This is a genomic window from Kribbella sp. CA-247076 (assembly GCF_050942445.1).
Taxonomy (GTDB): Bacteria; Actinomycetota; Actinomycetes; order Propionibacteriales; family Kribbellaceae; genus Kribbella.
Window position 1 is genome coordinate 1069612 of sequence record NZ_CP192051.1, and the last position, 445389, is coordinate 1515000.

The 445389-nt window shown below is 69.6% G+C and carries 421 protein-coding genes, 1 tRNA gene, 1 pseudogene and 1 riboswitch (2 of these 424 cut by a window edge); of the genes and pseudogenes, 234 read left to right on the top strand and 189 right to left on the bottom strand.

Annotation, left to right across the window (positions count from 1 at the left end; translation table 11 throughout):
• Nucleotides 1-678 carry the 3' portion of a DUF2207 domain-containing protein gene (locus ACQPYZ_RS05115; protein ID WP_433165739.1) on the top strand. It extends 1023 nt beyond the left edge of the window, so the window shows 678 of its 1701 coding nt (coding positions 1024-1701); its start codon lies off the left edge, out of view; its stop codon occupies nucleotides 676-678.
• A gap of 55 nt (nucleotides 679-733) precedes the next feature.
• Here the strand turns inward: ACQPYZ_RS05115 and ACQPYZ_RS05120 are convergent, their stop codons facing one another.
• Both ACQPYZ_RS05120 and ACQPYZ_RS05125 read right to left on the bottom strand, forming a co-directional pair.
• Nucleotides 734-2608, bottom strand: coding sequence for a neutral zinc metallopeptidase (locus tag ACQPYZ_RS05120; protein ID WP_433165741.1), 1875 nt, complete (start codon nucleotides 2606-2608; stop codon nucleotides 734-736).
• A 155-nt stretch (nucleotides 2609-2763) separates the two neighbouring features.
• On the bottom strand, nucleotides 2764-4041 hold the full coding sequence (locus ACQPYZ_RS05125; RefSeq protein WP_433165744.1) for a neutral zinc metallopeptidase: 1278 nt from the start codon (nucleotides 4039-4041) through the stop codon (nucleotides 2764-2766).
• A gap of 133 nt (nucleotides 4042-4174) precedes the next feature.
• On the opposite strand from ACQPYZ_RS05125, the gene ACQPYZ_RS05130 reads away from it, so the two are divergent.
• On the top strand, nucleotides 4175-5854 hold the full coding sequence (locus ACQPYZ_RS05130; RefSeq protein ID WP_433165745.1) for a DUF2207 family protein: 1680 nt from the start codon (nucleotides 4175-4177) through the stop codon (nucleotides 5852-5854).
• Nucleotides 5855-6211: 357 nt separating this feature from the next.
• The gene (locus ACQPYZ_RS05135) at nucleotides 6212-7768 is read left to right on the top strand and encodes a GmrSD restriction endonuclease domain-containing protein (RefSeq protein ID WP_433165747.1); all 1557 of its coding nucleotides are present in this window, start codon (nucleotides 6212-6214) and stop codon (nucleotides 7766-7768) included.
• 171 nt (nucleotides 7769-7939) lie between these two features.
• On the opposite strand, the gene ACQPYZ_RS05140 is transcribed toward ACQPYZ_RS05135, so the two are convergent.
• The 3 genes from ACQPYZ_RS05140 to ACQPYZ_RS05150 form a co-directional block, all read right to left on the bottom strand.
• Nucleotides 7940-9229, bottom strand: coding sequence for a peptidase C39 family protein (locus ACQPYZ_RS05140; RefSeq protein WP_433165749.1), 1290 nt, complete (start codon nucleotides 9227-9229; stop codon nucleotides 7940-7942).
• Between the two features lie 77 nt (nucleotides 9230-9306).
• Nucleotides 9307-9870 carry a GNAT family N-acetyltransferase gene (locus ACQPYZ_RS05145; protein ID WP_433165751.1) on the bottom strand — a complete coding sequence of 188 codons (564 nt, stop codon included), beginning with the start codon at nucleotides 9868-9870 and terminating at the stop codon, nucleotides 9307-9309.
• Nucleotides 9871-9910: 40 nt separating this feature from the next.
• A complete protein-coding gene (locus ACQPYZ_RS05150; protein ID WP_433165753.1) occupies nucleotides 9911-11107 on the bottom strand; it encodes a neutral zinc metallopeptidase in 1197 nt (398 codons plus the stop codon).
• Between the two features lie 71 nt (nucleotides 11108-11178).
• On the opposite strand from ACQPYZ_RS05150, the gene cysS reads away from it, so the two are divergent.
• From cysS to ACQPYZ_RS05165, 3 genes are read left to right on the top strand one after another with little or no spacing between them, the layout of a single operon-like run.
• Nucleotides 11179-12627: a cysteine--tRNA ligase gene (gene cysS, locus ACQPYZ_RS05155; RefSeq protein ID WP_433165755.1), complete on the top strand. Its 1449-nt coding sequence runs from the start codon at nucleotides 11179-11181 to the stop codon at nucleotides 12625-12627.
• A gap of 1 nt (nucleotide 12628) precedes the next feature.
• Complete coding sequence (rlmB, locus tag ACQPYZ_RS05160) at nucleotides 12629-13588, top strand: 23S rRNA (guanosine(2251)-2'-O)-methyltransferase RlmB (protein WP_433165757.1); 960 nt, start codon at nucleotides 12629-12631, stop codon at nucleotides 13586-13588.
• Nucleotides 13589-13626: 38 nt separating this feature from the next.
• On the top strand, nucleotides 13627-13758 hold the full coding sequence (locus tag ACQPYZ_RS05165) for a hypothetical protein (RefSeq protein WP_433165759.1): 132 nt from the start codon (nucleotides 13627-13629) through the stop codon (nucleotides 13756-13758).
• A 139-nt stretch (nucleotides 13759-13897) separates the two neighbouring features.
• Here ACQPYZ_RS05165 and ACQPYZ_RS05170 read toward each other — a convergent pair whose 3' ends face one another.
• The 4 genes from ACQPYZ_RS05170 to ACQPYZ_RS05185 form a co-directional block, all read right to left on the bottom strand.
• Entirely contained in the window at nucleotides 13898-14782 is an 885-nt protein-coding gene (locus tag ACQPYZ_RS05170) for a S1 family peptidase (protein ID WP_433165761.1), read from the bottom strand.
• A gap of 128 nt (nucleotides 14783-14910) precedes the next feature.
• A complete protein-coding gene (locus ACQPYZ_RS05175) occupies nucleotides 14911-15786 on the bottom strand; it encodes a S1 family peptidase (protein WP_433165763.1) in 876 nt (291 codons plus the stop codon).
• A 48-nt stretch (nucleotides 15787-15834) separates the two neighbouring features.
• Nucleotides 15835-17505 (bottom strand): alkaline phosphatase D family protein, encoded by a 1671-nt coding sequence (locus tag ACQPYZ_RS05180; RefSeq protein ID WP_433165765.1) that lies wholly within the window; start codon nucleotides 17503-17505, stop codon nucleotides 15835-15837.
• A gap of 131 nt (nucleotides 17506-17636) precedes the next feature.
• A complete protein-coding gene (locus ACQPYZ_RS05185; protein ID WP_433165767.1) occupies nucleotides 17637-18221 on the bottom strand; it encodes a TetR/AcrR family transcriptional regulator in 585 nt (194 codons plus the stop codon).
• A gap of 86 nt (nucleotides 18222-18307) precedes the next feature.
• On the opposite strand from ACQPYZ_RS05185, the gene ACQPYZ_RS05190 reads away from it, so the two are divergent.
• Nucleotides 18308-19459 (top strand): acyl-CoA dehydrogenase family protein, encoded by a 1152-nt coding sequence (locus ACQPYZ_RS05190; RefSeq protein ID WP_433165769.1) that lies wholly within the window; start codon nucleotides 18308-18310, stop codon nucleotides 19457-19459.
• On the top strand, nucleotides 19456-20223 hold the full coding sequence (locus ACQPYZ_RS05195; RefSeq protein ID WP_433165771.1) for an SDR family NAD(P)-dependent oxidoreductase: 768 nt from the start codon (nucleotides 19456-19458) through the stop codon (nucleotides 20221-20223). Before ACQPYZ_RS05190 ends, ACQPYZ_RS05195 begins: the two co-directional genes overlap by 4 nt.
• Before the next feature lie 4 nt (nucleotides 20224-20227).
• Here ACQPYZ_RS05195 and dgoD read toward each other — a convergent pair whose 3' ends face one another.
• Complete coding sequence (gene dgoD / locus ACQPYZ_RS05200; RefSeq protein WP_433165773.1) at nucleotides 20228-21373, bottom strand: galactonate dehydratase; 1146 nt, start codon at nucleotides 21371-21373, stop codon at nucleotides 20228-20230.
• Between the two features lie 162 nt (nucleotides 21374-21535).
• On the opposite strand from dgoD, the gene ACQPYZ_RS05205 reads away from it, so the two are divergent.
• Nucleotides 21536-21808, top strand: coding sequence for a type II toxin-antitoxin system Phd/YefM family antitoxin (locus ACQPYZ_RS05205; protein WP_433165775.1), 273 nt, complete (start codon nucleotides 21536-21538; stop codon nucleotides 21806-21808).
• Nucleotides 21808-22209: a type II toxin-antitoxin system VapC family toxin gene (locus ACQPYZ_RS05210; RefSeq protein ID WP_433165777.1), complete on the top strand. Its 402-nt coding sequence runs from the start codon at nucleotides 21808-21810 to the stop codon at nucleotides 22207-22209. The genes ACQPYZ_RS05205 and ACQPYZ_RS05210 overlap by 1 nt, the downstream gene beginning before the upstream one ends.
• A gap of 161 nt (nucleotides 22210-22370) precedes the next feature.
• Here ACQPYZ_RS05210 and ACQPYZ_RS05215 read toward each other — a convergent pair whose 3' ends face one another.
• Nucleotides 22371-23618, bottom strand: a complete 1248-nt coding sequence (locus ACQPYZ_RS05215; RefSeq protein ID WP_433169628.1) for a DUF4032 domain-containing protein — start codon at nucleotides 23616-23618, stop codon at nucleotides 22371-22373.
• A gap of 67 nt (nucleotides 23619-23685) precedes the next feature.
• On the opposite strand from ACQPYZ_RS05215, the gene ACQPYZ_RS05220 reads away from it, so the two are divergent.
• From ACQPYZ_RS05220 to ACQPYZ_RS05240, 5 genes are all read left to right on the top strand, one after another.
• Complete coding sequence (locus ACQPYZ_RS05220; RefSeq protein ID WP_433165779.1) at nucleotides 23686-24678, top strand: LacI family DNA-binding transcriptional regulator; 993 nt, start codon at nucleotides 23686-23688, stop codon at nucleotides 24676-24678.
• 488 nt (nucleotides 24679-25166) lie between these two features.
• Nucleotides 25167-26540: an ABC transporter substrate-binding protein gene (locus tag ACQPYZ_RS05225; protein ID WP_433165782.1), complete on the top strand. Its 1374-nt coding sequence runs from the start codon at nucleotides 25167-25169 to the stop codon at nucleotides 26538-26540.
• Nucleotides 26541-26614: 74 nt separating this feature from the next.
• The gene (locus ACQPYZ_RS05230) at nucleotides 26615-27715 is read left to right on the top strand and encodes a carbohydrate ABC transporter permease (protein ID WP_433165784.1); all 1101 of its coding nucleotides are present in this window, start codon (nucleotides 26615-26617) and stop codon (nucleotides 27713-27715) included.
• Entirely contained in the window at nucleotides 27712-28581 is an 870-nt protein-coding gene (locus tag ACQPYZ_RS05235; protein ID WP_433165786.1) for a carbohydrate ABC transporter permease, read from the top strand. The genes ACQPYZ_RS05230 and ACQPYZ_RS05235 overlap by 4 nt, the downstream gene beginning before the upstream one ends.
• Before the next feature lie 86 nt (nucleotides 28582-28667).
• Entirely contained in the window at nucleotides 28668-30209 is a 1542-nt protein-coding gene (locus ACQPYZ_RS05240; protein WP_433165788.1) for a glycoside hydrolase family 13 protein, read from the top strand.
• Here the strand turns inward: ACQPYZ_RS05240 and ACQPYZ_RS05245 are convergent.
• The 5 genes from ACQPYZ_RS05245 to ACQPYZ_RS05265 all read right to left on the bottom strand — a co-directional run bounded on the left by ACQPYZ_RS05245 (nucleotide 30202) and on the right by ACQPYZ_RS05265 (nucleotide 36625).
• Nucleotides 30202-32451 (bottom strand): heavy metal translocating P-type ATPase, encoded by a 2250-nt coding sequence (locus ACQPYZ_RS05245; RefSeq protein ID WP_433165790.1) that lies wholly within the window; start codon nucleotides 32449-32451, stop codon nucleotides 30202-30204. The genes ACQPYZ_RS05240 and ACQPYZ_RS05245 overlap by 8 nt on opposite strands.
• A 16-nt stretch (nucleotides 32452-32467) precedes the next feature.
• Complete coding sequence (locus ACQPYZ_RS05250) at nucleotides 32468-33466, bottom strand: hypothetical protein (RefSeq protein ID WP_433165792.1); 999 nt, start codon at nucleotides 33464-33466, stop codon at nucleotides 32468-32470.
• Nucleotides 33463-33681, bottom strand: coding sequence for a heavy-metal-associated domain-containing protein (locus ACQPYZ_RS05255; RefSeq protein ID WP_433165794.1), 219 nt, complete (start codon nucleotides 33679-33681; stop codon nucleotides 33463-33465). Before ACQPYZ_RS05255 ends, ACQPYZ_RS05250 begins: the two co-directional genes overlap by 4 nt.
• A 27-nt stretch (nucleotides 33682-33708) precedes the next feature.
• Complete coding sequence (locus tag ACQPYZ_RS05260) at nucleotides 33709-34011, bottom strand: metal-sensitive transcriptional regulator (protein WP_433165796.1); 303 nt, start codon at nucleotides 34009-34011, stop codon at nucleotides 33709-33711.
• Nucleotides 34012-34141: 130 nt separating this feature from the next.
• The gene (locus ACQPYZ_RS05265; protein WP_433165798.1) at nucleotides 34142-36625 is read right to left on the bottom strand and encodes a YfhO family protein; all 2484 of its coding nucleotides are present in this window, start codon (nucleotides 36623-36625) and stop codon (nucleotides 34142-34144) included.
• 102 nt (nucleotides 36626-36727) lie between these two features.
• Between ACQPYZ_RS05265 and ACQPYZ_RS05270 the strand changes: the two genes are divergently transcribed.
• Nucleotides 36728-37687 (top strand): glycosyltransferase family 2 protein, encoded by a 960-nt coding sequence (locus tag ACQPYZ_RS05270; protein WP_433165800.1) that lies wholly within the window; start codon nucleotides 36728-36730, stop codon nucleotides 37685-37687.
• Between the two features lie 145 nt (nucleotides 37688-37832).
• Here ACQPYZ_RS05270 and ACQPYZ_RS05275 read toward each other — a convergent pair whose 3' ends face one another.
• Complete coding sequence (locus tag ACQPYZ_RS05275; RefSeq protein WP_433165802.1) at nucleotides 37833-38912, bottom strand: ABC transporter ATP-binding protein; 1080 nt, start codon at nucleotides 38910-38912, stop codon at nucleotides 37833-37835.
• A gap of 224 nt (nucleotides 38913-39136) precedes the next feature.
• Between ACQPYZ_RS05275 and ACQPYZ_RS05280 the strand changes: the two genes are divergently transcribed.
• On the top strand, nucleotides 39137-40168 hold the full coding sequence (locus ACQPYZ_RS05280; RefSeq protein WP_433165804.1) for a LacI family DNA-binding transcriptional regulator: 1032 nt from the start codon (nucleotides 39137-39139) through the stop codon (nucleotides 40166-40168).
• Here ACQPYZ_RS05280 and ACQPYZ_RS05285 read toward each other — a convergent pair.
• The 3 genes from ACQPYZ_RS05285 to soxR form a co-directional block, all read right to left on the bottom strand.
• Nucleotides 40156-41937: a LamG-like jellyroll fold domain-containing protein gene (locus ACQPYZ_RS05285; RefSeq protein ID WP_433165806.1), complete on the bottom strand. Its 1782-nt coding sequence runs from the start codon at nucleotides 41935-41937 to the stop codon at nucleotides 40156-40158. The genes ACQPYZ_RS05280 and ACQPYZ_RS05285 overlap by 13 nt on opposite strands.
• 144 nt (nucleotides 41938-42081) lie before the next feature.
• Nucleotides 42082-42753 (bottom strand): snapalysin, encoded by a 672-nt coding sequence (gene snpA / locus ACQPYZ_RS05290; RefSeq protein WP_433165808.1) that lies wholly within the window; start codon nucleotides 42751-42753, stop codon nucleotides 42082-42084.
• Between the two features lie 200 nt (nucleotides 42754-42953).
• Nucleotides 42954-43427 carry a redox-sensitive transcriptional activator SoxR gene (gene soxR, locus ACQPYZ_RS05295; RefSeq protein WP_433165810.1) on the bottom strand — a complete coding sequence of 158 codons (474 nt, stop codon included), beginning with the start codon at nucleotides 43425-43427 and terminating at the stop codon, nucleotides 42954-42956.
• 424 nt (nucleotides 43428-43851) lie between these two features.
• On the opposite strand from soxR, the gene ACQPYZ_RS05300 reads away from it, so the two are divergent.
• Complete coding sequence (locus tag ACQPYZ_RS05300; protein WP_433165812.1) at nucleotides 43852-46398, top strand: DEAD/DEAH box helicase; 2547 nt, start codon at nucleotides 43852-43854, stop codon at nucleotides 46396-46398.
• A 51-nt stretch (nucleotides 46399-46449) separates the two neighbouring features.
• On the opposite strand, the gene ACQPYZ_RS05305 is transcribed toward ACQPYZ_RS05300, so the two are convergent.
• Nucleotides 46450-47538: an aminotransferase class V-fold PLP-dependent enzyme gene (locus ACQPYZ_RS05305; RefSeq protein WP_433165814.1), complete on the bottom strand. Its 1089-nt coding sequence runs from the start codon at nucleotides 47536-47538 to the stop codon at nucleotides 46450-46452.
• A 138-nt stretch (nucleotides 47539-47676) separates the two neighbouring features.
• On the opposite strand from ACQPYZ_RS05305, the gene ACQPYZ_RS05310 reads away from it, so the two are divergent.
• From ACQPYZ_RS05310 to ACQPYZ_RS05330, 5 genes are read left to right on the top strand one after another with little or no spacing between them, the layout of a single operon-like run.
• Nucleotides 47677-50961, top strand: a complete 3285-nt coding sequence (locus ACQPYZ_RS05310; RefSeq protein WP_433165816.1) for a penicillin acylase family protein — start codon at nucleotides 47677-47679, stop codon at nucleotides 50959-50961.
• 27 nt (nucleotides 50962-50988) lie between these two features.
• The gene (locus ACQPYZ_RS05315) at nucleotides 50989-51579 is read left to right on the top strand and encodes a YbjQ family protein (protein ID WP_433165818.1); all 591 of its coding nucleotides are present in this window, start codon (nucleotides 50989-50991) and stop codon (nucleotides 51577-51579) included.
• Nucleotides 51569-52918: a GH1 family beta-glucosidase gene (locus tag ACQPYZ_RS05320; RefSeq protein ID WP_433165820.1), complete on the top strand. Its 1350-nt coding sequence runs from the start codon at nucleotides 51569-51571 to the stop codon at nucleotides 52916-52918. Before ACQPYZ_RS05315 ends, ACQPYZ_RS05320 begins: the two co-directional genes overlap by 11 nt.
• On the top strand, nucleotides 52915-54159 hold the full coding sequence (locus tag ACQPYZ_RS05325; protein WP_433165822.1) for an MFS transporter: 1245 nt from the start codon (nucleotides 52915-52917) through the stop codon (nucleotides 54157-54159). The genes ACQPYZ_RS05320 and ACQPYZ_RS05325 overlap by 4 nt, the downstream gene beginning before the upstream one ends.
• A 46-nt stretch (nucleotides 54160-54205) precedes the next feature.
• The gene (locus ACQPYZ_RS05330; RefSeq protein WP_433165824.1) at nucleotides 54206-54682 is read left to right on the top strand and encodes a DUF6228 family protein; all 477 of its coding nucleotides are present in this window, start codon (nucleotides 54206-54208) and stop codon (nucleotides 54680-54682) included.
• Here the strand turns inward: ACQPYZ_RS05330 and ACQPYZ_RS05335 are convergent.
• The 4 genes from ACQPYZ_RS05335 to ACQPYZ_RS05350 all read right to left on the bottom strand — a co-directional run bounded on the left by ACQPYZ_RS05335 (nucleotide 54679) and on the right by ACQPYZ_RS05350 (nucleotide 57340).
• Nucleotides 54679-55989, bottom strand: coding sequence for an MFS transporter (locus ACQPYZ_RS05335; protein WP_433165826.1), 1311 nt, complete (start codon nucleotides 55987-55989; stop codon nucleotides 54679-54681). The two genes, ACQPYZ_RS05330 and ACQPYZ_RS05335, sit on opposite strands and share 4 nt — an antisense overlap.
• A 159-nt stretch (nucleotides 55990-56148) precedes the next feature.
• Nucleotides 56149-56472: a DMT family transporter gene (locus ACQPYZ_RS05340; protein WP_433165828.1), complete on the bottom strand. Its 324-nt coding sequence runs from the start codon at nucleotides 56470-56472 to the stop codon at nucleotides 56149-56151.
• Nucleotides 56469-56807 (bottom strand): DMT family transporter, encoded by a 339-nt coding sequence (locus ACQPYZ_RS05345; RefSeq protein ID WP_433165830.1) that lies wholly within the window; start codon nucleotides 56805-56807, stop codon nucleotides 56469-56471. The genes ACQPYZ_RS05340 and ACQPYZ_RS05345 overlap by 4 nt, the downstream gene beginning before the upstream one ends.
• Complete coding sequence (locus ACQPYZ_RS05350) at nucleotides 56804-57340, bottom strand: TetR/AcrR family transcriptional regulator (protein WP_433165832.1); 537 nt, start codon at nucleotides 57338-57340, stop codon at nucleotides 56804-56806. The genes ACQPYZ_RS05345 and ACQPYZ_RS05350 overlap by 4 nt, the downstream gene beginning before the upstream one ends.
• 56 nt (nucleotides 57341-57396) lie before the next feature.
• Here ACQPYZ_RS05350 and ACQPYZ_RS05355 point away from each other — a divergent pair, with 56 nt between their 5' ends.
• The 3 genes from ACQPYZ_RS05355 to ACQPYZ_RS05365 all read left to right on the top strand — a co-directional run bounded on the left by ACQPYZ_RS05355 (nucleotide 57397) and on the right by ACQPYZ_RS05365 (nucleotide 59671).
• Nucleotides 57397-57918 carry a gamma carbonic anhydrase family protein gene (locus ACQPYZ_RS05355; protein ID WP_433165834.1) on the top strand — a complete coding sequence of 174 codons (522 nt, stop codon included), beginning with the start codon at nucleotides 57397-57399 and terminating at the stop codon, nucleotides 57916-57918.
• A 178-nt stretch (nucleotides 57919-58096) separates the two neighbouring features.
• Nucleotides 58097-59230, top strand: coding sequence for an MFS transporter (locus ACQPYZ_RS05360; protein WP_433165837.1), 1134 nt, complete (start codon nucleotides 58097-58099; stop codon nucleotides 59228-59230).
• Nucleotides 59231-59308: 78 nt separating this feature from the next.
• Nucleotides 59309-59671, top strand: a complete 363-nt coding sequence (locus tag ACQPYZ_RS05365) for a cupin domain-containing protein (RefSeq protein ID WP_433165839.1) — start codon at nucleotides 59309-59311, stop codon at nucleotides 59669-59671.
• On the opposite strand, the gene ACQPYZ_RS05370 is transcribed toward ACQPYZ_RS05365, so the two are convergent.
• Together ACQPYZ_RS05370 and ACQPYZ_RS05375 are read right to left on the bottom strand one after the other, a co-directional pair.
• Nucleotides 59672-60520 carry a MalY/PatB family protein gene (locus tag ACQPYZ_RS05370; protein WP_433165841.1) on the bottom strand — a complete coding sequence of 283 codons (849 nt, stop codon included), beginning with the start codon at nucleotides 60518-60520 and terminating at the stop codon, nucleotides 59672-59674.
• A gap of 275 nt (nucleotides 60521-60795) precedes the next feature.
• Nucleotides 60796-61407, bottom strand: a complete 612-nt coding sequence (locus ACQPYZ_RS05375; protein WP_433165843.1) for a TetR/AcrR family transcriptional regulator — start codon at nucleotides 61405-61407, stop codon at nucleotides 60796-60798.
• 100 nt (nucleotides 61408-61507) lie between these two features.
• Between ACQPYZ_RS05375 and ACQPYZ_RS05380 the strand changes: the two genes are divergently transcribed.
• From ACQPYZ_RS05380 to ACQPYZ_RS05390, 3 genes are all read left to right on the top strand, one after another.
• The gene (locus ACQPYZ_RS05380) at nucleotides 61508-62923 is read left to right on the top strand and encodes an MFS transporter (protein WP_433165845.1); all 1416 of its coding nucleotides are present in this window, start codon (nucleotides 61508-61510) and stop codon (nucleotides 62921-62923) included.
• The gene (locus ACQPYZ_RS05385) at nucleotides 62910-63377 is read left to right on the top strand and encodes an N-acetyltransferase family protein (RefSeq protein WP_433165847.1); all 468 of its coding nucleotides are present in this window, start codon (nucleotides 62910-62912) and stop codon (nucleotides 63375-63377) included. The genes ACQPYZ_RS05380 and ACQPYZ_RS05385 overlap by 14 nt, the downstream gene beginning before the upstream one ends.
• An 88-nt stretch (nucleotides 63378-63465) precedes the next feature.
• Nucleotides 63466-64125 carry a DUF998 domain-containing protein gene (locus tag ACQPYZ_RS05390; protein WP_433165849.1) on the top strand — a complete coding sequence of 220 codons (660 nt, stop codon included), beginning with the start codon at nucleotides 63466-63468 and terminating at the stop codon, nucleotides 64123-64125.
• 113 nt (nucleotides 64126-64238) lie between these two features.
• Here the strand turns inward: ACQPYZ_RS05390 and ACQPYZ_RS05395 are convergent, their stop codons facing one another.
• Nucleotides 64239-67262: a ricin-type beta-trefoil lectin domain protein gene (locus tag ACQPYZ_RS05395; protein ID WP_433165851.1), complete on the bottom strand. Its 3024-nt coding sequence runs from the start codon at nucleotides 67260-67262 to the stop codon at nucleotides 64239-64241.
• A gap of 315 nt (nucleotides 67263-67577) precedes the next feature.
• Between ACQPYZ_RS05395 and ACQPYZ_RS05400 the strand changes: the two genes are divergently transcribed.
• From ACQPYZ_RS05400 to ACQPYZ_RS05415, 4 genes are read left to right on the top strand one after another with little or no spacing between them, the layout of a single operon-like run.
• Nucleotides 67578-69143 carry an alpha-amylase family glycosyl hydrolase gene (locus ACQPYZ_RS05400; protein WP_433165853.1) on the top strand — a complete coding sequence of 522 codons (1566 nt, stop codon included), beginning with the start codon at nucleotides 67578-67580 and terminating at the stop codon, nucleotides 69141-69143.
• A 22-nt stretch (nucleotides 69144-69165) separates the two neighbouring features.
• Nucleotides 69166-69963, top strand: a complete 798-nt coding sequence (locus ACQPYZ_RS05405; RefSeq protein WP_433165855.1) for an META domain-containing protein — start codon at nucleotides 69166-69168, stop codon at nucleotides 69961-69963.
• Between the two features lie 10 nt (nucleotides 69964-69973).
• Nucleotides 69974-70876 (top strand): GIY-YIG nuclease family protein, encoded by a 903-nt coding sequence (locus tag ACQPYZ_RS05410; RefSeq protein ID WP_433165857.1) that lies wholly within the window; start codon nucleotides 69974-69976, stop codon nucleotides 70874-70876.
• Nucleotides 70877-70903: 27 nt separating this feature from the next.
• The gene (locus ACQPYZ_RS05415; RefSeq protein WP_433165859.1) at nucleotides 70904-71497 is read left to right on the top strand and encodes a SecDF P1 head subdomain-containing protein; all 594 of its coding nucleotides are present in this window, start codon (nucleotides 70904-70906) and stop codon (nucleotides 71495-71497) included.
• Here the strand turns inward: ACQPYZ_RS05415 and ACQPYZ_RS05420 are convergent.
• The gene (locus ACQPYZ_RS05420; protein WP_433165861.1) at nucleotides 71494-71895 is read right to left on the bottom strand and encodes a VOC family protein; all 402 of its coding nucleotides are present in this window, start codon (nucleotides 71893-71895) and stop codon (nucleotides 71494-71496) included. The genes ACQPYZ_RS05415 and ACQPYZ_RS05420 overlap by 4 nt on opposite strands.
• A gap of 4 nt (nucleotides 71896-71899) precedes the next feature.
• Nucleotides 71900-74275, bottom strand: a complete 2376-nt coding sequence (locus ACQPYZ_RS05425; protein ID WP_433165863.1) for an ATP-binding protein — start codon at nucleotides 74273-74275, stop codon at nucleotides 71900-71902.
• A gap of 93 nt (nucleotides 74276-74368) precedes the next feature.
• Between ACQPYZ_RS05425 and ACQPYZ_RS05430 the strand changes: the two genes are divergently transcribed.
• The 4 genes from ACQPYZ_RS05430 (at nucleotide 74369) to ACQPYZ_RS05445 (ending at nucleotide 77294) form a co-directional block, all read left to right on the top strand.
• A complete protein-coding gene (locus ACQPYZ_RS05430) occupies nucleotides 74369-74842 on the top strand; it encodes a GNAT family N-acetyltransferase (protein WP_433165865.1) in 474 nt (157 codons plus the stop codon).
• On the top strand, nucleotides 74839-75510 hold the full coding sequence (locus ACQPYZ_RS05435) for a hypothetical protein (RefSeq protein ID WP_433165867.1): 672 nt from the start codon (nucleotides 74839-74841) through the stop codon (nucleotides 75508-75510). The genes ACQPYZ_RS05430 and ACQPYZ_RS05435 overlap by 4 nt, the downstream gene beginning before the upstream one ends.
• A 161-nt stretch (nucleotides 75511-75671) precedes the next feature.
• Entirely contained in the window at nucleotides 75672-76646 is a 975-nt protein-coding gene (locus tag ACQPYZ_RS05440; RefSeq protein WP_433165870.1) for a DUF4268 domain-containing protein, read from the top strand.
• A gap of 300 nt (nucleotides 76647-76946) precedes the next feature.
• Nucleotides 76947-77294, top strand: a complete 348-nt coding sequence (locus ACQPYZ_RS05445; RefSeq protein WP_433165872.1) for a nucleotide pyrophosphohydrolase — start codon at nucleotides 76947-76949, stop codon at nucleotides 77292-77294.
• A gap of 19 nt (nucleotides 77295-77313) precedes the next feature.
• Here the strand turns inward: ACQPYZ_RS05445 and ACQPYZ_RS05450 are convergent, their stop codons facing one another.
• Nucleotides 77314-77757, bottom strand: coding sequence for an NUDIX hydrolase (locus ACQPYZ_RS05450; RefSeq protein ID WP_433165875.1), 444 nt, complete (start codon nucleotides 77755-77757; stop codon nucleotides 77314-77316).
• 716 nt (nucleotides 77758-78473) lie between these two features.
• Between ACQPYZ_RS05450 and ACQPYZ_RS05455 the strand changes: the two genes are divergently transcribed.
• A complete protein-coding gene (locus ACQPYZ_RS05455) occupies nucleotides 78474-80243 on the top strand; it encodes an ATP-dependent nuclease (protein ID WP_433165877.1) in 1770 nt (589 codons plus the stop codon).
• A 570-nt stretch (nucleotides 80244-80813) separates the two neighbouring features.
• Here ACQPYZ_RS05455 and ACQPYZ_RS05460 read toward each other — a convergent pair.
• Nucleotides 80814-81893, bottom strand: coding sequence for a hypothetical protein (locus ACQPYZ_RS05460; protein WP_433165879.1), 1080 nt, complete (start codon nucleotides 81891-81893; stop codon nucleotides 80814-80816).
• Nucleotides 81894-82192: 299 nt separating this feature from the next.
• Here ACQPYZ_RS05460 and ACQPYZ_RS05465 point away from each other — a divergent pair, with 299 nt between their 5' ends.
• Nucleotides 82193-83170 (top strand): hypothetical protein, encoded by a 978-nt coding sequence (locus ACQPYZ_RS05465; protein WP_433165881.1) that lies wholly within the window; start codon nucleotides 82193-82195, stop codon nucleotides 83168-83170.
• A 1147-nt stretch (nucleotides 83171-84317) separates the two neighbouring features.
• Here ACQPYZ_RS05465 and ACQPYZ_RS05470 read toward each other — a convergent pair.
• Nucleotides 84318-84390 (bottom strand) — tRNA-Thr (locus tag ACQPYZ_RS05470).
• Nucleotides 84391-84491: 101 nt separating this feature from the next.
• Between ACQPYZ_RS05470 and ACQPYZ_RS05475 the strand changes: the two genes are divergently transcribed.
• On the top strand, nucleotides 84492-85646 hold the full coding sequence (locus ACQPYZ_RS05475; RefSeq protein ID WP_433165884.1) for an MFS transporter: 1155 nt from the start codon (nucleotides 84492-84494) through the stop codon (nucleotides 85644-85646).
• Nucleotides 85647-85689: 43 nt separating this feature from the next.
• On the top strand, nucleotides 85690-87063 hold the full coding sequence (locus tag ACQPYZ_RS05480; RefSeq protein WP_433165885.1) for a pyridoxal phosphate-dependent decarboxylase family protein: 1374 nt from the start codon (nucleotides 85690-85692) through the stop codon (nucleotides 87061-87063).
• On the opposite strand, the gene ACQPYZ_RS05485 is transcribed toward ACQPYZ_RS05480, so the two are convergent.
• Both ACQPYZ_RS05485 and ACQPYZ_RS05490 read right to left on the bottom strand, forming a co-directional pair.
• Complete coding sequence (locus tag ACQPYZ_RS05485; RefSeq protein ID WP_433165888.1) at nucleotides 87037-87306, bottom strand: hypothetical protein; 270 nt, start codon at nucleotides 87304-87306, stop codon at nucleotides 87037-87039. The two genes, ACQPYZ_RS05480 and ACQPYZ_RS05485, sit on opposite strands and share 27 nt — an antisense overlap.
• Before the next feature lie 16 nt (nucleotides 87307-87322).
• A complete protein-coding gene (locus tag ACQPYZ_RS05490; RefSeq protein WP_433165890.1) occupies nucleotides 87323-87916 on the bottom strand; it encodes a TetR/AcrR family transcriptional regulator in 594 nt (197 codons plus the stop codon).
• A gap of 66 nt (nucleotides 87917-87982) precedes the next feature.
• Between ACQPYZ_RS05490 and ACQPYZ_RS05495 the strand changes: the two genes are divergently transcribed.
• From ACQPYZ_RS05495 to ACQPYZ_RS05505, 3 genes are all read left to right on the top strand, one after another.
• Nucleotides 87983-88747 (top strand): GAF and ANTAR domain-containing protein, encoded by a 765-nt coding sequence (locus ACQPYZ_RS05495; protein ID WP_433165892.1) that lies wholly within the window; start codon nucleotides 87983-87985, stop codon nucleotides 88745-88747.
• Between the two features lie 51 nt (nucleotides 88748-88798).
• The gene (locus tag ACQPYZ_RS05500) at nucleotides 88799-89107 is read left to right on the top strand and encodes a DUF4287 domain-containing protein (protein ID WP_433165894.1); all 309 of its coding nucleotides are present in this window, start codon (nucleotides 88799-88801) and stop codon (nucleotides 89105-89107) included.
• Between the two features lie 106 nt (nucleotides 89108-89213).
• Nucleotides 89214-89954, top strand: coding sequence for a TrmH family RNA methyltransferase (locus tag ACQPYZ_RS05505; RefSeq protein ID WP_433165896.1), 741 nt, complete (start codon nucleotides 89214-89216; stop codon nucleotides 89952-89954).
• A 119-nt stretch (nucleotides 89955-90073) separates the two neighbouring features.
• Here ACQPYZ_RS05505 and ACQPYZ_RS05510 read toward each other — a convergent pair whose 3' ends face one another.
• Nucleotides 90074-90724 (bottom strand): hypothetical protein, encoded by a 651-nt coding sequence (locus ACQPYZ_RS05510; protein ID WP_433165898.1) that lies wholly within the window; start codon nucleotides 90722-90724, stop codon nucleotides 90074-90076.
• Nucleotides 90725-90745: 21 nt separating this feature from the next.
• Nucleotides 90746-91246, bottom strand: a complete 501-nt coding sequence (locus tag ACQPYZ_RS05515; protein ID WP_433165900.1) for a hypothetical protein — start codon at nucleotides 91244-91246, stop codon at nucleotides 90746-90748.
• A gap of 210 nt (nucleotides 91247-91456) precedes the next feature.
• On the opposite strand from ACQPYZ_RS05515, the gene ACQPYZ_RS05520 reads away from it, so the two are divergent.
• Nucleotides 91457-94324 (top strand): S8 family serine peptidase, encoded by a 2868-nt coding sequence (locus ACQPYZ_RS05520; RefSeq protein ID WP_433165902.1) that lies wholly within the window; start codon nucleotides 91457-91459, stop codon nucleotides 94322-94324.
• Between the two features lie 41 nt (nucleotides 94325-94365).
• On the opposite strand, the gene ACQPYZ_RS05525 is transcribed toward ACQPYZ_RS05520, so the two are convergent.
• Nucleotides 94366-95364: a TerC family protein gene (locus tag ACQPYZ_RS05525; RefSeq protein WP_433165904.1), complete on the bottom strand. Its 999-nt coding sequence runs from the start codon at nucleotides 95362-95364 to the stop codon at nucleotides 94366-94368.
• Between the two features lie 217 nt (nucleotides 95365-95581).
• Between ACQPYZ_RS05525 and ACQPYZ_RS05530 the strand changes: the two genes are divergently transcribed.
• From ACQPYZ_RS05530 to ACQPYZ_RS05560, 7 genes are all read left to right on the top strand, one after another.
• Nucleotides 95582-97216, top strand: a complete 1635-nt coding sequence (locus ACQPYZ_RS05530) for a sugar ABC transporter substrate-binding protein (RefSeq protein ID WP_433165906.1) — start codon at nucleotides 95582-95584, stop codon at nucleotides 97214-97216.
• A 3-nt stretch (nucleotides 97217-97219) separates the two neighbouring features.
• Nucleotides 97220-98173: an ABC transporter permease gene (locus ACQPYZ_RS05535; protein ID WP_433165908.1), complete on the top strand. Its 954-nt coding sequence runs from the start codon at nucleotides 97220-97222 to the stop codon at nucleotides 98171-98173.
• The gene (locus tag ACQPYZ_RS05540) at nucleotides 98170-99045 is read left to right on the top strand and encodes a carbohydrate ABC transporter permease (RefSeq protein ID WP_433165910.1); all 876 of its coding nucleotides are present in this window, start codon (nucleotides 98170-98172) and stop codon (nucleotides 99043-99045) included. Before ACQPYZ_RS05535 ends, ACQPYZ_RS05540 begins: the two co-directional genes overlap by 4 nt.
• Before the next feature lie 47 nt (nucleotides 99046-99092).
• Nucleotides 99093-100112, top strand: coding sequence for a LacI family DNA-binding transcriptional regulator (locus ACQPYZ_RS05545; protein WP_433165912.1), 1020 nt, complete (start codon nucleotides 99093-99095; stop codon nucleotides 100110-100112).
• Nucleotides 100093-100842: a phosphotransferase gene (locus ACQPYZ_RS05550; RefSeq protein WP_433165914.1), complete on the top strand. Its 750-nt coding sequence runs from the start codon at nucleotides 100093-100095 to the stop codon at nucleotides 100840-100842. Before ACQPYZ_RS05545 ends, ACQPYZ_RS05550 begins: the two co-directional genes overlap by 20 nt.
• Before the next feature lie 19 nt (nucleotides 100843-100861).
• A complete protein-coding gene (locus tag ACQPYZ_RS05555; RefSeq protein ID WP_433165916.1) occupies nucleotides 100862-101404 on the top strand; it encodes a molybdenum cofactor biosysynthesis protein in 543 nt (180 codons plus the stop codon).
• Nucleotides 101405-101678: 274 nt separating this feature from the next.
• On the top strand, nucleotides 101679-102173 hold the full coding sequence (locus tag ACQPYZ_RS05560; protein WP_433165918.1) for a class E sortase: 495 nt from the start codon (nucleotides 101679-101681) through the stop codon (nucleotides 102171-102173).
• Nucleotides 102174-102254: 81 nt separating this feature from the next.
• Here ACQPYZ_RS05560 and ACQPYZ_RS05565 read toward each other — a convergent pair whose 3' ends face one another.
• The 4 genes from ACQPYZ_RS05565 to ACQPYZ_RS05580 form a co-directional block, all read right to left on the bottom strand.
• Nucleotides 102255-103451, bottom strand: a complete 1197-nt coding sequence (locus ACQPYZ_RS05565; protein WP_433165920.1) for an FAD-dependent oxidoreductase — start codon at nucleotides 103449-103451, stop codon at nucleotides 102255-102257.
• Nucleotides 103451-104002 carry a TetR/AcrR family transcriptional regulator gene (locus ACQPYZ_RS05570; protein ID WP_433165922.1) on the bottom strand — a complete coding sequence of 184 codons (552 nt, stop codon included), beginning with the start codon at nucleotides 104000-104002 and terminating at the stop codon, nucleotides 103451-103453. Before ACQPYZ_RS05570 ends, ACQPYZ_RS05565 begins: the two co-directional genes overlap by 1 nt.
• Before the next feature lie 95 nt (nucleotides 104003-104097).
• Nucleotides 104098-104520, bottom strand: a complete 423-nt coding sequence (locus tag ACQPYZ_RS05575; RefSeq protein ID WP_433165924.1) for a hypothetical protein — start codon at nucleotides 104518-104520, stop codon at nucleotides 104098-104100.
• A 38-nt stretch (nucleotides 104521-104558) separates the two neighbouring features.
• Nucleotides 104559-105296 (bottom strand): SAM-dependent methyltransferase, encoded by a 738-nt coding sequence (locus ACQPYZ_RS05580; RefSeq protein ID WP_433165926.1) that lies wholly within the window; start codon nucleotides 105294-105296, stop codon nucleotides 104559-104561.
• 192 nt (nucleotides 105297-105488) lie between these two features.
• Between ACQPYZ_RS05580 and ACQPYZ_RS05585 the strand changes: the two genes are divergently transcribed.
• Genes ACQPYZ_RS05585 through ACQPYZ_RS05610 form a run of 6 tightly spaced genes read left to right on the top strand, consistent with a single transcriptional unit; the run spans nucleotide 105489 to nucleotide 110875 of the window.
• Nucleotides 105489-106688 carry a neutral zinc metallopeptidase gene (locus ACQPYZ_RS05585; protein WP_433165928.1) on the top strand — a complete coding sequence of 400 codons (1200 nt, stop codon included), beginning with the start codon at nucleotides 105489-105491 and terminating at the stop codon, nucleotides 106686-106688.
• A gap of 30 nt (nucleotides 106689-106718) precedes the next feature.
• The gene (locus ACQPYZ_RS05590; RefSeq protein ID WP_433165930.1) at nucleotides 106719-107468 is read left to right on the top strand and encodes a hypothetical protein; all 750 of its coding nucleotides are present in this window, start codon (nucleotides 106719-106721) and stop codon (nucleotides 107466-107468) included.
• On the top strand, nucleotides 107465-108079 hold the full coding sequence (locus ACQPYZ_RS05595; RefSeq protein WP_433169630.1) for a neutral zinc metallopeptidase: 615 nt from the start codon (nucleotides 107465-107467) through the stop codon (nucleotides 108077-108079). Before ACQPYZ_RS05590 ends, ACQPYZ_RS05595 begins: the two co-directional genes overlap by 4 nt.
• A complete protein-coding gene (locus ACQPYZ_RS05600) occupies nucleotides 108079-108999 on the top strand; it encodes a neutral zinc metallopeptidase (RefSeq protein ID WP_433165932.1) in 921 nt (306 codons plus the stop codon). The genes ACQPYZ_RS05595 and ACQPYZ_RS05600 overlap by 1 nt, the downstream gene beginning before the upstream one ends.
• 41 nt (nucleotides 109000-109040) lie before the next feature.
• A complete protein-coding gene (locus ACQPYZ_RS05605; protein ID WP_433165934.1) occupies nucleotides 109041-109901 on the top strand; it encodes a neutral zinc metallopeptidase in 861 nt (286 codons plus the stop codon).
• Complete coding sequence (locus ACQPYZ_RS05610) at nucleotides 109901-110875, top strand: neutral zinc metallopeptidase (protein ID WP_433165937.1); 975 nt, start codon at nucleotides 109901-109903, stop codon at nucleotides 110873-110875. The genes ACQPYZ_RS05605 and ACQPYZ_RS05610 overlap by 1 nt, the downstream gene beginning before the upstream one ends.
• A gap of 8 nt (nucleotides 110876-110883) precedes the next feature.
• On the opposite strand, the gene ACQPYZ_RS05615 is transcribed toward ACQPYZ_RS05610, so the two are convergent.
• Nucleotides 110884-111351, bottom strand: a complete 468-nt coding sequence (locus ACQPYZ_RS05615) for a GNAT family N-acetyltransferase (RefSeq protein ID WP_433165939.1) — start codon at nucleotides 111349-111351, stop codon at nucleotides 110884-110886.
• A 233-nt stretch (nucleotides 111352-111584) separates the two neighbouring features.
• Here ACQPYZ_RS05615 and ACQPYZ_RS05620 point away from each other — a divergent pair, with 233 nt between their 5' ends.
• Nucleotides 111585-112547 carry a mechanosensitive ion channel family protein gene (locus tag ACQPYZ_RS05620; RefSeq protein ID WP_433165941.1) on the top strand — a complete coding sequence of 321 codons (963 nt, stop codon included), beginning with the start codon at nucleotides 111585-111587 and terminating at the stop codon, nucleotides 112545-112547.
• A gap of 89 nt (nucleotides 112548-112636) precedes the next feature.
• Here ACQPYZ_RS05620 and ACQPYZ_RS05625 read toward each other — a convergent pair whose 3' ends face one another.
• Entirely contained in the window at nucleotides 112637-113167 is a 531-nt protein-coding gene (locus ACQPYZ_RS05625; RefSeq protein WP_433165943.1) for a hypothetical protein, read from the bottom strand.
• 88 nt (nucleotides 113168-113255) lie between these two features.
• Here ACQPYZ_RS05625 and ACQPYZ_RS05630 point away from each other — a divergent pair, with 88 nt between their 5' ends.
• The gene (locus tag ACQPYZ_RS05630) at nucleotides 113256-114116 is read left to right on the top strand and encodes a hypothetical protein (RefSeq protein WP_433165945.1); all 861 of its coding nucleotides are present in this window, start codon (nucleotides 113256-113258) and stop codon (nucleotides 114114-114116) included.
• Here ACQPYZ_RS05630 and ACQPYZ_RS05635 read toward each other — a convergent pair.
• From ACQPYZ_RS05635 to ACQPYZ_RS05645, 3 genes are read right to left on the bottom strand one after another with little or no spacing between them, the layout of a single operon-like run.
• On the bottom strand, nucleotides 114092-115120 hold the full coding sequence (locus ACQPYZ_RS05635; RefSeq protein ID WP_433165947.1) for an N-acetylglucosamine kinase: 1029 nt from the start codon (nucleotides 115118-115120) through the stop codon (nucleotides 114092-114094). The genes ACQPYZ_RS05630 and ACQPYZ_RS05635 overlap by 25 nt on opposite strands.
• Entirely contained in the window at nucleotides 115108-116364 is a 1257-nt protein-coding gene (locus ACQPYZ_RS05640; RefSeq protein ID WP_433165949.1) for a 6-phospho-beta-glucosidase, read from the bottom strand. The genes ACQPYZ_RS05635 and ACQPYZ_RS05640 overlap by 13 nt, the downstream gene beginning before the upstream one ends.
• On the bottom strand, nucleotides 116361-117557 hold the full coding sequence (locus tag ACQPYZ_RS05645) for an ROK family transcriptional regulator (protein ID WP_433165951.1): 1197 nt from the start codon (nucleotides 117555-117557) through the stop codon (nucleotides 116361-116363). The genes ACQPYZ_RS05640 and ACQPYZ_RS05645 overlap by 4 nt, the downstream gene beginning before the upstream one ends.
• A 145-nt stretch (nucleotides 117558-117702) precedes the next feature.
• Between ACQPYZ_RS05645 and ACQPYZ_RS05650 the strand changes: the two genes are divergently transcribed.
• Together ACQPYZ_RS05650 and ACQPYZ_RS05655 are read left to right on the top strand one after the other, a co-directional pair.
• On the top strand, nucleotides 117703-119358 hold the full coding sequence (locus ACQPYZ_RS05650; protein WP_433165953.1) for an ABC transporter ATP-binding protein: 1656 nt from the start codon (nucleotides 117703-117705) through the stop codon (nucleotides 119356-119358).
• The gene (locus tag ACQPYZ_RS05655; RefSeq protein ID WP_433165955.1) at nucleotides 119355-121109 is read left to right on the top strand and encodes an ABC transporter ATP-binding protein; all 1755 of its coding nucleotides are present in this window, start codon (nucleotides 119355-119357) and stop codon (nucleotides 121107-121109) included. The genes ACQPYZ_RS05650 and ACQPYZ_RS05655 overlap by 4 nt, the downstream gene beginning before the upstream one ends.
• Nucleotides 121110-121119: 10 nt before the next feature.
• Here ACQPYZ_RS05655 and ACQPYZ_RS05660 read toward each other — a convergent pair whose 3' ends face one another.
• The 5 genes from ACQPYZ_RS05660 to ACQPYZ_RS05680 form a co-directional block, all read right to left on the bottom strand.
• On the bottom strand, nucleotides 121120-121809 hold the full coding sequence (locus ACQPYZ_RS05660) for a uracil-DNA glycosylase (protein ID WP_433165957.1): 690 nt from the start codon (nucleotides 121807-121809) through the stop codon (nucleotides 121120-121122).
• Nucleotides 121810-121949: 140 nt separating this feature from the next.
• Nucleotides 121950-122513, bottom strand: a complete 564-nt coding sequence (locus ACQPYZ_RS05665) for a DUF1990 family protein (protein WP_433165959.1) — start codon at nucleotides 122511-122513, stop codon at nucleotides 121950-121952.
• Nucleotides 122510-123286, bottom strand: coding sequence for a YndJ family protein (locus ACQPYZ_RS05670; RefSeq protein WP_433165961.1), 777 nt, complete (start codon nucleotides 123284-123286; stop codon nucleotides 122510-122512). The genes ACQPYZ_RS05665 and ACQPYZ_RS05670 overlap by 4 nt, the downstream gene beginning before the upstream one ends.
• 32 nt (nucleotides 123287-123318) lie before the next feature.
• The gene (locus tag ACQPYZ_RS05675) at nucleotides 123319-124341 is read right to left on the bottom strand and encodes an LCP family protein (RefSeq protein ID WP_433165963.1); all 1023 of its coding nucleotides are present in this window, start codon (nucleotides 124339-124341) and stop codon (nucleotides 123319-123321) included.
• A gap of 83 nt (nucleotides 124342-124424) precedes the next feature.
• Nucleotides 124425-125228, bottom strand: coding sequence for a helix-turn-helix domain-containing protein (locus tag ACQPYZ_RS05680; protein WP_433165965.1), 804 nt, complete (start codon nucleotides 125226-125228; stop codon nucleotides 124425-124427).
• Between the two features lie 71 nt (nucleotides 125229-125299).
• Here ACQPYZ_RS05680 and ACQPYZ_RS05685 point away from each other — a divergent pair, with 71 nt between their 5' ends.
• Nucleotides 125300-126091 (top strand): phytanoyl-CoA dioxygenase family protein, encoded by a 792-nt coding sequence (locus ACQPYZ_RS05685; protein WP_433165967.1) that lies wholly within the window; start codon nucleotides 125300-125302, stop codon nucleotides 126089-126091.
• 120 nt (nucleotides 126092-126211) lie between these two features.
• Nucleotides 126212-126505, top strand: a complete 294-nt coding sequence (locus tag ACQPYZ_RS05690) for an HU family DNA-binding protein (RefSeq protein ID WP_433165969.1) — start codon at nucleotides 126212-126214, stop codon at nucleotides 126503-126505.
• A 49-nt stretch (nucleotides 126506-126554) separates the two neighbouring features.
• Here ACQPYZ_RS05690 and ACQPYZ_RS05695 read toward each other — a convergent pair whose 3' ends face one another.
• Nucleotides 126555-127502 (bottom strand): SMP-30/gluconolactonase/LRE family protein, encoded by a 948-nt coding sequence (locus ACQPYZ_RS05695; protein ID WP_433165971.1) that lies wholly within the window; start codon nucleotides 127500-127502, stop codon nucleotides 126555-126557.
• Between the two features lie 59 nt (nucleotides 127503-127561).
• Nucleotides 127562-127999 carry a hypothetical protein gene (locus ACQPYZ_RS05700; RefSeq protein WP_433165973.1) on the bottom strand — a complete coding sequence of 146 codons (438 nt, stop codon included), beginning with the start codon at nucleotides 127997-127999 and terminating at the stop codon, nucleotides 127562-127564.
• Nucleotides 128000-128232: 233 nt separating this feature from the next.
• Between ACQPYZ_RS05700 and ACQPYZ_RS05705 the strand changes: the two genes are divergently transcribed.
• The gene (locus ACQPYZ_RS05705) at nucleotides 128233-130188 is read left to right on the top strand and encodes a M13 family metallopeptidase (protein ID WP_433165975.1); all 1956 of its coding nucleotides are present in this window, start codon (nucleotides 128233-128235) and stop codon (nucleotides 130186-130188) included.
• 65 nt (nucleotides 130189-130253) lie between these two features.
• Here ACQPYZ_RS05705 and ACQPYZ_RS05710 read toward each other — a convergent pair whose 3' ends face one another.
• The 6 genes from ACQPYZ_RS05710 to ACQPYZ_RS05735 form a co-directional block, all read right to left on the bottom strand.
• Complete coding sequence (locus tag ACQPYZ_RS05710) at nucleotides 130254-131846, bottom strand: aminopeptidase P family protein (RefSeq protein ID WP_433165977.1); 1593 nt, start codon at nucleotides 131844-131846, stop codon at nucleotides 130254-130256.
• A gap of 53 nt (nucleotides 131847-131899) precedes the next feature.
• On the bottom strand, nucleotides 131900-132316 hold the full coding sequence (gene panD / locus ACQPYZ_RS05715) for an aspartate 1-decarboxylase (protein WP_433165979.1): 417 nt from the start codon (nucleotides 132314-132316) through the stop codon (nucleotides 131900-131902).
• 75 nt (nucleotides 132317-132391) lie between these two features.
• A complete protein-coding gene (locus ACQPYZ_RS05720) occupies nucleotides 132392-133813 on the bottom strand; it encodes an FGGY family carbohydrate kinase (RefSeq protein WP_433165981.1) in 1422 nt (473 codons plus the stop codon).
• Nucleotides 133800-135197 carry an alpha,alpha-trehalose-phosphate synthase (UDP-forming) gene (locus ACQPYZ_RS05725; RefSeq protein WP_433165983.1) on the bottom strand — a complete coding sequence of 466 codons (1398 nt, stop codon included), beginning with the start codon at nucleotides 135195-135197 and terminating at the stop codon, nucleotides 133800-133802. Before ACQPYZ_RS05725 ends, ACQPYZ_RS05720 begins: the two co-directional genes overlap by 14 nt.
• A 6-nt stretch (nucleotides 135198-135203) precedes the next feature.
• Nucleotides 135204-136205, bottom strand: a complete 1002-nt coding sequence (locus ACQPYZ_RS05730) for a Gfo/Idh/MocA family protein (protein WP_433165986.1) — start codon at nucleotides 136203-136205, stop codon at nucleotides 135204-135206.
• The gene (locus tag ACQPYZ_RS05735) at nucleotides 136196-137632 is read right to left on the bottom strand and encodes an amidase (RefSeq protein WP_433165988.1); all 1437 of its coding nucleotides are present in this window, start codon (nucleotides 137630-137632) and stop codon (nucleotides 136196-136198) included. The genes ACQPYZ_RS05730 and ACQPYZ_RS05735 overlap by 10 nt, the downstream gene beginning before the upstream one ends.
• A gap of 147 nt (nucleotides 137633-137779) precedes the next feature.
• Between ACQPYZ_RS05735 and ACQPYZ_RS05740 the strand changes: the two genes are divergently transcribed.
• From ACQPYZ_RS05740 to otsB, 3 genes are read left to right on the top strand one after another with little or no spacing between them, the layout of a single operon-like run.
• Entirely contained in the window at nucleotides 137780-138088 is a 309-nt protein-coding gene (locus ACQPYZ_RS05740) for a DUF3263 domain-containing protein (protein WP_433165990.1), read from the top strand.
• Between the two features lie 2 nt (nucleotides 138089-138090).
• Complete coding sequence (locus tag ACQPYZ_RS05745; RefSeq protein ID WP_433165992.1) at nucleotides 138091-138705, top strand: LytR C-terminal domain-containing protein; 615 nt, start codon at nucleotides 138091-138093, stop codon at nucleotides 138703-138705.
• Nucleotides 138702-139535: a trehalose-phosphatase gene (gene otsB / locus ACQPYZ_RS05750; protein WP_433165994.1), complete on the top strand. Its 834-nt coding sequence runs from the start codon at nucleotides 138702-138704 to the stop codon at nucleotides 139533-139535. The genes ACQPYZ_RS05745 and otsB overlap by 4 nt, the downstream gene beginning before the upstream one ends.
• Here otsB and ACQPYZ_RS05755 read toward each other — a convergent pair.
• Nucleotides 139501-139968 (bottom strand): hypothetical protein, encoded by a 468-nt coding sequence (locus ACQPYZ_RS05755; RefSeq protein ID WP_433165996.1) that lies wholly within the window; start codon nucleotides 139966-139968, stop codon nucleotides 139501-139503. The genes otsB and ACQPYZ_RS05755 overlap by 35 nt on opposite strands.
• Nucleotides 139969-140066: 98 nt before the next feature.
• Between ACQPYZ_RS05755 and ACQPYZ_RS05760 the strand changes: the two genes are divergently transcribed.
• The 8 genes from ACQPYZ_RS05760 (at nucleotide 140067) to ACQPYZ_RS05795 (ending at nucleotide 149920) form a co-directional block, all read left to right on the top strand.
• Nucleotides 140067-141230: a Fic family protein gene (locus tag ACQPYZ_RS05760; protein WP_433165998.1), complete on the top strand. Its 1164-nt coding sequence runs from the start codon at nucleotides 140067-140069 to the stop codon at nucleotides 141228-141230.
• Between the two features lie 65 nt (nucleotides 141231-141295).
• Nucleotides 141296-142213: a DNA-3-methyladenine glycosylase family protein gene (locus ACQPYZ_RS05765; protein ID WP_433166000.1), complete on the top strand. Its 918-nt coding sequence runs from the start codon at nucleotides 141296-141298 to the stop codon at nucleotides 142211-142213.
• A gap of 31 nt (nucleotides 142214-142244) precedes the next feature.
• Nucleotides 142245-143483, top strand: coding sequence for a cation:proton antiporter (locus ACQPYZ_RS05770; protein ID WP_433166002.1), 1239 nt, complete (start codon nucleotides 142245-142247; stop codon nucleotides 143481-143483).
• A gap of 157 nt (nucleotides 143484-143640) precedes the next feature.
• The gene (locus tag ACQPYZ_RS05775; RefSeq protein WP_433166004.1) at nucleotides 143641-144603 is read left to right on the top strand and encodes a GlxA family transcriptional regulator; all 963 of its coding nucleotides are present in this window, start codon (nucleotides 143641-143643) and stop codon (nucleotides 144601-144603) included.
• Nucleotides 144604-144668: 65 nt separating this feature from the next.
• Nucleotides 144669-144810: riboswitch (SAM riboswitch) on the top strand.
• A 13-nt stretch (nucleotides 144811-144823) separates the two neighbouring features.
• Nucleotides 144824-146086: a threonine synthase gene (gene thrC / locus ACQPYZ_RS05780; RefSeq protein ID WP_433166006.1), complete on the top strand. Its 1263-nt coding sequence runs from the start codon at nucleotides 144824-144826 to the stop codon at nucleotides 146084-146086.
• Entirely contained in the window at nucleotides 146083-146358 is a 276-nt protein-coding gene (locus tag ACQPYZ_RS05785; protein ID WP_132327193.1) for a ubiquitin-like small modifier protein 1, read from the top strand. The genes thrC and ACQPYZ_RS05785 overlap by 4 nt, the downstream gene beginning before the upstream one ends.
• A 12-nt stretch (nucleotides 146359-146370) precedes the next feature.
• Nucleotides 146371-147393, top strand: coding sequence for a zinc-dependent alcohol dehydrogenase family protein (locus ACQPYZ_RS05790; protein ID WP_433166009.1), 1023 nt, complete (start codon nucleotides 146371-146373; stop codon nucleotides 147391-147393).
• Nucleotides 147394-147556: 163 nt separating this feature from the next.
• Nucleotides 147557-149920, top strand: a complete 2364-nt coding sequence (locus ACQPYZ_RS05795) for a DUF222 domain-containing protein (protein ID WP_433166011.1) — start codon at nucleotides 147557-147559, stop codon at nucleotides 149918-149920.
• Between the two features lie 17 nt (nucleotides 149921-149937).
• Here ACQPYZ_RS05795 and ACQPYZ_RS05800 read toward each other — a convergent pair whose 3' ends face one another.
• From ACQPYZ_RS05800 to ACQPYZ_RS05815, 4 genes are all read right to left on the bottom strand, one after another.
• Nucleotides 149938-150672, bottom strand: coding sequence for a Type 1 glutamine amidotransferase-like domain-containing protein (locus tag ACQPYZ_RS05800; RefSeq protein ID WP_433166013.1), 735 nt, complete (start codon nucleotides 150670-150672; stop codon nucleotides 149938-149940).
• A 472-nt stretch (nucleotides 150673-151144) separates the two neighbouring features.
• Nucleotides 151145-152368: a hypothetical protein gene (locus ACQPYZ_RS05805; protein ID WP_433166015.1), complete on the bottom strand. Its 1224-nt coding sequence runs from the start codon at nucleotides 152366-152368 to the stop codon at nucleotides 151145-151147.
• Between the two features lie 57 nt (nucleotides 152369-152425).
• Nucleotides 152426-153388, bottom strand: coding sequence for a dihydrodipicolinate synthase family protein (locus ACQPYZ_RS05810; protein WP_433166017.1), 963 nt, complete (start codon nucleotides 153386-153388; stop codon nucleotides 152426-152428).
• Nucleotides 153389-153396: 8 nt separating this feature from the next.
• Entirely contained in the window at nucleotides 153397-154527 is a 1131-nt protein-coding gene (locus tag ACQPYZ_RS05815; protein WP_433166019.1) for a mandelate racemase/muconate lactonizing enzyme family protein, read from the bottom strand.
• 96 nt (nucleotides 154528-154623) lie between these two features.
• On the opposite strand from ACQPYZ_RS05815, the gene ACQPYZ_RS05820 reads away from it, so the two are divergent.
• Nucleotides 154624-155589 (top strand): LLM class flavin-dependent oxidoreductase, encoded by a 966-nt coding sequence (locus ACQPYZ_RS05820; RefSeq protein ID WP_433166021.1) that lies wholly within the window; start codon nucleotides 154624-154626, stop codon nucleotides 155587-155589.
• A 10-nt stretch (nucleotides 155590-155599) separates the two neighbouring features.
• Here ACQPYZ_RS05820 and ACQPYZ_RS05825 read toward each other — a convergent pair whose 3' ends face one another.
• From ACQPYZ_RS05825 to ACQPYZ_RS05860, 8 genes are all read right to left on the bottom strand, one after another.
• Nucleotides 155600-156472 carry a carbohydrate ABC transporter permease gene (locus ACQPYZ_RS05825; protein ID WP_433166023.1) on the bottom strand — a complete coding sequence of 291 codons (873 nt, stop codon included), beginning with the start codon at nucleotides 156470-156472 and terminating at the stop codon, nucleotides 155600-155602.
• Entirely contained in the window at nucleotides 156472-157287 is an 816-nt protein-coding gene (locus tag ACQPYZ_RS05830; RefSeq protein WP_433166025.1) for a carbohydrate ABC transporter permease, read from the bottom strand. Before ACQPYZ_RS05830 ends, ACQPYZ_RS05825 begins: the two co-directional genes overlap by 1 nt.
• Nucleotides 157288-157439: 152 nt before the next feature.
• The gene (locus ACQPYZ_RS05835; RefSeq protein ID WP_433166027.1) at nucleotides 157440-158708 is read right to left on the bottom strand and encodes an ABC transporter substrate-binding protein; all 1269 of its coding nucleotides are present in this window, start codon (nucleotides 158706-158708) and stop codon (nucleotides 157440-157442) included.
• Nucleotides 158709-158798: 90 nt separating this feature from the next.
• A complete protein-coding gene (locus ACQPYZ_RS05840) occupies nucleotides 158799-160901 on the bottom strand; it encodes a hypothetical protein (protein WP_433166029.1) in 2103 nt (700 codons plus the stop codon).
• Nucleotides 160902-161027: 126 nt separating this feature from the next.
• Entirely contained in the window at nucleotides 161028-161621 is a 594-nt protein-coding gene (locus ACQPYZ_RS05845) for a hypothetical protein (RefSeq protein WP_433166031.1), read from the bottom strand.
• Between the two features lie 233 nt (nucleotides 161622-161854).
• The gene (locus ACQPYZ_RS05850) at nucleotides 161855-163009 is read right to left on the bottom strand and encodes an L-histidine N(alpha)-methyltransferase (RefSeq protein ID WP_433166033.1); all 1155 of its coding nucleotides are present in this window, start codon (nucleotides 163007-163009) and stop codon (nucleotides 161855-161857) included.
• Nucleotides 163010-163229: 220 nt separating this feature from the next.
• Nucleotides 163230-163430: a cold-shock protein gene (locus ACQPYZ_RS05855; protein WP_396386221.1), complete on the bottom strand. Its 201-nt coding sequence runs from the start codon at nucleotides 163428-163430 to the stop codon at nucleotides 163230-163232.
• Between the two features lie 87 nt (nucleotides 163431-163517).
• A complete protein-coding gene (locus ACQPYZ_RS05860; protein ID WP_433166035.1) occupies nucleotides 163518-164894 on the bottom strand; it encodes an MFS transporter in 1377 nt (458 codons plus the stop codon).
• 53 nt (nucleotides 164895-164947) lie between these two features.
• Here ACQPYZ_RS05860 and ACQPYZ_RS05865 point away from each other — a divergent pair, with 53 nt between their 5' ends.
• Nucleotides 164948-165880: a CGNR zinc finger domain-containing protein gene (locus ACQPYZ_RS05865; RefSeq protein WP_433166037.1), complete on the top strand. Its 933-nt coding sequence runs from the start codon at nucleotides 164948-164950 to the stop codon at nucleotides 165878-165880.
• Here ACQPYZ_RS05865 and ACQPYZ_RS05870 read toward each other — a convergent pair.
• From ACQPYZ_RS05870 to ACQPYZ_RS05880, 3 genes are all read right to left on the bottom strand, one after another.
• Nucleotides 165846-167060: a Cmx/CmrA family chloramphenicol efflux MFS transporter gene (locus tag ACQPYZ_RS05870; protein WP_433166039.1), complete on the bottom strand. Its 1215-nt coding sequence runs from the start codon at nucleotides 167058-167060 to the stop codon at nucleotides 165846-165848. The genes ACQPYZ_RS05865 and ACQPYZ_RS05870 overlap by 35 nt on opposite strands.
• Nucleotides 167061-167360: 300 nt before the next feature.
• Nucleotides 167361-167543, bottom strand: a complete 183-nt coding sequence (locus tag ACQPYZ_RS05875; protein WP_433166042.1) for a hypothetical protein — start codon at nucleotides 167541-167543, stop codon at nucleotides 167361-167363.
• A 109-nt stretch (nucleotides 167544-167652) separates the two neighbouring features.
• Entirely contained in the window at nucleotides 167653-169149 is a 1497-nt protein-coding gene (locus ACQPYZ_RS05880; RefSeq protein ID WP_433166044.1) for a PspC domain-containing protein, read from the bottom strand.
• 195 nt (nucleotides 169150-169344) lie between these two features.
• Here ACQPYZ_RS05880 and ACQPYZ_RS05885 point away from each other — a divergent pair, with 195 nt between their 5' ends.
• The 3 genes from ACQPYZ_RS05885 to ACQPYZ_RS05895 are packed head-to-tail and all read left to right on the top strand — an operon-like array spanning nucleotide 169345 to nucleotide 171664.
• Complete coding sequence (locus tag ACQPYZ_RS05885; RefSeq protein ID WP_433166046.1) at nucleotides 169345-170865, top strand: ATP-binding protein; 1521 nt, start codon at nucleotides 169345-169347, stop codon at nucleotides 170863-170865.
• On the top strand, nucleotides 170862-171503 hold the full coding sequence (locus ACQPYZ_RS05890) for a response regulator (RefSeq protein ID WP_433166048.1): 642 nt from the start codon (nucleotides 170862-170864) through the stop codon (nucleotides 171501-171503). Before ACQPYZ_RS05885 ends, ACQPYZ_RS05890 begins: the two co-directional genes overlap by 4 nt.
• A 5-nt stretch (nucleotides 171504-171508) precedes the next feature.
• Nucleotides 171509-171664, top strand: a complete 156-nt coding sequence (locus ACQPYZ_RS05895; protein WP_433166050.1) for a hypothetical protein — start codon at nucleotides 171509-171511, stop codon at nucleotides 171662-171664.
• Here the strand turns inward: ACQPYZ_RS05895 and rpsR are convergent.
• Entirely contained in the window at nucleotides 171643-171885 is a 243-nt protein-coding gene (gene rpsR / locus ACQPYZ_RS05900; protein WP_433166052.1) for a 30S ribosomal protein S18, read from the bottom strand. The two genes, ACQPYZ_RS05895 and rpsR, sit on opposite strands and share 22 nt — an antisense overlap.
• Before the next feature lie 197 nt (nucleotides 171886-172082).
• On the opposite strand from rpsR, the gene ACQPYZ_RS05905 reads away from it, so the two are divergent.
• Nucleotides 172083-173405 (top strand): aminopeptidase C, encoded by a 1323-nt coding sequence (locus ACQPYZ_RS05905; protein ID WP_433166054.1) that lies wholly within the window; start codon nucleotides 172083-172085, stop codon nucleotides 173403-173405.
• Here ACQPYZ_RS05905 and ACQPYZ_RS05910 read toward each other — a convergent pair.
• Entirely contained in the window at nucleotides 173394-174125 is a 732-nt protein-coding gene (locus tag ACQPYZ_RS05910) for an alpha/beta fold hydrolase (protein WP_433166055.1), read from the bottom strand. The two genes, ACQPYZ_RS05905 and ACQPYZ_RS05910, sit on opposite strands and share 12 nt — an antisense overlap.
• A gap of 40 nt (nucleotides 174126-174165) precedes the next feature.
• A complete protein-coding gene (locus ACQPYZ_RS05915; RefSeq protein ID WP_433166057.1) occupies nucleotides 174166-174894 on the bottom strand; it encodes a PIG-L deacetylase family protein in 729 nt (242 codons plus the stop codon).
• Nucleotides 174895-174955: 61 nt separating this feature from the next.
• On the opposite strand from ACQPYZ_RS05915, the gene ACQPYZ_RS05920 reads away from it, so the two are divergent.
• The gene (locus ACQPYZ_RS05920) at nucleotides 174956-176035 is read left to right on the top strand and encodes a serine hydrolase domain-containing protein (RefSeq protein WP_433166059.1); all 1080 of its coding nucleotides are present in this window, start codon (nucleotides 174956-174958) and stop codon (nucleotides 176033-176035) included.
• A 92-nt stretch (nucleotides 176036-176127) separates the two neighbouring features.
• Here the strand turns inward: ACQPYZ_RS05920 and ACQPYZ_RS05925 are convergent, their stop codons facing one another.
• Together ACQPYZ_RS05925 and ACQPYZ_RS05930 are read right to left on the bottom strand one after the other, a co-directional pair.
• Complete coding sequence (locus tag ACQPYZ_RS05925; protein WP_433166060.1) at nucleotides 176128-176736, bottom strand: ClpP family protease; 609 nt, start codon at nucleotides 176734-176736, stop codon at nucleotides 176128-176130.
• Nucleotides 176736-177332, bottom strand: a complete 597-nt coding sequence (locus ACQPYZ_RS05930; RefSeq protein ID WP_433166062.1) for a ClpP family protease — start codon at nucleotides 177330-177332, stop codon at nucleotides 176736-176738. Before ACQPYZ_RS05930 ends, ACQPYZ_RS05925 begins: the two co-directional genes overlap by 1 nt.
• Nucleotides 177333-177472: 140 nt before the next feature.
• On the opposite strand from ACQPYZ_RS05930, the gene ACQPYZ_RS05935 reads away from it, so the two are divergent.
• Nucleotides 177473-177967, top strand: coding sequence for a hypothetical protein (locus ACQPYZ_RS05935; protein WP_433166064.1), 495 nt, complete (start codon nucleotides 177473-177475; stop codon nucleotides 177965-177967).
• Here the strand turns inward: ACQPYZ_RS05935 and ACQPYZ_RS05940 are convergent.
• Nucleotides 177947-178588, bottom strand: coding sequence for a class I SAM-dependent methyltransferase (locus ACQPYZ_RS05940; RefSeq protein ID WP_433166066.1), 642 nt, complete (start codon nucleotides 178586-178588; stop codon nucleotides 177947-177949). The genes ACQPYZ_RS05935 and ACQPYZ_RS05940 overlap by 21 nt on opposite strands.
• 61 nt (nucleotides 178589-178649) lie before the next feature.
• Here ACQPYZ_RS05940 and pcrA point away from each other — a divergent pair, with 61 nt between their 5' ends.
• From pcrA to ACQPYZ_RS05965, 5 genes are all read left to right on the top strand, one after another.
• The gene (pcrA, locus tag ACQPYZ_RS05945; RefSeq protein ID WP_433166068.1) at nucleotides 178650-180968 is read left to right on the top strand and encodes a DNA helicase PcrA; all 2319 of its coding nucleotides are present in this window, start codon (nucleotides 178650-178652) and stop codon (nucleotides 180966-180968) included.
• Between the two features lie 109 nt (nucleotides 180969-181077).
• Entirely contained in the window at nucleotides 181078-182598 is a 1521-nt protein-coding gene (locus tag ACQPYZ_RS05950; protein WP_433166070.1) for an alpha/beta hydrolase, read from the top strand.
• A gap of 65 nt (nucleotides 182599-182663) precedes the next feature.
• Nucleotides 182664-183860: a sensor histidine kinase gene (locus ACQPYZ_RS05955; RefSeq protein WP_433166072.1), complete on the top strand. Its 1197-nt coding sequence runs from the start codon at nucleotides 182664-182666 to the stop codon at nucleotides 183858-183860.
• A gap of 41 nt (nucleotides 183861-183901) precedes the next feature.
• A complete protein-coding gene (locus ACQPYZ_RS05960) occupies nucleotides 183902-184513 on the top strand; it encodes a response regulator (protein WP_433169632.1) in 612 nt (203 codons plus the stop codon).
• Nucleotides 184514-184656: 143 nt separating this feature from the next.
• Nucleotides 184657-185220, top strand: a complete 564-nt coding sequence (locus tag ACQPYZ_RS05965) for a hypothetical protein (RefSeq protein ID WP_433166074.1) — start codon at nucleotides 184657-184659, stop codon at nucleotides 185218-185220.
• Here ACQPYZ_RS05965 and ACQPYZ_RS05970 read toward each other — a convergent pair.
• The 4 genes from ACQPYZ_RS05970 to ACQPYZ_RS05985 form a co-directional block, all read right to left on the bottom strand.
• Nucleotides 185192-186493 carry a lanthionine synthetase LanC family protein gene (locus ACQPYZ_RS05970; RefSeq protein ID WP_433166076.1) on the bottom strand — a complete coding sequence of 434 codons (1302 nt, stop codon included), beginning with the start codon at nucleotides 186491-186493 and terminating at the stop codon, nucleotides 185192-185194. The two genes, ACQPYZ_RS05965 and ACQPYZ_RS05970, sit on opposite strands and share 29 nt — an antisense overlap.
• Complete coding sequence (locus ACQPYZ_RS05975; RefSeq protein ID WP_433166078.1) at nucleotides 186490-187008, bottom strand: DUF6886 family protein; 519 nt, start codon at nucleotides 187006-187008, stop codon at nucleotides 186490-186492. The genes ACQPYZ_RS05970 and ACQPYZ_RS05975 overlap by 4 nt, the downstream gene beginning before the upstream one ends.
• A 42-nt stretch (nucleotides 187009-187050) precedes the next feature.
• Complete coding sequence (locus ACQPYZ_RS05980) at nucleotides 187051-187812, bottom strand: M23 family metallopeptidase (RefSeq protein WP_433166080.1); 762 nt, start codon at nucleotides 187810-187812, stop codon at nucleotides 187051-187053.
• Between the two features lie 330 nt (nucleotides 187813-188142).
• Nucleotides 188143-188997: an esterase/lipase family protein gene (locus ACQPYZ_RS05985; RefSeq protein WP_433166082.1), complete on the bottom strand. Its 855-nt coding sequence runs from the start codon at nucleotides 188995-188997 to the stop codon at nucleotides 188143-188145.
• A 134-nt stretch (nucleotides 188998-189131) separates the two neighbouring features.
• On the opposite strand from ACQPYZ_RS05985, the gene ACQPYZ_RS05990 reads away from it, so the two are divergent.
• The 5 genes from ACQPYZ_RS05990 (at nucleotide 189132) to ACQPYZ_RS06010 (ending at nucleotide 193440) form a co-directional block, all read left to right on the top strand.
• Nucleotides 189132-189551, top strand: a complete 420-nt coding sequence (locus ACQPYZ_RS05990; RefSeq protein WP_433166084.1) for a cobalamin B12-binding domain-containing protein — start codon at nucleotides 189132-189134, stop codon at nucleotides 189549-189551.
• A gap of 353 nt (nucleotides 189552-189904) precedes the next feature.
• Nucleotides 189905-191227: an ABC transporter substrate-binding protein gene (locus ACQPYZ_RS05995; protein ID WP_433166086.1), complete on the top strand. Its 1323-nt coding sequence runs from the start codon at nucleotides 189905-189907 to the stop codon at nucleotides 191225-191227.
• Nucleotides 191228-191321: 94 nt separating this feature from the next.
• Entirely contained in the window at nucleotides 191322-192398 is a 1077-nt protein-coding gene (locus ACQPYZ_RS06000) for a carbohydrate ABC transporter permease (RefSeq protein ID WP_433166088.1), read from the top strand.
• A 128-nt stretch (nucleotides 192399-192526) separates the two neighbouring features.
• The gene (locus ACQPYZ_RS06005; protein ID WP_433169634.1) at nucleotides 192527-193273 is read left to right on the top strand and encodes a carbohydrate ABC transporter permease; all 747 of its coding nucleotides are present in this window, start codon (nucleotides 192527-192529) and stop codon (nucleotides 193271-193273) included.
• Entirely contained in the window at nucleotides 193270-193440 is a 171-nt protein-coding gene (locus ACQPYZ_RS06010) for a hypothetical protein (RefSeq protein ID WP_433166090.1), read from the top strand. The genes ACQPYZ_RS06005 and ACQPYZ_RS06010 overlap by 4 nt, the downstream gene beginning before the upstream one ends.
• A 60-nt stretch (nucleotides 193441-193500) precedes the next feature.
• Here ACQPYZ_RS06010 and ACQPYZ_RS06015 read toward each other — a convergent pair whose 3' ends face one another.
• On the bottom strand, nucleotides 193501-195141 hold the full coding sequence (locus tag ACQPYZ_RS06015) for a glycoside hydrolase family 13 protein (RefSeq protein ID WP_433166092.1): 1641 nt from the start codon (nucleotides 195139-195141) through the stop codon (nucleotides 193501-193503).
• Nucleotides 195142-195329: 188 nt separating this feature from the next.
• On the opposite strand from ACQPYZ_RS06015, the gene sucC reads away from it, so the two are divergent.
• Both sucC and sucD read left to right on the top strand, forming a co-directional pair.
• Nucleotides 195330-196502 (top strand): ADP-forming succinate--CoA ligase subunit beta, encoded by a 1173-nt coding sequence (sucC, locus tag ACQPYZ_RS06020; protein ID WP_433166095.1) that lies wholly within the window; start codon nucleotides 195330-195332, stop codon nucleotides 196500-196502.
• A 14-nt stretch (nucleotides 196503-196516) separates the two neighbouring features.
• Nucleotides 196517-197422, top strand: a complete 906-nt coding sequence (sucD, locus tag ACQPYZ_RS06025; RefSeq protein ID WP_433166097.1) for a succinate--CoA ligase subunit alpha — start codon at nucleotides 196517-196519, stop codon at nucleotides 197420-197422.
• A gap of 69 nt (nucleotides 197423-197491) precedes the next feature.
• On the opposite strand, the gene ACQPYZ_RS06030 is transcribed toward sucD, so the two are convergent.
• Nucleotides 197492-198817, bottom strand: coding sequence for a hypothetical protein (locus ACQPYZ_RS06030; RefSeq protein ID WP_433166099.1), 1326 nt, complete (start codon nucleotides 198815-198817; stop codon nucleotides 197492-197494).
• Nucleotides 198818-199013: 196 nt separating this feature from the next.
• Here ACQPYZ_RS06030 and ACQPYZ_RS06035 point away from each other — a divergent pair, with 196 nt between their 5' ends.
• From ACQPYZ_RS06035 to purH, 3 genes are read left to right on the top strand one after another with little or no spacing between them, the layout of a single operon-like run.
• Nucleotides 199014-200264 carry a cell division protein PerM gene (locus ACQPYZ_RS06035; RefSeq protein ID WP_433166101.1) on the top strand — a complete coding sequence of 417 codons (1251 nt, stop codon included), beginning with the start codon at nucleotides 199014-199016 and terminating at the stop codon, nucleotides 200262-200264.
• 10 nt (nucleotides 200265-200274) lie between these two features.
• Nucleotides 200275-200907 carry a phosphoribosylglycinamide formyltransferase gene (gene purN, locus ACQPYZ_RS06040; protein WP_433166103.1) on the top strand — a complete coding sequence of 211 codons (633 nt, stop codon included), beginning with the start codon at nucleotides 200275-200277 and terminating at the stop codon, nucleotides 200905-200907.
• The gene (gene purH / locus ACQPYZ_RS06045) at nucleotides 200904-202463 is read left to right on the top strand and encodes a bifunctional phosphoribosylaminoimidazolecarboxamide formyltransferase/IMP cyclohydrolase (RefSeq protein ID WP_433166105.1); all 1560 of its coding nucleotides are present in this window, start codon (nucleotides 200904-200906) and stop codon (nucleotides 202461-202463) included. Before purN ends, purH begins: the two co-directional genes overlap by 4 nt.
• 143 nt (nucleotides 202464-202606) lie before the next feature.
• Here the strand turns inward: purH and ACQPYZ_RS06050 are convergent, their stop codons facing one another.
• Both ACQPYZ_RS06050 and ACQPYZ_RS06055 read right to left on the bottom strand, forming a co-directional pair.
• Nucleotides 202607-202876, bottom strand: a complete 270-nt coding sequence (locus tag ACQPYZ_RS06050; RefSeq protein ID WP_433166107.1) for a DUF3017 domain-containing protein — start codon at nucleotides 202874-202876, stop codon at nucleotides 202607-202609.
• Nucleotides 202877-203039: 163 nt separating this feature from the next.
• Nucleotides 203040-203897 (bottom strand): bifunctional methylenetetrahydrofolate dehydrogenase/methenyltetrahydrofolate cyclohydrolase, encoded by an 858-nt coding sequence (locus ACQPYZ_RS06055; protein WP_433166110.1) that lies wholly within the window; start codon nucleotides 203895-203897, stop codon nucleotides 203040-203042.
• A gap of 102 nt (nucleotides 203898-203999) precedes the next feature.
• On the opposite strand from ACQPYZ_RS06055, the gene ACQPYZ_RS06060 reads away from it, so the two are divergent.
• Complete coding sequence (locus ACQPYZ_RS06060) at nucleotides 204000-204986, top strand: pirin family protein (RefSeq protein WP_433166112.1); 987 nt, start codon at nucleotides 204000-204002, stop codon at nucleotides 204984-204986.
• Between the two features lie 16 nt (nucleotides 204987-205002).
• On the opposite strand, the gene ACQPYZ_RS06065 is transcribed toward ACQPYZ_RS06060, so the two are convergent.
• Entirely contained in the window at nucleotides 205003-205317 is a 315-nt protein-coding gene (locus ACQPYZ_RS06065; RefSeq protein ID WP_433166114.1) for a cupin domain-containing protein, read from the bottom strand.
• 70 nt (nucleotides 205318-205387) lie between these two features.
• Between ACQPYZ_RS06065 and ACQPYZ_RS06070 the strand changes: the two genes are divergently transcribed.
• Nucleotides 205388-206335 carry a helix-turn-helix domain-containing protein gene (locus ACQPYZ_RS06070; protein WP_433166116.1) on the top strand — a complete coding sequence of 316 codons (948 nt, stop codon included), beginning with the start codon at nucleotides 205388-205390 and terminating at the stop codon, nucleotides 206333-206335.
• On the opposite strand, the gene ACQPYZ_RS06075 is transcribed toward ACQPYZ_RS06070, so the two are convergent.
• The gene (locus ACQPYZ_RS06075; RefSeq protein ID WP_433166118.1) at nucleotides 206302-206937 is read right to left on the bottom strand and encodes a phosphotransferase; all 636 of its coding nucleotides are present in this window, start codon (nucleotides 206935-206937) and stop codon (nucleotides 206302-206304) included. The two genes, ACQPYZ_RS06070 and ACQPYZ_RS06075, sit on opposite strands and share 34 nt — an antisense overlap.
• Complete coding sequence (locus tag ACQPYZ_RS06080) at nucleotides 206938-208209, bottom strand: glycoside hydrolase family 18 protein (RefSeq protein ID WP_433166119.1); 1272 nt, start codon at nucleotides 208207-208209, stop codon at nucleotides 206938-206940.
• 131 nt (nucleotides 208210-208340) lie between these two features.
• On the opposite strand from ACQPYZ_RS06080, the gene ACQPYZ_RS06085 reads away from it, so the two are divergent.
• Both ACQPYZ_RS06085 and ACQPYZ_RS06090 read left to right on the top strand, forming a co-directional pair.
• The gene (locus ACQPYZ_RS06085; protein WP_433166121.1) at nucleotides 208341-209051 is read left to right on the top strand and encodes a transporter substrate-binding domain-containing protein; all 711 of its coding nucleotides are present in this window, start codon (nucleotides 208341-208343) and stop codon (nucleotides 209049-209051) included.
• A gap of 168 nt (nucleotides 209052-209219) precedes the next feature.
• Nucleotides 209220-212540 carry a S8 family serine peptidase gene (locus ACQPYZ_RS06090; RefSeq protein WP_433166123.1) on the top strand — a complete coding sequence of 1107 codons (3321 nt, stop codon included), beginning with the start codon at nucleotides 209220-209222 and terminating at the stop codon, nucleotides 212538-212540.
• A gap of 68 nt (nucleotides 212541-212608) precedes the next feature.
• On the opposite strand, the gene ACQPYZ_RS06095 is transcribed toward ACQPYZ_RS06090, so the two are convergent.
• Nucleotides 212609-213601 carry a malate dehydrogenase gene (locus ACQPYZ_RS06095; protein WP_433166125.1) on the bottom strand — a complete coding sequence of 331 codons (993 nt, stop codon included), beginning with the start codon at nucleotides 213599-213601 and terminating at the stop codon, nucleotides 212609-212611.
• Between the two features lie 181 nt (nucleotides 213602-213782).
• Here ACQPYZ_RS06095 and ACQPYZ_RS06100 point away from each other — a divergent pair, with 181 nt between their 5' ends.
• Both ACQPYZ_RS06100 and ACQPYZ_RS06105 read left to right on the top strand, forming a co-directional pair.
• Entirely contained in the window at nucleotides 213783-214928 is a 1146-nt protein-coding gene (locus ACQPYZ_RS06100; protein WP_433166127.1) for a glycerophosphodiester phosphodiesterase, read from the top strand.
• Between the two features lie 19 nt (nucleotides 214929-214947).
• Nucleotides 214948-215754 carry a spermidine synthase gene (locus ACQPYZ_RS06105; protein ID WP_433166129.1) on the top strand — a complete coding sequence of 269 codons (807 nt, stop codon included), beginning with the start codon at nucleotides 214948-214950 and terminating at the stop codon, nucleotides 215752-215754.
• 53 nt (nucleotides 215755-215807) lie between these two features.
• On the opposite strand, the gene ACQPYZ_RS06110 is transcribed toward ACQPYZ_RS06105, so the two are convergent.
• On the bottom strand, nucleotides 215808-216314 hold the full coding sequence (locus ACQPYZ_RS06110; RefSeq protein WP_433166131.1) for a helix-turn-helix domain-containing protein: 507 nt from the start codon (nucleotides 216312-216314) through the stop codon (nucleotides 215808-215810).
• A gap of 77 nt (nucleotides 216315-216391) precedes the next feature.
• On the opposite strand from ACQPYZ_RS06110, the gene ACQPYZ_RS06115 reads away from it, so the two are divergent.
• Both ACQPYZ_RS06115 and ACQPYZ_RS06120 read left to right on the top strand, forming a co-directional pair.
• Nucleotides 216392-217249, top strand: coding sequence for an MOSC domain-containing protein (locus ACQPYZ_RS06115; RefSeq protein ID WP_433166134.1), 858 nt, complete (start codon nucleotides 216392-216394; stop codon nucleotides 217247-217249).
• 133 nt (nucleotides 217250-217382) lie between these two features.
• Nucleotides 217383-218540, top strand: a complete 1158-nt coding sequence (locus ACQPYZ_RS06120; protein ID WP_433166135.1) for a M1 family metallopeptidase — start codon at nucleotides 217383-217385, stop codon at nucleotides 218538-218540.
• Here the strand turns inward: ACQPYZ_RS06120 and ACQPYZ_RS06125 are convergent.
• Complete coding sequence (locus ACQPYZ_RS06125) at nucleotides 218537-219007, bottom strand: lamin tail domain-containing protein (RefSeq protein WP_433166137.1); 471 nt, start codon at nucleotides 219005-219007, stop codon at nucleotides 218537-218539. The genes ACQPYZ_RS06120 and ACQPYZ_RS06125 overlap by 4 nt on opposite strands.
• Before the next feature lie 112 nt (nucleotides 219008-219119).
• Entirely contained in the window at nucleotides 219120-219884 is a 765-nt protein-coding gene (locus ACQPYZ_RS06130) for an MBL fold metallo-hydrolase (protein WP_433166140.1), read from the bottom strand.
• Nucleotides 219885-219966: 82 nt separating this feature from the next.
• Here ACQPYZ_RS06130 and ACQPYZ_RS06135 point away from each other — a divergent pair, with 82 nt between their 5' ends.
• The gene (locus tag ACQPYZ_RS06135; RefSeq protein ID WP_433166142.1) at nucleotides 219967-220950 is read left to right on the top strand and encodes a GlxA family transcriptional regulator; all 984 of its coding nucleotides are present in this window, start codon (nucleotides 219967-219969) and stop codon (nucleotides 220948-220950) included.
• On the opposite strand, the gene ACQPYZ_RS06140 is transcribed toward ACQPYZ_RS06135, so the two are convergent.
• Entirely contained in the window at nucleotides 220904-221164 is a 261-nt protein-coding gene (locus ACQPYZ_RS06140; protein ID WP_433166144.1) for a hypothetical protein, read from the bottom strand. The two genes, ACQPYZ_RS06135 and ACQPYZ_RS06140, sit on opposite strands and share 47 nt — an antisense overlap.
• Nucleotides 221165-221215: 51 nt before the next feature.
• A complete protein-coding gene (locus ACQPYZ_RS06145; RefSeq protein WP_433166145.1) occupies nucleotides 221216-221971 on the bottom strand; it encodes a CAP domain-containing protein in 756 nt (251 codons plus the stop codon).
• On the opposite strand from ACQPYZ_RS06145, the gene ACQPYZ_RS06150 reads away from it, so the two are divergent.
• Nucleotides 221964-222323 (top strand): hypothetical protein, encoded by a 360-nt coding sequence (locus ACQPYZ_RS06150; RefSeq protein ID WP_433166147.1) that lies wholly within the window; start codon nucleotides 221964-221966, stop codon nucleotides 222321-222323. The genes ACQPYZ_RS06145 and ACQPYZ_RS06150 overlap by 8 nt on opposite strands.
• Before the next feature lie 15 nt (nucleotides 222324-222338).
• Entirely contained in the window at nucleotides 222339-222578 is a 240-nt protein-coding gene (locus ACQPYZ_RS06155; protein ID WP_433166149.1) for a hypothetical protein, read from the top strand.
• Nucleotides 222579-223290: 712 nt separating this feature from the next.
• Here ACQPYZ_RS06155 and ACQPYZ_RS06160 read toward each other — a convergent pair.
• The 4 genes from ACQPYZ_RS06160 to ACQPYZ_RS06175 all read right to left on the bottom strand — a co-directional run bounded on the left by ACQPYZ_RS06160 (nucleotide 223291) and on the right by ACQPYZ_RS06175 (nucleotide 227299).
• Entirely contained in the window at nucleotides 223291-224256 is a 966-nt protein-coding gene (locus ACQPYZ_RS06160; protein WP_433166152.1) for a CAP domain-containing protein, read from the bottom strand.
• A gap of 205 nt (nucleotides 224257-224461) precedes the next feature.
• The gene (locus ACQPYZ_RS06165) at nucleotides 224462-225274 is read right to left on the bottom strand and encodes a CAP domain-containing protein (protein WP_433166155.1); all 813 of its coding nucleotides are present in this window, start codon (nucleotides 225272-225274) and stop codon (nucleotides 224462-224464) included.
• 98 nt (nucleotides 225275-225372) lie between these two features.
• Nucleotides 225373-226035 carry a GNAT family N-acetyltransferase gene (locus ACQPYZ_RS06170; protein WP_433166157.1) on the bottom strand — a complete coding sequence of 221 codons (663 nt, stop codon included), beginning with the start codon at nucleotides 226033-226035 and terminating at the stop codon, nucleotides 225373-225375.
• A gap of 139 nt (nucleotides 226036-226174) precedes the next feature.
• Nucleotides 226175-227299, bottom strand: a complete 1125-nt coding sequence (locus ACQPYZ_RS06175; protein WP_433166160.1) for a GNAT family N-acetyltransferase — start codon at nucleotides 227297-227299, stop codon at nucleotides 226175-226177.
• 81 nt (nucleotides 227300-227380) lie between these two features.
• On the opposite strand from ACQPYZ_RS06175, the gene ACQPYZ_RS06180 reads away from it, so the two are divergent.
• Nucleotides 227381-228193, top strand: a complete 813-nt coding sequence (locus ACQPYZ_RS06180; protein WP_433166162.1) for a DeoR/GlpR family DNA-binding transcription regulator — start codon at nucleotides 227381-227383, stop codon at nucleotides 228191-228193.
• Nucleotides 228190-229410 (top strand): MFS transporter, encoded by a 1221-nt coding sequence (locus tag ACQPYZ_RS06185; protein WP_433166165.1) that lies wholly within the window; start codon nucleotides 228190-228192, stop codon nucleotides 229408-229410. Before ACQPYZ_RS06180 ends, ACQPYZ_RS06185 begins: the two co-directional genes overlap by 4 nt.
• Here ACQPYZ_RS06185 and galK read toward each other — a convergent pair.
• On the bottom strand, nucleotides 229384-230511 hold the full coding sequence (gene galK, locus ACQPYZ_RS06190; protein WP_433166167.1) for a galactokinase: 1128 nt from the start codon (nucleotides 230509-230511) through the stop codon (nucleotides 229384-229386). The two genes, ACQPYZ_RS06185 and galK, sit on opposite strands and share 27 nt — an antisense overlap.
• Nucleotides 230508-231554, bottom strand: a complete 1047-nt coding sequence (gene galT / locus ACQPYZ_RS06195; protein ID WP_433166169.1) for a galactose-1-phosphate uridylyltransferase — start codon at nucleotides 231552-231554, stop codon at nucleotides 230508-230510. The genes galK and galT overlap by 4 nt, the downstream gene beginning before the upstream one ends.
• A 168-nt stretch (nucleotides 231555-231722) precedes the next feature.
• Here galT and ACQPYZ_RS06200 point away from each other — a divergent pair, with 168 nt between their 5' ends.
• Complete coding sequence (locus ACQPYZ_RS06200; protein WP_433166171.1) at nucleotides 231723-233036, top strand: hemolysin family protein; 1314 nt, start codon at nucleotides 231723-231725, stop codon at nucleotides 233034-233036.
• Here ACQPYZ_RS06200 and ACQPYZ_RS06205 read toward each other — a convergent pair.
• The 4 genes from ACQPYZ_RS06205 to ACQPYZ_RS06220 form a co-directional block, all read right to left on the bottom strand.
• Nucleotides 232993-234258 (bottom strand): MFS transporter, encoded by a 1266-nt coding sequence (locus ACQPYZ_RS06205; protein ID WP_433166173.1) that lies wholly within the window; start codon nucleotides 234256-234258, stop codon nucleotides 232993-232995. The genes ACQPYZ_RS06200 and ACQPYZ_RS06205 overlap by 44 nt on opposite strands.
• A complete protein-coding gene (locus tag ACQPYZ_RS06210; protein WP_433166175.1) occupies nucleotides 234255-234851 on the bottom strand; it encodes a helix-turn-helix domain-containing protein in 597 nt (198 codons plus the stop codon). Before ACQPYZ_RS06210 ends, ACQPYZ_RS06205 begins: the two co-directional genes overlap by 4 nt.
• Nucleotides 234852-234918: 67 nt before the next feature.
• Nucleotides 234919-235791 (bottom strand): serine/threonine-protein kinase, encoded by an 873-nt coding sequence (locus ACQPYZ_RS06215; RefSeq protein WP_433169636.1) that lies wholly within the window; start codon nucleotides 235789-235791, stop codon nucleotides 234919-234921.
• Nucleotides 235792-235846: 55 nt separating this feature from the next.
• Entirely contained in the window at nucleotides 235847-236689 is an 843-nt protein-coding gene (locus tag ACQPYZ_RS06220; RefSeq protein ID WP_433166176.1) for an alpha/beta fold hydrolase, read from the bottom strand.
• 178 nt (nucleotides 236690-236867) lie between these two features.
• Here ACQPYZ_RS06220 and ACQPYZ_RS06225 point away from each other — a divergent pair, with 178 nt between their 5' ends.
• Entirely contained in the window at nucleotides 236868-237251 is a 384-nt protein-coding gene (locus tag ACQPYZ_RS06225) for a YciI family protein (protein WP_433166177.1), read from the top strand.
• 187 nt (nucleotides 237252-237438) lie between these two features.
• On the opposite strand, the gene ACQPYZ_RS06230 is transcribed toward ACQPYZ_RS06225, so the two are convergent.
• The gene (locus tag ACQPYZ_RS06230; RefSeq protein WP_433166179.1) at nucleotides 237439-238428 is read right to left on the bottom strand and encodes an N-acetylglucosamine kinase; all 990 of its coding nucleotides are present in this window, start codon (nucleotides 238426-238428) and stop codon (nucleotides 237439-237441) included.
• 257 nt (nucleotides 238429-238685) lie between these two features.
• On the opposite strand from ACQPYZ_RS06230, the gene ACQPYZ_RS06235 reads away from it, so the two are divergent.
• The 7 genes from ACQPYZ_RS06235 (at nucleotide 238686) to ACQPYZ_RS06265 (ending at nucleotide 245771) form a co-directional block, all read left to right on the top strand.
• On the top strand, nucleotides 238686-239474 hold the full coding sequence (locus ACQPYZ_RS06235; protein WP_433166180.1) for a sugar isomerase domain-containing protein: 789 nt from the start codon (nucleotides 238686-238688) through the stop codon (nucleotides 239472-239474).
• A 23-nt stretch (nucleotides 239475-239497) separates the two neighbouring features.
• Nucleotides 239498-240919: an N-acetylglucosamine/diacetylchitobiose ABC transporter substrate-binding protein gene (ngcE, locus tag ACQPYZ_RS06240; protein WP_433166183.1), complete on the top strand. Its 1422-nt coding sequence runs from the start codon at nucleotides 239498-239500 to the stop codon at nucleotides 240917-240919.
• Between the two features lie 82 nt (nucleotides 240920-241001).
• Entirely contained in the window at nucleotides 241002-241913 is a 912-nt protein-coding gene (locus ACQPYZ_RS06245) for a carbohydrate ABC transporter permease (protein ID WP_433166185.1), read from the top strand.
• 10 nt (nucleotides 241914-241923) lie between these two features.
• Nucleotides 241924-242826 carry a carbohydrate ABC transporter permease gene (locus ACQPYZ_RS06250; protein ID WP_433166187.1) on the top strand — a complete coding sequence of 301 codons (903 nt, stop codon included), beginning with the start codon at nucleotides 241924-241926 and terminating at the stop codon, nucleotides 242824-242826.
• A gap of 26 nt (nucleotides 242827-242852) precedes the next feature.
• Nucleotides 242853-244199: an N-acetylglucosamine/diacetylchitobiose ABC transporter substrate-binding protein gene (gene ngcE, locus ACQPYZ_RS06255; protein ID WP_433166189.1), complete on the top strand. Its 1347-nt coding sequence runs from the start codon at nucleotides 242853-242855 to the stop codon at nucleotides 244197-244199.
• Between the two features lie 53 nt (nucleotides 244200-244252).
• Nucleotides 244253-245278, top strand: coding sequence for an iron-siderophore ABC transporter substrate-binding protein (locus tag ACQPYZ_RS06260; protein ID WP_433166190.1), 1026 nt, complete (start codon nucleotides 244253-244255; stop codon nucleotides 245276-245278).
• 88 nt (nucleotides 245279-245366) lie between these two features.
• Nucleotides 245367-245771 (top strand): hypothetical protein, encoded by a 405-nt coding sequence (locus ACQPYZ_RS06265; protein ID WP_433166191.1) that lies wholly within the window; start codon nucleotides 245367-245369, stop codon nucleotides 245769-245771.
• Here ACQPYZ_RS06265 and ACQPYZ_RS06270 read toward each other — a convergent pair.
• The gene (locus ACQPYZ_RS06270) at nucleotides 245745-246341 is read right to left on the bottom strand and encodes an alpha/beta hydrolase (protein ID WP_433166192.1); all 597 of its coding nucleotides are present in this window, start codon (nucleotides 246339-246341) and stop codon (nucleotides 245745-245747) included. The genes ACQPYZ_RS06265 and ACQPYZ_RS06270 overlap by 27 nt on opposite strands.
• A gap of 72 nt (nucleotides 246342-246413) precedes the next feature.
• Here ACQPYZ_RS06270 and trpS point away from each other — a divergent pair, with 72 nt between their 5' ends.
• The 3 genes from trpS to ACQPYZ_RS06285 are packed head-to-tail and all read left to right on the top strand — an operon-like array spanning nucleotide 246414 to nucleotide 249095.
• Nucleotides 246414-247475: a tryptophan--tRNA ligase gene (gene trpS, locus ACQPYZ_RS06275; RefSeq protein ID WP_433166194.1), complete on the top strand. Its 1062-nt coding sequence runs from the start codon at nucleotides 246414-246416 to the stop codon at nucleotides 247473-247475.
• Between the two features lie 8 nt (nucleotides 247476-247483).
• On the top strand, nucleotides 247484-247996 hold the full coding sequence (locus tag ACQPYZ_RS06280) for a 2'-5' RNA ligase family protein (RefSeq protein WP_433166196.1): 513 nt from the start codon (nucleotides 247484-247486) through the stop codon (nucleotides 247994-247996).
• 28 nt (nucleotides 247997-248024) lie between these two features.
• Complete coding sequence (locus ACQPYZ_RS06285) at nucleotides 248025-249095, top strand: YihY/virulence factor BrkB family protein (RefSeq protein ID WP_433166198.1); 1071 nt, start codon at nucleotides 248025-248027, stop codon at nucleotides 249093-249095.
• Between the two features lie 207 nt (nucleotides 249096-249302).
• Here the strand turns inward: ACQPYZ_RS06285 and ACQPYZ_RS06290 are convergent, their stop codons facing one another.
• From ACQPYZ_RS06290 to eat, 3 genes are all read right to left on the bottom strand, one after another.
• A complete protein-coding gene (locus ACQPYZ_RS06290) occupies nucleotides 249303-250424 on the bottom strand; it encodes a D-alanyl-D-alanine carboxypeptidase family protein (protein ID WP_433166199.1) in 1122 nt (373 codons plus the stop codon).
• Nucleotides 250425-250457: 33 nt separating this feature from the next.
• Nucleotides 250458-251399 carry a zinc metalloprotease gene (locus ACQPYZ_RS06295; protein ID WP_433166200.1) on the bottom strand — a complete coding sequence of 314 codons (942 nt, stop codon included), beginning with the start codon at nucleotides 251397-251399 and terminating at the stop codon, nucleotides 250458-250460.
• 117 nt (nucleotides 251400-251516) lie between these two features.
• On the bottom strand, nucleotides 251517-252956 hold the full coding sequence (gene eat, locus ACQPYZ_RS06300) for an ethanolamine permease (protein WP_433166202.1): 1440 nt from the start codon (nucleotides 252954-252956) through the stop codon (nucleotides 251517-251519).
• Between the two features lie 155 nt (nucleotides 252957-253111).
• Here eat and ACQPYZ_RS06305 point away from each other — a divergent pair, with 155 nt between their 5' ends.
• The 5 genes from ACQPYZ_RS06305 to ACQPYZ_RS06325 are packed head-to-tail and all read left to right on the top strand — an operon-like array spanning nucleotide 253112 to nucleotide 258038.
• A complete protein-coding gene (locus ACQPYZ_RS06305) occupies nucleotides 253112-254476 on the top strand; it encodes a glutamine synthetase family protein (protein ID WP_433166203.1) in 1365 nt (454 codons plus the stop codon).
• Nucleotides 254457-255191 carry a gamma-glutamyl-gamma-aminobutyrate hydrolase family protein gene (locus tag ACQPYZ_RS06310; RefSeq protein ID WP_433166205.1) on the top strand — a complete coding sequence of 245 codons (735 nt, stop codon included), beginning with the start codon at nucleotides 254457-254459 and terminating at the stop codon, nucleotides 255189-255191. Before ACQPYZ_RS06305 ends, ACQPYZ_RS06310 begins: the two co-directional genes overlap by 20 nt.
• Nucleotides 255188-256534, top strand: coding sequence for an aldehyde dehydrogenase family protein (locus ACQPYZ_RS06315; RefSeq protein ID WP_433166206.1), 1347 nt, complete (start codon nucleotides 255188-255190; stop codon nucleotides 256532-256534). The genes ACQPYZ_RS06310 and ACQPYZ_RS06315 overlap by 4 nt, the downstream gene beginning before the upstream one ends.
• On the top strand, nucleotides 256535-257311 hold the full coding sequence (locus tag ACQPYZ_RS06320) for a 3-oxoacyl-ACP reductase (protein ID WP_433166208.1): 777 nt from the start codon (nucleotides 256535-256537) through the stop codon (nucleotides 257309-257311).
• 10 nt (nucleotides 257312-257321) lie between these two features.
• Entirely contained in the window at nucleotides 257322-258038 is a 717-nt protein-coding gene (locus ACQPYZ_RS06325) for a FadR/GntR family transcriptional regulator (protein ID WP_433166209.1), read from the top strand.
• A 66-nt stretch (nucleotides 258039-258104) separates the two neighbouring features.
• On the opposite strand, the gene ACQPYZ_RS06330 is transcribed toward ACQPYZ_RS06325, so the two are convergent.
• Entirely contained in the window at nucleotides 258105-260678 is a 2574-nt protein-coding gene (locus tag ACQPYZ_RS06330) for an NACHT domain-containing protein (protein ID WP_433166211.1), read from the bottom strand.
• 575 nt (nucleotides 260679-261253) lie between these two features.
• Between ACQPYZ_RS06330 and ACQPYZ_RS06335 the strand changes: the two genes are divergently transcribed.
• The 3 genes from ACQPYZ_RS06335 to ACQPYZ_RS06345 all read left to right on the top strand — a co-directional run bounded on the left by ACQPYZ_RS06335 (nucleotide 261254) and on the right by ACQPYZ_RS06345 (nucleotide 264819).
• On the top strand, nucleotides 261254-261433 hold the full coding sequence (locus ACQPYZ_RS06335; RefSeq protein WP_433166212.1) for an FCD domain-containing protein: 180 nt from the start codon (nucleotides 261254-261256) through the stop codon (nucleotides 261431-261433).
• 207 nt (nucleotides 261434-261640) lie between these two features.
• Nucleotides 261641-264397: an AAA family ATPase gene (locus ACQPYZ_RS06340; protein ID WP_433166214.1), complete on the top strand. Its 2757-nt coding sequence runs from the start codon at nucleotides 261641-261643 to the stop codon at nucleotides 264395-264397.
• Between the two features lie 188 nt (nucleotides 264398-264585).
• A complete protein-coding gene (locus ACQPYZ_RS06345) occupies nucleotides 264586-264819 on the top strand; it encodes an SCO4848 family membrane protein (protein WP_433166215.1) in 234 nt (77 codons plus the stop codon).
• Here ACQPYZ_RS06345 and ACQPYZ_RS06350 read toward each other — a convergent pair.
• Entirely contained in the window at nucleotides 264809-265600 is a 792-nt protein-coding gene (locus ACQPYZ_RS06350) for an AraC family transcriptional regulator (RefSeq protein ID WP_433166217.1), read from the bottom strand. The two genes, ACQPYZ_RS06345 and ACQPYZ_RS06350, sit on opposite strands and share 11 nt — an antisense overlap.
• Nucleotides 265601-265625: 25 nt before the next feature.
• Here ACQPYZ_RS06350 and ACQPYZ_RS06355 point away from each other — a divergent pair, with 25 nt between their 5' ends.
• Together ACQPYZ_RS06355 and ACQPYZ_RS06360 are read left to right on the top strand one after the other, a co-directional pair.
• Nucleotides 265626-266456, top strand: a complete 831-nt coding sequence (locus ACQPYZ_RS06355) for a M55 family metallopeptidase (protein WP_433166218.1) — start codon at nucleotides 265626-265628, stop codon at nucleotides 266454-266456.
• A gap of 79 nt (nucleotides 266457-266535) precedes the next feature.
• Complete coding sequence (locus ACQPYZ_RS06360) at nucleotides 266536-266949, top strand: DUF2000 family protein (RefSeq protein ID WP_433166219.1); 414 nt, start codon at nucleotides 266536-266538, stop codon at nucleotides 266947-266949.
• Nucleotides 266950-266980: 31 nt separating this feature from the next.
• Here the strand turns inward: ACQPYZ_RS06360 and ACQPYZ_RS06365 are convergent, their stop codons facing one another.
• From ACQPYZ_RS06365 to sdhC, 7 genes are all read right to left on the bottom strand, one after another.
• The gene (locus ACQPYZ_RS06365; RefSeq protein WP_433166221.1) at nucleotides 266981-268168 is read right to left on the bottom strand and encodes a hypothetical protein; all 1188 of its coding nucleotides are present in this window, start codon (nucleotides 268166-268168) and stop codon (nucleotides 266981-266983) included.
• On the bottom strand, nucleotides 268161-268652 hold the full coding sequence (locus ACQPYZ_RS06370; protein WP_433166223.1) for an RNA polymerase sigma factor: 492 nt from the start codon (nucleotides 268650-268652) through the stop codon (nucleotides 268161-268163). The genes ACQPYZ_RS06365 and ACQPYZ_RS06370 overlap by 8 nt, the downstream gene beginning before the upstream one ends.
• 105 nt (nucleotides 268653-268757) lie before the next feature.
• Entirely contained in the window at nucleotides 268758-269087 is a 330-nt protein-coding gene (locus ACQPYZ_RS06375; protein WP_433166225.1) for a peptidase inhibitor family I36 protein, read from the bottom strand.
• Nucleotides 269088-269277: 190 nt separating this feature from the next.
• Nucleotides 269278-269982 (bottom strand): succinate dehydrogenase iron-sulfur subunit, encoded by a 705-nt coding sequence (locus tag ACQPYZ_RS06380; RefSeq protein ID WP_433166227.1) that lies wholly within the window; start codon nucleotides 269980-269982, stop codon nucleotides 269278-269280.
• The gene (sdhA, locus tag ACQPYZ_RS06385) at nucleotides 269982-271724 is read right to left on the bottom strand and encodes a succinate dehydrogenase flavoprotein subunit (RefSeq protein ID WP_433166229.1); all 1743 of its coding nucleotides are present in this window, start codon (nucleotides 271722-271724) and stop codon (nucleotides 269982-269984) included. The genes ACQPYZ_RS06380 and sdhA overlap by 1 nt, the downstream gene beginning before the upstream one ends.
• Before the next feature lie 7 nt (nucleotides 271725-271731).
• Nucleotides 271732-272187, bottom strand: a complete 456-nt coding sequence (sdhD, locus tag ACQPYZ_RS06390; protein ID WP_433166231.1) for a succinate dehydrogenase, hydrophobic membrane anchor protein — start codon at nucleotides 272185-272187, stop codon at nucleotides 271732-271734.
• A 1-nt stretch (nucleotide 272188) separates the two neighbouring features.
• Nucleotides 272189-272566 (bottom strand): succinate dehydrogenase, cytochrome b556 subunit, encoded by a 378-nt coding sequence (gene sdhC, locus ACQPYZ_RS06395; RefSeq protein ID WP_433166233.1) that lies wholly within the window; start codon nucleotides 272564-272566, stop codon nucleotides 272189-272191.
• Nucleotides 272567-272787: 221 nt separating this feature from the next.
• Here sdhC and ACQPYZ_RS06400 point away from each other — a divergent pair, with 221 nt between their 5' ends.
• Entirely contained in the window at nucleotides 272788-273603 is an 816-nt protein-coding gene (locus ACQPYZ_RS06400; RefSeq protein ID WP_433166234.1) for an MBL fold metallo-hydrolase, read from the top strand.
• Between the two features lie 107 nt (nucleotides 273604-273710).
• Here the strand turns inward: ACQPYZ_RS06400 and ACQPYZ_RS06405 are convergent, their stop codons facing one another.
• Complete coding sequence (locus ACQPYZ_RS06405) at nucleotides 273711-274817, bottom strand: glycosyltransferase (protein ID WP_433166236.1); 1107 nt, start codon at nucleotides 274815-274817, stop codon at nucleotides 273711-273713.
• Nucleotides 274814-275938, bottom strand: a complete 1125-nt coding sequence (locus tag ACQPYZ_RS06410; RefSeq protein ID WP_433166237.1) for a glycosyltransferase family 4 protein — start codon at nucleotides 275936-275938, stop codon at nucleotides 274814-274816. Before ACQPYZ_RS06410 ends, ACQPYZ_RS06405 begins: the two co-directional genes overlap by 4 nt.
• 210 nt (nucleotides 275939-276148) lie before the next feature.
• Here ACQPYZ_RS06410 and ACQPYZ_RS06415 point away from each other — a divergent pair, with 210 nt between their 5' ends.
• The 3 genes from ACQPYZ_RS06415 (at nucleotide 276149) to ACQPYZ_RS06425 (ending at nucleotide 278537) form a co-directional block, all read left to right on the top strand.
• Nucleotides 276149-276442 (top strand): toxin-antitoxin system HicB family antitoxin, encoded by a 294-nt coding sequence (locus ACQPYZ_RS06415; protein WP_433166239.1) that lies wholly within the window; start codon nucleotides 276149-276151, stop codon nucleotides 276440-276442.
• A gap of 23 nt (nucleotides 276443-276465) precedes the next feature.
• Entirely contained in the window at nucleotides 276466-276876 is a 411-nt protein-coding gene (locus tag ACQPYZ_RS06420; RefSeq protein ID WP_433166241.1) for a type II toxin-antitoxin system VapC family toxin, read from the top strand.
• Between the two features lie 80 nt (nucleotides 276877-276956).
• Entirely contained in the window at nucleotides 276957-278537 is a 1581-nt protein-coding gene (locus tag ACQPYZ_RS06425) for an acyl-CoA mutase large subunit family protein (RefSeq protein WP_433166243.1), read from the top strand.
• A 9-nt stretch (nucleotides 278538-278546) separates the two neighbouring features.
• Here ACQPYZ_RS06425 and ACQPYZ_RS06430 read toward each other — a convergent pair whose 3' ends face one another.
• Nucleotides 278547-279734: an amidohydrolase gene (locus ACQPYZ_RS06430; RefSeq protein ID WP_433166245.1), complete on the bottom strand. Its 1188-nt coding sequence runs from the start codon at nucleotides 279732-279734 to the stop codon at nucleotides 278547-278549.
• Between the two features lie 233 nt (nucleotides 279735-279967).
• Between ACQPYZ_RS06430 and ACQPYZ_RS06435 the strand changes: the two genes are divergently transcribed.
• The 6 genes from ACQPYZ_RS06435 to ACQPYZ_RS06460 all read left to right on the top strand — a co-directional run bounded on the left by ACQPYZ_RS06435 (nucleotide 279968) and on the right by ACQPYZ_RS06460 (nucleotide 286704).
• Nucleotides 279968-281026, top strand: a complete 1059-nt coding sequence (locus ACQPYZ_RS06435) for a BMP family lipoprotein (RefSeq protein WP_433166246.1) — start codon at nucleotides 279968-279970, stop codon at nucleotides 281024-281026.
• A 169-nt stretch (nucleotides 281027-281195) separates the two neighbouring features.
• Nucleotides 281196-282653: an ABC transporter ATP-binding protein gene (locus ACQPYZ_RS06440; protein ID WP_433166248.1), complete on the top strand. Its 1458-nt coding sequence runs from the start codon at nucleotides 281196-281198 to the stop codon at nucleotides 282651-282653.
• Nucleotides 282653-283762: an ABC transporter permease gene (locus ACQPYZ_RS06445; protein ID WP_433166250.1), complete on the top strand. Its 1110-nt coding sequence runs from the start codon at nucleotides 282653-282655 to the stop codon at nucleotides 283760-283762. The genes ACQPYZ_RS06440 and ACQPYZ_RS06445 overlap by 1 nt, the downstream gene beginning before the upstream one ends.
• Nucleotides 283759-285021: an ABC transporter permease gene (locus ACQPYZ_RS06450; protein WP_433166252.1), complete on the top strand. Its 1263-nt coding sequence runs from the start codon at nucleotides 283759-283761 to the stop codon at nucleotides 285019-285021. Before ACQPYZ_RS06445 ends, ACQPYZ_RS06450 begins: the two co-directional genes overlap by 4 nt.
• A gap of 64 nt (nucleotides 285022-285085) precedes the next feature.
• Nucleotides 285086-285433 carry a cytidine deaminase gene (locus tag ACQPYZ_RS06455; RefSeq protein ID WP_433169638.1) on the top strand — a complete coding sequence of 116 codons (348 nt, stop codon included), beginning with the start codon at nucleotides 285086-285088 and terminating at the stop codon, nucleotides 285431-285433.
• Complete coding sequence (locus ACQPYZ_RS06460; RefSeq protein ID WP_433166253.1) at nucleotides 285430-286704, top strand: thymidine phosphorylase; 1275 nt, start codon at nucleotides 285430-285432, stop codon at nucleotides 286702-286704. The genes ACQPYZ_RS06455 and ACQPYZ_RS06460 overlap by 4 nt, the downstream gene beginning before the upstream one ends.
• A gap of 37 nt (nucleotides 286705-286741) precedes the next feature.
• Here ACQPYZ_RS06460 and ACQPYZ_RS06465 read toward each other — a convergent pair whose 3' ends face one another.
• Nucleotides 286742-287401, bottom strand: a complete 660-nt coding sequence (locus tag ACQPYZ_RS06465; RefSeq protein WP_433166255.1) for a hypothetical protein — start codon at nucleotides 287399-287401, stop codon at nucleotides 286742-286744.
• A 98-nt stretch (nucleotides 287402-287499) separates the two neighbouring features.
• Nucleotides 287500-288099: a uridine kinase family protein gene (locus tag ACQPYZ_RS06470; protein WP_433166256.1), complete on the bottom strand. Its 600-nt coding sequence runs from the start codon at nucleotides 288097-288099 to the stop codon at nucleotides 287500-287502.
• A gap of 82 nt (nucleotides 288100-288181) precedes the next feature.
• Between ACQPYZ_RS06470 and ACQPYZ_RS06475 the strand changes: the two genes are divergently transcribed.
• Nucleotides 288182-288613: a hypothetical protein gene (locus ACQPYZ_RS06475; RefSeq protein ID WP_433166258.1), complete on the top strand. Its 432-nt coding sequence runs from the start codon at nucleotides 288182-288184 to the stop codon at nucleotides 288611-288613.
• On the opposite strand, the gene ACQPYZ_RS06480 is transcribed toward ACQPYZ_RS06475, so the two are convergent.
• Together ACQPYZ_RS06480 and ACQPYZ_RS06485 are read right to left on the bottom strand one after the other, a co-directional pair.
• The gene (locus tag ACQPYZ_RS06480) at nucleotides 288573-289361 is read right to left on the bottom strand and encodes a phosphotransferase (RefSeq protein ID WP_433166260.1); all 789 of its coding nucleotides are present in this window, start codon (nucleotides 289359-289361) and stop codon (nucleotides 288573-288575) included. The genes ACQPYZ_RS06475 and ACQPYZ_RS06480 overlap by 41 nt on opposite strands.
• A gap of 4 nt (nucleotides 289362-289365) precedes the next feature.
• Nucleotides 289366-290319 (bottom strand): sugar-binding transcriptional regulator, encoded by a 954-nt coding sequence (locus ACQPYZ_RS06485; RefSeq protein WP_433166262.1) that lies wholly within the window; start codon nucleotides 290317-290319, stop codon nucleotides 289366-289368.
• Between the two features lie 155 nt (nucleotides 290320-290474).
• Between ACQPYZ_RS06485 and ACQPYZ_RS06490 the strand changes: the two genes are divergently transcribed.
• From ACQPYZ_RS06490 to ACQPYZ_RS06510, 5 genes are read left to right on the top strand one after another with little or no spacing between them, the layout of a single operon-like run.
• Nucleotides 290475-291839 (top strand): ABC transporter substrate-binding protein, encoded by a 1365-nt coding sequence (locus tag ACQPYZ_RS06490; protein ID WP_433166264.1) that lies wholly within the window; start codon nucleotides 290475-290477, stop codon nucleotides 291837-291839.
• An 11-nt stretch (nucleotides 291840-291850) separates the two neighbouring features.
• Nucleotides 291851-292810 (top strand): carbohydrate ABC transporter permease, encoded by a 960-nt coding sequence (locus ACQPYZ_RS06495; protein WP_433166266.1) that lies wholly within the window; start codon nucleotides 291851-291853, stop codon nucleotides 292808-292810.
• Nucleotides 292807-293652 (top strand): carbohydrate ABC transporter permease, encoded by an 846-nt coding sequence (locus ACQPYZ_RS06500; RefSeq protein WP_433166268.1) that lies wholly within the window; start codon nucleotides 292807-292809, stop codon nucleotides 293650-293652. Before ACQPYZ_RS06495 ends, ACQPYZ_RS06500 begins: the two co-directional genes overlap by 4 nt.
• The gene (locus ACQPYZ_RS06505; RefSeq protein WP_433166270.1) at nucleotides 293649-295115 is read left to right on the top strand and encodes a mannitol dehydrogenase family protein; all 1467 of its coding nucleotides are present in this window, start codon (nucleotides 293649-293651) and stop codon (nucleotides 295113-295115) included. The genes ACQPYZ_RS06500 and ACQPYZ_RS06505 overlap by 4 nt, the downstream gene beginning before the upstream one ends.
• 10 nt (nucleotides 295116-295125) lie before the next feature.
• Nucleotides 295126-296583 (top strand): FGGY family carbohydrate kinase, encoded by a 1458-nt coding sequence (locus ACQPYZ_RS06510; RefSeq protein ID WP_433166271.1) that lies wholly within the window; start codon nucleotides 295126-295128, stop codon nucleotides 296581-296583.
• Here the strand turns inward: ACQPYZ_RS06510 and ACQPYZ_RS06515 are convergent, their stop codons facing one another.
• Both ACQPYZ_RS06515 and ACQPYZ_RS06520 read right to left on the bottom strand, forming a co-directional pair.
• Nucleotides 296584-297843: a sensor histidine kinase gene (locus ACQPYZ_RS06515; protein ID WP_433166273.1), complete on the bottom strand. Its 1260-nt coding sequence runs from the start codon at nucleotides 297841-297843 to the stop codon at nucleotides 296584-296586.
• Nucleotides 297840-298532 carry a response regulator transcription factor gene (locus tag ACQPYZ_RS06520; protein WP_433166275.1) on the bottom strand — a complete coding sequence of 231 codons (693 nt, stop codon included), beginning with the start codon at nucleotides 298530-298532 and terminating at the stop codon, nucleotides 297840-297842. Before ACQPYZ_RS06520 ends, ACQPYZ_RS06515 begins: the two co-directional genes overlap by 4 nt.
• 125 nt (nucleotides 298533-298657) lie before the next feature.
• Between ACQPYZ_RS06520 and ACQPYZ_RS06525 the strand changes: the two genes are divergently transcribed.
• The 5 genes from ACQPYZ_RS06525 to ACQPYZ_RS06545 all read left to right on the top strand — a co-directional run bounded on the left by ACQPYZ_RS06525 (nucleotide 298658) and on the right by ACQPYZ_RS06545 (nucleotide 302953).
• Nucleotides 298658-298963 carry a hypothetical protein gene (locus ACQPYZ_RS06525; RefSeq protein WP_433166277.1) on the top strand — a complete coding sequence of 102 codons (306 nt, stop codon included), beginning with the start codon at nucleotides 298658-298660 and terminating at the stop codon, nucleotides 298961-298963.
• Nucleotides 298964-299079: 116 nt separating this feature from the next.
• On the top strand, nucleotides 299080-300090 hold the full coding sequence (locus ACQPYZ_RS06530; protein ID WP_433166278.1) for an AAA family ATPase: 1011 nt from the start codon (nucleotides 299080-299082) through the stop codon (nucleotides 300088-300090).
• Entirely contained in the window at nucleotides 300087-301067 is a 981-nt protein-coding gene (locus tag ACQPYZ_RS06535) for a DUF58 domain-containing protein (protein WP_433166280.1), read from the top strand. The genes ACQPYZ_RS06530 and ACQPYZ_RS06535 overlap by 4 nt, the downstream gene beginning before the upstream one ends.
• Nucleotides 301064-302002, top strand: coding sequence for a VWA domain-containing protein (locus tag ACQPYZ_RS06540; protein WP_433166282.1), 939 nt, complete (start codon nucleotides 301064-301066; stop codon nucleotides 302000-302002). The genes ACQPYZ_RS06535 and ACQPYZ_RS06540 overlap by 4 nt, the downstream gene beginning before the upstream one ends.
• Before the next feature lie 18 nt (nucleotides 302003-302020).
• On the top strand, nucleotides 302021-302953 hold the full coding sequence (locus tag ACQPYZ_RS06545) for a S1C family serine protease (protein WP_433166283.1): 933 nt from the start codon (nucleotides 302021-302023) through the stop codon (nucleotides 302951-302953).
• A gap of 24 nt (nucleotides 302954-302977) precedes the next feature.
• Here the strand turns inward: ACQPYZ_RS06545 and ACQPYZ_RS06550 are convergent, their stop codons facing one another.
• A complete protein-coding gene (locus ACQPYZ_RS06550) occupies nucleotides 302978-304003 on the bottom strand; it encodes a DUF5937 family protein (protein WP_433166284.1) in 1026 nt (341 codons plus the stop codon).
• A 54-nt stretch (nucleotides 304004-304057) separates the two neighbouring features.
• Here ACQPYZ_RS06550 and ACQPYZ_RS06555 point away from each other — a divergent pair, with 54 nt between their 5' ends.
• Together ACQPYZ_RS06555 and ACQPYZ_RS06560 are read left to right on the top strand one after the other, a co-directional pair.
• Nucleotides 304058-304900 carry an aldo/keto reductase gene (locus ACQPYZ_RS06555; RefSeq protein ID WP_433166286.1) on the top strand — a complete coding sequence of 281 codons (843 nt, stop codon included), beginning with the start codon at nucleotides 304058-304060 and terminating at the stop codon, nucleotides 304898-304900.
• Between the two features lie 3 nt (nucleotides 304901-304903).
• On the top strand, nucleotides 304904-305410 hold the full coding sequence (locus ACQPYZ_RS06560; RefSeq protein WP_433166288.1) for a YkvA family protein: 507 nt from the start codon (nucleotides 304904-304906) through the stop codon (nucleotides 305408-305410).
• On the opposite strand, the gene ACQPYZ_RS06565 is transcribed toward ACQPYZ_RS06560, so the two are convergent.
• Nucleotides 305298-306533: an MFS transporter gene (locus tag ACQPYZ_RS06565; protein WP_433166289.1), complete on the bottom strand. Its 1236-nt coding sequence runs from the start codon at nucleotides 306531-306533 to the stop codon at nucleotides 305298-305300. The genes ACQPYZ_RS06560 and ACQPYZ_RS06565 overlap by 113 nt on opposite strands.
• A gap of 37 nt (nucleotides 306534-306570) precedes the next feature.
• The gene (locus tag ACQPYZ_RS06570) at nucleotides 306571-306840 is read right to left on the bottom strand and encodes a hypothetical protein (RefSeq protein WP_433166291.1); all 270 of its coding nucleotides are present in this window, start codon (nucleotides 306838-306840) and stop codon (nucleotides 306571-306573) included.
• 83 nt (nucleotides 306841-306923) lie between these two features.
• On the opposite strand from ACQPYZ_RS06570, the gene ACQPYZ_RS06575 reads away from it, so the two are divergent.
• The 3 genes from ACQPYZ_RS06575 to pepN are packed head-to-tail and all read left to right on the top strand — an operon-like array spanning nucleotide 306924 to nucleotide 310740.
• Nucleotides 306924-307805 (top strand): LysR family transcriptional regulator, encoded by an 882-nt coding sequence (locus tag ACQPYZ_RS06575; protein WP_433166292.1) that lies wholly within the window; start codon nucleotides 306924-306926, stop codon nucleotides 307803-307805.
• Entirely contained in the window at nucleotides 307802-308281 is a 480-nt protein-coding gene (locus ACQPYZ_RS06580) for a hypothetical protein (RefSeq protein ID WP_433166293.1), read from the top strand. The genes ACQPYZ_RS06575 and ACQPYZ_RS06580 overlap by 4 nt, the downstream gene beginning before the upstream one ends.
• 23 nt (nucleotides 308282-308304) lie before the next feature.
• Complete coding sequence (pepN, locus tag ACQPYZ_RS06585) at nucleotides 308305-310740, top strand: aminopeptidase N (protein WP_433166295.1); 2436 nt, start codon at nucleotides 308305-308307, stop codon at nucleotides 310738-310740.
• A gap of 20 nt (nucleotides 310741-310760) precedes the next feature.
• Here the strand turns inward: pepN and ACQPYZ_RS06590 are convergent, their stop codons facing one another.
• Nucleotides 310761-311300 (bottom strand): RNA polymerase sigma factor, encoded by a 540-nt coding sequence (locus tag ACQPYZ_RS06590; protein ID WP_433166297.1) that lies wholly within the window; start codon nucleotides 311298-311300, stop codon nucleotides 310761-310763.
• Nucleotides 311301-311355: 55 nt separating this feature from the next.
• Between ACQPYZ_RS06590 and ACQPYZ_RS06595 the strand changes: the two genes are divergently transcribed.
• Both ACQPYZ_RS06595 and ACQPYZ_RS06600 read left to right on the top strand, forming a co-directional pair.
• Complete coding sequence (locus ACQPYZ_RS06595) at nucleotides 311356-312378, top strand: serine/threonine-protein kinase (RefSeq protein WP_433166299.1); 1023 nt, start codon at nucleotides 311356-311358, stop codon at nucleotides 312376-312378.
• A gap of 45 nt (nucleotides 312379-312423) precedes the next feature.
• Nucleotides 312424-313044: a hypothetical protein gene (locus tag ACQPYZ_RS06600; protein WP_433166301.1), complete on the top strand. Its 621-nt coding sequence runs from the start codon at nucleotides 312424-312426 to the stop codon at nucleotides 313042-313044.
• 82 nt (nucleotides 313045-313126) lie between these two features.
• Here ACQPYZ_RS06600 and ACQPYZ_RS06605 read toward each other — a convergent pair whose 3' ends face one another.
• Genes ACQPYZ_RS06605 through deoC form a run of 4 tightly spaced genes read right to left on the bottom strand, consistent with a single transcriptional unit; the run spans nucleotide 313127 to nucleotide 317449 of the window.
• Nucleotides 313127-314137: a S66 family peptidase gene (locus ACQPYZ_RS06605; RefSeq protein WP_433166302.1), complete on the bottom strand. Its 1011-nt coding sequence runs from the start codon at nucleotides 314135-314137 to the stop codon at nucleotides 313127-313129.
• A gap of 41 nt (nucleotides 314138-314178) precedes the next feature.
• Nucleotides 314179-315024, bottom strand: coding sequence for an aldehyde dehydrogenase family protein (locus ACQPYZ_RS06610; protein WP_433166304.1), 846 nt, complete (start codon nucleotides 315022-315024; stop codon nucleotides 314179-314181).
• 19 nt (nucleotides 315025-315043) lie between these two features.
• Nucleotides 315044-316480: an aldehyde dehydrogenase family protein gene (locus ACQPYZ_RS06615; protein ID WP_433166305.1), complete on the bottom strand. Its 1437-nt coding sequence runs from the start codon at nucleotides 316478-316480 to the stop codon at nucleotides 315044-315046.
• A gap of 12 nt (nucleotides 316481-316492) precedes the next feature.
• Complete coding sequence (deoC, locus tag ACQPYZ_RS06620) at nucleotides 316493-317449, bottom strand: deoxyribose-phosphate aldolase (RefSeq protein ID WP_433166307.1); 957 nt, start codon at nucleotides 317447-317449, stop codon at nucleotides 316493-316495.
• A gap of 112 nt (nucleotides 317450-317561) precedes the next feature.
• Here deoC and ACQPYZ_RS06625 point away from each other — a divergent pair, with 112 nt between their 5' ends.
• The 4 genes from ACQPYZ_RS06625 (at nucleotide 317562) to ACQPYZ_RS06640 (ending at nucleotide 320710) form a co-directional block, all read left to right on the top strand.
• Complete coding sequence (locus tag ACQPYZ_RS06625) at nucleotides 317562-318122, top strand: PH domain-containing protein (RefSeq protein ID WP_433166309.1); 561 nt, start codon at nucleotides 317562-317564, stop codon at nucleotides 318120-318122.
• 16 nt (nucleotides 318123-318138) lie between these two features.
• Nucleotides 318139-319041, top strand: a complete 903-nt coding sequence (locus ACQPYZ_RS06630) for an alpha/beta hydrolase (RefSeq protein WP_433166311.1) — start codon at nucleotides 318139-318141, stop codon at nucleotides 319039-319041.
• A gap of 112 nt (nucleotides 319042-319153) precedes the next feature.
• Nucleotides 319154-320089, top strand: coding sequence for a neutral zinc metallopeptidase (locus tag ACQPYZ_RS06635; protein WP_433166312.1), 936 nt, complete (start codon nucleotides 319154-319156; stop codon nucleotides 320087-320089).
• A gap of 168 nt (nucleotides 320090-320257) precedes the next feature.
• Nucleotides 320258-320710 (top strand): hypothetical protein, encoded by a 453-nt coding sequence (locus ACQPYZ_RS06640; RefSeq protein ID WP_433166314.1) that lies wholly within the window; start codon nucleotides 320258-320260, stop codon nucleotides 320708-320710.
• A 108-nt stretch (nucleotides 320711-320818) separates the two neighbouring features.
• Here ACQPYZ_RS06640 and ACQPYZ_RS06645 read toward each other — a convergent pair whose 3' ends face one another.
• Together ACQPYZ_RS06645 and ACQPYZ_RS06650 are read right to left on the bottom strand one after the other, a co-directional pair.
• Nucleotides 320819-322519 carry a phospho-sugar mutase gene (locus tag ACQPYZ_RS06645; protein ID WP_433166316.1) on the bottom strand — a complete coding sequence of 567 codons (1701 nt, stop codon included), beginning with the start codon at nucleotides 322517-322519 and terminating at the stop codon, nucleotides 320819-320821.
• Nucleotides 322473-322934 carry a gamma-glutamylcyclotransferase gene (locus tag ACQPYZ_RS06650; RefSeq protein WP_433166317.1) on the bottom strand — a complete coding sequence of 154 codons (462 nt, stop codon included), beginning with the start codon at nucleotides 322932-322934 and terminating at the stop codon, nucleotides 322473-322475. The genes ACQPYZ_RS06645 and ACQPYZ_RS06650 overlap by 47 nt, the downstream gene beginning before the upstream one ends.
• Nucleotides 322935-322965: 31 nt before the next feature.
• Between ACQPYZ_RS06650 and ACQPYZ_RS06655 the strand changes: the two genes are divergently transcribed.
• From ACQPYZ_RS06655 to ACQPYZ_RS06665, 3 genes are all read left to right on the top strand, one after another.
• Nucleotides 322966-324345 (top strand): NAD(P)H-quinone dehydrogenase, encoded by a 1380-nt coding sequence (locus ACQPYZ_RS06655; RefSeq protein WP_433166319.1) that lies wholly within the window; start codon nucleotides 322966-322968, stop codon nucleotides 324343-324345.
• 81 nt (nucleotides 324346-324426) lie between these two features.
• Nucleotides 324427-325353, top strand: coding sequence for a hypothetical protein (locus ACQPYZ_RS06660; RefSeq protein WP_433166320.1), 927 nt, complete (start codon nucleotides 324427-324429; stop codon nucleotides 325351-325353).
• A gap of 84 nt (nucleotides 325354-325437) precedes the next feature.
• Nucleotides 325438-326328, top strand: a complete 891-nt coding sequence (locus tag ACQPYZ_RS06665) for a hypothetical protein (protein ID WP_433166322.1) — start codon at nucleotides 325438-325440, stop codon at nucleotides 326326-326328.
• Nucleotides 326329-326405: 77 nt separating this feature from the next.
• Here ACQPYZ_RS06665 and ACQPYZ_RS06670 read toward each other — a convergent pair whose 3' ends face one another.
• Nucleotides 326406-327242 (bottom strand): hypothetical protein, encoded by an 837-nt coding sequence (locus tag ACQPYZ_RS06670; protein ID WP_433166323.1) that lies wholly within the window; start codon nucleotides 327240-327242, stop codon nucleotides 326406-326408.
• 178 nt (nucleotides 327243-327420) lie between these two features.
• Here ACQPYZ_RS06670 and ACQPYZ_RS06675 point away from each other — a divergent pair, with 178 nt between their 5' ends.
• The 3 genes from ACQPYZ_RS06675 (at nucleotide 327421) to ACQPYZ_RS06685 (ending at nucleotide 331447) form a co-directional block, all read left to right on the top strand.
• Nucleotides 327421-329004 (top strand): N-acetylmuramoyl-L-alanine amidase, encoded by a 1584-nt coding sequence (locus ACQPYZ_RS06675; protein ID WP_433166324.1) that lies wholly within the window; start codon nucleotides 327421-327423, stop codon nucleotides 329002-329004.
• Nucleotides 329001-330218, top strand: a complete 1218-nt coding sequence (locus ACQPYZ_RS06680) for a SpoIID/LytB domain-containing protein (RefSeq protein WP_433166325.1) — start codon at nucleotides 329001-329003, stop codon at nucleotides 330216-330218. The genes ACQPYZ_RS06675 and ACQPYZ_RS06680 overlap by 4 nt, the downstream gene beginning before the upstream one ends.
• Nucleotides 330219-330295: 77 nt before the next feature.
• The gene (locus tag ACQPYZ_RS06685) at nucleotides 330296-331447 is read left to right on the top strand and encodes a glycoside hydrolase family 76 protein (protein ID WP_433166327.1); all 1152 of its coding nucleotides are present in this window, start codon (nucleotides 330296-330298) and stop codon (nucleotides 331445-331447) included.
• A 57-nt stretch (nucleotides 331448-331504) separates the two neighbouring features.
• Here the strand turns inward: ACQPYZ_RS06685 and ACQPYZ_RS06690 are convergent, their stop codons facing one another.
• The gene (locus ACQPYZ_RS06690; RefSeq protein ID WP_433166328.1) at nucleotides 331505-332356 is read right to left on the bottom strand and encodes a peptidylprolyl isomerase; all 852 of its coding nucleotides are present in this window, start codon (nucleotides 332354-332356) and stop codon (nucleotides 331505-331507) included.
• Nucleotides 332357-332630: 274 nt separating this feature from the next.
• On the opposite strand from ACQPYZ_RS06690, the gene ACQPYZ_RS06695 reads away from it, so the two are divergent.
• On the top strand, nucleotides 332631-333440 hold the full coding sequence (locus ACQPYZ_RS06695; protein ID WP_433166330.1) for a hypothetical protein: 810 nt from the start codon (nucleotides 332631-332633) through the stop codon (nucleotides 333438-333440).
• Nucleotide 333441: 1 nt separating this feature from the next.
• Here ACQPYZ_RS06695 and ACQPYZ_RS06700 read toward each other — a convergent pair whose 3' ends face one another.
• The 5 genes from ACQPYZ_RS06700 to ACQPYZ_RS06720 all read right to left on the bottom strand — a co-directional run bounded on the left by ACQPYZ_RS06700 (nucleotide 333442) and on the right by ACQPYZ_RS06720 (nucleotide 337179).
• On the bottom strand, nucleotides 333442-334086 hold the full coding sequence (locus tag ACQPYZ_RS06700; protein WP_433166332.1) for an SMI1/KNR4 family protein: 645 nt from the start codon (nucleotides 334084-334086) through the stop codon (nucleotides 333442-333444).
• Nucleotides 334087-334100: 14 nt separating this feature from the next.
• Nucleotides 334101-335453 (bottom strand): serine hydrolase domain-containing protein, encoded by a 1353-nt coding sequence (locus ACQPYZ_RS06705; protein ID WP_433166334.1) that lies wholly within the window; start codon nucleotides 335451-335453, stop codon nucleotides 334101-334103.
• A gap of 87 nt (nucleotides 335454-335540) precedes the next feature.
• Complete coding sequence (locus tag ACQPYZ_RS06710) at nucleotides 335541-335771, bottom strand: hypothetical protein (RefSeq protein WP_433166335.1); 231 nt, start codon at nucleotides 335769-335771, stop codon at nucleotides 335541-335543.
• Nucleotides 335772-335773: 2 nt separating this feature from the next.
• Nucleotides 335774-336391, bottom strand: a complete 618-nt coding sequence (locus tag ACQPYZ_RS06715; protein WP_433166337.1) for a DUF2306 domain-containing protein — start codon at nucleotides 336389-336391, stop codon at nucleotides 335774-335776.
• A gap of 107 nt (nucleotides 336392-336498) precedes the next feature.
• The gene (locus ACQPYZ_RS06720; RefSeq protein ID WP_433166338.1) at nucleotides 336499-337179 is read right to left on the bottom strand and encodes a hypothetical protein; all 681 of its coding nucleotides are present in this window, start codon (nucleotides 337177-337179) and stop codon (nucleotides 336499-336501) included.
• Nucleotides 337180-337323: 144 nt separating this feature from the next.
• Here ACQPYZ_RS06720 and ACQPYZ_RS06725 point away from each other — a divergent pair, with 144 nt between their 5' ends.
• Nucleotides 337324-337995, top strand: coding sequence for a TetR/AcrR family transcriptional regulator (locus ACQPYZ_RS06725; RefSeq protein ID WP_433166340.1), 672 nt, complete (start codon nucleotides 337324-337326; stop codon nucleotides 337993-337995).
• Nucleotides 337996-338662: 667 nt separating this feature from the next.
• On the opposite strand, the gene ACQPYZ_RS06730 is transcribed toward ACQPYZ_RS06725, so the two are convergent.
• Entirely contained in the window at nucleotides 338663-340444 is a 1782-nt protein-coding gene (locus ACQPYZ_RS06730) for a biotin carboxylase N-terminal domain-containing protein (protein ID WP_433166341.1), read from the bottom strand.
• A 316-nt stretch (nucleotides 340445-340760) separates the two neighbouring features.
• Nucleotides 340761-342311 carry a three-helix bundle dimerization domain-containing protein gene (locus ACQPYZ_RS06735; protein WP_433166343.1) on the bottom strand — a complete coding sequence of 517 codons (1551 nt, stop codon included), beginning with the start codon at nucleotides 342309-342311 and terminating at the stop codon, nucleotides 340761-340763.
• Between the two features lie 202 nt (nucleotides 342312-342513).
• Between ACQPYZ_RS06735 and ACQPYZ_RS06740 the strand changes: the two genes are divergently transcribed.
• Both ACQPYZ_RS06740 and ACQPYZ_RS06745 read left to right on the top strand, forming a co-directional pair.
• Nucleotides 342514-343431: an SMP-30/gluconolactonase/LRE family protein gene (locus ACQPYZ_RS06740; RefSeq protein WP_433166345.1), complete on the top strand. Its 918-nt coding sequence runs from the start codon at nucleotides 342514-342516 to the stop codon at nucleotides 343429-343431.
• Between the two features lie 141 nt (nucleotides 343432-343572).
• On the top strand, nucleotides 343573-344538 hold the full coding sequence (locus tag ACQPYZ_RS06745) for a hypothetical protein (RefSeq protein WP_433166347.1): 966 nt from the start codon (nucleotides 343573-343575) through the stop codon (nucleotides 344536-344538).
• 46 nt (nucleotides 344539-344584) lie between these two features.
• On the opposite strand, the gene ACQPYZ_RS06750 is transcribed toward ACQPYZ_RS06745, so the two are convergent.
• The 3 genes from ACQPYZ_RS06750 to ACQPYZ_RS06760 all read right to left on the bottom strand — a co-directional run bounded on the left by ACQPYZ_RS06750 (nucleotide 344585) and on the right by ACQPYZ_RS06760 (nucleotide 348753).
• Entirely contained in the window at nucleotides 344585-346024 is a 1440-nt protein-coding gene (locus ACQPYZ_RS06750) for an Nramp family divalent metal transporter (RefSeq protein ID WP_433166349.1), read from the bottom strand.
• 79 nt (nucleotides 346025-346103) lie between these two features.
• Complete coding sequence (locus ACQPYZ_RS06755) at nucleotides 346104-346544, bottom strand: YdeI/OmpD-associated family protein (RefSeq protein WP_433166350.1); 441 nt, start codon at nucleotides 346542-346544, stop codon at nucleotides 346104-346106.
• 10 nt (nucleotides 346545-346554) lie between these two features.
• On the bottom strand, nucleotides 346555-348753 hold the full coding sequence (locus ACQPYZ_RS06760) for an MMPL family transporter (protein WP_433166352.1): 2199 nt from the start codon (nucleotides 348751-348753) through the stop codon (nucleotides 346555-346557).
• Nucleotides 348754-348936: 183 nt separating this feature from the next.
• On the opposite strand from ACQPYZ_RS06760, the gene ACQPYZ_RS06765 reads away from it, so the two are divergent.
• The 11 genes from ACQPYZ_RS06765 to ACQPYZ_RS06815 all read left to right on the top strand — a co-directional run bounded on the left by ACQPYZ_RS06765 (nucleotide 348937) and on the right by ACQPYZ_RS06815 (nucleotide 370298).
• Nucleotides 348937-350304, top strand: a complete 1368-nt coding sequence (locus ACQPYZ_RS06765; RefSeq protein ID WP_433166354.1) for an MFS transporter — start codon at nucleotides 348937-348939, stop codon at nucleotides 350302-350304.
• A complete protein-coding gene (locus ACQPYZ_RS06770; RefSeq protein ID WP_433166355.1) occupies nucleotides 350301-352442 on the top strand; it encodes a molybdopterin oxidoreductase family protein in 2142 nt (713 codons plus the stop codon). Before ACQPYZ_RS06765 ends, ACQPYZ_RS06770 begins: the two co-directional genes overlap by 4 nt.
• Nucleotides 352439-356368, top strand: coding sequence for a nitrite reductase large subunit NirB (gene nirB, locus ACQPYZ_RS06775; RefSeq protein ID WP_433166356.1), 3930 nt, complete (start codon nucleotides 352439-352441; stop codon nucleotides 356366-356368). Before ACQPYZ_RS06770 ends, nirB begins: the two co-directional genes overlap by 4 nt.
• On the top strand, nucleotides 356365-356724 hold the full coding sequence (gene nirD / locus ACQPYZ_RS06780) for a nitrite reductase small subunit NirD (protein ID WP_433166358.1): 360 nt from the start codon (nucleotides 356365-356367) through the stop codon (nucleotides 356722-356724). Before nirB ends, nirD begins: the two co-directional genes overlap by 4 nt.
• The gene (locus tag ACQPYZ_RS06785; protein WP_433166359.1) at nucleotides 356714-357841 is read left to right on the top strand and encodes a uroporphyrinogen-III synthase; all 1128 of its coding nucleotides are present in this window, start codon (nucleotides 356714-356716) and stop codon (nucleotides 357839-357841) included. Before nirD ends, ACQPYZ_RS06785 begins: the two co-directional genes overlap by 11 nt.
• A gap of 32 nt (nucleotides 357842-357873) precedes the next feature.
• Nucleotides 357874-358662 carry a sirohydrochlorin chelatase gene (locus tag ACQPYZ_RS06790; protein ID WP_433166361.1) on the top strand — a complete coding sequence of 263 codons (789 nt, stop codon included), beginning with the start codon at nucleotides 357874-357876 and terminating at the stop codon, nucleotides 358660-358662.
• A gap of 681 nt (nucleotides 358663-359343) precedes the next feature.
• Nucleotides 359344-360363: a NaeI family type II restriction endonuclease gene (locus tag ACQPYZ_RS06795; protein WP_433166362.1), complete on the top strand. Its 1020-nt coding sequence runs from the start codon at nucleotides 359344-359346 to the stop codon at nucleotides 360361-360363.
• Between the two features lie 457 nt (nucleotides 360364-360820).
• A complete protein-coding gene (locus ACQPYZ_RS06800) occupies nucleotides 360821-362899 on the top strand; it encodes a hypothetical protein (RefSeq protein ID WP_433166363.1) in 2079 nt (692 codons plus the stop codon).
• Nucleotides 362889-363809, top strand: a complete 921-nt coding sequence (locus tag ACQPYZ_RS06805) for a hypothetical protein (RefSeq protein ID WP_433166364.1) — start codon at nucleotides 362889-362891, stop codon at nucleotides 363807-363809. The genes ACQPYZ_RS06800 and ACQPYZ_RS06805 overlap by 11 nt, the downstream gene beginning before the upstream one ends.
• Nucleotides 363810-363828: 19 nt before the next feature.
• Nucleotides 363829-369312: a DEAD/DEAH box helicase gene (locus ACQPYZ_RS06810; RefSeq protein WP_433166366.1), complete on the top strand. Its 5484-nt coding sequence runs from the start codon at nucleotides 363829-363831 to the stop codon at nucleotides 369310-369312.
• Nucleotides 369309-370298, top strand: coding sequence for a PD-(D/E)XK nuclease family protein (locus tag ACQPYZ_RS06815; protein WP_433166368.1), 990 nt, complete (start codon nucleotides 369309-369311; stop codon nucleotides 370296-370298). Before ACQPYZ_RS06810 ends, ACQPYZ_RS06815 begins: the two co-directional genes overlap by 4 nt.
• Nucleotides 370299-370936: 638 nt before the next feature.
• On the opposite strand, the gene ACQPYZ_RS06820 is transcribed toward ACQPYZ_RS06815, so the two are convergent.
• The gene (locus ACQPYZ_RS06820) at nucleotides 370937-371341 is read right to left on the bottom strand and encodes a MerR family transcriptional regulator (RefSeq protein WP_433166369.1); all 405 of its coding nucleotides are present in this window, start codon (nucleotides 371339-371341) and stop codon (nucleotides 370937-370939) included.
• Between the two features lie 54 nt (nucleotides 371342-371395).
• On the opposite strand from ACQPYZ_RS06820, the gene ACQPYZ_RS06825 reads away from it, so the two are divergent.
• From ACQPYZ_RS06825 to ACQPYZ_RS06840, 4 genes are all read left to right on the top strand, one after another.
• Nucleotides 371396-372559: an acyl-CoA dehydrogenase family protein gene (locus ACQPYZ_RS06825; RefSeq protein WP_433166371.1), complete on the top strand. Its 1164-nt coding sequence runs from the start codon at nucleotides 371396-371398 to the stop codon at nucleotides 372557-372559.
• A 7-nt stretch (nucleotides 372560-372566) separates the two neighbouring features.
• The gene (locus tag ACQPYZ_RS06830) at nucleotides 372567-374096 is read left to right on the top strand and encodes an acyl-CoA carboxylase subunit beta (protein WP_433166372.1); all 1530 of its coding nucleotides are present in this window, start codon (nucleotides 372567-372569) and stop codon (nucleotides 374094-374096) included.
• A gap of 13 nt (nucleotides 374097-374109) precedes the next feature.
• A complete protein-coding gene (locus ACQPYZ_RS06835) occupies nucleotides 374110-374886 on the top strand; it encodes an HpcH/HpaI aldolase family protein (RefSeq protein WP_433166374.1) in 777 nt (258 codons plus the stop codon).
• A 72-nt stretch (nucleotides 374887-374958) separates the two neighbouring features.
• The gene (locus ACQPYZ_RS06840) at nucleotides 374959-375654 is read left to right on the top strand and encodes a maleylpyruvate isomerase N-terminal domain-containing protein (protein ID WP_433166376.1); all 696 of its coding nucleotides are present in this window, start codon (nucleotides 374959-374961) and stop codon (nucleotides 375652-375654) included.
• On the opposite strand, the gene ACQPYZ_RS06845 is transcribed toward ACQPYZ_RS06840, so the two are convergent.
• Complete coding sequence (locus ACQPYZ_RS06845) at nucleotides 375651-376724, bottom strand: CobW family GTP-binding protein (RefSeq protein WP_433166378.1); 1074 nt, start codon at nucleotides 376722-376724, stop codon at nucleotides 375651-375653. The genes ACQPYZ_RS06840 and ACQPYZ_RS06845 overlap by 4 nt on opposite strands.
• A gap of 182 nt (nucleotides 376725-376906) precedes the next feature.
• Here ACQPYZ_RS06845 and ACQPYZ_RS06850 point away from each other — a divergent pair, with 182 nt between their 5' ends.
• From ACQPYZ_RS06850 to ACQPYZ_RS06885, 8 genes are all read left to right on the top strand, one after another.
• Nucleotides 376907-377794, top strand: coding sequence for a helix-turn-helix domain-containing protein (locus ACQPYZ_RS06850; protein ID WP_433166379.1), 888 nt, complete (start codon nucleotides 376907-376909; stop codon nucleotides 377792-377794).
• A gap of 112 nt (nucleotides 377795-377906) precedes the next feature.
• Nucleotides 377907-379583, top strand: a complete 1677-nt coding sequence (locus ACQPYZ_RS06855; protein ID WP_433166381.1) for a proprotein convertase P-domain-containing protein — start codon at nucleotides 377907-377909, stop codon at nucleotides 379581-379583.
• 66 nt (nucleotides 379584-379649) lie between these two features.
• Complete coding sequence (locus ACQPYZ_RS06860; RefSeq protein WP_433166382.1) at nucleotides 379650-380861, top strand: GNAT family N-acetyltransferase; 1212 nt, start codon at nucleotides 379650-379652, stop codon at nucleotides 380859-380861.
• Nucleotides 380862-380878: 17 nt separating this feature from the next.
• Complete coding sequence (locus ACQPYZ_RS06865) at nucleotides 380879-381604, top strand: DUF4129 domain-containing protein (protein ID WP_433166383.1); 726 nt, start codon at nucleotides 380879-380881, stop codon at nucleotides 381602-381604.
• On the top strand, nucleotides 381601-382197 hold the full coding sequence (locus ACQPYZ_RS06870; protein WP_433166385.1) for a hypothetical protein: 597 nt from the start codon (nucleotides 381601-381603) through the stop codon (nucleotides 382195-382197). The genes ACQPYZ_RS06865 and ACQPYZ_RS06870 overlap by 4 nt, the downstream gene beginning before the upstream one ends.
• Before the next feature lie 6 nt (nucleotides 382198-382203).
• Nucleotides 382204-383307 (top strand): AAA family ATPase, encoded by a 1104-nt coding sequence (locus ACQPYZ_RS06875; RefSeq protein ID WP_433166387.1) that lies wholly within the window; start codon nucleotides 382204-382206, stop codon nucleotides 383305-383307.
• 19 nt (nucleotides 383308-383326) lie between these two features.
• Nucleotides 383327-384628, top strand: a complete 1302-nt coding sequence (locus ACQPYZ_RS06880; RefSeq protein WP_433166389.1) for a DUF58 domain-containing protein — start codon at nucleotides 383327-383329, stop codon at nucleotides 384626-384628.
• Nucleotides 384625-385173: a hypothetical protein gene (locus tag ACQPYZ_RS06885; protein WP_433166391.1), complete on the top strand. Its 549-nt coding sequence runs from the start codon at nucleotides 384625-384627 to the stop codon at nucleotides 385171-385173. Before ACQPYZ_RS06880 ends, ACQPYZ_RS06885 begins: the two co-directional genes overlap by 4 nt.
• Here the strand turns inward: ACQPYZ_RS06885 and ACQPYZ_RS06890 are convergent.
• Nucleotides 385170-385721, bottom strand: coding sequence for a TetR/AcrR family transcriptional regulator (locus tag ACQPYZ_RS06890; RefSeq protein WP_433166393.1), 552 nt, complete (start codon nucleotides 385719-385721; stop codon nucleotides 385170-385172). The two genes, ACQPYZ_RS06885 and ACQPYZ_RS06890, sit on opposite strands and share 4 nt — an antisense overlap.
• Nucleotides 385722-385822: 101 nt before the next feature.
• Here ACQPYZ_RS06890 and ACQPYZ_RS06895 point away from each other — a divergent pair, with 101 nt between their 5' ends.
• Entirely contained in the window at nucleotides 385823-387238 is a 1416-nt protein-coding gene (locus ACQPYZ_RS06895; RefSeq protein ID WP_433166394.1) for a DHA2 family efflux MFS transporter permease subunit, read from the top strand.
• Between the two features lie 9 nt (nucleotides 387239-387247).
• Nucleotides 387248-387577 (top strand): MmcQ/YjbR family DNA-binding protein, encoded by a 330-nt coding sequence (locus tag ACQPYZ_RS06900; RefSeq protein WP_433166395.1) that lies wholly within the window; start codon nucleotides 387248-387250, stop codon nucleotides 387575-387577.
• Nucleotides 387578-387601: 24 nt separating this feature from the next.
• Here ACQPYZ_RS06900 and ACQPYZ_RS06905 read toward each other — a convergent pair whose 3' ends face one another.
• Nucleotides 387602-387985 (bottom strand): VOC family protein, encoded by a 384-nt coding sequence (locus tag ACQPYZ_RS06905; protein ID WP_433166397.1) that lies wholly within the window; start codon nucleotides 387983-387985, stop codon nucleotides 387602-387604.
• Between the two features lie 88 nt (nucleotides 387986-388073).
• Nucleotides 388074-389180, bottom strand: coding sequence for a neutral zinc metallopeptidase (locus ACQPYZ_RS06910; RefSeq protein ID WP_433166399.1), 1107 nt, complete (start codon nucleotides 389178-389180; stop codon nucleotides 388074-388076).
• A gap of 234 nt (nucleotides 389181-389414) precedes the next feature.
• Here ACQPYZ_RS06910 and ACQPYZ_RS06915 point away from each other — a divergent pair, with 234 nt between their 5' ends.
• The 3 genes from ACQPYZ_RS06915 to ACQPYZ_RS06925 are packed head-to-tail and all read left to right on the top strand — an operon-like array spanning nucleotide 389415 to nucleotide 392445.
• On the top strand, nucleotides 389415-391106 hold the full coding sequence (locus ACQPYZ_RS06915) for a DUF885 domain-containing protein (protein WP_433166400.1): 1692 nt from the start codon (nucleotides 389415-389417) through the stop codon (nucleotides 391104-391106).
• Nucleotides 391103-392293, top strand: coding sequence for a Maf family nucleotide pyrophosphatase (locus tag ACQPYZ_RS06920; RefSeq protein WP_433166402.1), 1191 nt, complete (start codon nucleotides 391103-391105; stop codon nucleotides 392291-392293). The genes ACQPYZ_RS06915 and ACQPYZ_RS06920 overlap by 4 nt, the downstream gene beginning before the upstream one ends.
• Before the next feature lie 17 nt (nucleotides 392294-392310).
• Nucleotides 392311-392445 carry a hypothetical protein gene (locus tag ACQPYZ_RS06925; RefSeq protein WP_433166403.1) on the top strand — a complete coding sequence of 45 codons (135 nt, stop codon included), beginning with the start codon at nucleotides 392311-392313 and terminating at the stop codon, nucleotides 392443-392445.
• On the opposite strand, the gene ACQPYZ_RS06930 is transcribed toward ACQPYZ_RS06925, so the two are convergent.
• The 3 genes from ACQPYZ_RS06930 to ACQPYZ_RS06940 are packed head-to-tail and all read right to left on the bottom strand — an operon-like array spanning nucleotide 392442 to nucleotide 394595.
• Nucleotides 392442-392801 carry a hypothetical protein gene (locus ACQPYZ_RS06930; protein WP_433166405.1) on the bottom strand — a complete coding sequence of 120 codons (360 nt, stop codon included), beginning with the start codon at nucleotides 392799-392801 and terminating at the stop codon, nucleotides 392442-392444. The genes ACQPYZ_RS06925 and ACQPYZ_RS06930 overlap by 4 nt on opposite strands.
• A 10-nt stretch (nucleotides 392802-392811) precedes the next feature.
• Entirely contained in the window at nucleotides 392812-393021 is a 210-nt protein-coding gene (locus tag ACQPYZ_RS06935; protein ID WP_433166406.1) for an acyl-CoA carboxylase subunit epsilon, read from the bottom strand.
• Nucleotides 393018-394595 carry an acyl-CoA carboxylase subunit beta gene (locus ACQPYZ_RS06940; protein WP_433166407.1) on the bottom strand — a complete coding sequence of 526 codons (1578 nt, stop codon included), beginning with the start codon at nucleotides 394593-394595 and terminating at the stop codon, nucleotides 393018-393020. Before ACQPYZ_RS06940 ends, ACQPYZ_RS06935 begins: the two co-directional genes overlap by 4 nt.
• Before the next feature lie 89 nt (nucleotides 394596-394684).
• Here ACQPYZ_RS06940 and ACQPYZ_RS06945 point away from each other — a divergent pair, with 89 nt between their 5' ends.
• Nucleotides 394685-395713: a hypothetical protein gene (locus ACQPYZ_RS06945; protein ID WP_433166409.1), complete on the top strand. Its 1029-nt coding sequence runs from the start codon at nucleotides 394685-394687 to the stop codon at nucleotides 395711-395713.
• Nucleotides 395714-395762: 49 nt separating this feature from the next.
• On the opposite strand, the gene ACQPYZ_RS06950 is transcribed toward ACQPYZ_RS06945, so the two are convergent.
• Nucleotides 395763-396245, bottom strand: a complete 483-nt coding sequence (locus tag ACQPYZ_RS06950) for an SCP2 sterol-binding domain-containing protein (protein WP_433166410.1) — start codon at nucleotides 396243-396245, stop codon at nucleotides 395763-395765.
• A gap of 203 nt (nucleotides 396246-396448) precedes the next feature.
• Between ACQPYZ_RS06950 and ACQPYZ_RS06955 the strand changes: the two genes are divergently transcribed.
• The 3 genes from ACQPYZ_RS06955 (at nucleotide 396449) to ACQPYZ_RS06965 (ending at nucleotide 400607) form a co-directional block, all read left to right on the top strand.
• Nucleotides 396449-397075, top strand: a complete 627-nt coding sequence (locus ACQPYZ_RS06955; protein ID WP_433166412.1) for a TetR/AcrR family transcriptional regulator — start codon at nucleotides 396449-396451, stop codon at nucleotides 397073-397075.
• A 98-nt stretch (nucleotides 397076-397173) separates the two neighbouring features.
• Nucleotides 397174-399801, top strand: coding sequence for a phosphoenolpyruvate carboxylase (locus tag ACQPYZ_RS06960; RefSeq protein WP_433166414.1), 2628 nt, complete (start codon nucleotides 397174-397176; stop codon nucleotides 399799-399801).
• Nucleotides 399801-400607: a biotin--[acetyl-CoA-carboxylase] ligase gene (locus ACQPYZ_RS06965; protein ID WP_433166415.1), complete on the top strand. Its 807-nt coding sequence runs from the start codon at nucleotides 399801-399803 to the stop codon at nucleotides 400605-400607. The genes ACQPYZ_RS06960 and ACQPYZ_RS06965 overlap by 1 nt, the downstream gene beginning before the upstream one ends.
• Here ACQPYZ_RS06965 and ACQPYZ_RS06970 read toward each other — a convergent pair.
• From ACQPYZ_RS06970 to ACQPYZ_RS06985, 4 genes are read right to left on the bottom strand one after another with little or no spacing between them, the layout of a single operon-like run.
• Entirely contained in the window at nucleotides 400593-401138 is a 546-nt protein-coding gene (locus ACQPYZ_RS06970; RefSeq protein ID WP_433166417.1) for an MOSC domain-containing protein, read from the bottom strand. The two genes, ACQPYZ_RS06965 and ACQPYZ_RS06970, sit on opposite strands and share 15 nt — an antisense overlap.
• Nucleotides 401138-402034, bottom strand: a complete 897-nt coding sequence (locus tag ACQPYZ_RS06975) for a helix-turn-helix domain-containing protein (RefSeq protein ID WP_433166419.1) — start codon at nucleotides 402032-402034, stop codon at nucleotides 401138-401140. Before ACQPYZ_RS06975 ends, ACQPYZ_RS06970 begins: the two co-directional genes overlap by 1 nt.
• A gap of 49 nt (nucleotides 402035-402083) precedes the next feature.
• Entirely contained in the window at nucleotides 402084-402191 is a 108-nt protein-coding gene (locus tag ACQPYZ_RS06980; protein WP_433166421.1) for an MFS transporter small subunit, read from the bottom strand.
• Nucleotides 402188-403582, bottom strand: coding sequence for an OFA family MFS transporter (locus ACQPYZ_RS06985; RefSeq protein WP_433166422.1), 1395 nt, complete (start codon nucleotides 403580-403582; stop codon nucleotides 402188-402190). The genes ACQPYZ_RS06980 and ACQPYZ_RS06985 overlap by 4 nt, the downstream gene beginning before the upstream one ends.
• A 163-nt stretch (nucleotides 403583-403745) precedes the next feature.
• Here ACQPYZ_RS06985 and ACQPYZ_RS06990 point away from each other — a divergent pair, with 163 nt between their 5' ends.
• The 3 genes from ACQPYZ_RS06990 to ACQPYZ_RS07000 are packed head-to-tail and all read left to right on the top strand — an operon-like array spanning nucleotide 403746 to nucleotide 406143.
• Nucleotides 403746-404345: a PH domain-containing protein gene (locus ACQPYZ_RS06990; protein ID WP_433166424.1), complete on the top strand. Its 600-nt coding sequence runs from the start codon at nucleotides 403746-403748 to the stop codon at nucleotides 404343-404345.
• Between the two features lie 53 nt (nucleotides 404346-404398).
• Entirely contained in the window at nucleotides 404399-405295 is an 897-nt protein-coding gene (locus ACQPYZ_RS06995; protein WP_433166426.1) for a hypothetical protein, read from the top strand.
• A 32-nt stretch (nucleotides 405296-405327) separates the two neighbouring features.
• Entirely contained in the window at nucleotides 405328-406143 is an 816-nt protein-coding gene (locus ACQPYZ_RS07000) for a phytanoyl-CoA dioxygenase family protein (protein WP_433166427.1), read from the top strand.
• Nucleotides 406144-406196: 53 nt separating this feature from the next.
• Here the strand turns inward: ACQPYZ_RS07000 and ACQPYZ_RS07005 are convergent, their stop codons facing one another.
• Complete coding sequence (locus tag ACQPYZ_RS07005; RefSeq protein ID WP_433166428.1) at nucleotides 406197-406757, bottom strand: GtrA family protein; 561 nt, start codon at nucleotides 406755-406757, stop codon at nucleotides 406197-406199.
• Between the two features lie 143 nt (nucleotides 406758-406900).
• Between ACQPYZ_RS07005 and ACQPYZ_RS07010 the strand changes: the two genes are divergently transcribed.
• From ACQPYZ_RS07010 to ACQPYZ_RS07020, 3 genes are all read left to right on the top strand, one after another.
• Nucleotides 406901-408073 carry a 5-(carboxyamino)imidazole ribonucleotide synthase gene (locus ACQPYZ_RS07010; RefSeq protein WP_433166430.1) on the top strand — a complete coding sequence of 391 codons (1173 nt, stop codon included), beginning with the start codon at nucleotides 406901-406903 and terminating at the stop codon, nucleotides 408071-408073.
• Between the two features lie 12 nt (nucleotides 408074-408085).
• Nucleotides 408086-408589, top strand: a complete 504-nt coding sequence (purE, locus tag ACQPYZ_RS07015; protein WP_433166432.1) for a 5-(carboxyamino)imidazole ribonucleotide mutase — start codon at nucleotides 408086-408088, stop codon at nucleotides 408587-408589.
• A gap of 74 nt (nucleotides 408590-408663) precedes the next feature.
• The gene (locus ACQPYZ_RS07020; protein WP_433166434.1) at nucleotides 408664-409884 is read left to right on the top strand and encodes an MFS transporter; all 1221 of its coding nucleotides are present in this window, start codon (nucleotides 408664-408666) and stop codon (nucleotides 409882-409884) included.
• On the opposite strand, the gene ACQPYZ_RS07025 is transcribed toward ACQPYZ_RS07020, so the two are convergent.
• Entirely contained in the window at nucleotides 409881-411218 is a 1338-nt protein-coding gene (locus ACQPYZ_RS07025) for a UDP-glucose dehydrogenase family protein (protein ID WP_433166436.1), read from the bottom strand. The two genes, ACQPYZ_RS07020 and ACQPYZ_RS07025, sit on opposite strands and share 4 nt — an antisense overlap.
• A 124-nt stretch (nucleotides 411219-411342) precedes the next feature.
• On the opposite strand from ACQPYZ_RS07025, the gene ACQPYZ_RS07030 reads away from it, so the two are divergent.
• Nucleotides 411343-412506 carry an acyl-CoA dehydrogenase family protein gene (locus ACQPYZ_RS07030; RefSeq protein WP_433166438.1) on the top strand — a complete coding sequence of 388 codons (1164 nt, stop codon included), beginning with the start codon at nucleotides 411343-411345 and terminating at the stop codon, nucleotides 412504-412506.
• Between the two features lie 10 nt (nucleotides 412507-412516).
• Here ACQPYZ_RS07030 and ACQPYZ_RS07035 read toward each other — a convergent pair whose 3' ends face one another.
• Nucleotides 412517-412954: a TIGR03618 family F420-dependent PPOX class oxidoreductase gene (locus ACQPYZ_RS07035; RefSeq protein ID WP_433166439.1), complete on the bottom strand. Its 438-nt coding sequence runs from the start codon at nucleotides 412952-412954 to the stop codon at nucleotides 412517-412519.
• A gap of 72 nt (nucleotides 412955-413026) precedes the next feature.
• On the opposite strand from ACQPYZ_RS07035, the gene ACQPYZ_RS07040 reads away from it, so the two are divergent.
• Entirely contained in the window at nucleotides 413027-414244 is a 1218-nt protein-coding gene (locus ACQPYZ_RS07040; RefSeq protein WP_433166441.1) for a GNAT family N-acetyltransferase, read from the top strand.
• A 24-nt stretch (nucleotides 414245-414268) separates the two neighbouring features.
• Here the strand turns inward: ACQPYZ_RS07040 and ACQPYZ_RS07045 are convergent, their stop codons facing one another.
• The 3 genes from ACQPYZ_RS07045 to ACQPYZ_RS07055 are packed head-to-tail and all read right to left on the bottom strand — an operon-like array spanning nucleotide 414269 to nucleotide 416570.
• Nucleotides 414269-414661, bottom strand: coding sequence for an MAPEG family protein (locus ACQPYZ_RS07045; RefSeq protein WP_433166443.1), 393 nt, complete (start codon nucleotides 414659-414661; stop codon nucleotides 414269-414271).
• The gene (locus tag ACQPYZ_RS07050) at nucleotides 414658-415617 is read right to left on the bottom strand and encodes a hypothetical protein (protein ID WP_433166444.1); all 960 of its coding nucleotides are present in this window, start codon (nucleotides 415615-415617) and stop codon (nucleotides 414658-414660) included. The genes ACQPYZ_RS07045 and ACQPYZ_RS07050 overlap by 4 nt, the downstream gene beginning before the upstream one ends.
• The gene (locus ACQPYZ_RS07055; protein ID WP_433166446.1) at nucleotides 415614-416570 is read right to left on the bottom strand and encodes a glutamate-cysteine ligase family protein; all 957 of its coding nucleotides are present in this window, start codon (nucleotides 416568-416570) and stop codon (nucleotides 415614-415616) included. Before ACQPYZ_RS07055 ends, ACQPYZ_RS07050 begins: the two co-directional genes overlap by 4 nt.
• Before the next feature lie 56 nt (nucleotides 416571-416626).
• On the opposite strand from ACQPYZ_RS07055, the gene ACQPYZ_RS07060 reads away from it, so the two are divergent.
• Nucleotides 416627-417100, top strand: coding sequence for a MarR family winged helix-turn-helix transcriptional regulator (locus ACQPYZ_RS07060; RefSeq protein WP_433166447.1), 474 nt, complete (start codon nucleotides 416627-416629; stop codon nucleotides 417098-417100).
• A gap of 190 nt (nucleotides 417101-417290) precedes the next feature.
• Complete coding sequence (locus ACQPYZ_RS07065; RefSeq protein WP_433166449.1) at nucleotides 417291-417917, top strand: hypothetical protein; 627 nt, start codon at nucleotides 417291-417293, stop codon at nucleotides 417915-417917.
• On the opposite strand, the gene ACQPYZ_RS07070 is transcribed toward ACQPYZ_RS07065, so the two are convergent.
• On the bottom strand, nucleotides 417853-418437 hold the full coding sequence (locus ACQPYZ_RS07070) for an ArsR/SmtB family transcription factor (protein WP_433166451.1): 585 nt from the start codon (nucleotides 418435-418437) through the stop codon (nucleotides 417853-417855). The two genes, ACQPYZ_RS07065 and ACQPYZ_RS07070, sit on opposite strands and share 65 nt — an antisense overlap.
• A 58-nt stretch (nucleotides 418438-418495) precedes the next feature.
• Here ACQPYZ_RS07070 and ACQPYZ_RS07075 point away from each other — a divergent pair, with 58 nt between their 5' ends.
• Nucleotides 418496-419077, top strand: a complete 582-nt coding sequence (locus ACQPYZ_RS07075; RefSeq protein ID WP_433166453.1) for a dienelactone hydrolase family protein — start codon at nucleotides 418496-418498, stop codon at nucleotides 419075-419077.
• A 109-nt stretch (nucleotides 419078-419186) separates the two neighbouring features.
• Here the strand turns inward: ACQPYZ_RS07075 and ACQPYZ_RS07080 are convergent, their stop codons facing one another.
• Complete coding sequence (locus ACQPYZ_RS07080) at nucleotides 419187-419414, bottom strand: hypothetical protein (RefSeq protein ID WP_433166454.1); 228 nt, start codon at nucleotides 419412-419414, stop codon at nucleotides 419187-419189.
• Between the two features lie 104 nt (nucleotides 419415-419518).
• On the opposite strand from ACQPYZ_RS07080, the gene ACQPYZ_RS07085 reads away from it, so the two are divergent.
• Nucleotides 419519-420676, top strand: a complete 1158-nt coding sequence (locus tag ACQPYZ_RS07085; protein WP_433166456.1) for an epoxide hydrolase family protein — start codon at nucleotides 419519-419521, stop codon at nucleotides 420674-420676.
• A gap of 120 nt (nucleotides 420677-420796) precedes the next feature.
• Here the strand turns inward: ACQPYZ_RS07085 and ACQPYZ_RS07090 are convergent.
• Nucleotides 420797-421078 (bottom strand): annotated as a pseudogene (locus tag ACQPYZ_RS07090) (GNAT family N-acetyltransferase); the annotation flags it as partial.
• Between the two features lie 120 nt (nucleotides 421079-421198).
• Here ACQPYZ_RS07090 and ACQPYZ_RS07095 point away from each other — a divergent pair.
• Nucleotides 421199-421687 (top strand): winged helix-turn-helix transcriptional regulator, encoded by a 489-nt coding sequence (locus tag ACQPYZ_RS07095; RefSeq protein WP_433166458.1) that lies wholly within the window; start codon nucleotides 421199-421201, stop codon nucleotides 421685-421687.
• Between the two features lie 46 nt (nucleotides 421688-421733).
• Here the strand turns inward: ACQPYZ_RS07095 and ACQPYZ_RS07100 are convergent, their stop codons facing one another.
• A complete protein-coding gene (locus ACQPYZ_RS07100; protein WP_433166460.1) occupies nucleotides 421734-422603 on the bottom strand; it encodes a helix-turn-helix domain-containing protein in 870 nt (289 codons plus the stop codon).
• Between the two features lie 139 nt (nucleotides 422604-422742).
• Here ACQPYZ_RS07100 and ACQPYZ_RS07105 point away from each other — a divergent pair, with 139 nt between their 5' ends.
• Nucleotides 422743-423573, top strand: coding sequence for an SAM-dependent methyltransferase (locus ACQPYZ_RS07105; protein WP_433166461.1), 831 nt, complete (start codon nucleotides 422743-422745; stop codon nucleotides 423571-423573).
• A gap of 6 nt (nucleotides 423574-423579) precedes the next feature.
• Here ACQPYZ_RS07105 and ACQPYZ_RS07110 read toward each other — a convergent pair whose 3' ends face one another.
• A complete protein-coding gene (locus ACQPYZ_RS07110; protein ID WP_433166462.1) occupies nucleotides 423580-424149 on the bottom strand; it encodes a helix-turn-helix domain-containing protein in 570 nt (189 codons plus the stop codon).
• A gap of 54 nt (nucleotides 424150-424203) precedes the next feature.
• On the opposite strand from ACQPYZ_RS07110, the gene ACQPYZ_RS07115 reads away from it, so the two are divergent.
• Genes ACQPYZ_RS07115 through ACQPYZ_RS07125 form a run of 3 tightly spaced genes read left to right on the top strand, consistent with a single transcriptional unit; the run spans nucleotide 424204 to nucleotide 425805 of the window.
• A complete protein-coding gene (locus tag ACQPYZ_RS07115) occupies nucleotides 424204-424890 on the top strand; it encodes an AzlC family ABC transporter permease (protein WP_433166464.1) in 687 nt (228 codons plus the stop codon).
• Nucleotides 424887-425210: an AzlD domain-containing protein gene (locus ACQPYZ_RS07120; RefSeq protein ID WP_433166466.1), complete on the top strand. Its 324-nt coding sequence runs from the start codon at nucleotides 424887-424889 to the stop codon at nucleotides 425208-425210. Before ACQPYZ_RS07115 ends, ACQPYZ_RS07120 begins: the two co-directional genes overlap by 4 nt.
• A 25-nt stretch (nucleotides 425211-425235) precedes the next feature.
• Nucleotides 425236-425805 carry a hypothetical protein gene (locus ACQPYZ_RS07125; protein WP_433166468.1) on the top strand — a complete coding sequence of 190 codons (570 nt, stop codon included), beginning with the start codon at nucleotides 425236-425238 and terminating at the stop codon, nucleotides 425803-425805.
• Here the strand turns inward: ACQPYZ_RS07125 and ACQPYZ_RS07130 are convergent.
• Nucleotides 425802-427901 (bottom strand): spermidine synthase, encoded by a 2100-nt coding sequence (locus ACQPYZ_RS07130; RefSeq protein WP_433166470.1) that lies wholly within the window; start codon nucleotides 427899-427901, stop codon nucleotides 425802-425804. The genes ACQPYZ_RS07125 and ACQPYZ_RS07130 overlap by 4 nt on opposite strands.
• Nucleotides 427902-428053: 152 nt before the next feature.
• Entirely contained in the window at nucleotides 428054-428935 is an 882-nt protein-coding gene (locus ACQPYZ_RS07135) for a S1 family peptidase (protein ID WP_433166471.1), read from the bottom strand.
• A 264-nt stretch (nucleotides 428936-429199) separates the two neighbouring features.
• On the opposite strand from ACQPYZ_RS07135, the gene ACQPYZ_RS07140 reads away from it, so the two are divergent.
• Together ACQPYZ_RS07140 and ACQPYZ_RS07145 are read left to right on the top strand one after the other, a co-directional pair.
• Nucleotides 429200-430675 (top strand): LCP family protein, encoded by a 1476-nt coding sequence (locus ACQPYZ_RS07140; protein WP_433166473.1) that lies wholly within the window; start codon nucleotides 429200-429202, stop codon nucleotides 430673-430675.
• Nucleotides 430676-430681: 6 nt separating this feature from the next.
• Entirely contained in the window at nucleotides 430682-431689 is a 1008-nt protein-coding gene (locus tag ACQPYZ_RS07145; RefSeq protein WP_433166474.1) for a glycosyltransferase family 2 protein, read from the top strand.
• Here the strand turns inward: ACQPYZ_RS07145 and ACQPYZ_RS07150 are convergent.
• Genes ACQPYZ_RS07150 through ACQPYZ_RS07170 form a run of 5 tightly spaced genes read right to left on the bottom strand, consistent with a single transcriptional unit; the run spans nucleotide 431675 to nucleotide 435901 of the window.
• Nucleotides 431675-432442: an ABC transporter ATP-binding protein gene (locus tag ACQPYZ_RS07150; RefSeq protein WP_433166476.1), complete on the bottom strand. Its 768-nt coding sequence runs from the start codon at nucleotides 432440-432442 to the stop codon at nucleotides 431675-431677. The genes ACQPYZ_RS07145 and ACQPYZ_RS07150 overlap by 15 nt on opposite strands.
• Complete coding sequence (locus tag ACQPYZ_RS07155; RefSeq protein WP_433166478.1) at nucleotides 432429-433310, bottom strand: ABC transporter permease; 882 nt, start codon at nucleotides 433308-433310, stop codon at nucleotides 432429-432431. Before ACQPYZ_RS07155 ends, ACQPYZ_RS07150 begins: the two co-directional genes overlap by 14 nt.
• A gap of 38 nt (nucleotides 433311-433348) precedes the next feature.
• Complete coding sequence (locus ACQPYZ_RS07160) at nucleotides 433349-434044, bottom strand: tyrosine-protein phosphatase (RefSeq protein WP_433166479.1); 696 nt, start codon at nucleotides 434042-434044, stop codon at nucleotides 433349-433351.
• A 13-nt stretch (nucleotides 434045-434057) separates the two neighbouring features.
• Nucleotides 434058-435146, bottom strand: a complete 1089-nt coding sequence (locus ACQPYZ_RS07165) for an iron-containing alcohol dehydrogenase family protein (RefSeq protein WP_433166481.1) — start codon at nucleotides 435144-435146, stop codon at nucleotides 434058-434060.
• 5 nt (nucleotides 435147-435151) lie between these two features.
• The gene (locus ACQPYZ_RS07170; RefSeq protein ID WP_433166482.1) at nucleotides 435152-435901 is read right to left on the bottom strand and encodes a sugar phosphate nucleotidyltransferase; all 750 of its coding nucleotides are present in this window, start codon (nucleotides 435899-435901) and stop codon (nucleotides 435152-435154) included.
• A 66-nt stretch (nucleotides 435902-435967) separates the two neighbouring features.
• Here ACQPYZ_RS07170 and galE point away from each other — a divergent pair, with 66 nt between their 5' ends.
• Both galE and ACQPYZ_RS07180 read left to right on the top strand, forming a co-directional pair.
• Complete coding sequence (gene galE, locus ACQPYZ_RS07175; protein ID WP_433166484.1) at nucleotides 435968-436921, top strand: UDP-glucose 4-epimerase GalE; 954 nt, start codon at nucleotides 435968-435970, stop codon at nucleotides 436919-436921.
• A 31-nt stretch (nucleotides 436922-436952) separates the two neighbouring features.
• Nucleotides 436953-437336: a hypothetical protein gene (locus tag ACQPYZ_RS07180; protein WP_433166486.1), complete on the top strand. Its 384-nt coding sequence runs from the start codon at nucleotides 436953-436955 to the stop codon at nucleotides 437334-437336.
• Between the two features lie 10 nt (nucleotides 437337-437346).
• Here ACQPYZ_RS07180 and ACQPYZ_RS07185 read toward each other — a convergent pair whose 3' ends face one another.
• Together ACQPYZ_RS07185 and ACQPYZ_RS07190 are read right to left on the bottom strand one after the other, a co-directional pair.
• Complete coding sequence (locus ACQPYZ_RS07185; protein WP_433166488.1) at nucleotides 437347-438126, bottom strand: SDR family NAD(P)-dependent oxidoreductase; 780 nt, start codon at nucleotides 438124-438126, stop codon at nucleotides 437347-437349.
• Nucleotide 438127: 1 nt separating this feature from the next.
• Nucleotides 438128-438808 (bottom strand): TIGR03089 family protein, encoded by a 681-nt coding sequence (locus ACQPYZ_RS07190; protein WP_433166490.1) that lies wholly within the window; start codon nucleotides 438806-438808, stop codon nucleotides 438128-438130.
• Between the two features lie 78 nt (nucleotides 438809-438886).
• On the opposite strand from ACQPYZ_RS07190, the gene ACQPYZ_RS07195 reads away from it, so the two are divergent.
• From ACQPYZ_RS07195 to ACQPYZ_RS07210, 4 genes are all read left to right on the top strand, one after another.
• Nucleotides 438887-440224 carry a hemolysin family protein gene (locus tag ACQPYZ_RS07195; RefSeq protein WP_433166492.1) on the top strand — a complete coding sequence of 446 codons (1338 nt, stop codon included), beginning with the start codon at nucleotides 438887-438889 and terminating at the stop codon, nucleotides 440222-440224.
• Complete coding sequence (locus tag ACQPYZ_RS07200; RefSeq protein WP_433166494.1) at nucleotides 440221-441285, top strand: hemolysin family protein; 1065 nt, start codon at nucleotides 440221-440223, stop codon at nucleotides 441283-441285. The genes ACQPYZ_RS07195 and ACQPYZ_RS07200 overlap by 4 nt, the downstream gene beginning before the upstream one ends.
• A 61-nt stretch (nucleotides 441286-441346) precedes the next feature.
• Nucleotides 441347-442537, top strand: coding sequence for an NAD(+)/NADH kinase (locus ACQPYZ_RS07205; protein ID WP_433166496.1), 1191 nt, complete (start codon nucleotides 441347-441349; stop codon nucleotides 442535-442537).
• Nucleotides 442538-442548: 11 nt separating this feature from the next.
• Complete coding sequence (locus tag ACQPYZ_RS07210; protein ID WP_433166498.1) at nucleotides 442549-443646, top strand: mannose-1-phosphate guanylyltransferase; 1098 nt, start codon at nucleotides 442549-442551, stop codon at nucleotides 443644-443646.
• 208 nt (nucleotides 443647-443854) lie between these two features.
• On the opposite strand, the gene ACQPYZ_RS07215 is transcribed toward ACQPYZ_RS07210, so the two are convergent.
• Together ACQPYZ_RS07215 and ACQPYZ_RS07220 are read right to left on the bottom strand one after the other, a co-directional pair.
• The gene (locus ACQPYZ_RS07215) at nucleotides 443855-444406 is read right to left on the bottom strand and encodes a PIN domain-containing protein (RefSeq protein WP_433166499.1); all 552 of its coding nucleotides are present in this window, start codon (nucleotides 444404-444406) and stop codon (nucleotides 443855-443857) included.
• Nucleotide 444407: 1 nt separating this feature from the next.
• A complete protein-coding gene (locus ACQPYZ_RS07220; protein ID WP_433166501.1) occupies nucleotides 444408-444866 on the bottom strand; it encodes a helix-turn-helix domain-containing protein in 459 nt (152 codons plus the stop codon).
• Nucleotides 444867-445045: 179 nt separating this feature from the next.
• On the opposite strand from ACQPYZ_RS07220, the gene ACQPYZ_RS07225 reads away from it, so the two are divergent.
• Nucleotides 445046-445389, top strand: the start of a protein-coding gene (locus ACQPYZ_RS07225; protein ID WP_433166503.1) for an ABC transporter substrate-binding protein. 739 nt of this gene lie beyond the right edge of the window; the window shows 344 of its 1083 coding nt (coding positions 1-344); its start codon is at nucleotides 445046-445048; its stop codon lies beyond the right edge, outside the window.

Sequence of the window (445389 nt, forward strand, 5' to 3'; positions counted from 1 at the left end):
GACTGGGAGCTCCGCCGGCTGAATCAGGGTGGCCCCGAGCTCCTGCCGTACGAGAAGGCGTTGCTGGACGCGGTCTTCGCCGACGGCGACGCGGTGGTCGTCTCCGCGCTCGGCCCGTCGCTTCGGCCGCGGCTCAACCTGGTGCGCGAGCAGTTGTACGCCGACGTCGTCACGCAGGGATGGTTCACCAGCCGCCCGGACGCGGTGCGGAACCGCTGGACCACCGCGGGCGTGGTGCTGCTGGGTGCGGGCGTCGTACTGACGCTGGTGCTCGCGATCGTGAGCAAGTACGCGCTGGTGGGCCTCGCGGTGATGCTGGCCGGACTGGTGCTCGCGCTCGTCGGACAGGTCGCGCCGGCTCGGACTGCGCGTGGTGCCGCCGTGCTGGGCCGAGTGGCCGGCCTGCAGCGGTACCTGCTGGACGAGACGTCCGCGGACCTGCCGCAGAGCCACCGGCTCGAGTTCGCGTCCCGGTGCCTGCCGTACGCCGCCGTTCTCGGGCTGACCGAGAAGTGGGCGCTGGAGATCGCGGCGACCGATGACGACGACGACCCGGACGCCGGCATCGGCTGGTACTCCGGTCCGGACAACTGGCACCTGTCCGACATCGGCGAGTCGCTCAGCAACTTCGTGACGTCCTTCGGCGGCACGCTGACCACGGCCCGCCGGCTCTTCTGACGCAGACATACAGAAGCCCGGGTCCAGTGCGGACCCGGGCTTCTCCGGTTGACGGCTAGGCCACGCGGGCCTCGTCGGCGGTGTAGGTGTTGCAGGAGTTCGGCTGCTTGCTGTTGTACCCGGCGATGGACCACTGGTAGTTGCTGACCCGGTTGCCGTGGTCGTGCACCCGCGGCCGGGCGTAGTCGTCACCGGTGTGCGCGATCAGGAACTTCCAGTTGGCCAGCAGCGGGTTGCGCATCGGGATGAACGCCGCGTTCGCGCCCAGGTACGCCGCCCCGAGGCAGGTGGCCTGCAGTTCGCGGCGACGGCTCTCGAGCAGCTTCTGGTTCGGCGTCATCGACTGCTGCCGGGAGACCGAGGCCGCGAGGATGCCGCTCAGGTTCTGCACGTGGTGGCCGTACTCGTGCGCGAACGTATTCAGCATGATCGCGCGGGCGTAGACCGGGTTGTTCCGGTAGTACCGGTTGTCCACCGCGAACGGGAGGTAGATGGTCGCGTTCGCCCCGCAGTACGCCGCCCGGACGCTGCGCTGCATGCCACACGGGGACGCGAGCTTGCCGACGTACACGACGGCCTTGGGGGAGCGGAAGCCCAGCCCGGCCTTCTTCATCGCCAGCGACCAGGTGCGGTCGAGGCACGGCAGCAGGCGGGCGTAGTAGTTCCGCGCGGCGGTGAAGTTGATCGGTGCGAACGGCGGCTCGGCGCACTTCGAGGCCGCGATCGGGCCGACGGCGTACAGCTTGTTCGCGGTCAGCACCTCGTTCTCGGCCGGGGGTGCCGGCTCGGACGGCGTGGGCGACGGGCTCGCGGACGGCGGGTCGGACGGGGTCTCCGACGGCGCGACCGACGGGCTGTTGGTCGTCTGCGGGGCGTCGTCGCCGGTCATCCGGACGAGGAGCGTGATCCCGGAGCCGACCACCAGGACGGCGAGCACGACCAGTCCGATCAGCAGACCGCGGGTGCGCGTCTTCTGCTTGCGGCGGCGGCCGGGGCCCGGTGGCTGCGGAATCGGGATCGGCGGGTACTGCCAGGTCGGCGCCTGCTGCACGGGCTGGCCCATCGGGCCGATCTGGCCGGGGCCCTGGTTGTAGCCGGGGTTCTGCTGACCGCGCTGGGCGGCGTGGCGCGGGCCCTGCTGCTGGTTCGGCGGGAGGGCGTTGCTCCACGGCGACGGCGGTTGCTGGGGGCCGGGCTGGCTGGGGGCCCACAGGTACGAGCTCTCGGAGCGGGGTCCGGTGTCGCCTTGTGGGCCGCGCGCCTGCCCGCCGGGCTGCGGCATCCCACCCTGCGGCCACCCACCCTGTGGCCCGGCCGACTGCGATCCGCGAGTCTGTGGGCTGGGAGGCTGCGCACCGCCAGACTGCGGGCCGCCCGACTGGGGGCCGCCGGACTGTGGGGCGCCGGACTGCGGGCCGCCGGATTGCGGGGCGCCGGACTGTGGGCCGCCGGACTGTGGGGCGCCGGACTGGGCGCCGGACTGGGCGCCGGACTGTGGGGCGCCGGAGTGTGGAGCGCCGGACTGGGGGCCGGGCTGCTGGGGCGGGCGGTTGGGGCCGGGCCCTGGGGTCGGTCGGGGTTGCTGCGGCTGAGGTGGGCTTCCGTAGGCGGGCGCGGCTTGCCAACCGACTTGGCTGTCACCAGGACCGCTCTGGGGCGGGCCGGGGCGGGACTGCTCCGGGCGGGTCTGCCAGCCGGCGGACTGGTCGGGCTCGTCCGGGCGGCGGTTGGTCCAGCCTTCGCCGAACCAGTTGTTCGCCGGCCGTTCGGCCGGCGCGGCGCTCGGGTCCTGGAACTCGCGCTTGGCGTCCGTGCCGCCGCTCCACCACCTGGGCGACTGGCCCTCCCCGGCAGGCTGCTCCGGCGGACCGGCGGGCTGGTCGCCGTCAGCCGGTTCCCGCTCCGGGGGTGGACTCCAGTTGTCCGACATCGATACTCCTCACGACCTTCTGGGTGTAGCCGTCAACGTGGTGCATCCGGCGCTGTTCGGGGTGCCGACGCCGCGCCCGGTCGGTTCGTCCCCCCGGACTGCTCGCCCCCGGACACATACTTTGCGTGATCCGGACGCACCAGGCTAGCCCGGGTCTACTGCACCTTGGCGGAGGAGGCCACGAAGGTGTTGCAGACGTTCGGGTTGCGGCTGTTGAACCCGCGGGTCGCCCAGTACTGGTGGTTCACGCCGTCGCCGTGGTCGTTCTTGTGGTCGGTCCAGTGCAGGATCAGCCACTTCCACTGGAACAGCGACTGGCCGGTGATCGGGTAGCTGCGCCGGTTCGCGCCGATGAAGATGTCGCCGAAGCAGGACGCCTGCAGCTCGAGCCGCCGGCTGCCCTCGAGCTCCTTCGCCTGGGTCGGCGCCTCGTACCGGATCCGGTGGTTGGCGGCCAGGATGCCGGTCAGGTGCTGCACGTGGTGGCCGTACTCGTGCGCGAACTGGTGCAGCATCCACATCCGCGCCCACACCTTCTGGTACGCCTGCGGGTAGCGGTTGTAGTTGCCGATGTCCTCGCTGAGATTCATGTAGATGGTCTCGTTGCTGCCGCAGTAGAACGGCGGACCGGAGTCGTTGCCGATCCCGCACGGCGTACTGACGGTCCCGCTGAACGGCTGCACCGTCGGCGGCCGGAACCGGGCGCCGGACCGGGCCAGCAGGGCGGGCCAGGACCTGTTCAGGCAGTTCAGCAGGTTGGCGTAATTGGCCCGCGCGCCCGCCACGGTCGACGGCCGGGACCGGGACTCCCGGCAGTTGACCGCCCGCATCGCCCCGGCCTTGTACAGCCTGTTCCGCAGCACCAGGTCGGCGTCGGTCGGACCGGGCTTCGGCTTCGGGGTGGACGTCGTCCGCGGCGCGGTCGGCCGGGTCGTCGTCGGCCGGGTGGTGGTCCTCGTCTCCGTCGGACTGGACGCGACCGTGGGTGAGATCGACGGCGTCTGCGACGGCCCGTGGGTCGGGGTGTAGCTGGACGGCGAGTACGACGGGCTCGTGTACGGATCGCTGTCCTTCAAGGCGTTCGAGATCCCGAAGATGCCGACGCCGCCGACCACGACCACGCCGAGCACGATGAGGACCGCCTTCGCCCTGCCGCCCTTCTTCTGCGGCGGCCGCGGCGGTCCACCGGGCGGCGCGCCCCACCCGAACTGCGGCTGCCCACCCGGCCGGCCGATGTACGGCGGACCCTGCGGCGGCATCCCCTGGTACGGCGGACCCGACGGTGGGCCCTGGTACGGCGGGCCCTGCGGCGGACCCTGCGGCGGCGGACCTTGCGGCGGACCGCCGTACTGCGGACCCGGCTGCCACTGTGGCGCGCCGTACGAAGGCTGCGGCTGTTGCCCGGGCGGCGGGCCCCACTGGTTGCCTGACACGGGCCAGACGCTATCCGAGCCCGGGCTCATCGAACGGTTGCCCAGCTCAACAGCCGGGACCGCGCCGGATGGCACACCGGTCACGGTATGGTGCCCGGGTCAACTGACCCTCTCTTTACGGTGTGATTGGGCGATGCGTCTACGTCTGCTCGGGCTCCCCCTGTGTGCCCTCGGTCTTTCGGCCCTGACCGGCGTCCCGGCCGGCGCGACCGGATCCCACGGTGCGGCCGACCCGGTCGTGACCAACTACGACAGCCAGGTCCGGGTCGAACGTGACGGTCAGCTGACGGTCTCCGAGACCTGGAAGCTCAGCAACGTGACCGGGACCTTCACCCGGTTCGTGGTCACCCGGGACCACCTGCCCGACGACGTCGACCACGTGCAGCGGATCGAGAACCTGAAGGTCACCGCCGGCGGCCAGGAGAAGCAGACCGAGCTGACCACCAACGGCGACGTCACCTCGATCGCGGTCGCCGAGGTCAGCGGCTCCACCCAGCTCGACTTCACCTACACGGTGCGGGGCGCGGTGGCCGAGACGCTGAACGGCACGGAGGTGCGGTTCGCCCCGCTGACCGGGATCAACCTGACCGTCCAGCAGGCGAACATCGTCTTCAGTACGCCGGAGGTCACGCACGTCTCCTGCTTCGCCGGCGCGATCGACAGCAATACCCCGTGCACGCTGGCGCAGCTCGGCGAGACCGCCGGGCCGACGTTCCAGCAGCAGGGCCTGCCGCCGGGCAACACGGTCCGGATGACGGTCGGCTTCCCCGAGGGTGAGATCGCCGCGAACTCGATCGTCGAGTACCGCAAGACCCTCAAGCGCGCGTTCTCCACCGACACCGCGCAGCTGCTGACCGCGCTGGCCGTGCTGCTGCTCGGCGCGATCGCGCTGCTCGTGCTGTACCGGCTCCGCGGCCGCGACCGGGTCGACCCGCGCCGCGTCGTCCCGGCGTCGCTGTTCAGCCTCGGCGCGGACACCCGGATCGACTTCACCCCGCCGTCGGACCTGCGCCCCGGCGAGGTCGGCACGCTGATCGACGAGCGGATCGACCCGGTCGACGTCACCGCGACCATCATCGACCTGGCCGTCCGCGGCCACATCATGATCATCGAGCAGGACCACGACTCCGAGTACGCCCGGCCGGACTGGGAGCTGCGCCGGGTCGCGAACGCGCCGTCGGAGGAGCTGCAGCGGTACGAGAACGTCCTGATCCGGGCGATCTTCGGCGACTCCGACTCGGTGCTCGTCTCCGAGCTCGGCCGCCAGGTCCGGGCGAACCTGGCCCAGGTGCAGGACGCCCTGTACGACGGCGTGGTCAAGCGCGGCTGGTTCACCGAGCGGCCGGACCGGACCCGCTCGCTGTGGGCGACGATGGGCATCGCGGTCACCGTGATCGGCGTCGTCCTGACCGTGGTGCTCGCGCTGCTGACGACCTGGGGCCTGCTGGGCCTGGCGATCACCGCGGTGGGCGTCGGCCTGATCGTGGTCGGTCGCTACATGCCGGCCAAGGCGCCGGCCGCCGGCCGGGTGCTCGGCCAGGTCGCCGCGATCCGCGGTGAGCTGCTCGAGATGGACGTCAGCGAACTGCCGTCGGACCAGCACGCCGAGCTGTGCTCGCGCGCCCTTCCGTACGCCGTCGTCCTCGGCGGCTCGGAGCGCTGGATCGACGCACTGGTCGCGACCGACGAGGACGTCGACGAGGACGAGGGTTTCCCCTGGTACCGCGGCCCGCGCGGCTGGCACCTGCAGTACCTGCCGGACTCGCTCCGCAACCTCACCACCAACCTCACCGGCGCCCTCTTCGCCCGCTGAGGCCGTGGTACGACCTCGCCGGTCACTCTTCACCGGAGTGGCTGCGTCGTCGGGCTGAGCCAGCCCGTGGAAGGCGGTATAACTCACGGGCTTCGCATGATCAAGCCAGGTCAACTGGATGGCATGACTTCGGGCTGACGAGATCTGCTGACGACGTCTCGTCCCCATGTACACGACGCCTTGTCGCTGCGGCAAGCGCAGATGGCAGCGATAACGACCGAGGAAACCGGTCCTAACTCGCATTTCGGCCTATTCGAGCGTTTGACCGATGCACCACTCGACGACCGAAGATTGCGCTCTGCCCATGCGTTACTGCTTCCTGCTAGTCTTGCGGTCCGCACCGAAGGAGGAATCTCTGTGGCCGACCTGTCAATTCGCAAGATCATCGAGCAGGTGACGTCTGGTGCGATTCGAATCCCGGCCTTCCAGAGAGGCTTTGTGTGGGATGCCGAACGGGTAGCGTATCTGATGGACTCCATCTACAAAGGGTATCCTTTTGGCGCGGTAATACTCTGGCGCACGAAGGAGAAACTGAATTCCGAACGTGATCTTGGCCCATTCAAGCTCCCAGAGGGTCAAGCAGACTATCCGGTTGACTACGTGCTCGATGGACAGCAGCGGATAACGTCTATTTTTGGTGTGTTTCAGAGCGATCTGACCGCTGACGGGGACGATACATGGACTAACATCTATTTCGATATGGAGGCAGCGGCCGACCTACAGGAAAGTCAGTTCCTGGCGCTACCTCTCGAAGAAGTCGATCCGAGTCGTCATTTCCCGATCAAAACATTCTTTGATGTAACTGCCTATCGACACGCAACCGATGGTTTGACTAACGGTCAAGCGCTCCTGATTGATTCGGTTCAGTCCATTTTCAAGGAAGCTACAGTTCCGACCCAGGAAATTGTCACGGACGATCGCGCTAAGGTTGCTATCGTCTTCGAACGAGTGAATCGACTTGGCGTCGAGCTTGACGTCTTCCAGCTGCTGACTGCTTGGACATGGAGTGAGGACTTCGATCTCCAGAGACGATTCTCGGAGTTGGCGGAAGAGCTTCGTCCACATGGATTCGGCGACCTCGGTGAAGAGACTAACCTGCTCCTGCGGTGCTGTGCGGCGATAGTAGCCGGCGACGCATCGCCAGCCGCGTTCATTAATCTCAAAGGTGCTGATGTGCGTGACCGTTTTGATGACATCGAGAATGGCATCAGAGGCGCTATCGACTTCTTGCAGAAGAACCTGCGCGTTGAGACACTCGCCAACCTTCCATATCCCGCAGCGCTCGTTCCGCTCTCGGTTTTCTTCGCACGTAAAAGCCTTACGCTCAAGCATGATCAGCGCGAGATTCTCGTGCGATGGTTTTGGCGGTCCTGTTTTTCGCGCCGGTACAGCGCCGGTGTGGTCCGGAATTTGAACCGTGACATCGAAGAGGCTGCGAATCTTCGGGAGGGTCAGCCCAGTACCCTAGCCGAATTCTCGGCTGCTGTAGATGAGGACTACTTCGAGCAGCCATTCACGATCGGGACGGTCAACACTCGCACCTTTATTCTATTGCTAGCTCAACAAGATCCGTTGAGCTTCGTCTCCGGTCAACCTGTGACGCTCTCGAAGGTGCTTCAGGCCTATAATCGCAACGAGTTCCACCACCTCATGCCTCGCGCTTTCCTCCGGGATTCCGGATTCGACATCCGCGATATCAATGCTTTGGTCAATTTTGCAATTATCTCGGCGAGTGACAACAAGGTCCTCGGAGGCGTAGCGCCGAGCAAGTACAAGACGCACATGCCCGCCGCGAAGAACCACCTGATCCTCGACCGCGCGCTATGCCCAGAAGAGCTTTTTGAGGATGATTTCGCGGCCTTCCGAACCTTGCGGGCGGAAAGGCTGCTACAAGCAGCTCGAGCGCTAATCTGAGCGCCGACGTCGCTCTCGCCGTTGGCGAATCATGCTCGCCCACAGGCTGGCACGAGCTCGGCGGGGACTGGAGTTCCTGGCGCCGTCCAGCCAGGCTCCGCGGACTGCCTGGTACCTAACCGATCCGAATCCTCACGAATCTCGCAGGTCTCATTGCCTAACAGGCGCGTTTTACCAGTTGGCCTGCGGGCCTACCGGTGGCAGTGGGGTTCCCTCCGGGTGGATGACGTAGACGAGTCCGCCGGAGTGCGGGATCCAGGCGTTCTCGAAGGCGGCCCGGTCGTACGTCGTCCGGACCTCGTCGTTGCTCGGGATCAGGTGCGACGCCGGGTCGTTCACCACCACGTTGCCGTCCGGATCGAAGCCGACGATCACCATCAGGTGCCCGTTCGTCCCGTACCCAGCGCCCGGCAGGTCGCCCTTCTTGAACGACAGCGACGCGATCAGCGGGACGCCGGCCTTGATGAACTGCTCGGCCTCGGTCAGCGATCGCAGCCGGGTGACGAATCCGTCGATCCCGCGGGTGCCGGCGTACGCCGTGTTGAACGGCCAGTTCCCCGCGCCGTCGTAGGCGTAGTCGAAGACCGAGCGGGCGGCGTGGTCGACCTGCGGATCGGCGTCGTCGGGATCGACCCAGGCCGTCTCGTCGGCGGTCGGGCCGGCGCCGTAGTAGTCGAGCACCATCGCGGTCGAGGTCGCCGAGCACCAAGCCTCGCCGCCGCCGTCCCACTGCGGGTAGTGCCCGATGTGCGTCTCCTGTGAGTACGTCGGCACGTCGAGCACGATCCCCTGCGCACCGCCAAGGGGGCTCACGGCAACCTTCTGGTCGTCCGGCAGCCAGGACGCCATCGCGCCGACCGACCGGACCACCGGGGACTGCGTCGTCCCCGTCAGTCGGTAGAGCGTCACCTTCAGCTGCCACCGGTCGAGCGACCGGCCCTTCGCCGCCACGAAGGTGTCCACGGCCACCGAGCCGTTCGCGTCGCCCTGCGACGGCACCGACGTACGGTGAATGTCGCCGGCGGCGGTGTCGTCGCCGCTGGACCACCGGCCGAGCACGTACCACTTGGTGGTGCTGCCGAGGTCGGTCCGGCCGGACATCGCCACTTCGACCCAGGTCCCGGGCGGGGTGGTCGCGTTCCAGGACGCGATCAGCTCGGTCAACCGGAAGCCGGGGGTCACGACCGGCGACGTCCAGCTGGTCCGGTCGTAGCTCTTCGCGGTGCCGTCACCGAACGGGTCGACGTACGACGTTGTGCCGGTCGACGTACCGAAGGTCAGGGCCCCGTCGGCGACGGTGGTGCCGGAGTGGGCACCGGCGAGGAAGTCGGTGGTCGACGTCCACGTGGTGTACGCGATGTCGCGCAACTGCGGCACCTTGCTCGCCTCACTGGGCAAGGCACCACAGGTCAGCACGACCGCACCGGCGATCAGCGCTGTCAGACTGTGGGCGGTAGTCATATACCGACCGTAAGTGTGGTGCTCGGTCGTGTCGCGGTGAACGCGTGGCGTGGTTGTGGTCTTGTCCGGTCAAATAGTTACGAGCGGGCGGCCCACTCGTCGGCGAGCATCGCGAACACGGCCTCGTCGGTCCATTCGTTCTTGATGAGCTCGTTCTTCACGAAGGTCGCCTCGTGGCGCATCCCCAGCCGCTGCAGCAGCTTCGCGGATCCGGTGTTCCGGGCGTCCAGGCGCCCGATGATCCGGTGCATGCCGAACTCCTCGAACCCGAGCCGCAGCATCTCCACCGACGCCTCGGCGGCGTACCCGTGCCCGTGGAACTCCGGGTGGAACACGAACCCGATCTCCCCGCCCCGGTGTGCGGCGTTCTGCACGAACAACGACACTTCGCCGACGTGCTGCCCGGTCTCGCGCAGGATCACCGCCAGGGTGACCGCCTGCCCGTCGGCGTCCATCGGCGGCAGCTCCACCAGCCGGCGGGGCAACGTCGTGTCGCGGACCTGCTCCGGCGTCTGGGCGTCGTACAGCAGGAACCGGGCGACGTCGTCGTTGGACTGCAGCTTCAGCAGGTCGTCGTAGTCGGTCTCGAGGTAGCGGCGAAGGGTCAGGCGGTCGGTCTCGATCGGCAGCGAAAGGCTCACCGACCGAGACTAGACCGTGCCGTCGCGGAGGTCGCGGGAATTACCGGACGTACGTCGCGGCGGCGACGTAGGTGTTGCAGGCGGCCGGGCTGCGGGTGGTGAAGCCGGCGTTCGCCCACCGCGGCACGACCTCGCGGCTGCCGTGGTCGCGGCGGGTGCCGTACTCGTCGCCCTGATGGGCGTGCAGCCAGTCGAGCTGGGACTTGAACAGCCCGCCGTTCAGGCCGTAGCTGCCCTTGTTCGCGCCGAGGAAGACACCGCCCAGGCAGGTCGCCTGCAACTCGAGCCGTCGGCTCATCTGCAGCGCGGCGTCACCGGACCGCTCGTACTGGATGCTCGACGACGCCCGTAGGATCCCGGTCAGGTGCTGCAGATGGTGGCCGTACTCGTGCGCCATGGTGTCCGACATGTCCGCCCGCAGGAAGGCCATCGCGGTCGACCGGTTGTTGTAGCCGAGGAACTGCCGGTACCGCTTGAGGTCCGAGGCCGCGTCCATGTAGATCGTCCGGTTCGCCGAGCAGTAGAACGAGCTCGGGGCGTTGCCGCTGCACGGCGTACTCACCGGACCGGTGAACGCGATCATCCGCGGCGGCGCGAACGTCCGGCCGGTCAGCGCGACCTGCCGCGGCCAGGCGCGGTTCAGGCAGTTGAGGATCTGGGTGTAGTACTTGCGGGCGTTCGCCGGACTGGTGGCGCGGGCGCTGGACTCCCGGCAGTTCACCGTCCGCTGCGCACCGGTCTTGTAGAGCCGGTTCTTCGTCACCAGGTCGGAGTTCGACGGCGGCGGGGGCACGGAGGTCGTGGTCCGGGTCGCGGTCGGCTGCGTGCGCGTCGGCCGGGTGGTCGGGATCGTCGGCGCGCTGGTCTGCGTGGGCTCCTCCGTCGGCTCGTACGTCGACGTGTACGTCGGCTGCGGTGAGGTGTAGTCGTCGCCCGGACCGCCGGACACCTGGCTCCACATCCACAGGCCGACCACCCCGGCGACCAGGACGACGATCGGCAGCACCACGAACGGCGTCTTGCTCTTCTTCCGCGGCGGTGGCGGGAAGCCGTTGGAGCCCCAGCCGAAGCCCGGTCCCTGCGGCGGCGGCGGTCCTTGCGGCGGGCCCCAGTACTGCGGCGGCGGCCCGGCGTACTGCTGAGGCGGAGGACCGTACTGCGGTGGGCCGTACTGCGGGCCGTACTGCGGAGGCGGCGGTCCCTGCGGCGGCGGGCCGTACGGGGGCTGGTTCGACAAGACGGTCCTCCTGAGGGCTGGTCCGGACAATCTTGTCAAGAGGCGGTGTCATTTCCCGTTACCCTTGATCGGTGACACTTCGCTTGTACGACACCGCGACAGCAGCAGTGAGGGATTTCGAGCCGGTCCACCCGGGCAAGGTCGGGATCTACCACTGTGGGCTGACGGTGCAGGGTGCCCCGCACGTCGGGCACATCTACAAGGAGGTCGTGTTCGACGTCCTGCGGCGCTGGCTCGAGCGCTCCGGGTACGACGTCACCGTGATCGCGAACGTGACCGACATCGAGGACAAGATCCTGGCGAAGTCGGCCGAGCGCGGCGTCCCGTGGTGGGCGCACGCGTACGAGTTCGAGCGCGAGCTGCACTGGGCGTACGACGTCCTCGGCTGCCGCCCGCCGACGTACGAGCCGCGGGCCACCGGCCACATCCCGGAGATGCTGGAGATCATCGACCAGCTGATCGAGCGCGGGCACGCGTACATCGCCCCGGACGGCTCCGGCGACGTCTACTTCGACGTCAGGTCCTGGCCGGCGTACGGCGAGCTGTCGAATCAGAGGATCGAGGACATGGAGGCGGCCGAGGACGCGGACCCGCGCGGCAAGCGCGACCCGCGGGACTTCGCGCTCTGGAAGGGCCACACCGAGGGCACGCCGCGGACGGCGTCCTGGCCGACGCCGTGGGGCCGCGGCCGCCCGGGCTGGCACCTGGAGTGCTCGGCGATGGCCGGCAAGTACCTGGGCGAGGAGTTCGACATCCACGGCGGCGGACTCGACCTGCGGTTCCCGCACCACGAGAATGAGCTGGCCCAGTCGACCGCGATCGGGCAGAGGTTCGCCCGGTTCTGGATGCACAACGCGCTCGTCACCACGGCCGGCGAGAAGATGTCCAAGTCGATGGGCAACAGCGCGGTCGTGCGGAACGTGGTCGAGCGGGTCCGGCCGATCGAGCTGCGGTACTACCTGGTCCAGTCGCACTACCGGTCCGTGGTCGAGTTCTCGTTCGGCGCGCTGGACGAGGCCGCGACCAGCTTCCAGCGGGTCGAGGGGTTCATCACCCGGGCCACCGAGGTGACCGGTGGGGTCGAGCCGGCCGCGGAGCTGCCGGCCGACTTCGTCGCCGCGATGGACGACGACCTGGGCACGCCGGGCGCGATCGCCGTACTGCACAACACCGTGCGGGACGGGAACAAGCTGGTCGCGGACGGGGATTCGACCGCCCTGCGGGAGAGCCTGGCCGCGGTCCGCGGGATGCTCGGCGTCCTCGGGCTGGATCCGCTGGCCGAGCCGTGGGTGTCCCGGACCGGCGCGACCGACGAGCTCGGCGACGTGGTGGACGGGCTGGTCAAGGCGCTGCTGGAGCAGCGGCAGGCCGCGCGCGAGCGCAAGGACTACGCCGCCTCGGACGAGATCCGGGACCGGCTGAAGGCGCTCGGCGTCGTCGTCGAGGACACCCCGCAGGGGCCGCGCTGGTCGATCGCCAGGTCTGCCTCCGCCGCCGCAACCGACAACGAAGGAAGCTGACGTGCCAGGCAGTAGCCAGCGCAAGGGAGCGATCCGGAAGAAGCCGCGGGGCAACCCGACGGCCGGATCCGGCGGCCGGGTCCGCCGCGGGCTCGAGGGCAAGGGCCCGACGCCGAAGGCGGTGGACCGGGTCAAGCACCCCGCGCACAAGCGGGCGAAGGCGAAGGAGCGCGCCAAGGAGCGCGAGCGCACCCGCCGCCCGGCCCGGAAGGACGCCGACGCGTCGGTCGAGTGGGTGTACGGCCGCAACCCGGTGGTGGAGGCGCTGCGGGCCGGCGTGCCGGTCGCCGCGCTGCACGTTGCCGAAGGCACCGAACGGGACGCCCGGCTGCGGGAGGCGATGCTGATCGCGGTCGAGCACGGGATCTCGATCCTCGAGGTGCCGCGCACCGAGCTCGACCGGGTCACCGCCGGCGGCGCCCACCAGGGTGTCGCGGTGCAGATCCCGCCGTACGAGTACGCGCATCCCGACGACCTGCTCGACCGGGCGTACGACGCGCAGGAGGTGCCGCTCGTGGTCGCCCTCGACGGCGTCACCGACCCGCGGAACCTGGGCGCCATCACCCGGTCCGCGGCCGCCTTCGGCGCGCACGGCGTCGTCGTACCGGAGCGTCGTACGGCGTCCATGTCGGCGTCGGCGTGGAAGACGTCGGCCGGCGCCGCGGCCCGGATCCCGGTCGCGCGGGCGACCAACCTGAACCGGGTGCTGAAGTCGTACAAGGAGGCCGGGCTGCTGGTCGTCGGCCTGGACATGGGCGGCGAGGTCGAGCTCCCCGAGCTCGAGGCCGCCACCGAGCCGCTCGTCCTCGTCGTCGGCTCCGAAGGCAAGGGCCTGGCCCGCCTCGTCCGCGAGAACTGCGACCTGATCGTCTCCATCCCGATGACCAGCGCCACCGAGTCCCTCAACGCCGGCATAGCCACCGGCGTAGCCCTCTACGAAATCTCCCGCCGCAGGGGTTGACGGTGCCCGGGGACGAACGGCCAAGGGTGCTCCGGCGCATGATCGACTCGGGTGAAGTCACCCCACCGGCGGAGCTCGGTATGCCGGACCTCGTGCTGGACCTCGCGCCAGGCGTGGACAGCCTCTCGGACCTGCTGATCGAGGGTCGGGACGAGGAGCGGAGCAGCTGACCGAGTTCGTCAGCTACGACAAGGAGCTGGCGGGCGCCGCGGAGGAGTTGGGGTTTCCGGTGCTGGCGCCGGCATGACAGACGCGGGCCGGGATGATCCCGGCCCGCGTCCAGTGCTCAACTGCTGGCAGTCCTGCGGGTCAGTAGACGCTGACGCCGTAGCGGGAGAGGACTTCGGTGACGGGCTGGAAGTAGGTCGTGCCACCGGTGCGGCAGTTGCCGGAGCCGCCGGAGGTCAGGCCCAGGGCGACGGAGCCGGAGAAGAGTGCACCTCCGGAGTCACCACCCTCGGCGCAGACGTTGGTGCGGATCAGGCCGGTGACGGTGCCCTCGGCGTAGTTCACCGTCGCGTTGGTCCCGGTGACCGAGCCGCTGCGCAGACCGGTCGTGCTACCGCTGCGCTGGACCGACTGACCGACGTACGCGTTGCCGGCCGAGGTGATGTCCCGGGTCGAGCCGTTGTAGAGGTTCACCACACCGGGCCGGTTGGTGTACGACGTGCTGTAGCGGACGATCCCGTAGTCGTTGCCCGGGAAGCTGGAGCCGTACCGGGTGCCGAGCAGGGTCGTCTTGCTCGAGTTGGCGTACCAGCTCGAGGCGATGTTGGTGCAGTGACCGGCGGTCAGGAAGTAGTACGTGCTGCCGCTGCGGACGTTGAAGCCCAGCGAGCAACGGGACTGGCCGCCGTAGATGGCGTCACCGCCGGCGATGAACTTCGAGAGCTTGCCGGACATCTTCTCCAGCGTCACCCGGTCACCGAACTTCTTGGTGACGCTGGTCAGCGCCGTCAGCTTCGACGCGGTGACCGTCTCGTCGTAGGAGACGATGATCCGGCCGTCCGGGGCGGTGTGCCAGGCGGTTCCGGGGATGGACGCGTCCTTGGACAAGGTCGCGCTGATGGCCGTCGCGGACAGCGTCGACGGGTGGACCGGCGCCGCCGAGGCCTGCGTGGAGAGCAGGCCCGCGGCGGTCAGTCCGGCTGCTGCCAGGATCGCGGCGGTACGGCGAATGGGCGGAAATTTCACGGTTTCAGCCTCCTCACGATGAGGACGCGCTCGGGGCGGGTGCGTCCTTGACTTAAACCGTGGCCATTATTACCCCATCTTGTCCCTGAGTACTCAGGTGAATTCGCAGAGTGAGGGTTATCCTCCGTTCAGTACACCGAGACCCCGTACGCGTTGAGCGCCTCGACCACCGGCTGGAAGTAGGTGACACCGCCGGAGTCGCAGTCGCCGGAGCCGCCCGAGGTCAGCCCGAACGCCCAGTGGCGGTAGAACAGCGGGCCGCCCGAGTCGCCGGCCTCGGCGCAGACGCTGGTGCGGATCAGGCCGGCCACCCGGCCGTCGCCGTAGTTCACGGTCGCGTTCAGGCCGGTGACCCGGCCGCTGTGCAGACCGGTGGTGATCCCGGCGCGGTACACGTACTGCCCGATGCCCGGGTTCATCGCGGTGGTGATGTCCTGCGACCGGCCGTTGTACAGGTACACGCTGCCGCCCGGCGGCTTGATCACGGTCGGGTAGATCACCAGGGCGTAGTCGTTCCACGGGTAGCTGGCGTGGTGCAGCTTGCCGAGGTAGCGGCTGTGGTCGTCGTCCTGGTACCAGGTGGAGGCCTCCCGCCCGCAGTGCCCGGCGGTCAGCAGGTAGTACTTGCCCTTCCGCTGGACGTTGAAGCCGGCCGAGCACTTGATCTCGCCGCCCCACATCCCGGTGCCGCCGCTGACGTACCGGGTCAGCTTGCCGGGCAGCTTCTCGAGGACGACGTTCTCGCCGAGCTTCCGGGTGACCTTGGTCAGCGAGGTCAGCTTGCTGCCGGTGACGGTGGAGTCGTAGGACACCAGCACCTTGCCGTCCGGACGCGTCATCCACGCGGTCCCGGGAGTCGTCACCTCCTCGTTGAGCGCGGAGGTGACGGCCGCCGCGGACAGCCGGGGCGGCTTGACCGGGTCGGCCTTGGCAGGCAGGGCGGACAGTGTCAGAGCAGTGACGACGACGGCGGCCGCCGTACGTCGGAGAGTGGAGGATCGCATGTCATAAGCCTTCCGGGACGAGCCGAGGGCGGGCGGGCGGTGGCAGCTTCAGGACATCAAGCGTTTGGACGGCGAGTCTAGGCGTCCGTAGGTCAACGTCCGGTCGAGCAGCTGCCGCTCGTCCCGCAGTTCGGCATGGTCGACCTCGACCGACCAGTCCTCACCGGACAACGTCACCGTCATCGCCCCGTTGCCGAACCACGGGCCGTGCGTGATCCGCCAGTCCGCGGCCACGTCCCGGACGCCGGCCGCCCGGGCGAGCTTGTGCAGCAGGGTCGTCATCCACCGCTTGTCCAGCAGGTGGTTCGCCCACTGGATGTGCCGGGGGACCGGGTTCCGGAACGGCGACATGGTGAGCTGGCGGATCGCCGTACCGGGGTGGTCGACGCCGAGCAGGCGGGCCTCGGCCAGGTAGCTGCAGTGCACGTCGCCGGACAGCATCAGGATCGAGGCCGGCGGGTCCTCGGCGGCGACGACCGCGGCCAGCAGGTCGGTCACGTCGTCGAAGGACCTCCGGAACGACGCCCAGTGCTCCAGGTCCATGCCCTGCCGGATCCGCTCGCCGATCCGCGCGCCCCGGGCGCCCCAGGCACCGGACGAGACCGCCTCGTCCCAGCCCTCGAGGTGGTGCAGCCCGGGCGCGAGCAGGAACGGCAGCGTGGACGCGAGCAGCAGGTGGTGGATCGGCCGGGACGCCTCGACGATGTGGCGCCGGACCCACTCCCACTCGTGCGCGTCGACCATCGCCCGGTCGCCGGGCTCGAGGTGCCGCGAGCAGCGCGAGTCGACCGCGACCAGGCGGACGCCGCGCGAGGCGTCGCCGAAGTCGCGGTAGAAGCTCCACCGGGTCGAGGCCGGGTCCTCGTCCGCGGTCCACGCGAAGCTGTCCAGGTACGCCGTCCGCTCGTCGTCGTCCTCGATCGAGAGCATCGCCCGGTACGTCGCGTCCCGGTCGAGCTGCTCCGGTGAGAGGTTGCCGAGGTGCTGGTAGACCCAGTACGACGCATAGGCGCCGACGACCCGGTCGTGCCACCACGGCTGCGAGGTGACCCAGCGTCGCCACGTCAGCGAGGTGTTCCAGTCGTCGCGCAGGTCGTGGTCGTCGAGCAGCATGCACAGCGGGACGGTCGAGAACAGCCAGCGTACGGCGGGCGTCAGCCAGGCGTCGTCGTACAGCCAGGTGTACTCCTCGTAGTTGCCGATCTCGTCGGCCACCTCGGACCCCTGCCGACCACCGTGTGCGGCCCGCAGTTTCTCGAGGACGGCGTCCGACGGGTCGTCGGCGTACACCTGGTCGCCGAGCAGCAGGATCGCGTCCGGCGGCTCCTCGGTACCGGCCGCCATCCGCTCAGCGAGCGCCACCAGGGCGTCCGGGCCGAACTCCTTGAACCCCTGCTCGTCGAACGGCGCCGACCGCCGGCACGACCCGAAGGTCAGCCGGAAGGTGCCGTCCGCCCGCGGGGTCCGGATCACGCTCGGGCCGAACTCGCTGTCCGGCAGCGGCCAGTGCAGCTCGCCGTCCAGCCGGACCTCGTACGGCGTCTCGCTGTCCGGGGTGAGGCCCTCGATCAGGATCAGTGCGTAGTGGTGGCCGTGCACCGACCAGGTCCGCCCGCGGTGGCCGAGCACTTCGACCTCACAGGGCGCGCTGGTCTCGACCCAGACGGTCGCCCGGGTGTCGTCGACGTACCGCAGCAGCGGCCCCAGCCTCAGTTCCATCCGCCAAAGCTATCGGTCGACGCCAACCCCCCACCTCGTTCATTCGTCGCCTTTTCACCCGCTGGGCCGCCGGTCGGGTGCAGGCGTCGTCCGGGACGGGTGAAAAGGCGACGAATGAACGGCAGGGTGGGTCAGTCCAGCCGCAGGGAGTGCAGCACGAACGAGGCGAGCTCGCGGTAGGCCTCGGCGTCGTTCAGGCCGGTCCGGCGGGCGATGTCACCGCGCTGGATCGCCTGCATGGTGTGCGCGATCATCTCCGCCGCGAACGCGATGTCCACCTGCCGGAACGCCTTGTTGTTGATGCCGTCCTCGATCAGCGTGCGCACCCGGTCGGCGGCGATCCGGGTGTTCCGCTCGTACACCGAGCGGGCCGGGGCGAACCGGGCCACGTCGTCCAGGAACGTCCGGCTGGCCGGCCGGAGCGCGTCCGCGACCGCGTTCAGGTACGCCGCGATCCGCCGGTCGTGCCGGGTCTGCCGGGCGACCGCGGACTCGACCTGGGCGGTGGCATTCTTGAAGTAGTGCTTCACCACCTCGACGGCGAGCTGCTCCTTGCTCGGCGCGAGCGCGTACAGGGTCGTCTTGCTGCAGCGCAGCTCGGCGGCCAGGTCGTCCAGGGTGAACCGGCTGAAGCCTTGGGTGAGGAACAGGGACAAGAGCCGGTCGAGCAGCTCGGACTGCCTGCGGGTACGGCGCCCCGGAACGACTGTTGTCATATCGAGACAGCATAGAACGATACGGAACTTTGGGCTTCAGTATCACTCCTAGTATCATTTCGAGCAGCCGTTGAGAGGGGTGCCTGATGGCTGTCGATCGTCTGCTGCCGACCGAGGAATCCACCGACCTGCTGGCTCTCGTCCGCGACCTGTGCGCGCACGAGCTGGCGCCGTACGCCGCCAAGGCGGAGGAGAGCGAGACCTTCCCGCGGGAGGCGTTCCGCACGCTCGGCAAGGCCGGCCTGCTCGGCCTGCCCTACCCGGAGCAGTACGGCGGCGCCGGGCAGCCGTACGAGGTGTACCTGCAGATGCTGGAGGAGATCGCCGCCGCCTGGATGTCCGTCGGAGTGGGGGTGTCGGTGCACACCATGACCAGCTACGCGGTCGCCGCCTTCGGCACGGAGGAGCAGCGCGCGCGGCTGCTGCCGGACATGGTCGGGGGCGACCTGCTCGGCGCCTACGCGCTGTCCGAGCCGCAGGCCGGCTCCGACATCAGCGCGATGACCACGAAGGCCGTCCGGGACGGTGACGACTACGTCCTGAGCGGGACGAAGGCGTGGATCAGCCACGGCTCGCACGCCGACTTCTACACCACCTTCGCGCGGACCTCCGCGGACCCGAAGCGCGGCATCTCCGCGTTCCACGTGCCGGCCGGGTCCGAGGGGCTGAGCTTCGGTGCGCCCGAGCGCAAGATGGGGCTGACCGGCTCGACCACCACGCTGGTGCACTACGACGACGTCCGGGTCCCGGCCGGGAACCTGATCGGTGCCGAGGGCCAGGGCATGCGGATCGCCCTGGCCGCGCTGGACTCGGGCCGGCTCGGGATCGCCGCGACCGCGACCGGTCTCGCCCAGGCGGCGCTCGAGGTCGCCGCGTCGTACGCGAAGGAGCGCAAGCAGTTCGGGCAGGCGATCGCGGACTTCCAGGGCCTGCAGTTCCTGCTCGCGGACATGGCGGCCGCGGTCGAGTCGGCGCGGTCGACGTACCTGCAGGCCGCGCGGCGGCGTGACCTCGGCCGGCCGTTCACCCAGCAGGCGGCGATCGCCAAGCTGGTCTGCACCGACGCCGCGATGAAGGTGACCACGGACGCCGTCCAGGTGCTCGGTGGGTACGGTTACACCCGCGAGTTCCCGGCCGAGCGGTACATGCGCGAGGCCAAGGTCACCCAGATCTTCGAGGGAACCAACCAGATCCAGCGGCTGGTCATCAGCCGTGACCTGCTCAGGAGCGTCTCATGAAGCTTGCCCCGTCCGATGTCGCCCTGGTCACCGGTGGCGGTTCCGGCCTCGGGGAGGCGACGGTACGGCGGCTCGCCGCCGACGGGCTCGGCGTCGTGATCGTCGACCTGCCGTCGTCGAACGGCAAGGCGGTCGCGGACGAGCTCGGCGACCGGGTCGTGTTCGCGCCGGCCGACGTCACCGACGAGGCCGCGGTGACCGCCGCGCTGGACGCCGCCGACGCGCTCGGGACGCTGCGCGTCGTGGTCACCTGCGCGGGCATCGCGACACCCGGCCGAGTGGTCGGCCGCAAGGGCCCGTTGCCGCTGGCAACCTTTCGGCAGGTGGTCGAGGTCAACCTGATCGGGACCTTCAACGTGCTCCGGCTGGCCGCCGAGCGGATGATCGCTGCCGAGCCGTCCCCGGACGGTGACCGCGGGGTCGTGGTGATGACCGCGTCCATCGCGGCGTACGACGGTCAGGTCGGGCAGGCGGCGTACGCGGCCAGCAAGGGCGGCATCGTCGGGCTCACGCTGACGGCCGCGCGCGACCTTGCGGACAAGGGGATCCGGGTCGTCACCATCGCGCCCGGCACCATGGAGACGCCGATGCTCGCGGGCCTCCCGGAGGAGACCCGCACGGTGCTCGAGCAGCAGGTCCCGCACCCGTCCCGCCTCGGCCGCCCCTCGGAGTACGCCGCCCTGGTCGGTCACATCATCGACAACCAGCTACTGAACGGGGAGGTCATCCGCCTCGACGGAGCCCTCCGCATGCCTCCGCGCTGAGGGCTCACCACTCGGCGAACGAGCCGTCGTGGTGGCGGAAGACCGGTGAGCGCCAGCGGTGGGGGTCGGCCGCGGCGGCCCGGACGGCGTTCTCGTCGACCGCGATGCCGAGGCCGGGACCGGTCGGCCGCTCGATGTGGCCGTCGACGAACGCGAACACCTGCGGGTCGACCAGGTAGTCGAGGAGCTGGCCGGCGCCGCCGTACCCGATGCCGAGGCTCTGCTCCTGGATGAGGAAGTTCGGGGTGGCGAAGTCGAGCTGCAGGCTGGCGGCCAGCGTGATCGGGCCGAGCGGGCAGTGCGGTGCGACCGCGACGTCGTACGCCTCGGCCATCGCGGCGATCCGGCGGACCTCGGAGATGCCGCCGGCGTGCGAGATGTCCGGCTGGGCGATCGCGATGCCGGTCGGCATCACGTCGCGGAAGTCCCAGCGGGAGAACAGCCGCTCACCGGTCGCGATCGGGATGCCGGTCGACTCGACCACGCGGCGCAGGTCGCGGGAGAACTCGGGCAGCACCGGCTCCTCGACGAAGTACGGGAGCAGTGGTTCGAGCAGCGGCAGGAGCTGGCGGGTGGCCGCCGTACTCAGCCGACCGTGGAAGTCGAGGGCGATGTCGACCCCGTCGCCGAGCGCCGTCCGCAGCGCCTCGACCTTGGAGACCATCGACCGGAGGTCAGCAGCGCCGGGGACGGGCGGCAGGGCCTCGGACACGTTGATCTTGAGCGCGGTGAACCCCGCGGCCACCTTGGCCTGAGCGTCGTCCACCAGGGCGGCGTTGTCGTTGCCGTGGGCCCATGTGTAGATGCGGGCGCGCTCCCGGACCGGGCCGCCGAGCAACTCGTGCACAGGCACCTCGTGGTAGCGGCCCTTGATGTCCCACAGCGCCTGGTCGATCCCGGCCAGCGCACTCGACAGCACCGGGCCACCGCGGTAGAAACCGCCCTTGGCCAGCGTCTGCCAGTGTTCCTCGACCCGCAGCGGATCAGTGCCGACGAGGTACTCCATCATCGCCGCGACCGCACCCTGCACGGCCTCGGCCCGCCCTTCGACGATCGGCTCACCCCAACCGCTCACACCCTCATCCGTGTCGATCCGCAGAAACTGCCAACGCGGCGCCACCAGAAAAGTCTCATACCCAACGATCTTCACGCGATCGAGTATCGCGGGACCGTCGACGCATCGGACAAGGTCCATTCACGTTCTGGACGCCTGAGCTCTGTGGACAACGGCTGGTCCGCACCAAGACACCCATATCTTCTCTGGCGAGACGACGAGAGGCGGAGTCTGGCAAATATGTACTACAATCAGGTTATGGCTGAGGTGCCGATCCGAACGTTGAACCAGGACACGGCCCGGGTTCTGGCCCGAGTCAAGAAGGGCGAGGAGATCGAGATCACGGAGCGAGGCGTGGTCATCGCTCGACTGGTTCCGGTCGAGCCGTCACCACTGGGCAGGCTGCTCTCGACCGGGAACCTTCGGCCGTCCCGGGTGGAGGGGGCGATCCCGCGTCCGAGGGGCGAGGTGCGAAGCGACCATGAAGCAGGTGCGCTCCTGGAGCAGATGCGCGGCGAGGAGCGCTACTGATGATCTATCTGGACACAGCGGCGCTGGTGAAACTCGTCCGACGTGAGGCTGCGTCGGACGAGCTCGTCGACTGGCTCAACGAGCAGGTAAACCGGATCCTGGTCTCGTCGTCCCTGGTGGAGGTAGAGCTGCCCCGTGCCCTACGCCGCAGCGAGCCGTCGCTTCTGGCGGCAGTTCCCAGCATCCTGGCGCGTGTGTCCGTGTACGACGTCGACGAGACGGTGCGCACGACCGCGGCTGCTTACCAGGATCCGTTGATCCGGTCGCTCGACGCGATTCACCTGGCGACCGCGGATGCTGTGCTGGGCGACGATCTCACTGCCTTCGTCACCTACGACCGGCGACTGCTCGCCACCGCCGAAGCGATCGGCCTTCCGACCGCCAGCCCAGGCTCGAAGTGAGCACTTCCTCCTCCCGGATGGCGCTCAAAGTAGGCGAATCGCAGTAACGCCGCCCGTTGCCCTACCTACTCCTCAAACTCCGGCCGCTCCATCGCCACCTCCACCCCTGACCACGCCGCAACGCCCCCGAACCTTGCACGGCTCGGTCGGGAGCGGGAGCGCTACTCGGCCTCGGGGGCGGCTGGGGTGGGGAGGGCCAGTTTCTCGTCGGGTTTGGCTCGGAGGACGTCGTCGACGTACGAGCGGGCGGCCTGCATGGTGTCGACCTCGTGGCCGGCCTCTTCGGAGAGGAACCAGCGGTGTTCGAGGACCTCGTGGAAGACCTCGGCCGGCTCGAGTTTGCGGTTCAGGTCGCGCGGGACCGAGCGGACCACCGGCTCGAACACCTCGGTCAGCCACTGGTGGGCGACGATCTCTTCGTCCTCGTTCTGCTGGTCGGTCGCGGCCGCGTACGAGTCGAGGTCGTTCAGGAGCCGGCGGGCCTGGTTCTCCTCGACGTCCAGGCCGGTCAGCCGCAGCAGCCGGCGGGAGTGGTGCCCGGCGTCCACGACCTTCGGCTGGATCCGCACCTGGCTGCCGTCCCAGTCGGTGATGATGTCGATCTCGGCCACGTCGAAGCCGAGCTCGTTGAGCCGCCGGATCCGCGAGTCCAGCCGGTGCATCTCGTCGGTGGCGAACTCCTCCGGCGCGGTCAGCTCGGCCCAGAGCGCCTCGTACCGGTCGTTGATCGACTGCACCGTCTGCTGCGGGTCGATGTCCGGGTCGAGCAGGCCGCCCTCCTGCAGGTCGAGCAGCTCGCCGAACAGGTTGATCTCCGCGGTGTAGAGGTCGTGCGCGCGCTGGCCGTCGGAGATGTCCTGGTGCAGCTCGCCGGTCTCGGCATCCACCAGGTACGCCGCGAACGCGCCGGCGTCCCGGCGGAACAACGTGTTCGACAGCGAGCAGTCGCCCCAGAAGAAGCCGAGGAGGTGCAGCCGGACGATCAGTGCGACCAGCGCGTCGATCAGCCGGTTGACCGTGTCCGGGCGGAGCGTGCTGGAGAACAGGGCGCGGTAAGGGAGCGAGAACTGCAGGTGTCTGGTGATCAGGATCGAGTCGATCGGCTCGCCGTTGCGGTCGAGCCGGTCGGTGATCACGCCGACGGGCTCGACCGAGGGGGACTCCAGGCGTTCGAGGTCGCGCAGCAGCCGGTACTCGTGCAGCGCGAGGTGCTCGAGCACCTCCTTGATCGCGTACACGCTGCCGTTGACCCGGACGAACCGGACCACGTGCCGCGAGATACCGCGCGGCAGCGCGACCAACTGATCCTCGGGCCAGTCCTCCAGCGGAATGTCCCACGGAAGCGACAGCAGACCGGTGTCGGGGCGGGTGGCGACGAATCGAGGCACGGCCCCCAGTCTGTCAGGAATCCTGCGGCTTCAGCGAAGAACGCAAGTCGTTGCAAGAACTTGCGTGATCTGGCGTAGAGTTTGCGTCATGACACGACGACTTGCAGAGGTGGCCAAGAAGGTCGGCGTCAGCGAGGCCACCGTCAGCCGGGTCCTCAACGGCAAGCCCGGGGTGTCCGAGGCGACCCGGGAAGCGGTGCTCACCGCGCTCGACGTCCTCGGGTACGAGCGTCCCACGCAACTGCGCGGTGATCGCGCCCGGCTGGTCGGGCTGGTCCTGCCGGAGTTGCAGAACCCGATCTTCCCCGCCTTCGCCGAGGTCGTCGGGGGAGCGCTGGCGCAGCAAGGTTTCACGTCCTTGCTCTGCACCCGGACGGTCGGCGGCGTGTCCGAGGCCGACTACGTCGACCTGCTCCTGCAGCAGCAGGTGTCCGGGGTGGTGTTCGCCGGTGGGTTCTACGCGCAGGCCGACGCGCCGCACCAGCACTACGAGCTGATCCAGGAGCGCAAGCTGCCGACCGTGCTGGTGAACGCGGCCGTCGACCACCTCGGCTTCCCGCAGGTGTCGTCCGACGACTACGTCGCCGCCGAGATGGCGATCGGGCACCTGCGCGCGCTCGGTCACCGGCGGATCGGGATGGTGCTCGGGCCGCGGGACCACATCCCCTCGCGGCGCAAACTGGACGCGTTCATCGCCTCGGACGAGGCGGATCTCGACCTGGTCGAGCACACCATGTTCTCGCTCGAAGGTGGGCACGCGGCCGCGACCCGGCTGGTCAACAACGGTGTCACCGGGATCGTCTGCGCGAGCGACATCCTTGCCCTCGGCGCCATTCGCGCCGTCCGCCGGGCCGGCCTGAGCGTCCCCGAGGAGGTCTCGGTGATCGGGTACGACGACTCCGCGATGATGAACTGCACCGACCCGCCCCTCACCACCGTCCGCCAGCCCATCGACGCCATGGGCCGCGCCGCCGTCGACATGCTCGTAGCCCTCATTGAACGAGCCGCCGTCCCCGCCGACGAACTCCTCTTCGAACCCGAACTCGTAGTAAGAGCCTCCACCACCCGAGCCCGCATCTAACCCCCGCACACCCGCCCGCAACCACCCGCGCTCCACTCAGCCCCCGGTCTCCTTCCCGCACCCCGCTCAGCGCGCATCCCCGCACTTCCCCAGCTCGGCCGCCCTGGCGCCGCGCGTCTCCGCGCGCCTCCGCTCAGCTCCTTCGCCCCTGCTCAGGCGCAGCTGCTCGACCCGCCTCGCCTGTCCGTCGCGACGTCCGTCGAGCCGCCTCGCCCCGCGCGCCTCGCCTCGCGGCGCCACCGCAGCGCCACCGCGGCGCCACCGCGGCGCCACCGCGGCGCCGCCGCAGCGCCGCCGCGGTGGCGCTCGCCTGTCATCGTCCGCTGTGCCCTCTCCCGCCGGCCGCCTTGCGGTCGGCGGTTGTTGTTGTGGGCAGCGCGAGAGAGCTTCCCGGATGAAGTCACGTTTTTGCAATCTTCTATTGGAGTATTGCGAAGTCGTGTCGAGTTGCCTACGGTGTGCGCAAGATCGAGGGAGAGGGTGGATCGATGAGGACAACGCGCCGTGGGCTCAGCCTGCTGCTGGCCGCGGGACTCGGGCTGGTGGCCGCGTCCTGTGGGTCGGACGACAACACGCCGGACGCGCAGGGATCAGCCGGAGCGGACGGCCCGGTGACGATCACGGTCGGCTGCCAGCCGCCGAAGAGCAACCCGAAGGAACGGTCGGCCTGGGACGCGGACGTCGCGGAGTTCCAGAAGCTGCACCCGAACATCACCATTCAGAGCAAGGACGCGTTCCCCTGCATCAACCCGGACACCTTCCAGGCGAAGCTGGCCGGCGGCACCCAGGAGGACGTCTTCTACGTCTACTACACCGACGTGCAGAAGATCATCAAAGCGAGGCAAGCCGCCGACATCAGTGAGTACGTCGGCAGCGTGAAACCGGCCGGCGACATCCGCGACGACGTGATGGGCGTGTTCAAGGACGGCGACAAGACGTACGGCCTGCCGCGCAACAACTACAACATGGGCCTGGTCTACAACCGCAAGCTGTTCACCCAGGCCGGGCTCGACCCGGACGCCCCGCCGAAGACCTGGGACGAGGTGCGGGCGGCCGCCAAGAAGATCGCCGGCCTCGGCGCCGGCTACGTCGGCTTCGGTGAGTACTCCGCCGGCAACACCGGCGGCTGGCACTTCGCCGCCAGCCTGTACGCCCGCGGCGGCTCGATGGTCGGCGACGACGGCAAGACCGCGGCGTTCAACAGCGCCGAGGGCAAGGCCGTGCTGGAGAACCTCAAGCAGATGCGCTGGGACGACAACTCCATGGGCAGCAAGCAGCTCCTCCAGTGGGAGGACCTGATGCGGATGATGGGTTCCGGCAAGCTCGGCATGATGATCGGCGCGCCGGACGTGGTGCAGTCGGTGAACAACGACTTCCAGGGCAAGTTCGAGGATTACGGCGTGACCGCCGTACCGGAGTCCGAGGGCAAGGCGTCGCTGAGTGGTGGCGACGGCTACATGTTCAACCCGAAGGCGACCCCGGAGAAGATCAAGGCCGGGCTGCTGTGGCTGGAGTTCCACGAGCTCACGCCGGGCAAGGGCCAGTTCAACTACGCCCGCGCCAAGGAGCAGGGCCGCCCGGTCGGCCTGCCGATCCCGGACCTGTACGGCGACTCCGCGCCCGGCAAGGAGATCGTTGCCCTCCGCAAGCAGTACGCCACCGTCCCGGTCGACCACTTCGCGCCGTACGTCGCCGCGCAGGCCGGCATCACCAACAAGCTCGAGCCGCCGAAGGCACAGGAGCTGTACGCCGTCCTGGACGTGGCGATGTCCGCCGTACTCACCCGGCAGGACGCCGACATCGACAAGCTGCTGTCCGACGCCGAGTCCAAGGCCAACAAGATCCTGGCCAAGAACACCTGATGGGAAACAGCTGGGAGCATCCGCGCCGTCCCCGCGAGGGGACGGCGCGCGGTGCGGGCAGGGAAGGCGGACCGATGCGGCACAGCGGAGGTGACGATCACCGGCACGACGCCTGGGTCGGTGTCGCCCCGGGCGTGCTGGTGCACGAGACTGCCGCACCCGAGGCGCCCGCGTACGACGGGCGTGGACGCGGCGCCGGCCAGGCCCGAGGACGGACTCTCGGCTGGCCGATCGCCCGAGGTGGCCGGCCGCCGCGTCGGCCGGCGGCCCACCGGCCGGACGGAGCAGCTGATCTGGCCGGTGCCCGGCGGCGGGCGGTGGGCCGGAACCTTACGGCGTACGGCTTCCTCTGTGGGGCCTTGATCTGCTTCGCGCTGTTCTCTTGGTATCCGATGGTGCGCGAGGTGATCCTCAGCTTCCAGGAGAACAACTTCGTCGACCCGCCGCGATGGGTCGGGTTCGACAACTTCCGCACGGTGATCGAGGACCCGGCGTTCCGGTCGGCCTGGATCAACACGGCCGCGTTCAGCGGGCTGGCGCTCGTCATCGGGTACGCCGTGCCGTTCGTGCTGGCCGTCGTACTCAACGAGTTGCGGCACGCGAAGGCGTACCTGCGCTTCGTCGTCTACCTGCCGGTGATGCTGCCGCCCGCGGTCGCGGTCCTCCTGTTCAAGTGGTTCTACGATCCCGGCTCGGGCCTGTTCAACCAGGTCCTCGACGTCGTCGGCATCCCGCCGCTGAGCTGGCTCGACTCGACCAGTACGGCGCTCGTCAGCCTGGTGCTCGTGTCGACCTGGATGAATCTCGGCACCGGCACGCTGATCTACCTGGCCGCGCTGCAGAGCATCCCGGGCGACCTCTACGAGTCGGCCGAGCTCGACGGTGCCGGCCTGTTCCGGCGGGTGTGGCACGTGACGATCCCGCAGACCAAGCTGATCCTGCTGGTGATGTTGCTGCTGCAGGTCGTCGCGACCATGCAGGTGTTCATCGAGCCGTACCTGCTGACCGGCGGCGGCCCGGAGAACGCGACCGTCACGGTCGCCTACCTGATGTACCAGTACGCCTTCAACTTCGGTGACTTCGGCGGCGGTGGCGCCCTCGGCCTGATGCTGATGGTCGTGCTGCTGGTGTTCTCCGCGATCTACCTGCGCGTCTCCCGGGAGGCCGAGCGATGAGGACCCTGGTCTCACCTCTGGCATTGCGTACTCCGCACGGCCGGATCATCTACTGGGTGACGCTGACCGTCGTCGTGGTCGGGTTCACCGGCGCGTTCGTGTTCCCGCTGTACTGGATGGTGACCGGCGCGCTGAAGTCGCCGGACGAGCTGGCGCAGATCCCGCCGAGCTTCTTCCCGGAGAGTTTCGACCTCGGCGTCTACGCCGACGCGTGGAACCAGTTGCAGCTCGGGGTCTTCCTGCGCAACACCGTCCTGTACGCCGGTGGCGCGTGGCTGTTCACGCTGGCGGTCGACGTCACGGCGGCGTACGCGTTGTCGAAGCTCCGGCCGTTCTTCGGAAAGGTGATCCTCGGGGCGATGCTGGCGACGCTGATGATCCCGCCGATGGTGCTGCTGCTGCCGACGTACCTGACGGTCAAGGATCTTCCGATCCTGCATCTCGACCTGCTGAACACGCCGTGGGCGATCTGGTTGCCGGCGGCAGCGAACGGGTTCTTCGTGTTCCTGCTGAAGCGGTTCTTCGACTCGATTCCACGGGAACTGCTGGAGGCGGCCGAGATCGACGGCGCGTCGCCGATGCGGATCCTGTGGTCGATCGTGCTGCCGGTGTCGCGGCCGATCCTCGGGGTGGTGTCGATCCTGTCGGTGGTGACGGTGTGGAAGGACTTCGTCTGGCCGCTGCTGGTGCTGCCGGAGACGGACAAGATGTCGATCAGTGTCGGCATCGCGTCGCTGTCCGCGCAGATGCCGCAGAACGTGCTGATCGCATCGCTGGTGATCGCCAGCCTGCCGACCATCCTCGTGTTCTTCGTGTTCCAGCGCAGCATCATGGCCGGCCTGACCGCCGGAAGCCTCAAAGGATGACAAGCACCCCACCCCCCGCTCCGCTCGGGGTGGGGGAGGAGAACGGCGGCCTCATGGCCGGAAGCCTCAAGGGTTAAGGAGATTTCATGGCCGACGAGTGGTGGCGCGGGGCTGCTATCTATCAGGTCTATCTGCGGAGTTTCGCCGACGGCAACGGGGACGGGATCGGTGATCTGGCCGGCCTCCGGCAGCGGCTGCCGTACCTGGCGGAGCTCGGGATCGACGCGATCTGGCTGAACCCGTGGTACCCGTCGCCGATGGCCGACGGCGGGTACGACGTGGCCGACTACCGGGCGATCGACCCGGCCTTCGGCACGCTGGCGGAGGCCGAGGCGTACATCGCGGAGGCACACGCGCTGAACATCCGCACCATCATCGACATCGTCCCGAACCACGGCTCCGACCAGCAGGAGTGGTTCGTCCAGGCGCTCCAGGCCGGCCCCGGCTCACCCGAGCGCGACCGCTTCATCTTCCGCCCGGGCACGAACGACGGGCCGCCCAACACCTGGCAGTCGATCTTCAACGGCCCCGCGTGGACCCAGGTCGAGGACGGCGAGTGGTACCTGCACCTGTTCGCCCCCGAGCAGCCGGACTTCAACTGGCGCAACCCCGAGGTGGTCGAGGAGTTCCACGACATCCTCAGGTTCTGGCTTGACCGCGGTGTCGACGGCATCCGGATCGACAGTGCCGCCGTCCTGTTCAAGGACCTGGACAGCGTGGAGGAGTCGTACACCGACCACGACGAGGTGCACGAGATCTACCGTGGTTGGCGGCGGATCACCGACGCGTACGACGACCGGTTCCTGGTCGGCGAGATGTGGATGCCGGACCAGGAGCGGTTCGCGCTGTACCTGCGGCCGGACGAGATGCAGACCGCGTTCAACTTCGACTTCCTCTCCCGTCCGTGGCAGGCGGACGAGTTGAAGGCGTCGATCGACCTCACGCTGACCACCCACGTGCCGATCGGCGCCTCGCCGACCTGGGTGCTGTCCAACCACGACGTGACCCGTCCGGTGACGAAGTACGGGCGTCCGGACACGTCGTTCTCGCATCAGGACCGCAAGCACGGCATGCCGACCGACCTCGTCCTCGGCGAGCGCCGGGCCCGCGCGGCCGCCCTGCTCGCGATGGCGCTGCCCGGTGGACTGTACGTCTACCAGGGCGAGGAGCTCGGCCTGCCCGAGGTGGAGGACCTCCCCGACCACCTGCTCCAGGACCCGATCTTCGCCCGTTCGAAGGGCGCCGACCGCGGCCGCGATGGTTGCCGAGTGCCCCTTCCCTGGTCGGGCAAGGAGCCGCCCTTCGGCTTCGGCACCGGTACGCCGTGGCTCCCGCAACCACCGGACTGGAAGAACCTGACGGTCGAGTCCCAGCAACTCGACCAGAACTCGATGCTCACCCTCTACCGCACCGGCCTGCACCTCCGCCGCACCCACCTCGGCGACGGCACCCTCCGCTGGCTCGACACCCCACCCGGCGTCCTCGCCTTCACCCGCGAAACCCTCACCTCCATCACCAACCTCACCCCAACCCCCATCCCCCTCCCACCCCACGAAGAACTACTCCTGGCCAGCAGCCCGTTGGAACACGGACTGCTGGCCACCGACAGCACTGCTTGGGTCAGGTGAGTGTTTGGAAGCGGCGGAGGCGGAGGCTGTTGGTTACTACGAAGACCGAGCTGAAGGCCATGGCGGCGCCGGCGAGCATGGGGTTGAGGAGGCCGGCGGCGGCGAGGGGGATGGCGGCCACGTTGTAGGCGAAGGCCCAGAACAGGTTGCCCTTGATGGTGCGCAGCGTCCGGCGGGACAGGCGGATGGCGTCCGCCGCCGCGCGCAGGTCGCCGCGGACCAGCGTCAGGTCGCTGGCCTCGATGGCCACGTCGGTCCCGGTGCCCATGCTCAGGCCGAGATCGGCCTGGGCCAGGGCGGCCGCGTCGTTGACGCCGTCGCCGACCATCGCGACCACCCGGCCGTCGGCCTGCAACTGCTTGACCGCGTCGACCTTGCCGGCGGGCAGCACCTCGGCGATCACCTCGTCGATGCCGACCTCGGCCGCGACCTTCGCCGCCACCGCCTCGTTGTCACCGGTCAGCAGCACCGGCCGCAGCCCGAGCTCACGGAGTTGCCGGATCGCCTGGGCCGACGTGGCCTTGACGGTGTCCGCGACGACCAGCACGGCCCGCGCCTGTCCGTCCCAGCCGACCGCGACCGCCGTACTGCCCTCGGTCTCGGCGTGGTCCTTCGCGTGCGCCAGGTCGTCCGGCAGGTACTGACTCCACTCCTCGAGCAGCCGCGTCCGGCCGACCAGTACGGCGTGACCGTCGACGATGCCCTGGACGCCGAGCCCCTCGACGTTCCCGAAGTCTTCGACCTCGGGCAGCTGACCGAGCTCGGACTGAGCGGCCCGGGCGATGGCTGCCGCGATCGGGTGCTCGCTGGAGTGCTCCAGCGCCCCGGCCAGCCGCAGTACGTCGGCCCGGTCCTCGCCCGGAGCCAGCAGTACGTCGACCAGCTCCATCCGGCCCGTGGTCACGGTGCCCGTCTTGTCCAGCACGACGGTGTCGATCCGCCGGGTGTTCTCGAGCACCTCCGGACCCTTGATCAGGATGCCCAGCTGCGCCCCGCGGCCGGTCCCGACCATCAACGCGGTCGGCGTGGCCAGCCCGAGCGCACACGGGCAGGCGATGATCAGTACGGCGACCGCGGCGGTGAACGCGACCTCGACCGGCGAACCGTTGCCGAGCCAGAACCCCAGCGTCCCGAGCGCCAGCCCGATCACGATCGGCACGAACACCCCGGACACCCGGTCGGCCAGCCGCTGGACCGCGGCCTTCCCGTTCTGCGCGTCCTCGACCAGGCGGGCCATCTGCGCGAGCTGGGTGTCCGACCCGATCCGGGTGGCCCGGACGACGAGCCGGCCACCGGCGTTCACGGTCGCCCCGACGACCGCGTCGCCCTCGCCGACCTCGACCGGCACCGACTCGCCGGTCAGCATCGACGCGTCGACCGCGCTGCTGCCGCTGACGATCTCCCCGTCGGTGGCGACCTTCTCACCGGGCCGTACGACGAACTGGTCGCCGACGACCAGCTGGTCGGCCGGGATCCGGACCTCGGACCCGTCCCGCAGTACGGCGACGTCCTTCGCGCCGAGCTCGAGCAGCGCCCGCAGCGCGGCCCCGGAACGGCGCTTGGCGCGCGCCTCGAAGTACCGGCCGGCCAGGATGAACGTGGTGACACCGGCCGCGACCTCGAGGTAGATCTCCTCCGCTCCGCCGCCCCGGGACGGGATCAGCGTGAACGGCATCTTCATCCCGGGCTCGCCCGCACCGCCGACGAACAACGCGTACAGCGACCACAGGAACGCGCTCACCACGCCCAGCGAGATCAGCGTGTCCATCGTCGCGGCGCCGTGCCGCAGGTTCGTCCAAGCGGCCTTGTGGAACGGCCAGGCCGCCCACGTCACCACCGGGAAGGCCAGCGTCAGCGAGGCCCACTGCCAGAAGTCGAACTGCAGCGCGGGGATCATCCCGAGGGCGATCACCGGCACCGCCAGCGCGATGCTGGCGAACAACCGGTCCCGCAACGGCTTCAGCTCGTCCGGCGTCCCGGCGTCCGGCGAGTCCGGGTCCGACGCGTCGACGGCCGGGGCCGGCAGCGCGGCGCTGTAGCCGGTCTTCTCGACGGTGGCGACCAGGTCGTCGGTGCTGATGCCGTCCGCGAACGTCACCTTCGCCTTCTCGGTGGCGTAGTTGACGGTGGCGGTGACACCGTCCATCCGGTTCAGCTTCTTCTCCACCCGGGCGGCGCACGAGGCGCACGTCATGCCACCGATGATGAGCTCGACGGACTGACCGGGATCTGTGGTGGTCATTGCAGTGTGCCTCCTCTCAGTGGCCGTGCGGGGTCTCTGCGTGCCCCGGCGTACTCGGCGCCGCGCTGGGCAACTCGGTGGGTGGGACGATCGCGGTGGCGCCGTCCGCGCCCACCCGGACGGTGAACTCGGCGGTGTGCACCGCGCCTGCGTGCTGGAAGTCCAGGAACAGGGCGTACGTGCCCGCGGTCGGGAAGGTGGTCGCGAAGGTGATGCCCGGCCCGCCCTTCGTCCCCGGCTCCGCGTGCTGCGCGGGGTGGTTGTGCAGGTAGGCGAGGTCGCCGCTGCGCAGGGAGACCAGGTGCCCGAAGGCGCCCAGGTACGGCTGCAGGTCGGTGACCGGCTTGCCGCCGCGGCTGATCGTGAAGGTCAGCTCGGACTCCTTGCCCGCGACCGGCTTGCCGGCCAGGGTCACGTCGTACCCGTGGAAGCTGTAGAGGCTCGTCGGCTCGCTCAGCGGGACCGGGATGTAGAGGCCGGAGACGTTCACATCCGTGCCGAGGGTCAGGGTCCGGTCGAGCCCGGCCGGCTGGAAGTCGGCGTACAGCCGCCAGGTGCCGCCGGCGGTGAACGTGAACGGAATGCTCCAGGTCCCACTCGCGTCCCGGGTCGGGTGCACGTGGTGGAAGCCGGACAGGTCCCGCCGGACGACGATCAGGTGCAGGTCCTTCTCGTGGGTCTCGGTGTACTTCGTGACCGGCTTGCCGTCCGGGCCCTGGATGGTGAATCGCAGCTCGGTCTTCGTGCCGGACTGGTAGAACGTGGTCGCGGGAGTCAGGGTGTACCCGGCGTCCGAGACCGCGAGCCCGGGCAACTGCCCACCCGCCTCGCTGTGACCGGAACCGTGGCCTGCTGACTGCTCCATACCGCCCATCTCCTCGTTGTGTGCCGGGGCGGTGGTGGTGTCGGCCGCCGCGATCGGGTCGACCGCGGTGCCGATCGCGTACGCCGCCCCGAAGGCGAGCGCGAGCGCCCCGGCGAACGCGCCGAGCCGGAGCGCGGCGGCCCGGCTCACGACGCCGCCAGTTCGTAGCCCGCCTCGTCGACGGCCTCGCGGACCGCGGACTCGTCGAGAGCGGACTCACTCGTCACGTGCACCGCGGAGGTGCCGCCCGCGACGAGGTCGATGCTGACCTGCTGGACGCCGACCAGCTTGCTGAGCTCCTCGGTGACCGCGGAGGTGCAGTGCCCGCAGGTCATCCCGCTGACGGAGTAGGTCGTGGTGGTCATATCGGTGCTCCTTGAATTGGGTGAGTGTCAGCTACGGACCAGGCGGGCGATCGCGTCGGAGGCCTCGCGAACCTTCTCCTCGGCCTCCGGACCGCCCTTCTGCGCGGCCTCGACCACGCAGTGGGCCAGGTGCTCGTCCAGCAGCTCCAGCGAGAACGACTGCAGTGCCTTCGTCGCCGCCGAGACCTGGGTGAGGATGTCGATGCAGTACTTGTCCTCCTCGACCATCCGCTGCAGGCCACGGACCTGGCCCTCGATCCGCCGCAGCCGCTTGAGGTGGCTGCTCTTCTCGGCGGTGTACCCGTGCACGTGCCCGGCGTCGGTGGTCATCTGAGGCTCCTCTGCTCCCGCATCTACCCCTCGGGGGTATGTCGACAGACAGGAAGTTACCCCCTTGGGGTATCAAAAGCAACCCCTACGGCAATACCTGCCGGGGGTATCTTCTAAAGAGCGGTAGCGGCTAGCGCGACCTGCCCCGCCGGAGTCGCCCGAACAGCGCGATGCCGAGGGCGAGGGCGACTGCGGCCGCAGCCAGCGCGAGACCGCGGCGCAGGCCGGGCGGGGTGTAGGAGCAGTGGATCCGTTCGGCCGACTCGGGCAGTTGGACGGCGATCAGACCGCCGAAGTCCCGGGGAACCTGGGCCTCGCCGCCGTTGACCGAGCACGTCCACCCCGGGAGCTTCGGTACGGCGACCACGGCGTACCCCCTGCTTCCCGGACGCAGGGTCGCGCTGATCGAGTGTCCGCCGGCACCGACGTCCGTCGCCCCGCCCAGCCGCAACTGCCGGACTGCCCGTGCGAGCTTCTGCTCGTCCAGGCAGCCGAGCGCGCCGGTGGCCGTGATCCCCGAGGTGCTGTCGCCGAACCTGATCTCGGCCGACACCACGCCGGACGCCGGGACGGTGCCGAGCGGGACCATTCCGCTGCTCGTGTTGATCCCGGGACGGCGGGTCGCACCCAGTTCACGCCACTGGATGCCGTCGGTCAGCTTGGCCTCGCCGGAGACCCGCGGCTGGTGCAGGTACGCCGTCGTCCCGGGCGTGCACCGCCCGACCAGCTTGACGTCCCCGCCGGTGATCGACTTGCTGCCGCGGTACTCCGGGACCTCGTACACCTGGGTCCCGAGCAGCCGCTCCTGGGCGGCGAACGCGTTCGGCGTGTCCGTGTCGCCGAGCCGCCGGCGGACGGTCACCAGCGGCGGCGCCGCGGACCGGGTGATCTCCTCGACCCCACCGGACCGGAGCCGCAGGCGGGCGCCGACCGAGAAGATCGCGTCGGTCACCGGGTGCGTGAGGTCGTCGGCCGCCCGGCCGTACCCGCTCCAGCCGAAGCCGAGCTCGGTCATCGTCCGGTTCACCGACGCCGGCAGCAGGCTGCTGTACAGCCCGGCGCCCTGGCCGCCGAGCAGCATCGGGTCGTTCGGCGTCACCGACGTCCCCGGATCGGCCCGGTACGCCGGCCAGGCGACGGCCCCCCGAATCGCCTCGGACTGTTCGGTCCGCTGCTGGTCCCATGGCTGCACCACCGCGCTGAGGATCTTCGCGCGCTGCTCGTCCGTCACGACCGCCGTCCACGTGGTCTCGACCGCGACGACGGCCATCACGACCGCGAAGGCAGCCGCGACCGGCCACTTCGTCCGTCGCAGCGCGGCCGACCGTCGCAGCAACCAAATGGTGCCGAAAGCAACGAACGTGACCGCACCGGAGACGATCAGCACAGTCATCGCGCGCTCGGTCAGCAGCGGACTGCCGTCGGATAGTACGGCGACGACGGCGAGCAGCGCCGCACCGCCCAGCAGCGCCAACGGGCCGGGCAGCCGGGGCGCGACCGCGAGCCATGCGAGCACGACGATCACGCCGCAGAGCACGAAGGCCTCGCGGTACTGACTCCCGTTCGGCGTGTCGAAGCCGTGCCACATCTCCTGCGTCGGTGTCCACCGGAAGGACAGCGCCAGCGCGACCAGCGTGACGATCCAGACCGCCTTGGTGCGGATTGCGACGTACCGGTGGAACGGGAGGCTGAGTGCGAGCAGCAGCGCGACCGTGCCGACGTACAGGCTGGCCGTCCGGCCGACGCCCTCGGACAGCGGGAGCAGCCGGGACAGGAACACGTCGACCGGCGACGGCGTGAAGATGCCGGACGGCGACGGGGTCGCGATGTCGTTGGCCGCGAACACCGGGAGCAGGATCGGTGCCGCCAGCCCCAGTCCGAGCACGAACGAGACGCCGTACCGCACGACACCCCGCAGTCGCTGCATCCAGGGCAGGTCACTGGTCAGCACCCGGGCGATCAGGTAGAGCGCGGCCGCGATCGTTGCCATGTAGGCGGTATAGAAGTTGGACACCCAGAAGACCCCGACCACCAGCACACTTAGCAGGCGGTTGGTGCGGCGCAGTGACCACTCGGCCACCAGGAAGAACATCGGCAGCGCGATCAGGCCGTCCAGCCACATCGGTACGTACGCGCCGTCGTCGATCGCCCAGCCGCAGACGCCGTACGACGCGCCGAGAATCGCTGCAACCCAACGGGGTCCTGGCGCCATCTTGAGAAGTAGGACCGCCATCGCGGCGGCGGCCAGGGCCAACTTGAGGACGGTGATCACGTACACGGCCAGATCGATCTGGTCGCGCGGGAAGAGACCCACGAGCAGCGACAATGGGCTGCCGAGGACGACGCCGTAGTCGCCGAGGAAGCCGACACCCAGCGCGCTCTGCCAGTTGAACAGCAGATCACCCTGGGCGCGGCCGTGCAGGACGTCCCACAGATGGGCGAAGAAAGGGATGTACTGGGTACCGAGATCGTTGGTACTGCGGGACAGTGGACCGAAGGGAAAGGTGCCGCGGATGACTCCGGAGGCGGCGAACACCGCCGCCGCCAGCACACCGGCGACGAGGGCGGGCAGTGCTGCCGATCGCCGGGGTACGGCACTGTCCTCGGAAACCACTGGCCGCCTCTCTGCTAACCCTGCCCGGCGAAAACTAGCGCGGAGCTCCGGTCTGGATACTAGTGGGGCCGAGGTGCTCGGGTTGGACGGATGAGGATGACGATGCGGTTGAGTCTGGTGGTGCCGTGTTTCAACGAGGTCGAGGTGATCGACCGCTTCCATGACGCCGTCAGCCGCGACCTGGCCGCGATCGGCCGCCCGTACGAGATCGTGTACGTCGACGACGGCAGCGACGACGGGACGCTCGAGGCGCTGGTGCAGCTGGCGGACACCGATCCCGCGGTCCGTTACCTGTCCTTCAGCCGGAACTTCGGCAAGGAGTCGGCGATGCTGGCCGGCCTGCGGTACGCCGACGGCGACGCGGTCGTGATCATGGACGCCGACCTGCAGCACCCGCCGGAGCTGATCGCCCGGATGCTGGAGCTGTACGAACGTGGCTTCGACCAGGTGATCGCCCGGCGCAACCGGGTCGGCGACCCGGCCACCCGGACGCTGCTCGCCCGGGCGTACTACTGGCTGATCAACAAGTGGGCCGACGTCGAGCTGATGGACGGCGTCGGTGACTTCCGGCTGCTGTCCCGCCGGGCGGTCGACGGGCTGCTGGAGTTGGGGGAGTACAACCGGTTCTCGAAGGGCCTGTTCGCCTGGATCGGGTTCGAGTCGATCCTGTTCGAGTACGACAACGTGAAGCAGCGCGGGCGGAAGAGCCGGTGGACGTTCCGGCGGCTGCTCGAGTACGGGCTGGACGGGTTGCTGTCGTTCAACAACCGGCCGCTGCGGCTGGCGATCTACGTCGGCCTGCTGATGACCGCGGTCGCCGCCGGGTACGCCGTCTGGGTGATCGCGGTCGCCGCCCTGCGCGGGGTCGAGATGCCCGGTTACGTCACGCTGATCGCGGCGGTCACCGGGCTCGGCGGGCTGCAGATGGTGATGCTCGGGGTGATCGGCGAGTACATCGGCCGGATCTACTACGAGACCAAGCGCCGCCCGCACTACCTGCTCAAGCAGACCAACCTGAACCCGGCCGACCACCCGGCCACCCGCGACCGCCGGGTGCCCTGAGCCGCCGAGCGCTCCCTGAGCCGGCGGGTGCTCCGAGCCGGCGGGTGCTCCGAGCCGGCGGATGCTGCCGAGCGCTCCCTGACGACGTACAGCGGCCCCGGGTGGACGAACCACCTGGGGCCGCTGCGTCGCGTCGTACCGCTGATCAGGCGGTCAGCCGCTCCTCGGTGGAGGTGCTGAACAGGTGCAGCTTGTCCGGCACCGCCGCCAGGTGAACGGTGGAACCCTTCTCGACCGGCATCCGGGCGTCGATCCGGGCGACGATCTGCTGGTGCTCGTTGTTGTGCTCCGCGGTGCCGTACAGGTACGCGTCGGCGCCGAGCTCCTCGACCACGGCCACGTGCACCGGCAGGCCCTGGTCCGCGACCTTGAAAGCCTCCGGGCGAACGCCCACCGTCAGGGTCTTGTCGCTACCGGCCTTGGCCAGCAGGCTGCGCTCGAGCGGGATGACGTAGTCGCCCAGCTTGGCGCCGTTGTCGGTGATGTCGGCGTTCAGCAGGTTCATCGCCGGCGACCCGATGAAGCCGGCCACGAACTTGTTCTTCGGGTGGTCGTACAGGTTCAGCGGGGTGTCGACCTGCTGCAGCAGGCCGTCCTTCAGCACCGCGACCCGGTCGCCCATCGTCATGGCCTCGACCTGGTCGTGGGTGACGTAGACGGTGGTGACGCCGAGACGCTGCTGCAGCTCGGCGATCTGGGTCCGGGTCTGGACGCGCAGCTTGGCGTCGAGGTTCGACAGCGGCTCGTCCATCAGGAAGACCTGCGGATTACGCACGATCGCGCGGCCCATGGCGACGCGCTGGCGCTGACCACCGGACAGGGCCTTCGGCTTGCGGTCCAGGTACTCCTCCAGGCCGAGCAGCTTCGCGGCTTCCTGCACCCGCTTGGCCCGGTCCTCCTTGGAGACACCCTGCATCTTCAGCGCGAAGCCCATGTTGTCGGCGACCGACATGTGCGGGTAGAGCGCGTAGTTCTGGAACACCATCGCGATGTCCCGCTCCTTCGGCGGACGGTGCGTGACGTCGCGGTCGCCGATGTAGATGGAGCCCTCGTTGACCTCTTCGAGGCCGGCGAGCATCCGGAGCGAGGTGGACTTGCCGCAACCCGACGGGCCGACGAGAACCATGAACTCGCCGTCCTCGATCTCGAGGTTGAGCTTGTCGACCGCGGGCTTGTCGGAGCCGGGGTAGACCCGGGTTGCCGACTTGAACGACACAGTGGCCATGACGATTACATCCCTTCACCGGCAGGAACGTGCCGGACGATCCGAGTAAAGGCCCCCGGGCGGGGGTGCGCTTATCCTCACCCGGCAGGCTCGTCCTGACAAGGTGTACGGCGTGTGACGTGTGCGTTCTGTTCACGTAGTGGACAACTGTGCGCAGTCTCAGTCTGCAATTTCTTGCAGAAGCTTGCTGCAAGTTTCAGGCAGCACTGGGTACAGTGCCCCGCGTGAGCAGCAGAGCGCGGCTGGCGGACATCGCGGCCAAGGCGGGGGTGAGCGAGGCCACGGTCTCGCGGGTGCTGAACGGCAAGCCGGGGGTGGCCGAGGAGACGAAGCAGTCGGTGCTGACCGCGCTCGACGTCCTCGGGTTCGAGCGGCCGACCCGGTTGCGGCGCCGGTCGGCGGGGCTGATCGGGCTGGTGATGCCGGAGCTGATCAACCCGATCTTCCCGGCGTTCGCCCAGGTGATCGAGTCGGCGCTGTCGCAGCGCGGGTTCACTCCGGTGCTGTGCACCCAGTCCCCGTCCGGGGCGACCGAGGAGGAGTACGTCGAGATGCTGCTCGAGCGCGGCGTCTCCGGGATCATCTTCGTGTCCGGTCTGCACGCCGACACCGGCGCCGACCACGAGCGCTACCGGGCGCTGGTCGACCGGCGGCTGCCGGTGGTGTTCGTGAACGGCTGGCTTCCGCAGGTGCAGGCGCCGTTCGTGTCCTCGGACGAGTACGCCGCGATGGAGCTGGCCGTCTCGCATGTCGTTGCCCTCGGCCACCGTCGGATCGGCTTCGCCTCCGGGCCGGAGCGGTTCATCGTGGTGCAGCGCAAGCTGGCCGGCTACCGGACGTCGATGAAGGCCCAGCTCGGCCTGGCCGACCACGAGCTCGACGAGCTGGTCGCGCTGAGCATGTTCGGCGTCGAGGGCGGAGCCGCGGCGGCGCAGCGACTGCTGGACGCCGGCGTCACCGCGGTCATCTGCGGCTCGGACATGATGGCGCTCGGCGTCATCCGGGCCGCCCGGCAACGAGGTCTGTCCGTGCCGGGCGACCTGTCGGTGGTCGGGTACGACGACGCCCCGATGATGGAGTTCACCGACCCGCCGCTGACCACGATCCGCCAGCCGGTGCAGGCGATGGGCCTGGCCGCGGTCCAGTCCCTGCTGGAAGAGGTCCGCGGCCACGCCACCCCGCACACCGAGTTCCTGTTCCGCCCGGAGCTGGTCGTCCGTGGCTCGACCGGCCCGGCGACGGGTCAGAACGGGTAACGCAGCTGCAGGTTCGGCGGGGTCGTCGCGTTGCTGGAGCGGATCGCCGCGATCTCGGCCGGCGAGAGGGCGCGGTTGTAGAGCCGTACGTCGTCCAGGGATCCGCGAAGGTGCTGCTTGCCGTCGAGACGCCGGCCCAGGTGAATCTGGAACGGTCGCTTGGGGCTGACCGACCCGATCGTCCCGGTCGTCGTCGCGGCCGCGGCACCGTCGATGTAGATGGTGAAGGTCGAGCCCTGCCGGCGAAGGGCGAAGTGGTGCCAGGCGCGATCGTTGTACGCCGACGTGGTGGCCACCGTGATCGCCGTCTCGCCGCTCTGGGCGAGCGCGCGGATCCGGTTGCTCGCGGGCTCGGCCCGGAGCCAGAGCTGTGAGTACACGTCGCCCTGGTTGTAGGCCCAGATCAACGGCTGGTCGGCCGTGCTCGCGCCGTAGTTGAACCAGCCGGTCCAGGTGAAGTCGCCGCTGCTGACCGCGAGCTTCTCCGCGAACGGCAGTTGCACGTAGTCGTCCGTACCGTCCAGCGACAACGCTTGACCGAACCGGCCCGCCACCGCCGCCGGACCACCGCGCAGGTACCCGTGCAATCCGTTGCCTGAGGCATCGGATGTCACCGGAACGCCACTGGTGTTGCCGTCCGGCAGACCGAGGTCGGCCTCGGTGAACGTCGTGAACCAGATGTAGCCGTGCGACCAGTTGACCGCCCGCTCGTACGCCAACGCGACCGTGGTGTCGTTGATCAGCGTCATGTCCGTGTACGCCGCCATGCCGCCGTAGATCACCGTTCCGCCGCCGGGATCCACCCACTCCGTGCCGCCCTTGTAGGTCGAGCGGATCGTCAGGTTCTCCCGGGTCTGGCCCTGGCGCGTCGGCGCCGCGAGCAGCACACGGTTGTAGCGATCGCCCTGGTCGGTCGCCCGCAGAGCCAGCGTGGACGCCTGGACGGTCGGCACCGCGAGGCTCTGCTCGGCCGCTCCGGCGTGGAAACCGGTCGAGAAGGTCGCGCCGGCGTCGGTCGAGACGGCGGACGCGACGGTCGACGTACTGGTGCCGTTCTCGTCCCGGGCGAACGCGAACAGCGAGCCGTCCGGGCGTTCGAAGACCGACAGTTCCTGGACGCGCAATTCCGGGTCGGCCGAGTGGTCGTGGGCGCCGAGCGCCCAGGTCAGCCCGCCGTCGTCGCTGTAGACGAGGGCGCCGCCCTTCTGGTCGCCGGCCGTGGTCGAGTAGTGCGTGCCGACGACGAGTCGGCCGGCGTGCGCGCCGCGGAGCAACTGGATGCCGTGCGACGGTCCGGTCGCGTAGCCACTCCACTCCGGCCGCTTGACGCTGCTGGTGATCTCCCGCGGCGTGGTCCACGTCTGTCCGTTGTCGTCGCTGTACTGCGCCCAGACGGTGTTGTACTGCCTCGACGTCAGCAACGAGATCCGTCCGGTCCGTGCGTCCACCACGGGCGCCGGGTTGTGGGCGGTCGCGTCCACGCCGGCGTGCACGACCTTCGGCGTACTCCAGGTCACGCCGTTGTCGGTGGACCGGACCATCACCACGTCATGGGTGCCGGTGTCGCCGCAGGTCGGCTTGCGGCCTTCGGCGAACAGCACCAGCGACCCGTCGGCCGCCGTCACGAGTGCGGGGATGCGGAAACAGGTGTACCCACCGGTGCCGGGCGACAGGATCGCCTTCCCCTCCAGACCTGCCGCGTACGCCGGAGACGTCAGGCAGGCCGTAAACCCCAGAAGTACCGCAACCACCGCACGTAGGAGCCTCACCCTGATCAGTGTTCCGGGATCGCGGCGGCCAGGGTCTGTTCTCCGGCGTGTCGTAGTACGTCCTATGTCCTCCGTTGACGGCGGACAGGACTTCGGCCCGGAGACCGTCCCCTGCCGGGCGGTTCCGGGCCGAAGGGCCCGGGGTTACTTGCTGCTGTGGAAGGCGGCCTTCGCGGCGGAGGCGATGCCGTTGGCCCAGAGCTGGTCCACGCGGGCGCGCTCGTTGGCGTCCGGGTAGGCGTTGGTGCACGACGGGCCGGGGCCGCCGCCGGACATCAGCTCGGAGCACGGGCCGGAGTAGTGGTCCGGCAGGCCGAGCACGTGGCCGGTCTCGTGGGCGGTGATCCGGAGCGGGTCGTACTGCTGCGACTGGGCGTAGTCCAGGAAGATGTAGCCGCGGCCGTGACCGTCGGTGGACGCGTACGAACCGCGCGGGTCGTTGCCCTCGGTGTAGTAGAAGTCGTAGCTGCTGCCCTCGACCAGGGTCACGTTGTTGACCGAGGAGTTCCAGATCGACGTGCTGGAGTTGATCTGGTTGCGGAAGGTCGGCGCGTCCACGGCGTACGTGACGGTGACCGCGGCGGCGGCGTTGCCGGCCTTGGCCCGCTTGGCCTGCGCCGACTTCATCACGGCGTCGTAGAAGGCCTTGGTGGCGGCCTGGTCCTGCGGCGAGCCGGTGTAGGCGGCGCGGGTCTGGGTCGTGGAGACGGACGGGGCGGCCGGTGCCGGGGCGGGGGACGCGGCGGCGAAGGCGGGGACTGCCAGCGCGGCGGCGGCCAGCCCCGCGAGCGAAGACAGGATGCGGCGATGCGACATGGGAGGGCCTCACTCCGGATCTGTGGCGGAAAGCGACCAGCGGATTACTGTTCGCTACAGACCGGATGCTGCCAAGACTGCCGGAGTTCCGCACCAGATCGGGAAAAACTCGGGGGTTAACCCTCGATTGACGGTCGCGGTTCTATGACTGTCATAACTCGTTGCCTATGTCAGGCCAAACATGCGCTCGACTGAGTTCGTCACTCGCCGGGGATGCCGACGTTGAGGATGCGGGCGCCGGGGCCGCGCTCGGCCAGCCGGTCGGCCTTGTTGTAGAGGTTGCAGCGCTGCAGGCTCAGGCAGCCGCAGCCGATGCAGCCGTCGAGGTCGTCGCGCAGCCGCTCGAGCTCGGCGATCCGCTCGTCCAGCCGGCTGCGCCAGGACTTCGACAACCGGCTCCAGTCGGCGCGGGTCGGCGTACGGTCGTCCGGCAGGGAGTCCAGCGCACCCTTGATCTCGGACAACGCGAGCCCCACCCGCTGGGCCGCCTGGACGAACGCGATCCGGCGCAGCGTGCTCCGCTGGTACTGACGTTGGTTGCCGGCCGTCCGGCGGGACCGGATCAGACCCTGGTCCTCGTAGAACCGCAACGCCGACGCGGCGACCCCGGACCGGTGCGCGATCTCCCCGATGGACAGCCAGTGATCCTTGCTCGGAACGTTCTCCTCCGCCATACCGCCAACCCTAGGATGGTTGCCCAAGAACTCAAGCTCACTTGAACTGCTGGACTCGGGAGCCGGCAGGGTGAGGGAGCCGCAGGTGGCAGGGGTCGGGGTGGCGGACGGAAGGGACCGGGCGGTAGGCCACTGGGGTTGGTGGTCTGGTCCTTTTTGCTGTGGTCAGCGGGCGGGGCGGGGTCGGGTATACTTTTCGGTGTCGGTGCGCGCGTCGCGTCACCAGAGTTCTTCCCAGGCGCTCCGACCCGTCGGTTTCAGCATCCGGCTGAAGTTTCCCGGCGACATGGGTGCAACGCGATAGCACCCGCAGGTCGATGCCCGTCTCCTGCTCAGCACGTCCGGACCGGTCACGTCGGTGACCGGCCCTTTTGTGCGGTTGCGATCCGGCCATTCGTCCGTGACGTTGAGAGAGAGTTTTTGCGTGACCCAGCACCACCAGGACGACTTCCCCGTGGACTCGGCCGACGGCAACCAGGCCGACGCCCGGACCAAGAAGCCGCGGCACAAGAAGTTCCAGACCCAGTCCTACGGCGAACGCCTGGCCGCCCAGTCCAGCTCGTCCGTGCCCTCTGAGCAGGCCGGGCGGTCCGAATCTGCCGCGCAGTCGGTCCCGACGGCCGCCGGCGACAGCCGTGACGACCGCCGCGACAACCGCCCGGTGAAGGGCTACCGCGCCGACCGCACCACCCAGCCGCGCCGCCAGTACGACGACGACCGCACCACGACCCGCGCCGACCGCCCGCAGTACAACCGCGACGACCGCGCGACCTACAACCGCGACGACCGCCCGCGCTTCAACCGCGACGAGCGGCCGAGCTTCAACCGCGACGAGCGGCCGCGCTTCAACCGCGACGAGCGGCCGCGCTTCGACCGGGATGGCCGGTCCAGCTCCGGCCGCGACGACCGGTCGCAGTACGGCGAGCGGGGCCGGAGCGACCGTGCGCAGTTCAGCCGGGACGAGCGTCCGCGGTTCAACCGGGCCGACCGGTCGCAGTACCGGCGGGACGACCGCGGAAGCAACAGCCGGGACGACCGTCCGCGCTTCAACCGCGACGACCGCTCGACCTACAACCGCGACGACCGTCCGCGGTTCAACCGCGACGACCGCTCGAGCTACAACCGCGACGACCGGTCGCAGTACGGCGAGCGGGGCCGGAGCGACCGTGCGCAGTACAACCGGGACGAGCGTCCGCGGTTCAACCGGGACGACCGGGGCAGCGACAGCCGCGACGAGCGTCCGAGCTACCGGGATGACCGCGCCCGGACCGACCGGCCGCAGTTCGACCGCGACAACCGGTCCAACTACAGCCGCGACGAGCGTTCGCAGTCCAACCGCGAGAACCGGTCGAGCTACAACCGCGACGACCGTCCGCAGTACAACCGCGAGGACAGGTCGCAGTACAACCGGGACGACCGGTCGCAGTACAACCGGGACGACCGTCCGCAGTACAACCGGGACGACCGTCCGCAGTACAACCGCGACGAGCGGTCGCAGTACAACCGCGAGGACCGGGCGCAGTACGGCCGGGGTGAGCGGGCGCAGTACCGGCGGGATGAGCGGGTGAGTAGCGCGCGTGGTGAGCGTGCGGGGTATCAGGAGAGCAAGCGGGTGGAGGAGCCGGTGGACCTGGGGAACGTTGCACCGGACAACCAGTTTGCCGCGCTCGGGCTGGCGCCGCGGCTGGTGCAGCGGCTGGCGCGGGACGGGATCACCACGCCGTTCCCGATCCAGGCCGCGACCATCCCGGACGCGCTGGCCGGCAAGGACGTGCTCGGCCGCGGGCAGACCGGCTCCGGCAAGACGCTCGGCTTCGGTCTGCCGACGCTGATGCGGCTGGCCGGCGGGCACAACGAGTCCCGGCGCCCGCGCGGCGTCGTCCTCGTGCCGACGCGTGAGCTGGCGATGCAGGTGCACGACGCGCTCGAGCCGCTGGCGCACGTGATGAACGTGTCGCTGAAGCTGATCGCCGGCGGCCTGCCGTACCCGAAGCAGATCGAGTCGCTCCGCCGTGGCGTCGACCTCCTGATCGCGACCCCCGGCCGGCTGATCGACCTGTGCGAGCAGGGTGCGGCCGACCTCGGCGCGGTGGAGATCGCCGTCCTGGACGAGGCCGACCACATGTGCGACATGGGCTTCATGCCGGCGGTGACCACGCTGCTCGACATGACTCCGCCCGAGGGCCAGCGGCTGCTGTTCTCGGCGACGCTGGACAACGACGTCGACACCATCGTGAAGACGTACCTGAAGGACCCGGTCACGCACTCGACCGAGTCCGGCCAGGCCACCGTGACCACGATGGAGCACCACCTGCTGGTGATCGAGCCGGCGCACAAGCAGTCGCTGACGGCCGAGCTGGCCAGCCGCGACGGCCGGACGATCGTGTTCGTCCGGACCAAGCTGGGTGCCGACCGCGTCGCCACCCAGCTGCGGGACCGGGGCGTGATGGCAGCGGCGCTGCACGGCGGCCTGACCCAGGGCGCGCGGAACCGGACGCTCGACCAGTTCAAGGACGGTTCGGTACCGGTGCTGGTGGCAACGGATGTCGCGGCTCGCGGTATCCACGTCGACGACGTCGGCCTGGTCGTCCAGGCGGACCCGGCGGCCGATCACAAGGACTACCTGCACCGCGCCGGGCGGACCGCCCGGGCCGGTGGGAAGGGCGCGGTCGTCACTCTGGTCCTGCCGCACCAGCGGCGCGGCATGGTCCGGCTGGCCGAGTCGGCCGGGGTCGAGGCCGCTCCGGTGAAGGCGCGTCCGGGCGACGACCTGGTGTCCGGACTGACCGGCGGTAACAAGCCGTCCGGGTACCCGGTGAAGCTGCCGGCGCCGAAGCCGCAGCGGCACGGCAAGGGCGGCAAGCGGTTCGGCAGCAGCCGTCCGGGCCGCGGTCACGACGGCCGTGGCGGTAGCGGACCGCGCCGGGGCAACGGCCCCCGCCGTACCGAGAACCGGTCCTACCAGCGCTGACATAGTGAAAAGGGCTGGTTCTCCTTGGAAACAAGGGGACCCAGGGCTTTGTCAGGTAAGGATCGCCCACAGACGGGCGAGAACCGTGTCGATCTCCTCGGCATCCAACGGGATGAGCTCGAACACCAACTCGTCGGCGTCCACGCGATCCGTCATCACGTAGATCGACGGTGACCCGGCCTCCAGTTCGGTGGCCACGCGCTTGGCGTCCGGAACCCGGAGTACGGCGCGCGAGACCTGCAAGCCGGTGGGATCACGCTCGATCGCGGCCTCGACGCCGGGAATGTTGCCGACGGCATTGACGAAGGTGACGACCTTCGCGAGCTCGTCCGCCTCCCACTTGACCCGGTCGAAGGCCTGCCACTCCTCGAGCGCCGCGATCACCCCGATCACGGCCTCCTTGGTCGGCTTCATCACCCGGCCGATGCCCTTGTCCTGCGCCCGGATCGACTGCACCAGCGGCCACGTGCCCGCGATCAGTCCGGCCGTGGGGGAGCCCAAGTACTTCTGCCCGCTGACGAGCACGAGGTCCGCACCGGTCGCGAGCAGATCCGCGATCCGCGGGAACTGCGCGGCGCCGTCGATGATCGCCGGTACGCCGCGGCGGTGAGCGGCCCGGACAGCGGCGACCAAGTCGATCGGCTCGCCGGACGTCAGCCGCGACGACACCAGGAACAGGCACGCGACGTCCGGTCCGTCGAGCTCGTCCTCCAGATCGTCAATGTCACAACGGGTTTCGTCGCCCGCGAGGTCGACCTGGGCGCCGGCTAGCCGGATGCCCTGCAGGTTGGAGTGGCCGTAGTTGACGACGTGGTTGGCCGGCATCACGACGCGGTTGTGCATGTCCGTTGCGTCCGGCAACGCTGCCACCCGGCGCGGATCGCCGCCGGTCATCGTGGCCGCGACCGAGAGGGTGATGCCCGCGGCGGTGCAGTGCACGACCGCCCCGGCCTGCGCGCCGGTCACCTGGGCGATGGCCTCGCTCGCGCGGTCCCCGAGCTCGTCCATGACGAAGAACTCGGGCAACGCCTGGGCGACCGCGTCCGCCACCCCCTGGGAACTCCTCGACACCCCGAGCGGGGTGTACGTGCCCCTGGCATTGATCACCACACTCAACCGATAACGATCGTGGATGCTCATGGTGCTGCACACAGTAGTGGTCACGGACTGTGGTTGGCGAGAGTCTGAACGCGAGATCTTGACCCGAACCTACTGGTGAGTCATTCTCAGTTTCCGTAACTCCCCTGCCGCCCGTCCTGCGCCCCGAGGGAGGAATCCGTGTCGCCTCGCCCCGCCCCGCGAACACCCCGCCGGACCGTTCGCCGCCGGTTCCGTACGACGCTCGCCGCCGCCTCCGCGGTCGCCGTCCTGGCCGCCCTGCCGGCACCGACCGAAGCCGCCGAGGCAACACCCGCAGCTGGGGCAACGCCGCAAGCCGGGGCAACGCCGCAAGCCGGGGCAGCACCGCAAGCCGGGGCGACGGCGCGAGCAGCCGCGGCGGCGCCGGCGGACTACTGCGTCGGGCAGTGCGACGACATCGTGACGCCAGGGCAGAACGGGCACGCGACCTTCACGGATCTCCTGCTGTTCAAGGGTTTCGGCGTCCGGCCGCGCCATTTCAGTGATTCGCTCGGGCCTTACCAGAATCTGGTCTGGAACTCCCAAGGCCTCACCGACGACGACCTCGGCGCGTACTTCGACGACGCGTCGTTCGGGGTGAAGCCCGGCGACGTCGCGAGCACGGTGAAGCCGCGCGCGGACGTCACGATCGTGCGGGACAAGTCCCGCGGCATCCCGCACATCACCGGCACCACTCGGCAGGGCGTGATGTTCGGGGCCGGGTTCGCCGGGGCGCAGGACCGGTTGTTCGTGATGGACGTGTTCCGGCACCTCGGCCGCGGTCAACTGACCCCGTTCGCGGGTGGTGCGCCGGCCAACCGTGCGTTCGAGCAGGAGTTCTGGCGGACCGCGCCGTACACCGAAGCCGATCTGCAGAAGCAGTTCGACGACGCCGACGAGCGGTACGGCGCCGACGGCGTGAAGATGCAGCAGGACATCCAGGCCTGGGTCGACGGCGTCAACCACTACATCAACACGGTCGGCATCGCGTACCCCGGTGAGTACGTCGCGCTCGGTCTGGACTGGCCGACTCCGCAGTGGAAGGTGACCGACGTGGTCGCCACCGCGGCCGTGGTCGCCGGCATCTTCGGCACCGGTGGTGGGCACGAGGTCACGTCCGCGCTCGCGCTGCTCGAGGCGCAGGCGAAGTACGGCGTTGCCCAGGGCACCAAGGTGTGGGAGTCGTTCCGGTCGCAGAACGACCCGGAGGCGAACACCACCGTCCACAACGGCGCGACCTTCCCGTACGGCGTGACCGAACCCAACCCGGCCGGCCGGGCGATGCCGGACCGCGGCTCGGTCACCCCGGAACCTCAGGTCATCAACGAAAGCGTTGCGACCGCCAAGCGCAAGCCCACGCAAAAGAGCAGCATCACGCCGCCGATGCGAACGCAAACGGCCGAATCCTTGCGCGGGATCTTCGACAGCGGCCTGTTCCCCGAGGGCTTCGGTGAGAAGGGCATGTCGAACGCGCTGCTCGTCTCGGGTCAGCACACGGTCAGCGGCAACCCGATCGCCGTCTACGGCCCGCAAACCGGGTACTTCGCGCCACAACTCCTGCTCCGTCAGGAGCTCCAGGGCCCAGGGGTCAGCTCCCGCGGCGTCGCCTTCGCCGGCTTGAACTTCTATACGCTGATCGGCCGCGGTCCGGACTACTCCTGGAGCGCCACCTCCGCCGGGCAGGACATCACCGACACGTTCGCCGTACCGCTGTGTGAGCCCGGCGGCGGCACCCCGACGAGGAACTCGCAGCACTACGAGTACCGCGGCAACTGCGTACCGATCGAGCGGCTCGAGCGGCACAACGAGTGGTACGCCAGCCTCGGCTCGTCCGAACCGGCCGGCTCGTACACGCTGGTCGCACTCCGGACGAAGTACGGCATCGTCACGCATCGCGGCACGGTCGGCGGGCGGCCGGTGGTGTTCACCAAGAACCGGTCGACCTACGGCAACGAGGCCGGGTCCGCGCTCGGCTTCATGCAGTTCAACGACCCGGACCGGATCCGCTCCGCGGCCGACTTCCAGACCGCGGCGCACGACATCGGCTACACCTTCAACTGGTTCTACACGGACAAGACGTCGATCGCGTACTACAACTCCGGCGACAACCCGGTCCGTGCGGCCGGCGGCGATCCCAACCTGCCGACCTGGAGCTCGTACGAGTGGCAAGGCTGGGACCCGGTCACCAACCGCGCGACCTACACCCCGGCCGCCGAGCACCCGCAGGTCGTCAACCAGGACTTCCTGACCAGCTGGAACAACAAGCAGGCGCCTGGGTTCTCGGCGTCGGACGGGCAGTTCGGCTACAACGCGGTCTACCGCAGCCAGCCGCTCGACGACCGGATCAAGGCGGTCATCGACAACGGACAGAAGTTCACCCGCGGCAAGCTCGTCGAGGCGATGGAGGACGCGGCCACGGTCGACCTGCGCGGCGACCAGGTGCTCCCTTACTTACTTCGAGTACTGAAGTCAGCGCCGATCACCGATCCGGCGGTCGCCGACGCGGTCGCCAAGCTGACGGCCTGGCAGGCGGCCGGCAGCCACCGCAAGACGCCGAACGCGTCGTCGAAGGTCTACGACCACAGTGAGGCGATCCGGATCCTGGACGCCTGGTGGCCGCTGCTCGTCCCGGCCCAGTTCAAGGACCTCGGACCCGAGCTGTACGGCGCCCTGGTGGCGAACCTCAAGATCGACGAGCGGCCGGGCGCACAGGGATCCGCGTTCCAGAGCGGCTGGTGGGGTTTCGTCCAGCGCGACCTCCGGAAGGTGCTCGGCGACCCGGTGCAGACGCCGCAACCGGTCACGTACTGCGGCGGCGGTTCGCTGACCGCCTGCCGCACGGTGCTCGGCGACTCCTTGCTGGCGGCAACCAAGGTTCCCGCGACCACGACGTACCCGGCGAGCGGTGACTGTGCGGCGGGCGACCAGTTCTGCGCCGGTCAGATTGTCCACAATCCGATGGGCGGCATCACCCAGGACCGGATCGCGTGGGTCAACCGGCCGACGTACCAGCAGGTGATCGAGTTCCCGGCCCGCCGGGGCGACGACGTCGGCAACCTGGCGGCGGGCCGGACGGCGACCGCGAGCAGTTACGAGCGGGGCTGGTTCAACTCGCCGCCCGCGAACGCGGTCGACGGCAAGCTGACCACGCGGTGGGCGAGCGACTGGTCCGATCCGCAGTGGCTCAAGGTTGACCTCGGCAACGAGCAGACGATCCGGCGGGTGGTGCTGCACTGGGAGGCGGCGTACGGGCGTTCGTACCGGGTCGAGGTGTCCCGGGACGGGTCGTCGTGGCGGGAGGTGTTCGCGACCTCGGGCGGTGACGGCGGGGAGGACGTGGTCCGGTTCGACGCGACGCCGGCGCGGTTCGTCCGGGTCACCGGCACGCAGCGGGCGACGTCGTACGGATACTCCCTCTACGAGCTTCAGGTCTACCGGCAGTGATGCACCGGAGCCTGTCAGGATGAGGGCATGAACCAGACCTTCCCCCCGAACCCGAACCAGCCGTACCCGCCGCAACAGGGTTACCAGCAGGGCCCGCCGCCCGGGTACCGGCCGCCGCAGCAGCAGGGCTACCAGCAGGGTCCGCCGCCGCAGGGGTACGGGCAGCCCGGGTACGGGCAGGCTCCCGGCAACTACCGGCCCGCGCAGCAGAACGCGCCGCACATCGCGCCGGCGGGTTCGCCGTACCCGGTGCTGGTGTCGACCATGAACGACCTGCCCGGGTACACCGCCGAGATGGTGTTCGGCGAGGTGTTCGGGCTGACCGTGCGCAGCCGCGACTTCGGGTCGAACTTCACCGCCGGCTTCCGGTCGCTGGCCGGCGGCGAGGTCCCGGAGTACACCCAGATGCTGGCCGAGTCCCGGCACGTCGCGGTGATGCGGATGTGCCAGATGGCGCAGCAGATGGGCGCGAACGCGATCCTCGCGATGCGCTTCGACTGCACCGAGATCGCGAACACGATGAGCGAGGTGGCCGCCTACGGTACGGCGGTCATCGTCCGCAAGACCGAGCCCCGGAGCAAGCCCGAGTCCGACGAGGATGATGCGCATGACAGCTGACCTGACGTTCGGCCCCGGCTTCCGGTGGGGTGTCTCGACGTCGGCGTACCAGATCGAAGGGGCCGTGGCCGAAGGTGGCCGCGGCCCGTCGGCCTGGGACACGTTCTGCGCCGAGCCGGGGCGGATCCTGAACGGCGACACCGGCGAGGTCGCCTGCGACCACTACCACCGGTACGCCGAGGACGTCGCGCTGATGCGGGACCTCGGAGTCGACCTCTACCGGTTCTCGTTCTCGTGGCCGCGGATCCAGCCGACGGGCAGCGGACCGGGGAACGCGGCCGGCCTGGACTTCTACGACCGGCTGATCGACACCCTGCTCGGCGCCGGGATCCAGCCGGCGCCGACGCTGTTCCACTGGGACACGCCGCTGGCGCTGGAGGACGCGGGCGGCTGGCTCGAGCGGTCGATCACCGACCGGTTCGCCGACTACGCCGAGCTCCTGGCCGCGCGGTTCGGGGACCGGGTGCCGATGTGGATCACCATCAACGAGCCGATGGTGATCACCCTGATGGGGTACTCGCTCGGCGCGCACGCACCCGGCCGCGAGCTGATGTTCGACGCGCTGCCGGTCGCTCACCACCAGCTGCTCGCCCACGGCCGTGCGGTGCAGGCTCTCCGCGCCGCGGGAGCGACGAACATCGGGATTGCCAGCAACCACGCGCCGACCTGGCCGGCCAGCGACAGCGTCGAGGACAAGGAAGCGGCGGCGCTGTACGACAACCTGATCAACTGGCTGTTCGCCGACCCGGTGCTGCTCGGCACCTACCCGTCCGGCTTCGAGGCCGCGATGCCCGGGCCGGTCGCCGACGATCTGGCCGTCATCAGCGAGCGCCTGGACTTCTTTGGCATCAACCACTACGCCCCGGTGTCGGTCGGCGCCTCGACCGGTCAGGCCGACACCGCCGCGACCGACGGCATCCTGCTGCCGCCCGGCCTGCCGTTCGAGCCGCGCACGCTCGAGGGCTACCCGAAGACCGACTTCGGCTGGCCGGTCGTGCCGTCGGCGTTCGGCGAGATCCTGCGCACCTTCAAGGACCGGTACGGCGACCGGCTGCCACCGATCTACATCACCGAGAACGGCTGCTCGTACGGCGACCCCGTGGACGACCCGCGGCGGATCGAGTACCTCGACGGCTACCTGCGGTCGCTACGGCAGGCGATGGACGACGGGGTCGATGTCCGCGGGTACTTCCAGTGGTCGCTGCTGGACAACTTCGAGTGGGCGGCCGGGTACTCACAGCGCTTCGGGCTTGTCCACGTCGACTTCGAGACCCAGGTGCGGACGCCGAAAGCGTCGTACCACTGGCTCCGTGACGTGATCGCGCAGAGCCGGGGATGATTCCCGAGCCGGGGGTGGTGCCGACCGCGTTCGCGGAGCCGGTCGCGCGCGTCCGGTCGCGGTGGACGGCGGCCGTCGTACTCGCGAACGTCGGGGTGTTCGCGGCCTGGTTGGGGCCGATCCAGGTGATCCTGGCGAAGCAGTCCGAGGCGGTTGCGCCGGGCAACAAGGAGTTCGTGTTCGGCCTGGTGACCGGGGTCGGCGCGGCGGTGTCGGTGGTCGCGAACCCGGTGGCTGGCGCGATCTCCGACCGGACGATGTCGCGCTTCGGCCGCCGGGTGCCGTGGGTACTGGCCGGCGCGGTCGGCGGGGCCGTCGGGTTGCTCGTGCTGTCTGGGGTCGCGTCGGTCGCGTGGATGCTGGTCGGCTGGTGTCTGGTCCAGCTGTTCGGGAACACGTTGCTTGCGGCAATCACCGCGGCCGTGCCGGACCGGGTGCCGACGCTGCAACGCGGGACCGTCGGGGGATGGGTCGCGCTGTCGCAGGTCCTCGGGGCGTTGGTCGGCACCGGGCTGGCGACGTACTTCGGTGGGATCGGGGCCGGGTACGTCGCCTGCGCGGTCTTCCTGCTGTTGTCGGTGCTGCCGTACCTGCTGAGGAGCGGGGACGAGCGGTTGAGTTCGCGGCCGCCGCTGGTGGTGCGCGACTTCGTCCGCGGCTTCTGGATCAGTCCGCGGCGCCACGCGGACTTCGGGTGGGGCTGGTTGACGCGGTTCCTGTTCAACGTGGGGAACGCGCTCGGGACGCTGTACCTCTTCTACTACCTGCAGGACGAGGTCCGCGTCGACGAGCCGGACACCGCCGTACTGATCCTGACCGCAATCTACAGCGTCTGCGTCCTGATCACGTCGATCACCTTCGGCACCTGGTCCGACCGGATCGCCCGGCGGAAGGTCTTCGTCACCGGCTCCGGCGTGGTGATGGCGAGCGCGGGCGTGGTCCTCGCCTTCTGGCCCACCTGGCCGGGCGCCGTCCTCGGCGCGATCATCCTCGGCGCCGGCTTCGGCGTCTACCTGTCCGTGGACTTCGCCCTGCTCACCCAGATCCTCCCCAACCCCCGCGACCGCGCGAAGGACCTGGGCGTCATCAACATCGCCAACTCCCTCCCCCAGGTCTTCGCCCCCGCCCTCGCCGCCCCCATCGTCAAACACCTCGGCGGCTACCCCGTCCTCTACCTCCTGGCCGCCACCGTAACCCTCCTAGCCGGCCTCCTCGTCCGCCAGATCAAGACGGTCAATTGATCCACGGCACCTGGTGGTTCCGCCGTCGGCCGGTGATCGTGTGGGCATGACGGTGGTGGTGATCGGAAGCGGGGACGAGTACTTGCGGTTGACGGCGGTGGAATGGCCGGGGGAGCCGGAGACACCGCGGTTGTTCCTGCAAGCTGAGCTTCGGGTGCCAGGGGAGAGCCCGGTGGAAGGTGTCTCCGCGGCACGAGTGGTGATTCCGCATGCGGGGGATGTGGAGACGCTGGTCGGCTTCTTCGACGAGGTCGCCGAGCGATGGCGGGACCTCGAGCCGGATGAACGGCCTGTCTGGCGGTCGTTCCTGCGGGAGGTGGAGGTCGAGGCGCGGCGGGTTCGGCCCGCTGGATCGCCTCAGCACCGCGGACCGGACTATGTGGCGCTCCTGGTGACCCTGCGGGATGTACGAGCGTGGGAGTCGGCTCGGTGGATCGTGACCGCGACGCTGTCCGTCCAGCCTGCCGGCCAGCTGCATGACATCGCGACGGATGTCCATGCGCTGGCCGGGGCGTTGGGTTAGGCGGGGACCAGTTCCGGGGTTGCTGTCACGGCGGCGTATTCGTGGGTGAGGCGGCGGTAGGTGGTGGTGAGGAAGGCGAGGAGTACGACGATCAGCATGATCGTGCTGCCGATGACGAAGGTGAGGGCCAGACCGCGGGAGTGGCCTTCGCCGAGGAGCCAGGTGAGGGTGGGGTTGGCGCCGCCGGAGTTCATGTAGGGGACGGCGAGGAACTGGGCGATCGGGCCGATGGCGAAGGCGGCGATCGGGGTCGAGGCGGACTCGATGCTGTGCGCGAAGCCGAAGATGCGGCCCTGGGTCTCGAACGGGACGACCCGCTGCAGGATCGTCTGCTCGGCGGCCTCCGCGAACGGCACCACCAGCATGAAGCCGAGCATCCCGAGCACCAGCAGGGACTGCCATTCGCGGATCGCGATGGTCAGGCCGATCACGGCGATCGCGACGTTCGCCAGCAGCAGGATCCGCAGCGGCGAGCGGCCCAAGCCGAAGCGGGCGACGATCGCGCCGCCGGCGATGAAGCCGATGCTGGTGACGCCGAGGACGATGCCCCACGACTGGACCGAGAACAGGTTCAGCCCGTACGGGTCCAGCAGCGTCATGAACACCCCCATGATCAGGTTGTTGAAGGTGCTGAACAGCACGAGCGGCACCAGGCCAGGTACGCCGCGCATCGTCTGCCACGAACCCCGCAGGTCCAGGTGGTGCTGCCGGCCCACCCGGTGCGGCCGCTCCTCGTCGATCCGGATCGCGACCAGCAGGTGCCCGAGGACGACGACCGTGAGTACGACGGCGATCGCGACCGTACCGCCCATGCCGAGGAAGCCGACCGACAGCCCGCTCAGCACACTCGTCACCAGGTGCGCCAAACCGTTGACAGTGCCGACCATGCCGTTGGCCTTGTCGCGCCGGTCCGCCGGGATCAGCAGCGTGACCGTCGTGGACAACGCGATGCTCCGCAGGGTGCCCGCCAGGCTGCCGACGAGCACGAGTCCGGCGAACACCCAGAACCACGGCCGGTTCCAGTCGGTCACCGGCACCGCGAGGTACACCAGGCCGGCCGCGCTGAACGCGACGCCGGTCACCGAGCTCGAGATCACCATCGCGGTCTTCTTGCGGTTGGCGTCGACGATCGCGCCGAAGACGGCACCGCAGAGCGCCCCGGCCAGCATCGAGCTACCGGACACGATCGAGGCGATCAGCACCGACTCGGTCACCAGGTAGACCCAGAACGCGAGCCCCCAGGACAGGAACGTGGTGGTGATGTTCGCGACGAGCGTGTTGACCAGCAACCGCTTGAAGGTGCTCATTGGTGACTCCAGGTGTCGTTTCCGGGCTCTCACCAGTACGTCGGACCGACCCCGCGAGATTTGACACCCTCAGCGACACGAATTTCTGACCCCTGGCCCAGGACCCTGGGTCCGTGGCTCGGGACCTGGGGCCCGGGACCCGGGAGCTCGGCCTGGAGGTCAGTGAGCCGCGCCGAGCTCGACCAGGAGGACACCGGCGGCGATCAGGGCGATGCCGGCGGCCATCGAGCGGGTCAGTGGCTCCTTGAAGATGGCTCGGGCGAGCGTCGCCGTGAGCGCGATCCCGGTAGCCGCCCAGATCCCGTACGCCACGCCGAGTGGCATGCCGTGATCGAGGGACAGGCTGAGCAGACCGAACGAGACGACGTACCCAGCCACGATCGCGGCGATCCAGGGTCGCTTGCGCATCCCGTCGGACGCACGCAGGGACATCGTCGCGCCGGCTTCGGCCAGGATCGCGGCGACCAGGAACACCCAGCTCATCGCTCGACCTCCTGGGCTTTCTGCGCGCCGAACTCGACGGTGAGGACCCCGGCGATGATCATCATCATCCCCAACCCCATCACCGCCGTGAGTGGCTCGTCGTACAGCACGGTCGACAGAAGCGCCGTCAGGGTGACGCCACTGGCGCCCCAGATGCCGTAGGCGACCCCGATCGTCATCCCCAGCCGCAGACACATCGCGACGAGCACGAAGGCCGACAGGTAGCCGGTCGCGACGACGGCGTACCAACCGGGTTGCCCGAGGGCGGCCTTCAGCGCCAAGGTGGCCGCGACCTCGGCGACGATCGCGGCGGCCAGCACGAACCACTTCCTCATCGGGTCAGCTCCAGTAGTTGATCGACGATCCGCGCGCGGTCGGCTCTGGCCGGCGCGAGAACTCCGGTGGCTTCGGCCACCCAGAGTCCGTCGGCGGCGAAGTGCGCAGCCCGCAGCCGTGCGCGCTGGGCCGCGTCCGGTACGTCGTCGAGGGTCAGCCAGCGACTCATCGTCGTCTCCCACGGACCCGAGAGGGCCGGATTGGCCAGGCACTCCGCGTAGATCGCCAGATCCGCCCGGGTGAGGCGGCCGGCGGCGACCACCTCGATGTAGGCCCGGATCCGCTCGGCGGCCGTGGCTTGATCGAGCGGCTTGCCGAGCTTCGCGATCATCGCCTCCTCGACGCGGTGGACGACGTACTCCCCGACGGCGATGACGAGGTCGTCCCGGGTGGGGAAGTGGTACAGCACGCCACCCTTGGTGACGCCGGCCTCCCGCGCGGTCGCGTCGAAGGTGATCTCCACCGATCCCTCGTCGCGCCCGGCCAGCCGGAAGGCCGCATCCAGGATGGCGATCTTTGAACTGGGTCGCATGCCGTAACTGTACCAGACGGTCGGTATAGAAATGACATGCCTGGATAAGGTGCGCTATGCCCTTGTTCTCGTTCGAAGGTAAGAGTCCGGTCGTGCACCCGGACGCCTGGATCGCGCCGACCGCGACGCTGGTGGGAGACGTCGTCGTCGAGGAGGGCGTGTCGATCTGGTACGGCGTCGTCGTCCGCGCCGACCTGGGCCGGATCACGATCCGGGCCGGGGCGAACATCCAGGACAACAGCGTCATCCACGTCGGCAGCAACGGGTGCGAGATCGGGCCGAACGCGACCGTCGGCCATCAGTGCCTGGTGCACGACTGCATGATCGGCGAACAGGCCCTGGTCGGGAACGGCGCGATCGTGCTCGACGGCGCGGTCGTGGGCGCGCGCAGCCTGGTCGCGGCCGGCTCGACGGTGACGCCGGGTGCGGAGATCCCGACCGAGTCGGTCGCCATGGGCAGCCCGGCGAAGAAGATCGTCCCGCTCGAGGGCGTCGCCAAACTCTTCGTCGACCACAACGCCGCCGTCTACCACGATCTGGCCCGCCGGCACGCGGAGTCGGTCGAACAGGTCGGCTGACGCAGCGGGTCCCCGTGGTGGGCTTTGCGAGTGCCCGCCACGAGGACTCCGCTGGTGTGGGGCTGTCTGCTTAACCCGACAGTCTTCAGGTACCCACCACGGCTCCAGGAATTCGTGCCACCAGTGCCACCTGTCGTTACAGGATGTGAGCAGTCAGACGCCGTCTAGGGTGGGTCGGGTGCTCAGGACACTCGTCGGATTCGGTGCGTTCGGCCTGTTCTGGGGTGCGTGGGGCGCGACCCTGCCGGCGGTCCGGACGAGCTCCGGCGTCGGCGACGGTGAGTTGGGGATCGCCCTCCTCATGGTTGGTCTCGGCGCGTTGGCGTCGATGCGGTTCACCGGCTACCTGATCGACCGGTACGGCGGCGTCGTACTGCCGGTCGTAGTCGTGCTGTTCGGCGCCAGCGGCGTACTGCCCGCTCTGGCCGACTCGGTCGTCACGCTCAGCGCGGCGCTCCTCCTACTCGGCGCAACGTCAGGCGCGACCGATGTCGCGATCAACGCGACCGGATCACACGCGGAGGCGGTCACCGGGCGGCCGCTGATGAACCTTGCCCACGGCATCTTCTCCGTCGCGGTCGTGGTCGCCAGCCTCGGTACGGCGGCCCTGCGCACGGCCGGCGCGGACGCGTTGCCGGTGCTCGGTGGGGTCGGTGTCGTCATCGTCATCGCAGGTGTCGTCGTCCTCGCGCCTGGTGCCCGGGAGAACCTCCGGGGATCCACGGAGCCGAAACCCAAACGACGGCTGGAGCCCGTGCTTCTGATCTTCGGCGGGCTCTGTGCGCTCGCGTACGTCGTCGAGAACGCCTGGCAGAGCTGGAGCGCCGTACACCTCGACACCTCGCTCGGTGCAGCACCCGGCCTGGCCTCCAGCGTGCCCGCGGTCTTCGCCGCCGCAGCCGCGACCGGACGGATCGCCGGTAACGCACTGCTCCGGCGACTGCGCCCGGTAAACCTCCTGGTCGCCGGCGGGGCCGTGGCCGCCGCCGGCTCGATCACGGCCGCCGTCGCCGGATCCGCGTGGTTGGCTCTGATCGGGATCGGCGTCGCCGGCCTGGGTACGTCGGTGTGCGCGCCGACCATCATCGGCATGGCCGGCGCCTGGGCCGGTCCGGAGCGGCGGGCCGGTGCCATCTCGACCGTGACCACGCTCGCGTACCTCGGCTTCCTGCTCGGTCCAGCCGCGGTCGGCGCCGCGTCGTCGGTCTGGTCGTTGCCGGTCGCGCTCGCCGGCGTCGCCGTACTCGCGTTGGTCGTCGCGGCCCTCGGGCCGGTCGCCGCCCGGCAGGTCGAGCGCGAACCCGCCCGGTGACCCTTCGGTCCTGGTCAATGCGTTAGCGACCGACCCGATCGCGCATTACGGTGGGCGGGAACTGAGGGGAGAGCTGTGATGACCGAGATCGCGAACACCGGTGCGGTGGTGGTGAACCGGGCCGACGGGCGGGACGACGGCGAGGACTGGACCGAGAACTACGAGCTGCTGCCGGGTGGAGCGGGGGTCTCGCTGATCCTGGAGTCCACCACCAAGGAGGGCGTCGGCCCGCGGCTGCACCTGCACCCGTACGCCGAGACGTTCATCATCCGGCGTGGTTCGGCCACGTTCACCGTCGGCACCGAGCAGGTCGTCGGCCGGGCCGGGCAGATCCTGGTCGTCCCGGCGGAGACGCCGCACAAGTTCTCGACCGGCCCGGGTGGTTACGAGGCCGTCCACATCCACGCGAACCCGACGTTCGAGACGACCTGGCTGGAGTAGTCAGTCCAGGCTCGACCGCAGGCGGGAGACGAGTTCCTCGAGCAACTTGGGTCCGGTGCCGAAGTTGAGCCGGACGAACCCCGCGGCCGCCGGGTCGTAGTCGGTGCCCGGAGCGAGTGCGACCTTCGCGCGGCGGAGGAAGTACTCACTCGGCTCCTCGGCCAGCCCGAGTCCGCGACAGTCGAGCCAGGCCAGGTACGTCGCCTGCGGCGGGGTCCAGGTGATCCCGTCGGGCAGGTTGTCCCGCAGGTAAGCACGGTTGTCGTCGAGCTGCCGCAGTACGTCGTCCAGCCAGTCGTCGCACTGCGAGAACGCGACCTCGGCCGCGAGTACGCCGAGGAGTCCGGCCTGCTCGGCGGTGTACGGCAGCCGCCGTACGACGTCCTGCGCGCGGTCGGACGCGGTCACGACCTGCGCCGCCTTCAACCCGGCGAGGTTGAACGCCTTCGACGCCGAGATCAGCGAGATCCCGCGCTCACGTGCGGCGTCGGACACCTCCAGCCACGGCACGTGCGTCGCACCCGGTAGCACGAGCGACGCGTGGATCTCGTCCGCCAGCACCCAGGCGTCGTACGACGCACACAGCTCGGCGATCCGCTCGAGCTCGTCGCGCGGCAGCACCCGGCCGCTCGGATTGTGCGGGTTGGTGAGCACGAGCACGCGCAGGCCGTCGCGCAGCTCGGCCTCGAGCCGCTCGAGGTCGAACGAGCCGTCCGGTCGCAGCGGGATCAGCACGGTCCGCAGCCCCGCCCGCGGGAACTGCTGGATGAAGGGCGGGTACGCCGCGGTCGCGAAGGCCACCGAGCCGCCGGGCGCGAGGGCCAGGCACAGCTCGATCAGCCCGGCCATGACATTGGGGGACCAGAGTGATCCGCTCCGGATCGACGGTCCAGCCGAGCCGCCGCGCCGCGAACCCGGTGAACGCCTCCTTCAACGCCTCCGGCACCTCGAACGCGTAGCCGAGATCGCTGCGGTCGATCGCGTCGTGCAGCACTCGGGCGATCGGCTCGGCCAGGTCGAAGTCCAGCTCTGCCACGGTCGAAGCGATCACGCCCGGCGGGTGGCCCGACCACTTCTCGCTGCGTCGTGTCTGGAGCTCGGACAGCTCGGCGACGTTCACCATGTCATCGCTGTACCCCAGGCACTCGGTCTCCAGGCGGCGTGAAAGCGGCAAGAACCGTCGCGGTGATGTAGGCGGCCGCCTTGTCGGTGGTGAGCCGGCCGGCGTTGATCTTCTCGGCCGCGCCGTGCATGACGCTGTGCATCGCGCCGACCAGCCAGGACGTCGGCAGGTCGGTCCGGAACACACCTTCCGTCCGGCCGCGCTCGATCAGCCGCTCGACCCGCTCCATCGGATCGGCGTGCAGCTCGCGGATGCGGCCGGGGGGCAGGGCGTCCTGCGCGGCGATCAGCAGGGCCCGGAACCGGTCGACCAGATGCCAGCTCGACTCGATCAGCCGGGTCAACGCCGCCCGCGGGTCGCCGGTCAGGTCGACCTGACCGAGCGCCTGCTCACCGCCCTCGATCGCCTGCACGAACACCGCGTCGACCAGCTCGGTCCGGGACGGGAAGTGACCGTAGAGCGTGACCCGGCCGACGCCGGCCGCCTTCGCGATCTCGCTGGTGCTCGCGGCCGGATCCCGGCTCAGGCACTCGGTGGCCGCGTCCACGATCGCGGCGATGTTGCGCTGCGCGTCGGCCCGCTTGGTCGTCGTTCCCGCTGTCTTCGCCGGCATCCACACCTCCCTTGTCGAACACCACTGTACGAGTTATGGTAGCCGAAATAACTCGAACAATGGTGTTCGAGATAACTGGCAGAGTGAGGAGGGCCCGGAGATGTCCGGACCACACCTGGAAGAACCTGAGGCCACCGCGGCCGACCCGCGCCGGTGGCGGATGCTTGGACTGCTCGCCGTCGCGCAGTTCATGCTGATCCTCGATGTCACCGTGGTCGCGATCGCGCTGCCGCACATCGGCACCGACCTGGGGCTCGAGCGGGAGACGCTGACCTGGGTGGTCAGCGCGTACACACTGATGTTCGGCGGGCTGATGCTGCTCGGCGGGCGGGCGTCCGACCTGCTCGGGTCGCGCAAGGTCGTGCTGGCCGGCCTGGCGGTGTTCACGGTGGCCTCGCTGGTCACCGGCCTGGCAACCAGCGCCGAGTTGCTGATCGGCGGCCGGATCGCCCAGGGGGTCGGCGCCGCGATGCTGTCACCGGCCGCGCTCTCGACGGTGACCAAGACCTTCGACGGTGACGAGCGGAACAAGGCGCTCGGCATCTGGTCCGCGATCGGGGGCGGCGGCTCGGCGATCGGCGTACTGCTCGGTGGGCTACTGACCGCCGGGCCGGGCTGGCAGTGGGTGTTCTACGTGAACGTGCCGATCGGCGTGCTCGTGTTCGCGCTCCTGCTGAAGTTGCTGCCGGCCGATCGTCCGGCGGAGAGCCAGGGCCGGCTCGACGTACCGGGCGCGATCCTGGTGACCGCCGGCACCGGTACGGCGATCTACGCGCTCATCAACGCCGGCGACCGCGGCTGGTTGTCCGCGGCAACGCTCGGCATGCTGGCCGGCGCGGTCGTGCTGTACGCCGCCTTCGCCTGGCTGCAGAAGGTGGTCCGCTCGCCGTTGATGGACCTGCGGATTCTGACCCGCCGCCCGGTCGCGGCCGGCACGTTCCTGATCCTGGTCGCGACCGCGCTGATGATCGCGGTCTTCTTCCTCGGCTCGTTCTACCTCCAGCACTACCAGGGGTACGGCGCGCTGCGGACCGGACTGCTGTTCCTGCCGATCGCCGTACTGACGATCATCGGCGCGCAGGTGTCCGGTCAGGTGATCGGCAAGGTCGGCGCCCGTCCGGTGGCGATGATCGGGCTGACGATCGCGGCGCTGGGGATCGCTGTGCCTGCCATCTGGGAAGGTGCTGCCATGGTTGTGATCGGGACGAGCTTCGGCGCCGGCGGGATCGGTGCCGCCTTCGTCGCGGCGTCGACCACGACGTTCGCGCAGATCGACTACCGCGAGGCCGGGCTGGCGTCCGGGATCCTGAGCACGTTCCACGAGTTCGGCGCGTCGATCGGGGTCGCGGTCGTGTCGAGTATCGCGGCGGCCAGCCTGGCCGGGACGGTCAGCTCGGGCTTCAGTCGCGGATTCGCCTTCGCCGCCATCACCGCGGCCGTGGCGGCCGTGCTCGCGCTGTTCGTCGTACCGGTCGCCAAGCCTTCGACAGGAGCAGAAGCCCATGCCGCACACTGAGATCCGCCGGGCGGTTCCCGCGGACGCCGAGCTCGTCCGGACCATGCTGGTCGAGCTCGCCGACTACCAGGGCCAGGCGCGGGACGTCACCGCCACGGTCGAGGACTGGCAGGGTTTCCTCGGCCGCGAGGACGTGATCGTCCTGATCGCCGAGGTCGACGGCCGACCGGCCGGTTACGTCTCGTCGCTCCGCCGGCCCTACCTGTGGGTCGGCGGCGACCAACTCGCCCTCGACGACCTCTACCTCCGCGAGGAGTTCCGCTCCGCCGGCATCGGCCGCCTGCTCATGCTCGCCCTGGCCCGCCACGCCCTCCAGGACCGCCTGACCATCGCCTGGGGCCTCCGCCTGGAGAACGAAGCCGGCTACCGCTTCTACGACCGCCTCGGCGCTACCCTCCGCACCAAAACAGCCGCCAGCTGGTCCCCGGAAACCTACGAAAAGCTGCTCTCGTAGAGACTTCTGGGGAGGGGTGTCGAAAACGGGTGGGGTCGGTCGACGCAGGGGTGACGAACAGTTCAGACCACCTGGAAGGACCCCGGCCATGACCGCGAACGACCTGACGATTTCGGCCCCCACCCGTGTTTCGACCCGTGCGCTGCTGACCGGTGGGGTCGTGGCCGGGCCGCTGTACGTGGCGGTCTGGCTGGGGCAGGCCTTCACCCGGGAGGCGTTCGACATCACCCGGCACCCGGCGAGCCTGCTGGCCAACGGCGGTCCGGGCTGGATCCAGACCGCGAACTTCGTGATCGCCGGCCTGCTGTCGATCGGGGCCGCCATCGGCCTCCGCCGTACCCTGACCGGCCGGGGGAGCACCTGGGCGCCGCGGCTGCTCGGCGCGTACGGCGTCGGCCTGCTGCTCGCCGCGCTCTTCCCGGCCGACCCGGCCGCCGGCTTCCCCGCCGGTACGCCGGCCGACTACGCCGAAATCAGCGCCCGCGGCATGGGTCACTTCGTGGCCGGCACCGTCGGCTTCACCGGCCTGATCGCCGCCTGCCTCGTGGTCGCCGCGCACTACCGCAGCATCGGCCGGACCGCCTTCGCCCGCTACTCCGCCGCCACCGGCATCCTGTTCTTCGGCGCCTTCGCCGGCCTCTCCGCCGGCGCCGGCTCCCGCCCCACCATCATCGCCTTCGGCGCAGCCGTCCTCCTCGGCTGGACCTGGATCGCCGCAGTCTGCGCCGACCAGCGCCGCAACGCCTGAGATCGGAACAAATCGACAGGAGGTGTGCGGTGCTGAGTAGTGCACCTGAGCGTGGACCGTCCAGGGTGTACGGCGTCTCAACCGCGCACTACCTGTCGATTTGCAGACGCAACCTAGGGCAGCACCCATTTCTGGTTGAGCGCGGTGTGGCAGGTGTAGAGGATCAGGCGCGTCCCGTTAGCGCTCGAGCCTCCAGTCGCGTCGAGGCACTGGCCGGAATGCGCGTTCAGCAGCGTGCCGTTGGTCCGGGGAACCCATTGCTGGCCTGGGCTGCCGTCGCAGGTCCACAGCACGACCGGCGTGCGGATCGCCGTACTGCGGGCGTCCAGGCACTTCCCGAGTGACCGCAGCGTGCCGTCGTCGGACGGGGTCCACTGCTGGTTCGGATTCGTGTGGCAGGTGTATAGCGTAGTCGGCGTACCGTCGGCCGAGCTTGCCTTGTAGATGTCGATGCACTTGCCGGCGATCCCGGTGACGTTGCCGGTGTCCTGGAACACGCCGAGCTCCCACAGCGAGTAGTAGCTGCCGGCCACACCGCGCGCGGTCGCGTTGACCCGCACGTACCTCGCGTACTCGGAAGTGAACTGCAGACTGTCGGTCCCACCGTCCCCGGTCGTCGTCGCGTACACGGTCTTCCACGTCCGTCCACTGCCGGACACCTGCACCTGGTACGCCTTGCCGTAGTGGGATCCGAGCCAGTTGAGCAGCACCCGGTTCACCAGCCGGACCGAGCCGAGGTCTACCCGGATCCACTGCGGGTCGGTCCGGGCACTCGACCAGGCCGTCGCCATCGAGCCGTCCACCGCCTTCGGCCCCTCGCGGCCCGCGGTGTAGACGCTGGAGATCGCGACCGGCCGGTTCCGCGCCAGGTTCCGCTTCGGGACGTACGTCGCCGTGTACGTCGTCGGCGTGGCCGGTGCGGTGAAGTTGTGGTTTCGCGCACCGCCGTCGGACCAGGACGCGAACCGGTACAGGTTGTTGGCGGACTGCTGCAGCACGTCGGCCGACAGCGAGCCGTTCGACCCGACGATCGCCGTACTCGTGCTGGGCGTGGTCACGTTCTTCGAGAAGTAGGTGACCTTCATCCCGGCCGGCTGGGTCGCGAACGTCAGCCCGACCGTCTTCGGGTCGAGCCGCACACTCTTGACGTCGGTCAGCCCGGCGTTGTCCTTCGCGGTCAGCCGGAGCTCGAGGTACGACGGATACTCGTGATCCGGCGCGGTGAACGTCCCGCTGGTGCCGGTCATCGTGGTGATCTGGTGCGCGTGGCAGTCGCTCGGACAGTGGTGCATGATCAGCGCCCACGTCAGCGAGGCTCCGGGCAGCGTGCCCTGGTCGGGATCGGTTCCCGTGCCGGCAAAGGTGATGCTGTCGCCGACCTTCCACGTCGTCGCCGGGGTGGGCGCGGTGATGGTCGCGGTCGGTGGACCGTTGGCGACGTCGATCTCGGTCGACGCCGTACCGGTCCCGCCGTGGCCGTCCGTCACTCGGAGCCTGGCGGTGACGAGGCGGCTGCCGGCGTACGTGTACTGGACGGTGGCCGCGTTCGAGTCGTCGTACTGGCCGTCGCCGTCCAGGTCCCACGCGTAGCTCAGCGGATCGTCGTCGGCGTCGTTGGACGCCGTTCCGTCGAAGGTCACGGTCAACGGGCTCGGCCCGGTCCGCGGGTCGGCGTCGATGATCGCGGTCGGCGGGTTGTTCGTGCCGTTGTAGACGTAGCGCAGTACCCGGCCGTTGTCGTAGTCGACCGCGAAGATGTCGCCGCCCGGGCCGGTCTGCAGCCTGGTCGTGCCGTAGCCGGACGCGAAGGTGACGAGCTCGGACGCGCTCGGCAGGCCGTTGCCACCGGGCAGCATCGCCCAGATGCACTTGCGGCTGTAGTCGGCGAAGAAGAGCGCGCCGTCGTACTCCGATGGGTAGTTGCCCTCCTCGTAGAAGGACATCCCGGTGAGCGACGAGCTGCCGGTGCCACAGCGCTCACCGGCGACGACCTTCTCCGAGTGCTTGTAGGCGTAGTACGGCGACGTGACCGCGGTCGGACCGGCGGCGTACAGGTTCTCGCAGATGCTGAGGTCGTTCGTGTCGTACCCGCTCTGCTTGGCGTTGCCCTCGTAGCAGGGCCAGCCGAAGTTCGTCACGCCCGCGGTCGGGCTGACGATCCGGTTGATCTCCTCTGCCGCGCTCCAGCCGACGTCGCCCACCCAGAGCTCGTTGGTGCCGGGCCGGAAGTCGAAGCGCATCGGGTTGCGCAGGCCGTGCGCCACGATCCTCCGGGCGTTGAGGTCCGGGCTGCTCAGCAGCGGGTTGCCGGCCGCGGCCAAACCGGTGTCCGGGTTCAGCCGGATGATCGAACCGTCGAGGGTGGTGGGGTCGTCCGGTGTCCGCAGATCCTGGGCGCGCAACGCGCCGCCCTCAGCCGTCGGCGGAGCGAGTGCGGTGCCGGTCGGCGCCGGCGGGTCGCCGCAGGGGTTGTCCGGGGTGAGGTCCGACGACGGGAAGCCGTCCTGGCCGTAGTCGGCGTAGTTGAAGCTGGCGCCGTCGCCACCGCCCGCGTACAGCATGCCGTCCGGTCCGAACTCGATCGAGCCGATCGAGTGACTCGGGAACACCTGGCACCAGTCCTCGACCAGGACCTGTTCCGCGACCGCCGTACCACTGGGAGTGAGGGAGGACAGGCGCGCACTGACCTGACAGCCGTCGCCGGTCGGTCCGGGCGGTGACGGGCAGGGATCGCTGGTGCTGTTCGGGGCGCCCCACTTGGGCGCGGTGCCCCCGATCAGGGCGTCGTACGTGTAGAGCACGTAGACGCGCGGGTCGCTGGGGAAGTCCGGGTGGAGGGCGAGGCCGAGCAGGCCGCGGTCCCAGTAGTTGTGGACCTTCGTACGGAGGTCGGCGAACACGCTCGGTGTGGTGTCGTCGAGCGAGTCGAACACCTTGACCAGGCCGCTCTTCTCGGCGACGAACACCCTTCCGTCCGCGGCGAACGCGACGTTCGTCGGATTCGTCAGCCCGGTGAACACGACCTGTTCACTGAAACCGTTCGGCACGACCGCAGCCTGTGCCGGCCCGGTCGCGAGCAACGGCGCGAGCAGCAGTACGCACAGCACGGCCAGCAGTTTCTTGGCGGAATACGGCATGGTGCCCCCCACAGGCAAGCCTCGATCCCGGGCCCCACCCCCGGCAAGATGTCGAGACGCCCGTCAGCATGCGGTACGAATCGACGTCCAGGCAAGAGGCCGTTTGAAACGGTTACCTGGAAGAGTTCTGAGCTCGGCAGACCGTGGTCGCGTGTGTACCGGCCGTTGATGTCGGCGGGTCCGCATGGTGGGTTCCCCGGGACGCTCCCCGAGCGGGCGACTGCGCCTGGACGGTAACCCGGCGACCCGGGGAACCCAACCACAGATCCCATCACACCGACGGGTCACTCGCCAAGTGGATGAGAGGGTGGATCCATGGCTCCTTGGTGGCAGTCCGGCGTCGTCTACCAGATCTACCCGCGTTCATTTGCCGACAGCAACAATGATGGCGTCGGCGACCTGCCCGGGATCACCGGCCGGCTCGCCTACCTGGCCGAGCTCGGCGTCGCCGGGATCTGGCTGTCGCCGTTCTACCCGTCACCGATGGACGACTTCGGGTACGACGTCACCGACCACACCGGCGTGGACCCGGTCTTCGGCACGGTGGCCGACGCCGAGGAGCTGATCGAGACCGCGCACCGGCTCGGGATCCGGGTGATCGTCGACTTCATCCCGAACCACACGTCGTACCTGCACCCGTGGTTCGTCAGGTCGCGCGCCGGCGACGACGACTGGTACTACTGGCGCGATCCGGCGCCGGACGGCGGCCCGCCGAACAACTGGGTGTCCGTCTTCGGCGGACCGGCCTGGACGTTCGACGAGGGCCGCGGGCAGTACTACTACCACGCCTACCTGCCCGAGCAGCCGGATCTGAACTGGCGCAACCCCGAGGTGCGGGCCGCGCAGTACGACGTACTGCGGACGTGGCTCGCGCGCGGGGTGGACGGGTTCCGGATCGACGCGTTCCGCCAGTTGCTCAAGGATCCGCAGTGGCGCGACAACCCGCCGAACCCGTCTTGGCAGCCCGGTGAGGATCCCTACCTGTCGCTGCTGCCGGTCAACTCGACCGACCAGCCGGAGATCGTCGACGTGATCGCCGAGCTCCGCGCCGTACTGGCCGAGGACCCGCGGCCCGAACCGCCGGTGCTGATGGCCGAGCTGTACCTGCCGCTGACCAAACTCATGCGCTACTACGGGGCGAACGGCGCGGGCATCCACCTGCCGACGAACATGCACCTGATCTCGACGCCGTGGACGCCGGAGCGGATCGCCGCGCTCGCCGACGAGTACGAAGGCCTGCTGCCGACCGGAGCGTGGCCGAACTGGGTGGCGGGCAACCACGACCGCAGCCGCCTCGCCAGCCGGATCGGGCCTGACCAGGCGCGCGTGGCCGCGGTCCTGCTGCTCACTCTTCGCGGTACTCCGACGCTCTACTACGGCGACGAGCTCGGCATGCTCGACATCCCCGTCGACGCGCCGCAGGTGCGCGACCCGCTCACGCTCAGGTTGCCAGGGCTCGCGGTCGGCAGGGACCCCGAACGTACGCCGATGCGCTGGACGCCGGCCGCGCACGGCGGATTCTGCCTCGACACGGTGACGCCGTGGCTGCCGATGCAGCCACACCCTGCTGGTGTCGACGTCGAGACTCAGCTTGGGTCGCCGACCTCGATGCTCGGTCTCTACCGAGCGTTGCTGCGGTTGAGGCGGACCTCAGACGCGCTTCTGTCCGGTTCGTATCGAGCGGTGTCGGTGACCGCGGATGTCTTCGTCTACGAGCGCCGGTCGGGTGACTCGGCCTTGCTGATCGCGCTGAACTTCTCCGACCGGTCGCAACCGATCACGCTGCCGCGCGGCGCGTCCGCCGTACTGTCGACGCACGAGCTCCCGGTCGACCTGACGACGTTGCGTCCGAACGAGGGGCTGGTGGCTGCAACGCCCTGAGCTTCGGTCGCGTCCTTGGGGTATGAGGATTCTGGGGCTCTTGGTCGTGGGCGTCGCGTTGACCGCCTGCGGGAACGAGGTGCCGGTCGGTGGGCCGTCGGCAGGTGAGTCGCCGGGTGGTTCGCCGGTCGGGGGGTCTTACCTGTCGGTGCGGGTGACGGAGGACGGCAAGGACAAGCCGTTGGCGCCCGGGAGCCGGCTCCGGCTGGACTTCGGTGACAAGGGTGGGCTGGGGTTCAACGCCGGCTGCAACCAGATGGGCGGCGAGTACACGCTGGACGGCGACACCGTGGTGATGGACGGGTACGGCGGCACCGAGATGAGCTGCGGACCCGCCAAGGACGCGCAGGAGAAGTGGCTCGGCGAATTCCTGACCCAGCGGCCGGTCATGACTTTGCGGGGCGACGTGCTGACGTTGACCCACGGCAGTACGACGATCGAGCTGAAACCCCGCAAGGTGGTCGAACCCGACCTGCCCCTGGACGGAACCACGTGGACCGTCGAGGGCCTGGTATCGAAGGGTGATCTCGTCGAGCACTTCGGTGCCGTGCCTCCGGCGTACCTCACGGTCGATGGCGGCCGGGTGATCGGGTCGACCGGCTGCAACCAGTTCCACGGAACCGTCGCGCACACCGCATCGACGCTGACGTTCGGAGCGCTCGCGATCACCGACAAGGGGTGCACCGGTGACGCTCGCCGACTGCAGGACGGCGTGCTGGCTCGGCTGAAGGGGCAGCTCAACTACTCCATCGACCACGATCGCCTGGAACTGCGACGGCCCGACGGAGTCGTCGGCCTCGATCTGACCGCGCAGAAGTAACAATGGGCGGGTGACTCCCGCCCGTGCCATGGCTCGCAACCTGCCGGCGGAGTCAGGCGTCTACCGATTCCGCGACGCTGCCGGGAAGGTCCTGTACATCGGCCGCGCGGTGAACCTGCGCCGCCGGGTCCAGTCGTACTGGACCAACCTCGGCGACCGCCCGCGCTTGCGCCGGATGGTCGACCGCATCGACCGGGTCGAGGCCGTCTGGTGCGACTCCGAGCACGAGGCCGCCTGGCTCGAACGCAACCTCCTCGAACACTCCAAGCCGCGCTGGAACCGCACCGAAGGCGGCCAGGAAGTCGTCGGCTACATCCGGTACGACGACCGCTCGCCCCGGCCCGAGCTCCGTTTCACTCACCTGGTGACCGGCCCTGGGCAGCACTTCGGCCCATACCTCGGCGGCCTCCGAATCCGTCAGGCGATCTCGGCCGTCCACCGGGTGCTCCCGCTGACCTACGCAGGCACGGCCGGGGGCACGGCTCGCGAGTTCGCCGCACTCTTCGGCGTCGGCCCGGCCGACCGCTCGGCGCTCGCGCGTACGGCGATCGCCGTTCTGTCCCGTGATCCTTTGGCGGTGTCGGGACTGCTGCGTGAGCTGGAACGCCGCCGTGACCAGGCGGCCGCCGACCTGCGTTTCGAGTTCGCCGCCAAGTTGCAGGACGAGATTGCCGCGCTCAACTGGATCGTCGCGGAACAGAAGGTGTCCTCGCTGGAGCCTGCCGACGTCGAGGTGTGTGGTTGGGCCGATGGCGTCCTCGTCCGCTTCCAGATCCGCGCCGGCCGCCTCTGCACCTGGACCCTACGCCCCGCCGACGGTCCCACCGCGGCGGTCAGCGCAACCCCACCAGCCTGGCACCGCTTCGCTCACCGCAACGCCGAACTAGCCGCCCGCCTGCTACACGCGCGGTGACTTCCTCGCCACATAGCATCAGCTGTCATGGCCCAGCAGAGCCCTCCGCCGTACTACGGCATGCAGCCCGCCCCGCCCAAGCGCAACCGCGGTCCGCTGATCCTGGCCGGCGTACTCGTGCTCGTGCTGATCGCCGTACTCACCGTCGGCGGCGTGCTCCTCTACCAGCGCCAGGACCAGCCCGCGTCGACGCCACCCGCCACGAAGCCGTCAACGCCGGACGCAGTCGAGTTCCGCCGAGTCCTCAAGACCGAGCCCGGCCAGTGCCCCTCACCCGCCTCCGACACTGTCGTCTGTGACGCAGCCGGCATCCGCTACACGGTCGGCAAGGTCGAACTCGACGGCACCCACGTCACCGAGGTCAAAGCCGCCCAGAACGAAGGCGACCCCACCTGGCACGTCATGCTGAACCTCGACTCGGAAGGCGCGGAGACGTTCGGCCGCCTCACCCGCGAGCTGTCCACTCAGAACCCACCGCTCAACCAACTCGCGATCGTCGTCCGCGGCCAGGTCGCCGCCGCGCCCACCGTCCAGTCCGCCATCCCCGGCGGCCAGGTCCAGATCAGCAGCAACTACACCAAGAAGACCGCCGAAGACCTGGCCCACCAAATCACCGGCTAACCGCCGGGGAAGAGGCAGAACGGGTGGCCGGCCGGGTCGAGCATGACCCGGTTGTACTCGCGCGGCTGCACCTCCGCCAACCGCGCCCCGGCCTCAACCGCCCGCGCCGCAGCCTCGTCGACGTCCTCCACCGGAATGTCGAGATGCGTCTGGATCTGCTGCTCACCCGCCACCGACGGACACACCGGCGGCACGTAGTCCCGCTCGAGCTCCACGTTGATCGTCCGCAACCCCGGCGTACCCTCCGGCGCCTGCACCTGCGCCCACCCGATCTCCGGCGGCGCCCCACCCGGCGGCGGCCCGTCCTTCGCCGTCACCTCCCACCCCAGAAACCGCGCATAAAACTCTGCCAGCACCCCAGGATCAGGCGCCCCAACAGTCACACTCGACACCCACACCGCCCTACTCCTTCCCAAGCTCCGCCACCGCGGTCGGGTCCAGCGACCGGCCGGCCGCGTCGGCCTCGGCGTACGCCGCCTCGCCGAGAGCGGTCCGGGCGGCTCGCAGAGCCGAATCGCGGAGGCTTTCGTCAGGTAGGTAGTAAGCGTAGACGTCCGCACCGACAGTCTCGCGCAGGCCGGCAGCCGCCCCCAGCAGCATCGCGACCCGAACGTGGTTGCCCTCCTTCGACTCGATGACCGCCAAGGTCTCCACGAAGTACGCAAGATTCGCCAGATCACGAGTCTCCCGCGACAACGCGATCCCCTCGTCCACGCGCCGCCTGGCCAACGGATAGTCCCCGAGCGCGAGCGCAGCCTGCGAAAGGTTGTACAAGGCAACGTACGTCGCCAGCCGATCACCCCGCCCCCTCGCGAGCTCCAGCCCCCGTTCGATCTCGGGTACGGCGACCGCCGGCGCGCCCCGCAGCAGCTGCACCGTCCCGAGCCACACGTGCACCAGCGAAGCCATCCAGGTCGAGCTGTGCACGAACGTGAGCGACACGCGGAATCGGTCCTCGGCGGTCTCGAGATCCCCGTTCGCGAGCGCGGCCAGCCCGGTGCCCGCGATCGCCTTGCTGCGGACCTCGCGATCGTTCTGTTCCATGGCGGCAAGATCCGCCTCGGCCCAGTACGTCGCCGCCGCCGTGTGGTCGCCGGCGGCGTACGCCATCGTCGCAGCCGCCAGGTTGACCCGGCTGCGCTCCCAGGCCGGCAGCTCGTTCTCGAGGCACGACTCGGCGAGCCGGCGGCCGATGGTGAACTGGCCGCGCATCCACCAGAACAGCCACATATACCAGGTGATCCGGGCTGCGATGGGCCCGTCGCCGACGTCGAGCGAGCGTTCGACGGCGACCAGGATGTTCGCCTCCTCTTCCTCGATCCGCTCCAACCAGACGACTTGGTCGTCGCGCTCATAGCCGGCCGCCGCCTGCTTGGCGAGGTCCTCGTAGATCCGCGCGTGCGCCCGGCCGATCCGCGCCGCCCGATCGCCGACGAGCAGGCTGCGCGCGTACTGCGCGACCGGCTCGAGCATCTCGAGCCGGTCGCCGCGGACCCGGATCAGCGAATGCTCCGCCAGCTCCTGCAGGATCCCGAGAACGTTGCCTGAGGCAATCTCACCTCCGTCCTCCGCCACCGCTTCGACCGTCTCCAGCGTCGCGCCGCCCCGGAACGCTCCCATCAGCGTGAAGAGCCGCTGCTGGTCAGGCCCGAGCAGGCGGTAGCTCCAGTCGAGCGTCGCCCGCATGGTCCGCTGCCGCTCCGGCAAGTCACGCGCGCCGACTGCCCGGCTCGCGGTGTCCAGCCTCTCGAGGAGTGCCTTGGGGGAGAGCAGCCGCAGCTGGGCGACCGCCAGCTCGATTGCCAGCGGCAGTCCCGCGAGCCGATGACACAGCTCGGCGTACGCCGGTACGTCGTCGCTTGCCGGCCGCTGACCAACCGCCAGCGCGCGGTCCAGTGCGAGCGCACCGGCGGGGTAGGCGCGGAGCTGGTCGACGGTCGTGGAGCCGCGTGGCGGGAGGTCGAGCGGCTCGACGACGTACTCGTGCTCGCCTCTGACCCTCAGCGGTGAACGACTCGACACGAGCACAGTGAGCTGCTTGCACAGCGCGACGAGCTCCCCGGTCTGCGCCGCGGCACTCAACAGATGCTCGAAGTTGTCGAGCACAAGCAGCAACCGGGCGTCGCTCAGCTGCTCGACCAGCAGATCAAAGGCCCTCGGCGAGTCGACCCCCGCAAGTCCCAGCGCCCGCCCCACCGTAACCATCAACGCCGACGCATCAGCCAACGGCGCCAGCGACACCTGCACAACCCCGTCCGGGAAGTCCGGCGCCAACTCGTCCGCCACCGCCGCAGCCAACCGAGTCTTCCCTACCCCACCCGGCCCCGTCAGCGTCACCAACCGAGCCCCCGCCCGAACCACCCCACGAACGGCCGCAACATCCCCGTCCCGCCCAACCAACCCAGTAGCCGGCACGATCACTCGACCACGCGGTCCGCCGACGGCCTGCCTGTGCGATCCGCGTGTGGGCTGCTCGTCCGACGCTCGTACTGCCTCACCGCCTGGTCCTGGCGCCGGCTCGGCGTGCTGGCGTCGCCTGTCGCCGGACGGGTTGCGGCGCGGGACCGCAGCGATCAGCGCCGCCCGGTCACCCGCGGAGATCGCGAGTGCATCCGCCAACGCCCTGACCGTGTGCGGATACGGCCGCGTCCGCGCTCCCCGCTCCAGCGAACTGATCGCGTGCGGCGTCACCCCGGCCCGCTCCGCGAGCTCCTGCTGAGTCAGCCCTGCCTGCTCCCGGTACGACCGCAGCAGCTCCCCGAAATCGGCCCCAGTCATGTAGTCCCCCCGCGGCTGTGCGCGTACAACTGTGCGAGCAGTGTACGAGTCCTGCCCGTGGTCTGTGTCGAACCAGATCGCGAAGCTGATGGCATGACAACAACCGCCTGGCTCCCGGCCGACTGGAACCACCCGCTCCGGGTACAGCTGACCACCGGCCACCACCTCCGCCCGATCCGCGCGACCGACGTCGACCTGGACATGAAGGCGGTGATGGGCTCACAGGAGCGGCTCTGGGCCCTGTACGGCGAGTCGTGGGGGTGGCCGCCGGCAACGATGACCGCCGAACAGGACCGCGAGGACCTGGCCCGCCACGAGGCCGAGATCGACCGCCACGAGTCGTTCAACTACGCCCTCTTCGACCCCGGCGAGACCGAGCTCCTCGGGTGCGTCTACATCGACCCGCCGATCCACGCGGGCACCGACGCCGAGATCTCGTGGTGGGTCGTCGACTGGCTCGCCGGCGGCCCGATCGAGGCCGCTCTCGACGACCTCGTACCTCGCTGGATCGCCACCGACTGGCCACTCACCAACCCGCACTACACACACCAGGGGGACCCGCAATGACCGCGACACTCACCACCACCGGCACCACGACGACCCGTCCTTCACAGGGGAAGGGATGGGTCCTCGCCGGCATCGGCGCCGGCCTGGCCGGCATCGCCACCGTCGTCACCTCGAGCCTCGCCAACGCCGTGTACGACGAGACGCTCGCGGGCAACGCGGCCGGCATCACGGACCGCCTGGCCGAGCAGACCGCCCAGATCCTCGCGATGCACACCGCCGCGATGCTCTCCGCCGTACTCCTCGTCGTCTTCGCCGCCGGCCTCCACCGCTACCTTCGTACGACGACCGGTGACGCCAGCCTCCTCCCACAGGTAGCGTCCTCCGGCCTGCTCCTGGTCTCGGTCGCGCTGCTGATGGGCTCCGCCCTGACCACCGAGTTCGTCTTCGGAGTCCAGGACCCAGACCTGCTGGTCCCCGAGACCGCCGCCTTCTTCGGCCACTGGATCGGCACCGTCCCCTGGCTCTGGGCCGGCACCGGCCTCACCGCCCTCGCCCTCGGCCTCGCCGGCCGCAAACACCACCCCATCCCCACCTGGCTCACCTGGACCAGCCTCACCCTCGGCGCCCTGACCCTCTTCCTGGCCATCAGCCCAGCCCAATACATGTCCGGCATGACCGGCCCCCTCTGGCTGACCATCACCGCCCTCGGCCTCCTGAAGAAGACCTGACCCCACGCCGCGCCCCGACGGACCCCCGCCGGGGCGCGCAGGTGCGCCCAACGCCCGTCCACCAGCACGGCACATGCCAGACATCGATGCCTCCACCTGCATTAGCCGACACCATGCCCGGAGCGTCTACCTGACGGGCTTCGAGATGGCAGGGTGGGGGCATGTCCGATGGCTCCCTGCCCGTCCTCGGCCGGCTGACTCGCGTACCCCCTCGCGACGTCTGGCCGCACGAGGCCCACAGCTTCACACCGTGGCTGCTCAGCAACGTCGACGTACTCAGCGATCTGCTCGGGATGGATCTCGTACTCGAGGTGGCAGAGCACCCGGTCGGCGGATTCAGCCTGGACCTCATGGGCCGCGACGAAACCACCGGCGAGGTCGTGATCGTCGAGAATCAACTCGAAACGTCCGATCACGGTCACCTCGGCCAGATCCTCACGTACGCCGCGGGGACCGACCCCACCACGATCGTCTGGGTCGCCGCCTCGTTCCGACCCGAACACCGAGCAGCCATCGACTGGCTGAACACCCGTACCGATGAGAACACGCGATTCTTCGGCGTCGTACGGATCGGCGAGTCCGAACCTGCGCCGTCGTTCCGGCTCGTCGCGCAACCCAACGATTGGGAGAAGTCTGTTCGGGCCGCCACCAATCAAGGCGAGGCAACCGGCAGGCAGCTCCTGTACCGCGCCTTCTGGACCCGTTGGATCGAGCTCCTCCAGGCCGAGCGTCCAGGCTGGTCCCGGGCAAGGAGCGCACCACGAGACTCGTGGTTCACCATGACGGCCGGCACCCCCGGCGCCACCCACTTCACAACCTTCACCAGGCGCGGCCTCTCCAGCGAACTGGTCTTCGACTCACCCGACGCCGACCTCAACCTCGCCCGCTTCCGAGCCCTCAAAGCCCACCAGCCGAAGCTCGAACAGGCCTACGGCCAACCCCTCGACTGGCAAGACCTGCCCGACCGCAAATCCACCCGAGTCGCCGACTACCTCCCCGACGCCGACATCACCACCGAAGACCACTGGCCCCAGTACCTCACCTGGCTCCTGGACCGCCAAACCCGCCTCCGAACCGCCCTCACAGCCATCGGCGGCATCCCCTCGATCGACCACGGCTCCCTGCGCGACCACTGACACCTGAGCCGCACGCACGTCGGCACGGCTTCCCGAGATCAACGGTCTCTCTGGATGACCAGTCGTGCAGGTAAGCCGCACCCGCGACGGCATCCGGTTGGCCGTAGTTCGATGACGACGTACGACGGTCCGCCCGTCCGCGGATGCCGACCGGCGAGCACGACGTCGGCACGCTTCGACGTCAACGGAAGGTGGTGCTCGATGAGCACTTCGACCTTGCCGAGACCGGCCTGCTGTTCCACACTGGGCGCCGGGCAGCTCCGGAACGCTCGTGGCCAGGATCCGTGTCATGCTCGCGGCGTGTCTGATCTGATCGAGCTGCGAGACCGCATCCGCGTCTTCACCGAGGAACGCGACTGGGGACAGTTCCACGACCCGAAGTCCCTGATCCTCGCTCTGGTCGGCGAGGTCGGCGAACTGGCCGAGCTCTTCCAGTGGCTCCCCGCCGACGCCGCCGCAGACCGGGCCCGCGAAGGCCACCTCCACGACCGCGCCGCCGAGGAGCTGGCCGACGTACTCATCTACCTGGTACGCCTTGCCGACGTACTCGACATCGACCTCGGACAGGCGTCCCTACGCAAGCTGCGCGGCTCCTCGACCCGCTTCCCCGCCGACCAGTTCCAGGGCCAGGCCCCAGACAAGACCTGAACCCCCCTCGGGATTGACGTCAGGCGCGGAACGCGAGCACATGGAGAAGGCCGACGAGAGACGCCGCACCGATGATCTCGCCGGTCTCGATCCGCGTACGAATCGAGTCGAGTGGCAGCCACTCGATGCGTTCCGCTTCGTTGATGTCCTCCGGCTCACCGAGGTAATCGGCGCCGTACGACACGAACAGCAGGTTCTCGGCGTCCGTCGTACCCACCGAAGGCTGCAGGGACACCAACGGCTCTATGTTCCGCGGCCGCCAGCCGGTCTCCTCCTCGACCTCACGAGCCGCCGTCACGGCCGGCTCCTCGCCGGGGTCGACGTACCCGCCTGGCAGCTCCCAGACCCACCGATCGACGATGAACCGGTGCCGCCACATCATCAACACGTTCTCTTGTGCGTCGTCGAGCACCACCATCATCGCGGCCTTCGGCATCCGCAGCACGTACTGCTCGAACCGCACACCATCAGGCAACTCAACCGAAGCGATGCTCAACCGCAATCGACGAGTGTCATCGACCAACCGCTCCCCATGAACCTTCCACAGCGTCGCCCCCTGACCGTCATCCGCCGTCACAACACGACCCTACTCAGCCCCTCGGCCGACCCCTCAGGCCCACAACCCAAACACAGACAACCGGACCCGAAACAGGGTCCGGTCTGTCCGGGATCACTTCAGAGATCACAGAGAGCCGGTGAGGGGACTCGAACCCTAACCACCGCTTTCTACGCAGTCACTTCCTGTAGTTGCGCGTTGATGCTCAGATCCCTTGAGGCACAGGGATGCTGGCCATCGGCCCACCTCCTTGCCTGGTGGCTCCGAGCATCGATTCGCATTGAATCCCGTGGGATAAACCATGGCGTCGTCGCCGGTGGTCGCCGTACCGCCAACAAGGAAGTCCGGCCTGGCCGTTGGCTGGCAGATCCAGCAGAGAGGATTAAGTTCGACCTGTCACGGTCCGGAGCGACCCGCGGGGGTATGCGTCGCCTTGGCCACCTTTAAGAGCAATCTGTCCGAACCAGACCGAATCAGAGCGAACTGCAAGCGGAGTCGCAACCATGTGGTGTCCGTGCCTGGGCTAGCCGAACCGGCGTCCGCCAGGCTCGCTGGCGTGCGAAACGGAGACTCAAAGCGGTAGGGAGCACTTGCGAGCGAGGCACACGTCTAGAATGTTCATCGTGACAACTCCCTTTCGAGTGACAAGTTTGACTTTCAACAGTGGTGTCTCCGTGGACACGTCGCAGGCCGATATCGTCGTCATCGTTGGGCCAAATAATGTTGGCAAGTCGAGGGCGCTCCTCGAAATGAGTCAATCGCTCTCCTTGCATCCGGGAGTTCAGCCTCATCCAGGCAGCTTCTATGTGCTTCAGGATCTAGAAATCGAACGTTTCATGGATGCAGATGGTGTCCAATCCTGGTTGGCTGAGCGTCGCTACACCTTCTTCGAAGGCAATGATCCCCAACAGCGAATTCGCACGGCTAACGCAGGAGAATTCTACCTGAATCAGGTTGCAGGAAATTGGGATACTCCAGATAGTCGATTAGCAGCCTTGGCGCCGCATCTCGTCCGCGGCCTGTGGTGCGGTGAGCGCTTGCAGTATCTTGCCTCACCATCGCGGCTCGACATCGGTGCCCATCCCGAGCATCCGGTGCATTGGCTGATTCGCGACAATGCCTTGATGGAGTCATTTCGAGAAGCATTCTGGTCGGCGTTTGGAATGCATATCGTGGTGGATGCATGGGGCAGTAATTACCGTCTACGCCTGAGTCCCGATGAGGTGCAAGATGATTTTGCCGCATCAACAGCGGATGGTTTGCCGGCGCCGTCCCTTGTCGAGCGCCTGGCGGCCTTGTCGCTTATCGAGGAGCAAAGTGACGGCGTGCGGAGCTTCGCCGGCATCCTCCTGACCTTGCTGACAGCCCAGTTCCCGCTCGTTCTCCTGGATGAGCCGGAAGCCTTCTTGCATCCGCCTCAAGCGCGCCTTTTAGGTCGGAACCTCTCCGAACTGCAACGCGACGGACAGTTGTTCGTGGCAACGCACAGCCTTGATGTTCTCTTGGGATTGATAGAATCAAAGCCCGAGAGGGTTTTGATTCTTCGACTTACTCGCGAGTCGGGACTGACGACGTGTCGAACTTTGCCACCTGACGACCTCGCCAGGCTTTGGAAAGACCCGCTTCTTCGATTCTCCCGCTCGTTGGATGGGCTCTTCCATGACGGCGTCGTTGTGTGTGAAGGAGACACTGATTCACAGTTCTACAGTGCAGTGTCGGAGCTTGAGGGGCCAAATGGAATTACTGGTGGACGGCATGTCATGTTCACCTACGCTGGCAGCAAGGCTCGGATTCCGCTAATAGCCAATGCTCTCCGTGCGCTCGGGGTGCCTGTCCGAGTTGTCGTCGACTTCGACGCTATAAATGATGCGACTACTCTCGCATCACTTGTCAGCAGTGTGGGCGGCGAATACACCGATGACATGGAGGCCGGCCGTCGCCTGGTTGACACTAATCTTCGTGGTAGCGCGCCTCCCCTTAAGAGCGGACCATTACTGGAAGGAATCCGCGGCATCTTGGGTGATGACCCGACACGGGAAGTCACTAGATCTGAGTTGGGCAACGTGCGTCGTGAGCTCGAGCCGGAGACTGGATGGCGAGCCGCGAAACGGAGCGGGAAGGCCGCGGTGCCGCCGGGCGATGCCACGGTTGCACTTGGCAGACTCCTGGACCAACTCAAGGGCCTTGGCATCTTCGTGGTGCCCTACGGCGAGGTCGAGTCCTTTGTGAAGGCGGTGGGCGGCAAAGGCCCGCGCTGGGTAGTAGAGGTCGTGGCTGGCGGTCACCTGGAGACCGCGGCGGAAGCGCAGGCGTTTGTGCGTGAGTTGCTTGGTTCTATGCCTGCTATTCGCGTGTCCAAGCCACCGTCGGGGGAACCTGAGGCGGCGGAGTAGTGGCGAACGATTGACGATTACGTGTCAACCGCACGGGCAGTCCTCCCGCATCGCCCCGATAGCTGCCGACCTTAGGTTCGGTGCGGTGCGGGTCAAGGGTCGGAGATCCCGGAGGGACGCGTAGGCGCCCTTGACGCGCGCCGTGCCGGGCCGTCCCTTTCATAATCGCTAGCGGGGCGATGCGGGGAACCCACGGCCAGGATGGCGGCCTGGGCAAACCCGCGAGGCGGTAGCCGGCCATTCCGGCGTGTGGCGCGCCGGCAGGATGTCGGATCGTTGATGGCGAGTTGTGCTGTCTTCGACTCGGCACCCTTTGGCACGTGCGCGCCAAGCCAAGGGATGCGCCGGAAGCGCAGCGAAGCGGAGCGGGAGGCAGGCGTCCCGCCCTGCGTTGGCGGCGCGCTTTCGGGCCCTGGAGGGGCCCGTCTTGAAGACGTAGAGAAACTTGTCAGGCGACAGGAAGCGGACTCGGTGTCCTCCGTCGACTGATGTGCGACACCCGTCCGCCAGGTGATCTGCGACGGTGCGAAAGCACGGACCGCGGCAGATTCCGGACGAGGGTCGGTTGCATTAGACGCTCGGCGGAACGCACGCGTTCAAGCGGCGCGCTCTTCGGACTCCATAGGCCACCGGCAGCGGGAAGCCCGCGTTGAGCTGCTCGGTGCGAACGACACTGAGCCAGGCCTCGGTGTCGTCCCGCAGGCACCAGTCAGCTTCACGTTCCAATTGGGTGATCGGCGAAGCCCAGGAGTCGAGTTCGCTGCGGCTAAACCAGACTGTCCCCTGGGCGTGCGGGAACAGCCGCGTAACGTCGTCGACGTTGGCCCACACATCTCCGTGAAGGTACGACGCTCCCGATGCGAGGTCACGCTCGACCTGTCGGACTGTCTCAGCGAACGGCGTGAAGGAGTGGCGGCGGATGAAGGTGAATCCGCAGAGGTAGCGGACGCCTGCAGACGTGACTTGGCAGCACACCACTCGCGCGTCACCGTTGGGGATCCGACCGTCCAGCCAGTTCCAGGCGGCCTCAAGCTCGGCCGGCTCCTCGGGGTGCAAGGGGTCGGGCACGCCCGGCTGGCTCATGAGCGGGAACCCGGTCCATTCGCCCCGGGCATCTCTATGGACGATGGCAGGGTTGACGGCCTGGTAGAAGCGCAGAGTGTCCATCATCGTCCTGACGACCTCCCTGCCGAGGAGTGCTGAGTCGTAGCACGCTTTCAAGGCCTGGGTGCGTCTGTTGGTCAGTTGGTTGTGCGCGGCCTGCGGCACCTTGTCCCATACCGCGTAGATCCGGAGGCCGAGCTGACCGCCAATCAGAACGGTGTCGTCGCTCGGACGCACGATGTGTAGAACTTGCTGGGCGACGTTGCGCGCGTACTTGACGCCATCGATCACCTCCAGCGCGGCCGGTGAGGGCGCAGTCCTTTGCACGAACAGAGCTTTGTAGGCCGCGGCGTCCGTCGCCTGGTTCGTGAGCAAGTCGTTTACCACCTGCGCACTCGCCAGGAACCCACGGACGGCGATGCCGAGGTCCCCGCCGCGAGCAGTCTCGGCGTAATACGTTGCGACGGCGACCTGGACGTCTCCCATGGCCTCACGCAGCGGAGGAATCTCGGCGGAAGTCAGCTCAACGAGGTGCACCCGGATCATCCTGCCCTACTCTCGCTGTCACGCTATCGGGCCGAGCCGCGCGGATTCGCCAATGCTGATTTGGCTGCGTGCGTCCAAGTGGGCGGAGTCGTGGGATCAAGTAGGCGAACGCGTCAACCGCCTTGGCTACTGGGGAGTTCGAGGACCGCGTCCGCTCAGTCATCTAGTGCTGCGGCCTCCGCCAAGTGACAACCGACATGGGAGCTTGGGAAGTGACGTCAAGGGAGGCGCGCCATGGGCATCGAGCGTGCCTTCTCGGTTAGATTGTCTGCCTTGAGTGTCACCATTGAGGAGGGGCGTTGAGAAAGACTCGCGTCTCCAGGTTCTTCCTGGGGCTACTAGGTGCTGGTTTGCCACTAATCGTGGGCCTCCTCGGTTTGGTCGCGCTGCTCGTAGACTTGTTCGGCCCGTTTGACCTTCCGAACGACTACGGAGACGAGGTACTGCTCGCCGCAGCGTCGGTGGTGCTGCTGGCGTACTTCGCGCAGCATCAGTTCCAAAAGAGATACGACGAAAGCCATCAAGAGTTACTTGCTCAGATTGAAGTAGTGCTTGGCAAGGTTGACGATCGGCTTGACTTGGTCCGCCAAGTGCCAGCGCGGGCCATCAGGGGACTTCTGAAGGCTCATGTAGAGGGTGCAAAGGAATACCTGTTTCGAGGTGGGTCAGGTAGATGGCTGCGCAGCTTTACATTGCCAGAGCTATCGAAGGCAACGGACAGGGATGTTCGCCTCACGATTGAACTCCTAGATCCACGTGATAAGAGCCTTTGCACTGCCTACGCTGACTATCGGGCGAAGGCGCTCCCGAGCGGTCATGTGCGAGACAATGAAGACGCACGTCTGATTCAACGAGACATCCTGGGATCGATCTACGCTGCTGCGTGGTACTCGGCGAGACGGAGGATGACAGCGAAGGTGATTCTTCTGCGTTCTTTCAGCCCGCTACGCTACGACGTCTCTAGTGAAGGACTTATGATAACGGTTGCGGAGTTGACCCAACCCGGGCTCTATGCCGCGCCTGGTACATGGCTTCACAGCAATATTGTCGATGAACTGCACCAAGCGACCCATGGGCATGTCATTGTGGTGCTACCTGGGCCTAGCGAGAGTCATTTTCCGCATGCAATACAAGCGGTTACGTCGGAGGATGTCCGCAGAACCCTATCCGCCGCAAGGGTCCAAGGCCCAAATGGGGAGTCGCCGCTTCTAAAGCACTTTGCCGCCGAAGCCATGATCGAGTGGGAAAAGGTTGCTGCAGATCATGTTCGAAATTGAGGAGAGGGCGAAGAGCGTCTTACGAGCGGCCATTGATATGATTGATTCGAGCATCCCGCTAACCGATCCAAGATTCGTGATAACTGTACTGAACGCCGCTGCCGAAATAGCGTCAAGCTTTCCCGCAACTCAGCATCCCCTAGGTTTTCTGCACCTCGACCTGTCGACTCTAGCGAACCGGGGAGTCGCAAGACTGCATGTGTGGACGGAAGGCTTCCTTGCTCAAGCCGACCCGTTGGGGCGTCTGCATGATCACACTTGGGAATTGCGAAGTGCGGTTCTGGCGGGTGAGCTGGTCGACCATGTGCTTGCACCAGTACGGGACCCTGAAGGTGAGTACCTCGCTCATGTGATCCACTACGGCAAGGACGGAAACAGTGTTGAATCACTGCCTGGTCAGTGGCGTCTAGATAACTTGCGGGTACGCACGGTTCGGCAAGGCCAGTTGTATGAGTTGGCACCACGACTAGTACATCGAACGGAAGTTTCCGTACTGCCGACGGCAACGCTAGTTGTACCAATAGAGCACGGTGGCCCAGGTCCGAAGGTATTCGCTCCACACCAGATAGTTGACATAGCTGCTGCACCGCGGACTCCAATCGACGCGGCGGTCGCCGAAACTGCGCTGCGGTCCGCAGCCAAATCGGTCGTGGTTTGAGATCGATCCTTCCCAGCGCAGATCGATTGCGCAGGACCGGCCATGTCGTTTGACGAGCGGCTTCACGGCGACTCAGCCTGGTCGAGACGGCACGTGTGCGAGTCGAACCATCGGACGCGAAGAACCTACTAGATCTCTACCGGACACCCCGCACCATCAGGGCTGCCGTTCTCGACCTCGTCACACGCGCTGGTGAGCCCTCAGTCGCCGACGAGCTGGCTTGGGTCACGTCGCCTATCTTCCGGAAGACGACAGCCACGGTCCTCGATGAGGCCGGCCAAACCGCCCGGCAGGTCGCCGACCAGCTCGGGCAGTCCCGTCCGTCGATGACGCAGGACGTGTACTTCGGTCGTAGGGCGCGGAATCCGGAAGCTGCCCAAGCGCTCGACAAACTCATGCCGGGTGCCCTGGACGAGGAAAAACCATGGGGTAAACCACGGCCCGGAGGTCACTGGTCGATGACTTCCTGGGCATATCCGCTGGTCAGAGAGCCGGTGAGGGGACTCGAACCCCTAACCACCGCTTTACAAGAGCGGTGCGCTGCCAGTTGCGCCACACCGGCGGGTGTTGTGCTGGTCCATCTTAGGGGATGGTGGGGCGGTGGGGTTTCGACGGTTGTGGGTGGCTCGGTCGGTTTCGTTTCTGGGGGACTCGCTGGGGTTGGTGGCGCTGCTGCTGTACGTCGAGGAGTCGACGGGGGCGGCTCTGGCGGTGGCGTTGCTGTTGCTGGCGGGGGACTTCACGCCGGGGTTGTTCGGGGCGTTCGCTGGGGCGGTGGGGGATCGGTTCGATCTGCGCCGGGTGATGGTCACGTGTGACGTGCTGCAGGGCGGGCTGGTGCTGGTCATGGCGGTCACGTTGCCGCCGTTGCCGGTGTTGCTTGTGCTGGTGGCGGTCAGGAGCGTCGTGGGGCAGGTGTTCCAGGCGAGTTCGCGGAGTGCGGTGCCGGCGCTGGTGAAGGACGAGGACCTGGAGCGGGCGAACTCGGCGCTCGGGGCGGGGACGAACGGGCTGGAGGCGATCGGGCCGCTGGTGGCGGCCGGCTTGTTCCTGGTGACGGATGTGCGGGGGATTCTGCTGGTCGACGCGGCGACGTTCCTGGTGTCGGCGGTCATCCTCAGCGGGCTGCCGAAGATTCCACCCGGCGAGCCGTCGGGCAACAGTTTGATCAAAGATGCCAAGGACGGGCTGGGATACATCTGGCGGACCAAGGTGATCCGGGTGATCGGGCTGGGGTTCTTCGCCGGGGTCGCGTTCAGCGGGGTCGACGACGTTGCGCTCGTGTTCCTGGGCCGGGACGAACTCAGTGGCGGCGAGTCGGCCACGGCCGCGTTGTACGCCGGGGTCGGCATCGGGCTCGTCGCCGGGTACGCCGTACTGACGAAGTACGCGAGCCGGTTCCGGATGACGGCGCTGATGCTGGCCGGGTTCGCGGTGAGCAGTGTGGGGAATCTGGTCACCGGGCTGGCCTGGGCGATGTGGGCGGCGCTGGCGTTGCAGGTGTTCCGCGGGCTCGGGATCGCCGGACTGGACGTTGCGATCAGCACCTACCTTCAGCGCATCGTGCCGGCCAACATGCTGAGCCGGGTCTTCGGGAATCTGTACGGCGCGATCGGCCTGGCCGCCGGGGTGTCGTACGTGTTCGGCGGGCTCCTGCTCGAGCAGACCGACGCACGGGTGACGTTCGTGGTTGCGGGCGTCGGGGGACTCCTGGCGACGGCTGCGACGGCGATCGGACTCAGGCGAACGGCCCCGGACCCGGATCCACAGCCGGACCCGGATCCACAGCAGGACCGGGAGCGGGAGTCCGAGCCCTAACCGTCACACGGTGCTTCACACGGAGGCGGCGTACAAAGGAGGTATGACTGATTGGGAGGGGCCGCTCGGTGAGGCGTTCGAGCGGGCGACGACGTACTTGAAGGGGCTGCCGGAGCGGCCGGTGGGGCCGCGGGCGACGGCGGGGGAGTTGCGGGAGGCGCTGGGGGGCTCGCTGCCGCAGCACACGACGGATCCGCAGCAGGTGATCGCGCACCTCGCGAAGGGCGTCGAGGAGGGGTTGCTGCCGAGCGGGAGTGGGCGGTTCTTCGGGTTCGTGTTCGGCGGCGCGACCCCGGCCGCGCTCGCGGCCGACTGGCTGACGACGGTCTGGGACCAGAACGCCGGCCTGTACGCCGCCTCGCCCGCGGCGGCCGTGGTCGAGGAGGTGGCGGCTGAGTGGCTGGTCGAGCTGTTCGGACTGCCGAAGGGTACGTCAGTGGGCTTCGTGACCGGCGCGCAGATGGCCAACTTCACCGGGCTGGCGGCGGCGCGGCACGCCGTACTCCGAGACCACGGCTGGGACGTGGAGAGGGACGGCCTGATCGGTGCGCCGCCGATCCGGGTGCTGGCCGGCGCGGAGCGGCACGACACGGTCGACCGGGCGCTGCGGTTCCTCGGCCTGGGGACGAGTTGCATCGTGCCGATCCCGGTCGACGGCCAGGGGCGGATGCGAGCCGACGCACTCGCTGCAGAGCTCACCGACGGTCCGACGATCGTCTGCGCTCAGGTAGGCAACGTGAACACCGGCGCGATCGACCCGATCGAGGAGATCTGCGAGCGAGCACATCAGCGAAATGCCTGGGTACACGTGGACGGCGCCTTCGGCCTCTGGGCGACGGTCAGCCAAGAGCTCAGGACGCAACTGAAGGGCATCGACCAGGCCGATTCCTGGGCGACCGACGCGCACAAGTGGCTGAACGTCCCGTACGACTCCGGCCTCGTTCTCTGCGCGCATCCTGACGCCCACCGCGCCGCGATGTCCGTCCGGGCGTCGTACCTGATCCACGACGAGCACGGGGAGCGCGACGCGCTCGAGTTCAACCCGGAGTTCTCCCGCCGGGCGAGGGGGTTCGCGGTGTACGCCGCCATCCGGGCGCTCGGCCGGGACGGGATCGCCGGGATCGTCGACCGGTGTCACGCGATGGCGCGCCGGTTCGCGGACACGCTGGCTGCGAACGGCGTCGAAGTACTGAACGACGTCGTCCTCAACCAGGTCCTCGTCCGGTTCGGGAACGACGACGAGCTCACGCGCACCGTGGTCCGCGCGGTCCAGCAGGAAGGGACCTGCTGGATGTCCGGCACCACCTGGCAGGGCAAGGCCGCCATGCGGATCTCGGTCAGCAACTGGACGACCGCCGAGGAGGACGTCGACCGGTCGGCGGCCGCCGTACTAGCGGTGGCCGAGCGCCTTCGCTAGCTCGTCGCGACCCATCTTCGAGCGGCCCTTCAGGTCGCGCCGCTGGGCCTCGCGGTAGAGCTCCGCGCGGGTCTTCGGCTCGTCGCCGCCGGTGCGCTTGCGCTGGGCGACCGCGGCGCCCTGCTTGCCGAGGGCCGTCCGGGTCTTCTTCGGCATGTGTGCGATCGACTTCTTGGCCGTCGCGGCCTTGGCTGCCGACTTCACGTTCTTGCGTGCCGCCGCACGCTGTTTCTGAGTGGCCATGGCCCGCCGGTACCCGCTAGCGGGCGAAGGACTCCAGCTGGGTCAGGGCCGCGTTGAGGGAGTCGCGGAGCGGGGCGGGCCGGCGCAGGGTCTGGGAGAGGAGTACGCCGCCTTGCATCGCGGCGAGCAGCATGTGAGCGAGCGAGTCGGGGTCGGCGTCCGCCCGGAGTACGCCGCGGTCGCGCATCCGCCGCAGGCTGAGCCGGAACCGCGACAGCCAGCGGTCGTACCCGTCGGCGAGGTGGGCGCGCGTCTCCGGGTCCGTCTCGGCCAACTGGCCGGCCAGCGAGCCGAAGTCGCAGCCCCCCTGGAACTTGCGGGCCGTCTGCCGCGCGACGACCTGGTCGGCCCAGCGGTGCCAGGCCGCGAACGACTCCGGCACCGGCTCGCGGTCCATGGTGGTGTCCGCCTGCCACGAGATCACGTCGTCGATCAGCGTCCGCTTGTCGTGGAAGTAGTGCGTCAGCTGCGAGCCGCTCACCCCGGCGGCCCGCCGTACGTCCTCGAGCTGTACGCCGGCCACCCCGCGCCGCTGCACCAGGTCGGCCGCGGCGGCCAGAATCCGGTCGCGGGTCACCCGGCCCTTGGCGGTCAGACGGCGTTCGGCCATAAGTCGAGAGTAGCTCTCCGTCTGGGTCGGTGAACCCAGAATTGGCCGATGCCGCATCATGGGGCCATGGGTGAGGGGATTCTGGAACTGGCACAGGAGCTGGCCGAGGTCAGCCGCCTGGTCGACGACGACGACGTTGCCACCACGCTGGGCCGCTTCGTGAGCCGCGTGGTGTACACGGTGCCGGACTGCGAGGAGGCGTCGATCACGGTTCTCCTGCGGGGCGAGGCGGAGATCGTGGCGCGGTACCACAAGACCGCGGACCCGCTGGCGGAGCCGGTCCGGGCGACGCTGGCCGAGCAGTTGGTCGGGCCCGACGGGCCGCTGCACGACGCGCTCAGCTACGGCGAGCCACGGCGGATCACCGACCTCGCCGCGGACCAGCGGTGGCCGGAGTTCGACGCGGCCGCGATCAACGCCGGCTACCGCAGTTGCCTGTTCCTGCCGCTGCCGGGGGTGTCCGACGCACCGGCCGCGTTCAGCCTGTTCTCGCCGAAACCGGACGCGTTCGACAGTACGTCTTACGACCTCGTCCTGCTGTTCGCGCTGCACGCCGGGGTGGCGTTCGACAACGTGCAGCTGTTCAACGACAGCCGCAGCCTGATCGAGCAGCTGCGTACGGCGCTGGGCACGCGGACCGTGATCGGTCAGGCGCAGGGCGTGCTGATGCACCGGTACGGGGTCACCTCTAGCGTGGCGTTCGACGTACTCAAGCGGGCCTCGCAGGACAACAACGTCAAGCTTCGGCAACTGTCCGACGAGCTCGTCACGGCGCAGAACCAGGGGCGGCTGTCGGAGGCGCTGCGGAAATACGGTCTGCAAACCGGGTGAGGGGTGTCGAATCCGGCACCGGCCGATCGACGCAGTCGTGAAGACCCACTCATGGAGGAGAAGCAGATGTCGTTCCAGGCGTACTTGGACAAAATCGAGGAGAAGACCGGCCGGACCCCGCGGGAGCTGGTCGAGCAGGGCACGCAGCTCGGGTACGACGCCCCGGACATCAAGGCCGGCGTGATCTGCGACTGGCTGAAGGCCGAGTACGACCTCGGCCGCGGGCACGCGATGGCGCTGGTGCACGTGATCAAGAACGGTCCGGTGATCAGCGACAAGCACGTCGGCAGCAACGGCAGCCACCGCGACCCGTCGAACGTCCTCTGGCTCGACGGCAAGGCCACCAACCCGGCCGGCTGAGGTCAGCCGGGCCGCGGCCGGGTGAGGTCAGCCGGCGGGCCGCGACCGGCTCGGGGCGGGCGGGTGAGGTCGCGGTGGTCGGACGGGGGCGGCGTACCGTAGGCGGGTGGATTCGAAGAGGTCGCCGCGGGACAAGTGGATCACCATCTACGGGCGCAAGCCGGTCCTCGAGGCGCTGCACGACCCGGCGCTGTCGGTGGCGAAGGTGGTCGTCGCCGACAACGCGACCGGTGGTTCGCTCCAGGAGATCCTCCGCGCGGCGTCGCAGTACGACGTACCCATCGAGCGAGCGACCGCCAGCCGGGTGAAGTGGCTGGCGGGGAACGGGAAGCACGACCAGGGTGTGGTCGCGGACGTCGACGCGCCGAGGATGACGCCGCTGGAGGAGTTCGTCCGGGCCCGCGGGAAGCGGCCGACGAACGTGTTCCTGCTCGACGGCGTGACCAACCCGGGGAACGTCGGCATGATCCTGCGGACCGCGACCGGCGCGGGGTTCGACGGAGTCATCCTGCCTCGCGCCGGTACGCCGCACGTCGGTCCGCTCGTGATCAAGGCCTCGGCCGGGGTCGCGTTCCAGGCGCCGATCGTGAACACATCGACGCCTCGCGCCGCGGTCGACCTGCTGCGGACGGCCGGCTACCACGTGTACGGCCTGTCGGCCCGCTCCCAGGAGTCGCTCTTCAAGGCGGACCTGGCCCCGCGCGCGGTCTATGTCCTCGGCGGCGAGACGCACGGCCTCACCGTCCCGACCGACTCCGACCTCCAGATCCCGCTCCACCCCGGCGTCGAGTCCCTCAACGTCGCCATCGCCGCCGCCGTGGTCGCCTTCGAAGTCACCAACCGCTGAGGCCGGCCGACGCTTCGACAGGAGGTGTCCGCCGCCGCGGCGTGCCCCTGAGCGTGGAGTCCGCCGTGCGGTTGGTGCATTGGAGGTATACGTCCTGTCGAACTGCACGGGGTAGAGCCTCAGCCGGCCGCGTACGGCGTCCAGGTGTGGTTGACGTGGCGGACGATGGCCAGCACGAGGGTGGTGAGCGTGATCAGTGCAGCCGCGAATCCGATGATGATGGCAACGGCCAGGTGCGCGTCGAACGAGCCGACCACCAAGCCGGCCAGGGCGCCGACCAATAGGGCGACGATGATGGCCACGAGCATCGCGATGCTGGAGAGGTACTGTGCCGCGGGGATCCTGGTACGGCGAGTCCCGTAGGTCCGCATGATTCCGGCCATGTCCTCGTGGTGGCCGGTGACGAAGTACTGCTCGGCCTCGGGGGCGAGGTCGAGGTACCCGCGGCGGAGCCGGTTCATGCCGGCGACCAGGTGGACGTCCTCGCTGTTGAGCTGGACGAGCCGGATGACGGTGGCGAGCCCGATCACGATCACCAGCGGGATCAGCAGCAGCGCGAACAGCTTGAATCCGAGCCCGAAGTCGGTGCTGTCAGCAACCAGCGCCAGCGCGACCACACTGGCCGACACCACCGTCACGAACCAGTTCGCCCGGCTGAAACTCTCACTCCACGCGAGCCCGCGCGTCGCCAGCAGACTCCAGTGCTCGGTCGACAACACCTGAGCCTGCAACGCCTGCGGCGTCGGCTCCTCCGCGGGTCGATCAGCCATCATCGCCTCCATCGTCGGTGGTCAATCACGCAAGTACACCAGCTTGCTCTCCCAGTAGAAGGTCCCCTTGTACCGCGTGTAGTTGAGCTTGCCGTTGGCCCCGGGCAGCCAGATGTTCGGCAGGTCGGGATCCTCCGGATCGAGCAGGCAGTTGCCGGCGTAGTTGTAGTTGTACTCGTCGGGGTCCCACGGGAGGCCGGTGCCACTCAGGTAGCAGCGCCAGTTGTAGGTGTCCTTCGGGATCCGCCTCTCCACCTCGAACGGAAAGGAGAGGTCCGAGTCGCTGAGGTAGACCGACCACTGGTACACACCGCCCGCGAGGTCGATCACCCTGGGCGCATTCGCTGGAAGCCTGGCCGTGCCGGTGTGCGCCTTCTCGGTCAGGTAGAGCGATCGGGAGATCAACGCCGGCGCGACAGCGGTCGCGCTCTCGGTCGGCTGCATGCCGGCGGTCGCCGGAGACGCGAAACCACTCGCCAGGAGAGCCAGTAAGCCGCCGGCGACCATCGCAGTTCTTCTCATGCCACCAGCGAACTAGGACGTACTTTCAATCCGCTTTCACCCTGCGCTGATCATGGCCGCCACCGACGTCGACGCCCTCGTCGAGATGATCCAGCGGGAACTGGTGTAACGCCGCGGGTGGTTCGGGCGATTTAGGGGCGGGCCGCGGTCTGCGGCTTCGCTTCCGCCCTTTCCTTGGGAGTCCCCTTGCCGTCCCGTTCTGTTCGTCTGTTGCGCCTGGGCCTGCCTGCGGCCTTGGTTGCCGGTGGGCTGGTCGTCGTCACCGGTTCGTCCGGTTCCGCGGCTGAGCCTGGTCCCTACCGTCCGCCGTTCACGGCGCACCACCACTCCGCGAAGGCCGAGTTCGAGCCGAACTCGGTGATGGTGAAGTTCAAGAAGAAGGCGACGACGTCGGCCCGCAAGGCGGCGGTGTCGAAGTTGCGGGCGACCGCAGAGCAGTCGGTCGCGTCGAGCGTCGTCCGGCTCACCGGTACGGAGTCCGCGCCGGAGTTGCTGAAGAAGGTCAAGGCCGACCCGACGGTCGAGCTCGCCTCGCTCAACTACAAGCGCCGGATCTCCGCCGTACCGAACGACGAGTGGTACGCCGAGGACCAGGCGGCGTCCCTGAACACCGTCCGGGTGCCGCAGGCGTGGGACGTGTCCAAGTCGACCGGCAACCAGATCGTCGCTGTCCTGGACACCGGCGTCGACGCCGGTCACCCGGATCTCCTCGGCCGGCTGGTGCCCGGCTTCAACGCCACGTCGCCGAACCGCGGCCCGATCGACGACAACGGCCACGGCACCATGACGCTCGGCATCATCGCGGCCGCGGCGAACAACGGCATCGGCATCGCCGGCGTCGGCTGGACCACCAAGGCCATGCCGGTCAAGGTCCTCGCTGCCGACGGCTCCGGCTACGACGTCGACATCGCCGAAGGCATCGACTGGGCCGTAGCCCACGGCGCCAAAGTCATCAACATGTCCCTCGGCGGCCCGGGCGACAACCCTGTCCTGCGTGACTCCATCCAGAACGCGGCGATCAACGGCGTCACCCTGGTCGCGGCGGCCGGCAACGACGGCAACAACGTGGAGCAGTTTCCGGCCGCGTATCCGTACGTCATCGCCGTCGGTGCGACGAACGCCGGCGGCGCTCTGACCAGCTTCAGCTCGTACGGCGCATGGGTCGACATCGCGGCACCTGGCTGGGACATCCTCAGTACCGGCGTGCGGTCCATGACGCCGCCCGGGTACGAGCCCTACTGGTACTGCACCGGCACGTCCTGCGCAGCACCGATCGTGGCGGGCGTGGCGGCGCTGGTGAAGAACAAGTGGCCGACGCTCAGCGACACCGAGGTCGCGACCCGGTTGAAGGTGCTGGCCCGGGACGCCGGTCCGCGGGGCACCGACCCGTACTACGGCGCCGGCATCCTGGACGCGTACGCCGCGCTCGGTGGAACGTGGGCGCCGGACTTCCCGATCAGCACTGCCGACGGCAACGACCAGCCGGCCCGGGCCACCAAGCTGACGGTCACCGCGTCGGCGCCGGCCACCAGCTCGGCCCCGATCAGCGTCGAGGGCGAGGTCGACTGGTACGCCGTCGACTCGGCCGCGCCTCGCAACCTCAAGGTCTCGGTCACCGGCGCGCTCTTCGACGAGGAGCAGTACGCGGTCAACGTCGGCCCGGAGGTCCAGGTGTACGACGCGGCGCTCGACCCGGTCGCGCGAGCCCGGAACCCGTTCCCGGGCGAGACCGATCCGACGACCGGTGGCCCGAAATGGCAGCGGCTGACCGCGGCCACCGACGTCAGGGTTGAGGCGGGCACTACGTACATCGCGGTGCGCAACACCAACGGCTCCCGTGATGCCCGGGCCTACTCGCTGACGGTCAGCGAGGGCGGCACCGGCGTACCGGACGACTACGGTTGGCCCGCAGCCATCCTCGACGTGTCGCCGGCCGACCTGTCGACCACCGCGGCGGTGACGGCGACGCCGACGCTGACCTTCGCCCGGGACATGAACCCGAGCACGATCGCTCCGGGCTGGATCAAACTGGTCCACGGCAAGACCGGCGCGATGATTCCGTCGGGCGTCACGTACGACCCGGCGACCCGGAAGGCGGTCATCACGCCGAACGCGCCGCTGCTCGACAACTCGCCGTACAAGCTCATCGGTGAGGCCCTCCGGCACGCCGACGGCACCAGCGCGCCGTACGTCCACACGGTCTTCAGTACGGCCGATCTCGCGCCTCAGAAACTGACCACGTTCACCGGTGGCGGCGCGTACCTGGCGGCCACCCTGGCGTGGACGATTCCGCCGACGCCCGACCTCGACCAGGTGATCGTGCGGCGCAACGTCGGGAGCAAGGCGCCGACGCCGACGACCGGGACATTGGTGTACGCCGGTAAGGGGATCTCGGTGAAGAACACGGGTCTCGCGCAGAACACGACGTACACGTACGCCGCCTGGGTGAAGGACCACAGCGGGAAGTACAGCCCCATCGCGGTGAAGCAGTTGCTCGGCATGAAGTCCGGGATCTCGACCACCTCGACGCTGGTGAACCACGGCGGAGCGATCACGATCAAGGGCAGCACGCTCCGGATCGACAACCTGGTGTACGCCGGGCTGCCGGTCAACGTCTACGTGCGGCCGATGAGCGGCTCGAAGTTCACGCTGCTGGCAGCGGCCAAGACGTCGTCGACCGGGACGTTGTCGGTCGTCCACAAGCCGGCCGTGTCGTCGGTGTACATGCTGACCTTCCCCGGGAACGCGGACCTGATGGGTACGCGGACGCCGGACATCACCGTGCGGGTCGTGCCGACGATCTCGGCGACGCTGGCGCCGGCCACGATCCGGCTGGGCCAGGTGACGAAGTTCAGTGGGTACGCGACTCCGGCGCACACCGGTAAGTACGTCTACCTGCAGCAGTACGGCAACAAGACCTGGAAGTCGATCGCCTGGGTCAAGCTCAACGACTGGGGCGGGTACGCGTTCGGCATCAAACCGACGGTACGCGGGAAGATCGCCTACCGGGTCTGGCTGCCGGCCAGCTCCGAACAGCCCCAGGTGTTCACCGCCAACAAGATCCTCACGATCAGCTGACCACCAGCGCCCCGGCCGGACGCCCGGCCGGGGCCCTGCTGTCAGTCCTGCCGGTCCTCGCGGTGGCCGTGGAGGGAGCCGGCGTGGGCCTTGGCGGTGGGGTCGTTGCGGGTCCGGATGAGGCTGGCGACGACGACGATGGTGAGGATGGCGATGATGACGCCGAGGCTGACCGGGGTGGAGACCTCGGGGATGCGGTCGTCGATGTCGACGTGGGCCCAGTGCAGGATGAGCTTGACGCCGATGAAGGCGAGGATGACGGCGAGGCCGGCGGAGAGGTAGACGAGCCGGTCGAGCAGGCCCTTGACCAGGAAGAACAGCGCGCGCAGGCCGAGCAGGGCGAACGCGTTGGCGACGAACACGATGTACGCCTCCTCGGTCACCCCGAAGACCGCGGGGATCGAGTCGAGCGCGAACAGCAGGTCGACCCCGCCGATGGCGACCAGTACGACGAACAGCGGCGTGACCACCCTGCGGCCGTCGACCCGGGCGAGCAGCTTGCCGCCGACGTAGTCGTCGCTGACCGGCAGCACGCGCCGCGCGGATCGCACGACGACGTTGTTCTCGACGTCCGGATCCTCGTTGCGGTGCCGGAAGAGTTGCACCGCGGTGTAGAGCAGGAGCAGGCCGAAGATCACGAACATGAACGAGAACAGGGACAGCAACGTCGCGCCGAGCGCGATGAAGATCGCCCGCATCACCAGCGCCAGCACGATCCCGAACGTCAGCACCTTGTGCTGGTGCTCCTCGGGTACGGCGAACGTCGTCATGATGATCACGAACACGAACAGGTTGTCGACCGACAGGCTCTTCTCGACGATGTAGCCGGCGAAGTACTCGGCCCCGAAGTCGCCGCCGTGCGCGGCCATGAACCACAGCCCGAACCCGATCGCCACCAGCACGTAGAAGATCGACCAGGCGGCCGCCTCGCGGAATCCGACCCGGTGCGGCCGCACGGCGGCGATCACCAGGTCGGCGGCCAGCAGAACGACGACCAGGCCGATGGTCACGGCCCAGGTCAGGCCACTGATCTCGAGCAATGCACCCTCCGGTTGTTCGCGGCAACCATCCGCCCCCGACCCTACCGAGCCGACCAAGGTGCCGACGGCTTCTTGCCGCCGTCGAACGACCACGCGAGCCGCACCCGCCGGCTTCTTTGTGTCCGGGGGCCTTGCATCCGGGCCGCCGACGGGGCTACCGTCCAGATTAACGTTTAAGTGTGCGTAGATGAGCACTAGTTCGTGACTTGGAGCAGCTATGATCAGTCGGCGGCGATTCCTGCAGGTTGGTGGTGCCGTGGTCGGTACGGCGATGGCCGGTCCCACGCTGGCGGCCTGCGGCGACGGTGGCGCGGCGAACGGTGGCGCGAAGGCGTCGAGTGAGCTCACGCTGCCGACGTACAAGCCGTTCGCGGGGCTGCGGCCCGACCTGCCGGGGGCCGAGTCGGGGCTGGAGCCGGGCTTTCTGCAGTTCCCGCCGGACGCGATCTCGAGCGTCAAGGCGCCGCCGCTGAAGAACGCCGTGGGTGCACTGACCGAGACGTTCGCGACGCCTCCGCCGCCGATGGGCAGCAACCCGATGTGGCAGTCGCTGAACCAGGCGCTCGGCGCCGAGCTCCGGCTCACCATCGGCACCGACCCGGGCTACCCGGAGAAGTTCGCGACCCTGCTGGCCAGCGACTCCCTGCCGGACCTGATGTGGCTGCCGCCGAACCAGGGCATCCCGAACATCGGGCCGATGCTGGAGGCGAAGTTCCAGGACCTGACGAAGTACCTGTCCGGCGACGCCGTGCTGGAGTACCCGAACCTGGCCGCGCTGAAGCCGGCGTCCTGGCGGACCGCGGTGGTGAACGGGAAGATCTGGGGCGCGCCGATCCCGTCGACGCCGTTCGGCCAGGTGATGATGGGCAACCCGAGGACCTGGGCGAAGGTCGGCGGGCTGCAGAGCGCGGACGCCGACGAGTTCTTCGCCAAGTGCAAGGAACTGTCCAACGGCACGAACTACGCCCTCGAGCCGGCGATCGTCAACATGCTGCACATGTTCGGCGAGTGGTTCGGTGCGCCGAACGGCTGGCGGGTGAACCAGGACCGCTCGCTCACCCACCTGTACGAGACCGACAACTACAAGGCCGCGGTCGAGTACGCCGCCAAGCTGTGGACCGCCAAGGTCTTCTACCCCGACCTCAACCTGGCCGATGCAACCCCGAAGACGGTGAACGGCCAGATCGCCGCGCAGGTCACCGTCGGCCCGCGGGCGACCGCCGACTTCCGGGCGCTCGACCCGACGCTGTTCGTCGACACGCTGATCCCGTTCGGCCACGACGGCAAGGCGAAACCGGTCTACGACATGGGCTACGGCACGGTCGGGTTCACTCCGTTCAAGAAGACCGACGAGGGCCGGATCCGCGAGCTGCTGTCGCTGATCGACTACCTGTCCGCGCCGTTCGGCACGAAGGAGTACCTGCAGAAGAACTTCGGTGTCGCCGGTCAGCAGTACGAGCTGGACGCGAAGAAGAACCCGGTGCTGACCAAGGCCGGCCAGCAGCAGGCACCCGGCCTGGTGAGCGCGCTGCAGATCATGACCTCGCCGGAGAGCGTGATCTTCAACCCGGCGTTCCCCGAGGACACCAAGAAGATCTACGCGACCGAGCAGAAGCTGCTCGAGTTCGCGATGCGCAACCCGACCGCGGGCACGTACTCCGACACCTCGAGCAAGGTCGGCCCGAAGCTGACCGCGGCCTTCCGGGACACGATCATCGACATCGTCACCGGCCGGCAGAAGATCTCGGCGTACGACGAGGCCCTCAAGCGCTGGAAGAACGGCGGCGGCGACACCATGCGCGGCGAGTTCGAGGCGGTGCTGCCGTCGAGCGTCCCGGTCACGGGGTCCTGACGGATGCTGAAGAAGGCAACGACCAGGCGGCGGGCGAGGACCGGCCTGCCGTTCGCGGTGCGGTGGCGGCGGGACTGGCAGATGGTGCTGCTGATGATCCCGGGTGTCGTGTTCCTGCTGGTGTTCTTCTACCTGCCGGTGCTCGGGAACGTGGTCGCGTTCCAGGACTTCCAGCCGTACCTCGGCATCATGCACAGCGAATGGAACGGGCTGCAGAACTTCGTCAACCTCTACGGCAACCCGGACTTCTGGGACGCGCTGCGGAACACGCTGATCCTGGCCGGCGTGCAGTTGCTGCTGTTCTTCCCGGTGCCGCTCGCGCTGGCGCTGATCGTGGACTCGCTGGTCAGCAACCGGATCCGGCGCTGGTTCCAGACGATCGCGTACCTGCCGCACTTCCTGTCCTGGGTGCTCGTGATCACGCTGTTCCAGCAGTCGCTCGGCGGGGCCGGGTTCGTGAACAACCTGCTCCGGCAGGCCGGGCTGGACCCGATCCCGTTCATGACCAACCCGGACACGTTCCCGCTGCTGGTGGTCGCGCAGCTGATCTGGAAGGACGCGGGCTGGGCGATGATCATCTTCCTGGCCGCGTTGACCGCGGTGGACGTCTCGCTGTACGAGGCGGCCGCGGCCGACGGTGCCGGCCGGTGGCGACGGCTCTGGCACATCACGCTGCCGTCGATGCGGACCGTGATCGTGCTGCTGCTGATCCTGCGGATCGGCGACATCCTCAGCGTCGGGTTCGAGCAGTTCATCCTGCAGCGCGACTCGGTCGGTCCGGGGGCAGCCGAAGTACTGGACACCTTCACGTACTACGCGGGCGTCGTAGGTGGCGACTGGAGCAGTGGTGCCGCCGCCGGGCTGGCGAAGGGCGTGGTCGGGGCGTTGCTGTTGTGGGGCGCCAACTCGCTCGCTCACCGGCTCGGTGAGCCCGGGATCTTTCAGAGGCGCTCATGAGACCGATCTGGAAGGAGAAGCCGTCGGTCGGGTACCAGTCGATCAAGGCGCTGGTGCTCGGCGGGTTCGCGCTGGTGATCGTCGTACCGATCATGGTCGTGATCTCGACCTCGCTGGCGAGCGATCAGGACATCATCGACGCCGGCGGGTACGTGTTGTGGCCGGCGCACCCGACGCTGAAGGCGTACGAGACGCTGTTCAGCGGCGGGTTGATGGGCCGGGCGATCATGGTCAGCGTCTTCGTCACCGTCGTCGGTACGGCGATCGCGCTGGCCGTCACCATCGCCCTCGCCTACGCGACGTCGCGGCCGGTGCTGTTCGGGCGGCCGGTGCTGTTGATGGTGCTGTTCACCCTGCTGTTCGCGCCGGGGATCATCCCGATGTTCCTGGTGGTCAAGCAACTCGGGCTGCTCGACAGTCTGTGGTCGCTGATCCTGCCGGGGGCGCTGGGCGCGTTCAACTTCGTCGTCCTGCGGACGTTCTTCATGAACGTGCCGGGTGAACTGCTGGAGAGCGCGCGGATCGACGGCGCCAGCGACTTCACCATCCTGCGGCGGATCGTGATGCCGTTGTCGAAGGCGGTGATCGCGGTGGTCGGGCTGTTCTACGCGGTCGGATTCTGGAACGCCTTCTTCAACGCGCTGCTGTACCTGAACGACACGTCGAAGTGGCCGGTCCAGGTAATCCTGCGGACGTACGTACTGCAGGGCAAGTCGCTGTCGGCCGACCAGCTCGGCGTGGAACCGCTGCCACAACCGCAGTCGCTGCAGATGGCCGTCGTGGTGGTCGCGCTGGTCCCGATCGCGCTGGTCTATCCGTTCCTGCAGCGGCACTTCACCAAGGGTGTCATCACCGGAGCGGTCAAGGGCTGACGGTTTCTGCCGGAAAACCGCTGGTGGACTCTGCAAGAATCGATCACATGGCGATGGGGCAACCTTCGGCGGCCGACCGGCCGACCCTGCGGATGGTCGCGGCCGAGGCCGGGGTGTCGGTCGCGACCGTGTCGTACGTGCTGTCCGGCCGGCATCGCAGCCACACGATCAAGGACTCGACCGCGGAGCGCGTCCGCGAAGCCGCGACCCGGCTCGGCTACCGGCGCAACGACGCCGCGCGTGCGATCCGCACCGGCAAGTCGGATCTCGTGCTGCTGTCGCTCAGCGTGCTCGCGGACCCGTGGTCCCAGGCGGTCGCGGAGACCGTCAGCGCGGCTGTCAGCCCGCTCGGCAAAACCGCGCTGATCGTCGCGGACGGAGACTGGCGGACCGTCCTGTCGAACCGGACGCCTGACGTGATCTTCATCGACAACGTCAGCGAGGACCCGGTCCAGGTCGCCGAGCTGGAAGCGTTCGCGGCGCAGGGCGTGCAGATCGTCGCGTTCAGCGAGACGCTCGAGCCGCGCGGATTCGACGTGATCCGGTCGGGTGCGGAGCCGCGCTGTCACTTGGCCGTCGAGCACCTGCTCGAGCACCACGACCGCGTCGGCGCGCTGACCTCGCGGACCTCGGGATTCGCCCGGTTCGACGCGTACCTGAACACGATGCGCGCCGCCGGCCGGCCGATCCGCGACGAGGACATCGAGATCTTCGAGCGTCACCCGGAGGGCGCCTACCGGGCCGCGATGGCGTTGCTCACCAGGCCCGACCGGCCGTCGGCGCTCTACTGTACGACGGACTTCGCGGCGATCGCCGCCGTCCGGGCGGCCCACCGGCTGCGGATCGACGTACCTCGGGACCTGGCGATCGTCGGCGTCGGGAACACGCCCGAGGGCGAGCACCTGGACCCCTCGCTGTCGACCGTCGGCCCGGTCGGATTCAACGAAGCCCTGACCCGGATCATCGTCGGCCGGCTGACCGACCGGGAAGGTGCTCCGGGCGAGGTGTTCGACTTCCCCTGGCAACTGATCGTGCGGGACTCGTCGCGTGTACCAACTGAAGGGTGACGGCTGGGAGCCGGTGTCGGGCGGCGAGTCCGACACCTCGGTGTACCGGCGGGGCGACGTGTTCGCGAAGTGCTGCTCGACCAATGGTGTCCGCGAGCTGCGCGACGAACGGGACCGCGCGGAGTGGCTCGCCGGGACCGGCATTCCGGCGGCGACCGTCGTGGACTGGCTCGAGTCGCCGGACGGCGCCTGCCTGATGACGAGCGCGGTGCCTGGGGTCGCCGGGTCGGACCTTCCGTCAGCGGTCCAGGTGCAGGCGATGGAGAGTCTCGGCCGGACGTTTCGGGACCTTCACTCGCTGCCCGACTGCCCGTTCGAGCGGCCGCTGGCGTCGGTGATCGCGACGGCCGAGGACGTCGTACGCCGGGGTGCGGTGAACCCGGCGTTCCTCACCGACGAGTGGCGACTGCTGGATCCGGCCGAGCTGCTGGCGCGGGTGGTTGCCGAGCGCCCCTATATCGAGATCGGCGCGGACCTCGCCGTCTGTCACGGTGACGCCTGCCTGCCGAACGTGTTCTTCGATCCGGAGTCGTTGGCGGTCACCGGCATGATCGACGTCGGCCGGCTCGGGATCGGCGACCCCTACCTGGATCTGGCGCTGATCACGATCCAGCTGTACGACGAGTGGTCGGCCGACCCCACGCCGTTCCTGCGCGCGTACGGCGTACCGGATCCCGACCGGCGACGGCTGGAGTTCTACCGCCTGCTCGACCCGCTGACCTGGGGATGACCGCCGTACTGTGGGTCAGGTGAGCACCTCGGTCGAGATCGTCGCGTTGATGGTCTCGCCGATCCACGCCTTCGAGGGACGGCCCGCGGAGGGGCCGCGGCCGGACCCGGCGCCGGTCGGCCGGTCCGAGGTGGAAGTGCGTGCGGGGCTGGGCATCGTCGGCGATCGGTACTTCGGTCAGACGGTCCACCGGAACGCCGCCGTCACCATCATGGACGCCGCCGTCCTCGACGACCTCGCCGCGGCGCTCGACCTTCCCGCGGCTCCGGACCCGCTGCTGCTCCGCCGCAACATCACCCTCCGCGGCTACTCCGTCGACTCGCTCGCCGCCCATCGCGGTTCGGACGGCAGCCGCGTTCCCGGTCGCCGCTTCACGCTCGACTCCGGCGCCGGTGCTGTCGAGTTCCAGGCGAATCGGCCGGCCAATCCGTGCGCCTGGATGGACCAGGTCCTGGCGCCCGGGTCCTTCAAGGCTCTGCGTGGTCACGGTGGGATTCGGACGACTCCGTTGACCTCGGGCGTCCTCCGGCTCGGGCCGGCCGAGCTGATCGTGCTCGACTGACTTTCGGGCGTCTTTCGGAGGCGGGAGCTACCTTCGAAGGGTGAGGTGGTGGGTGGTTGGTGCGGTCGCGGCCGCCGCGCTGGTGGGGTGTGCCGATGTGGCGGACCCCGCAGGTGAGGCGCCGCCCAGCATCACGCCCAGTATCACGCCCACTGTCACCCCCACCGCCACGCCAACTGCTCAGCCTTCGGCGACCGTGCGGCCGAGTTCGCCCCCGTCGAGTGCGCCGCCCACTTCACCGACAGCCTCCCGGCCGAACAGGACCGTTGCGGGGATGTCGATCCCCGCGATCGGCGTACGCCGACTGCGCGTCGTCCCGTACACCGGGACCGCCGACGACCGGCCGGGCACTGTCATCCAGGATCGCGGGGTCGCGGCCAGCCCACGTGGGGAGGCCGGGGGAGTGGGGCCGGGCGAGATCGGCAACTACATCGTCACCGCGCACCGCACCACCCACGGCCGCCCGTTCGGCCAGGTCCCGGAGCTCCGGAACGGCGACCACGTGCTGGTGACCGCGAACGGCCGGGTCTACGACTACGTCATCAACCGGACCATGACGATCTCGTTCCGCAAGCCCGCGGAGAAGGCCCAGCAGAACGCCGCCGTCCCCGGCCGGCCCGGGGTCACGCCGACCGAGGCGATGATCACCCTCTCCACCTGCGCAACCCCCGAGGACCACGCCGCCGGGAACTACTGGAGCGACGAGCTCGGCAACCCCGAACACCGCATCAACAAGATCGGCGTCCTCGTCTCCTCCCGACCGGCCTAGAGGTACCGAACGACAGGAGGTGTCACCGTCGAAGGGGCATCACCCTGCCGCGCTCACGCTTGATCGGACGTCTGCGGAACGTCAGGGGCGCGAGTACCTCCTGTCGGTTTGTTCCCGAACGGAGCTCTGGATCAGCGTGATGGGCTTGCCGGCTACCGCGGTCGGGGCCAGCCGCCGAACGAGCGGCAGCCGGAGGATGTGGAGCGCGATGCGTCGGCCGACGAGTTGGAGTCGGGAGCCCGGCAGGAACCAGCGCGCCGCCGAGCGGCCGGCCCGCTGCTTGGACTCGACCTCAGGCCGCCACAACCGTTCGTACTCGGCCAGTCCGGCCTCGATGGACTCCGCCCGCTGGAGGCAGTCGGTCAGGACGTAGGCGCCGGCGACGGCCAGCGACGCACCTTGACCGGCCAGCAGCGAGACCGCGGACGCCGAGTCACCGAGCAGGACCACGCGACCCTCGCTCCACGCCGGCACCACGACCTGCGCCACCTGGTCGTAGTAGATCTCCTCCGGAGCCGGGCACAGCTCGAGCGCCTTCGGCACGACCCAGCCCAGCCCGCTGTACGCCGACCTGATCGCGGCCCGTGGATCGGCCGGCAGCGACGGCTCCGCCGTACGGTGCACCGCGAACGCGGCCACCCGGCCGTCCCGCAGACCGTAGAAACCGAACTGGCTGCCGATCGTGTCGGTCAGCACGAACCGCCCGTTGACCGCCGCGTGCACGTCCGGCGCGTCGAAGGTATAGGCGGCGGTGTGGAACCCGAGTTGCCGCAGGTACGACGATTCCGGCCCGAAGAGCAACTGGCGGACGGTCGAATGGATGCCGTCGGCACCTATCAGCAGGTCGCCGTCGAGGGTGGTGCCGTCGGCCAGCCCGATCCGTACGCCGTCGTCGAGCGGGGTCACGCTCTGCACGCCGGCGCCGTACCGGAGGTCCACGTCGGCCGGCAGGCTGGAACGCAGTACCTGCTCGAGATCCGGGCGCATCACGCTGACCAGCGCACCTTCGGCGAACTGGCGCAGGTTCATCCCGGCGCGGCGGCGGCCGTGGTCGTCGACCAGGACGGCCTCGGTCACGCGGTAGCCGGCCTCCTCGAGCGCGGGCAGTAGGCCCATCGCCTCGATCGCGTCGTACCCGGGGCCGAAGAAGTCGATCATGTAGCCCTGGCTGCGCGGGCTCGGCGCGCGTTCGAGCACGACCACGTCGTGGCCTTGCGCCGTGAGCCGGTTGGCGGCAGCGAGTCCGGCGATGCCGGCTCCACAGACGATCGCTCGCATCAGACCAGCCTCCTCAGCACGTCCGCCGTACCTTCGCCGCCCGAGCCGAGGCCGCGGTGCAGCAGGATGCCGTCGATCGCGGCCGCGAGTACGGCGGCGGTCGCGGCCGGATCCTGGACCTGGTGGATCGCGAGCCAGTCGGCGACACGTTGCCGGAACTCGGCGACCAGTGCGGCGAGTTGCTCGCGGAGGTGTTCGTCGCGGGTCGCGGCCAGATAGGCCTCGACGAACAGCAACGACAGCGGGTCGACGCCAGAGTGCTGCTCGATCGAGGCCAGCATCGCGTCGATTGCCTCCGCCGGGGTCGCGGCCGCGGTCAACTGCTCGTCGGTCGCGGCCAGCATCTGGCGCATCGCGGTGACCGCGGCCTCGGTGAGCACCGCCTGCACCGACGGGAAGTGGTAGTGCACCACGCTCGGCGTCACGCCGGCGCGGTCGGCGAGGATCCGCGTGCTGACCGCGGACCAGCCGCGCTCGGGAATCAACTCGGCCGCCGCGGCGAGCAGTCGCTGGCGCACCTCCTGCCCGCGTACTGCCGCGGGTGACGACATCTCGAGCACCTCCTGGGCGTATGTCCTGAACAGTCGTCCTGTACGATCGCCCTGATTCTAGGGCATGCCGAAAGCCGCAGGCAACCAGGAGGCGGTTACTTCCGGCCGAACTTCCACCACTTGGGCTTGTTGGCCTTGATCTCGTCCTCGGTCAGCGGCGGCGGCACCGGCGGCCGGGACTGCTCGGTGAGGAAGTCGCCGGACTCGGTGTCGTACGGCGTGACGCCGAGCAGCCGGCTGATCTCCATCACGATCGGGATCGAGCGCGGGCCGTCGTTCAGGTAGAAGGTGATGTCGCGGACCTCGACGCCCTTGCCGATCGTCATCTCGACGTCGAACTCGTCGCTCCGCAACGCCAGCCAGGACGGCTTGCTCGTGTCCACGTCGGGTACGACCTCACGGACCTTCGCCACCACGTCGGCCGACGTACCGACCGACGGCGGCTCGTACCCGTCCGGAATGTCGTCGAGGCGGCGTACGCCTCCCGGTCCTCGCATCGCGTACACAGCCCAGCTCATGGCACCCAGCATCTCCTACTTGGATGCCGAGGCAACAGTCAGGCTGCCGGTTTGCGGGCGGCGAGCAGGGCGAAGGTGAGGAACTCGCCTTGGTCGGCCTCGAGCATGTCGAGGGCGGCGTCCCGTTCGCCGCGGTGCTCGGAGATCGCCTGCGCCCAGGTCAGCCAGTCCTGCCAGCCGGTCTCCTGCAGCCGGGCCGCGGTGACCTCGACCAGCTCGGTGATCTCCCAGTGGAAGCGCCACCAGTCGGCGGTGTGCCAGGCGATCGCCTCCCAGCCGACCAGCTTCTTGATGTGGTCCGGGATGTACCCGAGCTCGCGGATCTCCGTTCGCAGCGCCGGCGTCGCGACGCCAAGCTGACCACCGGGCTTGAGGAACTGCGTGAGGTACGCCAGGTACCCGTCCGCGGTGCCGAAGTACTCGTAGGCGTCGATGCACACGATCGCGTCGAAGAACCCGTGCGCGAACGGCAGCGCATGCGCCTCCGCCTTCACCGGTACGACGCCCGCCGGCGACCCCATGTACTCCGCGGCGGCGCTCGGGTCGATCCACAGGTCGGCCGCCCACACCTGGACGCCGTACTCCTTGGCCAGGAAGACCGACGTAGCGCCCTTCCCCGAGCCCAGATCCAGCACCCGCATCCCTGGCTCCAGGACCAGGTCCCGCGCGAGGTCCTCCAGCAACCACAACGGATGCGGGCCCATGTCCCCGGCCATCACCCACTCCGCGTCGTACCCGTTCGACCGCGGATATCTGTCCTGCGTCAGCTCGACCACGCGCACCACCCAACAGCGTCCTGGACGGCGACCGCAAGGAAATTAGTCGCGAAACGGTGTCAAAAGCTGCAACTTCGTATCGGAGGTGGACGTGGAGGGCTTACCATCTTGCGGCGGTTCGGAGGGGGTCCGGCCGCGGTTCAGTTCTGGGTGGGACCGGCGTGCGCCGGTACTGGGGAGAAGCGGGGGATCATGGCGGACAAGCCGGCGCCGAAGCCTGGCCATTTCCTGCCCGGCGGGGCGGGCGAGAGTGACTCGATCCAGGGCACGTCCACGCCCGGGTCCGCGCCACTGACCGCGCCACTGACCGCGCCGAGGCCGCGGCTGGGGGCGGGCGCACCGGCCGGACCTCCGGAGCTGTCGGGGTCGCGGCTGGAGTCGAAGCGGTCGCTGCACCTGTCCGGCACCCGGTTCGGCCCGCCGCCGCCCGACGACCCGGCGGCCGCGGCCTACCGGGCCGTCTACGAGCCCGACCCGATCCCGTTCGAGCCGAAGCAGCGGTCGAAGGCGGTGGTCGCCGCGATCGTCGTCGCCGCGCTGCTGCTCGTCGGCGGCGGTGTCGCGCTGGCCGCGAAGGTGATGACGTCGTACGACGACTTCGTCGCCAACCCGCTCGGTATGCCGGCGTACCACCCGAGCGGCGTACCCACGCCGGCCCCGGAGCCGACGGCGGACACCGTCGTCCAGAAGGAGAACCCGCTCTACGCCACCGGCCCGATGGCCACGGTCAAGTGCCAGGAACCGGCATACCGGCCGACCTCCAAGGAGAACGTCCACTCGTACTACCAGGCCCTGATCGCCTGCATGGACAAGGCGTGGCAGCCGCTCGTGATCCAGGCCGGGTTCGAGTTCCGGTCGCCGCGGTTGATCGTGTTCGACGACGGTCAGGAGACGGCGTGCGGCGTACAGAAGGTGAACGCGTCGTACTGCGCGGACGAGCAGGGCGGCAGCGTGACGATGCCGTGGCAGACGCTGATGGAGGACTACGCGGAGAACAAGGCGAACACCCGGGCCGACATGGCCAAGTCGCTCGGCTTCGTGTACGGCGCCCACGTGCAGAACCTCACCGGGATCTTCGACGCGACCGCCAGCCTCCACGACACCCAGCCGACCGAGGCGCTGCGGTTGGAGCTGAAGCGGCGGCAGGCACTCCAGGCGAACTGTCTGTCCGCGGTGTTCTTCGGTTCGGCCAAGGCCAGCTTCCCGCTGCAGGGCGCACTGCTGAAGGAGTGGAACTGGCTGATCACGCACGGCGGCGACGAGCACTCCAAGGACAAGGTGCGCGACCACGGGTCCGCTAAAAGCCTGACGCTGTGGATGAACCAGGGCTTTGCCAGCGCCGATCCAGGCACCTGCAACACTTTCGTGGCACCATCCGCCAAGGTCGGCTGACGGAACGGGAACGAACGATGGGGACGAGCGATGCCTGAGGAGCACCCGGACGCAGAACCATCGTCCACGGCCGGCGCGACCACGCCGGCCGACAGCCCCGTTGCGGTTGTTTCGGGGAGTGCGGGCTCGCCGCGGCCCGGGCACTTCCTGCCGGGTGGTGCCGGCGACATCCTGACCGAGGGCGACCGGGTCCGCGCGGCCGAGCGCCGCCGTTCGCTCGAGCTCGGCAAGGCGCGCGCCCTCACCGCCCCGATCGACCCGACCCTGCGGAAGAAGGCCCGCCCGCTCCCGACCGACCCCGGCACGGAGCCCACATTCGGCGCACCACCCCCCGCCCCGATGCCCGGCGCCCCGGTCACCCCGCTCGCCGGCACCCGCCGTACCCGCGGCTATCTGCGGACGGGCTGGCACCGGCCGTACGCGCGCACCGGAGCGCAGTACACCAACGAACCGCAGGAGATCGCCCCGCAACGGCAGTACTCGAAACCCCTGATCGCCGGCCTGTCCGCGTTCGCCGTACTCCTCGTCACCGGCGGCACCTTCGCCGGCTTCCAACTCGTCGACACCTACGACAACGTCGACAGCCCCATGGCCCGCCCCACCGTCAAGAAGTCCGAGGCCCCCCTCCCCATCCCGGCCGATCCCACCGTGACGGTGACGGTCCAGCCGTTCCCCACCTCGTCCGCCTCCGCCAGAACAAGCTCTACACGGTCGGCAAGGTCCCCTCGGTCAACTGCAAGGAACCGGCCGTCAAGCCGAACTCGCAGTCGGCGATCCTGAACTACTACAACGCCCTCCTACCCTGCCTCAACCGCGCCTGGGAACCCCTGGTCCGCAAGGCGGGGTACGAGTTCCGGCCGCCGAAGCTCGCGCTCAAGAGCAAGCAGGTGCCGGCGACGACGTGCACCGGTGAGGCCGAGTCGGCGTACTACTGCCCGGCCGACGAGGTGATCGTGATCGACTGGCAGGACGACCTCGCCGAGTACAAGGAGGATCCGCTCACCGGCCGCGTCATGATGATGGACACGATGGTGCACGAGTACGGGCACCACGTGCAGGAGCTGACCCACATCCTCACCGCCTCCTGGTCGCGCGAGGGCTGGGCGAAGACGCAGCCGGAGAAGCTCGAGTGGAGCCGGCGGACCGAGCTGCAAGCGACCTGCCTGGGCGCGCTGTTCCTCGGCGCGAACAAGAAGTCGATAGGCCTCAGCGGCAACAAACTGCGCTTCTGGGAATGGCACACCCAGCACAGCGGTGACGAGTACCACCCGAAGAAGATCCGTGACCACGGCTCACGGAAGAACCAGTGGCTGTGGGCCGGCCCGGCCTTCAAAACGACCAACCTCTCCGCCTGCAACACCTTCACCGCCCCAGCGAACAAGGTCAGCTGATGCGCAGTACGGCGAAGGCGGCCGGGCTGGTGGTCGTCGCCGTACTGGCTGCTGTGGTGGCGGGTGGCGTGACGACGCGTCCGGCTCCGACCGCCACCGCGGCGACGCCTTCTGCGACCGCCTCGGTGACGCCTTCCGCGGCTCTGGCGCCCGTTGCCGCGCCTCGGCCTCGGGCGACGCCGTCGAGCACTTTCAAGGTCGATCTGTCCGAGCCGGTGCGGAAGAACAAGCTGTACGTCGCGGGCAAGGTGCCGGCGGTCCGTTGTCCGCTACCGAAGGCGAACCTGGCGTCGAAGACCGGCATCTTGGCGTACTCACGAGCCCTGGTCGCCTGCATGGATCGGGCGTGGGCGCCGTTGATCGCGCGTTCGAACGCGTACTTCCAGCCGGCGCGGGTCTACGTGTACAGCCTGGCGAAGCTGTCGGCCACCCCGGCGTGCGCGGACCCGCTCGACAACGTCGACGCCTTCTACCGTCGGGACGGGACGATCTGCCTGGAGTATCCGGAATTCCTCGCGCCGGGCTCTCCGGCCTGGGACGTGATCGATCTGCAGCAGCTGATCGCCCACGAGTACGGGCACCATGTCCAGATGTCGGTCGGCATCATGACGGCGTACGACCTGGGCGGCTGGGCGACGGCCAAGGCGGCTCAGCTGGAGACCGAGCGACGCAAGGAACTGCAGGCCAGCTGCCTGGGTGCGGCATTCCTCGGAGCGAACAAGCGCACGTTCAAGCTGACCGGCGGGCGGCACGAGATCTGGACGGAGATCGTCCACCACGTCGGCGACGAGTACAACCCGGCCAGGATCCGCGACCACGGCTCCCGCAGGAACCACGGCTACTGGACCACCCGAGCCTTCACCAGCGGCAACCCTGCTTCGTGCAACACGTTCACGGCGTCGGCGAAGCGGGTTAGTTGATGGGGGGTGTGGCGAAGGCGGTTGGGGTTGGGGTGGTCGGTGTGCTGGCTGTTGTGTTGGGGTGGGAGGCGATCAAGCCGGCGGAGACGCTGGGCCCAGTCGTGCCGCCGGTAACGGTGGTTTCGTCGGCGACGCCGGCGGCCAGTCCGCGAGCCGGTGCGGCGCCGTCGGTGGTTGATCTGCGGGCGCAGGTGACGACGAACAAGCTGTACTCGGCGGGGAAGGTGCCTGCGGTGCGGTGCCGACCGCCGACTGCGGCTTTGCGGACGAAGGCGGCGTTACTGACGCACGCGCGGGTCCTCGTCGACTGCATGCATAGGGCGTGGTCGCCGTTGGTTGCCCAGGGCGACTTCTACCTCGAGGTGCCGAAGCTCGCGGCGTACAAGGACGTCGGCGAGAAGTCCACCACCTGTGGCGCGCCGCCGCCGGACAGCGAGGCCTTCTACTGCCCTTCGGACGCGGCGATCTTCTTCGAGTGGGAGCTGTACCTGGAGGAGGATCCGGAGGACCCGGAGTGGGACCTGGTCTACTTCCAGTTCATGCTGGCGCACGAATACGCTCATCACCTGCAGTCGATGATCGGCATCCTGGCGGCGTACGATGCGAATCACGAGTCCGCGTCCGCAGCTGTGAAGCTCGAGGACGAGCGGCGCCTGGAGCTGCAGGCCGACTGCCTCGGAGCCGCGTTCCTCGGCGCCAATCACCGCGCCTTGCAGTTGACCGACGAGTGGCGCGAGATCTTCGAGTACCAGGTCAGGGACACCGGTGACGACACCGCGCCGGAACTTCCCCGCGACCACGGATCGCGCAAGAGCCACGCCTATTGGAGCCTTCGAGCCTTCGCCTCCGGCAACCCAGCCTCGTGCAACACCTTCGTGGCCCCGGCTGCGAGGGTCAGTTGATGTCCGGCACAGCAAGGACCGGCGCGCTGGTTGTCGTCGCCGCACTGGTCGCGGTGCTGGCCGGGACCGCCGCTCGACCGGAGCAATCGATCGTCACTGGCGCGACGGCGTCGGCGACTCCCACGGCCGAATCGTCCCCGACGCCGTCCGTTCCACGAGCCTCGACGCCAGCCGTTGCCCCGTCGAGCGTGCCGTTGCCGACGGTACGACGTACGTCGCCGACCGTACGACGTACGACGTCGGGACTGGCGAACTGGGAAGCCAACGCACAACGCGACGCGTTGGTGCTGAACCGGATCTACGCGGCCGGCAAGGTTCCGTCGGTGAGCTGTCCGTTGCCGACGGCAAGACTCGGATCGAAAGCAGCCGTGGTGCGCTATGTGAACGCAATTCTCGCCTGCCTGGACAGGGCCTGGGCGCCGGTGATGGAGCGGGCGTCGTTGTACTTCCAGCCGGCTGAGTTCCACCCCTTTAAGGATAAGGTGGACACGCCGTGCGGCCGGGAGGAGGAGCACGTCGGGTTCTACTGCTCCACGGGGTACGGGATCTATATCGACTGGTCGGCGTACACCGTGCCGCGCAGAACGCAATTGTCCGCGGAGGTGGCGCTGATCTATGTGACCGCGCACGAGTACGGCCATCATCTCCAGCAGCTCGCCGGAATCATGCAGTACTACGTGGAGCGCTACTACGACAAGAAGGGTGACGCGCGGCTCCAGGACAACCGGCGGATGGAGCTGCAGGCGACCTGCTTCGCTAGCCTGTTCTTCAAGGCGAATCAGCGCACGCTGAGGCTGTCAGGCACGCGGTACCGGCAGCTCACGCTCGGCGAGGGCGGCGACGAGGATTTCCCGGACACCCCGCGGGACCACGGTTCCCGCAAGAGCATGAGGATTTGGGAGCTCGGTGCCTTCGAGTCCGGGGATCTCGGCTCGTGCAACACCTGGGCGGCTCCGACCGGCAAGGTCACGTGACGCCGCGATCAGTCGAGCCTGAGTTTGAAGCCTTCGTGGGAGTTGGTGAAGCCGAGGCGGTCGTAGAAGCGGTGGGCGTCGGTGCGGGCCTTGTCGGAGGTGAGCTGGACCAGGGTGCAGCCGCGGGTCCTGGACTCCTCGATCGCCCACTCGATCAGCGTCGTACCGAGGCCTGAGCTGCGGGCCGTGGCGGCGACCCGGACGGCCTCGATCAGACCGCGGGTCGAGCCGCGGCGGGACAGGCCGGGGATGATCGTGAGCTGGAGGGTGCCGATCAGCTCACCGTTGCGTTCGGCAACGACGAGGACCTGGTTCGGGTCGGTGTCGATGGCCTCGAAGGCGCGCAGGTACGGCGTGAGGTCGTCGAGCGACTCGCGGGTCGCGCCGAGTTGGTCGTCGGCGATCATCGCGACGATCCCGGCGACGTCCCCGGCGGTGGCGCGCCGGATCACCGCGGCAGCGGGTTGAGCGGTCATAGGCCCAGTTTCTCAACCAGGTGGACCGGTTAAGCCGCCGGGGTCGCCGCACAGCCCTTGCCTTTAGCAAGGACCTTTCGTTGCAACTGTTGTTTTACATGCCTGTGACAACGGTTTGGCGGGCACGGCGCGGGGCACGAGGAATACTAGACACCACTGCATCCGCCCGTGCCGGGGTCGTGTGCGGTGTGGCGCGGCAGCGGATGCGGGCCTGAGTCCGGAAGGAAGTCTCGATGTCCGCGTTAGCGATCGACTTCACGCAGCCTTTTGAAGATGCCTTCGGCAAACTCCTCGGATTCGTCCCGAACCTGCTCGGCGGGCTCGTCATCCTGGTGGTCGGCTACTTCGTCGCCAAGGTGCTCGGCAAGCTCGTCGGCAAGCTGCTCGGCAAGGTCGGGTTCGACCAATGGATGGAACGGGCCGGCGTGTCCGGCGTCCTGCAGCGGTCCGGCACGGGGCTGACCGCTTCGGCGATGCTCGGCAAGGTCGTGTTCTGGTTCGTGTTCCTGATCAGCTTCACGATGTTCGCGTCGGCGCTCGGCGTACCGGAGATCTCGGCGTTCATGAGCGACATGCTCGGCTACATCCCGCGGATCTTCGCGGCGATCGTGATCATCTGCCTGGCCGCGCTGTTCGCGAACTTCCTGGCCGCGATCATCCGCGGTGCGACCGGCAACGAGACGCTGGCCAAGGTCGGCAAGTACGCGATCCTGGTGTACGCCGCCTTCGCCGCGCTGACCCAGCTCGGCATCGCGGTCCAGCTGACCGGGAACACGCTGCTGATCGTGCTCGCCGGTGCGGCGCTGGCGATGGGGCTGGCGTTCGGTCTCGGCGGTCGCGAGATGGCTGGGCGGGCGCTGTCCAACCTCTTCGACCGCGACACGATGATGAAGCCGACGGCCGCCAACGGCACGGCTGCGAACGGCACCTACGACCAGGGCTACCAGCAGGGCGGCTACCAGGGCGCCTACCAGCAGGCCGGCCAGGGTGCGTACCAGCAGTCCGGTCAGGGTGCGTACCAGGAGTCGGGTCAGGACCAGTACCCGCAGTCAGGTCAGGACCAGTACCCGCAGTCGGGTCAGGGCCAGGGCAACTACCCGGCGCAGGAGCAGCACGCCTCGCACGGTGCTCCGCAGTCAGGCGGCTACTCGAACGGCACCACGCCGGACGGAAACTGGCAGGGCGGCCAGCGGTAACCCCACACCAGATCAGCACGCCTCCGCGCCCAGCGCGGAGGCGTGCACCGTGTGTGAGCCGAAGGTGAAGGAGTTGTAGGGCGCAGAGGTCAGTTGCTGGTGGTGTCGGGGCCGGCTTGGCGGACGTCCTCTACTTTGGTCATGGCTTCGCGGAGGTCGGCGAGCCAGGTTTCGCTGTGCTGGGCGACGAGTTTGACGCACCAGCCGAGGGCGTCGCTGCGGGAGCGGGCTACGCCGGCGTCGACCAGGGTGTCGAGGACTTGGCGTTCGGGCTGGCGCAGGCGTGTCATCACCGGCGCGGACAGGGACGTGAAGATCGTCCGGGTGTCGCCGCACAGGACGCCCCAGGCGACCTTGCGGCGGGTCGCGTGCTCGAGCTCGCGGGCGATCTCGATGCGGCGGTCCCGGGTGTCCTCCCGGTACTGCTTGATCCGGCCCTCCTCGGCGGCGGAACGCTCGGCCGCGCTCACGTCGCCCTTCTGCTCCGGCGCCGGGATCCGCCCGACGATCAGGATCTCGTCCCGATCGATCGTCAACTCCGGCTCGCCCTCGAACCACCCGTCCGGCAGCCGCCCGGTCAGCCAGCCCCGCACCCGCTCAACCTCTGTCTTCGTGCTCATGTAATCATGATTACACCATTGCAGCCCGACCTTTCAAGCACCACCGAACAGCTGGTACGTCGCCGACCGGCCCACCACCGTGGACGCCATGAAGCCGCGCACCCTCACGCTCCTACTCGGAGCGGCCCTCCTCACCCAAGCCCCCACCGCAACCGCAGCACCGACGCACAACGCCGTACCGACGCAGACCGCCGTACCAGGTCTCCACCTAGTGAAAGCCACCTCCGGCCCCGGTTCACCAGCGGAGGCCGACGCCAGCGCTGAGTGCTCGTTCGGCGAGCACATCCTCGGCGTGGGCGGTGAACTCGTCGGCGCCCGCGGTCAGGCCGGCCTGTCGACGTATACGCACATCGAGCGCGAGTGGGGTACGTCGTCCGCCGCGGAAGACGCCGACGGCACCACTGCCCAGTGGACGCTCAACGCGTACGCCATCTGCACCACCGGCCCGCACCGGCAGTCGGTGAGCGAGTTCTCTGCCTACAGCTCACCGTCCGAGAAGGCGGTCACCGTGACCTGTCCGCCGGGGACGGTGACGACCGGAGCGGCGGGCAGCACCACGAGCGGCGGCCGACTGGCTCTCGACGACGTGATCCCGAGCGCCGACCTGACCAAGGTGACCGTCGGCGTCTACGAGACTCAGGGCGGCCGCGTGGACAACTGGCACGCCATCGCCAGCGCCCGCTGCGGCGAACCGCTGCCCGGACTTCAACGCGTCTCGGCAACGTCTCCGGCCAACTCAGTCAGCAAGTCGGTGACGGCGACCTGCCCGGCCGGGAAGAAGGTCGTCGGTACCGGCCACGAGCTTCTCTTCGGCCGAGGGCAGGTGCTCCTGGACGACGTCGTACCGAGTGCCGATCTGACGAGCGTCCGCGTCGAGGCCTACGAGGACCAGGACGGCACCGCCGCCAACTGGTCCGTCACCGCCTACGCCGTGTGCGCGAACGCCTGAGCCCCGGACGGGGACGCGAAGGCTGCCCGCAGCGCCGCCTGAGCCGACGGCGCTGCGGACGTCTGATCCAGCCCGAGGAGAGCCGCACCGACAACCGGCGGTACGTCGATCACCCGTGGCACCGCCTTCGGAGCGGCCGCGGACAGCAGTCGTACGACGTCGTCCAGCAGCAACGGGTGTCCCGCCGTGAGCACCCCACCGCCGAGCACCACAGGCACCGGCTTGTCCAGTAACTCCAACTGCCGCAGTGCGACGACCGCCATCGTGACGATCTCCTCAGCCTGCTGCCGGACGATCGCGCTCGCCACCGCGTCTCCGGTCGCGGCGACCTGGAAGAGCACAGGCGTCGCCTCCAGCTTCCGCGCGAACGGCAGCTCGCCGAGGTGAAAGCCCGCCATCAGCTCCAGCATCGACGCGACGCCGTAATGCGCGGTGAGCGCAGTCACCAACGCGGTCGCCGGACCGCGGCCGTCGTCGGCCCGGGCCGCCGCCCAGATCGCCTCCTCGGCAAGATGTTGCCCACCGCCCCAATCTCCTGACAGCCTCCCCAGCGCGGCGAACCGGGCGGTCCGCCCGTCGGGCAGCAGCCCCGCGCAGTTGATCCCGGCGCCACATACCACCGCTACCCCGCACGGCTCGTCGACGCCGGCCCGCAGCAGGGCGAACGTGTCGTTGGTGACGGTCACCGACTCGGCCCACCCGTAGGACTCGAACGCCTCCGCCAGCCATTCCTCCTCGATCGGCAGATCCGCGTTCGCCAGGCAGGCGGAGATCTCCTGCACGAGCGGTATGTCGCCGACCGCGAGCCCGGCCGCCGCGGCCGCCGCGACCACGAGCGGTTCCAACCCGGCCACAGCCGCGGCGGCCCCGACGTTCTGCGGCTCGAATTCGCCGCCTCGCGCCGTACCCAGGACCGATCCGTCGGCCGCGACCAGGGCGACGTCCGTCTTGCTGTTGCCGGCGTCGAAGGCGAGGACGCCGCCCGGGACGATCACCGCGCCCACGGCAGGTACGTCGCGTTGTGAGCCAGCAACTTGTCCGTCAGGGCCCGCGCCACCGAGATCTGACCGACCAGGGGATGCGCGAGCAACGCGTTGAACACTCGCTCGGTGCCGCCGTGCACGGCTGCCTCCAGCGCCAACTGCTCGTACGCCGTCACATGGCTGATCAGCCCGCTGTACAACGGCTCCACGGCCGCTACCTCGACCGGACGAGCACCGTCGGCCCCGACCACCGCGGGTACCTCGATGACCGCATCATCCGGCAGGAACGGCAGCGTCCCACGATTGACGGTGTTGACCACTTGGACGTCGCCGGTGTCGTTCAGCAGCGACGACGCCAACGCCACCGCGGCCTCCGAGTAGTAGGCACCACCACGTTGCTGCAGCAACGCGGGCTTCTCGTCCAGCAACGGATCCGCGTACATGAGCAGCAACTGCTTCTCCAAGGCAGCCACCTCGGCCGCCCGCGAGGGCTTGGTCAGCAACTCCTGCACTACCTCGTCGTGCGCGTAGAAGTAGCGCAGGTAGTACGACGGCACCACGCCCAACTGCACCAGTACCTCGACCGGCAGCTTCAGGTCGTCCGCCAGCGAGTCCGCGTGCTCAGCCAGCAGCTTCGGCAGCACATCCACGCCATCGACATGTACGGCGCGTTCCCAGGTCAGGTGGTTGAGGCCGACGTGGTCCAACGACACCTGCTCCGGCGAGACCCCGAGCAGCCGCGCGAACCGTCGCTGGAACCCGATCGCCACGTTGCACAACCCGACCGCCTTGTGGCCCGCCGACAGCAGCGCCCGCGTCACGATCCCGACCGGGTTGGTGAAGTCGATGATCCACGCGTCGGGGTTGGTACGCCGTACCCGCTCGGCGATGTCGAGCACGACCGGCACCGTCCGCAGCGCCTTCGCGAGCCCGCCGGCGCCGGTGGTCTCCTGACCTACGCATCCGCACTCGAGCGGCCACGTCTCGTCCTCGTTGCGTGCCGCCTGACCGCCGACGCGCAGTTGCAGCAGTACGGCGTCCGCGCCGTCGATGCCCGCGTCGAGGTTGGCTGTGGTCACCACCCGCCCTGGATGACCCTGCTTCGCGAAGATCCGCCGAGCCAGGCCGCCGATCAGCTCGAGCCGGTCCTGATCCGGATCGACCAGCACCAGCTCACTGACCGGCAGCGAGGAACGCAGCCGCGCGAATCCGTCGACGAGCTCGGGAGTGTAGGTGGATCCGCCCCCTACGACCGTGAGTTTCAACTAGTGACCCCTGTCAGTGTGTCGAAGACTTCGTCTCGGGTGGTGGTCAGGGCGGACTGCAGCGCGCCGGCGAGCACCGGGTCGTCGTGGATCGCGGTCATCAGCAGCCGCGGCCGCGGTACGGCGAGCTCGGCCAACTCGTCCTGGACGAGGCCGCGCAGACGCTCGCCGCCGGCGGTGATCACGCCGCCCGCGAGCACGATGAGCTCCGGGTCCACGACCGCGACGATCGCGGCCAGACCGACGGCCAGCCGGTGGGCGAACTCGGTCAGTACGGCGTCGCCCGCGCCCTCGGTCCGCAGCGCGGCCGTGATCGCGGCCTCCGCCGTCCGGGCCTTGAGGCCGTGCTCGCGCGCGAGCTCGAGGATCGGCTCGGCACCGGCCAGCTCCTGGAAGCCGCCGGCGTTGTTCCGGCTGACGTTGCGGACGAGCGGCGTACCGGGCAGGGGCAGGAAGGCGACCTCACCGGCACCGCCGGTGGCACCGCGGTGCAACCGGCCGTTGATGACGACCGCGGCGCCGATACCTTCCTCGCCCCAGAGCAGCACGAAGTTGTCGCTGTCCTTCGCCTGGCCGATCCGCTGCTCGGCGATCGCCGCCAGGTTGACGTCGTTCTCGACCTCCAGCGGTACGCCGACGGCCGCGGCCAGCTCGTCGAGCAGGTGCGGGGAGTGCCAGCCGGGGAGGTGGGTGGCGTACCGCAGCCGGCCGGTCGTCGGGTCGAAACCACCCGGCGTGCCGATCGAGACGCGGTGCAGGCGGCTCCGGTTCAGCCCGGCCTCGCCGAGGGCGCCGTCGATTGCCTTGAGCACCCGCTCGACCGTGCCCTTGGCACTGCGGCCGGGGGTGGGCAGCTCGTAGCTGCCGACGACCCGGCCGGTCAGATCCGCGACCGCCGAGCGGATCCGGGCCGGCGTGACGTCGAGTCCGGCGACGTACGCGATGGTGCCGTTGATCTCGTACAGCTGCGCGTTCGGCCCGGGCCGGCCCGCGGTCGTCCCGCTGGCGACGACCAGGCCGGCCGCTTCCAGCCGGGCGAGGAGCTGGGACGCGGTCGGCTTGGACAGGCCGGTCAGGTGGCCGAGGGTGGTGCGGGACAACGGTCCCTGGGCGAGCAGCAGATCCAGGGCGGCGCGGTCGTTCATCGCGCGGAGCAGGCGGGGCGTTCCGGGGGTGCCCGATGTCGTGGCCATGGGACAACCCTGCCTCCGTTCCTGCTCCCGATGACGCCGCCGCGCGGAGTTGCGCAACTGTTAGGAAAGTTTCCTATTGATGCGCGACCGTACGGCGGACGCGCGGCGGTGTCAATCGCTTCGGCTGGTTTAGGGTGACCTAACTATGTCGAGTGGGGAACTGTTGTGGCGTGCCGTCCGGCGGCACCGCGGCCGGATGACCGTCGGCGTGCTGGTGCTGTCGCTGCACCAGGCGACCGAGGCGGCCGTGCCGGTGGCGATCGGCCTGTTCGTGGACCGCGCCGTCGCCACTGGCGAGGTCGAGCCGCTGATCTGGTGCGTACTGATGATGATCGTGCTCTTCGCGGTGCTGTCGAACGCCTGGAAGACCGGTGCGCGGCAGGTCGTCCGCGCGATCGAGTACGAGACGCACGCACTGCGGCTGGAGATCGCCCGGCGGGTGCTCGACCCGCGCGGTCATCGCACCGGTCTGCGGTCCGGGGAGCTGTTGTCGATCGCAACCTCCGACGCGGAGAAGGCCGCGCTGGTGATGCGGGCCGTCTCGATCGGTGTCGCGGCGTCAACGGCGTTGATCGTGTCGTCGGTGTCGTTGTTGCTGATCGACGTACCACTGGGGCTCGGCGTGCTGGTCGGCGTACCCCTGCTGGTGCTGGGGATCCAGGCTCTGTCGCCGCTGTTGACGCGGCGTACGTCGAGTCAGCAGGAGGCGGTGGCGTCGACGACCGCGCTCGCAACGGATCTGGTCAGCGGACTGCGGACGTTGCGCGGGATCGGTGCGCAGCACAACGCGGCCGCGCGGTTTCGGCGGTCCAGCCAGGACACCTTGCATGCGACCTTGCGGGCGGCGAATACGAACGGCCTGCAGGACGGTGTGACCACCGCACTGAGCGGTCTGTTGCTGGCGGCCGTGGCTGGTGTCTCCGGTTGGTTCGCACTGACCGGCCGGATCACCATCGGTGAGCTGATCACAGTGGTCGGGTTGGCGCAGTTCGTGGCGGAGCCGGTCGGGACGCTCGGGTACACGAGTCAGATCCTGGCCATGGCCCGGGCCTCGGCCGGGCGGTTGGCTTCCGTGCTGTCGTCGCCACCACTGATCGCCAGTGGCACGTCGACGACACTGGACCCGACGAAGCCGCTGCTCGAGCTGGTGGACGTGTCCTACAAGTCCTTGCGCTCAACGGATCTCGCCCTCCGGCCCGGGGAGCTCGTCGGAGTCCTCTGCTATGACCCGCGGGACGCTGACGCTTTGCTGACCGTCGTGTCCGGGCGGGCTCCCGACCACACCGGCAGGGTGCTCGTGGGTGGTACGGAGCTCGAGGAGCTGGACATCGACGCCGTACGCCGGACCGTCCTGCTCGAGCAGCACGACACCGACCTGTTCGAGGGGACGCTGCGGAGCAACCTCCTGGTCGAGTCGGGGGAGCTGGAGCGGGTGATGACCGCGGCCGGCGCGGCGGACCTGATCGACGACCTCGACCGTCCGCTCGCCGACCGCGGGCAGTCGCTGTCGGGTGGGCAACGTCAGCGGCTCGGTCTGGCCCGAGCATTGCTGGCCGAGCCCCCGGTGCTGGTGCTGCACGACCCGAGTACGGCGGTGGACGCGGTCACCGAGGAGTTGCTGGCCGAGGGGCTCGCGGAGGTCCGGGAGGGGTTGACAACGCTGGTGCTCACGAGCAGTCCGGCGCTGCTCGGCAAGATGCACCGGGTGGTCGTGGTGGCGGATGGCTCAGTGGTTGCCCAAGGCACGCATGCCGGGCTCGCGGTCGAGGATGCCGCCTACCAGGAAGCGGTATTGCGATGAGCCTGCTGCCGATCGCCGGACCGCGGGCGACCTGGGCCGTTCTCTGGCAGGAGATCCGGCGACTGCCCGTCCTGTCGCTGATCGCCGCGGTGGTGATCACCGGGGCGAGCGCGGCCGGTCTGGTCGCGCCGTGGGCGCTCGGGGTGCTCGTGGACGACATCGCCGGCAGCGGCGATCGGTCGGCGATCGTCCGGGTGGTGCTGCTGATCGGTGGCGCCGCCGTCCTGTCCGGCGTCCTCACCGCGGTCGGCGTGACGTTGGTCGCGCGGGTCGGCGAGACGGTGCTGGCGCGGATCCGGGAGCAGGTGCTCGACCGCGTGCTGCGGTTGCCGGCCCCGGTGCTGGAGAAGGTACGGACGGGTGACCTGCTCTCCCGGGTTGGTGACGACGTCGCGTCGGTCGCGTCGGCGTTGACCGAGGTCGGTCCGTCCGTGCTCGGCGCGACGCTGACGATCGTGCTCACCGTGGGCGGGATGTTCGCGCTGGACTGGCGGCTGGGGCTGGCCGGCTTGCTCGCCGTACCGATGTACCTGCTGGCGCTGCGCTGGTACCTGCGGCGATCGGCGCCGTTCTACGGCCAGGAGCGGATCGCGATGGGAGAGCGGTCCGAGGCGATCATCTCGTCGCTGCGCGGCAGCGCGACCGTCCGCGCGTACGCGTTGGAGGACCGGCAACTGGAGAAGATCGGCGCCACCTCCGGGGTCGCCCGGGACATCTCGATCCATGTCTTCAAGCTGTTCAGCTTCTTCTCGGCCCGGATCAACCACGCCGAGTTCACCGGGCTGACCGCGATCCTGGTGGCCGGCTTCTTCCTGGTCCGCGAGGACGCGGTGAGCATCGGCGCGGTCACCGCGGCCGCGCTCTACTTCCACCGGCTGTTCAACCCCGTCAACGTCGTGCTGATGGAGTTCGACCAGATCCAGACCGCGGCCGCGGGGCTCGCTCGGCTGGCCGGCGTACTGCAGATCCCACCGGTGCAGGCGCCGCGGGATGTGCGGGTGCCACGGGACGCTTCGCTGGAGTTGGCCGGGGTGGGGCACGCGTACGACGGGCCGCGGGTGCTGGACGGGGTTTCGTTGCGGCTCGAGCCGGGGGAGCGTGTCGCGCTGGTCGGTGCTTCGGGGGCGGGGAAGACCACGTTGGCTGCGATCGCGGCCGGCGTACTGATGCCGACGGACGGTGTGGTGCGGCTCGGCGGGGTGGAGGTGACCGCGCTGGGCGAGGATCGGACGCGTGCGCAGGTCGCGTTGCTCAGCCAGGAGGTGCACGTCTTCTCCGGGCCGTTGGTGGACGACGTGCGGCTCGCTCGGGCTTCTGCGACCGATGCTGAGGTTGCGGCTGCGCTGGAACGCGTCGGGGCACTCGGCTGGGTTCGTGCGCTGCCTGACGGGTTGGACACGGTTGTGGGCGAGACAGGGCACCAGTTGACCGGTGCGCAGGCGCAGCAGGTCGCCTTTGCTCGGTTGGTGCTGGCTGACCCGCCGATCGCGGTCCTGGACGAGGCGACGGCTGAGGCGGGAAGCGCGGGCGCACGCGAGCTGGAGCGGGCAAGCCTTGCGGCCACAGAGGGCCGTACGACGCTGGTCGTCGCACACCGACTCACGCAGGCCGAGCAGGCCGACCGCATCGTCGTCCTGGACCACGGCCGGGTGGTCGAGTCCGGCACCCACACCTCCCTGCTGGCCGACGGAGGCCGCTACGCCCACCTATGGCACAGCTGGACCGGCACCACCCAACCCACCGGCTCCTAACAAGGCTGACTTATGGGAGGCGCCAGTCGACTGGGGTGGCGCCTTGCTCGGCCAGAAGGGCGTTGACTCGGCTGAAGGGGCGGGAGTTGAAGAAGCCTCGGTCGGCGGACATCGGGCTGGGGTGGGCGCTTTCGACGTACGGCGTGCTGCCGAGCATCGGCTTGAGGGTTTGCGCGTCTCGGCCCCAGAGGATCGCGACCAGGGGGCCGCCGCGTTTGACCAGCGCGTGGATCGCCTGCTCGGTCACGGTTTCCCAGCCTTTGCCGCGGTGGGCGCCGGACTTGCCGGGCTGGACGGTCAGGACTCTGTTGAGCATCAGCACGCCCTGGTCCGCCCACGGGGTCAGGTCGCCGTTCGACGGGGCCGGTACGCCGACGTCCGCCATCAGCTCGCGGTAGATGTTGGCCAGGCTGCGCGGGATCGGCCGGACGTCCGGCGCGACCGAGAAGCTCAGGCCGACCGGGTGACCCGGGGTCGGGTACGGATCCTGGCCGACGATCAGGACCTTCACCTGTCCGAGCGGTCGCTGGAACGCGCGCAGTACGTTCTCACCCGCCGGCAGGTACCCCCGCCCGGCCGCGATCTCGGCGCGCAGGAACTCGCCCATCCGCGCGACCGTCTCCTCGACCGGCGCCAACGCCTCGGCCCAGTCGGCCGCCACCAGATCCGTCAACGTCTTAGGACTCACCCGGCACAGCATTCCAGCACAACCCGCACCTGCGCACCCCGGGAGGCGACCGCCGATCGTCTCGTCGTGTTGGCGTGTTGGTCATCCTGCGCGCTTGATACGGCTGGTAGAAAAGTGGCGGCCTCGCAAGGTATGAGCTTGCGGGGCCTTTGCTATGGGGCGGCCAGGCGGGTGAGGGCCTTGGTGTAGCGGCGGGCGGCTTGGTACTGCGCTTGGCGGGTGACGGGACCGCCCAGGCGGGTGTACCAGGTGGCGGGGCGGCTGTAGGAGCGGACGGTGAAGTGGATGCCGTCGGGTTCGCGGGTGACGACGAAGGACTCCTCGCCGGACGCGGGGTGGCCTTCGAGGGTGCCGTACGCGAAGCCGATGCGGTCGGGTTCGTCGACCGTCCAGACCACGCGGCAGGGGACCGGGAAGCCGACCTGGCCGATCGGGCTGACGGTGCGGAGGCGGCCGATGACCATGCCGGCGCCGAGGCGGCCGAGGGAGTTCGTGCCGATGACCGCCGGGCTGTCGGTGGCGGTGACCGGCATGCCGGCGGTGCGGTGCATCCGCCAGTTGAGCAGCGCCTCGCCGGCGCGGTGGAACACCTCGTCGCCCTTGCCGAGCCGGTCCTGGTACTCCATCCGGTGGTAGCCGGGCGGCGTCTCGTCGTACCGGGTGGAACCGATCGCGTCGTACGTGAACCGCAACTGCTCCAGGTCCTCGAGCTTCATCCCGCCTCTTTCCGCAGTCGTCGCCAGGCCAGTACCCCGCAGAGCGCGAAGCCGACCGCGTTCGCCAGGCCGTGCGTGGCGACCATCCACTCCAACGGTAGGTAGGGCGTCGGGGCAACGTGACCCAAGGCCCAGCTCAGCGCCAGCAGCATGGTGATGACGAGGACCGCGGCGGAGGTGGTGAGCAGTACGGCGGTGGTCCGGTCGGTGTGGCGCGATCGACGCCACAGGTTCCAGCCGACGAGCCACATGCCGGCGGTGAGTACGGCGGCGCCCGCGAGCTCGACGGGGTCGCCGAGGAAGAAGCCGAGCAGGACGATGCCGGTGCCGAGCGGGACGCTGATCGCGGCCGCGTCGCCGGCGGTCGTGCGCGGGCCGGCGACGAGGAAGGCGATCAGCGCGGCCGCGAAGCCGGCGAAGTGGAAATGGGCGACCGTGAGCGAGAGGACGGTCAGGGTGAAACCGAACAGTTCGTACGACGACCGCTCGGCGACCAGTGCGAGCGCGGCGATCGACGGGGTGACGAGGGCGGTGTAGAGGGCGAGCTCGCGCGGGCGGAGACGTCTGTGACGGAGGAAGTCGCGGGCGGCGAGTCCGATCAGCACCAGCGTTCCGACGAGGTAGATCGAGGCCAGGACGATCGACACGGGCCCACGGGGAAGCCACAGGGAGACGACTCCGGGCACCGCGAAGAAGAGCCACCAGCGCGCGCCGGTGGCTCTTCCGATGGTGGCAGGCAGGAGGGTGAGACCCAGGGGGACGATGACCAGCATGCCTAGGCTCACCACTGCGTGGACCAGGGCGATCAACTGCTCTTCAGGCTGCTGGTGTTGTCGTCCTTGAGGGCCTTGAACAAGGCCAGCGCCTTCGTGCGGTCCCAGCGGACGCCGACGCCGTCCTGGGCCGTCCGGTAGCTGTCGTCACCGATCGGGACGGTCAGGTTGACGCCGCCGCTGCCGGAGATCGCCCGCATCCCGAGCGCGAACCGGCCGAAGTCGAACAGGCCCATATCCCGGTCCACGGTCAGCGCGTCGACGCCCTTGGTCGCCACGTTGTAGAAGCGCACCGGGTTCAGCACGGTCGACGGCGAGGCGATCTTCTTCGAGACCGCGCCGACCATCTCGCGTTGCCGCTGCACCCGGCCGAAGTCGTTCTGGCCGTCCGCCTTCCGGGATCGCACGTACCCGAGTGCGTTCACGCCGTCCAGCTCCTGGCACCCGGCCGGCAGGTCGATGTGCGCGTCGTCGTCCTTCATTGCCTTGGGCAAGCACATCTCGATCCCGCCGACACCGTCGATGATCGACGCGAAGCCGCCGAAGCCGATCTCGACGTAGTGGTCGATCCGCAGACCGGTCGCGCCCTCGATGGTCTCGATGAGCAGTGCCGGATTGCCCTTGCCGAGCGCGTACGCGGAGTTGATCTTGCGCTTGTTCTTCTGACCGGGGACGTCGACGACGCTGTCCCGCGGGATGCTGACCAGCGCGGTCGGGCCGGACTCCGGGACGTGCATCAGCATGATCGAGTCGGTCCGGGCGCCGGCCTCGCCGCCGGTGTGCAGCCGGGCGCGCTCCGCCCGGCTGAGGTCGTCGCGGCTGTCGGAGCCGACCATCAGGTACGTCGTACCGGGCGTGTCGGCCGGTCGGTCGCCGGTCGGCATCGCGTCGATCTTGTCGATCCGGCTCCACGCGTACAGCGGGACCGCGATCAGCATGAGAACGAACAGCAGGACGATCAGTCCGACGGTCCGGAGGAACCAGTTGCGCCGCTTCTTCGGCTTGGCCGGCGGCCGGTTCACGTAGCGCGGGTCGATGGGCTGCGGTTGACTCATACCCATGACCGTAGCGGGGTCCGGTGCCCGGCACGTCACCCCACTGAACGGTTCTACCGGTCCGATCGTCGACTGCGCCTCCTTCAGAAGGAGGAAATCCGGGCCGAGATCGAACCAGATCGGCGGAACGCGCGTGGCGACAGCCCGACCCGCGCGGTGAACAACCGGGTGAAGTACGCCGGATCGTCGTACCCGACCCGCCGTGCGACCGCTCCCACGGGCAGGTCCTCCTCCGCGAGCAGGGCCTTGGCGGTGTTGAGTCTTGTGGTCAAGACCAGTTCCTGCGGCGTGGAGCCCGTCGTACGCCGGACGGCCTCGCGCAACTGCTTCACGCTGAGTCCAAGCTCCGCGGCGTAGCCGTCGACGCTCAACGGCCTGCACGCGAGCCCGGCCAACTGAGCGGCCACGTCGTCGTCGGGAGGCGGTGCAGTCTGCGCGAGCAGGTCATAGAGCGCAGCAACGGTCTGTACGGCGTTGTGCGTGGTGCTGACCCGGAGGAGTCGGGTGAACGCGCGGTCCACCGGCCGCGGATCGGTGTAGCGGCGTACTGGCTCAGTGACGTCGAGGTGGCCGAGTGAAGTGAGTGCTGCGGTGGCGGGCCCGCTGAAGAGGGTCCAGGCCTGGCGCCAGCGGGTAGCGGGCCGGTAGCCGTGCAGGACGCCTGGGTAGAGCCAGAGCATCGCCGGCGCTTGGACCTCGAACAGTTGGCGGTCCGGGCCGTGCAGCAGATGCCCGCGGCCTTCCTTGATCCAGACGAGCGCGTGACAGCCGAGTGCGCGTTCCGGAGTGGCGCCGGGACGGTTCTCCTGCTCGCCGACGCCGAGGCAGAAGAGTCCAAGTTGACGCTCGGACTGACCTGGGGTCAGGTAGGTCGACCAGTTGGGCACGTCACAAGAGTCCAAGAACCGGTCGTCCGTGTCCATTCCGGTGGGCGGCGGGGCGCGGGTGGAATGGGTGCGTGCTGACATCCAACGGCTATGTGCTCGATCAGTCCCCACAGCGACTCGGCGACCTGAGCGTCGTACCGGATCGGGATCGTGCGAACCTGCCGCGGTTGCGTGAGCGGCTGCGCCGGGACGGATACCTCTTCCTGACCGGGTTGCTGGATCCCGAGGTGGTGCACGGCTTCCGCCGGTACTACTTCGGACTGACGGGAGCGGTGACGGACAGGGCGTCGTACCGGAAGGTGCTGTTCGACCAAATCGTGCCGGGGTCGGAGTACGCGGCCTTCTGCGCGCAGCCGGCCGTCAAGGGGTGGTTCGAGTGGTTTCTGGGCGGTGCGCCGTTCCTGCACAAACGGAAGATCATCCGGCAGACCGCACCGGGTGAGAATGGCATCGGTACGGCGACGCAGGCGCACTACGACCTGGTGTACCTCCGGGAAGGCAGTGATCAGGTGCTGTCCGCGTGGATCCCGCTGGGCGACTGTCCGGTGGCCCGCGGCGGGCTGACGTACCTGGAGGGCAGTCACCACCGCGTACGCGAGGAAGAGGCGGCTGGACGGCTCAAACGGCCGGCTGCGTCGATCACCGCGGACCTGCCGGGGCAGGCCGACGAGTACGACGCCCGGTGGCTGGTGACCGATTACGCGGCCGGTGACGTGGTCATCCACACCGCTCACACCATCCACGCCGCCCTCGACAACGTCTCCGAGGACATCCGGCTGTCCACCGACATTCGCTACCAGCGGGCCGACGATGCGATCGACGAGCGATGGCAGAACCACTGGCACGACCGGGACGGACTCTGAGCACTCCGGCTGACCGGAATGCGGGCGCTCTCGCTAACGACAATCATTTCGGATAAGGTGCTGACGATCGACCAGGCGGCGTCCCAGGTGCCGCCCGGCGGCACGAGTCGGAGGAGAGCCGTGAATCGCAACGAGTTGATCGCCGGCGTGGCGCAGAAGGCGGGGATCCCGCGGAACCAGGCCGAGAAGGTCCTCGACGCACTGGGCGACGTCGTCACCGAAGCCGTGCACAAGGGTGACAAGGTGTCGCTGACCGGCCTGCTGAGCATCGAGCGGGTGATGCGCGCGCCGCGGACCGGCCGCAACCCGCAGACCGGCGAGCCGCTCTCGATCCCGGCCGGTTATTCCGTCCGGCTGTCCTGTGGCAGCCGTCTGAAGGCCGCCGCGCGGGGAGAGCTCCGCACGGTGTCCTGACCTCGGCTGCAGCCGGAGTGGCTGTACGCCACCCCGGCTGCGTGCGCGGCTAGCGCCGTACCGCTGTCACCCAGTACGGCGTGGTCGGCAACGGCTCCTGGATGTCGAAGCGGGCGTTCGGCAGGTACAGCCGCTTGCCGAACGCGGCCACGGTCGTCGGTACGGCGAAGTCCGGACTGGTGATCTCACGCACCAGTGAGCCCGCACTGCCGGACCTGTTCAGCTTCACGACCGCGATCTTGTTCAGCTGGTTCTGGACGACGTACAGCGTCCGGCCGATCGTCAGCAGGCCGTCGCCGTTCGTCATTTGGGCCGCCAGGTCGACCTGCCGGGTGACACCGGTCCACGGGTGCACCCGGAACAGCAGACCGGTCGACGACTGCACGATGATCAGTGCGCGGCGGTCCGGCGTCCAGGTGATGCCGTTGGCGTTGAATCCCGGCTGGTGCACGTAGTCACCGGTCAGCGGGATCGTGCGGACGGCGGACTGGCCGAGCAGCTTCCCGTGCCGGCCGAACGGCACCTTGTAGATCACCGGCCGCTGCGAGTCCGTGAAGTACGCGGCGCTCCGGCCGAGGACCACGTCGTTGACGAACGTCGGTGCGCCCGGCGCGAGCTGGTAGTTCGCCAGGATCCTGCCGGTGCGGCTGTCGACCACGCGCGCGGTGCCGGCCGGTCCGCCGGCGACGAACAGCCGGCCGCGGTAGTCGATCTTGAGCCCGACGGACGGCGTACCCGGTCCCTGGCTGATCACTCTGCCCTTGCCGGTCCGCAGGCTGGCCGCGTAGATGTCGCCGTCGGCCAGCGAGCCGAAGTACGCGGTCGTGCCCTTGATCGCGATGCCCTCGGGCCGGAACCCGTTCGGCAGCTCGATGCGGGTCGGGAAGAGATGCTTGCCCCCGCCGGCAGTGGTCGAGGCCGCCGACGCCGGTGCAGTGGTCAGGCCGAGGATCAGTGCGGGCAGCCCGAGCAGGGCCGTGAGTCTACGGATGAACATGAGTACTTCCTCCCCTAAGAGATTTCACCGTAGGACAACCCGCCGTACAGGTGAACGGTTCAGCGTTCGACCGCGGTGACCCAGTACGGCGTGGTCGGAAGGGGCGGCTGGACGTTGAAGCGGGCGTTTCGCAGATAGAGGCGGTTGCCGAACGCGGCCGCGGTCGTCGGTACGTCGAAGTCGGGGCTGGTGATCCGGTCGACCAGCCGACCGCGGGTGCCCGACGGGTTGAGCTTCAGCACGGCGATCCGGTTGAGCCGGTTCTGGACGACGTACAGCGTGGTGCCGATGACCAGCAGGCCGTGCCGGTACTCGCCGGTGTACGCGATGGTCCTGACCGCGGACTGTGCGGGCAGCTTGCCGTGACGGCCGAGCGGCACCTTGTAGAACACGGGCTTCACCCGGCCGTTCCCACCGGCCGCGCCGGCCACGAACAGCCGGCCCTTGCGGTCCACCTTCATCCCGAGTGAGCCGGTGCCCGGGCCCTGGCTGATCACCCGGCCCCGACCGGTCCTCAGGTCGGCGGCATGGATGGCCGAGCATCAGCGCGGGCACGCTGAGACGGCGGTGAGCCGGCGGACGAGGCGTGGCATTGGCGGGTCCCTCCTGATCCGGATGTTCTTTTACCGGGTTGAACGGCACGGGCCTGTGGATAGTTCAAAGCCGCGATCGCGGCCAGCGGGTACTGTCACTGGCAGCAAGCTCTCGCGCTGAAGGAGTAGGGGCAGGGATGACAGCAGGGATCGACATTTCGGGTCTGTCCGGCGACGTGCGGCCGCAGGACGACCTGTACCGACACGCGAACGGGCCGTGGCTGGAGCAGCACGAGATCCCGGCGGACAAGGCCATCTACGGCGCCTTCCACGCGCTCTCGGACACCGCCGAGCAGGACGTCCGCGCGATCGTCGAGAAGACCGTCGCCGCCGGTCATCCGGAAGGCAGCGAGGCGCGCAAGGTCGCCGACCTCTACAGCAGCTTCATGGACGAGGAGACGATCGAGCGGCGGGGTGCGGAGCCGATCGCCGACCAGCTCGCCCTGGTCCGCGACATCGCAGACGTCGGCGACCTGGTCGCGGCCCTCGGCACGCTCGAGTTGCAGGGCGTGTCCGGCGTGTTCCACACCTGGATCGACGCCGACGCGAAGAAGTCCGACGAATACATCGTGTACTTCATGCAGGGCGGCATCAGCCTGCCGGACGAGTCCTACTACCGCGAGGCCTCCTTCGCCGAGATCCGTACGGCGTACGTCGCGCACGTCACCCGGATGCTCGAGCTCGCCGGCCTGCCGGACCCGGCCGGCGCCGCGGCCCGGATCATGGAGCTGGAGACGCGGATCGCCACCGGCCACTGGGACCGGGTCAAGGACCGCGACGTCACGCTCACGTACAACAAGCTCGGCCGGGCCGGGCTCGACGAGCTGACCCCGGGGTTCGACTGGTCACGCTGGCTCGACGGCGCCGGCGTACCGGCGACCGCGATCGAGCAGGTCGTCGTCCGGGAGCCCGACTTCTTCACCGCGGCCGCCGCGGCGTTGCGCGAGGTCGAGCTCGAGCGGTGGAAGGAGTGGCTGAGCTGGCGGGTCGTGCACGACGCGGCGCCGCTGCTGAGCAAGGCCTTCGTGGACGAGAACTTCGCCTTCTACGGCCGGACGCTGACCGGTGCGCCGGAGCTGCGCGAGCGGTGGAAGCGCGGGGTCGGTGTGGTCGAGTCCGCGCTCGGCGAGGCGCTCGGCAAGCTGTACGTCGCCGAGCACTTCCCGCCGGCCGCGAAGGCGCGGATGGTCGAGCTGGTGGCGAACCTGGTCGAGGCGTACCGGCAGCGGATCGACACGCTCGACTGGATGGGCGCGGACACGCGCCGCCGGGCGCTCGACAAGCTGGGCACCTTCCTGCCGAAGATCGGCTACCCGGACAAGTGGAAGGACTACAGCGCGCTCGAGGTCGACCCCGCCGACCTGGTCGGCAACGTGCGCCGCTCGGTCGCGGTGGAGACCGCGCGCGAGCTCGCCAAGCTCGGACAGCCGGTCGACCGGACCGAGTGGAAGATGACGCCGCAGACGGTCAACGCGTACTACAACCCCCGGATGAACGAGATCGTCTTCCCGGCCGGCATCCTGCAGCCGCCGTTCTTCGACTTGGACGCCGACGACGCGGTCAACTACGGCGCGATCGGTGCGGTCATCGGGCACGAGATCGGCCACGGCTTCGACGACCAGGGCTCGCGGTACGACGGCGACGGCAACATCAACGACTGGTGGACCGACGACGACCGCGCCGCCTTCGAGCAGCGCACCGACAAGCTCGTCGCGCAGTACGACGTACTCTCACCGGCCGAGACGCCTGGCCAGCACGTGAACGGCAAACTCACCCTCGGCGAGAACATCGGCGACCTGGGTGGCCTGTCGATCGCGTACGTCGCCTACCAGCTGTCCCTGGACGGCGCCGAGCCCCCGGTCATCGACGGCCTCACCGGCAGCCAGCGCTTCTTCCTCTCCTGGGCCACCGCCTGGTCCACCAAGACCCGCCCGGAAGAGGCCGCCCGCCGGCTCGCCATCGACCCCCACTCGCCGCCGGAGTTCCGCTGCAACGCGGTCGTCAAGAACATCGACGAATTCCACCGAACCTTCGCCACCAGCGCCTCCGACGGCATGTGGCTCGCCCCCGAAGACCGAGTCCGCATCTGGTAAACCACCAGCTCGGCAGCTCGCCGCCGTGGGCGGGGAGCTGCCGGGTTAGCTGGGTGTTGCGAGTACTACGACGACATCCAGTTCTGCAGGGCCTCGACGTCTCGTGGCATGGCTTCGGAGAGGTTCTCGGCACCGGATTCGGTGATGAGGATGTCGTCCTCGATGCGGATGCCGATGCCGCGGAGGTCCTCGGGGACGGTGAGGTCGTCGGCCTGGAAGTACAGGCCGGGCTCGACCGTGAGGACGTACCCGGCCTGCAGGTCGCCCTTGCGGTACTTCTCCTCCCGCGCCGCCGAGCAGTCGTGCACGTCGAGCCCGAGCATGTGGCTGACGCCGTGGAGCGTGTAGCGCTGGTACAGCATGCTCTCCGGGTCGAGCGCCTCCTCGGCCGACACCGGCAGCAGCTCCATCGCCTCCAGCCCGTACACGATGACCTTCATCGCGGCCTCGTGCGCGGTCCGGAACGTCACGCCAGGTTTGAGCGAGTCGATCCCGGCGTTCTGCGCGTCCAGCACCAGCTGGTACAGCTCCCGCTGACGCGGGGTGAACTCGCCGCTCACCGGCAGCGTCCGGGTGATGTCCGCGGTGTAGAGCTGCCGGTTCTCCACCCCCATGTCGAGCAGCATCAGCGTCCCGTCGACGACCGGGCCGTCGTTCTCGATCCAGTGCAGCGTGGTCGCGTGCGGTCCGGCCGCGGCGATCGAGGTGTACCCGACGTCGTTGCCCTCGGCGCGGGCCCGGCGCCAGAACGTGCCCTCGATCCAGCGTTCGCCGTACTCGCGGACCTTGTCCATCTCCGCCAGCACGTCGGAGAACCCGCGGTGGGTGATCGCGACCGCGTTCCGCAGTTGCTCGATCTCGAACGGGTCCTTGACCAGCCGCAGCTCCGACAGCGTCGCGGCCAGCTCGCGGTCGCGGTCGGAGTCGGTCTTCGCGCCGCTCAGCAGCGAGGCGATCGACTCGTGCTCACCGCGCCGTACCCGGGTCGGTACGTCGCCCTTGAGCGCATCCGCGAGCCGGTCGACGTGCCGCGTCTCGATGCCGTACTCCTTGGCCGTCTCGGTCAGCGACGGACGCCGGCCGGCCCACAGCTCGCCGTACATCCGGTCGCGCCAGAACTCCTCGCCCTCGCTGCGGTCGGACCGCGGGCGGAAGTACAGGACCGAGTCGTGGCCGCTGGTGCCGTTCGGCTCGAGCACCAGGACCGCGTCTGAGGTCTGGTCGCCGGCCAGCCAGACGTAGTCGGTGTGCGGACGGAAGACGAAGTCGGTGTCGTTCGACCGGACCTTGTACGTGCCGGCCGGGATCACCAGCCGCTCACCGGGGAACGCCCGCGACAGCGCGTCCCGCCGCTTCGCCGCCCACTCGCCGACGTCGCTCAGCGTCACGTCCTGTCGCTCCGAGTCCGCCCAGCCCGAGTTCATGAACGCCCGGAGCTTCGGGTTCGGCTCGTTGTCGTGCGACGCGGTTTTTGGCGCCGCCGCGGTCTCCTCGCCGCCGGCCGCGTCCGCAGCAGTCGCGCTCGAGCCGGCCGTGCTCGTGGTCCCGGCGGTCGCGTCTGCGGTGCTCGTGGTCTCGGTCGCGTTGGCCGGGGTCGCGGTTTCGGCGGTCGTGTTGTCGACGGCGGTCTCGGCGGTGGTCTCGGTCGTGTCGGTCATCGTCGACCAGTCCTCATCTCGGCGCGGGTGTGCGGTCAGGTCCCGTCGGGGCGCTAGCTGTGTACTTCGTCGCCGCGGAGCGTGCCGGTGTCGGGCAGCGCCTCGGCGGGGTCGGAGCCGATGCGGGTGATCGCATTGTGCTCGTCCACGAAGACTACGCTCGGCTCGAACACCTTCGCCTCCGCGGTGTCGAACATCCCGTACGCGATCAGGATCACCAGATCACCCGGATGAATCAGATGTGCCGCCGCCCCGTTGATCCCGACCACCCCGGACCCGCGCGGCCCTTCGATCAGGTACGTCGACAGCCGGTTGCCGTTCGTGATGTCGACAATGTCCACCTTCTCGCCCGGCAGCAGGTCCGCCGCCGCCATCAGCTCGGCGTCCAGCGTGCACGACCCCACGTAGTCCAGATCCGCCTGCGTCACCGTCGCCCGGTGCACCTTCGACTTCATCATCTCCCGCCACATGCCGGCGATCCTCCACCCCAACCCCACCCCTGTCAGTAACCACCATCACCCAACCGGTTCAGGTGGCCGGGGGACTCAGGGGGTGGCGGCTTGGGTTGCCAGGGCTCGGAGGGTTGTGTAGCGGGGGCGGAGGGTGGCTACTCGGGAGACCTCGGCGGGCACCGGGTCGAGGTGTTCGCCGCCGGGCTCGGGGGAGAGGCCGAGGGCTACGGCGGCGGCGCCGCGGGCTCCTACTTCGGCTTCGGAGCAGACGGTGGTGGGGCGGGCGAAGGTGGCGGTGAGGCAGCGGCGCCACCAGGCGGAGGCGTCGATGCCGCCGCCGCCGAGGACGACGGCGAGCTCGCGGCCGAAGAGCGAGTCGAGCATGCGGAGACCAAGGTCGATCTCCAGCGACGCGCCCTGGAGGGACGCCGCCAGGAGGTCCTCGGCGGTGTCGTCGAACGAGAGGCCGAAGTACACCCCGGACCCGCTCGGCACGGTGGCCGGCGGACGCGTGCCAGCCTGGAACGGGATCGCGATCACCCGAGACGACCCGATCTCCACGCCGACCGGCTCGTCCGAGTCCAACTGCAGTACGCCGGTCAGCCACGCGTGCAGGTTGCCCGCCGCCGAGAACGCCATCCCGGTCACCGCGCGCTCGTCGTCGACGCGGTACCGCCACAGCTCCCACGGCAGCTCCGGCGCGTCGGCGATCGGATGCACCACGCGTACGGCGGCCGACGTCCCCACGGTCACCGCCGCGGTCGTCTCGTCGTATCCGCCCGTCCCCACGTTGGACGCGGCGCCGTCGCCGGTCGGTGGATGCACGGGTACGCCGACCAGCCCCGGCCACCGGCGGACGAACTCGGCCGACAACGACCCGGTCCACCCGGACGGCACGATCGGCGGGAGCAACTCGGCCTTGGCGCCCGCGATCTCCAGCGCCTCCTCGTCGTACACCCCGCGGGCGAGGTCGAGCGTCCCGGTCCCGGAGGCGATCGACACCGAGGTCACCCGCTCGCCGGTGAGCCGCTCGAGCACGAGGTCCGGCAGGCCGGCGAACCCGGCCGGCGATCCCTCGGACAGCAGCCACGGGATCCGGCGCGTCCAGTACAGCCGGTGCAGCCAGGACCCGGTCCGGGCGTGGAAGGCCTGCTCGTCGAACGACGAGCCGAGGTCGAGGTCCACCGACCGGGTGTCCGCCCAGGTGATCACCGGCGTCTGCGGCTTCCCGGTGTTGTCGAGGGCAACGATTGAGTGCCACTGGGACGAGATCACGATCGCGCCGATGGCGTCGAGGTGCCCGTTCTGCTGCAGCTCGTCCAGGCAGCCGAGCAGACCTTCGACGTACTCGTGCAGGTCGAGCGTGGCCGAGCCGCCGGTCGCGTACGTCGGTGAGATCTTGTACCGCGCCAGCGCACCCGGGACCGGGGTGGCGTCCTCGGCGGACAGCACCAGCGCGCGGGCCGACGACGTCCCGAGGTCGAGCGCCACCACCTGACCGTCAGTCGTCGTCATGCAGTGCCTTCAGGAAGCTGGCGGCCCAGACGTTCACGTCGTGCTGCGCGAGGTGCTTGCGCATCGCCTTCATCCGTCGGCCGAGCTGGCGGTCGTCGGTGTTCATCGCGTCGACGATGGTGTCCTTCATCCCGTTGATGTCGTGCGGGTTGACCAGGAACGCCTGCCGGAACTCGTCCGCGGCGCCGGCGAACTCGCTCAGCACCAGCGCGCCGGTGTCGTCGTACCGGCAGGCGACGTACTCCTTGGCGACCAGGTTCATGCCGTCGCGCAGCGGGGTCACCACGGCGACGTCCGCGGCCCGGAACAGCGCGGCCATCTCGGTCCGCGAGTACGACGTGTGCAGGTAGTTGATCGCCGGCGTGCCGATCCGGCCGTGCTCGCCGTTGATCCGGCCGACCAGCAGCTCGATCTCGTCCCGGAGAACGCGGTACTGCTCGACCCGCTCCCGTGACGGCGTGGCCACCTGGACGAAGACCGCGTCGTCGACCGAGACGCGCTTCTCGTCCAGCAACTCGCCGAACGCGCGCAGTCGTTGCCGGATGCCCTTGGTGTAGTCGAGCCGGTCGACCCCGAGCAGGACGTGCGCCGGGTTGCCGACCTCCTGGCGGATCTCGGCCGCGCGGGCCTCGGTCTCCGCCTGCCGGGCGGTGTTCTCCAGCTCGCCGACGTCGATGGAGATCGGGAACGCCTTGGCCCGGACGATCCGGTCGTCGGGCAGGTGGATCCGGTCGCCGCGGGTGCGCAGGCCCATCCGGTTGCGGGCCAGGCGAGCGAAGTTCGAGGCGGCGCCGGGACGCTGGAAACCGACCAGGTCCGCGCCCATCAGCCCGTCCAGGATCTGCCGCCGCCACGGCATCTGGGCGAACAGCTCGGTCGGCGGGAACGGGATGTGCAGGAAGAACCCGATCCGTACGTCGGGCCGCAGCCGCCGCAGCATCGCCGGGACCAGTTGCAGCTGGTAGTCGTGCACCCAGACGTCGGCGTTGTCGTCGGCCGCGTCCGCGGCGGCCTCGGCGAACCGCCGGTTCACCGCGACGTACGACTCCCACCACTCCCGGTGGAACTCCGGCGCGACGATGACATCGTGGTACAGCGGCCAGAGCGTCGCGTTCGAGAACCCCTCGTAGTACAGCTGCACGTCCTCGGTGGACAGCATCACCGGCACCAGGTGCATACCGTCGTTGTCGAACGGGTCGACCTTCTCGTCGGCGCTGCCGGTCCAGCCGATCCAGGCGCCGTGGTGCCGCTGCATCACCGGGGCCAGCGCGGTCACCAGCCCACCCGGGCTGCGCCGCCACGCAGTACTGCCGTCGGGCATCTCGATCCGGTCGACGGGAAGGCGATTGGCCACCACTACGAAGGAACTACGTCCGTTCGGCATCTGCTGTTATCCACCCAGGTCTTCGTCGTCACCGGGGTACCTGACCCCGATCTGTCTACGGGTCTCGTCGAGCAGCTCGAGGACGTCGATCGTCCCGGCGTGCGGCAGCGTCGGCACCTCGAGGAGACCGTCGCGCAGCGCACGCATCACGTCCCCCGCCTCATAGTGGTACCCAAGCCCATGCGTCGGTACGTCGATCCGCTCCTCCCCGGCCGCCGTACGGCGCACGTAGTACTCGGGATGGTGGAAGCGGTGCGGCAGCAACAGACTGCCCTCGGAACCGCTCACCGCGGCCGTCCACGGGTTCTGCGAGCGCAGGCCGCAGGTGAGCGCGGCGACCGCGCCGGAGTCGTACCGCCAGGCCATCGCCACGTTGAGGTCGACACCGTCCTCGTTTAGCGCTCCGACCGCCTTCACCTCGGTTGGACGGCCGAGCGCCATGTACGTGAACGTCATCGGGTAGATGCCGCCGTCCATCAGCGAGCCGCCGCCGAGCGCCGGGTCGAGCAGCCGGGCCGGCAGCGTCGGCTTGTGGAAGGCGAAGTCGGCGACGACCTGCCGCGGCTCGCCGATCACGCCGCTCGCCAGGTCGGTGAAGAACGCCTGGACGACCGGGTTGGTGCGCATCCACATGGCCTCGGCGAACAGCGTCCGGTGCTCGGCCGCGACCGCGACCAGGTCGCGCGCCTGCTTCGCCGTGAGCGTGACCGGCTTCTCGCACAGGACCGCGATCCCGGCCTGCAGGGCGGCCCGGGCGACCGCGTAGTGCTGCGGGTGCGGCGTGCCGATGTAGATCACGTCGACCTCGCCGGAGTCGAGCAGCCGGCGGTAGTCGTCGTACGCGTGCCCGATGCCGAACTCGGCGGCGAACCGGTCGGCGTTGGCCTGCGACCGGGACGCGACGGCGGTGACCACGGCGTCGTCGGGGAGCAGCTTCAGATCCCTCGTGAACGACGTGGAGATGTTGCCAGTAGCAACGATGCCCCACCTGACGCGATCTACACCCACTGTGTGAACTCCGGGGTCGGGAACGGTCCGTCTGCCATGATTCTCGCGGTTTCGAAGGCGTGAGCCAAGCGAATGAGCGTGGCATCACTCCGGGCGGTGCCACTGAACGTGATCCCGACCGGCAGTCCGGCCACCAGTCCGGACGGCACCGACAGCAGCGGATAACCGGCCAGCGCGGCGTGCGAGGACGAGCTGCCGAGGACGTGGTCGCCGTTGACCAGGTCGATCGTCCAGGCCGGGGAGTACGACGGGGTGACGAGCGCGTCGAGCTGGTTGTCCCGGAGCAGGTCGTCGATCCCGTCACGGCCCGCCCGGAGCGCGGTCAGCCGGGAGGCGACGTAGATCGGGGAGTCCAGGCCCTCCGTGGCGGCGGCGCGCTCGAACAGCTCCTGGCCGAACCACTGCAGCTCGACGTCCGCATGCTCCTTGTTGAACGCGATCAGGTCGTCCAGCGTGCGCGGGCCGCCGGGAGCGCGGGTGGCCAGGTACGACGCCAGGTCGACCTTGAGCTCGTGCGCGAGCACCTGCAACTGGTCCTCGTCCCCACCGGGCGTCGGCAGCGACAGGTGGTCGATCAGCGTGGCTCCGCAGCGGCTGAGGAGGCCGAGCGCGCGTTCGGTGACTTCGTCCAGGCCGGTCGAGTACCCCCAGAGCGGCCCGCGCGGTACGCCGATCCGGACGTCGCTGAGGTCCGTCCCACGACAGCTCTCGCTGTAGTCGGTGCCGCCGCCGGTGATCACGGTGAGCAGGGCGGCGGCCTGGGAGACCGTCCTGGTCATCGGGCCGGCGGTGTCCTGCGAGTGGGAGATCGGCACGATGCCCTGCTGCGAGATCAGGCCGACCGTGGGCTTGAGGCCGACGATCCCGTTCAGCGCGGCCGGGCAGACGATCGACCCGTTGGTCTCGGTGCCGATCGCGTAGTCCGCGAGCCCGGCGGCGACCGCGGCGCCCGATCCGCTCGAGGAGCCGCCGGCGGAGCGGTTCAGCGCGTACGGGTTCCGCGTCAGGCCGCCGTACGCGCTCCAGCCGGACGAGGACGCCGAGCCGCGGAAGTTCGCCCACTCGCTCAGGTTCGTCTTGCCCAGGACGACACACCCGGCTTCACGCAGCCGCCGTACCAGCGGGGCGTCCTGAAGTGGCGGCGGCTGCTCGACCAGCGCCAGCGAGCCGGCCGTGGTCGGCAGGTCGGCGGTGTCGATGTTGTCCTTGACCAGGACCGGTACGCCGTGCAGCGGACCACGGACCCGCCCTTCGTCACGTTCGGTGTCGAGTCGGGCGGCATGGGTGAGGGCGGCGGGGTCAGGTGTGCAGACGGCGTTGACCAGCGGATCGACCTCACGGCCCCTGGCCTGCAGCTCCTCCACCAGCGCCACCGCACTGAATTCCTCCCCCACCCCACCACGCCGGTCGGAGAAAGTTGAGCTCACCGCATCGATCCTGCCAGAGTTGGCCCCGCCGGGAGTCCGCCGTACGACACGCTCCGTGTCGCTGACCGGTGAATGACATCGCTGTTGTTCAGCACGTACAGTGGAGCGCGGACGGACGATCACCGACCGCACAGGAGTCAGCAGCAGATGGACAGCGCCAACGCCAGCTCTCCCGGCCCCGCCGACGCTGCGTCGCCGACCCCGGCCGGGCTCTCCGAGCGTGACGGCGCGATCCTCGCCTTCGAGCGTCACTGGTGGAAGTACGCCGGTGCCAAGGAGCAGGCGATCCGGGACCAGTTCCAGATGTCGGCGACCCGGTACTACCAGGTCCTGAACGCCCTGATCGACCGGCCCGAGGCGCTGGCCCACGACCCGCTGCTGGTGAAACGGCTGCGCCGGTTGCGCGCCGCCCGCCAGCGCGCGCGCTCCGCACGCCGGCTGGGTATCGAGGTCTGACCATGTCCCGCCCGAAGGACGACCGGGGCCAGGTCCTCTCGTCCCTCGTCGCCGTGGTGGCCGTCGTCGCGATCGTCGCCGGCCTGCTGGTGCTGTTCGGCACCCGCGGCAACGACAGCACCGCGGACGAGCCGTCCGGCGCGAGTACGCCGGCCCCGAAGCCGACCGGTGGTCCGTCGACGGTCGGCGCCAGCGTGCCCCGGCCGACGCCGACGCCCACGACCGAGACCGAGACCGAGCAGCCCACCTCCGGGCCCACGTCAGCGCCGACCAGCGAGGCGTCGACGGAGCCGCCGCCCGCCACCCAGCCGCCGGCGACGGAGCCCACCACCATCCCGGCCGACCGGCGCCCGGCGGCCGAGATCTACAACAACACGGCGCGCAAGGGCCTGGCCGACTCGGTCGCCGGCCGGGCGCGGCAGGCCGGCTGGACCGTCGCCGGTGCCGACAACTGGCGCGGCAAGGTCGCCGCCAGCACCGTGTACTACCCGCCGGGCATGCTCGACGCCGCCAACCAGCTCGCCCGCGACCTCGGCATCGGCCGGACCAAGGGCGCGCTGGACAACATGAAGAAGGACCGCCTCACCGTGATCCTCACCTCGGACTACACCGGATGAGCACACCGACCATCCAGACCGACGCGGGACGCGAGGGCTGGGAGGCGATCGTCGCCGATCCGGCCACGGCGGTGATCTCGTCGGACTTCGACGGCGTGCTCGCACCGCTGGTCGAGGACCCGGCCCAGTCCCGCCCGGTCGAGGGCGCGCTGGACGCGCTGGCCCGGCTGGCCCGCTCGGTGAGCCAGGTCGCGATCGTCACCGGCCGACCGGCGCTGGTCGCCACCGAGCTGAGCGGCGTCACCGGTCACGCCGGTCTCGGGCAGCTCGTCGTGCTCGGGCACTACGGGCTCGAGCGGTGGGAAGCGGCCTCCGGCACGGTGATCAGCGATCCGGTGCCGGCCGGCGTCGCCGAAGCGCGCACCCGGCTCCCCGGGGTGCTGCGGGAGGTCGGCGTACCGGATGCGTTCGTGGAGGACAAGGAGAGTTCGCTCGCGGTGCACACGCGGCGGCTGGCCGATCCGGTCGGTGCGCTCGAGCGGTTGCGTACGCCGTTGACCGAGCTGGCCGAGTCCACCGAGCTCCGGCTGGAGCCGGGCAACCTGGTGCTGGAGCTGCGACCGCCCGGGATCGACAAGGGGGTCGCGTTGCGGCGGCTGCTCGAGTCGACGGGTGCTCGGTCGATCCTGTACGCCGGCGACGACCTCGGCGACCTGGCGGCGTACCGGGCGATCGAGGAGCAGCGCAAGACCGGTCTGCGCGCGGTGCTGCTGGCCACGCGGTCGTCGAACGCGACCGAGCTGATCGGGGCCGCCGACGTCGTGGTGGACGACCCCGCCGGCGTGGTGACCGTGCTCACGGCCCTTTCGGACGCGATCGCAGCACGCTGAACGTCTGCGTCAGCGTCCGTCCGAAGGACTGGATCGGCCGCTCGACGTACCCGCCCTCCTTCAGGTCGGCCATCCGCTCGAACGGGTTCCGCGACGCCGGGTCGCCGGTCAGCACCCACGAGACGATCACGCCGACGACGTACAGCGGCCACAACGGCAGGCCGATCAGGCAGAAGTACTGCCACGAGTGCCGCTCCTCGTGCCGCACCAGCGCCTCGTCGTCGAAGTACGCCCGCCCGTGCTTGCTGAGGACGACGTTCCCCACCGTGAACGCCCCCGCCTTCGGGAACTTCACCTTGTACCCGTTCGCGAAGAACAACCCCCGAGGCCCCCGGCTGAACCGGGCCCGCCCGATCACCCCCACCAGCAACCCCACCACCGTCGACAGATTCAGGAAGTTCCCCACCACCTTCACCCACTGCCACCCACTCATGCCTCAGTATCAGCCTGCCGCGGCCGCGATGTCTCGATGTCGCAATCATTGGGACAGACGGGATACCATGTCCTAAGAATTGAGACATTAGGACATCTATGACGATCTACAGCACACCGGAGCCGGATCTCGAGGACCAGCGGGTCCTCGAGCAGGTCCACGCGTTCCGGGCAGAGCTCGCCGACATTCTTCGGGTGCCCCGGCGATGGGCCGGCGGCCTGCGGCGCAGCATGCTCGCCCGCGCCATCCAAGGGTCGAACAGCATCGAGGGGTACGACGTCAAGCTCGACGACGCGGCCGCGGCGCTCGACGACGAAGAGGCCCTGAGTGCCGACGAGCGGACGTTCGCCGAGATCAGGGGATACCGTCAGGCTCTCGGTTACGTGCTGGCGATGGCGAACGACGCGGACTTCCGGCTGGACGTCTCGGCCGTCCGTGGCATGCACTTCATGATGCTGAGTCACGACCTGGCGAAGAGTCCTGGTAGCTACCGGCAGGGTGTGGTCTACGTGCACGACGAGACCACCGGCGAGAACGTTTACGAGGGGCCGCCGGCGGACGATGTCCCCGCCTTGGTCGCCGAGCTCATGGACGGCCTGGCCGGCGACGAAGCAGCCGATCCGCTGGTCCAGGCGGCGATGGCTCATCTCAACCTGGTCATGATCCACCCGTTCCGCGACGGCAACGGCCGGATGGCCAGAGCCCTGCAGACTTTGGTGCTGTCGCGCGGTGGCATCGGCGAGCCGGCCTTCTCCAGCATCGAAGAATGGCTTGGCAGCAACACGGAGGAGTATTACCGCGTGCTGGCCGCGACCGGCGCCGGTGCGTGGAATCCGGATCGATCGGCTGCGCTCTGGGTCAAGTTCAACCTGCGCGCGCACCACATGCAGGCGCAGACGGTGCGACGGCGGTATCACGAGGCAGGCAGGCTGTGGCAAGCCTTCGATGAGCTGATCGAGCAGCACGGCTTGGCGGAGCGGGTCGCGGACGAGTTGTTCGACGCCTCACTGGGTTTCCGGATCCGTCGATCGACCTACGTACGCCGCGCCGGGATCGAGGAGCGAACGGCGACGCGCGACCTGGCCAGGCTGACCGAGTTGTCTTTGCTTCGGCCTGTCGGTGAGACCAAGGGACGTCACTACGTGATGGGTGAGCAACTGATCGAGCTTGTGCAGCGCGTCCTGTCCACCCGCGAGCGGCTGACCGATCCCTACCCCTGGATGCGCGAGCGCCTAGCCCGAGTGCCCAAGGCGATCCGTTAGTTGTCGGTGGGGTGGGTAAGACTTGGCGGGTGAGATCGGTGGTGCGGGTTTGGCGGGCTGGGCGGGTGGTAGATCCGCATTCGGTGATCGGTGGGTTGCGGAAGGGGCCGGGGGATCCGGCGTACGTGTTCGATCCGGTGCGGCGGGCGGTGTGGCGCGCGACGCGGACGCCGGACGGGCCGGTGCTGCTGCGGCTGACGCCGTACGCGTCGACGGGGGAGGTCGAGGCGGAGGCGTGGGGGCCGGGGGCCGGGTGGGCGCTGGACGGGGTTCCGGAGCTGCTGGGGGAGGCGGACAGCTGGGACGGGTTCGAGCCGTTGCCGGAGCACCGGGCGCTGGTGGACGCGGCGCGGCGGTTCCCGCATGTGCGGGTGCCGCGGACGCGGGCGGTGTTCGAGGCGATGGCTGCGGCCGGGATCGAGCAGGTCGTCACCGGCAAGGAGGCGTTCCGGGCGTGGCGGGTGATCCTCCGCGAGTACGGCGAGCCGGCACCCGGGCCGCGGCCGCCGGACGGGCGCACGATGATGGTCCCGCCGGCGCCGGAGGAGTGGCGGTTGATCCCCTCCTGGCAGTGGTTGCGCGCCGGCGTGGAGGGCCGCCGGTCGAGGGTCGTGATCACCGCAGCGACGCGGGCCAAGGCGCTCGAACGGACCTTGGAGCTGACCGATTCGGCGGAGATCGAGCGGCGACTGCGGTCGCTCCCCGGTGTCGGGGTGTGGACGGCGGCCGAAGTACGGCAGCGCGCGCACGGTGACGCGGACGCGTTCTCGTTCGCGGACTACCACGTGTCTCGCAACGTCTCGTACGCCCTGATCGGCGAGGAACTCGACGACGACGGTTGCGCCGAGCTCATCGAGCCGTACCGGGGCCACCGCTTCCGCGTCCAGCGCCTGCTCGAGCTCGCGGGCATCGGCCACCCGCGCTACGGCCCGCGCAAGGCGCTGCCGACGCACACGCCCGGAGCGACCCACCGTCTCCGATAGTCCGGGCCCGATCTGGGAACCTGGTCCCACGATGACGATCGACGGAGACGGCCTCTACCTGGTCGCGGGGCTGGCCCTCCTGCTCGGTGCCGTCCTGCCACGACTTCTCCGCCGGTACGCCGTTTCCGCGCCGATCGCATTCGTCGGCGCCGGACTGTTGCTCGGCCTGGCCGTGGACCGGACCAAACTGAGCCCGATCGAGGAGCCCGAGCTCACCAAGCACCTGGCCGAGCTGACCGTCATCGTCGCGCTGATGGGCGTCGGCCTGGCGATCGACCGGCCGATCAGCCTGCTCCGGTGGAGTGTGACCTGGCGACTGCTGTTCGTCGCGATGCCGGCCTGCGTAGCGGCGCTGACCGGCATCGGCTGGTTGCTCGGTCTCGCGCCGGCGACGGCCCTGCTGGTCGCCGCCGTCCTCGCGCCGACCGACCCGGTGCTCGCCTCCGACATCCAGGTCGGCGGGCCGACCACCGGCGACGGCGCCGAGCCGGAGGAGGACGACGAGGTCCGATTCGCGCTGACGTCCGAGGCCGGACTCAACGACGGACTCGCGTATCCGCTGGTGTACCTGGCCGTCTTCTCGGTCACCAAGGCGCACTCGACGGTCGAGTGGCTGGGCTGGCACCTGATCGGCAAGTCCGTGATCGGTGTGGCGATCGGGCTCGGTGCGGGTTGGCTGCTGGGCAAGATGGCGTTCAGCGCGCCGTCGAAGAGCTTCCGGCTGGCGGACTCGCGGGAGCCGGTGCTCGCGCTGGCGATGACGCTGGGCGTCTACGGGCTCGCCGAGGTGCTGCACGGCTACGGGTTCCTCGCCGTCTTCGTCGCCGCCCTCGCGCTCCGGGCGGCCGAGCGCAGTCACGACTTCCACGCCGAGCTGCACAACTTCATCGGCGAGCTCGAGCACATCCTGACCTGGGTCATCCTGCTGCTGCTCGGCGTCGCGATCACCGGTGGTCTGCTCGAACCACTGACACTGGCCGGCGTGGCCATCGGCGTACTGCTCGTGTTCGTCGTCCGGCCGCTGATCGCGTGGCTGTCGCTCGCGGGCTCGGAGCTGCACCGCTCCGAGAAGTGGATGACGGCGGCCTTCGGGGTGCGCGGCGTGTCGTCGATCTACTACCTGGCGGCGGTCGGTGCGACGTTCGCGACCGACCTGCCGTGGTTGTGGGCGACGGTCGGCTTCACGATCGTGCTGAGCGTCGTTGTTCACGGCGTCGCGGCGACGCCGGCGATGCAGCTGCTCGATCTCCGCCGCGACCGGGCTTCCTGAGCGCCCCGGCGGGCGGCTCGGCGCCGTGACGGACGGCCGTGGCGGCGTGGATCCCGGCTGCGAAGTCCTTCAGTCCCTTGAACATGTCTCCATCGTCCGGGCTGCCGTCCCGGCGCAGAAGTGGCACTGAAGACGACTACCGCTAAGATTTTGACATATGAGTCAGCGCACCGTGTCAGTGCTCGCGTACGACGGGATGACGGCGTTCGAGGCCGGGATCGTGATCGAGGTGTTCGGGCTGGCCTGGCCGGACATCGACCAGCCCTGGTACGAGCTGAAGGTCTGCACCGAGACGCCGGAGCCGATCCGGGTGCTCGGCGGCGCGACGCTCAGCAGCCCGCACGGCCTGGACGAGTTCGCGGCCGCGGACACCGTCGTCATCCCCAGCGTCGCCGACCCACGCGGCGAGACCTCACCCGAGCTGATCGCCGCGCTCCAGCGCGCACACCGCCGCGGTGCGCGGATCGTCTCGATCTGCTCCGGCGCGTTCGCGCTCGCCGCGGCCGGCCTGCTCGACGGCCGCCGAGCGACCACGCACTGGCGGTACGCCGACCTGCTGCGCTCCCGCTACCCACAGATCGTCGTGGACCCGGAGCCGCTCTACACCGACGAAGGCGACGTACTTACCAGTGCGGGCTGTGCAGCCGGGCTGGACCTGGCGTTGCACCTGGTCCGCAAGGACTACGGCGCTGCGGTGGCGAACGCGGTCGCCCGTCGCCTGGTGATCCAGCCGTACCGGTCCGGCGGGCAGGCGCAGTACATCGAGTCCCCGGTGCCGCCCGACCCCGACGACACCGCGGTGGCCAGGAGCCTCGGCTGGGCGCTCGAACATCTCGCCGAGCCCATCGGCGTACCCGATCTGGCCCGGCATGCCGGCCTGTCGCCGCGGACGTACCTGCGGCACTTCACCAAGGCGACCGGTACGACGCCGGCGAAATGGCTGATCGCCCAGCGGATCCAGGCGGCCCTGACCATGCTGGAGACCGGGGACGCGCCGGTGGAGGAGATCGCGGTGGCGGCCGGATTCGCCACCCCGGTGACGTTCCGGCACCACTTCGCGAAGCAGGTGCACACGTCACCGTCGGCGTACCGGCGGACCTTCCGGGCCCGGCAGGGCTGAGATCCGCTGTCTCGGATGATGGGAACCGCAGACACCATATGGACCCGATTGGGTAATCTCGGGGGAGCTCATCCAGAGGGACTGAGGGAAACGGCCCGTTGACGTCCCGGCAACCCTCCCCGTCGAGACCCCGTCCGGGGCGACCTCACGAGGGAACGGTGCCAAATCCGTCCCGCGCCGAGATCCGGTGTCCGGGGAAGATGAGAGGGGAACCTCACTCATGAGCCTGACCGCCGCCACCCCCACCCTCCGCGAAGGTGCCTTCGGCAACGGTACGCACCTGAGCTGTCGCGCCTGTGGGGCGAAGTCGCCGCTCGGTCCGTTCTACGCCTGTACCGAGTGCTTCGGTCCGCTCGAGGTCGGGTACGACTTCCCGACGATCACCCGCGAGCACATCGAGGCCGGCCCCAAGAACATCTGGCGCTACCAGCCGCTGCTCCCCGTCCCGGCCGACGTGGCGAGCTTCCCGAACACCGAGCCCGGCTACACCCGGCTGATCGACGCCGGCAACCTCGCCCGCGAGCTCGGCCTGCGCAAGCTGTGGGTGAAGGACGACTCGGGCAACCCGACGCACTCCTTCAAGGACCGCGTCGTCGCGTCCGCCCTGAGCGCCACCCGCGAGCTCGGCATGAAGGTCTTCGCCTGCCCGTCCACCGGCAACCTGGCCAACGCCGTGGCCGCGGCCGCCGCCCGGGCCGGCATCCGCTCGGTCGTGTTCATCCCGCACGACCTCGAGCGTCCGAAGGTGATCACCACGGCCGTGTACGGCGGCACGCTGGTCGCCGTCGAGGGCAACTACGACGACGTGAACAAGCTGGCCTCGGAGATCGCCGGCGAGGAGGAGGGCTGGGCGTTCGTCAACGTCAACGTCCGCCCGTACTACTCCGAGGGCTCCAAGACGCTGGCCTTCGAGATCGCTGAGCAGCTCGGCTGGCGGCTGCCGCAGCAGATCGTCGTCCCGGTCGCCTCCGGCTCCCAGCTGACCAAGATCGACAAGGGCTTCACCGAGCTCGGCAAGCTCGGCCTGGTCGACGCCACCGACTACAAGGTGTACGGCGCGCAGGCCACCGGCTGCTCGCCGGTCGCGCAGGCCTTCCGGGACGGGTACGACGTGGTGAAGCCGGTCCGCCCGGACACGATCGCCAAGTCGCTCGCGATCGGGAACCCGGCCGACGGACCGTACGTGCTGGACGTCGCCCGCCGTACCGGTGGCGCGATCGAGGACGTCAGCGACGACGAGGTCGTCGAGGGCATCCAGTTGCTGGCCCGGACCGAGGGCATCTTCACCGAGACCGCGGGCGGGGTGACGGTCGCGACGCTGAAGAAGCTGGTCGAATCCGGTCAGCTCGACCCGGACGCCGAGACGGTGATCATCAACTCCGGCGACGGGCTGAAGACGCTCGACGCCGTGGCCGACCGGGTCGGCCCCAAGGTGACCATCCCCGCGTCGTACGACGCCTTCGTGAAGGCAGGCCTGCAGTGAGCGTGAGCGTTCGTGTCCCGACCATCCTGCGGCCCTACACCCAGGGCGCCTCGTCGGTCAGCGCCGAGGGCGCGACGCTGAGCGAGGTGCTCGAGTCGCTGGACAGCTCGTACCCGGGCATCAAGGGCCGCGTGCTCGACGAGTCCGGCGAGCTGCGCCGGTTCGTCAACGTGTACGTCGACAACGACGACGTCCGGTTCGCCGACGGCCTGCAGACCTCGATCAAGGACGGCGGCGAGGTCTCCATCATCCCGGCGGTCGCCGGCGGCTGACATCATGACCGGATGCGCGCGGTCGTAGTCACGCAGTACGGCGTCCTGCCGGTCGTCGAGCACGTTCCGGAGCCCGAGGTGGCGGCCGGTGGCGTCGTACTCCAGGTCGAAGCCACCGGCCTGTGCCGCAGCGACTGGCACGGCTGGATGGGGCACGACCCGGACATCGTCCTGCCGCACGTCCCCGGGCACGAGCTGGCCGGGACCATCGCGGCTGTGGGCGAGGGTGTCGACGGCTGGCAGGTCGGCGATCGCGTCACGACGCCGTTCATCTGCGCGTGCGGCACGTGCGAGCAGTGCCTCTCGGGGAACCAGCAGGTCTGCCCGAATCAGCTGCAGCCGGGCTTCAACTACTGGGGTTCCTTCGCCGAGTACGTCGCCCTGCCGTACGCGTCGGTGAATCTGGTCCGCCTGCCGGACGACCTTAGCTTTGACACCGCCGCAGGTCTTGGGTGCCGGTTCGCCACGTCATTCCGCGCCATCCGCCAGGTCGGGCGGGTCGTGGCCGGCGAGCGGGTGGCGATCTTCGGCTGCGGAGGCGTCGGACTGTCCGCCGTCATGATCGCCGCCGCCCTCGGAGCCGAGGTCGTCGCGATCGACACGAACCCGGATGCCCTTGAGTTGGCCCGTTCGTACGGGGCCTCTCAGGTTCTGCAGGCCTCGCCGACGACCGTCGACGACCTCCGCGACCTCGGTGGCGCCCACGTCACCATGGACGCGCTCGGGTCGAACGACATCGTCCAGCAGGCCCTCCTCGCCCTCCGCCCCCGCGGCCGCCACCTCCAGGTGGGCCTTCTCCCGTCCGGCGTACAACTGGACGTCAGCCGCCTGATCGGCCAGGAACTCGAATGGCTGGGCAGCCACGGCATGCCCGCCCACGCCTACCCCGAGATGCTCAACCTAGTTGCCACCGGCAACCTCAGCCCGGCCGACCTGATCACCCGCACAATCCCCCTGGCCGAAACCCCCACCGCCCTGGCAGCCCTCACCAACAACACCCCACCCGGCATCACCATCATCCGCCCAACGGAGTGAGGCCTTACGCACCGGCCCCCGGTTGTCGCCGTTCACTGCCTGCGGGGCTGCTCCCCGCGATGTTGTCCAGAGGTGCCTGTGGACAACGTCGAGAGGCGAGATCCCTTGAAAACAAGGGGAATCGGCTTTGAAAACTGTCGGAGGGGCCGTCTAGAGTTGGTGCATGGAAGATCTGGGGCAGCGGCCGGTGTGGTCGATGAGCGGCAGCGAGATGCTGTCGACTCTCGACGTACTGGATGCCGAGCTGGCCCGGTTGCAGACCTACCGCCTCCAGGTGATCGCCGGCCTCGAGGATGTCGGCTACGCGCAGGAGGTCGGTGCCCACGACACCGCCCGACTGCTGACCTTCCGGTACCGCCTCAACAGCACCGACGCCCACCGAGACGTCCGCCTCGCCCGCGCCCTCCCCAAGTACGACGCGGTCGCAGCAGCCCTGCCTGACCCAGCCCTGGCTGACACAGCACCCGGCGCGCAGACCGCGGCTGCGACCGCCGAGCACGAACAGCAGCACGACCACGATGCCGAGCCCGACCACGGCGGCGAGCACGACGCCGAGCACGACCGGGGCGAGCATGACGGTGAGCACGCTGATCATCGCGAGGACGATCAGCGGTGGTTGCTGCGACCGGCCCAGGCCGAGGCGATCGTCTCCGCCCTCGAGCGAGTCCCGGCAACCGTCCCGGTTGAGGACGTCGAGGTCGCCGAACAGCAACTGGTCAACCTCGCCCGCCACCTGTCCCCGGCCGAACTCCGCCGGGCCGGCAAACAGATCCGCGACCTGCTGGACACCGACGGCCCCGAACCCGACGAACACAAGGCCTACGCCCGCGAATCACTCACCCTGAGCGACGCGGACAACGGCGTGGCTTTCCGCGGCTACCTGGCCAACGAGAACGCCGAACTCCTCCGTGCCCTCATCCACGCCAACGCCCGCCCCCACAAAACCGTCGACGGCGACCCCGACCCCCGCCCCCGCGCCAAACGCCAAGCCGACGCCCTCACCACCACCCTCACCCTTGCCGCCACAGCCACCGACACCACCCCCCGCCGCGACGACCGCGCCGCCACCGAGCGCCGTTCGGCTGGTGTCGGCACCGCCCTCGCCAGCGACGGAACCACCTTGAGCGACCGTGATTGCCCTGCCGCCGAGCCGACCGGAAGTCCGGCGGCCGAGCATCTGACCGGGGCCGAGGGCGGGCGGTCCGGGCAGAGCGGCTGGGTGCCGGGGTTCGGGGCGAAGGCGAACATCACCGTCACCATCGACCTGAACGACCTCAAGGCGGCCACCGCGGAGGCGACCGGCCAACTCGTGTACGGCGACAACCTGTCCGCGGCCGCGATCCGCCGGCTGGCTTGCGACGCCAACATCATCCCGCTCGTGCTCGGCACCAACTCCGAACCCCTCGACATCGGCCGCGCCGCACGCCTCGTCAACCGCCACCTGCGCCGCGCCCTCAACGCCCGCGACAAAGGCTGCGTCGTCTGCGCCGCCCCACCCATCCACTGCGACGCCCACCACCTCCACAGCTGGCTCGACGGCGGCCCCACCGCGATCAACAACCTCGTCCTGCTCTGCCGCCGCCACCACCGCGACCTCCACTCCGGCCACTGGACCATCCACATCACCAACGGCACAGTCCACGTCACCCGCCCCGCCTGGGCCGACCCACCCCCACCCCACACCCTGAACCGCACCACCAACCCACCACCCCCACGCCCCGCGCGCAGCCACCCACCCCTGCCCGACGACGCTCCGAAGGACACCCAGGCGTCGCCTCGCTCCGTGCCCCCAGCCTCCGAGCCAGCAGCCTCGGCACCGGCAGCCTCGGCACCGGCAGCCTCGGCACCGGCAGCCTCGGCACCGGCAACCGCCGGACCGAACTCCACAGCGTGCGAGCCCTCAGCCCGCGCGGCCTCGGGCACGGACTCCGCGTACTCGGCTGTGGCACCCTCAGGCTCTGAAGGTTCAGGATCTCCACCCGCAGCCTCGGCGCACTCAGCCTGTGCGGCTCCCGACTCGGCGCACTCAGCCTGTGCGCCTCCCGACTCGGCGCACTCAGCCTGTGCGCCTCCCGCGTCTGCCGCCTCATCCTCGGCGGCCTCTGCGTCCGCTCCTCCAGGCGCAGCCCCTTCAGCTTGGGCAGCGTCACCTCCCGAGCCCGGCAACAGCCCAGACGCGTCGGGCAGATCGACCCCGCCGCCACGCAGACCGTCCCGCTGGGTGGCCGACGACGAGAAGCTCAGGCAGGCCGCACAGTTCGCAGTCTGGAGCAGCGAGCGGACGGGCGAACCACCAACCCTCACGGCGAGCAGCTTCAGTGCAGACAGCGCGGACCGCTCGGCAGCACACCCGCCGGCAAGATCTACGACCTCGTGGGCATCAACCGACGAAGTCGGTGCAATCTCCGGTGAGGACGACCAGCGGGTCGCGTTTCTCGGGAGTCCGCCCCGATCGGTCAACTCGGCGCGACTCGGCGACCGCGATGTTCCGCGGCGAGAGTGCGTCGAGATGGTGAGGGACGGTTGATCTTGGTCGTCGTCTGGTTAGGGGCTGAACAGCTTCCAGTGGCCCTCGGAGACGACCTCGACGGTGCCGTCGACCACCTTGACCGCGCTCTGGTCGTCGATCGCGTACGTCGCCGCCGGGATCCGGGCCGCCCACTGCTCGGCGTTGGCCAGGGAGGCGTCCGGGTGGTCCGGGTTCTCGAAGTGGGGGATCACCGCGAAGTCGACGAGCCCGGCGCCCTGGCCGGTGACGAGAATTCTGTCGACGTCACCCTCGGGCGTGCTGAAGACGACGTCCTCCGTCTTCAACGGCCCGTCGACGCCACGAGGCGGCTCGGTGTAGGTCTCGACGAACGTGGAGGACGCGGCGATGCTCCCGGCACTCACGCCGACGTACACCGCCTCCGACCGCAGCGACGGCAGGAGAGCAGTCAGCCCGGAGCGTCGCATCCAGTTCGCGAGGAACAGCGGGTCGCCGCCCCAGAACAACAGCGCGTCCGCCTCCTGCACGAACGGCACCCAGGCTTCTTCCTCGATGCTCGGCAACACTGACAACTCCAGGATGCCCATCGACTTCCACCCGAGATTGGCCAACCGCGACGGATTGTTCCCGGTCACCGCCCGCCAGGCCCCGATGGAGCCACCCGGGAACGGGTAGATCGCGGTGGGAACGAAGAGCGCGCTGGATTCCTCGATCGGCTTACCCAGCAGCTCGACCAGCGCATCCTGCACGCTCGCGTTCCGAACTCCGCCAGAAGTCAGCAGAAGCTTCATCCCATCCCTCCATCCCGACGACCCCACGCCGCCGCTCAACCCTCCCACGAACAGCCCCCACCGAATCCGACAACGCCACTGAAACTCTCCACAAGTTTCCGCCGCGTCCGCGCGCCCTCCGCCCGTCCGTCGGCTGGACGGGCTGGTTGCGTTCATCGGTCGACCAACCGGGCGGCTTCCTCAGTCCGCCGGGTGGGTGACCACGGCAGGTTGTCTGCCGAGGGCGACAAGCCGCGAGGGCACCGGGCGACAGCACCGCAGTCCGCCGGGGTGACGAGCCGGTTGGTGATTACGTCCTGGCGACCGTTGACGGGCGATAAGCCCGCGCGGCGGGGCGATAGCACCGCAGGTCGCCGGCGGCAGCCGGACACGGATGCGCGGCGATCAGCCGAGGGTTGGGCGGGAGCGCGCGGAGCGGACAGGACGGGGAGCCTGCGACGAGGAGGGGCCGCGTAGCAAGCGGGGGTCGGGGCTACAGGCGGATGAGGTAGATGGTGGGTGGGCGGCCGGTTCGGCCGTGTTGTTGGCTGCCGATGGGGGCGGCGAGGCCGGCTCGTTCGAGGCGTTTGAGGACTCGGCGGGCGGTGCGGAGCTGGACGGCGAGGTGGTCGGCGACGTCCTGGGTGGTGAGGCCGTCGGGGAGGGTGGCGGTGAGTTCGCGCATGCGGGCGAGGGTCTGGGTATTCAGACCGACGCGCCGGGCCAGCAGGGGAAGGCTCTCGGGACCGCGAGCGGTGGCGGGCTGTTCGCCGGTGGGCTCGATCACGATCTCCACGTCGTCGGACATCGAGACGACACCGGCCACGGACCCGATCGACGCTGCCCGGCTGACGGCGCGACGGGCGAGCGCTTCCGCCTCGGCCGCCGTACGTCCGACGCCGAAGCCGACGTACGCCGTGTCGTGGCGGGAGGCGAGGTGGTCGAGCAGGGGCATGCGGGTGAACTGTTCGGTGGCCTGCTCGAGGACGCCGCGGGTGGTGACGACCAGGTGGCGGCCGTCGGGGAGGACGGCGAGGCTGGCGCCGAGGGTGATGAGGTCGGCGGCGAGGGCGTCGTCGGGTTCGGGGAGGTCGATGATGCCGAGGGCGACCTGGGCGTCGCCGACGTGCTGGCCGGTCGTGGTGAGGACGAGGGCCTGCAGCGTGGAGCGGATCGAGTACCGCGAGGGCGCGAGCCGGACCGAGGGCATCTCGTTCTCGAGCAGGTGGAACGCCGAGCCGAGGCAGCTGATCGCGACCTTGCTGTCGTGCTTCTCGCGGGCAGCCCGGTGGAAGGCGACGATGTCGTCGGAGGTGAGCCCGGGCCGGTACGGGAGCACGTGGATCTGGTCGGTCGGCAGCTTCGCCTCGATCAGCGTCTCCAGCACCTCACTGCGGCGCAGCGTGTCGATCGAGAACTGCGTGACGTTGTGGCCGAGCCGGAGCAGTTCGACGAGGGCGCGGAGCAGCGTGGCGCCGTCGTACGAGACGTACATCGCCGGGCGGTCGATCACGCCGGCCTCGGTGGCGATCGTGTACGGGACGACGCCGGTGAACAGGATCGCGTCCACCTTCTCGTGGGACTGCTCGACCACCTCGACCGCTTCGGTCTCGTGGTGATAGGGCAGCGGGAGCAACGTCGTGCCGCTCGGCGGACCGACCGCGATCACCCGCTGGACCAGGTCCTCCGGGCCGATGACACCGACCGTGAGGGCCATCAGGCCACCGCCGGATTGATCTGCACGGCACTCCTTCGACGACGTCGGGTCGGGCCCTCAACTCGCAGGATAGTTCCTGAGGTCCTCGAGACAGCGAACGACGAGCTCTCGCTCCGGTGCGGGCAGCTCCGGACCGTAGGCGTCGTAGGCCGCGTCCTCCGGGATCAACCCTTCCCAGACCGCAGCCCACAGCATCCGCTGCACGTACCCCTCGATCGGCGCGTAGAACGTCGCCGCCGCGAAGCGGTCCAGCCGGTCCGAGGCGGTCAGGAAGCCACTGTGGTCGCCTGACGTCCAAGCACGCAGTACGGCGGCCGACAACTCGACCTCTGCCGCGGCGATCCCGACGAGTGCAGTGTCGGCGCCCCACATGAACGACGGGCCGAACATCCGGTCCTCACCAGTGATCAGCAGCTTGCCGGTACCGCGCCCCGCCCAGATCGCGTCCTGACAGCCGATCGCCCGGTCGAGCGTCGCTGTCTTGACCCCGAGCATCGCATCCAGGCTCAACAGGTCGCGGATGAGCTCCGGTGGGTACGGGTACCCACCCGCCTCGCCGTGCAGGTAGAAACCGACCAGTGGCAGCCCGCTCTCGGCCGCCACGCGCTCATGCAGCGCAACGGCCTGCGCGTGCCCGTCCGGAAGCCCACCCAGCGCAGCGTGCGGGTAGACCATCACAGCGTCCGCTCCACCCGCGGCAGCCTGCAGTGCCATCGCCACAGTCGCGTCCGCGGCCTCTTGCAACGTGTGCGCCGGCTGAGACCGAGGTACGCCGACTCCGGCCACGATCGGCACGTCCGTAGCCTGTCGCCAGGTCTCCAGCACCTTTGACCGGTCCGCGGCCGACAGGTACAGCCCACGACCCGTGTGCGCCCACACCGCGACCCCACCGATCGGCTGGGTCGCCATCCGGCCGGCGTACGCGGACAGAGCGTCGTACGCGATCACCCCGTCGCTGTCCATCGGGGTGACGACCGCGGGGAGCAGGGTGCCGCGGAGTTGCTCGACGAGTGCGTGCATCGGACCTCTCAGACGTCGTGGCCGAGGCCTGGGCTCGTGGGTACGTCGATCCAGCCGTCGCAGTCGGCGAACACGGTCGGGGCCAGCGGATCCTCGTGCACCATCAGCGGCCCGACCAGGTCGGCGGCCACGGTCGCACCGGGTACGGCGGCGGCCAGGTGGACCGCGGCCAGCGTGGCCACGCCCAGCTCAGGCATCGAGCCTACCTTCACCGCCAGGCCCGCCGCCTCGGCTACGTTGGCGATCTGCAGGGCTCTGTGCAGTCCACCGACCTTGAGGATCTTGATGTTCAGTACGTCGGCCGCACCGCGCCGGGCGATCTCCAGCGCGTCCTGCAGCGAGTGCATGCTCTCGTCGACCATCACGCGTACGTCGAGCCGGTCGCGCAACCGCACGAGCCCGGCCAGGTCCCACCGCGGCAGCGGCTGCTCCAGGATGCTCAGGCCGGCGTCGGCCATTTTGGTCAGGTACGGGAGCGCGGTCGCGGCGTCGTACCCCTCGTTCGCGTCCAGGCACAGCTCGGCGTCTGCCGGGATGGCTGCGCGGACCGCACGGACGAGGTCGAGGTCCTTGGCCGGCTCGTGGCCGCCCTTGACCTTCAGGTGCCGGAAGCCCTTGCCGGCGTACTCCGCTGCCTCGGCCGCCATCTCGTCCAGGGTGCCGAGGCCGACGACCCAGGTGGTCTGCACACGGTCGCGGATGCTGCCGCCCAGCAGCACGTGCACCGGCCAGCCGCTCACCCGGCCGGCCAGGTCGTACAGGGCGATGTCGAGGCCGGACTTGGCCACGTGCTGGCCGCGGAGCACCGAGTCCATCACCAGGTGGGCACCGGCGCGGTCGAGCGGGTCGTGGCCGATCAGGGCGGGCGCGAGGTGCTCCTCGATCGCCGCGGTGACCCCGGCCAGCGTCTCGCCCGTGTACGCCGTCATCGGCGAGGTCTCACCGATCCCGATCGCGCCGTCAGCGGTGTGCACCTCGACCACCAGGCTGACCAGCTCGGTGCTGATCCCGCTGCTGATCTGGAACGGACGCCGGTACGGCGCGCTGACCACGCGGGTCTTGATCGCGCTGATCGGCCCCGAGGTCTGCGCCGGTTCGGGCCGGGCCGGCACCCCGGCCGGATGTGGTATGACGCTCAAATCCGGCTCCTCAGGGTCGCAATCTGGCGAGAAAGGACTTACGGTCAAGACCGTAAATACCGTGAGCGCACTCTGTCAACGGAAGGTGGCACCCTGATGCGGCTGGGGCTCTATCTCAACCTCTACGGCACGCCCGGCGAGCGGCCGCGACTCGAGGACGCGGTCGAGCAGGCGCGGCTCGCCGAGCAGGCCGGATTCGAGTGGATCGTGCTCGGCGAACGCCACCTGCACCGGCCCGGATACCACGAGATCCTCACGTCGCTCGCCTACCTGGCCGCCAAGACCGACCGCATCGGCCTGGCCACCTCAGGCATCGTGGCGCCGCTCTACGACCCCGTCGTACTGGCCGAGACGCTCGCGCACATCGACGTACTGTCGGGTGGGCGGCTGACCGCGGGGTTCGTGCTCGGGTACCGGCCGGAGGAGTTCGCGCTGTACGGCGTGACGCAGGCCGAGCGGGTCGCGCGGTTCGAGGAGTGCCTGACGATCCTCACGCGGTTGTGGACGTCGGACGAGGTGACGTACGACGGGAAGTTCACCAGCATCCGGGAGGCGTTCCTGTCGCCCCGACCCGTGCAGAGCCCGCGGCCGCGGTTGTGGAACGGCGGGCGGGTGTCCGCCGTCCTCGAACGGACCGCGCGGATGTGCGACGGGTGGACGACGTCGTTCAACGAGCTCGACGCGGAGCTGCCGGGGAAGATCTCGGAGTACCGCTCGTATCCGGCGGGTGAGGGCTCGCTGGGACGCGAGGTGATCCTCTGCCGGGAGGGGTACTGCGCTGACACGTCGCAGGACGCGCGTCGGGTCCTGGAGGCGCCGCTGCGGGACCTGTACGACGCCTACACCGGCTGGAAGCGTACGTCGGCGGACGCGAGCCGCTACACCCAAGGCTGGGACGACATCGCGGCCCGCAGCGTCATCGGCTCACCCGCGGAGTGTGCCGACCGCCTGGCCCACTATGAGGCGATGGGTGCCGACGGCATCATCCTCCGCCTCCAGCCCCCCGGCCTCTCGCAGACCGACACCCTCCGCGCCATCGAAGCCTTCGGAAACCTTCGCTAGTCGGCCCGGCTCAGGCTTTCAGGCCGGACATGGCGATGCTGTCGGTCAGGTAGCGCTGGAGGAGGCCGAAGACCAGGAGGCTCGGGACGACGGTGATCGTGGCGCCGGCCATGACCTGGTTGATCGGGACGGCCTGGGTTTGCAGGGTTGCCAGGCCGACCGTCAGCGTCTGCATCTCGCCGGACTGGCCGATGACCAGCGGCCAGAGGAAGTCGTTCCAGTGCCAGAGGAAGACAAAGATGCCGAGGGTCGCCAGCGCCGGCCGGATCAGCGGCAGCACGATCTGGGTGAAGATGCGCCACTCCGGCGCACCGTCGATCTCGGCGGCTTCGAAGAGCTCGTCGGGCAGCTGGCTGATGAACTGGCGCAGCAGGAACACGCTCTGCGAGTTCGCCAGTGTCGGCACGATCAGGCCCCAGTAGCTGTCGACCCAGTCGAGCCTGGAGACCAGGATGTACGACGGGATCAGGGTCGCCTGGAACGGGACCATCAGCGTGGCCAGGAACGCCCAGAACATCAGCTCCCGCCCTGGGAACCGCTTCTTCGCGAACGCGTAGCCGGCCATCGCCGCGAACAGCAGGACGAAGACGACCGACACCAGCGAGTACAGCAGCGAGTTGATCGTCCAGCGGGGGATGTCCGAGCTGGACAGCACCCGGCTGAAGTTGTCGAGCGTGTACCGGGTCGGGTCGAGCGCGTCCGGGAACGTCTGGCCGCTGGGCGGGGCGAACGCGACCATCACCATCGCGGCGAACGGCACGATGGTGACGATCGCGGTCAGCGTGAGCAGGGTCGGCAGCGTCAGCCGGGCGACCGGACGGCTCTCGGTCTTCGGTGGCGGTGCCGTGTCCTGGGCGCGGGGTCGTTCGAGCAGGTTCACCATCAGTCGTCCCTCCCGACCAGCCGTCGCTGCACGAGCGAGACGATGAGCACGATCGCGAACAGCACCAGGCCGATCGCGCTGGCGTAGCCGAAGTCGAAGTACTTGAAACCGCTGTCGTACAGGAAGTAGACGAGCGAGTAGCTCGAGCGCACCGGGCCGCCGCCGGTCATCACGTACATCGCGTCGAAGACCTGGAACGCGCCGATGGTCTCGATCACGAGCACGAAGAACAGCACCGGCCGCAGCTGCGGCAGCGTGATGTAGCGGAACCGCTGCCAGGTGCCGGCGCCGTCGATCATCGCGGCTTCGAGGTACGAGCGCGGGACCGCCTGCAGACCGGCGAGCAGGATGAGCATCGAGTAGCCGAAGCCCTTCCAGGCGGACGTGACCGCGATCGACGGCAGCACCAGGCCGGACTCGGCGAGGAAGTCGATCGGGCCGACGGACACCAGGCCGAGGACCGCGTTGATCAGGCCGTCCTGGGCGTCGTAGATCCACTTCCAGATGACCGCGGCGAGCACGATGCTGGTCACGTACGGGAGGAAGAACACACCGCGGAAGAAGCCGCGGCCCCAGACGACCTGGTGCAGGAGTACGGCGGTGCCGAGCGACAACAGCATGGTCAGCGGAACGAAGATCGCCGTGTAGGTGAGCGTGACGATCAGCGCCTCGTGGAACAGGCCGTCCTGGAGCAGGCGAGTGTAGTTGTCAACCGCAACGAAATCCCAGCGCCCGCTCAGCCGGTAGTCGGTGAGTGAGAGCAGGACGGCGCCGACCACCGGCAGGAACCGGAACGCCAGGAACAGCAGGAGCATCGGCGCGACGAACAGCAACCCGACCCACGGGCGGCGGAGTGAGCGCCGCCGCCCCGGGGGTGGCGAACTACGCAGGGAGGGGGTGGGCGCCGGTTGGCCGGCCACGGGCCCCGCCCGGCCCGTGGCCGTGTCCGGCGTCTGCCGGGCGTCGGTCAACGCTGTCTCGACAGGAGGTCGTTGGCCTGCTTCGCGGCGTCGTCGAGCGCCTGCTGCGGCGCCTTCTTCCCGGTCAGCACGGCCTGGATCTCGACGCTCAGCAGCGACATCACCTGGCGGGCGGACGCGTTCGGCTCACCCGGTACGGCGTACTGCAGGGCGTCGGCGAACTTCTGCGAGACCGGATCCGTCGTCCGCGTCTTCGCGTCGGTGCGCGGGGTGAAGAAGCCGGACGCCTTGCTGAGACCTTCGACCTGGGCCGGCTGGATCATGAAGGACAGGAACTTCTTCGCCGCGTCGACGTTCTCGGACGCGGCGTTCACCGCGAGCCCGCCGGGCAGCCCGAAGCCGACCTGCTTCGCCCCCGTCAGCGGCTTCCCGATGACGACGTTGGCGGCCCCCCAGGTCGTCGCCACCGTCTTGGCGTCGGCCGGCGTACTGGTGAACGCCAGCGCCACCTGCCCCTTGCCGAACGGCTGGTCGGCGACCACGTTGCCGTTGCTCAGGGCACTCTTCGGGATCCCGCCCTGGTCGTAGAGGCTCTTCAGGAACGTCAGCGCCTCGAGCCCCGGCGCCTGGTTGAAGGCGACCGACTTGCCGTCGTCGTTGAACACCTTGCCGCCCGCCTGCCAGAGCAGCGGGTAGAAGTTGAGGTTCAGCGACGCCTCCGGCGACGCGGAGTAGTCCATCGTGGAGAAGCCGGCCGCCTTGATCTTCGGTGCCGCGGCCTTGATCTCGTCCCAGGTCTCCGGCGGCTTGCTGATCCCCGCCTTGTCCAGGATCGTCTTGTTGAACATCGTCGTGGTGACGGTGTGGTAGATCGGCGCGGCGTAGACCTTGCCGTCCACCGTCAGGCCGGGAAGAGCGGCCGGCAGGAACTTGTCCTTGTCCGGCTCGACCACGTCGTCGACCGGCTCGAACGACCCGTTCTTGACGTACTGCGGCATCTGGTCGGGGATCTGCAGGACGACGTCCGGCCCCTTCTTACCGGCGAACGCGGCCGCGAGCTTCTCGTCCCGCTTGTCCCACGTCTGCGCCTCGATCTTCAGGTCGATGTCGGTGTTGGCGGACTCGAAGTCCGTCTCGACCTTCTTCCAGTAGGCGTCGGCGGCCGCCTGGTCCCCGATCACCGGGTACATCCAGAGGGTGACGGGCTTCTTCGCCTCCGAGTCGGAGCCGCCCGAGTCGTCGCCGCAGGAACTGAGAGCGGCGGCCAGCACAAGGGCCGTGAGTGGTGCCGCGATGCGGCGGACGGTGGAATTCATCGCACCCCCTGGGTGTCCGGAAGTCAGGGCCGGAAGTTGGACGACCGAATAACGGTCAGGACCGAAAGTAGCTGGGTGGAATTTCGGCTGTCAACGGCTGAGATCAACTCGGAACAGCTCGGCGCCGTGGGTCAGCAGCAGTTGGCGGTCGTTCCGGACGCCGAGCCGGCGGTGGGCCTTCTCGACGAGCAGCGCCGGGGCCTTGCCCGGTGCGATCCGGAAGATCTTGTTCAGGTCGATGCTCACGTAGACCGCGTCCCTGGTCGCGACGATGTCCCCGCTGGACGTCGTTGTCCCGAGGACGAAGGACTTGACTACCTTGCCGCTCCGGGGGTTCATCGCGAACGCTGTCTTGCCGGCCACGCCCCACAGCAGGCCGTCCGGCCCGAACGTCACCGAGGACACCGTGATCGCGCCGGCCACGGGCACGACCTCCCACAGCTTGCGGGCGCGCTTCACGTCCCAGGCGAACACGGTCCCCTCGGTCCGGGTCGGCGGGGTGGTGGCGAGGCCGCCGGCGATCGACGTACCGCCGTACACGATGCCGCGGCGGGCGGTCAGGCCGAAGACGCTCTCGTCCTGGACCACGTGCCGGTACTTCTGCGTGGCACCGGTCTTCGGGTCGTGGATGACAAGCGCGCCGCCGAGCCGGTCGCCGTCGGGGATGGTGCCGACCGCGAGCTTGCCGTCCACCTCGACCAGCGCGCGGGCGCGGGTCTGGAAGATGTCGGGCTTGAGGTTCAGCACCTGCTTCGGGTTGTCGGGCGTGCCGGGCGGTCCGGGTGAGTACTCCGGGCTGCTCCACGGCTTGCCGAGGTCGTAGGTGTAGACGCGGGCGTCGGGGTACGCGCCGATCCAGAGGTTGCCTTTCTTGCCCTCCAGCAGCGCCTCGGTCTGCGAGAACCGGTTGAACGTGGCCTCGCCGGTGTCCGGGTCCACCACCGACACCCCGCCGTTCAGGAAGCCGCCGGCGTAGATGTGGTCCTTGCCTCCGGCCACGGACAGAATCTCGATCGGCTCCCGCCGTACCGAGGTCTGGAAGATCTCCGACTTGCCCGTCTGCGGGTTGTAGCGGAACTCCTCGCCCCGCCAGAGCGTGCCGACGATGCTCTTACCCGGGTAGTCGGGAAGGCCGAGCTCGGCCCAGCCGATCGAGCGCGTGTTCTGGATCCGGCCGGTGAACGTCAGGCCGGTGCCGGTGAGCGTCTTCGTCGCCGGGTCGTACTTCTTCAGCTCGCTCGCCTGGATCAGGTAGATCTCGCCGTTGTCGCCGACCGGAGAGACGTCCAGGCCGTGCGCGTTCGGGATCTCGTCCACCCAGGCGCCGGACGCGATGTCCCAGACGTACAACGGGCCGGGGAAGGCCGTGCTGATCCGCGCGTAGACCCGGCCGGCCCGGGTGTTCAGGTCGTAGACGACCTTGTCCGACGGGTCGCCGAGCCCGGGTGGCGACGGCAGCTCGGTGACCGCGCCGGTGGCCACGTCCAGCTCGAGGATGTGCGCGTCCGGCATCGTGCCGCCGTAGATCTTGCCGTTCCAGTAATCGATGCTCTTGACGTAGGTCTGGCCGGCCTTGAGCTGGCCGTAGTCGCGGACCTCACCGGTCGCATGGTCGAACCGGAACACCTTGCCGTTCGGGAAGGTGCCGCCGTACACGTTGCCCTGCTCGTCGGTGGTGATCCGCTGGATGAACGTCTCGGTCGCGATCGGGCGGCCGAGGTCCTCGACGGTGTTCCCCGAGCCGGGCTTCCACCGGTACAGGTGGCCGTTGTTGTAGGTGCCCGCGTAGATGGTGCCGTCCGGGGCTGCGGCCACGGCGTAGCTGCCGCCGGCGCCGGGCAGCGGCGCGGACAGCAGCGGCGTCCCGGTGACCGGGTCGATGGCGTTCAGGTACGCCGGGTCGCTGGTCGAGACGTTCCAGATCGCGGTCTTGCCGTCCGGGCCGGGTGCGACCGTGCCGCCGATCAGCAGGACGTCGGACAGCGGCGTACCGAGGGAGGTGACGGTCGCGGTCGGCGGGCCGGGCTTTGCGGATGGATCGGCCTTTGCGGATGGGTCGGACTGGGCGGTCGGATCGGACTGTGCTGGTGGGCCGGCGTCGGTGGGAGGTCGGCCGGCGTCGGCGGGCGTGGTCAGGGTGGCGACGAGCAGCGCGGCGAGTGTCACCGCAATGAGCGATTGGGCAGATCGCATGCGAGTCCTCCGGTTGACGACCTATTTACGGTCCTGTCCGAAAGTAAGCCTGCGGCTCATGGTGAAGTCAACCGCTCGGGCACAATTGCCGGTAGTGGCAGGCGTACTCCGTTTCGGTCCTCGCCGTTAAGCCGGTGGCATCCTGGTCAACAGGTTCTCGAGCATGTCGCGGGTGGCGGCGAAGTAGCTGTTCTCGCGGTGCAGCGCGCGGTGGAACGCCTGCAGCTCGGCGGGCGAGATCGTGTTCGAGAACGTACTGATCTCGGTCAGGTCGAGCCGCCGGTTGAACAGGTGCACGGTGTCGCGCCACCGGTGCAGCAGGCCGACGAGCTCGGCGTCGCGGTGCCGGCCGAGGGCGCCGGAGACGAGCGCCAGGTCGACCGCGGACACCACCAGCCGCGGGTACACCTGCCGCGTGGTCGGCGTTGTCGGCGAGAACCGTTCGTCGCTCAGCAGCCGGGTGTTCTCCCGCAACTCGTCCGCGACCGCCCGCAGGACCTCGGTACGCCGCTCGGCCTCGGCCGTCAGCCGCTCGACGAAGATGCCGGTCAACCCGGCGACCAGCGTGAGCGAGTTGACCGCCGGCTCCCAGCGCGAGTTCTCCGGCCAGAAGAACCAGATCACCCCGAGAACGAACGCGACCGCGAGCAACCCGTAGCTGATCGCCGTGACAACAGTACGTCGGTACGCCGCCCAACGAACGTCCACCGCCGGCAACACCCGCCGCACCTGCCGCAACCGCACCAACACCCGAACCCGAGCCCGCCAAACCCCCGCATCCCCCACCCCACCCTGCGCCCCGGCTCCGGTTGGCGTCTCGCTTCCGGCCTGATGCCCGCCGTCAGCCGGTGAGTCGCCTTCGCCTGGCGCGGCACCTCGGTCCGGCGCCTCGCCTTCGCGCGGCGATCCGGTGGCGGGTGGGTCCGTCGGGGTGCCCGGCGTACCGGCTGGGGTCATGTCGACCAGATGTCGTCGGCGAGGGTGTGGGCGGTGGTGTTCTCCGCCGTGCCGGGAGCGAGCAGGAGCAGGTCGAGACCGAACGGGCTCGGCCTGCGGGCGTAGCGGAACCCGGAGTGGGCGTGCTCGACCGGCGTCAGGTCGCAGGCGGCGGTGAGCTTCTTCAGCCGCTCGGTGGAGTACTTGCGGGTGGTGTAGAGCAGGATCGTGTCCTCCGGCTCGAGCACCACCTGGGTATGGTCCGGCAGCCCCATCACAATCGGCTCACCGGTGTTGTTCTGCCAGACGATCTTCACCAGCAGGGCGTCGTCGTTCTCCACCTCGCCGCGGAAGTCGATCCGGTCGTTGTCGATCTTCAGGTCCGTGTTGTACCGCAACGCACTGGTGACGAACTCGGCGAACGCCCGGGTCTGGTGGTACTCGTCCGCGGCCGCCTTCGCCGCCTCCTGGTCGAGGCTGCTGGTGCTCGCCACCTCGAGCAGCAACCGGTCCTGCGGCCGGAGCACCCGGGTGATCGTGTGGAGCAGCTCCTCGTCGCTCTCGAAGTTGGCCAGCGTGTTGCCGGTCAGCGTGAACAGGATCGGCTCGTCGCCGATCAGCCGGGACAGCATCTGACCCAGTTCGTCCATGTTGTCCGCGATCGAGAAGTCGAGTTGCACCGGCAGCACCTGCGACATCGGGAACCGGACGCCGCGGACCGGCTCCAGGGTGCCCATCCGGAGCATCTCCGAGCTCATGTCGACCGGGACGTAGTACATGTCCCGGTTGTGCCGGCGCATGTCGCCGAGAATGGTGCGATCCTTGACGCCGGTGCCGACGCCGAGGCTGACCAGGTGGAAGCCACCTTGGTCGACGTGTGGGCGGAGCTTGCGCCAGTGCCGCAGGAAGGACTCCGTGCCGGCCTTCATCACCAGGTAGAACGGGTCGTTGGTCGCGTTCGCCCAGGCGATCGTCGGGCCGATGCCCCAGTAGGAGAAGCCGGAGGTGATCTGCTTGCCGTCGCCGGTCGTCGAGAACGGTCCGCGCAAGTCGCCGGTCAGCGTCGCCAGCTTGTCGGTCTGGTCCTCGCCGACGAGCAGCAGCGACCAGGCGAAGTCGTCGTCGGCCAGCGCCTGCTCGAGCTTGCGGATCACGGGTACCGGCTCCGTCACGTATCCACCCCTCACAGTGTGAGACGTCAGGCTACCGCTTGCCACCGCCCCCCGCAGTCCACCAACGCCGTACGCCGCACCCCCCGGCAACCGATTGCCCGCCACCGGCCCACTCGCGCACCCCGACTCGTGCGTACTGCGGAATCCTGCAACTGCCGGGAGCGTGAGGACTGCGGGGTGGGTGGACTGAACCGCGGTGGTTTCGGGGCGGTGGGGTGGGTCAGACGGGGGTGACGGTGTCGGCTTCGCGGCCTTTGGGGCCGTCGACGATCTGGAACTCGACCTGCTGGCCGTCCTCGAGCGTCTTGTAGCCGTCGGAGACGATCTTGCTCCAGTGGACGAAGACGTCGTCCTGTCCGTCGACGGCAAGGAAACCGTAGCCCTTGTCGGCGTTGAACCACTTCACGGTGCCGCGCACCATCGAGAACTCCTGTGACAACGGGGCCCGCTTCACCCGGACCCCTCGGGTACTGAACCACGGCCGAAGCCGCTTTTAGCGGTCCAAAGCCTAGCGGAGACCGCTTGCGGTACGCCGTACTGCCCGTGGCACTGTGAACCCCGCCACAACGCCCGCGAACGCCACGACGATCCCGATCAGGAAGCCGAACCGGTAGCCGGTCATCGGGTCGTCCGCCGCGGTCACGGGTGCGCACAGAGCCAGGCCGAGAGTGGTCCCGAGCTGCGCCGAGGAGGTGAGTACGCCGGCCGCGACACCACGCTCGCCTTCGACGACGTCCGCCGTACCGGCCGTGGTCGACGACACCGACGCGAGGCCGAGGCTCACGCCCATGACGGCGAACGCGGTGATCAGCAGAAGCAGCGGTGCGTCGTCCTCGGGCAGGAGCAGCAGCAGAGCGACGCCGACAGCGATGCCGAGGAAGCCGGTCACCAGCATCCGGCGAGTGCCCTGTCGCAGGGCCGCGTACGGACCCGCGAGTGAGCCGCCGATGACGGCCAGGTTGAACGCCGGGAAGATCAGCCCGGCCTGGGCGGGTGGGAGCTGGTCCTGGACGTACAGCGCGGCGGTGAGCATCGGCGGTGACGTCGACGCGGTCACCGCGGCCGCGGTCAGGTTTCCGCCGAGTACGCCGCGGGTCCGCGCGAGGGTAATAGGGAGAAGTGGCTGTGGCGAGCGACGCTCGACTCGGGCGAATAGAGCGAGCAACGGCGCTGCGCCTGCGAGTGCTACCCACCCGCGAACGCCGGTCGGGTCGTGCGCAACCTCCGACAGGCCGAGCGCGATGAGCGCGATGCCGGCGGTGATCAGACACGCGCCTGGTACGTCGAGCGAGCGGACGGGCGTGGTCCGGCCACGACCCGCGAGTGCGCGCAGACTCACCAGAAACGCGATGAGTCCGATCGGGACGTTCACCGCGAACACCCACCGCCAGCCGCCGAGTTGGGTGAGTACGCCGCCCAGGACCCAGCCGCTCGCGCCGCCTGCGGCTCCGGACGCCGTCCACCAGCCGAGGGCGCGTCTGGCGGCGTCCTGCGGCAGGGAGTCGGACAGTGCCGCGAGGGCGGCCGGCGCGAGCAGTGCCGCGCCGAGGCCTTGGACCAGCCGGGACGCGATGAGGACGGCCGGTGACCACGCCAGCGCGCAGGCGAGCGAGGCAGCGGTGAAGATCGCGAGCCCGGAGCGGAACATCCGCCGAGAACCCGCCAGATCGGACGCCCGACCGCCGAGGACAAGCAGGCCGGCAAGCGCGACCGTGTAAGCGGTGAACACCCACAACAGCCCGACCGGTCCGAATCCGAGCTCCGCATCGATCGCAGGCAGCGCCATAGTGACGATCGTCGCGTCGAGCACCACCACGAACTGCGCCACACAAACGACCGCCCAGCCGCCCGCCCGGGCGGGGGTGTTTCCAGTAAAGCTGGTCATGCCGGAAACAGGTTCCCAACAGGCTCGACCTCAAACTGGTAAAGTGTGTTTTGATGGAAACACCCCAGCTTCCCGACGGCATCCGCGAGCTCCCCGTGGTCGCCCGCGACCTCGCGCTGGATTTCGCGAACACGGTCGACGACCCCCTCGGACCTGAGCGCCACGACCACATCGCCGACTACCACGGACTCCTGTGGTGGTCACTCCGCGTGTCCCTGATCACCGAACCCGAAGCCGACCGCCTCCTGCACACCGCTGCCCCCCGCCCCGCAGCCGCCATAGTCCGCAAGGCCCACGCGCTCCGCGACGCCATCAACCACACAGCCGGCACCATCGCCGACGCCCAAGCACGCTCCCTCGCGACGGCGGACTCCCGAGCAGAACAGTCCACCCGCACCGCACCGGACACCCAGCGCAACACCGTCAGCGCGGAGGACTCGCAGGCGCAGCGCAATGCCGGTGGTGGGTCGGGCTCGCGGGCGCAGCGCGAGGCCGGTGGTGCGTCGGGCTCGTGGGCACAGCGCAATGCCGGTGGTGCGTCGGGCTCGCGGGCGCGACGCGAGGCCGGTGGTGGGCTGGACTCGCGGGCGCAGGGCGACGCTGGTATCGCGGCGGGGTCCCGGGGACAGCGCGCCGATGGGGCTGGTGCTGGGGATGCGGGGGTGGAGGGGTGGCGGCTTGAGGGGTGGGAGGAGTTGCGGCCGTTCGTGACCAGTGCTGTCGAGCGGGCGGAGTTGGTGGACCTGCAGCCGACCTGGCGGTTCGAGTTGCTGGACTCGCCGTTGTGGCCGGTCGCGCACGCCGCCTACGAGCTGCTCACCAGCCCGCGGGCGGCGCGCATCAAGAGATGCGCCGGCTGCCCCTGGCTGTTCCTCGATCAGTCGAAGAACGGCAGCCGCCGCTGGTGTTCCATGGAAATCTGCGGCACCTCGGAGAAGGTCCGCCTCTATGTCACCCGGCGCGCCGCCCGCCGTTCCCAGAGCTGAAGCGCCCGCGCCAGGCCCAGCGACGTTCCCAGAGCTGAAGCGTGCCCGTCAGGCCCAGCGCCGTACCGACGAGGAGGGTGCTGACCCAGAGTGGGGCGCGGTAGTCGGTTGCGGCGATGGCGGCTCCGCCCAAGGCTGGGCCGAGGGCGGCGCCGACGTTGAGGGACGCGGTGGCGAGGCCGCCGGTGAGGACGGGGGAGGCCGAGCCGGCGTAGAGGGCGTGGGAGATCAGCGTCGAGCCGACGGCGAACGACAGCAGTCCTTGAGTGATCACGAGTACGACGGTCGCGGCCGGGATCGACGCGGTGAGCGTGAAGACGCCCCAGCCGAGCAACAAGGTGCTGCCGGCAACGAAGGCCAGGCGGTGGTCGCGGCGGTCGGCGTACCGGCCGGCAAGCGTGACGCCGGCGAACGAGCCGAGGCCGAACAGCGCGAGCATCACCGGCACCCAGCCGTCGCCGAGTGCGGTCACGTCCGTCACCACCGGTGTGAGGTACGTGAATGAGCAGAACGTTGCCCCGTTCACCAATGCCCCGAGTGCGAGCAGTACGACGAGACACCGGTCGACACCGAAACCGTTCGTGGCCTCGGGGTCCCCGAGTGGTACGAGGCCGGGCGTCGCCGGGCCGGTGATGCGGGTGGCGGGTACGGCACGCAGGATCGCGATCAGGGCTGGGACGGAGATGATCGCGACTGCCCAGAAGGCGGACCGCCAGCCGAGGTGCTGGCCGAGGACGGCGCCCGCGGGTACGCCGGCGATGCAGGCGAGCGTCGTACCTCCGAGCAGGACGGAGGTTGCTCGGCCCTTCGCATCCGGGGAGACCAGCGTGGTGGCGGTGGCGAGGGCGAGTGCGAGGAAGCCGGCGTTGGCGAGGGCGGCGATCACGCGGGTCAGCAGGAGGATCGTGAAGCTGGTGGTGAGTGCGCCGATCACGTGAACGAGCAGGAAGACGGTCAGGGTGACCAGGAGGGTACGGCGGCGCGGCCAGCGGGCGCCAAGGACGGCGATCGCCGGGGCTCCGACGATCATGCCGACCGCGAACGCCGAGGTGAGCCAGCCTGCGGCGGGGATCGAGACGCCCAGGTCGCGGGCGATGTCGGGGCCGAGGCCGGACAGCATGAATTCGGAGGTTGCCTGGGCGAACACGGCCAGGCCGAGCAGGTACAGCACGAGAGGCATGCGTGCAGACAGGGGAAAGCGCATGAAGGAAGGCATGAAGGCTCCGCAACCACGTCGATGAGGTGCGGCGGGTACGAGCCGCCGCGGGACAGGCCGCGGCGCCCGAGCTCCGCAGGACGAACGCCTGGGTGCGGAACGGGCAGGGGACAGCGGCCGGCATCGCCGGCGATTCGGAGCGGGAGTGCCACCGAACGCCGGTGGCTACGGTCTGCTGGCCTCAGGACTGGACATGCGGAGGAGCGTACGGAACACCGCAACAGGGGTCCACCGAGTTACTGGTGAACCCCCGTGGGACGTGCGTTAGCTGCGGTGGGAGGCGGCTAGGCCTACTATGCCGGCGGCTACCAGGAGGAGGGCGGAGGTGACGCCGAGGTCGTCGGTCTGGAGGACGCCGTTGTCGGTGAGCATCCAGATGGTGGCGCCGCCGGACAGGACGGTGCCGGCGATGATGCCGGGTACGTCCGGTTTCGACTTCTGCTTCATCCGCGCTCCACCTTGATCCTCTGCTTCATCCCCGCTTGACCCTGATCTTCCGACGATCGCGCTTCACACGCGAGCCCGTGCGTTCCCCGCTCCACTCTGATCTTCTGCATCAGCCGCGTTCTATTTTGATGCTGCCTAGTTTCAGGTCCATGTCGAGGGTGAGTGTTTGAGGGCCGGGTTTGTTGTCGGGGCCGAGGTCCTTGATGGTCAGTTCGGCATTATGGCCGCCCTTGTGTTCGTTCAGCCAGGACAGTTCGCCCATCTCGGCGGACAACTGGCCCTCGACGTCCACGTCCTGCGGGACCTTGACGACGACCTCGCCGACCCCGCCATGGACCTCGATCCGGGCGCCCGGCGCGAACTCGGCCTTGGTCAGGTCCAGGCGGACCGACCCGGCGTCGAACGTGTAGTTGTTGCTGGTCGCGGTGATCTGCTGGCCCGCCGGGGCGACGTAGTTGGTGTCCGCGAAGTTGCGCGGCACCTCCGGGAACACGGAGCTCGCCGCCGCGCCGGCCGCGAGCAGGATGCCGAGCGGCAGCAGCGCGAGCGTCCGGCCGAGGAACCCGCCGAGCAGCATGCCGGCGCCGAGCGTCAGCAGGCCGATGACCAGCATGGTCGACGTGGCCGCGCCGGCCGCCCAGGCGATCGCGATCGCGGCGCCGGTGAGGACGACGACGATCGACTTCACCCCGCGCATGCCCTTGGCCGGCGGTGCCGACGCCTTGGCGGTGGCCGGAGGCGGGCCCGCGGTCGGCTCGTCGACGTACAGGCCGAGGGGGTCGTCCTCGGTCCACACAGGAAGGACCGGTTCGACGGTGCGGTCCTGGGGTCGCTGTGTGGCCGAGGACGACGGACCCGCCGGGGGAGCTGACGGGCCGGTCTGGGGGTACGCCGACGTGGCGGGCTGACCCGTGGCAGCGGAGGAGGAGTACCCGGGCTGGGAAGGCTGGCCAGGCTGCGAAGGCTGACCGGCCTGACCACTCTGCCAGGGCTGCGAGGGCTGACCGGGCTGACCGGGCTGACCGGGCTGCCAGGGCTGACCAGGCTGCGAAGGCTGACCAGGCTGACCAGGCTGACCAGGCTGGCCAGGCTGGCCAGGGTGAGCGTGCTGACCCGGGCCGGCCCACTGCTGCGGGCCGGACCAGCCGCGGTTGGCGGCGAGGTTCTGGTTCTTGCGGAGCTTCTTGCGCTGGGAGGCGACCACCCAGATGACCGCGAGCACGATCAGCGGCCCGGGCACGAACCGGCCGAAGTCGAACGACGACATCATCGCGATCGCGACGAACACGCAGGCGCCGATCACGATCGGCCACAGCCACGGGTGGTCCGGGCGGACCTTGTCGCCGAGCAGTCCCTGCGCCGCGGACCGGTCGCTGCCCTCGTCCGGCATCAGCACCCAGGCGGCGATGTAGAAGATGGCCCCCGGCCCACTGAGGACGAGGACCGCCATCACCACCCGGACCAGCACCGGGTCGATGTTCAGCGCGCGGCCGATTCCGCCGCAGACGCCGGCCACCATCCGGTCCGACCGGCTACGCTGCCAGCTCTGCACGTTCTGCAGGCCGCCGCGGTCGAACCCACCGGGTCCACTCGAGTTCTGCTCCATGCCACCGATAGTGTCCCCACGCCCACCCCGGCACCATCGGGGATCCCCCTCTCGCGACCCCGGGGTCGGCTCCCGGAGACCGGTCCGCTCGGGGTTCTCCCCGGTACGACCCTGACCCGGCCGGACAGGCGCTGAGGAGCCGCCTAGGGACAAGCCTGCTGGTGTCGGCCCTGTCAACGTGTGACGATCGTGGGGATGAACCAGTCAGCCGCCGCCGCGCCCACGGGCAGGTCCTCCACCCCGGAGGCCTCACCCGGGCCGCAGCCTGTCCAGGACGACAGCCAGTGGCGGTACAAGGGCTGGGGCCCCCAGGGCCCGCGGCAGTACCAGGGTCCCTACGAGTCCTACAACGGCACCCAACCCGGCCAACCCCCGTTCGGCCCGCCGTTCGGCGCTCATCACGGCTCCTCGTACGGCGCCCAGCACGGCCAGCCGGGGTCCGAGCCGCCACCGGTCCGCCGGGCGTACCGCCGTACCGAGGGACGGGTCGTGGCCGGCGTCGCGGGCGGGGTCGCGGACCACCTCGGGGTGTCCGACACCGTCGTCCGGCTGGTGCTGATCGCGGCCACGGTGTTCGGCGGCTTCGGCGTACTGATCTATGCGGCGCTCTGGTTCCTGATGCCGCTGGCGACCGCGACGGTGCCGGCCGCGCCCGGGCTGGCGGCGCACACGCGCGGCGGCCTGCGGACCGACCAGCCGCCGCCACCGCCGGTGACCGAGGCGAAGGAGCGGAAGAAGGAGAAGAGCCGCGGCCAGGTGACGGCCCTCGTGGTCGTCGGCCTCGGCGTGCTGCTTCTGCTGCAGGTCGCCGGGCTCGGGATCGCCGGCAAGATGTTCTGGCCGCTGGTGTTCGCCGGCACCGGTCTGGCGCTGATCTGGCGGCAGGCCGACGAGACCCAGAAGAACGAGTGGACCCAGTCGGTCCGGGTCCCGATCCTCGGCCTGGTGCTCGGCAAGGGCGGCTGGAAGTCGCTGGTGCGGATCGCCGTCGGCCTGATCCTGATCGGGACCGCGGTCACCGTCTTCCTGGTCCAGAACGGCCGGCTCTCGATGGTCGGCGACGTCCTGGTCGCGCTGCTGCTCGCGGTGGTCGGCCTCGGCGTGATCGCCGGGCCGTGGGTGCACCGGCTGACCCGGGACCTGAACACCGAGCGCGCCGAGCGCATCCGCTCGCAGGAGCGCGCCGACATGGCCGCCCACCTGCACGACTCGGTGCTGCAGACGCTGGCCCTGATCCAGAAGCAGGCGAACGACCCGCGCGCGGTCGCCCGGCTGGCCCGCTCCCAGGAGCGCGAGCTGCGGACCTGGCTGTACGACGAGGACGACAAGACCGACCAGACCCTGGCCGGCGCCGCCAAGCGGGCCGCGGCCGAGGTCGAGGACTCGCACGGCGTACCGGTCGAGGTGGTGACGGTCGGAGACTGCGAGCTGACCGAGCCGCTGTCCTCGATGGTCCGGGCCGCCCGCGAGTCGATGGTGAACGCGGCCAAGCACTCCGGTGCGGCCAAGATCGACGTGTTCGTCGAGGTGGACGGGGACCGGGCGGAGATCTTCGTCCGCGACCGGGGCAAGGGATTCGACGTCGACGGCGTGCCGGAGGATCGGCTCGGGCTGCGGCACAGTGTGTTGGGCAGAATGGAACGGCACGGCGGCCGCGCGACGGTGCGGTCCGATCCGGAGACAGGGACCGAAGTGCGACTGGAGATGGACAGATGAGCAGCAGGCGCGTTGTCGTCGTCGACGACCACGACATGTTCCGGGCCGGGGTGCGCAGCGAGATCGGCGCCGCGGTCGACATCGTCGGGGAGGGTTCCGACGTCGAGACCGCGGTGAAGGCGATCGTCGGCACCGAGCCCGACGTGGTGCTGCTCGACGTCCACCTGCCCGGTGGCGGCGGCACCGAGGTGATGAAGCAGGTGCACCAGCGGCACCCGGACGTGAAGTTCCTGGCGCTGTCGGTGTCGGACGCGGCCGAGGACGTGATCGGCGTGATCCGGGCCGGCGCCCGCGGGTACGTGACCAAGAACATCAGCGGCGCCGAGCTGGTCGACGCGATCGGCCGGGTCGCGGACGGGGACGCGGTCTTCTCGCCGCGGCTGGCCGGCTTCGTGCTGGACGCGTTTTCCGGGGCGATCGACATCGCGTCCGTGGACGAGGACCTCGACCGGCTGTCGCAGCGCGAGCGCGAGGTACTGCGGCTGATCGCCCGCGGCTACGCCTACAAGGAAGTCGCCCGTGAGCTGTTCATCTCGGTGAAGACCGTCGAGACCCACGTCTCGTCGGTGCTGCGCAAGCTGCAGCTGTCCAACCGCCACGAGCTCACCCGCTGGGCCACCGACCGCCGGCTCGTCTGACGTTCTTGCCCACGGCAACCAGCCGGGGGTGTGCGCCGGCGGACGCAGCTCGTCACCGGCCGTCGATCGGCCGCGGTCTGCTGTTCGGGATTGGCGGGCTCACGCTGCTGAACGCGATCGTTGCGGTCTTCTGGCTGACCTACCGGCCGGACGACGTGTAGGGCAGCAGCGCCATCTCGCGGGCGTTCTTGATCGCGCGGGCGACCTGCTTCTGCTGCTGGACGCTCAGCCCGGTGACCCGGCGGGAGCGGATCTTGCCGCGGTCGGAGATGAACTTCCGCAGCAGCGCGGTGTCCTTGTAGTCGATGTAGGTGATGCCGTCGCGGTCGAGCGGGTTCTGCTTCGGCTTGCGCTTGCCGGTCGGCACCGGGCGTCGGGGCATGGTCGGATCCTTCGTTGTTGAATTTCGTTTTCAGTAACGATAGTCGCTGTCCCACTGGCATACCACCTCGGCGTGCCCGGCTGAAGCGTCCGGGCCGGACCGGCAAGAGCCGGCCGTGGCGAGTTGTGGTCAGGGCACAGAGTCGCCACCCCGGCGAGGGCGGTGCGGGCTTGGCGGCTGTTATACCGTCGACTCTTATGGAGCGGAATCTCACTGCCGAACAGCTCGCGCTCTTCGAGAAGGAGTTCGTGTCGAACCCGCAGTACCGGGTGATGCAGAACGCCGTCACGCAGACGCCGGTCAACGCCATCGCCCTCGACCGCCAGGTCGTCACCTCGATCGACCACTCGGTGTCGCACCTGCTGGACGACTGGAAGGTGACGAACCAGAAGAAGAGCGGCCGCTGCTGGCTGTTCGCCGGGCTCAACCTGCTCCGGGTCGGCGCGGCCGGCAAGCTCGGGGTGAAGGACTTCGAGTTCTCCCAGAACTACCTGCTGTTCTGGGACAAGTTCGAGCGGTCGAACTTCTTCCTCGAGGCGATCATCGAGACCGCTGGCCGGGACGCCGACGACCGCACGGTCGCGCACCTGCTGTCCGACCCGATCGGTGACGGCGGCCAGTGGAACATGTTCGTCGCGCTGGTCCGCAAGCACGGCCTGGTGCCGAAGTCGGCGATGCCGGAGACCGAGAGCTCGTCGGCGACCGCGCAGATGAACGACACCCTCCGCAAGCTGCTCCGCCAGGGCGCCCGCGACCTGCGCGCGCTGGACGGCGTCGAGGCCCGGCGCGCCCGCAAGCAGGAGCTCCTGACCACGATCCACCGTGTGCTGAGCATCCACCTCGGGACGCCGCCGCAGAAGTTCCTGTGGCAGTGGAAGGACAGCGACAAGGAGTTCCACCGCGACGGCTGGACGACGCCGGCCGAGTTCGCGGCGGCGTACGTACAGCTCCCGGTGGACGAGTACGTCTGCCTCGTGCACGACCCGCGCGAGTCCAGCCCGATCGGCCGGACCTTCACCGTCGACTACCTCGGCAACGTCATCGACGCCCCGCCGGTGGTGTACCTGAACGTCGACATCGAGCTGATGAAGCGGCTCACCCAGGACGCGATCGTCGGCGGTGAGCCGGTCTGGTTCGGCTGCGACGTCGGCAAGCAGATGAACGCAGATCTCGGCTACTGGGACGCCAAGCTGTACGACTACGGCTCGGTCTACGACACCGAGTTCACCCTGGACAAGGCCGAGCGGCTGGTGCACCACGAGACGCTGATGACGCACGCGATGCTGTTCACCGGCGTCGACGTGGTCGACGGCGCGCCGCGGCGCTGGCGGGTGGAGAACAGCTGGGGTGACGAGAAGGCGGACAGCGGCTTCTGGACCATGAACGACTCCTGGTTCGGCGAGCACGTCTTCGAGATCGCCGTCCGTCGCTCGGCGCTGCCGCCCGAGTTGCAGGAGCGCCTCGACGATGCCCCGATCGTCCTGCCCGCCTGGGACCCGATGGGCGCGCTAGCGGATTAATCCCAGCGCGTCGCCCGGTCGTTCGAGGGTCGGCAGGTGGCCGGCCCACGGGAGGTCGATGCGTTCGGCGTTCGGCAGCCGCTCGGCCAGGTACGTCGCGCTGTCGGCGAAGAACCGGAAGTCGTGCGCGCCCGTGATCAACCGCACGGGTGCGCCGATCTTCTCCGGCTCGACCGGCCACTCCTCGTTGTCGACGTCGCCGGCCGGCAGTTGCAGCTCGAACGCGCGCTTCTGCATGGTCCGGAGCAACTCCCGCGTCTCGTCGTCGGCCTCCGGGCCGAGGAAGTTGCGGACGTTGAGATCGGTCGCACCGTCGACATCGCCCGCCTCGAGCAGCCGCTCCTCCTCGGCCCACCCGGCCCGCAGCGCGTCGTCCGGCTCCACCCCGTCGGTCGGCGCGCAGATCAGCACCAGCCGGGTGAACCGTTCCGGGTGACGGCTCGCGACCTGCTGCACGACGTACCCGCCGTACGACGCCCCGACGGCCTTGACCGTGTCGACGCCCAGCTCGTCCAGGACCGCGAGCACGTCGCCCGCGTCGGAGTACTTCGCCCCGGGCTCCAGCGGCGTCTCGCCGTACCCACGCAGGTCGAGCGTGATCACCCGGTGGTCCTTGCTGAGCTCGGCCACCTCCCGGGTCCACATCCGCGCGTCCGCCACCCCGGCGTGCACGAGCAGCATCGCCGGACCTTCGCCAACCACCCAATGCGCAAGTGTCATGGCCGAACCCTCGCGGCTGAGGGTCTGCTCCGCAAACGGATTACCCGAGCCGGATGACGGTGAACGGCTCCGCGTAGTGGTTCGGTGGCAGTCCGCCGTCGCGGGCGTTCTCCTGTGCGAAGGCGCGCATCCGGTCGGCGAGCGCGTCCGGGTCGCGGTGCTGGCTGACGTGCGACCTCAGCGCGGCGATCTTCTGGTCGATGGTGTCACTGATGTCGACCCAGTGGTTGCGCTCGGGGTGCTCCATCATCCACAGCTCGCCGACGTCCCAGGCGTCCTCGGTCAGGTCGTCGTACGCATAGGGGTTGCCGGCCGCGGGGTAGAACGCGCGGACCGTCGCCTCGGCGGTGGCGAGGTGGTCCGGGTGGGAGACGTGCAGGCGGGACCACCAGCGTTCGGGGGACTGGGTGAGCAGCCGCTGCGGTCGCACCTGGCGGATCAGCCGGGCGATGTCGCGGACGAGCTCCGGACCCGGCTCCACCCGGCCGTCGGCGTACCCGAGGAAGTGCAGGTCGCGGACGCCGACGTGGTCCGCGGCCGCGGTCTGCTCGGCCCGGCGTACGGCGGGAATCTCGGCGCGGTCGCGGTCCGGCTCGAAACCGCCCGCCTGACCGTCGGTGACGATGCCGTAGTGCACCTCGATGCCCGCCTTGGTCCAGGTCGCGACCGTGCCGGCGCCGCCGAAGTCGATGTCGTCCGGGTGCGCGACCACCACCAGCACCCGCTCGATCTCGCTGTCCGGTCGCGGATTCCCCTCAGGCACGCTCACGTCACCGACCCTAACCCGCCGCTTGGGTACCGGAGGCAAGCTGGGACTGACGGGAGGTTCGATGGAGCTGGGCGGGGAGTGCGAACCGCGGGACGTCCGGATGGACGCCGGCCGGCTGGGGGCGGCGGTCGAGCTGGTCCGGGCCCGCAAGGCGGCCGCGCAGCTGTGCGTCGTCCGGGACGGCCGGGTGGTCGTCGACCTGGCGATCGGCTGCGCACCCGAATCCTTGTTCTGGCTCTTCTCCGCGAGCAAGCCGTACGTCGCGATCGTGATCCATCAGCTGGTCGAGTCCGGGCGGCTGCACCTGGACGACGCGGTGGCGGCGTACTGGCCGGAGTTCGGCGAGCACGGCAAGCGGGCGATCACCGTCCGGCAGGTCCTGCAGCACCGCTCCGGACTGACCACGATCGGCTCGTACGCCGGTGACGCGCGCGCGATGGCCGACTGGGACCGGTCGCTGCGGCGGATCGAGCAGGCGCGGCCGCGGTGGCCGATCGACACCGTTGCCTACAGCCCGCTCGCGTTCGGCTTCGTCCTCGGCGAGGTCGCCCATCGATGCAGTGGGCAACCGATCGAGCAGCTGGTACGGCGCTCGGTCCTCGAGCCACTGGGGTTGTCGGACACGTTCCTCGGACTGCCCGCCGGTGAGTGGGACCGGAGTGTGCCGATCCGGGTGTCCGGACCGATCGGCCCGTTCGTGCAGTCGGTGGTGAACCGGCGCAGTACCCGCGAGGCCGTCGTACCGGGGGCCGGGATCTCCACCACCGCACGCGACCTGGCCGCGCTGTACCAGGGCCTGCTGGCGGGCGGGTCGGGCGTACTGCGGCCGGAGTCGCTCGCGGCGGCGGTCGCGCCGACCAGCGAGGGCGAGGTCGACCGGACGATCGGCGCGCCGATCCGGTGGTCGCAGGGCTTCCAGCTCGGCGGGCCGCGGTTCGTCCCGAACGTGATCACGCCGCTCGGGACCACGAGCAGTCCGCGGGCGTTCGGCCACAACGGCAGCAACTGCTGCATCGGCTGGGCCGATCCGGAGCGGCGGATCGCCTACGCCTACCTGACCAACCGGATCGGCCGCCGGGACGCCGACGCCGCCCATCACGCGGCCGTTGCCGACAAGGTGATCGAGGCCGCGTTCGACTGAGGGGCCGACGGACAGGAGGTAGTGCCGCCACGGCCCCACGGTCACGCTCTCATCCGCGAGCAGCCGCGGTACCTCCTGTCCGTCGGCACCCCTCAAGCGAACGCCGGCACCGGCACGCGACTCTCGACCACCTGGTCGACGATGCCGTAGTCGCGCGCGCCCTCCGCGGTCAGGACGTGATCGCGATCGGTGTCGTGCCGCAGCTTCTCGATCGGCTGACCGGTGTGCCGGGCCAGGATCGACTCGACCTGACTGCGGACCCGGACCACCTCGTCGGCCTGCAGGATCAGGTCCGGGATGGTGCCCTGGCCGCGGGCGGCCGGCTGGTGCAGGACGACCCGCGCGTGCGGCAGCACGGCGCGCCGGCCTTCCGCCCCGGCGGCCAGCAGGACGGCGCCGGCCGAGATCGCCTGGCCGACGCAGAAGGTCGCGACCGGCGACCGGATGAACTGGAGGGTGTCGTAGATCGCGAGCATCGCGGTCATGTCGCCGCCCTCGCAGTTGATGTAGAGGTTGATGTCCTGGTCGGGTTTGTCCGCCTCCAGGTGCAGCAGTTGCGCGATCAGCGCGTTCGCGACGCCGGCGTCGATCGCCGTCCCGAGGTAGATGATCCGCTCGCTGAGCAGGTGCGAGTAGACGTCCATGATCCGCTCGCCCCGCGGGTGCTGCGCGATCACGTTCGGAATGGTGTAGCTGCTCATCACGCGGCCTTTCGCTGTTGGGGCATCACCTGGTCGAAGGACTCGACGATGTGGTCGATGAACCCGTACTCACGGGCCTGTTCGGCGGTGTACCAGTGGTCGTGCAGCGAGTCCTCGTGCACGGTGTCGAAGGACTGCCCGGTGTCCTCGGCGACCAGCGCCAGCACGGTGTCGCGGATGTGCCGCAGGTCGTTCGCCTGGATCTCGATCTCGACCGCGGACCCGCCGATGCCGGCCGACCCCTGGTGCATCAGCACCCGCGCGTGCCGCAGGGCGTACCGCTTGCCCGGCGTACCGGCGGACAGGAGAAACTGCCCGGCGCTGCAGGCCAGCCCGATCGCCAGCGTCGACACGTCACACGGCACCAGCCGCATCACGTCCCGGATCGCCAGCATCGACGGCACCGAGCCGCCGAGCGAGTGGATCCACAGCGCGATGTCGCGGTCCGGGTACTCGGCCGCCAGGGTGAGGATCTGGGTCGCCAGCAACGTCCCGTTGTCGTCGTCGAGCGTCCCGTCCAGTACGACGATGCGCTGCGCGAGCAGCCGCTGTCGCGCGGACTCGTTGAACAGCGGTTGTTTGGTGTCTTGAGCCATGTGACCACCCTGACCGGGCGGGACCGGCGTACCCCAGCTTTTCTGCTGACGGCAACTCTGCCCACAGCGGACAAGGTCTCGACCGGCAGCTTCCGGCCAGGCACACAGCAAGGCCCCCGCGGACTGGCACCCTGGTCCGAATGCGCTGTCTGTTCTGGGGACTGGGTTGGCTGGCGGCCTGCGGCCTGGCGTTCGCCGGCTGCATGGTCGGCTTCTTCGGGTTCGTCGAGCTGAACGTGGAACGCAACGTCTACCAGCTGGACGTCGGGCCGCGCGGCGAGGACTGCGGTGGTGGATTCGTGCATCTCGACGTCGAGACCGGCGAGGAGCTGTACTGCGGCCCGCCCGGCGTGATCCGGACGCAGAAACCGAAGACGAACGCGATGTACGGCTTCACCGACAAGCAAAAGGAGGACGTCTACAGTCTGGCCCGCGAGCTCGGCGAGGACGGCCTGGACGAGGCGGACGAGGACGAGTTGCAACAGCTCCTCGACGAGTACAAGGCCACCGTGCCGCCGGAGCGCCGGTACCGGACGGCCGGGCGGATCCGGGGGGTGCCCTACCTGTGGATCGGCGCCGGGATGCTCGTCGTCGGGGCAGCGGGGATCCTCGTACTACGCCGGGTGGCGGCCTGAGGGCCTGGTGGCCGTCCCGAGGATGTGCGGCGAGGCGGGGTTGGGACCGAAGTCGAACCGGTCGAGGCGGGTGATGGTGAAGCCGGCCGCGGTGATGGCGGCGGCGGTGTCGCGGTGGACGTGACAGCCGCCGCTGAACCACGACCACACGGTCGCGTCCGCGAAGCGCTGGAACCGGTCGAGGCCCGTGCCCGGCTCCGCGGCGACGTGCTCGTAGAACCTGAGCTCGCCGCCCGGCCGCAGGACCCGGAAGGCCTCCGCGAGGGCGACGGTCTGGTCGGGGACGGTGCACAGCACGAGTGACGTGACCACGGCGTCCACCGATCCGTCGGTCAGCGGCAGGCTGTCCGCCGTACCGTTGACGACCTCGACCGGGACGTGGGCGGCGTACGCCGCGGAGCCCGCCCTGGCCCGGAGGTACGGCTCCGGCTCGACGGCCACCACGCCGGTCACGCCGGCCGGATAGTGCGCGAAGTTCCCGCCGTCGCCGGCGCCGATCTCGAGAACTCGCCCGCGCAGCCCGTCCAGCAGCCGCTTCCGGTGCTCCGCCATCCCCTGCGCGTCGAGCTGTGGCCGCACCCGCGCGTACATCCGCGCGAAGACGGGATGTGAATGGCCCATAGCAGCCACCTTAGGTGCGTGTTTCGGGAACTGTCCGGGGGAGCGCCTAAGGTGAGTGGTGATGACTACGCTGTTCTCGCCTGATGAGCTCCCGGTGCCGCTGGAGGAGCCCACGAAGCATCGGACCGATCCGGAATCGCTGCTCGAAGGGCTGAACCCGCAGCAGCGGGCCGCCGTCGTGCACGCGGGCAAGCCGCTGCTGGTGGTCGCGGGCGCGGGCTCGGGCAAGACCCGGGTGCTGACCCGGCGGATCGCCTACCTGCTGGCGGCCCGCGACGCCCACCCCGGGTCGATCCTGGCGATCACGTTCACCAACAAGGCCGCCGCGGAGATGCGCGAGCGGGTGGTGGACCTGGTCGGTCCGCGGGCGAAGCTGATGTGGGTCTCGACGTTCCACTCCTCCTGCGTGCGGATCCTGCGCCGCGACATCAAGCGGTTCGGGATCAACTCGACGTTCTCGATCTACGACGACACCGACTCCCGACGGCTGATGACGCTGGTCTGCCGCGAGCTCGACCTGGATGTGAAGCGGTACAACCCGCGCGCCGTGCTGAACTGGATCAGCACCCAGAAGAACGAGCTGATCGACCACGAGACGGCCGCGGCGAAGACCTCGAACCACCTCGAGGAGACCTACGCCGAGTGCTACCGGATCTACCAGGAGCGGCTCGCCCAGGCGAACGCGCTGGACTTCGACGACCTGCTGATGACCACGGTCAACCTGCTGCAGGCCTTCCCCGAGGTCCGCGAGTACTACCGCCGCCGCTTCCGGCACGTGCTCGTCGACGAGTACCAGGACACCAACCACGCGCAGTACACGCTGATCCGCGAGCTCTGCGGGGAGGACCCGGCGGACTACAACGGCCCGACCGCGCCACCGACCGAGCTGATGGTGGTCGGTGACTCCGACCAGTCGATCTACGCGTTCCGCGGCGCGACCATCCGCAACATCCTCGCCTTCGAGGAGGACTTCGCCGGCGCCGAGACGATCCTGCTGGAGCAGAACTACCGCTCCACCCAGACGATCCTGTCCGCGGCCAACGCGGTGATCGCCCGCAACGAGGGCCGGAAGGCGAAGAACCTCTGGTCCGACCAGGGCCAGGGCGAGCAGATCGCGGTGTACGTCGCCGACAACGAGCACGACGAGGCGCAGTTCGTCGCGGACGAGATCGACCGGCTCACCGACGCCGACGGGATCAAGCCGTCCGACGTGGCGGTGTTCTACCGGACGAACGCGCAGTCGCGTGTGTTCGAAGAGGTCTTCATCCGGACCGGCCATCCGTACAAGGTGGTCGGCGGCGTCCGGTTCTACGAGCGCAAGGAGGTCCGCGACGCGCTCGCGTACCTGCGCGTGCTGGTGAACCCGGAGGACACCGTCTCGCTGCGCCGGATCATGAACGAGCCCAAGCGCGGGATCGGCGACCGGGCCGAGGCCGCGATCGAGACGCTGGCCGCGCGGGAGCGGATCTCGTTCGCGCAGGCGATGCGCCGGGCGCAGGACGCGCCGGCGATGGCGTCCCGGTCGGTCAACGCCGTCCAGGCCTTCGTGGACATCCTGGACGAGCTGACCGCGATGGTGGACTCCGGCGCCCCGCCGGACGACATTCTGGACGTCGCGCTGCACCGCTCGGGGTACTACGAGACCCTGCAGAAGTCCCCGGACCCGCAGGACGAGACCCGCCTGGAGAACCTGGACGAGTTCATCTCGGTGGCCCGCGAGTTCGTCGAGGAGCGGACGGCGGCCGGTGACCCGGCCGACCTGCAGGCGTTCCTCGAGCGGGTCGCGCTGGTCGCCGACGCCGACCAGATCCCGGACGCGGCCGCGGACGGCGGCGTGGTCACGCTGATGACGCTGCACACCGCGAAGGGCCTGGAGTTCCCGGTGGTGTTCCTCACCGGCATGGAGGACGGCGTCTTCCCGCACTCCCGGTCGCTGACCGACCTGAAGGAGCTCGAGGAGGAGCGCCGGCTCGCGTACGTCGGCATCACCCGGGCCCGGCAGCGGCTGGCGATCTCGCGGGCCGCGGTCCGGTCGGCGTACGGAGCTCCGCAGCACAACCCGCCGTCGCGGTTCCTGGAGGAGATCCCGGCCGAGTTGCTCGACTGGCGCCGGGACGAGTCCGCGATCACCCGCTGGTCGGGCACTGGGACGACCAGGGGCAGCGGCATCTCCAGCCGGTACGAGCCACCGCGCCGGACGCCGTCCGACAAGCCGGTGATCAGCCTCAACCCGGGCGACCGGGTCGTGCACAACAGCTTCGGGATGGGCACGGTCGTGGTCGTCCGCGGCGAGGGCCAGCAGGCCCAGGCCGACATCGACTTCGGCTCGGAGGGCGTGAAGCGCCTCCTGCTGCGCTACGCGCCGGTGGAGAAGCTGTAGAGCACGTCTCGTACTTTCAGCCGATGCGGGTGTGATCGCGCGGTGGATGTGCCGGGGCGAGTGGCTCGCGAACACTGGTGTGCGTCCACAGGCCCGTCCGGAGGGAAGTATGAGACGTACAGCAGTTCCGTTGACCTTTGCCACCGTCCTGGTGGCGACCGCCTTGGTCCCGGCGGTGTCGCAAGCGGGTGCGGCAGCGACGCGATCCGCGAGTGGCTCGCAGGAGTCCGCAGCCGGCATCCAGTGGGAGAAGTGCTCGGAGGACGTCTCCCCGCAGGTCCCGATTCCGGCCGGGATGCAGTGCGGGACGCTGAAGGTCCCGCTCGACTACCGCGACCCGAACGGCCGGACGATCGACATCGCCGTCTCGCGGCTGGCGAGCAAGAAGCCGGAGAAGCGGCGCGGCGTGCTGCTGACCAACCCCGGCGGGCCGGCCCCCGGCCAAGGCTATCCCGCCTTCCTCGTCGCTACCGGCCTTCCGCAGAGCGTGCTCGACAGCTACGACGTGATCGGGTTCGACCCGCGGGGCATCGGCAAGAGCACCCCGGTGACCTGTGACCTCACCCCGGCACAGCAGGCGTCCGGCAACATCCCGCCGTACGCACGGACCGCGGCGGACGCCACCAAGCGGGCCGCCGAGGTGCAGCAGATCGCCAAGCAGTGCGCCGCGTCGAAGACCGCCTGGATGCTGCCGCACGTCAGCACCGCCAACACCGCCCGGGACATGGACCGCATCCGGGCCGCGCTGGGCGAGTCGAAGATCTCGTACGCCGGTGCCTCCTGGGGGACCCACCTCGGCGCGGTCTACGCCACGCTGTTCCCGCAGCGCGGCGACCGGATCGTGCTCGACAGCAACCTGGGCCCAGGCGGCTGGGACTACCCCAGCGACCGCCTGTGGGGGCGCGGCGTCGAGGACCGTTTCCCGGACTTCGCGAAGTTCGCCGCCGCCAACCACCGCGAGTACGGCCTGGGCAGGACCCCGGCCCAGGTGCGGGCGAAGTACTTCGAGATCGCCGACCAACTGGACGAGAAGCCGGTCGAGGCGCCCGACGGCCGGTACGACGGCGCGGTGTTCCGGCTGATCACCTTCTCGCAGCTCTACGGCCCGGTGCAGCTGCCGATGCTGGCCGCGTTCTGGAAGGCCCTCGACGCGAACCAGCCGCCGCCACCGCCGCCCGGCGCGGTGCAGGACCCGGACAACCTGATCTCCGGTCGCTACTACATGATCTGCAACGACTCCCGCTGGCCGACCTCGGTCAAGAGCTACCAGCGCAACGTCGCCGTCGACCGGATCCGCTACCCGGTGTTCGGCGCGGCCGGGGCCAACATCCAGCCGTGTGCGTTCTGGCCGGAGCCGGCGCAGCCGCCGGTCCAGGTCAGCGACCGAGGCCCGTCGAACGTGCTGATGGTGCAGAACCTCCGCGATCCGGCGACACCACTGGCCGGCGCCCGGCAGTTGCGGCAGGCGTTCGGCGACCGTGCCACGATGGTCACGGCCGACCAGGGTGGCCACGGCGTCTACCCGCTGGGCCGGAACCAGTGCGCGAAGCACGCGGTGACGACGTACCTGACCACCGGTGAACGGCCCGAGCACGACTACCACTGCACGGCCGACGCGGAGCCCCGCTGACACACCGGCAGGACTCGGCAGAGTTGGACAGGGCTCACAGAAGCGGAAGGGACGACGACCAGGTGATGCGCGCGATCAACGGGCTGCTGCGCCGGCACGGCCTGCTCATCGCCGAGGTCGTCGTCCTGGCCGGCCTGAACATCGAGCAGGTCGTCACCCGGCTGCTCACGGGCGGACCCGCGGCGGGCGAGATCCTGTACTTCTGCGTGGGCGCGGTGATCGGGGCACTCGCGCTGCTCCGGCACCGCTTCCCCGGGAGGCTCACGGAGCTCGCGGCGGCCGCGGTCGCGCTGTCGTTGTTGTGCAGCCTGGTCGGCGTGCTCGTCCAGCCGGGCGGCGAGATCGCCGGTGACATCGAGACGCTCGGACTGCTGCTGCTGGTGGGCTCGAGCTGCCACCACCTGGCGCCGCACCGAGCGGGTGCGGCGGCCGTGCTCGGAGGGTTGGCGATCGTCGTCGCGCCTGTACTGCGCTACGGCACCGACCGCCTCAGTCTCACCGTCGCGGTCCTGTGGGCGATCCTGTGGGGTTGCAGCGTGGCGGTCGGGCTGGTCCTGCGCGACAGCGACGCCCGTCGCGAAGCCGCGCAGGCTGCCGCCCGGAACCGGGAACGGCTGATGCTGGCCCGAGAGCTGCACGACCTGGTGGCGCATCACATCACGGGGGTGGTGGTGCGCACCCAGGCTGCGCGGGTCGTCCTCGACGACGGGACCGAGCGGGAGCTGCTCGAGGACATCGAGCGCGCCGGAGCCGAGGCACTCAGCGCGGTCCGGCGGCTGGTCATGATGCTGCGCAGTCCGGAGCAGCAGCTGCCGCCCGCGGGAGACCTGGTCGAGACGGTCGAGGCGGCGGTCGACGGCGACGAAGCGGTGACAGTGCGGTTGGCCCCCGAGCTCGCGGATCTCGCGGTCGCTCCGGAGGTGGTGTCGACCGTCCACCGCGTCGTACTCGAGTCGCTGAGCAACGTCCGCAAGCACGCACCGGAGGCCCGGCAGGTCACGGTGACCGTGGAGCCGACCGCCGGGGCCGATCGGCAGTACCTGCGGGTGGAGGTGTGGAACGACGGGACGCGCGCGAGCCGGAGTCGGCACCGGAGCCTGTCGGACGGCTACGGACTGGTCGGGATGAGCGAGCGAATCGACGCGCTGGACGGCAGACTGACGGTCGGAGAGCACGGTGAGCACGGCTGGCGGGTGCTCGCCGAGCTTCCGTTGCCCGGCTACGTGGCGGCGCGGCCGCCGGAGGAGAGAACCCCACAGTGACTCAGCGGACCCTGCGAGTCTTGCTCGCCGACGACCAGGCCATGGTGCGGACCGGGTTCCGGCTGATCCTCGAACGGGAGCCGGACCTCGAGATCGCCGGTGAGGCCGAGGACGGCGAACAGGCGGTGGCGCTCGCCCGCGAGCTGCGTCCGGACGTCACGCTGATGGACATCCGGATGCCCCGCCTCGACGGCCTGGCCGCCACCCGGCTGCTGGCGGGTCCGGCGGTCGCGGACCCGCTCGCGGTGCTGGTCGTGACCACCTTCGACCTCGACGAACTCGTTCACGAGGCGCTCCGGTCCGGGGCCCGCGGCTTCCTGCTGAAGGACGCCGGACCGCGGCTGCTGGTGGAGGCGGTGCACGCGGCGGCGAACGGCGACTCTCTCGTCTCGCCGTCGATCACCACCCGGCTGCTCGCCCACTTCAGCAACGGCGGCAGCCGGCCCCGGCGGCCCGACCCGGCGCTCACCGACCGTGAGCTCGCCGTCGTCAAGGGCGTCGCGCGTGGCCGGACCAACGCCGAACTGGCCGCGGAGCTGATGATCGCGCTGTCCACGGTCAAGTCCCATCTCGGATCGGTCCAGCGCAAGATCGACGCCCGCAACCGCACCGAGATCGCCGTCTGGGCCTGGGAGTCCGGCCTCATGTACTAGGCGCTTGTACTAGGCGCTGACGAGGGTTGCCGGGTGGGCCGACCGGGCATAACTCCGTCAAGTTCTCGGACGTTCACGTTGCATCTGAGCGCGGGATTGAGACAATCAAGGATCTTCGGCCCTCCCTCCGGAAGCGTTCCCCCATGTCCAAGTCGGTAGCAGGCAGCAACCGCCGGATCATCCTGGCGGGAGCCAACCCTGGGCTGCGGCTGTTCGACGAGGCCGGCAAGGTGACGGCGTACGCGTCGATCTGGATGGTCGACTGGTCGATCCGGGGCGCCGGGACGGCGGTCGTGCTCTGGTTCGACGGGATCGTCCGGGTGGTGTCCGAGGACGTCGACCTGGCGTCCTGGCTGGAGCGCTACTTCGTCCGCTCGTTCCTCGAGGTCCAGGGCCTGCCCTGGCACGAGCCGGCGGTGGAGCGCGACCTGGTGCAGGTGTCGATGAACCTGGCCGACGGCCTCAGCGCGAAGGCGGCCGACATCCAGATCGAGATGGGCGGCGTCCTCGACCGGCGCCTGTTCGCCACCGACGACTTCCAGCTCGCCGACGGCAACCACAGTCTCAGCCTGGTGATCGTGCCGGTCCGGTCCGCCACCGTCTCGATCGGCGGCGCGTCCGTTCCCGGCTTCGTCCAGGTCGACGGCTCACCCGACAAGCCGGGCTCCTCCGCCTTCCTCACGACCGCGGAGGTCTGGCGCCGCTGAGCGCCCACCAGTTGTCCATCCGCGCGACCGACGCGGTGCCGCCGTCGAGGACCCGCTGCAGCCGGAACAGGTACGCCGCGATGCCGGCGGCCCCCTGCATCCAGCCGACGCCCGGTGGTAGCAACGGCTGCTCGTCGCGGTGCTCGAGGAAGCGCCAGTACGCCGTGCCGTCGTCGCGGAACGCCCGCTGCACCAGGGCATTCCCGAGTCGTACGGCGAAGTCGAGGTCGTCGTCGTGGCCGTCGCGGAGCCACGCGTCCAGGTAGGCGTCGCCGGCTCCCGCCGTACCGCAGCAGCGGCCGTCGTTGTCCCAGAAACCCGGGTAGAGGCGGTCGGGGACGCCGGAGTGGCGGACGCTGTCGAGGCAGCGGTGATGCCAGCCGGCGGGCGTCCCACCGGCGACCTCGTCGACGCCGGCGTACTCGAGGGCGCGGAACAGGAGCGACGTACCGGCACCGCCGTGGCACCAGTTGTAGGTGTACTCGTCGCCGTGGCGCTCGTCCCACGGGATCACCCGCGGCACCCGGAAACCCTGGTCGTCGGTGGTGCCCAGCGTGATCAGGTGCTCGGCGCCGCGACGGGCAGCGTCGGTCAGGTCCGGCCGCCCGAGCTCGGCGCCGGCCAGCGCGACGACGGCCGCGATCCCGGCCAGGCCGTGGGAGAAGTTCGGCATCTCGCCCGGTTCGTCGGTGCAGAACCGCCGCGGGACGAAGCGCCAGTTGGCTGACTCCTCCTGCTCGGCGATCAGCAGGTCGACCGCTCGCTCGATCAGTGCACGAGCCTCCACGCCGTGCCGTGCTGCCCAGAGCGCTCCCATCAGGACCGCGGCGGTCCCGAGAGTCGCGTCGTTGGCCACCGCGTCCGGCAGGTACTTGGGCGGCTGGAGGAAGCTCTGCGGCCAGCCGTTGACCGTGGCGAGGCCGGCGATCCGGTCCAGGATCGGCTCGACGCCGGGCTCGCCGAGGGCGGTGAGGACGCCGATCGAGCTGACCAGACCGTCGAAGTACGTGATCGAGCTTTCGGCCGGGACCGCGGCCCGGATCCGGCCGGCGATCGCACCGGCGAGGTTCTCCTCGTCGGCGGTCCAGGCACGGGTGAGCCGGAGCTCTGCGAGGCCATGGGCGAGGCCGCCGATCCCGCTGTGCATGCCGCCCACGTACCGCTCCGGCTTCTCGCCGCCCGCGGCCTCCGGGATCCACGGGCCGGCGTCGTCCCACCGCACCTGCCGGAGCACCCAGGTCCAGGCCGAGTCGGCGAGGTCGGCGTACCTCATGGCCGGGCGTTCCGGAGCCGGATCCCGCTCCACTCGAGCGTGCTGGTGACCACCTCGGCCCAGAAGTCGTGCAGCCGGGACAGGACGCGCAACTGGACGCCGGCCTCGTCGTGCAGGTCGAACAGGTCGCCGACGGGCTCCGGCAGGCCGAGCGGCCGGACCTCGGTGGTCGCGACCACCGCCGCGTCGAGCTCGGTGAACGGCTCGGCCGGCAGGCGGTACGCGTAGAGCTCGACCGAGCGCATCGCCTCCAGCCAGCCGTACTCGACCGCGTGCACGCGCGTGCCGGAGCCCGCGCCGATGATGCGGGCGGTGTCGTCGGGAGTGGTGGAGGGGCCCACCCACGCCATCGCGCGGGGGCACTGCCTCGGGAACCAGTAGTCGGGAGCGCGGTCGTAACCGACGGCCCAGACGTACGGCGTGGCCTCGCGCGTCGTGCTGGCGACGTGCGGCCGGAAGACCTCGATGGTCGGATCTTCGGAGAAGTGCAGGACCTCTCCGGCGGCAGGACGCATGCCCGGCAGCTTAGCCAGCCGGTCAGCGGTCGTGCTGGGGATTTACGGGTTGAGGCCGCAGTGGTCGCGCAGCCACGGCATCGGGTCGATCGCCTCGCCGCCGTCGCGGAGGACCTCGAAGTGCAGGTGCGGGCCGGTGGTGTTCCCGGTCATCCCGACCGCGCCGACCTGGTCGCCGGCGTACACGGTCTCGCCGACGGACACGCTGAACTTCGACATGTGGTTGTACGTGGTGACGGTGCCGTCCTCGTGCCGCACCTGGACCTGGCGGCCGTACGGCCCGGCCCAGTCGGCGTGGATCACCACGCCCTTCATCACGCTGCGGATGGTGGTGCCGACCGGGGCGGCGAAGTCGGTGCCGGTGTGGTTGCGGGCCCAGCGGCTGCCGCCCTGACCGAAGGTCGCGGTGATGTGGTAGCCGGAGAGCATCATCTCGCAGCGGGTGGCGGACTCGCGGAGCTTCTTCTCCGCCAGCTCGGCCTTGGCCTTGGCCTGCGCGAGGGCGGAGGCGCGCTTGGCGGTGAGCGCCTGAGTGGCGGTGAGCTTGGCGGCCCGGGCCTTCGCCAGCTGGGCGGCCGCGGCCTGCTTCTTGTTGGTCTCGTTGCCGGCCAGCTGGACCCGGGAGGAGTCCCGGGTGGCGAGCTGGCGGGCCTGGATCCGTGCGGTGGTGATGCCGGACAGCTGCTCCCCACTGTCCATGCTCAGCGCGGCGAGGTTGACCGCGGAGTTCGCCTGCGTCGGCGACGCGAGCGAGCTGTGGCTGAACCCGACAGCTCCGGCCGCCGCGGCGAGAGCCGCGGTCAAACCGACGATCTGGGTACTACCGGGGGTGTTACGCCTGGCAACACGATGCTTGGCACTGTGACGTCCTGCGCCGGGCTTGCGCGCAGCGTTGCCTGGCGTGACGCGGTTGCCCGCGGCACGGTGCTGGGACACAACGTGGCCTTTCGGTCACAGGGGAGGGGCTTGTCCACCCGCCCGGGGAATTTATTCCCTGGCCGGGCCTGATGGACGATAACGGATCAGTCACAGGGTGACAAACCCTGCCACCCACTTTTCTGCGTCTCCTTCACGAAACTTTTGCATGCGGCGCCTGCACGTGCATCCGTTCCGAGCCGTCAGAAAGCTGCCGGGTCAGGCAACTGTCTCCTGCTCGTCGTCCAGGTGCGCGAGGACGCCGGTGATCCGGCGGACCACGTCACCGTGGAACGGCAGGGACAGATGGCCCACGCCGCTCAGGCGGACATTACTGGCCACCAGGTCGGGGTGCCGAATCCGGCCCCGCCGTTGCGGCACGATCAGCTGGTCGACGTCGCTGTAGAACGCGACGAACCTGGTCGGGCAGCCCGCCGCCGGCTCGGCTAGCTCGGCCATCAGTTCGCTGTCCGGCCGCACCTGCTTCACCAGCGGCCACGGCAGCAACCGGGCGGCGACCGTGCCCTGATGGGGAGTCCCGAGGGTGACGCAGGTGTGCACTCGCTCGTGGCCGCCGAGCCGCTGGACGTAGTACCGCGCGATCAGGCCGCCCAGGCTGTGCCCGATCACGTGCACCTGGTCGGACCCGGACTCCTCGCAGATCCGTTCGATCTCCGCGCCCATCCGCTCGGCGGTACGACGGACGTCCAGGGTCAGCGGCGAGTACGAGAAGGTGTGGATCCGGCTGAAGCCGCGGCGCTGCAGGTGCCGGCGCATCAGCGCGAAGACGGTGTGGTTGTCGATGATCCCGTGGGCCAGCAGGATCGGCGTACCGGCGGCCCGGACGTTGCTGACGATCAGGCTGCGCTGGGCCGGGGTCAGCCCCTCGAGGTTGAGCCGCTCGGCGCGGGAGCCCGAGCTGCCGACCAGGCCGAGCGGATACATCGCCAGGCGCGTGGTCAGCCAGCCGAGCTCGACCGCGGCTCCCTGGAGCACCCGCGGTGACAACGCGGACCTGGCGCCGTACACCAGCCCGTTCAGTGCTCCGCGTACCTCGTCCTGCCAGGTACTCATGGGCGACTCCTCACGGCAACCAGACCCCCCGATCGGTCCGATCTCTTTCACGGTAACCGGTTCCCATCCGGCGTGTCGGGGAACACACACCGCTGTGTCTTATCCGTGAGGAACGGACCGGTTAGCCTGCGGACATGCCTGCAACGAGCCCCCTGCGCGTCGTCGTCGCCAAGCCTGGCCTGGACGGCCACGACCGCGGTGCGAAGGTGGTCGCGCGGGCGCTGCGGGACGCCGGCATGGAGGTCATCTATACCGGCCTGCACCAGACGCCGGAGCAGATCGTCGAGACCGCGATCGCCGAGGACGCCGACGCGATCGGCCTGTCGGTGCTGTCCGGCGCGCACATGACCCTGTTCAAGCGGGTCCGCGAGCTGCTCACCGAGCGCGACGCCGACGACATCGTGGTGTTCGGCGGCGGCATCATCCCGGACGCCGACCTGCAGCCGCTGGCCGAGCTCGGCGTCCACAAGATCTTCACCCCTGGCGCCACCACCACCGAGATCGTCGACTGGGTCCGCACCCATGTCGGCGACGCCTCCGCCTCGCCGGCCTGAGATCCGCGGGTTCAGGCCCGTCCGGCGGCTCTGCGTGAGCGCCGTTCCGCTCCGGAGCGTGATGACGACTGCCCGGAGTCGTTCTGAACGGATACCGTGCGTTCAGTAACGTTACTAACCGGTAATACCGAATCGTTAAGAAAGACCTGGTTGTGCGGGCTGTCGAATCGCGGTCGCATACAGCCATGCGGTTGTCCGTTGCAGAAGCCTGTCGAACGCAAGGTGTGTGGCTCAGGACACATCACCCCCGTCGTCGGTTACTGTCCGGACAGGCGGGATCGCAGTGCGGTGGGGGACTGTGGACCGTTGACGCAGGACCAAGCGATATCCCATCGGGAGAGGGCAGGTAAACGATGAGGTTTGAACGATCACACACACGCAAGGCGGTGGCCCTGGCCGTCGCCGGCAGCCTTGCGCTGCTCGCGTCCGCGTGTGGCGGTGACGACGGAAGCGGTGGCGGCGACAGCGGCTCGGGCGGGGGAGCGGCACTGGAGGGTCGCGGTCCGATCAACTTCGCCACCGGCAAGGACACCTCCGGGAACCTGACGAACCAGGTCGCGGCGTGGAACTCCCAGCACCCGGACGAGAAGGTCACGGTCACCGAGCTGCCCGAGTCCGCGGACCAGCAGCGCGCGCAGATGATCTCGAACGCCCAGATCAAGTCCGACGCGTTCAGCGTGCTGAACCTGGACGTCGTCTGGACCGCCGAGTTCGCCGCGAACCGCTGGATCACCGAACTGCCGGAGGACCAGTTCCCCGACCTGAACAAGCTGCTGCCGTCGACGATCGACACGGCCAAGTACCGCGACAAGCTGTACGCCGTTCCGGTCACCTCCGACGGTGGCCTGCTGTACTACCGCAAGGACCTGCTGGACAAGGCCGGGGTGCAGCCGCCGAAGACGTGGGCCGAGATGCAGGCCGCCTGCGACAAGGTCAAGGCGCTGCCGGAGGCCAAGACGGCCGGCTGCTACGCGGGTCAGTTCGAGAAGTACGAGGGCCTGACGGTGAACTTCTCCGAGGCCGTCAACGGTGCGGGCGGGGTCGTCGTCGGTGACGACGGCAAGCCGAACGTGGACACCCCGGAGGCGCTCGAGGGCCTGAACTTCCTGGTCGAGGGCTTCAAGTCCGGGATGATCCCGAAGGCCGCCATCACCTACCAGGAGGAGCCGGGCCGGCGGGCGTTCCAGGAAGGCAACCTGATCTTCCACCGGAACTGGCCGTACGTGTACGCGCTGGCGAACAAGACCGACGGCTCGTCCAAGATCGCCGGCAAGTTCGGCGTCGCGGCACTGCCGGGCAAGGACGGCGGCGGCGTGTCCACCCTGGGTGGTCACAACTACGCGATCTCCGAGTTCGCCAAGAACAAGGCGACCGCGGCCGACTTCATCAAGTTCATGTCCAGCGAGGAGCGCCAGAAGGCGAACATCGAGAAGACCTCGCAGGCGCCGACCTGGGCCTCGCTGTACGACGACGCCGCGCTGAACAAGCAGTTCCCGTACCTGGCCCCGCTGAAGGCCTCGATCGAGACCGCGAAGTCGCGGCCGAAGGTGGTCAAGTACGGCGACGTCACGACGGCGATCCAGGAGGCGGCGTACGGCGCCCTGACCGGGACGACACCACCGAAGGACGCCCTCAGCCAGCTGCAGACCAAGTTGAGCTCGCTCATCACGCAATGACCGAAGCGGCGGGGCCGGCGCGTAGCTTCACCGCTGCGTGCCGGCCCCGGCCTGTCGCTGCCCGCGGACAGCGGGCGGAAAGAAGGAGGCAGAGGTGAGTACATCCGCCCCGGTCGCGCAGCGGCCGACGCCGGAACCCACCAAGAAGCCCAAGCGGACCACGTCCTTCAACGAAGGCACCGGTCGGCTGGCCGCGGCGTTGCTGTCGCCGACCCTGGTCGTGCTGGTCCTGGTCGTCGTGTACCCGATCCTGTCGGCGTTGCGTGAGTCGCTCTACCAGAGTGGCCAGCGGATCGACGAGGCCGGCTTCGTCGTCCAGGGTTCGGAGTTCGTCGGTCTGGAGAACTACTCGGCGATCTTCTCAGGTGAGACCGGCGACCGTTTCTGGAACGCGTTCTACAACACCACGTTCTTCACCGTCACCTGCGTGATCATCGAGACCGTGCTCGGTGTCGCCATGGCCTTGGTGATGCACAAGGCGTTCAAGGGCCGCGGCATCGTCCGGGCCAGCATCCTGGTCCCGTGGGCGATCCCGACCGTCGTCTCGGCGCTGCTGTGGAAGTGGATCTTCCAGGCCGACGGCATCGCGAACAACCTGCTCGGGACGCAGATCCTGTGGTCCACCGAGGGCTGGCAGTCCATCCTGTCGGTGATCATCGCCGACACCTGGAAGACGGCACCGTTCATCGGCCTGCTCGTCCTGGCCGGCCTGCAGACCATTCCGGACGAGGTCTACGAGGCCGCGAAGGTCGACGGCGCCAACCCGTGGCAGACGTTCGTGCGGATCACCATGCCACTGGTGAAACCGGCACTGCTGGTGGCAGTGCTGTTCCGCATCCTCGACACGCTGCGGATGTTCGACCTGCCGTTCGTGCTGGTCGGGCCGAACAAGGAGTCGGTCGAGACGCTGTCGATCCTGGCGTACCTGGAAGCCAACCAGACCCGGTACGGGCCGGCGGCGGCGTACGCGACGTTGCTGTTCATCTACGTCGCGGTGGTCGCGTACGTGTTCGTGAAGTTGCTGGGTGCCGACGTGTTCGGTGACGCGGTGCAGCGCAAGCCGAAGAAGAACGGCCGGAACGGGCGTGGCCGGCGCAACGAGTTGGCGCCAGGTACGGCGTCCGGGGCCGCGACGGCCAGTGCCACGGCCGGACATGGTGGAGGTGCGTGATGGCAGTCGCTGAGAAGACCCCGAAGGTCGTCGACGTCAAGGCGGCCGAGGCGCCGTGGTACCGGCGGTGGCTGCCGCTGCTCGGTGTCGCGCTGATCGTGCTCTACTGCCTGTTGCCGTTCTACTGGATGATCGTGTCGGCCCTGCGCCGGCCGAGCGACCAGTTCGACAACTCGATCATTCCGCGGAACTGGTCGATCACGAACTTCACCGACGTGTTCAAGGAAGGAACCGGGTTCGGCCGCGGTCTGCTGAACAGCCTGATCGTCGCCGGAACGGTGACGATCCTGACGCTGATCATCGGGATGGTCGCGGCCTACACCCTGGCCCGGCTGGAGTTCCGCGGGAAGAACTTCGTGCTGGCGATCATCATCACCACCTCGATGTTCCCCGGCATCTCGCTGGTGATCCCGCTGAAGAAGCTGTTCAGCGACATCGAGTGGATCAACACCTACCAGGCGATGATCGTGCCCAGCCTGTCGTTCGCGCTGCCGCTGGCGGTGTGGAACCTGACCGCGTTCTTCCGGCAGATGCCGCGAGAACTCGAGCAGGCCGCGATGGTGGACGGCTGCACGCCGGCCCAGGCGTTCCGCAAGGTGATCATCCCGCTGGCCGCACCGGGTGTGTTCACCACCGCGATCATCACCTTCATCGCGGCGTGGAACGAGTTCCTGATCGCGCTGAGCATGGTGAACCGCAAGGAGATCCAGACCGCGAACGTGGTCATCTCGCAGTTCACCGGTACGTCGGGACGCGACCAACCGTTCGGCAGCCAGATGGCCGCCGGTGTGGTGGTCACGATCCCGCTGGTGATCGCCGTACTGCTGTTCCAGCGCAGGATCGTCGCCGGCCTCACGGCAGGTGGCGTGAAGTGAGCTGGTTCCGCGACCGGGCGCGGCGCGACCGCGAGGACCGGGAGCGGCGGGAACGGGACGATCGGGACCGCCGGGAGCGCGAGGAGCGTGACCGGCGCGACCGCGAGGACCGGGAACGGGAGGAGCGCGACCGCCGCGACCGCGAGGACCGCGCCCGCTTCCGCTAGCAGTGACCGTCAGCAGTCCCGAAGGCCGGAGCCGCCCAGCGGCTCCGGCCTTCGCCTGTGTCAGACCTCGAGCCAGGCGGTGGCGTCGGCCGGAAGGCGGCCGTCGATCAGCGGCTCGCTGGTGAGCAGGACCTTCGTGTGGTCCGGGAGCGGGATCGGGGACTCGCCCAGGTTGGCGACGCAGCGGAAGCCGGGATCCCGGCTGAAGGACAGGACGCCGGCAGGCGCGCCCTCGTCCCAGGTGAGCCGGCCTTCGCCGAGGGCCTCGGTCTCGCGGCGGATCCGCAGGGCCGCTTTGTAGAGGTTGAGGTGGCTGTCCGGGTCGGAGGCCTGCGCCTCCGCGGTCAGCCCGGCCCAGTCGGCCGGCTGCGGAAGCCACGGCTGGCCGGCACCGGTGCCGAAGCCGTACGGCGGCTCGCTGCCCGACCACGGGATCGGCACCCGGCAGCCGTCGCGCCCGCGACGGGTGTGCCCGGACCGCTCCCAGACGGGGTCGTCCAAGACCTCCTCCGGCAGGTCCTCGACCTCGGGCAGGCCGAGCTCGTCACCCTGGTAGATGTACGCGCCGCCCGGCAGCGCGAGCTCGAGCAGCGCGGCCGCGCGGGCCCGGCGCCGGCCGAGCTCCAGGTCGGTCGGCACCACGCCGGCGTCCGCGAGCGCGTCCCGCTGGTCACGCCCGTACCGCGTCCGGTGCCGGATGGTGTCGTGGTTGCTCAGCACCCAGGTCGCCGGCGCGCCCACGGCCCACAGGTTCTCGGTCGTGTGGTCGATGACCTCGCGCAACTCCTTGGCGTCCCACGCACAGCGCAGTACGTCGAAGTTGAAGGCGGAGTGCAGTTCGTTCGACCGGACGTACTGCGCCAGCCGCTCGGCCGGGGACAGCCACGCCTCGGCCACGAACACCCGCGGTCCCTGCGGGGTGCCGGCGTACTCGTCGGCGACCGCCCGCCACCGCTGGTGGATCGTGTGCACCCCCGGCTGGTCGTAGAACGGGTTGCCGACGTACTTCTCTCGGGTCGGCTGCCCGTTGTGCAGCGGTACGTCGGGCAGCGTGGCGTCCTTCGCCATCGAGTCGGCCACGTCGATCCGGAACCCGTCGATCCCGCGGTCGAACCAGAACCGCAGGATCGCGTCGAACTCCTCGACCACCTTCGGGTGGTCCCAGTTCCAGTCGGGCTGGGAGATGTCGAACAGGTGCAGGTACCACTGGCCGTCCTCGATCTGCTGCCAGGCGCCGCCGCCGAACGCGGCCGGCCAGTTGGTCGGCGGCAGCCCGCCCGGCTCACCGTCACGGAACCAGAACAGGTCTCGCTCCGGAGAGCCCTTGCCCGCCGCCAGCGCGGCCTTGAACCACGGGTGCTCCCAGGAGCAGTGGTTCGGCACCAGGTCGATCAGGATCCGGATCCCGAGCGCGTGCGCCTCGGCGATCAGCGCGTCCGCGTCCGCGAGCGTGCCGAAGTCGGGATGGATGCCGCGGTAGTCGGACACGTCGTACCCGCCGTCGAGGAGCGGGGACGGGTACCAGGGGCTGATCCAGATCGCGTCGATGCCGAGGTCGGCCAGGTAGGGCAGCCGGGCCCGGATGCCGTTCACGTCACCGGTGCCGTCACCGTTGGCGTCGGCGAACGAACGGGGGTACACCTGGTAGACGACGGCGCTACGCCACCAGTCGTCAGCTGGTCTGGTTGCTGCAGAGCTCATGGCAGCCAGCCTTTCATGGACGGGCAAGGCGGCTGTGACGGTCGTCTCAGCGTGCACCCCGGCTGTCGCCGGGCACGCCGGGGTGGCTAGTCTCAGGCCGACGGAACGCGCCGGCGACCGTGCCCTCTTCCGGGAACAGCCCGCCTGCCGCGGCCTACTCGAACAGGTGCGAGAGAGGGACCACAGTCGTGGACTTGATGGAATACCAGGCGAAGACGGTCTTCGCCAAGCATGGAGTGCGGACGACCGTGGGTGAGGTCGTGACCACGCCGGAAGAAGCCCGCGCGGCGGCCGAGAAGATCGGCGGCCGGGTGGTCGTGAAGGCCCAGGTGAAGACCGGCGGCCGCGGCAAGGCCGGCGGCGTCAAGCTGGCCTCCACGCCGGACGAGGCGGAGGAGAAGGCCCGCGAGATCCTCGGTCTGGACATCAAGGGTCACGTCGTCAAGATCCTGAACATCGTCCCGGCCGCGGCGATCGCGGAGGAGTACTACTTCTCCTTCCTGATCGACCGGGCGAACCGGAACTACCTGTGCATCGCCTCCGCCGCCGGCGGGATGGAGATCGAGGAGGTCGCGCACACCAACCCCGAGGCGGTGGCGAAGATCTCGATCGACCCGGCCACCGGGGTGGACGAGGCGACCGCGCGGGTCATCGCGCAGGCGGCGAAGTACCCCGACGACATCCTGGACGCGGTCGCGCCGGAGATCGTCAAGCTGTACGAGGTCTTCATCGGCGAGGACGCGTCCCTGGTCGAGGTGAACCCGCTGGTCAAGCTCGAGGACGGCTCCGTCGAGGCGCTCGACGGCAAGGTCACGCTGGACGAGAACGCGGACTTCCGGCACCCGGAGCACGCCGAGTTCGAGGACGCGTCCGCGGACGACCCGCTGGAGGCGGCCGCCAAGGCCAAGGGCCTGAACTACGTGAAGCTGGACGGCTCGGTCGGCATCATCGGCAACGGCGCCGGCCTGGTCATGTCCACCCTCGACGTGGTCGCGTACGCCGGCGAGGAGTTCGGTGGCGTGAAGCCGGCCAACTTCCTCGACATCGGCGGCGGCGCGTCCGCCGAGGTGATGGCGAACGGCCTGGAGATCATCATCTCCGACGAGCAGGTGGAGAGCGTCTTCGTCAACGTCTTCGGCGGCATCACCGCCTGTGACGCGGTCGCCAACGGCATCGTGCAGGCGTTCGAGCTGCTGGCGAGCCGCGGTGAGCACGTCACCAAGCCGCTGGTCGTCCGGCTGGACGGCAACAACGCCGAGGAGGGCCGCCGGATCCTCGACGAGGCCGGCCTGGCCGGTCTGGAGCGGGTCGACACGATGGACGGCGCCGCCAAGCGGGCCGCCGAGCTGGCTGCGAAGTAAGGGATCGCTGAACTATGTCTATCTTCCTGACCAAGGACAGCAAGGTCATCGTCCAGGGCATGACCGGCTCGGAAGGCACCAAGCACACCACCCGGATGCTTGCCTCCGGCACCAACATCGTCGGCGGGGTGAACCCGCGCAAGGCGGGGCAGAGCGTCGAATTCGCCGCCTTCGACGGCCCGAGTGTCTCAGTTCCGGTGTTCGGTACGGTTGCGGACGCCGTGAAGGAGACCGGGGCGAACGTCTCGGTCATCTTCGTGCCGCCGAAGTTCACCAAGGACGCCGTACTCGAGGCGATCGAGGCCGCGGTGCCGCTGGTCGTGGTGATCACCGAGGGCGTGCCGGTGCACGACACCGCCGCGTTCTTCGCCGCCGCGCAGGCGTCCGGCACCACCCGGATCATCGGGCCGAACTGCCCGGGCATCATCACCCCGGGTGAGTCGAACGCCGGCATCATCCCGGCCGACATCGCCGGGCAGGGCCGGATCGGGCTGGTGTCGAAGTCGGGCACGCTGACGTACCAGATGATGTACGAGCTGCGGGACTTCGGGTTCTCCACCGCGATCGGCATCGGTGGCGACCCGATCATCGGGACCACGCACATCGACGCGCTGCAGGCGTTCCAGGACGACCCGGACACCGACGCGATCGTGATGATCGGCGAGATCGGCGGCGACGCCGAGGAGCGGGCGGCGGCGTTCATCAAGGACAACGTCACCAAGCCGGTCGTCGGCTACGTGGCCGGCTTCACCGCGCCCGAGGGCAAGACGATGGGCCACGCCGGCGCCATCGTCTCCGGCTCCTCCGGGACGGCGGCCGCCAAGCAGGAGGCCCTCGAGGCCGTCGGCGTCAAGGTCGGCAAAACCCCCACCGAAACCGCCAACCTCATGCGCCAAATCATGCAATCCCTGACGAAGTAACACCCAGCGTGCCTGAGAGCCCCGCCCCCAAGTTCCTCAGGGGGCGGGGTTCCTACTTCTGGAGGGTCTTCACTTGTAGAGGGTTGAGCGTTCGGCGGCTCGGACCAGGGTTTCGTTGAAGGCTGTGTCGGAGATGTCCAGGCCTTTGAGGACCGGGAAGAGGACGTAGGTCGCCTGGGTTCCGATCGAGGCGATGCCGATCCGGTAGGTGAAGATCTTCCCGCCGCCGGTGTCGTACGCCGCCCGCCAGGTTTCGCCCCGGACCGAGCCGACCGAGACCGAGCCGGTCGACTCGACCTTCGCGTTCGAGACGTTCTTCTCGCAGCCGTCGACGTTCTTGCGGATCTGCTCGGCGAACGCCTTCGCGGCCGCCGGGGTGGCGAATTTCAGCACCGTGTCGTCCAGCCCGAACTCCGTCGGCACCTTGGCCTCCGGCTTCACGTACGTCAGCGTGGTGAACTTCGCCGGCTTCGCCTTCTTCAGGCCGAGCCTCTCGCACCCGGTGCCTTCACCGATCTTGGTCCCCCCGCTGCTCACCCAGGGCTCGTCGATCCCGGGCAGCACCGGCAGGTCGACCGGCGCCATGAACCCCGCCGCCTCGGTGCTGGGCAGCAGACCGGGCTTGACCACCGGCGCCCCGCTCCCACACCCGCCACTCTCGGCGCAGATCCGCTTCAGGCCGGCAGTCGCCGCGGCCAGCACCGTCGTGGGCTTCGGCGGCGTACTGGCGACGGTGTCGTGCTCGAGCACCATCGTGGCCTTCCCCGCCACGGCGACCGCGACGGTCTTGTACTTCGTCTTGGCGCCGGACGGCTGCCCGAACACCGCGAGCACGCCACGCTCACCGACGCCGGTGGTGACGTAGCTGGACGTCAGCCGGGTCTGCGGCGTGGAGCAGCCGCTCAGCCAGCCCACGATCGACGTGTACGCCTTGCCCGCGGCGGCCTTGTCGTTCGACACCTCGACGTACTGGACGGCGGTGTCCTTGGTGGTCGAGTTCTGGAAGGTGCGGACCCAGGTGCGCAGCCCGGCCGGATCGGCGAACCGCTGCGACTGGCAGACGAACGAGCGCTCCGGCGCGCTGCTGCCGTCGGCGGTCTTGGTGACCGCCCAGGCGCCCGCGCCGAGCGGCTTGGCCGTGGTCGCGTCGAGCAGCACCTTGGCGTCCGCGAGCAGGTGTGCGTCCGAGGACCTGTCGTCGGTCGCCCCGGATTTCGGACCGGATCCGTCGTCACCGCCGAAGGCGTTCAGCGCGGCGACACCGCCGCCGCCGACCAGCACCACGACCGCGACCCCGGCGGCGATCGTCTGGTTCCGTTTGCGCGCCTTCTGCCGGCGCGCCTCCCGGGCAGCGGCGCGACTGCCGCCGCGGGGTGCGCGGTGGGAACCGGCCAAAGCTCGACCTCCTGACTGATTCCACCCGACAGTACCCGGTGGTCCCTGGTCGTCCCCACTCAGCCGGATCCCGGACACCACCCTGACACCGGTTGGTGTCCACCCCCGGACTGAGCGTGAACAAGCGGGCCGAAGTCTTCCATATCCGGCGTGTCAGGACGAGTGGCGTTCCACCGCGGTGGACCATGGGAGTCAGATGACCGACATGTTGAGCCGTCCGGGCGCCCGTGACGGCGGACCACACCAGGCGCCCGGGCCCGCCCCCGACGCCCCGACGAAGCCGGTCGTACTCTCGGCGGTGATCTCCGCGGGCGCGTGCCTACTCACCGGCCTCCTGACCTGCGCCGCGGTCGCCGTGATCGGCTGGCTGGCCGCGACCTTCGGCGGAGCGGCCGGAGCCATCCGCGCAGGGGCGTCGGCCTGGCTGGTGGCCCACAAGGCCGGCGTGACGCTCGGCAGCGGGGCCATCACCATCGCGCCGCTCGGTCTGACCCTGTTCCTCGCCTGGTGCCTGTACCGCGGCGGCAAGTCCGCGGCCCGGACCAGCGCTGCCGACCGGACCAAGGACCTGATCGTGCTGGCCGGCACGTTCGCGCTGGTCTACGGCCTGGGGGCGCTGATCATCGCCCTGCTGACGGCCGACGGCGCGCTGAAGGTCTCGCCGCCGGCCGCCTTCTTCGGTGCCGCGTCGCTGGCCTTCGTCGCGGGGTCGATCGGCGTCCTGATCGAGTCCGGCGCGGCCGAGGACATCGTCGACGCGACCCCCGCCGGGCTCCGGGACGCGGTGCCGGCCGCGGGCGCCGCCGTACTCACCGTGATCGCGATCGCCTCGCTCCTGTACGGCGTACTCCTCGCGATCCGCTTCTCCAGGGTGACCGCGATGCTGGAGTTGCTGGACGCCGGTGTGGTCGGCTCGGTGGTGCTGTTCGCGATCTGCCTGATGCTGGTCCCGAACATGGTCATGTACGTCGTCTCCTTCCTCGCCGGCCCCGGATTCCAGCTCGGAGTGGGTACGACGGTCGCGCCGACCGGTGTGGACGTCGGCAATCTGCCCGCGCTGCCGCTACTGGCCGCCGTACCCGCGGACGGGGCGACACCGACGTACCTGCTCGTGCTGACGGCCGTGGTCCCGCTGGCGGCCGGTGTGGTCGCGGGGCTCGTGGTAGCCCGGCGCGGGCTGGCTGACCCGGACTCCGACGCGTGGGGGTGGGACGCGTTCGCGCTGCGCGGCGGTATCGCGGCTCTGCTCGCCGGGCTCATGCTCTACGTGCTCATGGCCCTGTCGGGTGGTTCGGCCGGACCGGGGCGGATGTCGGCGGTCGGGATCCCGGCCGCGCTGCCGGCGGCCGGCGTACTCGCCGCGGGGATGGCGATCGGGGCCTCGATCACGGCCGCGCTGATCGCCGCCCGGCGACCGGTTGACGATGAGGCGGACGCCGGGCGATAAGCTTCGGCGCGTGACAGACCCGGTTGCGCCCACTCCCGAACCTGCGCGCCTCGTGGTGCTCGTCTCGGGGTCGGGGTCGAACCTGCAGGCCCTGCTCGACGCCTGTGCCGATCCGGCGTACGGCGCCCAGGTCGTCGCCGTGGGTGCGGACCGCGAAGGGATCGCCGGGCTGGACCGGGCCGCCGCGGCCGGCGTGCCGACGTTCGTGCACAAGGTCAAGGACTACGCCGAGCGGACCGAGTGGGACCGCGCGCTGACCGCATCGGTGTCGGAGTACAAGCCCGACCTGGTCGTCTCGGCCGGGTTCCTCAAACTGGTCGGTGACGACTTCCTGACCGCGTTCGGTGACCGGTACATCAACACCCACAACGCGCTGCTGCCGGCGTTCCCGGGCATCCACGGACCGCGGGACGCGCTCGAGTACGGCGTGAAGGTGGCCGGCGCGACCCTGTTCTTCGTCGACGGCGGCGTCGACACCGGGCCGATCATCGCCCAGGTCGCCGTACCCGTCGAGGACGACGACACCGAAGAAACCCTGACCGAGCGGATCAAGGAGGTCGAGCGCCGCCAGCTGGTGGAGTGGGTCGGCCGGCTGGTCCGCGAGGGCTGGACCATCACCGGACGAAAGGTTCGACTGAAGTGAGCACCGACCGCAGGCCGATCCGCCGGGCGCTGATCAGCGTCTACGACAAGACCGGTCTGGAGGAGCTCGCTCAGGCGCTGCACGGCGCCGGCGTCCAGCTGGTGTCGACCGGGTCCACCGCGGGGCGGATCGCGGCGGCCGGCGTACCGGTGACCAAGGTCGAGGAGCTGACCGGGTTCCCCGAGTGCCTGGACGGCCGGGTGAAGACCCTGCACCCGATGGTGCACGCCGGGCTGCTGGCCGACGTCCGCAAGACCGAGCACGTCGAGCAGCTGAACGAGATGCGGGTCGAGCCGTTCGACCTGCTGGTCAGCAACCTCTACCCGTTCACCGAGACGGTCGCCTCCGGCGCGTCGGCGGACGAGTGCATCGAGCAGATCGACATCGGCGGCCCGTCGATGGTCCGCGGCGCGGCCAAGAACCACGCGAACGTCGCGGTCGTGGTCTCACCGGCGCGCTACCCGGAGATCGTGGCCGCACTCGCCGACGGCGGCTTCACCTTGGAGGAGCGGCAGCGGCTGGCCGTGGACGCGTTCGTGCACACGGCGACGTACGACGTGGCCGTTGCGTCCTGGATGGGCAACGTGCTCACCGACACCTCGGAGGGCTCCGGCTTCCCGGCCTGGGTCGGCGCGACCTGGGACAAGTCCACGGTCCTGCGGTACGGCGAGAACCCGCACCAGCCGGCCGCCCTGTACAGCAACGGCCGCGGCGGGCTCGCGTCCGCCGAGCAGCTGCACGGCAAGGAGATGTCGTACAACAACTACGTCGACGCCGACGCTGCGCGACGTACGGCGTACGACTTCACCGAGCCCGCGGTCGCGATCATCAAGCACGCCAACCCGTGCGGCATCGCGGTCGGCAAGGACATCGCCGAGGCGCACCGGCGCGCGCACGAGTGCGACCCGGTGTCGGCGTACGGCGGGGTGATCGCGACCAACGCCCCGGTGACCGTCGAGCTGGCGAAGCAGGTCGCGGAGATCTTCACCGAGGTACTCGTCGCGCCTGCCTTCGAGGACGGCACGGTCGAGATCCTCAGTGGCCGGAAGAACCTGCGGCTACTGGTGGCGCCGGCGCCGTCGGGTGGGGAGTCGGTCGAGATCCGCGCCGTCAGTGGTGGTCTGCTGATGCAGCACGCCGATCGCTTCCAGGCTCCCGGCGACGACCCGTCCGCGTGGCAACTGGCCGCCGGGGAGCCGGCCCCGCCTGAGGTGCTCGCGGACCTCGCCTTCGCGTGGAAGGCGTGTCGCGCGGTCAAGTCGAACGCGATCCTGCTCGCCTCCGGCGGCGCCTCCGTCGGCGTCGGCATGGGCCAGGTCAACCGCGTCGACTCGTGCCGCCTGGCGGTGTCCCGCGCGGGTGAGCGTGCGGCCGGATCTGTTGCCGCGTCGGACGCGTTCTTCCCGTTCCCGGACGGGCTCGAGGTGCTGATCGAGGGCGGCGTCAAAGCCGTCGTCCAGCCCGGCGGCTCCATCCGCGACGAAGCCGCCATCGAGGTCGCCGAAAAAGCCGGCATCACCATGTACTTCACCGCCACCCGCCACTTCTTCCACTAACTATCGGTCCACCCACGCGCCCCCCGGCTGCCGCCGCGAGTGTCGCCGAGGAGGTTCGGGGAGCATCCTCGCCCCTTCTGGGTGCATGAACCTCCCCGAAGCCGGGGTTGGGTATGGACGACTTCGACCTGGCCGGCGTGGGGTCAGTTCGGGACGATGAGGGCGAGGGTGCCGATGGCGAGGCCGGCGCCCAGGAGGAAGGCGGTGTCGAACATGCGGCCGCGGACGTGCAGGAGGCCGGCGGCGGTGTCGGTGAGGGTGGCGCGGAGGAGGCCGGCGAGGAGTACGGCGCCGGAGAAGACCAGGACGCCGTTGCGCCAGTTGTAGAAGGTGAGCACGACCAGACCGGTCGCCGCGACCAGGAGCGACAGGATCAGGGGCCACTCGCTCCGGCGCTGAGCCTCGCCCGCCATCAGCACGTCACGCCTCTCTCGTTGCCGCCGGCCCCGATCACCGCTGCAGGCCCGGTCACGGCTGCGGGCCCGTTCACCGCTGCACGCCCGGTCACGGCTGCGCGCCCGTTTACCGCTGCAGGCCCGATCACCGCTGCGCGCCCGTTCACCGCTGCGGCCCCGATCACTGTTGCAGGCTCGCTTCGGCGGCTTCGACGACGTTGGTGAGCAGCATGGCCCGGGTCATCGGGCCGATGCCGCCGGGCATGGGCGCGATCCAGGCGGCCTGCTCGCGGGCGGCTGGGTCGATGTCGCCGACGATCTTGCCCTCGGCGTTGCGGCTGGTGCCGACGTCGAGCAGTACGGCGCCGGGCTTGACCATGTCCGCGGTGATCAGCCCCGCGGACCCGGCCGCGGCGATCACGATGTCGCCGGTGCGGACGACCGACGCCAGGTCCTTGGTGCCGGTGTGGCACTGGGTCACGGTCGCGTTCTCGGACTTGCGGGTGAACAGCAGGCCCATCGGCCGGCCCGCGGTCACGCCCCGGCCGACGACGACCACGTGGGCTCCGGCGATCGGTACGTCGTACCGCCGGAGGATCTCGACGCAGCCCTTCGGGGTGCAGGGGAGCGGGCCGTCCTGGCCGAGGACGAGCTTGCCGAGGCTGACCGGGTGCAGCCCGTCGGCGTCCTTGACCGGGTTGATGAGGCCGAGGATCACGTTGGTGTCGACGTGCTTGGGCAGCGGCAGCTGGACGATGAAGCCGGTGCAGTCCGGGTTCTCGTTGAGCTCGACGACCTTCGCGGCGATCTCGTCCTGGCTCGCCGAGGCCGGCAGCTCGACCTGGATCGACGCGATCCCGACCGCCGCGCAGTCGCGGTGCTTGCCGGCGACGTACGCCCGGCTGCCGGGGTCGTCACCGACCAGGATGGTGCCGAGCCCGGGCACCACGCCCTGCTCGGCCAGCTTCGCGACCCGGACCTTCAGCTCGTCCTTGATCGCCGCCGCCGTCGCCTTGCCGTCCAGAATCTGCGCCGTCACAAGGCCCGAGTCTGCCATGTCTTCGTTCCTGGAATACGCACCCCCTTGGCACAGTTGAGCGGGTTAGTTTATTCTTTAACTACCCCGAGCGAGGAGACCATCATGCCCGCCGTGACCGTCAGCGACATCACCGTCCTGCCCCGAGTCCACCAGCCGGACCCGGCCGTCGCCAGCGAGCGCGCGGTCCGGTCGGTGACGTCCGCGCCGAGCGGGTACGAGGGCGAGGGCTTCCCGGTACGGCGTGCCTTCGCCGGCGTCGACCTGCGCGACCTCGACCCGTTCATCCACATGGACCAGATGGGCGAGGTCGAGTACGCGCCGGGTGAGCCGAAGGGCACCCCGTGGCACCCGCACCGCGGCTTCGAGACCGTCACGTACATGCTCGACGGGATCATGGAGCACCAGGACTCCAACGGCGGTGGCGGCGTGATCTCCAACGGCGACACCCAGTGGATGACCGCCGGCAGCGGCCTGCTCCACATCGAGACCCCGCCGGAGCACCTGGTGCTGAGCGGTGGCCTGTTCCACGGCATCCAGCTCTGGGTGAACCTGCCGAAGGCGCAGAAGTGGGCTCCGCCGCGCTACCAGGACATCCGTGGCGGCGACTCGGCACTGCTGTCCACCGCGGACGGCGGCGCACTGATCCGCGTGATCGCCGGCTCCGTGGACGGTCACGACGGCCCGGGCTCGACCCACACCCCGATCACCCTCGTGCACGCGACGGTCAGCCCGGGCGCCGAGATGGTGCTGCCCTGGCAGCCGGACTACAACGCGCTCGTCTACGTATTGGCCGGTCAGGGCACGGTCGGCGCCGAGCACCGGCCGATCCGCAAGGGTCAGCTCGCGGTCTTCGGCCCCGGCGACACGATCCGTACGGCGGCCGGTACGTCGCAGCCGCAGGCCGAGCCGAACCTGGACGTCCTGGTCCTCGGCGGCCGCCCGATCCGGGAGCCGATCGCGATGGCCGGTCCGTTCGTGATGAACACCCGCGCCGAGGTGATCCAGGCGTTCGAGGACTTCCAGGCCGGCAAGCTCGGCTCGATCCCCGCCGTCCACGGCGCCCCCACCAACCTCCGCACCACCGACTGACCGTTGCCCTGCGCGGTCAGCCTTCGGGGTAGAAGAGGAACAGGGTGCAGCCCTGGGGGGACTGCGGGATGTGGGAGGACCCGGCTGGGCAGTGGATGAAGGAGCCGGCCGGGTAGTCGCGGGTGCCGTCGTTGAAGACGCCGTCGACGACGTACACCTCCTCGGGGCCGGGCTCGTGCACGTCGATGCCCTGCCAGGTCGAGCCCGGGTCCATCTCGAGCACATGCGCGGACGCACCGCTCGGGGCGCGCCACAACGAGCGCAGCCGGATGCCGGGGAAGAGCTCGCGGACCGAAACGTCCGCCACAGAAGTCCATTCGATGGTTTCCACAGCTCCATGCTGCGCTGTCCACAGGCTTTCCCACAGTGTCTGGATAGTCGTGGTCAGGTACTTTTGTGCCATGCATCGCGTGGTGGCGCTGGTGACCGGGACGCAGGCGAGTTTCGAGCTCGGATGCGCCGCGGCGGTGTTCCGCGCCGACCGGTACCGGTTCAGCGTGTGCACCGAGCGGCCGGGCCCGATCCGGACCACCGAGGGTTTCTCGATGACGGTGCGGTCGGGCCTGCGCGCCCTCGACCGCGCGGACACGATCGTCGTCCCGGGCTGGTTGCCGATCGAGCGGGAGCCGTCCGACGCCGTCGTCCGGGCGTTGCGGCGCGCGCATCGCCGAGGTGCGCGGCTGGTGAGCATCTGCTCCGGGGCGACCGCCCTCGCTGCGACCGGGCTGCTGGACGGACGGCGGGCCACGACCCACTGGCGGTACGCCGACCAGCTCCAGCGCCGGTTCCCCGCCGTACTCGTGGATCCGGACGTGCTCTACATCGACCACGGTGACATCGCCACCAGCGCCGGCTCGGGCACCGGGATCGACCTGTGCCTGCAGCTGGTCCGGCGCGATCACGGGGCCGCGTACGCCGCGCAGATCGCCCGGCGGATGGTGATGCCGCCGCACCGCGAAGGCGGCCAGGTCCAGTACCGCGTCGAGGACGCGCAGCCGACCGAGTCGCTGGGGACGCTGCTCGACTGGGCGACCGAGCACCTCGCCGAGCCGATCACGCTCGACGACCTCGCCGCGCGCCTCAACGTCTCACCGCGCACCCTGGCCCGCCGGTTCGCCGATCAGCTCGGGGTCGCGCCCGGCCAGTGGCTGCTCGCGCAGAGGATCGCGCGGACACGCGAATTCTTGGAGGACACCGACCTCCCGGTCGAGACGATCGCCCTCCGCGTCGGGTTGTCCTCGGCAACCAATCTCCGCCGCCGCTTCCACGCCGCCCTGAAGACCACCCCGAGTGCGTACCGACGGGCCTTCCGGGCTCAGAAAGCGCCGGAGTTGTCCAGGTCGGTGTAGTAGTCGATGCGGGGGTCGTCCGGGTCGGCGCCGTACTCCTCGACGAAGCGGCGGGCCGCGGGCAGGCCGCCGTACTGCGGGTTGAGCGTCCCGGAGAGGCTCTTGTACATCAGCGCGAGGTCGACGTAGCGGTTGCCGGTGCCGAGGCCGCTGACGTCGAGGACGCCGCTGAAGCGCAGGGTCTCCGGGTCGACGAAGACGTTGGGGCAGCAGTAGTCGCCGTGCGTCACGGCGTCGCCCTCACCCGGGAACGGCGAGCGGAACGGGCAGTCCGTCAGCTCGTCGAGAGCACGCAGACAGTCCGCCATCGCGGCGAGTACGGCGGGATGCTGGGCGGCCGGCCACGGCTGGGACGTGTCGCGGCCGGGCAGCTCCGTGGTCAGCAACCAGCCGGGGCCGCGGTCGACGATCCGCGGGCACGGGAACCCGGTCGAGCCCAGCCAGGCAAGCCGGTCCGCCTCGTCGTCGACCATCGGCCCGGCCTTGTGGAACAGGCGTTCCGAGCCACGGTCGAGCCGGACCACGGTCGCCGCCGACATTCCGAGGTGGATCGGTTCGGCGCTGCGCGCGCCGAACCGATCCAGCAGTGCGTTCAGATCCACTCAGCGAAGGTTACGGTGCAACGCCGAGATCAGCTCCCCCTTTTCGGTGTCCCCGTCGAGCGACCAGATCATCGCGCCGCCGAGCCGCCGGTCCGAGATGTACTGCGCCTTGCGCCTCATCTCGACCGGGTCGTCCCAGGTCCAGAACGTCGTACCGTCGAACAGCCAGGCGAAGCCGGCCTTGGTGTCGCGGTGGACGGTGAAGCCGGCGAGTTTCGCCTTGAGCCGGCGGTAGTCCTCGGTGCCGGGCCCGTACGTCCCTTGCGCCGGGCCGGTGGCGGGCTGGAACAGGCCGTTGTTCTGGTTGGTCACGCCGGTCCAGCCCTGGGAGTAGAACGGCACACCCATCACCAGCTTGCTGCGGGGCGCGCCGCGGGCCAGGTAGGAGTCGATCGTCACCTGCGAGCTGAACTCGACCGGCGACGGATCACCGGCCGGGCCGTCGATCGCGGACTGCTGGTTGGTCACCAGCTCCCAGGTGCCGTGGTAGTCGTAGCCCTGTGTGGTGGCGAAGGTCAGCTCCTTGAAGACCTTCGCGACCTCGAATCCGTTGTCGATCTGGACCGGGTTCGCGGGCAGGAACGCGGTCAGGTCGTAGCGGCGCTTGAACGGCCAGGACAGCCGGTCGAGTTGCCGGCGGTACTCGCGGACCAGTGCGGTGAAGTTCTGCTTGTCCTCCGGGCGGATCACGTTGCCCGGGTTGCCCTCACTGCCGGGCCACTCCCAGTCCAGGTCGATGCCGTCGAAGATGCCCTTCGCGGCGCCGGCCGGAAGACCGGGGAGGTTGCCCTTCAGCCACAGGTCCAGGCAGGACTTCACGTGCGCGGCCCGCGACGCCGGCGTGAGCGCCGCGTCGGAGAAGTACTTCGAGCCGGTCCAGCCGCCGAGCGAGATGCTGATCCGCAGCCGGGGGTACTTCTTCTTGAGCTGCCTGAGCTGGTTCAGGTTGCCGTTCAGCACCTGTCCCGGCTCGTCGGCCTGGCCGCTGACGCTCTGCTCCGCGGTGAACGGTCGCTGGTAGTCGGCCCACGGATCGCTGCTGACGCAGTTCCCCTGCTGGTCGACGAAGCCGAACGCGTAGTTGATGTGGGTCAGCCGCGCGGCCGACCCGTTCTTCACCAGATCGCTGACCAGGAAGTTCCGGTCGTACCCGCTCCAGTTGGTGTAGTACCCCACCACTCGCTTGCTGCTGTGCGCTTCCGCCGGTACGGCGGTGAGCCCCGCCGTCACGGTCGCGGCGGCCACCAGCAACCCCACACTCCGACGCATCATCCGATTTCCCCTCAGGCGGTCCAGGGACTAGCTGGCTGCAATCCTCATCCCTCCAGGCCACTTCGGCAATGTCTCTACTGAAAGATCGTCAGGAAACTTTCCTGCCAACGGAACGGCGGTAGGGTCGCCGCATGACGAGTGTGCGTGCGGACCTGGCGCCGACGGGTGTTCTGCGGGCTTCCATCAACCTGGGCAACCCGGTGCTGGCGCAGGGAACGCCGGAGGAGCCGGCTGGTGTCACCGTCGACCTCGCGCGCGAGCTGGCCCGCCGGCTGGATGTCCCGCTCGAGTTGGTCTGCTTCGACGCGGCCCGCAAGTCGTTCGAGGCGCTGACGACCGGGCAGGCGGACGTCTGCTTCCTCGCGATCGAGCCCGCGCGCGCCGACCAGGTCGCCTTCACCGCGCCGTACGTGATCATCGAGGGCGTGTACGCCGTCCGCCGGGAGTCGGACCTGGAGCAGGTGTCCGACGTCGACCGGGCCGGCGTCCGGGTCGGCGTGAAGCGCGGGTCGGCGTACGACCTGTATCTGACCCGGACGCTGCAGAACGCGACCATCGTCCGCGGCGACGAGGGCACCGACGTCTTCCTCGCCGAGGGGCTGGAGGTGGCCGCCGGGATCCGGCAGCCGATCACGCGGTTCGTCGCGGAGCACCCCGAGGTCCGGCTGATCGACGAGCGTTTCATGGAGATCCGGCAGGCCGTCGGCACGACCAGGACCCGGCATCCCGACACGGTCGCCTACCTGCACGCGGCGATCGAGGACCTCAAGGCGTCCGGCTTCGTGGCCGACGCTCTGATCCGGTCGGACCAGCCCGACGCGGCGGTGGCTCCGCCCGCCTAGCCGGCCGTAGCCGCACGGACACCCAGCGTGCAGCTTCCTGTCATGGCAGGAGGTGCCTGCAACTCTCCGGCCGTACCCGGACATCTAACGATGAGTGGCAGATCGGCTCCGCTCTGTGAGGCGGTCGATCGGCCTACGTGAGGACAACCGAACGGGAGGGAACTCATCGTGCGATCCACACCACGATCGCGTCGCTTCGGCCTGGCCGTTGCCGCGATCACCGCCCTCGGCCTGGGCCTACCCGGCCTGGCCCAAGCATCGCCACCGCCCGAACACCAACCCCGGACCGCCACCGCACAGCAGGCCGACGTACAGATCACGCTGGTCACCGGCGACCGGGTCACCCTGATCGGCGGCGACCCCACGCGGGCCGCGGTCGAGCCGGGCCCCGGCCGCAAGGGCATCACCTTCGGCACGCAGCGCACCAAGGACCACCTGTACGTCGTACCTTCCGACGTCCAGCACCAGGTCGCCGGCGGCCGGCTGGACCGCCGGCTGTTCGACGTGACCGGCCTGATCAAGGCCGGGTACGACGACAAGTCGGCGAAGGCGATTCCGGTCGTCGTGACGTATACGGGCAAGGCCCAGCCGCGGTCGGCGGCACCGGGAGCGACGGTCACCCGTCAGTTGCCGGTCGTGAACGGCACAGCGATGAAGGTGGACAAGACGAAGAGCGCCGGCTTCCTGGCCGGCGTGACCTCGGCGCGGTCCGCGGCCGGCGTGGAGAAGGTCTGGCTGGACGGCAAACGGGAGGTCAGCCTGGATCAGTCGGTCCCGCAGATCGGCGCGCCGGCCGCGTGGGAGGCCGGCTACACCGGTAAGGGCGTCTCGGTCGCCGTGCTGGACACCGGGATCGACAAGTCCCACCCCGACCTGGCGAGTCAGGTCGCCGGCGCGAAGAACTTCACCGAGGAGTCGGCCGAGGACCTGGTCGGCCACGGCACCCACGTCGCGTCCACGATCGCCGGGACCGCGGCGGCCTCGAGCGGCAAGTACAAGGGAGTCGCGCCGGACGCCAAGCTGTACGACGGCAAGGTGTGTGAGCAAGGCGGTTGCCCTGAGTCCGCCATTCTCGGCGGGATGGAGTGGGCCGCGAACGAGGTGAAGGCGAAGGTCGTCAACCTCAGCCTCGGCGGAACCGACACCCCGGAGGTGGACCCACTCGAGGAGGCCGTGAACCGGCTGACCGCTCAGACGGGCACGCTCTTCGTGATCGCCGCCGGCAACGACGGTCCGGGCGAGAGCACGGTCGGTTCGCCCGGCTCGGCGGACTCCGCGCTGACAGTCGGCGCGGTCGACAAGCAGGACCACCTGGCCGAGTTCTCCAGCCGTGGGCCGCGGGTCGGTGACGGCGCGGTGAAGCCGGACGTGACCGCTCCCGGCGTCGACATCGTCGCGGCCAAGGCGGCGAAGTCGATCATCGGCGAGCCGGTCGGCGACCAGTACCTGACGCTCTCCGGTACGTCGATGGCCACCCCGCACACCGCGGGCGCGGCGGCGCTGCTGGCTCAGCAGCACCCGGACTGGAAGGCCGGCGACCTGAAGGCCGCGCTGATGGCGTCGGCCAAGCCGGCCGACGGCCAGACGGCCTTCGAGCAGGGCACCGGCCGGATCGACGTTGCCAAGGGCATCAAGCAGGCCGTCGTCACCGACCCGGGCAGCGTGTCCTTCGGTACGGCGATCTGGCCGCACGACGACGACACCCCGGTGACCAAGACCCTCACCTACCGCAACCTGGGCGACCAGGCGGTCACGCTCGACCTGGCGGCGACGTTGTCGGGTCCGAACGGTCAGCCGGCCCCGGCCGGCGCGCTGACGCTGAGCGCGACCACCGTGACCGTGCCGGCCGGTGGGACCGCGTCGGTGCAGGCCACCTCGAACACCAACCACAGCGGCCCGGACGGCGGGTACTCCGGCCGGATCACCGCGACCGGTGGTGACACCACGGTGGTGTCGGCGGTCGGCGTGAACAAGGAGAAGGAGAGCTACGACCTCACCGTCAGCAACGTCGGGGTCGACGGCAAGCCCGCCCTCGCGTTCGGCGTGCTGTTCGGTCTGGACACCGACCTGTTCACCTTCCTCGGCGGGACGACCACGAAGATCCGGCTGCCGAAGGGCGAGTACTCCGTCCAGGGTGACCAGGTCGTGGAGCGGCCGGGTGGCGAGGGTCAGGACTTCTACTCCCTGGTCCAGCCGAGCATCAAGCTGACCGGCAACACCACCGTCGTCCTCGACGCGCGGGCAGCGAAGCCGGTCAAGGTCACCGTGCCCAAGGCCGACGCCGCAGTGGCGCTCGCCGTGCTCGGCTACGACCGGACCTCGCCGGACGGCCGGCGCGGGCTCGGATCGTCCGCCCTGCTGTTCGAGTTCGACGGCGTGCACTCCGGGCAGGTAGGACCGGCGCTCCCGCCCGAGCAGATGACCGGAAACGTCGCGTCCCAGTGGGCGAAGCCGGACGCCGACCAGTCGTTCGCGAACTCGCCGTACCTGTACGGCCAGGTCGACTCGACGCCGGGTGTGTTCCCGACCGGGTTCGTCCGGAATCTGAAGGCGAAGGACCTGGCCGTGGTCGACCAGACCCTGAACGCGACCGGTGACCGGCAACTTGAGCGGACGGTTCACGGCCGGGCGCCGTACATGAACGGATCCTGGGCGGTGATCCTGCCGTACGACGTGCCGGCGACCACGAAGGTGCTGGTCGACGACAAGCCGGCGGTCTGGAATCACACCGTCAGCGAGATCGCGCCGAGCCCGGACCCGGAGGACCCGTTCCCGGTCACGATCAGCCGGCTGACCTCGCCGGAGAAGGAGTACGCCGCGGGCCGGACGTATCGCGAGCGCTACAACGCGGCCGCCTTCACCGCGACGCCGGAGCTGGCGTCGCGGTCGGAGAACGACCTGCTGCTGTCCGCCTACTCGCTGTCGGACGCCGACGGCACCAAGGGGTTCGGCCTGATGGACACCCAGTCCAGCACGCTGCTCCGGGACGGGAAGGTCGTGGCCGAGTCGCCGTACTTCGGGTACATCGAGGCGACCGGGCTGCCGGCGGAGAAGGCGACGTACACGCTGGAGAGCTCGCAGACGCGGCCGACGTACTCGACGTTCAGCACCAGGACGGACCTGCGCTGGACGTTCACCTCGGCCGCCACGACGGAGCCGACGACGCTGCCGATGCTCGGCCTGCGGTACCAGCCGAAGGTCGACGGCCACAACGTCGCCGAACGCCGGCCGGTGACGGTGCTGCCGGTGATCGTCGACGGCGTGCCGGGCGAGGAACTGCCGCGGGTGAAGAAGCTGGAGCTCCAGGTCTCCGGTGACAACGGCACGACCTGGCACAAGGCCGCGGTCGTGCCGGCCGGCAAGGGCACGTACAAGGCGATCTTCGCCACCCCGAAGGCCGCGAAGACGGTGTCGCTGAAGGCCAAACTCATCGATGCCCAAGGCAACATCACCGAACAGACCGTGATCGGGGCCTACCCGCTCCGCTAGACAGGCGATCGAGCAAGAACCCCCGGGGAGCAGTTCAAGCTCCCCGGGGGTTCCTGATGGTTTGCGGGTCAGCCCAGGAGGTTGAGGGCCTGGACGGCGTCGCGCTCCTCGCCGAGCTCGGCGGTGCTGGCGTCGATGCGGCCGCGGGAGAACTCGTTGATCTCCAGGCCCTGGACGATCTCCCAGCTGCCGTCCTTGGTGGTCACCGGGAAGGACGAGATCAGGCCCTCCGGTACGCCGTACGAACCGTCGGAGACGACCGCCATCGACAGCCAGTCGCCGTCGGCCGAGCCGCGCAGCCAGTCGCGGGTGTGGTCGATCGTCGCCGCGGCCGCGGACGCCGCCGAGGACGCGCCGCGGGCCTCGATGATCGCCGCGCCGCGCTTCTGCACGGTCGGGATGAAGTCGTTCTCCAGCCAGGTCTGGTCGTTCACGACCTCGGCCGCGTTCTTGCCGGCCACCTCGGCGTGGAAGATGTCCGGGTACTGCGTCGCGGAGTGGTTGCCCCAGATCGTCATCTTCTTCAGCTCGGTGACGTGCACCCCGGCCTTCTTCGCCAGCTGGGCGAGCGCGCGGTTGTGGTCCAGCCGGGTCAGCGCGGAGAACCGCTCGGCCGGGATGTCCGGCGCGTTGCTCCTGGCGATCAGCGCGTTGGTGTTGGCCGGGTTGCCGGTGACGGTGACCCGGATGTCGTCGGCGGCATGCTCGTTCAGCGCCTTGCCCTGGACGGTGAAGATCGCGCCGTTCGCCTCCAGCAGGTCGCCGCGCTCCATCCCCTTGGTCCGCGGCCGGGCGCCGACCAGCAGGGCCACGTTGGCGCCGTCGAAGATGACGTTCGGGTCGTCGCCGATCTCGACGCCGGCCAGCGTCGGGAAGGCGGAGTCGTCGAGCTCCATCACGACCCCCTCGAGCGCCTTCAGCGCCGGGGTGATCTCCAGCAGCCGCAGCTCGACCGGCGTGTCCGGCCCGAGCAGCGCACCGCTCGCGATCCGGAACAGCAGGCTGTAGCCGATCTGACCAGCGGCCCCGGTAACGGCCACCTTCACCGGTGTAGTGCTCACGACACACGCTCCGTTTCTGTGCGGTCTTGTGCTTCGGACGCTAGCAAGCCGCGGCTGTGGTACCAACGCTGGGGGAGGGCCGACTTCCTCACATCCGCACGGTTCCGTTCACCCGGCCGCCACCCGGTGGTCGCCCCGGTGCCCAACAGTGACTGCAGTTCCTGACCTGTAAGGAGATCTCATGAAGCGAACGGTGCTGCCCCGCCGGTTCGTCCCCGTCGCGGCCTCGGCCCTCGCGGTGACGGCCGCCGTCCTGGTGCCGCAGGCGGTGCCCACCTCGGCACCGGAGACCGCCGTCCAGTCCGCCACGTCCGCCGGCAAGCACCGCGACGACTTCGTCATCGTCGGCCACCGGGGCGCGTCCGGCTACCGGCCGGAGCACACGCTGGCGTCGTACGAGCTGGCCGCGCGGATGGGTGCCGACTACATCGAGCCCGACCTGGTGACCACCAAGGACCGGGTGCTGGTCGCCCGGCACGAGCCCGAGATCGGCGGTACGACGGACGTCGCCGAGCACCGGGAGTTCGCCGGCCGGAAGAAGACCAAGCAGCTCGACGGCGTCGCGGTGACCGGCTGGTTCGCCGAGGACTTCACCCTGGCCGAGCTGCGGTCGCTGCGGGCCAAGGAGCGCATCCCGGCGATCCGGCAGCACAACACCGTCTTCGACGGCCACTACAAGGTGCCCACCCTGCAGGAGGTCATCGACCTGAGCCGCCGGCTGTCCCGCGAGCTCGGCCGGCCGATCGGCATCTACCCCGAGACCAAGCACCCGACGTACTTCCAGCAGCAGGGCCTGGCGCTCGAGCCGGAGCTGGTGCGGACGCTGAACCGCAACGGCCTGAACCGCCCGGACGCGAAGGTGTTCGTCCAGTCGTTCGAGGTGTCGAACCTGAAGGCGCTGCGCAAGCAGCTGCGGGTCCCGCTCGTCCAGCTCACCAGCGCGTCCGGAGCGCCGTACGACTTCGTCGCCGCCGGTGACCCGCGGACGTACGCCGACATCGTCAGCCCGGCCGGGCTGCGTGAGGTGGCGAAGTACGCGAAGGGCCTCGGGCCGGCGAAGGACCAGGTGATCCCGCTCGACGCCACCGGCAAGCTCGGCAGGCCGACCGCGCTGGTCGCGAACGCGCACCGGGCCGGGCTGGTCGTCCACCCGTACACGTTCCGGGTGGAGAACAGCTTCCTGCCGGCCGAGTTCGACAGCTCGGCGGTCGCGGCCGACTCGGGCAACCTGTTCGGTGAGATCGCGGCGTTCCGCCGGACCGGGATCGACGGGTTGTTCACCGACAACACCGACATCGCCGTGGCCGAGGAGGCCGAGGCGAAGTAGCGCCTGAAAAGATGGGTGGGTGGAACGCAAGGTCGGCTCCGGGACCGCGACCGTCGAGGCAGAGGCCGACGGGACCTTCGTGCTCCGGGTCGACGGATCGCTGCAGTCGCAGGTCGACCTCGCCGATCCCACCCATCTGGCGTTCGAGTACATGCGACGCATCGGCGACGTCGTCGACGCCGTCGCTCCCCGACGACAGCCGGTCGCCGTCGTGCACGTGGGCGGCGCCGGGCTGAGTCTGCCGCGGTACGTCGCGGTCACCCGGCCGCGGTCGCGCCAGGTTGTCCTGGAGCCGGACGAGGACCTGACCGAGTTCGTCCGCGAGGCGCTGCCGCTGCCGAAGCGGTCCGGGATCAAGGTCCGCGGTGTCAGCGGCCGGTCCGGGATCGGCGAGCTGTACGACGACTCGATGGACCTGCTGATCCTGGACGCGTTCGAGCGCGAGGCGGTCCCGGCGAACCTGGTCACCACCGAGTTCTTCACCGAGTGCGCGCGGGTTCTGCGGCCGACCGGCGTCCTGGTCGCCAATCTGATCGACGGCTCGGCCGGCCTGCCGTTCGTCCGCCGGACGGCGGCCACGGTCCGGGCCGCGCTCGGTGACGGGGTGGTGCTCGCCGAGCGGAAAGTGTTGCGGGGCAAGGGGTTCGGGAACGTCATCCTGGTCGCGTCCCGGCAGCCGGTCCCCGACCTGACCACGGCCGGGCGGCGGGCTCAGCCGCCGTATGACGTGCAGCCGCTGAGCGAGCTGGCCGGGAAGGCCGTGCCGCTCACCGACGCGGAAGGCTACATCACGCCGTCGGCTCCGCCGGGCACCTTCCGGCGCTGACGGTCACGCGGCCGGGCACTGCCCGGCGGCCGGGCACTTTCCGGCGGTGAGGGTCACGCGGCCGCGCGTGGTCGGCCGGAGCTGATGCGGTTGAGGGTCTCCGCGACCGCCGAGCGCTCGTCCGGGGTCGCGCCGACCGCGCGGATCAGTCGGTCGAGTCGGTCGCGTCCGGGCAGCCGGGCCCCCTGGAACCAGGCCTGGATCGTCGTCCGCGGAATGCCGGTGAGCTGCTCCAGGTTGCGGGACGATCGTGGCCGCGCGAGTGCGGCGAGCGCGGCGCCCAGCTCCGGCAGCGTCTCGGCGGTCCGCAGCAGTTCGACCACGTCCTCGCGGTTCACGCTGTCCCATCGGCGGCGCCACACCGGCATCAGGTCGGCCGGGACGCCGCAGCCGGCGAGGAATGCGGCCGTCACGTCCCAGCTGGGCAGCTGCTTCCCGCCGGTCGCGCGGACCAGGTGGGCGTGCGAGTAGTGCGCGTGCTCGGCCAGCTCGCGGTACGTCAGGCCGGCCTGGCGCCGTACCCGCTGCAGCGCCGCGGCGAACGCTTCGACGTCGTCCATCGCCACCTCCTCGTGATCAAACATAATTCAACATGATCAAACAAGGCAAGTGTCAGGGGTCAAGCTAGACTTGGCCAATGTCCGTCGCGAGGGTGTCCGCTCTGACCTACTACCCGGTGAAGGGTCTGGCCGGGGTGTCCGTGGACCGGGCCGAGATCGGCCCGACCGGCTTGCGCCACGACCGGAACTTCATGCTCGTCGAGCCGGACGGCTCATTCCTGAGCCAGCGGAGCCTGCCGGCGATGGCCGCGCTGCACGCGGAGGTCCACGACGACGTCCTGCGCCTTTCCGCCGTGGATGCGCCCGACCTCGAGATCCCGATCCGGTACGACGGCAAGCGGCGCGACGTCAGCCTGTTCGGCAAGTGGTTCGGCCAGGGAGTCGTGCAGGACGCGGCCGCGGACGAGTGGTTCACCGAGCGGCTGGGGAAACCCGCGGCCCTGGTCCGGGTGACGCCGGAGCATGAGCGGCCGGGCTGGGGAGTGCACGGCGGCCAGACCGGCTTCGGTGACGCGCACGCGTTGCTGATCACCTCGCTGTCCTCGCTGGACGGTCTCAACGAGCGGATCGTTGAGCACGGCGGCGACGCCATCCCGATGAACCGCTTCCGCCCGAACATCGTGGTCACCGGCTGGCCCGAACCGCACACCGAGGACAAGGTGCTCCGGATGTCGGCCGGTGCGGTCGAGATCGGGTACGCGGCCCGCTCGATCCGCTGCGCGGTGCCGACCGTCGACCAGGCGACCGGGGAGAAGCGTGGCCCGGAGCCGACCCGGACGCTGGCGACGTACCGCCGCCAGCCGGACTACGGCGGCGGGGTCAGCTTCGGGATGAAGGCCGCGGTCCTTGCCGGAGGCACCCTTCACGTAGGCGATGAGATCTTGGTACACGACTGGATCCCGGACGGGCCGGACCCGGCGCCGAGCACTCGGTAGCCTGCAGACTCCACCAGTTCGGGGAGTCTGCGCATGCACCGGATCCTGTTGTTGCTGCTGGCACCGGCTTCGTTGTTCGCGGCCCCTTTGGTCACCGGTGAGGCGCGGGCGCCGGGGGTTCCGTCGTACGAGGGTGGAACTGACCGGGAGTGCGGACGGTACGACCTGGACCGGGCGGGAGACGGTCGCCTTCACGAACACGTCCACCGAGCCGTTGGCGGAGATCTACCTGCGGCTGTGGGGGAACGCGCACGACTGCAAGGCGGTCGTGATCTCGATCGGCGCGGTTGCCGAGGACTGTACGGTGGCGAAGGTGCCGTTGGCCTCGCCGGTGAAGGCCGGGGAGGGTACGTCGGTGTCGTTTGACGTCACCATGACCGCGCCGGACGGGCTGGAGCGGTTCGGGCGGTCGGGGCCGTACAGCTTCTTCGGGAACGCGTTGCCGGTGCTCGCGATCCGCGACCACGGTGGCTGGCATCTCGAGCCCGATGTGGGGATCGGGGAGAGCTTCTACACGGTCGCGGCAGACTTCCGGGTCCGGCTGACGCACACGGGCAATGTCGTCGTACCCTCGACCGGCGTCACGGTCGACGGGGTCACGATCGCCAAGCAGGTCAGGGATTTCGCCTGGGCGGCCGGGCCGTTCACCACCTCGGAGGCGACCTCACCCGGTGGGACCAAGGTGCGCACCTGGGCGACGTCGACGGTCGCTCCCGCCGCGGTCGCCGATGCGCGGTCGAAGGCGATGGCGGCGGTCGACGACTTCGGGCGGCGGTTCGGGGCCTATCCGTACGGCGAGCTCGATCTCGTGCTCAACGACCGGTGGACCAGGTTCAGCGGGATGGAGTACCCGGGGCTCGTGCTGCTGATCTCGCCGGGAGCTCCGGTGGTGCACGAGGTGGCGCACCAGTGGTGGTACGGGATCGTCGGCAACAACGAGTACGCCGATCCCTGGCTGGACGAGGCGTTCGCGACGTACGCGACCGATGTCCACGAGGGTAACCGGCGTATCGGCTGCTGGCCGGGAACGTTGCCGGTGGCAATCAGTAGTCCGATGTCCTACTGGCGGGCGCACCAGTCGTCGTACGGCGTCTACGTCTACACCCACGGGTCGTGCATGCTCCACGAACTGGAACGCCGGCTCGGGGCGGAGGCGATGGCTCGGCTGCTGGCGACGTACGCGAAGGCCCACTGGTACGGAGTTGTCACCCCGACCGACTTCAAGACCGCCGCCCAAGCCGCCAGCCCCACCGACCTCACCTCATTCTGGACCGCACACGGCGTCGGTTAGCAGGCAACCCGTGCCCGGCCGGTGACCGCCTTGTAGGTGCAGGTGTCGAACGTCTTCCCGGCCGGCGTCTGGAACCGGGCCGTGTCGCCGGTGTTGTTCCACACGTAGTTGCCCTGGTTCCAGTACAGGGTCAGTGCCCGGTTCCGGTTCTTCCCGGTGCGGACGATCACGGTCGACCGGCCCGGCAGCACGTAGCCCCGCGGGAACACGAACACGTGGTTGGCGACGTCCACCACCCGGAACCCGGACAGGTTGATCGGCCGCGTGCTGATGTTCCGCACGGTGAAGAACTCCTGGTTCAGCTGCGCGTTCGTCCGGTAGTCCGCGCCCGGCGGGTCGTACTGGATCCCACTCAGCACCACCGTGATCGCCGCCGACGCCGGCACTGGCGCGAGGACAGCCGCGGCGACCGTGAGCACGGCCGTGGCGAGAGCGGAGAAGGGCAGGCTGAAGCGTCGTACGAACAAAGGATTCCCCTTCGGCAGTGGGCCGATTTCCCCCCGGCCCGGTGAACTGGTTGCTGCCGGATTCCCCCCGGCCGTCGAACCTTAGAAGTGACGCTCCGTGCTCGTCAAGTGCTCAACTGATGGTGGTGGGGGTACCGTGGTCGAGGAGTTGGAGGCGGGGGGCGAGGCCGGCGGTGGTGAAGGTTCTGGCGAGGTGGTCGGGGCCCTCGCTGAAGTGGGACCAGCCTTCGGTGTGGACGGGGACGATCGTGGCGGGGGTCAGGAGGTGAGCGGCCTCGGCGGCGGCTTCGGAGGTGAGGGTGAGCGGCGCGCCGTCCATCAGCGGAGTACGGGCCGCGCCGGCGAAGAGGACGGCGACGTCGACCGGCGAGAAGCGGTCGGCGATCTGCTTGACGAGGTCGACCGACGCGTTGTCGCCGGAGACGTAGACGGTCGGCAGGTCGTCCGCGGTGAGCACGAAGCCCGTGACGACGCCGAGCACGGCCTCAGCCCCTTCAGGCCCGTGCAGCGCGGGTACGCCGGTCACGGTGAGCGTCCCGCCGTCCGGACGGTCGAGCTCGACCGACTCCCAGTTCTGCAGACCGCGTACACCGGGGATCCGGGTGGCCGCACCCGGCGTCGACAGCACGACCGGCACCGACGGGAGCAGCGCGCGGCCCGCGTCGTCGAGGTTGTCCTTGTGCTCGTCGTGCGACAGCAGTACAACGTCGACCGGACCGAGGTCGGCGACCGGCACCGCCGGGCCGGTCAGCTTGGCCATCACCCGGCCGTTCGGCAAGACGTACTCCTGCGGTTCGTCGAACGCCGGATCGGTCAGGATTCTCAACCCGCCGAGGTCGAGGAGCGCGGTCGGGCCGCCGATGTGCGTGATCTTCATGCCTCGATCGTCGCGTCCGGCAGCATGCTTCACCATTGGCCCAGGAGCCACAGTTCCTGAAGATCGGGCCATACTGGTTCCCATGCGCACCGTCGCCGTACTCGCCTTCGGCCAGATCAGCCCGTTCCACCTGTCGGTGCCGTGCCTGGTGCTCGGCGACCGCCTCGGCGCCCCGGGCGAGTACGACGTCCGCGTGTGCGCCGAGCACCCCGGATCACTCCGGACGAACGCGGGTTTCGGGATCACCGTCGACCACGGGCTCGAGGTGATGGATTCGGCCGGCCTGGTCATCCTCCCGAGTTGGCGGCCGGAGCTCGAGCCGTCCGACGTACTGATCGACACGATCCAGCGGGCGCACGCACGCGGCGCGACCGTCGTCGGGTTGTGCATCGGCGCGTTCCTGGTCGCCGCGAGCGGGATTGTCGACGGACGGGAGGTGGTGACGCACTGGAAGTGGGCCGAGCAGTTGCAGGCCAAGCACCCCGACCTCACCGTCCGCGCAGACGTGCTCTGGTCGGACCTGGGCGACGTACTCACCTCGGCCGGTACGGCGGCCTCGCTCGACTGCTGCCTGCACCTCGTCCGCACCCACCACGGCGTCGAGCTGGCCGAGCGGCTGGCGCGGAGCATCGTGGTCGCGCCGCATCGCAGTGGCTCGCAGGCGCAGTACATCCCGGTCCCGGTGCCGCCCGATCCCGGCGACGACGTGATCGAGAAGGCGATGGTGTGGGCGCGTGCGCGACTCGACCAGCCGGTGACGTTGGACGAGTGGGCGGCCGCGGTCGCGCTGTCCCGGCGTACGTTCACCCGGCAGTTCCGTGCGCGCACCGGGAGCTCCGGGCAGGCGTGGCTGCTCCGCCAGCGGCTCGACCGGGCCCGGCTGTTGCTGGAGACCACCGATCATCCGGTCGAGCGGATCGCCACCGAGAGCGGCTTCGGCAGCAGCGCGGCACTGCGCCACCACTTCCACACCATCCTCGGTACGACGCCGCAGCGGCATCGTCAGGAGTTCGGCGTACTCACAGCAGGAGCAGGAGGGTATAGAGCGCCGGCGCCGCGAACGTGACCAGCAGGATCCACGCGATCATCCGGTGACCTGGCTTGCCGCGGTCGAGGGACGAGGCGAAGTACAGCACCGCGCCCTCCTCGGTGTGCCGGCTCAGGCCCATCCGCCTGGCCTCCTCCGGGCGCGGATCCGGCCGCTCGTCGGCCAGCGCGTCCGGCGGGATCCCGAAGTGCGCGGGCCGGGGCGGGTCCAGATCGTCACGTTCCCCGTACATCCGGCCTCCCGCAGGGTTGGTGGAACCAGGTGGTCCCACCATGGTCGCACCCTACGTAAAGTCCGCCACCCAGGAAACGCGGTCGGTCCGGCGGCCGTTCAGGCAGAGCAGCACCTTGCAGTACGACGTGATGCCCTTGCCGACGGCGAGCGTCTTCAGGTCGCAGTTCAGTACGGTGCTTCTGCTCTGCGCCATCATCTGGTCGTACGCCCGCTGCGGCGACCACTCGTCGCCACCGGCCGCGGTCATGGACGAGCCACTCGCGTTGAGCTTGCTGGCTGACTCGGAACGCCCGGCGGCGTCCGAGCGGGCGCCCTGCGTCAGCCCGGGGTCCTGCTCGAGGGGTACGCAGCCGTTGGCCACCCGGGCCTGGTCGATCAGGTCGAAGAGCTGCAGCTCGTCGCCGTTCATCCCGCCGTCGCGCGCGGGTGGCGGCGGTGGGGTGTTGGTGGTGGGTGGGGCGGTGGGGCGGGTGGCTGTGGTGCGGTCGGGGGTGGGGGTCGGCCGGGACGACGTGGTGGGGGTGGGGCCGTCCTCGGTGGACTTCGAGGTGGGGGCCTCGGTGGGGTCGGCGGTCGACGGGGTGGAGGTCGGGGTGGCCGAGTCCGTGGGCGTCGGAGTGGGGGTGGGGGTCGCGGTCGGGGTGGTGGCCGGCGGGGTGCTCACCTTGGAGGTCGGCGGGTTCACGACCGGCTTGGTGGTCGGGGTGACGTAGGTGTCGTCGGTGCGGGTGACGATCGGGAGCGAGGCGTCGGCCTCGTCGTTCTGCGGCTCGTGCAGCAGGATCCAGGAGATCGGCGTGATCACGAGGACGACGGATGCGATCGCGACCAGCGGACGCCGGGCGCCCGAGCCCCGGCCGCCGGCGGATCGGGCGGCCGAGCGGGATCCGCCGCGCCCGCCTCCACCTGAGGCAGGCGCGGTGTTCGCCGTACGGCCGGAGACTGCCGCGGTGGTGGTCGCCGAGCCGGCGAGCCGCGACCCGGACGTCCCCGTGGGCGCCGACTCCGACTCCGACTGGGTCACCCAGGACGGCGAGCTGGCCGCGGCGGCGCGGGAGTACGACCGGGAGGAGGCGGTGTCGCCCATCCCGGAGTCGTTCGAGTACGAGCGCGCAGAGGCGGACTCGCCGACGTCGGTCTCACGGGCGCTTGAGTAGGACCGCGACGAGGCAGTGGCCCCAAGCCCCGAGTCGTTCGCCCGGCTGTACGAGCGCGACGACGGCGTCTCATCGGCGCTCGGCTCGCTGGACCGCGAGTACGAGCGCGACGAGGCGGCCGCGCCAAGCCCCGAGTCGCTTGCCCGCGTGTATGAGCGCGATGACGGCGTCTCACCCAGGCCGGACTCGCCGGACCTCGAGTACGCGCGCGACGAGGCCGTGTCACCAACGCCGGACTCGCTGGACCGTGAGTAGGAGCGGGACGATGCGGTGGCCCCAAGCCCCGAGTCACTCGCCCGGCTGTATGAGCGCGACGGCGCTGTCTCCCCAGGGCTCGACTCGCTGGACCGCGAGTAGGAGCGGGACGACGCGGTGGCGCCGAGTCCCGAGTCGCTTGCCCGGGTGTATGAGCGCGACGAGGGCGTCTCGCTCTCGGCGGCGCGGGAGTACGAGCGGGAGGACGCGGTCGGGCCCAGGTCGCCGACGCTGGAGGGGGAGGTGGGGCGGGCGATGGGTTGGGTGCCGGCGCCGGGCGTGGACTGGGTGTTGGCCCAGAACGGGGACTCGTTGGCGGCGCCGGCGGACTGTGCGGTCGCCCAGAACGGCGACTCGTCACTCGTCCGCGGTGCGTACCGGGGCGGCTCCGGTGGGGTCGGCGGAGTGCTTTCCGCCGGGGTGGGCCGAGCCGCTGCGGCTCGCGACCCGCGGGACGCGGCCCGGGTCGCCTTCCTGCGCGGCTTGTACCGGCCGTTGCCGGACTCGGACATTATTCGCTTGTTCCCTTCACTGTCTTGCCCCCAAGACATGCCTCATCAACGAACGTGGCGCCGGAGACCCCCAGGACGAACCGGCGCCGTGACAAGGACGGATCTACCCGCGGTGTCCGGCCGTGAACCGGCCGGACCTTGTGGTCGTGGAACAACATCTCCGCCACACTCGGTGCGTTCGACACAATGACATTCCTGCCCTAGCTCCGGCCGAAGTCCTGCACCCAGCTGCCCGGTCCCCAGTCGGACCGGACCTGGCCGGGGTCGTAGCCGACGCCGATCGAGGTGAACCGGCAGTTCAGGATGTTCTTGCGATGTCCTTCGCTCTTCATCCAGGCCGCGACCACCTTCTGGGCGCTGTCGTAGCCGGCGGCGATGTTCTCGCCCCACCCCGAGCCGCGGTAGCCGGCGGCCGCCATCCGGTCGCCCGGTCCTTGGCCGTCGGGGTTGGTGTGGTCCATGTAGTGTCGGCGGACCATGTCGGAGGCGTGCCGGCCGGCGGCCTCGACGAGCGCGCTGTCCAGCCGGAGCGGACCGCAGCCCGCCTGCTCGCGGATCTGGTTGGTGTAGTTGAGGACCGCCCGCTCCTGCGAGTTCGTCCCGCCACCGCCGGCCGGCGGCTCCGACGTGGTCGTCGGGTCACTCGGGCGCGGCTCGGTGGTCCGGGTCTTCGTCGGCGAGGTCCGCGTCGGCCGCGGCTTCGGCGAGGTCCGGGACTCGGTGGTACGCCGTTCCGTCGGGCTCACCGTCACCGTCGTGGCACCGCCCGTCGGTGCGGTTGTGACGATGCTCGTGGGCGACCCGGTCGGCGTACCGGTCGTGGTCGGCGTTCCTGAGGTCGAGGTCGACGCGGCCGTGCCGAGCGCCGGCGTACCGGTGACCGTGGTGCCGTTCGGCAGCGTCTTGGTGACCGTGCCGGCCGGCGTACCGGCGGAACTGGTGCCGTCGACAACCGATCGGCCGGCGTCGTCGCGGGTGTCCTCGGACACGTTCAGCACCTTGGTGGCGCCGTCGACCGTCGAGTCGTCGCGCGACATCAGCCAGACCACCGGGCCGATGGCCAGCAGTACGGACAACGCGCTGACGATCGGGCCGATCAGGCCTCGGCTCCGGCGTGGAGCTCGTCGACTGCCGCGGTGTCGCCGGGGGGTAGGCGAATCCGTCATGGGTGGGCGAATCCTCTTCGTTTTCGTCGTACCGAGTGTTCGTCGTTCCCCGCGTTGCCGTTGTCCAGGTTGTTGCCGGTCCCCCCTGGTCACCGATCAGTGACCTTAACCGAGGAGTGAGGTCACCGTTACAGTTTCGCGACGGCTCTTAACACTTCCCGAAGGTTCTCCGGGAAGTTACTGACGAACGCGGTCGACGCGGCGCTCAGCCGCCGAAGTTCTGCACCCAGCTGCCGTTGCCCCATTCGGGTTTGACCTGGCCGGCGTCGTACCCGATGCCGATCATCGTGTAGCTGCAGTTGAGGATGTTCTTGCGGTGCCCGTCGCTGTTCATCCAGCCCTCGACCACGGCCGCCGGGCTCCGGTAGCCGACGGCGATGTTCTCGGCCATCGCGCCGCCGCGGAAGCCGGCCGCCTTCATCCGGTCGAACGGGCTGCGGCCGTCGAGGCTGTCGTGCGAGAAGTAGTGCCGGTCGACCATGTCGGCGGCATGTCCTTCGGCGGCCTTGGTCAGCGCGCTGTTGGTGGCGAGCGGACCGCAGCCGGCCTTGGCGCGCTCGTCGTTGGTGAGCTTCAGCACCTGGGCCTCGGCGGTCCCGGATCCACCGGACGGCGCGCTGGTGGTCGTCCTGGTCGCCGTCGGCTTGGTGGACGTGCGGGTCGGCTTCGGCGACGGCTTCGGGGTCCGGGAGCCCTCCCGGCTCGGAGCCGTGGTCGACCGGCGCGGGGTCGGGGTGGAGGTCGTCTTCGTCGCCTTCGGCCGGGTCGGAGTGGCGCTCGGCACCGGCTTCGACGCAGGCGTCGTACGGCGCGGAGGAGTGGCCGACGGGGTCGCGGCCGACGGGGCGGAGGACTCGTCCGTCGTGGTCGTCAACGGCGTGTCCTGGCTGGTCAGGACGTTCGCGGTCCGGTCCAGCACGAACCACCCGATGCCGGCGATCAGAACCAGCGCGGAGAGTGAGGCCAGGACCGGCCCGATCACTCCGAAGCGCTGCTGCGGGCGTTTGTGGCTCGTCATGGTGCGAAGCCTTGCCCACCGCACGCGCGCGTGACCCCCCGCCCGGCCCGCACTTCACGAACCTTTGACAATGTCATGCGTTTGAACCGTGACGAGGGTCACCGGGAGCGGGCGATGACGATGTCCGCGACGACCTTCCAGCCCAGACTGCGGTAGAGCCGCAGGCCGTCGATCGAGGCGATCAGGATGCCGCGCTTGGCGCCCTGGGCCGCCGCGGTCTCGACCAGCGACGCCATCACCGCGCTGCCGAGGCCGCGCCGCCGGTGTGCCGGGTCGGTCTCGATCCGGTCCGCGACCGCGTCCTCGCCGACCACCGCCATCCGCCCGCTCGACACCACGCCGCCGTGCAGCGTGGCCCGGGTGATGATCAGGTCGGACTCGAGCTCGGTGTGCAAGGCATAGCGCTCGTGTAGTTTCAGCGCCGGCTGCTCGGACAGCTGGATCGTCATCAGCCAGTCCTGGTCCGGCTGCACCTCGAGGCCGAGGTCCTCGAGCTGCTCGATCCGGGCTTCCTTGTCGTCGGTCGCCAGCGTGACCCAGCCGGCGCCGCGGCCACCGCCGGCGGCCAGGGCCAGCTCGGCGGCGCGTTCGACCCGTTCCGGCTTGTCGTCGGCGTCCAGTACGACGTACTCCATCGCGCGGTTCTCCTCACCCGCACGGACGGTCAGGATGCCGTCGTTGTCGTCCTCCACGGTGGTCCAGCCCCTCGAAACCGACCACCCGGCCTGCCAGCGGCGGACGAGCTCCTCACGATCTCTCACCCGTCGATTCAAGCAGCCGGATGGCGAGACGGCGAGGGGAAACGGTGTCGTCTGACACCAACTGGCCGTACATCACCGGTTTCAGGGGGTCACCACTACCGCTCCGGGCCCGCGGCGGCAACCCCTCGGGACGGGCGAATCAGGCCCGGTCGGCCGCGAGCAGGTCGAAGCAGTGGATGTCGGCGTACTCGCCCTGGCGGAGCGGACCGGCGGCCCGCTGGACGCCGGCCGCGGTGAAGCCGTTGACCTCGGCAACCCGCGCCGAGGCGGTGTTGCCCTCGGCAGCGAACAGCACCAGCCGGCGCCGCCCGAAGCCGCCTTCCTCGACCGGCTTGAAGGCCTGCGGAACCAGCAGCCGGACCGCGGTGGACATCACCCCGCGGCCGCGCGCCTCCGGGTGCAGCCAGTACCCGACCTCGGCCAGCGTCTTGTCGATCCGGTTGTTCATGTCGAACACGCTCACGCAGCCGATCAGCTCGTCCGACTCCGTGTCGGCGATCGCCCACGAGACCCCTTCGCCACTGGCCTGGTTGTCCTTGCGGCTCTCGATGAACGCCTCGGCGTCCGACAGTTGGTACGGCGACGGCAGCCCGGCCAGCCAGTGCTGGGTGAGCTCGTCGTTGCACGCCTCGACCACCCGTTTCGCGTCCGTCGCCCGGAACGCGCGCAGCCGGATCCCGTCACCCTCGAGCTCGGGCACCGCCCACCAGTGGCCCTGCGGCTCCAGCTCGTCGTCCCGGCCGACGGTGGCGATCCACTCGTCGTGCCGAACACCCCGCGCCCGTCCACCACCTGGTACGACGACCAGGCCGCGGAACCCCGCCTTCCACGCGACCCGGCGCGAACCCCAGTTGCCGACGAACGCCCGCCAGATCACCCGGTCCCAGCTGAGGACGTCGAACGCGTACCGCACCACCAGTTTGAGCGCGCGCGTCATCACCCCGGCGCCCCGCGCGTCCGGCGCCACCGCGAACCCGACCTCGCCGACCCCGCCCTCGCCGTCGCGCAGGTCCACGGTGCCGGCGTACCGGCCGTCGTACTCGATCGCCCAGGCCCACATCCCGCCGTCCCGCCAGCCGTTCGGGACGATCTCGGTCAGGAACGTGACGGCGTTCTCCCGCCGGTAGGGGACCGGGACGGTGGTCCAGCGCTGCATCTCCGGGTCCTGGCACATCGTGTGCACAGCGTCGATGTCGGCCTCGGTGTGTGCCCGCAAGGTCACCACGTCGTCGGTCAGCACCGGTACGTCGTCGGGGAATCGCATGCCTCAGCGTGACAAGCCCACGCCCACCGGAGCAACGACATTTCCCTGACAGACTCCACCATCCCCACTAGGCTGTGGACCGTGAACGCAGCCGGAGCAGAGGCACCGCGGGGCCGGGGAGGCCAGCTGGCCGCCCAGCGGCAGGCCACGATCGTTGCCGAGGTCAACAGTCGGGGCGCGGTCACGGTGGCCGAGCTGGTCGAGCGGTTCGGGGTGTCGGACATGACGATCCGGCGCGACCTGGACGCGCTGGACTCCAGCGGGCTGCTGCACAAGGTGCACGGTGGCGCCACCTCGGTCGGGCTGCGCAGCGCGCACGAGCCCGGGTTCGACGCCAAGCTGACCCAGGAGTCCGCGGCCAAGCAGGCGATCGCCGCCGAGGCGGCCGGCCGGGTCCAGCCGGACAGCGCGATCGGGATCGGCGCCGGCACCACGACGTACGCGCTGGCCCGCCAGCTGCTCCGGGTGGAGAACCTGACCGTCGTGACGAACTCGGCCCGCATCGCCGACGTCTTCCACGGCAACAGCCGCTCCGACCGGACGGTCTTGCTGATCGGCGGCATCCGTACGCCGTCCGACGCGCTCGTCGGCCCGATCGCGACCGCCGCGCTGGCCTCGCTCCACCTGGACCTGCTCTTCCTGGGGGCGCACGGGGTCGACGCCGAGCACGGGCTGAGCACGCCGAACCTGATGGAGGCCGAGACCAACCGGTCGTTCATCGCGGCCAGCCGCGAAGTGGTCGTGGTCGCCGACCACACCAAGTGGGGCACGGTCGGCCTGAGTACGTTCGCCACCTGGGCGGACCTGGACGTCATCGTCACCGACTCCGGCCTCTCCACCCAGGCCCGCAAGGCCATGCGCGACACGGGGTGTGAACTCGTCATCACTTCATGAGGCGGCAGGAGCCGCTGGGCCGGCCCTATTGGGTGCTCTGGACCGCCGGCGCGATCTCCTTCCTCGGTGACGGCATCACCTTCGGCGCGCTGCCGCTGCTGGCCGCGTCGATGACCCGCGACCCGCGGATCGTCTCGCTCACCGAGGCGGTCACCGGGATCGGCTGGCTGCTGCTCGGCCTGGTCTCCGGCGTGATGGTCGACCGCTGGCGGCGGACCACCACGATGTGGATCGTCGACGCGATCCGCGCGGTCGTGGCCGGCGCGTTCGCGGCCGCCGTACTGCTCGGGCAGGAGAGCATCCCGCTGCTGTTGCTGACCGGCTTCCTGCTCGGCATGCTCGCGCCGTTCTTCGACAACGCGTCCGCGGTGGTCATCCCGGACCTCGTGGTCGCGACCGCGCTGGAACGGGCGAACGGCTACAACCAGGCCGCCCTGGTCCTGCTCGCGAACCTGATCGGCCCGCCGGTCGGCGCCGCGTTGTTCGTCCTCCACCACGGCCTGCCGATCCTGGTCGACGCGGGGTCCTTCGCCGCGGCCGCCGTACTCGTCTTCCTGGTACGGCGGTCCGCACCGGCGCGCGCGGTGTCGCCGGACCGTCACCTCGGCCGGGAGTTGAAGGCAGGGCTCCTCTATCTGTGGCGGCACAAGCTGCTGCGGTCGCTCTGCCTGCTGCTCCTGGTCGCGAACGCGGTCGGAGCCGGCATCGTCGCGATCCTCGTTCTCTACGTCCTGGAGGCACTGCACCTGCCGGAAGCGTGGTTCGGCTGGCTGGTCGCGACGTACGCGGTCGGTGGCGTGGTCGGCGCGGCGCTCGCACCGCGGCTGGCCCGTCGGCTGTCGACGTTCACGAACCTGATCGTCTCGATGCTCGTGCTCGGCTTCGCGGTGACCACGTTCGGCATCGTCAGCGAGTTGGCCCTCATCATCCCCGGCGCCGTGCTGATGGGGTTCGGCAGCACGTGGTGGAACGTCATCTCGATCTCGCTGCGGCAGCGGATCGTCCCGGCCGAGCTGCTCGGCCGGGTGACCGCGGTCTACCGGATGGTCGCGTTCTGCGCGGCACCGCTGGGTGCGGTCGGCGCGGGGTTCCTCGCCCATCGCACCGACCTGCGCACGCCGTACCTGGTGATGGGGCTGCTCCAGGTCGCCGCGACCGCCGCCTTCGCCCCGCTGATCAAGCGCGAGCTGTCAGTCGACCCTGGACGCACCGGCTGACGGATCCGCGGCCAGCGAGGTCGGGGTCCGGAAGCCGTGGTCCGCGAAGGCCTTCTCGATCGCCGAGAGTACGGCGTCCGCCGCCTCCGCCTCGGTGAGCGCGATGATGCAGCCGCCGAAGCCACCGCCGGTCATCCGGGCGCCGAGCGCACCGGCCTCGAGCGCGGTGTCGACCGCGACGTCCAGCTCCGGCACGGTGATCTCGAAGTCGTCGCGCAGGGAGGCGTGCGACGCGGTGAACAGCGGCCCGACCTCCCGCAGCCGGCCGTCCCGCATCAGCGTGACGGCCTCCTCGACCCGGCGGATCTCCGTCACCACATGCCGTACGCGGCGCCGGGCGACGTCATCCGGCAACCGGTCGAGAGCCTCGTCGAGGTCGTCGAACGCGATCGAGCGCAGAGCCGGTACGCCGAGCAGCGCTGCGGCCTCCTCGCAGCTCTTCCGGCGGGCGGCGTACTCCCCGTCGACGTGCCGGTGCGGAGCCTTCACGTCGACGACCAGCAGCGTCAGGCCGTCGGCGGCGGGGGCGAACGGGATCTGGTCGGTCGACATCGCGCGGATGTCGAAGTACAAGGCGTGCCCGGCGGTGCAGCACATCGACGCCATCTGGTCCATCAGGCCGACCGGCGCCCCGACGTACTGGTTCTCGGCCTTCTGCGCGAGCCGGGCGACCTCGGCCGGGTCGACCTCGAGATCACGCAGCCCGAGCAGGGCGACCGAGGTCGCGCAGAGCAGCGCGGCCGACGACGAGAGCCCGGCGCCGGACGGCAGGTCGGAGTCGATCAGCAGGTTGGCGCCACCGATCGCGTAGCCGGACTCGCGCAGCACCCAGGCCGCACCCGCCGGGTACGCCGCCCAGTCGCCGACGGATCCCGGCTGCAGCTCGTCGATCGCGAACTCGACCACCCCGGAGTGCCCGCCGGACGCGACCGCGATCCGGCCGTCGTCCCGGGCGGACGCGGTGACCTGGATCCGGTTCGGCAGCGCGATCGGCAGCACCAGGCCGTCGTTGTAGTCGGTGTGCTCGCCGATCAGGTTGACCCGGCCGGGCGCCCGCCACGTGCCCTCCGGAGCGACCCCGAACACGTCCTGGAAGCTCACGAACCCATCCTCCGCAAGGTCTCGGCCACGTCCTCGGGCCGGGTGTCACTGATGAACGCGCCCATCCCGGACTCGGAGCCGGCCAGGTACTTGATCTTGTCCGCGGCCCGGCGGATCGACAACACCTCGAGGTGCAGGTAGCCGAGCTCACGGTCGACCCGGACCGGGGCCTGGTGCCAGGCGGCGATGTACGGCAGCGGGTCGCCGTACAGACCGTCGAGGCGCTGCAGGACGTCCAGGTACAGCTCGGCGAAGTCGTCGCGCTCGCCGACCGACAGCTCGCTCAGGTCGGCCACCTGGCGGTGCGGGTACAGGTGCACCTCGACCGGCCAGCGGGCGGCCTCGGGCACGAAGGCGGTCCAGTTGGTGTTCTCCGCGACCACTCGGGCGCCGTCCTTCTTCTCCCCGGCCAGGACGTCGGCGAACAGGTTGCTGCCGGCAACCGCCTGGTGCTCGCGGGCGCGGGCCAGCAGGGTCCGCATCCGCGGCGGCAGGAACGGGTAGGCGTAGATCTGGCCGTGCGGGTGGCTCAGCGTCACGCCGATCTCGCGGCCGCGGTTCTCGAACGGGAAGACGTGCTCGACGTCGTCGCGGGCGCTCAGCTCGGCGGTCCGGTCGGCCCAGGCGTCGACGACCAGCCGGGCCTGCCCCTGGGAGAGGTCGGTGAAGGACTGGTTGTGGTCGCTGGTGAAGCAGACCACCTCGGTCCGGCCGGGGCCGGCGAAGGAGGGGAACCGGTTCTCGAACACGGCCACGTTGTAGTCGTGGTCCGGGATCTCGGTCGGGTTGCCCAGCTTGCTCGCGCACAAGGGGCACTGGTCGGCCGGCGGCAGGTAGGTGCGGGTATTGCGGTGGGTCGCGTAGGTGATGACGTCACCGGTCAGCGGGTCGGTGCGCAGGTCGACCTGCGGCTGCGGCGCCGGCAGTCCACGGGTGTCCTCGAGCGGCACCCGGGCCGGGGCGTCGGCAGGGTCGTAGTAGATCAGCTCGCGGCCGTCGGACAGCTTGGTGTCCGTACGGCGCGCGCCGCGCGGTGTGTTCATCGTGTGACCCTCCCTGCCGCCGGACCGCCGACGGGCAGGAATCATCGTAAACCAACAAACTCGAACATGCACCGTGAGAAGGGCCACCGGTAGGGTAGACAGATGGACGACTACGCCCAACGCACGCCCTCTCGGCCTCCGGCGAGAGGGCGCTAGGACCTCCCACCCATGAACGAAACCCTGCTCAACATCGTCCTGATTCTCGTCTTCGTGCTGATTGGTGGGGTCTTCGCCGCAGCCGAGATGGCGCTGGTCTCGCTCCGGGAGAGCCAGCTGAAGTCGCTCTCGCACCGCGGCCGGCGCGGCGAGACGGTGGCCCGGGTGGCCGCCAACCCGAACCGGTTCCTGTCCGCCGTCCAGATCGGCGTGACCCTGATGGGCTTCCTGTCCGCCGCCTTCGGTGGCGCGACCCTCGCGGACGGCCTGTCCCCGCACCTGCAGAAGCTCGGGCTGCCCGAGTCCGTGGCCGGCACGGTCGCGCTGGTGCTGATCACCATCCTGATCTCCTACGTCTCGATCGTGCTCGGCGAGCTTGCGGCCAAGCGGCTCGCGCTGCAGCGGGCCGAGACGTTCGCCCTCGGCCTCGCGCCGCTGGTCGACCGGATCGCGTCCATCGCCCGGCCGGTGATCTGGCTGCTCTCCAAGTCGACCGACCTGGTCGTCCGGGCCCTCGGCGGCGACCCGAACGCGAACCGCGAGGTGATGACCGACGAGGAGCTCCGCGACCTGGTCTCGGCGCACGAGTCGCTCGGCGAGGAGGAGCGCCGGATCGTCGACGACGTGTTCGAGGCCGGCAGCCGGCAGTTGCGCGAGCTGATGCTGCCGCGCACCGAGGTCGACTTCATCGACTCCGAGATGCCGGCGTACAAGGCGGTCAAGTTCGCCGCCGAGCGGCCGCACTCGCGCTACCCGGTGATGAACGGCTCGGCCGACGACATCGTCGGGTTCGTGCACGTCCGCGACCTGTTCGACCCGGCGGTCGCCTCCCGCTCGGTCCGGGTCGGCGACCTGGCCCGCGAGGTGCTGCTGCTGCCGGACACCGCGAAGCTGCTGCCCACGCTGACCGAGATGCGCCGGCGCTCGACCCACCTCGCCATCGTCCTCGACGAGTACGGCGGGACGGCGGGCATCGTCACGCTCGAGGACCTGGTCGAGGAGCTCATCGGCGACATCAAGGACGAGTACGACGAGGAGTCGGTCGAGACCACCCGGTTGCGCAGCGGCGACATCGAGGTGGACGGGCTGCTCAACCTCGACGACTTCGCCGACGAGACCGGGGTCGAGCTGCCCGACGGCCCGTACGAGACCGTCGGGGGCTTCCTCGCCGCCCGCCTCGGCCGGGTCCCGGCGACCGGTGACGAGACCCCGATCGACGGTCACACCCTGACCGTCACCGAGATGGACGGCCGCCGGGTGGCCCGGGTCCGGATCCACCGGGTCAGGCCGGCTGACGAACAGCCGGTTCCCGAGGAGCAGCACTGACCTCGAGCATCCGCCGGCGGCCGAGGACGACCGCGCCGCCGGCGACGTACCCGAGGCCCTGGAAGACCAGCACCGGGATGATGCCGACGAGCTCGCCGAGGACGCCGGCCGAAGAGATGCCGATCAGTACGGCGACCCCCTCGGCGGCGGCGATCGCGCCGAAGACCCGGCCGCGGGAGCGGTCCTCGGTGAGGCGCTGGAGGACGGTCATCAGACCGGCAATGGTGAACGCGCCCGGCAGACCGACCAGGATCATGCAGACGAAGGCCGGGATCAGGCTGTCCGAGACCAGCGGATAGCAGAACAACGCCAGGTCGATCGCCCCGAAGAGGATCGCGCCGACTCCCCACATCGTTGCTGCGGGCAATCGTGGTCCGACGGCGGCGGCGATCAGGCCGCCGGCGATCCCGCCGATCGCCTGCGACGAGACGATCAGTCCGTACGCCGTACCGTCGCCGCCGAGCTCCGCGCTGACGAACGGCGCGAACAGCGTGCTCATCACGCCTTCGCCGACGCCGGTTACCACGGAGAACACGAACAGCAACCGCATCGCCGGGCCGGCGACACACAGGCCGAGCCCCTCGGTCCACTCCGTCCGCAGCCGCCGGATCGCACCCCCGGCCGACTGGGCCAGACTGCGGACGGCGCGGTGCCGGACCCTGGTGATGAGCCCGGCGGCGAGCAGGATCGTCGCGGCGTCCACCAGCGCCAGCAGCGGCAGACCGCCGAGGGCGGCAAGCAGGCCGCCGATGCCGGCCCCGACCAGCCGGGCGATGTCACTGGTCTGACTGTTGAGCGCGTTGGCCGTCACCAGTTGCCGCGGCTCGACCAGGGCCGGGATCAGCGACTGCTCGGCCGGCCGGAAGAACTGCTGCAGGCAACTCTGGGTGAGCACGACGGCGTACACGATCCAGATCGCGCTCTCGTCGCGGACGGCGAGCAGCGGCAGCAGGACGACCGCGTGCAGCAGGTTGGTGACGATCATCGTCCGGCGACGGTCCCACCGGTCGACGAAGACGCCGGCCAGGGAACCGAGCAGCACCATCGGCACGAAGGAGGAGAGCAGCAGGGCACCGGAGGCCAGCGTCGAGCCGGTCAGCGCGTACACCTGGAAGGCGAGACCGGTCTTGAGGATCCAGTCGCCGGTGAGCGACACCAGACCCGCACTCAGCACCAACCGGTAGTCGCGTTGCCGGGCGAGCACCCTCCACAAGTCCCTCATCCCGACTCCTCCGGCGCGACCGTGACGATCTGGGTGATGGAGACGTAGCGGCTGCCGGGCGGGCGGGTGGACTTGTCGTCGATCGGCCGCTCGTCGACGTACCGCTTGAGCAGCGCGTCGATCTGCTCGGTCAGCTCCTTCAGTTCCTCCCCGGTCAGGTAACAGCCCGTGTTCCCGATGCCCGCGCTCTGGCGCCAGACGGCGTCCTCGTGCACGCGCTCCTGCTGCCACCTGCTGAGCGACTCCAGAGCACGCTCGGCTAGCAGTTGCTCGAGTACGTCGGCCGCGGCGGCGCCCTCGGGAGTCCGGGCAGCCCCGCGCCAGGACTGTGAGGTCGCCACCAGCCGCCACGGACGCTCGCGGTTGTCCTTGCCCGGAGCCGGCTCGACGAAGTCGTACTTCGCCAGTTGCCGGAGGTGGTGGGAGGCGAGGGCCTGGCTGATGCCGAGCGTGCGGGCCGCGTCCGCCGCGGTCAGCGGACCCTCCGTGCCGAGCAGCGACATCAGGTCCAGCCGGACCGGATGCGCCATCGCCCGGATCGCCAACGGGTCGTCGAGCAGCCGCAACCGGCGCGGATCCTTCTCCAAAGACATGCTTGGAATATCGCGTGCAGCTTGTCCAATGTCAAGCCCTTGCTTGGAATAGGCCGGGGGTGTGCGGTCAGCGTGCGGTGGCGCCGAGGAGGGCTCGGCGCCAGAGGCGGCCGATGGGCGCGCGGTGCCGGCCGGGCGCGGGGGAGGTGTCGACCGCGGCGCCGTCGGCGATCGCGGCGGCGCTCGGGCGGTGGGACGGTTCCTTCGACAGCATCCGGAGCAGCAGATCCTCGACCGGACCGGCCAGACTCGGGCACTTCTCACTCGGCGGGACCGGGTCCGTGCGCACGTGCTGGGACAGCACGTCGGTCGGGTCGTCGCCGTCGAACGGCGGCCGCCCGGTCACCAGTTGGTAGAGCACGCAGCCGAGGGCGTAGACGTCCGAGGCCCCGGTGGCCGGCCGGCCCTGGGCCCGCTCGGGCGCCAGGTAGAGGCTGGTCCCGAGCACCTGACCCGGCACCGTGCTGGTCGGGTCGGTGACGAACCGGGCGATGCCGAAGTCGGCGACCTTCACCGTTCCGTCGGCGTCGATCAGCAGGTTGGCCGGTTTGATGTCGCGATGGACGATGTCGCGCCGGTGGGCCGCGGCGATCCCGGCGGCCGCCTGCTGCACGATGCCGACGGCCCGCTCAGGTTCGAGCGGGCCGTGCAGAGCGAGCTCGTGGGCGACACTGCGGCCCTCCACGAGCTCCATCACCAGGTAGTAGTTGCCGTCCTGCTGACCGAAGTCGTACGCCGCGACCACGTGCGGGTCCTTCACCATCGCCGCGGTCCGCGCCTCCCGCCGGAACCGGGACTCCGCGAACGGGTCGTGCCGGCCCGGGAGCAACAGCTTGACCGCCACCGGCCGGCCGAGGAGCTCGTCGCACCCCCGGAAGACCTCGCCCATCCCACCATGGCCGAGGACCTCGTGCAGTCGGTACCGACTTGCCAGCAGCACCTTCTTCAAGTACCCAGTGTGTTGCTGCCGAATCAACAGTTGCCTAAGGCCCCGGTCAGCCGGTCCGCTCGCGGATCCACTCCAGCGCGGGCTCGGCGTGCGCGAGCACCGAGATGTGACTGTCGTCGGCGTACAGCCGGAGCTCGGCCGCCGGCACGTGCCTCGCCAGCCACCGGCCGTGCGAGCAGGGGATGATGCGGTCCGCCTCACCGTGGCAGAGCAGGGTCGGAGCGGTGATCGCTGCCGGGTCGCAGCCCCACGGGAGGACGTAGGAACAGTCGTCGTCGACCAGGCCGTCCGGGCCGTTCGGCATCGACTGCTCGCCGGCCACGGATCCCAGCCAGCCCCACGGTCCGTCGAACATCGCCAGGTCGCGCGGGCTGAACTCCGGGTCGTACTCGACGCCTGAGGTCTCGTGGGCGACCTTCGCCTCCCGGCCCGCGGCGGCTGCCCGGAGGGAGGCGAGTCCGGAGGGGAGCATCCCGTCGTACCAGTCGAGCCCCTCGGTGTCGTACGGCGCGATCGCGGCGAAGGTGGCCACGGCCTCGACCCGGTCACCGAGGACCGCGGCGGCGCCGAGCGCGTAGGAGCCGCCGCCTGAGTAGCCCATCAGCGCGAACCGGCCGACCCCGAGTGCGTCGGCCACCGCGGTCAGGTCGGCCGCGGCCGAGGCCATCGTCCGCCCGGGCGCCGCGGACGAACCGCCGTACCCAGGCCGGTCGAACCCGAGCCAGCGGATCCCGAGCCGCTCGCCTGCCTCGAACAGCGGCTCGGGCGGGGCGCCCAGGTTGGGCGTGCCGTGGTGCCAGAACACCGGCAGCCGGGCGTCGTCACCGGGCGCGGCGTCGTACACGTGCAGCGTGCGGCCGTCCGCCAGTCGGAGGTCCGTCTCGTTCATGTCGCTCACCTTAGGTCGGTCGTGGTCGGGCGAGCGGTACGTCGGACAGCGGCCGGCGTCCTCGACATTCCGGGCCATTGTGGCCCGTGATCCGGTCGAACGGCGAAATGTCGAGTTGTCCCGGGTGGCGCCGACCTCTGCTGCGAAGATCCACCCAGACTCCGAAAGGACACCGGACATGAAGTACCTGCTGCTGATCCACAGCAACCCGATCACCTGGGGCCACCCGTCCTTCCTCCACACCGAGGAAGGCAGGGCGCTCCCGAAGAAGGCTCGCGACGCGCTGTCCAAGCAGTTGGACGACCTCCTCGCCGAGCTGACGCAGTCGGGTGAGCTGGTGGTCGCCGAGCCGCTCGAGGCGCCGGCGCGGACGAAGGTGGTCCGGGTCCGCAAGGGCGTCCGGGCCACCACCGACGGTCCGTACACCGAGGCCAAGGAACAGCTGGCCGGCGTCTTCGTCGTCGATGTCGCCACCCCGGAACGCGCCGAGGAGATCGCCGCCCGCATCCCCGAAGCCGAACACGGCGCCGGCGTAGAACTCCGCCCGATCGCCTCCGCCTGACGGGGCCTCACACACCAACCGCGGGCTCGCACACCAACCACGGCTCGCACACCAACCGGGGCCTTGCACACCAACCGGGGGCCTTGCACAAGTAATAACGTGTGCAAGGCCCCCGGATGGTGTTCAAGGTGCCGTCTCCGGCTGGTTCAGGGCGCGCGGGGCGGCGGAGGACGTGCGGCGTACGGCGTCAGCTGACGAGGCGGGTGTGGTTCTCGCGGGTAGCGAGGGTGGGGTCGAGGGTGCCTAAAGCGAGCCAGGTGGCGCCGCCGACGCCGTCGCGGGCGGTCAGGACCTCGCCGGAGAAGTGGTCGTGAATCGTCGCCCGGATCAGCCGGCCGACGGGAGATGCCTCACCCGCGACACTGCCCGCGAGCACCATCGGGCCCTTGTCCGACGTTGTCGTCAGCCGCTCGAGCGTTTCTGTGAGCAGTTCGGCTGCGCGTTTCACCAGGGCGACTGCGGTCTCGTCGTTCTGCTCGAACGCCCACACCACGGTCCGGGCCAGCTCGGCCAGCATCACCGGTGGACGGCTGTTCACCGCGCGAATCAGGTCGTCACGCAGGACGTCGTACCCCTCACGCTGGGCGATCGCGTGCTCGTCCCGGCCCGGCAGGATGGCCTCCGTGACGGCCCGGCCGAGCACACCGATCGGTTCACCCAGATCCAGTTTGCGCAAGACGCTGCGCACTGCCTCCCGGCCGAGCCAGAAGCCGGAGCCGTCGTCGCCGAGCAGCCAGCCGTGGCCGTCCGCCGTCCGGACCAACTGGTGGTCGCGGACCAGTCCGGCCGCGCTCCCGGTGCCCGCGATCAGGACGACGCCGTCCGGTTCCGGCGTACCGGAGGCGAAAGCGACCTCCAGGTCGCCGATGAACTCGGGCTCACCGGTCAGCCCGGCGCCGGCCCAGGCGGCGTCGAACTGCGCGCGGACGTCGGGCCGCGCCAGCGCCGAACCCCCGGCGGCGCCGATCACGGCGGCCTTGACCGCGGTGGCGTCCAGCCCCGCCAGCGCCGCGTGAAGCGCCTGGCCGAAGTTGGCCGCGGCACTTGCGGGGTGGCTGGTCGGATTTCCGCCCGCGGCCGCCCCCCGACCCACTACGTTGCCCTCATGGTCCGCGATCACGATCCGGGTGGAGGTGCCGCCGAGGTCGCCGCCCAGGACCAGTGCCGATGCTGGCATCAAGACCACCGAGTCCGCAGGTTCCGGCAGCGGGCGTTCGACCGACATAGGCAATGCTCCAAACTGCTCGAAAAAGTTCTCTAGTAGACAACAATGAACAAGGTCACGCAACGGTCCCGATCTGGGGAGAAGAGTGAGATGAGCCTTGACTTTAGCTGCCAGTTGAGAAAAGTTCTGTCCAGCAAACCGCAAACTTGCGCAGTTGTCGGCACCAGGTGTGTCGCAGCGAACACATTAGTCGAGGGGTGGGGCCGCTGATGGCCAGCAGTATCCAGGGCGGACCGGGGGAGGCCGGCGGGGTGAGTGCGCAGGCTTATGTTCACGCGCTGACGCCGATCATGGCCGCCGTCACCGAACAGATCGACGGCCCGATCCAGCCGGCCGCCGACCTGGTGGCCGACGCGTTGCGCAAGAACGGAGTCATCCAGGCCTTCGGCTCCGGCCACTCCGAGGCGCTGGCGATGGAGATCGCCGGCCGGGCCGGCGGACTGATCGCGACGAACCGGATCGCCCTGCGCGACCTGGTCCTGCTCGGCGGCGAGTCGATCGAGCTGCTCCGCGGCGGCGAGCTCGAACGCGACCCGTCGATCGCCCGCAAGCTCTACGACCTGGCCGAGCCGGACCCGGCCGACCTGTTCGTGATCGCCTCCAACTCCGGGGTGAACGGCTCGATCGTCGAGTTCGCCACCGTGGTGAAGGAGAAGGGTCACCCGCTGATCGCGATCACCTCACTGCAGCACACCGGCGGGATGGACTCGCGCCACCCGTCCGGCAAGAAACTCATCGACTTCGCGGACGTGGTGCTGGACAACCATGCGCCGTACGGCGACTCCGTGCTCGACCTGCCGAACGGCGCCAAGGTCTGCGCGGTCTCCTCCATCACCGCGGCCCTGATCGCGCAGATGCTGGTCGCCGAGGTCCTGCGCCGGCTGACCGAGGCAGGTGAGACCGCTCCGGTCTACCTGTCCGCGAACATCCCGGGCGGCGACGACCACAACCACGCCCTTGAAGCACAGTACGCCGGCCGGATCCGGCGTACTGCATGAAACACTCTCGGAAGGCGGGACCCATGACCACTCCTGACAACCTGTCGCGGCGGCTGTTCCTGCAGCGCGCGGCGGTCGGCACGCTGCTCGCCACCGGCGGCAGCACGCTGCTCTCGGCGTGCGCCAGCGGCGGCAGCGACGACGGCAACACCGGCGGTGGCGGCGCCGAGCAGACGGCGGAGAACCCGTTCGGCGTCAAGGCCGCGGACCCGCTGGACGTGGTGATCTTCAAGGGCGGGTACGGCGACGACTACGCCAAGGCCCACGAGGACCTCTACAAGAAGAAGTTCCCCGAGACCACGATCAAGCACGCCGGCATCACCGACATCACGCCGCAGCTGCAGCCGCGGTTCAACGGCGGCAACCCGCCGGACGTGATCGACAACTCCGGCGCCTCCCTGCTGCCGATGTCGACGCTGGCCAGCTCGGGCCAGCTCGCGGACCTGACCGCGCTGTTCGACGCGCCGTCGATCGACGACCCGAACAAGAAGGTGCGCGACACCGTCGAGCCGATCACGCTCGAGGCGGCCATGCTCGAGGGCAAGCCGCTGGTGCTCGACTACGTCCTGACCGTGTACGCGCTCTGGTACAACAAGCCGTTGTTCGCCAAGAACGGCTGGGAGCCGGCCAAGACCTGGACCGAGTTCCTCGCGCTGTGCGAGGAGATCAAGAAGACCGGCATCGCGCCGCTGGCCCACCAGGGCAAGCACCCGTACTACATCGGCCAGGTGCTGATGGACATGGCGGTCAAGCACGGTGGCCACGACGTCATCAAGGCGATCGACTCGCTCGAGCCGAACGCCTGGAAGCACGAGTCCGTCAAGGCCGCGGCCGAGGCGATCCTCGAGCTCAAGGGCAAGGGCTACATGATGCAGGGCACCGAGGGCTTGGACCACATCCAGTCCCAGACGGCCTGGAACCAGGGCAAGGCGGCGTTCATCCCGTCCGGTTCGTGGCTGGAGAACGAGCAGAAGCCGGTCGCACCGAAGGACTTCGAGACCACCGCGACCTTCACCCCGCTGCTCGACGGCTCGAAGCTGCCGGTGGACTGCACCGAGATCAGCGCCGGTGAGAACTTCATCGTGCCGGAGAAGGCGAAGAACCGGGCCGGCGGCCTGGAGTACCTGCGGATCATGCTGTCGAAGGAGGCGGCCGGCAAGTTCACCGAGCTGACCGGCTCGCCGACCGTGGTCAAGGGTGCCGCCGAGGGCCTGAAGCTGAGCCCGGGGGCCTCCTCGGCCAACGCGCTGCTGAAGTCCGGCGGCGACAACAACTGGACGACGTACTTCGCCACCTGGTACTCGACCATGGACAAGCCGATCCGCAGCGTGTACGGCGAGCTGGCCGCGGCCCGCATCACCGCCGACGAGTTCTGCGCCCGCGCGCAGAAGATCGCCGACGACACCGCCAAGGACCCGAAGACCAAGAAGCAGTCCCGCAGCTGAGTCTGCTGACCAGATCGGGTGCATGCTGAGCTGTGGGAGCAGTGACCGACCCACAGCTCAGCAGTCTGTTGTAAGGAGAGAGATGCGGCACGGCAGTTACCGGTTCGTCGCGAGTTTCCTCGCGATTCCACTGGCGTTGTATGCGATCTTCGTGATCTCGCCGTTCGTCCAGGCGTTCTACTACTCGCTGACCGACTGGACCGGGATCTCACCGGACTTCAAGTTCGTCGGTTTCGACAACTTCCGGACGCTCGCCAACGACAGCGTGTTTCGCCAGGCGCTCGGGCACAACCTGATCCTGCTGATCGGGCTGCCGCTGATCACGATCTTCCTGGCCCTGGTGTTCGCCTACCTGCTGAACGTCGGCGGGCGGGCCAACGCCGCCGGCGTCCAGGGTGTGCGCGGCAACGGCTTCTACAAGCTGGCGTTCTTCCTGCCCCAGGTGCTGTCGATCCCGGTCATCGCGGTCATCTGGGCGACGGTGATGACGTCGACCGACAACGGCCTGCTGAACTCGGTCACGAAGGCGATCGGCCTGGGCACCTCGGAGTACCTGGCCGATCCCGACATCGCGCTGTACTGCGTGATGTGGGTGATGATCTGGGGCAGCGTCGGGTTCTACCTGGTGCTGTTCAACGCGGCCATGTCCGGGATCCCGAAGGACATCTTCGAGGCCGCGATCATCGACGGCGCGGGCCGGCTGGCGACGTTCTTCCGGATCACGCTGCCGCTGCTGTGGGACACCATCCAGACCTCCTGGGTGTACCTGGCCATCCTCGCGCTGGACGCGTACGCGCTGGTCGCGGTGATGACCGCGGGCCCGGGCGGTCCGGACAACTCCACCACGGTTATGGGTCTGCAGATCGCGGACTACGGGTTCCAGTACGGCCGCGCCGGCTACGCCTCGGCGATGGGGGTCGTGCTGTTCTTCCTGACTCTGATCATCGCCGCCGTCATGCTCCGGGCCACCCGCCGCGAGCGGATCGAATACTGAGGGGCCGGACATGACCGTACCTGTGCAGATCGACGTCGAGGACACCACCTCGAAACCCGCGCCCACCGCCCACCCGGTCGGCGACAAGGACCGTGCCTTCAGCCCGGTGAACGTGTTCTCCCACACGGTGCTGATCGCCTGGAGCGTGCTGGTCGTCGTACCGTTCCTGTGGGCCGTGATCGCCTCGGTGAAGAGCACCGGCGAGATCTTCGGCGACAACCCGTGGGCGCTGCCGAAGGAACTGCTCTGGTCCAACTTCTCCAAGGCGTGGGACAAGGGCGTCGGCGAGTACCTGTTCAACAGCGTGGTCGTGGTGACCGGCGGGGTCCTGGGCACGATGTTGTTCGGCTCGATGGTCGCCTACGTGCTGGCCCGCTACGAGTTCCCGGGCAACCGGTTCGTGTACTACCTGTTCGCGGCCGGGATGATGTTCCCGACCTTCCTGGCGATCGTGCCGCTGTTCTTCGTGGTCAAGGGCTTCGGGATGGTGTCGACGTACCAGGGCCTGATCCTGGTCTACATCGCCTACTCGCTGCCGTTCACGGTGTTCTTCATGCACGCCTTCTTCCGGACGCTGCCGACGTCGATCGCCGAGGCCGCCTTGGTCGACGGCGCCTCGCACGCCGGCACGTTCTTCCGGGTGATGCTGCCGATGGCCAAGCCGGGCCTGATCAGCGTCGGCATCTTCAACGTGCTGGGGCAGTTCAACCAGTTCGTACTGCCGTCGTTCCTGTCGCCGGAGCGGCCGGTGCTGTCGCAGGGCATCGCGACGCTGCTGGGCAGCCAGCGCTACGAGAACGACTGGGGCACGCTGTTCGCCGCGCTGACCATCGCCATGGTCCCGGTCATCGCCGTCTACCTGGTCTTCTACCGCCAGGTCCAGGCCGGCCTCACCGGCGCGACGCTCAAGTAGACCGGCGGGACGGTTACCCTGCCGGGGTGCTGAAACGTCGGGTTGTTCTCCAGGGCGCGCTGGCCGGCGCCCTGGTGAGCGGGTGTTCCTCAGGGCCGCCCGCGCGTACGCCGGTCGACCCGGACAATCCGTTCAAGGCGGCGCTGGACAAGCCGGTCGAGGTGCTGGCCGGTGACGAGTACGGCGGATTCGGCGCGGCGGCGTACCGGAAGAAGCACTCGTCCGCGACCGTGAAGCCGACGGTGACCGCGCAACTGCGGGACCTGCTGCTGCCGCGGTTCGCGGCCGGCAGCCCGCCGGACGTGGTGCTGAACACCGGTGACGGGAAGCTGGAGCTCGGGCGGCTGGTCCGGGAAGGACAGCTGTCCGACCTGCGGCCGCTGCTCAACGCGCCGGCCTGGGACAACGCCGACGTGACCGTGAAGGACGTCGTACTCCCGGGGATGCTCGACGCCGGGCGGTACGACGGGACGCTGCGGACCGTGAACTACGTCGCCACCGTCTACGGGCTCTGGTACTCGGCCGCCCTGTTCCAGCGGTTCGGGTGGGACGTGCCGCGGACCTGGCCGGAACTGCTTGCCCTCGGCACCGAGATGAAGGCGGCCGGGCTGGGCCCGTTCATCCACGCCGGCGCGCACCCGTACTACCTGCTGGAGATGGTGCTCACGCTCGCGGCGAAGACCGGCGGGCACGACGTGCTGAAGCGGATCGACAACCTCGAGGACGGCGCTTGGAAGGACGAGAGCGTTACCAGGGCGGTCAGCGCGGCGGGTGAGCTGGCCCGGCGCGGCCTGATCGCGCCGGGGTCCGCCGAGTACGACCACCTCACCTCGCAGAAACGGTTCCTCGCCTCGAAGGCCGGCCTGCTGCCCTGCGGCAACTGGCTCGAGAACGAGATGAAGTCGCTGATCCCGCCGAACTTCGCGCTCACGATGATCGGCGTACCCCCGCTCGACGGGTCGTCGGCGCTCACCCGCGGCCTGCACGTGGAGGCGACCGCGCCGCTGCTGGTCCCGGCGAAGGCGACGAACGAGGCCGGCGGGTTCGAGTACCTCCGGGCGATGCTGTCCAAGGACGTCGCCACCCAGGTCACCGAGGAGGCCAACCAGCTCACGATCGTCCGCGGGGCGGCCGACGGCCTGGAGATCGGTACGGCGCTCCGCTCCGCCCGGGACCTGCTGTCCGCGGCCGGCGACCAGGTCATCACCTGGTACTTCGCCGACTGGTACCCCGAGTTCGCTACCGCCGTGGCCGCGGCGACCGGTCAGTACATCGCCGGCGGGCTGCAACTGTCCGAGTGGACCGCCCGCGTCCAGTCGGCCGCCGACCGGCTGAAGCAGGACAAGGCGATCACCAAGTACCACCGGGACTGACTGCTGGGTTAGGTTAGGGATGCCTAACTCGTGAACACTCCTGTGAGGTCCCGATGCGCTCCCTGCTGCGCCCACTCGCCCTGTTGGCGGCTCCGCTGCTGGTCCTGACCGCGTGCGGCGGTGGTGAGGAGGCGCCGGCGGCCGCCGGGTCCGACGCCGCCGCCGAGACCGGCGCCTTCCCGGTGACGATCAAGAACAAGTTCGGCGAGACCGTGGTCAAGGAGGCGCCGAAGCGGGTCGTCTCGGTCGGCCTGGTCGAACAGGACGCGCTGCTGGCGCTGGGCGTCGTACCGGTGGCGACGACCGAGTGGTTCGGCGAGAAGCCGGGGGCGCTGTTCCCGTGGGCGAAGGAGAAGCTCGGCGACGGCACGCTGCCGACGGTGCTGAAGGACAAGGACGGCATCCAGTTCGAGCAGATCGCGGCGCTGCGGCCGGACCTGATCATCGGGCTGTACTCCGGGATCAGCGCCGACGACTACAAGAAGCTCACCGCGATCGCGCCGACCGTCGCGCAGCCGCCCGGCGTACCGGACTACGGCGTGGCCTGGCAGGACGCGGCCCGCACGGTCGGCCAGGCGGTCGGCAAGCCGAAGGAGGCCGACGAACTGGTGAAGGGGATCGAGGAGCGGTTCGCGAAGGTCCGCGCCGAGCATCCCGAGTTCCAGGGGAAGACCGCGCTGGCGGCGACGCCGTGGGAGGGGTACTTCGTCTACGGCAGCCAGGACCCGCGGTCGCGGCTGCTGACCGACTTCGGCTTCTCGCTGCCGGACGGGCTGGACGCGGTGATCGGCGACAAGTTCGGCGGGAACATCAGCGCCGAACGGATCGCGACCCTGGACCAGCAGGTCCTGGTCTGGTTCCCGGCCAAGGGCGGCACCGCGAAGCTGAAGGCCGACCCGCTGTACAAGAACCTCAAGGTGCGCACCGAGGGCCGGGACGTGTTCGTCGAGGAGAACTTCGACGACCCGCTGTACGGCGCGATCCAGTTCGTCTCGGTGCTGAGCCTGCCGATCGTGCTCGACCAGTTCGTCCCGAAGCTGGCCACGGCGGTCGACGGCGACCCCTCCACGAACGCCTGAACCTGGCCCTGAATCGGCCTCTGACCTGGGAAAAGGCCTCGCCGTCGGCGCTCAGCCGTCGTAACCTCGGATGAGGGTGGTGAGGTCGATGGAGTGGATAGTTCTCCTGCTCCTGTTCTTCGGACTGTGTGTGCTGCTCAGCCTGCTGCTGCCGCAGCCGCCGCCGTCGCGCTGGCGCCGGGGCATGGAGAAGTCGGCGGACCGGCTGGCCGGACGGTTCCGCCGCCGGGCCGTGCCCGCGCCGGACCCGTTCGACACGCTGCGGCTGCAGACCCGGCTCGGTCACCTGGCCGGGGAGATCCAGCGGATCGAGACCGCGCCCCGGGTCTACGCCCGCGCCCACCGGTTGATGGCCGTCGAGGCGGCGTACGACGACCTCCTCGACGAAGCCTGCCGCCTCGCGGGCGTCCCCGCCGGCACCGACCTCGAGCGCGGCGAGCAGAAACGCCGCCACGAAGAACAGGAGCTAGCCGCCCGCGGCTGGTCCTGGTAGCACCACCTCGTCCAGGAAGTCCTCCACCGCGGTCGCCACCTGCCCGAGTACGGCGGCCGACGCGGCCAACCGCCCCGGCACGTACATCCCGTGGTCGGCCTCCGGCACCTCCAGCACGTACGGCGTGAGCTCGCGAGCGAGCCCGGGATCCCACAGGTCGTCCGCCGTACCGCCGACCAGCAGGAACGGCTCGGTCGAACGGCGCAGGGCATCGACCACCCAGTCGTTGGTCAGTACCGGAGTGAGCCAGACGGCCGGCAGACCGCGCTCGGCGGCGAGCGCGGAGGCATAACTGCCGAGTGACTTGCCGATCAGCAGGACATCGCCGGCGACCTCGTCGAGGACCTTCGTGACCTGGGGAATCACCCACGGGCCGCGCTCGGCCGCGGTCAGGCTCAACGGCCGGTCCGGCTCGTCCCACCAGACGCGACGCACGGCCGCACCACGCTGCCCGGCGGCATCACCGGCGTACATGAGCAGCGGTGCGGCCGGGCCGTACTGGCCGCCGGGGACGAGGACGGCCGTCAGTCCGTCGGCCGGGCGGAGAGCGGCGCGTGTGGGCGAAGTCATAGTGCGGAGTTTATGAGGGAGGGGACCCGCCCCGGTGTGGAGTGGTGCCGGGGCGCTGGCAGAATCGGGGGCATGTCCCTTGCTGCGTCTGACCCCTCCGCAGCCGGGTCCCAGCGGCGCCCTCGGGTGCTGTCCGGGATCCAGCCGACGGCGGACTCCTTCCACTTCGGCAACTACCTCGGTGCGTTGCGGCAGTGGGTGGCCCTGCAGGACGACCACGACGCGTTCTACTGCGTGGTCGACCTGCACGCGATCACGGTGGAGTACGACCCGAAGCAGCTGCGGGAGCGGACCCGTCGCTCGGTGGCGCAGCTGCTCGCGGCCGGGATCGACCCGGAGCGGTCCACGCTGTTCGTCCAGTCGCACGTACCCGAGCACGCCCAGCTGGCCTGGGTGCTCGGCTGCCTGACCGGCTTCGGCGAGGCCAGCCGGATGACGCAGTTCAAGGACAAGTCGGCCAAGGGCGGGGCCGACCGCGCCACCGTCGGGCTGTTCACGTACCCGATCCTGCAGGCCGCCGACATCCTGATCTACCAGGCCGACCGGGTCCCGGTCGGCGAGGACCAGCGCCAGCACCTGGAGCTGACCCGCGACCTGGCCGGCCGGTTCAACCACCGGTTCGGCAAGACCTTCCGGTTGCCCGAGGCGTACATCGTCAAGGAGACCGCGAAGATCGCCGACCTGCAGGACCCGACCGCGAAGATGAGCAAGTCGGGCTCCTCGCCGGCCGGCATCATCGACTTGCTCGACGACCCGAAGGCGAGCGCGAAGAAGATCCGCTCCGCGGTCACCGACTCCGGCCGGGACGTGATCTTCGACCCGGAGAACAAGGCCGGTGTGGCCAACCTGCTGACGATCTACTCGGCCCTGACCGGCCGGAAGATCAGCGAGCTCGAGGACGAGTACGCCGGCCGTGGGTACGGCGACTTCAAGAAGGACCTGGCCGAGGTCGTGGTCGAGTTCGTCACGCCGTTCCGGGAGAAGACGCTCGGCTACCTGGACGACAAGGCCCAGCTGGACGCGATCCTGGCCGCCGGGGCGGAGCGCGCCCGCGCGGTCACCGAGCCGACGCTGCAGCGGGTGTACGACCGGCTGGGTTTCGTCCCCGGGCCGGCCCTCGGATCGGGCCGGTAGGGCGCCGGATGGCGACGATCGGTGTCGCGATCCCGATTGCCGAACCCTACGGCTCGGAGCTGCAGAAGTACCGCGCCGAGTTCGGTGACCCGATGGCCTCGGCGATCCCCACGCACGTGACCCTGCTGCCGCCGACCGAGGTGGCCGACACCGACCTGGGCGTGATCGACGACCACCTGCTGGACGTGGCCGCGCGGTTCCCGAGCTTCCGGATCCGGCTGCGTGGTACGGCGACGTTCCGGCCGATCTCGCCGGTGGTGTTCGTGCCGCTGGCCGAGGGCATCTCGTCCTGCGAGGTGCTGCAGTCACAGGTCCGGTCCGGCCCGCTGCAGGTGGAGCTGAAGTTCCCGTACCACCCGCACGTGACGGTGGCGCACGACCTGGACAAGGAGGCGCTGGACCGGGCGTACGACGCCCTGTCGGAGTACGACTGCGCCTTCGACGTCGACGCCTTCAGCCGTTACGAACACGGCGCGGACGGCGTGTGGCGCCCCCAGCGGTCCTTCCCCTTGGCAGGCTAGGTCTCCGCACCCGGGGTACAGGAGACTCATGAAGATCAAGGCGGTCTGGGACCGGTTCAGCCGGACGCAGCTGTGGCGAGCCTGGAAGCGGTACGGCGACCGCCGTGGCAACCGGTTGGCCGGGGCAACGAGTTTCTTCGGCTTCCTGTCGCTGTTCCCGCTGATCGTGCTGGCCGCGGCCATCACCGGGCCGCTGCTCGGCGAGGCCGCGATCGAGACCCTCAAGGAGTCGCTCCGGCAGAACCTGCCCGGGATCGGCGACAAGATCGACATCGACTCGCTGATCGGGCACGCCGGCACCATCGGTCTGGTCTCAGGGGTGTCGCTGCTGTTCACCGGTCTCGGCTGGATCGACTCGCTGCGCGCCTCGATCCGGTCGATGCACGAACTCGACGACCAGCCCGGCAACGCGGTCAAGCTGAAGCTGGTCGACCTGGGCGCGCTGATCGGCCTCGGCGTCATCGGTGTGATCGCGACGGGTGCCTCGTCGATCCTGACCGGGCTCTCGAAGCGCATCATCACCTGGGCCGACCTGGACGGCACCTGGCTGGCGACCTGGGGACTGGACCTGACCAGCATCGTCCTCGGGATCACGGCCGGCGCGATGCTGTTCCTCTACCTGCAGACCGCGATGCCACGGATCATCCTGCCCCGCAAGGTCGCGCTGATCGCGGCCCTGGCCGGCGGCATCCTCTTCTATCTCGCCCAGAAGCTCGGCAACGCCTACGTCAAGTACGTGATCGGCAGCAACGCCGCCTACGGTGCGCTGGCGCTGCCGCTGGCTCTGCTCGTGTGGATCTACCTGATGACACGCGCGATCATGCTGATCGCGGCGTGGACCAAGGAGGCGAGCCTCGACGCCTGGGAGCGCGAGCACTCGGAGGAGCGCCGTCTGGAGATCGCCGAGGAGCCACTACCACCGGGCCAGTCCGTCCACGAGCCCTTGCTCCCGGGTCCGCCCGGCAAGCGCTACAAGGTCGTCCCCGTCCCCCAGAAGAAGGCCGACACGGTCGCCGTCGCCGCCGGCGCCCTCCTCGGCGTCACCGCCAGCGCCATCGCCCTCCAACTCACCAAAGCCGCCCGCTCCCTCCGCCGCTAGCACCTCTCCACGGTGGTCTCCCGATCCGCGGCCCCGTGGTCATTCGAGTGGTGGTGGATTGGTGCAGTTCGACAGGAGGTGTCCGGTCGTCGGGCCTGTCCGGTGGTCGGTGCACGCGGGGACTGGCCGGCAGTGGGCGTATACGTCCTGTTGAGCTGCAACGAACCCCAGCGCGCTCCCACAGGACACCCCTGCGTCCTGACTGGATCAGTGGCGGCGGCGGCGGAGGGATCGGGGGCGGCGGAGGAAGAGGCCGAGCAGGAGGACGGGTGGGGCGGCGTACGCCCAGGTGGGGATGCGAAGGGCCAGGGACTGCACAGCCTGGCCCGGATTGAGGACCGCGCGGCTGCGGGGCGGCTGGGTCGTGCCCGCCTCCGTCCGCCGGCCCGTGGCCACCTTGGGTGACGACGGCGCGGCGGGCTTGGCCAGGGTGCCGACCGGGGTCAGCTTGTCGTAGTTCGCGAACGTCCAGTTCAGCAGGTTGGTCGCGTCCGCGCTGATGCCGTGCGGCGCGTTCATCAGCGTCACCACCAGGGTGTGCCCGCCGCGGCGGGCCGCGCCGATGAACGTGTTGCGGGCCAGCGTCGTGTAGCCGGTCTTCACACCCAGCGCGCCGTCGTAGTTGAAGAGCAGCTTGTTCTGATTCGCGACTTGGTAGGTGCCCTTGTTGCCGGCGTTCGGGAAGGCGGTGTACTTCGTCGCCGCGTACTTGGCGAAGTCCGGCCGGGCCAGGCCGGCGCGGGCGATCAGGGCCAGGTCGTACGCGCTCGAGTACTGCCCGTCGGCGTCGAGACCGGTCGGGTCGGTCACAGTCGTGTCGTGCGCGCCGAGCTCCTTGGCCTTCTGGTTCATCCGCTGGATCGTGCCCTTGACCCCGCCGTGGTCGTGTACGCACAGCGCGTGCACCGCGTCGTTGCCGGAGCCCAGGAACATGCCCTCGAACAGCAGGTCCACCGAGTACTTCAGCCCGGGGTAGACACCGACCTTGCTGCCCTCGATCCCGGCGTCCGCGTCGGTGCCGACGAGGACGTCGGTCTTCTTGAGCCGCGGCAGCAGTACGAGCGCGGTCAGCGCCTTGAGCGTGCTCGCGGGCCGCAGCTTGGCGTGCGGAGCCTTGGCCGCCAGCACCTCGCCGGTGCCGATGTCGGCGACGACGTACGCCGATGCCTGCACCGCCGGCGGTGTCGCCCCCTCGGCGACGACCGTCGGCTTCGACGTCAGCAGGTCGCCGCCGGCCGGGCCTTGTGGGCCCTGGCCGGCGGCGGTTGCTGCGAGCGGACCGCTGACCACCAGTGCGGTGGTCGCGGCGGCCGTCAGAAGCACACGCATCGGCGGCACTCTAGACGGCGATGGGTTTAGCCGTCACGCCCGGTACGCGGTCCACATGTTGCTGATCCGCGTGCTCTGGCCCGGGGTGAACTGGTTGTAGCAGGAGTCGTACGAGTAGTCCATGTAGTTGTGGATCGGGTCCAGGCCGGGCAGCGAGCAGGAGTTCCGCCCGGCCGGGCAGCCGTTCGTGGCGCTGCCCTGGGCGGGAGTGTCGGCCACGGAGTCGTTCGTGCTCGTGCACCCACCCTGGAAGGTGTGGTAGAGCCCGAACCAGTGCCCGGCCTCGTGCGTCGCGGTCTTGCCGAGGTTGTAGTTCGTCGACGAGCCGCCGGGCAGCGAGCTGTACTGCACCCGGATGCCGTCGATCGACGGGTTGCTCGCGTAGTCCCACGGGAACGTCGCGATGCCGAGGTACGAGAAGTTGACCAGCCAGATGTTCAGCGCGTTCTTGCCGCCCTTGCGGGTCTGCGAGCGGTACGTCGTACTCTGGCCGTCGCGGTGCCAGGTGCTGTTGTTGTAGCGGTACGTGCCGGCCAGGTAGAAGCTGAAGCCGGTGTTCGCCGCCTGCGACGACTCGCCGCCGGCGAAGTTCTGGTTCAGCTCGGCGATCTGCTGGTTGATCTGGGTGCTGGTCACGTCGCCGGCGCCGGAACTGCTGCGCATCACGTGGATGTACACCGGCACACTCGCCGACGCCAGCGTGCCGGCCTTCGGCGTGAGACCGCGGGCGGCCTTCGCCTTCAGGATCTGCGCGGTCCTGGCGTCGACCGCCTTCTGCTCGGCCACGGACATCTCACGGTGGTCGGCCTCGTGACCACCGCGCGCCGAGGTCGACTCCTCCGGGGTGATGCAGGGATTCGCCGCCTGGTCGACGGGCAACTTCGCCGTCGCCTGACCACCGAGCGGGCTGAACGCGAGCGCCGTACCGGCCAGCAGAACGGCCAGGGCGCGGGGACGGGTGATGAAAGATCGCATACTGCGTCCTCCAGGATCGGGCCGCTTGGGCGGTGCGGCCGAATCCCCCGATTTTCCGCACGATCCCGCAAATCACAAACCCGTGCACTGACAATTGAGTGCCAAGGCACTCAACGGTCAGGAGAGTTCTTCTTCGGCTTGTTGGATGGCGGCGAATTCTTCTTCGGGGGCGGAGGCGACCAGGCGGTGGCGGCTGTAGAACCAGAAGTAGGCGAGGGCGACGACGAAGATGCCTGCGGTGATCGCGGCCGCGAGTTTGTCGACGAAGAAGGTTGCCACGACGGCTGTCACGGCGAGCACCAGGGCTACGCCGGTGGTCACGATGCCGCCCGGCGTCCGGTACGGGCGGTCGAGGGCGGGCTCGCGGACTCTCAGCACGATGTGCGACAGCATCATCAGGACGTAGGACACGGTCGCGCCGAAGACGGCGATGTTGATCAGCAGCGCGCCGTCCTGGGTGATCGCCGCGAGCAGGAAGCCGATGATGCCGGGCACGGTCAAGGCCAGGTACGGCGTCTTGCGCTTGCCGGTGACCGACAGGAACCGGGGTAGATACCCCGCCCGGGACAGTGCGAACAACTGCCGCGAGTACGCGTACACGATCGAGAAGAAGCTCGCGATCAGCCCGGCCAGGCCGACGTAGTTGACGAAGTCGGCCACCCAGGTGTCGCCGCCGAACGCGGTCCGCAGGGCCAGCGGGAGCGGGTTGTCGGACTCGGCGATCACGGACGACCCGGCGCCGCCGGCGGTGAACACCAGCATCAGGGCCGCGAACACCAGCAGCACGACCATGCCGGTGATGATCCCGCGGGGCATGTCCTTGCGCGGGTCGCGCGCCTCCTCGGCGGCCAGCGGGACGCCTTCGATCGCGAGGAAGAACCAGATCCCGTAGACGAGCGCCGCGAGTACGCCGGCGTACCCGAACGGGATGAAGTCGCTGGCGCCGGCCGCGGTGTTCGGCACGATGTCGAACAGCTTGTCCGCGTCGAACTTCGGCACCATCGCGATCACGAACACCACCAGCGCGACCACGGCGAGCGCGGTGATCCCCAGTGTCAGCCGGAGCGCCTCGCCGACGCCGTACAGGTGGATGCCGACGAAGATCACGTAGCAGGCCAGGTAGACCGGCCAGCTCGACGTCAGCCCGAACAGGCCGAGCGCCTCGATGTAGCCGCCGATGAAGGTGGAGATCGCGGCCGGCGCGATCGCGTACTCGATCAGGATCGCGGTCCCGGTGGCGAAACCACCGAGCGGCCCGAGCGCCCGGCGGGCGAACCCGTACCCGGCGCCGGCGACCGGGATCGCGGACGCGAGCTCGGCCAGGCCGAAGACCATGCAGGTGTACATCGTCGCCATCAGCACGGTGGCGATCAGCAGGCCGCCCCAGCCGCCCTCGGCCAGGCCGAAGTTCCAGCCGGCGAAGTCACCGGAGATGACGTAGGCGACGCCCAGCCCGGCCAGCAGGACCCAGCCGGCCGCACCGCGTTTCAGCTGCCGGTGCTCGAGGTACTCCTCGCCGACCTGCTCGTAGCCGACGTGCGTGTTCTTCCGGCTCATCGCTGGCCCTCCAATGGTCTGCTGCCATACCACTAAGGATGGCCACGAGGGTCCTCGCGCAGGCACCCGCTGTCAAGGTCCCGCCCGATTGACATCCGGGCCGCGGCTTGCGTCAATGGACTGACGGCAGACCAATAGACCTCCCGGGAGCGACCGTGGCCTCGAACACCGGCAAGCTGACCGAGCAGGGACTCCGAGACCTGGTCGCGGCCGGGCGGATCGACACCGTGCTGGTGGCGATCACCGACATGCAGGGCCGGCTCCAGGGCAAGCGCTGCGGTGCGCGGTACTTCCTGGAGGAGGTGCTCGCCCACGGCACCGAGGGCTGCAACTACCTGCTCGCGGTCGACGTGGACATGAACACCGTCGAGGGCTACGACATGTCGTCCTGGTCCCGCGGGTACGGCGACCTGCTGATGGCACCGGACCTGGACACGTTGCGGATCGTCCCATGGCTCGAGGGGACCGCGATGGTGCTGTGCGACGTGCAGTGGCTCGACGGCAGCCCGATGCCCGCGTCGCCGCGGCAGATCCTGCGGGCCCAGCTGGAGCGGCTGGCCGACCGCGGGATGACGGCGTACGTCGGCACCGAGCTGGAGTTCATGGTCTTCGACGACACCTACGAGGCGGCCTGGGACAAGCGCTACCGCGACCTCTCGCCGGCGAACCAGTACAACGTCGACTACTCGCTGCTCGGCACCGCCCGGATCGAGCCGCTGCTGCGCGACATCCGCAACAGCATGGCCGGCGCCGGCCTGTACGTCGAGTCCGCCAAGGGCGAGTGCAACCTCGGCCAGCACGAGATCGCCTTCCGCTACGACGAGGCCCTGGCGACCTGCGACAACCACTCGATCTACAAGACCGGCGCGAAGGAGATCGCCGCGAAGCACGGCAAGAGCCTGACGTTCATGGCGAAGTACGACGAACGCGAGGGCAACTCGTGCCACATCCACCTGAGCTTCCGGTCGACCGACGGGGACGCCGTGCTGGCGGGCGACCGGGCGCACGGGTTCTCCGAGCTGATGGAGCGGTTCATCGCCGGCCAGCTCGCCTGCCTGCCGGAGTTCACCTTCCTGCTCGCGCCGAACATCAACTCCTACAAGCGGTTCGTCCGCGGCAGCTTCGCGCCGACCGCGGTCGCCTGGGGCCTGGACAACCGCACCTGCGCACTCCGCGTCGTCGGCCACGGTGAGTCGCTCCGGGTCGAGAACCGCCTGCCCGGCGGCGACGTGAACCCGTACCTCGCGGTCGCCGCGGTCATCGCCGCCGGCCTGCACGGCATCGAGAGCGAGCTGGAGCTCGAGCCGATGCTGGAGGGCAACGCGTACGAGGCCGACAAGCCGCACGTGCCGACCACGTTGCGGGAGGCGGCCGCGCTGTTTACCGGCTCGAAGATCGCCCGGCAGGCGTTCGGGGACGAGATGGTCGACCACTACACCAACGCCGCACGGGTCGAGCTCGACGCGTACGACGCCGCCGTCACCGACTGGGAGCGGGTCCGTGGTTTCGAGCGCCTCTGAGGACCTCCCATCGGGTCGGCGGCCGCGGATCGGCATCACGACGTACCTCGAACCGACGATCTGGGGGGTCTGGGAGCGGGACGCGTCCCTGCTGCCGCGGGTCTATCTGGACGCGGTGGTCGCGGCCGGAGGGGTGCCGCTGCTGCTGCCCCCGGTCGGCACCGACCCGACCGTCCTCGACGTCCTCGACGGGCTGATCGTCGCCGGTGGGTGCGATGTCGATCCGTCGTCGTACGACGCCGCGCCGCATCCCGAAACGGTCGACACCCGGCCCGGCCGGGACGAACACGAGAAGATCCTGATTCGGGCCGCGCTCGACCGGGACCTGCCGTTGCTGGCGATCTGCCGCGGCCTGCAGATGCTCAATGTCACCCTCGGGGGGACACTGCAGCAGCATCTGCCGGACGTGGTCGCGCACGACGAGCACCGGCCGTCGCCGGCGATCTTCGGCACCACCGAGGTCAAGATCGAGCCGGGCACGCTGACCGCGCGGCTGTTCGGCGACCGGACCAGCGTGCGGTGCTACCACCACCAGGCGCTCGACCTGGTCGCGCCGGCGCTCAGCGTCACCGCCCGCGCCGGTGACGGGACCGTGGAGGCCGCCGAGGTGGACGGCCACGACTTCGCCCTCGGCGTCCAGTGGCACCCGGAGGAGAATCCCGACGACCTACGGCTGTTCACCGCCCTGGTCGACGCAACCAGGAGAAACATATGAAGTACGACGTGATCAATCCGGCCACCGAGAAGGTCGTCCGGACGATCTCCCTGGCCACGGAGCAGGATGCGGACGCCGCGATCGCACGGGCCGCACGGGCTTTCGAGACCTGGCGGGACGTGACGCCGGCGGACCGCGGCCGGCTGCTGCGCCGGTTCGCCGACGCGGTCGACGCCGACCTGGAGAACCTCGCCGCCCTCGAGGTGGAGAACGCCGGTCACACGATCGGCAGCGCGCGCCGGGAGGCGGGCAACGTCCGCGATGTCCTGACGTACTACGCGGCGGCGCCGGAACGCCTGTTCGGCCGGCAGATCCCCGTTGCCGGGGGCATCGACGTGACCTTCCAGGAGCCGCTCGGCGTGGTCGGCGTGATCGTGCCGTGGAACTTCCCGATGCCGATCGCCGGCTGGGGTTTCGCGCCCGCGCTGGCGGCCGGCAACACCGTGGTCCTGAAGCCGGCCGAGCTCACGCCGCTGACCGCGCTGCGGCTGGGCGAGCTCGCGCTGGAGGCGGGGTTGCCGCCCGGCGTGTTCGAGGTCGTGCCGGGCAAGGGCACGGTCGTCGGGCAGCGGTTCATCACGCATCCCGCCGTACGGAAGGTGGTCTTCACCGGGTCGACGGCGGTCGGCAAGCGGATCATGGCCGGCTGCGCCGAGCAGGTGAAGCGGGTGACGCTCGAGCTCGGCGGGAAGTCGGCCAATGTCGTGTTCGCCGACGCGGATCTGGAGAAGGCCGCGGCCCAGGCACCGTACGGCGTGTTCGACAACGCCGGGCAGGACTGTTGCGCGCGGTCGCGGATCCTGGTCGAGCGGCCGGCGTACGACCGGTTCCTGGGGCTGCTCGAGCCGGCCGTGAAGGCCGTCAAGGTCGGTGACCCGGGTGATCCGGCGACCGAGATGGGGCCGCTGATCTCGGCCGGGCAGCGTGAGCGGGTCGAGTCCTACGTGGAGAACGTGGCCTTCCAGGGGACGGCGCCGAGCGGTCCGGGGTTCTGGTTCCCGCCGACCGTGCTCACGGCGCCGAGCGACCGGGTCCTTCGGGAGGAGATCTTCGGGCCGGTGGTCGCGGTCGTCCCGTTCGAGGACGAGGCGGACGCGCTGCGGATCGCCAACGACAGCGAGTACGGGCTGTCCGGCTCGATCTGGACCCGGGACGTCGGCCGGGCGCTGCGGGTCGGCCGCGGCGTGGAGGCGGGGAACCTGTCGGTCAACTCGAACTCGTCCGTCCGGTACTCCACGCCGTTCGGCGGCTACAAGCAGTCCGGGCTCGGCCGCGAGCTCGGCCCGGATGCGCTGGACGCGTTCACCGAGACCAAGAACATCTTCATCAGCACGGAGGACTGAATGGACGTCAAGGCACGCCGGCTCGAGGGCCGGGTCGCGGTGGTCACCGGCGGCGCGAGCGGCATCGGCCTGGCCGCGGTCCGGCGGCTGGCCGCGGAGGGCGCGCACCTGGTGATCGGCGATCTCGACCCGGCCGCCGGCAAGGCTGCCGCGGACGAGGTGGGCGGGTTGTTCGTCGCGGTCGACGTGACCGACGAGGCGGGCGTGGAGAACCTGTTCCGGCAGGCCTTCGACACCTACGGGAGCGTCGACGTCGCGTTCAACAACGCGGGCATCTCGCCACCGGACGACGCGTCCATCCTGGACACCGGGCTGGAGGCCTGGCGCAAGGTCCAGGAGGTCAACCTGACATCGGTGTACCTGTGCTGCAAGGCGGCGATCCCCTACATGCAGCGCCAGGGCAAGGGATCGATCATCAACACCGCGTCGTTCGTCGCGGTGATGGGCGCGGCCACCTCGCAGATCTCGTACTCCGCCTCGAAGGGCGGCGTACTGGCGATGAGCCGGGAGCTCGGGGTGGAGTTCGCCCGGCAGGGGATCCGGGTCAACGCACTCTGCCCCGGTCCGGTGAACACGCCGTTGCTGACCGAGCTGTTCGCCAAGGACCCCGAGCGCGCCGAGCGGCGGCTGGTGCACGTGCCGATGGGCCGCTTCGGCGAGCCGGAGGAGATCGCGGCCGCGGTTGCCTTCCTGGCCAGCGACGACTCCTCCTTCGTCACCGCCAACACGTTCCTGGTCGACGGCGGCATCTCGGGCGCGTACGTGACGCCGCTTTAGGCTGTCCGTCATGGTCTCCCAGGCAGACGATGCGGTGTTCCGGCCGGTCCGGGCCGGCAACCCGTTCGAGGAGACCGTGGAGCGGTTGCTGCAGGCAATCAAGCTAGGGGTCGTCGTGCCGGGGGACCGGCTGCCGTCCGAACGCGACCTGGCCGCCCGGCTGAACGTCAGCCGGGTCACGCTGCGGGAGGCGATCCACGCCCTGACCGAGGCCGGGTACGTCGAATCCCGGCGCGGCCGGTACGGCGGAACGTTCGTCAACGAGCGGCTGCCGAAGCCCCGGCGTACGCCCAAGCGGCTGGCGCGCGAGCTCGGCGACGGGCTGGAGGACGCCCTGGTACTGCGGGCCGCGCTGGAGACCGGGGCCGCGGAGGCCGCCGCCGCGCGCCCGCTGACCGCCACCGAGCAGGCGCACCTGCGACGGTGCCTGACCGAGACCTCGGCGGCGAAGCTGTCCGACTACCGCCGCCTCGACTCCCGCCTGCACCTGGCCATCGCGGAGGTGACCGGTTCGTCGTCGCTCACCTCCGCGATGGCAGACGTACGCATTCGCCTCAATGAGCTGCTCGATGCGATACCGCTGATGGAAAAGAACATTGAGCACTCCAACGACCAGCACGTGACGATCGTGAACGCCATTCTCGCCGACGACCCTCTCGCCGCTCGGCGGGCAATGCAGGTGCACCTCCTGGGTACCTCGACCTTGTTACGTGCATTCTTAGCATAAATTCCGGACGGTCGTGTACGTCCGTTGACCGATTGTGGCCTCGTCGGTGGCGTCGGAATCGGTGATCTACTCAGATCGTCGATGAAATTCCAAATGTAGAAACTCCGCCAGGCGCGAATCAGTCTCTTGGCCATCTAGGAAACGTGAAATCGTTGCCCGACCTTCGGGTGTGGGCCGAACCAACCCGGGCGCTCCGCCTTTCTCCTCGATCAAGTGGGCGCTGAGTAGGTGGGCGACGAACCGCTTAGCGAGTCGAACGTTCTTCTGCGACACTCCGCGGTTCTCGAGGCCCCGTCGCTGACTCCAGTTTCCATCTGCAAGATTCTTCAATACCTTTGGCACGATGTCGAAGTCCGGCGCATGCTGGAATACGAAATACGCATCTACATCGACTGTGTCTGCGCCCATGTACCTGAGATAACCAATCAGCGGTTGTCCACTCAGTGTCTGTGGCTCTCCATCGACCACGCGAAGTACAGTAGAGTCAGGATCGAACTTCCTCGCCGATGCGTCCGCGAGCCTTGCACTCGTGAGGTCGCAGTCAAGCATGAATACGCCATCGAGTATCGCGTTCCGCAAGTCGACGTTTCGGAGCGAGCACGAGTCGAAGACCGTGCCTGAAAAGTTGGCGCCAACCAGATCGGTGTTGACGAAGTCGACCTCGGCCAGTTCCGAGTCGGACGCCGCCATACCGCTGAGATCAACTCGATGGCCGGATTCATCGCCGAAGGACAGGCCGGAGAGTCGCACACCCGACATATCGAGGCCGCTGCCGCATACGCTTGCGAGGGCAGATCGCGGATCCAGTCTATTGTGATCGAGCAGCCCCAGCCAGATTAGGCACAGCAACTGGTCGAGTCCCTGGGTCTCTCGTCTCCCCGGCCACGCTGATGCTAGCCGCGAAACCGCCGCTGACATTAGCTCCTCAGGCAGCGCTCGCGCGAACAACTTCATCGCATCTGAAAGAACGATCTTCGAATCGATCTGTGTTCCCGCGCTGAGCGACTTAAGTAAGCGCCCAGTGAGCAAGAATTCGCGGAGTGAATTATGAGAAAATTGCCAAACATAGCCCCTTCCTTCGCCGCTCCGAGTCAACGTTGCAGAAGAGCGAAGATCATCAACTAGGGAGTCTGCGAAATCAATCACCCCCTCATGGATTCGTCGCTGAATCAGTGAATCAAAGCATCGCTTAACCAGACTCCGAAATGGAACCTCAGCCAGTGATGTCTGCTGAGTTCGAGCGAGTTCTAGTGCCATCTCTTCGAGGAATTCCCGACGCTCGGTTGGGTATAGCTGTGGAGTACGGCGATAGTCGCGCCGCATTAGGTTATTGACGATGATGTCGAAAATCTGCCACTCTGACAGGATTGAGCGATTCTTCATCGTGGCATCGGCTGCTGCCTGCTCCTTCAGTTCAGACACAACCTCGAGCAAGTAGGTGACAATTACCGGCTTGCCACTTAGGGAAACAGCAGTATCTTCGATCGATGTCCGAAAGACCTGACGTAAGAGTCCAATTACCAATTCTGCACCAACTGGATCATCTTCCAATTGCCGGCGGACGAGCGATTCCGTTTGTGCCGGGCTCAGGTCCTTCAGTTCTCGCTCGCGCCGCTCCAACAGAAAGCGTTCCAAAATGTCATCTACCCGGCGCTCCTCTTCAAGTAATTCTAGGTCGTCTGTCGGCATGGATCGAGCAGATAATTGCTGGTATAGGACCTCGAATACTCGAAGCTCCTCGGCCTCGGAAAAGTAGTTAGGTCGACTAGTGAGGATTCCTCGAGCGCCATGGGACGCAAGGTCGGCCAGCGCCTCAAGGCAGGCGCGACGCTCACGGACATTCAGGTACTGAGCCATCTCATCGTAGCCATCGAGCAGAAGCACCACTCGCCCGGTTGCGATCATGCTTTCGACGAATGCAACTGGCACGTGGCTCAGTTCGTTTCGATCGAGGAAGTGGTGAAGGAGTCCCCTTGAGTCGAATTGCTTGGTGAAATCTCTCAATTCGATTCGGAAGGGCAGCGGTGCGTGTCCGCCACCGCGGTACAACTCTGTCCATCGGCGTTGCAGCACGCGAGTGAGCGCCGTCTTTCCCGTACCGTATTCACCAACCACAACCAGCCAGGGATGAGTCACTGCGTCGGCCAATAACCAGTCCGTTAGGTACGTTGGCGCGACGTCATCTCCGTACCTGTCGACGAACCGTGGCTGCTCGTAGACCTCATGCAACCGCGCGAGACCTTGGGCCATCTCGCCGTCGCCAAGCACCGCGTTGATATAGGGTTCAGTCTTCTCAAAGGCGCGCACGAGTTCGTCATAGGTGTAAGTTTTCACGCCGATCTGAGCTGACCGTTCCCGGACCTCGGCCGTAAAGCCTTTAGCTGATACGATCAACTTCTGAGCGCTTGGCTCGTTGATCATCACTAACTTCGTTAGATCCTTGCCATATTTGGCGGTATCAACATACTGAACAGTGACTTCGATATATACTTCCTGTTTGCCCAGTCCGCCTAATTGTGTAGCAATTAGGTCGATTTCACTGCCATGCCGGTGGATTGGTCCGATGACCGAGTAGCCGTTGGATTCGAACAGCCATCTGACTGCCTCCGGAAGCGACTCCTGCGTGAACTGTGTGGTCAATTCCCCTCCCAATGTGAGATACGTCAACAGAGCCGACGATTTCAATATCGAAGCGTTGTTGAACCGCAACGGACTGGCTGTCCCCGCCGCCCACTATCAACCGATCGACTTGATCCGCGCGGTTCCCCTCCTCTGTAACAGGTTGTTATGATCCGCCTATTGGCACGTTCTGTGAAGGTTCTGTGCCCTGTCGGTCATCGTGGCTGCTGGCGACGGCCGCTCCTTGTTACGTCGCCATGGATTCGGTGCGGCTTCCCTTGCCCGCGTCAATCTGCACCCGCGGCTCGAAGGGCCCTCGCCGCTGTCGCTCCGTGTGGGAGGCGTTGCGGCTTGTACGTCTTCAGCGCGTGACGGCACAGCGTTGTTGTGCGCGTTGACACGCCGGGAACGGTACTTGGACACGCACCAGTCGATCTGGCTTGCTCCGACGCATCTGCCCAACGCCGCTGGAGACGGGATCTATGACTCGCTCTGAATCTTCGCGCCCATGGATTGGCCCGCACGGTTGAGTTCGTCTCAACTTCAAGTGTCCGATCTGCGCGCCGTCGCTGACGTCGGCGACGGCCGACGTACGGATGCGGCTGAACGAGCTGCTGGACGCGATCCCGCTGCTGGAGCGCAACATCCGGCACTCGGACGAGCAGCACGAAGCGATCGTCGGCGCCATCCTGGCCGGGGATCCCGAGGCCGCCCGGCAGGCGATGCAGGAGCACCTGTCCGGGACCGCGGCCCTGCTGAGGGCCTTTCTGAGCTGATCTTTCAACCGCCGCGCGGTCTTTTGCGCTGCGAGAGTGGGCAATCCGTGCCGGGGCACAACAGTGCCGTTCGGACTGCTCATATCCGGGCAGCCACGGGTGACAGGATGGTGACGGGACGGTTTCCTCATGTGACACTCGCCGTGTCAGCCGGTCGTTGCCTGTGATAATCGGCGAGGGTAAACCTTCGAGGAGAATGCTGGATCGATGACTGACGACGAGCTGGTGGGGCGCGCCGGGCTGGTCGAGCGTGCGCGGAAGCAGCTCGAGACCAGCGGCAGTGTGCTGCTCTACGGCCCGACCGGCATCGGCAAGTCCGCCCTCGGCCGCGCGCTCGTCGCCGAGCGGACCCGGGCCGGCTGCCGGGTGCTCAGCGCCGCGCCGTCGCAGTCCGAGGCCGGCCTGCCGTACGTCACCCTCCTCGATCTCCTCTCCCACCAGCTCGAGCTCGCCTGGCAGTTCCTCCCGGACCACCTCCGCCAGCCGCTCGAGGTCGCTCTGCTCAAGGCGAGCGCGCCGGACACGGTCCGTGACGAGCTGGCCGTGCGCCTCGCCGTACTGCACGTCCTGCGCCGGCTGGCGGCCGGTGGGCCGGTGCTGCTGGTGGTGGACGACATCCAGTGGGTCGACCCGTCCAGCCTCGAGGTGCTCACGTTCTGCGCCCGCCGGCTGTCCGACGGCGTACACATGCTCGCGACCGAGCAGGTGGCCGACGGCGATCTTCCGGTGATGGCCGAGGCGTGTCCGGAGCCGGTGCTGCAGCTGGAGGTCCCACCGCTCACCGAGCCCGACGTACTCGGCCTGCTGCGGCAGCGCCTGTCGAGCCCGCTCCCGGTGCGGACCGCCCGCCGGATCTTCACGGCCAGCGCCGGGAACCCGTTCATGGCGCTGGAGCTCGGCCGGGCGGTGCTGCGGCATCCGCAGGGCGTCTCGCCGAACGATCCGCTGCCGGTGTCCAGCCGGCTCAAGACGCTGCTCGGTGACCGGCTCTCCGACCTGTCCGCCGGTGCGCACGAGCTCCTGCTGCACGCGGCCTCGTCGCCACGCCCGACCACGGCACAGTTGGCCCAGTCGCTCGGGCGGCGGATCGACACCGAGCTCGCGGAGGCGGAGTCGCTCTGCCTGATCGACGTGTCGTCCGAGCGCCTGCGCTTCACGCACCCGCTGCTGCGGGAGTTCGTGTACGCCGAGGCGACGTCGGCCGCCCGCCGCCAGGCGCACGCCCAGCTGGCCGCGGTCGTCGACGAACCCGTCGAGAACGCGACCCACCGGGCGCTCGCGACCCAGGAGGCGAACCCGGAGCTCGCCGCGACGATCGAGGAGGCCGCCGTGGTCGCGGCCGGCCGCGGTGCGCCGGGTGCCGCGGCGACGCTGTGGCGGCTGGCGGCCGAGCGGACGCCGCTGAGGCTGCCGGACGAGCGGGCCCGCCGGCTCACCCGGGCCGCCGACGACGCCGCGGCCGCCGGTCACCTCGCGGAGTCGGCCGAGATGGCGCGGCTCGCCGTACAGTCGGCGACCACGCCGGAGACCAAGGTGCCCGCGCTGCTGCTGCTCGTGGACGCCGCCTGGCCGGACCGCGACCGCCGGGTCGAGCTGCTGGCCGAGGCGTACGACGCGGCGGTCGGTGACCAGCGGCTCGAGGCGCGGGTGCGGATCATGCGCAGCCACAGCGAGTACTTCGACCGGCGGCTGGACGAGGCGCACGAGGACGCGCGGGTCGCCGAGCGGCTCGCCCGGGAGTCCGGCGACACCGAGGCGATCGTGGACGCGCTGAGCGCGGCGAGTTCGGTGCAGATCTCGCGCGAGGCCGAGCAGACCGCGGACGCGCTGCTGCAGGAGGCGGCCGAGCTGTCGCGCGACCTCCCGCTGACCAAGACGGTGGTCAACGCCCGGCAGATGGCGGCGATGCGGGAGCTGTTCCGCGGCCGGACCGCCGAGGCCATTACCGCGATCAGCGCGCTGGTCGACGAGGTCCGCGACGGCGGTGCGATGCGCTGGCTCGCGTCCGTGCTGATCTCCGCGACCGCGATCTACGAGCGCAGCGGCCACGGCGCGGCCGCGCTCGCGGCCGGACACGAGTGCTACCAGTTGATGCAGGACATCGGCGACGAGGCCGAGGTCGGCATGGTCATCGCCAGCCGCGCGGAGTGGGTCGGCGGTTCGGCGGTGATGGGCCGGCAGCTGGCCGAGGCCGCGCTCGAGGGGGTCCGCCTGGTCGGCAACGACGAGTGGACCGGCCCGGCGCTGGCAAGTCTCGGGCTGATCGGCGTCCTGACCGGAGACCCGCAGCGGGCGGTCGAGGCGTTCGACGCGATCGCGGAGTCGGGGGAGGCGGCGATGCCGTTCGACCCGGCCGTGATCCCATGGCACGCGGACTACGCCGAGGCGCTGGTCGCAGCCGGTCGGCTGGACGACGCGGCCGCGCTGATCGCGGACATCCGGGCGCGGGCGGAGACGCTCGACCGGCCCGTCGTTCGCGTCGGGCTGGCGCGGTCGGAGGCGCTGCTGATCGCCAAGCAGGGTGATCCGGCGGCGGCGCTCGACCTGCTCGAGAAGACGATCAACACGGCGGGCGACTGCGTCTACCCGCTCGACCTGGCCCGCTGCGAGCTGATCCGCGGCCGGGTGGCGCGGCAGGCTCGGCGTCGTTCGGTCGCGCGGACGGCGTTCCTGGACGCGATCGAGCAGTTCGAGGCGTACGGCGCCCCGGCGTGGCGGGAGGTGGCCGAGACGGAGCTCGCGCGGCTCGACGTACCGAGCCGGAGCCGCCAGCCGTCCGAGCTCAGCGACAACGAGCAGCAGATCGTCGCCATGGTCCGCGATGGCTCCACCAACCGCGAGATCGCCGCCGCGCTCTATCTCTCGGTCAAGGCGGTCGAGTCGCAGCTGACGCGTCTCTACCGCCGCTTCGGCGTCGCCAACCGCACCCAGCTCCTCCGGATGGTCGACCGCCCCCAGGGCTGACGTGCGCTTTCGGTTGAAGGTGGTACGGGTCTGCAGGGAAACCCTTGTGGTGACCCGCCAGTAGCTTCGAACGTCTTGCTGTCCGGTGCAGGTTCGAGCAGGGTCGTTCGGGTGAGCTCGCCCCTCGCCCCGGGGCGGCCGAGTGAGGCGCGGCCGCCCCGACTTCACCACCTTGCGACAATGACCGGGTGAAACTCGAACGCAAGCACGCGCTGGTCCTGCTCGGGATCGCGATCTGGAACGTCGTCACCTACGTGACCTTCATCCGGAACCTGGCCGCCACCGAGGACCGCCCGACCGGGTACTACGTCGCCCACACCGTCCTGATCGTCGTCAACCTGGCGATCGCCGCCCTGCTCGGCACCTGGGGCGTCCGCGCCCTCAAGGCCGCCCGGAACACGCCCGGCAAGGTCAACGCCTGACGAAGCTCGCCGGGGTCACGCCGAGCAGCTTCCGGAAATGACGGTTCAGGTGCGACTGGTCGTAGAACCCGGCCAGCGTCGCCACCTCGGCCGGCGGGTGGCCGTCGAGCAGATACCGCCGGGCCAGATCGACCCGCCGCCCGGTCAGGTACCGGTGCGGCGGCATCCCGTACTCCCGGCTGAACGCCCGGACCAGGTACGCCGGATGAGCGTGCACCAGCCGGGAGGCGTCTTCCAGCGTGATCCCCGCCGGGACATGCCCGTCGATGACGTCACGCAGTCGCCGCGCGACCCCCGGATCGCGCCGGCCGCGCGGATCCGTCACGTCCCGGCGCAGGTGCTGCCGCAGTCGCTCCTCGATCAACGTGAGCCGGCTCTGCGCCTCCAGCTCCTCCCGGCCATCACGCAGTACGCCGTGCAACTGGTGGATCCGGTGCCGCAGGACCGGGTCGACGTACTCCGGCTGGTCGACCGCCGCACCGATCACGTTGTCGCCGAGCCGGTCGGGCTCCAGGTACAGCACCCGCTTGCGGAACCCCTCCGGCCGCACCGAGCGCCCGTCGTGCGGGACGTTCGGCGGTAGCAGCGAGACCTGGGCCTGGGCGAGTCCGTGCTCGCGGTGGTCGAGGTCGTACCGGACGGCGCCCTCGTCCACGATCAGCACGGTCCAGGCATCGTGCGTGTGGCTCGGGTACGCGTGTGACGGGAAGTGGGCGTGCAGCACCTCGACGACCCCGCTGAGCGCGGGCCGCCACGCCCTGACCTCGGCGTTGCCGCTCACCCTTCAGAACATACGCTGTCCCGTCGTGAAGGTTTATCTGAGCGTGGACATGGAGGGCGTCACCGGGCTCGTCGACGCGGAGGACGTCCAGCCGCGCGGCCGCGACTACGAACGCGGCCGCGTGCTGATGACCGAGGACGCCAACGCGGCCGTCCGGGGTGCGTACGACGCGGGCGCGACCGCCGTCCTGGTGAACGACGCCCACGGCCCGATGCGCAACCTCCTCCCGGACCTGCTCGACCCGCGCGCCACGCTCATCAAGGGCCGCCCGAAGCCGATGGGCATGATCGAAGGGCTCACCCGCGAGTACGACGCCGCCCTCTGCATCGGCTACCACGCCCGCGCCGGCGTCCTCGGCGTACTCAGCCACAGCTTCATGGGCCACGAGATCGAGGACATCTGGCTCGACGACCAGGTCACCGGCGAGATCGGCCTCTTCCACGCCACCGCCCACGCGTACGGCGTACCCGTCGCCCTCCTGACCGGCGACGACACGGCCTGCGCCGAGATGACCGCCTGGGACCCGTCGGTCGCCACCGTCCCCGTCAAGTACGCCAAGGACCGCTTCGCCGCCCAACTGGTCCCGGTCCCCGAAGCCCAAGCCGCCATCCGAACCACCACCCACCAAGCCCTCGCGAACCTCCCCGCCTTAACCGCGGACCGTGCGCGGACCCGTCGCCTGGCCGTCCGCTGGCAGAACGCCTCCGTCACCGCCCACCTGACCGCCATCCCCGGCGTACTCCGCCAGGACGACCGCACGGTCACCGTAGAAGCCGACATGCCCCACCTCTACCGCCTCTTCAACCTCTTCCTCCGAGTAGCCACCGCAGTAACCACCAACCCGCCCTACTGCTGACCGCAGTCGGGAGGTTTGGAACGTACAAGACGTGGTGGGGGTGGCGGGGGAGGGTGGGGGTGTGGAGAACGAGGACGAGGTGATCAGGTTCGATACCAAGATTGCGGTGTTGCTGCGGGACGATCTTGCCGTCTGGCAGCGGCTCAACGTGACCGCGTTCCTGGTGAGTGGGATCGCGGCCAGGCATCCGGAGGTGGTCGGCGAGAACTACGAGGATGCGGACGGGACCGCCTACCTGCCGATGTTCCGGCAGCCGGTGCTGGTGTTCGAGGGGTCCAAGGAGCTCATGGGTACGGCGCACCAGCGGGCACTGCGGCGAGAGATCGAGCACTCGGTGTTCACTCAGGAACTGTTTGCTACCGGCAACGACCGCGACAACCGGGCCGCCGTGAAGGCGGTGCCGACGGCCGAGCTGGACCTGGTCGGGATCGCGCTGTACGGCCCGAAGAACGCGGTGGACAAGGTACTCAAGGGCGCGCGGATGCACCACTAGCAGGGATGCTCGCGGCGAACAGGATGCGCGACTAACGCGGTTCGAAGAAGCGCCAGGTTGAGCCGCGGTCGAGTGTGGTCGCGACGCGTTTGTCCGCGGTGGGCCCGTAGATCAGGTCGTCGCTGCGGGCGAGGTCGGTCAGTCGCGGAGGCGTGTCGTCGAGCAGGATCGGCCGGAACTCGTGGATCGCGTACAGCCTGGCCGTCGGGGTCTGCCGCGGAGTGCCGAGCAGCAGGGCCGCCTGGTCGTCGAACGGGACGGCCGGGGTGCCCTTGACCCACGTCGGTGACTGCACCGGGTGCCAGGTGGCACCGCGGTCGGTCGACATGCGGACGATCATGACCTCGTCGGCCGTCGAGGTGGTCGCGAGGAGGGTGTGGCCGTCGGGGCTGACCTCCAGGGTGCTGCCCTGGCGATCGGGATCCAGCAGCGTCTGCTCCCAGGTCTTGCCACCGTCGTCGGTCCACAGGATGTCGGTGCGCGGCGCGTCCCCGCCCTGGCCGCCCAGGACCCACCAGCGCCCGGTGCTGTCCCGGACCGCCTCGCCGACCGTCTCCAGCCCTTCCACGACGAGCGGGCGGACCGTCGACTCCTCCGGATCGAGTACGGCGAGCCGGCCGGGCATGATGTCGTCGCTCAGGATCTCGTCCCGTTCGAACGTGCTCGACGCGGTGACGGTCCGCAGCGCCGTGGACCGCGGACCACGGTCGGTCAGCCGGAACATCACCGTCTTCGGCGAGGCCGGGTCGTCCTCGGTCGGTCGTTCGTCTCCGGGTCGGCCCAGCGCGACCACCTCGTTGCCGACCTGCACCGTCACCCAGTACGACGTACCGACAGGGGTCGTCGCCTTCTGATCCCCGCGCTGCAGCACGGCCGCATACGTGCACCAGCTGTCGCAGGCGCTCCAGGTCGCGCCCCAGCGCTTCGGGCTGGCGACCGTCACCGACGCCACCTCGGCGTTCGTACCTCGGACCAACGCCTCGCCCGCCGGATCGGAGGCGTTCACCAGCGGCGGCATCGACGGCGCGATCGGCGGTTCGGTCCCCGGTCGGGTGCCCCACGGAACGACGGCGGCCAGTACGACGGCAGTGGCGGCACCGGCGGCCACGAGTGCCTGGCGGCGTCGGCGGCGTCGTACGCCTCGGCGTTCGAGCTGCTCGAAGGGCAGGGGATCGATCGTCTCCTGGACGGCCCACGCGAGGTCCTTGAGCTCAGACATGGTCGATCTCCTCGATGAAGTCGCGGACGAGGGGCGCCAGGCGGGCCCGGCCGCGGGTCAGCCGGGCCTTGACGGTGCCCTCCGGGACGCCCAGGTGGAGGGCGATGTCGCGGATCGGGAGGTCGACGAGGTGGAACAGCGTGAGCGCCTCGCGCTGCTCCCAGGGAAGCTGGCGCAGCGCGTCGACGAGGGCGACGTGGTCGGGAGACAGCCCGGGTACGGCGGCCGGCGGTGGGCCGGACCGGCTGATCAGGCCGTGGAACACGACCGTACGGCGGTAGCGGCTGCGGGCCACGTTCAGCGCGACGGTGCGCAGCCAGGCCTCCGGGTTCTCGACCTGGGCGAAGCGGCGGGGTTTCTCGACCGCACGGACGAACGCCTCCTGGACCGCGTCCTCGGCCTCGGCCAGGCTGCCGCAGAGCGTGTACAGCTGCGCCACCAGTCGGCGGTAGCAGCCGTCGTACACCTCCCGCAGGCTCTCCATCGCGATGACCTCCCCCAGACGGCGACCAACCTCTGCCCGGACGACTCCCGGCGGGCAGAGGTTGGTTGCGTCAGACCCTAGATGTGACCCAGGTCACAGTGCTGGTCAGCAGACGAACTCGTAGCTTTCGGCGTCGTTGTCGAAGCCCTGGAGTTCCAGGTTGGAGTAGGACTTGCCGGCGGCGAGGTCCACGCTGCGGCCGCCGAGGTTGTCGTCGGCGTACAGGCGGACGATGCACGACGTCTCGTTGCGGACCGACGAGATCTCGTTGTCGCCGTCCCAGCCGTCGATGTCACAGCCGTCCGGGCAGGTGCTCGGGGTGGTGTCGACGTACTGGCTGCCGGTGTAGTCGGGGTCCTCCCACATCCGCACGTTGCCGGCGGCCGGCGCGTTCTCGGCGGCTGCCGCCGGGGTGATCGCGGCGAAGGCCGTCATTGCCAGTCCACAGACCAGAGTCGCTGCTACTCGCGTGCGATTCATCGTGTCTCCCTCGAGTTGGTGGTTTTCGCAACGCCTCCACTCAAGGAGCCCCGGCTTTCAGATCACTTTCAGTCAGCTTTCGCAATCTGTCCGTGATGTAGCCGAGAAGGAGTCGACGACCGGCCGTCACCCAGGTGACGAAAAGTCAGACGCGGCGGAAGATGAGGGCTCGTTTCACTTCCTGGATGGCCTTGGTGACCTCGATGCCGCGGGGGCAGGCGTCGGTGCAGTTGAAGGTGGTCCGGCAGCGCCAGACGCCTTCCTTGTCGTTCAGGATCTCCAGCCGCTGCTCGGTGCCCTCGTCGCGGCTGTCGAAGATGAACCGGTGCGCGCCGACGATCGCCTGCGGGCCGAAGTACTGGCCGTCGGACCAGAAGACCGGGCAGGACGTCGTACAGGCGGCGCAGAGGATGCACTTGGTGGTGTCGTCGAAGCGGTCCCGGTCGGCCTGGGACTGGATCCGCTCGCGGGTCGGCTCGTGGCCGCTGGTGACCAGGAACGGCATCACCGCGCGGTACGCATCGAAGAACGGCTCCATGTCGACGACCAGGTCCTTGAGCACCGGCAGGCCCTTGATCGGCTCGACGGTGATCTCCTTCTCCGGGTTCAGGTCCTTGATCAGCGTCTTGCAGGCCAGCCGGTTGCGGCCGTTGATCCGCATCGCGTCCGAGCCGCAGACGCCGTGCGCGCAGGAACGGCGGAAGGTGAGCGTGCCGTCCTGGTCCCACTTGATCTTGTGCAGCGCGTCCAGGACCCGGTCCGTCGGCTGCAGGGTGACCGAGTAGGTCTTCCACTCGGCCTCGTCGACGACCTCCGGGTTGTACCGCAGGATCTTGACCTTGACGTCCATCAGTACTTGCGCTCCATCGGCTTGTAGCGGGTCTGCACGACCGGCTTGTAGTCCAGCCGGATGTTGATGTTGCCTTCGGCATCGACCTCGCGATACGCCATCGTGTGGCGCATGAAGTTCACGTCGTCGCGCTTGTCGTAGTCCTCGCGGAAGTGCCCGCCGCGGGACTCCTTGCGGGCCAGCGCGGACACCACCAGCACCTCGGCCAGGTCGATCAGGAAGCCGAGCTCGACGGCCTCGAGCAGGTCGGTGTTGAACCGCTTGCCCTTGTCCTGGACGGCGACCCGAGCGAACCGCTCCTTCAGCGTCTCGATGTCGACCAGCGCCTGCTTGAGCGAACCCTCGGTCCGGTACACCTGCGCGTTCAGGTCCATGGTGGCCTGCAGGTCTGCCCGGATCGCGGCCACCCGCTCGTCGCCGGTCGCGTTCCGCAGGCCCTCGACCAGGTCGACCACGAACGACTCCGGCGCGTCCGGAAGCTCCTCGAAGACGGCGGTCTCGGCGTACTCCGCGGCCGCGATCCCCGCCCGCCGGCCGAACACGTTGATGTCGAGCAGCGAGTTCGTGCCGAGCCGGTTCGCGCCGTGCACGGAGACGCAGGCGACCTCGCCGGCGGCGTACAGGCCGGGGATGACGTCGTCGTTGTTGGCCAGCGCCTCGCCCTTGATGTTGGTCGGGATGCCGCCCATCGCGTAGTGCGCGGTCGGGAACACCGGGATCTGCTCGGTGTACGGCTCGACCCCGAGGTACGTCCGGGCGAACTCGGTGATGTCCGGCAGCTTCGCGTCGATGTGCGCGGGCTCCAGGTGGGTCAGGTCGAGCATCACGTACGCGCCGTCCGGCCCGCAGCCGCGGCCCTCGCGCACCTCGTTCGCCATTGCCCGGGCGACCATGTCCCGCGGCGCCAGGTCCTTCACGGTCGGCGCGTAGCGCTCCATGAACCGCTCGTTGTCCTTGTTCCGCAGGATCCCGCCCTCGCCGCGGGCCGCCTCGGACAGCAGTACGCCGAGACCCGCCAGGCCGGTCGGGTGGAACTGGAAGAACTCCATGTCCTCCAGCGGCAGGCCCTTGCGCCAGACGATGCCCATGCCGTCGCCGGTGAGCGTGTGCGCGTTCGACGTGGTCCGGAAGACCTTGCCGAACCCGCCGGAGGCGAACACGACCGACTTGGCCGAGAAGACGTGCAGCTCGCCGGTGGCCAGCTCGTACGCGACCACCCCGGTGGACCGGCCGCCGACCATCAGCAGGTCGAGGACGTAGAACTCGTTGAAGAACTCCACGTTCTGCTTGATGCACTGCTGGTACAGCGTCTGCAGGATCATGTGGCCGGTCCGGTCGGCCGCGAAGCAGGAGCGCCGTACGACGGCCTCGCCGTGGTTCCTGGTGTGGCCGCCGAAGAACCGCTGGTCGATCTTGCCCTCGGCGGTCCGGTTGAACGGCAGCCCCATCTTCTCCAGGTCGAGGACGGCGTCGACGGCCTCGCGGCACATCACCTCGGCCGCGTCCTGGTCGACCAGGAAGTCACCACCCTTGACCGTGTCGAAGGTGTGCCACTCCCAGTTGTCCTCCTCGACGTTGGCCAGCGCGGCGCACATGCCGCCCTGGGCCGCGCCGGTGTGCGACCGGGTCGGGTAGAGCTTGGTGAGGACGGCGGTCCGGGTCCGCTTGCTGGACTCGAGAGCCGCGCGCATTCCCGCACCACCCGCGCCGACGATGACGACGTCGTACTGATGCTGTTGCATGACTTCCTTACTGACAGACCGACAGCGTGCTGTGCGGGTCGAGGCAGGGGTCGAAGGTGAAGATCACCAGGGTGCCGAGGACGACGATCACGATCGACGCAGTGACCAGCAGGGACTTCAGCCAGAACCGGGTCTGGTCCTTCTCGGCGTAGTCGTTGATGATCGTGCGCATCCCGTTGGTGCCGTGCAGCATCGCCAGCCACAGCATCAGCAGGTCCCAGACCTGCCACAGCGGGTTGGCCCACTTGCCGGCCACGAAGGCGAAGTCGAGGCCGGTGATGCCGTCGCCGAGCATCAGGTTCACGAACAGGTGGCCGAGCACCAGCACCACCAGCGCGAGCCCCGACAGCCGCATGAACAGCCAGCTGTAGAGCTCGAAGTTCGTCTGGCCGGACCGGTTCCGGCCGCCGCCCTTGAGCGAGCGGGCCCGGGAGCTGGAGCGTGGTGCCGCGATGTCCGTCATCTCACCCTCCGAAGACGTGCGACAGGTGCCGGAGCACGAACGGCACGAACAGGACCACCCAGATGACGCCGACGCCGATCATCAGCTGCCGCTGGTAGCGCGGGCCCTTGGCCCAGAAGTCGACCAGGATCAGCCGGATGCCGTTGAACGCGTGGAACAGGATCGCCGCGACCAGCCCGACCTCGAGCAGGCCGACGACCGGGTTCTTGTAGGTGCCGATGACCTCGTTGTAGGCCTCCGGGGAGACCCGGACCAGCGCGGTGTCCAGCACGTGCACCAGCAGGAAGAAGAAGATACCCACCCCGCTGATGCGGTGGGCCACCCACGACCACATGCCCTCCCGGCCGCGGTACAGCGTGCCGGCTGGTTTGCTGGGCAAACCGATCCTCCGATCGGATCTCGGACCAGAGCCGTGCGGCAGGAAGGTCGCGACCGGCTCGGCCGGGCGAACGCCGGCCGATTTCGATGCTAGTCCCGCCGTCCGGCCCGAAATGTCCTGACAGGTGTGAGATCGGTCGCGTCTTGACTTCGACCCGCCTTGACGTTCGAGACTGCGGATGGCCCGGGATGTCGCCCGGGTCACACTGAGGGGAGAACACGGTGAGTTTCTGGATCTGTGCGACCTGCGCGGTCGAGCACTCCGAGCAGGTCGAGGTGTGCGCGATCTGCGCCGACGAACGCCAGTGGGTGCCCGCCGACGGTCAGCACTGGACCACGCTCGAGGAGCTGGCCGCCGGCGGGACGTCGGTGGTGATCGAGGAGGTCGAGCCGCGGCTGTACGGCATCACGTCGAAGCCGCCGGCCGGGATCGGGCAGCAGTCGATGCTGGTGCAGACCGACGAGGGCAACCTGCTCTGGGACCCGATCGGGTACGTCGACGACGACGCCGTACAGCGCGTGCGCGAGCTCGGCGGGATCGCGGCCGTCGTCGCCAGCCACCCGCACATGTACGGCGTCCAGGTCGAGTGGAGCCACCGGCTGGGCGGTGTACCGGTGTACGTGTCGGAGGCGGACGCCGAGTGGGTGGCCCGGCAGGACCCGGTCATCCAGACCTGGTCGGGCAAGCTCACGCCGCTGCCGGGGATCACGCTGATCCAGCCCGGCGGTCACTTCCCGGGCAGCGCGGTCACCCACTGGGCGGACGGTGCCGACGGCAAGGGTGTGCTGCTGTCCGGCGACACCGTGTTCGCCAACCCGGACCGTACGTCGGTCAGCTTCATGCGCAGCTACCCCAACCGCATCCCGCTGTCCGGTGCCGTCGTCGACCGCGTCGCCCGCTCGCTGGACGTCTTCGAGTACGACCGCCTGTACAACAACTTCGGCTCGATCATCCCGGTCGACGCCAAGGCGATCGTCCGCCGCTCCGCTGACCGCCACGCCGCCTGGACCCGAGGCGACTACGACCACCTGACCTGACTCGTTGCAATTCGACAGGAGGTATACGCCTACCAGCCGAGGGCGTTGCGCTCAGCGAGCGCCGTGTACGGGCCGGATTCGGCGATACCTCCTGTCGGTTTGCACCATCACGCGGCTAGGCGGGAGTGGGCCAGGCGGGTGTGGAGGGCGAGCATGCGGTCCACGCAGGTCTGCCAGTCGTAGAGTTCGGCGCGGCGGCGGGCCGCGGGGCGGCGACCGGGGAGCTCGGCCAGGCGGAGGGTGGCGTCGGCGAGGGCCTGGGGTGTCGCCGGCGCCCAGCGGCCGCAGGTCTCGTCGACGAGCTCACGGGCGCCGCCGGTGTCCGCGGTGACGACCGGGGTGCCGGCGGCGAGGGCCTCGAGGACGGCCAGGCCGAAGGTCTCGCCGGGGCAGACGGACAACGCGATGTCTGCCTCGGCGAGGTGCCTGGCCAGCGTCTGCCGGCCGTCGACGTACCCGTGGAAGGTGATCGGAGCCGAGCCCGCGATGGCGATCAGCTCGTCCAGGTGCGGGCCGGAGCCGTAGACGTCCATCCGCATCGGGACACCCCGGCGGTGGAGCTCGGCCGCGGTCGCGACCGCGAGATGTGGGCTCTTCTCGCGGGAGAGGCGGCCGGCGTGCACGAGCTTGAGTACGCCGTCGTCCACCGGCGACCCGAGCGACGGGTGGAACGTATCCAGGTCGACGCCGAGCGGGATCCGCACCAGCGGCGTGGTCACCTCGTCGAACTCGGCCGCCGCGTAACGTGACGTCACCACGACGGCGTCGTACGTCCGGCTGAGCAGCTTGTAGAGCGCGCCGACGCCCGCCGCGACCCCGAGCTGCCGGCCGGTCCGCAAGGACAGCATCGCGTCCAGGCGTTCGTGGCTGAACAGGATCGCGCCGAGGTCGTTCCGGCGGGCCCAGCGGGCGACCGGGAGGAGCGTCGACTTGTCGGAGATCTCGACCGTGGTGGGCCGGAAGCGTTCGAGGATCTCGATCACCCGCCACGGGTCGGTGATCAGCCGGTAGCCGCCGCCGACCTTCGGCGCCTTCATCCGGATCACGGTGCCGGCCGGGGTCTCGGTCACGGAGTCGCGCTCGCCCGGGGTGATCACGATCCGGTCGGCGCCGGCGTCGGCGTACCCCTGCCCGAGGTGCTCGATCGCGGTCCGCATCCCACCCGAGGTCGGTCCGACGAAGTTGGCCAGCTGGGCGATTCTCAGCTGGGTCATGCAACCCGTCCCACGGCCGCGGCCTCCTGGAGTACTTCGGCGTAGTGCCGGTCGACCAGGTCGTCGACGACCGCGGGCCAAGTCCGGCTCTGGACCCGCTGGAGGCCGTTGGCCGCCATCCGGCGACGGTCGTCCGGGGAGTCGAGCAGCGCCTTGACCGCCTGGCGGAGGGACCCGGGGCGGCCCGGCTCGAACAGCAGGCCGGTGGAGCCCGGACGGATCAGGTCGAGCGGACCGCCGGCCGCCGGACCGACTGTGGCGACGCCGGAGGCCTGCGCCTCCTGGATGGTCTGGCAGAAGGTCTCGTGCTCACCGGTGTGCACGAACACGTCCAGCCCGGCGAAGACCGCGGCCAGGTCGGCGCCCCGGCGCATCCCCAGGAAGGTTGCGTTCGGCAAGGAGTGTTCGAGGGCGGCGCGGTCCGGGCCGTCGCCGACGACGACCACGTGGCAATCCAGATCCGACAGCTCCGCGAGCCGGCGGACCTTCTTCTCGGCGGCCAGCCGGCCGACGTACCCGACGATCGGCTTGCCGTCGGGCGAGATCTCCCGCCGCCAGGCCTCGTCGCGGTGCTGCGGATCGAAGAGGTCCAGGTTCACCCCGCGACCCCACAGGTGCACCCGCGGTACGCCGCCCTGCACCAGCTGCTGCACCGACGCGGTCGAGGGCGCGAGCGTGCGGTCGGCGCGGGAGTGCACCCGCCGTACCCAGCGCCAGACACCGCGGTCCGCGGCCGCGAACCACGGGTACTGCCGGGCGAAGCCGGCGATGTCGGTCTGGAAGATCGCGACCGTCGGCAGGCCGAGCTTGCGCGCGCTGCGCAGTCCGTAGGCGCCGATGATGAACGGCGAGGCCAGGTGGACCAGGTCGGGCCGGAACTCGGCCATCGCCCGCTCGATCGAGGGGTCCGGCAGCCCGACCGGGAACTCCTTGTAGCCGGGGATCCCGAAGCTCCGCGCCCGCAGCACGGGAACGGCGCGGTAGGTGTCGGGGCCGGGGCCGGCGGCGATGATCAGCAGCTCGTGCCCACGGGCGAGCAACCGGTCGGCGACGTGGCGAACGGTGTTCGCGACGCCATTGATCTGCGGCAGGAAGGACTCAGCCACCATCACGATGCGCACGGTTCGAAGGTTCCCCACCGCGTGTGAACCCTCGGCGACACTCTCGTGACACGGCGTCGATTCCCTGTCGACGCGTACAGAGACATGAAGTGACCTTCAGGTTGCCACCCGGCACCACCCGGTGAGCACCCGACCAACGGCAAAAGTTGGCAGAGGCAACCGAGAAGGATGTGATAGCTATCAAATGAGACGACTGATAGCATTCACGGTATGAGGCAGCTACTACTGAGGGTGCCGGACGACCTCCACGCGCGGCTGTCGGCTCGCGCGCAAGAACGTGGTCAGTCGGTGAACGCGCTGGCCACCGAGCTCCTGGACCACTCCATCGAGGCGGATCCGGAGTCGGTGCGCCGGCGACTGCGCGCGAAGGCTCATCAGCTCGGCGTCCTGGCCGAGCCTCGCCGCCCACGCCGGGTGCTCTCGGCGGATGAACGGCAGGCGGCCCTGGAGTCGGCCAGAGGTCTCGGGCCGGTGCTCGACGACATCTTCGAGGACGGCCGATAGTGATCATCTACGTGGATTCCTCCGTGCTGGCACGTGCGTACCTGCCGGACGAGGCGGACCACGAAGTGGCCAACCAGCTGTTGATCGGTGAGGACGCCCTGGTCACCTCGACCTGGACCCTGGTGGAGGTGACCAGCGCCCTCACCCGCGCGGCCCGGAGCGGACGGGCCGACCTGGACAGTCTGCTCGCCGCCTTCGAGTCGGACACTGCCGTCGACGGCCCGATCACGCTGCTGCGCCCCGAGCAGACCGCGGTCGAGGCGCGGGCGACCGAGATCGTCAGGCAGTACGCGCTGCGCTCGCTCGATGCCCTGCACCTGGCCGTGGCCGAGCTCGCGGCGATGCCACTCGCGGCGCCGGAGGACTGTGGATTCGCCAGCCGCGACAAGGCTCAGGCCGACGCCGCCGGGAAGCTCGGCTTCGTCGTCAGCTGAGAGACGACTGTCACAGAGCGTGCGGGATGTCACCTGGTTGTGCGTACCAGTGGTGGGGTGGTTCGGCCTACCGTGGGGGGATGAGTCGTCGGAGTGAGTCGGGGTTCGAGGTCGCGCCGGTGTACGGGCCGGAGGCGCTGGCCGGGTTCGAGCCGGAGGCGAAGCTGGGGGAGCCGGGGCGGTTCCCGTTCACCCGCGGGGTCTACCCGACGATGTACACCCAGCGGCCGTGGACCATGCGCCAGTACGCCGGCTTCGGTACGGCGGCCGAGTCGAACCAGCGGTACCACCAGCTGATCGACCACGGCACGATGGGCCTGTCGGTCGCCTTCGACCTGCCCACGCAGATGGGGTACGACTCCGACGCGCCGATCGCGCACGGCGAGGTCGGCAAGGTCGGGGTGGCGATCGACTCGATCGACGACATGCGGGTGCTGTTCGACCGGATCCCGCTGGACCAGGTGTCCACGTCGATGACCATCAACGCGCCCGGTTCGGTGCTCCTGCTGCTGTACCAACTGGTCGCCGAGGAGCAGGGGGTCGGCGGCGACAAGCTCACCGGCACGATCCAGAACGACGTACTCAAGGAGTACATCGCCCGCGGCACCTACATCTACCCGCCGAAGGAGTCGCTGCGGCTGATCAGCGACATCTTCGCGTACTGCCAGGCGGAACTGCCGCGCTGGAACACGATCTCGATCTCCGGCTACCACATGGCCGAGGCCGGCGCGACGCCCGCGCAGGAGATCGCGTTCACGCTGGCGAACGGGATCGAGTACGTCCGGGCCGCGGTCGCGTCCGGGCTGGACGTGGACGAGTTCGCGCCCCGGTTGTCGTTCTTCTTCGTCGCCCGGACGACGCTGCTCGAGGAGGTCGCGAAGTTCCGTGCGGCCCGGCGGATCTGGGCCCGGGTGATGCGGGACGAGTTCGGGGCGCAGAACCCGAAGTCGATGATGCTGCGGTTCCACACCCAGACCGCCGGCGTCCAGCTCACCGCGCAGCAGCCGGAGGTGAACCTCGTCCGGGTGGCGGTCCAGGGCCTGGCCGCCGTCCTCGGCGGGACCCAGTCGCTGCACACCAACTCGTACGACGAAGCGATCGCGCTGCCCACCGAGAAGGCGGCCCGGCTGGCGCTGCGCACGCAGCAGGTGCTGGCGTACGAGACCGACGTCACCGCGACCGTGGACCCGTTCGCCGGGTCGTACGTCGTCGAGGCGCTGACCGACGAGGTCGAGACGGCCGCGGTCGAGCTGATGGAGCAGGTCGAGGAGTACGGCGGGGCCGTGGGCGCGATCGAGAAGGGTTTCCAGAAGCAGGAGATCGAGGGGTCGGCGTACCTGATCGCCCAGGAGATCGACTCGGCCGAGCGGGTCGTGGTCGGGATGAACAAGTTCCGGATCGCCGAGGAGGAGCCGTACGAACCGCTCCGCGTCGACCCGGCGATCGAGGTCGAGCAGCGGGAGCGCCTCGCCAAGCTCCGCTCGGACCGGGACCAGGCCGCCGTCGACCAGGCCCTGGCCGCCCTGAAGAAGGCTGCCCAGGGCAACGACAACTGCCTCTACCCGATGAAGGACGCGCTCAAGGCCCGGGCGACCGTCGGCGAGGTCTGCAACACCCTGCGGGACGTCTGGGGCGTCTACGTCCCGGCCGACACCTTCTGATCGAGCCGCTCAGTCCAGCAGTGCGCAGGACGCCAGCACCATCATCCCAATGGCGATAGCGTCCTCGTCCGCCTCGAACCCGGGCGTATGCAGATCGGGCGCGTTGTCCACGCCCGGCGCGCGAACCCCCAGCCGGGCCATCGCACCAGGCACGTGCTCGAGGTACCAGCCGAAGTCCTCGCCGCCCAGACTCTGGTCCGTCGACGCGACCGCCTCGGGCCCGATCGAGTGCTGGACGGCTCGCTTCAGCACGGCGATCGCCTCCGCGTCGTTCATCACCGGTGGCACGCCGTGCGTGACCTCGGTGCTGACCTCGACGCCGTACGGCGCGATCAACTGCCCGGCCAGCGTCGGGACCAGGTCGGCCGCGAGCTTCCAGGCGTTCACGTCCAGGCAGCGCAGGGTGCCTTCGGCCTCGCCGCGGGCCGGGATCGCGTTCGCAGCCGAGCCGGCAGTGATCCGGCCCCAGACCAGCGACATCCCGGACCGCGGGTCGACCCGGCGGGACAGCGCGGCCGGCATCTCGGTGACCAGGGTCGCGAGGGCGTAGACGAGGTCGCCGGTGAGGTGCGGCCGGGAGGTGTGGCCGCCCTGACCGGTCAGCCGGACCAGGATGCGGTCGGACGCCGCGGTCAGCGCGCCGACCCGGAGACCGACATCGCCGACCGGCAGCCGCGGATCGCAGTGCAGGCCGTAGATCCGCCGTACGCCGTCCATCCCGCCGGCCGCGATCACGCCGAGTGCACCACCGGGCATGACCTCCTCGGCCGGCTGGAAGATCAGCCGGACGCGGTGCGTCAGCAGGCCGTCGGCCGCCATCCGCGCGAGCACCATCGCGACGCCGAGCAGTACGGCGGTGTGGACGTCGTGACCGCACGCGTGCGCGACGCCGTCGTGCGTGGACCGAAAGGGCGAGTCGACGCCGTCCGGCACCGGCAGGGCGTCGATGTCGGCACGCAGAGCGACGCAGGTGTCGCCCGAACCGATGTCGCAGATCAGGCCGGTGCCCGTCGGCAGCACCTGCGGTGACAGCCCGGCGGCCACCAGCCGCGTGCGGATCAGCTCGGTCGTCCGCACCTCGTGCCAGCCGAGCTCGGGATGGGCGTGCAGGTCCCGCCGGAGCGCCACGATCTCCTCCCGGACCGCGGCGACCCGGCTCTGCAGGTCGCTGAGCAGCACCTGCTGCGAAATCGTCATTGCGCGATTCTCGCATTCGGCCGGCGAGACACCTGTCCCAGGCTCCGAGACCGGACCGATCCGGTCACTTCCTTCTCACCCGGCGCGTTGGCGTTCTGCCGGAGCGTCACGGCGGAAACTACGATTGAGTAACGAGCATTTCAGTCACGCATTGTCAGTGGCTGGGGGGTCTGGCCGGGTCTATGGTGTCGCTGCGAACGCCTGCACGGGGCGATCTGGAACGAGGAGGCATCTTGCGGCACACGACGAAGCTGGTGGCCCTGGCCGCCACCGTGGCGCTGGTGGTGGCGGGCTGCGCCAAGAAGGAAGAGCCGGGAGGCGCCGCCGCCAGCGACGAACTGTGCGCCGACAAGTCGGGGGCGGGACCCAAGATCGGCCTGGCCTACGACATCGGTGGTCGCGGCGACAAGTCCTTCAACGACCTCGCCGCGGCGGGCGTGAAGAAGGCCCTGGACGAGCTGGACGCGACCTGTGAGGAGGCCGAGGCGGCCCAGGAGGAGCCCGACTCCGTGAAGGAGGAGCGGCTGCGGACGCTGGCCGAGGCCGGCTTCAACCCGATCATCGGCGTGGGCTTCGTCTACACCGAGGAGGTCGTGAAGGTCGCCAAGGAGTACCCGGACGTCAAGTTCGCCGTCGTCGACGGGTTCGGCGAGGCCCCGAACGTGACCAACCTGGTGTTCTCGGTCGAGCAGGGCTCGTTCCTGGTCGGCGTGGCCGCGGCCCTGAAGTCCAAGGCCAAGAAGGTCGGCTTCATCGGCGGTGTCCGCGGGCCGATCATCGACCCGTTCGCGGCCGGCTACAAGGCCGGGGTGGCCGCGGTCGACCCGGCGATCACGGTCGACATGAAGTGGCTGTCCGACAAGGGCGACGCGAAGGCGTTCGCGAACCCGGCCGGCGGCAAGACCGCCGCGACCGCGCTGTACGACGCCGGTGCGGACGTCGTCTTCCACGCCTCCGGCCTGTCCGGCGGCGGCCTGTTCGACGTGGCCGCGACGAAGCCCGACGGCACCTGGGCGATCGGTGTCGACGCCGACCAGTACCAGACCGCGACCCCGGAGCAGCAGAAGCGCATCCTGACGTCGTCGCTGAAGAAGGTCGACGTCGCCGTCTTCGACTACGTGAAGGCGTTCAAGGACGGCAGCACCAAGGCCGGCTTCGACCTCTACGACATCAAGCGGGACGGGGTCGGCTACTCGACCAGCGGCGGTCACCTCGACGACGTGACCGGCAAGATCGACGAGTACAAGGCCAAGCTGGTGGCCGGTGAGCTCACGGCTCCGTCGAAACTCTGACGTCTGAAAGCTCGGGCTCGGGCCGGTGACGCGGTAGCGTTCTGGCCCGGGCCCGAGGCTCGTCCCGGCGACAACGAGGTCGCCGCAGCGATCTGGAGCGTGCGACATCGACACCATCACTCAGACGACGGCCGTCCGGTTGCGGGGAATCGGCAAGAGTTTTCCCGGTGTGGTGGCCAACCACGACATCGACGTCGACGTCCGGACCGGCACCGTGCACGCCCTGGTCGGGGAGAACGGCGCCGGCAAGTCGACGTTGATGAAGATCCTGTACGGCGTGCAGAAGCCGGACGAGGGCTCGATCGAGATCAACGGCGACGAGGTCGTGCTGCACTCGCCGGCCGACGCGATCAAGCACGGCGTCGGCATGGTCTTCCAGCACTTCATGCTGGCCGACAACCTGACCGTGCTGGAGAACGTCGTCCTCGGCGCCGAGAAGCTGTACGGCATCGGCGACCGCGCCCGGGCGAAGATCGAGGAGCTGTCCGCGGCGTACGGGTTCGGGCTGTCGCCGGACGACCTGGTCGAGGACCTCGGTGTGGGCCAGCGGCAACGGATCGAGATCCTCAAGGTCCTGTACCGCGGCGCGCGGATCATCATCCTGGACGAGCCGACCGCGGTCCTGGTGCCGCAGGAGGTCGACGCGCTGTTCGGCAACCTGCGCGAGCTGAAGGCCGAGGGCTACACGCTGCTGTTCATCTCGCACAAGCTCGACGAGGTGCTCGCGGTCGCCGACGACGTCACCGTGATGCGCCGCGGTACGACGGTCGCCTCGGTGCACCCGAAGGACGTCACCGCGCGTCAGCTGGCCGAGCTGATGGTGGGCTCGGAGCTGCCGTCACCGAGTACGGAGGAGTCGACCGTCACCGCGGACGCCCAGCTCACGGTCGAGAACGTGTCGCTGGCCGGGCCGGGTGAGCGGAACCTGCTGGACGACGTGTCGCTGACGATCCACCGCGGCGAGGTGCTCGGCATCGCCGGGGTCGAGGGCAACGGCCAGACCGAGCTGGTCGAGCTGGTCATGGGGATGCGCCCGGTCACCTCCGGCCGCGTCCGCCTCGGCGAGAAGGACATCACCGACTGGAGTACGGCGGACCGCCGCAACGCCGGCATCGGCTACATCCCGGAGGACCGCCACCGGCACGGCCTGCTGCTGGACTTCCCGCTGTGGGAGAACCGGATCCTCGGTCACCAGGACCGGTCCCCGAGTGTGCGCGGACCGTGGATCAACAAGGCCGGGGCCCGCAAGGACAGTGCGCGGATCGTCGAGCAGTTCGACGTCCGCACGCCGTCGATCGAGACCACCGCCCGGGCGCTGTCGGGCGGCAACCAGCAGAAGTTCATCGTCGGCCGGGAGATGAGCGGCGACCCGCTGCTGCTGATCGCCTCGCACCCCACCCGGGGTGTGGACGTGGGCGCCCAGGCGGCGATCTGGGACCACATCCGCGAAGCCCGCCGCCAGGGCCTGGCGGTGCTGCTGATCTCGGCCGACCTGGACGAGCTGATCGGCCTGTCGGACCAGATCCAGGTGATCCTGCGCGGCCGGCTGGTCGGCGAGTTCGACCCTGACACCGTCACCCCGGAGCAGCTGGGCTCCGCGATGACCGGAGCCGGAGAAGAGGAGTGATGGGCAGCTTCGACCTGCGCCGGATCGGCCTGGCGCTCGCCGCGCCGGTGCTCGCGATCGTGGTCGCGCTGGTGATCACCTGCCTGGTCCTGCTGGCCGCCGGCAGCTCGGTCTCCGGCTTCCTGAGCACGATCTTCTCCGCGCCCGCCGAGCGCAACGTCATCAACATCCTGAACAACGCCTCGATCCTGTACCTGTCCGGCCTGGCGGCCGCGATCGGCTTCCGGATGAACCTGTTCAACATCGGCGTCGAGGGCCAGTACCAGGTGGCGGTCTTCACTGCCGCGGTGTTCGCCGCGCAGGGCTGGCTGCCCGGACCGGTCAACGTGGTCGTCTCGATCGTGCTGGCGATGGTCGTCGGCGCGATCTGGGCGTCGCTCGCGGGTGTCCTGAAGGTCACCCGCGGGGTCAGCGAGGTGATCTCGACGATCATGCTGAACGCGATCGCCGGCTCGCTGACGGCGTACCTGCTGCGCAAGGTCGGCGTGTCCACCGGCAGCAACCTGGCCACCGAGGAGATCCCGCGGGACAGCTGGGTGCCCGGCATCCCGCTGCTGCCCGGCGCGCCGAACGAGCTGCTCGGCCTGGCCCTGCTGGCCGTGCTCGCCGGCATCGGGTACGCCGTCCTGCTGAACCGGCTGAAGTTCGGCTTCAACCTGCGGGCCACCGGGACGTCGGCCAGCGCGGCCGTTGCCAGCGGCATCGACGTACGGCGGATGGTGGTCGTCTCGCTGATGATCTCCGGGTCGATCGCCGGCCTGATCGGGCTGCCGCTGCTGTTCGGCAGCTCGCACAGCTACGGCACCACGTTCCAGGCCGGGATCGGCTTCGCCGGTATCGCGGTCGCGCTGCTCGGCCGGAACAACCCGGTCGGCATCGCGTTCGGTGCGCTGCTGTTCTCCTACCTGACCGAGCAGAGCAACCTGCTCGAGATCAACGCCCGGGTCTCGCCGGACATCGTGGCGATCAGCCAGGGCGTCATCGTGCTCGCCGTCGTGATCGCCTACGAGGTGGTCCGCCGGTACCGCAACGCGCTGGAGCAACGGCAGGTGGCAGCGGAACTCAGTAGCTCGGCCCCGGCCGAGGCGACCCCGGAGGCGACCCGATGACGATGGCTCCCGAAGAGCTCCGGCCGGCCGGAGCCCCGTCCGAGGCGCTGGTGCCGCGGCGCCGGATCAGCATCTGGATCTGGCTGCTCGTGGGTCTGGCGCTGCTGTCGGCGGTCCGGGTCCTCACCGGTGCACACGAGGTCGACTCGGCCGGCACCATGCGCGAGGCGGTCAACGCGTCGGTCCCGATCGCCCTGGCCGCCCTGGCCGGTCTGTGGTCCGAGCGGGCCGGCGTGGTCAACATCGGCCTCGAGGGCATGATGATCCTCGGCACCATCGGCGCCGGGTACTTCGGCTACTGGTACGGCCCGTGGTCCGGCATCGTCGGCGCGATGATCTTCGGCATGATCGGCGCCGCCCTGCACGCGCTGGCGACGGTGATCTTCGGCGTCGACCACATCGTCTCCGGCGTGGCCATCAACATCATCGCCCTCGGTACGGCGGCCTTCCTGGCCGACACCTGGTTCTCCGGACTGCAGGGTGGTGGCCCGACCCAGTCGCCACCGCTGGACGCGCCGCTGTCGATCACGGTCCCGGGCATCTCGGACGCGATGATCGACCTGCAGGACCGGCACTGGTTCCTGATCTCCGACCTCGCCTCGCTGGTGGCCGCGGTGACCACCGAGCTGTCCACGATGACGATCCTGGCGATCGTGCTGATCGTCGGCAGCGCACTGCTGCTGTGGCGGACGGCGTTCGGCCTGCGGCTGCGGTCCTGCGGTGAGAGCCCGGTCGCGGCCGAGACGCTGGGCGTCAACGTCTACCGGTACAAGTTCATCGCGGTCCTTACCTCGGGGGCGATCGCCGGGGCCGGTGGCGCGTTCATCGCACTGGTCTCGTCCGGCATCTACCAGAACGGGCAGACCGGTGGGCGTGGCTACATCGGTCTGGCCGCGATGATCTTCGGCAACTGGCGGCCGGGCGGCCTGGTGATGGGCTCGGCGCTGTTCGGCTACACCGACGCGCTCCAGCTGCGGGCCGGCGGTGAAGCGGTGCACGCGCTGCTGATCATCGTCACGATCATCCTGCTCGGCGTGGCTGTGCTGCAGTACCGGCGGGGTCAGAAGATCGCCGCGATCACCTCGCTGGTCATCGCGGTCGGGTTCGCGATCTGGTTCTTCACCACCGACACCGTCCCGGCCGACTTCACCCGGATGACGCCGTACGTGACAACCCTGCTGGTCCTCGGGCTCGCGGCCCAGCGGCTCCGGATGCCGGCGGCCGACGGGCTCCGATATCGACGCGGTCAGGCGGGTTAGCGCCGTGCCGGACGAGTCCCCGGCCGTCGACTGGGCGGGGTTGCGGGCGGCGGCGGTCGAGGCGATGGGGCGCGCGTACGCGCCGTACTCGCACTTCCCGGTCGGCGCCGCGGCGCTGGTCGACGACGGCCGGGTGGTGACCGGGTGCAACGTGGAGAACGCGTCGTACGGCCTGGGGCTGTGCGCCGAGTGCGGACTGGTGTCGGAGCTGATGAACACCGGTGGCGGGCGCCTGGTCGCGTTCACCTGCGTGAACGGGCACGGCGACCTGCTGGTGCCGTGCGGGCGGTGCCGCCAGCTGTTGCAGGAGCACGGCGGCTCCGACCTGCTGCTCGAGACCACGGCCGGGATCCGGCCGCTGCGCGACCTGCTTCCCGACGCGTTCGGGCCGGAGCTTCTGGAGGAGACGTGAGTTTCGACGCGGTCGACGTCATCCGCACCAAGCGGGATCGCGGTGAGCTGAGCGACGGGCAGATCGACTGGGTGATCGACGCGTACACCCGCGGGGACGTCGCCGACGAGCAGATGTCCGCGCTGGCGATGGCGGTCCTGCTGAACGGGATGAACCGGCGCGAGATCGCCCGCTGGACCGCGGCGATGATCGCGTCCGGTGAGCGGATGGACTTCGCCGGGCTGTCCCGGCCGACCGCGGACAAGCACTCCACCGGTGGCGTCGGCGACAAGATCACGTTGCCGCTGGCCCCGTTGGTGGCGGCGTGCGGCGTCGCCGTACCGCAGCTGTCCGGGCGCGGTCTCGGGCACACCGGCGGCACGCTGGACAAGCTCGAGTCGATCCCGGGCTGGCGGGCCACGCTGTCGAACGCCGAGCTGATGCGCCAGCTGGAGGAGGTCGGCGCGGTCGTCTGCGCCGCCGGTGACGGGCTGGCGCCGGCCGACAAGAAGCTGTACGCGCTCCGGGACGTGACCGGCACGGTCGAGGCGATCCCGCTGATCGCGAGCTCGATCATGAGCAAGAAGATCGCCGAGGGCACCGGCGCACTGGTGCTGGACGTGAAGGTCGGGTCCGGCGCGTTCATGAAGGAGCTCGCCGACGCTCGGGAGCTCGCCGAGACGATGGTTGCGCTCGGCACCGACGCCGGAGTCAAGACCGTTGCCCTGCTCACCGACATGTCCGTCCCGCTCGGCCTGACCGCGGGGAACGCGCTGGAGGTCCGCGAGTCGGTCGAGGTGCTGGCCGGGGGCGGCCCGGCCGACGTGGTCGAGCTCACCGTCGCGCTGGCGACCGAGATGCTCGCCGCCGCCGGGGTGACGGACGTCGACCCGGCCGAGAAGCTGCGCGACGGTACGGCGATGGACGTCTGGCGCTCGATGATCGCGGCCCAGGGCGGCGACCCGGCGGCCGAGCTGCCGGTGGCGCCGGATCAGCACGTCGTACCGGTGCCGTCGTCCGGGGTGCTGTCGAAGCTGGACGCGCTGGCGGTCGGCGTTGCGGCGTGGCGCCTCGGGGCGGGCCGGGCGCGGAAGGAAGACCCGGTCTCCGCGGTCGCCGGAGTCGAGCTGCACGCCAAGCCCGGTGACGAGGTCACCGAAGGTCAGCCGCTCCTGACCCTGCACACCGACGACCCGGCCCGGTTCGACCGTGCCCTCGAGTCCCTCACCGACGCGGTCGAGGTCTCGACGTCGTACGACCGGCCTCCGCTGGTGATCGACCGCATCGGCTGAAGATGAAGGACCGGCCCGGGTGGAGCGGCAGCCGGCCTCAGCTGGAGGTGGTGGTGAGGCGCGCCCGCTGCTGCTTCGCGAGCGTCGTCAGCAGGGCGGTCTCCGGCCGCGGGTTGGTGCCGAGGGCACTGGTCTGCCGGACGCTGAGCTCGACGACCAGGGAGCCGACGACCATGCTCACCTCGGCGACCGCCTCCGACTGGCCGGCGCCGCCGTCGTACACGACCCGGGCGTCGCTCAGGGCGTTCGGTACGTCGAAGTCCCGCTCGTGCGTGTCCTGGTTCCAGAAGCCCAGCTGGAGGGTCTTGGCCTTGGCCGGGGTCGCGGCCTTGAAGAGCTGGACGGTGAACCGCTTCTTCTTGTCCGGGCTAAGCCGGGTCGCGCGGTAGCCCTCGACGAATCCGGCGTTGAGCAGCAGCGCCCGGTCGACGGCCGGGTCGGCGGACCAGTTGCCCAGGTAGGTGTTCGCGGTGAACGCGGCCGCGGTGCTGCGCGCGTCGGCGACGTACCCGCGGGGCAGGACGACCAGGCCGGCCAGCGCGTTCTGCGGGGCCTTGTTCTGCGCGGCGGCCGGGGCTTTGGTTGCCGAGGGCGTCTGCAATGTGCCGGTCGAGGCGCCGGCATCGCTCCCGCACCCGGTCACACCGAGCAACAACGCGGTCACCACAGCGGCAACGCCTGGCGCACTCCGCTTCACGGCCTCGTCTCCGTCCGGCTTCTCACCCCGAGAGCAACAGAAGGTTTCGCCGGTGATGTCATCAGACAAAGGTGAACACGGGGCGAACGGTCCGCGAATCAGCGGGAGCGGGCTTCGGTGAGCAAGGCCACGATCCGGCGCCGGGCGGCCTTCGGGTGCAGGGGTTCGCAGCCGGCGTCCACACACCGCTGGACGACCCGTGGGTCGTCGCGGAGGAGGAGCAGGCCGCGGCGGAGCAGGGTGAGTGGTGGCTTGCGGTGCTCGCGCAGGTCGCGCTGGAACCGCCGGACGAAGGTGACGAGCCGGTGGTGCCGGACGCAGATCGCGACCGCCAGCAGGCCGCGGTCCCGGAGTTCGCCGACGAGCTGGTCGGCGAAGATGCCCTCGGCAATGATCAACGGCGAGCCGTCGGTGGACACCGGCCGGTGCCCGACCGTCCCGTCGGCCGCGAGGTCGTAGATCGGGAGGTCCGCGGTTCCCGTCGTACACAGAGTCTCGAGGGCCGCCACGGCCCGGTCGCCGTCCCATGACCGCGGGTCGTCCCAGTCCACGATCCCGAGCGGAGACCGCGGCATCGCCTCGTCGTCCCCGTCGCGGTAGAAGTCGTCCAACCGCACCACCGGCAACCCGGCCCCGTCCGCCAACCGGGACTTCCCCGCCCCCGAAGGCCCCGCCAGCAAAACCACCCGCACACGCACCGCCCCATTCTCGGTCACCGTCCGGGGTAACGGCGAACCAGCACCTCGCGATAGGTCGGTCACACGACCAGGAGGAGCCGCCGTGCCGAAGCTGAAACTGGGTGCGGTGGTCTACGCACTGGCTGCCGTCGCTTTGGCGCTGTCGGCTGTCGCTGTACACCTGCGCTGGAGCGCGTACGCCGACGTCCAAGGCTGGCCCGTCGGCGCGACTGTGGCGGTGGACGCGCTGGCGGCAGCCGTGCTGGCGATCGGTGCGGCAACGCGCCGAGGGCTGGTCGCGGATGCCGGCCCGTGGATCTGCCGCAACGGCTGGTTGGTGCTCGGAGGGTTGACCGTCGCCGGGGCGCTCGTGGCGGTCCTGAGCAACCAGGACATGACCCCGTTCCCGATCGGCCCGGTGGTTCTCCTGCCGCACTTCGTCCGCCGGCTGCAGGAGTCGTACTACCAAGGCGTTGCCGAGGGGGAGGCCGAGGTCAGAGCAGGGCGTGGTGGAGGGTTTCGGCGTGGGTTTTGAACCAGTGGTTGGTTCGGGTGGTGAGGGCGGCTTCGCCGGTGGTCCAGCGTTGGTGGAACCAGGGGTGGCCGGTTTCGGCGCCTCGGCGGACGTAGTCCATGCACCAGACGTGGTTGCTCGCGGTCGCGTCGACCAGGCGGAGGCGGTCCGCGTCGGACAGCCCGTAGGCGTCGGCGAAGCGGCGGAGGCGGGTGAGGGTGCGACCGCGGCGGACGTCGGCGATGTCGGCGTCCGGGCGGAGTGGTGCCCACAGCCGGACCGCGGTGGCGACGTCCCAGAGCGCGGAGCCCGGACCGGCCAGATCGAAGTCGATCAGCGCGACCGCGACCCCGTCTCGGAACACCACGTTGTCGAGGTTCGGGTCGTTGTGACTGACCAGGCCAGTGACGTACTCCGCAGGCACCGGCTCGGCCCACTCGAAACCGTCGCCGGAAAAGTCCGCAACCGCCTCGTGGTACCTCCGGAGCAGGTGCGCGACGCTGTCGAGCGCCTCGTCCGTCATCGACCAGTCCGGGTACGGCGGCGTCACCGTCTCCCCGGGCACGTACGACAACACCTCACGCTCCTGCGAGTCCACCCCGAGAAACTTCGGCGCACCCGCGAACCCGACGCGCTCCAGGTGCCCGAGTAGCGCGTGGGTCGCGGTGCTGCTGACGCGCAGCGGCCGGCGGACCGTGTCGCCGACGCGTACGACGAGGCCGCGGTTCGCGGTCCCGCCGAGGAGCTGGGTCTCCACCTCACCCATCATCAGGTCAGGATGGCTCGTCCAGGAGCGCCTTCGCGAGCGGACCGTGTGTCACCAAGCCGTTCACCAGCCCGCTGCGGACCGCGGCCCGGACCGCGTCGACCTTCGCCAGTCCGTACGGGATCGCGATCACTTCGTCGATCGCGTCCATCTGCGCGGCGTTGATCGCCACCACCCGGTCGGTCACCCGGCTCTGGACCGGCCGCCCGTCCGCGTCCACGAACACCCCGGAGATGTCCGCGACCACCCCACGCCGCCGCAACTGGTCACAGGCCTTCTCGTCCATCGCGTCGTACAACGTCGACTGCCCGGCTGCCCAGGAGCCCAGCCCGACGACCGCCTTCGTCACCGAGTCGAAGTGGCTGATCGCCTCGGCCACCTCCGGCTGCTGCCGCAGCGCCCGCGCGGTCGCCGCGTCCGGTACGACGAGCGGTGCGTAGAAGAGGTACGCCGCTCCGCCGGACAGCCGGGCCGTGTGCCGGACGAGCTCCACCGAGTTCGCCTCGACGTCCGGTCGGGTCAGCGCACCCGTCAGCTGGACCACCGGGACGGGCGCCAGTGAGGTCAGCTGCTCGGTCATCGCGGTGACGGCGCGGGCCCAGGCGAGCCCGAGTACGTCGTCGGCGGTGACGATCTCGGACAGCAGGTCCGCGGCCGCCTTGCCGAGCTGGAGCCGCAGCGCCGCCGGGTCCTCCTCCGGGGTGTCCACGACGATCGCGCGCCGCAGGCCCAGGGTCTCCTGAAGCCGGGCGGACAGGTCGAGGTCGATGGCGCCCGGATGGCTGATCTCGATCCGCACCAGCCCACTGTTGCGCGCCTGGTCCAGCAGCCGTGCCACCTTGAACCGGCTCAGCCGGAACTCGTCGGCGATCTCCACCTTCGACCGTCCGTCGACGTAGTACCGGCGCGCGATCGACGCCGTCAGCACCAGCTGTGCCGGGCCGAAGGTGCTCGACTCCATGAAGCCTCCCCGCCGTTCCGCTCCGCTCATATGAGCAGGCCTGCGCCCTAGTGTTGCACAGACCCTTGACAGGTCAAGGGCGTTCCCGGTTCACTTCTGGAGTGAGCAGGCCTCTGCTCAAATGAGCAACCCCTCGACCTGTGAAGGAGCGGCTCGTGCTGGGACAGCGGAAACGCCTCGGAGCACTCGCGGTCGCGGTCCTGGTGACCGCGGTCAGCGGCTGCGCCGGGTGGGGCGGCGGTGCGGGCGGTGGTGGGGCCGACAGCATCAACGTGCTGATGGTGAACAACCCGCAGATGGTCGACCTGCAGAGACTGACCGCGGAGCACTTCACCAAGGAGACCGGGATCTCGGTCAACTTCACCGTGCTGCCGGAGAACGACGTCCGGGACAAGATCAGCCAGGAGTTCTCCAGCCAGGCCGGTCAGTACGACGTCGCCTCGCTGAGCAACTTCGAGATCCCGATCTACGCGACCAGCAAGTGGATCGCGCCGCTGTCGGACTACATCGACAAGGATCCGTCGTTCGACCAGGACGACGTGCTGAAGCCGATGACCGAGTCGTTGTCCGGCGAGGACGGCAAGATCTACGGCGAACCGTTCTACGGCGAGTCGTCGTTCCTGATGTACCGCAAGGACATCCTGGCGGCCAAGGGCATCACCATGCCCGCGAAGCCGACCTGGCAGCAGGTCGCCGACATCGCCGCCGCCGTGGACAACGCCCAGCCCGGGATGCGCGGCATCTGCCTGCGCGGCCAGCCCGGCTGGGGGCAGCTGTTCGCGCCGCTGACCACGGTGGTGAACACCTTCGGCGGGACCTGGTTCACCGAGGACTGGCAGGCGCGGGTGAACGCGCCGGAGTTCACCGAGGCGACCAAGTTCTACGTCGACCTGGTCCGGGCGCACGGCGAGCTCGGCGCCCCGCAGGCCGGCTTCACCGAGTGCCTGAACAACACCATCCAGAGCAACGTCGCGATGTGGTACGACGCCACCTCGGCGGCCGGATCGCTGGAGGCGCCGAACTCGCCGGTGAAGGGCAAGATGGGATACGCCCCGGCGCCGGTCGTCAAGACCGACAGCTCCGGCTGGCTGTACGCCTGGTCCTGGAGCATCCAGGAGGCCAGCAAGAAGAAGGACAACGCCTGGAAGTTCATCTCCTGGGCGTCCGGCAAGGACTACGAGGAGCTGGTCGGCGAGGAGCTCGGCTGGTCCCGCGTCCCGGCCGGCAAGCGTGCCTCGACGTACGAGAACCCGGCGTACCTGAAGGAGGCGGCGGCGTTCGCGGAGCCGACCAAGCAGGCGATCGAGACCGCGGATCCCCGCAACCCGGGCACCCAGCCGCGGCCGGCGATCGGGATCCAGTTCGTCGACATCCCGGAGTTCCCGGATCTCGGCACGCAGGTCAGCCAGGACGTGAGCTCGGCGATCGCCGGGCGGATGAGTGTGGACGAAGCGCTGGAACGCGGGCAGGAGCTCGCCGACGACGTCGCGGAGCGGTACCGCTCGCGCGAGGCGAAGTGAGGGGAGCGGTCATGTCTGTGGATACCGAGACCCGCCGGCCGGGGCGCCGGCACGCCGCGTCGCCACCGGGAGCCGAGGGCACGATGATGCGCAAGGCCGGCGACTGGGCCCGGCGTGCGCCGCTGCTGCCCGCGCTGGTGTTCATGATCATCGTGACCCAGCTGCCGTTCCTGGTCACGATCATCGTGTCCTTCATGGACTGGAACGCCTACTATCCGGACGAACGCGGCTTCGCCGGGGTGGACAACTTCCGCCGGGTGCTGACGGACGCGAACACGCGCAACGCGATCTGGGTGACGATCCTGCTGACCGCGGGCGTCGTACTGATCAGCCTGGTGCTCGGGCTGATGATCGCGCTGCTGCTGGACCGGAAGTTCCGTGGTCGCGGCGTCGTCCGGACGATGATGATCACGCCGTTCCTGGTCGTCCCGGTGGCCGCGGCCCTGCTGTGGAAGCACGCGCTCTACAACCCGACGTACGGCCTCTTCAACGGCGTGCTGACGTGGCTGTTCGGCGAGAACGCACCACAGCCGGACTGGATCAGCAACCAGCCGTTGTGGTCGATCATCTTCGCGCTGGTCTGGCAGTGGACGCCGTTCATGATGCTGATCCTGCTGGCGGGCCTGCAGAGCCGTCCGCTGGACGTGATCGAGGCAGCCGGGATCGACGGCGCGAACCAGTGGGAGATCTTCCGCTACATGACGCTGCCGCACCTGCGGCAGTACCTGGAGCTGTCCGCGCTGCTCGGCTCGATCTACGTCGTACAGAACTTCGACGCGGTCTTCACGATCACGTCCGGCGGCCTCGGTACGGCGAACCTGCCGTACACGATCTACCAGACCTTCTACACCGCCCACGACTACGGCCGGGCGTCCGCGGCCGGCGTGATCGTGGTCATCGGCACGATCGTGATCGCGACCCTCGCGCTCCGGTCGGTGTCCACGCTGTTCCGAGAGGAGACCGGACGATGACCGGCCAGGTGGCTATGGTGACGGGGCGGAAGCGCCGGGGTGGTGGGTTCGCGCTGACCGGGCTCGCCTGGATCGTCGGGATCCTGTTCGTGCTGCCGGTGCTGTGGATGCTGCTGACGTCGTTCCACTCCGAGGAGGACGCGGCGAAGAACCCGCCGGACGTCGCGGCGCCGCTGACCCTGGACGGCTACCGGTCGTTCTTCGATACCGGCCCGTGGCCGTCGATCGCGAACTCGCTGACCGCGAGCATCCTGTCCACCGTGCTGGTGATCCTGCTGGCGTTCCCGGCGGCGTACGCGCTGTCGATCCGGCCGGTGCGCAAGTGGACCGACGTGCTGTTCTTCTTCCTCTCCACCAAGATGCTGCCGGTGGTGGCCGGCCTGCTGCCGATCTACCTGTTCGCGCAGTCGGTCGGGTTCCTGGACAACATCTGGCTGCTGATCATCCTGTACACCTCGATGAACCTGCCGATCGCGGTCTGGATGCTGCGCAGCTTCCTGTCCGAGGTGCCGGTGGAGATCCTCGAGGCGGCCTCGGTCGACGGCGCCAACCTGGCCCGCACGTTGCGGTCGGTGGTCGCGCCGGTGGTCACGCCCGGGATCGCGTCGGCGGCGCTGATCTGCTTCATCTTCAGCTGGAACGAGCTGCTGTTCGCCCGGGTGCTGACCGGCACGGTGGCGCAGACGGCGCCGGTGTTCTTGACTGGGTTCGTGACCAGCCAAGGATTGTTCCTCGCCAAAGTCTGTGCCGCGTCGATCGTGGTGTCGCTGCCGGTGCTGATCGCCGGGTTCGCCGCCCAGGACAAGCTCGTCCAGGGTCTGTCCCTGGGGGCGGTCAAGTGACCGCACTGACAGCCGACGCTCTGGATGCCCTGGGCAACGAGGTCGGGAGGCCGTCGTACGACCGTACGGCGGTCCGCCCGGGCATCGTGCACTTCGGGGTCGGCGGCTTCCACCGGGCCCACCAGGCGATGTACCTCGACGGGTTGATGAACGACGGGAAGGCGCTCGACTGGGGCATCGTCGGCGTCGGCGTCCTCCCGCAGGACCGCCGGATGTACGACGTACTGCACGCCCAGGACTGCCTCTACACGCTCGTGCTGAAGTACCCGGACGGCACGCTCGAGCCACGCGTGATCGGGTCGATCGTCGACTACCTGTTCGCGCCGGACGACCCGTCGGCCGTGCTGGACCGGATGGTTGACCCGGCGACCCGGATCGTCTCGCTGACGATCACCGAGGGCGGGTACCACGTCAACCAGGTGACCGGTGAGCTCGACGCCTCCGATCCCGGGCTGGCGGCCGACCTGCGGCCGGGTGCGGTGCCGGGCAGTGCGTTCGGGTTCGTCGTCGAGGCGCTCGCGCGGCGGCGGGCGGCGGGGATGGCGCCGTTCACGGTGCTGTCGTGCGACAACATCCCGGGGAACGGGCACGTGGCGAAGAAGATGCTGACGTCGTTCGCCCGGTTGAAGGACGCAGAGCTGGCGGACTGGATCGAGGCCGAGGTCCGCTTCCCGAACTGCATGGTCGACCGGATCACCCCGGTGACCGCGGACGCCGACCGGGAGGCGCTGGCCGAGCGGTTCGGGGTCGAGGACGGCTGGCCGGTGGTGTGTGAGCCCTTCACCCAGTGGGTGCTCGAGGACGACTTCGGCGACGACCGGCCGCCGTACGAGGACGTCGGCGTACAGCTCGTCGAGGACGTGGAGCCGTACGAGCTGATGAAGCTGCGCCTGCTGAACGCGAGTCACCAGGCGCTGTGCTACCTCGGCTATCTGGCCGGCTACCGGTACGCGCACGAGGTCTGCCAGGACAAGCTGTTCGTGGACTTCCTGCTCGGCTACATGGACAACGAAGGGACGCCGACGTTGCCGCCGGTGCCCGGGGTCGACCTCGATCGGTACAAGCACCAGTTGATCGAGCGGTTCGCCAACCCGGAGGTTCGGGACACGCTGGCGCGACTGTGTGCGGAGAGTTCCGACCGGATCCCGAAGTGGTTGCTGCCGGTGGTGCGCGAGCAGTTGGCGGCCGGGCGGGAGATCGGCCGGTCGGTGCTGGTGGTCGCGTCCTGGGCCCGGTACGCCGAGGCCGTCGACGAGCAGGGTCAGCCGATCGAGGTTGTCGACCGGTTGCGCGACAAGCTGGTCGAGCGAGCCCAGCACAACCGTGAGGACCCGCTGGTCTTCATCTCCGACCCCGACCTCTTCGGTGACCTGTCGTCCGACGAGCGCTTCGTCACGCAGTACAAGGCTGCCCTGAATTCGCTCCACGAGATCGGCGCCCGCGCCACTCTGGAAGCGCTCTAGTCTGGGAGCCATGACTGAGCAGAGGCTGGTCGCCGGGGTGGACTGTTCCACGCAGGCGACCAAGGTGGTCGTGTGCGATGCCGAGACCGGTGAGGTACTGCGGGAGGGGCGGGCACCGCATCCGGACGGGACGCAGGTGGATCCGGCCGAGTGGTGGAAGGCCTGGGAGATCGCGTCCGACGGGCTGCTCGACGGGGTCGAGGCGATCGCGATCGGCGGTCAGCAGCACGGGATGGTCCTGCTGGACGACTCTGGTGAGGTCGTCCACCCGGCCGTGCTGTGGAACGACACCTCCTCGGCCGATGCGACCGTCGAGCTGGTCTCCGAGCTCGGCGGCCCGGGTGCCTGGGCCGACGCGGTCGGCTCGGTGCCGGTGCCTTCGTTCACCGTCACCAAGCTGCGGTGGATCCGGGACGCCGACGGGAGTGCTCCGGCCGACGCGGCGCGGCGCGAGGCGGCCGAGCGTGCGGCCGCCGTCGTACTGCCGCACGACTGGATGACGCACCGCCTCGCCGCGGACCGGTCCGGCATCTCCGGGATCACCACCGACCGTGGTGACGCGTCCGGCACCGGCTGGTGGTCGCCGACCTCGAACAGCTACCGGCCCGAGTTGGTGGAGCGGGCCTTCGGGCGATCGCTGGAGCTGCCGCGGGTGGCGGGGCCGGCGGAGATCGTCGGGCAGACCGCGGCGGGTGCTGCGCTCGCGGCGGGCACTGGCGACAACATGGCAGCCGCGCTGGGGTTGGACCTCCAGCCGGGTGATGTCGCCGTCTCCCTGGGCACGAGTGGTACGGCGTTCGCGCGGTCGGCCGCGCCTACCTCGGACCCGAGCGGGCTCGTGGCTGGCTTCGCCTCCGCGACCGGCGACTACCTCCCGCTGGTCTGCACACTGAACGCGGCCCGGGTGCTGTCCGCGACCGCTGACCTGCTCGGCCTCGATCTCGAGGCGTTCAACGAGGCCGCGCTGACGTCGACCGGCTCGAACGGTCTCGTCCTGCTGCCGTACCTCGACGGTGAGCGCACCCCGGACCTCCCGCACTCCACCGGTCTGCTCTACGGCCTCACCCGCGCGACGATGCAGCCCGCGACGATGGCGCGGGCCGCGGTCGAGGGTCTGCTGTGTGGTCTGGCCGACGCGGTCGACGCGCTCCGCGACCAAGGCATCCCGGTCAACCGCGTGCTCCTGCTCGGCGGCGCCGCCCGCTCCCGCGCCGTACAGGCCCTCGCCCCGGCCCTCCTCGGCGCGGAGGTCGTCCTCCCCGAACCCGCGGAGTACGTCGCCCTCGGCGCCGCCCGCCAAGCCGCCTGGGCCCTCTCCGGCGCCGACACACCACCCACCTGGCCCGTCCCCACCGGCAAACCCGAGCCCTCGGCGATGACCGAACCCGAAGCCGCCCGAGTCCGCACCCTCTACGCCCACGTCCTCGAAAACACCCACCCCGTCCTCTCCCGGCCCTACAACCGCTGACTAGTGGCGGGGGCCGAGGGGGTCTTCGGGGGGTGGGGTGGGGGATCGGCGGGTGGTGTTGGTGAGGGAGCGTTCGGGGAGCCAGAGGACGAAGGTGCTGCCGACGCCGAGCTCGGAGTGGAGAGAGACGGTGCCGCCGTGGGACTCGGCGATCTGGCGGACGATGGCCAGACCGAGGCCGGCGCGGCGTTGGCCGGTCGACGGAACGGCGGCGGGCGGCTGACGCTGGCCGGAGCGGAAGAACCGGTCGAAGACGCGGTCGGTGTCGTCGGGCGAGATCCCGGGGCCCTCGTCGCGGACGGCGATCCACGCCCAGCCGTTGCGGCTGCCCACAGCCAGCACGAGCTCGCTCCCACCACGTGCCAGCCGGACGGCGTTGGAGAGCAGGTTGTCGACTGCCCGCCGCAGCGCCGACGCGTCACCGGCCGCGGTCGGTCCGGGCGACAACCGTCGTACGACGTGCAGCTCGCGATCCGCCGCGAGCAGCTCGTACTCCTCGGCGGCCTCGCCCGCGATCGCGGCCAGGTCCACGTCCGCGTCGACGAACGCCGGTGACGACCGCCGCGCCGAGGCCAGCAGGTCCTCGACCAGGCGCGTCATCCGCTGGATCGCCCGGCTGACGATCGCGGTCGCCTGCGCCCTGTCCTCCGGTGGGGTGTCGTCGTGCGCGAGGACGGCGTCCACGTTCGCCTGGATGACCGCGAGCGGATTGCGCAGCTCATGGGACGCGTCGTCCACCAGCTGCCGTTGGGCGACGAACGCCGACTCGAGCCGGCCGAGCATGTCGTCGACCGTGTCGGCCAGGTTCCGCAGCTCATCCTGCGGGCCGTCCAGCGCGATCCGCCGGGACAGGTCGGTGGCCGAGATCTCCTGCGCCGTCGCGGTGATCCGCCGTACCGGCCGGAGCGCGCGACCCGACAGCCACCACCCGGTGCCGAGACTGACCAGGAACAGGCCGGCCATGCCCGCGGCGGAGTAGTTCCGCAGGCTCTGCAGGGTCTGGTAGTTGACTGCGGACTGCAGGCTGGAGATCTCGGCGGCCTGAATCACCTGACCGGGCTTCAGGTGCAACTCGCCCTGGTGGTCCCGGTAGTACTTCTGGACCTCGATCTGGTTCAGCGGCTTCGGATCCAGGATCTGTGACAGCGCGAGATACACGCCGCCGAGCAGCAACGCCGACAGCGCGATCAGCACCGCGGAGTACGTCACCGTGAGCCGGAACCGGATCGTCTGCGTCCACGGCGGTCGTCTGAGCTTCATGTGTCACCTCTGAGCCGGTAACCGCGGCCGATGACGGTCTCCAGGACGGGCTCCTCGCCGTCCGACGTGAGCTTGCGGCGCAGCGTCCCGACCGTCACCCGGACGCTCTGGGTGAACGGGTCGGCGTTCTCGTCCCACACGTGCTCGAGCAGCTCCTCGGCCGAGACGACGTGACCGGGCCGCGACATCAGATACCGCAGTACGCCGAACTCCTTCAACGTCAGTGGAAGCTCGCGGCCGGCCCGGGTGGCGAGGTGGCGGGACGAGTCCAGCACGAGGTCGCCGACGTGCAGCTGGGTGCTGCCGTTGGTGACGTCGCGGCGCAGCAGGGCGCGGATCCGGGCGAGCAGCTCGACCAGCGCGAACGGCTTGGTCAGGTAGTCGTCCGCGCCCTCGTCGAGCCCGCGGACCCGGTCCGCCAGGGAGGCGCGCGCGGTCAGCATCAGCACCCGCAGCTCGCGGCCGGACGCCACCTCGATCTCACCCCGGCGTACGGCGCGGCACAGGTCGAGGCCGCTGGTGTCCGGCAGGGTGATGTCCAGGATCGCCAGGTCGTACGCCGTGGTCGCGAGCTTCTCCATCGCCTCGGCACCGGTCGTCGCCGTGTCCACGGCGTACCCGGCCCGGCCGAGTCCGGAGCGCAGCGCGCTGACCAGGCCTTCCTCGTCCTCCACCACCAGTAGTCGCACGACACCAAGGTAGCGGCCTGCGCAGGGTCGGCCGTCCTGCTCTTTCGGCGGACTTTCGCTCCGCTTTCCGGTCGTTTTCGCGCCTTCCTGATGATCTGGGAGCCAATCGACGCGAAGGAGCTTTGATGAACATCCCAGGGAAGCGGCTCATTCTCGGTACGGCGGTCGCGGTGGCCGCGCTCGGGGTCGGCGGGATCGCCTACGCCACCACGAGCGACCCGGCACCCGAGCAGGGGTACGTGACCGTCGAGGACGGCGCGACCACCCCGTCGCCGGGGACGCCGAGCGAGGGCACCGCCGGCCGCGACGGCCGGGACTGCCCGGAGAAGAACGGCTCCGGCCAGGGCGAGGGCCAGGGACAGGGCGAGGCGCAGCCGTCGCAGCCGTCGCAGCCCGAGCAGGCCCAGCCGGACGCGGCCGAGAACGCATGACGAACCCGGACCCGGCCGGGGTCGCGAACCCCGGCCCGGGGCCGGCCGGCGGCCGGCCCGGTGGAGAAACGGGACGTGAGCCGAGGCGTGGATGGAGGAATGACGTGGAGGTAGGTGTGGAGAGGCGTACTGAGGCCGGGGTGCCGGCGGCTTTGCTCGAGCATGCGTTGTTCGAGGTGAAGCGCGTGGTGGTCGGACAGGACCACCTGGTGGAGCGGATGATGGTCGGCCTGCTGGCCCGCGGGCACTGCCTGCTGGAAGGCGTCCCGGGTGTTGCGAAGACGCTGGCCGTGCGCACGCTGGCCGAGGTGATCGGCGGGCGGTTCTCGCGACTGCAGTTCACCCCGGACCTGGTGCCGGGCGACATCATGGGCACGCGGATCTGGCGGCCGTCGGCGGAGGGGTTCGACACCGAGCTCGGCCCGGTGTTCGCCAACCTCGTGCTGGCGGACGAGATCAACCGCGCGCCCGCCAAGGTGCAGTCGGCGTTGCTCGAGGCAATGGCCGAGCATCAGGTCAGCATCGGCGGCACGAGCTACCGCCTGCCGGAGCCGTTCCTGGTGCTGGCGACCCAGAACCCGATCGAGTCCGACGGCGTGTACGCGCTGCCCGAGGCCCAGCGGGACCGGTTCCTGCTGAAGATCACGGTCGACTACCCGAGCCCGATCGAGGAGCTCACCATCCTGCAGCGGATGAGTGCCCACCGGCCGCACGCGAACGCCGTACTCTCGCCGGAGCAGGTCGCTCAGTTGCAGGAGGCAACGGACGACGTGTTCGTCCACAACGCGGTGGCGGAGTACGTCGTACGTCTCGTGCACGCGACCCGGGTGCCGCAGCAGTACGGGATCAACGACCTGCAAGGCGTGCTGGAGTTCGGCACGAGCCCGCGCGCCACGCTGGGCCTGGTCGCGGCCGGGCGGGCGCTGGCGTTGCTGCGTGGCCGGGACTACGTCCTGCCGGCCGACGTGTACGACGTCGCCCTCGACGTGATGGCGCACCGGCTGGTCCTCACCTTCGACGCGCTCGCCGACGGGGTCGACCCGCGGAGCGTGATCTCGCGCATCCTGCACACGATCGAGCAACCGCACGTGGTCCCGGCCGACGACTCCCAGGGGTCGGCGGCATGACCGAGCCGACCCCGGACCGGCGGACGAGCCCGGATGCGGCGCCGGGTCCGGACCTGATCCGAGGGCGGGAACGGGCGCTGCGGACGCTGGAGCTCTCGGTCAAGCGGAAGCTGGAAGGCTTCCTGCACGGCGAGATCACCGGTCTGCGCAGCGGCCCGGGCAGCGAGCCGAACGAGGCCCGGCCGTACCAGGCCGGCCAGGACGACGTCCGCCGGATGGACTGGAACGTGACTGCCCGCTCGCTCGAGCCGCACGTCCGGGCGCCGCTGGCCGAGCGCGAGCTGGAGACCTGGGCGCTGCTCGACGCGTCCGCCAGCATGGACTTCGGTACGGCGCTCAGCGAGAAGCGGGACCTGGCCGTCGCCGTCGTCGGCGCGGTCGGCCTGCTGGCCGACCGGCCCGGTAACCGGCTCGGCGTCCGGATCGCCGTCGGGGACCACCTGTCCCGGATCCCCGACGTCGGCGGGGCCGCCGCGCTCCGCCGTACCCTCCGGACGCTCTTGTCGTTGCCTAGGGCAACGCCTGGTGAGCACCCGGCGGTCCAGCTCGGCCAGGCGATCACCCGGTTCAACCGGGAGCACCCGCGGCCCGGGCTGCGCGTGGTCGTCTCGGACTTCCACGACGAGACCTGGGCGGATCCGCTCCGCCGGCTGGCCGCCCGGCACGAGGTGATCGCGGTCGAGGTGCTCGACCCGCGCGAGCTCGAGCTCCCCGAGGTCGGCCTGCTCACGCTCGTCGACCCGGAGACCGGCCGGCGGCGCGAGGTGCAGACCGCCAGCCGCACGCTGCGCCGGCGGTACGCCGACGCGATGACAGCCAAACGTGAACAGACGACCCGTGACCTCCGGGCCGCCGGCGCGGCGCACCTCGTGCTGCGGACCGACACCGACTGGGTCCGCGACGTGGCCGCGTTCGCGACCGCGCGCCGGCGCGCGAGCGTCCGCCGGAACCCGATGGGAAGGACCGGTATCCGATGAGATTCGAGCAACCCCTGTGGCTCTGGCTGCTGGTGCTGGTGGCGGCGCTGATCGCCGCCTACCTGGTCGCCCAGCGCCGCCGCAGCAAGTACGCCGTCCGGTTCGCGACCTTGCCGATGCTGGAGAAGGTCGCGCCGACCCGGCCCGGCTGGCGCCGGCACGCGCCGGCGGTGGCGTTCCTGGCCGCACTGACCGTGCTGACCATCGCGATCGCCCGACCGGTCGCCGACGTCCGGGTGCCGCGGGAACGCGCCACCATCGTGGTCGCGATGGACGTGTCCAACTCGATGGCCGCCACCGACGTCGCGCCGAACCGCTTCGAGGTGGCCCAGCAGGCCGCGGTCGAGTTCGTCCAGGAACTGCCGGACAAGTTCAACGTCGGCCTGGTCTCGTTCGCCCGGACCGCGACCGTGGTCGCGCCGCCGAGCACCAACCACCAGGCCACCGTGGACGCGATCAACAGCCTCGAGCTGACCGACAGTACGGCGATCGGCGAGGCCGTCCTGACCAGCCTGCAGGCGGTCCGGACGATCGACCCCGACGATCCGCCGCCGAGCCGGATCGTCCTGCTGTCCGACGGCGGGAACACGTCCGGCAGCCCGATCGAGGAGGCCGCCGAGGCCGCCACCGAGGCCGGCGTACCGGTCTCGACGATCGCCTACGGCACCCCCGACGGCACGGTGAACATCGAAGGCCGGGACATCCCGGTCCCCGCGGACACCGAGGCGTTGCAGGGCCTGGCCGACGCGACCAGCGGCGAGTTCTACGCCGCCGAGAGCGACGAGCAGCTGCGCGACGTCTACTCCGACCTCCAGTCGTCGATCGGCTGGACCACCGAACCACGCGAGATCACCAACCTGGTGGCGGGTATCGCCCTGGTCGCGGCCCTGCTGGCCGCGCTGGCCTCGCTGCTGTGGTTCTCCCGCCTGCCCTGAGCAGTGAAGGAGCCTCCGATGAGCCCTCATCTCGGTCACCCGTTCCGCGGGCCGCACTACGCGCCCGGACCACCGCCGGCCGGGCCGCTGCCCGCGCCGGAACCGCAGTACCCGTTCTCCGTCACCCCGGCCTCCGCTGGGTCGGCTCCCCCCTCTCCGGCCGCGGCACCTCAGGCCGGGGTGACGGTCCAACCTCCGCGTACGCCGTCCCGTCGCGGCCGGATACTGGTCGCCAGCGTCGCGTTGTCGATCGTGGCCGGCGGGCTCGCCGGTGCGGTGACCGGATCACGTGATCCCGAGACCGCCGCGGTCGAACTGCCTCAGGCGGCCGCGCCGCCCGCGGCCGCGCAGGGTTCGATCACAGCGGCCGCCGCGAGTGTGCTGCCCGGTGTGGTGTCGGTGCGAGCCGGCCGGGCGACCGGGTCCGGGTTCGCGATCGACCAGCAGGGACACGTGGTCACCAACGCCCACGTGGTGGAAGGAGCGAGCGATGTGTCGCTGGTGCTGTCGAACGGCCGCCGGGTCGACGCCGAGATCATCGGCGCGGACGAGGACAACGACCTCGCCGTACTCCAGGTCTCGGCCGCCGACGCCGAGGGCCTGCGCGCGCTCACGCTCGGCCGGTCCGCACAGCTCCGGGTCGGCGACCCGGTGCTGGCCGTCGGTTCACCGCTCGGCCTGGAAGGGACGGTGACCGCGGGGATCGTCAGCGCGGTCGACCGGCAGGCGCGGTTCGGTGACAGCGGGAACCGGCAGTCGGCGATCCAGACCGACGCCGCCATCAACCCGGGCAACTCGGGCGGTCCGCTGGTGAACGCGGCCGGCCAGGTGGTCGGCGTCAACACCGCCATCGCCACTCTCGGCAGCACGTCCCGCTCAGGCAACATCGGCATCGGGTTTGCGATCCCGGTGGACCGCATGAAAACCATCGTCGAAGGACTGATCAACTAAGAGGTGGTGAGAGGGGCGGCCTCATCAACTGATCTGCAGGAGGGCTTCGGCCAAGGCGGTCCGGGCGTAAAGAACGAGACGGCCCGAGCGGTGTGAGGTGACCAGGCCCGCGGAGCGCAGTGCGCTCAGGTGCTGGGACACACCGCCGGGCGTCAGTCCGGTGCGGGCCGCCAGCTCGGTCGTCGATCGCGGCCGACTGAGCTGGTTGAGCACCTCGGCCCGCGACCGGCCGAGGACGGCGGCCACCCCGGCCGGCGTCGGCCGGGTGGAGTCGTCCCAGAGTGTCGCGACTCCGCGCGCGGGATACGTGAGAGTCGGCTGCCACGGCGGGATCGTGCTCGAGTAGACCGTCGGCCAGACGAACGCGGACGGCACCAGGAGCAGTCCCTCCCCGGCCAGCCGCCGTTGGCCGTGGAAGCGCCGGTGCCTGATGTGCAACGAGTCGTCCCGCCACTTCACGGTCGCGGCCAGGTCGTCGAACAGCCCGGCCGGCCCCGCCAGGCCGAGCTGCCGGCCGCGGTAGCGCAGATCGTCCTCCAGCAACGCCCGGATCCGCCCCCAGTGCGGCGCGATCGCCAACTCCCAGTAGGTCCGTACCTGCTCCGCCAGGACCGCGATCCCCGCTGCCGGATCGTCGTACAGCTCGGCAGCAGCCCCCGACGGGCGACCGCCCCCGGCCGGAATACTTGCCTCCGACAACGATCCCAACGGGTGGGTTCGGGCGTAGGCGAGGACGTCGAGATCGGCGCGGACCTGGTCGGGCGGGACGCGCCGCAGTACGCCGAGATCCGCGGTCAGGTCCGGGAACGGGCTGTGCGGCGGCGGGGTGAGGAAGTCCGGGGTGTACCAGACACCGGGATCGACGAGGTCGAAGAGCAACCGCAGGTCGACGCCCGCGATCCGCTCGGTCGCCGAGCGTGCCCAGCGGTCGTGGAACCGGTGCGGCCGCCGGTTCCTGAGTAGCCGGATGCTCGCGACCACCTCCCACAACGGAGAGACCGCGATCCGGGTCCGCGCCAGGTCCGGCACGGTGAACGTGATCGTGAGCATTCAGTCCAGCCTAAATCAGTTCAGTCCGGGCTCCGGCGGTCTCAGGGTGAGGGCATGACGACGCGACTCAAGATCGGCGGACTGGACATTCATCGGCTGGGCTTCGGCGCGATGCGGCTGACCGGCTACCGGCCGGTGGCGGACCGCTCGGACGCGATCCGGGTGGCCCGGCAGGCGGTCGAGCTCGGGGTCGACTTCATCGACACCGCGGACGCGTACGGCATCGGGGCCAACGAGGAGCTACTCGCCGAGGCTCTCCATCCGTACGGCGACGTGGTGATCGCGACCAAGATCGGGCACACCCGGCCGTCACCGCGGGAGTGGATCCCGTTGGGGCGCCCGGAGTACCTCCGGCAGGCGGCCGAGCTGAGTCTCCGGCGGCTGCGGGTCGAGCGGATCGACCTGCTGCAGCTGCACCGGGTCGACCCGGCGGTCCCGTTCGCCGACCAGCTCGGTGCGCTGGCGCAGCTGGTCGACGAAGGCAAGGTGCGGCACGTCGGCCTGTCCGAGGTGACCGTCGCCCAACTGACCGAAGCGAGGCAGTACGTCGACGTCGTCAGCGTGCAGAACCGCTACAACCTGACCGATCGCGAGCACGAGGCCGTGCTGAACTACTGCACGGCCGAGGGGATCGCCTTCATCCCCTGGATCCCGATCGCGCTCGGCGAACACGCCTGGTCACGAGCGCTGACCGCCATCGCGGCCGATGCCGGCGCCACCGCGGCTCAGGTCTCGCTCGCGTGGTTGCTGCACCGGTCGCCGGTCGTCGTGCCCATCCCGGGCACGAGCTCCGCGGCGCACCTGGCCGAGAACGTCGCCGCGGCCGAGCTGAGCCTGACCACGGACCAACTCGCCCGGCTGGAGACCGTGCGTACCCAGCCTGGCCTCTACAGTTGATGGATGGTGTTCTTCGGTGGACTGCTCGGGCTGATCGGCCTGGCGACGCTGGTGTTCCGGGATGCCGACGTCGTCGGGCTTCCGGCGGTCGCGGTCGGAGCGAGCCTGCTCGTCCTGGGCCTGGTCGTGACCGGCGTCGGCCTGGTACGACGGCGCGCCCGGCGCCGGCGGATCGCCCGGGGTGAGCCGGAGCCGATCGGTGACGTGTTCGAGCGGGCCCGCGCGCTGCCGCGTCTGCTGCGTGCCGCCCGCCGCGGGGAGTACCCCGGACTGCCGACCAGCCGGATGGCCCTGTGGGGACTGGCGGTCGTCTACCTGGTCTCGCCGATCGACCTCCTGCCGGAGTTGCTGCCGGTCATCGGGGTGACCGACGACGCGGGCGTCGCGGTCTGGCTGCTCACGAGTGTGTCGACGGCGACCGGCCTGTACCTCCGGCACGAGCGCGACGCTCTGCGCGGGACCACGAACGACCGGCCAGGACCGCGAGGAGACCGCCGGCAACACCCATGAGCCCGACGGAGGTCGCCGCGGACGTCAGCTCGGCCAGCACGCCCGCGGCGGCGACCCCGAGTCCTTGCGCTGCCTGCAGACCCGCCGACGCCAAGCCGACCACCTGCCCCCGCTGATCGTCCGGCACCAGCGGGACGAACGTCGCGTGCACGAGCATCGTGTACGACGACAGCACGCCGACGAGCACCCAGAGCCCGACCGCGGCAGGCACCGACGGAGAGAAAGCGCTCACCGCCAGCGGAACCGCGGACGCGACCGCCAGTGGAGCCAGCGAACGCGACCGCCACCTGGTCGGTAGCCAACGGCTGAGCAGGACGGCCCCGATCATCGCGCCGACCGGGTCGGCCGCCATCAGGATCCCGACCGCGGCGTCGCCGGCTCCCGCCTCGGCGGCGTACGGCGCGGCGAGCCCTTCCGGCGCCAGGTAGAACCCGTACAGATACAGCAGGGCCAGCAGACTGCGCAGCCGATGGTCTGCCCAGATCAGCCGCGCCCCGGCGGACACCGATCGGCCGACCGTCCGGCGGGTCGTGGCCGACGCCTCCCGATGCCGTAGTCCGGTGCGGATCAGGGTCGCCGAGACCAGGAAGGTCGCCGCATTGATGCCGAGAGCAACGTGCGATCCGGTGAGGCTGACCAGCACACCGCCGGCCGCGAATCCGAGCACCTGGACGATGCTGTCGGTCGCACTGGCCAGACCGACTCCGACGACGTAGCGGTCACCCTCTAGAACCTCGGGCAGCAACGCGTTGCGGGCGGCGCTGTACAGCGGTTGCAGACAGACCACGGCAACGAGCAGTACGGCGACTGCGGCGATCGGCAGACCGGGAATCGCCATCGCAGCGGTCAGTGCGGCGCGGCAGAGCTCGGTCACCACCATCACGGTGCGTCGTGGATAGCGGTCGGCAAGACCGGTGAGCAGTGGGGCGCTGACCAGCGGAGGGAGGAACGACAAGGCGTAGGTGAGCGCGGTGAACAGCGCCGACCCGGTCCGGTCGAAGACGAGCACGGCGATCGCCACCCGCGCGAGCTGGTCGCCGAGCCGGGACTGCGCGTGGGCGATCCACAACGCCCGGAACTCGGCGACCGCTACGACCGCGCGGATCGTCGGACGGTTCCCCATGCGCCGGACCCTACGGACGAGGGCTTTCAGATCGCTGTCAGGCCGAACTGCAGTGCTGTCGAAGCCAGTCGGTGATGTCGGCCGAGGCTTCCTCGGGGTGCTCGTAGGCGAAACGCTGGAGAGGGTCTGGTGGTGCAACCGCGTCGGTGAGCCGGTCGGCGGCGGCCGACAGCCGGCGGGCGGCCGCGAGCACGAGCTCGGCCTGGGCCTGCGCCTCGGCGGGGTGGTGCAGGGTGACCGCCGAGCGGGCGAGGTCCGCGACCTCACAGGCCTGGTAGGCCATCGCAACCTGCGCGGGGTTCAGCACCCTTCGAGCATCGAGCGTCGGACGGGCGAGCACAATGCGCAATCTCCATAGCCAGCCTTAGGCACAGGCGTAGGCTGAGCCTCATGCGGTACGACCTCGACGACCTGCGGCTCTTCACGCACGTCGCAGCCGAAGGCTCGATCACCGCTGGAGCGCGGGTGATGCATCTCAGCCTGCCTTCGGCCAGCGCGCGGGTCAGAGCCCTCGAAGCGCAGGCCGGCGTGCCGCTGCTGGTCCGCGAGCGCCGCGGCGTCCGCCTCACTCCGGCGGGTGCCACGCTGGCCCGGCACGCGCGTGAAGTGCTCGCCGAGACGACCAGGCTGGACAGCGCGGTCGCGTCGTACGCCGTCTCCCGGACCGAGCCCGTGCGCCTGGTCGCCGGCGGCTCCGCCATGCACCAACTCGTCCCTGCCGCGCTCGCGACCTTCCTGCGCGACCATCCGGAGTACGACGTCACCGTCCACGAACGCCGGACGGTCCGCAGCGTCCGCCTGCTGGCCGCTGGTGAGGCCGACCTCGGCGTCGTCCTCGACGACGAACCCACCGATCTGCGGACCGAACCGCTCGCCGACGACTCGCTGGTCGTGATCGGCCAGGCCGGCGGCGTCCTGTCCGGCCGGACGTCGATCGCGTACGCCGAAGTCGCCGAGCATCCCCTGGTCGGTCTCGACCGCGGATCACCGCTCACCCAGTGGATGGACGACCGGCTCGGCCCGCACGCCCCGGCCCCGCGATTCCGGACGCTCGTCCCGACGCTGCACACCCTGATCACCCTCGCGACCGCCGGCGCCGGGCTGGCCGTCGTTCCGCGCCGCGCGGTGAACGCCACCACCGCGGTCGAGATCTGCCCGCTGCAGGACGCTTGGTCCACCCGCGCCCACCTGCTTTGCTACGCCGCCGACGCCCCGGAGGCCGCCCACCTGCTCGCGGCGCATCTTCGCCAAGCGGCTAGCGTGCCGGTATGAACCCGGACGAGGCCATCCCGCTCGCGGCTTTCAGTGCGTTGCTGTACAGCGACAACGTGGCCACGGTCTGCCGGGCGCTGAACATGTATCAGGTGGCCGCGTCGTACACCCGGCTGTCCGGTGGGAATCCGCTGGAGCCGCTCGGCGGTGAGGTGCGCCAGGTCGCGCGAGCGGTGTTGTCGCGGCCACCGGTCGCAGGTGATGTCGAACTGCGGGAAGCGTTCGACCATCTGAGTGCGCTCAACGTGCTCACGAGTCTCGCCGAGGCCGAGGACGCGGCGTTGATCGCGGACGTGCTCGAAGGCACCACGGACGCGGACGTCCGGGCGACCGCGCTGCTGGCAGCGGCCGCCGTACCGGCCGATCCGGGTCGACGGCTGGTCGGGGTGCTGGACGGGATGGCGACGGACGACACGCTCGACGAGGTCGCGCGGGCTCGTGTGCATGCTGTCCGCGAAAAGCTGACGGGCCGTTAGGCACACTCGGATAGCGTGCAGCCATGCGCGCGCTGACAGTGGACGAGGCCCGGCGACGGGCGGCAGATCTCGTGGTCCGGTCGTACCAGGTCGACTTCGACCTGACCGGGACCGGCGACACGTTCGTGACCACCAGCCGGATCCGGTTCGGGGCGACGAGTGACTCGACCTGGGTGGACGTGAAGCCGGACCGCCTGCTCGCGGTCGAGTTGAACGGCGTCGCCCTGGAGGTCGGCCTGCTGGAGGAAGGCAGGTTCCCGCTCACAGGTCTGCAGGCCGAGAACGAGGTCGTCGTGACCGCTGAGCAGCGGTACTCCGTCGACGGCGAGGGCCTGGTGCGATCGGTCGACGCGGCCGACGGGCGCGTGTACACGTACGGCATGTCGTCGCTCGAGTCGGCGCCGCGCTATTTCCCGTGCTTCGACCAGCCCGACCTCAAGGCGCCGTACACGGTGACGGTCAAGTGTCCGGAGGACTGGGTGGTCCTGGGCAACGGTGCCGCGACCCGGACCGGTCCGGGGGAGTGGGCGCTGGCCGAGACCAAACCGCTGGCGTCGTACTTCGTCACGATCGTGGCCGGCCCGTACCACCTGATCCGGAGCGAGTACGACGGGATCCCGCTCGGGCTCGCCTGCCGGCGGTCGCTGGCCGAGCACCTGGACCGGGACGCCGAGGACCTGTTCCGGACCACCGGGCAGGCGTTCGACGAGTACCACCGGATGTTCCGGCAGCGGTACCCGTTCGGCGAGTACTGGCAGGTGTTCGTGCCGGACTTCAACCTCGGCGCGATGGAGAACCCGGGCTGTGTGACGTTCGCCGACCACCTGGTGTTCCGCAGCCGGGTGACCGACGCCGAGCGCAGTACCCGGGCGCGGATCGTCGTGCACGAGATGGCGCACATGTGGTTCGGTGACCTGGTCACGATGAAGTGGTGGAACGACATGTGGCTGAACGAGTCGTTCGCCGAGTACATGGCCCACCGGGTGACCGAGGACGCGACCGACTACCGGGACAACTGGACCGACTTCGCCTTCGTCCGCCGGTGGTGGGGGATGCAGACCGACCAGAGCAGCTCGACCCACCCGGTCGCGCCGGACAGCCTGAAGGACGCCCGGCAGTCCCTGGATGACTTCGACGGGATCTCCTACGCCAAGGGCGCCGCGGTCCTCAAGCAACTCGCGAAGTACCTCGGCGACGACGTGTACCTGAAGGGCGTCAACGCCCACCTGGAGGCGCACGAGTACGGCAACGCCGACCTGCACGAGTTCATCGGCAAGCTCACCGAGGCCGGCGCCCGCGACCTGGACGACTGGTCCGAGCAGTGGCTGCGGACGTCCGGCCTGGACACGATCACGGCCGAGCGCACGCCGGGCGGGATCGTCCTGCGCCGCACCAGCCCGGACGGCTCCCGCCGTCCACACAAGCTCAGCGTCCGCGGGTACGACGCCGACGGCAGCTCCGCCACCGTCGACGTGATGCTCGCCGGCGACACCGTAGAAGTTGCCCTGAGCAATGAGGTGGTCGTGCCGGACGCGGACGACGACACCTGGGCGAAGATCCGCCTGGACCGGACCAGCCTGGCGAACCTGCCGGCCGTGCTGCCGGCGATCGCCGACGGCACCACCCGCGCGGTCGTCTGGAACTCGATCCGCGACGCGACCGCTCATGCCGAGCTCGACCCTCGCACGGCGCTCGAGCTCTTCGTCACCGCGATCCGGCACGAGCGCAGCGACATCGCCGTCGGCTCGCTGGTCCGCTGGCTGGAGGACCGGGTGCTCGGCGGCTACCTGCCGTACGACGAGGCGCGCGGACCGGTCGCGGATGCCCTGGGCAACAAGTTGGCCACGGTCGAGCCCGGCAGCAGCCTGCAACTGGCGACCGTCCGCGGCCTCGTCGCGACCACGGACGACGCCGGGCTCCTGCAGGCGTGGCTCGACGGTTCGCGGGTGCCGGAGGGCCTGCGGATCGACGCGGACCTGCGCTGGTCCCTGGTGCTGCGGCTCGTCCGGCTGAACGTGTTCGGGGCGGCCGAGATCGACGCCGAGCTGGCCCGGGACACCTCGACCGAGGGCCTGGTCCACGCCACCCGCTGCCGGTCCGCGCTGCCGGGCGGCAAGGAGGCCGCGTGGACGCGGATCATGACCGATCCGACCGTCGGGGTGCAGGAGTTGCTGGCCGCGGCCGAGGGTTTCTGGCATCCCGGTCAGTCCGCGATCACCGCGCCGTACGTGGACCGGTTCTTCACCGACATCCCGCGGACGGCGGAGATCCGGTCCGGCATGGTGGTCGCGCTCACGGCGGTCCGGATCGCGCCGCAGTACGTGATCGAGCCGGAGCTACTGACCCGGGCGGAGGCCCTGGTCGCCGACGAGTCCGTGGCGCCGAGCATCCGGCGGCAGACCGCGAACTTCGCGGACAACCTGCGCAAGGCGGTCGCGGTCCGCCGGGCCTTCGGGTAAAGCTACCGGTCAGTGCCCGGTCAGTGCACCGTCAGGCGCTCGGCCACGGCCTTGCGGGCCTGGTGGATCCGGGCCTTGACGGTCCCGAGCGGGACATCGAGCTCGTCCGCGATCTCGGCGTACGACAACGCGCCGAGGTCGCGGAGAACCAGCGGCTGAACCAGCTGGGGGTGGCTGGACTCCAGGTTCTCGAGGGCTTCCAGCAGGTCGAGCCGGGAGCCGGCGATCACCGAGGTCGTGCGCGGGTCGACCGCCTCCGGCAGCACCTCGGCGGACTGCTCGACCGAGCGCCGCTTGAGCGACCGGTAGGTCTGCCGGGCCTGGTTGGTGGCGACGATCGTCACCCAGCCGGCGAAACTGCCGGTGCCGCGGAAGGTGTGGATCTTGTTCGCCACCTGGAGCAGGGTGTCCTGGACGGCCTCCTCGGCGTCCTCGTGGAACGGCAGGAACTTGGCCACCCGGCGCTGCACCTGCGGGCGGATCGCCCCCAGCAGCTCGGGCACGACCGACTGGTCCCCCGCCGCGGCCCGGGCCGCGAGCTCCTCCAGGTCCTCGTTCATGCTCCCCCAGGGTGGTGTTCGCCGGACAGGTCGGCTGTGGTCGACAATAGCCCGGATGGATGTCATCGGGAGGTACCGGCTGCAGGACAAGATCGGCGCGGGCGCGTTCGCGACGGTCTGGCGTGGGTACGACGACGACCTCGACGTGGACGTGGCCGTCAAGGTGCTCGCGGACAACTGGGCGTCGCGCGCGGACGTGCGCGAGCGCTTCCTGTCCGAGGCCCGGCTGATGCGCCGGATCGCCAGCGACCGGGTGGTCCGGGTGTTCGACCTGGGCAAGTTGCCGGACGGTCGCCCGTACTTCGTCATGGACTACGTCGGCGGCGGCACGCTCGCCGAGGTCCTGCGGCACGGCCCGCTCGACCCGGCCGACGCGCTCTGGTGGGGTGCGGACCTGGCCCGAGCGGTCGCGGCTCTGCACAGCGAGGGTGTCGTCCACCGCGACGTCACGCCGGCGAACCTGCTGCTCCGCCCCAACCAGGGCGAGGAGTCCGGCGGTGGCACGCACCGGATCGTGCTGGCCGACCTCGGCCTGGCCAAGCGCGCCGCGGAGGCGTCCGGGCTCACGCAGGCCGTGGGCACGCCGTCGTACATGGCGCCCGAGCAGGGGCGTGGGGACGGTGGCTTCGACGAGCGGGCGGACATCTACGCGGTCGGCGCGGTGACCTACGCGCTGCTCACCGGGCATCCGCCGTTCTCGGCCGGCTCGATCACCGACGTGCTCAACCGCGACCCCGACCTCCCGCCGCCGAGCCTGCGGCCGACGCTGCACGACTCGGTCGGTCAGCTCGACGACGTCTTCGCCCGCGCGCTGGCGTACCACGTGAGTGACCGCTGGGAACGCGCCGACACCCTGGCCGAGCGGCTGGAGGCGGAGGCCTACCGGGTGGAGCAGGAGGCGCCGCTGCGCGCGCTCGAGCGGACCCACATCAGCGATCCGGACGAGGAACTGCCGACGACGGTCGCCACCGACGCCCCGGTCCGCCGCAGCCGCCGGGGACGGGCGGTCTTCCTGCTGACGTTGCCGCTCGTGTTCGTGCTCGCCGGCGTGGGTGGCTGGTACCTGTTCGGTCAATGAGACGGGTGCTGCCCGGGTGACGGTCTGACTGCATAGAGTAGTTGTATGGCTACTCATCGCAGTCTCCTTGTGCTCGGAGTTGCTGTGCTGCCGTTGCTCGTCGCAACCGGGGCCGAGGCGGTTCCGCCGACGGCGAGCTATGCGTGCCGGGCGGACACCAAGTTCGGCCGGCACCTGTTGTCGCTGCGGCAGGGGGTCGACGCCAAGGCGCCCGCCACGGTACGGCCGAACACCCGGTTCACGATCGCGGTCGACCTCAAGCCCGGGTCGTTGCCCGGTGAGGTCAAGGGCTTCCAGCTCAAGGAGGTCCGGGACCTGTCGTTGCGGGTGCCGATCCCGGCCAACACGTCGTACGTGAGTGCCAGACTCACCGGCGGCTCCGGCCTCAACTCGACGCCGACCGTGCACCTCGAACGCGGCGTCGCCGTCGTCAAGGTCGCCGGCCCGATCCCGGGCGGCGCCAACTACCAGCTCCCGTCGCTGTCGGTCCGGCTGAAGTCTGGCCGGCGCGGCGCCGTCATCGAGACCAGGCTCAAGGGCACCAGCTACGACGACCCGGGCCTCACCTTGCAGGCCAGGATCAAGTGGAAGTTCGTCACGATCACCGCACCCGTGTCCTGCTACCCCGACCCCAACCCGCCACTCACCCGCACAGTCGTCCGCTGACGTCAGCCGGGTGGGGTTACGACACCTTCGGGAAATTGCCTGTCCCAGCCCACCGGGTCCAGTCTCAGCCCACTGCGGCGGATCAGTAGGCGACGGTGATGCGGGCGGCGACCGGGTCGACGTGGGCCTGGCCGCCGTACGGGAGGATCAGTTGGGGGTCGGTGTGGCCGATGTCCACGCCTTTCACCACGAGGGCTCCGGGGTTGTACTCGGCGAGCGCCCGGTCGACCGCGAGGTACTGGCCGGTGACGTAGGCGACGGCCTCCTCGGGCGTGGTGCGGTGGTCCAGTGCCCAGGATTTCGGCCGGCCCCAGAGCACGGCGTCGAAGCGTTCGAGCAGGCCGCGTTCGCCGAAGTTGCGGAGGATCCGGTAGACCGTTTCCGAGCTCGGCATCTCCTCACTCGTTTCCAGGAAGAGGATGCCGTCGTACGCCGAGACCGGCAGCATCCACCGTCCGACCGCGAGTTGCCAGTCGAGGATCTCCAGACAACCGCCCCACAACCGGCCGCTGACCGGCGCCGATCCGGTCCAGGTCCATCCGGTGCCGGGGAACAGCGTCGGCTCGGTCTCGAGCACCGAGGCGTCGGCCCAGTCGCGGTCGTGGTCGGTCCAGCCCGTCGCCGGGGTCAGTTCGAAGTCGCCGGGAGAGAACAGCGCGGCCCGCAGTGAGCGCTCGGTGTCGGGGTGCATCGCGCCGCCGCGGCCGAACTGCACCATCACACTGCCGCCGTGGAAGGCCGGCAACCCCAGCGAGTACAGGAAGTTCAGCAGGTTCGTGTTGTCGCTGTAGCCGAAGAACGGCTTCGGATCCGCCCGGAAAACCGCGGGGTCGAGGTGCTTCAGCACGGTGAGCTGGTCGTCGCCGCCGATGGTCGCGATGACCGCGCGGATCGACGGATCCGACCAGGCCGCGTGCAGATCGGCGGCCCGGTCGGCCGGAGCCGTCCCGAGCTTGCGCGTGGTCGGGTACTCCACCGGCACCAGGCCGAAGTCACGCAGCCGCCGCAGCCCGAGTTCGTACGGCGCCGGAAAGATCTCCGGCAACCCACCCGACGGCGAAACGATTGCGACCTTGTCCCCAGGTTCAACCATGCGGTGACTGTACGACGCTTCGCCTGTCCGGGCGATTTGATTCAAACGCCGATCGGGTGCCAGACGGTCTTGAGCTCGAGGTACTGCGTGAGGCGCGAGAGGCCCGGTGGCTCCGTCCAGTCCTCTTCGGCGGGACGGCGTACGCGCTTGAGGTTGTCGGCCGCGGCGGCCTCCAGCGCGCGGGCCTCGTCGGCGTCCTCGATCCCGCACAGGTCGATCGCGTTCACGTCGAGGTGCGACGCCAGCCAGGGGCCGATCTCCGACGCGGAACCGGTCAGCAGGTTGACCACGCCACCCGGCAGGTCCGACGTCGCCATCACCTCGCCGAGCGTCACGGCCGGCAGCGGGCGCTCGTACGACGAGACCGCGACCACCGTGTTGCCGGAGACGATCGCGGGCGCGATCACACTCGTCAGGCCGAGCAGGCTGGAGTCCTGCGGCGCCAGTACGGCGACCACGCCGGTTGCCTCAGGCAACGAGAAGTCGAAGTACGGGCCGGCCACCGGGTTGCTCGAGCCGACCACCTGGGCGAGCTTGTCGGCCCAGCCGGCGTACCAGACCCAGCGGTCGATCGAGGCGTCCACGACCGCGCGCGCCCGGGCCGCCGTGAGCCCCTCGGAGGCGGCGACCTCGGCGGTGAACTGCTCGTGCCGGCCCTCCATCACCTCGGCGATCCGGTACAGCACCTGACCCCGGTTGTACGCCGTCCGGCCGGACCAGCCGCCGAACGCCTTCCGGGCCGCGACGACCGCGTCCCGGGCGTCCTTGCGGGAGGCCTGCGAGGCGTTCGCCAGGAACTTGCCCTTGGCATCGTTCACGACGTACGACCGGCCGGACTCGCTGCGCGGGAACGCGCCGCCGACGTACAGCTTGTAGGTCTTGCGCACGGCGAGCCTCTGACTGTCTCTAGTGGGCAAGGTAGGCCTCCAGACCGTGGCGACCGCCCTCGCGGCCGTAGCCCGACTCCTTGTAGCCGCCGAACGGCGAGGCCGGGTCGAAGCGGTTGAACGTGTTCGCCCAGACCACGCCGGCGCGCAACTGGTTCGCCATCCACAGGATCCGGGAGCCCTTCTCGGTCCAGATCCCGGCGGACAGCCCGAACGGGGTGTTGTTCGCCTTCTCCACGGCCTCGGCCGGGGTGCGGAACGTCAGCACCGACAGCACCGGGCCGAAGATCTCCTCGCGGGCGATCCGGTGCGCCTGGGAGACGCCGGTGAAGACGGTCGGCGGGAACCAGTAGCCCTCGGCCGGCAGCTCGCACTCCGGCGACCAGCGCTCGGCACCCTCGTCCTCGCCGATCTGCGACAGCTCGCGGATCTTGGCCAGCTGGGCCGACGAGTTGATCGCGCCGATGTCGGTGTTCTTGTCCAGCGGGTCGCCGACCCGGAGCGTGCTCATCCGGCGCTTCAGCCGGGCCAGCACCTCGTCGTACACGCTCTCCTGGACCAGCAGCCGCGAACCTGCGCAGCAGACGTGGCCCTGGTTGAAGAAGATGCCGTTGACGATGCCCTCGATGGTCTGGTCGATCGGCGCGTCCTCGAAGACGATGTTCGCCGCCTTGCCGCCGAGCTCCAGGGTGACCGCCTTGTCCGAGCCCGCGACCGCCTTGGCGATCGACCGGCCGACGTCGGTCGACCCGGTGAACGCGACCTTGTCCACGTCCGGGTGCTCGACCAGCGCCTGACCGGTCCGGCCGGCGCCGGTGACGATGTTCACCACGCCCGGCGGCAGGTCGGCCTGCTGGCAGATCTCCGCGAACGCCAGCGCGGTCAGCGGGGTGGTCTCGGCCGGCTTCAGCACGACCGTGTTCCCGGCGGCCAGCGCGGGCGCGATCTTCCAGGCCAGCATCAGCATCGGGAAGTTCCACGGGATCACCTGGCCCGCGACGCCCCACGGCTGCGGGTCCTCGCCGGCCCCGGCGTACTCGAGCTTGTCCGCCCAGCCCGCGTAGTAGAAGAAGTGCGCGGCCACCAGCGGGATGTCGACGTCACGCGACTCCCGGATCGGCTTGCCGTTGTCCAGCGACTCCAGCACCGCGAGCTCACGGGAGCGCTCCTGGATCAGCCGGGCGATCCGGAACAGGTACTTCGCCCGGTCCCGGCCGGCCATCGGCCCCCAGACCCGGTCGAACGCCCGGCGCGCGGCCCGCACGGCCTTGTCGACGTCCGCGGGCCCGGCCTCGCTGATCTCCGCGAGCACCTCCTCGGACGCCGGCGACACGGTCTTGAACGGCTTGCCGTCGGTCGCGTCGACGAACTGGCCGTTGACGAACAGCCCGTACGACGACTTGATGTCGACGATCGCCCGGGACTCCGGGGCGGGTGCGTACTCGAATCTGCTCATGCCTGATCCGCCTCAGTCCAGCGTGAAGTAGTCGGGTCCGGGGTAGTGCCCGGTGGCCAGCTTGGTGCGTTGCATCAGCAGGTCGTTCAGCAGGCTGGAGGCGCCGAAGCGGAACAGCTCCGGGTCCAGCCAGTCCGGTCCGGCGGTCTCGTTGACCGTGACCAGGTACTTGATCGCGTCCTTCGCGGTCCGGATGCCGCCGGCCGGTTTGACGCCGATGTGCAGGCCGGTGGCCTCGTGGTAGTCGCGGACCGCCTCGAGCATCACCAGCGTCACCGGCAGCGTGGCCGCGGGGGACACCTTGCCGGTCGAGGTCTTGATGAAGTCCGCGCCGGCCAGCATCGCCAGCCAGGACGCCCGCCGGACGTTGTCGTAGGTGACCAGCTCGCCGGTCTCCAGGATGACCTTGAGATGCGCGTCACCGGCGGCCTCGCGGATCGCGGTGATCTCGTCGAAGACCAGCCCGTACCGCCCGGACAGGAAGGCGCCGCGGTCGATCACCATGTCGACCTCGTCGGCGCCGGCGGCGACCGCGTCCTTGGTGTCCTGGACCTTGATGGCCAGGCTGGAACGCCCACTGGGGAAGGCGGTCGCGACACTCGCGACGTTGATCCCGGAGCCCCTCAGCTCGTGCTTCGCGGTGGCCACCAGGTCCGGGTACACACAGACCGCGGCCACCTGCGGCGTGCTCGGGTCGGCCGGGTCCGGCCGCTGGGCCTTCGCGCACAGCGCCCGCACCTTGCCGGGAGTGTCCTGGCCCTCCAGCGTGGTCAGGTCGATCATCCGGATCGCCAGGTCCAGCGCGTACGCCTTGGCGGTGGTCTTGATCGACCGGGTGCTCAGGGTCGCGGCCCTCGCCTCGGCGCCGACCTGGTCGACGCCCGGCAGGCCGAGCAGGAACCGGCGCAGCCGGTCCTCGGACGAGGTCACGTCGGCCAGGGTGTCGACGCCGCTGTCGAGTGTGGTCACGTCCCGCAGTCTACGGCGTGTCGCGAGGGGCGGTGTCCGCGGTTTCCGGCGGCCAGGTCACGATCCGTACTTCGCTGTGGGCCGGTGACCGGTGGCCGGATACGTTGTCCGGGTGAAGTCGAAGTCTCCCGAGAACGAGCAGTACCTGTCCGCCTCGAACCGGATCACCGGTGTGATCGTCCTGGTGATCGGCGCGCTCGGCCTGCTCGACATCGCGCTGGAGTGGCGGACCGTCACCGGCCTCCTGGTCGCCTGCATCATCGGCATCCTGATGGTGTTCGCGTACGTCGGCCTGATCCGGCCGTCGGTCACCCTCAGCCCCGAGAACATCCTGCTGCGTAACCACCTGCGCGACCACACCATCCCGTGGCGCAAGGTCACCGGCGTCGACGTCACCGACATCCTCCGCGTGCACACCGGCGACGACCGGTTCCGCGCCCCCGGCGTCCAGCTCGTCATGCGCGACCTGCGCAAGCAGCGGGTCGGCGGCCGCAAGCTGTCGCCGGACAGTTCGCTGTCCCGGGCGGAGTTCGTGGTGAACCGGGTCGAGACCCACATGGAGCAGTACGGCACGAAGGCCGACGGCGAGATCGAGACCACGTGGGCCCGTCCGGAACTGATCGTCATCGGGGTCCTGGCGGTCGTCGCCGTCCTGGCCGCCTTCTACCGCTGACCGGCGGAGGCCGCCGATGCCGTCGGTGTCCCGCCGCACACTGCTTCGCACGGGCGTCGCCGCCACGGTCACCGGAGCCGCCGTCGTGGCCGGCGTGGAGACCGGCGTCGTCCCGGGTCGCGCGCGACTGCACGACGTACTCGGGCTGACCGGGCCGGACGGCGTCGTACCGGACGTTCCACCGGGGCCGCTCGAGTCCGGGACGTTCGAGTCCTTCGGCCGGCGGACGACGGTCGGCTACCAGGTCATCTACCCGCACGGGTTCACCCCGACGGCGGAGCTGCCGGTCGTGATCGTCCTGCACGGCCGCGGCGGCGACCACACGTCCGCGGTCAGCGACCTCGGCATCGACCGCTACCTGACCGCTGCCGTCCGATCGGGTACGCCGCCGTTCGCGCTGGCCACCGTGGACGGCGGCAAGGAGACGTACTGGCATCGCCGGGCCGGCGGCGAGGACCCGGGGTTCATGCTGGACCAGGAGTTCCTGCCGCTGCTGGCCGACCGCGGCCTGGACACCAGCCGCTACGGCCTGCTCGGCTGGTCGATGGGCGGGTACGGCGCGCTGTTGTGGGTCGCGCTGCACTACTGGCAGCGGCGCGTCCGGCCGGCCACCCGGGCGGTCGCGGTCGGGGCGCTCAGCCCGGCGTTGTGGCGGCGTTTCGAGGAGACCACGCCCGGTGCGTTCGACGACGCGGACGACTTCGAGAGCAACCAGGTGTTCGGCCGCCGCAGCGGGTTCCGGGATGTTGCCATCCGCATCGATTGTGGCCGGGACGACCCGTTCGCCGAGCGGTCCGGTGAGTTGCGCGCCGAGCTCGGGGCCGCGGGTGGCAACCAGCTGGGCGCGCACACGGCCGGTTACTGGCGGCGGATGCTGCCCGACCAGTTGCGGTTCCTGGGCACGAAAATCACCGGCTGACGCGGGAACTCGGGGGTCGTGCGCGGCGTCACAGCCCCTGTTCAGCCTGGGATGGCCCCCTGTGCACTCCAGGATGTGCAACGACAGGTCCCGAATCTCGAGAGTGGAGATCATGCTCAACCTCTCCCGTACCACCCGGCGCGGGCTGACCGGCGTCGCCGCCGTCACCGCCCTGGCCGCCCTGGCACTTCCGACCGCGCAGGCCGTCCCGGCCGCGAACCCGCCGGCCCCGGTCCTGCCGCAGCCCGGCGAGACCCCGAACCAGGCGATCAGCACCCCGCCGGCCGGCGACCGGCTGACCACCCTGGCCTCCTCGACGACCAACATCGTCCGCTACAACCGGCTCTACAAGACCCCGGCGATCACGCCGTCGAAGTGCAAGGAGGTCAACGTCTCGCTGCGCACCCAGGCGGGCGTGGCGTCCTACTCCACCCAGCTCTGGACCTGCATGTACGCGGCCTGGGCGGTCCCGTTGAAGGCGGCCGGCGCGGCGTACAAGGTGAAGCCGAAGCTGTCCGTGCACAGCGGCACCAAGATCAGCACCGACTGCGGGATCGTCAACAACACCACCGGCTACTACTGCAGCGGGCGCGGCGGTGTCATCTACGTCCCGGCGGCCCAGTTCATCAAGGCCTGGAGCCAGAACCCGACGTACACGCGGGCGTGGCTGACCCAGATGATGGCGCACGAGTACGGTCACCACGTCCAGTTCCTGACCGGCATCCTGAACGCGTCGTGGCAGCGGCAGCGCGCATTCAGCACGAACGCCGCCCGGCTCGAGGAGAGCCGTCGCCGCGAGCTGCAGGCGTCCTGCCTGGGCGCGGCCTACATCGGCGCGAACAAGCGGTACTACCCGATGGCCGGCGGCCTGCTGACGCAGTTCAACTACCTGATCAGCCACATGGGCGACCAGCCGGGTGGCGTCCGCGACCACGGCTCGCCGAAGAACCACGCGTTCTGGTCGACGGCCGGCTTCAACGCGCGGCACACCTACACCGTCGCGGGCAACTGCAACACCTTCAACGCCTCGTCGGCGTACGTCGCCTGATCCTGATCGGCGTTCCGACGTAACTCGGCCGCCCGGTACGCGTTGGCGTACCGGGCGGCTGTTGCGTTTTGCCGACACGTGCACGATCTGCGATCGTGTGGTTACTTGTGTCGCCCCGCGCACGCCGTACAGTTCTCCAGCGAGCAGTCTCACGGCAGGAGTAGGACAGTGAACTACGACGAGTTCAACACCGAGTACGCCAAGGTGCTGGACAAGATCAAGAGCGGCAGGTGCAGCTGGTCCGAGCTGTCCGGTCACGTGACCCGGCTGCGCCAGGCGACCGCCGGCATCACCGCGCCGGTGGAGCGGACCCAGGTCGACCACGACCTGGCGGCGTTGAGCCAGATGGTCGACATGTCGCGGCGGACCAACGACAAGGAGGACGTCTGGACGGTGACGTCCGACGCGATCCGCAAGGCCAGCAGCCAGGAGGGCTCGGTCGCCGACCGGATCGCCCGGATCGAGGCGAGCATCAACGAGATCACCAGCCTCGCCAACCGGAACCCGGACGAGCGGGACGCGCTGATGCAGTCGACCAGCACCCTGCGCATCCTGCACTCGTCGCTGCAGAGTTCGCTTCGCGCCGAAGAGGCCGAAGCCGCGGCCGCCGCCGCTCGCTGAGCTCCGCCGCGGAGCCACCCGCCAGGTGCTCCCGCGTCGTTCCGAACGTCAGCCGCCGTCCCCGGATGGCCGAGCGGCTGACGTTTCGTGGTTTTCGTTGCGTGCCGGTCAGAGACCCAGTGCCGTGGACAGCGAGTCCTTGATCGCGGCCAGGTCGTCGGCGGCCCGAGTGCGAGCGGCGGCCACGTCGCCGGCGACCGGGATGACGACCTCCAGGTAGCACTTCAGCTTCGGCTCGGTGCCGGACGGCCGCACGACCACTCGGGCGCCCTCGGACAGCGAGTAGCGCAGGCCGTCGGTCGGCGGCAGCGTCTCCGAACCTTCGCTGAGATCGTCGACCCGCTCGACCGTGTGCCTGCCGAGCGACGCCGGGGGAGTGCCGCGCAGCCGCTCCATCGCGGCCGCGATCAGCGACAGGTCGTCCACCCGGACCGACAGCTGGTCGGTCGCGTGCAAACCGTGCTTGATCGCCAGATCGTCCAGCAGGTCCAGCAGGGTGCGTCCTTCGGACTTCGCTCGCGCGGCCAACTGCAGGACCCGGACCAGCGTCGAGACCCCGTCCTTGTCCTTCACCGCATCCGGATCGACGCAGTACCCGAGCGCCTCCTCGTACCCGAAGACCAGTCCCGGCACCCGGCCGATCCACTTGAAGCCCGTCAGCGTCTCGACGTACCCGACGCCGTACGACGCCGCGATCTTGCCGAGCAGGGACGACGACACGATCGAGCACGCGGCCACGCCGTCCGGCCGCGACGACAGCAGGAACTCGCCGAGCAGGCCGCCCAGCTCGTCGCCGCGCAGCATCCGCCAGCCGCCGTCGGCCTCTGGATCCGGTACGGCGACCGCGCACCGGTCGGCATCCGGGTCGTTCGCCACCGCGACGTCCGCATCCACCGACCGGGCCAGCTCGAGCGCGGCGTCGATCGCTCCGGGCTCCTCCGGGTTCGGGAACGAGACGGTCGGGAAGTCCGGATCCGGGTCGGCCTGCGACGGCACCACCGCCGGTACGGCGAACCCCGCGCGGGCGACCGCGTCCTCGACCAGGAACCGTCCGACCCCGTGCAGGGGCGTGTAGGCGACGTTCAGCTCGCGCGGCGCGTCCGCGGGCACGAGCTTCGCGATGCGGTCCAGGTAGGCGTTGATCAGCTCGTCGCCGGTCGTCTGCCAGTCGTCCCCGCGCGGGACGCCGGCGAGCGGGCCGATGGCGGCGATGGCGTCGGCGATCTCCACGTCGGCCGGCGGCACGATCTGCGAGCCGTCACCGAGGTACACCTTGTACCCGTTGTCCTGCGGCGGGTTGTGCGAGGCCGTGACGACCACGCCGGCCACGGCCTTCAGGTGCCTGATCCCGAAGGCGACCACGGGCGTCGGTGCCGGCCGGTCCAGCAGGACGGCGTCCAGGCCGGCGCCGCGGACCACGGCCGCGGTGTCCTGCGCGAACACGTCGGACTTGTGCCGGGCGTCGTACCCGATCAGGACCGGGCCGTCGGTGAGGCCCTTCGCCTTCAGGTAGGCGCACAGGCCGGCGGCGGCGCGGACGACCACGACCCGGTTCATCCGGTTCGGCCCGGCGCCGACGGCTCCGCGCAGCCCCGCCGTACCGAACTCCAGTGTCCCGGCGAACCGGTCGGCCAGCTCGTCGGCGTCCTCGGCGTCCAGCAGGCCCCGCAGCTCGGCGCGGGTGTCGGGGTCGGGATCCTCGCTCAGCCAGGCTTCGGCCGCGGTCCTCAAGTCATCGTTGACGGTCACTACCGCAAGATAGCTAATGACCCGACGACTGGCAGGGGCGCGCGCGGAGGTCGGCGACATAGTCGTCCGGGGCGCCGGCGGCCTCGGCCGCCTCGGCCAGGATGCCCAGGTAGCGGGCCGAGGGCAGGCCGCCCTCGTAGGCGTTCAGCACGTACATCCAGGCCAGCTGCTCGCCGTCCAGGGTCTGCACCCGGACCTGGATCTTGCTGTAGACGTCCTGGGCGATCCACTCCCACTCGTCCATCCGCTCGACGTCCTTCGGGTGGACGTCGTACAGCGCGACGAAGACCTGGTTGGCCGGGTTCGACGGGTCCTCGACGACGGTGGCCAGGGCGCCCTCCCAGCCGAGCTCCTCCCCGCCGAAGGTGAGGCGCCAGCCGGTGATCCACCCGGTCCCGCGCAGCGGCGAGTACGGGCACCTCTCGGCCATCAGGTTCGGGTCCAGATTCGACGCAAACGCGGCGTACAGGGTCACGACGACACAGGATACGGAAGAATGGCCTCCCGTGGCGCGAGTTGTGATCATCGGTGGCGGTCCGGGCGGGTACGAAGCGGCCAGTGCGGCCGCCCAGTTGGGGGCGGAGGTGACGGTCGTCGATTCCGACGGAATCGGCGGTTCGGCCGTGCTCACCGACTGCGTGCCCAGCAAGACACTCATCGCGACGGCCGAGGTGATGACCGAAGTCGAGGGCGCCGGGCATCTCGGCGTCCGGCTCGAGGACGGGGACGACGATCCGTCGAACTCCGTGCGTGTCGATCTCTCCGTCGTCAACCAACGGGTCAAGCGGCTGGCGGCCGCGCAGTCCAAGGGCATCACCCGGCGGCTGGACGGCGACAAGGTCCGGATCATCGCGGGCCGCGGCCGGCTGGACGGGCCGGAGACGGTGGTCGTCGGCGACGAGCGGCTGGACGCGGACGTCGTCCTGATCGCCACCGGGGCCAGGCCGCGGATCCTGAAGGGCTCCGAGCCGGACGGCGAGCGGATCCTCACCTGGGAGCAGGTCTACGAGCTCGACGAGCTGCCCGAGCGGCTGATCGTGGTCGGGTCCGGTGTCACCGGTGCCGAGTTCGCCAGCGCGTACGACGCTCTCGGCAGCGACGTCGTCCTGGTGTCGTCCCGCGACCGGGTGCTTCCCGGTGAGGACGCCGACGCGGCCGCCGTACTGGAGGACGTGTTCAAGCGGCGCGGGCTGACCGTGCTGGGCAAGTCCCGGGCGGAGTCGGTGAAGCGGCAGGGCGACGGCGTCGTGGTGACCCTGACCGATGGCCGGACGGTGGAGGGTTCGCACGCGCTGCTGGCGGTCGGATCGCTGCCGAACACCGACGACATGGGCCTGGCCGAGTCGGGCGTGTCGCTCGGCGACGGCGGCTTCGTCACCGTCGACCGGGTGTCCCGGACGACGGCCCGCGGCGTCTACGCGGCCGGCGACTGCACCGGCGTACTCATGCTCGCCTCGGTCGCCGCCATGCAGGGCCGGATCGCGATGGCGCACGCCCTCGGCGACGCGGTCGCTCCGCTGGACCAGTCGACCGTGTCCGCGAACGTGTTCACCGCCCCGGAGATCGCCACCGTCGGCGTGTCCCAGGCGGCCGTCGACGCCGGCGACAGTACGGCGATCGAGGTCAAGGTCCTGCTGGCCGACAACGCGCGCGCGAAGATGCAGGGTGTGCAGGACGGTTTCGTGAAGCTGTTCTGCCTGCCGAGCACCGGCATCATCGTCGGCGGTGTCGTGGTCGCCCCGCGGGCCAGCGAGCTCATCCACCCGATCTCCCTGGCGGTCGGCGCCCGGCTGACGGTCGACCAGATGGCCCAGTCCTTCACCGTCTACCCCTCCGTCTCCGGCTCCATCGCCGAAGCCGCCCGCCGCCTCCACCTCCGCCACTGACGCACCTGCCGCAGCTCCGCAGGCGCAGGCCCGCAACTTTTACGGCCGGGACCGTATCAGGCTCAGTGGAGAGGAGAACCCATGAGCCTGAAACGATTCTCCGCCGTGATCGCGGCCGCACTGCTGGCCGGCGCCGCCGCGATCCCGGCGAGCGCGACCCCGCCGAAGCCGGGGCCGCAACTGAAAGCAGGACCGCCGAAGGTGGCGGCCGGTACGGCGGCCAACCCGTGCGGCATGTACGTCGGCGCGTTCGACCCGGCCGGGAACACCGGCGGGGCGGAGGTGGTCGCGACCCGGCCGCCGACCGCGCAGCCGTTCGAGGACCCGGTCAAGCTGTTCCCGGTCAAGGAGAGCTCGACCTGGTACTACAGTGCGGTCACCGCGGAGTCGTGGTGGTACGGCAAAGTGATCAGCGGCAGTGGCCTGTACGCGGCCGAGCTGCGGTGGGACGGCGTCGAGCCGGAGCCGGTGGTCACCTCGAAGCGGATCGGCGGCGGCTGGGACCGGTTCACCCAGATCGAGGAATCCGACGCCTGGTTCGTGAGCAAGCCGCACAGCTACTTCTACGGCCTGCGCGACGACGGCGTGCTGTTCCGCTGGGACACGAACGGCTTCAGGTCACTCGGCTCGTACCCGGGCTTCGCCGCGGTCAAGACGATGACGCTGATCAGCGAGACCGGCACCTACGACACGCTGCTGGCGACCACCCGTGGTGGCGCGCTGTACACGATCCGGATCCCGCTGACGTCACCGATGAAGCCGATCGTGAAGCCGGTCCGGACCCGGACCTGGCAGGGCTTCGAGTCGATCGTCGCGTACAAGTGCGGCAAGCAGGGCACGCTGCTGACGGCCGTCGACCACGACACCGACAGCGCCTACCTGTACGCCGTCGGCCACGCCAACGGCACCGCGACAGTCATCGAGAGCCTCGGCAAGATCCCCACCCCCTTCCCCGGCGTCACCCACTACGCCATGACCGGCGAAGGCGAGGACCTGTTCGGCGAGTGACCTACGGACGATCCTGCGCAACTTTTACGGCCGGGGCCGTATCGAGGTCAGAGAGAGCGAATCCATCCTGAGAGGATCTTTCTGATGAGCTTGATACGAGCCTCGGCCGTCGCGGTTTCCGCGGTACTGCTGGGGACCTCGGCCACTGTTCCGGCGACCGCGGTCAGCACGTCCGCGACCGCCCCCTGCACCATGTCGGTCGGTTCCATCACGCCGGCCGGCAACTTCGGCGGTGCGTCGGTGACGGCCACCACGCCGCCTACTGCCGAGCAGAGCACCGGTAAGCACGTCTTCACGGCCGGCATCACGAAGGCGAGCTCGACCTGGACCAACACCGGCGCCGGCCCGGACGGCAACAGCACGTACTACGGGTCGGTCATCCTGAACGACACCCTGTACTTCGCCGCCGACCACAGCAAGCCGGAGCAGGGATTCGAGCTGACGAAGATCGGGTCCGGGTGGGGCAACTTCACCATGGTCGAGGACGCCTTCTGGCAGGAGAACTTCGGCTCCCCGGTGATGGCGAGCGCCAGGTACGGACTGCTCGGCGGCACCGGTGTGCTCTACCGCTGGATCGACGGGCGCCGTGAGACCGCGAGCGGTTTCGCCTCGGTCAAGGCGATGGCCTTGATCAGCGAGACGAGGAACTACGACACCTTCCTCGCGAACACCCGCGGCGGTGCGCTGTACACCATCCGGATCCCGCGCACCTCACCGCTGAAGCCGATCGTCACCAAGGTCCGGGCCTCCACCTGGCAGACCTTCGAGGCCCTGGTCGCCGATCAGTGCGGGAAGCAGAGCACGCTCCTGACCGCGATCGACAAGGACACCGGCTCGGCGTACCTGTACGCCGTCAGCCACGCCAACGGCACCGCGACCGTCATCAACGGACTCGGCAAGGTGCCCGGCACCTACAAGGACCCCGTCTACTACCACAGCACCGCCGAAGGCCAGCCGCCGCTGAACGGCGACTGAAGCCGTCACGACCGATGGCCCCGGCGACCACTGGTCACCGGGGCCATCTCGTCGTTCAGGTCAGAAAGTTGCCCGGGTCAGAAGTCGCCGCCGAAATCGCCGCCGCCGAAGTCCCAGCCGCCGGAGTCTCCGCCGCCGAAGTCGCCACCGAAGTCGCCGCCGCCGTCACCGCCGTCGCCGCCACCTTCACCGCCGCCCTCGCCGCCGCCGTCGTAACCGCCCGCGTAGTCGCCATAGGCGCCGCCGGCGAACATGCCGCCGAGCATGGTGCCGAGGAACATACCGGTCATCACGCCGCCGAGCGCCCCGAACATGCCCTGGGCGTACGGCGAGTAGGCCGGGCCGGCCTCCCAGTACGGCACCCGCTGCGGGCCGACCATGACCTTGCGGACGTCCGGCTCGGCGCCGGCGCGGACCCGCTCGGCGTCGGCCGCGCAGGCCGGCACCTCACGCGGCGCGCCACCCGGCGGCGCCCAGGTCACGTCCTCGACGGACGGGCCGTGCTGCGGGTTGAAGAAGCAGGACGGGCGACGCTGCGGCAGCGGCTCGCCGTTCACCCGGGCGCGCACACAGGCCGCCGCGTACCGGCCGTCCTCGAGGATCTCGATCACATGCTTGATCTCGTCGGCCTGGGTGACGTTGCCGACCGCCTCCTTGGCCGACTCGTACGCGTCCAGGGCGCGCTGGTAGTCCTGCCGGGCCCCGTCACCGAGGTCCTTGCCGACCATGTCCAGGTCGAGGTCCTGCAGTTCCTCGCCGAACCGGGTGATGTCCTCGTCGGCGGTGCGCTTGACCGACTCGAGCTCGGCGGCGGTGATCTCGTGCTGCTTGCGGTTCTGCACCTGGGTCCGCTTGTACGACCGGTAGGCCAGAACGGCGATCACCACGAGCGCGATGATCAGGATGAGTTCCATGACGGGCCTCTTCTGCCTCTAGGGCTGGTTTCGCAGGGGCTTTCCCCTGAGCCTATCCAATCGCTCAACCCCGGCACGCCACGCAGGGTGACCGTAATCCGCGGAAAGCGGTCACCGAGCGCGCATAATCGATTACCGCCGCCCAGCGACCGTCGTACTCCCGCCGGAAGGCAGTGGCATGCGCAAGACCTCCCGACTCGTGACGCTCGCGGTGACGGGGTTGGCCCTCGCCGCACCACAGGTCGTGCCGGATCTCCAGTCGGTCCCGCCGACGCCCCCACCACCGCCCGCGCCGGCCGAGGCGTCGTACCGGGAAGTGGCGATCGGCGGCCCGTCCGTCGCCGCCGACGCGACGCCGTTCGCGATGGTGGGCGTCACCTGGCCGGGCAGTGTGCGAGGGCCCGTCCGGGCGAAGGTCCGAGTGGAGCGCGCCGGCCAGTGGACCGAGTGGGAGGCGCTGCGGGTCGAGGACGAGCACGGGCCCGATCCGGCTGAACCTGAAGGCACCCGGGCAGGCACCGAGCCGCTGTGGGTCGGCGAGGCGACCGGTGTCCAGGCGACTGCCGTCGACGCGAGTGGTACGACGGTCGCCGACGCCAAGGTCGTGCTGATCCAGCCGGGTGTCCTCCCGGCGGACGCCGATGAGCACTCGGTGCAGACCGCCGAGCCCGAGGCGACCAGTGCGCCGTACCCGATGCCGGCGATGGTGAGCCGGAAGAAGTGGGGCGCGGACGAGCGGCTGCGCAGCCACAACGGGAAGGCGTGCGCGCAACCGAAGTACACGAACACCGTGCTGGCCGCGTTCGTCCACCACACCGCCGACCGCAACGACTACTCCCGCACGCAGGTCCCGGCGATGGTGCGGTCGATGTACACGTACCACGTGAAGAGCCGCGGCTGGTGCGACCTCGGCTACAACTTCCTGGTCGACCGCTTCGGCCGCGTCTTCGAGGGCCGGTACGGCGGTGCGCAGTTGCCGGTGCTCGGCGCGCACACCGGCTCGTTCAACGCGAGCTCGTTCGGCGTCGCGCTGATCGGCAACTTCGAGAAGGTCGCGCCGACGCAGGCGATGCTGGAGAAGACGGCCCGGGTGATCGCCTGGAAGATGGACGCGAACTACCGGTCGCCGCGCAGTGCCGTCGTGCTGGCCGGCAGCACATTGCGTACGGTCTCGGGGCACCGCGACACCAAGGCGACGGCCTGCCCAGGCAACCTGCTGTACAGCAAACTCGCCTGGCTGCGGCAGCGGAGCTTCGTCCTGATGGGCGGCAGCGTCACGACTCCCATCTACCGGTTCGCGCAGCGCGTCGGCTTCCGGAACACCGGCCACCCGTACTGGGGAGAGCACCGGACGAAGACCGGCTGGGCGACGTACTTCGCGACCCGGGACGTCTTCCACTCCGCGCGCACCGGCACGCACTCGACCGTCGGGGTTTTCCGGGCCCGCTACCGCCAGCTCGGCCCGGACACGGTTCTCGGCCTCCCCACCGGCGAGTTCCGCAACGGCCGGGTGGCCGGCACCAAGCTCCAGCCGTTCCGCAACGGAGCCCTGTACTGGTCGAAGGCGATCGGCACCCGGCCGGTGGCGGGCCTGATCTACCGCAAGTACGTCGCTCTCGGCGCCGAGCGGTCGCGGCTCGGTCTCCCGGTCACCGACATGTACACGGTGACCGGCGGACTGCGGCAGAAGTACCAGGGTGGCTGGCTCACCTACAACCAGCAGCGAGGCGTGGTCGACGTCCAGTACCGGAGTGTCCGATGAAGCGTGCCGTCGTGGTCGTCGTCCTCGCGTCCACCCTGATCAGCGCGACCGCGCAGGCCCGGGAGATCGAGCCGCTGGCCGCGGCCGACACGACGATCAGCGGGCGCGGCTTCGGGCACGGTCGCGGGATGTCGCAGTACGGCGCCCAGGGTGCGGCGATCGCCGGCAAGTCGGTGCGGCAGATCCTCGACTTCTACTACCCGGAGACGACGATCGGCAAGGCGACCGGCAGCATCCGGGTCAGGATCACCGCGGACACCACCGACGGCATCCGGGTCGGGGCCGTGAACCGGTTGAAGGTCCGGGACCTGAAGGCCGGCCGGGTCTACACCTTGCCCAAGGCATCGACGCGGAACCAGTGGTCGATCGACCCGTACGGCGACCACGGCACCAAGGTCAGCTCGTTCAACGCGAAGACGCGCAAGTGGACGCTGTGGAAGACGTTCACGGGGATGACGCAGTTCGAGGGTGCCCCGGTGACCGGGCTGGTGCTTCCGAGTGGCGCCGTACGGCGGTATCGCGGAGCTCTCCGGGCCGTCGACGTGTCGGGGGCGCACTTGGACACGGTGAACGTCGTATCGCTCGAGTACTACCTGCGTGGGGTCGTACCGCGAGAGGCCTTGTCCAGTTGGCGTCCGGCGGCGCTGCAGGCCCAGGCCGTTGCCGCGCGCACCTATTCGGTCTTCCACCGGAGCCGGGCCACGCGGCGGGCGTACGACCTGTGCGACACGATCTCCTGCCAGGTGTACGGCGGCTACGACTCCGAGAAGGCGTCGACGAACACCGCGATCGCCGCGACCGCGGGCCAGGTCCGGCTCTACCAGGGGAAGCCGATCATCGCCGAGTTCTCCTCGTCGAACGGCGGCGCGACGGCGAGCGGGCCGATCCCGTACCAGGTGATGAAGCCGGACGGCTGGGACGCGTACCCGGGGAACGGGAATCCGAACGTGACCTGGACGGTGACCCGGACGGCGGCCCAGCTGCAGTCCGCGTTCGACGTCGGGTCGATCCGCAGCCTGCGCGTGCTGAAGCGCAGCGGGGTCGGGCCGGGCGGCGGCCGGACGCTGACGGTGGAGGCGGTCGGGTCCAAGGGCCGGCGGGTGCTGACCGGCGACCAGGTGCGGGGGCGGCTGCGGTTGAAGTCGTCCTGGTTCGCGTTCGTGCCCAGTCCGCTTGATATACCAATCGAGCCCGATCGAACCGCTGGTGGCTGAGGTATTGACGCGTTTCCCCTGCTCCGGTTAGAACGTGACATCGATGTCAACCGCCACCGCCCAGGAGGAGTAGGTCGATGCGCAGGAAATTTGGTATATCAACCAGGATCGCGGCCGGGGTGCTGGCCGTCGCCGTACTCGGGTCTCTCAACGTGACCGCGGCCGACGCCGTGTCCAGCCCGGCGGCGCGCGCCAAGGCGTCGTACGAGGCGATGACCAAGTACTTCGACGCCGGGAAGGGCCTCCTGCTGGAGGAGTACCCGAACACCCACGAGAACCCGTACGCCTACGTCTGGCCGTACTCGCAGGCGGCGATCGCGGCCGAGAACCTCGCCGGCATCCCCGGCGCCGGCCACCAGGCGTCGAAGGAGGCGGACCGCCGGATCGCGGCGTACGAGCCCTACTGGAACGCGACGACCACGCCGAAGGGGTACGACTCCTACGTGCGGCCGCCGCTCGGGCAGGGCGGTGACAAGTTCTACGACGACAACGAGTGGATCGGGCTGCACCTGGTCCAGCACTACAAGCGGACCGGGGACCGCGCGGCGCTGGCGCGCGCGAAGGAGATCTTCGACCTGGTGGTGTACGGCTGGGACACCGATCCGTCGCACCCGTGCGCCGGTGGCGTTTTCTGGACCCAGGCGCCGTGGAGCCAGGACCGCAACACGGTGTCGAACGGTCCGGGCGCGGAGCTCGGCGCGCACCTGTACCTGCTGACGCGCAACAAGTCGTACCTGACCTGGGCGAAGCGGATGTACGAGTGGACCCAGGACTGCATGCTCGCGCCGAACGGTCTCTACTGGGACCACATCGACCTGGCCGGCACCATCGAGAAGACCCAGTGGAGCTACAACCAGGGCGTCATGCTGGGCGCCGGTGTGCTGTTGTACAAGGCAACGGGTGATCGTCGCTACCTGAACGACGCGAAGTCGGTCGCGAACGCGTCACTCGCTTTCTACGCCGAGGACGACCGGCTGTGGAAGCAGCCGACCCGGTTCAACTCGATCTGGTTCAAGAACCTGCTGATCCTCGACTCCGTCGCGCCGGACCACCGGTACAAGAAGACCATGAAGGCGTACGCCGACCGCGCCTGGGACGAGGCCCGCGACCCGGAGACCGGCCTCTACCACTTCGTCGACGGCCCGGTCCAACTCCTCGAACAAGCCGGCATCACCCAGATCCAAGCCCTCCTGGCCTGGCCCCGCTCCCGCTACGCCCTACTGGCCTGACCCAACCAACACGCCCCGTCGCTCCCGCAGGGAGCGACGGGGCGTGCTCTGTTCAGTTCAGGCAGCGGCGCTGGCCGTCTGGATGTTCACCGGGGTGACCGGCGCACCATCCGTGGGCCCGTTCTGCGGAGTGACGCCGGCCTCGGCGACCTTGTCGATCAGCTTCAGGCTCGGCTCGTCGAGCGTCCCGAACGCCGTGTAATCCGGGCTCAGCCCCGACCCGTCGCCGTACACGATGAAGAACTGGCTCCCGTTCGTGTTCGGCCCCGAGTTCGCCATCGCCAGCGTTCCACGCCCGTACTTCAGCGTCGGGAACACCTCGTCCGCGAAGCTGTACCCCGGCCCACCGCTCCCGCTCGCGCTCGGGTCACCGCACTGCAGCACCTGCAACCCCTCGCCGACCGTCATCCGGTGACACTTCGTGTTGTCGAAGTACTTCTGCCCGACCAGGCTGAGGAAGTTCTTCACCGTGCACGGCGCGAGCGCGCTGTCCAACGTCAGCTGGAGATCGCCGATCGACGTGTTCAGGCTGACCTTCGACGTACCCGACGCCTTCGTCTTCCCGTCGGCCGGCGGGTTCACCTTCTTGCTCGCCGCCTCGGCACCCTTCTTGTACGCGCAGTTCACCTCGGCCGGCAGCGCGGTCGCCCGCTTCGGGGCGGGCGCGAGCGCCGTCGGGATGCTCTTCGGCTTGTTGTCCGGCCCGGCACTCGGCGATTCCGCCGTCGGTGTGTCGTCACCGCCGACCCCCACCACCACGAAGACCCCGATCACGACCGCCACCACCGCGGCGATCGCGGTGATCGTAATCGCCACGTTCCGCCGCTGCCGCCGTCGCTCGGCAGCCCGCTCAGCCTGCCGCCGAGCCTTCCGCGCCGCCAGCTGCTGCTGATGGGTCTTCTTGGACATGCAGAACCCTCCTCACCGAAATGCCTGCAGGGAACCTACAGCCCCAACCTGAGAACTGTCTGTTAATCCACCCGAGATCTCGAGGTACGCCTTCGATGTGGCGGGTTCGTAGGGTGTTGGTGTGGATGGGGTTCGCGGTTCGGCGCGGGTGATTCTTGGGGCGGGGTCGGTCGGGGAGGTCCGCGGGTGGTTGGAGCGGCATGTCCGTGCTCGGCTCGGGGTGGGGGTCGGGGCTGTCCTGTTCAGCGGGGGTGACATCGGGGCGGTGTTCGGGGTGCGCCTGACGGATGGGCGCGACGTTGTGGTGAAGGCGTTGCGGAGTGGGGCGGACGAGCGGCGGTTGCAAGGGGTCGTGCGGGCGCAGGAAGCGTTGGCGACCGCGGGGTTCGGGTGTGCTCGGGTGATCGACGGGCCGTCGCGCACGGATGGAGTGTGGGCGGTGGTTGAGGAGCGGCTGGAGGGTGAGTCGAGCGGGAGCCCGCACGATCCACCGGCGCGTACGGCGATGGCCGAAGCGCTCGCGCGGCAGATCGAGATTCTGGACGGGATGGACGGTGCGGATCTGGTCACCGGGCGGCCGGCGTGGGCGGATTGGAGTGGGGGCGCTTGGCCGGAGCCGCATGATCCGGTGTTCGATTTCGGCGACGCCGTACCAGGGTTCGAGTGGGTCGACGAGCTGGCTGACGCGGCCGCGGAAGTCCTGCGGGCCGGGGACGACCTGCCGCGCGTGATCGGGCACAGCGACTGGGTCTGGCAGAACGTCTGCGTACGGGACGGCGTGTTCGTCGCCGGCTACGACTGGGACAGCCTGGTGTACGCACCGGAGCCGGCGGTCGTCGGACTGTGCGCCGGCGCCTTTACCCAAGGCTCCCGGGTGCCGCCTGACGCCCCGACCTCGGTGGAAGTCGCGGCGTTCCTCGACGACTACCACTGCAGCCGACCGTTCTTACCCACAGAACGCGAGCTCGCCGACGCAGCAGCCACCTGGGTCCGCTGCTACAACGCCCGCTGCCAACTCGACAACCACCACCGCCGAGCCCTCCCCCCACCCCCAGGCCCCTTCACCGAGGCACTCCGACGGTGATTCAAGAGTCCAAGTCGACGAGGTTCCACCGGAGGCGTCCGTCATCGACATACGGGTGCCAGGCATGCGGGGTCCAGTACGGCGCAGCCGCGTGGCTACGGCGTCCGTGGTCCTGCAGAGCAGGCTGGTCGAGCGTCAGCGCGTCGGCGACGTCCGCCAACATCTCCGCCACGCTGAACCACCGCGGAAGGTCGAACCCGCTCTCACTGTCGAACTGGCCGACGCAGCCGTACAGATCGCCGTCACGGAGGTCCACGAACAGCTCGACGTCGGTAAAGGCGTCGCCGATCGGAAGGAAGCTGTCCAGCCACGCCGCTGAGGACGTGCCGGCCGGTTGATCGTCGCCCGGCCGGTCGTGGCCGGCGTACACCTGGCGCCACATCTCGCGCCGCCTCAGCATGTCCTCGCACGGCCAGGGCGTGAACAGGACCGGAAGGATGTTGCCGAAGCCGCCGCGGGGCTCGAAGCCGTTGTTGAGGTTGAGCCAGGCAACCAGATCGCTGGGCAGCCGGCGTCCCATGCCGCTACGCACTGCCGCGATGCCGCGGAAGGACGCGGGTGGCTGAAGCGCGTCGTACGCCGAGGGGACGTGTTGCTTCAGCCACTGTGTGATCGTGGTCCAGGACTCCGCTACCGAAGGTTGCACGGCGACATCTTGGGTCAGGGGTGGGTCTTGGTGAAGAGGCGACCGGCGAGGTCTATGCCGGTGATGGTGCCTTCGGGGTTGCGGCTGAAGTAGCCGCGTTGGCCGGTGAGGCCGCCTTCGGTGACGATGTACTCGTCCTCGGCGGGCAGGAAGCCGATCGCGGCGGCGGGGTAGTCCGGCGGCATCTCGGCGTCCGAGGCCGCGCGGATCTCGGGCTTGATGCCGACCGCGAGGGTGAGCCGGGAGCCGTCGGCGGCGATGTCGAGGTTCATCGCGTCGATCTCGTACCGGCCGGCCACCTCCCGCGCGCGGACGTCGTCGTACGGGATCGGCTCCGGGTCGCGGTCGACCAGGCCGAGGTAGTGCTCGAGCGCCCAGCGGACGACCGTCTGGTTGAAGGTGTACCCGTCGGGGCCGGCGTTGGTGAGCGAGACGATCGCGAAGTCCCGCTCGGGTACGACGAGGAGCTCGGCGAACTGCCCGTTGCCCGAGCCGCCGTGGCCGATCGTCCGTACGCCGTCGACCTCGCGCCGGAACCAGCAGATCCCGAACCCGTCGCCGAGCGTGCTGGCCCGCAGCGGGACCGTCTCGTCGCGCATGCCGTGCAGCAGCTCGACCGGCAGCAGACCGTCGCCGGTGCCGAGGTGGAACCTTGCCCAGCGCAACAGATCGCTCGTCGTCGAGACGATGCCTCCGCCGGGGTTGTTGCCGCGTTCACCGGCCCGGTTCGCCTTCCACGGCACGGCCGGCCGCAGCGTCCCGTCCTCGTCACGGTTGTGGCCGACGACGAACTTCCGGACGATCACGTCGTCGAGGTCGTACACGGTGTTCGACAGCTCGAGCGGCTCCAGCAGTAGCGTCGAGACGGCCTTCTCGTACGGCAGTCCGGTCACGTTCTCGATGATCCGGCCGACCAGGTTGTAGCCCGCCTGGCTGTACGACGCGCGCGCACCGGGTGGCGCGATCAGTGGCAACTTGGCGAGGCCGTCGACGAACCCGGCCAGCGAGTCGTCCTCGACGTCCATCAGGTTCCAGTCGAAGCCGGCGGTGTGGTTGAGCAGGTTCATCACGGTGATCTGCCGCGCGACGTCCTCGTCGACCAGCTTCAGCTCCGGGACGTAGCGGCGTACGGGCGCCGTCAGCTCGACCTTCCCCTGCGACACCAGCCGCATCAGCGCGGTCGCGGTGAACGTCTTCGTCACCGACGCGACGTGGAACAGCGTGCGCTCGTCCACCGGTTGCGGATTGTCCGCACTCGTCACGCCGTACGACGCGAACGTCTCTTCTCCAGCGGTCAGCACCCCGACCGCGACCCCGGGGATCCCGAACTCCCGCGCCTTCTCCGCCACGAACTCCTGCAGGTTCATCTCTCGTCCTTCGCTCGACTTGAACTAAGTTCAGGAGGAGTCTAAGCAGGGACTTGAACAATGTGCAAGAGATTTCCTGAACATTGTTCAAGGGTCAGGGGTGAGGTGGTCCTCGACGGGGGTGACCGAGATGAGGGTGACGCTGAGGTCGCGGATCCGGGCGAGGAGGCCGTGCAGCTCGGATTGGTCGGTGACGGGCCCGCGGAGGGTGGTGGTGCCGTCATGCTCGAGGGTGAGGTCGAGGCCGCCGAACCACGTCGACCAGCGGTGGTCCAGGTGACCCTCGATCCGGAGTTCGTAGGACCTGGGGGCGGTCATGATCAGGCCCTCGCCGCAGCCGCGGCGCGTGCTCGTCGGGTCCGCTTCGCGGCGGGGCGGCGGATGATCCACTCGGCGGCAGCGGCGTTGATCACCCAACCTGCGCTGACGGACAGCGCTGTGCTGAGTTCACCGGTGCCGAAGGCGCCTTCGCCGACGCCTTGGGTGAACACCTGCGTGCCGGCGGCCACGGCCAACGCGTAGGCGCGGATCATCCACGCCCGGTGCGCGGCGATGTCGCGGCGACGGATGGCGGTGAAGCCGAGGACGAGTGCGGCCGCCATGGCCGAGCTGACGATCAGGCGAACAATCCAGAGGAGGTCGCCGCCCGGCGCGCCGGGGTAGAAGAGCGTCATCCAGAGCCCGGACCCGGCCACGACCAGACCGGCGACGACGAGCACGCGACCGGTACGCCGATGCCACGTACGATGCCTCCGCCGGATCCGGGCCGGGAACTGGAACGCACCGGCGACGGCGTACACGGCGGCGCCGAGGACGTGCAGGACGAGCGGGATCGGCGAGGCAGCGACGCGCGGGTTGGCGGGCAACACCTCCGGTCCGCCGGCGAGCTCGAGCAGCCGCAGCGAACCGGCGACCAACGGGAAGATCGTCAGGATCACCAACGCAACCGGAGCCCGCCAAGCCGACTCCTGCCGGGCTCCGGACCGACGCTGCCGACCAGGCCGGCGCTGGGAAGCTGGCCGGCTGGTCGAGGCGGCGTACTGGGTCATTTCGCACCGACCGTGGTCGCGTCGGACACGGTCGCGGCGGACTCACTCTTGCGGCGCGCCGTGGCCCAAAGCGACAGACCCAGGCCGATCAGCGCGATCGCGTTCGGGAATGCGAGCAGCCGGTAGAACGCGTCCGGCATCACCGAGAGCGCGGCGCTCACGACCCCACCGGCCGCAAGCAGCGCGGCCGCCCACCGAGCCAAGACCCGCGCCCGGTAGAGCGCAACACCGAAGATCAGCCCACCGGCCAGGTAGGCGAACCCCTGAAGCTGCAACACGGTTCCCATCGCGCCCACATCGCCGGTGGCCGAGCCGCCGGTCACGACAGTGAGTACGTCGCTCACGTAGTCCGGATCCGTGTCGGCGACAGCCGGCAGCACGTACCCGAGCGCGAACGTCGTACCCAGGATGGTGAGGTAGCCGACGCTCAGCACGACGTATCCGACGAGCCCGAGCAGTCCGTTCCGCCGGATCTGGCTCAGGTACATCCCGGTGAAGCCGGCCAGGGCCAGCGCGGCCATCAGGACCTTCAGCGAGTTCCGCAGTACGACCTCGGTCGAGGTGATCGTGGTGACGTCCAGCGTCGGGTGCCCGAGCTGTACGCCGACGAACAGCAACCCGGCGCCGACGGCGGCCGCGCCCGCGGCCCGGGTGAGTGTGGTGGGTGTGATGGTCATGTCCGGCTCCTTGTCCCGTCCCGGGCGGTCGCCTCGGGATATCGGGAACGTAGGACCGGATGTGGTGACCGCACATCACCACATCTGGTGAGCGGCGATGTGAAATCCATCCGACCTGAACAAAGTGCAACTACACTGCCGGGCATGCCGAGGAACACGTTGACCGTCGAACAAATCGTCGCGGCGGCGGTCGCCCTGCTGGACGAGGAGGGCCTCGACGGCCTGAACATGCGTGCCCTGGGCAACAGGCTCGACTCGGCCGCGACCGCGATCTACTGGCACATCAAGACCAAGGACGAACTCGTACGGCGGGCCGCGGACGGCATCTGGGAGGAGATCGAGCTCCCGGACCTGGAGGGCGACTGGCGGGTTGCGGCGACCGCGATGGCGACCGGGCTGCACGACATGCTGATGAGGCACCCGTGGTTCGGCCAGGCGCTCGGCAGCCACCTGCTGTACGGCCCGGGGAAGGCGCGCTACGACGACCACAGCCTCGCGCTCTACGAGTACGCCGGCTTCAGCCCCGCCGACGCCGACCGCGCCGCCGCGACCGTCTTCATCTACGTCACCGGCAGCGCCCTGAGCTCAGCCGCCCAGATCTCCCTGACCCGCCGCCTCACCCGCGCCGGCCACGACGCCGACCAGGCCCTGGAAGAAACCATGACCAAGGCAAGAGAAGTCGGCCTGGCCTACCCCCACCTCCGCCACCGCCTGACCACCCCAGCCGCCCAAACCTACGCAGCCGCCCCCGACAACACCTTCCCCTTCGGCCTACAAACCATCCTCACCGGCCTCCAATCCCACCTCACTCGTTAACCCGCCGCCCTGGTGTGAGGTGAACGCGGGTCAGTCAGCGGACACCGCTACGCGGCGGCTGTGCTTGTGGCGCCTTCGGCGGCGTGCGCAAACTGCGGTCCTCGGGCATCGGGGTCGGCGCGGAGTACACGGCATGCGTGGGTGCGGGCAAGAGCGGACACCGCTACGCGGCGGCACTGCATCAGGCCGCCTTCGGCGGCGTGCGCGTGGCGTGGTGCGGGGTGATCTGGTGGCGCCGAGCAACCCATGCGCGGGGTACGGACATAGCGGACACCGCGACGCGGCGGCTGTACATAAGGCGGCGCGCGTGGACTGTGCACCTGGTGGACCTGGTCGGCGTGAGCACCGCGCGTGTGAGGGTCTGGGCTTGGCGCCGCTACGCGGCGGCTGGATCAGCTCAGCCGCGCGCCCGGGCGGCGCCCGTCTGTCCTCCAACCACCGTGCAGTTCTCGGCGCCGATCCCGGGATGCGTGTCAGCGGTTGGCGCGCGCCGCCGAAGGCGGCGACAAGCACAGCCGCCGCGCAGCGGTGCCCGATCGCCCTCCCCGCGCGTGCAGTTGCTCGGCGCCGACCAGATCACCTCCGCACCACACCTCGCGCACGCCGCTGGAGGCGGCTACAAGCGCAGCCGCCGCGGAGCGGTGTCAGTTGGTGGTGTGCTTGGGGTTCAGTCTTTGATTTCGCAGAGGATGGCGCCGGCGGTGACGGTGGCTCCTACTTGGGCGGTGAGGGCGGTGATGGTGCCGGCCTTGTGGGCGTTGAGGGGCTGTTCCATCTTCATTGCCTCGAGCACCACGATCAGGTCGCCCTCGGCGACCACCGCACCTTCCTCGACGGCGATCTTCACGATCGTTCCCTGCATCGGCGACGCCAGCGAGTCCCCGGACGCGGCTGAGCTCTTCCCGGAGCCGCCGGCCCGCCGTGCCGGCTTCTTCTTGCCTGCCCCCGCGCCACCGACAGCGACCGCGGTCGCCCCCAGGCCGGCGGGCAGTACGACCTCGAGCCGTTTGCCGCCGACCTCGACGGTCACCTTCTCGCGTTCCGCGGACTTGGGCGACTCGCCGCCAGGTCCGTCGTACGGCGGGACCTGGTTGTCGTACTCCGTCTCGATCCAGCGCGTGTGCACCTTGAAGCCGTCGTCGCCCACGAACGCCGGATCCGACACGACCGCGGCATGGAACGGGATGACCGTCGGCATCCCCTCGACCACGAACTCCCGCAGCGCACGCCGGGACCGCTCGAGCGCCTGCGTGCGGTCGCGACCGGACACGATCAGCTTTGCCACAAGCGAGTCGAACGCACCCGGCACCGTCTCGCCCTGGTCGTAACCGCCGTCGAGCCGTACGCCGGGACCCGACGGCGCGTGCCACCGTGTCAGCGTGCCGGGCGCCGGCAGGAATCCACGCCCGGCATCCTCGGCGTTGATCCGGAACTCGATCGAGTGCCCCGACACGACGGGATCGTCGTACCCGAGCTCCTCGCCCTGGGCGATCCGGAACATCTCCCGGACCAGGTCCAGGCCGGTGACCTCCTCGGAGACCGGGTGCTCGACCTGCAGCCGGGTGTTCACCTCGAGGAACGAGATCATCCCGTCCTGCCCGACCAGGAACTCGCACGTGCCGGCGCCGACGTACCCGGCCTCGCGCAGGATCGCCTTCGACGAGGAGTAGAGGATCTCCAGCTGCTCGTCGGACAGGAACGGCGCGGGCGCCTCCTCGACGAGCTTCTGGTACCGGCGCTGCAGCGAGCAGTCCCGCGTCGACACGACCACGACGTTGCCGTGGGCATCGGCCAGGCACTGGGTCTCGACGTGCCTCGGCTTGTCCAGGTAGCGCTCGACGAAGCACTCACCGCGGCCGAAGGCGCTGACAGCCTCACGTACGGCGGACTCGTACAGCTCCGGCACTTCCTCCAACGTGCGCGCGACCTTCATGCCGCGACCGCCGCCGCCGTACGCCGCCTTGATCGCGATCGGCAGGCCGTACTCCTCCGCGAACGCGACCACCTCGGAGGCGTCCGCCACCGGATCCGGCGTGCCGGGGACCTGCGGGGCGCCGACCTTGTCCGCGATGTGCCGCGCCTTGACCTTGTCGCCGAGTGAGTCGATCGCCGACGGCGGCGGGCCGATCCAGATCAGGCCGGCATCGATCACCGCCTCGGCGAAGGACGCGTTCTCGGCGAGGAAGCCGTAGCCGGGATGGACGGCGTCCGCGCCCGAGCGGGCCGCGACGTCGAGGATCTTGCCGATGTTCAGGTAGGAGTCGGCCGGGCTCGCGCCGTCCAGCGAGTACGCCTCGTCGGCGAGCCGGACGAACAGGGCGTCACGGTCCTGCTCGGCGTACACGGCGACGCTGCCCAGCCCGGCGTCGGCGGCGGCGCGGACGACCCGGACGGCGATCTCGCCCCGGTTCGCGACCAGCACCTTGGTGATCTGCTTGCTGTCGGACACAGCTGACTCCCTTCGGCCAGCCCGAGTCTAGGGTCAACCGGTCCTCGGGGAGACAGGGTGTTTCTCACACCCTACCGACCGGTCACCGCCGGCCGGAGCTCATCCGTCGATTGTCGACAATCTCAGAACAAGCCCGGCCGGCAACCCGCGACGAGCCGAGCGGGCGACCGGAGCCGAGCCGGGCGGGCGACCGGGGACGCGCCCGGGCCGGCGACCTGGGACGAGGCGGCTGGCGAGCGGGGGACGAGCCGGCGGGCGAGCGGGGGATGAGCTCGGGCGGCGATCGGGGACTAGCTCCGGCCGCCGCCCGGAGAGGTCAGCGGTACGACTTGGAGACGCCGTCGAGCAGGTGCTCGAGGGTCTCGTACGTCGGCGTGTCGGCCACGTCGATGATCTCCTCGGCCACCGGCACCCGGTGCTCGGCGACGACCTCGGCGAACTGCGCCGCGTCCGCCGTACGGAACCCGTGCCGGGCCGCGAGTTGCTGGAGCTTCTCGTCCGTCGTCAGCACCTCGCCGAGCTTCTCGCCCTGCGGAGTGAGCGACAGCAGGGTGTGCTTGGACTGCACGGTCGGCGACGGGTACATCAGCACCATGTCGCGGCTGAGCTTCTCGCGGACCGCGGCCTCCACGAACTGCGCCTCGTAGATGCACACCAGCGGCGTCTTGCCCATGCCGAGCGACAGGTAGTCGTCGAACGGACCCTCGCTCGAGCTGTCGGTGTACCCCTGGTTGACGAACAGCGGCGCGACCAGCGGCAGCACCTTCTTCTCCGCGGCGGCGCCCTGCACCACGGTGTCGCCGTTCGCGACGTAGCTGGCGATCGACAGGAACATCGCCGCCGAGTTCGAGGTCCGCGGGTCGGTGGTGGTGACCAGGATCCGCTTGCCGACCGGGTACGTCGTGTTGCCGCGGATGTTGTCCCACCGCATCCGGGCCCGGACGAGGTCGACGTACCTGCGGACGTCGAAGTACCAGACGCCGTCGACCTGCTTGGCGATCCCGGTCGCGGACAGCAGGTTGGCGATCGGCCGGTACGTCGCGATCGCCATCGGCGAGGAGAACACGGCGTACTTCTTGCCGGTGATCGCGGGCCGGTTGCCGCTCGGCTGCTGGATGCGCTCGGCCGCGACCGTGCTGGACGGGAAGGCGAAGTCGTACTTCTTCAGGTCGACCGAGGTCGCGATCTCGCGGGAGCCGGCGGTGTCGATCTTCACCGCGAGGCCGTGTGCGGCGAGGGCGGCCTGTACGTCGGGATCCTCGAAGAAGGCCCGCTTCTCCGAGCCGATGACGCCGCTGACCGTGGCGGTCGCGGGCGTGGTGCCGGCCTGGACGTCGTCGCCGTTCCGGACGATGACGATCGTGGTCAGCGTGGCGACGACCAGCACGCCGGCAACGGCCGCCGGAAGAGCAACCCGGCGCCGCGATCCGCCAGGCCCCGCAGTCGTCGTACCGGAACCCGGCGTCCCACCACCCACCGCCCCGGCGCCGCCGACCGGCGAGCCGCCGTCCGCCGGCGAAGCGCCGTCCGCCTCAGCGGGAGACGCGGGCGAGCCGCCGTCCGGTCCAGTGGCGGTCGCTGCCGTGGTGGCTTCCAGGGTTACTGATGGGGGTCTGGTCCATTTGGCTTTGCGGTCGTCCAGTGTCTCGGGGGCAACCGGGTCGGGGTGCGGGCTCAGTTCGGCGCGGACGATGCGCTCGACCAGGATCGGCACGTACTCGCGGACCGGGTCGCCGGTGAACCGCTGGTGAGCCGCCTGCACGGCGGCCTCGACGTCTTCGGGGGAATGGAGGTCGGAGAAGGTGTCGGCGAGCCTCCTGGTCACGTTCAGGATCGCCTTGTCCTCGCGGACGGTGTCGAGCTTCAAGGGGATTTCTCCACTGTCTTGACTCCTGGGAAGGCTCCGGCTCGTCAGCGCCCCCGTCCGGCGCCGGACACATCGTTCCGCATCGACAGGTCCATCCGGCGCCGCCGCCGTGCGGTGCTCGCGACCGGGCTCAGGCAGGCGCTCGGGCGGGGGAGGGAATAGGGTTTCCGGGGACGGGGAGTCGACTGGGTGAGGAGTAGTGATGACCGGAATTCTCGAGCCGTTGGCAGGGACCGCGCCGGCCGTCTGGGAGAAGCTGGACGACCGGTTCGACGGCATCCGCGGTGACACGCTGCTCGAGCGGCTGTGGACCGGCGGGCGGTGGGTCGAGGGTCCCGTCTACGTGCCGGCCGGCCGCTACCTGCTGTGGAGCGACATCCCGAACGACCGCATCCTGCGCTGGGACGAGACGTCGTACCAGGTCTCGGTCTTCCGGCACCCGGCCGGAAACACCAACGGGCACACCCTCGACACCGAGGGCCGCCTGGTCAGCTGCGAGCACGGCAACCGCCGGGTGACCCGGACCGAGCACCACGGCGCGGTCAGCGTGCTGGCCTCCGAGTACGACGGGAAGCGGCTGAACAGCCCGAACGACGTCGTGGTCAAGCGCGACGGGTCGGTCTGGTTCACCGATCCGGCGTACGGCATCGACAGCGACTACGAAGGCTTCAAGGCCGAGATCGAGACCGGCGGCTGCCACGTCTACCGGGTCTCGCCGGACGGCGTGCTGACCCGGGTCGCGGACGACTTCAACCGCCCGAACGGGCTGGCGTTCTCGCCGGACGAGTCGTTGCTCTACATCGCCGACTCCGAGGAGGGGACGCTGCGGGTCTTCAGGGTCGACGGTGACAAGCTGTCCGGCGGCGAACTGTTCGCCGAGTGTGGCAACGGGATCTTCGACGGCATCCGGCTCGACACCGAGGGGCGCGTCTGGGCGTCCGCGGCCGACGGCGTGCACGTGTACCACCCGGACGGCACGTTGCTCGGCAAGCTCCTCGTCCCCGAGACCGTCTCGAACCTCGTCTGGGGCGGTGCCAAGCGCAACCGCCTCTTCCTCACCGCGACCACCTCGGTCTACTCGGTCTTCACCACCGTCAACGGTGCTCCCGGCCCGTACTAGTGCCCCGCGTCGGATCACTAGTGACGGTCTCCCTCGGGCGAGGGAGGCGGTTGGTTCTCGCGATGGATCACACCGGGGCGTGCGGCTGACAGCGTGGCTCGAGTGGCCCGCGACGGGCGGGCCGGATCCCGAGGAGTGCGTGTGTTCCGTCGTTCGATATCCGCTGGAGTGCTGGCGCTGCTGCTGACCGTCGGTGTCACGACGTCGTCCGTCGCTGCGGGTGACGCCGCGACGGCGGGGAATGGCGCGGTGATGCAGGTGTCCGGCGTCGGTGCCGGTCAGCTGGGACCGGAGTTTCCGGGGATGGAGGGCGACCCGGTGCGGTTCGAGATCGACGGTCGCGCCACCGATCCGCTGCGGCCGTCCGGATCCTTCCGCGTCGTGCACCGCAAACCCGACGGTCGTCTGCTCGCCGAGTTCAGCGGCCGGATCACCAGTCTGCGCGCGGTCGACGAGGTGGCCGTGGTGACCGGCGTGATCGACGCGGCCGAGCACCCCGACGTCGACATGGAGTTCATCGGCAAGCCGGTCGCCTTCACCGTGTACGACGGCGGCGACCAGGACCGCATCGGCTGGCTCTGGGGCTTCTTCGGCGCCCCGGTGAGCCCGCTCCAGGGCACCGCCCCGCACCTCGCCCTGACCGAGAGCGGCTTCGAGGTCCGCGACGGACAGAACCGACCCAAGGGCAACGGTTCCTCCGTGACAGTGGCGGCAAAGAACGACGGTACGACGGTTGCCGCCGTGCTCCGTGGTCCGAGCCCGACCGCCCGCGGGACGATGCGGTTCCAGCTCGCCGCGCACGTTCCGGCCGGAGGCACGCCGGTCGACGTTCAGGGACGCTTCCGGCTGACGGACCGCGGCACCAATGTCGAAGGCAAGCTCACGTGCCTGAGCAGCGGCGGACCCGTCGCGATCACCACCGGCGTCGTGACCAAGTCGAAAGACCCGGCGCAGGTCGGCAAGCCGGTGTCGTTCTCGCTCAAGGATGGCCGGACCGACCGCCTCGGATGGCTCCTGAGCTGGTCCCCGGACCAGCCGCCCATCGCCGACTGCATCTCGACCATCCCGTCCTACGCTCCGCGGCGGGGCGGCGTGGTCGTCCGATGAGGTTCCCGGGTACGGCGCCGGGCGGGGCGTCGTACCCGGGTAGGGGTCAGAAGTTCTTCTGGACCTGGTCGATGACGGTGAAGACGGCCAGGAAGCCGAACGCCAGGAAGGCGAACAGCATGACCGCGGCGCGCAGCGGGCTGATCCGGATCGCCTTGGGCAGGGCGCGGGAGTTCATCCACCAGAGCAGGCCGGAGTAGAAGAACATCATCGTGCCCGCGGTGCACGCGGAGATGACCAGCAGCACCAGCGGCTGGGTCAGGCCGGCCAGCAGCACGATGATGCCGAAGGCAACCAGTCCCCAGACGAGGTAGAAGTACAACTTGGACTCGCTCACCGACGAGTTGCGCAGGTAGCGGGCCTTGATCATGTCGGAGGTCAGCCGGGACGTGTAGTCGACGATGCCGGCCGCGGCGGCGAACAGCGCGAACGCACCGATCGCCCAGAAGAGGTAGCCGAACCAGCCGCCGACCAGCGACTGCAGCTCGGTGCCCTCGACCTTGAGGAAGCTGATGTTGTTCTTGACGTCCGGGCTCCCGAACAGGGTGGCGTGCGCGAGCATCGACGTGAACGTGATGGTCAGCACGGTGATCACGACGAACGTCGACGCCTGCTCGACGTTCGCGAACTTCCACCAGCGCCGCCAGCGCGCCATGTTCTGCTCGTCGACGTTGAACACGTACCCCTTGGCGGTCGGGTCCGCCTCGGTCTCACCGGTGATCGGCGAGACCAGCCGGGGCACGTGCGCGCCCATCCCGAAGCCCTTGTCCCGGATCCAGTTGCTCTGGACCAGGTTCTGCCCGCCGCCGGCACCGGCGTACGCGATCGCGCCCATGATGAGCGCGAACCCGAGCTGGTCGGCCGGGAACTGCGGCGCGGTGACGGCGTCGCCGAGCGCGCTGTAGGTGCGGCCGCGGATCGCGAACGCGAGCGCGAGGACGACGAGCAGGGCGACCGCCAGGATCTTGACGAAGATCAGCCGCTCGAGCATCACGTACACGACCGGCGCGAAGGTCAGGATCAGGCCGATCGAGAGCAGGATGCCGATCGCGATCCAGCGCGGGTCGCCGGCGCCGAACAGGTACGTGAGCATCGAGGCCGAGCTGGTCGCCCAGCCGGGCCACATGTTCGCGAAGTAGGTCATGATCGCGAAGAAGATGCCCCAGTGCTTGCCGTACCGGTTGAAGCCGGTCAACGCTGTCTCACCAGTGGCCAGCGTGTACCGCTCGATCTCCATGTTCAGGAACCACTGGATGATCACGCCGACCAGCGCGCCCCAGAGGAACACCAGGCCGACCTGGCTGGAGATGTACGGCCAGAGGATGAACTCGCCGGAGGCCAGGCCGACGCCGGCGCCGACCATGCCGGGACCGACGATCTTCCAGGTGTTGGTCGGCGGCTCGGGCAGGTCGCGAACCTGCGGCTCCGGCAGGTTCTTCGTGGGCAGCGCGAATCTGCCGTGGTCACTGGTAGTGGTGTCTGCCATCGGGCTCCTCACTTCCTCGACCCCCTGTTCGGGAGGTTAACCAATGAGGTGGGTACAGGCGACCCGACACAGCCACGACTCAAGAACCCTTGAGCATCTCCAGCGCCTTCGCGATCCGCCGGGCCCGGGTTTCCGGCTTCTTCGCCTCGTTGATCGCGTTCACGTGCTCGCGACGGTGGCTGTAGCTGAGCTTGTCGAACGCCGCCCGCAGCCCCGCCTCGTCCAGCGCCGCCGCCAGCTCCGCCGGTACGTCGACCGTCCGCTCCGCCGTGTCCCGCTCGACGGTCACGGTGACCGTGTCCCCGTCGTCCTTGCCCAACTGCCCCCGGATGCTTTTCAACATCCCCAGCGCCATACACCCACCCATCGACGCGATCGACCCCCGATAAGCCACCCCGTCGAACGAGGCCCGCACCGGAATCCGCCCCCCACCCCCGAGCGCAGCCACCACCTCCCCAGGCACCTCAACCCAAGCCCCACCCCCGTCATTGACCACCACAGTCCCCTCAAAGGTCTCCATACCCGCGACCTTAGGACGACAGCTTGCTGGGCCACCAGACTTTCTTGCCGATGTCGTAGGCGAGGGCGGGGACGAGGAGGGAGCGGACGACGGTGGTGTCGAGGAGGACGCCGAACGCGACCATGAAGGCGATCTGGACCAGGAACAGGATGGGCAGTACGGCGAGCGCGGAGAACGTTGCCGCGAGCACCACGCCGGCGGAGGTGATCACGCCGCCGGTGACCGCGAGGCCGATCAGGATGCCCGGGCGGGTGCCCTGGCTCTGGGATTCCTCCCGCACCCGCGTCATCAGGAAGATCGAGTAGTCGATGCCCAGCGCAACCAGGAAGACGAACGCGTACAACGGGATGCTCGGGTCGGCGCCCGGGAAGTCGAACACGTGGTTGAACATCAGCGCGCTCACCCCGACCGTCGCGGCGAAGGAGATCACGTTCGCCACCACCAGCAGGGCGGCCGCGGCGATCGACCGCAGCAGCAGCATCAGGACGACGAAGATGACCGCCAGGATCGCCGGGATGATCACCCGCAGGTCCCGCTCACTCGCGTCCAGCACGTCCAGGTTGATCGCGGTGTTCCCGCCGACCAGGATGTCCGGCGACACCTGGTCCAGCTCGGTCCGCAGGTGCTCGACCACCTTCGTGGCCTCCGGCGAGTCGGCCGCGACCTCGAGCGTCGCCTGGACCAGGACCTTGCCCTCGACAACCTTCGGGGGTACGCCGGGAGCCGCCGACGCCGACGCCTCGCCGACGCCGTCGACCTCCGAGGCGGTCCGGACCACCTGCTCGGCTTGGGCGACCGGGGTGAGGATCTGGACCGGCGTACCGGCGCCGGCGTCGAAGTGCTTGGCGAGCTCCTCCTGACCGGTGACGGACTCGACCTTGTCCAGGAACAGGTCCTCCTGCGAGATCCCGCTCGCGCTGAACGTCGGCAGGAACGCCGCGCACGCCAGCAGCGCCAGCGCGGTGATCGCCCAGACCTTGCGCGGACTCTTGCCGACCAGGCCCGACACCCGGCCCCACAGCTTGCGGCCGCCGACCTGGTCGCGCGCGTGCACATGGTCGACCCGCGGAATCGACGGCCAGAAGATCCGCCGGCCGAAGGCGAGCAGGATGGCCGGCAGGAAGCTCATCGAGGCGACCAGGGCGCCGGCGATCCCGATCGCGCCGACCGGGCCGAGGCCCTTCGTGCTGCCGAGCTCGGACAGCAGCAGGCACAGCAATCCGAGGATGACCGTGGCCGCGCTGGCCGCGATCGGCTCGATCGACGCCCGCCACGCGACCTTCATCGCGTCGTACTTGCTGGTGTAGTCGTGCAACTCCTCTTTGTAACGGGAGACGAGGAGCAGCGAGTAGTCGGTGGCGGCGCCGACGACCAGGATGAACAGGATGCCCTGGCTCTGCCCGTTGAGTTCGATGACGCCGTTCTTCGCCAATGGGTACACCACCAGGGCGGCCAGGGCGAGACCGAACACCGCGGTCAGCAGGACCGCGATCGGCAGGATCGGGCTGCGATAGACGATCAGCAGGATCACGAACACGACCGCGAGCGCGACCCCGAGCAGGATGCCGTCGATCCCGCCGAAGGCGACCACGAAGTCCGCGAACACACCGCCCGGCCCGGTCACGTAGACCTGCAGACCGGTGGGAGTGAGGTCCTGCTTGATCTCCGTGCGCATTGTGTCGGCGGCGGCGTACAGGACGGTCTCGCCTTCGTGGACGACGTCATCGACCCGGTCGCCGTCGAGTTCGACGGTAAGCAGTAAGGCCTTCTTGTCCTCGGACGGGATGACGGTCTTGGCGGGGGAGGCGAGGTAGTCGCCGATGGTCTTGCCGTTGCCGAGGTCGAGCGTCGGCACCGCGGCGAGGAACTCGTTGGCCTTGGTCAGGTCGGCGGGCGTGATCCCGGCCTCGCGCTGGATCAGGACGAAGTACGGCAGGGCGTTGGAGTCGACGAACTTCGCGGCCTCGTCGCTGACCAGGGTGGACTCGGCCTGTTCGGGGAGGAAGTTGGCGTTGTCGTTCTCCTGGACTTCGCTCAGCTTGCCGACCGTCGGGCCGCCGAGCGAGCCGAGCACCAGCCAGGCGATCAGGACGGCGGCGATCCCGGCCCGCCAGGCCCAGCGCCCGCCGCTCCGGCCGCCCCGCCCGGCCCTGCCGGTGCCGCTCGTGTCCGGAGCCGCGTCCTCGGTGGTCTGCTCAGTCGGATTCACCGTTGTCCCCTCGCCGTCGGTAGGGGCACAGTACCCAGCCGCCGGGACTTCCTCTTCTCTCACCACCCGCCGACTGGTGTGCGGGAGCCGTTTCGGCGGCGTAACAACAAGATGACTACGCGGAAACACCCCGGTCATAGCGTCCTGGCCTAATCAGTGAGGTCGGACGATCGGAGACGTGAGATGACGCTCGAGGCACGACCGGACGCCGTCGCCACCCGCGACGGGAGCGGCGCGGTAGGGACGGTCGAGGCGCCGCGGCGCGGGCGCTGGATCGATGTCTGGGACCCTGAGGACGCCACCTTCTGGGCCGGGAAGGGCCGCGCGGTCGCGCGCCGGAACCTCTGGCCGTCGATCTTCGCCGAGTTCCTCGGCTTCTCCGTCTGGCAGCTGTGGAGCATCGTGGTCGTCTCGATGCCGAGGGCCGGCTTCACCTACTCCACGGACCAGCTGTTCTGGCTGGTCGCGCTGCCCAGCCTGGTCGGCGCGACCCTGCGGTTGCCGTACACCTTCGCCGTACCGCGGTTCGGCGGCCGGAACTGGACGATCGTGTCCGCGCTCCTGCTGCTGGTGCCGACGATCGGGCTGTCGTACTTCATGACGCAGCCGGACACGCCGTTCTGGCTGATGGCGCTGGTCGCGGCGACCGCGGGTGTGGGCGGAGGCAACTTCGCCAGCAGCATGACGAACATCTCGTTCTTCTACCCGGAGAAGGAGAAGGGGTTCGCGCTCGGCATCAACGCGGCCGGCGGCAACCTGGGCGTCGCCGTCGTCCAGCTGGTGGTGCCGGTGGTGATCGTGCTCGGCGCCGGGCTGTCGCTGAACCGGGCCGGGCTGCTGTGGATCCCGCTGATCGTCCTGGCCGCCTTCCTCGCCTGGAAGCTGATGGCGAACCTATCCGTCGCGACCTCGTCGTTCTTCACCTCGATCGCGGCGGCGAAGCGGCCGCACACCTGGATCATCTCGTTCCTCTACATCGGCACGTTCGGCTCGTTCATCGGCTTCGGCGCGGCGTTCCCGCTGCTGATCAAGACCACGTTCCCCGAGATCACCGTGGCCCACATCGCCTTCCTCGGCGCGCTGGTCGGCTCGGTCGCCCGTCCGTTCGGCGGCAAGCTGGCCGACCGGCTCGGCGGCGCCTGGGTGACGGTCTGCGCGTTCGTGGTGATGGGGCTCGGCATCCTGGCGGCGATCGTGTCGCTGAACGCTGGCAGTTTCACCGCGTTCCTGGTCAGCTTCCTGTTCCTGTTCGTCGCCAGTGGCGCCGGCAACGGGTCGACGTACCGGATGATCCCGGCGGTGTTCCGGCTGACCACCCCGGACGACCCGGGCCGGGCGCGGCGGGAGGCGGCGGCCTGCATCGGGATCGCGTCCGCCGTCGGTGCGTACGGCGGCTTCCTGGTCCCGCGCGGATTCGCGATGTCGACGAGCAGCTACGGCTCGCTGATCCCGGCGCTCTACGTCTTCTGCGGCTTCTACGTGGTCTGCCTGGCCGTGACCTACTTCTGCTACCTCCGCAAGGGCGGCCCGCTCACCCGGGAGCGCGTGTGAGCGGAGTCCCGACCCACTGTCCGTACTGCGCTCTGCAGTGCGCCACCACGTTGCACCCGGTCGACCGGCCGGGTGCGGTGGAGGTGCGGCCGCGTGCCACGCAGAGCTACCAGGGTGGCCCGACGAACAAGGGCGGACTGTGCCGGAAGGGCTGGACGGCTCCCGAGGTGCTGACCGTGCCGGACCGGCTCACCACGCCGCTGATCCGGGACGCAGCCGGTGAATTGGTTCCGGCGAGCTGGGACGAGGCGCTCGACCTGGTGGCCGGCCGCATCCGGGCGCTGCAGGCCGAGCACGGCAACGACGCGGTCGCGGTCTTCGGCGGTGGCGGGCTGACCAACGAGAAGGCGTACGCGCTCGGCAAGTTCGCCCGGGTCGCCCTGAGGACCGCGAACGTGGACTACAACGGCCGGTTCTGCATGTCGTCCGCGGCGGCCGCGACGAACCGTGCCTTCGGCATCGACCGCGGGCTGCCGTTCCCGCTGGCCGACCTGGCCGGAGCCGGCGCCGTCCTGCTGGTCGGCAGCAACCTCGCCGAGACGATGCCGCCCGCGGTCGCGCACCTCGACGGCGTCCGCGGCTCGGGTGGGCTTCTGGTCGTCGACCCGCGCCGTACGGCGACCGCATCGCTGACCGCGGACGGCGCCGGCATCCATCTCCAGGCCACCCCCGGGACCGATCTGGCGCTCGTGCTCGCGCTGACACACGTCGTACTGCAGGAAGGTCTTGCGGATACGGCGTACCTCGCTGAGCGGACCGATGACCCGGATGCGTTGTTCCGGTCGACGGCGTCGTGGTGGCCTGAGCGGGCGGAGCGGGTGACCGGGGTGCCGGCCGCGACGATCCGGCGGGCAGCGCGGGCCCTGGCCTCGGCAGCGCCGGTGCATGGTGGTTCGGGTGCGTTCGTCCTGACAGGGCGTGGGGCTGAGCAGCACAGCAAGGGCACGGACACGGTGACGGCCTGCATCAACCTCGCGCTGGTGTTGGGGCTGCCTGGTCGGCTGGGCAGCGGATACGGCTGCATCACCGGGCAGGGGAACGGGCAGGGTGGCCGGGAGCACGGTCAGAAGGCCGATCAGCTTCCTGGCTACCGCAGCATCACCGACCCCGCCGCCCGTGCGCACGTTGCCGCGGTCTGGGGTGTCGATCCCGCGAGCCTTCCCGGCGCCGGTCGGAGTGCGGTCGAGCTCATCAACGCACTCGGTACGGCGGACGGGCCGAAAGCACTGCTGGTCCATGGGAGCAATTTGCTGGTCTCGGCGCCGCGGCTCGCGTCGGTGCGGGAGCGGCTGGCGTCGCTCGACCTGCTGGTGGTGGCCGACGTCGTTCCTTCGGAGACCGCGTTGCTGGCGGACGTGGTCTTTCCGGTGACGCAGTGGGCCGAGGAAGACGGCACGATGACCTCCCTCGAGGGCCGCGTCCTGCGCCGCCGGGCTGCTCTCGCGCCACCGGGTGAGGTGCGCAGCGACCTGGCCGTGTTCGCCGGTCTGGCCGAGCGGCTGGCGAGCCCGGTGCCGTTCTCGACCGACCCGGCCGAGGTGTTCGAGGAGTTGCGGCTGGCCAGCAAGGGCGGCAAGGCGGACTACTCGGGGATCACCTGGGAGCGGATCGACGCGGGCGAGGCGCTGTTCTGGCCGGTGCCGGCCGACGGGCATCCAGGGACGCCACGGCTGTTCGCGGACGGTTTCGCGACGCCGGACGGGCGTGCGCACGTGGTTGCGGTCGACCACCGGCCGGTTGCCGACGATCTGCACGCGGAGGCCCCGCTCTACCTGATCACCGGCCGGCTGCTGCAGCACTACCAGAGCGGTGCCCAGACGCGTCGCGTGGCGGAGCTCGACGAGGCCGAGCCCGAGGCGTTCGCCGAGCTTCATCCGCGGGTCGCCGCGCAACTCGGTGTCACCAACGGGCGCCCGATCCGGTTGCGGACCGCGCGGGGGTCGCTCGTGCTCCCGGCCCGCGTGACCGCCGACGTCCGCCCGGACACGGTCTTCGTGCCGTTCCACTACGGCGGTGCCGGTGCGGTCAACGAGCTCACCAACGACGCGCTCGACCCGGTGTCGCGGATGCCCGAGTTCAAGGCGTGTGCCGTCGACGTCACAGCCGCCAGCCTTCCGGCGACTGGAGTTCCGGCATGAACGAGCGGGTGATGATCATCGGTGGCGGCATGGCCGGCCGGCGGTTGGCCGGGCTGCTTCCGTCGTACGACGTGGTGGTCCTGGGGGACGAGGCGTCGTACAACCGTGGCCGGCTGACCGAGTACGTCGCCGGTCGCGCGGCCTCGCCCGTGGTGGGGAACGAAGAGTTGGTGACCGCGGTCCGGGTGGATCGGACGCGGCGGGTGGTGGTTGATGCTGCCGGGGGTGTGTGGTCCTACGACCGGTTGGTCTTCGCGACCGGGGCGACCGCGGTGGTGCCGCGTGGGGTGGCTGACGCGCCTGGGGTCCATACATTGCGGTCTGCTGCGGATGCTCAGTCGATTGTTGACAATCTGACACGCGTACGGCGTGCGGTCGTGCTCGGCGGAGGTGTGCTCGGGGTCGAGACCGCGTGTGCGCTGCGCGAACGTGGGGTTGCGGTGACGTTGGTCCACGACGGGGAAACCCTGCTGGACAAGACGATCCGGCTCACGGCCGGCCGTCGGGTCACCCGTGCGGTGCGCGAGCTCGGCGTCGAGGTGTTGCTCAACACGACGCTCGACGGCACCGAGTTGCGGTCTGGGTCTTTCCGGGCGCTGCGGTTGCGCGGTGGCCGGCAGGTGTTCGGTGATCTGCTCGTCGTCGCGTCTGGGGTGCAGCCACGGACGGAGCTCGCGGCGGGGCTGCCGATCGGCCCGACGGGCGGCATCGTCGTGGACCGAACACTGACGAGCCTCGGCGACCCACGAGTCCACGCCATCGGCGACTGCGCCGAACTCGACGGCCGCGTGACCGGCACGGTCGCGTCCGCCTGGTCCCACGCCGAAGCGCTCGCAACCCACCTCGCTACCCCGCCGTCCTCCAACCTGGAGCCGGTGAGTCCGCCCGAGTTCGAGGTGCTGCGGTTGACGGCCGGTGGGCTCGACCTCTTGGTGCTGGGCGACAAGCACGAGGACGGGGAGGTGGTGCGGCTCGAGGACGGGGAGCGGTATGTGCGGGCCGTGCTGCGCGACGGCATCGTGCGGGCGGCGGTGGCGGTGGGGGCGCCGGAGGTGGCGGCCGAGCTCGTGCTGCTGGCGGACCGGGGTACGCCGGTCGCGGCCGACGGGCTGCTGGCGACTGCCGACGTACCGACGAAGAAGCCGGCCACCGTGTGCCGGTGCAACGGGGTCACCAGGGCCGCGATCGAGGCGGCCTGGCGGGGAGGTGCCGACAGCGTCGCCGGCATCGCCGCGACCACGCGAGCGACCACCGGGTGCGGCAGCTGCACCGGGGCCGTCGGCGCGCTGCTCGACCGGTTCCGCCGCGGCGAGACCGAACCAGTTCCGACCAGGAGGGCGACGATGACAGAGCTGAACAAGGCCCGGCACGTAGTGGTGGTGGGCGGAGGCATGGTCGCCCACCGGCTGGTCGAGGCGCTGCGTTCGCGCGACACCGGCGTCGAGTGGCGGATCACCGTGCTCGCCGAGGAGCCGCGGCTGCCGTACGACCGGGTCGCGCTCACCAGCTACTTCTCGGGCCGCGACCCGCACGACCTCTCGCTGGGCGAGCCGGAGCTCTGGGACGACCCGGCGGTGACGTTGCGCAAGGGCGTCCAGGTCACGTCGATCGACACCTCGGCGAAGACCGTCACGACCGCCCGCGGCGAGCAGCTCGGGTACGACGAGCTCGTCCTGGCCACGGGCTCGTCGGCCTTCGTGCCGCCGGTGAAGAACAACGACGCCCAGGGCTGCTTCGTCTACCGCACGATCGACGACGTGGCCGCCCTGCGCGTGTATGTCGAGCGGCTCAAGAGCGAAGGCAAGGACGTCCACGGGGTCGTGGTCGGCGGTGGGCTGCTCGGTCTCGAAGCGGCCGGTGCGCTCCGGGCGCTCGGGGCCGCGACCAAGGTGGTCGAGTTCGCGCCGCGACTGATGCCGCTGCAGGTGGACGAAGGTGGTGGCGCCGCGCTCGCACGCCTGATCGAGGGCCTGGACGTCGACGTCCTCGTGTCGACCCAGTGCACCCGCGTCAAGTTGACCTCACAAGGCTCGGCGAAGGCGATGGCCGTTGCCGGCGGCCCCGATCTGCCGGCCGACGTGGTCGTGTTCGCGACCGGTGTCCGGCCGCGCGACGAGCTCGCCCGCGCCGCCGGTCTGGACCTCGGCGAACGTGGCGGTGTGGTGGTCGACGAGGCCTGCCGTACGTCGGTCCCCGGCGTCTGGGCGATCGGTGAGGTCGCGTGCATCGAAGGTCGCGTCTGGGGTTTGGTTGCCCCCGGCTACACGATGGCCGAGATCGTCGCGGACCGGCTGCTCGGCGGGGAGGCGACGTTCCCGGGCGCGGACACATCGACGAAGCTGAAGCTGCTCGGCGTCGACGTGGCCAGCTTCGGTGACGCCTTCGGTACGTCGGAGGGTGCGCTCGACATCGTCTACGCCGACCCGGTCGCCGGTGTCTACAAGAAGCTCGTGCTGTCGGACGACGCCCGGACCCTGCTCGGCGGCATCCTCGTCGGCGACGCGTCGGCGTACTCCGGTCTGCGCCCGATGGTCGGCCGCGAGCTCGGCGCGGATCCGGCCGCGTTCCTGCTGCCCGAGGGCGCCGGGCCGGTCAAGCTCGAGCTGCCCGACGACGCGGCCGTCTGCTCGTGCAACAACGTCTCGGCCGGCACGATCCGGTGCGCCGTACGCGAGGAGGGCTGCTCGGACCTCAAGTCGGTGTGCGGGAAGACCAAGGCAGGGACGTCGTGTGGATCCTGTCTGCCGATCGTGAAGAACCTGCTCAACACCGAGCTGACCAAGGCCGGTGTCGAGGTCAGCAAGGCGCTGTGTGAGCACTTCGCGCTGTCCCGCGCCGAGCTGTTCGACGTGGTCCGGGTGACCGGGCTGCGGACGTTCAGCGAGATCGTCGAGCGGCACGGCACCGGCCGCGGTTGCGACATCTGCAAGCCCGTGGTCGCGTCCGTGCTGGCGAGTCTGGACCCGGCCGGGCACGTGTTGGAGGGTGAGCGGGCCAGCCTGCAGGACACCAACGACCACGTGATGGCGAACATGCAGAAGGACGGCACGTACTCCGTCGTGCCGCGGATCCCCGGCGGCGAGATCACCCCGGAGGGCCTGATCACGATCGGCGAGGTGGCCCGCGACTTCGGCCTGTACACCAAGATCACCGGCGGCCAGCGGGTCGACCTGTTCGGCGCGCGGATCGAACAGTTGCCGGCGATCTGGCAGCGGCTGGTCGACGCCGGGTTCGAGTCCGGGCACGCGTACGGCAAGGCGCTGCGGACGGTGAAGTCGTGCGTCGGCGCCACCTGGTGCCGGTACGGCGTCCAGGACTCGGTCGGGATGGCGATCGCGCTGGAGCTGCGGTACCGCGGGCTGCGGTCGCCGCACAAACTCAAGCTCGGCGTCTCCGGCTGCGCGCGCGAGTGCGCGGAGGCGCGCGGCAAGGACGTCGGCGTGATCGCGACCGAGAAGGGCTGGAACCTGTACGTCGGCGGCAACGGCGGCATGACGCCGCGGCACGCCGAGCTGCTCGCCTCCGACCTCAGCGACGAGGAGCTGTTCCGGGCGATCGACCGCTTCCTCATGTACTACGTCCGGACGGGCGACCGGCTGCAGCGGACGTCGGTCTGGATCAGCGAGATCGAAGGCGGTCTCGACCACGTCCGGGACGTCGTACTGAACGACAGCCTCGGCATCGCCGCCGACCTGGACGCGGCGATGGCCACGCACGTGGACGCGTACGTCGACGAGTGGCTGGCGACCCTGAACGATCCCGACAAGCTGGCCCGGTTCGTGTCGTTCGTGAACGCGCCGGACCAGCCCGACGCCGACCTGCGGTACGTGGTCGAGCGCAACCAGCCGCGGCCGGCCACCCCGGCGGAACGTGGACAGCTGGAGCCGGTGCTGCTCGCCGGCCCTCGATTGGAGGTACGGCGATGAGCGTTGCCGCGGTCAGCCGGACAGCGGTCTGCCGGTACGACGTACTGCTGCCGGAGCGTGGGGTCGCCGCGCTGGTCGGGTCGGTACAGATCGCGCTGTTCCGCACCCACGACGGGATGGTGTTTGCCATCGGCAACCAAGATCCGTTCAGCGGGGCGAACGTGATGTCGCGCGGGATCGTCGGCAGCCGGGGCGACGTCCAGACGGTGGCGTCGCCGATGTTCAAGCAGGTCTTCGACCTGCGCACCGGGGTGTGCCTGGACGATCCGTCGGTGTCGCTTCCGGTCTACCCGGTGGAGATCGTCGACGGACAGGTGCTGGTGGGCGCGGAAGGGGCCCGGCGCGGTGAACGGTAAGCCGGGGCCGCTGAGCGGCTGCACGATCGCGATCACCGCGCACCGTCGCGCGGACGACCTGATCGCGTCGTTCGAGCGGCGTGGTGCGAAGGTGCTGCACGCGCCGACCCTGCAGATCGTGCCCGTCGCCGACGACCACGCGCTGATCGAGGCGACCCGGCGGGTGATCGCGAACCCGCCGGACGATGTCGTCGTCACCACCGCGGTCGGCTTCCGCGGCTGGGTCGAGGCGGCAGACACCGCCGGGCTCGCCGCGGATCTGCTCGGCACCCTGGAGCAGTCGCGCATCCTTGCCCGCGGCCCGAAAGCGCGCGGTGCGATCCGGGCCGCGGGTCTCGTCGAACACTGGTCCGCCCGGTCGGAGACGACCGCCGAGGTGGTGGAGTGGTTGCGCGACCAAGGCGTTGACGGGCGGAAGATCGTCGTACAACTGCATGGTCTGTCGGACCCCGGACTGCAGGACGCGCTCCGGGCCGGCGGCGCGTCCGTGCGCGGGCTGGAGGTCTACCGCTGGGGGCCGGCGCCCGATCCTGCGTTGGTTGATCGGATGATCGGGCAGATCTGCTCGGGCGCGGTGGATGCGGTTGTGCACACGTCCGCGCCGGGTGCGCAGGCGATGCTCGACGCTGCGGCCCTGGCCGGGCAGTACGACGCGCTCGTCACGTCGCTGCGGACCGGGCGGGTGCTGAACGCTTGCGTCGGTCCGGTGACGGCTACCCCCTTTCACACGTTGGGATTGGAGCCGTTGCTCCCGGACCGGTTCCGGCTGGGTGCGCTGATCCGGATCGTCACCGACCGGCTCACGGACGACAACGCGCGGTCGATCGAGACCGAGTTCGGGCAGTTGGTGATTCGTGGTGGCGCGGCGGTGCTGGACGGTGTGGTGCTGCCGCTCGGTCCGGGTCCGCGCGCCGTACTGGCCGCACTCGTGGCGGCCGGCGGTGATGTGGTGTCGCGCCCGGAACTGCTCGCGGTGCTCCCCGGAGCCGAGGACGTCCACGCGGTGGAGGTCACGGTCAACCGACTCCGCACGGCGGTCGGCCGACCAGAACTCGTCCGCACCGTGGTACGCCGTGGCTACCGCCTCGCCGTAGAACCAGCCGGAGTCGCCTCATGACGACGAACCACCTCAGCAGCCGGACTCGGGTCATGACGACGAACCACCTCCGCAGCCGGAGTCGGGTCATGGCGACGAACCACCTCCGCAGCCGGCGGAGCTCGGGCGACGATGCTTTCGCCGGGCCGTCGGCCTCGGGCGTCGACCTCATCGCCGCCGCCCACGGGACGGCTGATCCGCGCGGTATCCGTGTCGTCCACGAACTCGTTCGGGAGATGGCTCGGCAACGGCCGGATCTCCCGATCTCGCTGGGTTTCGTCGACGTCGACGTACCTGCGCTGCCAGGTCTCGTCAGCCGGGTCATGGCTGACGCGGGTGAGGCGGTCGTCGTACCACTCCTGTTGTCCAGCGGCTATCACGTCCACGTCGACATCGCCGCCGAAGCCGCACACCACCCCGGCCGCGTCCACGCCGCGCCCGCCCTCGGCCCCGACCCCGTGCTAGCCGAGATCATGACCGACCACCTCGGCGACCTCTCGCACACAGACCACGTCGTCCTGGCCGCCGCCGGTTCATCCGACCCGCGCGCTCTGGCGGACTGCCGGCAAACAGCTCGCCTGCTGTCCACCCGCATCGACCGCCCGGTCACCACCGCCTACATCTCCGGCAAAGGCGAACTCCTCACGTCAGTCCTCTCCCGAATCCCGGGCCGCCTGGCCGTCGCGACGTACCTCCTGGCCCCCGGCTACTTCGCCGACAAACTCCAGGGCCTGGCCGCCCCCCACCCGACAACCCCACCCCTGGGCCCCGACCCCCGCCTGTCCCACCTAGCCCTCCACCGCTACGAATCCGCCCTCGATCGCTCCGTGATCGCGGTGTAGGGCGTAGATCTTGCCTCAGTAGCCGATTCAAGGGCGGTGCAGTCTGGTGCGGACCTGTCGTCGGGACCGCGAGACCGATCGGATTGGCGGGGTACGGGCTGACATTGTGGCACTGCGGTCGCTGTTCGTCGTCGCCGATGACGGCGGTACCGCTGCGTAGCTGCGCCGTCGGGCGAGATCAGCGTGCCGTCGGCGCCGAAAGCGGGCGGATCGAAATCCGGATCTGCGTCAGGCAGAGCTGACCACATGTGCCATCGTGGGTTGTCCGGCAGGACAGCGTCGGCCGTCGCACCAGATTTCGGGCGGTGTCGGTGCTCGATGGCTATCGACCGTTCAACCCGCTTCCGTTAGGAGGTGGTTCGTCAACTTCGGCTCGACCGCCTACACAGGACCCAAGCCTGACCGGAGAACTATTTCGCGGAGGTAGCGCCAGACCGGGGGCAACCGCATCTTTCCCCATTAAGTCCCGCGCGACTGCGATGTGGTCACGATATGAGAGGTTCCGCCCGGCGGTAGGTCGTCAGATGCCACACTGCGCATGTGGAGATTAGTGCCGGTGCTCAGTCACCATTCGAGCGCGGCGACGTGCTGCACACTCAAGACAGTCGGTCTCGCACGGTCCGTCGCCGCCGTAATTCTTTTTGTTCCCACCCGTCACCGGGTCACGCCGCGTCTAGTCCAGTGAACGTCCTAAGGCTGCGCAGCGACCTCGCCCAGTTGCCGCTTGAGTTGGCTCCGCTAGTCGAATGGTTCGATGGGCAACACGAAGCGCGGGAACGCTTTCGATGGGCCCTGCGCGACTCGCTCGACGAGTGCATGGACGGCCAGCGAACCGGCCGCTGGTGCTACCAGCACTTATCGAAAACCGAGAAGACATATCTCGGTACAGCAGTTGAAATCAACCTGACCAAGGAATTCAAGATCGACAACGGTGTCGATCTTGACTGGCGTATCGCAAGCATGGACGTGGACTGCAAATTCTCGAAGGATCTTGGGGGATGGGAGATCCCGATGGAGATGTACGTCTGCGCAGATCATGGCGAACGGTCAGGGCGCGCCGACCGTCCCGCGCTGCTGGTGTGGTTCAACGATGACACCAGTCAATGGGCAGCTGGCCTCATCACTATTTCAGACGAGATTCTCCGCTGGAAGATCGCCACGGCGACGGGACAACGGGTGCGCGCGTACAACCGCGACAATAAGCGGAAGATCGACCCCGAACATATAACTGACGTCTACTGGCTCTGGGGCGGCCTGCAAACCGACCTGCCCACAAACCTCATTCTCAGCCTCCCGGATGAGGTGAGAGCCCGCATCTTCGCGTTCCCCACCTCAGGTCAGAAGCGGGTGAATCAACTGTTCCGCGAGGTTCAAGGGCGGCTAGTTGGACGGCAGACTGTGCTGACGGTTGCGCAGCAGGACGATGCGCCGAAGCGGGCGCGCGATGCTCGTCTCCAGCTCCGCGACGAAGGGGTCATCGTGCTCGGCCATCAAGACATGCACCCCAAGATTGCGACGGCGCTGGGACTTACTGTGCCTGTAAAAGGGGAGTGGATCGCCGCGCGATTGAAACGCGCAGCGATTGGAGACGTGAAGTCATTCCAAGTCGATGGCACGCGCTGGACGCTTGCGAACGAGTCCGATCCCGTCGAACCTGCCCCTGACCTGCCAAAGAGTGCCGCGCGCTATGGGGAGTGGTGACGTGTCAATCGCCGAGGTCGATGGGGATGCAGATTTGCCATGCGTGGCGGAGGCAGCGTAGGGAACCCGGCTGATTGCCGACCGCAGCCTTTCCGAGTGTATCGACCCCAATCCCCTCACGGCGAGGTACGCAGTGCAAGTAGGGCAAACCGCCGACGCCTGCCGTGGGCTGTCGGCAGCTCTGGACGTCTGTCTCACGCTCAGTTACCATCAGTCTGCCCTATCCCCCCAGGGGCTCAAGCTCACTCGCGATCGTGTGCTGACCTACGGGAGGATTATTCGTGGCTGCTGCCGCTGTCTGTTCTGTCAGCCGGCTCCCTGGCTCAGGTGGTCGCGCTTCGGTGCAATTTGCCATTGAAAGACATCGCGGCGTTAGGAGACGCCTCCGGGGGGTGCTCGCGACGTCGGAAGTCCAGTGTCTCGGTTCAACCGCAGTGATCTTGACTGGCGGTGCCTGATGCAAGCTATCGATCTCAGCTTACCGCCGGACTATCTGCGCTGGCAGGAGCGGCTTACCCACGAATTCTTCGACGGGCGTGAGGGGCAGCCCGTCGTCATGTTCGTCGAACTCGACGATCTCCGGCGTCTCGCTGATCCCGGCGAAGACCCGGTTCGAGCGCTGGCAGCTGCCGTGAGACGCTTGGTCGACATCAGTCGCGGAGCCTCGATGTTCTCAGAGGTGCTTCGTGTGGAGACCGTCTGGCGTCGAGGGACACAGGATCGGCCCCCTCCGACGCTGCCGGTGCTCGCCCTCAGCGTGCTCGCCGCCTCGGAGATGCGCAGCGACGCATCGGGCGCACGTCACAACTACTACATTCGGTTCTCCCGTGCCCTGCTGCCGGACGGTTCCGACACCGAGATCGAATCCCTGCGGCACTCCCTCCGCGAGCGCGGCGCTTTCACCGACGTCGCAGTGATGTGGCAGCGCATCCACCACTGGATCGGCGAGCAGGCGGGTGCCTTCGGTACCTCGACGATTCCGGAAAACCCGGAACGGAGCCGCATCGGCTATCCGCTGTCCCAGGCGCTCATCCGGCGCAGCGACCGGGCGGCACTGACCCGTTTCTTCGACCGCATGCACCTCACGCGCCGGGGCGTGCCGTGCCCTGAGGCGCTCCTGGCCCTCTTGAAGGTCTGGACGCACCGCCGATCACAGGGATTCAGCGACCGCTTCGTGGAAGTGCTGGACGACCCGGACGTCCAGGATTACCTGCGCCCGCTCATCCACGAGCTCGCCGTGGCCTGGGATGGAAGGGTCATCACGGCAGAAGGGCTGCGGCGGCTTGAGATCCGGCTTGCCTTCGACCTCGACCGAGGCAGCGCATGGTGGGTCATCCCGGCCGTGTCCGACGCTCCCAGCGACATCCTGAGCGGCGCGACGGGCGGCACCGACTTCAGCGTGCTCATCACCCCTGACCCCTACAGCTCCATGTTCGAGACGGAGGGCTTGCCGCCAGTCGCGCCCGAGGCCCTGACGCACGGTCTGACGGCTCGCGGCAGGCTCTGCGTGGCGGAGTTCCAGCCAGCCCGGTTCCTGGTCATGGCAGGCAACGCTGATGCCGGCGGCTGGATGTCGGTCGACGCGATTCAGGCGTACGAGGAACACGTCTTCGTCGCAGCACCCGAGGTACGGCCGTTGGTCGAGCGCGCCCTCGAGATGGCAGCAGACTCCGGCTGGAAGCGCATGAGCGACGAGATCGCGAGTGAGATGCTCGACGGCTACTCCATCTATTACGGGGTCAGCTTCTCGGATCGCGACGCCCTGGAGGAGGCGATGCGGCTGCTACCGGCGTCGTTCGCCTCTAACATCCGTCTGGGCACCACGGCGCGCCCGAGGCTTATCAACGGGCTTCCGCTCCACCGCAATCTGAGCCGCAACACTTACCTGGCGGGCGGCGAGCCTGACCTCGAACTGCCCGTCGGCGCCGAGCCCCGCGACGTCGAGGTCGTGCTGGACGGGGACCGGAGCCAGGTCTTCCGCGCGTCCATGTTTCCGATTCCGTTCTGCCGCTTCGGGCCTTATGAGGAAGGCGACCACACCATCGGTGCGGACGGGGAGACGCTCACCTTCGTGGTGCGCCCCGGCTCTGGGGGAGCATACGAGCCGCCTGGCGTGGGTGGGCTGTCCTGGCAGGACGGCGAGTTGGTGCGGTCCGACGAGCGAGGAGACGTCTGCGGTGCCTGGACGGAAGAGCTCGACGATCCAGAGGTCGTGCTCATTCGGCGGGGCGCCGTCGAGAGCTGGCTGGTTGACCGCTCCGGACGGTTGACGGCGCTCGAGGAACCGGCGCTGCCCACCTTCGCCCCCGGCGTCCTCTTCATGTACTTCGAGGTCCGCAGGGACCGTGGTGCGTGGCTGCTGCAGAAGCGTTCCAAGGGATGGCAGGTGACTCGCCTGCGGCCCGCCGAACCGGCCTTCCAGGCGCTGGGACCTGACGACTTCCGCGTCTGGAGTGAGGCCGCCGTCTCCGTGCGATCCGCCGACCGGCTGTGGCCGCTCTATGTCGCCGCGTGGGAGCGTGCCGATGGACGCTGACGTGCTGCTGACCTGGATGAGCGAAGTCGGCTCGGGCCATGTCCGCGACCTTCGCCAGCGCGTCGCCTGGGCGGCACGGGCTGCCGACCGCAGCCCGAAGTCGTACGAAACAGGGCGCTGGCTGCGGGACATCTCGGCGCTTGGCCACGCGGAGATCGACTGGCAGGGCGGTACCTGGGCGGTAGCGCCCGCTGTCGCGACCCTCCTTCCGGCGACTGGTGGAACGGCGGTCCTCGCCGGGACCCGACGCGTCGGGCTTATCGACCGGCTAGAAGAGCTCGTCTCCGTGCATGTCGAACGCCCCGAGAGCCGCCACGATGGCCCGTTGCCCATGCCGTCGGCCGTCTTCGTGCAGGCTGACAGCCTGGGGGAGCTGCGCACTTCGCTGGAGGAATCGGGCGTCGAGTACGTCGGCTGCACCGCCCGGAGCATCGCCATGGGGCTCCGCCAGATCGCGCTCGGAGCGCACGCGGCACCGCCCGCGCGAGGTGACGCGGCTGAGCACCTTTCGGCGTGGGCAGACGAGGTGCGGTTCTGCTCCGGCATGCCCAGCGGTGACGGGTTGTGCCGCACCTCGGTCTACGGGCGGCCGAGCTACCGGTACCGCTCGAACGGCACCTGGTACCACACGGACCACGCCACGGGCATCCTGCTCGACCGTGCCGACCGTGGCATCAACGTCTTCCGCTGGAGGCCGGAGCGGGTCGCAGACGGCGAAGAGATCGGCACCGTCTTCATCGACCAGGGTGCGCCGCTGCCGCCCCTGCAGGCCCGCGCGCTGGTGCTCTGCAGCGGGCTTCCCACCCAGTTCGGTGACCTCGCCCGCACCGCGATTTACCGCAATGTCCCCAAGGACGTCGCCGGGCTGGTGGCAAAATCCATTCGGCAACAGGTGTCGGTCTTCACCTGATTACATCCCGGAGGTATCGATGGCTTCCCTCGAAGACGAGGTGCGCCGTGGGCTGGACGTCATGGGCACCTTCGACCGCCTTCGGGAGGCGTACTTCCGGTACTACGACACGCCGTTCGGGCTGACCGACGAGCGCCTGCAGCAGGAGCGCCGGGCACTCTTCGATCGAGACAACGGCGCGTTCCGTCTGCCGCTGATCGAGCTGCGGCCGGAGTACGTCACGACGAAGCGCACCTTGGCGGAGTCTGCCGCTATGGCCGGTGCACCGCAGGAGCTCGCCGACTTCGCCAGCCGCGGCCTGATCCCGTCCGGTCGCTCGCTCTACCTGCACCAGGAACACGCCCTGACCGCCGGTCTGACGCATGGCCGGAACATGATCGTCACCGCTGGCACAGGCTCCGGCAAGACCGAGTCGTTCCTGCTTCCCGTACTCGGGTCGCTGCTCGCCGAGTCCGCTGGCTGGGGCGGGGGACCCGCTCCCTTCGATCCGTGGTGGCGTGCCTCCGGGTCGGAGTTCGCTTCCCAGCGCGATGGGGAGGCCGGCCGCCCCAAGGCGGTGCGCGCCCTGGTGCTCTACCCGATGAACGCGCTGGTCGATGACCAGCTGATGCGTATGCGCCGGGCGCTGGACAGCGACGCCGTCCGGGGTTGGCTCGACACCCACCGCCGTGGCCACCGCTTCTATTTCGGCCGCTACACCGGCGCGACGCCGGTCACCGGCTATCGGACGACCGAGACCGCACTGGAGCGTCTGCGGGACGTGCTCGTCGCGACAGAGCAGCGCGGCGTGCGAGCCTCCCAGGTTGCCGCCGAGACCGGCAACGACGATGTCCGCTACTTCGTGCCTCGCCTCGACGGGGCCGAGATGCGCTCCCGCTGGGACATGGTCGACGCACCGCCGGACGTGCTGGTCACCAACTACTCGATGCTCAACGTGATGCTGCTCCGCGACCGGGACAGCCACTTCTTCGACTCGACCCGGGCCTGGCTCGACGCCAGCCCGGATCACCGCTTCACCTTGGTCGTCGACGAGCTGCACATGTATCGGGGCACGGCTGGCACCGAGGTTGCCTACCTGCTGCGGAACCTCAAGCAGCGGCTCGGGCTTACCGAGCGGCCGGACCAGCTGCGCGTACTCGCGGCTTCGGCCTCGATCGACGCCGAGCGGGACCAGCAGTACCTCGAGGAGTTCTTCGGCGTGGCTGCTGCGAGCTTCGAGTTCGTACCTGGCAGTCTCGCCATGCCCGCGTCAGCGCCCGCAGGCACGGCAGCGCACGTCACGGCCGTTCTCGCCGCTGAGGGCGACACGGCAGGTGATGTCGCCCGGCAGGAAGGCTTGACCGACACGCTCCGCCGCGCCTTCCTCGACGAAGAGGAGGACGGTAGCGAAAAGGCGGTTTCCCGCCCCTTGAGCGACCTGGCGGAGCGGGTGTTCCCCGACACAGCACCGGCTAATGCCGAGACTGCTCTCACCAAGGTGCTCACCGCGCTCGCGGCCAGCCCGCAGGACAGCGACCCCAAGGTGCGCGCCCACTACTTCTTCCGCAACGTGCCGGGAGTCTGGGCATGCAGCGATCCCAACTGCTCGGCAGCGCCAGAGAGCGACGAGCCGCGTGCCGTCGGCCGTCTCTACTCCGAGCCCACGACCCGGTGCGTTTGCGGTTCCCGCGTCCTGGAGCTGCTCTATTGCCAGAACTGCGGGGACGTGCTCCTCGGCGGCTTCACACCGGAGGGTCAGGCGCAGTCGGCCCGGGTCGACACGCTGCTCCTGGCAGACGTGCCGGAGCTCGCCAAGCTCCCGGACCAGGTCCGGCTGGAACGCACCGCCAACAACTATCTCGTGTACTGGCCCAACCCGGCTGCGGGCCTTGACGCGCTCGACCACAGCGACTGGAGCCGCGACAACAACCGCGTCCGCTATCAGTTTCGGCGCAGCGAGCTGACGTCGGCGACGGGCGGTATCCGCAACGTCGGCACTCAGGGCGGCCACACCGGCTGGACTTTCCACGCCTTCGTCCCGCCTGCGGCGAGGGCACGCCGTGACCCGGCGACGATCAGCCCGTACCCGACCCAGTGCCCCTCCTGCGGCGACGACTGGGAGATCCAATACGGACGGGGAGGGCAGCGTCTTCCGCACACCGACCCGCTGACCCAGCGCTCACCGATCCGAGGCATGCGGACCGGTTTTGAGAAGATCAACCAGGTCCTGACGACTGAGCTTGCCACCGACCTGGCTGCCGACGACCGCAAGCTGATCATGTTCACTGACAGCCGCCAGGACGCCGCCAAGCTGTCCTCTGGGCTCGGCCTGCGCCACTACCAGGACCTCCTCCGCCTGCTGCTCCACAGCCAGATGGCAGCCCTCGGCGACGCCTCGGCCGACGTGGCCCTCGCGAAGGCGCACTTCGTCAACCGGGAACGGTCGGCCGAATCCTGGGCAGCGGTAGACCGGCTGGAGAAGCGGGACGCCGCCGTCTTCGACCAGTTGCGTGACATCTGGGATGAGCGCCCCGGCACGAACCCGGACGACGAGCCGGGCCTCACCGCACGGTTGGATCGAGGCCCCAGCATCGCCGCGTCGTCGGGAGCCATCGCCGGGCAACTGCTCAGCATGGGCCTGAACCCAGGCGGGCCGCACGCCAGCCTGGGGTTCACCTCCAACGAGCGCAAGTGGACCAGCCTGTACGACTGGGATGCCAATCCTCCAATCCCGCGCGCCAACCTCTCCGCAGAGCAGGAGGCGCTCCGGGCCGACGTCAATCACTCGCTGCTTGAGGAAGTACTCGAAGGACTGTTCTCGGGCGCCGGCCGTGACTTCGAGTCGCTGGGGCTCGGCTGGCTCGCTCTCAGCGACGACAGCGACCCGATCAACATCTCGCCCGTATCCGACTTCGCCTACACGCGCGCCAGCCTTCGTGTGCTGGCCGACCTGCGCCGCTTCGACGGACTCAGGTCGCCGCGCCCGGAGCCGCCACGGCAGCTCCGCAACTTCTGGCGCGCCATCGAGCGTGACGGCGGACCGAGCGAGGCCGAACTCCGCGGCATCTTCCTGACCCGCTGCGGCACCACCGTCCGCGACTACCTCATCGACCCAGACCGCGTCGTACTCCGCCGGGCAGGCGAACTGGGCTGGGCGTGCGGCACCTGCGGACGACTGCACCTGACGAGAGGGTGCGGCTACTGCACCCACTGCGGGCGCACCCTGCCGACGAACGGCGTCCCGATCGAGCCCGAGAGCGACTACTACGGCTGGAAGGCAGTCCGGAACGCCGGGCGGTTCCGCTTCAACTGCGAGGAACTCACCGGCCAGACCGACCGCATCGATGCCCAGGCACGCCAGGCGCGGTTCCAAGGCGTCTTCCTCAGCACGGGACAACACGCCGAGGTGCCGTCGGCCGACGGTATCGACCTTCTCAGCGTGACGACGACGATGGAGGCCGGCGTCGATATCGGCGCCCTGTCGGCAGTCGTGCTGGGCAACATGCCGCCGACGCGGTTCAACTACCAGCAGCGCGTCGGACGCGCCGGTCGTCGCGGAAACCCGGTAGCCATCGCCCTGACCGTCTGCCGGGGCCGCAGCCACGACGAGTACTACTTCGACCAGCCCGACAGGATCACGAACGACCCGACGCCAGAGCCGTACCTGGCGGTGGACCGCCGCGAGATCTTCGGCCGGTCGCTCAGGTCCGAGGTGCTCCGCCTGGCCATGCCCTACGTGGAGAAGGCGACCATCGATGGAGGCGGCGTGTTCACGCCGACACTCAACGTCCACGGTGCCTTCGGCCTGGTCGCTGAATGGACAGACGCCCGCCCGCACCTAGAGCAGTGGCTGCTCGACAACCGTGACCTGGTGCGCAGCACCGCCGACGCACTGGCCGACCGGACGCCCCTCGCGACGGACTCAGTAGCGCTGGCGAATGCCTGCGCCTCCGAGCTCCCGGCCGTGATTGATCGGGCAGCCGGTCCGGGTTCCGTCGGCCACGACGAGCTCAGCCAGCGCCTCGCGGAACACGGCGTTCTGCCGATGTTCGGCTTCCCGACCAGCGTCCGCTACCTGTATCTGAGGCGCCCGTTCCGGACGTACCCCTGGCCGCCGGCCGACGTCATCGACCGTGACCTCGCGATGGCGGCCAGCCAGTTCGCCCCGATGAGCGAGGTGGTGCGGGACGGCCGGGTCCATACCGCCGTGGGCGTGGCTGCGTTCGAGCCAGTCGGCCGCCGGCCGCGGCACCCGACGATGGACGCCCTCGGCATCGACCGGACTATCTATCTCTGCCGGTCGTGCTCGTTCCTGTCGGATGAGGACCTGGGCGACATCGCGACATGTCCGCAGTGCGGCTACGGTCCTGAAGGCTTCGCCCGGATGCCGCTCCGTGAGCCCCTCGGTTTCCGCGCCGCAGGCCAGCGTGACTTCGACGGCAACTTCTCCTGGTCGCCACGGGCTATGGCAGCCCGCGCCCTCGCTGACCTCAGCCAGCTCCACCAGACGAGCCTGGGACCCGCCTCCGCTTACAGCGGCCCGGGGCGCCGGTTCGTGATCAATGACAACGGCGGCAAACTCTTCGCCTTCAAGGCGGCAGCGACCGACAACCTTAACTGGGGCGGTTACGTCGCGGTCGAGGCAGTCGAGAAGGGGGTCCTTCCGCCGACGGTCGTCACGGGCGATCCGTTTGAGGTCGCGCTCGGTGCGGTGCAGCCGACCGACTTCCTCTTCCTGGGTCCGCAGACGGGCACGCTCCCGAGTGAGGGGTTGCGGCTGAACTTCTCGGCTGGTCTCCAGCCCTACGGGGTCAGCGAGCTCACCGACGGTCGGCGCGCCGCTTGGTATTCGCTGGCGTTCCTGCTCCGCAAGGTCGCGGCGTCCGAGCTCGACATCGAGCCGCTCGAGCTTGTTGCCGGTATCTTCGCGGGCTTGGCCGCCAACAACGAGCCCGCGCCCTATGCCTTCATCGCCGACACCCTAGAGAACGGGGCGGGGTTCTCTACCCATCTTGGGCGGGACGACGTGCTGCCGACCCTCCTAGATGCCGTCGAGCACTACCTCGGCCGGTTGGCGGAGGACGACCACGCCAGCGTCTGTTCGGCGTCCTGCTACAAGTGCCTGCGCGACTACGGGAACATGTCGTACCACGCGCTGCTCGACTGGCGTCTGGCACGCGACCTGCTCCACGTGCTTCGGCATGGAACCTTCGCCGTCGACGAGCAGCGTCTGCAGGCGGCGCTCGCGGCATGGGCGCACGGCTACGGCGCCACGGTGCTGACCAGCGTCCCTGGTGCCGCCCGGTTCCGGCACCCACGCCTCGGCGACCATGTCGTGATCGTCCGGCACGCCTTGGAGGCATCCGAAGGCAACTTCATGACTAATCGCTTGGCCGATGCGCTCGCCCAGGTCGAGGTTGAAGAACAGGGCATCGGCGGCGTGGTCTTCGTCGATGACATCACCCTCGACCGCGACCCCGGCAGGGTGTTCCAGCTCTGCGACGATATCGGCGGTAGCGTATGAACCAGCCGAGCGTCGGCGCTGGCTGGCTTTCACCCTCCCGCGCCTGGCGCCTGATCGAGTGTCCTGCCTCGGTGCAGCCCGTAGCAGGCAATGGCCCGGGTGCAGCCACCGACCAGGAGGTCAACACGGGCACGCTGGCTCACCGTGCGCTGGAGCGATGGATCCGCGCAGAGGGATACCGGGCAGGCGACCCTAAGGCGGCGCTCGCAGAGGCGGCCGATGCCTGCGCCGCCGAACTTCCCGGTGGGCCACCGTCGAGTTGGCGTGTATCCCGTGCCCGGCTCGTGGCACGCGGCATGTCGCTCGTCGACCTGATCGGCCAACGGATGCCTGCCCAAGTCCTCTCCGAGGTGAAGCTTCAGGACGACGACTTGAGGTTGCGTGGTCAACTCGACCTGTTGCTTCTGGGCGATGACATCGTAGTCGTCGATCTCAAGACCCAGACCCTGCTGGATGAGGGATTGCCGGAGTGGGTGCAGTTCCAGCTAACGCTCTACGCCCACCTAATCGAGAAGATATACGGCGACCTGCCTGCACGAGTAGAAGTGTTCAGTTTGAACCGCGGCCGGATCGACGTGCCCATTACCAAGGAGACGCTGCGAGATGCCCGCGGCGCTCTGGCAATGGCCCGTGCTGCCAATCCATCACACGCTAAGCCGAGTCGGGAGGCCTGCCAATTCTGCGCCCGGCGATTAGAGTGCGAACCTCACTGGGAGGTCGCAATGAGGTGGCGAAATACCGATGCTTTAGAGGGGGCAGTCGTACGTGTCGAGGAGGCGACTACCGGCGTTGCCGCAGTCTTGTTGGAGGGCTTGGCTGGCCGCGCCTGGGCAAGTGGCATACCGACCGACCTGATCGCTGCTGCCACGCCCGGACAAATGCTACGCCTGGTTCGCGTGCACCATGTCGGGGTAGGCGCGGATCGCGTGGCCCTATGGCGATGGCGGCGCCTGAGTGCCGGCGGCGTCGGCACATTGTCGGAATGACCGTGATTGCTGTGGAGCCCTCGCAGTCCGATACAGCGGCCTAGGCCTGCCGGTGGGCCTTCCCGCCCAGAATGCAGCCTATGGACCGTGGCGACGAAACCGCCGGCGGTAGCATCCTCACTCGACTCGACTAACGTAACGATCTGGACCTACCCAGTTCAGACGCGCGTGCCGTAGAACATCGACGTTCCTGCGAAGGCAATCCGCCGCCTGTGCTTTCCTCAGATACCCTGTCAATGAGCCGTCAGGCGACCGGAGCTGGGACGACTGAGCGCGTCGACGCATCGCCGGCCGGGACATGGTTGGCCTCAGCCCGGCGGTGGACGCTGCTCAAGCCCGTCGCTTCAACACGGACCTCTGCCGTGCGGATCATCGACCAGCACAACGGTCCGGCTCCGCCGTGTGAATAGCCCTTAGGTCTGCTCTGTGCCAACTTCCGCCACATGGCGGGCCGACCGACCTTCCCATAGGACATTGTTCGGCAGCTTGCCGAGCACAGTCCTGTGCCCCCCTTCGCGCCACCAGTGTTCTGTTGTCGTCTCCACGCCGTGCGTCGTGGAGACCACTCGGTGCTGCTCGGCTCGAGGATTGAGTCGGCCAACGGTTGCTGGGGATCCTCGAGGTCGCTCGGCCAGCTGTCAGTGGCTGACGGGGCGGCTGCGAAGGGCTTCGAGGTCGGCCTTGCAGCGGGCTTCTACGTCGGCGAGTTCTTGAAGGGTTTGGTCGATGTCTTGGCGGCGTTGTTCGAGGGCGGCTCGGCGGGTGGTGATCTGGTCGAGGAGGTAGACGAGTTGGCCTTCCTCGCCGGGCTCGGCGTCGTACATGTCGACGATGGTGGCGATCTCGTCGAGGGAGAAGCCGAGGCGTTTGCCGCGGAGGATCAGGCCGAGGCGGACGCGGTCGCGGGGGTGGTAGACGCGGACGGTGCCGCGGCGCTCGGGGGCGAGCAGGCCGCGGTCCTCGTAGAACCGGATCGTGCGCAGGGTGACGTCGTACTCGGCGGCCAGTTCGGCGATCGACCAGGTATGCGCGGGCTTGTGCACGCATCCCAGCGTGCTTTACGTTTACGTAAGCGTCAAGCACGAGGGAGTGCCGTCATGTTCGAACTGTCCGAGGAGCACCGCGAGTTCCGCCACAGCGTGCGCGACTTCGCCGAGGCGGAGATCGCCCCGCACGCCGCGGAGTGGGACCGCAAGCACTACTTCCCGGTGGAGGTCGTGCAGAAGATGGGCCGGCTGGGGCTGTTCGGGCTGACCGCCCCCGAGGAGTACGGCGGTTCCGGCGGCGACTTCACCAGTCTGTGCGTCGCGATCGAGGAGATCTCCCGCGTCGACCAGTCGATGGGGATCACGCTCGAGGCGGCGGTCGGGCTCGGGATCAATCCGATCCTCACGTTCGGCACCGACGAGCAGAAGGCGACCTGGCTGCCCGATCTGGTGGCCGGGACCAAGCTGGCCGGGTTCGGCCTGACCGAGCCGGAGTCCGGGTCGGACGCGGGTGCGACCAAGACGCGCGCGGTGCTCGACGGCGGCGAGTGGGTGATCGACGGCGCGAAGCAGTTCATCACCAACTCGGGCTCCAGCATGACGTCCTGCGTCACGGTCACCGCCAGGACCGGTGAGAAGCCGGACGGCAAGGCGGAGATCTCCACGATCATCGTCCCGGCCGGTACGCCGGGCTTCGTCGCGGAGGCGGCGTACGACAAGCTCGGCTGGCACGCGAGCGACACCCACCCGCTGTCGTTCGTGAACTGCCGGGTGCCGGAGGACAACCTGCTCGGTGAGCGCGGCAAGGGGTTTGCGCAGTTCCTCGCCACCCTGGACGACGGGCGGGTCGCGATCGCCGCGGTCGCCCTCGGCTGCATCCGGGCGTGCCTGGAGTTGTCGGTCCAGTACGCCGGTGAGCGGAAGACGTTCGGCGTTCCGATCGGCCGCAAGCAGGGGGTCGCCTTCCAGATCGCGGACCTGAAGGTGATGGCGGACGCGGCCGAGCTGCTGGTCTACCGAGCGGCCGCGCTGAAGGACGCGGGCGCGTCGACGGCCGACTTCAAGCAGGCCGCGTCGGTGGCGAAGCTGTACGCGACCGAGTCCGCGGTGACAGCGACCCGGATCGCGACCCAGGTGTTCGGCGGCTACGGCTTCATGGAGGAGTACCCGGTCACCCGCTTCTACCGCGACGCCAAGATCCTCGAGATCGGCGAGGGTACGTCGGAGGTCCAGCGCATGCTGATCGCCCGAAGCCTCGGCCTCCCGGTGGAATGATGACCGCATGACCCACGACCACTGGACCGAGGTCAAAGTCGCGCGTGAGGCGACTCTCGCGCCGCCGGAGAAGGCGGCGGCCAAGCTCGCGTCACAGAACAAGCTTTATGTCCGGGACCGGATCGCGTTGCTGGTCGACGAGGGCAGCTTCGTCGAGGACGCGCAGCTGGCGAACGCGCTGAAGGCCGGGTTGCCGGCCGACGGCGTGGTCACCGGCCGCGCGCTGGTCGACGGGCGGCCGGCGCTGATCGTCGCCAACGACCCGACCGTGAAGGCGGGATCGTGGGGCGCCCGGACGGTGGAGAAGATCGTCCGGGTCACCGAGGTGGCGATCCGGGACGAGCTGCCGGTCTTCTGGCTGATCGACTCGGCCGGCGCGCGGATCACCGACCAGGTGGAGCTGTTCCCCGGCCGTCGCGGTGCCGGGCGGATCTTCCACAACCAGGTCGCGTTGTCCGGCAAGGTGCCGCAGATCTGCTGCCTGTTCGGCCCGTCCGCGGCCGGCGGGGCCTACATCCCGGCGTTCTGCGACCTGGTGATCATGGTCGACGGCAACGCCTCGATGTACCTGGGCTCGCCGCGGATGGCCGAGATGGTGGTCGGCGAGAAGGTGACGCTGGAGGAGATGGGCGGCGCCCGGATGCACACCACCGTGTCCGGCTGCGGTGACCTGCTCGCCGCCGACGACGCCGAGGCGATCGAGCTGGCCAAGCAGTACTTCTCCTACCTGCCCGGTTCGTGGCAGTCGAGGCCGCCGTCGTACGACGCCTCGCCGGCGGCCCGCGACTTCACCCGGGACCTGGTGCCGGCCGAGGAGAGTGTCGGTTTCGACATCCACGACGTGATCGACGCCGTGGTCGACGCGGACACGTTCTTCGAGCTCAAGCCGTCGTACGCGCCGGAGCTCATGACCGGGTTCGGGCTGCTGGCCGGTCAGGTGGTCGGCATCGTGGCGAACCAGCCGGCTGTGAAGGGCGGGGTGCTGTTCGTCGACTCGGCGGACAAGGCGGCCCGGTTCATCTGGCTGTGCGACGCGTTCAACGTGCCGCTGGTGTACCTGTGCGACGTTCCAGGCTTCATGATCGGCAGCGAGGTGGAGCGGGCCGGCATCATCCGGCACGGCGCGAAGATGATCACCGCGGTGTCCGAGGCGACCGTGCCGACGGTGTCCGTGATCGTCCGCAAGGCGTACGGCGCCGGCCTCTACGCGATGTGTGGTCCCGGCTTCTCGCCGGACGCCTGCGTCGCGCTGCCGACCGCGAAGATCGCGGTGATGGGTCCGGAGGCGGCCATCAACGCCGTGTACTACAACAAGATCCAGGAGATCGCCGACGAGACCGAGCGGGTCGAGTACGTCTCCCGCCTGCGCGAGGAGTACGAGACCGACATCGACATCCTCCGCCTGGCCGCGGATCTGGTCATCGACGCGATCGTCGAGCCGGAGGACCTCCGCGACGACCTGATCGCCCGCCTGGCCGCGGCCCAGTCCAAGGACCGGACGTTCTCCCACCGCCGCCACGGCGTACCGCCCGTGTAGCTAGGGTCGGCCCGTGAGCGCACACGATTTCGCGAACAGGATCCGGTCCCGGGAGAAGCTGATCGGCTACTGGGTGGTGATGGACGCGCCGGTGGCGACCGAACGCATTGCCCGGCTGGGGTACGACTACGTCGTGCTCGACGGCCAGCACGGCCTGCTCGGGTATCAGGGTCTGCTGCACGGCCTGCTCGCCGTCGACGCGGGCGCAGCGCTCGGCGGCAGCGGGTCGGTCGGGCTGGTGCGGGTCGAGGCGAACCACCCGACGCCGATCGGGCGGGCGCTGGACGCCGGCGCGCTCGGCGTGATCGTGCCGCTCGTGGACAGCTCCGACGACGTCACCCGGGCGGTGCGGGCGGCGAAGTACCCGCCGGCCGGCGTCCGCTCGTACGGGCCGATGCGGTCGGCCCTCCGGGTCGGTCCGGTCCCGGCCGACGCCGACGCGGCGACCGTCGTACTGGCGATGATCGAGACGCCGCTCGGGCTGAAGAACGTCGCGGAGATCTGTGCGACGCCCGGCCTGGACGGGGTGTACGTCGGTCCGTCGGATCTCGGACTGTCCGTCGGCGCGCGGTTCCCGGGTGACCCGGAGGTCGAAGGGCCGTTCGAGGAGGCGGTCGAGCTGATCGCGCGGACCGCCCGGGACGCGGGGATCGCGGCCGGCATCCACACCTCCGACGGCGACACCGCGCAGCGACGACTCGGCCAGGGGTACACGTTCGCGACCGTTGCCTCCGACCTCACCCACCTGGAGGACGCCGCCGCGGCGCATCTGAAGGCCGCCCGGTCGTAGGAAGACTCCGAGCCGCTCCCGGGTTAGGTTCGGAGAGGACCGCGCCCGAACGCTGCACCGAGGAGGCTTGCGATGAGGGCACCTGAGCGAGGGGCACTGCCGCTGCGGCTGGCCGCGACCCTGGGCCGGACGTACGGCCGGGTGACCGAGACCGTGCAGGGTCTGAGCGACGCCGACTTCGACCGGCCGACCCGGTGCGAGGGGCTGGCGGTCGGGCCGCTGCTGGTCCACCTGCTGTACGACGCCCAGCGTGCGCTGACGGGGTTCGCCAGCCCGGCCACCGCCGTACCGGACCGGGACTTCGTCACCTACTGGCGTGACTTCCCACCCGGCGCGGACGGCGACACGTACTTCGACCGGACGGTGGCGTCGGCGTACCGGAGGCCGGCTGCCCTGGTGCAGCACTGGCGTGAGGTGTCCGAGGCCGCCGCTCGCGCGGCTACGGCCGGCCTCGCGGACAAGGGCCGGCGGGTGGAGACGCAGGGGCACGTCCTGCGTGCGACCGACTTCGTGGCCACCTTGGTGCTGGAGGCAACGGTCCACCACCTCGACCTGACCGTCGACCTGCCGGACGCGCCGGAGCCGGATCCGGAAGGACTGCAGGTGACCGCGCGGACGCTGGACGGCCTGTTCGGCCCGGAGGCGTGGGACGTGATCGGCTGGGACACCACGACGTACGTGCTGAAGGCGACCGGCCGGGTGCCGCTCGACGAGGACGACCTCGACATGCTCGGCCCGTACGCCGACCGCCTGCCGCTCCTCGGTTAGAGCACCCCGGCGAACGGGTCCTCCAGGTCCTGCCAGTTCATCGCGGCGAGCTCGGACTCGGTCAGCAGGCAGGCGTCCAGGATCGCCTGCAACCGCGCGGGATCCAGGCCCATACCGGTCGCGACCACCGTGCACTCGGCGAGGTGCTCGGTGTCGGACCACTCGCCGAGCGTGCCGAGGGACGCGCTGTACCCGGCGGACTCCCAGCGCACCCGCTGCGTCGGCCGGTTGGCCAGCCAGACGACCCCACGGCTGCGGACGACGCCGTCCACGATGTCCTCGAGGGCGTCGTTCAGCCGGGCAGGGTGCAGCGGTCGGGTCGACCGCCACAGCACCGTCGTCACGCCGTCCCCACTCGGCTGCACCCGGTCGGACGACGCCAGCTCACCCGCCCACGCCTCGGCCGCCTCGTGGTCGAACAGTCCCGTCCGCGCGACCGGACCGGTCGGTACGCCGTCCGGATCGGCGGCGACGACCGTGGTCCGCGGATTGAGGTGAACCAGGAGGTTGTGCAGCCGCTCCGGTGCGTTGCTGCGGTGTGCGTTGGCCAGCACGCACACGTCGGCGTACTCGATCTGCCGTGCGGTCAGCTCGGCGACGTTGCGCCGGTCAGGTGGCCCGAGCGCCAGTCCGCGCTCGTCCAGCAGCTCGTCACCGGACAGCTGCTCGACCAGCAGTACGGCGTCGACCACGCAGGTGACCGTGTCGACCACGACCTCGGGCAGGGTCGCCACCAACGCGCTCGCGAGCGGACGGGCCTCCATCGCCGGCGGAGCGGCCAGGACGACGTGATCCCACTGCTGCCGTGCGACCAGGGTCTCGAGCAGCGGCAGCAGCGACTCGATCAGCTGACACGCTCCGCAGTCGTCCCCCACGGTGAATTCACCGGCGTCGATCGGGCCGGACGCATCGAGCACCCGCCAGGACAGCACGCCCCGCCCGGGCAACTCGTCCTGATCGACCACCACGGCCACGGTGGTCGCGTCCAGCATCGTCTTCAGCACCGGCTCGCGCAACGTCGTCGACAGGCCGGCCAACAGGGACAGCGGAACCTTCGGGTGGGCGGTCATGGGGATGAGTATATGAAAACGGTTTTCATCAGTCCAGATGGGGTGGCGGATGTCTTTCCCGTCAGGCCGGGAAATTTCCCGACCTCGCGCGGAATCGGCTGTTAACAGTTAAGGGCTCGAGGACTGGCCGGAGACCGGTCGCCTGCCTAGGGTCCGGAGTGGGGATCGGCCGGAGGTGTGGGATGGGTGAGCGGGAGTTCGCCGACGTGTTGCGCGCGGCCATCCAGGCGCGGGGCCTCGGACTCGACCGGATCCGTGAGCGTCTGCTGGCGCAGGGCGTGTCCGTCAGCCTGGCGACGTTGAGTTACTGGCAGTCGGGCCGGTCGCGGCCGGAGCGGCGGGACTCGCTCGCCGCCGTCGAGCTGCTGGAGTCGGTGCTCGAGGTGCCGGCCGGGACGTTGTCCGCGTCGCTCGGTCCGCCGCGACGCCGTGGACGCTGGCTGAGCACGGTCCCGGACCGGCCCGAGGTGGCGGCGTACTGGCCGCGGCCCGACGCGGTCGAGGATGCGGTCAGCGGTGTCGACATCCGGTGGGACGAGCGGCTGACCCGGATCAGTCAGCACGACCGGGTGTTCATCGGTCCGGAAGGCGGCGAGCGGTCGTACCACTCCCGCCAGGTACTCCGTGCCGAGGCGGACGGCCCGGATCGCTGGGTGGTGATCATGCACCTCGACGAGCACGACCGCCCGCTGCCGGCCATCCGCCCACTCCGCCACTGCCACCTGGGCCGGACCGTACGCCGTCCCGCGGACGGGCTCCTGGTCGCGGAGCTGCTCTTCGACCGCCCGCTGCGCAAGGGCGAGACGGTGATCACCGAGCACGAGTTGGTGAACGTGGCGCCGTACCCGCCGGAGACGAACTACGAGCGCAAGTTCCGCCTGCCGGTGCGTGAGTTCGTGCTGGAGGTGTGCTTCGACCCCGGGCGGCTGCCGGTGGAGTGCAGCGTGTTCTCGCAGCTGGACGACGATGACGAGCTCGTCCGGCCGGTCGGCGTCGACACCGAGGTGCACGGGGTCGTCCTCAACTTCGGACCCGGCCGCTACGGCTTCCGCTGGGCCTGGCCGAAGTGAACTGTCAATCCCCGGAAACTTAACTGTGAAAGGGGTTCCGGCGATTCCGTGTCGTCGGACGACCTCCTACGTTCGGGTCCACCGTCCCCGCCCGAACGCAAGGAGAACAGCCATGAAACGGCCTGTGACAGCAGTGGTCCTGCTCGCCGGCGCGCTCGTCGTCCAGCCCGGTCAGGCGATCGCCGTCGAACCCGATCCGTCCCCACAGCAGGTTTCCGCGAGCCTGCCGACGTCACCCGGTCAAGCGGGTCGCTGGATCGAGGACGGCCGGCTGGTCGTCGCCGTGGTCGACGAGGCGTCCGCCGGCCAGGTCCGCGCCGCCGGCGCCGTACCGAAGCGGGTATCCCGCAGTCAGGGCGACCTGGATCGTCTGCTCGCCGAGGTGGACAGCATCGCCCGGACCCAGGACGGTCTGCAGAGTTGGGGGATCGACCCGATCGCCAACAAGGTCGTGGTCAAGGGGCGTGGTGCGTACAGCGACTTCGCCGCTCTCGGCGACGGCGTGCAGGTCGTGCGGGTGACCACCGACTTCCGCCAGCAGGCCGGTGAGGTCAACCCCGGCGATCCGTGGTGGCCGGGCGGCGAGAGCAACTGCTCGGTCGGGTTTCCGGCGACCGACGGCCAGCAGCGGGTGTTCCTCACCGCGGGCCACTGCACCGACAACGCGAACCAGCCGGCTTACGGCGCGAGCGGCCAGTCGAACCGCATCGGTACGTCGAACGTCGGCGGCACCCGTAGCGTGAACGCCCGCGAAGGCGACATGGGCGTGGTCGCGGTCACCGAGGCCGGCTGGACCACCTCGCCGAACGTCAACACCTGGGGGCAGCCGGCGGTCACGGTCACCGGGTCGGCCGACGCGATCGTCGGCGAGACCGTCTGCCACAGCGGCAACACCGCGCCGAACTGGGAGTGCGGCCGGGTCACCGCGGTCAACCAGACCATCGACTACGGCAACGTGGTGATCGAGGGGCTGACGACGACCACTGCGTGCTCGCAGGGTGGTGACTCCGGTGGCGCGTGGCTGCGGGCGGACAAGGCGGTCGGTCTGCACTCGGGCGGCAACTCCACCTGCACCCCGAACCAGGACAACTCGATCTTCCAGCCGGTCGGCGAGGCACTCGCGAAGTGGAACCTCACGCTGCTGACCGACGACGAGCCGCCGGTGGACGACGACGAGGCGCCGACCGCGCCGGGCTCCCCGCGATCGACCGGTACGACCGCGGACAGCATCTCGCTCGCCTGGACCGCCGCGACCGACAACGTCGGCGTCACCGGGTACGACGTACTCGACGGGTCGCGCGTCGTGGCGTCCACGGCCACCACCTCGGCGACGGTCACCGGGTTGGCGGCGGACACATCGTACAGTTTCACCGTCGTCGCGAAAGATGCTGCGGGCAACAAGTCCGTGGCGAGCGCGGTGGTGACGGCGCGGACGCAACCCGGCGGCGGCCGGACGTTCGCCAACGGGACCGACTACCCGATCCGGGACTTCCAGGTGGCGGTCAGCCAGGTCCGCTCGACCGCGAGCGGCCGGACGGCGAGCCCGATGCGGGTGACCGTCGAGGGCAATCACACCTGCCTGGAGGACCTGAACATCAGCCTGGTGTCGCCGAGCGGACGCCGGTACTACCTGCAGCGGTACGGCGGGACGACCTGTCACCCGCTGCCGGCGAGCAAGACGTACGACGTACCGGCCAACGAGACCGCGGCCGGGACGTGGACGCTCCGGATCGGTGACAACGGCTACGGCGACACCGGAACGCTGACCAACTGGTCCATCACCCTCTGAGCTCGACGCGGCTCGTCCCAGGAAATCCCTGCGCGAACTGTCGTGATCGTCTGGTAGTCAAGGGGTATGGCGATCGAGATCGAGCGGTTCAAGGGTGACTGGGACGAGCTGAGCGAGCTCGTCGACCTGGCGTTCGCGTCCCCGTGGAACGAAGCCCAACTGGAGGCCGAGCGCCGCATCTGGGAGCCGGAGCGGAGCACCGCCGCGGTCGACGACGGTCAGCTGGTCGGGCATACCGGCGCGTTCTCGCTGCGGATGACCGTGCCGGGGGCGCAGATCCCGGTCGCCGGCGTGACTCTGGTCGCGGTCCGGCCGACCCACCGGCGCCGCGGGATCCTGCGCGACCTGATGCGGGCGCAGTTGACCGACATTCACGAGGCCGGCAGCGAGCCGATCGCGGCGCTGACGGCGAGCGAGCCGGTCATCTACGGCCGGTTCGGGTACGGGTTGGCTTCGGACCACCAGGAGATCGCCGTCCCGAAGGCGTCCCGCGAGCTCCGGCGGGTGGCCGGCATCGACGACGTACGGATTAGGTACGTCGACGTGCACGACACGCTGGCCGAGTGCGCGGCCCTGCGGAACCGGCTGGCGGCCGGCCGGCCGGGGATGTTCCACCACGACGACCGCTGGCAGGAGTACGTCGTGGGCGTCAACCTCGGCAGTGACTCGGTGAACGGATCGCCCGCTCGCTGCGTGCTGGCCGAGCGCGACGGCGAGCTCACCGGATTCGCGTACTACCGGACGCTGCGCAAGGGCGACAACTTCCTCAAGGTGGACCGCGTCCATGCGGTGGACCTCGCGTCGCATGCCGCACTGTGGCGGTACCTGCTGGAGCCGGATCTGCTCCGTGAGACCAGGTGCGGAGGGCTGCCGTCGGACGATCCGCTCCTGGAGTTGCTGCTCGACCCGCGAGCGCCCAACCCGATCACGCGGGACGGGCTCTGGGCCCGGCCGGTGGACGTCGGCCGTGCGCTGGCAGCTCGCACGTACGCGCGGGAGATCGACGTAGTGCTGGCGGTGACCGACGACTTCCTGCCGTGGAACGCGGGTAGTTGGCACCTCGCCGGCGGCCCGGACGGGGCGACCTGCGAGGCGACCTCGCGGCCGGCTGATCTGGCCGTCGACGTCCGTGAACTGGGCGCGGTCTACCTCGGCCGGCCGTCGCTGGCGAGGCTCGGAGCGGCCGGGCTCGTGCAGGAGCACACTGTCGGCGCGCTCGCAGCCGCGTCGGAAGCGTTTTCCGCACATCGGCTTCCATGGCTCGATACCGGCTTCTAATCGGTTAGCCTTCCGGGATGCAGCGGAGCCGTCGGGGAGCGCTGACGCTGGCTGTCGTGCTGATGCTGGGGATCACGGCGGCCGGTTTCGTGGTGCTCGCCTCGGCGGGTGGTCCGGTGCGCCCGGTCAGCGAGAGCACGCTCCGGGCCACGCCGCGGCCGCTACCGACCTCCTCGCCCGACGAGACCGTGAGCGCGCCGACGCCGGCCCCGCCGCCACTTGACGGAGCCGCGGAGCCGAAGCCGCTGCCGGCCTGGATCCAGGCGCTGTGGCAGGCCGTCGTCTGGCTGACGATCGCCGCGCTGGCCGCGTTCCTCGGCTGGTTGCTCTACAGGGTGCTGCGCAAGGTCCAGTTGCCACAGACGGAGACCGAGGACACCGACTGGGAGCGGATGAAGGCCGACCGGCTCGCCGAGGCGGTCGACACCGGTCTGTCCAGGATCGACACCGGCCGGGCAACCGACGCGGTGATCGCCTGCTGGGTCGCGCTCGAGCAGGCGGCCGCGTCTGCCGGCGTGGCCCGCGACCCGTCCGAGACGCCGGCCGAGTTCACCGTCCGGGTGCTCGGCGTCGGCGGGATCTCCGAGCCGCAACTCGTACGGCTCGGCGAGCTCTACCGCGAGGCCCGCTTCTCCACGCACGGCTCGACCGAGCAGGCCCGGGCCGAGGCCCGGTCCGCCCTGCTCACGCTGCGGGACGAGTTGGCCGCCGCGCATCCGGACAGCGGGGTGGTGGCCGGATGACGTCGTACCGGTGGACGCCGTTGGAGGAGTCCGAGCGGCGGGGCCAGGGGCAACCGGCGCCGCGAGTCCGGGCGACGCTGCTGAACAAGGTGCTCATGCAGCACGTCGGCCTGACGGTGCTGACCAGCCTGCTGCTGGTCGGCGTGTTCGGCGCGGCCGGGATGGCACCGCGGCCGGTGTGGTTCGTTGCGACGGCCCTCGCGGTCGGCTTCGGCACGCTGGCGATCCGGCTGATCATGCCGCAGGTGCTGGAGACCAGCTGGCCGACCCGGCAGGACGAGCGGCTCGCCGCGCAGCGTGCCCGGAGCAACGACAACCGCACGCAGTTCCTGGCCACCTGGCTGCTGGAGGCCGGCCGGGAGCGACGTGCGGGCGAGGGCTCGCAGACGTTCGTACGCCGGATCCGGCCGCTGCTCCTGGAGCTGACCACCGACAGGCTCGTGCACCGGCACGGTGTCGACCCGGTCCGGGAGCCGGAGCGGGCGCGGGAGCTGACCGGCGACCAGTTGTGGAGCCTGATCAGCGGGGACGACAGGCGCACCGCGTCGTTCGCCGAGATCGAGAACGCCGTCCAGACCATCGAGAAGCTGTGAGGAACCGTGACTGATCCAGGACTGCACCCCACCGCGCCGTCCGGTCGCCCTGACGCCGGCGAGCGGGAGCTGCAGGTTGCGGAGGTGTCCACGCTCAGCCGCGAGGTGCTGGACCGGGTGAGCGAAGCCGTCGTCGGCAAGACCGGCGCGCTTGAGCTCGTGCTGGCCGGGATCCTCGCCGGTGGGCACGTGCTGCTCGAGGACTTCCCGGGCCTGGCCAAGACACTGGCGGCCCGGTCGTTCGCGCAGGCGCTGGGGCTGGAGTTCCGGCGGGTGCAGTTCACCCCCGACCTGCTGCCGTCCGACGTGACCGGCGGGTTCGTGTACGACCAGAAGGAGTCCGAGTTCGCGTTCCGGCCGGGACCGATCTTCACCGGCCTGCTGCTGGCCGACGAGATCAACCGGACGCCGCCGAAGACGCAGGCCGCGCTGCTGGAGTCGATGCAGGAGCACCAGGTCACGGTCGAGGGCCAGACGTTCCCACTGCCCAACCCGTTCCACGTGCTCGCGACCGCGAACCCGGTCGAGTACGAAGGCACCTATCCGCTGCCCGAGGCGCAGCTCGACCGCTTCATGCTCCGGATCGGCTTCGGGTACCCGAGCGCCGAGGAGGAGTGGGAGGTCCTGCGTCGCCGGATGAGCCGCCGCCAGGAGGACCAGACGGTCGAAGCGGTCACCGACGCCGCCGGCCTGCTCGCCGCCCAGCGCGCGATCGAGACGGTGACGGTCGACGACACCGTCGGCCAGTACTGCGTCGACCTCGCGGCCGCCACCCGCCGCGACTCGCAGGTCCTCGTCGGCGCGTCCCCGCGTGGGTCGCTGGCGTTGTTGCTGACGGCCCGTTCGTACGCCGTGATCCAGGGCCGGGACTACGTCGTACCGGAGGACGTGAAGGCGGTCGCCGTACCGGCGCTGGCGCACCGGATCACGGTGCGGCCGGAGCTGTGGCTGCACGAGGTGTCCGGGGCGACCGTCGTCCGCGCGGTCCTCGGCTCGGTTCCGACCCCGCCCACCGTCGTCGGCGCGCCCGGGGCCGGTGCGTCTGGTGTCGGTGCGTCCGGTGTCGGTGCGTCCGGGCCGGACGCATCAGGGGTCGGCGCGTCCCGATGACGGCGCTGGGAGTGGAGTGATGCGCTGGCAGCCGACGCACGCGCAGATCCGGGCGGTGGGTGTGGCCGGTCTGCTGCTGCTCGTCGCGGTGCTGGCGCGGCGGCCGGACGCCGCCGTACTCGGGCTGCCGTTCGCGTTCGTCGCGGTCTGGGGACGGTACTTCCGGCCCCGGGAGCGGCCCGACGTGCACACCGAGGTGGACACGGACGCGCTGTTCGAGGGGCAGGCGACGACGTACCGGCTGCGGGTGGCCGGGACCGTCGATCCGGACATCGACCTGATCGTGGCGGCCTTGCCGCGGGCGCAGTGGTTCCAGTACGACCCGCCGCAGGCCGCGATCGCCGAGCCGGTGACCGACGGCGCGGTCACCCTCGAGGTCGGGTTGCGGTCGAAGCGGTGGGGTATCCGGGCGCTGGAGCGGCCGACCGTGGTGGCGACCTCCGTGCTCGGCGCCTACCGGATCCGGGTGACGTCGGCGGAGCCGGTCTCGATCAGCACGCTGCCGTTGCGCGAGGGCTTCGAGGCCGTCGACTCGGTGCCGCGGCCGGCCGGTCTGGTCGGGTTGCACCGGTCGCGGCGTCCGGGGGAGGGCACCGAGCTGGCCGGCGTACGGCCGTTCCGGACCGGGGACCGGCTACGGCGGATCAACTGGGCCGTGTCCGCGCGGACACGCGAGCTGCACGTCACCTCGACGTGGTCGGATCGGGACACCGAGGTGGTGATCCTGCTCGACACCGGCGGCGAGATCGGCGTCAGCGAAGGGATCGACGGGCGGTCCTCAAGCCTGGACACGGGCGTGCGCGCGGCCGCGTCGATCGCCGAGCACTACCTCCGCCACGGTGACCGGGTCCGCCTGATCGACACCGGCAACCTGGTCCGCGGCGTCCGCTCCGGCAGTGGTCGCGGCCACCTGCGCCGGATCCTCGACGCCCTCGTGCACGCCGACCGCCGCGGTCGGCAGCAGGACGAGCAGCAACTCGTCCGGCGCAATCGCATCCGGTCCGACAGTCTGGTCGTCGTCCTCAGCCCGCTGCTCCGCCAGCCCATCCTCGGGTACGTCGTGACGCTCGTGCACTCGGGCTGCACGGTGATTGCCGTGGACACGCTGCCGCCGGACATCGCCTCGGTGATCGACCTGGACGAGCACGACGCCCGTGCCTGGCCGCTCGCCTGGCGATTGCGCATGCTCGAACGCCGCCGTGAGCTCGACCGCCTCGGCGACCTGGGGGTCCCGACCGTCCGCTGGCAGGGCGCCGGGACGCTGGACGAGGTACTGCGGGATGCCTCCAGGTTGTCCGCCGCACCGAGGATCCGCTCATGACGCCGTCCGAGAAGATCACGCTGTGGTTGGCGCAGTTGCAGGCTTCGGGGCTGGCCGCGCGGCTGGCGCGACTCGTCATCGCGATCGCCGGTGGGGTCGCGTTGCTGGTGTCGGCGGTGCAGCCGTGGGACCAGCTCGACCTGATTCCGCTCGTGGCGATTCCGATGCTCGTGGCAACGGTCGTCCTGCCGGACTCGCTGGCCGGGGTGATCTTCATCGTGGTGATGGCCGGCGGGTGGTTGATGCGCGCGCCGGCTGAGGTCGGCTGGAGCCTGGCTCTGCTCGCGATCGCGCTGCTGATGGTGCATCTGGCAACCGCGTTCAGTGCACAGCTGCCGTCGTACGCCCTCGTGCACAAGCAGGCACTCCGCCGCTGGTTGGTGCCGACGGCAATCGCCGTCGTACTCGTCCCGGTCGTCGCGATCGCCGCCGCGCTGATCCGGGACGCCGCCGTGCCAGGATCCATGCTCGTCACGGTGGTCGCCCTCGTCCTCGCAACCACCCTCATCTGGTTCGCCGCCGACCAGCGACTCGGCCGCGACTAATCGGGCGGGGTGCCCAGGGTGGCGGAGATTTCTTCGGCCCAGGGGACGGGGACGGCTGAGGGGCCGAGGACCTGCATCGCGGACATGACGGTGAGCAACATGCCGGTGGCGAGGAACTCGCGGGCCTCCAGCGGTGAGGCGCCGGTGAGGTCGCGGACCAGGCGGTACATGCCGCCGAAGCGTTCGCGGACCAGGTCGCCGATCGCGGGCTCGCCGCCGGCGGAGAAGCCGTGCAGCAGGACCAGAAGGAGCTCACGCTCGGACAGGAACACCTCGTAGCGACTGCCCAGGCTGGCGAGCGTCGGCTCCTCGTCCGCCGCGTCCCGGAACGTCTGCTCGATCCGGTCGCACACCGACCCGAGCGCGGCCAGGAACAACTGCTGCTTGCTGCCGAACAACCGGATCACGTACGGCTGCGAGACGCCCGCCAGCCGCGCGATCTCGTCCGTCTTCGTGCCCGCGTACCCGGACGCCCCGAACGCCTGCACGGCGGCGCGCAGCACCTCCTCACCACGCTCCGCCGCGGTCAACCGAACCCTCGCACCCATAGCTCTCCTCTCGGGTCTCTTGACATGTTATCAGTGAATGCATACTTTGTGAGGAGACTTGTTATCAGTGAATTACAACTAACCGCTGTGAGGAGCTCACCATGACCTCGACCGCTCTCGGCGAGAGGCTCGAACCACCCGCGCCACCGGCTCGGCGGGCCGGGCTGGGCGCCGTACTGACCGCGGTGGGCATTCCCACCTTCATGGTCACGCTGGACAACCTGGTCGTCACGAACGCGCTGCCGGTGATCAAGGCCGAGCTCGGCGCCTCGCTGTCCGACCTGCAGTGGTTCGTGAACGCGTACACGCTGTCGTTCGCGGCGCTCCTGCTGACAGCGGCCGCGATCGGCGACCGGCTCGGCCGGCGGCGGATCTTCCTGGCCGGGATCGTCGTGTTCACGCTGGCGTCCGCGGCCTGTGCACTGGCTACCGAGCCATGGATGCTGATCGGCGCCCGGGCGATCCAGGGTGTCGGCGCGGCGGCTGTCATGCCGTTGTCGCTGACGTTGCTGGCCGGCGCCGTGCCGGACCGGCTGCGCAGTGCCGCGATCGGTGCCTGGGGTGGCATCTCCGGCCTGGGCGTCGCGGTCGGCCCGGTCGTCGGCGGTGCCGTGGTCGACGGCCTGAACTGGCAGTGGATCTTCTGGCTCAACGTGCCGATCGGCGTGTTCGCCGTACTGCTGGCCGCCCGGGTGCTGGGTGAGTCGCGCGGTCCGGTGAAGCGGCTCGACCTGGCTGGGCTGGTGCTGGCGACGGCCGGCGTACTGTCGATCGTCTGGGGTGTCGTGCACGGTGCCGAGGACGGGTGGACGTCCGGCGGCGTCCTCGCGACGTTGATCGCCGGTGTGGTGCTGCTGGCCGCGTTCGTCGGCTGGGAGCGTCGTACGGCGGCGCCGATGCTGCCACTGCGGTTGTTCTCGGTCCGGGCGTTCAGCGTCGTGAACCTCACCTCGTTCACGTTCTCTGTCGGCGTCTTCGGGTCGGTCTTCCTGCTGGCGCAGTTCTTCCAGGTCGTGCAGGGCTACAGCCCGCTCGAATCCGGTCTGCGGACGTTGCCGTGGACGATGGCCCCGATGGTGGTCGCACCGCTCGCCGGCATGGTCGTCGACCGCGTCGGTGCCCGCGCCCTGATCGCGACCGGCCAGGTCTTCCTCGCCGCCGCCCTCGGCTGGATCGCGCTGATCACGTCGGCGTCCACGCAGTACGGCGAGCTCGTCCTGCCGTTCGTCCTGGCCGGGATCGGGATGGGCCTCACGTTCGCTCCCGCGGCGAGCGTGGTGATGGAGAGCGCGTCCGACGCCGACCGCGGGGTCGCGTCCGGCACCAACAACACGATCCGCGAAGTCGGCGTCGCGATGGGCGTCGCCGTCCTCGCCTCGGTCTTCGCGTCCGCCGGCTCCTACGAGTCGCCCGTCAGCTACGTCGACGGCCTCGTCCCCGCGGTCTGGACCGGCGCCGCGATCGTCGCGGCCGGCGCCGTCGTCGCACTCCTCCTCCCTGGCCGCAAACGGCTCTAAAGTGTCAGGGTGCTGGGAGCCGACGACGTACGACGCATCGCCCTGTCCTTCCCCGGGACGGTCGAGAAGGAGCGCTGGGGGCACCCCACCTTCGACGTGGCCGGCCGGATGTTCATCACCGTCCCCGACGACCAGACGTCGTTCGCCGTCCGCTGCCCACGCCTCGAGCGCGAGGAGCTGATCGCGGCGGAGCCCGAGAAGTTCTGGGTTCCGCCGCACGAGGCGGGCTCCAACTGGGTCCGAGCCCGCCTGGCCGCCCTCGAGGACATCGAAGAACTCCACGACATCCTTCACGACTCCTGGCGCCAGGTAGCGCCGAGTGAACTGCTCGACCTCTGACCTGGGCCGGCGGCGGCTGGGGAATCAGCCGCCGCTGCCGTACGGACGGGTGATGATCTCCAGCCAGTGCCCGTCCGGGCCCTCCCAGTAGAGGCCGCGGCCGCCGTCGCCGTGGTTGATCTCTCGCGGTTGGCGTTTGAAGGGGTCGGCCCACCACTGCCGGCCGTCGTCCCGCAAGCGACCGAGGATCAGGTCGAACTCCTCCTCGCTGACCAGGAAGGCGTAGTGCTGGCCGTGGATCTCGCCCTCGGTGTCCATGAAGTCCAGGCTCGCCCCGTTGGCCAGCTTCAGCTCGGCGAACGGGCCGTAGGCTTTCGCCTCCGGCAGACCGAGTACCTCGCTGACATCGCGAGCCGCAGCCCAGCGGTCCTGCACGTGCACGATCGTGTGGTTCAGCTCGACACTCATCGGGCTCTCCCAGTGGCCGGTCCTCAGTTGGGTGTGACCACCACTCTGCACCGGGACGTCGCTCCCGTGAAGCCCCGCCTCGGTGCGGCTAACTGACGTTGTTGGGGGAGGCTGTGTAGGTGTTGCAGGTGGCGGGGTTGCCGGTTTTGAAGGATTGGCCCATGAAGCGGGCCTGGCTGGCCTTGCTGCCGTGGGTGCCCTCGTTCGGTTTGTCGCCGGCGGTGACGACCCACTTGTTCCACACCTGCAGCATCAGGCCGTTGATCGGGTAGCTGCGTTTGTTGACCGCGAGGAACACCCCGGCGAAGCAGTTCGCCTGCAGTTCGGTACGCCGGTTCATCCGCAACCGGTCGGCGTACGACGCGGCGTCGTACTCCAGGTCGTGAGCGGCCTCGAGGATGCCGGTGAGCTCCTGGACGTGGTGGCCGTACTCGTGGGCGATCGACCGGGAGTACCACATCCGCGAGTACGCCTTGGACTCCGCGTCCGGGTACTCCAGGTAGGTCTTCACGAAGACGTCGACCTTCATGTACATCGTCTGGTTCGACGGGCAGTAGAACGGCACCGCGACCGGACCGTTGCCGCACGGCGTGCTCGTGCTCGTGCCGGCCCAGTACGTCATCTTCGGCGGCACGAACCGGTAGCCGGCCTTGGTCACCAGCGAGGCCCAGCCGCGGTCCAGGCACGGCTTGATCGCGGCCCAGTAGGCGGCCGCGTTCCGGTTGTTGGTCGGACGGACGCGCGGCTCGCGGCAGTTGGTCGCCGCCATCTGGCCGACCGAGTAGAGCTTGTTCTTGGCAACGATGTCGATCGCCTGCGGCTCCGGCGCCTCCGTGGTCGTCGGTTCCGAGGTGGGCTCCGACGTGGGCTCGGAGGTCGGCTCCGTCGTCGTGGTCGGGGTCGGCGTGTAGCGGCCCGAGCTGACGGGCGGGGTGTAGTCGTCGTCGGAGCCCTCGCCGACCTGGTTCCAGACGAACAGCCCGGCGACCGCGACCGCGAGCAGACCGAGCACGAGCACGGCCGGCGCCTTGGACTTCTTCCGCGGCCGCTGCGGCTGCCAGCCGGGCTGGAACCCAGGACCGCCCGGACCGCCAGGACCACCCGGCGGTCCGAAGGTGGGGCCCCAGCCGAAGCCCTGCCCCTGCTGCGGCGCGACCGACACCGGTCCGTACTGCGGCTGACCGCCGTACTGCATCGGCGGCGGACCGTAAGACCCGGGCGGCGCACCGTAAGCACCAGGAGGACCGGAGGGACCGGGTGGGCCCGCGGGCGGGCCGGGCTGCTGGTACGGCGGGTACGGCGGATTCTGGCCCTGCGGACCGCCGAACGGTGTCTGGCTCAACCCCGTTCCTTTCGATGGACAGCGACCGCCACAGTATCGGCAGAAACAGGTCAGTCCGGACGGGCCCCGGGAGGTAGGGTCGGCCAGGTGACCGATGCCAGTACGCCGAACAGCCCGATCGACCAGCTCTCCGAGCGATACCTCGAGGAGTACGTCGCGTTGTCGCCGACCGCGGCGACGTTCATGGGGATCGAGGGCCACGACCACGAGCTGCCGGACTACACCCCGTCCGGGTTCGAGGCGCTCATCGACCTGACCCGGCGGTCCCTCGCCGAGGCCCGCGCGACCGCGACCGGGAGCCCGCGCGAGGAGGTCGCCAAGGACGCGTTCCTGGAGCGGCTCGGGCTGGAGCTGGAGACGTACGAGGCCGGCGTACCGCAGCATCAGCTGAACGCGATCGCCTCCGTCCCGGCGGAGATCCGGCAGGTGTTCGACCTGATGCCGACCGCGACCGAGCAGGACTGGGAGACCATCGCGATCCGGCTCAACCAGGTCGGCACGACGCTCGACGGTTACCGCGAGACGCTGCTGGAGCAGGCCGGGCAGGGCCGGGTGTCCGCCGTCCGGCAGGTGAAGGACCTGGCCGAGCGGATCGCCAGCTGGACCGGTGCCGACGGTGACGACTTCTTCGCCGGCCTCGCCGCGCAGGCGCCGGACAGCCCGGTGAAGGCGTCCGTCGAGGCCGCGGCCGCGTCCGCGCGGAAGGCGTACGAGCAGTTCGGCGGCTGGCTGACCGCGGAGATCGCGCCGCGCGCGCCGGAGCGGGACGCGTGCGGCCGCGAGGTGTACGAGCTTGCCTCCCGCAACTTCCTCGGCGCGGCGATCGACCTCGAGGAGACCTACGCGTGGGGCTGGGAGGAGCTCGCCCGGATCGAGGGCGACATGCAGTCGATCGCGGCCGGGCTGAACGCCGGCGACCGCTCGATCGAGGCCGCCGCCGCGATCCTGGACGACGACCCGGGCCGCAAGATCCGCGGCAAGGAGGCCTTCCGCGACTGGATGCAGCAGCTGTCCGACGCGGCCGTCGCCGAGCTCGGCGGCACCCACTTCGACATCCCCGCCGAGATCCGCACCCTGCAGTGCATGATCGCCCCGACCTCGGACGGCTCGATCTACTACACGCCGCCGAGCGAGGACCTCACCTCCCGGCCAGGCCGGATGTGGTGGGCGGTGCCGAACGGCGTCGAGGACTTCGCCACCTGGCGCGAGGTCACCACGGTCTACCACGAGGGCGTGCCCGGCCATCACCTCCAGTGCGCGCAGACGATGCTGCGCACCGACCTGCTGAACCGCTGGCAGCGGATCGCCTGCTGGGTCTCCGGTCACGGCGAGGGCTGGGCCCTGTACGCCGAGCGCCTGATGGAGGAGCTGGGATACCTCGAGGACCCGGGCGCGCGGCTCGGGATGCTGGACGCGCAGGGGTTCCGGGCGGCCCGGGTGATCGTCGACATCGGCATGCACCTGGAGCTCGAGGTCCCACGGGACAACCCGTTCGGCTGGCGTCCGGGCGAGCGGTGGAACGCCGAGCTCGGGTTCGAGTTCCTCCGGGCGCACTGCCGGATGGAGACCGAGTTCCTCAAGGCCGAGCTCAACCGTTACCTCGGCTGGCCGGGGCAGGCGCCGTCGTACAAGGTCGGCGAGCGGATCTGGCTGCAGGCGCGTGCGGAAGCCAAGCAGCGCAAGGGATCCGCGTTCGACCTGCGTACGTTCCACTCCGACGCGCTGAACCTCGGCTCGATCGGGCTCGACCCGCTGCGGCGCGCCCTCGCGAAGCTGTGAGCGTCCGGTTCGTCCTGGCGTCGGCGTCGCCGGCGCGGCTGAAGACGCTGCGCGGCGCCGGCGTCGAGCCGGAGGTGATCGTCTCCGGTGTCGACGAGGACAACGTCACCGCGGAGAGCCCGGGCGAGCTGGCCCGGTTGCTCGCGACGCTGAAGGCTCGGGCCGTGGTCGCGGATCTGACCGAGCACGCGACGGTGCTCGGTTGTGACTCGGTGCTCGAGCTCGACGGGGTCGCGTACGGCAAGCCCGGTACGCCGGAGGTCGCGCGCGAACGGCTCCGGACGATGCGCGGCCGGTCCGGCGTACTGCACACCGGCCACTGCCTGATCGACACCTCCTCGAAGCAGGAGCTCCGCGAGTTGGCGTCCACGACCGTCCAGTTCGCCGAGCTGACCGACGAGGAGATCGACGCGTACGTCGCCACCGGCGAGCCGCTCGTGGTCGCCGGCTCGTTCACGGTCGACGGCCTCGGCGGACCGTTCGTCACCGGGATCGACGGCGACTACCACAACGTCGTCGGCGTCTCCCTCCCGTTGCTCCGCAAGATGCTCGCGGAGGTCGGCATCCCCTGGCCGGCGCTGTGGAAGTCCTCGCCACGGATCTCCTACGACGAAATCGAAGCCGCCCGCTACGACGACACGCGCGGCGGAGTCGCCCGCGCCCAGGCGGCGGCTGCTGCCGTCAACTCCCTGCTGCCCAAGGGAGGAAGGGTGCTTGAGCTGGCTGTGGGCACTGGAATTGTGGGGGCGGAGCTTGTTGCTCTTGGCAACCTGGTGCATGGGGTGGATGTGTCTACCGCGATGCTCCGGCACGCGAAGGTCCGGTTGCCGGGGCACGTTGCGGCGGGGGACGCGGGCAGGTTGCCGGTCGCGGAGCGGCGGTGTGACGCGGTGGTTGCGGTGTGGTTGCTGCACCTGGTGGAGGACAGTGAGCCGATCATCGCCGAGGTCGCGCGCGTCCTCCGCCCCGGCGGCGTCTTCGTCACCACGACCGAGAAGACCGACGCCGGCCGGTACGCCGACGGCCGCGGCCCGACGGAGTACCGCTCCCACGACGCCCTGTCCCACCTCGTCGCCACCGCAGCCCGCTACGGCCTCACGCTCGACGCCGCGACCACCTTCCCCGGCCCACGGCGTACGTCCGGCGACGTCCCGGTCTACCCAGTCGTCCGCTTCCGCCGTACCTGACCGGCTAACGTTCGCCTGTGAGTGAGCACGGGCTGACGCCGGAGCACGTGACCGCGTTCGCCCGGACGTGGTTCGTGCCTTCGAACGCGGTGGTGCAGGTGACCGGTCCGACCGAGGTGGAGCTCGCGTACCAGACGAAGCTGGAGCCCTAGGCCTTCAGGCCGGACTTCTTGTCGAGGAGTTGGAGGAGGTCGTGGGCGGCGAGTTCGACGGCCTTGTGGCGCCACTCGGAGGCGCGGTAGACGGAGGCGATCAGCGCGGTGCGGTGGATCCGGCGGAAGTCGCCGATGACGAAGCCGTAGCGGGCCTTGGTCTCGTCGGACGGACCGACGGTGAGTCCGAGGTGCCAGGCGGCGTACTCCTCCCAACTGTGCTTCTCCAGGAAGGCGTTCTGGTCGTCCGCCCGGGGCTGAACCTCGCCCCAGTCGCTGTCCAGCACGTACTGCCGTCCGTCGATCAGTCTCTTCGCCTGCTCGACGGCCGCGGGATTGACCTCGTACTTGGCCATGCCCCCAGTGTTACGGGTGAGCGGACGCTCGCCAACGACCCGGGCCCGCGTGGAAGGGCTGCCGGGCGTGTCGCCAGTACGTGGCCCAGTCGGACGCACGGTCCGGCTCGGCCGGTACGACGGCCGCGGCGGAGCGGGCCGTGATGACGGCGACCAGTGCGGCGAGCTCCTCCGGAGTCGGGTCGCCCTTGACCACCTGCAGGATCGGCTCAGTGCTCACAGCGGAATGTTCCCATGCTTCTTCGGCGGGAGGGTGTCGCGTTTGGTTCGCAGCAGGCGGAGCGCACGGATGATCTCCGCGCGGGTCTCGCTGGGCTTGACGACCGCGTCGATGTAGCCGCGCTCGGCCGCGATGTACGGGTTCGCCAGGTGGTCCTCGTACTCGGTGATCAGCTGTTGACGGCGGCTCTCGGGGTCGTCGGCGGTGGCCAGCTCCCGCCGGTACAGGATGTTCACCGCGCCCTGGGCACCCATGACCGCGATCTGTGCGGTCGGCCAGGCGATGTTCATGTCCGCGCCCAGGTGCTTCGACCCCATCACGTCGTACGCGCCGCCGTACGCCTTGCGGGTGATCACGGTGATCATCGGGACGGTGGCCTCGGCGTACGCGTAGATCAGCTTGGCGCCGCGGCGGATGATGCCGCTCCACTCCTGGTCGGTGCCGGGCAGGAAGCCGGGGACGTCGACGAAGGTCAGGATCGGCAGGTTGAACGCGTCGCAGGTGCGGACGAACCGGGCCGCCTTCTCGGACGCGTCGATGTCCAGGGTGCCGGCGAACTGCAGCGGCTGGTTCGCGACCACGCCGACCGGGCGGCCCTCGACCCGGCCGAAGCCGACGATGATGTTCGGCGCGAACAGCGCCTGCACCTCGAGGAAGTCGCCCTCGTCCAGGACCGCCTCGATCGCGGTGTGCATGTCATACGGCTGGTTCGGCGAGTCCGGGATCAGCGCGTCCAGGGCAAGGTCGGTCTCGCTGACTTCCAGGTCCGCGTCGGAGTCGTAGACCGGCGGGTCCTCCAGGTTGTTCTGCGGCAGGTGACCGACCAGCGTCTTCACCCACTCGATCGCGTCCTCCTCGTCGCTGCCGAGGTAGTGCGCGTTGCCGGACTTGGTGTTGTGCGTCCGGGCGCCGCCGAGCTGCTCCTGGGTGACGTCCTCGCCGGTGACGGTCTTGATCACGTCCGGCCCGGTGATGAACATGTACGACGACTCGTCCACCATCACGGTGAAGTCGGTGACCGCGGGGGAGTAGACCGCGCCGCCCGCGCACGGGCCCATGATCAGCGAGATCTGCGGGATCACCCCGGACGCACGGACGTTGCGGCGGAAGATCTCGCCGTACAGGCCGAGGCTGACCACACCCTCCTGGATCCGGGCGCCGCCGGAGTCGTTGATGCCGATCAGCGGGCAGCCGATCTTCATCGCCAGGTCCATCACCTTGACGATCTTCTCCCCGAACACCTCGCCCAGGCTGCCGCCGAAGACGGTGAAGTCCTGGGCGAACACGCACACCTGCCGGCCGTCGATGGTGCCGAAACCGGTGACCACGCCGTCGCCGTACGGGCGGTTGGCGTCCAGGCCGAACGAGGTCGAGCGGTGCCGGGCGAACTCGTCCAGCTCGGAGAAGGAGCCCTCGTCCAGCAACAGCGCGATCCGCTCCCGGGCGGTCTTCTTCCCGCGCGCGTGCTGTTTCTCCACCGCCCGCTCCGACCCGGCGTGCACGGCCTCGTCGAGCCGCTGCTCGAGGTCCGCGATCTTCCCGGCGGTGGTGTGGATGTTCACGGTCTCTCCCATAACCGGGCAGCCTACGCGCCGGTACGCCGTACCGCCTGTGACGTCGGCCGCACAGCGTGCTGAACCGCCGCGGCGATAGGTTGCCCGGCGTGGCTGACGCGAACGTCGACAATCTCGTCCGCAGGATCAACCGGCTCGTCGTCGAGGACACCGGCGGCTGGTCGATGGCCGACGACGACCAGATCCTGCGGACCGTCACCCGGTCGAACCGGCAGGCCCTCGAGCCGCTGGCGGACAGTCTCGACGTACCGGCCCGGCTCGTGCCGGGGCCGCGTCAGCAGGACCAGCGGCCGGAGATCCGGGCGGCCCTGACCGAGGTCGTGGCCGGCTGTGCGCGCGTGCTGGAGGCCGACGAGGAGTTGCCCGAGGCCCTTTACCAGGACGGTCGGGACCGGCTGGGGGTGGCGATGAGCCGCGCGTACGCGGCGCTCGCCACGCCGAGGCTGACGCCCCGTTTGTTCCCGGACGGGCGGGCCGGCGACCTCGGCACTTTCCCGCCGCCGGCGCTGCGCGGGGACGTGGCCGCGGCCCGGGCGATCGCGGTCGCGATCAGCGCGCGGACCGGACGGGGCGAGGAGGCGGTCGCCACCGCTCTGGTCGCGGCCGGGCGCGGTGCGGTGGCTCCGGTGGCGGCGAAGATGCTGCTGAACCAGCGCCCCGGCTTCGCGGCTCTGCCGGTGCCTGAGCAGGAGGCGCTGACGGCGGCCGTGGCCGACCAGATCGAGTACGACTTCGAGGGACGCCCACAGCGCCGCCCGGCGGCCGACCTCTCCGCGGCCGTGCAGGACCGTCACGACGCGGTCGCCCACGGCACGAACGTGATCACCACTGCGAGCACCGTTGCCGGCGAAGAGGTCGAGCACCTGCATGCGTTGTTCGACACGATCGGCTGGCCGGAGAACACCCCGAGCGTGGAGCGGGCGTCAGGCGGGCCCGAGGGAACGGCTGCGGGAGACGGCTCGGCCGCGGCGGTGGATTCGGCGGTGCGGTTTGCGCCGGGGCATGATCCGGCGGCTGCGGGATTCGCCGCGGTCAAGCCGCCGGCCACTCAGCCCTCGGCGAACCAGGCCGTCTCGGCCGACCAGCCGAAACCCCGCGGCCTCGACGGCCGCAGCTAACCGCACTGCCGACGCGGTTAGGCGGACCGACGGCGAACCGGCCGCGTGGTCAAGCGGGACCGACGGCGAAGATCTTCGTGAGCCGGGCGGCCAGGGCCAGGTCGCCACGGACCGAGAGACGCTGTTTCAGCACCGCGAGCACCGGGTCCTCGTTGCCGGTGACAACTCGCAGCAAGGTCGCCGGGTCGGTGCGGACGGAGATGTCGGCCGCGGCCGGTGCGTGCTCGAGGAGGGTGCAGCGCCCGTCGCCGACGCGGATCCAGAACTCGTCCACGTCGCCGTCCGGAGCGGCCCCGCCCGCCCCCGTGATCTGCCAGGCGACGACGGCGTCGAACCCGGCGGCGCGGGCGGGTCGGAGGTACTCCGGCATCCGGCGAAAGATCTCGCGCAACGCGATCTCCCGCACGCCCCCGATGAGCCGATGCCGAAGTTCCCGCTCCGACGTCCGGTCGACCAAGCGGGCCAGCTCGCACGCGTCCAGCGAGGTCAGCCCGGCCGACTCCAGCCAGCCCGCACTGCCTCGCCCCGTCACGGGGCCTCCCGGCCTGGACCGAGGAGCGGAGCGACGAGGGAAGGCCGGAAGCCACGGCCCGATGACGCGCCGCACCGGAGGCGCGGCATCCACAGGGTCATGGCGACCTCCCCGAAGGTGACGGAACCCGGGACCGTCGGCGCATTCCGGAGCGGGTTCCTACCAGACCGTAGGAATTTCCTACGATCTGGTAGGTTTGTCAAGTGGTGGAGGACGCAGAGCCGCGTCGCCGTGCGGCCCATCTGGGCCCGGAGCGCCGGCGACCGATGATCCTGGACGCCGCCCTGGAGGTCTTCGCCGAGAAGGGCTATGCCGGTACGACGATGCAGTCGGTCGCGGACGCCGCCGGGGTGACCAAACCGGTCGTGTACGACTGCTTCGCCAACCGCGACGAGCTGCTGCTGGCCCTGCTCGCCCGCGAGGAGCAGCACCTGGTCGTCTCGATCGTCGCCGCACTGCCGGCCGACCCGAGCGTCGGCACTCCCGAGGAGCACGTGCTCGACGGCCTGACCGCCTTCCTCACCACCGCCGCGCAGCACCCGCGCTCCTGGCGGATCGTCTTCGGAGCCCAGTACGGCGCCGCGCCGGTCGTCTCCGACCGGGTCCGGGCGGCGCGCGCCTTCCTGGTCGAGGGCCTGCGGCTGACCCTGATGAAATCGTTGCCGGACGTCACCGATCCGGACGCGAACCTCCCGGTGCTGGCCGAGTTGCTCGCCTCGATGACCGAGGCCTGCGCCCGGATGCTCGTCGTCGACGGCACCGACCGCACCCCGGCCGAGCTCGCCACAGTGGTCTCTCGGGTCGTCGGCGGCGGCTTCGGCAACGTCTGACGCCGTACTGGGAAGTAGCTGTCGGGGCGATCACGATCGGGCTTCCAGCAGGCGGACTATGCGGCGGAGGCGTGCGGGCGCCGATAGGGTGGGCGAACGTGACCGAGACCGGTAGTGAGACCCGTACCCGCGCGCGGTTCGAGGTGCCCGAGGAGCTGCGGGCCGACGTACGCCTGCTGGGCGAGATCCTCGGCAAGGTGCTGGTGGAGTACGCCGGGCAGCCGCTGCTCGACGACGTCGAGAAACTCCGCGAGCTCACCATCGCCGGTGACGGCGCCGCGGCCGAGCAGCTGGTCGCCTCCTGGCCGCACGAGCGGGCCGAGGACGTGGCCCGCGCGTTCACCTGCTACTTCCACCTGACGAACCTCAGCGAGGAGCTGCACCGGGCCCGGGTGCTGCGTGAGCGCGACCGGGCCGGCTCCGCCGCGGTGGTCTCGGAGCTGGCGCAGGCGGTCGAGCAGATCTCCCGCGAGAGCGGCGAGCAGCAGGCGCGCGCGCTGCTCACCGGGCTGGAGTTCCGGCCGGTGCTGACCGCGCACCCGACCGAGGCCCGGCGCCGCGCGGTGCTGGCGACCATCCGGCGGATCTCGTCGCTGCTGGAGGAGCGCACCGACCCGCGCGCCGGCGACAGCGAGCTCGCCGAGAACCGGCGCCGCCTGGTCGAGCAGGTCGACATTCTCTGGCGTACGTCGCAGCTGCGTACCAGCCGGCCGTCACCGCTGGACGAGGTCCGGTCGGCGATGGCGGTGTTCGAGGAGACGCTGTTCGATGTCGTCGGCAACGTCTACCGCCGGCTCGACGACGCGCTGGCCGGCGACGCGGCCGGCACCAAGCTCCCGGTGGTCGCGCCGTTCGTCCGGCTGGGCTCCTGGATCGGCGGCGACCGCGACGGCAACCCGAACGTCACCGCCGCGATCACCCGCGAGGCGATGCAGATCCAGGCCGACCATGTGCTGCGGGCGCTCGAGCAGGCCACCGACGCCCTCGGCCGTGCGCTGACGCTGGACGCGGCGACCACGCCGCCGTCCGCGCCGGTCCGCCGCATCCTCGAGGACGCCCGTGCGGTCAACCCCGACCTGATCGCGGACATCGAGACCCGTTCGCCTGCCGAGCCGCACCGCCAGCTCCTGCTGCTGGCAGCGCGCCGGTTGGCCGCCACCCGCGCCCGGGACGCCGACTTCGGCTACCCACGCGCCGCCGACTTCCTGCACGAGCTGAAAGTGCTGCAAGACTCGCTGGTGACCGCAGGCGCGCCCCGGCAGGCGTACGGCGAGCTGCAGCAGCTCATCTGGCAGGTGCACTCTTTCGGCTTCCACCTGGCCGAGCTCGAGGTCCGGCAGCACTCGTCGGTGCACACCAAGGCACTGGAAGAGGTGCTCGGTGGCGGCGAGCTGTCGGACCAGACCGAGGAGGTGCTCGCCACCCTGCGGGTGATCGGCCAGATCCAGCAGCGTTTCGGCCCCGAGGCCTGCCGGCGGTACGTCGTTTCGTTCACCCGCAACGCCGGTGACCTGGCAGCCGTCTACGAGCTGGCGGACGCCGCTATGGACGGCCGTCCGATCGAGCTGGACGTCGTACCGCTGTTCGAGACCGGTGAGGACCTGCAGAACTCGGTGGAGGTGCTGGACAACGCCATCCAGCTCACCCGGGTCCGGCATCGGCTGACCGCCAACGACCGGCGCTTCGAGGTCATGCTCGGGTACTCCGACTCCGCCAAGGACGTCGGCCCGGTGTCGGCCACGCTGGCCCTGTACGACGCGCAGGCGCGGATCACCGCGTGGGCGCAGCGCAACGCCATCCGGCTGACGTTGTTTCACGGCCGCGGCGGTGCACTGGGCCGTGGCGGTGGTCCGGCGAACCGCGCCGTACTCGCCCAGGCTCCCGGGTCGGTGGCCGGGCGGTTCAAGCTCACCGAGCAGGGTGAGGCGATCCCGGCGCGCTACGGCAACGCGCCGATCGCGCAGCGGCACATCGAGCAGGTGACCGCGGCGACGCTGCTGGCGTCCACGCCGGCGGTCGAGGAGCGGGCGGCCGCGGCGGCGAACCGGTTCTCCGTGGTGGAGAAGACGCTCGACGAGGCCGCGCGTACGGCGTACCACCGGCTGGTGAAGGCGGACGGCTTCGCGGAGTGGTTCGGCCGGGTCACTCCGTTGGAGGAGCTCGGCCAGCTGCCGCTCGGGTCGCGTCCGGCCCGCCGTGGGGTGGCGGTGTCCTCGCTGGAGGACCTGCGGGCGATCCCCTGGGTGTTCGCCTGGTCGCAGGCTCGGGTGAACGCGCCCGGCTGGTACGGCCTGGGCTCCGCGCTGGCCGCGGTCGGAGACGTCGCCGCACTGCGTGACGCGAACCAGAACTGGCCGCTGTTCCAGGTGATGCTGGAGAACGCGGAGATGTCGCTGGCGAAGACCGACCGGCGCATCCTCGGCCGCTACCTCGAGTTGGGCGATCGTGCCGACCTGACGCAGCTGATGCTCGACGAGCACGCGCTGACGACCGAGTGGGTGCTCAAGGTCCTCGACCAGGACCGGCTGCTCGCCGGACGCCGGGTGCTGGGCCGCGCGGTCGAGCTGCGCAACCCGTACGTCGACGCCCTCAGCTACCTGCAGTTGCGCGCACTGCGGACGCTGCGGACGGACGACTCGCTGGACGAGGAGCAGATCGTCCGGACCAGGCGGCTGCTGTTGCTGACCGTGTCCGGTGTCGCTGCCGGCCTGCAGAACACCGGCTGATGTTCAGCGACCTGGAGCGGCCGCCACTCGACGCACGCTTCCTGCGCGGGCGGCTGGTGCGGCCTGGCTCGCTGTGGACGCAGATCGACGTACTGGACGACACGGAGTCGACCAACGCGGTCGTCGCGGCTGCAGCGCTTGCGGGCGCGTCCGAGGGGCTGGTGGTCACCGCAGAGCACCAGTCGTCGGGGCGTGGCCGGCTGGGCCGTACGTGGACCACACCACCGCGTTCGGCCCTGCTGACGTCCGTGCTGCTGCGTCCGACCGCGGTGCCCGCGGCTCGGTGGCCTTGGCTCGGGTTGCTGATGCCGTTGGCGGTTGCGGCCGCCGTACGACGGGTGGGCGAGCTCCCGGCCCAGGTGAAGTGGCCCAACGACGTACTGGTCGAGGACCGCAAGCTGGCCGGCATCCTGCTCGAGCGGGTGGACGGACCGGCGGCGGTGGTCGGCTTCGGCATCAACGTCACGTTGCGGGAGGTGGAGAAGCCGCACCCGGCGGCCACGTCGTTGGCGCTCGAAGGAGCGGCGACGACCGACCGGGTGACCGTGCTGGCCGCCGTACTGCGGGAGCTCGCGACCCGCTACCAGACGTGGGCCGACGCGGGCGGCGACCCGGCCGGCCTCCTGCCCGAGTACCACGAGCTGTCCGCGACGCTCGGGCGCCTCGTCCGGGTGGAGCTTCCCGACGGCACGTTCTTGGAAGGCAGGGCCCGCGACCTGGACGCCGACGGCCGGCTGATCGTGGACACCCCCGGCGGCCCACGGTCGTTGGCGGCCGGAGACGTCACCCATCTACGAACGGCGTGAGGACTCGCCGATTGTCATGCCGTGGTCCGGCCGGTGCACGACCACGATCCGGTTGCCGGCCCGCACCGAGCCGGTCGCCAGCACCTTGAGGTAGGCGCCGACCCGGCCGGTCTTGCCGAAGCGGTGATGGAACCGGTGGATCCCCATCCGGCCGGACAGGTTCCCGCACGGCGTCCGGGCCGACCGCACCTCGACCAGGATCCCGTTCTTCGGGCCGCCGATCCGCCACCGTTCGCCGATCAGCGCCCCGGTGACGTCCAGGCCGCGCGTCCGCAGGTTCTCCCCGAACAACCCGGGCGGGATCTCGCGGCCGAGCTCGGCGGACCACCAGTCCGCGTCCTCCTCGGCGTACGCGTAGAGCGCCTTGTCCGGCCCGCCGTGGTACCTCGTGTCGCATTGCCGGTCGCCGGCCAGGCCGAGCTCGGTGACCTCGACCGGGCCGCGGACCGGACGTTTGTCGATCGCCGACCAGCGTGACGGGCCACGGATCAGCTCGTGCACCACGTTGACCGCGACCAGTTGGGCGGGCATCAGCTGATCCAGCGGATCGGGTCGCCGCTGTCGAGATCGTTGCATCCGGCATCGTGCAGTGCGCCGGCGACGAGCGTACGGCGGTACGACGCGAACGTCAGCACGTGCGCGACCATCGCGCCGGCCGTGTACACCTCGACGTTCTCGCCCGGGCAGACGATCAGCTCGTCGAGCCGGTCGTTGCCGCACAACTCGGCGACCTCACCCGCGAACGCCGGGCCGGCTTCGCGCAGGCGGCGGTGCATGCTCTGCACGCTCTCGTCCTGCTCGACGGCGAAGTCGTACTCCTGGCCGGTCAGGTTCGCGTGCCACATCTCCAGCTGGCCGACCAGGCGGGACAGCAGCGACCGCAGTGTCGGGTCCGCGTCGATGCCCTCGACCGAGATCTCGATCGACCGGTCGAGCTGCTCGTCGGTCAGCGTGGCCGCCTGGTCGAGCATCTCGCCGAGCAGCCAGACGTGATGGTCGACTATCGAACGAATCAGGTCCATCGAGCTCACCTTGTCCCTGGCCGGTATCCGCAGGCCGTTCGGTGGATGGAAGTGGATGCCGCTCGGCGCCGCGAGCCGGATCCGGTCCGGCCGGCCGCGCCACGCGTTCGGCGGTACGCCGTACGCGCGACCGAACGCCCTGGTGAACGCCTCGTGCGAGCCGTAGCCCGCCTCCACCGCGACGTCCAGGATGTGCCCGGGCCCGGTCAGCAGCCGGTACGCCGACCGCTCGAGCAGGATCCGGCGCCGGAACGCCCCCGGACGTTCGCCCGCCGCGGCCGCGACCATCCGGTCCAGGTGCGACCGGGAGAGCCGTAGCCGCGTGGCCAGGTCGTCACCCGTCACGCCAGGCTCGTCCAGCGCGTCCGCGAGCGCGGAGACGAAGGCGGCGAGCACATCGGTCATGCGGACCATGGTGCCCGCCGCCGGGTCGTCGTACTTGATCGTTTTCGCTCTACCCGGTGAAGATCTTCGCCGCGGTGATGAGGGTCTGGACGACGCCGTACCCGAGCAGGACGGCGACCAGCAGCCAGGAGATCACCAGGCGTGGGGTCTGGTTCATCGGGCCGCCTCCATGCTCGGCTCGGACCGTTCGTGGAAGCGCTCCGCGACCGGGCGGATCAGCAGGTTGGCGACGAAGCCGACGGCCAGGACGCCGACCATCGTGAACAGCGCCGGCCGGTACGCCGCGGCCGTCAGTGTGCCCGGTTTGCCTTCCCGGTCGAGGAACCCGTTGATGATCAGCGGTCCGGCGATCCCGGCCGCGGACCACGCGGTCAGCAGCCGCCCGTGGATCGCGCCCACCTGGTAGGTCCCGAACAGATCCCGCAGGTACGCCGGAACGGTCGCGAACCCGCCGCCGTAGAAGGACAGGATGACGGCCGCCAGCAGGACGAAGACGACCGTGCTGTTGTGGCCGACCGTGGCCAGCAGGGCGTAGGCGGCGATGCCGACGCCGAGGTACATGGCGTAGATGGGTTTGCGGCCGATCACGTCCGACGTACTCGACCAGCCGAACCGGCCGGCCATGTTGAAGATCGACAGCAGGCCGACGAACCCGGCGGCCGCGGCCACCGCGACCGAGGACGTGCCGTCGTCGCCGCGGAAGAAGTCCTGGATCATCGGGCTGGCCTGCTCGAGGATGCCGATCCCCGCGGTCACGTTGCAGAACAGCACCACCCACAGGCACCAGAACTGCGGTGTCTTGATGGCGTTCGCGGCCGAGACGTGGTTGGTGGTCACGAGCGCCTTCTGCTTGACCGTGGCCGCGTCGAACCCGTCCGGCTTCCAGTCGTCGGCGGGGACGCGGATGTTGACCACGCCGAACATCATGATCACGAAGTAGCCGATGCCGAGGGTGAGGAACAACGCCACCAGGGCACCGCCACCGGCCACCGACGCGCTGTTGCCGGGGTCGTAGTTGTCGTCGTACAGGCTGAGCAGTTGCCGCGAAAGCGGACTGGCCACGAGGGCTCCGCCGCCGAAGCCCATGATCGCCAGGCCGGTGGCCAGGCCGGGACGGTCGGGGAACCACTTGATCAGCGTCGAGACCGGGGAGATGTAGCCGATCCCGAGGCCGATGCCGCCGATGACGCCGTACCCGAGGTAGACGAGCCAGAGTTGGCCGGTGCCGATGCCCAGGGCACCGACCAGGAACCCGGCGGCCCAGAAGGACGCGGACACGAACATCGCCTTGCGCGGGCCGTTGCGCTCCACCCAGGTGCCGCCGATCGCGGCCGACAGGCCGAGCATCACGATCGCGATGCTGAAGATCACGCCGATCGCGGTCTGGCTGGTGTCGAAGTGCTTCACCAGCGACGTCTTGTAGACGCTGGTCGCGTACGCCTGGCCGATGCACAGGTGGACCGCGAGCGCGGCCGGCGGGATCAGCCAGCGGCTGTAGCCCGGTGGAGCCACCGTGTGCTCCCGATCGAGTACCGACAGAACGGCCATCCTGGCTCCCTTGTCCTCGGGTGGTGACCCCTCGCGCATACTCGCGCACTGTATGCACTTTGTGAAGTGTTAAACCATATTTCGGTCCGGCCGCCGGCCGGCCGTCCACAGGTGCCCGTGTCGGGGCAGGACAACCGAACCCGGGAACTGTGACACTGGGGGCATGGCGATCTCGGCGAAGTTGTTGGGCGAGGACGAGTACGTCGTCGTCAGCACCCGGACGCACTGGAAGGCGCTGATCTTCCCGGTGTTCGTGCTGCTCGTGGTGGCGGGCGCGGGTGGTTTCCTGGCCGCGATCGTGCCGTCCGGCAGCCTGCAGACGCCGGGCCGGATCGCGATCCTCGCGGTCGGCGTGGTGCTGCTGCTGACGTTCGCGGCGAAACCGTTCCTGAACTGGTTCTTCTCCACCTACACGCTGACCAACCGCCGGCTGATCACCCGGCACGGCATCCTCACCCGGACCGGCCGCGACATCCCGTTGATGCGGATCAACGACGTCTCCTACGAGCACGGCCTGATCGACCGCCTGCTCGGCTGCGGCACGCTGCACATCGAGTCCGCCGGCGAACGCGGCCAGGTCGTGCTGCCCGACGTACCGCACGTCGAGCACGTCCACCTGCAGATGTCCGACCTGCTGTTCGGCGGGCCCGAGGGTCGGCCCGGCGACGGCATCCTCGACGACGAGCAGCCGCCGGAGCACATGCGCCGCCGCCCGAAGCCCGACCCCGACTCGGAAACCCTGTTCAGCTCCGACGACAAGTAACCAACGCCCGCCTCCGGTCATCTATCCAAGTAGAGGCCAAGGGGTGGTGCGAGATGAACAAGGCAATGGCAGTAGTGGCGGTCGCCGGAGTTGTCGCCGGTGGCCTGCTGCCGGGTACGGCGACGGCCGGCGAAGCGGCGACCTGTTCGCTGGGGGTCGGGTCGGTGACCGCGGCCGGGGACCACAAGGCGCAGACGGTCTTCTCGACCCTGCCGCCGGGCGCGAGCAGAGCAGGCTTCTACGCAACCGGGTTCTTCACGCCCGGGCAGGTGAAGCTCAGCAGTTCGGCGGTCGCGCGGGACGACGGGTTCGGCGGTAGCGCCGTCAGCGGGTACGTCGTCATCGGCGATGGGCTTTACCGGGTCGGCTACACCGCGGCGAACAACACGGTCACCGGCGGCGTCACCCGGATCGGCGGCGGTTGGGCGACGTTCGTCGCGCTGGAGGAGGCCGACTACCAAGGGCCGACCCAGACCGGGATCACCCGTCGGAATACCTACGCTCTCGGTGGTGACGGCATGCTCTTCCGCTGGACCGTCGACTCCAAGGGCGTCTGGCGGAACAGGGCGTCCGCGCCGGGGTTCGCCGCGGTGAAGTCGATGGCGTTGATCAGCAAGTCGGCGACGTACGACACCTTCCTTGCGAACACGCGTGGTGGGGCGCTCTACACCATCCACATTCCGACCGCCGCGCCGATGAAGCCCGTGGTCAAGCCGGTTCGCAGCAGGACGTGGCAGGGGTTCGAGGCGCTGCTCGCGCAGAAGTGCGGCCAGTACGGCACTCTCCTGCTCGGCATCGACAAGGACACCCAGAGCGCTTATCTGTACGCCGTCGGTCGCGCCACCGGCGCTACCACGGTCATCCAGTCACGCGGCAAGGTCCCCGTCAGCTTCCTCGACCCTGTCTACTTCCGCTGGAAGGACCCAGGCGCGCCACTCAACGGCGAGTGACCTCTGGATGCTCCACCTTCTAGGGTCTAGGTATGCAGCCAGGAGCAGAGGACGTTGCGTTCTTCCGTGAGCACGGGTACTGGATCTCGCCGGTGATTCTGCCGGGCGAGGTACTCGATGCGGCGGAGCGCGGGATGGAGCGGTTCTACGCCGGCGATCACGACCACGAGCTGCCGGACCTGCCATCGACGCGCGGATGGCAGCCGTCCGACGGCGACGTACTCCGGAAGAACGACTACGCCTCGCTGCGGGTGGACGAGTTGGCCGCGCTGGTCCGGCATCCGGCGATCGGGGCCACGGCGGCCGCGCTGTCCGGGGCGGAGGGGATCCGGTTGTGGCACGACCAGTTGCTGCGGAAGCCGGTCGACCGGCCGGGTGGGGCGGCCCGGGTGGGCTGGCACACGGATCGGCAGTACTGGCAGTCGTGTACGTCGGACAACATGCTGACCGCCTGGGTCGGATTCCACGACGTCGACGAGGTCAACGGCGCGGTCTCGTTCCTGCCTGGCAGTCACCGATGGGACGTCAGCGGCTTGGACTTCTTCTCCCAAGACCGGGAGGCGCTGGACGCCGCGCTGGTTGCCCAAGGGTTCGATCCGAAACCGGTGACACCTCGGATGCGCCGGGGGCAGGTGAGCTTTCACCACTGCCGTACGGTCCACGGCAGTTCAGCCAACCGCGGCACCGAGCCTCGCCGCTCGCTCGCGATCCACCTTCAGCCGACCGACAACCGTCACCGCCCCGGCGCGTCGCACCCCAACGACACCCTGGTCCGCACCGACCCGAGCACCAACGCGCCCGACTACACCGACCCGGCCATCCAGCCGGTCCTCTGGCCGCGCACATAGCAGCAACGCGCCACCCGTCGTCGAGCGGCGCGTTTCAGCGGGAAGCGGAGGGTCTAGCGGACGGCCGGCAGGTCGCCGGTGGTTTCCCCGTCGAGGGCCGCGGGGGAGTCGGGGGCCGGCGTACTCTCGGCCTCCTCGAGCTCGATCTCCTCGCGGAACACGAACCTTCGGTACGACCAGAACCGGAACAACGTACCCAGGCCGAGGCCGATCACGTTCGCGGAGACGTTGTCGGCCAGCCAGCTGTGCAGGTCGAGCACGTAGCGGGAGAAGCCGAGGCAGGCGGCCGCGATCAGCAGGCCGATCCCGTTCAGCACGAAGAACAGCACGTACTCACGGTGCAGCCCGGAGCGCTCCCGGTGCCGCCAGGTCCAGTGCCGGTTGCCCAGGTACGTCGCGATGGTCGCCGCCGTCACCGAGATGAACTTCGCGGTCAGCGGCTTGTGGTGCAGCATGCCGACCCCGGAGTCGGCGATCACGAGCGGGTTGTTGAAGACCAGCCAGTTGTAGATCGGAAGGTCGACGGCCATACCGAGCAGACCGACCAGACCGAATTTGGCCACTTCGTGCACCAGGTGCTCGACTCGGCGATACAGCGTGGTGACAAGCTTCAACGGTCTCCGGAACCTTCTGTGATCACAGCGCAACGGGAGGGCAGCTTCCCACGGTACCCGCCGACCGGCCCGTCCCCGAAATCACCCGCGCGTCGACCCAGCCGCCGCGGGCGGCGTGATGTATGGACATTAGGCTCTCGTCTGTGAAGTTCGATCGGAAGGACCTGCCCGTCGGTACGCCGTTGGTCGGCATGGTCGGCGGTGGGCAGTTGGCCCGGATGACGCAGGAGACCGCGGTCGCGCTCGGCATCCAGCTCCGGGTGCTGGCCGAGGGCCCGGCGGTGTCCGCGGCCCAGGCCGTCGCGGACGCGCCCGTCGGCGAGTACAAGGACCCGGAGACGGTACGCCGGTTCGCCGCGGAGTGTGACGTGGTCACGTTCGACCACGAACACGTCCCCACGGACCTGCTGCACTCGCTCGAGGCGGACGGGGTGAAGGTCCACCCCGGCCCGGACGCGCTGGTGCACGCCCAGGACAAGGCGGTCATGCGCCGCCGCCTGGACACCTTCGACGCGCCGTCGCCGGCTCACCAGGTGGTCGAGTCGCCGGCCGACGTCGAGGACTTCGCCAAGCGGGTCGGCGGCTTCCCGGTGATCCTGAAGACCACCCGCGGCGGGTACGACGGCAAGGGCGTCTGGTTCGTCGACGGCCCCGACGACGCCGCGATCGGGACCGCTTTCGCGAGCGGCGTACCGATCCTGGCCGAGGAGAAGGTCGACTTCGTCCGCGAGCTGTCCGCGATCGTGGCCCGGTCGCCGCACGGTCAGGCGGTCGCCTACCCGATCGTCGAGTCGGTGCAGCGGGACGGCATCTGCGTCGAGGTCACCGCGCCCGCGCCGGGCCTGCCGGCGGAGAAGGCGGCCCAGGCCCAGCGGACCGCGCTGCGGATCGCCGGCGAGCTCGGGGTGGTCGGCATCCTCGCGGTGGAGATGTTCGAGGCCCGCGACGGCCGCCTGCTGGTCAACGAGCTCGCGATGCGCCCCCACAACACCGGCCACTGGTCGATCGACGGCGCGGTCACCTCCCAGTTCGAGAACCACCTCCGCGCCGTCCTCGACCTGCCCCTCGGGTCGCCGGCCGCGCGAGCGCCGTACACGGTGATGGTCAACGTGCTCGGCGGCGACGTCGAGGATATGCACCGCGGACTGCTGCACTGCCTGGCCCGCGACCCCGGGCTCAAGGTGCACTTCTACGGCAAGTCCGTGAAGCCCGGCCGCAAGGTCGGCCACGTGACCGCGTACGGCGACGACCTCGAGGACGTCCGTGAACGCGCCCGGCACGCGGCCGCGTACCTGACCGGCACCATCGACGAGTAGGGGACCTGCCGGATGACTGTTGGAATCGTGATGGGGTCGGACTCCGACTGGCCGACGATGCGGGCCGCGGCCGAGGTGTGCACCGAGTTCGACGTGCCCTTCGAGGCCGACGTGATCTCCGCGCACCGGATGCCGGTGGAGATGATCGACTACGGCCGGGCGGCGCACGAGCGCGGTCTCAAGGTGCTGATCGCGGGCGCGGGCGGTGCCGCGCACCTGCCCGGCATGCTGGCGTCGGTGACGCCGTTGCCGGTGATCGGCGTACCGGTGCCGTTGAAGTACCTGGACGGGATGGACTCGTTGCTGTCCATCGTGCAGATGCCGGCCGGCGTACCGGTCGCGACCGTGTCGATCGGGAACGCCCGGAACGCGGGCCTGCTCGCCGTCCGGATCCTGGCCGCCTCGGACGAGAAGCTGCGCGGCCGGATGATGGCGTACCAGGAGTCGCTGGCCGACCTCGCCCGGGCCAAGGGCAGCACGGTCCGTGACGGCGCGGCAGAGCTCCGTAAAGGCTGATCACAGCCGGTTTTCCACAGCATGCAGCCGGGTAATCGTGAGTTCCCACCTGATGTCGTCTAAGGTCATCGATCGTGACTCCGCCCGCTGAATCGGATACGCAGCGCATCCCGATCCGCTACTGGATCTGGCTGTTCGGTGCTGCCGTGTCCCTGCTCGGCGACCTGACGATGACGTTCGCCATCGGCTGGTCCGCCAGCCGGCACGGCGGCCAGGTCGCCGGGCTGGTCCTGCTCCTCGCCGCCGCACCGCGGGCCGCCCTGCTGCTGGTCGGCGGCGCGGTCGGCGACCGGTTCGGCGCGCCGCGCGTGCTGCTGGTCAGCTGCGTGGCGATGTTCGCGGTGACGGCCGCGCTGGTCCCGGCCACGCTGGCCGCCGGCGAGCCGGTCTGGCTGCTGCTCGGCCTGGCCCTCGTGGTCGGCGTGATCGACGCGTTCTTCCTGCCGTCGTCGCGCTCGATGCCGCGCCTGCTCGTCCCACCGGAGCAGGTGCCGCGGGCGCTGGCCAGCTTCCAGGTCACCGGCGTCGTCTTCGCCGTCACCGGCACCGCCGTCGGCGGCCTCCTGGTCAGCTGGTCCGGCCTCACCGCCGCCGCCGGCTTCGACGCCCTCACCTTCGCCGTCATGATCCTCGTCCTCATCCTCCTGCGAAAGACGATCAGCCCGCCCGGGGAGATGCCGACCGGGATGATCAGGTCGATCGCGGCCGGGATCAAGGTCGCCTTCGGGCGGCCGCTCACTCGCGCCCTGCTGATCACGATGACCGTGGCCGCGGGGCTGTTGATGCCGCTGGACGCGTTGCTGTTCCCGTTGCTGGCCAGGTCGCACGGGTGGGACGCGGCGACCGCGGGGTTGCTGGTGGCGAGCCGGAGCCTGGGAGTGGGGGTGATCGCGCTGCGCATCCTCATGCGCGGAGCGTTTCCCCGGCCGGGCGTGTTCGCCGCGCTCGGTCTCCTCGTCGCTGCCGCCGGTCTGCTCGGTCTCTCGGTCCTCGATCCGCTGCCGCTGGCGTTCGCTGCCGGTGTGCTCAGCGGGATCGGCGTCGGGACGTTCACCGGACACGTGCTGCCCTTGCTGATGAACTCGGTCGAGCGCGAGTACCAGTCGCGGCTGCAGTCGGTCGTGGTGCTGTGCCAGAGCCTTGCGCTCGTGGTGATGAACCCGGTCCTCGGCGGCCTGGCGGACGTGTCGAGCGTGGGAATCACCGGCGTCTGCCTGGGCATCTCGGTCGCTGCCGCGCTGACGGGCCTCGTCGTCCTGACGCGACCCGTCCTGCGGTCGGCGACGGTTTCCTAGGGCTTGCCGGGGGCTCGGTAGGTCCAGCCGGCGGCTCGCCAGGTGTCGGGGTTCAGGAGGAGGCGGGCGTCGACGAGGGCGGGGGTGGCGACGACCTGCTTGAGGGCGACCGGGTCGAGGGCGCGGAACTCGGGCCACTCGGTCAGGTGGAGTACGGCGTGGGCGCCGTCGCAGGCCTCGAGCGCGGAACCGGCGTACCGCAGGGTCGGGCGGACCTTGCGGGCGTTCTCCATCGCCTCCGGGTCGTAGACGGTGACGTTCGCGCCGTGCAGCTGGATCCGGCCGGCCACGTCGAGCGCGGGCGAGTCGCGGACGTCGTCGGTCCCGGCCTTGAACGCGGCCCCGAGGACGGTGACGTTGCGGCCGACCCATTCCGCGCCGAGCACCTCGTGGGTCAGGTCGACGATCCGCGCGCGGCGGCGGTGGTTGATGTCGTCCACCTCGCGCAGCAGCGTGATCACCTCTTCGACGCCCAGCTCGCCGGCCCGGTGCATGAACGCCCGCAGGTCCTTCGGCAGGCAGCCGCCGCCGTACCCGGGACCCGCGTTCAGCATCCCGCGGCCGATCCGCTTGTCGAATCCGAGCGCGTCGGCGAGCTGGGTCACGTCGGCGCCGGCCGCGTCGGCCATCTCGGCGAGCGCGTTGATGAACGAGATCTTGGTGGCCAGGAAGGCGTTCGCGCCGCCCTTCACCAGCTCGGCGGTCGGCCGGTTGCAGACGACCACCGGCGTACCCTCGGCGATCGGGGTGGCGAAGACCTCGCGCAGCCGGGTCTCGGCGGCCGCGGACCGTACGCCGAACACCAGCCGGTCCGGGTGCAGCGTGTCCTCGACGCCATGTGCCTCGCGGAGGAACTCGGGCTGCCAGGCGAGCTCGACCGCGGAGCCGGCCGGCGCCTCGGCGTGGAACCGGTCCTCGACGATCGTCGACGTACCGACCGGGACGGTGGACCGGCCGACGACCAGCGTGGGCTTGGTCAGCAGCGGGGCGAGCATGTCCACGACCGAGTGCACCTGGGACAGGTCGGCCGCCTCGCTGCCCTCGAGCTGCGGGGTGCCGACGCAGATGAAGTGCACGTCCGCCCAGTCGGCGATCTCGCGGTAGTCCTTGGTGAAGCGCAGCCGGCCGGACTCCACGTGGGTCTTCAGCAGCGGGTCCAGCCCCGGTTCGTACAGCGGGGCCTTGCCGTCGTTCAGCAGCTTCAGCCGGTGCTCGTCGATCTCGACGCCGATCACGTCGAAACCGAACTCGGCCATGCCCGCGGCCGTGTTCGCGCCGAGGTAATTGGTGCCGATCACGGCGATCCGCAGCGGACGGGACGTCGCTTCAGTCATGCCGGGGACTCTACCTATCCTGGTTATCAGCCGGTGACCGGCACTTGTCCGGCCCGTGCGGGTTTGGTCACTTTCGGCGTACGACGTCCTCCGTCGGCGGGTTGTTCGTCGTACAGTGCAACTCGTGAGTAACTCATTCGACCTGTACGCGCTGTCCGAGGAGCATCAGGCGATCCGGGAGGCGGTCCGCGACGTCTGTGACGCCAAGGTCGCCCCGCACGCCGGTGACGTGGACGAGCTGGCCGAGTTCCCGAAGGCGTCGTACGACGCGCTGAAGGCGTCCGACTTCCACGCCCCGCACATCCCGGAGGAGTACGGCGGCGCCGGGGCGGACGCGCTCGCGACCGTGATCGTGATCGAGGAGGTCGCCCGCGCCTGCGCGTCGACCTCGCTGATCCCGGCGGTGAACAAGCTCGGGTCGCTGCCGCTGCTGCTGTCCGCGGCGGACGAGGTCAAGCAGCGCTACCTGCCGCCGGTGGCCGCGGGGGACGCGATGTTCTCGTACTGCCTGTCGGAGCCCGAGGCCGGCTCGGACGCCGTCTCGATGAAGACCCGGGCGGTGCCCGACGGCGACCACTACGTGCTGAACGGCGTGAAGCGGTGGATCACCAACGCCGGCGTCAGCGACTACTACACCGTGTTCGCGGTCACCGACCCGGACGCGCGGTCGAAGGGGATCAGCGCGTTCGTGGTGGAGAAGTCCGACGAGGGGGTCTCGTTCGGCGCGCCGGAGAAGAAGCTCGGCATCAAGGGTTCACCGACCCGCGAGGTGTACCTCGACAACGTCCGGATCCCCGCCGGCCGCCTCATCGGCGACCCGGGCACCGGGTTCACCACCGCGATGGCGACGCTCGACCACACCCGGGTGACGATCGCCGCGCAGGCGCTCGGGATCGCGCAGGGCGCGCTCGACTATGCGCTCGGGTACGTCCAGGAGCGCAAGCAGTTCGGCAAGGCGATCGCGGAGTTCCAGGGCCTGCAGTTCATGCTCGCCGACATGGGCATGAAGATCGAGGCCGCCCGCCAGCTCACGTACGCCGCCGCCGCGCGCTCGGAGCGCGGTGACGCCGACCTGACCTACTTCGGCGCCGCCGCCAAGTGCTTCGCCTCGGACGTCGCGATGGCCGTCACCACCGACGCCGTCCAACTCCTCGGCGGCTACGGCTACACCCACGACTACCCGGTCGAACGGATGATGCGCGACGCCAAGATCACCCAGATCTACGAAGGCACCAACCAGGTCCAGCGCATCGTCATGGCCCGTCAGCTTCTGAAGGGCCTCGGCTGATCGAAGGGGCTCAGGTGCCGTAGATCCGGTCGGGGCGTACGAAGACCGCCGCGCGGCGGTCGGCCGCCATCACCCGGTCGTACTCGTCCCAGTCGTCGTGGGTGCCGCCGGCCGCGGTGAAGATCTCGCGCAGTATCAGCCGGAGCCGCTCGGCGTCCACACCTGGATGCGGGTCGTCCGGCCCGATGATCGCAGCCTGTCCTTCCACGGCCGCCCATTTCCAGCCGGAGCGCACCGCCAGGTTGACCTGCCGGCGGTCCCGGAGGTTGCGCAGCTTGACCTTCCCGTAGGTCACGAACGCGACGACGGGATCGCCGTCGATGGGGTGGTCCAGAACGCCCAGGTTGACGACGGACGACTGGATCGTGTGGTCGGCGCGCACGGTCGACACGACAGCAAGCCCCTGCTCCGCCCGGGCTAGGTCCGCGAACTCGTTCAAGGTGGTCACCCGGACATCATGCGTCAGGACCCGCGAAATAAGGGTCGTGGGTTGTCGGTGGGCCGTGTGAGGATGCGGTGCATGACCGGATTCGACATTCGTACGGCGAAGGCGGCGGACTACGAGGAGTTCCTGGCCCTGTTCGGCGGGGCCATGATGTTCGAGATGCAGGCGGACGACCTGGGCCGGCAGCTGTTCGAGCCGGAGCGGGCCCTGGTCGCGGTCGACAGCGGCGAGATCATCGGCACGACCAGGGCGCTGACCCGCGACCTGTCCGTGCCGGGCGCGGTGGTGCCGGCCGCGCACGTGACCGCGGTCGGCGTGCGCGCGACCCACCGGCGGCGCGGGGTGATGGCCGGCCTGATCAGCCGGCAGCTGCGGGACGTGCCCGAGGCGATCGCGGTGCTCTGGGCCAGCGAGCCCGGCATCTACGGCCGGTTCGGGTACGGCGCGGCCGCCTTCGACGTGTCGTACGAGGTCGACCTGCACCGGGTCGGCCCGCCGGACGTGCGCATGCGTCCCGGGGAGCTGAGCGAGTTGCCCGTCGACGGTGCCGCGAAGCAGCTGGCGCCGTTGCTGCGCAGCCTGCAGGAGCGCAGGCCGGGTGTCTCCGGCCGGTCGGACCTCTACTGGCAGAAGCACCTGGAGGATAAGCCGGACCACCGCGACGGGAAGACCGCGCGCCGGATCCTGGTGCACCGCGACGAGACCGGCTCCATCGACGGCTACGCGCTCTACCGCGGCAAGCTCAACTGGGAGTCCAGCGGCCCGGCCAACGAGGTCTCGCTGGAGGAGCTGGTCGCGCTCGAGCCGGCGGCGTACCGGGCGCTGTGGCAGCACGTGCTGACGATGGATCTGTCCGCCAAGCTCGGGTACGGGTACGCCGCGCTCGACGAGCCGGTGCAGCAGCTCGTCACCACGCCGACCGCGCTCGGCCGGCGGGTGAGCGAGTCGCTGTGGGTCCGGGTGACGGACGTCGCCCGCGCGCTGGCCGACCGGCGGTACGCCGTACCGGTCGACGTCGTCCTGGAGGTGACCGACGAGCTGATCCCGGCGAACGCGGGCCGCTACCGGCTGACCGCGGACGGCCCGACCGCACCGGCCCGCTGCGAACGCACCGAGGACCCCGCCGACCTCGGCCTGTCCGTCACCGAGCTCGGTGCGGTCTACCTCGGCGGCCGTCCGCTCGCCGAGTTCGCCGCCACCGGCCGGGTCACCGAGCACACCCCGGGCGCCCTGGCCACAGCCGGTGCGGCCTTCGGCTGGCCGATCCTCCCGGCCAGCATCGAGATCTTCTGAACGGCGTCCTCCGGGCCCGGGAGGTCAGATCGTCGCGATCGCGGTGACGCCGATGGCGATCCCGACGACATAGGTGCCCAAGGCACCTACGTCGCGGAGCGGGCCGTGGGCCGCCATCGTCGTCGACCGCAGCATGCCGACGGCGTGCGTCGTCCGGACGACCAGCGCGGCCACGGCCAGGACGCCGACGAGCCGGCTGTCGGTCACGGTGGAGCAGACCAGCAGCAGGACGATCAACGTCGGGATGTACTCGGCCGCGTTGCCGTGCGCGCGGATCGCTATCAGCAGCGGGTCGGCCGGATCGGTCGGCAGCTGGTTGCCGCCGCCGCGGATCGCTCGGTGGCGGGTTACGTTGGCGCCGAGCAGGAACAACAGGATGCCCATCAGCGCGATCGAGACGATCGTCACGGTACTCATGCCAGAACTCCTTCGCGGTCGTGGACGAGGTGGCTCACCATCGCGTGGCTGAGCCGGGTGCCGAGCAGGGCGTCGGTCTTGTGCATGCCGCCGGGACACGTCACGTTGACCTCGATCAGCCGGCCGCCGATGACGTCGGCACCGGCGATCACCAGACCGTGGCGGACCAGCAGCGGCTTCAGCGCGGCGGCGATCGCGAGGTCGGCGTCCTCGATCGCGGCCGGGGCGACCGGTGGCCCGATCCGGAAGTCGTCGGCGCACGGCCGGCGCAGCACCGCGCCGGCGATCTCGCCGTCGAGCAGGAAGAGCCGTTTGTTGCCGTGTTCAACGGCCGGCAGGTACTGCTGCGCGATCACCTGCCGCCGGCCGCCGTGCGTGGCCGACTCGAGCAGCGCGACCGCCGCGTGGTCGTCGTGGACGAGCCAGACGTCCAGCCCGGCGAACCCGTCGACCGGCTTGACCACCGCCGTCCCGACCCGCGCGACGAACTCACGCAGTCCGCTCACGGACGGGCCGACGTACGTCGGCGGGCACAGCTCGGGGAACCGGAGCGCGACCAGCTTCTCGTGCACCGCGCGGATCCCGTCCGGGCGGTTGACCACTCGAGTGCCCGCGAGGTCGAGCAGGTACGTCGTGTGCAGGTACCGGTCGTCGACGGGCGGGTCGATCCGCAGATGCACGACGTCGAAGTCGGCGACCTCGACCATGGCGAGGTCGAGCTCGTCCCACCAGGTCCGGTCGACCACCCAGCGGTGGTCGCCGCCGGGGTGCCGCGGCCGCAGCCGGATCTTGTGCGCGTGGGCGCGGAGCCGGCCGTCGACGACCGCGAGCTCCTCCGGCCGGCAGCACCAGACGTCGTGGCCGAGCTCCTGGCTCGCGTGCATCAGGCCGATCGTCGCGTCGATCTCGGCCAGCAGCCCGGCGAGGGGATCGGTGACGAACAGGATGGCGTTCATGCGACCAGCTCCAGTCCAGGGACCAGCTCGTGTCCGTACGCCGCGGTGGCCGGATCGCCGGCTGCGGCAGCACGCCAGTGGTCAGCCAAGTGGGCACGCTCCGGCTCGAGTGCGCGCAGGGCGGTCCGGCGGCGGTCGTCGTCGTACAGCAAACTCGTCAGTGCGCTGACGACGGGACCGAGCGCGGCCGGCTCCTGCGCGTCGAGGAAGCGGACTTCGAGGTACGTCGCCCTCGGCCGGACCGGCGGGAACAGAGTGGTGAGGTGGTCGGCCGGTCCACCGGTGGTGAAGACCGCGGCCCCGGCGGCGAACGCGGTGTACGCCGCGACCGGGTCGTCGCCGGACAGCAGGCGGTCGTCGAAGCCGGTCCGCGCCGGGTCGGTCTCCAGCCAGGTAGTGAGCCGACCCTCGCGGCCCGCGCTGCGGGCGAAGGCCGCCGCCAGGAACGGGCCCGCAAGGTTAAGGACCCGCCACTGCTCGGCGCCGGCGCGGCCGGGCCACCAGTCGAGGCACACCTGCGTGGACGCGGTCCGGCGCATCATCCGGCGACCGGCCGGGCCGATCGCGTCGAAGTGCCGGTGCATCGCGACGTACCGCGGGGTCGTCAGCTGCAGCGGGACCTCGTGCTCGGGCCGCGGGTCGACCGGGAGCGCGTAGATGCTGATGTGCGCCGCGGCCAGGTGACGCTGCAGGTCGTCGACGTACGTGCGGACCTGTGGGACCGGGTCGGGCGAGCACGGCAGGCTCAGCTCGAGCTGGCCGCCCGGCTCGAACCCGACGTACGGCGCGACCAGCGCGGAGGCGGCCGCAGCGCGCACCCGCTCGATCGGTACGACGGCGCCCGTCGTGCTGTCGGCGACCAGGAACTCCTGCTCGACGGCGACCCGGACGGTCCGGCGACGGCCCTGGGCGAACAGGCCGGCGACGAGTGGCCGGAGCTCCTTGGGGTTCATCGGTCCTCCTGATACTGTAAGGATGCCTGTCGAAATATTGGAAGGATTCCTTACGGATGTCAAGAGGCGAACTGCCCCGGCTCGACCGGAAGCCGTTCATCGCCCTGGTCGACCGGGCCAACCGGGCGTTGCAGGCGGACATGGTCCGGACCGAGCACCGCGACGGCCATCTCGAGCTGAAGCCGGCCCATAATGTCGTCTTCGCGACGCTCACCCGGGACGGTTCGCGCGCCGCCGACATGGCCGCGCGGGCCGGGATCACCCGGCAGTCGATGGGTGAGGTGATCCGGGAGCTGGTTGCGCTGGACATCCTGGAGATGCGTCCCGACCCCGAGGACGGGCGGGCCAAGCTGGTGACCTACACCGAGCACGGCATCGAGGTCGCGAGCGACGGCTACAACCACCTGAAGGACCTCGAGGAACGCTTCGCGGCCGAGTTCGGCGAGGAGGACTACAACACCGCCCGCGACGTCCTCGCCCGCATCGCCGATCTTGTCGACCGCTGGTTCGAGGAGCAAGCTGCGAGCTAGGGCGTGTCTGACAATCCATCGCCTACTGCGCGGCACTCGGCACGGCACCTCGCCGCACTGGAGCAAAGGCCACGATGAAAACCACATCGAGGCCTTCACTCCAGCACGCCGAGCCACCGCACCGAGCACCTCCTCGCTACGACGCTGAATTGTCAGACACGCCCTAGGGGTGCTGACGGGGGAGGTCCCGATGACAACAGGAGAGCTGACCAGGCAAACCCAGGAAACCACTGCTGGTCCGATCACACTGATCGCCCTGGGCGGTCTCTGCGGCCTCGCCTGGGCAGCCGGACTGCGCGGGTTCATGGCGCAGGTCGCCGGTGACGACTCCGCGGTCGCCTGGGTCGGCACCTTTGTCTGGATCCTGCTGCCTGGCGTGCTCGCCGGCGGGCTGCTGGGGTGGGCCGAGCATCTCCGCCGGACCGGTGGGCGGCCGCACTGGCGATGGCTGGTCCTGGCGCCGTTGCTGTTCATGGCAGTCCTGGCCCCCGATCCACTCGGCGTGCTGGAGAGTGGTCTCGGCGGCGGCGCGATCGGGGTGCCGCTCTACGGCATCCTCGGCGGCTACGCGATCGCCGGTCGCGGACGAAGGCTTCTCCGGGTGATCGCAGGCCTGCTGGCTGCGAGCGTCGTACCGGTGTGGGCGCTGACGGTCGGGTCGTTCGCCCCGCACCTCACGCTGGACACTCCGGCCGGGCTCTGGGTGGCCCTGTACTACTACTCGTTCATGGCGCTCGTCATGCTGGCCTGCGCTATTCCGCTTCGGCCGGTGGCGGGAGGGTCGGGTAGTCCAGGATCGGGTAGAGACCGACGGTGAAGCCGTAGGTGGTGTCGCCGGCGCGGGGCAGTTGGTCGAACTCGTGGATGATGCGGTCGACCTGCTGCCAGAACTCGGCGGCACGTTCCTCCGGGATGCGGGCGTGCCGGATGAACGAGCGCAGCTGGCCGGCGTCGTACGCAGCGGTCGACTCCTTCGCGGCGACCTCGAAGTCGTTGAAGTCCGGCGGCAGCGGTACGCCGTCCGCGCCCGAGCGACCGAGGCCGACGTAGAACATCCGGGCGGCCCGGCCGTAGAAGCGCTCCTCGATCGCCCGGACGCGCCGCGTCCGGACCACACGCAGGATGCCGGCGTCGGTGAGCACCTTCACGTGGTGGGCGACCGTACTCTTCGGACGCTTGACCGCGGTCGCCAGCTCGGTCACGGTCGCCGCCCGCTCGTGCAGGAGGCCGAGGATCGTCGTCCGGAGCGGGTCGCTGATCGCGCGCACCTGCTCGGCGGTGGTGAGCTCGATCGTCTCCTCGAGCTCGTAGTCCGGCACCGGAGTGTTGATCGACATGGTCGGATTAGACTAGCATCGCCGAACGTTCGAGATATTTGGATCATTGGAGCTGATCATGGCCGAGGTCGTGCTGTACCACCACTCGCAGGGACTCACCGACGGGGTGAAGTCCTTCGCCGACGAACTGCGGCAGGCCGGGCACACCGTCCACCTGCCCGACCTGTACGACGGGAACACCTTCGGCACCCTGGACGAGGGCATGGACTACGCGCGGACCACCGGCTTCGCGACCGTCACCGAGCGCGGCATCCGCGCCGCCCAGGAGTTGCCGGAAGCGATCGTGTACGCCGGCTTCTCGCTCGGCGTGATGGCGGCGCAGCAGTTGACCCAGACCCGTCCCGGCGCCCTGGGTGCGTTGTTCTACTACTCGTGCGCCCCGGTCGAGGAGTTCGGCACCTGGCCGGACGGCGTACCGGTGCAGATCCACGGCAAGGACGAGGACCCGTTCTTCGCCGAGGAAGGCGGTGACCTCGACGCCGCCCGCGCCCTGGTGGCCGCGGTCGACCAGGCGGAGCTGTTTCTCTACCCCGGCAAGGAGCACCTCTTCGCCGACTCGTCCCTCCCGGCCTACGACCCGGAGGCCGCCGCACTGCTGACCCAGCGCACGCTCACCTTCCTGAACAAGCTGTCCAGCTGACGCCGACTCCGCGAGTAAGCCGCCCCGGCCCCGGAACGAGAGGCCGGCCCGGTCGTGAGGGACCGGGCCGGGCGTCGGGCGGGGGACAGGGGATGCGGTGGGGAGGGTTTCAGAGGGCGTGGAGCTTGGCGAACGGGGCCAGGAAGCGGATGAGCTTGCCGCCGCCGAAGTCGACCACGACCGCTTGGGTGCTGTCGACCGAGACGACTCGGCCGAGGCCTTCCTTGTCGTGAGACACCCGCTGGCCGGCCTCGAAGACTTTGACCGGTTCCGGGTCGCGGGGTTTGAAGGGACTCGTGGACAGGTGACGACGCGTCGTCGCGCGGGAGGGTTCCATCAGGCTCTCAGTATTACGCCAGTTCCGCGCTGTCGGGAACTCGTGCTGTCAGGAAACCGGGCCGGCCACCGCTGACACGCGTTCGCTATCCGGATCGCGGCCCGATGGACCGCTTCGGTGACACGATCGACGAGGTGAACGAGTTCCGGATCGACGTGCCGCAGCAGGCGCTGGACGACCTGCGGGAACGTCTGGCCAGGGTCCGATGGCCGCGCGAGTTGCCCGGTGGCGGATGGGATCGCGGGGTGCCGGTCGGTTACCTCCGGCAGGTCGTGGAGCAGTGGAAGTCGTTCGACTGGCGGCGGTGGGAAGCGCGGCTCAACGAGTACCCGCAGTTCACCACGCGGATCGACGAGCAGACGGTGCACTTCCTGCACGTCCGGTCGCCGGAGGCCGACGCGTTGCCGCTGATCCTGACGCACGGCTGGCCGGGGTCCGTCGCCGAGTTCCTGCCGGTCCTCGGGCCGCTGACCGACCCGGCGTCGTACGGCGGTGATCCGCGCGACGCCTTCCACGTCGTCGCGCCCTCGGTGCCCGGCCACGGCTTCTCGGTGCCGTTGGAGTCGCCCTGGGATCACCGGCGGATCGCTGACGCGTGGGCCGAGCTGATGAGCCGGCTGGGCTACCAGCGGTACGGCGCACAGGGCGGCGACACCGGTTCGGTCGTGTCACCGCTGCTCGGTCACGTCGACGCCGAGCACGTGCTCGGCGTACACATCAATGGTGGTCTGGCGTTTCCGGACCTCGAGCCCGGTGACGTCGAGCAGCTGGGCGACGTCGAGCGCGAACGGTTGGCGGCCGCCGAGCGCCTGCGCGAGGTGGGGACCGGGTACGCCGAGCTCCAAGGCACGCGGCCGCAGACGGTGTCGTTCGGGTTGAGCGACTCGCCGGTCGGGCAGCTGGCCTGGATCCTGGAGAAGTTCTGGGAGTGGACCGATCCCGCGCGGACACTGCCCGAGGATGCGGTCGAGCTCGACCACCTGTTGCTCGACGCCTCGATCTACTGGTTCACCAACACCGGCGCCACCTCGGCCAACCTGTACTACGAGAACCGGGCGGCGGGCGACGATCCGGCCGGGCCGTCCGGCGTACCGACCGGGGTCGCGGTGTTCCCGACCGATCCGGCGATCCGGCGGGTGCTAGAACGCCGCCACCGCATCGTCCACTGGTCGGAGTTCACCCGCGGAGGCCACTTTGCCGCCCTCGAGGCGCCAGACCTGCTGGTCGGCGATATCCGGGCCTTCTTCCGGAAGCTTCGCTGACACCAGGAAGTTGAGCAGGGCCCCGTCACGCTGGACGGTGGCGTCCGGCCAGCGCCGGCGGATCATCCGGGCGATCCGGTCGTTCGCCGGGCTGACCACGAACAGGAACCGGCGGGCGCCGGCGGAGATCGCGTCCGCGGCCGCGATCGCCAGCATCCGTACGCCGAGGCCGCGGCGCTGCTCGGACTCGCTGACGACGGCGGCGAGCTCGGCGGTCGGCTCGTCGTACACGCCGTACGCCCAGGCCCACATCACGTGCCCGACGACCCGGTCGTCCCGGGTGGCGACCCAGGCCTGACCGGACGGGCAGAGCATGCGCAGCACCAGCCCGAGTCGCGGCGGGCGGCCGATGGCGGTCTGGAAGCGGAAGTAGAGGCTGAGATCGGTCAGCCCGGTGAGCATCGTGGTCAGGCCGTCCGCGTCGGGTTCACCGGCCGGGCGGACCTCGGGTACCTGAGTCTGATTCACGGATTCAGCGTTGCCTGGTTGGCTGAGTCTGTCAAGCGGACTTATCCTCGGAGCATGGACGAGCGCAGACCCGAGGCGATGCGGTGGTCGACGGAGAACTGCACGATCTCGCGGACGATGCAGATCCTGGGCGACAAGTGGACGTTCCACGTGCTCCGGGAGCTGTTCGTCGGCGTCCGCCGGTTCGAGGACATCCGGGCCCGGTCGGGGATCCCGCGGCAGGTGCTGACCGAGCGGCTCGCGGCGCTGATCGAGCGCGGCCTGCTGCGTCGCCATCCGTACCGGCTGCCGGGGCAGCGCGAGCGGTACGAGTACCGCCTGACCCAGGCCGGGCTCGACCTCTACCCGGTGCTGGTGGCGATGATCCAGTGGGGCGACGAGTACCTGCCGCTCGACGGCGGCCCGCCGATCGTCCCGCAGCATCGCGACTGCGGTGAGCAGATCACCGTCGTACTGCGCTGCGAGGCCGGCCACGAGCCCGACGCCCGCGAGGTCGCCATCCGCCCCGGCCCCGGCGCCCAACCCCGCCCCCTCGCCGGCTGACCGTCCCGCCCAACCCCGAGCCCCGCCGGTCGAGCGAGAGCGGGGGTCAGAGGAGGTCGATGGCGTTGCGGATGAGGCGTTCGGTGTCGCGGGGCTGGGCGGCCGAGATCGACAGCGTGTCCATGGTGACCGTGTAGCCGTCCACCTCGTCGCGCTTGTCGACGTACACCGCGCTGGTCAGGTGCTCGATGTAGACGATGTCCGGCAGGTCGGCGTCGTTGAATCGCAGCAGCGTGAACGCGCCACCGGTCGCGCAGTACCCGCCCTGGGAGAACGGGAGGATCTGCAGCGTGACGTTGTGCCGCTGCGACGCCACGATCAGGTGCTCCAGCTGCGCCTTGAGGATCTCCTTGTTGCCGATCGGCCGGCGCAGCACGGCCTCGTCGACGATCGCCCACAGCCGGGCCGGCCGCTGCCGGGTGAGCGCCTGCTGGCGCGACATCCGCAACGACACCAGCCGTTCCCGGTCCGCCGTCGGCATCGGCCGGTCCCGGCCGAGCTGGAACACCGCCCGGGCGTAGTCCGGCGTCTGCAGCAGCCCGGGGACGAACTGGAGCTCGAAGGTCCGGATCAGGTCGGCCGCCATCTCCAGGCCGAGGTAGGAGTGGAACCAGTTCGGCGTGACGTCGTCGTACCGCTGCCACCAGCCGGGGTTGTTCGCCTCCCGGGCCAGGTCGAGCAGCCGCTCGCGCTCGTCCTCGTCGTCCAGCTTGTACAGCGCGAGCAGGTCCTCGACGTCACGGACCTTGAAGCCGACCCGGCCGAGCTCGAGCCGGCTGATCTTCGACTCCGAGCCGCGGATCGCCCAGCCGGCGTCGGTGCGGGTGATGTTCGCTTCCTCGCGCAGCCGGCGGAGGTGGGCTCCGAGCATGATGCGCAGGGCGGTCGGCCCGCCGTACGCGCCCGGCTCGGTCACTCTCGTCTCCCCAGAAGTCGCGGTGCCGGTCGATCATTTCACAACAGGATCGCACCGGCGTGCTCACGGCCCGTGTCCACCGAGCCTCACCATCAGTAGAGTTCCACTCACAGTTTCCGACTCTTGCGAGGTTTCGCCGATGCCCGATGCCACCAAGGCACCCAGCTCGATTCCGGTGGGCGTGGACACGACCCGGGCCAGCATCGCCCGCGTGTACGACGCCGCGCTGAACGGCAAGGACAACTACGAGGTCGACCGGGAAGTGCTCCGCCAGGTCGCGACGGTGGCGCCGCAGGTGAACGATCTCGCCTGGTCGAACCGGAACTTCCTGATCCGGGCCTGCCGCTTCCTGGCCGGCCAGGTGGGCATCACGCAGTACCTCGACTGTGGCTCCGGCCTGCCGACCGCGGAGAACACGCACCAGGTCGTGCAGCGGCTGCAGCCCGAGGCCAAGGTGCTCTACATCGACAACGACCCGGTGGTGCTCGCCCACGGCCGCGCGCTGCTGGAGGAGAACGAGAACACCCGCTTCGTCAGCGCCGACATCTTCGACCCCGACGAGGTCCTCCCGCTGGTCAAGGAGCAGGACTTCCTCGACTTCGGCCAGCCGATCGCCGTGATCCAGAACGGCACGCTGCACCACTACATCGGCGACGACGGTCCCGCGATCATGCAGAAGTACGTCGACGCCGTGGTGCCGGGGTCGTACACGGTGATCGCGCACTTCTACGACCCGCAGACCCCGGAGCACTCGGCGATCGCGCGGAAGATGGAGGAGAAGTTCACCCACAGTCCGATGGGCAGCGGGGTGTTCCGCACCCGCGAGCAACTGCTGGAGCTGTTCCCCGACCAGGAGCTCGTCCCACCGGGGCTGGTGCTGTGCGACGACTGGTGGCCGGACGGGCCGCGGGTGAAGCCGCTCAACCAGGTCGAGGAGTGCATCGCCGCCGCCGTCGGCCGCAAGGTCTGACCGGCTTCACACGTGCTCGGAGACGAGGACGGCCGAGGTGCCGTCCTCCAGGGCCTGGAAGAGGTGGGCCTGGTCGCCGGGGTAGGCGATGTAGTCGCCGGGCGAGAGCTCGACGGGATCGTCGACCGGACCGATCAGCGCGCGGCCGGAGCTGAGGACGACGTGCTCCACGACTCCGGGCATGTGCGGCTCGGACTTCCGGCCGGCGCCGGGGGACGCGGTGATGCGGTAGATGTCGCGGCGTGCGTTCGGCGGGCAGGACGCGACCAGCGTGGCGCCGTACTCCGCCTGGTCGGAGTAGATCACCGGGCCCTCACCGGCGCGGATCACCTGGACCTTCGGGCGGGGTGGATCGAGCAGGGCGGCGAACGGGGTGTCCAGGGCGACGGCCAGCGCCCACAGCGTCTCCACGCTCGGGTTGCCGGTGCCGGACTCCAGCTGGGACAGCGTCGACTTCGCGACTCCGGCTCGCTTGGCCACCTCACTGAGCGAGAGGCCTGCGCGAGCGCGGTGCCGGCGTAGCGAGGCCGCGATCACGTCGAGCGGCGCCTTCGTGTCCATGGGTGTTCGCTCCATCGGTCGATCTGTTCGGCTTGACGAACGCACGGTCTGCTGTTCATCATAAAACCCATGCGTTCGATCTGGCGAACACTCGACCGTGGACTGGCCCGGGACATCGGGCTGGTCTGCCTCGCCGACGGCGTCGTCGGGCTCTCGTACGGCGCGATCAGCGTCGGCAACGGCCTGCCGTTGTGGGTCCCGGTGGTGCTGTCGATCGTGGTGTTCGCGGGGGCGTCGCAGTTCCTGTTCGTCGGGATCGTGGCGGCCGGCGGAAGCCCGATCGCGGCGATGATCGCCGGCGTGCTGGTGAACTCCCGGCACGTCGCGTTCGGGCTCGCGGTCAGCGACGTGATCGGTGGCGGCTGGCGACGGGTGCCGGGCAGCCACCTGATGACCGACGAGAACGTCGCGTTCGCGCTCGGCCAGGACGACGTACGGCAGCGTCGGGCGGCCTATTGGGCGGCCGGCATCGGGATCTTCGTCTGCTGGAACCTGGGCGTCCTGGTCGGCGGACTGGCCGGGACCGTCATCACGGACACCGACGTCTTCGGACTGGATGCGGCGTTCCCCGCGGTCCTGCTGGCGCTCGTGCTCCCCGCGCTACGCGACAAGTCGACGCGTACGGCGGCCCTGGTGGGCAGCGTGGTCGCGCTGGCGGCGACGCCGTTCCTGCCGGCCGGTCTGCCGGTGCTGCTCGCCCTGGTCGGCTTGCTGTTCTACCGCGCGGACAAGCCCGCGCTGGAGGTCTCCCGATGAGCGACACGCCGCTTCTGCTGGTCGCGATCGCGATCCTTGCCGTTGGCACCTTTTCGCTGCGGTTCGCCGGGCCGATGCTGCGCAGCCGGGTCGAGATCCCGGAGCGGGCCCAGCAGTTCCTGGGTGCGTCGGCCATCGTCCTGCTGGCGGCGCTGGTCGCGACCGCGGCGCTGATGGAGGGCGGCGGCCCGGCCGGGATCGCGCGTCCGGCCGGGGTGCTGGTCGGCGGGGTGCTGGCCTGGCGGAAGGCGCCGTTCGTGCTGGTGGTGGTTGCTGCCGCCGCGACCGCGGCCGGTCTGCGGCTGCTCGGCGTACCGTAGGCCGCTTCGGCGCTACCGTGCAGGCATGAGCGCTTATCCCGGGCAGCCGGCGCCGCAGAAGAGCAGGACGCTGACCTGGGTCGCGGTCGCGTGTTTCGTGATCGGCCTCGGACTGGCCGGGTTCTTCACCTACCGGATCGTCGGGACGGCGCCGCGGACGCCGCAGCCGATCGAGGACGGTGTGGTCCAACTCGACCGCGAGGGACTGACGGTCTACTCGTCCGTGCCCGTGCTCGCGCCGCCGTGCGAGGCGAAGGACTCCACCGGCGCCGACGTACCGCTCGAGGGGATCCGCGGCGCCGAGCAGATCACCGTCAACTCCGAGACCTGGTACGTCGTCGCCCGGTCGGTGGACCAGGTCCCGGCAGGCGACTACAGCATCTCGTGCACGGACGACGAGACCGGCGCGACGTACGCCGCCGGGCCGCGCTCGTCGGTCGCCGCCTTCGTCGTCTCGGTCTTCGGCCTGGTCGGCTCGCTGCTGGTGTTCGCCGGTCTCGGCGTCGTCCTCCTGGTCATCGGTGCGGTCCGGAACCGCCGCCGAACCCCACCTCGCCCCCAGGACCGGCCCCAGGACCGGCCCCAGGATCGCTAGGTCCGGACCGCGGCTCTGACCTTCGGCGTCAGCACGAACGCGCCCACGTACAGCAGCGCGGCCACGATCAGCAGGCCGTCGAACCCGATCAGCAGCGCGGCGTACTCGAGGCAGCCGCCGAGCATCGCGCCGAGCAGGTTCGCGCCGAACGAGGCGGTCGCGTCCGCGGTGTCGGTGAACCGCTTCGCGAAGATCACGTTCGCCGCGAAGATCGGCAGGAACGCGATCAGTACGGCGACCACCGCGCGCAGGCCGACCGGCATCGCGAGCAGCCAGTCGTCGGGGAAGATCCACGACAACGCCAGCCCGCCGAACAGGACGACGTACATCACCTTCAACGGTGGCGTCCTGAATCGTCTGGTCACTTCGACCGCGGCCAGTACGGCGACCAGGACGCCGGCGAACACGATCGCGTTCACCACCCACGTCGTACCGAACAGCAACGCGAAGCCGGTGATGCTCTTCGTCTCCAGCAGCATGAAGCCGGCGCCGAGCAGGAACAGGTCGGCGTACGGACGCATCCGCCGGTACGACGACCCGCCGCCGGCGATCCCGACCCCGATCAGGCCGGCGACCATGATCAGCCCGAGGGTGACCAGGTAGAGCGACGGGATCCGGTCGGTGAACAGGTACAGGAACGGCCGGTTGTCGGTCGCGGGCGGGGGCGTGACCGCGGTGGCGCCGGCCCATGCCTTGTCACCACAGGTCTGGTCGGCCTCGGTCAGCCCGACCGTGACGACGGCCTGCTGCAGGTCGTCGCCGACCTGGTCGACGCACGGCTTGTGCCCGAACGCGGTCTCCGCGGTGGACGCGAGCCGGTCGATCAGCCAGGTTTCGCGGTAGTAGTTGTACATCGCGAACGCGCCGCCGGGGGCCAGGTGCTCCTTCGCACTCTCGAAGGCCTCCTCGGTGAACAGGTAGCTCTCCAGCCGCAGCGAGCTCGCGCCGTTCACCAGCGTCAGCGAGTCCGGCAGGGCCAGCAGGATCAGGTCGTACTTCTTGTCGGTCCGGGACAGGAACGCCCGGCCGTCGTCGATGTGCGAGGTCACCCGCGGGTCCTGGTACGGACGGTCCGGGTGCAGTTCCTTGCCGAGGTCCCGGATCCGCGGGTCGATCTCGACCGCGTCGACGTGCTCCGCGCCCTTCTTCAGTGCGATCGCGACGTCCGACCCGGAGCCGGCGCCGATGATCAGCACGTTCTTGGGCGCCTTGCCGGCGTTCGCCCGCTCGTACGGCAGGCCGTACTGCGGCTCCCACTGCAGCCGCGAGTCCGCCGGGATCGCCTGCTGGTGCGGTACGCCGTTCACCGTGATCGTCAGCAGCGGGACGCCCTGCCACTCGTAGCTCTTGGTCTGCACCTTGTAGTACGGCGACCAGCTGTTCTGCGGCTGCCGCGACTCGTGGAACAGCACGCCGATCATCACCAGCAACGGGGACAGCACCAGGGCCGCGCTCACCCCGGTGGCGATCGCCGCCCGGCGGGACGGCGTACCGATCCGCGTCCGCGGGATCATCAGCGCGGCGAACATCACGGTCACGATCGCGCCCCACCAGATCGGTGGCGCGCCCAGGAACGACAGCGCGGTGAACGCGCCGATCCCGACCAGACTGCCGACCAGGTCGAAGCGGTACGCCGTCAGCCGGGGGAGCTCGGCGAAGCAGCGGCCGACCAGCTCGGCCGGGCCGGCCAGGATGACCGCGGCGGCGACGAAGATGATCGGCAGGATCACCCAGGTCGGCGGGCCGGTGGTGTTCAGGCTGGTGAAGTAGATGACGCTCTCGGAGGTGCCGCGGTTGACGGTCACCGGCTTCCAGGCGATCACCAGGACCAGCAGGCCGAGCATCAGCGGGGAGTAGTACGGCAGCCGTTTCGCCCGGCTGGACCGGAGGATCCCGATCCCGATGCCGAGGAACGAGCCGAGCAGCACGAAGTTCGAGAAGTAGCTCAGGTGGACCACGTTCGAGCCGGTCCAGCGGATCAGCGCGAGCTCGAGGAAGAGCATCAGCGCGCTGGACGCGACCAGCCGGGTCCGTACCCCGAAAGGGCTCGGCCATCGGACGTCGCTGACCTGGTCAGTGGAGGAGTCGACTGCCATGCGCCGCGACGTTACCGGAAGTTGAGTGTTACACGTCACCCGAACGCATTTCGCCGGCTGACCACTTGGGTTGCGGGTTACCCACCGTGGTGACGGGTGCACAACCCACCACCTCGGTGGTCAGCCAGCGAAATGGGGCGGCGACGGTGGGGTCAGGGGCGGCGGGGGGCGGGTTTGGGGAGTTGGCAGCCGGACTTGTTCAGGTCGAGGGTGCGGGTGGCGGTCAGGCAGGTGTAGATCCACCAGGTCTGCTGGCCGTAGGCGGCGCCCTGGTCGACGGTGATGTTGCCGGCGGCGTCGACCTCGCACGGGTTGTTGACGGTGCAGCGCTCACCGTCCTCGTTGCCGGTGTTGTTCACGCCGATGACCTCGCCGTTCGACGTGCTCACCACCGGGGATCCCGACGTACCGCCGATGGTCTCGCAGCCGGGCTGCTGGTACTTGATCGAGCTCTGCCAGGTCCAGCTGCCCTCACGCAGTTGGGGGATCGTCGCCTGCACCGAGCAGGTGTAGATGCGCTTCCAGTAGCCGGACACGACTGCCATCCCGGCGCCGTTCGCGGGGCCCTGCTTGGCGAGCGTCAGCGGTGTCACGTTCAGCCGTGAGCGGATCGACGCGTACGACTCGTTCACCTCGTACACGAGCATGTCGGTCTTGGTCATCGTGCCGAAGATGATCCGGCTGGCGCGGACGGTGCCGGCCCGGCTCGAGTCCGGACGCAGCAGCGTGATCGAACGGCTCGACGCGCGGTTCACCAGTACGACGCCCGGGTTCAGGAACCCGCCCTCGTAGCAGTGCCCGTTGGTGAGTACGAGGGCGCGGTCGGTGTCGACGGATTCGGCGTACCGGACCAGGGACGCGGAGCAGTTGCTCAGCGCGGCGATCCCGGTGAAGTCGGCCCCCGGCGCCCGGACGGCCTTCGGTACGGCGCTCTCGGCGGTGTCGACGGCCTGCGCCGACGTCGCGCCGATGAGGGTGGCGGCGGTGATGCCAACGGCCGCGGTGGCGGCCAGGAGGGTACGGAACAGTTTCATGGGCGGTTTCCTGTCCTCACTGATTGTGCTTGGAGCACTTCGTAACGCATCGATCGGCCGCCGACCATCACAACTGCGTGAAACCGGGTGTACCCAGGGTGTGCGCAGGGGTTTTCCTGCGCTGAGTGAGAGGACTGCTACTCTTCGTCTCCGGATCCGCCTCTGCTCGAACCATCCCACCGCCCGGCACGTCGTACCGAGTGGTGGAGGGACGACAAGGTACGGTCGGCAGCAGCCGCACCGTACGGAGAACGGAAGGACGTCATGCCGCAGGAGAAGCCTGACCTGCGCAGTCTCAGCGAGCCGGTGCGGTTCAAGCGGGCGTTGACGCTGGTGCTGATGACCCTGGTGCTCCCGGGGTCGGCGCAGATCGTGGCCGGCAGCAAGCGGGCCGGACGGTGGGCCTGGCGGGTGATCGCCGGGCTGATCGCGATCGTCGTCTTCCTGGTGCTGCTCTCGCTCGTCTGGCGGTCCGGCACGATCAACCTGATGGCGCGTCCGGGCACGCTGCGGATCGTCCAGATCCTGCTCATCCTGCTGGCGATCGGCTGGGCCGCGCTGTTCGTGGACGCCTACCGGCTCGGCCAGCCGCTGACGCTGGAGCGCAACCACCGGCTGACCACCAGCATCCTGGACGCCGTGCTGGTGTTCGCGGTCGTCGGTGCACTGGTCTACGGCAGCGTGATCGTGAACGCCCAGCGTGACTTCGTCGCGAGCGTCTTCGGCAGCGGGCAGAAGTCGAAGGCCGAGAAGGGCCGCTACAACGTCCTGCTGCTCGGCGGCGACTCCGGCGCGGACCGGATCGGCACCCGGCCGGACAGCATCACCCTGGCCAGCATCGACGCCGACACCGGCCGGACCGTGCTGATCGGCCTGCCGCGGAACATGGCCAAGGTCCCGTTCCCCGCCGGTACGGCGATGGCGAAGCAGTTCCCCAACGGCTTCCGGTGGGCGGACTGCGGGACGAACTGCCTGCTCAACGGCGTCTACATGTACGCCTCGGAGCACAAGAGCCTGTTCCCCGGCGACCCGAACCCGGGTGTCACCGCGACCCGGCAGGCGGTCGAGGCGATCACCGGGCTGAAGGTGAACTACTACGTGCTGATCGACCTGGCCGGGTTCCGGGACCTGCTGAACGCGGTCGGCGGGATCACCCTGGACGTCGGCAAGCGGGTCCCGATCGGCGGCGGTACCTCGCCGATCAAGGGCTACATCGAGGCAGGCAAGGACCAGCACCTGGACGGCTACCACGCGCTCTGGTTCGCCCGGTCCCGGGAGGGATCGACCGACTACGAGCGGATGACCCGGCAGAAGTGCGTGATGTCGGCCATGCTGAACCAGCTGTCCCCGCAGACCGTGCTGACCAAGTTCCAGGGCATCGCCGCGGCCAGCAAACAGGTCGTCCAAACCGACATCCCGGCCGGTGAGCTGGGCACCTTCACCGACCTCGCGCTGGACGCGAAGAAGCTCCCGGTGTCAAGCTTCTCCGCGGTCCCGCCGTTGATCCGCACCGGCGACCCCGACTTCGCGCTGATCAGGACCAAGGTCGCGGAGGCGGTCGGAAGGTCCGAAGCGCTGGACAAGGGCGGCTCAGGAGGAGACGGTAAGACTTCGAGCACTCCGCGTAGTTCCGCGAGCAAGTCCACCGGCAGCACCACCAAGAAGACCCCGAAACCCAGCAGCTCACCGTCCAAACCCACCAACGACGTCGACGACGTCGCTTCGATCTGTAAGGCCTGACCTGATATGCCGCTGTCCCACTGGCCGCCCGTGTCCGTCGTGATGCCCGTGCTGAACGAGGAACGTCATCTCGAGGAAGCGGTCGGCCGCGTCCTCGACCAGGACTACCCCGGCGAGCTCGAGGTCGTGCTCGCCATCGGCCCGAGCAAGGACCGGACCCAGGAGATCGCGGACAAGCTCGCCGACCGCGACCCGCGGATCACCATCGTGCCGAACCCGACCGGCAAGACGCCGGCCGCGCTGAACGTCGGCATCGCGCACGCCAAGCACGACATCCTGGTCCGGGTCGACGGCCACGGGGCCCTCACCGACGGCTACATCACCCGGGCGGTCGAAGTACTGGACGAGAGCGGTGCGGACAACGTCGGCGGCGTGATGGCGGCCGAGGGCCGGACGCCGACCGAGATGGCGGTCGCCTGCGCGTACCGCTCCCGGCTGGGGCTCGGCGCGTCGACGTTCCACCAGGGCGGCAAGGCCGGTCCGGCCGACACCGTGTACCTCGGGGTGTTCCGGCGGGCCGCGCTGGAGCGGGTCGGCGGGTTCGACGAGACCATGCACCGGGCCCAGGACTGGGAGCTGAACTACCGGATCCGCAAGACCGGCGGGCTGATCTGGTTCAGCCCGGACCTGTCGGTCACCTACCGGCCGCGGTCGTCGCTGTCGGCGGTGGCCAAGCAGTTCTTCCACACCGGCCAGTGGCGCCGCGAGGTGATCCGGCGGCACCCGGAGACCGCGAACAAGCGCTACCTGGCGCCGCCGGTCGCGGTGATCCTGCTGGCCGTCGGCACCATCCTCGGCATCATCGGCCTGATCACCGGGAACAGCTGGCTCGACCTGGGCTTCCTGGCCCCGCTCGGCTACGCGTTGCTGCTGCTCGCCGGGTCCGCGGTCGAGGGCCGCTACCTGCCGTGGAAGGCACTGTTCTGGATGCCCCTGGTCTGCGCGACCATGCACGTCTCCTGGGGCCTCGGCTTCCTCGTCGGCCTCCGCGAGCGGCCGTCAACCGCGGGCTGATCTGGTGTAGGCGGCGACGACCTCGGAGGCCGGGCCGTCGAGGCGGAGCACGCCCTTGTCCAGCCAGAGGGCGCGGTTGCAGGTGTCCAGGACGACGTCGAGGCTGTGGCTGACCAAGAAGACCGTGCCGGCCTGTTCGCGCAGCTCGCGGATCTTCCGTTCCGACCGCACCCGGAACTCGGCGTCCCCGGTCGCCAGCGCCTCGTCCACCAGCAGGATGTCGTGCGTCTTCGCCGACGCGATCGCGAACTTCAGCCGGGCCGCCATCCCGGACGAGTACGTCGACATCGGCAGGTCGATGAACTCGCCGATCCCGGAGAACTCGACGATCTCGTCGTACCGGCGGTCGATCTCGGCCGCCGGCATGCCCATCGCGAGGCAGCCGAGGACGACGTTCCGGTCGCCGGTCAGGTCGTTCATCATCGCCGCGTTCACGCCGAGCAGGGACGGCCGGCCGCCGGTGTAGATCGCACCGGACTCGGGTGGCAGCAGGCCGGCGATCGCCCGCAACAGGGTCGACTTCCCCGAACCGTTGCGGCCGATCACGCCGATCGCGTCGCCCTTGTAGGCGGTGAAGCTGACGTCCTTGACCGCGTGCACCTCGCGGATAGTCGGCCGGTCCTGCCGTTTCAGGATCCGGCGGAACGCGGTCGCCGCCGTACCCTTGCCGCCCTGGCCGGCGATCACCTTGTAGACGACGTCGACGTGGTCGGCGATGACCGTCGGTTCAGCCCCGGAATCAGCCGCGGCCATAGCGGTCCTCCGCCTGCCAGAAGTAGACGAAGCCGCCGGCGAGGGCGACGACCGACCAGCCGGCCGCGATCGCCCACGCGTACGGCAGTTGGTGGGCGTCGTGCTCGTCGAGCAGCGCGCGCCGGACGATGTCGATGTACGCCGAGATCGGGTTGAACGCGAGTACCTGGATCACCCAGTCCGGCGCGTCCGCCTGGGTCAGCTTGGCCGGCAGCGAGAAGAAGATGCCGGAGACGTACAGCCAGGTCCGGGTGACGAACGGCAGCAGTTGGGTGACGTCGGCGACGAACGTGCCGATCCGGGCGAAGATCAGCGTCATCCCGACGTTGAACATGCTCTGCAGAAGCAGAGCCGGGGCGACCAGCAGCCAGCTCCAGGAGAGTCCGTCGGTCACGCCGACGATCACGAACAGCAGGCACAGCGAGACGAGCATCTGGTTCAGCTCGTTCAGGACGTAGGCCAGCGGGAGGGTCGCGCGCGGGAAGTGCAGGGTGCGGATCAGCGACAGGTTGAGGGCCAGCGAGCGGGAGCCCTCGGTCATGCAGCGCTGGGTGTAGGTGAAGACGAAGATGCCGCTGAGCAGGAAGCCGACGTAGTTGTCGATCCCGTCCTTGGTGCCCAGCAGGACACCGAAGGCGAGGTAGTAGACGGCGGCGTTGAGCAGCGGCGTCAGCACCTGCCACAGCGAGCCGAGGCGGGCGCCGGCGTACATCGCGTAGGTCCGGGCAGCGGCGTAGCTGACGACGAACTTGCGCCGGCTCCAGAGCTCGCGCAGGTAGTCGCCGAGCGGTGGGCGCAGCGAGCTCTTGGTCAGCCCGTAGCGTTCGGCCAGCGCCGCCGGATCGGTGGGGTCGGCGGCGGTCGGCATGCGGGTCAATGTACTGCGCTCTGTGACGCCGGAGTGACTCAGGTCAGGCGCTGACGCAGGCGGTCGAGGTCCTCGGTGGTGAGGCCGCCATGGCGCAGGTAGGCCTCCGCGCCGCCGTACTTGTCGTCGAGGTGACGCAGGATCGCGACCATCGACTCCGCCCGGGTGTCCCGGAACTCGATCAGCTCCGGGTGCTTCGACTCGTCCGGCTCGTCGGCGAGCTGCTCCGCCAGCCAGCCCGCGAGCCGTTCCTGGGTGAGGAAGTAGTCGGCCACGATGTCGTCCTCGGGTACGCCGGCCACGCTCAACGCCAGCGCGACGACCATGCCGGTGCGGTCCTTGCCGCCGTGACAGTGCACGACCACCGCGCCGTCGGCGTCCGCGATCGCCTTGACCGCCGCCGCGAACAGCTCTGGCCGGTGGTCGAGCATCCAGGTGCACGCCGCGACGATGGTCGCCTGGCCGTGCTCGGGATCGCCCGGGTCCTGCAACGACTGCCGGACCCCCAACGGGTCGTCGGTGAATGGTGTCGGCCACTGCGACACCTCGGCGTCGCCGCGCAGGTCCAGGATCCGCGTGACGCCGGAACGCCGTACCGCCTCGACGCCTTCGGACGACAGGAAATGCAGACTGTCCGCCCGGATCAGCACGCCCTCGCGGACGCGGCCGCCGTCGCCGGTGGGCAGGCCACCCACGTCGCGCACGTTCCGGCAGCCCGGCCAGTCGAGATCCATGCCGTCCATCCAATCAGACGTCGAGGACCCTGCCTTCGGGCGTGACCGGCGACTGGGTACGGGCGTAGGCGTGGTCGGTGAACTCGGCGATCGTGACGGCGAGCCGGGCCGGCGTGAGGGCGGCGTCCTCGAGGACCGTGAAGCGGCCGGGACGGGTCCGCGGGGCGAAGGCGACGATCTCGGCGAACTCGTCCAACGTGAAGCCGAGCTGGAGTGGTGTCACCGGCAGGCCGTGGCGGTGGAGGCAGTCGACGGTGGCGTGGAACCGGTCCACGTCTCCACGCAGGAACCAGGCGAACGCGGCGCCCAGCCCGACCTGTTCGCCGTGGAAACCGCGCCGCTCCGGGTACAGCAGGTCGATCGCGTGCGAGATCTCGTGACACGCGCCCGACGCCGGCCGCGACGTACCGGCGACGACCATCGCCATCCCGGACAGCACGAGCCCTTCGGCGAGTGTGGTCAGGAAGGCGTCGTCGGCCACCGTGCCGGGATGGTCGATCACCGCCTGGGCGGCGGTCCGCGACAGCGAGACCGCGAGGCCGTCGATCGCCTCGCCGCGCAGGGCGTGCGCGGCCTCCCAGTCGGCGGTCGCGGACAGGTTCGAGACGATGTCGCCGATGCCGCCGCGGACCGAGCCGGCCGGTGCCTGGCTGATCAGGTCGAGGTCGACCAGGACCGCGATCGGGGCCGGCACGCTGTACGATCCGCGGCCGGCGTCGTTGTCGAGCGTGCTGATCGGCGAGGCGATGCCGTCGTGCGCGAGATTGGTGGCGACCGCGACCATCGGCAGCCCGATCCGGGCGGCGGCGAACTTGGTCACGTCCAGCACGGTGCCGCCGCCGATCCCGACGATCGCGTCGTACCGCTGCCGGCGGATCTGCTCGACCAGCCTGATCGCGGCGTTGATCGTGCACCCGTCCACGGTGAACCAGTCGGCCCCGGCCAGCCCGTGCCGGAACGTCTCCCGGATCACCGGCCCGTTCGTCGTACCGACCGCGATCGCCACCCGCCCCGACGGCGAGATCCGCTCGTCCGCCAGCATCCGCCCCAACTCACCCAACGCCCCACGCCGCACCTGAACGACAAGCGGCGCAGGAATCATGCGAGCTAGGAGGGGCATACGATCTCCCGGGCCCGGGCCAGGTCGGCGTGGTTGTCGATCTCTACCCAGTCGACGGTGCCGATCGGGGTGACGTCGATCCGGAAGCCGTTGTCCACGAGGAACTGGTACCCATCCTCGTAGTACAGGTGCGGATCGCGTTCCCAGGTGGCGCGCAGCGCGTCGGTCAGGTCGGCGGCGGCCGCGGGCTCGATCAGGGTGACTCCGATGTATTCGCCGGTCGCCGCGGACGGGTCCATCAGCTTGGTGATCCGCTCGACGCCGGCGTCGGCCGACCAGATCACCTTCATCTCCTCGTCCGCCAAGTCTTTCTCGGTGTCCAGCGCGAGCACGATCCGCCGCCCGTCCCCACGCGCGTCGAGCAGCGCGCGCTGGACCGAGGCCGGGTGCACGGTGTCGCCGTTCGCGAGCAGCACCCCGTGGGAGAGCAGGTCGCGCGCACACCACAGCGAGTACGCGTTGTTCCACGTCTCGGCCTTGTCGTTGTGGACCAGCTCGAGCCGGACGCCGTACTGCGCCTCGAAGTCCCGCACCCGGCTCCGGACGGCGTCCGCGGCGTACCCGACGACGATGGCGACGTCGGTGATGCCGACCTCGGCGTAGTTGGCCAGGGTGAGGTCGAGGACGGTCGGGCCGGTGTCGGAGCCGTGGTCGATCGGGACGAGTGCCTTCGGCAACCTGTCCGTGTACGGGCGCAGGCGCCGGCCGGCCCCGGCGGCGAGCACAAGTCCGATCATTGCCTGATGGTACGGGTTCGGCCCGTTCCCGCGCCCTCGATCGCGGTGTGGTGGCAGGATCGGAGCATGACGTGGCTCGTGACTGGTGGTGCCGGATACATCGGGGCGCACGTGGTGCGCGCGTTCCTCGCGGACGGGATCGACGTGCGGGTGATCGACGACCTGTCCAGCGGGAAGGCCGAGTTCGTGCCGGCCGGCGTCCCGTTCGTGCAGGCGAACCTGCTCGACGGTACGGCGGTCCGCGAAGCGCTGGACGGGGTCAGTGGGGTGGTCCACCTGGCCGGGTTCAAGTACGCCGGTGTCTCGGTCGACCGCCCACTGCACACCTACACGCAGAACGTGAGCGGGATGGTATCGCTGCTGGCGGCGATGGCGGACCGGGAGATCCGCAACCTCGTCTTCTCGTCGAGCGCCGGCGTCTACGGGACGCCCAAGGACGAGGTGGTCACCGAGCAGACGCCGCCGGACCCGCAGAGCCCGTACGGCGAGTCGAAGCTGGTCGGGGAGTGGCTGCTCCGGGACCAGGCGAAGGCGGTCGAGCTGCACCACACCTCGCTGCGCTACTTCAACGTGGTCGGCTCCGGCGACCCGTCGGTGTACGACGCCAGCCCGTACAACCTCTTCCCGATCGTGTGCGACCTGCTGACCCAGGGGAAGACCCCGCAGATCTACGGCACCGACCACCCGACCCCGGACGGTACGTCGGTCAAGGACTACGTCCACGTGGCCGACCTGGCCCGCGCGCACGTGGCCGCGGCCCGGGCGCTCGAGGCGGGCAAGACGCTGGAGCCCGTGTACAACCTGGGCAGCGGGACCGGCACGTCGGTCCGCGAGATCATGAACGCCGCCCGCCGGGTGACCGGGATCGACTTCACCCCGACCGAGGGCCCACGACGGCCCGGCGACCCCTCCCGGGTCGTGGCCTCCGGCGAGCTGGCCGCCCGCGACCTCGCCTGGAAGAACACCTACACGGTCGACGAGATGTTCGCGACCTCGTGGGAAGCCTGGCCGAAGGGCTGATCAGACCCCGGGCGGTGGTTACAGTCCGAGGATGACCGCGACCCCGGACCCGGCGGCCGAACGGCCCGTGCCTCCCGGCTACACGAGCTGGTCGCCGCCGGGCAAGCCTGCTGAGCCGGCGGACTGTCCGTGCGGTCTACCGGTTCGGCAGCCGTGGCGGATCCGGAACGCTTTGTGGAGTCCGGCCTCGTTCCTCGGTGGGGTCGTGTGGGTCGGGCTCGGTGCCGGGTCGCTGGCCGGCGGGTGGACGACGTTCGGCCTGATCGTGCTCGGCGTACTGGTCACCCTGACGCTCGGGGCCCTGGTGCTGCAGGCGATCCGTCACCACCGCGGCGGTTGCCTGCTCGCTCGCGCGGCCTGGTTCGGTCTGGCCGTCCCCGGGCTTCCCCTCCGGATCACCTTCTGGCTCCCGTGACCAGTCGGCCTCAGTACTCCTTGGGGAAGGCGCCGGTGGGGGTCAGGTTCAGCTGGCCGGGGCCGGTGAGGACGCCGCCTTCCACCGGGAGGGTGTGGCCGGTGATCCAGGAGGCGTCGTCGGAGGCGAGGAAGGCGACCGCGGCCGCGATGTCCTCGGGCTCACCGACCCGGCCGAGCGGGTACATCTTGGCGAACTCGGTCAGCGTGTCCGGCTGGTCGTCCCAGTTCGGCGTCCGGATGGTGCCCGGCGCGACCACGTTGAAGCGGACGCCCATCCCGCCGTACCGGGCCGCGTAGTTCACCGTCATCGCGATCTGGCCTGCCTTCGCGGCGGCGTACTCGATGTTGCCGAAGGCGGCCAGCCCGTTCACCGAGCTGATCGTGACCACGTTGCCGCGGGTCTTCACCAGGTGCGGGAGGGCCGCCTGAATGCAGCGTGACGCGCCGACCAGGGTGAGGTCGAGCTGCCGGTGCCACTCCTCACTGGTCGTGTCCTCGGGGACCGACGTGACGATGCAGCCGCCGGCGTTGTTCACCACGACGTCGAGCCGCCCGAACCGCTCGGCGGCGGCCGCGACCGCGGCGTCCACGTCGTCGCGGTTCGTGACGTCCACCCGCACCCCGAGCGCCTGCTCGCCGAGCTTGCCGGCCACCGCGGCGACCTTGTGCTCGTCCAGATCCGTCACCACCACCGCGCCGCCCTCGGCCGCGATCCGCCGCGCCACCGCGGCGCCGATGCCCTGTCCCGCCGCCGTGACCAGAGCCACCCGCCCCTTGAACCGCTGCACGTCAGTCCTCCACCACTCGATCGACCTTCTCGTCGGACAGTCGCCGCTCCAGCTTCGCCTCGTCCAGGTTGCGGCAGAGCACGATCGAACCACCTCCGGCGATCACCCCGATCAGCAGGCCGACCCCGTCGCGGCTGACCAGGTCCCGGGTGACCAGGATCCGGTCCGCGATCGGCTCCGCCGTACCGATGAGCTCCTCGTGCGTCAGTTCGTCGTACGCCGGGGACGCCGGCGACGGTGGATCGAACGGGACGAACAGGTCCGGGTGGTTGTACACCTCGGCGCCGTAGTCGTGGACGCCGTCGGGCAGCGGCTCGCGGAACCGGCCGCCGAGCGGCAGCAGGGCCGACGCGACCGTCTCCCGCTCGCCGCGGATCGCGACGTCCGGGCCGGTGATCGCGAGCGTGCCGGTGCCGCTGGTGAGCGCCGCACCGGTCGACCAGGTGGACAGCGCCCAGACCACGCCCAGCCAGTGCGGCGGCAGCCCGATCGCGACCGTCTCGCCGGACTCCAGGTCGTACTCGTCGACCAACAGGTTGGCGGTCTTGGCGACCCAGTTCGCGGTCGTGACGGCGCTCAGCTCGATCCGCTCACCGGTCGCGTCGTCGTAGTAGGTGAGGAACGGAGCACCCCCGTCCCGCTGGACGGCGGCGGCGAAAAGCTCCGGCAGTACTCGTGACATACCGCCCACCCTACGGTTCGCCGTGATGCCGCGGCCCCCGCAGTACTCGGATCCGCGGAGTTCTCCTACAGTCTTTACATGCTGATCCTGGCCGGCCTGGGCCTCATCCTGGTGCTGACCGTTGCCACCGGCTACTTCGTCGCGCAGGAGTTCGCGTTCGTCGCCGTCGACCGCAGCCGGTTGCGGTCGCTGGCCGACGGCGGCGACGCGGCGGCCGGCCGGGCCTTGAAGGTGACCGCCCGGCTGTCGTTCGTGCTGTCCGGCGCGCAGGTCGGCATCACCATCACCGCGCTGCTCGCCGGGTACGTCGCCGAGCCCTATCTCGGTGAAGGCCTGGCGGAGGTGCTCGGCCGGGCCGGCGTACCGGAGGCCGTCAGCCTGTCGGTCTCGGTGATCCTTGCGTTGCTTGCGGCAACGATCATCCAGATGGTGCTGGGCGAGCTGGCGCCCAAGAACCTGGCGATCGCGAAGGCCGAGGCGATCGCGCTGCGGCTGTCCCGGTCGACGCTCATGTACCTGGCCGTCGCCGGGCCGGTGATCCGGGTGTTCGACTCGGCCTCGAACCGGATCCTGCGCCGGGTCGGGATCGAGCCGGTCGAGGAGCTGCCGCAGGGCGCGACCGCCCAGGAGCTCGACCGCATCATCGTGACGTCGTACGAGCAGGGCCTGCTCGACCAGGACACCATGCTGCTGCTCGACCGCGGTCTCGACTTCCGCGGCCGGAACGCCGGCGAGGCGATGCGCCCGCGCGTCGACGTGGTCACCGTGCACCAGGACGACCCGCTGACCCGGGTGGTCGAGCTGCTGGACACCGGGCACAGCCGGTTCCCGGTGATCGCCGAGTCGGTCGACGAGGTGGTCGGGGTGGTCGCGGTCGCCGACGTGGTCGAGGTCGACCCGGCCGACCGGCACCACGTCACCGCCGGCTCGCTGGCGTCCGCGCCGGTCGTCGTACCGTTCACGCTGCCCCTGCCCGCCGTCCTGGAACGGCTGCGGACCGCGCACCGCCAACTGGCGATCGTCGTCGACGAGTACGGCGGTTTCGCCGGCATCGTGTCGCTCGAGGACGTCGCCGAGGAGCTTGTCGGCGAGATCCGGGACGAGGACGACCTGCCGGAGACCGGGCTCGAGCGGGGCAACGACGGCGGCTGGGTGGTGTCGGCCCGCTGGCGGCTCGACGAGGTCGCCGAGGCCACCGGCGTACGGCTGCCCGAGGGGGACGACTACGAGACCGTGTCCGGCCTGGTGATGGCCCGGCTGGGCCGGATTCCGGTGATCGGGGACGAGGTCGTGGTGGAGCTGGCGACCCGGTTCGACCATGACGGCCGGCCGGCGCCGCCGGAGTTCGTCCGGCTGCGGGTGCGGACCATCGAGCGGCACGTGCCGGGGATCGTCGCGATGGAGCGGGTGTCATGAGTACGCCGCTCGCGCTGCTCATCTCCGTGCTGTTGCTGGCCCTGAACGGGTTCTTCGTCGCCGCGGAGTTCGCGCTGGTCGCGTCGAAACGGCACCGGCTCGAGGAGGCGGCCGCGGCCGGCAGCCGGTCCGCCCGGGCGGCGATCGCCGGCGTGAGCGAGCTGTCGCTGATGCTCGCCGGTGCCCAGCTCGGCATCACCTTGTGCACGCTCGGCCTCGGTTCGCTGTCGGAACCTGCGGTCGCCCACCTCCTGCATCCGCTCTTCGAGCTGATCGGCCTGCCCGAGAGCGCCGGGCACGTGATCGCGCTGATCATCGCCGTCGGCGGTATCGGCCTGCTGCACGTGCTGCTCGGCGAGATGGCGCCGAAATCCTGGGCGATCAGCAACCCCGAGCGGTCCGCGCAGCTGCTCGCGTTGCCGTTCCGCGGCTTCACGTTCGTCTTCCGCCCGCTGCTGCTCGTCCTCAACTGGCTCGCGAACCTCTGCGTGCGCGCGTTGAAGGTGACGCCGCAGAACGAGCTCGCCAGCGCTCACGGTCCGGACGAGCTCCACCTGCTGATCCAGTCCTCGCGAGAGCACGGCACGCTCGAGGAGCCCGAGCACGACCTGCTGACCGCGATGCTCGCCCTGCAGAACACCACAGTCGTCCAGGTGATGACGCCGATCGCCCAGCTCAGCACGGTCCCCGCCGGCGCGTCCGCCCGCGAAGTCGAGCTCACCAGCCTCCGCGAGGGCCGCTCCCGGCTGGCCGTGGTCAGCTCGGGTACGACGATCTGCGGCATCGTGCACGTCCGCGACGCGGCCCGCGCGACCACGAGCGGCGGGACGACGCTGCGCGCCTCCGACCTGATGACCGCGCCGTTGGAGCTCTCCGCCGAGACCCCGGTGGCGACGGCGATCCGGACGATGCGCGATCGCCGGGCGCAACTGGCCGTCGTACGGGCCGGGGACGAGCCGCTCGGGGTGGTCGCGCTCGAAGACCTGCTGGAGGAGGTGATCGGGGAGTTCGACGACGAGACCGACCCGATCATCAGCGCGGCGCGGTCGCCGGAGCAGTAGTCGTGCGCTCGGGCCGGGTCTGGCTACCTTTGAGGCAGTAGTCGTCCGGAGGAGGACCGTCGTGCCTGTACGCCGTCTTGGACTCGTGGTCCACCAAGCGCGCCCGCTCGCCGTGCAGACGGCCGCGACCGTGCGGGAGTGGGCCGGCCGGCACGGGATCGGATGCACCGACATCGACGTCTGGAAGGCGGACGAGGACCGGCGCAGCGGGCTGGACGAGCTGCACCACGCCGGCAACCCCGACCTCGTGGTCACCCTCGGCGGCGACGGTACGTTCCTGCGCGGGGCCCGGATCGCGGCCAAGAACGACGCTGCCGTCCTCGGGGTGGACCTAGGCAAGGTCGGGTTCCTGACCGAGGTCGCGTGCCGGGACGTGGAGGCCGCGCTCGAGGCGGTGCACCACGGTGGCGCGACCATCGAGGAGCGGATGACGCTGACCATGCGCGCGTCCCGCCCGCTGGAGATCCCGACCGGGATGGAGTCGCTGCTGCGGTACGGTCACGGGCCGTCGCTGCCGCCGCCGACGGTCCGGCCGGAGAGCACCGAGGGCGACGGCTGGGGCGTCGCGCTGGACGTGACGGCGCTGAACGACGTCGTACTGGAGAAGCTGGCGCGGGATCACCAGGTGGCGCTCGGCGTGTACCTGTCCGGGCGGCTGCTCGCGTCGTACTCCGCCGACGCGGTGATCGTGGCGACGCCGACGGGCTCGACCGCCTACAGTTTCGCGGCCGGCGGGCCGATCCTGTCGCCGAGTACGGAGGCGATCGTGTTCACGCCGGTCGCGCCGCACATGACCTTCAACCGTACGGTCGTCGCCGCGCCGGACGAGTCCATCGGGCTGCGCGTCCTCCCGCACTCGGGGCAGGCCGCCGTCAGCATCGACGGGCAGCTGCGCGGCGTCCTCGACCCGGGCGACTGGATCGGCGTCTACGGATCACCTCGTCGGCTGCGGTTGGTCCGGCTGCGTCCGGCCGACTTCTACGGCCGGCTCCGCGACCGCTTCCGCCTCACCGACGCCCCCGCCACCGGAGTGGACGGCCAGTCGGACACCTTCTGGCGCCCGACCACCCCGGTCCCACCCGACCTCGCCCACCTCCGCCTCCCGCCGTCCCCTGACGACGTCCGGCCACCCTCCCTGCCCGACGACGCCTGCCCGACCCCACCATCCACGCCGGCCGACGCCCCGACTTCCACCGGCCAGCCACCGGAGGACGGCGTACGAGTTTCCCCGCCTGGGGACGGCGCCCGGTAAGGTTCCTGCTCATGCGAAACGTGGTGATCCTGGCCGGAGGTTCGGGGACGCGGCTGTGGCCGATGTCCAGGGACGACAGGCCGAAGCAGGTGCTCCCGCTCGCGGCCGGCGAGTCGCTGCTGCGGGTGGCGTACAACCGGCTCCGCGGCCTGGTCGACCCCGAGAACATCTACGTGTGCACGGTCGGCGCGTACACCGAGGTCGTCCGCCGCGAGCTCCCCGAGCTCGGCGCGCACAACATCATCGGCGAACCGGCCCGCCGCGACACCGCGAACGCCGTCGGCCTCGCCTCCGCCGTGGTCGCCCGCAACGACCCCGACGCGGTCGTCGCCTTCGTCGGCTCGGACCACCTCATCAGCCCGGAGGACGAGTTCCGCGCCGCGATCGAGAACGGTTTCGCCGTGGTCGAGCAGCGCGCCCGCTCGCTGGTGACGTTCGGCATCGAGCCGACCCACCCGCACACCGGCCTCGGCTACATCGAACGCGGCGAGGCCATCGACGGCACCGCGGCGTACGTCGTCGACCGTTTCCGCGAGAAGCCGGACCGCGCGACCGCCGAGGAGTACCTGGCGACCGGCCGCTTCTGGTGGAACTCCGGCATGTTCGTCTGGCGTGCCGAGACCGTCCTCAGCGTCCTCGACGAACTCCTCCCCGAGTCCGCCGCCCGCCTCCGCCAGGTCGCCTCCGTCTGGGACACCCCCGCGCGCGACGAGACGCTCGCCGAGATCTACCCGAACCTGCAGAAGATCAGCGTCGACTACGCCGTCATGGAGCCCGCCTCCCAGGGCAAGGTCGACGCCGACGTGGTCGTCGTACCCATGCCCGTCCACTGGCTCGACGTCGGCTCCTGGGCCGCGCTCGCCGGCACGTACGACGAAGATGCCTGCGGCAACCGAACCGACGGTACGACGCTCAGCTGCCTGCTCGACTCACACGACAACATCATCGTCACCGACGACCCCGACCACCTGATCGCCGCCGTCGGCCTCCGCGGCCACATCATCGTCCACACCCAGGACGTCACCATGGTCTGCCCCCTCTCCGACGGCGAACGAGTCAAAGACCTCGTAGCCCAAGTCCAAGAAGACCACGCCCACCGCTACATCTAACCCCAGCCAAACCCCACCGCCCCGCCAAGCACCCCGCATCCGGCGGGCCGCTCGACCTGGTCGCTGAGTGCAAGCGATCGGCGGATCGACCGTGGACAGGTGTACGGAGTGCTGTCCACGAAGCACAAGAGCGCGCGGCCCCCGGTGCGCCGGTTCTAGCTGGTGGCGCGGAACCGCCATCGGGGAGTGGTACGTCGCCGGCGGCTGCTCAGGATCGTAGGGCCGCAACCGTGCGAAGCAGGCCGACGTGCTCCAGGGAGTCGAGAACGTCCTCGACCGTGTGCGGCGGATTCTGGAAGCTGTCGGCCATCCGTTGAACCTGGGCGTAGACCGCCTGCCGATTCACATCGATCAAACCGAGCACGAAGTCGTCGGCGGTCTCAGCGGCCAGGTTCCAGGGCATCAGCGCCTCGTCAGGGAAGTCCTTCGTGTTGTCCGTGACGATCAGTTGTGCATGGGCCTTGATGGCCGCGGCGAGCACGTGCCGGTCGTCGGGATCGGGAAGATCCAGGACCTCGATCAACGGCTCGTATCCGGTGACGAGCACATCCCGGATCGCCCTGTTCATCAGCTCACGGGTGCGGTCGAGCTTGACCGGATCGAGGTCCGGCCGGTGCTCCTTCAGACTGCGAAAGGTCTCATCGAGTATCTGCTCTGTCCATTTCGCCTGGACCAGGCCGGCCTGGGCGACCCTGATGAGGAGGTCGCGCAGGCTGTTGGGGTAGAGAACGTTGGCGTCGTACACGACGATGAACGGCACCTCAGTACAACCCCATGTCCCGGTTGAGCTGGGCCAGTTCGTCAGCGGCCTCGCGACGTACTCGATCGTCTCGGCGCTTGTAGTCGAGCAGTGAATCGGCACGCACTCGACGGTGCTTTCCGACCTTCCGGTACTCGATCTCGCCGGCGTCCAGTAGACCGATGAGGAAGGGCCTGGAAACGTTCAGCAGATCGGCTGCCTGTTGAGTCGTCAGCTCGGCATGGGCAGGCACCACTGACACGGCCTGACCCGCGGCCATATGTGCAAGAACGCGAGCCAAGAGCTCAACAGCACTCCGCGGAAGAGCCAGCGTGTCGTCGGGGTCGCCTCCCACCGCCACGCGGATGTCCCGCTCATCGGCATGGCTGGCGAGGTAGCGCTTGACGCGACGCATGGCAACATCGGCTGACTTCACTTCCGTAGCGTCCGGCTGCACGGCTGCGAGCTCTGCGGCGCTCATGGTTGCTCCTCCGTGAATGGCTTGACAAACGAAGTATCTGCAATAAACGAAGTAAACGCAAGCACAAGGGTGAAGGCCTCGGAGGGCGAGGTCCACCTCCCGGCCAGCTTGGGTCAGCTACTGTCGGCGGCACTGAGCTCCGGCAGCTTGCCACCAACTCCTTGGGGAGACGCCACCGTATGAACACGCCGTCGCCTGAAACTGAGTCGTCGGTTCGGGTTGGTGTGTTGGTGCCGTTGAGTTGGCCTGGGTGGGTTGGGGCGGGGGAGCATTTGCTGGCCGGGGTCGAGTTGGGGGCTCGGGTTGTGAATGGCTCGGGTGGGGTTGGTGGGCGGGCGTTGGAGTTGGTGGTTCGGGATACCGCGGCTGATCCGGAGAAGGCTGTGGTGGCGGTCGAGGAGTTGGCCGGCCTGGGGGTGGCTGCGTTGGTGGGGGAGTATCACAGCGTTGTCGCCCGGGCGGTTGCTGCCAGGGCCGACGTTCTCGGGTTGCCGTACTTGTGTTCGTCGGCGGTGCTCGACGC

Excerpts from the sequence above, each read along its gene's own strand:
- ACQPYZ_RS05720 (WP_433165981.1), bottom strand. The coding sequence starts at position 133,813 with ATGACGACGACTGACGGTCAGGTGGTGGCGCTCGACCTCGGGACGTCG.
- ACQPYZ_RS05870 (WP_433166039.1), bottom strand. The coding sequence starts at position 167,060 with ATGCCTCTCGTGCTGTACCTGCTCGGCCTGGCCGTGTTCGCCCAGGCA.
- ACQPYZ_RS07070 (WP_433166451.1), bottom strand. The coding sequence starts at position 418,437 with ATGTCGATCAACACTCCGGTGCCGGACTACGAGCTCGAGGAGACGATC.
- ACQPYZ_RS06885 (WP_433166391.1), top strand. The coding sequence starts at position 384,625 with ATGACGCCGTCCGAGAAGATCACGCTGTGGTTGGCGCAGTTGCAGGCT.
- ACQPYZ_RS06560 (WP_433166288.1), top strand. The coding sequence starts at position 304,904 with ATGGTGTTCTTCGGTGGACTGCTCGGGCTGATCGGCCTGGCGACGCTG.
- ACQPYZ_RS05365 (WP_433165839.1), top strand. The coding sequence starts at position 59,309 with ATGACCGAGATCGCGAACACCGGTGCGGTGGTGGTGAACCGGGCCGAC.
- ACQPYZ_RS05790 (WP_433166009.1), top strand. The coding sequence starts at position 146,371 with ATGCGCGCGGTCGTAGTCACGCAGTACGGCGTCCTGCCGGTCGTCGAG.
- ACQPYZ_RS05930 (WP_433166062.1), bottom strand. The coding sequence starts at position 177,332 with ATGGCTCAAGACACCAAACAACCGCTGTTCAACGAGTCCGCGCGACAG.
- ACQPYZ_RS06365 (WP_433166221.1), bottom strand. The coding sequence starts at position 268,168 with ATGTCTGAGCTCAAGGACCTCGCGTGGGCCGTCCAGGAGACGATCGAT.
- ACQPYZ_RS06850 (WP_433166379.1), top strand. The coding sequence starts at position 376,907 with ATGGGTGAGCGGGAGTTCGCCGACGTGTTGCGCGCGGCCATCCAGGCG.
- ACQPYZ_RS05920 (WP_433166059.1), top strand. The coding sequence starts at position 174,956 with ATGGAGCTGGGCGGGGAGTGCGAACCGCGGGACGTCCGGATGGACGCC.
- ACQPYZ_RS06660 (WP_433166320.1), top strand. The coding sequence starts at position 324,427 with ATGAGCCTGAAACGATTCTCCGCCGTGATCGCGGCCGCACTGCTGGCC.
- ACQPYZ_RS05990 (WP_433166084.1), top strand. The coding sequence starts at position 189,132 with ATGCCTGCAACGAGCCCCCTGCGCGTCGTCGTCGCCAAGCCTGGCCTG.
- ACQPYZ_RS05225 (WP_433165782.1), top strand. The coding sequence starts at position 25,167 with ATGAGGACAACGCGCCGTGGGCTCAGCCTGCTGCTGGCCGCGGGACTC.
- ACQPYZ_RS06685 (WP_433166327.1), top strand. The coding sequence starts at position 330,296 with ATGCGCAGGAAATTTGGTATATCAACCAGGATCGCGGCCGGGGTGCTG.
- ACQPYZ_RS06510 (WP_433166271.1), top strand. The coding sequence starts at position 295,126 with ATGACTGAGCAGAGGCTGGTCGCCGGGGTGGACTGTTCCACGCAGGCG.
- ACQPYZ_RS05965 (WP_433166074.1), top strand. The coding sequence starts at position 184,657 with ATGTCCAAGTCGGTAGCAGGCAGCAACCGCCGGATCATCCTGGCGGGA.
- ACQPYZ_RS05810 (WP_433166017.1), bottom strand. The coding sequence starts at position 153,388 with ATGCACGCACTCGTCGAGCAACTCCGCGGCACCCTGCTCCCCGCGGTC.
- ACQPYZ_RS06525 (WP_433166277.1), top strand. The coding sequence starts at position 298,658 with ATGAACATCCCAGGGAAGCGGCTCATTCTCGGTACGGCGGTCGCGGTG.
- ACQPYZ_RS05120 (WP_433165741.1), bottom strand. The coding sequence starts at position 2,608 with ATGTCGGACAACTGGAGTCCACCCCCGGAGCGGGAACCGGCTGACGGC.
- ACQPYZ_RS05245 (WP_433165790.1), bottom strand. The coding sequence starts at position 32,451 with ATGACCACCACAGATCCCGGTCAGTCCGTCGAGCTCATCATCGGTGGC.
- ACQPYZ_RS05570 (WP_433165922.1), bottom strand. The coding sequence starts at position 104,002 with ATGTCGTCACCCGCGGCAGTACGCGGGCAGGAGGTGCGCCAGCGACTG.
- ACQPYZ_RS06890 (WP_433166393.1), bottom strand. The coding sequence starts at position 385,721 with ATGGGTGCGAGGGTTCGGTTGACCGCGGCGGAGCGTGGTGAGGAGGTG.
- ACQPYZ_RS06335 (WP_433166212.1), top strand. The coding sequence starts at position 261,254 with ATGCGGCTGAACGAGCTGCTGGACGCGATCCCGCTGCTGGAGCGCAAC.
- ACQPYZ_RS05910 (WP_433166055.1), bottom strand. The coding sequence starts at position 174,125 with ATGACACTTGCGCATTGGGTGGTTGGCGAAGGTCCGGCGATGCTGCTC.
- ACQPYZ_RS05330 (WP_433165824.1), top strand. The coding sequence starts at position 54,206 with ATGACGGTGGTGGTGATCGGAAGCGGGGACGAGTACTTGCGGTTGACG.
- ACQPYZ_RS06665 (WP_433166322.1), top strand. The coding sequence starts at position 325,438 with ATGAGCTTGATACGAGCCTCGGCCGTCGCGGTTTCCGCGGTACTGCTG.
- ACQPYZ_RS05840 (WP_433166029.1), bottom strand. The coding sequence starts at position 160,901 with ATGCGATCTGCCCAATCGCTCATTGCGGTGACACTCGCCGCGCTGCTC.
- ACQPYZ_RS06455 (WP_433169638.1), top strand. The coding sequence starts at position 285,086 with ATGGGGCGCGCGTACGCGCCGTACTCGCACTTCCCGGTCGGCGCCGCG.
- ACQPYZ_RS06825 (WP_433166371.1), top strand. The coding sequence starts at position 371,396 with ATGTTCGAACTGTCCGAGGAGCACCGCGAGTTCCGCCACAGCGTGCGC.
- ACQPYZ_RS06325 (WP_433166209.1), top strand. The coding sequence starts at position 257,322 with ATGGTCTCCCAGGCAGACGATGCGGTGTTCCGGCCGGTCCGGGCCGGC.
- purE (WP_433166432.1), top strand. The coding sequence starts at position 408,086 with ATGACTGTTGGAATCGTGATGGGGTCGGACTCCGACTGGCCGACGATG.
- ACQPYZ_RS05625 (WP_433165943.1), bottom strand. The coding sequence starts at position 113,167 with ATGAGCACGAAGACAGAGGTTGAGCGGGTGCGGGGCTGGCTGACCGGG.
- ACQPYZ_RS05370 (WP_433165841.1), bottom strand. The coding sequence starts at position 60,520 with ATGGCCGGGCTGATCGAGCTGTGCCTGGCCCTCGCGCCCGGCGGCTCG.
- ACQPYZ_RS06845 (WP_433166378.1), bottom strand. The coding sequence starts at position 376,724 with ATGACCGCCCACCCGAAGGTTCCGCTGTCCCTGTTGGCCGGCCTGTCG.
- galE (WP_433166484.1), top strand. The coding sequence starts at position 435,968 with ATGACGTGGCTCGTGACTGGTGGTGCCGGATACATCGGGGCGCACGTG.
- ACQPYZ_RS05255 (WP_433165794.1), bottom strand. The coding sequence starts at position 33,681 with ATGACCACCACGACCTACTCCGTCAGCGGGATGACCTGCGGGCACTGC.
- ACQPYZ_RS05430 (WP_433165865.1), top strand. The coding sequence starts at position 74,369 with ATGACAACAACCGCCTGGCTCCCGGCCGACTGGAACCACCCGCTCCGG.
- ACQPYZ_RS06815 (WP_433166368.1), top strand. The coding sequence starts at position 369,309 with ATGAACCAGCCGAGCGTCGGCGCTGGCTGGCTTTCACCCTCCCGCGCC.
- ACQPYZ_RS05655 (WP_433165955.1), top strand. The coding sequence starts at position 119,355 with ATGAGCCTGCTGCCGATCGCCGGACCGCGGGCGACCTGGGCCGTTCTC.
- ACQPYZ_RS06830 (WP_433166372.1), top strand. The coding sequence starts at position 372,567 with ATGACCCACGACCACTGGACCGAGGTCAAAGTCGCGCGTGAGGCGACT.
- ACQPYZ_RS05995 (WP_433166086.1), top strand. The coding sequence starts at position 189,905 with ATGAGGTTTGAACGATCACACACACGCAAGGCGGTGGCCCTGGCCGTC.
- ACQPYZ_RS06805 (WP_433166364.1), top strand. The coding sequence starts at position 362,889 with ATGGACGCTGACGTGCTGCTGACCTGGATGAGCGAAGTCGGCTCGGGC.
- ACQPYZ_RS06630 (WP_433166311.1), top strand. The coding sequence starts at position 318,139 with ATGCCGTCGGTGTCCCGCCGCACACTGCTTCGCACGGGCGTCGCCGCC.
- ACQPYZ_RS05335 (WP_433165826.1), bottom strand. The coding sequence starts at position 55,989 with ATGAGCACCTTCAAGCGGTTGCTGGTCAACACGCTCGTCGCGAACATC.
- ACQPYZ_RS06575 (WP_433166292.1), top strand. The coding sequence starts at position 306,924 with ATGCGGTACGACCTCGACGACCTGCGGCTCTTCACGCACGTCGCAGCC.
- pepN (WP_433166295.1), top strand. The coding sequence starts at position 308,305 with ATGCGCGCGCTGACAGTGGACGAGGCCCGGCGACGGGCGGCAGATCTC.
- ACQPYZ_RS06720 (WP_433166338.1), bottom strand. The coding sequence starts at position 337,179 with ATGACCATCACACCCACCACACTCACCCGGGCCGCGGGCGCGGCCGCC.
- ACQPYZ_RS05645 (WP_433165951.1), bottom strand. The coding sequence starts at position 117,557 with ATGGCCACGACATCGGGCACCCCCGGAACGCCCCGCCTGCTCCGCGCG.
- ACQPYZ_RS06160 (WP_433166152.1), bottom strand. The coding sequence starts at position 224,256 with ATGACGGATTCGCCTACCCCCCGGCGACACCGCGGCAGTCGACGAGCT.
- ACQPYZ_RS05415 (WP_433165859.1), top strand. The coding sequence starts at position 70,904 with ATGGCCCAGCAGAGCCCTCCGCCGTACTACGGCATGCAGCCCGCCCCG.
- ACQPYZ_RS06550 (WP_433166284.1), bottom strand. The coding sequence starts at position 304,003 with ATGCTCACGATCACGTTCACCGTGCCGGACCTGGCGCGGACCCGGATC.
- ACQPYZ_RS07195 (WP_433166492.1), top strand. The coding sequence starts at position 438,887 with ATGCTGATCCTGGCCGGCCTGGGCCTCATCCTGGTGCTGACCGTTGCC.
- ACQPYZ_RS05440 (WP_433165870.1), top strand. The coding sequence starts at position 75,672 with ATGTCCGATGGCTCCCTGCCCGTCCTCGGCCGGCTGACTCGCGTACCC.
- ACQPYZ_RS05500 (WP_433165894.1), top strand. The coding sequence starts at position 88,799 with ATGGAGGAGAAGCAGATGTCGTTCCAGGCGTACTTGGACAAAATCGAG.
- ACQPYZ_RS06535 (WP_433166280.1), top strand. The coding sequence starts at position 300,087 with ATGACCGAGCCGACCCCGGACCGGCGGACGAGCCCGGATGCGGCGCCG.
- ACQPYZ_RS06605 (WP_433166302.1), bottom strand. The coding sequence starts at position 314,137 with ATGGTTGAACCTGGGGACAAGGTCGCAATCGTTTCGCCGTCGGGTGGG.
- ACQPYZ_RS06110 (WP_433166131.1), bottom strand. The coding sequence starts at position 216,314 with ATGGACGACGTCGAAGCGTTCGCCGCGGCGCTGCAGCGGGTACGGCGC.
- ACQPYZ_RS06750 (WP_433166349.1), bottom strand. The coding sequence starts at position 346,024 with ATGGCAGACACCACTACCAGTGACCACGGCAGATTCGCGCTGCCCACG.
- ACQPYZ_RS06250 (WP_433166187.1), top strand. The coding sequence starts at position 241,924 with ATGACCGTACCTGTGCAGATCGACGTCGAGGACACCACCTCGAAACCC.
- ACQPYZ_RS05350 (WP_433165832.1), bottom strand. The coding sequence starts at position 57,340 with ATGCGACCCAGTTCAAAGATCGCCATCCTGGATGCGGCCTTCCGGCTG.
- ACQPYZ_RS05670 (WP_433165961.1), bottom strand. The coding sequence starts at position 123,286 with ATGCTGGTCATCGTCCCCCTGGGTCTCACCCTCCTGCCTGCCACCATC.
- rpsR (WP_433166052.1), bottom strand. The coding sequence starts at position 171,885 with ATGCCCCGACGCCCGGTGCCGACCGGCAAGCGCAAGCCGAAGCAGAAC.
- ACQPYZ_RS06880 (WP_433166389.1), top strand. The coding sequence starts at position 383,327 with ATGCGCTGGCAGCCGACGCACGCGCAGATCCGGGCGGTGGGTGTGGCC.
- ACQPYZ_RS06340 (WP_433166214.1), top strand. The coding sequence starts at position 261,641 with ATGACTGACGACGAGCTGGTGGGGCGCGCCGGGCTGGTCGAGCGTGCG.
- pcrA (WP_433166068.1), top strand. The coding sequence starts at position 178,650 with ATGACTACGCTGTTCTCGCCTGATGAGCTCCCGGTGCCGCTGGAGGAG.
- ACQPYZ_RS06265 (WP_433166191.1), top strand. The coding sequence starts at position 245,367 with ATGGAGTGGATAGTTCTCCTGCTCCTGTTCTTCGGACTGTGTGTGCTG.
- ACQPYZ_RS05925 (WP_433166060.1), bottom strand. The coding sequence starts at position 176,736 with ATGAGCAGCTACACCATTCCGAACGTGATCGCGCAGCACCCGCGGGGC.
- ACQPYZ_RS07110 (WP_433166462.1), bottom strand. The coding sequence starts at position 424,149 with ATGGAGCGAACACCCATGGACACGAAGGCGCCGCTCGACGTGATCGCG.
- ACQPYZ_RS05905 (WP_433166054.1), top strand. The coding sequence starts at position 172,083 with ATGGAGCGGAATCTCACTGCCGAACAGCTCGCGCTCTTCGAGAAGGAG.
- ACQPYZ_RS06185 (WP_433166165.1), top strand. The coding sequence starts at position 228,190 with ATGAGGCGGCAGGAGCCGCTGGGCCGGCCCTATTGGGTGCTCTGGACC.
- sdhD (WP_433166231.1), bottom strand. The coding sequence starts at position 272,187 with ATGACGGACATCGCGGCACCACGCTCCAGCTCCCGGGCCCGCTCGCTC.
- ACQPYZ_RS05825 (WP_433166023.1), bottom strand. The coding sequence starts at position 156,472 with ATGGTGAACCTGCTCGAACGACCCCGCGCCCAGGACACGGCACCGCCA.
- ACQPYZ_RS07075 (WP_433166453.1), top strand. The coding sequence starts at position 418,496 with ATGGCCGAGGTCGTGCTGTACCACCACTCGCAGGGACTCACCGACGGG.
- ACQPYZ_RS05970 (WP_433166076.1), bottom strand. The coding sequence starts at position 186,493 with ATGAGGTACGCCGACCTCGCCGACTCGGCCTGGACCTGGGTGCTCCGG.
- ACQPYZ_RS05175 (WP_433165763.1), bottom strand. The coding sequence starts at position 15,786 with ATGCGATCCTCCACTCTCCGACGTACGGCGGCCGCCGTCGTCGTCACT.
- ACQPYZ_RS05955 (WP_433166072.1), top strand. The coding sequence starts at position 182,664 with ATGCGCGCGATCAACGGGCTGCTGCGCCGGCACGGCCTGCTCATCGCC.
- ACQPYZ_RS05885 (WP_433166046.1), top strand. The coding sequence starts at position 169,345 with ATGAACCAGTCAGCCGCCGCCGCGCCCACGGGCAGGTCCTCCACCCCG.
- ACQPYZ_RS06540 (WP_433166282.1), top strand. The coding sequence starts at position 301,064 with ATGAGATTCGAGCAACCCCTGTGGCTCTGGCTGCTGGTGCTGGTGGCG.
- ACQPYZ_RS05380 (WP_433165845.1), top strand. The coding sequence starts at position 61,508 with ATGTCCGGACCACACCTGGAAGAACCTGAGGCCACCGCGGCCGACCCG.
- ACQPYZ_RS06985 (WP_433166422.1), bottom strand. The coding sequence starts at position 403,582 with ATGGCCGTTCTGTCGGTACTCGATCGGGAGCACACGGTGGCTCCACCG.
- ACQPYZ_RS07165 (WP_433166481.1), bottom strand. The coding sequence starts at position 435,146 with ATGATTCCTGCGCCGCTTGTCGTTCAGGTGCGGCGTGGGGCGTTGGGT.
- ACQPYZ_RS06245 (WP_433166185.1), top strand. The coding sequence starts at position 241,002 with ATGCGGCACGGCAGTTACCGGTTCGTCGCGAGTTTCCTCGCGATTCCA.
- ACQPYZ_RS06285 (WP_433166198.1), top strand. The coding sequence starts at position 248,025 with ATGAAGATCAAGGCGGTCTGGGACCGGTTCAGCCGGACGCAGCTGTGG.
- ACQPYZ_RS06450 (WP_433166252.1), top strand. The coding sequence starts at position 283,759 with ATGACGATGGCTCCCGAAGAGCTCCGGCCGGCCGGAGCCCCGTCCGAG.
- ACQPYZ_RS05210 (WP_433165777.1), top strand. The coding sequence starts at position 21,808 with ATGATCTATCTGGACACAGCGGCGCTGGTGAAACTCGTCCGACGTGAG.
- ACQPYZ_RS05650 (WP_433165953.1), top strand. The coding sequence starts at position 117,703 with ATGTCGAGTGGGGAACTGTTGTGGCGTGCCGTCCGGCGGCACCGCGGC.
- ACQPYZ_RS06710 (WP_433166335.1), bottom strand. The coding sequence starts at position 335,771 with ATGACCGCCCCCAGGTCCTACGAACTCCGGATCGAGGGTCACCTGGAC.
- ACQPYZ_RS06130 (WP_433166140.1), bottom strand. The coding sequence starts at position 219,884 with ATGAAGATCACGCACATCGGCGGCCCGACCGCGCTCCTCGACCTCGGC.
- ACQPYZ_RS07135 (WP_433166471.1), bottom strand. The coding sequence starts at position 428,935 with ATGAAACTGTTCCGTACCCTCCTGGCCGCCACCGCGGCCGTTGGCATC.
- ACQPYZ_RS06270 (WP_433166192.1), bottom strand. The coding sequence starts at position 246,341 with ATGACTTCGCCCACACGCGCCGCTCTCCGCCCGGCCGACGGACTGACG.
- ACQPYZ_RS05405 (WP_433165855.1), top strand. The coding sequence starts at position 69,166 with ATGAGGATTCTGGGGCTCTTGGTCGTGGGCGTCGCGTTGACCGCCTGC.
- ACQPYZ_RS06230 (WP_433166179.1), bottom strand. The coding sequence starts at position 238,428 with ATGCCAGCATCGGCACTGGTCCTGGGCGGCGACCTCGGCGGCACCTCC.
- ACQPYZ_RS07125 (WP_433166468.1), top strand. The coding sequence starts at position 425,236 with ATGAGCGCTTATCCCGGGCAGCCGGCGCCGCAGAAGAGCAGGACGCTG.
- ACQPYZ_RS06135 (WP_433166142.1), top strand. The coding sequence starts at position 219,967 with ATGCGCACCGTCGCCGTACTCGCCTTCGGCCAGATCAGCCCGTTCCAC.
- ACQPYZ_RS05710 (WP_433165977.1), bottom strand. The coding sequence starts at position 131,846 with ATGACCGACACGACCGAGACCACCGCCGAGACCGCCGTCGACAACACG.
- ACQPYZ_RS06865 (WP_433166383.1), top strand. The coding sequence starts at position 380,879 with ATGCAGCGGAGCCGTCGGGGAGCGCTGACGCTGGCTGTCGTGCTGATG.
- ACQPYZ_RS06280 (WP_433166196.1), top strand. The coding sequence starts at position 247,484 with ATGGCGACGATCGGTGTCGCGATCCCGATTGCCGAACCCTACGGCTCG.
- ACQPYZ_RS06590 (WP_433166297.1), bottom strand. The coding sequence starts at position 311,300 with ATGAACGAGGACCTGGAGGAGCTCGCGGCCCGGGCCGCGGCGGGGGAC.
- ACQPYZ_RS07145 (WP_433166474.1), top strand. The coding sequence starts at position 430,682 with ATGCCGCTGTCCCACTGGCCGCCCGTGTCCGTCGTGATGCCCGTGCTG.
- ACQPYZ_RS05725 (WP_433165983.1), bottom strand. The coding sequence starts at position 135,197 with ATGCCGAACGGACGTAGTTCCTTCGTAGTGGTGGCCAATCGCCTTCCC.
- ACQPYZ_RS06765 (WP_433166354.1), top strand. The coding sequence starts at position 348,937 with ATGACGCTCGAGGCACGACCGGACGCCGTCGCCACCCGCGACGGGAGC.
- ACQPYZ_RS06005 (WP_433169634.1), top strand. The coding sequence starts at position 192,527 with ATGATCGTGTCGGCCCTGCGCCGGCCGAGCGACCAGTTCGACAACTCG.
- ACQPYZ_RS06670 (WP_433166323.1), bottom strand. The coding sequence starts at position 327,242 with ATGGAACTCATCCTGATCATCGCGCTCGTGGTGATCGCCGTTCTGGCC.
- ACQPYZ_RS07210 (WP_433166498.1), top strand. The coding sequence starts at position 442,549 with ATGCGAAACGTGGTGATCCTGGCCGGAGGTTCGGGGACGCGGCTGTGG.
- ACQPYZ_RS05610 (WP_433165937.1), top strand. The coding sequence starts at position 109,901 with ATGTCCGGCACAGCAAGGACCGGCGCGCTGGTTGTCGTCGCCGCACTG.
- ACQPYZ_RS05600 (WP_433165932.1), top strand. The coding sequence starts at position 108,079 with ATGCGCAGTACGGCGAAGGCGGCCGGGCTGGTGGTCGTCGCCGTACTG.
- ACQPYZ_RS05385 (WP_433165847.1), top strand. The coding sequence starts at position 62,910 with ATGCCGCACACTGAGATCCGCCGGGCGGTTCCCGCGGACGCCGAGCTC.
- ACQPYZ_RS05130 (WP_433165745.1), top strand. The coding sequence starts at position 4,175 with ATGCGTCTACGTCTGCTCGGGCTCCCCCTGTGTGCCCTCGGTCTTTCG.
- ACQPYZ_RS05490 (WP_433165890.1), bottom strand. The coding sequence starts at position 87,916 with ATGGCCGAACGCCGTCTGACCGCCAAGGGCCGGGTGACCCGCGACCGG.
- ACQPYZ_RS06235 (WP_433166180.1), top strand. The coding sequence starts at position 238,686 with ATGGCCAGCAGTATCCAGGGCGGACCGGGGGAGGCCGGCGGGGTGAGT.
- ACQPYZ_RS07025 (WP_433166436.1), bottom strand. The coding sequence starts at position 411,218 with ATGACTGAAGCGACGTCCCGTCCGCTGCGGATCGCCGTGATCGGCACC.
- ACQPYZ_RS06405 (WP_433166236.1), bottom strand. The coding sequence starts at position 274,817 with ATGACCCAGCTGAGAATCGCCCAGCTGGCCAACTTCGTCGGACCGACC.
- ACQPYZ_RS05345 (WP_433165830.1), bottom strand. The coding sequence starts at position 56,807 with ATGAGGAAGTGGTTCGTGCTGGCCGCCGCGATCGTCGCCGAGGTCGCG.
- ACQPYZ_RS05180 (WP_433165765.1), bottom strand. The coding sequence starts at position 17,505 with ATGGAACTGAGGCTGGGGCCGCTGCTGCGGTACGTCGACGACACCCGG.
- ACQPYZ_RS05260 (WP_433165796.1), bottom strand. The coding sequence starts at position 34,011 with ATGACCACCGACGCCGGGCACGTGCACGGGTACACCGCCGAGAAGAGC.
- ACQPYZ_RS05400 (WP_433165853.1), top strand. The coding sequence starts at position 67,578 with ATGGCTCCTTGGTGGCAGTCCGGCGTCGTCTACCAGATCTACCCGCGT.
- ACQPYZ_RS06680 (WP_433166325.1), top strand. The coding sequence starts at position 329,001 with ATGAAGCGTGCCGTCGTGGTCGTCGTCCTCGCGTCCACCCTGATCAGC.
- ACQPYZ_RS05460 (WP_433165879.1), bottom strand. The coding sequence starts at position 81,893 with ATGATCCGGGTGCACCTCGTTGAGCTGACTTCCGCCGAGATTCCTCCG.
- ACQPYZ_RS06545 (WP_433166283.1), top strand. The coding sequence starts at position 302,021 with ATGAGCCCTCATCTCGGTCACCCGTTCCGCGGGCCGCACTACGCGCCC.
- ACQPYZ_RS06980 (WP_433166421.1), bottom strand. The coding sequence starts at position 402,191 with ATGAACCAGACCCCACGCCTGGTGATCTCCTGGCTGCTGGTCGCCGTC.
- ACQPYZ_RS06070 (WP_433166116.1), top strand. The coding sequence starts at position 205,388 with ATGCATCGCGTGGTGGCGCTGGTGACCGGGACGCAGGCGAGTTTCGAG.
- ACQPYZ_RS06085 (WP_433166121.1), top strand. The coding sequence starts at position 208,341 with ATGACGAGTGTGCGTGCGGACCTGGCGCCGACGGGTGTTCTGCGGGCT.
- ACQPYZ_RS06210 (WP_433166175.1), bottom strand. The coding sequence starts at position 234,851 with ATGTCTTTGGAGAAGGATCCGCGCCGGTTGCGGCTGCTCGACGACCCG.
- ACQPYZ_RS07130 (WP_433166470.1), bottom strand. The coding sequence starts at position 427,901 with ATGGCAGTCGACTCCTCCACTGACCAGGTCAGCGACGTCCGATGGCCG.
- sucD (WP_433166097.1), top strand. The coding sequence starts at position 196,517 with ATGTCTATCTTCCTGACCAAGGACAGCAAGGTCATCGTCCAGGGCATG.
- ACQPYZ_RS05235 (WP_433165786.1), top strand. The coding sequence starts at position 27,712 with ATGAGGACCCTGGTCTCACCTCTGGCATTGCGTACTCCGCACGGCCGG.
- ACQPYZ_RS05230 (WP_433165784.1), top strand. The coding sequence starts at position 26,615 with ATGCGGCACAGCGGAGGTGACGATCACCGGCACGACGCCTGGGTCGGT.
- ACQPYZ_RS05865 (WP_433166037.1), top strand. The coding sequence starts at position 164,948 with ATGGAAACACCCCAGCTTCCCGACGGCATCCGCGAGCTCCCCGTGGTC.
- ACQPYZ_RS05745 (WP_433165992.1), top strand. The coding sequence starts at position 138,091 with ATGTCCCGCCCGAAGGACGACCGGGGCCAGGTCCTCTCGTCCCTCGTC.
- ACQPYZ_RS06990 (WP_433166424.1), top strand. The coding sequence starts at position 403,746 with ATGGCGATCTCGGCGAAGTTGTTGGGCGAGGACGAGTACGTCGTCGTC.
- ACQPYZ_RS05935 (WP_433166064.1), top strand. The coding sequence starts at position 177,473 with ATGCGCTGTCTGTTCTGGGGACTGGGTTGGCTGGCGGCCTGCGGCCTG.
- ACQPYZ_RS05615 (WP_433165939.1), bottom strand. The coding sequence starts at position 111,351 with ATGACCGCTCAACCCGCTGCCGCGGTGATCCGGCGCGCCACCGCCGGG.
- ACQPYZ_RS06315 (WP_433166206.1), top strand. The coding sequence starts at position 255,188 with ATGAAGTACGACGTGATCAATCCGGCCACCGAGAAGGTCGTCCGGACG.
- ACQPYZ_RS07120 (WP_433166466.1), top strand. The coding sequence starts at position 424,887 with ATGAGCGACACGCCGCTTCTGCTGGTCGCGATCGCGATCCTTGCCGTT.
- sdhA (WP_433166229.1), bottom strand. The coding sequence starts at position 271,724 with ATGCAACAGCATCAGTACGACGTCGTCATCGTCGGCGCGGGTGGTGCG.
- ACQPYZ_RS06485 (WP_433166262.1), bottom strand. The coding sequence starts at position 290,319 with ATGGAGTCGAGCACCTTCGGCCCGGCACAGCTGGTGCTGACGGCGTCG.
- ACQPYZ_RS05375 (WP_433165843.1), bottom strand. The coding sequence starts at position 61,407 with ATGCCGGCGAAGACAGCGGGAACGACGACCAAGCGGGCCGACGCGCAG.
- ACQPYZ_RS06725 (WP_433166340.1), top strand. The coding sequence starts at position 337,324 with ATGCCGAGGAACACGTTGACCGTCGAACAAATCGTCGCGGCGGCGGTC.
- ACQPYZ_RS05705 (WP_433165975.1), top strand. The coding sequence starts at position 128,233 with ATGACAGCAGGGATCGACATTTCGGGTCTGTCCGGCGACGTGCGGCCG.
- ACQPYZ_RS05660 (WP_433165957.1), bottom strand. The coding sequence starts at position 121,809 with ATGCTGTGCCGGGTGAGTCCTAAGACGTTGACGGATCTGGTGGCGGCC.
- ACQPYZ_RS07155 (WP_433166478.1), bottom strand. The coding sequence starts at position 433,310 with ATGCCGACCGCCGCCGACCCCACCGATCCGGCGGCGCTGGCCGAACGC.
- ACQPYZ_RS05775 (WP_433166004.1), top strand. The coding sequence starts at position 143,641 with ATGAGTCAGCGCACCGTGTCAGTGCTCGCGTACGACGGGATGACGGCG.
- ACQPYZ_RS06675 (WP_433166324.1), top strand. The coding sequence starts at position 327,421 with ATGCGCAAGACCTCCCGACTCGTGACGCTCGCGGTGACGGGGTTGGCC.
- ACQPYZ_RS06515 (WP_433166273.1), bottom strand. The coding sequence starts at position 297,843 with ATGAAGCTCAGACGACCGCCGTGGACGCAGACGATCCGGTTCCGGCTC.
- ACQPYZ_RS05270 (WP_433165800.1), top strand. The coding sequence starts at position 36,728 with ATGCGGTTGAGTCTGGTGGTGCCGTGTTTCAACGAGGTCGAGGTGATC.
- ACQPYZ_RS05535 (WP_433165908.1), top strand. The coding sequence starts at position 97,220 with ATGCTGAAGAAGGCAACGACCAGGCGGCGGGCGAGGACCGGCCTGCCG.
- ACQPYZ_RS05880 (WP_433166044.1), bottom strand. The coding sequence starts at position 169,149 with ATGGAGCAGAACTCGAGTGGACCCGGTGGGTTCGACCGCGGCGGCCTG.
- ACQPYZ_RS05985 (WP_433166082.1), bottom strand. The coding sequence starts at position 188,997 with ATGAGTACCTGGCAGGACGAGGTACGCGGAGCACTGAACGGGCTGGTG.
- ACQPYZ_RS07105 (WP_433166461.1), top strand. The coding sequence starts at position 422,743 with ATGCCCGATGCCACCAAGGCACCCAGCTCGATTCCGGTGGGCGTGGAC.
- ACQPYZ_RS06580 (WP_433166293.1), top strand. The coding sequence starts at position 307,802 with ATGAACCCGGACGAGGCCATCCCGCTCGCGGCTTTCAGTGCGTTGCTG.
- ACQPYZ_RS05940 (WP_433166066.1), bottom strand. The coding sequence starts at position 178,588 with ATGGGCCATTCACATCCCGTCTTCGCGCGGATGTACGCGCGGGTGCGG.
- ACQPYZ_RS05390 (WP_433165849.1), top strand. The coding sequence starts at position 63,466 with ATGACCGCGAACGACCTGACGATTTCGGCCCCCACCCGTGTTTCGACC.
- ACQPYZ_RS07085 (WP_433166456.1), top strand. The coding sequence starts at position 419,519 with ATGGACCGCTTCGGTGACACGATCGACGAGGTGAACGAGTTCCGGATC.
- ACQPYZ_RS06635 (WP_433166312.1), top strand. The coding sequence starts at position 319,154 with ATGCTCAACCTCTCCCGTACCACCCGGCGCGGGCTGACCGGCGTCGCC.
- ACQPYZ_RS06840 (WP_433166376.1), top strand. The coding sequence starts at position 374,959 with ATGAGGGCACCTGAGCGAGGGGCACTGCCGCTGCGGCTGGCCGCGACC.
- ACQPYZ_RS05240 (WP_433165788.1), top strand. The coding sequence starts at position 28,668 with ATGGCCGACGAGTGGTGGCGCGGGGCTGCTATCTATCAGGTCTATCTG.
- nirB (WP_433166356.1), top strand. The coding sequence starts at position 352,439 with ATGAACGAGCGGGTGATGATCATCGGTGGCGGCATGGCCGGCCGGCGG.
- ACQPYZ_RS06895 (WP_433166394.1), top strand. The coding sequence starts at position 385,823 with ATGACCTCGACCGCTCTCGGCGAGAGGCTCGAACCACCCGCGCCACCG.
- ACQPYZ_RS06080 (WP_433166119.1), bottom strand. The coding sequence starts at position 208,209 with ATGATGCGTCGGAGTGTGGGGTTGCTGGTGGCCGCCGCGACCGTGACG.
- ACQPYZ_RS06855 (WP_433166381.1), top strand. The coding sequence starts at position 377,907 with ATGAAACGGCCTGTGACAGCAGTGGTCCTGCTCGCCGGCGCGCTCGTC.
- ACQPYZ_RS05855 (WP_396386221.1), bottom strand. The coding sequence starts at position 163,430 with ATGGTGCGCGGCACCGTGAAGTGGTTCAACGCCGACAAGGGCTACGGT.
- ACQPYZ_RS06445 (WP_433166250.1), top strand. The coding sequence starts at position 282,653 with ATGGGCAGCTTCGACCTGCGCCGGATCGGCCTGGCGCTCGCCGCGCCG.
- otsB (WP_433165994.1), top strand. The coding sequence starts at position 138,702 with ATGAGCACACCGACCATCCAGACCGACGCGGGACGCGAGGGCTGGGAG.
- ACQPYZ_RS06220 (WP_433166176.1), bottom strand. The coding sequence starts at position 236,689 with ATGAACGAGACGGACCTCCGACTGGCGGACGGCCGCACGCTGCACGTG.
- ACQPYZ_RS06495 (WP_433166266.1), top strand. The coding sequence starts at position 291,851 with ATGTCTGTGGATACCGAGACCCGCCGGCCGGGGCGCCGGCACGCCGCG.
- ACQPYZ_RS07170 (WP_433166482.1), bottom strand. The coding sequence starts at position 435,901 with ATGATCGGACTTGTGCTCGCCGCCGGGGCCGGCCGGCGCCTGCGCCCG.
- ACQPYZ_RS06425 (WP_433166243.1), top strand. The coding sequence starts at position 276,957 with ATGAGTCGTCGGAGTGAGTCGGGGTTCGAGGTCGCGCCGGTGTACGGG.
- ACQPYZ_RS05320 (WP_433165820.1), top strand. The coding sequence starts at position 51,569 with ATGACAGCTGACCTGACGTTCGGCCCCGGCTTCCGGTGGGGTGTCTCG.
- ACQPYZ_RS06100 (WP_433166127.1), top strand. The coding sequence starts at position 213,783 with ATGAAGCGAACGGTGCTGCCCCGCCGGTTCGTCCCCGTCGCGGCCTCG.
- ACQPYZ_RS06380 (WP_433166227.1), bottom strand. The coding sequence starts at position 269,982 with ATGGACGTCAAGGTCAAGATCCTGCGGTACAACCCGGAGGTCGTCGAC.
- soxR (WP_433165810.1), bottom strand. The coding sequence starts at position 43,427 with ATGGCGGAGGAGAACGTTCCGAGCAAGGATCACTGGCTGTCCATCGGG.
- ACQPYZ_RS07080 (WP_433166454.1), bottom strand. The coding sequence starts at position 419,414 with ATGGAACCCTCCCGCGCGACGACGCGTCGTCACCTGTCCACGAGTCCC.
- ACQPYZ_RS05195 (WP_433165771.1), top strand. The coding sequence starts at position 19,456 with ATGAAGCTTGCCCCGTCCGATGTCGCCCTGGTCACCGGTGGCGGTTCC.
- ACQPYZ_RS05435 (WP_433165867.1), top strand. The coding sequence starts at position 74,839 with ATGACCGCGACACTCACCACCACCGGCACCACGACGACCCGTCCTTCA.
- ACQPYZ_RS06975 (WP_433166419.1), bottom strand. The coding sequence starts at position 402,034 with ATGACCGATGTGCTCGCCGCCTTCGTCTCCGCGCTCGCGGACGCGCTG.
- ACQPYZ_RS06870 (WP_433166385.1), top strand. The coding sequence starts at position 381,601 with ATGACGTCGTACCGGTGGACGCCGTTGGAGGAGTCCGAGCGGCGGGGC.
- ACQPYZ_RS06320 (WP_433166208.1), top strand. The coding sequence starts at position 256,535 with ATGGACGTCAAGGCACGCCGGCTCGAGGGCCGGGTCGCGGTGGTCACC.
- ACQPYZ_RS05560 (WP_433165918.1), top strand. The coding sequence starts at position 101,679 with ATGTCGATCCCCGCGATCGGCGTACGCCGACTGCGCGTCGTCCCGTAC.
- ACQPYZ_RS07150 (WP_433166476.1), bottom strand. The coding sequence starts at position 432,442 with ATGGCCGCGGCTGATTCCGGGGCTGAACCGACGGTCATCGCCGACCAC.
- ACQPYZ_RS05950 (WP_433166070.1), top strand. The coding sequence starts at position 181,078 with ATGAGACGTACAGCAGTTCCGTTGACCTTTGCCACCGTCCTGGTGGCG.
- ACQPYZ_RS05515 (WP_433165900.1), bottom strand. The coding sequence starts at position 91,246 with ATGAGAAGAACTGCGATGGTCGCCGGCGGCTTACTGGCTCTCCTGGCG.
- ACQPYZ_RS07050 (WP_433166444.1), bottom strand. The coding sequence starts at position 415,617 with ATGAACGCCATCCTGTTCGTCACCGATCCCCTCGCCGGGCTGCTGGCC.
- ACQPYZ_RS06205 (WP_433166173.1), bottom strand. The coding sequence starts at position 234,258 with ATGAGGGACTTGTGGAGGGTGCTCGCCCGGCAACGCGACTACCGGTTG.
- ACQPYZ_RS06480 (WP_433166260.1), bottom strand. The coding sequence starts at position 289,361 with ATGATGGGTGAGGTGGAGACCCAGCTCCTCGGCGGGACCGCGAACCGC.
- ACQPYZ_RS05185 (WP_433165767.1), bottom strand. The coding sequence starts at position 18,221 with ATGACAACAGTCGTTCCGGGGCGCCGTACCCGCAGGCAGTCCGAGCTG.
- ACQPYZ_RS05590 (WP_433165930.1), top strand. The coding sequence starts at position 106,719 with ATGCCTGAGGAGCACCCGGACGCAGAACCATCGTCCACGGCCGGCGCG.
- ACQPYZ_RS06430 (WP_433166245.1), bottom strand. The coding sequence starts at position 279,734 with ATGACGATTTCGCAGCAGGTGCTGCTCAGCGACCTGCAGAGCCGGGTC.
- ACQPYZ_RS05770 (WP_433166002.1), top strand. The coding sequence starts at position 142,245 with ATGACGATCGACGGAGACGGCCTCTACCTGGTCGCGGGGCTGGCCCTC.
- ACQPYZ_RS06050 (WP_433166107.1), bottom strand. The coding sequence starts at position 202,876 with ATGGCGGGCGAGGCTCAGCGCCGGAGCGAGTGGCCCCTGATCCTGTCG.
- ACQPYZ_RS06175 (WP_433166160.1), bottom strand. The coding sequence starts at position 227,299 with ATGCGATTCCCCGACGACGTACCGGTGCTGACCGACGACGTGGTGACC.
- ACQPYZ_RS06910 (WP_433166399.1), bottom strand. The coding sequence starts at position 389,180 with ATGCAGTACGGCGGTCAGCCGCAGTACGGACCGGTGTCGGTCGCGCCG.
- ACQPYZ_RS05140 (WP_433165749.1), bottom strand. The coding sequence starts at position 9,229 with ATGACTACCGCCCACAGTCTGACAGCGCTGATCGCCGGTGCGGTCGTG.
- ACQPYZ_RS05800 (WP_433166013.1), bottom strand. The coding sequence starts at position 150,672 with ATGAAGCTTCTGCTGACTTCTGGCGGAGTTCGGAACGCGAGCGTGCAG.
- ACQPYZ_RS05530 (WP_433165906.1), top strand. The coding sequence starts at position 95,582 with ATGATCAGTCGGCGGCGATTCCTGCAGGTTGGTGGTGCCGTGGTCGGT.
- ACQPYZ_RS06755 (WP_433166350.1), bottom strand. The coding sequence starts at position 346,544 with ATGGAGACCTTTGAGGGGACTGTGGTGGTCAATGACGGGGGTGGGGCT.
- ACQPYZ_RS05630 (WP_433165945.1), top strand. The coding sequence starts at position 113,256 with ATGAAGCCGCGCACCCTCACGCTCCTACTCGGAGCGGCCCTCCTCACC.
- ACQPYZ_RS05975 (WP_433166078.1), bottom strand. The coding sequence starts at position 187,008 with ATGCGTCCTGCCGCCGGAGAGGTCCTGCACTTCTCCGAAGATCCGACC.
- ACQPYZ_RS05325 (WP_433165822.1), top strand. The coding sequence starts at position 52,915 with ATGATTCCCGAGCCGGGGGTGGTGCCGACCGCGTTCGCGGAGCCGGTC.
- ACQPYZ_RS06115 (WP_433166134.1), top strand. The coding sequence starts at position 216,392 with ATGTCCGTCGCGAGGGTGTCCGCTCTGACCTACTACCCGGTGAAGGGT.
- ACQPYZ_RS07220 (WP_433166501.1), bottom strand. The coding sequence starts at position 444,866 with ATGAGCGCCGCAGAGCTCGCAGCCGTGCAGCCGGACGCTACGGAAGTG.
- panD (WP_433165979.1), bottom strand. The coding sequence starts at position 132,316 with ATGTGGCGGGAGATGATGAAGTCGAAGGTGCACCGGGCGACGGTGACG.
- nirD (WP_433166358.1), top strand. The coding sequence starts at position 356,365 with ATGAGCGTTGCCGCGGTCAGCCGGACAGCGGTCTGCCGGTACGACGTA.
- ACQPYZ_RS05695 (WP_433165971.1), bottom strand. The coding sequence starts at position 127,502 with ATGTTCATCCGTAGACTCACGGCCCTGCTCGGGCTGCCCGCACTGATC.
- ACQPYZ_RS06600 (WP_433166301.1), top strand. The coding sequence starts at position 312,424 with ATGGCTACTCATCGCAGTCTCCTTGTGCTCGGAGTTGCTGTGCTGCCG.
- ACQPYZ_RS06140 (WP_433166144.1), bottom strand. The coding sequence starts at position 221,164 with ATGTACGGGGAACGTGACGATCTGGACCCGCCCCGGCCCGCGCACTTC.
- ACQPYZ_RS06370 (WP_433166223.1), bottom strand. The coding sequence starts at position 268,652 with ATGGAGAGCCTGCGGGAGGTGTACGACGGCTGCTACCGCCGACTGGTG.
- ACQPYZ_RS06645 (WP_433166316.1), bottom strand. The coding sequence starts at position 322,519 with ATGTCGCCGACCTCCGCGCGCGCCCCTGCCAGTCGTCGGGTCATTAGC.
- ACQPYZ_RS05485 (WP_433165888.1), bottom strand. The coding sequence starts at position 87,306 with ATGGCCACTCAGAAACAGCGTGCGGCGGCACGCAAGAACGTGAAGTCG.
- ACQPYZ_RS06615 (WP_433166305.1), bottom strand. The coding sequence starts at position 316,480 with ATGAGCAGATTCGAGTACGCACCCGCCCCGGAGTCCCGGGCGATCGTC.
- ACQPYZ_RS05835 (WP_433166027.1), bottom strand. The coding sequence starts at position 158,708 with ATGAATTCCACCGTCCGCCGCATCGCGGCACCACTCACGGCCCTTGTG.
- ACQPYZ_RS07140 (WP_433166473.1), top strand. The coding sequence starts at position 429,200 with ATGCCGCAGGAGAAGCCTGACCTGCGCAGTCTCAGCGAGCCGGTGCGG.
- ACQPYZ_RS05545 (WP_433165912.1), top strand. The coding sequence starts at position 99,093 with ATGGCGATGGGGCAACCTTCGGCGGCCGACCGGCCGACCCTGCGGATG.
- ACQPYZ_RS06790 (WP_433166361.1), top strand. The coding sequence starts at position 357,874 with ATGACGACGAACCACCTCCGCAGCCGGAGTCGGGTCATGGCGACGAAC.
- ACQPYZ_RS05565 (WP_433165920.1), bottom strand. The coding sequence starts at position 103,451 with ATGCGAGCGATCGTCTGTGGAGCCGGCATCGCCGGACTCGCTGCCGCC.
- ACQPYZ_RS07055 (WP_433166446.1), bottom strand. The coding sequence starts at position 416,570 with ATGAACCCCAAGGAGCTCCGGCCACTCGTCGCCGGCCTGTTCGCCCAG.
- ACQPYZ_RS06555 (WP_433166286.1), top strand. The coding sequence starts at position 304,058 with ATGACGACGCGACTCAAGATCGGCGGACTGGACATTCATCGGCTGGGC.
- ACQPYZ_RS06930 (WP_433166405.1), bottom strand. The coding sequence starts at position 392,801 with ATGGCCAAGTACGAGGTCAATCCCGCGGCCGTCGAGCAGGCGAAGAGA.
- snpA (WP_433165808.1), bottom strand. The coding sequence starts at position 42,753 with ATGTCGCATCGCCGCATCCTGTCTTCGCTCGCGGGGCTGGCCGCCGCC.
- ACQPYZ_RS05495 (WP_433165892.1), top strand. The coding sequence starts at position 87,983 with ATGGGTGAGGGGATTCTGGAACTGGCACAGGAGCTGGCCGAGGTCAGC.
- ACQPYZ_RS05305 (WP_433165814.1), bottom strand. The coding sequence starts at position 47,538 with ATGAGCATCCACGATCGTTATCGGTTGAGTGTGGTGATCAATGCCAGG.
- ACQPYZ_RS05820 (WP_433166021.1), top strand. The coding sequence starts at position 154,624 with ATGCGGCTGGGGCTCTATCTCAACCTCTACGGCACGCCCGGCGAGCGG.
- ACQPYZ_RS06940 (WP_433166407.1), bottom strand. The coding sequence starts at position 394,595 with ATGGGAGAGACCGTGAACATCCACACCACCGCCGGGAAGATCGCGGAC.
- ACQPYZ_RS06705 (WP_433166334.1), bottom strand. The coding sequence starts at position 335,453 with ATGAACCTGCAGGAGTTCGTGGCGGAGAAGGCGCGGGAGTTCGGGATC.
- ACQPYZ_RS07200 (WP_433166494.1), top strand. The coding sequence starts at position 440,221 with ATGAGTACGCCGCTCGCGCTGCTCATCTCCGTGCTGTTGCTGGCCCTG.
- ACQPYZ_RS06810 (WP_433166366.1), top strand. The coding sequence starts at position 363,829 with ATGGCTTCCCTCGAAGACGAGGTGCGCCGTGGGCTGGACGTCATGGGC.
- ACQPYZ_RS06225 (WP_433166177.1), top strand. The coding sequence starts at position 236,868 with ATGAAGTACCTGCTGCTGATCCACAGCAACCCGATCACCTGGGGCCAC.
- ACQPYZ_RS05480 (WP_433165885.1), top strand. The coding sequence starts at position 85,690 with ATGACTGATTGGGAGGGGCCGCTCGGTGAGGCGTTCGAGCGGGCGACG.
- ACQPYZ_RS05275 (WP_433165802.1), bottom strand. The coding sequence starts at position 38,912 with ATGGCCACTGTGTCGTTCAAGTCGGCAACCCGGGTCTACCCCGGCTCC.
- ACQPYZ_RS05575 (WP_433165924.1), bottom strand. The coding sequence starts at position 104,520 with ATGAGCTGGGCTGTGTACGCGATGCGAGGACCGGGAGGCGTACGCCGC.
- ACQPYZ_RS05340 (WP_433165828.1), bottom strand. The coding sequence starts at position 56,472 with ATGAGCTGGGTGTTCCTGGTCGCCGCGATCCTGGCCGAAGCCGGCGCG.
- eat (WP_433166202.1), bottom strand. The coding sequence starts at position 252,956 with ATGAGCCGGAAGAACACGCACGTCGGCTACGAGCAGGTCGGCGAGGAG.
- ACQPYZ_RS06295 (WP_433166200.1), bottom strand. The coding sequence starts at position 251,399 with ATGCGATCTTTCATCACCCGTCCCCGCGCCCTGGCCGTTCTGCTGGCC.
- ACQPYZ_RS07040 (WP_433166441.1), top strand. The coding sequence starts at position 413,027 with ATGACCGGATTCGACATTCGTACGGCGAAGGCGGCGGACTACGAGGAG.
- ACQPYZ_RS07060 (WP_433166447.1), top strand. The coding sequence starts at position 416,627 with ATGTCAAGAGGCGAACTGCCCCGGCTCGACCGGAAGCCGTTCATCGCC.
- ACQPYZ_RS05585 (WP_433165928.1), top strand. The coding sequence starts at position 105,489 with ATGGCGGACAAGCCGGCGCCGAAGCCTGGCCATTTCCTGCCCGGCGGG.
- ACQPYZ_RS05190 (WP_433165769.1), top strand. The coding sequence starts at position 18,308 with ATGGCTGTCGATCGTCTGCTGCCGACCGAGGAATCCACCGACCTGCTG.
- ACQPYZ_RS05620 (WP_433165941.1), top strand. The coding sequence starts at position 111,585 with ATGTCCGCGTTAGCGATCGACTTCACGCAGCCTTTTGAAGATGCCTTC.
- ACQPYZ_RS06800 (WP_433166363.1), top strand. The coding sequence starts at position 360,821 with ATGCAAGCTATCGATCTCAGCTTACCGCCGGACTATCTGCGCTGGCAG.
- ACQPYZ_RS07180 (WP_433166486.1), top strand. The coding sequence starts at position 436,953 with ATGACCGCGACCCCGGACCCGGCGGCCGAACGGCCCGTGCCTCCCGGC.
- ACQPYZ_RS07065 (WP_433166449.1), top strand. The coding sequence starts at position 417,291 with ATGACAACAGGAGAGCTGACCAGGCAAACCCAGGAAACCACTGCTGGT.
- ACQPYZ_RS05805 (WP_433166015.1), bottom strand. The coding sequence starts at position 152,368 with ATGGCCCTCACGGTCGGTGTCATCGGCCCGGAGGACCTGGTCCAGCGG.
- ACQPYZ_RS06200 (WP_433166171.1), top strand. The coding sequence starts at position 231,723 with ATGAACGAAACCCTGCTCAACATCGTCCTGATTCTCGTCTTCGTGCTG.
- ACQPYZ_RS07115 (WP_433166464.1), top strand. The coding sequence starts at position 424,204 with ATGCGTTCGATCTGGCGAACACTCGACCGTGGACTGGCCCGGGACATC.
- ACQPYZ_RS06860 (WP_433166382.1), top strand. The coding sequence starts at position 379,650 with ATGGCGATCGAGATCGAGCGGTTCAAGGGTGACTGGGACGAGCTGAGC.
- ACQPYZ_RS06165 (WP_433166155.1), bottom strand. The coding sequence starts at position 225,274 with ATGACGAGCCACAAACGCCCGCAGCAGCGCTTCGGAGTGATCGGGCCG.
- ACQPYZ_RS07160 (WP_433166479.1), bottom strand. The coding sequence starts at position 434,044 with ATGGATCTCGACTGGCCGGGCTGCCGGAACGTGCGCGACGTGGGTGGC.
- ACQPYZ_RS06595 (WP_433166299.1), top strand. The coding sequence starts at position 311,356 with ATGGATGTCATCGGGAGGTACCGGCTGCAGGACAAGATCGGCGCGGGC.
- ACQPYZ_RS05425 (WP_433165863.1), bottom strand. The coding sequence starts at position 74,275 with ATGACTGGGGCCGATTTCGGGGAGCTGCTGCGGTCGTACCGGGAGCAG.
- ACQPYZ_RS06035 (WP_433166101.1), top strand. The coding sequence starts at position 199,014 with ATGACCGACATGTTGAGCCGTCCGGGCGCCCGTGACGGCGGACCACAC.
- ACQPYZ_RS05760 (WP_433165998.1), top strand. The coding sequence starts at position 140,067 with ATGACGATCTACAGCACACCGGAGCCGGATCTCGAGGACCAGCGGGTC.
- ACQPYZ_RS05540 (WP_433165910.1), top strand. The coding sequence starts at position 98,170 with ATGAGACCGATCTGGAAGGAGAAGCCGTCGGTCGGGTACCAGTCGATC.
- ACQPYZ_RS06740 (WP_433166345.1), top strand. The coding sequence starts at position 342,514 with ATGACCGGAATTCTCGAGCCGTTGGCAGGGACCGCGCCGGCCGTCTGG.
- ACQPYZ_RS06415 (WP_433166239.1), top strand. The coding sequence starts at position 276,149 with ATGAGGCAGCTACTACTGAGGGTGCCGGACGACCTCCACGCGCGGCTG.
- ACQPYZ_RS06965 (WP_433166415.1), top strand. The coding sequence starts at position 399,801 with ATGTTCAGCGACCTGGAGCGGCCGCCACTCGACGCACGCTTCCTGCGC.
- ACQPYZ_RS06565 (WP_433166289.1), bottom strand. The coding sequence starts at position 306,533 with ATGGGGAACCGTCCGACGATCCGCGCGGTCGTAGCGGTCGCCGAGTTC.
- ACQPYZ_RS05740 (WP_433165990.1), top strand. The coding sequence starts at position 137,780 with ATGGACAGCGCCAACGCCAGCTCTCCCGGCCCCGCCGACGCTGCGTCG.
- ACQPYZ_RS05205 (WP_433165775.1), top strand. The coding sequence starts at position 21,536 with ATGGCTGAGGTGCCGATCCGAACGTTGAACCAGGACACGGCCCGGGTT.
- ACQPYZ_RS05675 (WP_433165963.1), bottom strand. The coding sequence starts at position 124,341 with ATGAGTCAACCGCAGCCCATCGACCCGCGCTACGTGAACCGGCCGCCG.
- ACQPYZ_RS06905 (WP_433166397.1), bottom strand. The coding sequence starts at position 387,985 with ATGAGTGTCGAGCTGAACCACACGATCGTGCACGTGCAGGACCGCTGG.
- ngcE (WP_433166183.1), top strand. The coding sequence starts at position 239,498 with ATGACCACTCCTGACAACCTGTCGCGGCGGCTGTTCCTGCAGCGCGCG.
- ACQPYZ_RS07095 (WP_433166458.1), top strand. The coding sequence starts at position 421,199 with ATGGACGAGCGCAGACCCGAGGCGATGCGGTGGTCGACGGAGAACTGC.
- trpS (WP_433166194.1), top strand. The coding sequence starts at position 246,414 with ATGTCCCTTGCTGCGTCTGACCCCTCCGCAGCCGGGTCCCAGCGGCGC.
- ACQPYZ_RS05960 (WP_433169632.1), top strand. The coding sequence starts at position 183,902 with ATGGTGCGGACCGGGTTCCGGCTGATCCTCGAACGGGAGCCGGACCTC.
- ACQPYZ_RS05875 (WP_433166042.1), bottom strand. The coding sequence starts at position 167,543 with ATGAAGCAGAAGTCGAAACCGGACGTACCCGGCATCATCGCCGGCACC.
- ACQPYZ_RS05665 (WP_433165959.1), bottom strand. The coding sequence starts at position 122,513 with ATGAAGCTCGAGGACCTGGAGCAGTTGCGGTTCACGTACGACGCGATC.
- ACQPYZ_RS05165 (WP_433165759.1), top strand. The coding sequence starts at position 13,627 with ATGATCGACTCGGGTGAAGTCACCCCACCGGCGGAGCTCGGTATGCCG.
- ACQPYZ_RS07000 (WP_433166427.1), top strand. The coding sequence starts at position 405,328 with ATGCAGCCAGGAGCAGAGGACGTTGCGTTCTTCCGTGAGCACGGGTAC.
- ACQPYZ_RS05890 (WP_433166048.1), top strand. The coding sequence starts at position 170,862 with ATGAGCAGCAGGCGCGTTGTCGTCGTCGACGACCACGACATGTTCCGG.
- ACQPYZ_RS06290 (WP_433166199.1), bottom strand. The coding sequence starts at position 250,424 with ATGCGTGTGCTTCTGACGGCCGCCGCGACCACCGCACTGGTGGTCAGC.
- ACQPYZ_RS05755 (WP_433165996.1), bottom strand. The coding sequence starts at position 139,968 with ATGAGTGGGTGGCAGTGGGTGAAGGTGGTGGGGAACTTCCTGAATCTG.
- ACQPYZ_RS05395 (WP_433165851.1), bottom strand. The coding sequence starts at position 67,262 with ATGCCGTATTCCGCCAAGAAACTGCTGGCCGTGCTGTGCGTACTGCTG.
- ACQPYZ_RS06015 (WP_433166092.1), bottom strand. The coding sequence starts at position 195,141 with ATGAGCTCTGCAGCAACCAGACCAGCTGACGACTGGTGGCGTAGCGCC.
- ACQPYZ_RS06970 (WP_433166417.1), bottom strand. The coding sequence starts at position 401,138 with ATGCCCGCCCAACTGGTCGCGGTCAACGTGGTGCACGAGCTGATCCGT.
- ACQPYZ_RS05795 (WP_433166011.1), top strand. The coding sequence starts at position 147,557 with ATGGAAGATCTGGGGCAGCGGCCGGTGTGGTCGATGAGCGGCAGCGAG.
- ACQPYZ_RS06690 (WP_433166328.1), bottom strand. The coding sequence starts at position 332,356 with ATGTCCAAGAAGACCCATCAGCAGCAGCTGGCGGCGCGGAAGGCTCGG.
- ACQPYZ_RS07045 (WP_433166443.1), bottom strand. The coding sequence starts at position 414,661 with ATGAGTACCGTGACGATCGTCTCGATCGCGCTGATGGGCATCCTGTTG.
- ACQPYZ_RS06060 (WP_433166112.1), top strand. The coding sequence starts at position 204,000 with ATGCCCGCCGTGACCGTCAGCGACATCACCGTCCTGCCCCGAGTCCAC.
- ACQPYZ_RS07190 (WP_433166490.1), bottom strand. The coding sequence starts at position 438,808 with ATGTCACGAGTACTGCCGGAGCTTTTCGCCGCCGCCGTCCAGCGGGAC.
- ACQPYZ_RS05220 (WP_433165779.1), top strand. The coding sequence starts at position 23,686 with ATGACACGACGACTTGCAGAGGTGGCCAAGAAGGTCGGCGTCAGCGAG.
- ACQPYZ_RS05315 (WP_433165818.1), top strand. The coding sequence starts at position 50,989 with ATGAACCAGACCTTCCCCCCGAACCCGAACCAGCCGTACCCGCCGCAA.
- ACQPYZ_RS05510 (WP_433165898.1), bottom strand. The coding sequence starts at position 90,724 with ATGGCTGATCGACCCGCGGAGGAGCCGACGCCGCAGGCGTTGCAGGCT.
- ACQPYZ_RS06260 (WP_433166190.1), top strand. The coding sequence starts at position 244,253 with ATGCGCTCCCTGCTGCGCCCACTCGCCCTGTTGGCGGCTCCGCTGCTG.
- ACQPYZ_RS06500 (WP_433166268.1), top strand. The coding sequence starts at position 292,807 with ATGACCGGCCAGGTGGCTATGGTGACGGGGCGGAAGCGCCGGGGTGGT.
- ACQPYZ_RS06995 (WP_433166426.1), top strand. The coding sequence starts at position 404,399 with ATGAACAAGGCAATGGCAGTAGTGGCGGTCGCCGGAGTTGTCGCCGGT.
- ACQPYZ_RS06375 (WP_433166225.1), bottom strand. The coding sequence starts at position 269,087 with ATGACGGCCTTCGCCGCGATCACCCCGGCGGCAGCCGCCGAGAACGCG.
- ACQPYZ_RS05830 (WP_433166025.1), bottom strand. The coding sequence starts at position 157,287 with ATGCTCCTGCTGTTCCTGGCGTTCCGGTTCCTGCCGGTGGTCGGCGCC.
- ACQPYZ_RS05860 (WP_433166035.1), bottom strand. The coding sequence starts at position 164,894 with ATGACCAGCTTTACTGGAAACACCCCCGCCCGGGCGGGCGGCTGGGCG.
- thrC (WP_433166006.1), top strand. The coding sequence starts at position 144,824 with ATGAGCCTGACCGCCGCCACCCCCACCCTCCGCGAAGGTGCCTTCGGC.
- ACQPYZ_RS05355 (WP_433165834.1), top strand. The coding sequence starts at position 57,397 with ATGCCCTTGTTCTCGTTCGAAGGTAAGAGTCCGGTCGTGCACCCGGAC.
- galT (WP_433166169.1), bottom strand. The coding sequence starts at position 231,554 with ATGAACACACCGCGCGGCGCGCGCCGTACGGACACCAAGCTGTCCGAC.